At 36.0% G+C, this 461373-nt stretch carries 435 protein-coding genes, 1 tRNA gene, 1 other RNA gene and 1 riboswitch (2 of these 438 running past the window's edge); of the genes, 234 read left to right on the forward strand and 203 right to left on the reverse strand.

Annotation, left to right across the window (positions count from 1 at the left end; all coding sequences use genetic code 11):
* A protein-coding gene (locus KYG33_RS02730; RefSeq protein WP_180563663.1) for a TrmH family RNA methyltransferase crosses the window boundary here: on the forward strand, positions 1-489 show its 3' portion. 237 nt of this gene lie to the left of the window's left edge; only the last 489 of its 726 coding nucleotides appear in the window; its start codon lies off the left edge, out of view; the stop codon is at positions 487-489.
* A 67-nt stretch (positions 490-556) separates the two neighbouring features.
* Here KYG33_RS02730 and KYG33_RS02735 read toward each other — a convergent pair whose 3' ends face one another.
* From KYG33_RS02735 to porQ, 5 genes are all read right to left on the reverse strand, one after another.
* Positions 557-1057: a phosphoribosyl-ATP pyrophosphatase gene (locus KYG33_RS02735; RefSeq protein ID WP_077417775.1), complete on the reverse strand. Its 501-nt coding sequence runs from the start codon at positions 1055-1057 to the stop codon at positions 557-559.
* A gap of 3 nt (positions 1058-1060) precedes the next feature.
* The gene (locus KYG33_RS02740) at positions 1061-1369 is read right to left on the reverse strand and encodes a phage holin family protein (RefSeq protein WP_077417773.1); all 309 of its coding nucleotides are present in this window, start codon (positions 1367-1369) and stop codon (positions 1061-1063) included.
* An 80-nt stretch (positions 1370-1449) separates the two neighbouring features.
* Positions 1450-1800 (reverse strand): YtxH domain-containing protein, encoded by a 351-nt coding sequence (locus KYG33_RS02745; RefSeq protein WP_047384732.1) that lies wholly within the window; start codon positions 1798-1800, stop codon positions 1450-1452.
* Between the two features lie 95 nt (positions 1801-1895).
* Positions 1896-2570, reverse strand: coding sequence for a (d)CMP kinase (gene cmk / locus KYG33_RS02750; RefSeq protein ID WP_180563664.1), 675 nt, complete (start codon positions 2568-2570; stop codon positions 1896-1898).
* 84 nt (positions 2571-2654) lie between these two features.
* Positions 2655-3647 carry a type IX secretion system protein PorQ gene (porQ, locus tag KYG33_RS02755; protein WP_219072631.1) on the reverse strand — a complete coding sequence of 331 codons (993 nt, stop codon included), beginning with the start codon at positions 3645-3647 and terminating at the stop codon, positions 2655-2657.
* A 167-nt stretch (positions 3648-3814) separates the two neighbouring features.
* On the opposite strand from porQ, the gene pyrH reads away from it, so the two are divergent.
* Positions 3815-4522: a UMP kinase gene (pyrH, locus tag KYG33_RS02760; RefSeq protein WP_077417767.1), complete on the forward strand. Its 708-nt coding sequence runs from the start codon at positions 3815-3817 to the stop codon at positions 4520-4522.
* An 81-nt stretch (positions 4523-4603) separates the two neighbouring features.
* Here the strand turns inward: pyrH and KYG33_RS02765 are convergent, their stop codons facing one another.
* Positions 4604-5962: a lipase family protein gene (locus KYG33_RS02765; protein WP_219072632.1), complete on the reverse strand. Its 1359-nt coding sequence runs from the start codon at positions 5960-5962 to the stop codon at positions 4604-4606.
* A gap of 423 nt (positions 5963-6385) precedes the next feature.
* Here KYG33_RS02765 and frr point away from each other — a divergent pair, with 423 nt between their 5' ends.
* Together frr and KYG33_RS02775 are read left to right on the forward strand one after the other, a co-directional pair.
* Positions 6386-6940 carry a ribosome recycling factor gene (gene frr / locus KYG33_RS02770; RefSeq protein ID WP_047384743.1) on the forward strand — a complete coding sequence of 185 codons (555 nt, stop codon included), beginning with the start codon at positions 6386-6388 and terminating at the stop codon, positions 6938-6940.
* Positions 6941-7172: 232 nt separating this feature from the next.
* Positions 7173-8234 carry a 3-oxoacyl-ACP synthase III family protein gene (locus KYG33_RS02775; protein ID WP_077417763.1) on the forward strand — a complete coding sequence of 354 codons (1062 nt, stop codon included), beginning with the start codon at positions 7173-7175 and terminating at the stop codon, positions 8232-8234.
* Positions 8235-8322: 88 nt separating this feature from the next.
* Here the strand turns inward: KYG33_RS02775 and KYG33_RS02780 are convergent, their stop codons facing one another.
* From KYG33_RS02780 to KYG33_RS02800, 5 genes are all read right to left on the reverse strand, one after another.
* Complete coding sequence (locus KYG33_RS02780; protein WP_219072633.1) at positions 8323-8958, reverse strand: hypothetical protein; 636 nt, start codon at positions 8956-8958, stop codon at positions 8323-8325.
* A 77-nt stretch (positions 8959-9035) separates the two neighbouring features.
* Positions 9036-9827: a hypothetical protein gene (locus tag KYG33_RS02785; protein ID WP_219072634.1), complete on the reverse strand. Its 792-nt coding sequence runs from the start codon at positions 9825-9827 to the stop codon at positions 9036-9038.
* 108 nt (positions 9828-9935) lie between these two features.
* Positions 9936-11393 (reverse strand): LptF/LptG family permease, encoded by a 1458-nt coding sequence (locus KYG33_RS02790; protein WP_077417757.1) that lies wholly within the window; start codon positions 11391-11393, stop codon positions 9936-9938.
* Between the two features lie 110 nt (positions 11394-11503).
* Positions 11504-12151 (reverse strand): LolA family protein, encoded by a 648-nt coding sequence (locus KYG33_RS02795; RefSeq protein ID WP_219072635.1) that lies wholly within the window; start codon positions 12149-12151, stop codon positions 11504-11506.
* Between the two features lie 63 nt (positions 12152-12214).
* Complete coding sequence (locus KYG33_RS02800) at positions 12215-14776, reverse strand: FtsK/SpoIIIE family DNA translocase (RefSeq protein WP_077417753.1); 2562 nt, start codon at positions 14774-14776, stop codon at positions 12215-12217.
* A 374-nt stretch (positions 14777-15150) separates the two neighbouring features.
* On the opposite strand from KYG33_RS02800, the gene KYG33_RS02805 reads away from it, so the two are divergent.
* The 15 genes from KYG33_RS02805 to KYG33_RS02875 all read left to right on the forward strand — a co-directional run bounded on the left by KYG33_RS02805 (position 15151) and on the right by KYG33_RS02875 (position 33477).
* Positions 15151-15792: a cysteine hydrolase family protein gene (locus tag KYG33_RS02805; protein ID WP_077417751.1), complete on the forward strand. Its 642-nt coding sequence runs from the start codon at positions 15151-15153 to the stop codon at positions 15790-15792.
* 66 nt (positions 15793-15858) lie between these two features.
* Positions 15859-16434: a Crp/Fnr family transcriptional regulator gene (locus KYG33_RS02810; protein WP_077417749.1), complete on the forward strand. Its 576-nt coding sequence runs from the start codon at positions 15859-15861 to the stop codon at positions 16432-16434.
* A 295-nt stretch (positions 16435-16729) separates the two neighbouring features.
* A complete protein-coding gene (ccsA, locus tag KYG33_RS02815; protein WP_077417747.1) occupies positions 16730-20005 on the forward strand; it encodes a cytochrome c biogenesis protein CcsA in 3276 nt (1091 codons plus the stop codon).
* Between the two features lie 333 nt (positions 20006-20338).
* Positions 20339-21205, forward strand: coding sequence for an SPFH domain-containing protein (locus KYG33_RS02820; RefSeq protein ID WP_077417745.1), 867 nt, complete (start codon positions 20339-20341; stop codon positions 21203-21205).
* An 84-nt stretch (positions 21206-21289) separates the two neighbouring features.
* Positions 21290-21478, forward strand: a complete 189-nt coding sequence (locus tag KYG33_RS02825) for a hypothetical protein (protein ID WP_047384775.1) — start codon at positions 21290-21292, stop codon at positions 21476-21478.
* A 476-nt stretch (positions 21479-21954) separates the two neighbouring features.
* Positions 21955-23505 carry an aldehyde dehydrogenase family protein gene (locus tag KYG33_RS02830; RefSeq protein ID WP_047384777.1) on the forward strand — a complete coding sequence of 517 codons (1551 nt, stop codon included), beginning with the start codon at positions 21955-21957 and terminating at the stop codon, positions 23503-23505.
* Between the two features lie 113 nt (positions 23506-23618).
* Positions 23619-24944, forward strand: coding sequence for an L-lysine 6-transaminase (lat, locus tag KYG33_RS02835; RefSeq protein ID WP_077417743.1), 1326 nt, complete (start codon positions 23619-23621; stop codon positions 24942-24944).
* 61 nt (positions 24945-25005) lie between these two features.
* The gene (locus KYG33_RS02840) at positions 25006-25236 is read left to right on the forward strand and encodes a DUF2007 domain-containing protein (RefSeq protein ID WP_047422808.1); all 231 of its coding nucleotides are present in this window, start codon (positions 25006-25008) and stop codon (positions 25234-25236) included.
* Between the two features lie 165 nt (positions 25237-25401).
* Positions 25402-25914, forward strand: coding sequence for a GNAT family N-acetyltransferase (locus tag KYG33_RS02845; RefSeq protein ID WP_047375086.1), 513 nt, complete (start codon positions 25402-25404; stop codon positions 25912-25914).
* Between the two features lie 115 nt (positions 25915-26029).
* Entirely contained in the window at positions 26030-26485 is a 456-nt protein-coding gene (locus tag KYG33_RS02850) for a hypothetical protein (protein WP_047384788.1), read from the forward strand.
* A 1-nt stretch (position 26486) separates the two neighbouring features.
* Positions 26487-27674: an efflux RND transporter periplasmic adaptor subunit gene (locus KYG33_RS02855; RefSeq protein ID WP_077417742.1), complete on the forward strand. Its 1188-nt coding sequence runs from the start codon at positions 26487-26489 to the stop codon at positions 27672-27674.
* The gene (locus KYG33_RS02860; RefSeq protein WP_077417740.1) at positions 27674-30820 is read left to right on the forward strand and encodes an efflux RND transporter permease subunit; all 3147 of its coding nucleotides are present in this window, start codon (positions 27674-27676) and stop codon (positions 30818-30820) included. Before KYG33_RS02855 ends, KYG33_RS02860 begins: the two co-directional genes overlap by 1 nt.
* A 78-nt stretch (positions 30821-30898) precedes the next feature.
* Complete coding sequence (locus KYG33_RS02865; RefSeq protein ID WP_052198577.1) at positions 30899-32314, forward strand: efflux transporter outer membrane subunit; 1416 nt, start codon at positions 30899-30901, stop codon at positions 32312-32314.
* Positions 32315-32506: 192 nt separating this feature from the next.
* Positions 32507-32995 (forward strand): GNAT family N-acetyltransferase, encoded by a 489-nt coding sequence (locus KYG33_RS02870; protein WP_219072636.1) that lies wholly within the window; start codon positions 32507-32509, stop codon positions 32993-32995.
* 2 nt (positions 32996-32997) lie between these two features.
* Positions 32998-33477, forward strand: a complete 480-nt coding sequence (locus KYG33_RS02875; protein ID WP_077417736.1) for a MarR family winged helix-turn-helix transcriptional regulator — start codon at positions 32998-33000, stop codon at positions 33475-33477.
* 43 nt (positions 33478-33520) lie between these two features.
* On the opposite strand, the gene KYG33_RS02880 is transcribed toward KYG33_RS02875, so the two are convergent.
* Both KYG33_RS02880 and KYG33_RS02885 read right to left on the reverse strand, forming a co-directional pair.
* A complete protein-coding gene (locus tag KYG33_RS02880; protein ID WP_175627255.1) occupies positions 33521-34150 on the reverse strand; it encodes a hypothetical protein in 630 nt (209 codons plus the stop codon).
* 140 nt (positions 34151-34290) lie between these two features.
* A complete protein-coding gene (locus KYG33_RS02885; protein WP_180563670.1) occupies positions 34291-36900 on the reverse strand; it encodes a TonB-dependent receptor in 2610 nt (869 codons plus the stop codon).
* A gap of 380 nt (positions 36901-37280) precedes the next feature.
* Here KYG33_RS02885 and KYG33_RS02890 point away from each other — a divergent pair, with 380 nt between their 5' ends.
* Entirely contained in the window at positions 37281-37892 is a 612-nt protein-coding gene (locus tag KYG33_RS02890) for an alpha-ketoglutarate-dependent dioxygenase AlkB family protein (RefSeq protein WP_219072637.1), read from the forward strand.
* A gap of 7 nt (positions 37893-37899) precedes the next feature.
* Here KYG33_RS02890 and KYG33_RS02895 read toward each other — a convergent pair whose 3' ends face one another.
* Entirely contained in the window at positions 37900-38493 is a 594-nt protein-coding gene (locus KYG33_RS02895; RefSeq protein ID WP_180563672.1) for a hypothetical protein, read from the reverse strand.
* A 100-nt stretch (positions 38494-38593) separates the two neighbouring features.
* Positions 38594-38702, forward strand: a riboswitch (TPP riboswitch).
* Positions 38703-38727: 25 nt separating this feature from the next.
* Here KYG33_RS02895 and pnuC point away from each other — a divergent pair.
* From pnuC to KYG33_RS02935, 8 genes are all read left to right on the forward strand, one after another.
* The gene (pnuC, locus tag KYG33_RS02900; protein ID WP_077417728.1) at positions 38728-39324 is read left to right on the forward strand and encodes a nicotinamide riboside transporter PnuC; all 597 of its coding nucleotides are present in this window, start codon (positions 38728-38730) and stop codon (positions 39322-39324) included.
* Positions 39311-40342: a hypothetical protein gene (locus tag KYG33_RS02905; RefSeq protein ID WP_219072638.1), complete on the forward strand. Its 1032-nt coding sequence runs from the start codon at positions 39311-39313 to the stop codon at positions 40340-40342. Before pnuC ends, KYG33_RS02905 begins: the two co-directional genes overlap by 14 nt.
* 141 nt (positions 40343-40483) lie before the next feature.
* Entirely contained in the window at positions 40484-40978 is a 495-nt protein-coding gene (locus KYG33_RS02910; RefSeq protein ID WP_219072639.1) for an RNA polymerase sigma factor, read from the forward strand.
* A gap of 333 nt (positions 40979-41311) precedes the next feature.
* A complete protein-coding gene (locus KYG33_RS02915; RefSeq protein WP_077417722.1) occupies positions 41312-42124 on the forward strand; it encodes a FecR family protein in 813 nt (270 codons plus the stop codon).
* Positions 42125-42195: 71 nt separating this feature from the next.
* A complete protein-coding gene (locus tag KYG33_RS02920) occupies positions 42196-45420 on the forward strand; it encodes a SusC/RagA family TonB-linked outer membrane protein (protein ID WP_219072640.1) in 3225 nt (1074 codons plus the stop codon).
* 4 nt (positions 45421-45424) lie between these two features.
* Entirely contained in the window at positions 45425-46828 is a 1404-nt protein-coding gene (locus KYG33_RS02925) for a RagB/SusD family nutrient uptake outer membrane protein (protein ID WP_257468901.1), read from the forward strand.
* 16 nt (positions 46829-46844) lie between these two features.
* A complete protein-coding gene (locus KYG33_RS02930) occupies positions 46845-47723 on the forward strand; it encodes a glycerophosphodiester phosphodiesterase family protein (RefSeq protein ID WP_219072642.1) in 879 nt (292 codons plus the stop codon).
* Positions 47724-47944: 221 nt separating this feature from the next.
* Entirely contained in the window at positions 47945-48592 is a 648-nt protein-coding gene (locus KYG33_RS02935; RefSeq protein WP_180563677.1) for a hypothetical protein, read from the forward strand.
* 112 nt (positions 48593-48704) lie between these two features.
* Here KYG33_RS02935 and KYG33_RS02940 read toward each other — a convergent pair whose 3' ends face one another.
* The 3 genes from KYG33_RS02940 to KYG33_RS02950 form a co-directional block, all read right to left on the reverse strand.
* Positions 48705-49526: an alpha/beta fold hydrolase gene (locus tag KYG33_RS02940; RefSeq protein ID WP_047384836.1), complete on the reverse strand. Its 822-nt coding sequence runs from the start codon at positions 49524-49526 to the stop codon at positions 48705-48707.
* A gap of 297 nt (positions 49527-49823) precedes the next feature.
* Complete coding sequence (locus KYG33_RS02945; protein ID WP_077417712.1) at positions 49824-50612, reverse strand: PhzF family phenazine biosynthesis protein; 789 nt, start codon at positions 50610-50612, stop codon at positions 49824-49826.
* Positions 50613-50677: 65 nt separating this feature from the next.
* Entirely contained in the window at positions 50678-52300 is a 1623-nt protein-coding gene (locus KYG33_RS02950) for an AraC family transcriptional regulator (RefSeq protein ID WP_219072643.1), read from the reverse strand.
* Between the two features lie 430 nt (positions 52301-52730).
* On the opposite strand from KYG33_RS02950, the gene KYG33_RS02955 reads away from it, so the two are divergent.
* The 5 genes from KYG33_RS02955 (at position 52731) to KYG33_RS02975 (ending at position 56249) form a co-directional block, all read left to right on the forward strand.
* Positions 52731-53168 (forward strand): helix-turn-helix domain-containing protein, encoded by a 438-nt coding sequence (locus tag KYG33_RS02955; RefSeq protein WP_317043624.1) that lies wholly within the window; start codon positions 52731-52733, stop codon positions 53166-53168.
* 4 nt (positions 53169-53172) lie between these two features.
* Positions 53173-53496, forward strand: a complete 324-nt coding sequence (locus KYG33_RS02960; protein WP_077417708.1) for a transposase — start codon at positions 53173-53175, stop codon at positions 53494-53496.
* A gap of 81 nt (positions 53497-53577) precedes the next feature.
* On the forward strand, positions 53578-54465 hold the full coding sequence (locus KYG33_RS02965; protein WP_257468902.1) for a hypothetical protein: 888 nt from the start codon (positions 53578-53580) through the stop codon (positions 54463-54465).
* 10 nt (positions 54466-54475) lie between these two features.
* Complete coding sequence (locus KYG33_RS02970) at positions 54476-55330, forward strand: hypothetical protein (RefSeq protein ID WP_228408861.1); 855 nt, start codon at positions 54476-54478, stop codon at positions 55328-55330.
* Between the two features lie 7 nt (positions 55331-55337).
* Positions 55338-56249, forward strand: a complete 912-nt coding sequence (locus KYG33_RS02975; protein WP_180563679.1) for a hypothetical protein — start codon at positions 55338-55340, stop codon at positions 56247-56249.
* Between the two features lie 188 nt (positions 56250-56437).
* On the opposite strand, the gene KYG33_RS02980 is transcribed toward KYG33_RS02975, so the two are convergent.
* On the reverse strand, positions 56438-57031 hold the full coding sequence (locus KYG33_RS02980; RefSeq protein WP_180563680.1) for a Crp/Fnr family transcriptional regulator: 594 nt from the start codon (positions 57029-57031) through the stop codon (positions 56438-56440).
* A 932-nt stretch (positions 57032-57963) separates the two neighbouring features.
* Here KYG33_RS02980 and KYG33_RS02985 point away from each other — a divergent pair.
* Together KYG33_RS02985 and KYG33_RS02990 are read left to right on the forward strand one after the other, a co-directional pair.
* A complete protein-coding gene (locus tag KYG33_RS02985) occupies positions 57964-58119 on the forward strand; it encodes a bacteriocin-like protein (protein ID WP_219072645.1) in 156 nt (51 codons plus the stop codon).
* Between the two features lie 245 nt (positions 58120-58364).
* Positions 58365-58520, forward strand: coding sequence for a hypothetical protein (locus tag KYG33_RS02990; protein WP_180563681.1), 156 nt, complete (start codon positions 58365-58367; stop codon positions 58518-58520).
* Between the two features lie 214 nt (positions 58521-58734).
* On the opposite strand, the gene KYG33_RS02995 is transcribed toward KYG33_RS02990, so the two are convergent.
* Positions 58735-59382, reverse strand: a complete 648-nt coding sequence (locus KYG33_RS02995; protein WP_219072646.1) for an FMN-dependent NADH-azoreductase — start codon at positions 59380-59382, stop codon at positions 58735-58737.
* Between the two features lie 442 nt (positions 59383-59824).
* On the opposite strand from KYG33_RS02995, the gene KYG33_RS03000 reads away from it, so the two are divergent.
* The 4 genes from KYG33_RS03000 to KYG33_RS03015 all read left to right on the forward strand — a co-directional run bounded on the left by KYG33_RS03000 (position 59825) and on the right by KYG33_RS03015 (position 62914).
* A tRNA-Ala gene (locus KYG33_RS03000) sits at positions 59825-59898 on the forward strand.
* A 486-nt stretch (positions 59899-60384) separates the two neighbouring features.
* Positions 60385-61155, forward strand: a complete 771-nt coding sequence (locus KYG33_RS03005; RefSeq protein WP_232538939.1) for an HAD family hydrolase — start codon at positions 60385-60387, stop codon at positions 61153-61155.
* A 107-nt stretch (positions 61156-61262) separates the two neighbouring features.
* On the forward strand, positions 61263-61838 hold the full coding sequence (locus KYG33_RS03010; RefSeq protein WP_077417696.1) for a Crp/Fnr family transcriptional regulator: 576 nt from the start codon (positions 61263-61265) through the stop codon (positions 61836-61838).
* Positions 61839-61903: 65 nt separating this feature from the next.
* Positions 61904-62914: an NAD-dependent epimerase/dehydratase family protein gene (locus KYG33_RS03015; RefSeq protein WP_077417694.1), complete on the forward strand. Its 1011-nt coding sequence runs from the start codon at positions 61904-61906 to the stop codon at positions 62912-62914.
* A 4-nt stretch (positions 62915-62918) separates the two neighbouring features.
* Here KYG33_RS03015 and KYG33_RS03020 read toward each other — a convergent pair whose 3' ends face one another.
* Positions 62919-63401: a hypothetical protein gene (locus KYG33_RS03020; protein ID WP_077417692.1), complete on the reverse strand. Its 483-nt coding sequence runs from the start codon at positions 63399-63401 to the stop codon at positions 62919-62921.
* Positions 63402-63612: 211 nt separating this feature from the next.
* A complete protein-coding gene (locus tag KYG33_RS03025; protein WP_219072647.1) occupies positions 63613-64296 on the reverse strand; it encodes a hypothetical protein in 684 nt (227 codons plus the stop codon).
* Positions 64297-64680: 384 nt separating this feature from the next.
* Between KYG33_RS03025 and KYG33_RS03030 the strand changes: the two genes are divergently transcribed.
* Positions 64681-65049 (forward strand): hypothetical protein, encoded by a 369-nt coding sequence (locus KYG33_RS03030; RefSeq protein ID WP_180563685.1) that lies wholly within the window; start codon positions 64681-64683, stop codon positions 65047-65049.
* A gap of 39 nt (positions 65050-65088) precedes the next feature.
* On the opposite strand, the gene KYG33_RS03035 is transcribed toward KYG33_RS03030, so the two are convergent.
* The gene (locus KYG33_RS03035) at positions 65089-65727 is read right to left on the reverse strand and encodes a hypothetical protein (RefSeq protein ID WP_219072648.1); all 639 of its coding nucleotides are present in this window, start codon (positions 65725-65727) and stop codon (positions 65089-65091) included.
* A 154-nt stretch (positions 65728-65881) separates the two neighbouring features.
* Between KYG33_RS03035 and KYG33_RS03040 the strand changes: the two genes are divergently transcribed.
* The 18 genes from KYG33_RS03040 to KYG33_RS03125 all read left to right on the forward strand — a co-directional run bounded on the left by KYG33_RS03040 (position 65882) and on the right by KYG33_RS03125 (position 82034).
* A complete protein-coding gene (locus KYG33_RS03040; RefSeq protein WP_081996791.1) occupies positions 65882-66454 on the forward strand; it encodes a C40 family peptidase in 573 nt (190 codons plus the stop codon).
* A gap of 14 nt (positions 66455-66468) precedes the next feature.
* Entirely contained in the window at positions 66469-66798 is a 330-nt protein-coding gene (locus tag KYG33_RS03045) for a LytR/AlgR family response regulator transcription factor (protein WP_077417682.1), read from the forward strand.
* A gap of 108 nt (positions 66799-66906) precedes the next feature.
* Complete coding sequence (locus KYG33_RS03050) at positions 66907-67278, forward strand: DUF2255 family protein (protein WP_077417680.1); 372 nt, start codon at positions 66907-66909, stop codon at positions 67276-67278.
* Between the two features lie 265 nt (positions 67279-67543).
* Complete coding sequence (locus KYG33_RS03055) at positions 67544-68155, forward strand: methyltransferase family protein (RefSeq protein ID WP_180563687.1); 612 nt, start codon at positions 67544-67546, stop codon at positions 68153-68155.
* 83 nt (positions 68156-68238) lie between these two features.
* Positions 68239-69051: a 2,3,4,5-tetrahydropyridine-2,6-dicarboxylate N-succinyltransferase gene (locus KYG33_RS03060; RefSeq protein ID WP_077417676.1), complete on the forward strand. Its 813-nt coding sequence runs from the start codon at positions 68239-68241 to the stop codon at positions 69049-69051.
* A 29-nt stretch (positions 69052-69080) separates the two neighbouring features.
* Entirely contained in the window at positions 69081-70250 is a 1170-nt protein-coding gene (locus tag KYG33_RS03065; RefSeq protein ID WP_219072649.1) for a glycosyltransferase family 87 protein, read from the forward strand.
* A gap of 5 nt (positions 70251-70255) precedes the next feature.
* Positions 70256-71185 carry a glycosyltransferase family 2 protein gene (locus KYG33_RS03070; RefSeq protein ID WP_219072650.1) on the forward strand — a complete coding sequence of 310 codons (930 nt, stop codon included), beginning with the start codon at positions 70256-70258 and terminating at the stop codon, positions 71183-71185.
* A 1-nt stretch (position 71186) separates the two neighbouring features.
* Positions 71187-71963 carry a polysaccharide deacetylase family protein gene (locus KYG33_RS03075; RefSeq protein WP_077417670.1) on the forward strand — a complete coding sequence of 259 codons (777 nt, stop codon included), beginning with the start codon at positions 71187-71189 and terminating at the stop codon, positions 71961-71963.
* On the forward strand, positions 71960-73057 hold the full coding sequence (locus KYG33_RS03080) for a glycosyltransferase family 4 protein (protein ID WP_219072651.1): 1098 nt from the start codon (positions 71960-71962) through the stop codon (positions 73055-73057). The genes KYG33_RS03075 and KYG33_RS03080 overlap by 4 nt, the downstream gene beginning before the upstream one ends.
* A gap of 250 nt (positions 73058-73307) precedes the next feature.
* Positions 73308-74165 carry an ATP phosphoribosyltransferase gene (hisG, locus tag KYG33_RS03085; protein WP_077417667.1) on the forward strand — a complete coding sequence of 286 codons (858 nt, stop codon included), beginning with the start codon at positions 73308-73310 and terminating at the stop codon, positions 74163-74165.
* Between the two features lie 293 nt (positions 74166-74458).
* On the forward strand, positions 74459-75733 hold the full coding sequence (gene hisD / locus KYG33_RS03090; protein WP_219072652.1) for a histidinol dehydrogenase: 1275 nt from the start codon (positions 74459-74461) through the stop codon (positions 75731-75733).
* A gap of 269 nt (positions 75734-76002) precedes the next feature.
* Positions 76003-77043: a histidinol-phosphate transaminase gene (gene hisC / locus KYG33_RS03095; RefSeq protein ID WP_257468903.1), complete on the forward strand. Its 1041-nt coding sequence runs from the start codon at positions 76003-76005 to the stop codon at positions 77041-77043.
* A gap of 166 nt (positions 77044-77209) precedes the next feature.
* Positions 77210-78304, forward strand: a complete 1095-nt coding sequence (gene hisB / locus KYG33_RS03100; protein WP_180563694.1) for a bifunctional histidinol-phosphatase/imidazoleglycerol-phosphate dehydratase HisB — start codon at positions 77210-77212, stop codon at positions 78302-78304.
* 2 nt (positions 78305-78306) lie between these two features.
* A complete protein-coding gene (gene hisH, locus KYG33_RS03105; protein WP_077417585.1) occupies positions 78307-78885 on the forward strand; it encodes an imidazole glycerol phosphate synthase subunit HisH in 579 nt (192 codons plus the stop codon).
* Between the two features lie 2 nt (positions 78886-78887).
* Positions 78888-79610: a 1-(5-phosphoribosyl)-5-[(5-phosphoribosylamino)methylideneamino]imidazole-4-carboxamide isomerase gene (hisA, locus tag KYG33_RS03110; protein WP_077417583.1), complete on the forward strand. Its 723-nt coding sequence runs from the start codon at positions 78888-78890 to the stop codon at positions 79608-79610.
* Positions 79603-80355 carry an imidazole glycerol phosphate synthase subunit HisF gene (gene hisF / locus KYG33_RS03115; protein ID WP_219072653.1) on the forward strand — a complete coding sequence of 251 codons (753 nt, stop codon included), beginning with the start codon at positions 79603-79605 and terminating at the stop codon, positions 80353-80355. Before hisA ends, hisF begins: the two co-directional genes overlap by 8 nt.
* Entirely contained in the window at positions 80352-80939 is a 588-nt protein-coding gene (gene hisIE, locus KYG33_RS03120) for a bifunctional phosphoribosyl-AMP cyclohydrolase/phosphoribosyl-ATP diphosphatase HisIE (RefSeq protein WP_219072654.1), read from the forward strand. The genes hisF and hisIE overlap by 4 nt, the downstream gene beginning before the upstream one ends.
* Positions 80940-81611: 672 nt before the next feature.
* The gene (locus KYG33_RS03125) at positions 81612-82034 is read left to right on the forward strand and encodes a hypothetical protein (protein WP_219072655.1); all 423 of its coding nucleotides are present in this window, start codon (positions 81612-81614) and stop codon (positions 82032-82034) included.
* 75 nt (positions 82035-82109) lie between these two features.
* On the opposite strand, the gene KYG33_RS03130 is transcribed toward KYG33_RS03125, so the two are convergent.
* The 5 genes from KYG33_RS03130 to rpmI all read right to left on the reverse strand — a co-directional run bounded on the left by KYG33_RS03130 (position 82110) and on the right by rpmI (position 86961).
* Positions 82110-83279, reverse strand: a complete 1170-nt coding sequence (locus KYG33_RS03130) for a M28 family peptidase (protein WP_077417574.1) — start codon at positions 83277-83279, stop codon at positions 82110-82112.
* Positions 83280-83496: 217 nt separating this feature from the next.
* Positions 83497-84672: a M28 family peptidase gene (locus tag KYG33_RS03135; protein ID WP_219072656.1), complete on the reverse strand. Its 1176-nt coding sequence runs from the start codon at positions 84670-84672 to the stop codon at positions 83497-83499.
* A 64-nt stretch (positions 84673-84736) separates the two neighbouring features.
* A complete protein-coding gene (locus KYG33_RS03140) occupies positions 84737-85918 on the reverse strand; it encodes a M28 family peptidase (RefSeq protein WP_180563698.1) in 1182 nt (393 codons plus the stop codon).
* A gap of 381 nt (positions 85919-86299) precedes the next feature.
* The gene (rplT, locus tag KYG33_RS03145) at positions 86300-86644 is read right to left on the reverse strand and encodes a 50S ribosomal protein L20 (RefSeq protein ID WP_034694451.1); all 345 of its coding nucleotides are present in this window, start codon (positions 86642-86644) and stop codon (positions 86300-86302) included.
* A 119-nt stretch (positions 86645-86763) separates the two neighbouring features.
* Positions 86764-86961, reverse strand: coding sequence for a 50S ribosomal protein L35 (gene rpmI / locus KYG33_RS03150; RefSeq protein ID WP_002979658.1), 198 nt, complete (start codon positions 86959-86961; stop codon positions 86764-86766).
* 1034 nt (positions 86962-87995) lie between these two features.
* Between rpmI and KYG33_RS03155 the strand changes: the two genes are divergently transcribed.
* The 5 genes from KYG33_RS03155 (at position 87996) to KYG33_RS03175 (ending at position 94612) form a co-directional block, all read left to right on the forward strand.
* Entirely contained in the window at positions 87996-88367 is a 372-nt protein-coding gene (locus KYG33_RS03155; protein WP_228408857.1) for a hypothetical protein, read from the forward strand.
* A gap of 2 nt (positions 88368-88369) precedes the next feature.
* Positions 88370-89134, forward strand: a complete 765-nt coding sequence (locus KYG33_RS03160; RefSeq protein WP_219072657.1) for a hypothetical protein — start codon at positions 88370-88372, stop codon at positions 89132-89134.
* Between the two features lie 108 nt (positions 89135-89242).
* Positions 89243-91711 (forward strand): tetratricopeptide repeat protein, encoded by a 2469-nt coding sequence (locus KYG33_RS03165; RefSeq protein ID WP_219072658.1) that lies wholly within the window; start codon positions 89243-89245, stop codon positions 91709-91711.
* Between the two features lie 61 nt (positions 91712-91772).
* A complete protein-coding gene (locus KYG33_RS03170) occupies positions 91773-93980 on the forward strand; it encodes a sensor histidine kinase (RefSeq protein WP_077417560.1) in 2208 nt (735 codons plus the stop codon).
* Between the two features lie 2 nt (positions 93981-93982).
* Positions 93983-94612 carry a response regulator transcription factor gene (locus KYG33_RS03175; protein ID WP_180563701.1) on the forward strand — a complete coding sequence of 210 codons (630 nt, stop codon included), beginning with the start codon at positions 93983-93985 and terminating at the stop codon, positions 94610-94612.
* Between the two features lie 82 nt (positions 94613-94694).
* Here the strand turns inward: KYG33_RS03175 and KYG33_RS03180 are convergent, their stop codons facing one another.
* The 4 genes from KYG33_RS03180 to KYG33_RS22450 all read right to left on the reverse strand — a co-directional run bounded on the left by KYG33_RS03180 (position 94695) and on the right by KYG33_RS22450 (position 96449).
* Positions 94695-95261, reverse strand: coding sequence for a NusG domain II-containing protein (locus KYG33_RS03180; RefSeq protein ID WP_219072659.1), 567 nt, complete (start codon positions 95259-95261; stop codon positions 94695-94697).
* Between the two features lie 114 nt (positions 95262-95375).
* Positions 95376-95537: a hypothetical protein gene (locus KYG33_RS22440; protein ID WP_257468906.1), complete on the reverse strand. Its 162-nt coding sequence runs from the start codon at positions 95535-95537 to the stop codon at positions 95376-95378.
* Positions 95538-95630: 93 nt separating this feature from the next.
* Positions 95631-96212 (reverse strand): hypothetical protein, encoded by a 582-nt coding sequence (locus KYG33_RS22445; protein ID WP_257468907.1) that lies wholly within the window; start codon positions 96210-96212, stop codon positions 95631-95633.
* Between the two features lie 60 nt (positions 96213-96272).
* Complete coding sequence (locus tag KYG33_RS22450; RefSeq protein WP_228408852.1) at positions 96273-96449, reverse strand: hypothetical protein; 177 nt, start codon at positions 96447-96449, stop codon at positions 96273-96275.
* Positions 96450-96607: 158 nt separating this feature from the next.
* Between KYG33_RS22450 and KYG33_RS03190 the strand changes: the two genes are divergently transcribed.
* A complete protein-coding gene (locus tag KYG33_RS03190; protein ID WP_077417554.1) occupies positions 96608-97168 on the forward strand; it encodes a hypothetical protein in 561 nt (186 codons plus the stop codon).
* A 131-nt stretch (positions 97169-97299) separates the two neighbouring features.
* Here KYG33_RS03190 and infC read toward each other — a convergent pair whose 3' ends face one another.
* Together infC and thrS are read right to left on the reverse strand one after the other, a co-directional pair.
* On the reverse strand, positions 97300-97800 hold the full coding sequence (infC, locus tag KYG33_RS03195; protein ID WP_172625635.1) for a translation initiation factor IF-3: 501 nt from the start codon (positions 97798-97800) through the stop codon (positions 97300-97302).
* A gap of 173 nt (positions 97801-97973) precedes the next feature.
* Positions 97974-99893: a threonine--tRNA ligase gene (gene thrS / locus KYG33_RS03200; protein ID WP_180563704.1), complete on the reverse strand. Its 1920-nt coding sequence runs from the start codon at positions 99891-99893 to the stop codon at positions 97974-97976.
* A 452-nt stretch (positions 99894-100345) separates the two neighbouring features.
* Between thrS and KYG33_RS03205 the strand changes: the two genes are divergently transcribed.
* Entirely contained in the window at positions 100346-101320 is a 975-nt protein-coding gene (locus KYG33_RS03205) for a dipeptidase (RefSeq protein WP_219072660.1), read from the forward strand.
* A 303-nt stretch (positions 101321-101623) separates the two neighbouring features.
* Here the strand turns inward: KYG33_RS03205 and KYG33_RS03210 are convergent, their stop codons facing one another.
* Positions 101624-103168: a hypothetical protein gene (locus KYG33_RS03210; RefSeq protein ID WP_077417548.1), complete on the reverse strand. Its 1545-nt coding sequence runs from the start codon at positions 103166-103168 to the stop codon at positions 101624-101626.
* 148 nt (positions 103169-103316) lie between these two features.
* Between KYG33_RS03210 and KYG33_RS03215 the strand changes: the two genes are divergently transcribed.
* The 4 genes from KYG33_RS03215 to leuB all read left to right on the forward strand — a co-directional run bounded on the left by KYG33_RS03215 (position 103317) and on the right by leuB (position 107845).
* A complete protein-coding gene (locus KYG33_RS03215; protein ID WP_077417546.1) occupies positions 103317-104480 on the forward strand; it encodes a 2-isopropylmalate synthase in 1164 nt (387 codons plus the stop codon).
* Positions 104481-104511: 31 nt separating this feature from the next.
* Positions 104512-105900, forward strand: coding sequence for a 3-isopropylmalate dehydratase large subunit (leuC, locus tag KYG33_RS03220; protein WP_219072661.1), 1389 nt, complete (start codon positions 104512-104514; stop codon positions 105898-105900).
* A gap of 231 nt (positions 105901-106131) precedes the next feature.
* Positions 106132-106740 (forward strand): 3-isopropylmalate dehydratase small subunit, encoded by a 609-nt coding sequence (gene leuD / locus KYG33_RS03225; protein WP_077417542.1) that lies wholly within the window; start codon positions 106132-106134, stop codon positions 106738-106740.
* Entirely contained in the window at positions 106721-107845 is a 1125-nt protein-coding gene (gene leuB / locus KYG33_RS03230; RefSeq protein ID WP_077417540.1) for a 3-isopropylmalate dehydrogenase, read from the forward strand. The genes leuD and leuB overlap by 20 nt, the downstream gene beginning before the upstream one ends.
* 103 nt (positions 107846-107948) lie before the next feature.
* Here leuB and KYG33_RS03235 read toward each other — a convergent pair whose 3' ends face one another.
* The 10 genes from KYG33_RS03235 to KYG33_RS03280 all read right to left on the reverse strand — a co-directional run bounded on the left by KYG33_RS03235 (position 107949) and on the right by KYG33_RS03280 (position 117350).
* Positions 107949-108131: a hypothetical protein gene (locus KYG33_RS03235; RefSeq protein WP_077417539.1), complete on the reverse strand. Its 183-nt coding sequence runs from the start codon at positions 108129-108131 to the stop codon at positions 107949-107951.
* A 72-nt stretch (positions 108132-108203) separates the two neighbouring features.
* Positions 108204-108809 carry a DUF4230 domain-containing protein gene (locus KYG33_RS03240; RefSeq protein WP_047422912.1) on the reverse strand — a complete coding sequence of 202 codons (606 nt, stop codon included), beginning with the start codon at positions 108807-108809 and terminating at the stop codon, positions 108204-108206.
* Positions 108810-108812: 3 nt separating this feature from the next.
* Positions 108813-109376: a TlpA family protein disulfide reductase gene (locus tag KYG33_RS03245; protein ID WP_219072662.1), complete on the reverse strand. Its 564-nt coding sequence runs from the start codon at positions 109374-109376 to the stop codon at positions 108813-108815.
* A gap of 2 nt (positions 109377-109378) precedes the next feature.
* On the reverse strand, positions 109379-109846 hold the full coding sequence (locus KYG33_RS03250) for a nucleoside triphosphate pyrophosphohydrolase family protein (protein WP_047374946.1): 468 nt from the start codon (positions 109844-109846) through the stop codon (positions 109379-109381).
* Between the two features lie 104 nt (positions 109847-109950).
* Positions 109951-110682, reverse strand: coding sequence for an energy transducer TonB (locus tag KYG33_RS03255; RefSeq protein WP_219072663.1), 732 nt, complete (start codon positions 110680-110682; stop codon positions 109951-109953).
* 105 nt (positions 110683-110787) lie between these two features.
* Entirely contained in the window at positions 110788-111198 is a 411-nt protein-coding gene (locus tag KYG33_RS03260) for a hypothetical protein (RefSeq protein WP_077417531.1), read from the reverse strand.
* A gap of 10 nt (positions 111199-111208) precedes the next feature.
* A complete protein-coding gene (locus tag KYG33_RS03265; protein WP_219072664.1) occupies positions 111209-111922 on the reverse strand; it encodes a glycohydrolase toxin TNT-related protein in 714 nt (237 codons plus the stop codon).
* 469 nt (positions 111923-112391) lie between these two features.
* Positions 112392-115322 (reverse strand): reprolysin-like metallopeptidase, encoded by a 2931-nt coding sequence (locus KYG33_RS03270; RefSeq protein ID WP_219072665.1) that lies wholly within the window; start codon positions 115320-115322, stop codon positions 112392-112394.
* 370 nt (positions 115323-115692) lie between these two features.
* Positions 115693-116190, reverse strand: a complete 498-nt coding sequence (locus tag KYG33_RS03275) for a DinB family protein (RefSeq protein ID WP_077417525.1) — start codon at positions 116188-116190, stop codon at positions 115693-115695.
* Between the two features lie 20 nt (positions 116191-116210).
* Complete coding sequence (locus KYG33_RS03280) at positions 116211-117350, reverse strand: acyl-CoA dehydrogenase family protein (RefSeq protein WP_077417523.1); 1140 nt, start codon at positions 117348-117350, stop codon at positions 116211-116213.
* A 189-nt stretch (positions 117351-117539) separates the two neighbouring features.
* Here KYG33_RS03280 and KYG33_RS03285 point away from each other — a divergent pair, with 189 nt between their 5' ends.
* The 6 genes from KYG33_RS03285 (at position 117540) to KYG33_RS03310 (ending at position 124679) form a co-directional block, all read left to right on the forward strand.
* Positions 117540-119453 (forward strand): endonuclease, encoded by a 1914-nt coding sequence (locus KYG33_RS03285; RefSeq protein WP_180563713.1) that lies wholly within the window; start codon positions 117540-117542, stop codon positions 119451-119453.
* A gap of 450 nt (positions 119454-119903) precedes the next feature.
* Positions 119904-120509, forward strand: coding sequence for a SatD family protein (locus tag KYG33_RS03290; RefSeq protein WP_077417520.1), 606 nt, complete (start codon positions 119904-119906; stop codon positions 120507-120509).
* A 1-nt stretch (position 120510) separates the two neighbouring features.
* On the forward strand, positions 120511-121206 hold the full coding sequence (locus KYG33_RS03295) for a DUF3307 domain-containing protein (protein WP_180563714.1): 696 nt from the start codon (positions 120511-120513) through the stop codon (positions 121204-121206).
* Positions 121207-121242: 36 nt separating this feature from the next.
* On the forward strand, positions 121243-121965 hold the full coding sequence (purC, locus tag KYG33_RS03300; RefSeq protein ID WP_027372243.1) for a phosphoribosylaminoimidazolesuccinocarboxamide synthase: 723 nt from the start codon (positions 121243-121245) through the stop codon (positions 121963-121965).
* Between the two features lie 125 nt (positions 121966-122090).
* Positions 122091-123590, forward strand: a complete 1500-nt coding sequence (purF, locus tag KYG33_RS03305) for an amidophosphoribosyltransferase (protein WP_077417516.1) — start codon at positions 122091-122093, stop codon at positions 123588-123590.
* Positions 123591-123731: 141 nt separating this feature from the next.
* Entirely contained in the window at positions 123732-124679 is a 948-nt protein-coding gene (locus KYG33_RS03310) for a glycerophosphodiester phosphodiesterase family protein (RefSeq protein WP_219072666.1), read from the forward strand.
* A gap of 105 nt (positions 124680-124784) precedes the next feature.
* On the opposite strand, the gene KYG33_RS03315 is transcribed toward KYG33_RS03310, so the two are convergent.
* The 6 genes from KYG33_RS03315 to aroB form a co-directional block, all read right to left on the reverse strand.
* Complete coding sequence (locus tag KYG33_RS03315; protein ID WP_077417512.1) at positions 124785-125498, reverse strand: porin family protein; 714 nt, start codon at positions 125496-125498, stop codon at positions 124785-124787.
* Between the two features lie 364 nt (positions 125499-125862).
* Positions 125863-126561: a porin family protein gene (locus KYG33_RS03320; RefSeq protein WP_219072667.1), complete on the reverse strand. Its 699-nt coding sequence runs from the start codon at positions 126559-126561 to the stop codon at positions 125863-125865.
* A 443-nt stretch (positions 126562-127004) separates the two neighbouring features.
* Entirely contained in the window at positions 127005-127589 is a 585-nt protein-coding gene (locus tag KYG33_RS03325; RefSeq protein WP_077417508.1) for a porin family protein, read from the reverse strand.
* Positions 127590-127795: 206 nt separating this feature from the next.
* Positions 127796-128419 carry a porin family protein gene (locus KYG33_RS03330; RefSeq protein ID WP_077417506.1) on the reverse strand — a complete coding sequence of 208 codons (624 nt, stop codon included), beginning with the start codon at positions 128417-128419 and terminating at the stop codon, positions 127796-127798.
* 233 nt (positions 128420-128652) lie between these two features.
* Positions 128653-129288 carry a porin family protein gene (locus tag KYG33_RS03335; protein ID WP_077417504.1) on the reverse strand — a complete coding sequence of 212 codons (636 nt, stop codon included), beginning with the start codon at positions 129286-129288 and terminating at the stop codon, positions 128653-128655.
* Positions 129289-129567: 279 nt separating this feature from the next.
* Positions 129568-130614 carry a 3-dehydroquinate synthase gene (aroB, locus tag KYG33_RS03340; protein ID WP_180563717.1) on the reverse strand — a complete coding sequence of 349 codons (1047 nt, stop codon included), beginning with the start codon at positions 130612-130614 and terminating at the stop codon, positions 129568-129570.
* Positions 130615-130715: 101 nt separating this feature from the next.
* On the opposite strand from aroB, the gene KYG33_RS03345 reads away from it, so the two are divergent.
* On the forward strand, positions 130716-131894 hold the full coding sequence (locus KYG33_RS03345; protein WP_232538943.1) for a pseudouridine synthase: 1179 nt from the start codon (positions 130716-130718) through the stop codon (positions 131892-131894).
* Positions 131895-132074: 180 nt separating this feature from the next.
* On the opposite strand, the gene pncA is transcribed toward KYG33_RS03345, so the two are convergent.
* Positions 132075-132680: a bifunctional nicotinamidase/pyrazinamidase gene (pncA, locus tag KYG33_RS03350; RefSeq protein WP_077417500.1), complete on the reverse strand. Its 606-nt coding sequence runs from the start codon at positions 132678-132680 to the stop codon at positions 132075-132077.
* A gap of 297 nt (positions 132681-132977) precedes the next feature.
* On the opposite strand from pncA, the gene KYG33_RS03355 reads away from it, so the two are divergent.
* From KYG33_RS03355 to KYG33_RS03375, 5 genes are all read left to right on the forward strand, one after another.
* Entirely contained in the window at positions 132978-134120 is a 1143-nt protein-coding gene (locus KYG33_RS03355; RefSeq protein WP_077417498.1) for a DEAD/DEAH box helicase, read from the forward strand.
* Positions 134121-134337: 217 nt separating this feature from the next.
* Entirely contained in the window at positions 134338-134874 is a 537-nt protein-coding gene (locus tag KYG33_RS03360) for a YfiT family bacillithiol transferase (protein WP_077417494.1), read from the forward strand.
* A gap of 89 nt (positions 134875-134963) precedes the next feature.
* The gene (locus tag KYG33_RS03365; RefSeq protein ID WP_232538944.1) at positions 134964-135329 is read left to right on the forward strand and encodes a DUF1569 domain-containing protein; all 366 of its coding nucleotides are present in this window, start codon (positions 134964-134966) and stop codon (positions 135327-135329) included.
* A complete protein-coding gene (gene ytxJ, locus KYG33_RS03370) occupies positions 135326-135706 on the forward strand; it encodes a bacillithiol system redox-active protein YtxJ (protein ID WP_077417490.1) in 381 nt (126 codons plus the stop codon). The genes KYG33_RS03365 and ytxJ overlap by 4 nt, the downstream gene beginning before the upstream one ends.
* Positions 135703-136299 carry a Crp/Fnr family transcriptional regulator gene (locus tag KYG33_RS03375; protein ID WP_047374905.1) on the forward strand — a complete coding sequence of 199 codons (597 nt, stop codon included), beginning with the start codon at positions 135703-135705 and terminating at the stop codon, positions 136297-136299. Before ytxJ ends, KYG33_RS03375 begins: the two co-directional genes overlap by 4 nt.
* A gap of 132 nt (positions 136300-136431) precedes the next feature.
* On the opposite strand, the gene KYG33_RS03380 is transcribed toward KYG33_RS03375, so the two are convergent.
* The gene (locus tag KYG33_RS03380) at positions 136432-137853 is read right to left on the reverse strand and encodes a PLP-dependent aminotransferase family protein (protein ID WP_219072668.1); all 1422 of its coding nucleotides are present in this window, start codon (positions 137851-137853) and stop codon (positions 136432-136434) included.
* A 96-nt stretch (positions 137854-137949) separates the two neighbouring features.
* On the opposite strand from KYG33_RS03380, the gene KYG33_RS03385 reads away from it, so the two are divergent.
* The 8 genes from KYG33_RS03385 (at position 137950) to KYG33_RS03420 (ending at position 144986) form a co-directional block, all read left to right on the forward strand.
* Positions 137950-138834, forward strand: coding sequence for a DMT family transporter (locus KYG33_RS03385; RefSeq protein WP_077417486.1), 885 nt, complete (start codon positions 137950-137952; stop codon positions 138832-138834).
* A 341-nt stretch (positions 138835-139175) separates the two neighbouring features.
* Entirely contained in the window at positions 139176-139772 is a 597-nt protein-coding gene (locus KYG33_RS03390) for a Crp/Fnr family transcriptional regulator (RefSeq protein ID WP_077417484.1), read from the forward strand.
* A gap of 56 nt (positions 139773-139828) precedes the next feature.
* The gene (locus tag KYG33_RS03395) at positions 139829-140443 is read left to right on the forward strand and encodes a Crp/Fnr family transcriptional regulator (protein WP_232538945.1); all 615 of its coding nucleotides are present in this window, start codon (positions 139829-139831) and stop codon (positions 140441-140443) included.
* A gap of 369 nt (positions 140444-140812) precedes the next feature.
* Positions 140813-141400 carry a ferritin-like domain-containing protein gene (locus tag KYG33_RS03400; protein WP_180563719.1) on the forward strand — a complete coding sequence of 196 codons (588 nt, stop codon included), beginning with the start codon at positions 140813-140815 and terminating at the stop codon, positions 141398-141400.
* A 48-nt stretch (positions 141401-141448) separates the two neighbouring features.
* Complete coding sequence (locus KYG33_RS03405) at positions 141449-141766, forward strand: hypothetical protein (protein ID WP_077417481.1); 318 nt, start codon at positions 141449-141451, stop codon at positions 141764-141766.
* A 14-nt stretch (positions 141767-141780) separates the two neighbouring features.
* On the forward strand, positions 141781-142158 hold the full coding sequence (locus tag KYG33_RS03410) for a hypothetical protein (RefSeq protein ID WP_077417479.1): 378 nt from the start codon (positions 141781-141783) through the stop codon (positions 142156-142158).
* A 54-nt stretch (positions 142159-142212) separates the two neighbouring features.
* Positions 142213-144351, forward strand: a complete 2139-nt coding sequence (locus KYG33_RS03415) for a catalase (RefSeq protein ID WP_219072669.1) — start codon at positions 142213-142215, stop codon at positions 144349-144351.
* Between the two features lie 134 nt (positions 144352-144485).
* A complete protein-coding gene (locus KYG33_RS03420) occupies positions 144486-144986 on the forward strand; it encodes a CinA family protein (RefSeq protein WP_180563721.1) in 501 nt (166 codons plus the stop codon).
* Positions 144987-145065: 79 nt separating this feature from the next.
* On the opposite strand, the gene KYG33_RS03425 is transcribed toward KYG33_RS03420, so the two are convergent.
* Positions 145066-145854 carry an AraC family transcriptional regulator gene (locus KYG33_RS03425; RefSeq protein ID WP_219072670.1) on the reverse strand — a complete coding sequence of 263 codons (789 nt, stop codon included), beginning with the start codon at positions 145852-145854 and terminating at the stop codon, positions 145066-145068.
* Between the two features lie 128 nt (positions 145855-145982).
* On the opposite strand from KYG33_RS03425, the gene KYG33_RS03430 reads away from it, so the two are divergent.
* Positions 145983-147119 carry an Atu1372/SO_1960 family protein gene (locus KYG33_RS03430; RefSeq protein WP_219072671.1) on the forward strand — a complete coding sequence of 379 codons (1137 nt, stop codon included), beginning with the start codon at positions 145983-145985 and terminating at the stop codon, positions 147117-147119.
* Positions 147120-147181: 62 nt separating this feature from the next.
* On the opposite strand, the gene KYG33_RS03435 is transcribed toward KYG33_RS03430, so the two are convergent.
* Positions 147182-148612: a PLP-dependent aminotransferase family protein gene (locus tag KYG33_RS03435; protein WP_219072672.1), complete on the reverse strand. Its 1431-nt coding sequence runs from the start codon at positions 148610-148612 to the stop codon at positions 147182-147184.
* 101 nt (positions 148613-148713) lie between these two features.
* Between KYG33_RS03435 and KYG33_RS03440 the strand changes: the two genes are divergently transcribed.
* The 3 genes from KYG33_RS03440 to KYG33_RS03450 are packed head-to-tail and all read left to right on the forward strand — an operon-like array spanning position 148714 to position 150329.
* Positions 148714-149169: a cupin domain-containing protein gene (locus KYG33_RS03440; protein WP_034698222.1), complete on the forward strand. Its 456-nt coding sequence runs from the start codon at positions 148714-148716 to the stop codon at positions 149167-149169.
* A gap of 32 nt (positions 149170-149201) precedes the next feature.
* Positions 149202-150086, forward strand: a complete 885-nt coding sequence (locus tag KYG33_RS03445) for a dihydrodipicolinate synthase family protein (RefSeq protein WP_219072673.1) — start codon at positions 149202-149204, stop codon at positions 150084-150086.
* A 9-nt stretch (positions 150087-150095) separates the two neighbouring features.
* Entirely contained in the window at positions 150096-150329 is a 234-nt protein-coding gene (locus KYG33_RS03450; protein WP_077417465.1) for a thioredoxin family protein, read from the forward strand.
* A gap of 226 nt (positions 150330-150555) precedes the next feature.
* Here KYG33_RS03450 and KYG33_RS03455 read toward each other — a convergent pair whose 3' ends face one another.
* Positions 150556-151062 (reverse strand): pyridoxamine 5'-phosphate oxidase family protein, encoded by a 507-nt coding sequence (locus KYG33_RS03455; RefSeq protein ID WP_077417464.1) that lies wholly within the window; start codon positions 151060-151062, stop codon positions 150556-150558.
* Between the two features lie 239 nt (positions 151063-151301).
* Here KYG33_RS03455 and KYG33_RS03460 point away from each other — a divergent pair, with 239 nt between their 5' ends.
* Together KYG33_RS03460 and KYG33_RS03465 are read left to right on the forward strand one after the other, a co-directional pair.
* A complete protein-coding gene (locus tag KYG33_RS03460; protein ID WP_219072674.1) occupies positions 151302-152099 on the forward strand; it encodes a helix-turn-helix domain-containing protein in 798 nt (265 codons plus the stop codon).
* A gap of 65 nt (positions 152100-152164) precedes the next feature.
* Entirely contained in the window at positions 152165-153118 is a 954-nt protein-coding gene (locus KYG33_RS03465) for a nitrilase family protein (protein ID WP_180563726.1), read from the forward strand.
* A gap of 49 nt (positions 153119-153167) precedes the next feature.
* On the opposite strand, the gene KYG33_RS03470 is transcribed toward KYG33_RS03465, so the two are convergent.
* From KYG33_RS03470 to KYG33_RS03485, 4 genes are all read right to left on the reverse strand, one after another.
* Complete coding sequence (locus tag KYG33_RS03470) at positions 153168-153524, reverse strand: rhodanese-like domain-containing protein (RefSeq protein WP_077417458.1); 357 nt, start codon at positions 153522-153524, stop codon at positions 153168-153170.
* A complete protein-coding gene (locus KYG33_RS03475) occupies positions 153521-153823 on the reverse strand; it encodes a DUF3817 domain-containing protein (protein ID WP_077417456.1) in 303 nt (100 codons plus the stop codon). Before KYG33_RS03475 ends, KYG33_RS03470 begins: the two co-directional genes overlap by 4 nt.
* Before the next feature lie 2 nt (positions 153824-153825).
* Positions 153826-154284 carry a hypothetical protein gene (locus KYG33_RS03480; protein WP_077417454.1) on the reverse strand — a complete coding sequence of 153 codons (459 nt, stop codon included), beginning with the start codon at positions 154282-154284 and terminating at the stop codon, positions 153826-153828.
* A 70-nt stretch (positions 154285-154354) separates the two neighbouring features.
* Positions 154355-154945 carry a TetR/AcrR family transcriptional regulator gene (locus tag KYG33_RS03485; protein WP_077417452.1) on the reverse strand — a complete coding sequence of 197 codons (591 nt, stop codon included), beginning with the start codon at positions 154943-154945 and terminating at the stop codon, positions 154355-154357.
* Between the two features lie 149 nt (positions 154946-155094).
* Between KYG33_RS03485 and KYG33_RS03490 the strand changes: the two genes are divergently transcribed.
* Positions 155095-156312, forward strand: a complete 1218-nt coding sequence (locus tag KYG33_RS03490) for an MFS transporter (protein WP_180563728.1) — start codon at positions 155095-155097, stop codon at positions 156310-156312.
* Positions 156313-156450: 138 nt separating this feature from the next.
* Here KYG33_RS03490 and pdeM read toward each other — a convergent pair whose 3' ends face one another.
* From pdeM to KYG33_RS03520, 6 genes are all read right to left on the reverse strand, one after another.
* Entirely contained in the window at positions 156451-157095 is a 645-nt protein-coding gene (pdeM, locus tag KYG33_RS03495) for a ligase-associated DNA damage response endonuclease PdeM (RefSeq protein ID WP_219072675.1), read from the reverse strand.
* A gap of 49 nt (positions 157096-157144) precedes the next feature.
* On the reverse strand, positions 157145-157747 hold the full coding sequence (locus KYG33_RS03500) for a 2,3-bisphosphoglycerate-dependent phosphoglycerate mutase (RefSeq protein ID WP_077417446.1): 603 nt from the start codon (positions 157745-157747) through the stop codon (positions 157145-157147).
* A gap of 121 nt (positions 157748-157868) precedes the next feature.
* Positions 157869-160274, reverse strand: coding sequence for a ligase-associated DNA damage response DEXH box helicase (locus KYG33_RS03505; protein WP_411267047.1), 2406 nt, complete (start codon positions 160272-160274; stop codon positions 157869-157871).
* 233 nt (positions 160275-160507) lie between these two features.
* Positions 160508-162088, reverse strand: coding sequence for an ATP-dependent DNA ligase (locus tag KYG33_RS03510; protein WP_219072677.1), 1581 nt, complete (start codon positions 162086-162088; stop codon positions 160508-160510).
* On the reverse strand, positions 162085-163107 hold the full coding sequence (locus KYG33_RS03515) for a ligase-associated DNA damage response exonuclease (RefSeq protein WP_180563730.1): 1023 nt from the start codon (positions 163105-163107) through the stop codon (positions 162085-162087). The genes KYG33_RS03510 and KYG33_RS03515 overlap by 4 nt, the downstream gene beginning before the upstream one ends.
* Positions 163108-163237: 130 nt before the next feature.
* Positions 163238-164686, reverse strand: coding sequence for a S41 family peptidase (locus tag KYG33_RS03520; RefSeq protein ID WP_219072678.1), 1449 nt, complete (start codon positions 164684-164686; stop codon positions 163238-163240).
* Between the two features lie 198 nt (positions 164687-164884).
* Here KYG33_RS03520 and KYG33_RS03525 point away from each other — a divergent pair, with 198 nt between their 5' ends.
* From KYG33_RS03525 to KYG33_RS03535, 3 genes are read left to right on the forward strand one after another with little or no spacing between them, the layout of a single operon-like run.
* Entirely contained in the window at positions 164885-165676 is a 792-nt protein-coding gene (locus KYG33_RS03525; RefSeq protein WP_180563732.1) for an SDR family oxidoreductase, read from the forward strand.
* Between the two features lie 4 nt (positions 165677-165680).
* Positions 165681-166082 carry a GlcG/HbpS family heme-binding protein gene (locus KYG33_RS03530; RefSeq protein WP_077418092.1) on the forward strand — a complete coding sequence of 134 codons (402 nt, stop codon included), beginning with the start codon at positions 165681-165683 and terminating at the stop codon, positions 166080-166082.
* An 18-nt stretch (positions 166083-166100) separates the two neighbouring features.
* Positions 166101-166904, forward strand: coding sequence for a helix-turn-helix domain-containing protein (locus tag KYG33_RS03535; RefSeq protein WP_077417434.1), 804 nt, complete (start codon positions 166101-166103; stop codon positions 166902-166904).
* A gap of 194 nt (positions 166905-167098) precedes the next feature.
* Here KYG33_RS03535 and KYG33_RS03540 read toward each other — a convergent pair whose 3' ends face one another.
* The 4 genes from KYG33_RS03540 to KYG33_RS03555 all read right to left on the reverse strand — a co-directional run bounded on the left by KYG33_RS03540 (position 167099) and on the right by KYG33_RS03555 (position 170189).
* Positions 167099-168166, reverse strand: coding sequence for an SDR family oxidoreductase (locus KYG33_RS03540; protein WP_219072679.1), 1068 nt, complete (start codon positions 168164-168166; stop codon positions 167099-167101).
* Positions 168167-168252: 86 nt separating this feature from the next.
* Positions 168253-168837 carry a Crp/Fnr family transcriptional regulator gene (locus KYG33_RS03545; RefSeq protein ID WP_077417430.1) on the reverse strand — a complete coding sequence of 195 codons (585 nt, stop codon included), beginning with the start codon at positions 168835-168837 and terminating at the stop codon, positions 168253-168255.
* A 48-nt stretch (positions 168838-168885) separates the two neighbouring features.
* Positions 168886-169332 carry a PPC domain-containing DNA-binding protein gene (locus KYG33_RS03550; RefSeq protein WP_077417428.1) on the reverse strand — a complete coding sequence of 149 codons (447 nt, stop codon included), beginning with the start codon at positions 169330-169332 and terminating at the stop codon, positions 168886-168888.
* 11 nt (positions 169333-169343) lie between these two features.
* On the reverse strand, positions 169344-170189 hold the full coding sequence (locus tag KYG33_RS03555; protein ID WP_228408842.1) for an NAD(P)-dependent oxidoreductase: 846 nt from the start codon (positions 170187-170189) through the stop codon (positions 169344-169346).
* Positions 170190-170410: 221 nt separating this feature from the next.
* Between KYG33_RS03555 and KYG33_RS03560 the strand changes: the two genes are divergently transcribed.
* A complete protein-coding gene (locus tag KYG33_RS03560; protein WP_077417424.1) occupies positions 170411-171037 on the forward strand; it encodes a chloramphenicol acetyltransferase in 627 nt (208 codons plus the stop codon).
* 78 nt (positions 171038-171115) lie between these two features.
* Here the strand turns inward: KYG33_RS03560 and KYG33_RS03565 are convergent, their stop codons facing one another.
* Positions 171116-171709: a Crp/Fnr family transcriptional regulator gene (locus KYG33_RS03565; protein WP_077417422.1), complete on the reverse strand. Its 594-nt coding sequence runs from the start codon at positions 171707-171709 to the stop codon at positions 171116-171118.
* Positions 171710-172253: 544 nt separating this feature from the next.
* Here KYG33_RS03565 and KYG33_RS03570 point away from each other — a divergent pair.
* The gene (locus KYG33_RS03570) at positions 172254-172595 is read left to right on the forward strand and encodes a helix-turn-helix transcriptional regulator (RefSeq protein ID WP_077417421.1); all 342 of its coding nucleotides are present in this window, start codon (positions 172254-172256) and stop codon (positions 172593-172595) included.
* 14 nt (positions 172596-172609) lie between these two features.
* Here KYG33_RS03570 and KYG33_RS03575 read toward each other — a convergent pair whose 3' ends face one another.
* Complete coding sequence (locus KYG33_RS03575; protein WP_180563735.1) at positions 172610-173341, reverse strand: MBL fold metallo-hydrolase; 732 nt, start codon at positions 173339-173341, stop codon at positions 172610-172612.
* A 255-nt stretch (positions 173342-173596) separates the two neighbouring features.
* Here KYG33_RS03575 and KYG33_RS03580 point away from each other — a divergent pair, with 255 nt between their 5' ends.
* A complete protein-coding gene (locus KYG33_RS03580) occupies positions 173597-174793 on the forward strand; it encodes an MFS transporter (RefSeq protein ID WP_219072680.1) in 1197 nt (398 codons plus the stop codon).
* 93 nt (positions 174794-174886) lie between these two features.
* Here the strand turns inward: KYG33_RS03580 and KYG33_RS03585 are convergent, their stop codons facing one another.
* Positions 174887-175264 (reverse strand): winged helix-turn-helix transcriptional regulator, encoded by a 378-nt coding sequence (locus tag KYG33_RS03585; protein WP_180563737.1) that lies wholly within the window; start codon positions 175262-175264, stop codon positions 174887-174889.
* Between the two features lie 155 nt (positions 175265-175419).
* Between KYG33_RS03585 and KYG33_RS03590 the strand changes: the two genes are divergently transcribed.
* From KYG33_RS03590 to KYG33_RS03620, 7 genes are all read left to right on the forward strand, one after another.
* On the forward strand, positions 175420-176364 hold the full coding sequence (locus KYG33_RS03590) for an alpha/beta hydrolase (RefSeq protein ID WP_257468908.1): 945 nt from the start codon (positions 175420-175422) through the stop codon (positions 176362-176364).
* Complete coding sequence (locus tag KYG33_RS03595; protein ID WP_219072681.1) at positions 176364-177530, forward strand: MFS transporter; 1167 nt, start codon at positions 176364-176366, stop codon at positions 177528-177530. Before KYG33_RS03590 ends, KYG33_RS03595 begins: the two co-directional genes overlap by 1 nt.
* Before the next feature lie 74 nt (positions 177531-177604).
* Positions 177605-178306, forward strand: coding sequence for a DsbA family oxidoreductase (locus KYG33_RS03600; RefSeq protein ID WP_180563739.1), 702 nt, complete (start codon positions 177605-177607; stop codon positions 178304-178306).
* Positions 178307-178416: 110 nt separating this feature from the next.
* Positions 178417-178998 (forward strand): nucleosidase, encoded by a 582-nt coding sequence (locus tag KYG33_RS03605; RefSeq protein WP_180563740.1) that lies wholly within the window; start codon positions 178417-178419, stop codon positions 178996-178998.
* A gap of 17 nt (positions 178999-179015) precedes the next feature.
* A complete protein-coding gene (locus KYG33_RS03610; protein ID WP_219072682.1) occupies positions 179016-179537 on the forward strand; it encodes a GNAT family N-acetyltransferase in 522 nt (173 codons plus the stop codon).
* A 67-nt stretch (positions 179538-179604) separates the two neighbouring features.
* Positions 179605-180180 carry a Crp/Fnr family transcriptional regulator gene (locus KYG33_RS03615; RefSeq protein WP_077417410.1) on the forward strand — a complete coding sequence of 192 codons (576 nt, stop codon included), beginning with the start codon at positions 179605-179607 and terminating at the stop codon, positions 180178-180180.
* Between the two features lie 128 nt (positions 180181-180308).
* A complete protein-coding gene (locus tag KYG33_RS03620) occupies positions 180309-181121 on the forward strand; it encodes an alpha/beta hydrolase (RefSeq protein ID WP_219072683.1) in 813 nt (270 codons plus the stop codon).
* 328 nt (positions 181122-181449) lie between these two features.
* Here KYG33_RS03620 and KYG33_RS03625 read toward each other — a convergent pair whose 3' ends face one another.
* Positions 181450-182547, reverse strand: coding sequence for a TauD/TfdA family dioxygenase (locus KYG33_RS03625; RefSeq protein ID WP_219072684.1), 1098 nt, complete (start codon positions 182545-182547; stop codon positions 181450-181452).
* A 216-nt stretch (positions 182548-182763) separates the two neighbouring features.
* Between KYG33_RS03625 and KYG33_RS03630 the strand changes: the two genes are divergently transcribed.
* The 9 genes from KYG33_RS03630 to KYG33_RS03670 are packed head-to-tail and all read left to right on the forward strand — an operon-like array spanning position 182764 to position 196453.
* Positions 182764-184290: a pyridoxal phosphate-dependent decarboxylase family protein gene (locus KYG33_RS03630; protein ID WP_219072685.1), complete on the forward strand. Its 1527-nt coding sequence runs from the start codon at positions 182764-182766 to the stop codon at positions 184288-184290.
* Entirely contained in the window at positions 184262-186664 is a 2403-nt protein-coding gene (locus tag KYG33_RS03635; protein WP_219072686.1) for a GNAT family N-acetyltransferase, read from the forward strand. The genes KYG33_RS03630 and KYG33_RS03635 overlap by 29 nt, the downstream gene beginning before the upstream one ends.
* A complete protein-coding gene (locus KYG33_RS03640; RefSeq protein WP_219072687.1) occupies positions 186657-187973 on the forward strand; it encodes a lysine N(6)-hydroxylase/L-ornithine N(5)-oxygenase family protein in 1317 nt (438 codons plus the stop codon). Before KYG33_RS03635 ends, KYG33_RS03640 begins: the two co-directional genes overlap by 8 nt.
* A 7-nt stretch (positions 187974-187980) precedes the next feature.
* A complete protein-coding gene (locus KYG33_RS03645) occupies positions 187981-189792 on the forward strand; it encodes an IucA/IucC family protein (RefSeq protein ID WP_219072688.1) in 1812 nt (603 codons plus the stop codon).
* The gene (locus KYG33_RS03650) at positions 189789-191192 is read left to right on the forward strand and encodes an MATE family efflux transporter (RefSeq protein ID WP_219072689.1); all 1404 of its coding nucleotides are present in this window, start codon (positions 189789-189791) and stop codon (positions 191190-191192) included. Before KYG33_RS03645 ends, KYG33_RS03650 begins: the two co-directional genes overlap by 4 nt.
* Before the next feature lies 1 nt (position 191193).
* Positions 191194-191439, forward strand: a complete 246-nt coding sequence (locus KYG33_RS03655) for an acyl carrier protein (RefSeq protein ID WP_047374822.1) — start codon at positions 191194-191196, stop codon at positions 191437-191439.
* Between the two features lie 4 nt (positions 191440-191443).
* Positions 191444-192832 carry an AMP-binding protein gene (locus KYG33_RS03660; protein WP_219072690.1) on the forward strand — a complete coding sequence of 463 codons (1389 nt, stop codon included), beginning with the start codon at positions 191444-191446 and terminating at the stop codon, positions 192830-192832.
* A complete protein-coding gene (locus tag KYG33_RS03665; RefSeq protein ID WP_077417395.1) occupies positions 192819-195263 on the forward strand; it encodes a TonB-dependent receptor in 2445 nt (814 codons plus the stop codon). The genes KYG33_RS03660 and KYG33_RS03665 overlap by 14 nt, the downstream gene beginning before the upstream one ends.
* Before the next feature lie 2 nt (positions 195264-195265).
* Positions 195266-196453 (forward strand): PepSY-associated TM helix domain-containing protein, encoded by a 1188-nt coding sequence (locus KYG33_RS03670; RefSeq protein WP_180563749.1) that lies wholly within the window; start codon positions 195266-195268, stop codon positions 196451-196453.
* Positions 196454-196813: 360 nt separating this feature from the next.
* Here KYG33_RS03670 and KYG33_RS03675 read toward each other — a convergent pair whose 3' ends face one another.
* Positions 196814-198304, reverse strand: coding sequence for a PLP-dependent aminotransferase family protein (locus KYG33_RS03675; protein WP_219072691.1), 1491 nt, complete (start codon positions 198302-198304; stop codon positions 196814-196816).
* A 66-nt stretch (positions 198305-198370) separates the two neighbouring features.
* Here KYG33_RS03675 and KYG33_RS03680 point away from each other — a divergent pair, with 66 nt between their 5' ends.
* From KYG33_RS03680 to bioA, 5 genes are all read left to right on the forward strand, one after another.
* Positions 198371-198994, forward strand: coding sequence for a hypothetical protein (locus KYG33_RS03680; RefSeq protein WP_219072692.1), 624 nt, complete (start codon positions 198371-198373; stop codon positions 198992-198994).
* Complete coding sequence (locus tag KYG33_RS03685; protein ID WP_219072693.1) at positions 198987-200096, forward strand: aminotransferase class I/II-fold pyridoxal phosphate-dependent enzyme; 1110 nt, start codon at positions 198987-198989, stop codon at positions 200094-200096. Before KYG33_RS03680 ends, KYG33_RS03685 begins: the two co-directional genes overlap by 8 nt.
* A 77-nt stretch (positions 200097-200173) precedes the next feature.
* Entirely contained in the window at positions 200174-200788 is a 615-nt protein-coding gene (gene bioD / locus KYG33_RS03690; protein ID WP_219072694.1) for a dethiobiotin synthase, read from the forward strand.
* Positions 200788-201771, forward strand: a complete 984-nt coding sequence (bioB, locus tag KYG33_RS03695; protein ID WP_077417385.1) for a biotin synthase BioB — start codon at positions 200788-200790, stop codon at positions 201769-201771. The genes bioD and bioB overlap by 1 nt, the downstream gene beginning before the upstream one ends.
* Positions 201772-202060: 289 nt before the next feature.
* A complete protein-coding gene (gene bioA / locus KYG33_RS03700; RefSeq protein WP_219072695.1) occupies positions 202061-203353 on the forward strand; it encodes an adenosylmethionine--8-amino-7-oxononanoate transaminase in 1293 nt (430 codons plus the stop codon).
* Between the two features lie 110 nt (positions 203354-203463).
* Here the strand turns inward: bioA and KYG33_RS03705 are convergent, their stop codons facing one another.
* The 3 genes from KYG33_RS03705 to KYG33_RS03715 form a co-directional block, all read right to left on the reverse strand.
* Positions 203464-204015: a hypothetical protein gene (locus tag KYG33_RS03705; RefSeq protein WP_219072696.1), complete on the reverse strand. Its 552-nt coding sequence runs from the start codon at positions 204013-204015 to the stop codon at positions 203464-203466.
* 39 nt (positions 204016-204054) lie between these two features.
* Positions 204055-205506 carry a T9SS type A sorting domain-containing protein gene (locus KYG33_RS03710; RefSeq protein WP_219072697.1) on the reverse strand — a complete coding sequence of 484 codons (1452 nt, stop codon included), beginning with the start codon at positions 205504-205506 and terminating at the stop codon, positions 204055-204057.
* Between the two features lie 123 nt (positions 205507-205629).
* Positions 205630-205944, reverse strand: coding sequence for a winged helix-turn-helix transcriptional regulator (locus KYG33_RS03715; protein WP_077417377.1), 315 nt, complete (start codon positions 205942-205944; stop codon positions 205630-205632).
* Positions 205945-206036: 92 nt separating this feature from the next.
* On the opposite strand from KYG33_RS03715, the gene KYG33_RS03720 reads away from it, so the two are divergent.
* Positions 206037-206807 (forward strand): MBL fold metallo-hydrolase, encoded by a 771-nt coding sequence (locus tag KYG33_RS03720; protein WP_077417374.1) that lies wholly within the window; start codon positions 206037-206039, stop codon positions 206805-206807.
* A 56-nt stretch (positions 206808-206863) separates the two neighbouring features.
* Positions 206864-207571 carry a DUF421 domain-containing protein gene (locus KYG33_RS03725; RefSeq protein WP_077417372.1) on the forward strand — a complete coding sequence of 236 codons (708 nt, stop codon included), beginning with the start codon at positions 206864-206866 and terminating at the stop codon, positions 207569-207571.
* 12 nt (positions 207572-207583) lie between these two features.
* Here the strand turns inward: KYG33_RS03725 and KYG33_RS03730 are convergent, their stop codons facing one another.
* The gene (locus KYG33_RS03730; RefSeq protein ID WP_232538951.1) at positions 207584-208789 is read right to left on the reverse strand and encodes a CynX/NimT family MFS transporter; all 1206 of its coding nucleotides are present in this window, start codon (positions 208787-208789) and stop codon (positions 207584-207586) included.
* 71 nt (positions 208790-208860) lie between these two features.
* Here KYG33_RS03730 and KYG33_RS03735 point away from each other — a divergent pair, with 71 nt between their 5' ends.
* The 8 genes from KYG33_RS03735 to KYG33_RS03770 all read left to right on the forward strand — a co-directional run bounded on the left by KYG33_RS03735 (position 208861) and on the right by KYG33_RS03770 (position 219723).
* Positions 208861-209643 (forward strand): helix-turn-helix domain-containing protein, encoded by a 783-nt coding sequence (locus tag KYG33_RS03735; RefSeq protein WP_219072698.1) that lies wholly within the window; start codon positions 208861-208863, stop codon positions 209641-209643.
* Between the two features lie 582 nt (positions 209644-210225).
* Positions 210226-210834 (forward strand): hypothetical protein, encoded by a 609-nt coding sequence (locus KYG33_RS03740; protein WP_219072699.1) that lies wholly within the window; start codon positions 210226-210228, stop codon positions 210832-210834.
* 85 nt (positions 210835-210919) lie between these two features.
* Complete coding sequence (locus KYG33_RS03745) at positions 210920-212095, forward strand: MFS transporter (RefSeq protein WP_219072700.1); 1176 nt, start codon at positions 210920-210922, stop codon at positions 212093-212095.
* 2 nt (positions 212096-212097) lie between these two features.
* Positions 212098-212847 (forward strand): siderophore-interacting protein, encoded by a 750-nt coding sequence (locus KYG33_RS03750; protein ID WP_219072701.1) that lies wholly within the window; start codon positions 212098-212100, stop codon positions 212845-212847.
* A 53-nt stretch (positions 212848-212900) separates the two neighbouring features.
* Positions 212901-213470: a Crp/Fnr family transcriptional regulator gene (locus tag KYG33_RS03755; RefSeq protein ID WP_077417360.1), complete on the forward strand. Its 570-nt coding sequence runs from the start codon at positions 212901-212903 to the stop codon at positions 213468-213470.
* A 123-nt stretch (positions 213471-213593) separates the two neighbouring features.
* Complete coding sequence (locus tag KYG33_RS03760) at positions 213594-213956, forward strand: hypothetical protein (RefSeq protein WP_139348540.1); 363 nt, start codon at positions 213594-213596, stop codon at positions 213954-213956.
* Between the two features lie 270 nt (positions 213957-214226).
* Positions 214227-218564 (forward strand): CusA/CzcA family heavy metal efflux RND transporter, encoded by a 4338-nt coding sequence (locus KYG33_RS03765; protein WP_219072702.1) that lies wholly within the window; start codon positions 214227-214229, stop codon positions 218562-218564.
* A 7-nt stretch (positions 218565-218571) separates the two neighbouring features.
* A complete protein-coding gene (locus KYG33_RS03770; protein WP_219072703.1) occupies positions 218572-219723 on the forward strand; it encodes an efflux RND transporter periplasmic adaptor subunit in 1152 nt (383 codons plus the stop codon).
* 174 nt (positions 219724-219897) lie between these two features.
* Here the strand turns inward: KYG33_RS03770 and KYG33_RS03775 are convergent, their stop codons facing one another.
* Genes KYG33_RS03775 through KYG33_RS03785 form a run of 3 tightly spaced genes read right to left on the reverse strand, consistent with a single transcriptional unit; the run spans position 219898 to position 224576 of the window.
* On the reverse strand, positions 219898-221781 hold the full coding sequence (locus KYG33_RS03775) for an ATP-binding protein (RefSeq protein WP_219072704.1): 1884 nt from the start codon (positions 221779-221781) through the stop codon (positions 219898-219900).
* 2 nt (positions 221782-221783) lie between these two features.
* A complete protein-coding gene (locus KYG33_RS03780; RefSeq protein ID WP_219072705.1) occupies positions 221784-223007 on the reverse strand; it encodes an SIR2 family protein in 1224 nt (407 codons plus the stop codon).
* 3 nt (positions 223008-223010) lie between these two features.
* Positions 223011-224576 (reverse strand): HD domain-containing protein, encoded by a 1566-nt coding sequence (locus KYG33_RS03785; RefSeq protein ID WP_219072706.1) that lies wholly within the window; start codon positions 224574-224576, stop codon positions 223011-223013.
* 280 nt (positions 224577-224856) lie between these two features.
* Here KYG33_RS03785 and KYG33_RS03790 point away from each other — a divergent pair, with 280 nt between their 5' ends.
* Together KYG33_RS03790 and KYG33_RS03795 are read left to right on the forward strand one after the other, a co-directional pair.
* On the forward strand, positions 224857-226665 hold the full coding sequence (locus KYG33_RS03790) for a hypothetical protein (protein ID WP_219072707.1): 1809 nt from the start codon (positions 224857-224859) through the stop codon (positions 226663-226665).
* A gap of 539 nt (positions 226666-227204) precedes the next feature.
* Complete coding sequence (locus tag KYG33_RS03795) at positions 227205-228149, forward strand: aldo/keto reductase (protein WP_077417352.1); 945 nt, start codon at positions 227205-227207, stop codon at positions 228147-228149.
* Positions 228150-228310: 161 nt separating this feature from the next.
* Here the strand turns inward: KYG33_RS03795 and KYG33_RS03800 are convergent, their stop codons facing one another.
* Positions 228311-230158, reverse strand: a complete 1848-nt coding sequence (locus KYG33_RS03800) for a chloride channel protein (protein WP_077417350.1) — start codon at positions 230156-230158, stop codon at positions 228311-228313.
* Positions 230159-230330: 172 nt separating this feature from the next.
* Between KYG33_RS03800 and KYG33_RS03805 the strand changes: the two genes are divergently transcribed.
* The 7 genes from KYG33_RS03805 to KYG33_RS22455 all read left to right on the forward strand — a co-directional run bounded on the left by KYG33_RS03805 (position 230331) and on the right by KYG33_RS22455 (position 236888).
* Positions 230331-231005, forward strand: a complete 675-nt coding sequence (locus KYG33_RS03805; protein WP_077417348.1) for a response regulator transcription factor — start codon at positions 230331-230333, stop codon at positions 231003-231005.
* Between the two features lie 63 nt (positions 231006-231068).
* Positions 231069-231407, forward strand: a complete 339-nt coding sequence (locus tag KYG33_RS03810; protein ID WP_257468909.1) for a four helix bundle protein — start codon at positions 231069-231071, stop codon at positions 231405-231407.
* Between the two features lie 46 nt (positions 231408-231453).
* Positions 231454-232740 (forward strand): sensor histidine kinase, encoded by a 1287-nt coding sequence (locus KYG33_RS03815; protein WP_219072708.1) that lies wholly within the window; start codon positions 231454-231456, stop codon positions 232738-232740.
* 77 nt (positions 232741-232817) lie between these two features.
* Complete coding sequence (locus KYG33_RS03820) at positions 232818-233573, forward strand: hypothetical protein (protein ID WP_219072709.1); 756 nt, start codon at positions 232818-232820, stop codon at positions 233571-233573.
* A 51-nt stretch (positions 233574-233624) separates the two neighbouring features.
* Complete coding sequence (locus tag KYG33_RS03825) at positions 233625-236045, forward strand: TonB-dependent receptor domain-containing protein (RefSeq protein WP_219072710.1); 2421 nt, start codon at positions 233625-233627, stop codon at positions 236043-236045.
* 33 nt (positions 236046-236078) lie between these two features.
* Positions 236079-236702 carry a phosphatase PAP2 family protein gene (locus tag KYG33_RS03830; RefSeq protein WP_257468910.1) on the forward strand — a complete coding sequence of 208 codons (624 nt, stop codon included), beginning with the start codon at positions 236079-236081 and terminating at the stop codon, positions 236700-236702.
* A 12-nt stretch (positions 236703-236714) separates the two neighbouring features.
* On the forward strand, positions 236715-236888 hold the full coding sequence (locus KYG33_RS22455) for a hypothetical protein (protein ID WP_257468911.1): 174 nt from the start codon (positions 236715-236717) through the stop codon (positions 236886-236888).
* Positions 236889-236925: 37 nt separating this feature from the next.
* Here KYG33_RS22455 and KYG33_RS03835 read toward each other — a convergent pair whose 3' ends face one another.
* Positions 236926-237729 (reverse strand): SDR family oxidoreductase, encoded by an 804-nt coding sequence (locus KYG33_RS03835; protein ID WP_219072711.1) that lies wholly within the window; start codon positions 237727-237729, stop codon positions 236926-236928.
* A gap of 14 nt (positions 237730-237743) precedes the next feature.
* Positions 237744-239408, reverse strand: a complete 1665-nt coding sequence (locus KYG33_RS03840) for an FAD-binding dehydrogenase (protein WP_219072712.1) — start codon at positions 239406-239408, stop codon at positions 237744-237746.
* 143 nt (positions 239409-239551) lie between these two features.
* Here KYG33_RS03840 and KYG33_RS03845 point away from each other — a divergent pair, with 143 nt between their 5' ends.
* The 5 genes from KYG33_RS03845 to KYG33_RS03865 all read left to right on the forward strand — a co-directional run bounded on the left by KYG33_RS03845 (position 239552) and on the right by KYG33_RS03865 (position 242931).
* Positions 239552-239980, forward strand: coding sequence for a rhodanese-like domain-containing protein (locus tag KYG33_RS03845; RefSeq protein ID WP_219072713.1), 429 nt, complete (start codon positions 239552-239554; stop codon positions 239978-239980).
* Position 239981: 1 nt separating this feature from the next.
* A complete protein-coding gene (locus KYG33_RS03850; protein WP_257468912.1) occupies positions 239982-240485 on the forward strand; it encodes a TlpA family protein disulfide reductase in 504 nt (167 codons plus the stop codon).
* A gap of 129 nt (positions 240486-240614) precedes the next feature.
* Entirely contained in the window at positions 240615-241022 is a 408-nt protein-coding gene (locus KYG33_RS03855; protein ID WP_180563768.1) for a DoxX family protein, read from the forward strand.
* Between the two features lie 141 nt (positions 241023-241163).
* Positions 241164-242249, forward strand: a complete 1086-nt coding sequence (locus tag KYG33_RS03860; protein ID WP_232538957.1) for a sensor histidine kinase — start codon at positions 241164-241166, stop codon at positions 242247-242249.
* Positions 242227-242931 (forward strand): LytR/AlgR family response regulator transcription factor, encoded by a 705-nt coding sequence (locus KYG33_RS03865; protein ID WP_180563769.1) that lies wholly within the window; start codon positions 242227-242229, stop codon positions 242929-242931. The genes KYG33_RS03860 and KYG33_RS03865 overlap by 23 nt, the downstream gene beginning before the upstream one ends.
* A gap of 280 nt (positions 242932-243211) precedes the next feature.
* On the opposite strand, the gene KYG33_RS03870 is transcribed toward KYG33_RS03865, so the two are convergent.
* The gene (locus KYG33_RS03870; protein ID WP_047385066.1) at positions 243212-243529 is read right to left on the reverse strand and encodes a DMT family transporter; all 318 of its coding nucleotides are present in this window, start codon (positions 243527-243529) and stop codon (positions 243212-243214) included.
* A 300-nt stretch (positions 243530-243829) separates the two neighbouring features.
* Between KYG33_RS03870 and mug the strand changes: the two genes are divergently transcribed.
* The 3 genes from mug (at position 243830) to KYG33_RS03885 (ending at position 247338) form a co-directional block, all read left to right on the forward strand.
* On the forward strand, positions 243830-244339 hold the full coding sequence (mug, locus tag KYG33_RS03875; RefSeq protein WP_077417324.1) for a G/U mismatch-specific DNA glycosylase: 510 nt from the start codon (positions 243830-243832) through the stop codon (positions 244337-244339).
* A 205-nt stretch (positions 244340-244544) separates the two neighbouring features.
* Positions 244545-245444, forward strand: coding sequence for a T9SS type A sorting domain-containing protein (locus KYG33_RS03880; RefSeq protein WP_077417322.1), 900 nt, complete (start codon positions 244545-244547; stop codon positions 245442-245444).
* A gap of 13 nt (positions 245445-245457) precedes the next feature.
* A complete protein-coding gene (locus KYG33_RS03885; RefSeq protein WP_219072715.1) occupies positions 245458-247338 on the forward strand; it encodes a hypothetical protein in 1881 nt (626 codons plus the stop codon).
* A 94-nt stretch (positions 247339-247432) separates the two neighbouring features.
* Here KYG33_RS03885 and KYG33_RS03890 read toward each other — a convergent pair whose 3' ends face one another.
* Positions 247433-248038: a DNA-3-methyladenine glycosylase gene (locus KYG33_RS03890; protein ID WP_077417318.1), complete on the reverse strand. Its 606-nt coding sequence runs from the start codon at positions 248036-248038 to the stop codon at positions 247433-247435.
* Positions 248039-248168: 130 nt separating this feature from the next.
* Here KYG33_RS03890 and KYG33_RS03895 point away from each other — a divergent pair, with 130 nt between their 5' ends.
* Positions 248169-248594 carry a hypothetical protein gene (locus KYG33_RS03895; protein ID WP_139348537.1) on the forward strand — a complete coding sequence of 142 codons (426 nt, stop codon included), beginning with the start codon at positions 248169-248171 and terminating at the stop codon, positions 248592-248594.
* Between the two features lie 141 nt (positions 248595-248735).
* Entirely contained in the window at positions 248736-249299 is a 564-nt protein-coding gene (locus tag KYG33_RS03900) for an outer membrane beta-barrel protein (RefSeq protein WP_219072716.1), read from the forward strand.
* A gap of 72 nt (positions 249300-249371) precedes the next feature.
* On the opposite strand, the gene KYG33_RS03905 is transcribed toward KYG33_RS03900, so the two are convergent.
* Positions 249372-251543: a S9 family peptidase gene (locus KYG33_RS03905; protein ID WP_219072717.1), complete on the reverse strand. Its 2172-nt coding sequence runs from the start codon at positions 251541-251543 to the stop codon at positions 249372-249374.
* 19 nt (positions 251544-251562) lie between these two features.
* Positions 251563-252951, reverse strand: coding sequence for an aminopeptidase P family protein (locus tag KYG33_RS03910; protein ID WP_219072718.1), 1389 nt, complete (start codon positions 252949-252951; stop codon positions 251563-251565).
* A 175-nt stretch (positions 252952-253126) separates the two neighbouring features.
* Here KYG33_RS03910 and KYG33_RS03915 point away from each other — a divergent pair, with 175 nt between their 5' ends.
* The 18 genes from KYG33_RS03915 (at position 253127) to KYG33_RS04000 (ending at position 276246) form a co-directional block, all read left to right on the forward strand.
* Entirely contained in the window at positions 253127-254008 is an 882-nt protein-coding gene (locus tag KYG33_RS03915) for an AraC family transcriptional regulator (protein ID WP_219072719.1), read from the forward strand.
* 91 nt (positions 254009-254099) lie between these two features.
* Positions 254100-255005: a dihydrodipicolinate synthase family protein gene (locus KYG33_RS03920; RefSeq protein WP_077417305.1), complete on the forward strand. Its 906-nt coding sequence runs from the start codon at positions 254100-254102 to the stop codon at positions 255003-255005.
* Between the two features lie 16 nt (positions 255006-255021).
* On the forward strand, positions 255022-256512 hold the full coding sequence (locus KYG33_RS03925) for an aldehyde dehydrogenase (NADP(+)) (protein ID WP_219072720.1): 1491 nt from the start codon (positions 255022-255024) through the stop codon (positions 256510-256512).
* Positions 256509-257507, forward strand: coding sequence for a 4-hydroxyproline epimerase (locus tag KYG33_RS03930; protein ID WP_077417301.1), 999 nt, complete (start codon positions 256509-256511; stop codon positions 257505-257507). Before KYG33_RS03925 ends, KYG33_RS03930 begins: the two co-directional genes overlap by 4 nt.
* An 8-nt stretch (positions 257508-257515) precedes the next feature.
* On the forward strand, positions 257516-258781 hold the full coding sequence (locus KYG33_RS03935; protein ID WP_077417299.1) for an NAD(P)/FAD-dependent oxidoreductase: 1266 nt from the start codon (positions 257516-257518) through the stop codon (positions 258779-258781).
* 82 nt (positions 258782-258863) lie between these two features.
* Positions 258864-261011, forward strand: a complete 2148-nt coding sequence (locus KYG33_RS03940) for a zinc-dependent metalloprotease (RefSeq protein ID WP_219072721.1) — start codon at positions 258864-258866, stop codon at positions 261009-261011.
* Between the two features lie 189 nt (positions 261012-261200).
* Positions 261201-261725: a GNAT family N-acetyltransferase gene (locus tag KYG33_RS03945; RefSeq protein WP_077418072.1), complete on the forward strand. Its 525-nt coding sequence runs from the start codon at positions 261201-261203 to the stop codon at positions 261723-261725.
* A 232-nt stretch (positions 261726-261957) separates the two neighbouring features.
* Complete coding sequence (locus KYG33_RS03950) at positions 261958-262374, forward strand: RrF2 family transcriptional regulator (RefSeq protein ID WP_219072722.1); 417 nt, start codon at positions 261958-261960, stop codon at positions 262372-262374.
* Positions 262375-262457: 83 nt separating this feature from the next.
* Entirely contained in the window at positions 262458-263171 is a 714-nt protein-coding gene (locus KYG33_RS03955) for a phosphoadenylyl-sulfate reductase (RefSeq protein WP_077417293.1), read from the forward strand.
* A 12-nt stretch (positions 263172-263183) separates the two neighbouring features.
* Positions 263184-264092, forward strand: coding sequence for a sulfate adenylyltransferase subunit CysD (gene cysD / locus KYG33_RS03960; RefSeq protein ID WP_077417291.1), 909 nt, complete (start codon positions 263184-263186; stop codon positions 264090-264092).
* 87 nt (positions 264093-264179) lie between these two features.
* Entirely contained in the window at positions 264180-265418 is a 1239-nt protein-coding gene (locus KYG33_RS03965; protein WP_077417289.1) for a sulfate adenylyltransferase subunit 1, read from the forward strand.
* A gap of 5 nt (positions 265419-265423) precedes the next feature.
* The gene (gene epsC, locus KYG33_RS03970) at positions 265424-266254 is read left to right on the forward strand and encodes a serine O-acetyltransferase EpsC (protein ID WP_219072723.1); all 831 of its coding nucleotides are present in this window, start codon (positions 265424-265426) and stop codon (positions 266252-266254) included.
* A 22-nt stretch (positions 266255-266276) separates the two neighbouring features.
* The gene (gene cysK / locus KYG33_RS03975) at positions 266277-267188 is read left to right on the forward strand and encodes a cysteine synthase A (protein WP_219072724.1); all 912 of its coding nucleotides are present in this window, start codon (positions 266277-266279) and stop codon (positions 267186-267188) included.
* A gap of 23 nt (positions 267189-267211) precedes the next feature.
* Positions 267212-268057 (forward strand): uroporphyrinogen-III C-methyltransferase, encoded by an 846-nt coding sequence (gene cobA / locus KYG33_RS03980; RefSeq protein ID WP_219072725.1) that lies wholly within the window; start codon positions 267212-267214, stop codon positions 268055-268057.
* Positions 268047-269759 (forward strand): sulfite reductase flavoprotein subunit alpha, encoded by a 1713-nt coding sequence (locus KYG33_RS03985; RefSeq protein WP_219072726.1) that lies wholly within the window; start codon positions 268047-268049, stop codon positions 269757-269759. The genes cobA and KYG33_RS03985 overlap by 11 nt, the downstream gene beginning before the upstream one ends.
* A 42-nt stretch (positions 269760-269801) precedes the next feature.
* Positions 269802-271478 (forward strand): NADPH-dependent assimilatory sulfite reductase hemoprotein subunit, encoded by a 1677-nt coding sequence (locus KYG33_RS03990; RefSeq protein WP_219072727.1) that lies wholly within the window; start codon positions 269802-269804, stop codon positions 271476-271478.
* A gap of 368 nt (positions 271479-271846) precedes the next feature.
* On the forward strand, positions 271847-274723 hold the full coding sequence (locus KYG33_RS03995) for a TonB-dependent receptor (RefSeq protein WP_219072728.1): 2877 nt from the start codon (positions 271847-271849) through the stop codon (positions 274721-274723).
* Positions 274724-274728: 5 nt separating this feature from the next.
* A complete protein-coding gene (locus KYG33_RS04000; RefSeq protein WP_219072729.1) occupies positions 274729-276246 on the forward strand; it encodes a TSUP family transporter in 1518 nt (505 codons plus the stop codon).
* A gap of 384 nt (positions 276247-276630) precedes the next feature.
* Here KYG33_RS04000 and KYG33_RS04005 read toward each other — a convergent pair whose 3' ends face one another.
* From KYG33_RS04005 to KYG33_RS04030, 6 genes are all read right to left on the reverse strand, one after another.
* The gene (locus tag KYG33_RS04005; protein ID WP_180563784.1) at positions 276631-277125 is read right to left on the reverse strand and encodes a DoxX family protein; all 495 of its coding nucleotides are present in this window, start codon (positions 277123-277125) and stop codon (positions 276631-276633) included.
* Positions 277126-277701: 576 nt separating this feature from the next.
* Entirely contained in the window at positions 277702-278391 is a 690-nt protein-coding gene (locus KYG33_RS04010; protein ID WP_219072730.1) for a type 1 glutamine amidotransferase domain-containing protein, read from the reverse strand.
* Positions 278392-278398: 7 nt separating this feature from the next.
* Positions 278399-279307, reverse strand: a complete 909-nt coding sequence (locus tag KYG33_RS04015) for a helix-turn-helix domain-containing protein (protein WP_219072731.1) — start codon at positions 279305-279307, stop codon at positions 278399-278401.
* Between the two features lie 119 nt (positions 279308-279426).
* Entirely contained in the window at positions 279427-280356 is a 930-nt protein-coding gene (locus KYG33_RS04020) for an NAD-dependent epimerase/dehydratase family protein (protein ID WP_077417266.1), read from the reverse strand.
* Between the two features lie 248 nt (positions 280357-280604).
* Entirely contained in the window at positions 280605-280997 is a 393-nt protein-coding gene (locus KYG33_RS04025) for a DoxX family protein (RefSeq protein ID WP_077417264.1), read from the reverse strand.
* Between the two features lie 130 nt (positions 280998-281127).
* Complete coding sequence (locus KYG33_RS04030; RefSeq protein ID WP_219072732.1) at positions 281128-282108, reverse strand: polysaccharide deacetylase family protein; 981 nt, start codon at positions 282106-282108, stop codon at positions 281128-281130.
* A gap of 91 nt (positions 282109-282199) precedes the next feature.
* On the opposite strand from KYG33_RS04030, the gene KYG33_RS04035 reads away from it, so the two are divergent.
* The 3 genes from KYG33_RS04035 (at position 282200) to KYG33_RS04045 (ending at position 283851) form a co-directional block, all read left to right on the forward strand.
* Positions 282200-283054, forward strand: coding sequence for an AraC family transcriptional regulator (locus KYG33_RS04035; RefSeq protein WP_139348536.1), 855 nt, complete (start codon positions 282200-282202; stop codon positions 283052-283054).
* A gap of 93 nt (positions 283055-283147) precedes the next feature.
* Entirely contained in the window at positions 283148-283606 is a 459-nt protein-coding gene (locus KYG33_RS04040) for an NUDIX hydrolase (RefSeq protein WP_219072733.1), read from the forward strand.
* 17 nt (positions 283607-283623) lie between these two features.
* Positions 283624-283851, forward strand: coding sequence for a hypothetical protein (locus KYG33_RS04045; RefSeq protein WP_077417256.1), 228 nt, complete (start codon positions 283624-283626; stop codon positions 283849-283851).
* Positions 283852-283909: 58 nt separating this feature from the next.
* On the opposite strand, the gene KYG33_RS04050 is transcribed toward KYG33_RS04045, so the two are convergent.
* On the reverse strand, positions 283910-284401 hold the full coding sequence (locus KYG33_RS04050; RefSeq protein WP_077417253.1) for a hypothetical protein: 492 nt from the start codon (positions 284399-284401) through the stop codon (positions 283910-283912).
* A 215-nt stretch (positions 284402-284616) separates the two neighbouring features.
* Here KYG33_RS04050 and KYG33_RS04055 point away from each other — a divergent pair, with 215 nt between their 5' ends.
* From KYG33_RS04055 to KYG33_RS04065, 3 genes are all read left to right on the forward strand, one after another.
* Positions 284617-285825, forward strand: a complete 1209-nt coding sequence (locus tag KYG33_RS04055; RefSeq protein WP_180563789.1) for a hypothetical protein — start codon at positions 284617-284619, stop codon at positions 285823-285825.
* Between the two features lie 55 nt (positions 285826-285880).
* Positions 285881-286225, forward strand: coding sequence for a hypothetical protein (locus KYG33_RS04060; protein ID WP_077417247.1), 345 nt, complete (start codon positions 285881-285883; stop codon positions 286223-286225).
* Between the two features lie 85 nt (positions 286226-286310).
* Positions 286311-286796 carry a hypothetical protein gene (locus tag KYG33_RS04065; protein WP_077417245.1) on the forward strand — a complete coding sequence of 162 codons (486 nt, stop codon included), beginning with the start codon at positions 286311-286313 and terminating at the stop codon, positions 286794-286796.
* Between the two features lie 72 nt (positions 286797-286868).
* Here KYG33_RS04065 and KYG33_RS04070 read toward each other — a convergent pair whose 3' ends face one another.
* Entirely contained in the window at positions 286869-287258 is a 390-nt protein-coding gene (locus KYG33_RS04070) for a Fur family transcriptional regulator (RefSeq protein WP_077417243.1), read from the reverse strand.
* A gap of 86 nt (positions 287259-287344) precedes the next feature.
* On the opposite strand from KYG33_RS04070, the gene KYG33_RS04075 reads away from it, so the two are divergent.
* The 3 genes from KYG33_RS04075 (at position 287345) to KYG33_RS04085 (ending at position 290365) form a co-directional block, all read left to right on the forward strand.
* On the forward strand, positions 287345-287683 hold the full coding sequence (locus tag KYG33_RS04075) for a MerC domain-containing protein (RefSeq protein ID WP_077417241.1): 339 nt from the start codon (positions 287345-287347) through the stop codon (positions 287681-287683).
* Between the two features lie 4 nt (positions 287684-287687).
* Positions 287688-288890 (forward strand): GTP-binding protein, encoded by a 1203-nt coding sequence (locus KYG33_RS04080; RefSeq protein WP_077417239.1) that lies wholly within the window; start codon positions 287688-287690, stop codon positions 288888-288890.
* Positions 288891-288967: 77 nt separating this feature from the next.
* Positions 288968-290365, forward strand: coding sequence for an alkaline phosphatase (locus KYG33_RS04085; protein WP_077417237.1), 1398 nt, complete (start codon positions 288968-288970; stop codon positions 290363-290365).
* A gap of 105 nt (positions 290366-290470) precedes the next feature.
* On the opposite strand, the gene KYG33_RS04090 is transcribed toward KYG33_RS04085, so the two are convergent.
* Complete coding sequence (locus KYG33_RS04090; RefSeq protein WP_077417235.1) at positions 290471-291889, reverse strand: PLP-dependent aminotransferase family protein; 1419 nt, start codon at positions 291887-291889, stop codon at positions 290471-290473.
* Positions 291890-291974: 85 nt separating this feature from the next.
* Here KYG33_RS04090 and KYG33_RS04095 point away from each other — a divergent pair, with 85 nt between their 5' ends.
* From KYG33_RS04095 to KYG33_RS04115, 5 genes are all read left to right on the forward strand, one after another.
* The gene (locus KYG33_RS04095) at positions 291975-292691 is read left to right on the forward strand and encodes an aspartate/glutamate racemase family protein (protein ID WP_077417233.1); all 717 of its coding nucleotides are present in this window, start codon (positions 291975-291977) and stop codon (positions 292689-292691) included.
* Between the two features lie 360 nt (positions 292692-293051).
* Complete coding sequence (locus tag KYG33_RS04100; protein ID WP_219072734.1) at positions 293052-296957, forward strand: response regulator; 3906 nt, start codon at positions 293052-293054, stop codon at positions 296955-296957.
* A gap of 12 nt (positions 296958-296969) precedes the next feature.
* A complete protein-coding gene (locus tag KYG33_RS04105; RefSeq protein WP_047423117.1) occupies positions 296970-297323 on the forward strand; it encodes a response regulator transcription factor in 354 nt (117 codons plus the stop codon).
* A 150-nt stretch (positions 297324-297473) separates the two neighbouring features.
* The gene (locus KYG33_RS04110; protein WP_180563796.1) at positions 297474-298397 is read left to right on the forward strand and encodes a HEAT repeat domain-containing protein; all 924 of its coding nucleotides are present in this window, start codon (positions 297474-297476) and stop codon (positions 298395-298397) included.
* The gene (locus KYG33_RS04115; protein ID WP_219072735.1) at positions 298391-301828 is read left to right on the forward strand and encodes a sulfatase-like hydrolase/transferase; all 3438 of its coding nucleotides are present in this window, start codon (positions 298391-298393) and stop codon (positions 301826-301828) included. The genes KYG33_RS04110 and KYG33_RS04115 overlap by 7 nt, the downstream gene beginning before the upstream one ends.
* Here the strand turns inward: KYG33_RS04115 and KYG33_RS04120 are convergent.
* The gene (locus KYG33_RS04120) at positions 301825-303057 is read right to left on the reverse strand and encodes a YaiO family outer membrane beta-barrel protein (RefSeq protein ID WP_180563798.1); all 1233 of its coding nucleotides are present in this window, start codon (positions 303055-303057) and stop codon (positions 301825-301827) included. The two genes, KYG33_RS04115 and KYG33_RS04120, sit on opposite strands and share 4 nt — an antisense overlap.
* A gap of 191 nt (positions 303058-303248) precedes the next feature.
* Here KYG33_RS04120 and xth point away from each other — a divergent pair, with 191 nt between their 5' ends.
* Positions 303249-304022, forward strand: coding sequence for an exodeoxyribonuclease III (xth, locus tag KYG33_RS04125; protein ID WP_180563799.1), 774 nt, complete (start codon positions 303249-303251; stop codon positions 304020-304022).
* A 94-nt stretch (positions 304023-304116) separates the two neighbouring features.
* Here the strand turns inward: xth and KYG33_RS04130 are convergent, their stop codons facing one another.
* A complete protein-coding gene (locus KYG33_RS04130) occupies positions 304117-304905 on the reverse strand; it encodes a LexA family transcriptional regulator (RefSeq protein WP_180563800.1) in 789 nt (262 codons plus the stop codon).
* Positions 304906-305353: 448 nt separating this feature from the next.
* Here KYG33_RS04130 and KYG33_RS04135 point away from each other — a divergent pair, with 448 nt between their 5' ends.
* The 3 genes from KYG33_RS04135 to KYG33_RS04145 all read left to right on the forward strand — a co-directional run bounded on the left by KYG33_RS04135 (position 305354) and on the right by KYG33_RS04145 (position 308749).
* Positions 305354-305638 carry a bacteriocin-like protein gene (locus KYG33_RS04135; protein WP_047374658.1) on the forward strand — a complete coding sequence of 95 codons (285 nt, stop codon included), beginning with the start codon at positions 305354-305356 and terminating at the stop codon, positions 305636-305638.
* Between the two features lie 482 nt (positions 305639-306120).
* Positions 306121-307614, forward strand: a complete 1494-nt coding sequence (locus tag KYG33_RS04140) for a BspA family leucine-rich repeat surface protein (RefSeq protein ID WP_077417216.1) — start codon at positions 306121-306123, stop codon at positions 307612-307614.
* A gap of 124 nt (positions 307615-307738) precedes the next feature.
* Positions 307739-308749 (forward strand): phosphotransferase, encoded by a 1011-nt coding sequence (locus KYG33_RS04145; RefSeq protein ID WP_180565741.1) that lies wholly within the window; start codon positions 307739-307741, stop codon positions 308747-308749.
* Positions 308750-308774: 25 nt separating this feature from the next.
* Here the strand turns inward: KYG33_RS04145 and KYG33_RS04150 are convergent, their stop codons facing one another.
* Positions 308775-309125, reverse strand: coding sequence for a winged helix-turn-helix transcriptional regulator (locus KYG33_RS04150; protein WP_077417212.1), 351 nt, complete (start codon positions 309123-309125; stop codon positions 308775-308777).
* An 88-nt stretch (positions 309126-309213) separates the two neighbouring features.
* On the opposite strand from KYG33_RS04150, the gene KYG33_RS04155 reads away from it, so the two are divergent.
* The 3 genes from KYG33_RS04155 to KYG33_RS04165 all read left to right on the forward strand — a co-directional run bounded on the left by KYG33_RS04155 (position 309214) and on the right by KYG33_RS04165 (position 311152).
* A complete protein-coding gene (locus tag KYG33_RS04155) occupies positions 309214-310038 on the forward strand; it encodes an SDR family NAD(P)-dependent oxidoreductase (protein ID WP_077417210.1) in 825 nt (274 codons plus the stop codon).
* A gap of 10 nt (positions 310039-310048) precedes the next feature.
* On the forward strand, positions 310049-310441 hold the full coding sequence (locus KYG33_RS04160; RefSeq protein WP_219072736.1) for a DoxX family protein: 393 nt from the start codon (positions 310049-310051) through the stop codon (positions 310439-310441).
* A gap of 381 nt (positions 310442-310822) precedes the next feature.
* Complete coding sequence (locus tag KYG33_RS04165; RefSeq protein ID WP_077417206.1) at positions 310823-311152, forward strand: DUF2845 domain-containing protein; 330 nt, start codon at positions 310823-310825, stop codon at positions 311150-311152.
* A gap of 81 nt (positions 311153-311233) precedes the next feature.
* Here the strand turns inward: KYG33_RS04165 and KYG33_RS04170 are convergent, their stop codons facing one another.
* The 6 genes from KYG33_RS04170 to KYG33_RS04195 form a co-directional block, all read right to left on the reverse strand.
* Positions 311234-313462, reverse strand: a complete 2229-nt coding sequence (locus KYG33_RS04170) for a TonB-dependent receptor domain-containing protein (protein WP_219072737.1) — start codon at positions 313460-313462, stop codon at positions 311234-311236.
* Between the two features lie 283 nt (positions 313463-313745).
* Positions 313746-313907, reverse strand: coding sequence for a hypothetical protein (locus KYG33_RS04175; protein ID WP_175627252.1), 162 nt, complete (start codon positions 313905-313907; stop codon positions 313746-313748).
* Positions 313908-313938: 31 nt separating this feature from the next.
* Complete coding sequence (locus KYG33_RS04180) at positions 313939-314109, reverse strand: hypothetical protein (RefSeq protein WP_175627251.1); 171 nt, start codon at positions 314107-314109, stop codon at positions 313939-313941.
* A 219-nt stretch (positions 314110-314328) separates the two neighbouring features.
* Entirely contained in the window at positions 314329-315468 is a 1140-nt protein-coding gene (locus KYG33_RS04185; RefSeq protein ID WP_219072738.1) for a serine hydrolase domain-containing protein, read from the reverse strand.
* A 56-nt stretch (positions 315469-315524) separates the two neighbouring features.
* Positions 315525-316652 (reverse strand): P1 family peptidase, encoded by a 1128-nt coding sequence (locus KYG33_RS04190; protein WP_228408830.1) that lies wholly within the window; start codon positions 316650-316652, stop codon positions 315525-315527.
* A 138-nt stretch (positions 316653-316790) separates the two neighbouring features.
* A complete protein-coding gene (locus KYG33_RS04195; RefSeq protein ID WP_219072739.1) occupies positions 316791-317675 on the reverse strand; it encodes an alpha/beta fold hydrolase in 885 nt (294 codons plus the stop codon).
* 139 nt (positions 317676-317814) lie between these two features.
* Here KYG33_RS04195 and KYG33_RS04200 point away from each other — a divergent pair, with 139 nt between their 5' ends.
* The gene (locus KYG33_RS04200) at positions 317815-318258 is read left to right on the forward strand and encodes an Lrp/AsnC family transcriptional regulator (protein WP_180563806.1); all 444 of its coding nucleotides are present in this window, start codon (positions 317815-317817) and stop codon (positions 318256-318258) included.
* Positions 318259-318632: 374 nt separating this feature from the next.
* On the opposite strand, the gene KYG33_RS04205 is transcribed toward KYG33_RS04200, so the two are convergent.
* Positions 318633-319529 carry a helix-turn-helix domain-containing protein gene (locus KYG33_RS04205; protein WP_077417196.1) on the reverse strand — a complete coding sequence of 299 codons (897 nt, stop codon included), beginning with the start codon at positions 319527-319529 and terminating at the stop codon, positions 318633-318635.
* A gap of 195 nt (positions 319530-319724) precedes the next feature.
* Here KYG33_RS04205 and KYG33_RS04210 point away from each other — a divergent pair, with 195 nt between their 5' ends.
* The 6 genes from KYG33_RS04210 (at position 319725) to KYG33_RS04235 (ending at position 324708) form a co-directional block, all read left to right on the forward strand.
* On the forward strand, positions 319725-320576 hold the full coding sequence (locus KYG33_RS04210; RefSeq protein ID WP_077417194.1) for an aldo/keto reductase: 852 nt from the start codon (positions 319725-319727) through the stop codon (positions 320574-320576).
* A 125-nt stretch (positions 320577-320701) separates the two neighbouring features.
* Positions 320702-321691 carry an alpha/beta hydrolase gene (locus tag KYG33_RS04215; RefSeq protein ID WP_257468917.1) on the forward strand — a complete coding sequence of 330 codons (990 nt, stop codon included), beginning with the start codon at positions 320702-320704 and terminating at the stop codon, positions 321689-321691.
* Positions 321692-321715: 24 nt separating this feature from the next.
* Entirely contained in the window at positions 321716-322345 is a 630-nt protein-coding gene (locus tag KYG33_RS04220; RefSeq protein WP_077417190.1) for a flavodoxin, read from the forward strand.
* Between the two features lie 32 nt (positions 322346-322377).
* A complete protein-coding gene (locus KYG33_RS04225; protein ID WP_077417188.1) occupies positions 322378-323118 on the forward strand; it encodes a carboxymuconolactone decarboxylase family protein in 741 nt (246 codons plus the stop codon).
* A gap of 17 nt (positions 323119-323135) precedes the next feature.
* Positions 323136-324227, forward strand: a complete 1092-nt coding sequence (locus KYG33_RS04230; protein WP_077417186.1) for an alpha/beta hydrolase — start codon at positions 323136-323138, stop codon at positions 324225-324227.
* A 22-nt stretch (positions 324228-324249) separates the two neighbouring features.
* Positions 324250-324708, forward strand: a complete 459-nt coding sequence (locus tag KYG33_RS04235; protein ID WP_219072740.1) for a cupin domain-containing protein — start codon at positions 324250-324252, stop codon at positions 324706-324708.
* 91 nt (positions 324709-324799) lie between these two features.
* Here the strand turns inward: KYG33_RS04235 and KYG33_RS04240 are convergent, their stop codons facing one another.
* Positions 324800-325024, reverse strand: coding sequence for a hypothetical protein (locus KYG33_RS04240; protein WP_219072741.1), 225 nt, complete (start codon positions 325022-325024; stop codon positions 324800-324802).
* A 101-nt stretch (positions 325025-325125) separates the two neighbouring features.
* On the opposite strand from KYG33_RS04240, the gene KYG33_RS04245 reads away from it, so the two are divergent.
* Positions 325126-325521, forward strand: a complete 396-nt coding sequence (locus KYG33_RS04245) for a VOC family protein (protein ID WP_219072742.1) — start codon at positions 325126-325128, stop codon at positions 325519-325521.
* Between the two features lie 273 nt (positions 325522-325794).
* Here the strand turns inward: KYG33_RS04245 and KYG33_RS04250 are convergent, their stop codons facing one another.
* Positions 325795-326577 carry a YdcF family protein gene (locus KYG33_RS04250; RefSeq protein WP_180563811.1) on the reverse strand — a complete coding sequence of 261 codons (783 nt, stop codon included), beginning with the start codon at positions 326575-326577 and terminating at the stop codon, positions 325795-325797.
* Positions 326578-327517: 940 nt separating this feature from the next.
* Here KYG33_RS04250 and KYG33_RS04255 point away from each other — a divergent pair.
* The 6 genes from KYG33_RS04255 to KYG33_RS04280 all read left to right on the forward strand — a co-directional run bounded on the left by KYG33_RS04255 (position 327518) and on the right by KYG33_RS04280 (position 331198).
* Entirely contained in the window at positions 327518-328282 is a 765-nt protein-coding gene (locus tag KYG33_RS04255; protein ID WP_077417178.1) for an O-methyltransferase, read from the forward strand.
* A gap of 250 nt (positions 328283-328532) precedes the next feature.
* Positions 328533-328865, forward strand: coding sequence for an ArsR/SmtB family transcription factor (locus tag KYG33_RS04260; protein ID WP_077417168.1), 333 nt, complete (start codon positions 328533-328535; stop codon positions 328863-328865).
* Positions 328866-328943: 78 nt separating this feature from the next.
* Complete coding sequence (locus KYG33_RS04265) at positions 328944-329408, forward strand: SRPBCC domain-containing protein (RefSeq protein ID WP_219072743.1); 465 nt, start codon at positions 328944-328946, stop codon at positions 329406-329408.
* A gap of 104 nt (positions 329409-329512) precedes the next feature.
* Complete coding sequence (locus KYG33_RS04270; RefSeq protein WP_077417166.1) at positions 329513-330097, forward strand: YdeI/OmpD-associated family protein; 585 nt, start codon at positions 329513-329515, stop codon at positions 330095-330097.
* A gap of 11 nt (positions 330098-330108) precedes the next feature.
* Positions 330109-330504: a DoxX family protein gene (locus KYG33_RS04275; RefSeq protein ID WP_219072744.1), complete on the forward strand. Its 396-nt coding sequence runs from the start codon at positions 330109-330111 to the stop codon at positions 330502-330504.
* A 139-nt stretch (positions 330505-330643) separates the two neighbouring features.
* Complete coding sequence (locus KYG33_RS04280) at positions 330644-331198, forward strand: DUF4256 domain-containing protein (protein ID WP_219072745.1); 555 nt, start codon at positions 330644-330646, stop codon at positions 331196-331198.
* Between the two features lie 36 nt (positions 331199-331234).
* On the opposite strand, the gene KYG33_RS04285 is transcribed toward KYG33_RS04280, so the two are convergent.
* Positions 331235-332194: a hypothetical protein gene (locus KYG33_RS04285; protein ID WP_180563817.1), complete on the reverse strand. Its 960-nt coding sequence runs from the start codon at positions 332192-332194 to the stop codon at positions 331235-331237.
* Positions 332195-332471: 277 nt separating this feature from the next.
* Between KYG33_RS04285 and KYG33_RS04290 the strand changes: the two genes are divergently transcribed.
* Complete coding sequence (locus tag KYG33_RS04290) at positions 332472-332975, forward strand: hypothetical protein (protein ID WP_219072746.1); 504 nt, start codon at positions 332472-332474, stop codon at positions 332973-332975.
* Between the two features lie 46 nt (positions 332976-333021).
* Here KYG33_RS04290 and KYG33_RS04295 read toward each other — a convergent pair whose 3' ends face one another.
* Positions 333022-334056, reverse strand: coding sequence for a threonine aldolase family protein (locus KYG33_RS04295; protein ID WP_219072747.1), 1035 nt, complete (start codon positions 334054-334056; stop codon positions 333022-333024).
* A gap of 85 nt (positions 334057-334141) precedes the next feature.
* On the opposite strand from KYG33_RS04295, the gene KYG33_RS04300 reads away from it, so the two are divergent.
* The gene (locus KYG33_RS04300) at positions 334142-334795 is read left to right on the forward strand and encodes a metal-dependent transcriptional regulator (protein WP_180563819.1); all 654 of its coding nucleotides are present in this window, start codon (positions 334142-334144) and stop codon (positions 334793-334795) included.
* A gap of 244 nt (positions 334796-335039) precedes the next feature.
* The gene (blaIND, locus tag KYG33_RS04305; RefSeq protein WP_219072748.1) at positions 335040-335780 is read left to right on the forward strand and encodes an IND family subclass B1 metallo-beta-lactamase; all 741 of its coding nucleotides are present in this window, start codon (positions 335040-335042) and stop codon (positions 335778-335780) included.
* Positions 335781-335861: 81 nt separating this feature from the next.
* Here blaIND and KYG33_RS04310 read toward each other — a convergent pair whose 3' ends face one another.
* The 3 genes from KYG33_RS04310 to KYG33_RS04320 are packed head-to-tail and all read right to left on the reverse strand — an operon-like array spanning position 335862 to position 338926.
* A complete protein-coding gene (locus KYG33_RS04310; protein WP_047374599.1) occupies positions 335862-337001 on the reverse strand; it encodes a hypothetical protein in 1140 nt (379 codons plus the stop codon).
* Between the two features lie 26 nt (positions 337002-337027).
* Positions 337028-337930, reverse strand: coding sequence for a TssN family type VI secretion system protein (locus tag KYG33_RS04315; RefSeq protein WP_077417149.1), 903 nt, complete (start codon positions 337928-337930; stop codon positions 337028-337030).
* 54 nt (positions 337931-337984) lie between these two features.
* Positions 337985-338926, reverse strand: coding sequence for a type VI secretion system baseplate subunit TssG (locus tag KYG33_RS04320; RefSeq protein ID WP_047385188.1), 942 nt, complete (start codon positions 338924-338926; stop codon positions 337985-337987).
* 463 nt (positions 338927-339389) lie between these two features.
* Here KYG33_RS04320 and KYG33_RS04325 point away from each other — a divergent pair, with 463 nt between their 5' ends.
* Together KYG33_RS04325 and KYG33_RS04330 are read left to right on the forward strand one after the other, a co-directional pair.
* A complete protein-coding gene (locus tag KYG33_RS04325) occupies positions 339390-340181 on the forward strand; it encodes a S1/P1 nuclease (protein WP_077417147.1) in 792 nt (263 codons plus the stop codon).
* 478 nt (positions 340182-340659) lie between these two features.
* A complete protein-coding gene (locus KYG33_RS04330; RefSeq protein WP_002979276.1) occupies positions 340660-341526 on the forward strand; it encodes an RNA polymerase sigma factor RpoD/SigA in 867 nt (288 codons plus the stop codon).
* Positions 341527-341790: 264 nt separating this feature from the next.
* On the opposite strand, the gene KYG33_RS04335 is transcribed toward KYG33_RS04330, so the two are convergent.
* Positions 341791-342531 carry a hypothetical protein gene (locus tag KYG33_RS04335; RefSeq protein ID WP_219072749.1) on the reverse strand — a complete coding sequence of 247 codons (741 nt, stop codon included), beginning with the start codon at positions 342529-342531 and terminating at the stop codon, positions 341791-341793.
* Positions 342532-342770: 239 nt separating this feature from the next.
* Between KYG33_RS04335 and KYG33_RS04340 the strand changes: the two genes are divergently transcribed.
* The 4 genes from KYG33_RS04340 to KYG33_RS04355 all read left to right on the forward strand — a co-directional run bounded on the left by KYG33_RS04340 (position 342771) and on the right by KYG33_RS04355 (position 347206).
* Complete coding sequence (locus tag KYG33_RS04340; protein WP_180563822.1) at positions 342771-343376, forward strand: hypothetical protein; 606 nt, start codon at positions 342771-342773, stop codon at positions 343374-343376.
* Positions 343377-343391: 15 nt separating this feature from the next.
* Positions 343392-343892 carry a GNAT family N-acetyltransferase gene (locus KYG33_RS04345; RefSeq protein ID WP_052198604.1) on the forward strand — a complete coding sequence of 167 codons (501 nt, stop codon included), beginning with the start codon at positions 343392-343394 and terminating at the stop codon, positions 343890-343892.
* 91 nt (positions 343893-343983) lie between these two features.
* Positions 343984-345102, forward strand: a complete 1119-nt coding sequence (locus tag KYG33_RS04350) for an FAD-dependent monooxygenase (protein WP_077417141.1) — start codon at positions 343984-343986, stop codon at positions 345100-345102.
* A 73-nt stretch (positions 345103-345175) separates the two neighbouring features.
* Positions 345176-347206, forward strand: coding sequence for a S9 family peptidase (locus tag KYG33_RS04355; protein ID WP_219072750.1), 2031 nt, complete (start codon positions 345176-345178; stop codon positions 347204-347206).
* A gap of 64 nt (positions 347207-347270) precedes the next feature.
* Here KYG33_RS04355 and KYG33_RS04360 read toward each other — a convergent pair whose 3' ends face one another.
* The 10 genes from KYG33_RS04360 to KYG33_RS04405 form a co-directional block, all read right to left on the reverse strand.
* Positions 347271-347723, reverse strand: coding sequence for a heme-binding domain-containing protein (locus KYG33_RS04360; RefSeq protein ID WP_228408826.1), 453 nt, complete (start codon positions 347721-347723; stop codon positions 347271-347273).
* Between the two features lie 26 nt (positions 347724-347749).
* Entirely contained in the window at positions 347750-348355 is a 606-nt protein-coding gene (locus KYG33_RS04365; RefSeq protein ID WP_219072751.1) for a DUF3347 domain-containing protein, read from the reverse strand.
* A 36-nt stretch (positions 348356-348391) separates the two neighbouring features.
* Positions 348392-351166: a multicopper oxidase domain-containing protein gene (locus tag KYG33_RS04370; RefSeq protein ID WP_219073236.1), complete on the reverse strand. Its 2775-nt coding sequence runs from the start codon at positions 351164-351166 to the stop codon at positions 348392-348394.
* Between the two features lie 103 nt (positions 351167-351269).
* A complete protein-coding gene (locus KYG33_RS04375) occupies positions 351270-351743 on the reverse strand; it encodes a DUF3347 domain-containing protein (protein ID WP_077417135.1) in 474 nt (157 codons plus the stop codon).
* A 119-nt stretch (positions 351744-351862) separates the two neighbouring features.
* Positions 351863-352243: an HYC_CC_PP family protein gene (locus KYG33_RS04380; RefSeq protein WP_257468919.1), complete on the reverse strand. Its 381-nt coding sequence runs from the start codon at positions 352241-352243 to the stop codon at positions 351863-351865.
* A gap of 152 nt (positions 352244-352395) precedes the next feature.
* Positions 352396-354633 (reverse strand): TonB-dependent receptor plug domain-containing protein, encoded by a 2238-nt coding sequence (locus tag KYG33_RS04385; RefSeq protein WP_077417133.1) that lies wholly within the window; start codon positions 354631-354633, stop codon positions 352396-352398.
* A 43-nt stretch (positions 354634-354676) separates the two neighbouring features.
* Positions 354677-355486: a 3-deoxy-8-phosphooctulonate synthase gene (gene kdsA / locus KYG33_RS04390; RefSeq protein ID WP_047385197.1), complete on the reverse strand. Its 810-nt coding sequence runs from the start codon at positions 355484-355486 to the stop codon at positions 354677-354679.
* Positions 355487-355797: 311 nt separating this feature from the next.
* A complete protein-coding gene (locus tag KYG33_RS04395; protein WP_219072752.1) occupies positions 355798-356322 on the reverse strand; it encodes a DUF1697 domain-containing protein in 525 nt (174 codons plus the stop codon).
* A gap of 90 nt (positions 356323-356412) precedes the next feature.
* On the reverse strand, positions 356413-357906 hold the full coding sequence (locus tag KYG33_RS04400; protein WP_180563828.1) for a hypothetical protein: 1494 nt from the start codon (positions 357904-357906) through the stop codon (positions 356413-356415).
* Between the two features lie 87 nt (positions 357907-357993).
* Positions 357994-361479: a DUF2723 domain-containing protein gene (locus KYG33_RS04405; RefSeq protein ID WP_077417125.1), complete on the reverse strand. Its 3486-nt coding sequence runs from the start codon at positions 361477-361479 to the stop codon at positions 357994-357996.
* 223 nt (positions 361480-361702) lie between these two features.
* Between KYG33_RS04405 and KYG33_RS04410 the strand changes: the two genes are divergently transcribed.
* The 3 genes from KYG33_RS04410 (at position 361703) to KYG33_RS04420 (ending at position 365038) form a co-directional block, all read left to right on the forward strand.
* Positions 361703-362740, forward strand: a complete 1038-nt coding sequence (locus tag KYG33_RS04410) for a PLP-dependent cysteine synthase family protein (RefSeq protein WP_077417123.1) — start codon at positions 361703-361705, stop codon at positions 362738-362740.
* 84 nt (positions 362741-362824) lie between these two features.
* Positions 362825-364096, forward strand: coding sequence for an aminotransferase class I/II-fold pyridoxal phosphate-dependent enzyme (locus KYG33_RS04415; protein ID WP_175627264.1), 1272 nt, complete (start codon positions 362825-362827; stop codon positions 364094-364096).
* 63 nt (positions 364097-364159) lie between these two features.
* The gene (locus tag KYG33_RS04420) at positions 364160-365038 is read left to right on the forward strand and encodes a DMT family transporter (RefSeq protein WP_077417121.1); all 879 of its coding nucleotides are present in this window, start codon (positions 364160-364162) and stop codon (positions 365036-365038) included.
* A 74-nt stretch (positions 365039-365112) separates the two neighbouring features.
* Here KYG33_RS04420 and KYG33_RS04425 read toward each other — a convergent pair whose 3' ends face one another.
* The 6 genes from KYG33_RS04425 to KYG33_RS04450 all read right to left on the reverse strand — a co-directional run bounded on the left by KYG33_RS04425 (position 365113) and on the right by KYG33_RS04450 (position 372577).
* Positions 365113-365763 carry an NADPH-dependent F420 reductase gene (locus KYG33_RS04425; protein ID WP_077417119.1) on the reverse strand — a complete coding sequence of 217 codons (651 nt, stop codon included), beginning with the start codon at positions 365761-365763 and terminating at the stop codon, positions 365113-365115.
* A 296-nt stretch (positions 365764-366059) separates the two neighbouring features.
* The gene (locus tag KYG33_RS04430) at positions 366060-366767 is read right to left on the reverse strand and encodes a hypothetical protein (protein WP_077417117.1); all 708 of its coding nucleotides are present in this window, start codon (positions 366765-366767) and stop codon (positions 366060-366062) included.
* A gap of 217 nt (positions 366768-366984) precedes the next feature.
* Complete coding sequence (locus KYG33_RS04435) at positions 366985-367518, reverse strand: hypothetical protein (protein WP_077417115.1); 534 nt, start codon at positions 367516-367518, stop codon at positions 366985-366987.
* Positions 367519-367726: 208 nt separating this feature from the next.
* Positions 367727-368245, reverse strand: a complete 519-nt coding sequence (locus KYG33_RS04440) for a DUF2911 domain-containing protein (protein WP_077417113.1) — start codon at positions 368243-368245, stop codon at positions 367727-367729.
* Between the two features lie 35 nt (positions 368246-368280).
* On the reverse strand, positions 368281-369972 hold the full coding sequence (locus KYG33_RS04445) for a sodium:solute symporter (protein WP_077417111.1): 1692 nt from the start codon (positions 369970-369972) through the stop codon (positions 368281-368283).
* A gap of 100 nt (positions 369973-370072) precedes the next feature.
* On the reverse strand, positions 370073-372577 hold the full coding sequence (locus tag KYG33_RS04450; protein WP_077417109.1) for a PIG-L family deacetylase: 2505 nt from the start codon (positions 372575-372577) through the stop codon (positions 370073-370075).
* 520 nt (positions 372578-373097) lie between these two features.
* Between KYG33_RS04450 and KYG33_RS04455 the strand changes: the two genes are divergently transcribed.
* Complete coding sequence (locus tag KYG33_RS04455) at positions 373098-374315, forward strand: hypothetical protein (protein ID WP_077417107.1); 1218 nt, start codon at positions 373098-373100, stop codon at positions 374313-374315.
* A 327-nt stretch (positions 374316-374642) separates the two neighbouring features.
* On the opposite strand, the gene KYG33_RS04460 is transcribed toward KYG33_RS04455, so the two are convergent.
* From KYG33_RS04460 to KYG33_RS04470, 3 genes are all read right to left on the reverse strand, one after another.
* Positions 374643-375341, reverse strand: coding sequence for a hypothetical protein (locus KYG33_RS04460; protein WP_077417105.1), 699 nt, complete (start codon positions 375339-375341; stop codon positions 374643-374645).
* Positions 375342-375384: 43 nt separating this feature from the next.
* Entirely contained in the window at positions 375385-376845 is a 1461-nt protein-coding gene (locus KYG33_RS04465) for a serine hydrolase domain-containing protein (protein ID WP_077417103.1), read from the reverse strand.
* A gap of 138 nt (positions 376846-376983) precedes the next feature.
* Positions 376984-377739, reverse strand: coding sequence for a helix-turn-helix domain-containing protein (locus KYG33_RS04470; protein ID WP_228408817.1), 756 nt, complete (start codon positions 377737-377739; stop codon positions 376984-376986).
* A gap of 768 nt (positions 377740-378507) precedes the next feature.
* On the opposite strand from KYG33_RS04470, the gene KYG33_RS04475 reads away from it, so the two are divergent.
* The 4 genes from KYG33_RS04475 to KYG33_RS04490 all read left to right on the forward strand — a co-directional run bounded on the left by KYG33_RS04475 (position 378508) and on the right by KYG33_RS04490 (position 383160).
* A complete protein-coding gene (locus KYG33_RS04475; RefSeq protein WP_219072753.1) occupies positions 378508-379644 on the forward strand; it encodes a helix-turn-helix domain-containing protein in 1137 nt (378 codons plus the stop codon).
* A gap of 88 nt (positions 379645-379732) precedes the next feature.
* On the forward strand, positions 379733-380272 hold the full coding sequence (locus KYG33_RS04480) for a DUF3575 domain-containing protein (RefSeq protein ID WP_077417097.1): 540 nt from the start codon (positions 379733-379735) through the stop codon (positions 380270-380272).
* A gap of 260 nt (positions 380273-380532) precedes the next feature.
* On the forward strand, positions 380533-381597 hold the full coding sequence (locus KYG33_RS04485; RefSeq protein ID WP_257468920.1) for a helix-turn-helix domain-containing protein: 1065 nt from the start codon (positions 380533-380535) through the stop codon (positions 381595-381597).
* Positions 381598-381867: 270 nt separating this feature from the next.
* Positions 381868-383160, forward strand: coding sequence for a serine hydrolase (locus tag KYG33_RS04490; protein WP_257468921.1), 1293 nt, complete (start codon positions 381868-381870; stop codon positions 383158-383160).
* Positions 383161-383339: 179 nt separating this feature from the next.
* Here the strand turns inward: KYG33_RS04490 and KYG33_RS04495 are convergent, their stop codons facing one another.
* Positions 383340-383885, reverse strand: coding sequence for a hypothetical protein (locus KYG33_RS04495; protein ID WP_219072756.1), 546 nt, complete (start codon positions 383883-383885; stop codon positions 383340-383342).
* A gap of 90 nt (positions 383886-383975) precedes the next feature.
* On the opposite strand from KYG33_RS04495, the gene KYG33_RS04500 reads away from it, so the two are divergent.
* On the forward strand, positions 383976-384209 hold the full coding sequence (locus KYG33_RS04500) for a helix-turn-helix domain-containing protein (RefSeq protein ID WP_047486272.1): 234 nt from the start codon (positions 383976-383978) through the stop codon (positions 384207-384209).
* A 116-nt stretch (positions 384210-384325) separates the two neighbouring features.
* Positions 384326-386077: a hypothetical protein gene (locus KYG33_RS04505; protein ID WP_219072757.1), complete on the forward strand. Its 1752-nt coding sequence runs from the start codon at positions 384326-384328 to the stop codon at positions 386075-386077.
* Between the two features lie 48 nt (positions 386078-386125).
* Here KYG33_RS04505 and KYG33_RS04510 read toward each other — a convergent pair whose 3' ends face one another.
* Genes KYG33_RS04510 through KYG33_RS04525 form a run of 4 tightly spaced genes read right to left on the reverse strand, consistent with a single transcriptional unit; the run spans position 386126 to position 389686 of the window.
* Positions 386126-387205, reverse strand: a complete 1080-nt coding sequence (locus KYG33_RS04510) for a hypothetical protein (protein ID WP_219072758.1) — start codon at positions 387203-387205, stop codon at positions 386126-386128.
* The gene (locus KYG33_RS04515) at positions 387183-388367 is read right to left on the reverse strand and encodes a DNA cytosine methyltransferase (RefSeq protein ID WP_219072759.1); all 1185 of its coding nucleotides are present in this window, start codon (positions 388365-388367) and stop codon (positions 387183-387185) included. The genes KYG33_RS04510 and KYG33_RS04515 overlap by 23 nt, the downstream gene beginning before the upstream one ends.
* 15 nt (positions 388368-388382) lie before the next feature.
* Entirely contained in the window at positions 388383-388805 is a 423-nt protein-coding gene (locus KYG33_RS04520; protein ID WP_219072760.1) for a hypothetical protein, read from the reverse strand.
* On the reverse strand, positions 388769-389686 hold the full coding sequence (locus tag KYG33_RS04525) for a hypothetical protein (RefSeq protein WP_219072761.1): 918 nt from the start codon (positions 389684-389686) through the stop codon (positions 388769-388771). The genes KYG33_RS04520 and KYG33_RS04525 overlap by 37 nt, the downstream gene beginning before the upstream one ends.
* A 250-nt stretch (positions 389687-389936) precedes the next feature.
* On the opposite strand from KYG33_RS04525, the gene KYG33_RS04530 reads away from it, so the two are divergent.
* Positions 389937-390899, forward strand: a complete 963-nt coding sequence (locus KYG33_RS04530; RefSeq protein WP_219072762.1) for an alpha/beta fold hydrolase — start codon at positions 389937-389939, stop codon at positions 390897-390899.
* Between the two features lie 118 nt (positions 390900-391017).
* Here the strand turns inward: KYG33_RS04530 and KYG33_RS04535 are convergent, their stop codons facing one another.
* Positions 391018-391689 carry a hypothetical protein gene (locus tag KYG33_RS04535; protein WP_219072763.1) on the reverse strand — a complete coding sequence of 224 codons (672 nt, stop codon included), beginning with the start codon at positions 391687-391689 and terminating at the stop codon, positions 391018-391020.
* A gap of 173 nt (positions 391690-391862) precedes the next feature.
* On the reverse strand, positions 391863-392450 hold the full coding sequence (locus tag KYG33_RS04540; protein WP_219072764.1) for a Crp/Fnr family transcriptional regulator: 588 nt from the start codon (positions 392448-392450) through the stop codon (positions 391863-391865).
* Positions 392451-392802: 352 nt separating this feature from the next.
* Between KYG33_RS04540 and KYG33_RS04545 the strand changes: the two genes are divergently transcribed.
* Both KYG33_RS04545 and KYG33_RS04550 read left to right on the forward strand, forming a co-directional pair.
* Positions 392803-393564 (forward strand): hypothetical protein, encoded by a 762-nt coding sequence (locus KYG33_RS04545; protein ID WP_180563843.1) that lies wholly within the window; start codon positions 392803-392805, stop codon positions 393562-393564.
* A 122-nt stretch (positions 393565-393686) separates the two neighbouring features.
* A complete protein-coding gene (locus KYG33_RS04550) occupies positions 393687-395876 on the forward strand; it encodes a B12-binding domain-containing radical SAM protein (RefSeq protein WP_219072765.1) in 2190 nt (729 codons plus the stop codon).
* Between the two features lie 223 nt (positions 395877-396099).
* Here the strand turns inward: KYG33_RS04550 and KYG33_RS04555 are convergent, their stop codons facing one another.
* The 3 genes from KYG33_RS04555 to atpD form a co-directional block, all read right to left on the reverse strand.
* The gene (locus KYG33_RS04555) at positions 396100-396918 is read right to left on the reverse strand and encodes a hypothetical protein (protein ID WP_219072766.1); all 819 of its coding nucleotides are present in this window, start codon (positions 396916-396918) and stop codon (positions 396100-396102) included.
* A 78-nt stretch (positions 396919-396996) separates the two neighbouring features.
* Positions 396997-397278: a FoF1 ATP synthase subunit delta/epsilon gene (locus KYG33_RS04560; RefSeq protein ID WP_077417074.1), complete on the reverse strand. Its 282-nt coding sequence runs from the start codon at positions 397276-397278 to the stop codon at positions 396997-396999.
* A gap of 88 nt (positions 397279-397366) precedes the next feature.
* The gene (gene atpD / locus KYG33_RS04565; RefSeq protein ID WP_077417072.1) at positions 397367-398875 is read right to left on the reverse strand and encodes a F0F1 ATP synthase subunit beta; all 1509 of its coding nucleotides are present in this window, start codon (positions 398873-398875) and stop codon (positions 397367-397369) included.
* Between the two features lie 216 nt (positions 398876-399091).
* Between atpD and KYG33_RS04570 the strand changes: the two genes are divergently transcribed.
* Complete coding sequence (locus tag KYG33_RS04570) at positions 399092-400012, forward strand: bifunctional riboflavin kinase/FAD synthetase (RefSeq protein ID WP_077417070.1); 921 nt, start codon at positions 399092-399094, stop codon at positions 400010-400012.
* A 40-nt stretch (positions 400013-400052) separates the two neighbouring features.
* On the opposite strand, the gene KYG33_RS04575 is transcribed toward KYG33_RS04570, so the two are convergent.
* On the reverse strand, positions 400053-400532 hold the full coding sequence (locus KYG33_RS04575; protein ID WP_257468922.1) for a YbaY family lipoprotein: 480 nt from the start codon (positions 400530-400532) through the stop codon (positions 400053-400055).
* An 83-nt stretch (positions 400533-400615) separates the two neighbouring features.
* Positions 400616-400969: an MmcQ/YjbR family DNA-binding protein gene (locus KYG33_RS04580; RefSeq protein ID WP_077417067.1), complete on the reverse strand. Its 354-nt coding sequence runs from the start codon at positions 400967-400969 to the stop codon at positions 400616-400618.
* A gap of 118 nt (positions 400970-401087) precedes the next feature.
* On the opposite strand from KYG33_RS04580, the gene KYG33_RS04585 reads away from it, so the two are divergent.
* Positions 401088-401744, forward strand: a complete 657-nt coding sequence (locus tag KYG33_RS04585) for an NAD(P)H-binding protein (protein ID WP_077417065.1) — start codon at positions 401088-401090, stop codon at positions 401742-401744.
* A gap of 108 nt (positions 401745-401852) precedes the next feature.
* Here the strand turns inward: KYG33_RS04585 and KYG33_RS04590 are convergent, their stop codons facing one another.
* From KYG33_RS04590 to KYG33_RS04650, 13 genes are all read right to left on the reverse strand, one after another.
* Entirely contained in the window at positions 401853-402368 is a 516-nt protein-coding gene (locus tag KYG33_RS04590) for a VOC family protein (RefSeq protein ID WP_317619677.1), read from the reverse strand.
* A 75-nt stretch (positions 402369-402443) separates the two neighbouring features.
* Positions 402444-403019 carry a glutathione peroxidase gene (locus KYG33_RS04595; protein WP_219072767.1) on the reverse strand — a complete coding sequence of 192 codons (576 nt, stop codon included), beginning with the start codon at positions 403017-403019 and terminating at the stop codon, positions 402444-402446.
* Positions 403020-403054: 35 nt separating this feature from the next.
* On the reverse strand, positions 403055-403717 hold the full coding sequence (locus KYG33_RS04600) for a histidine kinase (protein WP_077417061.1): 663 nt from the start codon (positions 403715-403717) through the stop codon (positions 403055-403057).
* A 99-nt stretch (positions 403718-403816) separates the two neighbouring features.
* The gene (gene kdsB, locus KYG33_RS04605; RefSeq protein ID WP_077417059.1) at positions 403817-404539 is read right to left on the reverse strand and encodes a 3-deoxy-manno-octulosonate cytidylyltransferase; all 723 of its coding nucleotides are present in this window, start codon (positions 404537-404539) and stop codon (positions 403817-403819) included.
* Positions 404540-404680: 141 nt separating this feature from the next.
* Positions 404681-405667, reverse strand: coding sequence for a phosphatase PAP2 family protein (locus tag KYG33_RS04610; RefSeq protein WP_077417057.1), 987 nt, complete (start codon positions 405665-405667; stop codon positions 404681-404683).
* Between the two features lie 129 nt (positions 405668-405796).
* The gene (locus KYG33_RS04615) at positions 405797-406387 is read right to left on the reverse strand and encodes a hypothetical protein (RefSeq protein WP_180563845.1); all 591 of its coding nucleotides are present in this window, start codon (positions 406385-406387) and stop codon (positions 405797-405799) included.
* A 113-nt stretch (positions 406388-406500) separates the two neighbouring features.
* Positions 406501-407754 carry a pyridoxal phosphate-dependent aminotransferase gene (locus tag KYG33_RS04620; RefSeq protein ID WP_180563846.1) on the reverse strand — a complete coding sequence of 418 codons (1254 nt, stop codon included), beginning with the start codon at positions 407752-407754 and terminating at the stop codon, positions 406501-406503.
* A 22-nt stretch (positions 407755-407776) separates the two neighbouring features.
* A complete protein-coding gene (locus tag KYG33_RS04625; protein WP_077417053.1) occupies positions 407777-408688 on the reverse strand; it encodes a hypothetical protein in 912 nt (303 codons plus the stop codon).
* 18 nt (positions 408689-408706) lie between these two features.
* Positions 408707-410422 (reverse strand): phospho-sugar mutase, encoded by a 1716-nt coding sequence (locus tag KYG33_RS04630; RefSeq protein ID WP_219072768.1) that lies wholly within the window; start codon positions 410420-410422, stop codon positions 408707-408709.
* A gap of 202 nt (positions 410423-410624) precedes the next feature.
* On the reverse strand, positions 410625-411326 hold the full coding sequence (locus KYG33_RS04635) for a GIN domain-containing protein (RefSeq protein WP_077417047.1): 702 nt from the start codon (positions 411324-411326) through the stop codon (positions 410625-410627).
* 196 nt (positions 411327-411522) lie between these two features.
* Positions 411523-411906 carry a lipocalin family protein gene (locus tag KYG33_RS04640; RefSeq protein ID WP_219072769.1) on the reverse strand — a complete coding sequence of 128 codons (384 nt, stop codon included), beginning with the start codon at positions 411904-411906 and terminating at the stop codon, positions 411523-411525.
* 197 nt (positions 411907-412103) lie between these two features.
* Positions 412104-413054: a glycosyltransferase family 2 protein gene (locus KYG33_RS04645; RefSeq protein ID WP_077417043.1), complete on the reverse strand. Its 951-nt coding sequence runs from the start codon at positions 413052-413054 to the stop codon at positions 412104-412106.
* A gap of 16 nt (positions 413055-413070) precedes the next feature.
* Entirely contained in the window at positions 413071-413673 is a 603-nt protein-coding gene (locus tag KYG33_RS04650; RefSeq protein ID WP_219072770.1) for a DUF4199 domain-containing protein, read from the reverse strand.
* Between the two features lie 131 nt (positions 413674-413804).
* Between KYG33_RS04650 and ffs the strand changes: the two genes are divergently transcribed.
* An RNA gene (ffs, locus tag KYG33_RS04655) (signal recognition particle sRNA small type) lies at positions 413805-413902 on the forward strand.
* A 116-nt stretch (positions 413903-414018) separates the two neighbouring features.
* Here the strand turns inward: ffs and KYG33_RS04660 are convergent.
* The 7 genes from KYG33_RS04660 to gyrA form a co-directional block, all read right to left on the reverse strand.
* Positions 414019-414705, reverse strand: a complete 687-nt coding sequence (locus tag KYG33_RS04660) for a metal-dependent hydrolase (protein WP_077417039.1) — start codon at positions 414703-414705, stop codon at positions 414019-414021.
* A 68-nt stretch (positions 414706-414773) separates the two neighbouring features.
* Positions 414774-415061: a hypothetical protein gene (locus KYG33_RS04665; protein WP_077417037.1), complete on the reverse strand. Its 288-nt coding sequence runs from the start codon at positions 415059-415061 to the stop codon at positions 414774-414776.
* Positions 415062-415066: 5 nt separating this feature from the next.
* The gene (locus KYG33_RS04670) at positions 415067-415513 is read right to left on the reverse strand and encodes an SRPBCC family protein (RefSeq protein WP_219072771.1); all 447 of its coding nucleotides are present in this window, start codon (positions 415511-415513) and stop codon (positions 415067-415069) included.
* 17 nt (positions 415514-415530) lie between these two features.
* A complete protein-coding gene (gene menA, locus KYG33_RS04675; RefSeq protein ID WP_077417033.1) occupies positions 415531-416460 on the reverse strand; it encodes a 1,4-dihydroxy-2-naphthoate octaprenyltransferase in 930 nt (309 codons plus the stop codon).
* Between the two features lie 72 nt (positions 416461-416532).
* On the reverse strand, positions 416533-417369 hold the full coding sequence (locus KYG33_RS04680; RefSeq protein ID WP_077417031.1) for a 1,4-dihydroxy-2-naphthoyl-CoA synthase: 837 nt from the start codon (positions 417367-417369) through the stop codon (positions 416533-416535).
* Positions 417370-417590: 221 nt separating this feature from the next.
* The gene (locus KYG33_RS04685) at positions 417591-418625 is read right to left on the reverse strand and encodes a tetratricopeptide repeat protein (RefSeq protein ID WP_180563850.1); all 1035 of its coding nucleotides are present in this window, start codon (positions 418623-418625) and stop codon (positions 417591-417593) included.
* Between the two features lie 30 nt (positions 418626-418655).
* The gene (gene gyrA, locus KYG33_RS04690; protein ID WP_077417027.1) at positions 418656-421241 is read right to left on the reverse strand and encodes a DNA gyrase subunit A; all 2586 of its coding nucleotides are present in this window, start codon (positions 421239-421241) and stop codon (positions 418656-418658) included.
* A 150-nt stretch (positions 421242-421391) separates the two neighbouring features.
* On the opposite strand from gyrA, the gene KYG33_RS04695 reads away from it, so the two are divergent.
* Positions 421392-421706 (forward strand): DUF4286 family protein, encoded by a 315-nt coding sequence (locus KYG33_RS04695; RefSeq protein ID WP_047385794.1) that lies wholly within the window; start codon positions 421392-421394, stop codon positions 421704-421706.
* Positions 421707-421748: 42 nt separating this feature from the next.
* Here the strand turns inward: KYG33_RS04695 and KYG33_RS04700 are convergent, their stop codons facing one another.
* The 4 genes from KYG33_RS04700 to KYG33_RS04715 all read right to left on the reverse strand — a co-directional run bounded on the left by KYG33_RS04700 (position 421749) and on the right by KYG33_RS04715 (position 423420).
* Positions 421749-421970 carry a hypothetical protein gene (locus tag KYG33_RS04700; protein ID WP_175627249.1) on the reverse strand — a complete coding sequence of 74 codons (222 nt, stop codon included), beginning with the start codon at positions 421968-421970 and terminating at the stop codon, positions 421749-421751.
* A gap of 112 nt (positions 421971-422082) precedes the next feature.
* On the reverse strand, positions 422083-422262 hold the full coding sequence (locus KYG33_RS04705; RefSeq protein ID WP_077417025.1) for a quinol oxidase subunit 4: 180 nt from the start codon (positions 422260-422262) through the stop codon (positions 422083-422085).
* 148 nt (positions 422263-422410) lie between these two features.
* Positions 422411-422902, reverse strand: coding sequence for a GNAT family N-acetyltransferase (locus tag KYG33_RS04710; RefSeq protein ID WP_077417023.1), 492 nt, complete (start codon positions 422900-422902; stop codon positions 422411-422413).
* A gap of 5 nt (positions 422903-422907) precedes the next feature.
* Positions 422908-423420, reverse strand: a complete 513-nt coding sequence (locus KYG33_RS04715; protein ID WP_077417022.1) for a DUF421 domain-containing protein — start codon at positions 423418-423420, stop codon at positions 422908-422910.
* A 120-nt stretch (positions 423421-423540) separates the two neighbouring features.
* Between KYG33_RS04715 and KYG33_RS04720 the strand changes: the two genes are divergently transcribed.
* Positions 423541-424083: a DUF3828 domain-containing protein gene (locus KYG33_RS04720; RefSeq protein WP_077417020.1), complete on the forward strand. Its 543-nt coding sequence runs from the start codon at positions 423541-423543 to the stop codon at positions 424081-424083.
* A gap of 34 nt (positions 424084-424117) precedes the next feature.
* Here the strand turns inward: KYG33_RS04720 and KYG33_RS22610 are convergent, their stop codons facing one another.
* The 6 genes from KYG33_RS22610 to KYG33_RS04745 form a co-directional block, all read right to left on the reverse strand.
* Positions 424118-424252 (reverse strand): bacteriocin-like protein, encoded by a 135-nt coding sequence (locus KYG33_RS22610; protein ID WP_077417018.1) that lies wholly within the window; start codon positions 424250-424252, stop codon positions 424118-424120.
* A 114-nt stretch (positions 424253-424366) separates the two neighbouring features.
* Positions 424367-424771, reverse strand: coding sequence for a hypothetical protein (locus KYG33_RS04725; RefSeq protein WP_077417016.1), 405 nt, complete (start codon positions 424769-424771; stop codon positions 424367-424369).
* Positions 424772-425085: 314 nt separating this feature from the next.
* Positions 425086-427917: an excinuclease ABC subunit UvrA gene (gene uvrA, locus KYG33_RS04730; RefSeq protein ID WP_219072772.1), complete on the reverse strand. Its 2832-nt coding sequence runs from the start codon at positions 427915-427917 to the stop codon at positions 425086-425088.
* 317 nt (positions 427918-428234) lie between these two features.
* Positions 428235-430118, reverse strand: a complete 1884-nt coding sequence (locus tag KYG33_RS04735; protein ID WP_077417012.1) for a type VI secretion system baseplate subunit TssF — start codon at positions 430116-430118, stop codon at positions 428235-428237.
* A gap of 24 nt (positions 430119-430142) precedes the next feature.
* A complete protein-coding gene (locus tag KYG33_RS04740) occupies positions 430143-430583 on the reverse strand; it encodes a GPW/gp25 family protein (RefSeq protein ID WP_047374475.1) in 441 nt (146 codons plus the stop codon).
* 158 nt (positions 430584-430741) lie between these two features.
* A complete protein-coding gene (locus KYG33_RS04745; RefSeq protein ID WP_219072773.1) occupies positions 430742-432154 on the reverse strand; it encodes an APC family permease in 1413 nt (470 codons plus the stop codon).
* A gap of 142 nt (positions 432155-432296) precedes the next feature.
* Here KYG33_RS04745 and KYG33_RS04750 point away from each other — a divergent pair, with 142 nt between their 5' ends.
* Positions 432297-432797 carry a DUF4920 domain-containing protein gene (locus KYG33_RS04750; RefSeq protein WP_077417008.1) on the forward strand — a complete coding sequence of 167 codons (501 nt, stop codon included), beginning with the start codon at positions 432297-432299 and terminating at the stop codon, positions 432795-432797.
* Between the two features lie 156 nt (positions 432798-432953).
* Here the strand turns inward: KYG33_RS04750 and KYG33_RS04755 are convergent, their stop codons facing one another.
* On the reverse strand, positions 432954-434063 hold the full coding sequence (locus KYG33_RS04755; protein WP_219072774.1) for a M14 family zinc carboxypeptidase: 1110 nt from the start codon (positions 434061-434063) through the stop codon (positions 432954-432956).
* 959 nt (positions 434064-435022) lie between these two features.
* On the opposite strand from KYG33_RS04755, the gene KYG33_RS04760 reads away from it, so the two are divergent.
* The gene (locus tag KYG33_RS04760; RefSeq protein WP_180563854.1) at positions 435023-435559 is read left to right on the forward strand and encodes a helix-turn-helix transcriptional regulator; all 537 of its coding nucleotides are present in this window, start codon (positions 435023-435025) and stop codon (positions 435557-435559) included.
* A 491-nt stretch (positions 435560-436050) separates the two neighbouring features.
* Here KYG33_RS04760 and KYG33_RS04765 read toward each other — a convergent pair whose 3' ends face one another.
* The 26 genes from KYG33_RS04765 to KYG33_RS04890 all read right to left on the reverse strand — a co-directional run.
* Positions 436051-437217, reverse strand: coding sequence for a proline dehydrogenase family protein (locus tag KYG33_RS04765; RefSeq protein ID WP_077417002.1), 1167 nt, complete (start codon positions 437215-437217; stop codon positions 436051-436053).
* A gap of 63 nt (positions 437218-437280) precedes the next feature.
* Positions 437281-438210: a UbiA family prenyltransferase gene (locus tag KYG33_RS04770; protein WP_219072775.1), complete on the reverse strand. Its 930-nt coding sequence runs from the start codon at positions 438208-438210 to the stop codon at positions 437281-437283.
* Positions 438211-438220: 10 nt separating this feature from the next.
* Positions 438221-439147 carry a mevalonate kinase gene (locus tag KYG33_RS04775; protein ID WP_047385257.1) on the reverse strand — a complete coding sequence of 309 codons (927 nt, stop codon included), beginning with the start codon at positions 439145-439147 and terminating at the stop codon, positions 438221-438223.
* A gap of 135 nt (positions 439148-439282) precedes the next feature.
* Complete coding sequence (locus tag KYG33_RS04780) at positions 439283-441445, reverse strand: M12 family metallo-peptidase (protein WP_257468927.1); 2163 nt, start codon at positions 441443-441445, stop codon at positions 439283-439285.
* A gap of 176 nt (positions 441446-441621) precedes the next feature.
* Complete coding sequence (locus KYG33_RS04785) at positions 441622-443112, reverse strand: MFS transporter (protein WP_077416995.1); 1491 nt, start codon at positions 443110-443112, stop codon at positions 441622-441624.
* Positions 443113-443218: 106 nt separating this feature from the next.
* Positions 443219-444397 (reverse strand): acetyl-CoA C-acyltransferase, encoded by a 1179-nt coding sequence (locus KYG33_RS04790; RefSeq protein ID WP_077416993.1) that lies wholly within the window; start codon positions 444395-444397, stop codon positions 443219-443221.
* Between the two features lie 57 nt (positions 444398-444454).
* On the reverse strand, positions 444455-444865 hold the full coding sequence (locus tag KYG33_RS04795) for a hypothetical protein (protein ID WP_077416991.1): 411 nt from the start codon (positions 444863-444865) through the stop codon (positions 444455-444457).
* 2 nt (positions 444866-444867) lie between these two features.
* Entirely contained in the window at positions 444868-445272 is a 405-nt protein-coding gene (locus tag KYG33_RS04800; protein ID WP_180563856.1) for a hypothetical protein, read from the reverse strand.
* Positions 445273-445421: 149 nt separating this feature from the next.
* Positions 445422-446516: a hypothetical protein gene (locus KYG33_RS04805; RefSeq protein WP_219072776.1), complete on the reverse strand. Its 1095-nt coding sequence runs from the start codon at positions 446514-446516 to the stop codon at positions 445422-445424.
* Positions 446517-446592: 76 nt separating this feature from the next.
* Complete coding sequence (locus KYG33_RS04810; RefSeq protein WP_077416986.1) at positions 446593-447300, reverse strand: hypothetical protein; 708 nt, start codon at positions 447298-447300, stop codon at positions 446593-446595.
* Positions 447266-447820, reverse strand: coding sequence for an RNA polymerase sigma factor (locus tag KYG33_RS04815; protein ID WP_219072777.1), 555 nt, complete (start codon positions 447818-447820; stop codon positions 447266-447268). The genes KYG33_RS04810 and KYG33_RS04815 overlap by 35 nt, the downstream gene beginning before the upstream one ends.
* Positions 447821-447933: 113 nt before the next feature.
* Positions 447934-449316: a nucleoside permease gene (locus tag KYG33_RS04820; protein WP_219072778.1), complete on the reverse strand. Its 1383-nt coding sequence runs from the start codon at positions 449314-449316 to the stop codon at positions 447934-447936.
* Positions 449317-449338: 22 nt separating this feature from the next.
* The gene (locus KYG33_RS04825; RefSeq protein WP_047385267.1) at positions 449339-449938 is read right to left on the reverse strand and encodes a bifunctional nuclease family protein; all 600 of its coding nucleotides are present in this window, start codon (positions 449936-449938) and stop codon (positions 449339-449341) included.
* Positions 449939-450120: 182 nt separating this feature from the next.
* On the reverse strand, positions 450121-451068 hold the full coding sequence (locus tag KYG33_RS04830; protein WP_219072779.1) for an electron transfer flavoprotein subunit alpha/FixB family protein: 948 nt from the start codon (positions 451066-451068) through the stop codon (positions 450121-450123).
* Positions 451069-451167: 99 nt separating this feature from the next.
* Positions 451168-451914, reverse strand: coding sequence for an electron transfer flavoprotein subunit beta/FixA family protein (locus KYG33_RS04835; RefSeq protein ID WP_077416979.1), 747 nt, complete (start codon positions 451912-451914; stop codon positions 451168-451170).
* 149 nt (positions 451915-452063) lie between these two features.
* Positions 452064-452771, reverse strand: coding sequence for an SDR family oxidoreductase (locus KYG33_RS04840; RefSeq protein WP_077416977.1), 708 nt, complete (start codon positions 452769-452771; stop codon positions 452064-452066).
* 80 nt (positions 452772-452851) lie between these two features.
* The gene (locus KYG33_RS04845) at positions 452852-453775 is read right to left on the reverse strand and encodes a T9SS type A sorting domain-containing protein (RefSeq protein WP_180563860.1); all 924 of its coding nucleotides are present in this window, start codon (positions 453773-453775) and stop codon (positions 452852-452854) included.
* Between the two features lie 210 nt (positions 453776-453985).
* Positions 453986-454906: a T9SS type A sorting domain-containing protein gene (locus tag KYG33_RS04850; RefSeq protein ID WP_219072780.1), complete on the reverse strand. Its 921-nt coding sequence runs from the start codon at positions 454904-454906 to the stop codon at positions 453986-453988.
* A 210-nt stretch (positions 454907-455116) separates the two neighbouring features.
* The gene (locus KYG33_RS04855) at positions 455117-456496 is read right to left on the reverse strand and encodes a dipeptidase (RefSeq protein ID WP_219072781.1); all 1380 of its coding nucleotides are present in this window, start codon (positions 456494-456496) and stop codon (positions 455117-455119) included.
* 157 nt (positions 456497-456653) lie between these two features.
* A complete protein-coding gene (locus KYG33_RS04860; protein WP_219072782.1) occupies positions 456654-456923 on the reverse strand; it encodes a hypothetical protein in 270 nt (89 codons plus the stop codon).
* A gap of 138 nt (positions 456924-457061) precedes the next feature.
* A complete protein-coding gene (locus KYG33_RS04865) occupies positions 457062-458210 on the reverse strand; it encodes a class I SAM-dependent methyltransferase (RefSeq protein ID WP_139348533.1) in 1149 nt (382 codons plus the stop codon).
* Between the two features lie 108 nt (positions 458211-458318).
* Positions 458319-458759 carry a DinB family protein gene (locus KYG33_RS04870; RefSeq protein ID WP_077416964.1) on the reverse strand — a complete coding sequence of 147 codons (441 nt, stop codon included), beginning with the start codon at positions 458757-458759 and terminating at the stop codon, positions 458319-458321.
* On the reverse strand, positions 458759-459922 hold the full coding sequence (locus tag KYG33_RS04875; RefSeq protein ID WP_219072783.1) for a methylmalonyl-CoA mutase family protein: 1164 nt from the start codon (positions 459920-459922) through the stop codon (positions 458759-458761). The genes KYG33_RS04870 and KYG33_RS04875 overlap by 1 nt, the downstream gene beginning before the upstream one ends.
* An 86-nt stretch (positions 459923-460008) precedes the next feature.
* Positions 460009-460365: an FtsB family cell division protein gene (locus KYG33_RS04880; protein WP_047374422.1), complete on the reverse strand. Its 357-nt coding sequence runs from the start codon at positions 460363-460365 to the stop codon at positions 460009-460011.
* 4 nt (positions 460366-460369) lie between these two features.
* On the reverse strand, positions 460370-460984 hold the full coding sequence (gene udk, locus KYG33_RS04885; protein ID WP_045497309.1) for a uridine kinase: 615 nt from the start codon (positions 460982-460984) through the stop codon (positions 460370-460372).
* Positions 460985-461192: 208 nt separating this feature from the next.
* Positions 461193-461373, reverse strand: the 3' portion of a protein-coding gene (locus KYG33_RS04890; protein WP_077416960.1) for an ATP-dependent Clp protease adaptor ClpS. It continues 125 nt past the right edge of the window; only the last 181 of its 306 coding nucleotides appear in the window; its start codon lies beyond the right edge, outside the window — the gene reads right to left on this strand; its stop codon occupies positions 461193-461195.

The following is a 461373-nucleotide window of genomic DNA, read 5'->3' on the forward strand; positions in this document are numbered from 1 at the left end:
GATTCCGTAGCGGTATGTTATCTTGCTGAGGAAGAAAAATGGGCGGATAAGAATATACAGCTGGTTTTGGATGGAATACAGGATCCAGGAAATTTAGGAACCATTATACGGCTGGCAGACTGGTTCGGAATAGAACAGATTATCTGCAGTGAAGATACCGTAGATGTCTACAATCCGAAAGTGATTCAGGCTACTATGGGTTCTTTTACCAGAGTTAATGTTGTGTATACTGATCTTGTGGAATATCTTTCTGCAACAGAAAATGTAAATATCGGAACGGATATGGAAGGGGAGAACATTTATACATTTGAAAAACCTGAAAAGATCAATCTGATCTTAGGAAATGAAGGGAATGGAATGAGACCGGAAACTGAAAAACTTTTACAAAAAAGTATCAGCATCCCGAGATTTGGAAAATCCCAGTCTACAGAAAGCCTGAATGTATCCATGGCTGCCGGGATTATTTTAGGACAGTTATTTTCAAAATAAAACTTAGAAATTAGGGCTTAGGGAGTGAAAATATAACATTATTTTCTAAATCCTAAGCCCTAATTCCTTATATCAATTGTTCCATGCTGGAAACACTTTTATTTTTCTGATATACTTCCATCTTTTTTCTGACATACTTCAACGCTATAGGAGCGAGGTAGATTAATGCCGCACCAATCAGTTTTTTCTTCCAGTTGGAGCTTTTCATATTCTTTTTGGCGTAGTTTCCTACGATAGCGGTAACCCCTAGTTTAACAAGGCTGTCCGTAATATTCCCTCCTTTGAAAGCGGAGCTTGCAATTCCTACAGCTGTATTTTTGTTAATCAGTAGATCTTTTACTTCTGAGGTAAGCTGTTTGGCAATGACGTCCTTTCTCAGAACCACTTTTTCATCACCGTCTTCATCTATTTTTTCCTGAAGATATTGGTCGCTTAATCCATTGGTAAATGCACTTAGGCTTTCCTTTGTGTTTTTGAAGGTAAGAAGATTCTCCAGATCATTTATTTCACCTTGAAGCAGTTTTTTCTTTCTTCTTAATTCTTCTATGCTCTCGTATTTTCTGCCCATAGTTTAATGATTTAAAAATTTAATAACCTGATCTGCAACAGCATTTACGATCTTCGTTTTGAAGGCAACAACAAATGCCATTACCAGTGCATAGAATGCAGCAACAATTAAGAATCCGTAAGAGTAATTATCCAGTGCTTTTCCAATAAGGAAAGCGATTCCAAAATTGAAAAGGATAATAAAAAAAGCAAAAGCAACAAGCAGTACTACAAAGTAAGTAATGAGCCCGGCAGAAAGGGACGACTTTTCAGTCGCTTCAATTTTCAGAAGATCTATTCTCTTGGAGGCGTATTCTTTAATAGTTTCTATCATTGTTTTTTTTTAAAGTTACAAAAAAAGGAACTTTTGCACAAAAGTTCCTTTCTGTAATTTACTTAAAAAAGATAAATTACTTATTTTTTCAGATCATTCAGTTCTGCTTCTACATCTTTTGCCAAATCTGCAGTTTTAGAAACAATTTGATCTTTATATTTGTCATATCCGTCTTTCACAGTATGTGCTACGCTGTTTGCAGTTTCTTTGAAAGTAGAAGAAATATTGCCATATTGGTCTTTTACTTTTTCAGAAACCTCTCCGTATTTATTTTTAGCCTGATCTTTAAGATCATTTGCCTTATCCTTTATTTTTTTTCTGGTTTCTTTACCTTCTTCCGGTGCATAAAGCATTCCTAAGATTACACCTGCCGCAGCACCTGCAAGAAGTCCTGCCAATATACCTGCTGTATTATTTCCTTTTCTAGACATTTTAAGTTTTTTAATAATTAATAATAGATTAGTTTTTACAGTAATAAAACTTACAATTTGTATACCAAAGGGGGCTTGAGGCCTATTAAAAATTGTTAAATCTTTTCGATGTGAGATAAAATAAGTTCAATAGTTTCTTCTTTGGTCAATTCTGAGTTATCAATAACGATAGCGTCTTCAGCCTGCTTCAAAGGGGCTATTTCGCGCTCGCTGTCAATCTTATCACGCTCTATAAGGTTCTGCTTTACCTGCTCTTTATCTGCTTCAATTCCCATACCTTGCAGTTCCAGGAACCTTCTGCTGGTTCTTTCATCAATACTGGCAGTAAGAAAGAATTTATAGTCCGCATTTGGCAGAACTACTGTCCCAATGTCACGTCCGTCCATAATGACACCTCCTTTTTCTGCCAAAGTGCGCTGTGACTGAAGCAAAAAGTCTCTTACTTCTTTTTGTTTGGCAACAAGGCTTACATTGTCAGATACTATATTGGTACGGATTTCTTTGGAGATATCCGTGTCATTAAGAAAAAGGATAAGTGTTCCGTCGTTGTTTTTAAACTCAAGGCGGATCTGGTCTAAGGAAGAGAATAATGTATTCAGATCAATTCCTCCATTTTCGTCCAGACAATGCTGCAATGCATACCAGGTAACTCCTCGGTAAAGAGCTCCTGTGTCCATATGAATAAGTCCCAGTTTATCTGCAATGATTTTAGAGATAGAACTTTTTCCGGTAGACGAGTACCCATCGATAGCAATTACAGGTTTTTTCATACTGCAAATTTCAAGATTTTTTCTTAAAAATCAAGAGGAAGTAAGAAAATTTCAGAATAATTAAGAAAATTTCAGCCGAAAAGATTACTCTCCTCTGTGGCTGGAAAGGTCCATGGAAATTCCTATCTGATTGACATTGGAAGAGTTGTGATATCTTACATGAGCATAATCTATGCGGAATCTGGAAACTTTTACTCCAAATCCTGCAGAAAGTCCTGAGAAGTTTCTTTGATCTGCAACTGCCAGCTCATTTCCTCTTTTTACATTATATCCCAATCGGATGTTGAAGTTTTTTTCCGGAAACAATTCAGCTCCCAATGAAAAGTGATCTGCTATTTTTCTGCCGGCATTCACTTTCTGTCCGTCCAGGTTATATTCTGAAGAAATATCAAATTTCTGAAGATCATGCGCTGTAATAGTAATTGCAAGAGGGAAGTTCTTGATTATTTTGGTATACCCAAGATCAATTCTGAAAGGAAGATTCTCTCTTGTTCCATTGAATGACTTCAGCTGAAAACCAAAATTTCTCATCACAAGAGAAGCTACTTCTTTGTTCTTTTTATTATGATAGGTAACTCCCGCTGTTCCTGAAATTGCGGAAGAAGTATAGTTGTCAATTTTTGAGGTAACGAAATTAAGCCCTCCACCAATCGTCCAGTCTTCTTCAAACTGGTAGGCATAACCTGCACCAATGGCTACATCCGAAGCCTTGAATTCTCCGTTTTCGAAACCGCTTTCGTCCGTTCTCGGTGTACTTCCATAGCTCATATACCTGGCGTTGATGGTAGCCATATGGCCATTCTCAAAGTCTTTGGCATAAGCAATAGTTCCGTATTTTGAATCGGCAAGATAAGCTGTTGCGTTTACAGAAAGCTGTTTGTCAGAATCTCTATTTAACAGGGCAGGGTTTGCAATAGCAAAGGAAACATCATAATCTCTTATCGAAATTGCATCACCACCCAAAGCAGCCTGTCTTGCAGATACAGGTACATTTAAGAACGGATAAACATTTGTTCCTGTTTGCGCATAAGAAACAATTCCTGATAGAAATAATGAAAAAATGATAATTTTCTTCAACTCAATTTATAATTAATGCAAAAATAATCCTTTTTCGTACTTTTCAAAATATTTCTTACATTATTTCTATTTAAATATTTTTCTTTCATCAATATCTTTAATGATTATATTTGCAAAATCAAATTCAGGGGAAACCCATACTAATAAAAAGTTACTAAAAATAAAAGATGAAATATAAAAGAATCCTTCTGAAACTAAGCGGTGAGGCCTTAATGGGAAACAGACAATATGGTATTGATACCGAAAGACTGCAGGAATATGCCGTTGAGATCAAGAGAGTAGTCGAAAAAGGCTGTGAAGTTGCGATCGTCATTGGAGGAGGAAATATTTTCCGTGGTGTTGCAGGAGCTGCAAAAGGTATGGATAGAGTGCAGGGAGACTATATGGGAATGCTGGCAACTGTAATCAATGGTATGGCATTGCAGGGAGCATTGGAAGATGCAGGAATCAAAACAAGACTTCAGTCTGCTATCGAAATGGATAAAGTAGCTGAACCTTTCATCAAAAGAAGAGCTGTAAGACACCTTGAAAAAGGAAGAGTCGTAATCTTCGGAGCAGGTACAGGAAACCCTTATTTTACTACAGATACAGCGGCTACTCTAAGAGCAATCGAAATTGGAGCTGATGTGATCTTAAAAGGAACAAGAGTAGACGGAATCTATGACAGCGATCCTGAAAAAAATGCTGATGCTGTAAAATACAATTCATTATCTTTTGATGAAGTATTTGAAAAAAACCTTAAGGTAATGGATATGACTGCCTTTACCTTGAGCCACGAAAACAAGTTGCCAATTATTGTATTCGATATGAATAAAGATGGTAACCTGTCAAAAATTGTAGACGGAGAGAATGTAGGTACTTTGGTTAATTTATAATCAATCCTAGAACTAAAAAATATAAGAACACCTGCCATGATTATTGTGGCAGGTGTTTTTGTTTTATATTGGTTTTAATATTTATTGATCTGCCTCAACATTTTGCGTGGCATTTTCCTTTTCAACCAACGTGTAATGGGAGAAAACCCATTCAATGATCTGATTTATTATTTTCATGATCATCTCAAGTTCGGTCACCGCAGTTACTCCCGGTACCAGTTTCACAACATCAGGTTTGGGTAATGGCTGTTGTAAAATAAGACCGTTTACCTGAGGATCAGACTTTGTCGCGGGAATACCATTATACATGCCCACATGTTGTACTGATAACTGAAGCATATAGTCTTGCAAAGTTTCAGGAGGTGTTTTGATGCTAATTGAGGAACTGCTTGAGTGTTGCAGCTGACCTGGAAGCGATTGGTTTTGTATTCTTGTATAGCTGGCTCCTGATTTTGAAGAATCATCAATAGCCATCTTCTGTAAAGCATTTAATATGCCGGCCGTCATATGTGTAGGAGCCTGACCATATATTGTTGCAATTTTTTCCAGTTCTGATACCGGCCAAGCATGAGGCACTACGTCCAAATCATTCCAGTGCATGGTATTCCAGCTTTGGTAAGTACCTGCTTGTTGCTGCCATCCTGGTGGTAACGGTGGAAATTTACTGTTGAACAGGCTTGCAAATGCTGCCTCGCCCGGAGTTGGTCCGGCGGTAGGATATACAAGCGTTACACCGAAAGCATTCAGATCTTTATTTTCTTTCAGATAAAGGGCAAGAGTAGGTGATAATGCTCCTGCAAGACTGTGTCCGCAAAATATAATAGCTGTACCGGGTTCCGGATGTAAGCCTGCAAGAAACTGCTGCAGTGTCGTATTCGGGGAAGCTGCAGAATGAGGGCTTTCAAGTCCGAGAAGGATACTTACACCGGTAGCTGTACCTTTTGAAATATAAGGGTCTGTACCATTATAAGCTGTTGGAACGAAATTGGAAGGATTATAAGTCGTCCAGTTCACCACTTCTGAAACTGAGAAATCTTCTGTTTCCCAATCGTAAAGTGATGAAGGATTAGTTGCTGCAATAGCCACAACGTAAGCAGGCAGTGTAGGACCTCCCGGAAATGCGAGAGCATCACATTTAGCTACATATAATGCATTATCAGCAACTCCTGTAGGAAAACCCTTTTCATCTTTTTCTTCAATCAGGGCAGGTCCCCAGACAAGATCCCAGCTTCCTAATACCGGCAAAACTGAAGGGTCAGCTGTTGAAGGCGTTTCCTGGCCCATTATTTTAACAGGAGGAACATTGTTAAAATAAAAAGATAAGTCATACTGAAGCTGTAATTGCAATTGGATACCTAGGCCGTTGTAGCCTCCCGCACGGTTTGCAAGACCTGCCATACCAAATACTTGTTGATAGGCATCTAAAGATGGATTTGTCATAATGTGATTGGTTTAAAATTAGTTGATAAAATGATTATGAATTATTTTACATAAAATTCTCTTTTGTGTGATATTATAATCTTTATTGAGAACTTCATTAAAATGATAAAGTAAAATAAGCCATTAAAAATGGTATACCGGTAAGTAGAAATAACCAAAATATTCTATAGGTATTTGTACCTGAAATTCATCAATTAAGATCATTAAAAACCATCTTCTTTTTTTCAAAGCAAGGACAAGTACGCAAAATACATCTGTGAAATACCTATTATTCAAAAACAATTATTATTTTTGCAGCACTGAATAGCAAAAAATAGTTTTAAACAGTGAAATAACACTGATGTTTACAGGATTTGTAAATTTTAACTGATTGATATTCAGATTAATTAATAGATGTGTAATTTATCAAACTTTAATATAATAATGGAAGAATTAGATCTTATATTAGAATCTGTAAAACAAGACATGGATGCAGCTGTAAAGCACCTGGATCACGCATTTCAAAGAATTAGAGCAGGACGTGCTTCTACATCAATGGTTCAGGATGTAATGGTAGAATATTATGGAGCAATGACTCCTATCAACCAGGTGGCAAATGTTTCTGTTCCGGATGCAATGACAATCTCTATTCAACCTTGGGACAGAACGGCAATCAATGCGATTGAAAAAGCGATCATCAATTCAAACTTAGGCTTTGCACCTTCTAACAATGGGGAAAACATCATCCTTAATGTTCCGCCTTTGACAGAAGAAAGAAGAAGAGAGCTTGCAAAACAGGCTAAAGTAGAAGCTGAGAATACTAAAGTAACTGTAAGAAACGCAAGACAGGATGGTTTGAAAGAACTTAAAAAACTGGACGGAGTTTCTGAAGATGTTGTAAAAGGAGTGGAAGAAGAAATTCAGACCTATACAGACAAATATGTAAAGCTTTGCGATGAGCATCTTAAGACAAAAGAAGCTGAAATTATGAAAGTATAATTTAGGTTTTTTGAAAAATAATAAAGAGGTTTTCGATGGAAAGCCTCTTTTTTTTCTTTTAGATAAGCTTGTTCTGTTGCTTTTAAACTATGTATTTGGTTTTTTTGTTTAGAACTTTATCGTAAAGAGGTCTCATTCCATAATATATTGATGAGTATTTGCGTTAATTCATTATATTTATAGAATTATTCCTGCAGACTTAACTTAAAACAGGAAATTAAACATTTTAAAAGTGATGACGAAGATTATTGGTGTAGGCAACTACATACCATCTGAAATGATAACCAATCTATTTTTTGATAAGCATATTTTTCTTAATGAAAAGGGGATATTATTAAAAGAAAATAATACATCTATTACAGATAAATTAAAAAAAATTACGGGCATTGAAGAAAGAAGATATGCTCATAGTACAGAGGTTACTTCAGATCTTGGATTTATTGCAGCTAAGGCTGCCATTGAAAATGCAGGAATAGATCCTGAAACATTAGACTATATTATTTTTGCCCATAATTTTGGAGATGTTCGTTTTGGAACAATTCAATCCGATGCGGTTCCCAGTCTTGCGGCAAGGGTAAAGCATTTGTTAGGAATCAGAAATAACTTCTGTGTGGCGTACGATGTTCTTTTTGGATGCCCCGGCTGGATTGAAGGAGTGATACAGGCTAATGCATTTATTAAAGCTGGTATTGCCAAACGATGCTTGGTGATTGGCGGGGAAACTCTTTCCCGTGTAGTGGATATTCATGACAGGGACAGTATGATCTATGCTGATGGAGCAGGAGCGGCTGTGCTGGAAGTGAACAACGATGATGACTCCGGAATAAAGGCCCATTTGTCAGCTTCCTATACCTTTGAGGAGAAAGATTATCTGTATTTTGGGAAATCGTACAACAATGAGAAATGCCCGGATACAAAATATATCAAAATGGATGGGCGAAAAATTTATGAATTTGCCTTAATAAATGTTCCTGATGCCATGAAAAAATGTCTGGACAGCAGTGGGTATTCTATCAGTCAATTGAATAAAATTATTATTCATCAGGCTAATGAAAAGATGGATGAGGCTATTGTTAACAGGTTTTACCAATTGTATAATACACCGGTTCCTGAAAATATAATGCCGATGGTTATTCATAAACTGGGAAACAGCAGTGTGGCTACCATTCCGTCTTTGCTGACTATGATTTTAAACGACGAACTGGAACATCATAAAATCCAGAAGGATGATGTGATATTATTTGCTTCTGTAGGGGCAGGAATGAACATTAATGCCTTTGTTTACAAGTTTTAAACTGAGCATGAAAAAAGCTGAAATTATAAAGCATAATTTTTAGTTTTAAAATATAAAAAGAGGTTTCTATTGGAAACCTCTTTTGCTTTTACAGACATTTGATTTGTCCTTTCTGATCTTTATGCTGTAACAGAGATTGATAGTTGGTAAGCAATTTATCGGCATTACACTGCACTTCTTTACTTGGAATATTATCTGCTGTTTTTTCTTTTTGATCAGATTTTATACTGTATTTCTTTTCAAGGCATTTCAGGGGTTTGCCATGCTGAACATAAATACGGGTTTCTGTAATATCATCTTTAGTAATAGGTTTTTCCGGAGTACCACCATCAAAATTCCATACGGTTTCCTGTCTGAATATAAAGAAAGGCTTTCCATCTTTTATAAAATATTTTTCAGATCCGGAGAAATGACTGTGTTCTGCATAAAAATGCTCTATCACTTTGATCTCATTTTTGTCTGAATGAAAAGTGACTTCACCTGAAGGTTCATCATTACAATCATAAATAAACTTTGATTGACTTAGTTTTCTAGTCTCCAATTGAATCTGAAGAGCAGCATATTCTTTTTTTATCTGATCAATGGGATCCGCTGCCATGTTAGTCTGTGCTGAATCCTTTTTTTCGAAAGAACTGTCTATTGAAGCAGGTTTTTTATGAACTGCCTTATCATTTTTACATGAAAAAACAAGAAATAAACCTGCTGTGAGAAATAGGATTTTCATAAGATAAATAGTTTGGTGGCTGGATAAAAATACAAAATAATGGTACAAAAAAGGCCTTCAATTGAAAGCCTTACTTTTTATTTGCAATTTTCATTGTAATCATAAATCACTTCATTGATAATTGAAAGTTTGTCTACTGTTGAATTGCTGATTTCATCTCTAATGAACTTCCCAAGACCGGTTCTTTTCTTCTCTTCATTTTTAAGAGAACCATATTCTCCTTTAGTAATTTTTGCTTTTACATACGGGCAGTCTGCAAGGATTATTTTTGCTTTTGCCGGAGTCAGTTCTTCCACTTTTCCGCCTTTTTTAGAAAAGATATAATTGGGATTTTCTTTTAATCTTTCTGTTTCTGCGTAAGTGATGGCTTGGGTACTGTTTGCTGAAAAAGCTGTCGGATAGCCATACAGTTTATAAACCGTAATTTTTCCCTCCGTTACCACTTCTGCAAACTGATCTGTTCTTGAAAGATTATTGATCGCTTTAAACCCGGCTGCCAAACCTGTTGTGCTTTCTGAACTGTTGAGGGCTTCTCTCATATTCGAATATTTAACTGATTTAAAAATTCTTGGAGTATCACCTTCATACAGCATATATTCTTTGATATCGTCTGTGTCATACGTTTTAAACTTGATCTTGTTTTTTACTTTATCAATATCTGCAATGGCTGCAAATTTTACTTTTAACTGATTTTGCCATGGGCTGGAGTATCCTCCATGCAAATGAACGACACCTTCAGTTTTTTTTCCGCTTTTATCAATAATGTATCCGTATTTTTCACCGTTGTAGGTTCCATTTTCATCCTGTTCCTGGGCATAGGTGTTCAGCGAAACAAGACCGAATAGGCCAATAAGTAGTAATTTATTCATGGTATTGTTTTTTAACTTCGGTAAATATAATTTTTTATATCCAAAATAACTCAACAAAAAAGCTCCGAAAAAAATCGGAGCTTTTTACTTTTATTACTGATACCAGAATTATTGATATCTCTGATGTTCTTTACTTTTTGTAAACCTTTTGGTGATAGGCTTGAATAATGCTTTGTATTTTTCAGCATCAAATAATTGCGAATCTGTAAGGGCTTTATACGTCATCCAAACTCCAAAAGGAAGAAGGATCAGGTTAGGAAGCCACGCTGCAAGATAAGGATTCATTTTCCCGCTCCAGGACATGTTTTCTACCCCAACATTCATTACATAAAAGATAATGAAAATCACAATGGCGATGATTACAGGAAGTCCCATTCCTCCTTTTCTGATGATAGAACCTAAACTTGCTCCAATCAGGAAGAAGATAATACAGGTCACCGAATACGCTACAATCCTTTGCTGATAAATGACAACCTTGCTGAAATATTTTACATTGGAACTGTATTCATTCTTTTTAGACTCCAGTGTAGACTTCAGGTTATCCAGTCTGTTGTAAGAGTTGTAAATGATTTCCAGCTTTTTGTCTCCTTTTACCGTATCCAGTTTGATCTGTGTTTTTGGAGCTACTTTATGCTTGTTGCCCTTATCCATATAAGTTACAACGGAATTGGTCTGGTTAAGAACCTCGGAACCGATATTGTCAAAGAACTGCTTATTGTCTTTTTTGTTTTTGTTAATCGTTCCGTCAAGTTGATTATAGGTCTGAAAACGGTAGTCATCCGTGATCTGCTCTTTTTCGATTGCTTTATTAATGATTTCACTGATGTCAAAGTGGGAAACCAATGTATCAAATTTAATAGCCTGATCGGGCTGTTTCTGTCTTACATTATCGCCTTTTCCGGCAAAGGCATCTTCAAAGACATATCCATTATAGAGTACAAGTTTCAGGAAATTTTTATTAGCTGCCGGAACAAACTTTCCTTTTTCTGCTACAACAGATTGTTGATTTTCATAAGCATTGGCTTTTTTATGTACAAAAACCCCTTCAATATTTTCTCCGTTTTCCCCATATATTTTATCAAACTTTACCATATACCCGGGAATCTGATCAATAAACTGTCCTGGAGTAAAGTTGATTGCCGGTTTTGTCTGGGCAATATTGAAAAGCATGTTCTTGGCCTTTTTCTGAAAATCAGGGATAATATTATTGGAGAAGAAAAACAACATAATCGCAAGGGCTGTTGAAATTCCAAGCAGAGGAGTCATTACCCTGGTCAAAGGAATTCCTGCTGCTTTCATTGCAGCAAGTTCATAGCGTTCTCCAAATTCCCCGAATGACATAATACTCGCGAGGAGGATTGTCAGTGGGAGAACCATGCTTATAACGTTTACTCCAAGATAAAAAAGAAGTTTAAGGATTTGCCAGTAGCTTAATCCTTTTCCCATAAATTGCCCTAGCTGAACCCAGATAATGTTTACAATAAAAATGAAAAACAATACGCTGAATATAAAGAAAAACGGTCCAAAGAAGGTTTTTATGATATATCGGTCTAGTATTTTTACCATGCGCCAAAATTAATCAAAAAGCCACAAAGTTTACTTGTGGCTTTTTATATTTTGTTAATTTTTTAACTTAAAAAGCAAATTTGCGTATTTGCCAATTCACTTTCAGCTTTTTAAAGTTCTGTAATTACGTAATTTTTAAACTTATTTTTGTCAAAAACAAACATATTAGGATCCAGCTGCTGATTTTCTTTGTATTCTTTTATCGCAATTACTGCCACATCTTTGTTGTTTCCGTGTTGTTCCAGTTTTACCATTTGCTTTTTCGCAGAATCTACAAAAATATATACGAACTGTATTCCATTTGCTTTTACCGGAGTAAGTTTAATAAAATCAGCATTCACACCATTGACCATCTTTTTACCATTATAAGTTACATTATAATCGTTTCTGTAAGTCGTAAGGTAGTTGATAGGGGAGAACATGGTACCGCTTCCGTTGGGCTTAGCGACTGTTACTTCCATATCATCTGCATTGATATTGTAAATCTTGCTTCCGTCGAAGATCTGTTCTGTATCCATAATCTTCAGTTTGTATTTTTCTCCCGCAACGTAATAAATACCCGGTTCTGTTTTCGTAACCTGCCCGTTAAGGCCGCTTCCAAAAGAAAATTTGAAGTAAGAATTCTTTTTAGAATTGTAGTTGGCTGTAATATCATCCAATATCTTCTTAGCCTTAGCATCAATCTTCTGAGCATTGGCCATACCTACTGCACCTACAACAAAACTTCCTAATATAACTTTTGAAATAATATTTTTCATTTTTTTATTTAATAATCTTTAGACATTTTTAATTTGGAAAGGTTAAATCATTCGATTTTTCCCTTAACTACGCAGATCTTCCAAAAACTGTTCCAAAGAATGAAGATCGCTGATCAGAACCTCTCTTGCTTTAGCTCCGTTAAAGCCTCCAACAATACCGCTGGCTTCAAGCTGATCCATAATTCTTCCTGCTCTGTTATAGCCCAGTTTCAATTGTCTCTGAAGCATTGAGGTAGATCCCTGCTGAGTGGAAACAATAATTCTGGCTGCATCTTCAAAAAGAGCATCTTTTTCGTTCGGGTCAAAAGCACCTACTGTACTTGTAGAGTCTTCAGAAACATATTCAGGAAGTAAGAATGCAGAAGCATATCCTTTCTGTTCTCCGATAAATTCAGCAAGTCTTTCCACTTCTGGTGTATCTACGAAAGCACACTGAAGTCTCAGGATCTCATTTCCGTTGAAATAAAGCATATCTCCTTTACCAATCAGCTGGTCTGCTCCCGGAGAATCAAGAATGGTTCTGGAGTCTACACTGGAGATTACTCTGAAGGCTGCTCTCGCAGGGAAGTTGGCCTTGATCATCCCTGTAATTACGTTTACAGACGGTCTCTGTGTTGCTACAATAAGGTGGATACCTACAGCTCTGGCAAGCTGTGCCAATCTGGCAATTGGTAATTCAACCTCTTTTCCAGCTGTCATGATCAAATCTGCAAACTCGTCTACTACCAATACGATGTAAGGTAAGAAGCGGTGACCGTTTTCAGGGTTTAACTTTCTTTCTGCAAATTTCTTATTGTATTCTTTTAAGTTTTTACAGAAAGCATTTTTAAGAAGGTCATATCGGGTATCCATCTCAATACACAGAGAGTTCAGGGTATTGATTACTTTATTGGTATCTGTAATGATTGCTTCTTCTGCATCCGGCAGTTTCGCTAAATAATGTCTTTCAATTTTTGAATATAATGAAAGTTCAACTTTTTTAGGGTCTACCATCACAAACTTCAGCTCGCTTGGATGTTTTTTGTAAAGAAGGGAAGTAAGAATGGCATTAATCCCTACAGATTTACCCTGACCTGTTGCTCCGGCCATCAATAAGTGAGGCATCTTTGAAAGATCGGCCATGAAAATTTCATTAGAGATCGTTTTTCCGAAAACCACGGGAAGATCCATATCTGTATTCTGGAATTTCTGAGAAGCAATTACAGAGCGCATAGAAACCATTGTAGGATTTTTTCTTGGTACTTCAATACCAATTGTTCCTTTTCCAGGCATTGGAGCAATAATCCTTATTCCTAAAGCGGAAAGGTTCAATGCGATATCATCCTGCAGTTTTTTAATAGCAGCTACCCGGATTCCTGCTTCCGGTACAATTTCATATAATGTAACAGTAGGACCAATTGTTGCCTTGATCTCTGCAATTCCGACGTTGAAGTTTTTCAGAAGTCCAACGATCTTATTTTTATTTTCTTCTAATTCTTCTTTATTGATGGAAATTTCTTCACTGCCATAGTCCTTCAGCAATTCTACAGGCGGCATTTGGAATTTAGCCAGATCCAGCTTATGATCATACAAACCGTGTTTTTCTACAAGTTCCTGTGATTGCTTCTCAGAATCGTCCAGAATGTCAATTACAGGAGCTACTTCTATATTGAATTTAATATTTTCCTGTGCCGGTGCAGTGTTTACAGCGGAAGATGGAGCAGATGGTCTGATATCAAATGCTTCTTCCGGAGTAGAAACCGGAACAATGGGTTTTGCAGAAAGATTTAAACTTACCGGCTCCGCTTCAAAAGAAGTGTGGTTAGGAGTCGTAATAGTTTCTATATCGGTTGAAACCGGAACTTCTGGAAATCCTTTTGGAATGCTTACAGGTTCTGGTTCTCTCACAGTATTGATTGAATTATTGGAAGTGCTATTGGTAACATCACTTACCGTAACCCGGGATGCAGCTGTTTCTTCAACTTCTTCAGCTTCTTCTTTCAACTCCTCATCTGCCTCGAAATCATCATCAGAATCAGGAATCATAGATTTTACTTTTCCAATAGTATTTTCATTGATCTTATCCAGCTTTGCTTTGATAGAACTTGGACGAAGATTAAATTCAAGAATAAAATATAAAAGAATGCTTGACACTAATACAGTCCATAGGCCTACCGTTCCAATAATAGAATTAAGGTAATCCATAACCTGATATCCGTACACTCCTCCTAAAACACCTTGCCCTTTCGTAAGTGCTCCCATAAAAATCGGAAGCCAGCAGATAAAGAATAAAGAGTGCCCGAAGGTTTTCCATGGTTTGAAGATTTTCTTCTTAAGAATCAGTGTGCCGACTACAAGAAATAAAAATGCAATGATGAATGAAGCAATACCAATACTTTCGAAAATGAAAATATTCCCCAGCCAATCACCAGCCTTGCCAAAGATATTGGAAGATTTTATACTCTTGTCCAGCATTGTTCCTGCCTGGCTTTGGTCTGCTTTCCAGTTCATTAAATAAGAAATGAATGAGAATGCAAGAACAACCGATAAAAGTATAAAAGTAAGCCCGGAAAAAATACGCGGCTTAGATAAAATTTTGCCTGCTTCAGGCGATTCAGTCTGTTTTTTTTGTGTCTTTTTATCCATAATATCAATGTCGCAAATTTAATGTTTTTTCAACACTAAAAGAATCTTTTTTCTCCAAAAAATATTTTGGAAATCCCGCTTTTTACAACGATTATTTAAAATTTGATTAAAAAATATTGTTCGCAATTATAAAATAAAAATAGGGCTATTTTTTTTGTTTATGCAAATCTGATGCTGTTAAATAATATTAACTAATCCATATTTACATTTCTTTAAAAAAGATAATAAAATTTCTGATCTAAATATAGAGAAATGAAAAAAATAATAATATTAAAAATTATGATTGATATTATTTAAGATCAGGGGTGTTTTTTGAACTAGTTCAAAGGTCAGGATTTAAAACAACTATAATTTTGTCTCAGAAAATTTCACACATGGAAAACACATTCAAAACTATTCTGACTTTAGGTCTGATATTTATTTCACTGATTACAATGAACGCACAAAAACAAAAAATGGAAAACACCGCATTATTAATTATCGACGTACAAAATGATTATTTCCCCGGAGGAAAAATGACATTGGAAAAGGCTGAGCAGGCTGGAGAAAATACCAAGAGGATTTTAGAATATTTCAGAAAAAATAATCTGACTATCGTTCATATCAAGCATATCTCAACGAATGAAGGAGCCACTTTTTTTCTTCCGGATACGGATGGAGCCAAGATTAATCAGTTGGTTTTACCTAAAGAGGATGAAAAAATAATCACCAAGCATTTTCCCAACAGCTTTAGGGAAACGGATCTCATGGACTATCTTCAGTTAAAGAAAATCAAAAATCTGGTAATTACAGGAATGATGACGGATGTATGTGTAGAAGCAACTACCAGAGCCGCTTTCGACTACGGTTTTCATAATACAATTATCGGAGATGCTACAGCCACCAGAAACAGGGAGCTTAATGGGGAAGTGGTGAAAGCTGCGGAGGTTCAAAGGTCTTTTTTGGCGGGAATATCTGCTCTTGGAAATCTTTATGCCCAAATAGCGAGTGCCAATGCTTTTTTAAACGGAAAATAACTTAACATAACATAGTTTTGTAAAGGTATCAATAATTTGATACCTTTATTTTGCTTAAATAAAACAATGTCCGATTTACTTCTTAAAAATATTAGTCAATATATACTCCTTTCGCAGGAGGATTTTAAACAGTTTGTAAAGCCATTTGAATACAAAAAGTTTAAAAAGAAAGAGGTTGTTCTCAAAAAAGGAGATTATTGTCTTTTTGAAGGATTTGTTCTGAATGGCTGTTTCAAAATCTATTATCTGAATGAAAACGGATTTGAACAGACTTTATATTTTGCGATAGAAGGATGGTGGATCACAGATATCGACAGTCTGATCAATAATGTTCCGAGTATTCTGAATATTGAAGCCCTTGAAGACAGCGATGTATTGATGATTTCCAAAAAAGACAAAGAGCTTTTGTATGAGACCATGCCTCAGATAGAAAAACTTTTCAGGATCATGAACCAAAAGTCTTCAGTAGCATTGCAGAGAAGAATACTTTCATTAACGGGTAAAACGGCAGATAAACGCTATCTTGAATTTCTTGGAAAATATCCGGGACTGGAACAGAAACTTACCCAGCAGCAGGTTGCTTCATATTTGGGGATTACCCATGAATTTTTAAGTAAAATCAGAAAGAAAATATCATTGTAGAAAATGGTTTATTGTTCTTTTTCTTTTCTCGGGTAATATAATTGAAGTTTATTTATTGAAAATCAGCTGTTTATTTGCTAATGTTGTGTTTTTAAATAGAAGAATTCAATCACTGATATAGGTATTATGAATCTGGATTGAAGCGATTTTTAAAATTGAATTTTCCCTAATCTTTCCAGGCTTATTAAGAATCTTTCAAAATAAGCAAAACAGAGGCCAAAGTGACAAAAAACAGCTTTTTTTAAGCTCTTTATGGTTTATCATGCTTATTTTTGCATGTCAAGTACAATAAATCATGAAGAAGCTCCAAGATATTCTTATCTCAACCAGGACAATGGCTGTATTGTTGCTGGTGTACGCATTTGCGATGGCATATGCAACGTTCTTAGAAAACGACTACGGAACTCCTACAGCAAAAGCATTAATTTATGAGGCCAAGTGGTTCGAACTGATCATGGTCCTGCTCATTCTTAATTTCATAGGAAATATCGGAAGATATAGATTATGGAGAAGGGAGAAATGGCCGGTTCTTGTTTTTCACCTTGCCTTTATTTTTATTTTTATCGGTGGTGCCATCACAAGATACATCAGTTTTGAAGGAACTATGCACATCAGAGAAGGTGAAACATCCAACGAAATTGTAACGGATAAAAATTTCTTTAAAATTCAGATTGAAGAAAAAGGTGATGTTCTTAATTATCAGGACGTTCCTTATCTGATGTCACCTTTGAACAAAGATTTCAAAGCAACTTATGACTTCCACGGAAAAGAAGTGAAAGTGTTTGCCAAGGAATACATTCAGAGAAAAAAAGACAGCCTTGTAGCTGAGCCAAACGGTGCAGAATATCTTCATTTGGTATCTACCGGAAATACTGGAAGACAGAATATTTACATCAAACCGGGCGAAACAAAATCGATCAACGGAACTTTGGTGACGTTCAACAGAGCTATTGAAGGAGCGGTTGAATTCAAAAATGAAGGAGGAAAGTTATTCATTAAAACTCCTGTAGATGCAAGCTATATGACCATGGCTACTCAGGCAACGGGAAGTACAGTGAAAAATGAATTCCAGCCTTTGGCATTAAGAAGTTTATATACCATCAACGAACTGAAACTTGTAGTACCTGAAGGTCTTAAAAAAGGAAGACTGATGGCAATTGAAGGAGACAGAAAGAAAGATGCTAATGTTCCGGATATGCTTCAGGTTGAGCTTCAGGGTCCAAAAACAAAGCAATTGGTAGACCTTTCTGTGGAAAAAGGGAATCCTAATGCATACAAACAGGTTACTATGGACGGATTAAACATCATGGTTGGATTCGGGCCTAAAGTATATAATACTCCTTTTGCCTTGAAATTAGATGACTTCGTGATGGAAACCTATCCTGGAAGTTCATCTCCAAGTGCTTATGAAAGTCATGTGAAAATCATTGACGAAGGCAAAGAAACTCCTTATAAAATCTATATGAACCATGTTCTTAACCATAAAGGATACCGTTTCTTCCAGTCAAGTTTTGATCCGGACAGAATGGGAACAGTTCTTTCTGTAAACCACGATTACTGGGGAACTTTGATTTCTTATATCGGATATGGACTTTTATTCTTTGGAATGTTTGTGATCTTCTTCTGGAAAGGAACTCACTTCTGGAAATTAAATAAAATGCTGATTGATGCAAACAAAAAGAAGACAAAAGCAGCAGCAATACTTTTAGTGTTCCTGAGCTTAGGTTTAAACGCACAGAAAATTGAAACTCACGGAACTACGGACGGAAGCAGAGAACACATTCATGTGGAAGGTGACAATCATACCCACGCTCCGGCTCCATCTGTCCAGCCGCTTGATGGCGCTGCTCCAAAGCAGAACTCTCTGGCTACACCAATGGGGAAAATGAGATCTATTTCGCCGGATGAGATCATTGCAAGAAACAAAATCAGTGAAGAGCATGCCGAAAAATTCGGATACCTTTTGGTGCAAAGTTTTGAAGGAAGAATTGTTCCTATCAATACTGAAGCATTGGATGTTTTAAGAAAACTATACAAGAAAGATAAATTCAAAGGAACAGACGGAAAGTATCTGACTGCCAACCAATGGTTCCTTTCAATCAATACAGATACTCCAAGCTGGACTATGGTTCCTATGATCAAGGTAGGAACGAAAGGAGGTGATGAACTGAAAAATAAAACAAAGGCAGATGAAGAAGGGTATACTTCATTGATGAACCTTTTCCCGGCAGATGCCAATGGTAATCTAACCTATATTTTAGAGCATGATTACAATACTGCATTCCGTAAAAAACCAGCTGAACAAACGAACTATGATAAAGAAGTAATTGCTGTAAACGAAAGAGTACAGATCTTCAATGAGTTCTTCAGCGGTCAGTTTATGAGAATTGTTCCTGTGAAAAATGATGCCAACCACACATGGCATTCATGGTTAGATCAAAAATTCGAACCGGATATGGAATCTCAGCAGGTGATGGGTCCTTATTTTGCTGAAGCGCTTACCGCACAGAAAACCGGAGACTGGAGCAAAGCAGATACAGAGCTGGCAAAGCTTTCAGAATACCAGCAGAAATGGGGTAAGGCAGTAGTTCCTGCAAAATCTAAAGTTGATCTTGAGGTTTTCATGAATAAAGCAGATATTAACTTTAAATTATTGATTTTTTATACTCTTATCGGAGGACTTCTTTTAATCTTAGGATTTGTTGAGCTGTTTAAATCCAATAAAGTTTTAAATAAAATCATTAAAGTAATCATCGCGGTTGGTTTAGTAGGATACCTTTGCCATTTCTTAGGGCTTGTTGCAAGATGGTATATCTCAGGACACGCACCATGGAGTAACGGATATGAAGCCATTATCTTCATCTCTTGGGTAGGTATTACAGCAGGTTTATTTTTATATAGAAATTCCAATGCATTAATTCCTGCAGCCGGATTCATGGTGGCAGTTATTATGATGGGATTTGCACACGGAGGTTCTGCTCTTGATCCTCAGATCACACCGCTGGTTCCGGTACTGAAGTCTTATTGGTTAATTGTTCATGTAGCCATTATTACATCCAGTTACGGGTTCTTTGCCTTGTCGATGATTATTGCTGTAATCTCATTGGTATTCTATATTATATCTAATAAAGAAACTTATAAAATTCACCACGATACTACATTAAAGGAATTGGTAATCGTTTCTGAAATGTCATTAACTATCGGATTGTTTGCTCTGACGGTAGGAAACTTCTTAGGAGGAATCTGGGCAAACGAATCATGGGGAAGATACTGGAGCTGGGACCCGAAAGAAACTTGGGCCTTCATTTCCATCATGGTATATGCCTTTGTATTACACATGAGATTGGTACCAGGATTGAGAAGCAGATGGGCATTCCACATCGCAACAATGTTTGCATTCTGCTCAATGGTAATGACTTATTTTGGGGTAAACTATTACTTAAGCGGACTTCACTCCTATGCAGCAGGAGATCCTGTGCCAGTACCGGCTTGGGTATACATCGGAATAGGAACAATGATTCTTTTATCAGCTGTTTCTTATTTCAAGTTTAAAGCCTTAACGAAGAAATAAAAGATTGAACATATCAATTAAAATCCCGGAATTTATTTTCCGGGATTTTTTTTGCTAATGATTTATACTATTGGAAGTTTTTAATCACAAAAGGTTTGCAATGATCTTTATGGTGTTAATTGATTGTTTGCAAAGGCATTTCACTCAGCAAAATGAAATAGTGTCCTTTGCTAACAAAAGTAAAGCACTAATAATAAATTAACTTCGTGAACTTTGCGTTTAGTTAAACACCTCGAATCACGAGCCCGTAAAAAATTCATAATTTATAATTCATAATTCAAAATTTATTACCATCTTTATGATATCAAAATAATATCAAATTAAAATTCAATTATGGAAAAAACATTAAAACCCATGTCAGGTTATATTACATTGGTCATCTGCCTTGCCTTGTTTGTGGCAGCAGTTTACTTTTTTGTTAGTGGTGTGGATCAAAGTATAGCCTATGTGGTTATTGCCATGCTTTGCTTTCTTCTTTCGTGCTTTTTCTTAAAAGGCTTAATGATCATTCAGCCCAACCATTCAAGAGTGCTGAACTTTTTTGGAAAATATGTAGGAAGTGTAAAAGAGAACGGATTATTCTTCATCAATCCTTTGTATTCATCGCAGAAGATATCTTTACGTTCTGAGAATTTACAGGGACAGACTTTGAAGGTAAACGATAAAATGGGAAATCCTATTGAAATTGCGGTGGTCATCGTATGGAAAGTAGGAGATACTTATAAAGCAGCTTTTGATGTAGAACGCTATTCTGATTTTGTAAAAATGCAGAGTGAAGCAGCGGTACGTCATTTGGCCATGAGCTTTCCTTATGATAATTTAGAAGATGATCATGCTCCTATTACTCTGAGAGAAGGTGGGGATAAAATCAATTCTATCTTGGAGCAGGAACTTACAGACCGTCTTTCAAAAGCAGGAATTGTGATTCAGGAGGCAAGGATTTCGCATTTGGCTTATGCTTCGGAAATTGCAGGCGCTATGCTTCAGAGACAGCAGGCAACAGCTATTGTAGCGGCAAGAACCAAGATTGTGGAAGGAGCTGTAGGAATGGTGGACCTTGCGTTGAAAAAGCTTTCAGAAGACAATATCGTTGAGCTTGATGATGAAAGAAAAGCGGCAATGGTGAGCAATTTAATGGTAGTTCTTTGCGGAGAAAAAGCAGCCACACCGATATTAAATGCGGGAACACTTTACAATTAAGAAGTGAAAAATTAACAAGTAGATTGTACTGCAGATATTTTTTGCACTACAATAGTCAGAAATAATGTTAGAGAATTTTAGAAAATGAAATCAGAAAAAGCTCAGAACTCTTCAGAAAACAAAAGCAAAAAATCTTTTGTAATAAGGATAGATGAGTCTACTTATAAACTCCTTGAAAAGTGGGCCAATGATGACTTCAGAAGTGTGAACGGACAGATAGAATACCTTTTGCATCAGGGTCTGGTCAACGCAGGGAGGAAGAAGAAAGAGTAGTTTAAAAAAGATGAAGTGAGGGGTTATAAACGCTCTTTTCAGGGAATATAGCAGTCAGGAGATCGTACTTCTTCTCTTTTTTAAATTACAGAAAATATAAAAAAGGATTCTTTTTTTAGCTTTTCAATAAATAAATAACAATTCAATTAACCTTATACCAAAAAGAAAGCAGAGAAAATTTCTCTGCTTTTTTATTTTATACAACTTTGAAGACTATCTGCTCCAACGTAGAATATGACGAGCCAAATCAAGCCTTTAATGGTAAAGAAAGCAAGTCCTGCCCATCCCACACGCTTGAACCACTTCTTAAGCTTTGAGTTATTTTCTTGTGAATTTTCCATTGGTGATTATCAAAATGATTACCCTGCAAAGATAAGCATGTTTATAATTAGTCCAAATAAAAAACACATTAAAAATTAAAGTTTTGAGGTTCACATAATATTTTTATCTTTAGAGAGAACGAAAAGTAAGATTTTATGTCAAAAAAAGTAAAGGATTTCGGAATCGAAAAAACGCTGAAAAATTTAGGTATTAAAGAAGAGAACAAAGGTACCTCAACAGGCGGGAAATATTTCGCTTCAGGAAAGGTGATAGAAAGCATTTCTCCTGTGGACGGAAAGTTGATCGCTAAAGTAAAAACTTCCGGAGAAAGTGATTATGACAAAGTAATTGAAACTGCTCAAAAGGCATTTCAGGAATTCAGACTGATCCCGGCTCCCAAAAGAGGAGAGATCGTAAGACAGCTGGGCTTAAAATTAAGAGAATATAAAGATGATCTTGGTAAACTTGTTTCTTACGAAATGGGTAAATCATTACAGGAAGGGCTTGGAGAAGTTCAGGAGATGATTGACATCTGCGACTTCGCTGTAGGACTTTCAAGACAGCTTCAGGGGTACACTATGCACTCTGAAAGACCTGGTCACAGAATGTATGAGCAATACCATCCGCTGGGAGTTGTAGGAATCATTACTGCATTCAACTTCCCGGTAGCTGTTTGGTCTTGGAATACAGCATTGGCTTGGATCTGTGGTAACGTTACCATCTGGAAGCCATCTGAAAAAACACCACTTTGTGCTATCGCATGCCAGAATATCATGATGGAGGTTATAAAGGAAAATAATCTTCCTGAAGGACTTTCAAGTGTATTGGTATCAGACCACGAAATCGGACAGAAATTAGTAGATGATAAAAGAGTTGCCCTTGTTTCTTTCACAGGATCTACAAGAGTAGGAAGAATGGTTTCTTCTAAAGTGGCAGAAAGATTCGGGAAATCTATCCTTGAATTAGGCGGAAATAACGCAATTATCATTACAAAAGAAGCTGATATTGATATGTCTATCATTGGAGCTGTTTTCGGAGCGGTAGGAACTGCAGGTCAGAGATGTACTTCAACAAGAAGACTGATTATCCATGAAAGTGTTTACAATGAAGTGAAAACAAGATTAACAAAAGCTTACGGGCAGCTGAAAATCGGAAATCCATTGGATGAGAACAACCATGTAGGTCCTCTGATTGATACTGATGCTGTAAACCAATACGAAGAAGCCATCAAGAAATGTAAAAAAGAAGGTGGGAAATTCGTTGTTGAAGGCGGAGTTTTAACCGGAAAAGAGTACGAATCCGGATGCTACGTGAAGCCATGTGTTGCAGAAGTGAAAAACTCTTATGAGATCGTTCAGCATGAAACATTTGCACCGATCCTATATCTGATTAAATATAAAACACTGGAAGAAGCTATCGCTATTCAGAATGATGTTCCACAAGGACTATCTTCAGCGATTATGACCCAGAACTTAAGAGAAGCAGAATTATTCCTTTCCCATGCAGGTTCAGACTGTGGTATTGCCAACGTAAATATCGGAACTTCGGGTGCTGAAATTGGTGGAGCTTTCGGTGGTGAAAAAGAAACCGGAGGAGGAAGAGAGTCTGGATCTGATGCTTGGAAGTACTATATGAGAAGACAAACCAATACTATCAATTATACTGCTCAACTTCCTTTGGCACAAGGCATTAAATTCGATTTATAAAAGCTTTACTTAAAGCATTAAAAAAACAAAAAAAATAATAACCTGAATGATCAAATGCTTCATTCTTTGAGTCATTTGATCATTCACTTATTAAATCACACTACAAATTTATTATGGAACAGACATTAGATATAAAAGCAAATAAAGTAAAAGAAACTGTAGGAAAACATGTGTTGGCAGACGGTTTCGATTTTGTGATGGATATTGAAAGATCACACGGATCATGGCTTTATGATAAACTTACAGACAGAGAATATCTGGATATGTTTTCTATGTTCGCATCAGCATCCATCGGATACAATCACCCTTATCTTTTAGAAAGATCAGAATGGTTGGGAAGAATGGCTGTGAACAAACCTACTTTGGCTGACGTGTACTCGGAAGAATATGCTCATTTCCTTGAAGTATTTGAAAGAGTAGTTATTCCTGAAGAATTACAATATGCTTTCTTTATCGAAGGCGGAACTATGGGGGTTGAAAATGCAATGAAAGCATGTTTCGACTGGAAAACCCGTAAAAACTTTGCAAAAGGAATAGAAACAGAAGCTGGAATCTGTATCCACTTCAAACAGGCTTTCCATGGAAGAAGCGGTTATACCTTGAGCTTAACCAATACTTCTGACCCAAGAAAGTACCAATATTTCCCAATGTTCAACTGGCCGAGAATTTTAAATCCAAAATTAAAGTTCCCGATTACAGAAGAAAACCTTGAAGAAACAATCAAAAATGAAAATCTTGCTTTACTTCAGATTGAAGAGGCTATTCTGATGCACCCTGATAAAGTGGCATGTATCATCATAGAACCTATTCAGGCAGAAGGAGGTGACAACCATTTCAGAGACGAATTCCTGTTGGGATTAAGAAGAATCTGTGATGACAACGAAATCTTACTTATTTTTGATGAAGTTCAGACAGGTATTGCCATTACAGGGAAAATGTGGGCATTCCAGCACTTTACAGCAAAACCAGACATCATTTCTTTCGGTAAAAAAGCACAGGTTTGTGGTGTTTTGGCCAATAAAGAAAAGTTTGATGAAGTTCCGAATAACGTTTTCAGAGAAAGTTCAAGAATCAATTCTACATTTGGAGGAAACTTTATTGATATGCTTCGTTTCCAGCTGGTAATGGAAGTGATCGAAAAAGAAAACCTTGTGGAGAATGCAAGAGTAGTTGGCGATTTCTTATTGGAAAGCCTGAAAGCCCTTGCTGAAAAATATCCTGAAAAAATTTCAAATGCAAGAGGAAGAGGCCTGATGTGTGCTGTTGATCTGCCATCCGCAGAACAGAGAAATCACCTGATGAATGAGCTTTTCAATGATGGATTAATCATTCTTCCATGTGGAGATCAGTCTCTTCGTTTCAGACCTCATTTGAATGTGACAAAGGAAGAAATTCAACTTGCACTAGATAAAATTGAAAGCAATATTAATAAAATTTAAAACCCGGGATTTGTAATTTTAAAAAAAACATCGTATATTTAGATACTCAAACAATTAGAATATGGAAAGAAGTACGAGAGTATCAGTTTATGAAAGTGATAACCCTTCAGAAATTCAGTTGGTTAAGTCTAAATTGGATGATGCGCAAATTACAAATACTGTTGAAAATAACTATCTTACGTTTACCACAACCCCAACAGCAACTTCGCTGAAAGTAATGGTAGATCTGGAAGAAGAAAAAAAAGCATTTGAAATTATTGATGCTTACCTTCAACAAAGTGAAAATCAATAAACAATTTCATAATTTTAAATTTTACTACTTCGAACCGAAAATTAATCTTAATTAATTTTCGGTTTTTTAATTAACTACAAACCATTAAAAAATTATTCTTGCAATTATTAGTTATTCTAATTTTTTAATCATTCAATCTTTTAATTTTTAAATCAAATGTTACACATGAACCCGGAGATCAAACTAAGACAATCGCAAATTGAAGACAGAAACAGGATTTGGGAAATTATCCAACAATCTATTGAAAGAAGAAGACAAGACGGAAGTACCCAATGGCAGAACGGATATCCTAATTTGGGGACTGTAGAAAGTGATATTGCTAAAGGTTTCGGACATGTTTTGACCGTAGACGGAGAAATTGCAGTATATGGAGCTTTGATTCTGAATGATGAGCCAGCGTACAGCACCATTGAAGGAGCTTGGCTGAGTGATGGGGAATTCGTAGTCGTTCATAGAGTGGCTGTAGATGAAAAATTTGCAGGACAGGGAATGGTGAAGAAATTTTTTGATCATATCGAAGAATTCACCAAATCCCATGACATTCAAAGTATTAAAGTAGATACCAACCATGATAATATTGCCATGTTGAAAATCCTTGAAGGCAGAGGGTATTCCTATTGTGGAGAGGTTCTTTTAAGAGACGGCATGAGAAAAGCTTTTGAGAAGATTATAATTTAAGTAAAAAGTTAAATCATCTTTCATTGAATTTTTAAACCGGCCTGTATTTATAAACTCTATCGGGTTTGTTCGTTTGGTTCTGAACTAATTTTTACTTTTGTTCAAATTTTTATATATGCACCAGAGTATAGAAATTGATGAGAAAATTTTTCAGGATGCCGTAAGATTTTATGGCACCGTGTTCAGCTTACCCCCTTTAGCATCGAAAATCTATTCCTACCTTCTTTTTGACTATGAGAAAGTAGGAATTACTTTTGACGAATTTGTTGAAGTGCTCTCCGCGAGCAAAAGCTCCGTTTCTACCAGTATTTCATTATTGTTAAATGCTCAGCTTATTGTTGATCATAACAAAATGGATGAGCGGAAGCGGTATTTTTTCATCAATGATGAATACAAAAAAATACGATTCGAGAAAATTGTCCAGAAAATGCAGGACGAAATGAAACTATTAGATGATTTAAACAATTTTAAAAAAAGTAAAGACGATGGATACAATGAAAGAATAGAAGTTTACAAAGCACTCTTAAACAAAAACATAGAAAATATTCAGGAATCTCTTAATAAACTATAAAATGAATAATAAGCTAGTTATACTTTCCATTGCAGCGCTTTCACTGACTGCCTGCAAAAAAGAAGCTCCGAAACAGGATGGTGCCAAACCGTATCCTGTTATTTCCGTGGAGTCAAAAAATATAGTGGGTTATCAGATGTTTCCGGCTACCATCCAGGGTAGGGTAAACAATGATGTACGTGCAAAAATACAGGGATATATTACCCAGGTATTGGTAGATGAAGGACAATATGTTACAAAAGGACAGCCTTTGTTCCGTTTGGAAACCAATATTCTGAACGAAAATGCGGCCGCTTCCAAAGCAGGAATCGGTGCTGCTGAATCCAGTATTGCAGCTGCTCAGGCTTCTGTAAATGCTGCTCAGGTTGAAGTAAACAAACTAAAACCTCTGGTTCAGAAAAACATCATCAGTAATGTACAGCTACAGACTGCTCAGGCTCAGCTGGCTCAGGCCCAGGCTCAGTTACAGCAGGCCAATGCTTCCAAAAGACAGGCACAAGCCAATTATAAAGGAGTAGAAGCCAATATCGAATATTCTATCATTCGTGCTCCTATTTCAGGGGTGATCGGAAGACTGCCGTTAAAAGTAGGAAGTTTGGTAGGACCGTCTGATCAGACAGCTCTGACAACGATTTCTGATACTTCTGAGATCTTTGCTTACTTTGCAATGAATGAAAAAGAATATTTTGATTTTCTTGAAAAATCTCCGGGAGCTTCTATGCCTGAGAAAATCAAAAACTTACCAATGGTTGAGCTTCAGCTGGCTAATGGAAGTCTTTATCCTGAAAAAGGAAAAATTGAAGCCATTACCGGTCAGATTGATCCTACAACAGGGACTATTCAGTTCAGAGTTGCTTTCTCGAATGCTCAGAAATTATTAAGTAATGGTAATAGCGGAACCATCAGATTCCCTCAACAATATGATAATGTTCTTGTAGTTCCTGAAAGTGCGACCTATGAACAGCAAGGTATTGTTTACGTATATAAAGTAGAAAAAGGAGATACTGCCAGAAACGTTGTTGTAAATGTGATTGACAGAATTGACAATTTAGCGCTTATCAAATCTGGAGTTAATAAAGGTGAAAAAGTTATTGCAGCTGGTATCGGAGGTTTGAAACCGGGAACAGCAGTAAAACCGAAACCAATCAAAATGGATAGTCTTGTTCAATCAATAAAACCGAAATTCTAATGATAAAAAACTTTATTAACAGACCGGTTTTATCTACCGTAATCTCAATCTTGATTGTGATTCTCGGTGTGTTGGGACTGATCTCGTTACCGGTTACGCAGTATCCGGATATTGCACCGCCTACGGTAAGTGTTTCCGCAAACTATACGGGAGCCAATGCTGAGACGGTGATGAAAAGTGTAGTAGTGCCTTTGGAAGAACAGATCAACGGGGTGGAAGGTATGGATTATATCACTTCCAGTGCCGGAAACGACGGTTCTGCTCAGATCCAGGTTTTCTTCAAACAAGGAATAGATCCGGATATTGCAGCGGTAAACGTACAGAACCGTGTGGCCAGAGCGACACCTCTTTTGCCGTCTGAAGTAACCCGTTCAGGGGTTGTAACCCAGAAGCAGCAAACCAGTGCCCTGATGTATATGTCTTTCTATTCTGAAAATAAAGATCTTGATGACGTATACCTTCAGAACTTTTTGAATATTAATATTATTCCAAACCTGAAAAGGGTAAATGGTGTAGGGGATGCCAACGTTTTCGGTGGTAAAAATTACTCGATGAGAATCTGGCTGGATCCTGCAAAAATGGCTGCCTACAGCGTAACTCCTACCGATGTTACCAATGCCATCAATGAGCAGAGTAGAGAAGCAGCAGCAGGTTCTATTGGTCAGAACAGCGGTAGTTCTTTTGAATATATCATCAAATACGTAGGTAAATTCAACGATAAAGAACAATACGATAATATTATCATCAAATCTCTTGCAAACGGACAAAACCTGATGCTGAAAGACGTTGCTAAGGTAGAACTGGCAGGTCAGTCTTACACAGGAATCGGGGAAAACGGAAACAATCCTTCCATCAGTATGGGGATCTTCCAGACTCCGGGATCCAACGCACAGGAGATTATTAAAAATATCAAAGCCTATCTGAAATCAGCCGAGGGAACTTTTCCAAAAGGTGTAAAATATACTTTCAACTTTGATACCAACGAATTCCTGGAAGCTTCTATTGAAAAGGTAGTACACACCCTGATTGAAGCCTTCATTCTGGTATTTATTGTAGTATATATTTTCCTACAGGATTTCAGATCTACCCTGATTCCGGCCATCGCGGTTCCGGTATCTATTGTAGGGGCGTTCTTCTTCCTGAATCTTTTCGGATATTCATTAAACCTCTTAACCTTATTTGCATTGGTGCTGGCGATTGGTATTGTAGTGGATGACGCCATCGTCGTCGTCGAGGCCGTTCACGCGAAGATGGAACATGGTATTTCAGATGCTAAAAAAGCAACGGTAGAAGCAATGGATGAGATTACAGGGGCTATTATCTCTATTACTTTGGTAATGGCAGCAGTATTTATCCCGGTAACGTTCATTACAGGACCTACAGGGGTATTCTACCAGCAGTTTGGTATTACGCTGATTATAGCAATTATCATTTCTGCTATTAATGCATTAACGCTGAGTCCGGTTTTATGTTCATTATTCCTAAAACCCCACGCAGAGCATCATAAAGAGTATAAAAATTTAAATCTGTTACAGAAGTTTTTCTATAAGTTTAATATCGCTTTTAAAACAACTACTGAACGTTACGGAAGAGGATTTGTATTCCTGTTAAGACATAAATGGGTAACCCTGATTATTTTTGCTGTTACCGGAGGTATCTTATTCTGGGCAAGCAGCAGTATGAAAAAAGGATTTGTACCTACAGAAGACAGAGGGATTATCTTTACCGATGTTCAGCTTCCTCCGGGAGCTTCTATGGAAAGAACTTACAACGCATTGAAAACACTTCAGGCTAAAGCATTGAAAGTTCCGGGAGTGCAGAATGTAACGATTTCTACGGGAAGAGGGTTCTTATCCGGAAACGGAAGTAACAACGGTCTTGCCTTTGTTAAGCTAAAACCATTTGAAGAAAGAAAAAAAGACGGACAGACTTCTGAAGATATCACCAAAAAATTATTTGGAATTGTAGGAGCTGTTCCTGATGCTAAAGTTGTATTCTTCCAACCGCCAAGTGTACCTGGATTTGGTAACAGTGCAGGTTTTGAAATGGTATTACTGGATAAGTCAGGGGGAGAATATGCTGATCTGGATAATAAAACCAATGAATTTATCGGTAAGCTGATGGAGAGACCGGAAATTCAGTTTGCGCAGACTTCATTCAATACTAAATATCCTCAGTATCAGATGGAGATTAATGTTCCTTTGAGCAAACAGCTTGGAGTTTCTGTAAATGACATTCTGTCTACCATGCAGGGATATATTGGTGGTATTTATACTGCCGACTTTACCAAGTATGGAAAACAGTTCAGAGTGATGGTTCAGGCTCTTCCTGAAAACAGAAAAAATATCGAAAACCTGAACCAGCTTTATGTCAGAACAGGATCAGGCATCATGTCTCCGATTTCACAGTTTGTAACATTGACAAAAGCATACGGACCACAATCTGTTAGCCGTTATAACCTGTTTACTTCAGTGAAGGTGACAGGAGCAAACTCAGACGGATACAGTTCCGGGGATGCAATTGCAGCGGTACAGCAGGTAGCTAATGAAACTCTGAATCAAAACTATGCAGTAGAATTTACAGGGTTGACCAGAGAAGAATTAAATTCAGGATCTCAGACGCTTTTGATTTTCGGGCTAAGTTTGATCTTCGTTTACTTCATTCTTTCTGCACAGTATGAGAGTTATATTCTTCCGCTGATCGTTATTATTTCTCTTCCTCTTGGGGTAATGGGAGCCTATTTCGGACAGAAGATTATGGGATTGGAAAATAATATTTACTTCCAGATTGCCCTGATCATGCTCGTGGGATTATTGGCGAAAAATGCGATCCTTATTGTTGAATTTGCTGTTCAGAGAAGACATCATGGTGAAACCATTGTAATGTCGGCCATCAATGCAGCGAAAGCCAGAGTAAGACCTATTCTAATGACATCATTCGCCTTTATCTTCGGTTTATTACCGTTAGTGCTGGCAAGTGGAATTGGTGCAGTAGGTAACAGATCTATTGCTACGGGTGCGGCAATCGGGCTATTGATAGGAACTATTTTGGGATTATTTGTAATTCCGGTTCTGTATGTGATCTTTGAAACACTGCAGGAAAAAATTAAACCTATCAAAAAAGAAGAGATCAATTTAGCAGAATAAAATTAAAAATTTGAGGTAGTGGAAGCTAGTCATTCATCAAGCTTCCAACCTCTTATTTCTAACTTCTAATTTTACATAATGAAGAGTTTATTAAACATCATAAAAGGAATCACTTTTTCAGTTTTCATACTCGGGGCCATTTCATCTTGTATGGCAAGAAAAGAATATGAAAGACCGAAGAACGTTGTGGACGAAAAGCTTTTCCGTACGGATATGCTTCCTTCTGACAGTACCAGTATCGCAGATATTTCATGGAAAGAGATATTTACAGATCCAATATTGCAGGGGCATATTTCTAAAGCACTGGCAAACAACCTTGATATCAGAATCGCTTTAGAGAGCATTAATTCTGCAGAAGCATATCTTAAACAAAGCAAAGCTGCTTATCAGCCGACACTTTCTATTGGGCCCAACTATACCTTTCAGACCCAGTCTATCAACACCCAGTTTGGGCAGATCATTGGAGAAAGACGTTATGTAAACCAGTTTGACATTACGGCGAGTATTGGATGGGAAGCAGATATCTGGGGGAAATTAAGAGCACAGGAAAAAGCACAGCTGGCTACCTATTTAGGAACTGTTGCTGCTCATAAGGCGGTAAAAAGCAGTCTGGTATCTTCCATCGCTTCTGCTTACTATCAATTGTTAACTTTTGATGCGCAGAAGAGGATTATTACAGAAACCATTGCGGTAAGAGAGAAAAACCTGGAAGCTACAAAGGCTTTAAAAATTTCAGGAACAGTTACAGAAGTTGCGGTACAGCAGAGTGAGGCTCTTGTGTTCAATGCGAAATCATTACTGATTGATATTGATACACAGATCCAGCTTCTTGAAAATACCATGAGTCTTTTAATGGGAGAACCTTCTCATTCTATTGAAAGATCTACATTAGAAGGACAGAACCTTCCGATTGATTTAAAATTGGGATACCCAACTCAGCTGTTGGCTAACCGTCCGGATGTAATGAGAGCAGAATACAGCTTAATGAATGCTTTTGAACTGACGAATTCTGCCAAAGCTCAGTTTTACCCAACTTTAAAATTGACAGGAAGCGGAGGACTTCAGTCTGTGGATATTGATCACTTATTCAGTGTAAATTCATTATTTGCGAATGTAGTAGCAGGCCTGGCTCAGCCGATTCTAAATAAAAGACAGATCAAGACCAACTATGATGTAAGTCTTGCCAATCAGGAAACGGCTTATTTAAACTTCAGAAAAACAGTTCTTACTGCTGGAAAAGAAGTTTCGGATGCCATCAGAGTCTTCTCTGTACAGGATTCATTTATTGAATTAAAACAAAAAGAACTGGATGCCTATAAAAAATCGGTTGACTATTCTCAGGAATTGGTGAACTACGGTATGGCCAACTATCTTGAAGTATTGAATGCAAGCGTAAATTCATTGAATGCAGAGTTGAACATCTCAAATGCAAGATACAGTAAAATGAAAGCTGCTGTAGAGCTTTATCAGGCTTTAGGCGGAGGCTGGAAGTAAGCGTATTTTGTAATCTAATATCATAAAAACGTATGTCAATAATGGCATACGTTTTTTCATATAGATAGATGTTTAAAGGTTATTGCATGTAATTCATGTAATTATTGATCATGCTAAAATTATTTAATAGGTAAAATCAATTTGTATATATGTACTCAACTACGTAGTTTTGTACTTTAAAATGCAAACACTATGAAACTAGAAATACAATCCATAGGAAATTCTTACTCGGAGCAGGCCATTGATTTGATTTTGACCATTCAACAGAAAGAGTTTAATATTCCGATTACAATAAAAGATCAGCCTGATCTTTTGCAGATTGAAAGTTTTTATACGGAAGCAGGAGGTAACTTTTGGGGAGCTTTCGTGGATGGTGAACTGGTAGGTTCCATTGCACTGGTTAAGTTTGATGAAAGGGCAGGAGCAATCAGAAAAATGTTTGTTAAAAAAGAATTCAGAGGCAAAGAACTGAATATTGCCCAGGAACTATTGGAAGTTTTAATTTCTTTCTGCCGCGAAAACGAAATTGATGATTTATATTTGGGAACCATAACGGTACTGAAAGCAGCACAGCGTTTCTACGAAAGGAATCAGTTCGTAAAGATTGAAAAAGGAAATCTTCCTGTAAAATTCCCTTTGATGAGCGCTGATGATATTTTTTACCATTTAAATATTGACTGAATATGAATGTGATCAACGAAGCAGGGATTCTTGCTATATCAACGAGACTTCATCGTCTCAGTGAACAATTGAGAAAAGATGGAGCGCTTATCTATAAAGCATTCGGAATCGATTTTGAGCTTAAATGGTTTCCGGTGATCTTTACCATTTATAAAAAAGAGATCGCAAGCGTTGTCGAAATTGCCAATGAGATCGGGTACACCCATCCATCTACCATAACCCTGCTCAAAGAACTCGAAAAACTGGAGTTGATACAATGGGAAAAAGATAAACAGGACGAACGGAAAAGATTATTTATCCTGACTTCAAAAGGAAAAGAACTCATTGAGAAAATGAAACCGGTTTGGCAACTGATGTCCCAGATTCTGGGAGATATTACCGATAACAATAATAATCTGCTGGCAGCTATTGATGAAGCCGAGGAGAAAATTGCAAGCCAGTCTTTTTATCAGAGGGCATTTCAGGCGAAGAATTCGAAATAAAATAATACCTATGAAAGAGTTGTACCCAATCAGTAAAACTCTTTTATTCTATCATGATAGCAACCGGATTTCTGGCAGACATTATATTTTTTAAATATTCTTTGTCTTCTTCAGTTAATTCATTGGTGGCAAGAGCAATATCTTCCCAGGCTTTTCCATCTTTGCGTTTCAGGGCAAATTCAATGGAGTTAATTACTGGTTTTTTATTCAGCCCTAAAGGCCTTAAATCTATTCGTTGCCCTTCATTAATTTCGCCCTCTGTAATTTGTCCTAGTAAGAAAAACGGTCTTCCTGTAATCTGGATAGTATCATTGAGCTTAAACTGAGCAACAATTAAATGATGCCAGCTATATCCACAATATCTGCATTGTTTTGCATATGGAGTACGGGCAAGTTTGTTGCATTTCGGACAATTATTGAAAAAAACTTTTTCAGGAGTTTCAGTCATTATCCGAGTTATAATGTTTTGTTTAAAAACTTCATATCCATTTTCTAATAGATTGGTGATTTTAGGATCAGAACTTATCCAGTTCTTTTCTATCATTATCTTTCTGAATTTTGGATTTTCATTACTCTTGAAAGAAGAAATTTGATGTTTTAGGGCTAACTTTTCATGTTTCGTCATCAATTCACTGAAATAGTTGATAATATAATTCGTCGTTTCCTGATCCATACCCAATTGAAAAGAGTTAAATGATTTTGATTATTTTTCTTGTCTAATGTATTATTTATTTCTTTAAAATAGCTATATAATATAAAAGAACCCGCCAGAATTGGCGGGTTCTTTTAATTCATTATTGAAATGATGCTGTATTAGAATCTTAAAGTCGCTGCAACAGACCACGTTCTTCCAAAACCAAGGAATCCTGTGTTACCATCAGCAATACCCTGATAAACTCTTCCGGTTTCCTGGTAAGTTTTTCCGGCATTTGGGCCGCTGGCAATTTTGTCCCCTGCGAAAATATTGGAGCTTAATTCAGAAATATAATATTTGTTGAATAAGTTGTACACATTCGCTCTCAATGTTAAAGACTTTTTCGCATCAAGTGTGAATTTGTAAGAAGCACCTACGTCAAATAAATTATAACTTGGCAGTTTTACAATTCCTTTTTCTCTTGCTGCTTCAGTAAGGAAGTTGATTGGGTTAAACTGCGCATATAGCTTGTCATAATATTCCCAGTTGGCATCAATACTGAAAGCTTTGGTAATGTTATAATCAACTCCAAGGCTTGCTGTAGTTTGTGCAGCATCTCCCACCTTTAGATCTTTGATATTGATAACTCCTGTAGCTCCTGCCACCTCCTGATTGTTTTGAACATCAAGAATATTGAAATTTGCATTTCCTTTGTACTTCCAGTTCCCCAATGATAACATCCCTCTCAGTCTAAGGTTAGCAAATGGTCTTGCCTTCGCTTCCAGTTCAACACCCTGGTGTATCTGTCCAACGTTCAGTGCGTTGTAGAAATAAGCATTTCCAAGCTGTAATTGTGAGAAGTTGGCTACGTCTGCAGCTCCTGCATTAAAGGTTCTTGAAATAAATCTGTCATCCCACTGCGTTCTGTAGGCATTGATATTTACATCTACATAACGGGATTTGAAACCATATCCTAACTCCACAGAGAAGATTCTTTCATTCTTTGCATCGTTATAGATATTTTGGTTTGAAGGGAACAGAGCATTGAATAATGGCTGCCTTGAAATAACTCCTGTATTGAAAAATACATTATGATGCTCATCTATATTATAGTTGGCACCTCCTTTTACAATATAACCCGTTTTGTGGTACCATTTTGTTTCCTGGTTTCCTGGAGTATACAGCATATAGTCTCTTCTTTTGTAGTACTGTTCAGAAACTGATCCCTGAACGGATGCACTTAGTTTTTCAGAGCTGTATTCAACCATTCCATATAAACCTGCCCATTTTACCAGACCTTCGTTGTGTATAGATACCTTTTGAGCATCCTTAAGTTTAGTAAGAGGTTCCGGTTTTACGGTACTGTTGATATAATAACCTTTTGGAGCGTTTGCCGTACTGGAAACAAATAATGCATCAGATCCCAACATGTCAGTCACAATATCGTAAAGTGCTCCTTTGTAAGTTTTAAGATCAATACCTCCGTTAAAGGTCCAGTTATTTTTTTTGTAATTAAGATCTGCGATTACTCCATACCAGTCATGAGCATTGATACTCTGTTTTCTTACGATACCATTGGTACCGTTCAGTGTAGCCACATATTGTCCGTTATAATCAGTAGGAGAGCCTGCAGGTGCAGTAAAGGTTGATTTCTGGAAAGTGTTTCCGTTATAATCTGTTACAATACCCCCTCTGTTATAGCGGTAAATCATATCCCAGTTGATAGTACCGTCACCGCCTGCACCGTAATTCATAAAATTCATGGTTTGTCCGCTGCCGTTTTTGATAGAACCGTTCAATCCGGTACCACCGCCGCCACGTCCCCATGAACCATAAAGAACGGTAGATAGTTTCAGGTTATCATTCATCGTCCAGTCCCAGTTCAATGATGCAATAGGCTTATGATAGAAGTTAGGAGCCAGATTGAACTGAGAACCATTCAACATCCCTGTCTGAGGGTTGTATCTTCTTCCATACGTATCAAATTGCTGTAGAGTAGCCACATTCGCTCCGGTTGCTGAAGACCTTCTCGTATCATGTACCTGTGGTGCTCCGGTTGCAATTAAATTGAAAGCATGCTTTTCATTGGGCTTAAATCCTGTTGAGAAAAACCATGAATAACCTTCTCCTTTCGTTCCGTTGATGTAACCGTCACCTTGCCAACGGGAAAGCAATACAGTTGTTCCCCATTTGTTTTTTAAGCCGGAAGAGTACATCGCAGATATTCTGGAGTAGTTATCGTTACCCACTTCTCCTTTGATCATTGCTTTCTGCTCAGAATCTGTAGCTTTGGTCACGATATTGATCGTTCCTCCTACAGAAGGAACTACAAATTTTGAAGCTCCCAAACCTCTCTGAATCTGGATGTTGCTCGCAATGTCTGCCAACCCGGTCCAGTTAGACCAGTATACAGTTCCTCCTTGCATGTCATTCACCGGCTGTCCGTTGATGATCACTGCAATGTTAGCCCCATCGAAACCTCTCATATTGATTCTGCTGTCTCCAAAACCTCCGCCCACTTTGGTAACGTACACGGATGGGGTAGACTTCATAATCTCAGGAAATTCTCTGTTTCCTAACTTCTCCTGAATTTCCGCTGCCTTGATGGTGGAAACTGCAACAGGAGTTTTTCTTTCTTTGGCTGTTTGGGAAAGGTTTCTACCTACCAACATCACCTCATCAATAGATTTTGATTTCTCTAAAGAATCCTTCGTACTTTGCCCGTAATAAAGGGCGGCCGTAGGTAATACAAGCGCTATAATTAGTCGCTTTTTAAAAATAATGCTCATGAAATAAACTAGCGTTTTTGAATTTAAGGCTGCAAAGATGGATAATTATTTTTGAATTAAGTATTAAATCTTCACGAAGTGACTTCCTACTGTGTGCTTATAATGCATTATTATTCATTTTTTTGAGTGTATTAATTATTTCAGATATTTAATTTACAATTTGTTATAAAAGTGAATTATTATAAACTGGAAATGTATTTAAATGAATAAAATAATTATGCGATTCCTATAAACTTCATCATTGCCTGTCTTTTACTGAATGATTTCAATTATTTTTGATTTGATTTGTATCATTTTTAATATTTTTGTAGATATTATTTGTATCAGTTTTATTTCGTCAGATAACATAAGATTTTCTACTATTTTAAAAATGTGAAAAAATGACCCAACTCAGTTTATTCGACTCAGAAGATTTATATGAATTTCCAAAAGACCTTCTGGAATACAGAGAACATTTCCTGAATCAGGAAGAAGCTGATAACCTTAAAGATCATCTGCTTGAAACAGCTCCCTGGAAACAACGGACCCAGAAAATGTATGATAAAACGGTTTTGACACCACGCCTAACAGCTTGGTATGGTGATCAGAAAACGGCTTACCCATTGGGAGATGTTGAAGTGGAGAATAATCTCTGGACTCCTGAGCTGTTTTCTTTAAAACAAAGGATAGAAAAAGAGTTTAAATATAAATTCAATTCCGTATTGCTTAATCTCTACAGAAATCAGAATGATTCTGTTGCCTGGCATCGTGATAAGGAAAGCAGATATGGAAAACGCCCGGTAATTGCTTCTTTAAGTTTAGGACAAACCAGAAATTTTGATTTCCGGAAAAAAGATCATCATCAGAGTAAATACAGCCTGCCTCTTCCTCATGGCTCATTACTGATTATGAAAGGAGATCTGCAGGAAAACTGGGAACACCGGATCGCTAAATCTGTAACTTCTATGAAAGAACGTATAAATCTTACATTCCGGCTAGTTCATGAAGAATGAGGTTAATTTATTCCTGAGACAGGTTCTGCTTAAAATTAGTTAGTAAATCCTCCGCGCTTGGGAGATTTCCTAGATTACTTTTAATTCTTTCCAGAAGATCGCTGAATAAAGCTTCTCCGTTTAAGACTTTCAATGAATATTCGAAAGGATATAAAGAAATAACACCTCCGTTATTGTCATATTTTAAGGTCATGAATCGTAAAGGAAATTCCGGAGTTTTATCTCTGTACAGTTTAAATCCAAATTCATGGATCATATAGTATGAAAATGCTATCGTTAGCATCAGTCCAATCTGTTTGTCTTCCTGATCAAATGATTTACAATACTGATAAAATCCTGGTTCTGTAGTAACGGCCTTGTCTATATTGTTAGGGTGGTAGACAGGGTTCTCTATAGCCAGTGTTACTTTATTATCGATAAAAAAGCTGCTTAACATTCTGAATGAACCGTCAACCAGAACATCCTCTGACAAAAGCTCATCTTCAGTATATCTGTTCCTGAAATATTCATCTGTATATATTCCGTCTATTCCTGGACTTTCAGACTGCTGCTGACCAGTTGTATCTGGATTTTTTGAAAAAAATTTTTTGAAGAAGTTCATGGTTATCGTTTCTATAGTGTATCTGACAAATATAAAAAATATTCGTAATCCCAATAAAAAGCAGGATGCATTTTATTTTTCCGTAAAAAAGCTGCACCTTTGCCCAACAATGGGGTGCTACAGATAACGCTGGCTGAGATGATACCCAGGAATATATTTCCACACCTGATCCGGATAATGCCGGCGTAGGGATTGCTTACTTATCATCTCATCATTTGATTTCTAACAATTAATATGATGCAGGACATTTTAAAACAAATTACCTTACCGGAATGGTTTGGAGTCTTATTTTCAGTCATTCAGGTCTTACTGGCCCGTAAAAACAATGTCAATAATTATCTTTTCGGAATTGCAGGTATTCTGCTTACGCTGTATGTGATGCTTACTTCCAAGCTTTATGCTGAGTTTACCTTAAATCTTTATTATCTGGTCATGAGCATCTACGGATGGATGTATTGGAAATTCGGGAAACAAAAATCTGAAATGGAAATTTCTGTTACCTCAACTACCGAAAAATGGATTACCGGAGGAATTGTTTTGGGAACCTTTATCTTATTCTGGTCTTTTCTGACGCATTTTACCGATTCGGATGTCCCGGTTTGGGATTCTCTGGTAAGTGCTTTTGCCTGGGCAGGGATGTGGCTGATGGCAAGACGGAAAATTGAAAATTGGGTGATCCTCAATGTCAGCAATATCATTTCAATCCCTTTAATGATTCATAAAGAATTATATCTGTATGCTGTTTTAACGTCATTCTTATTTTTAGTGGCGATCTCAGGATATATCGAATGGCAAAAAATTATTAAAACCAAAGCGAATGCTGAGTACTAAAGACATCAGACAAGACCTTCAGGGTGCTTCTATAGTTTCTGATAAGGTGATCCAACATATACATGAAGAAGGATGGCTTAAGATCTGGGTACCGAAAAAATATGGTGGCTTGGGTTATCGTTTTGAAGAAGGACTTAAAGCATTATTTGGCTGGGCCGAAACCGATGGAAGCTTTGGCTGGATGCTGACATTGTGTGCCGGAGCCAATTACTTTTCCAGAAATATAAAACCTGAAATTGCTGAATTACTGTTTACCAATTCTAACATTTGTTTTGGAGGAAGCGGAATGGTTGGCGGAACTGCGGAAAAGCAAAATGATAATACCTATATCATCAATGGATTATGGAATTTCGCAACCGGAGCTCCCCATCTGACCCATTTTACGCTGAATGCCAGGATTACAGAAAACGGTAAACCAATAATTGATAACAATGGAAATGAAATCATCCGCTCATTCATAGTTCTTAAAGAGCAGGCTGAAATTATCCCCAACTGGAGATCTATGGGAATGAAAGCCAGCGGGACCTATTCCTTTACCCTTAAAAATCTTATAGTAAGCGAAGATTACAGTTTTGTTTACGATCATTTTTTCACGGATGATATTCTGGACAGCATTCCGTTTCGGGTTTTTGCAGATTTGACACTTTTGGTGAATTATCTGGGAATGGCTTCTCATTTTATTGAAGAAGCAGAACTTATTCGTTCTGAGATCAGTTTCAAAAGTTTTGCAGAGTCTGTTGAAAAGCATTTAAGAAAAGTATTAAGTATTGCCAGAGACATAGAAAATATACTCAGCGATCACAAAGAGATTTCTGATGATCAACAGAATGAGATTCATACTTATGGAACAGAATTAACCAAGCAATTATCCCATCAGATCCTTACTGTTTATATACAGCTGGGAATCAGGGCAACAGATACCAATTCTGCAGTTTATCAGGTATTCTGTGATTATTTTACGGCAGCAATGCATTCCAATTTCAGGCCTTCAGCGGATGATTTAAACTTTTCTTTCTGAAAAATAGGCGGAAAATATTTCTGTGAAAATCCGGAGAATAGTTATTGCTGAGAATTTAAACTTAATATAAATTTAATGTGATTACCATAGCTTTTAGATACTTTTGTACCATCAGTTTTGAGTTCAAAGACGTATTAAAGGATGGATCATTTTAAAGAAATATATTCCGGTTACAAGCACAGGGTGTATTTTTTTGTGGCCAAATACCTTTCGGAAGAAGAAGATATTGAAGAAATTGTTCAGGATATTTTTATGCATGTCTGGAAGTACTTATCCAAAACCAACTCACCTTCAGAAATTGAAGCACTTATTTTTAAATCTGCCAAACAGGAAATCTCCAATTTCTACCGTAAAAGAAAAATGATCTTCGTTCCTCTTGAAAACTCTCCGGAAAATCAGGATGAAGAAAGTGCTGAAATCGAAAAGCAGCTACAGCAGGAAGATCAACTTAAAAAAATAGAAAATCTTCTGGAGCAGGTTCCCGAAAAGAGCCGTGAATTTTTCATCCAAAATAAAATCCAGAATCTCAGTCTTTTTACCATCGCTCAGGAAAATGATATTTCCAAAACAGCTGTTGAGAAGCATGTTAATAAGGTACTGAAGTTTCTGAGAGCCAACTTGAGTTTTTTCTTTTAACTTTCGTTTATATTGATAACAAACTTCACTTCAAATCTCTTTCTAAACGGGTGTAAAATTGTCATTGATTACGTCGAATCTTCGATTTCTGACGAAGGAAGAATCTCATATACAGCCTGGATTCTTCATTTCACTGCGTTACATTCAGAATGACAGAGTCATCATAATAAGATAGCAGGATTAATGTAAAATTGTATATAATTATCTTAAATAAAATCAATTTTAACTTTAACCCAATAGCAACCAATATGAACAAATCGTTAAATCAAAAAAATAGAGGTTGACGATTCTACACTTCCTGCGTATTCTCTAATAAAGATCAAAAAGGAGCGTATGGATTTCGACAATCAATGGAAATCAGTTAAAGAAGAAAACCGGAAAATGAAAGATTCGGCAGATCAGCGAATCTGGAATGGGCTTGAGAATAAAATCAGATTCAGAAACCATACAAAAAGGTTTTTGTGGGCTGCGGCTGTTCTTTTGCCCTTATTTACCGTGATGACTCTGTTCTTTACTGAAAATGCTCTAAGCTCTTCATCTCATCAGCAAATGGTTTTCAGAACGGAAACGATGCAAAAGGAATTCACCTTGCCGGACGGAAGTATTATTATCCTGCAACCAGAAAGTGAATTGATGCTGACAGATGATTTCGGAAAGAAAACCAGAAATGTCTCCTTTAAAGGGAAAGCTTTTTTCAGTGTTGCTAAAAATAAAGCGCTGCCGTTTATCATTGATGCCAATGGATTTAAAGTAAAAGTGTTGGGAACTCAGTTTTTGCTTGATCAGAGATCCACAGATAAGAAAGTCTATCTGAAGGAAGGAAAAGTAAAAATTGATTTCAAAGGGAATACAACATTTCTTCTGCCCAAAGAAACCTGGCTTGCTGACAAAGACGGAACCGAGAAACATTTCTACGATCAGGATGTTGTAAGAACATTTGATTTTAATGAAATGAAATTTGGGCAGGCCATTTCTCAACTGGAGAAGACTTACAATGTTTCCATAACATATCCTCAGCATTACAAAGAGAATGTGATAAATGGAGACATCACCGGAGATCTGGATAAAGTTATTAAAACAATAGGGTTTCCATTTAATCTTACTGCAGGAAAACAATCAGCAAATCATATCATTTTAGAAAAATAATGCACCAGTAATTGGGGTTACCGATGCATTGAAAATAAATCAGTCAAATAACAACTAATTTCAGCAAAGCTATGAAAAAAACAACAATTAGCATGATGTTGTTGGGTCTTTTGTGTGCGCCACAGTTTACCTACGCAGAGGCTAACAAATGTTTTCAACAGTCCGTTATTCAGCGGAAAACGCCTTTGATTAAAATCTTTGAAAAACTTTCAAAAGAGCATGGCGTAAAATTCTTTTATTCGGTTTCAGATCTGAAAGAGATCCAGGTGGATGAATCTCAGATGAACTATCAGTCATTATCAGCATCTTTGGACTATCTGAAGAAAAATGTCGGTCTGGATTTTAATGTAGATCAGAAAACGGTAACCGTTCGTCTCAATGCAAGAGCGATGGCAAAAATTCAGAGAACCAATGCTCAACAGTCTGCAGAGTATGTAAATCCAATTAAAGACACGGTAAAATCAAGAGAAAAAAATATTGATGAGGTTGTTTTGGTCGGGTATGGGAAGCAGAGTAAGAAAAACAATTCAGGTTCTATTTCTTCCATTGACGAGAAGCAGATGAAAGGAGTGGCTTCCAGTAATTTTGGAGATATTATTGCAGGAAAAGCAACCGGAGTTCAGATTACTCAGGCTAATGCAACGCCGGGAGGTTCACCATCAATAAGAGTAAGAGGTATCGGGACGTTGACAGCAGGGTCCAATCCTTTGATCGTCGTAGACGGGCTTCCATTAACTGAAGGTTCTAACCTGAATGCTATTGATCCTAATTCCATTGCCAAAATTGATATCTTAAAGGATGCTGCCTCTGCCGCAATCTACGGTTCCAGAGGAGCAAACGGAGTAATCATTATTGAAACAAAGCAGGGGAAAAAGGGGAGAATGGCAGTTTCTTTCGATTCCTATTACGGAATGCAGATGAGAAGTGATAATGTGAAACTGGTCAACGCTTATGATATGGCCACTTTTCTGAAGGAAGCCAGAGACAATAATTATCTTTCTAAAGGGAGTAACAGAAGTATTTCCGATAATAATGCCACAAGAATTAGCAAAGGTGCTTCTTTAAGAGAATTAATTCCCGATTATTTGGCTCCTTATCTTGCAAAGCAGCCGGGATTAACAGATACCGACTGGTTGAATACTGTTATGAAACCAGCACCTATCAGTCAGACTTCACTGAATGTTACCGGAGGAAGCGATAAGAGCAAATACGCTTTTACCATAAGCTATTTTAACCAAAAAGGACTGGTCATCGGGACAGATTACGAAAAATTTTCAACCAGTATCAACCTTTCAACTGAACTTACAGATAAATGGAAAGTGGGTGTAACCATGACACCGTCTTATGCAACGGGGACAATCAATGCTGCAGAAAATTCAAGAAGTTACAATCCTTTGCAGATGGCTACGGCAATGTATCCTTTTTTTAAACCTTATAATGATGACGGAAGCCTTGCCATTTCTCAGCAGATTTTGGGAAATACAGCAACGGACGGAGCTTTGGTAGAAAATCCGGTTGCTGTTCAGGAAATGACCAACAGAAAGTATACATTATTTAAAACATTCGGGAATATTTTCACCGAGCTTGAATTGCTGAAAGGTCTGAAATACAGATTGTCTGTAGGCGGAGATTATTCAAATTACGAATATAATTTCTTCGATCCTTCTACCGTGGGAGCGTACAGAGCGGCAGCTCCGGATGTGACTTTTGCCAACAGAACAGAATATATCCGCAAAAATTATTTAATTGAAAACTTACTTTCATTTGATCAGAAATGGGGTTCTCACCGGGTGGATGCCATTGCCGGACAGTCTTTCCAGCAGGAAGATAATACACAGCTTTTAACCGAAGCCACTGCATTTCCAGATAACAGCATCCGAAATATTGCAGGCGGAACTTCATTTAAAAATACATTGACACAGTACAAATGGCGGCTGATGTCTTATTTTACCAGAGTTAATTACACGTTTGACAATAAATATAACCTGATGGCTTCCTATCGTAGAGATGGTTCTTCGCGTTTCGGGAAAAACTCTAAGTGGGGAAATTTCTATGCTTTTTCTGCAGGCTGGACCGTCAGTAATGAAAATTTCTTTCCTGAAAACAATTTCGTAACGGATTTAAAACTCAGATACAGTCTGGGAAGCAACGGAAATAATCAGATTCCTAATTTTGGGGCACTTTCATTGATGAATCCGGATAATTATAATTTTGGTGGAACTTTAATACCTGGTTACACAACGGCAACCGCTCCCAACCCGAATATTTCCTGGGAAAAGTCCAGATCAAACAATTTCGGAATTGATTTTTCTTTGTTTAAGAATATACTGAACATTTCTGCAGATTATTATATCCTGAACAGAGACGGTTTGTTATTGGATGTTCCTGTTCCGCAGCAATCCGGATTCAGTACTTCACTTCAAAATATTGGTAAGATCAAAAATTCAGGATTTGAATTACAGATTGCGTCAAAAACGTTTACCATCGCTAAAGATTTTACGTATTCGGGAAGCTTTAATTTTTCAACTAATAAAAATGAAGTGTTAGCATTGGCCAACGGGCAGAACCAGATTATCACAGGAGAAAATAACTTCTCTGTAACCAAAGTAGGAGGTTCAATTGGTGAAATGTATGGCTATAATATCCTTGGAATCTATAAAACTCAGGAACAGATCAACAATTCGCCACACATTACCGGAACAATGGTAGGAGATTATATTATGGAAGATCTGAATGGTGACGGAAAAATTGATACCAACGATAAAAGAAGTTTTGGAAGCGGTGTTCCGAAATACATTCTCGGTTTCAATAATAACTTCAGGTATGGACTTTTTGAATTAAGCTTCTCATTGTACAGTGAAATTGGTAAGAAAATCTATAATGCTGATGCGGTCACCACGTTAGAATCAGGAGAAGGATTCGGAATGGCTTCCCAATATTATTTTGATAACCGTTATAACGCAGTAACCAATCCTGATGGTTTTTTTGGGATGCCGAATATGAACTTTTCCAACAACAGAAAAGAGGCCAGAACTTCAAATTTATACTTTAAAAATGCAGATTATGTAAGATTAAGATCGCTTCGTGTGGCTTTTAATTTCCCTAAATCTATGCTTGAAAATATAGGGATAGAAAACGCACAGATCTATCTGGTAGGAAACAATCTTTTCACCCTGTCAAAATACAAGGGAATGAATATCGATGCCACTTCAGATAATGTTCTTACACAGGGATTTGATCAGGCTTACTATCCGGTCGCTAAAATTTATTCTATGGGCTTTAACCTTAAATTTTAAAATCATGAAAAAAATATTCATTACAATATTCAGTATTTCGGTGATGTGCTCATGCTCGTCTGATCTTTTGGATGTGAACCCTGAAGCGCAGAAAGTATCATCACAATTTTATACCAATTCCTCTGAAATTGAGCAGGGTATCATCTCAGTGTACAGCGCTCTTCAATACACGGGACAATATCAGCTGGCAATGCCGGCTTTCGGAGAATTGCCTTCAGATAATACCTATGATGAGGTTCCTGCCAATGATTCTTTTACATATGGTGAAATGGATTTTTTCACGATTCAGCCTAATAACAGTCTTATTGCAAGTGCATGGAAAGACAATTATATCGGTATTCAGCAGGCGAATATTATTCTTACAAGAATTGGAAAAATTCCTGATATGACTGATGCTCTGAAGAATACAAGAATTGGCGAAATGAAATTTCTTCGGGCATTGATGTATTTTAACCTCGTAAGAATTTATGGTGATGTTCCATTGGTTTTAAAAGAAACTACAAATGTTAACGATTATTTCGGACAGGCAAGAACTCCTGTTGCAGAGGTGTATTCTGCCATAGAAAAGGATTTGAAAGAAGCTATTGATCTTTTACCGGCAACGACCTCGCAAAAGGGAAGAGTGACTAAAGGAGCGGCATTGGGAATTATGGGAAAAGTGCTTCTGACACAAAAGAAATTTGGTGAATCATTGACTTATTTAAATCAGGTTGAATCTTTAGGCTACCAGCTTTTGCCTGACGTCAATAAAATTTTTGATGTCACCAATAAAAATAATGCTGAAATTGTTTTTGATGTACAGTTTACTTCCGGGTTGAATGGAAATTCGGAAGGAAGTACGGCATTTCAAATGTTCAGCCCTTCCGGATCGGTTTCGGGAGCGAAAGGACACAATCTTCCCACCAAAGAAGTCTACAATCTTTATTCAGCCGGAGATACCAGACGTTCTGCCTATATTGGTCTTACTTCAAACGGAATTCCTTTCAGTAAGAAATTGGTGAAAACATCCAATACCATTGCTGATGGAGGAAGCAATTTTGTGGTGCTGAGATTAGCTGATGTTTTCCTGATGATGGCAGAGTGTTTTGCAGAGCAGAATGACATTGCTAATGCCAATTTATATCTGAATAAAATTAAAACCAGAGCAGGAATTGCTCCCGTAAACCTTTCAACAAAAGATCTTCTGCTTAATGAAATTGATCGTGAAAGGAGACTTGAATTTGTAGGAGAGGGCCACCGTTGGTTTGACCTTTTAAGAACCGGAAAGGCTATTTCTGTGATGACTGCTCATTTTACTAATAACGCGGGGTACAGTACTGCACAGATCAAACCTCATCATCTTCTGATGCCGGTTCCACAGGGACAGATCAATACAGACCCTGCCATTAAACAAAATCCCGGATATTAATTAAACATTTGAAATTATGCTAAACAATAAATTATTACAAGTATTCCTTTTTTCTTTTTCTTCACTGTTCATTGCGCAACAAAAGAAAATTTCACTTTCTGATTTTCCTGATGATAAAGTAATGGTGGTTGCCCACCGTGGGGATTGGAGAGAAGCTCCGGAAAACTCAGTATGGGCAGTAAAAAAAGCAATTGAAAAAGGAGTGGATATGGCTGAAATAGATCTTGCCATGACCAAAGACAGTGTCTTGATCCTGATGCACGACAATACCATTGACAGGACGACAACAGGAAAAGGAAAGCCGTCTGATTTTACACTGGACGAAATCAAAAAACTCCATCTGAGAGACGGTCTGGGAGTGGAAACGCAAATGAAAGTTCCCACATTACAGGAAATTCTGGAAATCTCAGACGGAAAAATTCTTCTGAATCTGGATAAAGGTTTTGATTACATCAAACAGGTATATCCTTTGGTAAAAAAACGAAATATGCTTGATCAGATTTTGTTTAAAGGCCACGAATCTTACCCTGAATTCAATCAGAAATACGGCGATATTAAAAATGAGATTCACTATATGCCGATTATTCAGTTAGGCAAAAGTGAAGATCTTAAAAAAATCTCAGATTATATCAGAAACTATAAAATCTACGGCTTTGAATTTACAGTAGGAACAACGGAAAAGGATCTGATTGATTTTAAATCTTTAAGAGAAAAAAAGATCAAAATCTGGGTCAATTCATTGTGGCCACATCATAACGCCGGAAATAATGATGATCTGGTCCTGGAAAATGCGGATGTTTATGATTGGTATATAATTAAAGGGGTCAACGTTATTCAGACGGACCGACCGAAAGAGCTTATCAATTATCTGAAACGTAAAAAGCTTTATTTTTAATAATTATAAGCGCTGAAATCAAAGATTTCAGCGCTTATAATTATTAAATAATGATTTTATGGAGAATAAAGGATTTGAGTTTGATTATCGTAAGTAATAATGGGAAAAAGCTCGATAGAAGAGAAAATATTTCCTGTTTGGTTAATGAAGTGTTAATGTAAGATGAGTGCTGATTTGTTATTAACTTATTTCTCTACATTTGGTGAATAAACTAAATAACTATGAAAAAACTATTACTTATCGCAAGTAGTGTATTATTGTTTTCTTGTACAACCGGCGAAGAATTAGAAACGTCGGCAAATACAGAATCAAACTCAAAACAAATTACTTTACAGAAGGCTAAATCTGGAGCCAGTCTTTTGGTAGGTGAAAACATCACATTAAAATGTAATGGATCATCAAATTTCCAAAATCCTATTAATGTAAATCCTAACTATCCTTACATAAGTTCTTATGAAGTGCTTTATCGTGATTTAGCACCATTGTATGGAAGAAATCAACTCAGGCTTTCAGAGTTTGTTGCAAAACATATTTGGGGATATGGCGGGCCTTTTACCAGTCTCACTGAGATTTATATTGGATACAATGCCATGAATGATTTTAATAACTCAAGTGTGAATTATAGTTATATTCAAGATTATACAATAGGTCAGGACGGAGATAATGCGCAAATATATGGAGATATGTTTGGAAGCAACAGCGTTCCTATGACAAATGATGCAGCCAATACAGTTTATCATGGTTTTAAAGCTAAGATAGACCAATTAACTTCCCAAGGAAAGCAAATAACAGCTGTTCACCTTTACACTGACGGCCTGCTATGCATTCCCAGTGTGAGATTTATTAAAATGACTGTAAAAGTATTATAAATAGTTCTGTTAAAAATCAAGCCCCTTAATTGGGGCTTTTTTATTTACTGTTCTATCAAAAACAAAAGGTGGACTGCAATAATCCACCTTTCTTTATAATAGCTGTGTTCTGTTAAGACTGGATAAATTCCAAAAGATCTTTGTTGATCGTTTCATGTTCTGTAGTTGGCATTCCGTGAGGGAAACCTGGGTAAGTAATCAGTTTACCGTTCTTTAATAACTTCGCTGATTTTATAGCAGAATTTTCGATTGGAACAATCTGATCATCCTCTCCATGTAATACCAAAACAGGAATATCAACTGCTTTCAAATCTTCTGTAAAATCAGTTTCAGAAAATGCTTTAATACCGTCATAGTGAGCAACAATTCCACCCATCATTCCTTGTCTCCACCAGTTTCTCTGAATTCCGTCTTTGATATTGGCACCTTCTCTGTTGTAACCGTAGAAAGGAAACGTCAGATCAAAATAAAACTGGTTTCTGTTGTTCAAAGTCTGCTCTCTGATACCATCAAAAACTTCCATTGGAACTCCGTCAGGATTGTTTTCACTTTTTACCATAACCGGAGGAACAGCGCTGATTAATACAGCTTTTTTTGCTCTGCCGTTAGCATATTTATGTACATATCGGATCACTTCACCACCACCTGTAGAGTGTCCTATATGAACAACATCTTTCAAATCAAGAAATTCTACAAGTTCCGCAGCATCAGAAGCATATTGTTCAATGGTATGGTTATAGATATTCTGGCTTGAACGGCCGTGGCCTCTTCTGTCATGAGAAATTACTCTGTAGCCTCTCTGTAAGAAAAAGATAACCTGTGCATCCCAATCGTCAGATGATAATGGCCATCCGTGGTGAAACATTAATACTGGTCCTTGTCCTTGGTCTTTGTAAAAAATTTCAGTTCCGTCTTTTAATGTAAGTGTGCTCATAGTTTTAAATCTTTAATGTTAATGATTAATTTGTATAATAATTTTTTGTTGTCTTAATTCTTTAGCAAATGTAGGACAGTTTGAGTTCTCTGAAATTAATCTAGTTTAATTTCGTTCATATTTAATAAAAAATTTTTATTGGGATGTCAGATCTGTTTTTTGCCTGCATTCTTTTGGATAACCAAATTTTTACAGGAAAGGCACTAACCAAAGATGATTAATGCCTTTTTTGCTGTCATTTCAATATATCCTTCTCTAGAACGAGTTGTTTGACTATTCAGTTGGATAGGGATAATATTATTCTATCCATAAATGTCCCATAGAATAGGTTTTACCTTTACCCGCAACGATAACTCTTTCATTTTTATTTTCGCAATACAGCTGTCCGCCTCTTTCAGACAGCTGGCGGGCAAAAAGTGTATCTTTTCCTAATCTTGAAGACCAGAACGGAATGAGCGAGCAGTGGGCAGAACCGGTTACAGGATCTTCGAGAATAGAGGACTGCGGAGTAAAATATCTTGAGACAAAATCACTGTCTGTACCGGCTGCCGTTACAACAAGACCGCCAGGATCCAGATTGATAAGGTCAAAAACAGATCTTTCAATTTTGATATTTTTGATGTCGTCCTCAGAATCATAGAGCAGAATATAATCTCTTGATTTGAAAACTTCTTTGGGCTGTATATTGAGTGCTTCGGATATGCTGTCCGGAAGAGCAGCTGCTTCAGGCATTCTTGAAGGAAAATTCATATAGTAAACACCATCTTTAACCTCAACCGTTAACTCACCGCTTTTAGTTTCAAAAATGATTGTATTACTCTGATAGTTTAAGATGGAGATGAGGCAGTGCGCTGTAGCAAGAGTAGCATGTCCACATAAGTCCATCTCTATTTCGGGCGTAAACCATCTCAGGTGAACAGTACTGCCATTGTTGATAAAGAAAGCTGTTTCGGCTACGGCATTTTCGCGGGCAATTTTTAAAAGTAACTCATCGGGTAACCAGTTTTTTAAAGGAACAACACAGGCAGGATTTCCATGGAAAATTTTTTCAGTAAATGCATCTATTTGATATAATTCTAACTTCATGATTGATAAAAATTTCTGTCTCTAACGAAGATACTCTATTTTTCAGACAATTGTTGACAGATTCATCACTCTGCTGTTTTTTCTTTTTTCAGCTGACTGATAAAATAGGAAGGACTTACCCCGGTTTCTTTTTTAAATATAACCGCAAAAACTTCTCTTGAAGAGAAACCGCAAGCTTCTGCCAGATAGCTTATTTTATATTCTCTGAAGATAGGAGTATCATATAACTTATTTGTAATGAATTGAATCCGAAGCCCATTAATATAATTATTGAAGCTTTTATTTTTATACTGTTTGATAATCTCTGACAGATATCTTGGGTTGGTAGCCAGTGAATTGGATAAAGAGGTTAGTGTCAGATCTTTTTTCAGGAACTTTTCAGATTTTTCAAATTTTGAAAGTTTACTCAGTAACAGAGTCGTAGTTTCTTCAGAGATGATTAGATTATTTTCTGGTCCTTTATTTTCTGGTTTGATTTCAGTGTCTTGCTTTTCAGTAACCTGTACTTCTTTTTTCAGATTCTCAATAATTGTTTCATATCGCTGATGAAGCTTATTTTGATTTCGTTTCCAATACCACCATCCTCCTGTAACAAGAACCAGGGCTATGATAAAAAAAACGGCGGCGAACTGTAAGATATTATTCTGATGAACTTTATCTTTTTGCAGATTTATTTTTTTAATAGTTTTATCAGCAGACATCTTGTTTGAATGGGCTAAACTATCGCTAAGGTTTGAATAAAGAGCCATATATTTGATGGTAGAATCTTTATTTTTAAGACTTTCAAAAGAATTGGTCAAAGTAGCATATGCAGCTACTCTGCTGGCAGGGGAATGTGTTCTCTTTTCTAATTGTAAAACTTCCTGTGCATACTCAATGGCTTCTGTATTTTTACCCTGTTCCGAATAGAAGTGTCCCAGATAATTTAATATAGGAATTTTATCAACTTTCATCTGAGTAAATTTCCTTTGATTCAGGATGTTTAAAGATTTTTGCAGGTATTCTTCAGCAATATCCAGTCGTTTGGGATTTGAAATCATCGCATAATACATTCCTATATTCATATAAAGATATGAGATCATGTCATACTTTTCATCTGTCTGCCGGGTATTTTCAAGATCACTTATTTTTTCTGCTTCCTGCAGGCTTTTTTTGAAATACAATAGAATAGTGTCCTGATGAGCTTTTTTAGGAATATAATAGCCGGCCGTTAAACCCTGGTAAATATGTGCCCTGTTAAAGTGTTTTTTGTTTTCATCGGTAAGTTTATTAACGAAATATTCTGCCTTATGAAGTTCTTTATAGTTTTCATCAAAAAGACCAAGTGCTGAAAGAGCAGTTCCTCTCTCAATATATGCCATAGCAATAGATTCGTTATCGCCAGCTGCCTTGGCTGCCTTTTCTACTTCATAAGAGTATTCAATAGACTTTTCATTTTCATCAATATTATGATAGAGCATCATTATGTTCTTTACGCTTGTAAGGATAGATTCTCTGTCATTAATGTCTTTAGCATCTTGTAATATCTGTAAATAAAGCTGAATCTTTTTCTTAGGATCAAGAGATATATTTTTAGCGGATGCTAATTTCTTGTTGATACTTTGTTTGGTAATGGTTCGGTTATTTATTTGGGCGTGGTAAAAACCGAAAATGATACAGGCGAACAAAAGAATAATGTTGTTTTTCATCCTAGTTAAATTGTTTTTTCTGTTTGCAATTTTAGCGTTATTTTAAGTAATTATCTTTCATTTAAATGTAATTATTTCGGAATTTATATGGCTGTTTTCATAGATAAATATCTGATTATTAATTTTATTCGTGTTAATCGGTGTTTTCATACATTGTCATTTCTTTTTATTCTATTATGTGATTTTAACCCTGGATTTTGCCTGTTTCGGGAATGTAATATAAACCGAATTTCTTACTACACACACTCATTTGGTGTATGCCAATCATCTACATTTGCGATTGAAGAATACTTTATGCTGTGATAAAGATTTAAAAAAATATATCAGTTAAATCTAAATAAATGTGCAATAAAACAGCCTTTGATATAAACACAAAATTCTAAAACAAAAACCTGAATGATGAAAAAAATAACTGTAAAAATCTTCCGCAATGATTCTGGATCTTAAAAATATTCATATAGGATCTTTGATAAAGCTGCGTATTGAAGAATGGAATATCAATGTACTCCGGATATGTAAATTTCTGAAATGTACAGAAGACGAATTGAATTCTATGTTATCAGAAAAGTCTCTGGATTCTGAAATCATATTGAAACTAAGTACACTGCTGGAATATGATTTTTTCAGGCTTTATTCTCAGTATCTGATCCTTTATGCTCCTCAAGCAATTTCAAATGATTCTGAAAAGAAAACCGCCCTTCCCCAATACCGGAAAAACATATATACAAAAGAGATGGTAGACTTTATTTTGGATCAAATTGATAGTGGAGGTAAAACACAAATGCAAATTGTAAAAGAGTATAGAATTCCAAGATCTACTCTGTACAAATGGGTGAGCAAATATGCACAATCAAAAAAGAAAGATTAAATAAATGAAGAACACGCCTGATTATAAAAAAATTTTTAATGATATAATCAATATAAAATTCCCTGAAAAAAAAGAGATATGCAGCCATTTATTAGATAAATCAGATTTATCGGTACTTGATATTATAGATCTTAATGAGCTTCTTTTCAGAAACAGTTCCAAAGAAAACAGTGTTTTTAACCAGAAACACCGCTCTTATAATGAATCCGTGATTTATCAAATATTAGAATATCAGAAAAAGAACCGGCTGAACAATTCCCAACTTGCCGGACATTTTAAATTAAGCAGGAATACTGTTACTAAATGGAAAAGTCTTTTTCCGATCTAATATTTTTTAACCTTTTAAAAGATCTGTCATGGATCAAACTTCAATAGTTCAATTAAAAATATAAAACAGATGAATAAAAAAATGATCATAGTAATACTGGGGGGTATGCATGGTTTTTTTTCTCCGGTAGATGCCCAAACAGGGATAGGTACCTCTAATCCTCAGGGTATTTTACATGTAGATGGTGCCAGAGATAATGCTGCTGTCGTAATGCCAACAGTTACCCAGGCTGCAAACGATTTTATTATCAATAAGACTACAGGTTTTTTAGGGCTGGGAGTTCTTGCACCTAAAGTAAAGCTTGATATGAGGTCTGCAGGCCCGGAAAATGCTCTGGGCCTAAATACCACCACAATGAGTGCGGCTTCGGCAGGAGCAGGAGCTGTACGGTACGATGTCATCAATGCACCTGTAGGAGCAAAGATTGAAGTATCAGATGGTTCGGTGTGGAGTAAGGCCTATGTTGCTCCCCAGAAGGCGGTTGTAGTGGCACGTAAAATTACAAGCCAGTCAATAACACAGGGCTCGGCAACTAATATTGGTAACTGGAATGTGGTACGTGATATGAGCAATAGTTTTGATGCCAATTTTGGAGTTTTTACAGCTCCCCGCGATGGTACCTATACTTTTTTGTTAACCTTTAATTTTAATGGAGTAGTTATTAATGACGGCTCCAGAGTTGAATCACAATTTTACAATACAACAACAAACACTGTTCTGGCGAGTGTGTATAAAACCTTCGGGCAATCAATGACAGGTACTTCTGATGATGCTAATGCAACCCGGTCTACACAAGCCGGTGGATCAAGTACAGTTACACTTACATTGAATGCAGGTACAAAAGTAGTGACGAGGCTCTGGCATAATCTTATTTCGAGCGGTGCTGTTACACTCAGGGTCACAAGCAACTCTACAGATCCCACCAATCCGGATGATGGGTTTAATAATTTAACAATTATCGAACATTAAAAAAATCAATATGATGAAAAAGAATAGGAATATACTCTATACACTGCTTGCCTATATTTTATGTTTTTCCTCAGGTAATCTCGTTGCGCAGGTAGGTATTTTTACTCATAATCCTGCACAGACTTTACATATAGATGCCGCAAAAGACAACGGTAATACCCCGGATGCATTGAAATTATCTAATGATATCGTTGTAAGCACAACAGGCAACATGGGAATTGGTCTGCTGAATCCTGTTACTAAGCTGGATCTTCGTTCTGCAGATAATAAAGGAATTATAGGGCTGGGAACAAGTGTACAAACACCGGTTGAGGCCGGTGCCGGTGCTATACGTTATAATACAAGTGGATTTTTAGAATACTCAGATGGAGAGCAATGGATTGCCCTGCCTCTTACAGCGCCAACCAAAGCACTTGTGAATGCCAATAAGACCTCTGTGCAAAGTATTGGAAATAATACATCCACTCCAATATCAGGCTGGAATGAGACTGTTGATTTAGGTACTGCTGTTCCCAATGGGGACTTTGATCCTTCCAATGGTACTTTTACAGCTCCCCGCGACGGATTTTATCTGGTGTCTTTTAATATTACACTAGCTAATGGAAACATTCCTAAAAATACTTTTATAGAAACCGCAATAGAAAGTAATCAGAGCACTGAGAATATTCCCATATTCAAAACATTAAACTCTTATCCTGCGTTTCAGGCAGGAGCAGTAAGCAATTTTATAAGCGGAAACTGTAACGCCATTTTCAACCTGAAGACAGGTAATACGATTAAATTCAGCGTTAAACATAATCTAGGTTCTGCAAGGAATACCTTAAATGATGGAAAATTAAATAATCTAAGTATTAGTGAGCTATAAAAATAAAATGATGATACAGCCATATAAAATCAAAGAAATATCCTTAGTCTTCACTCTTCTGCTTCTGGGAGTGCTTCATGTGAGTGCACAAATAGGATTTGGAGTAGGAAATCCTACAAATCCCGTTGAAATCAATACCGATGCCGGGAAGGTTGTTATAGACAATACGGGAAGGTTGGGAGTAATGGTTCCCAGTCCCAGGGTTGCTGTAGATTTACGCAGTGGAAATAATGGTTCAGTGGCAATAGGCAATACAGATAAAATGGCCAGCCAGGCTGGGGCAGGAGCTTTACGGTATGTTGCAAGTCCGGCCATTGGGGTAAAAGGATATTTAGAATTTTCTGATGGTATAAACTGGGTAAGTTTTTTTCCTAAAGGTAAACCCCGTATTGTAGTAATGGCCAATAAGGTAACCCAGGATACCTATCTGTTTGAAAGTGCAACACCCTCAGAAATAGGAACTAAACCTGGTATTGTACAGCGCAGGTCGTCCTACTTAACCAATTGGGTAGAAAAACTTGACTCAGATTCAGGGGTGCCTACAAACAATTTTGATCCGGCTACAGGAGAGTTTGTTGCTCCCCGAACCGGAGTATATTTTGCGACCTTTACTTTTGCACTGCAGTCCAGCCAGGTTAATACTGGAGGAAATAACCAGACAGAAGCCATTTGGGAGGTCAGAAATCAGGGAGGTACAATCACTCAAAGGGTAAAAACAAATAATGGATATGCTTCTGATACAGGAGCCAGTCCCAATGCTGTGGCAGTAGGTTCTGCATGTACCGTAAGTGTTTATTTGAACAAAGGAGACCGGTTAAGACCTTTTACCTGGATCACAGTAGCGTTTGACGGTACAATAAGCCAATTTGATATATCAGGAAGCGGAGCATACAATTCTCTGACGATCGTAGAACAATAGCGATATTGATTCATAAACAGGTTCTGAAAATATAAATTTTAATTATGGGAATCTTGCTGCTTTATCATTGTTTGACTAACAGCAATTGACTGAAAACAATACACAAATGTCTTAATATATGTTTAGAGGCATCCTTTTCAGGGTGCCTCTAAAATTATTTTTATCTGTTATTACTGAATTCCTGATTTTTAATAAAATATCTTCCTGTTCTGAACTTTTATTAAATGTGCATTATGCATTTTTTTTATTGTTCTGATAACTGTTTCCACGCGTAGTCCCGTTAAATTAGCTAACTGCTGTCTGGTGAGGGGAATCTGGAATGAATATTTGTTATTATCATTATTACCCTTCAGATAATCCATTACCGTTTTGAGCTTATTTAAGGGATTCGGTGAGGAAACATTAAATAACATCACATATTTGTAATATAGCCGCTCAGCCAGGCATTTAAACATTTTGGAGGAAACTTCCGGATTTTGTTCCAGTAAACTGAAGAAATCCGTTTTGGATAATTTAAGAACAGTACAGGTAGTTTTAGCTGTAGCATTGGTAGGATATACCTTTTCATCAAAGAGAAAAGATTCTCCAAAACTTTCTCCGTCATACAAAATGTTTTGAATAAATTCTTTGCCGTCTTCGTGATAATTGTTTAGTTCAACAATACCATTAATAATCTGATAATAAAACTTTGGCAAATTTCCTTCATGAAAAATCGTTTGATTCGCTTCAAAACTTTCATAATTTGCACCGTAGGCTAATAATAAATCTTTACTTATTATCATGTCTTTAAATTTTATAAGTTAATAATGAATTATTTTTAAAAAATTTATAAAACGCACAACAAAAAGCAAACCATATTCAGCAATTTTTGGAAAAAAAATACCACATTTTTTGCTTGCTTTTTTTAATTCCTTCACGACCATCTAGAATAAAAAAATCCCTGCCAGAAGGGATTTAATATATTTTAACATAAGTTTTATGATCTAAGTCATAATGTCAGAACTCATATTTCACTATATTTGGAATAATAAAACTAACCATGAAATAAGGATAACATAAAAGCTTGTTAAACTAAAATTATTAAAGATTATCAAAGATTATGAAAGACTTATTTTCATTAAAAGGAAAGAGGAAGGAACATATTATGAGGTATTTCAAGAAAAAGATGTACCAATTGATCGAAAAGGGTGACTGGATTACCTTTACAATTAAAAAATGGTACAGGACCATGACTATATCCTGTTTGATATGTAATGATTTAGTTACTTTAATTATTGTGAGAATAAAGATAACTCCATTTTATGAAAAATACACAGTGTTGTAGTTTTATATATACAGCGGTATTCTACGCGTATTAAGTAAAAATGAAATCCCAAAATATTTTGTTCTTCGATGGGCAGGTTGTATGTGATCAAAGGCTCCAGTTTTTTATTCCTCGCTGTTTTCTGTGGAGTAGATGCTACTAAAAAAAGAGATAATAAACTAAAACAATCCATCCTATTGGGGAACATAGCCAAGTGATGATTCCGAATAGTTTTTCAAGCCAATCCGAACTTTGAAATAATAAGCAGTCTATAATAAATTCTTTCATATTTCTAAGTTACTTTTATAGAATGTATTCTGGTTACGGAAACCCATAACGATTATTTTTTTTATGTTAAATCTCTTATTTAGGAATAATTTTTATATTTGATCCTAAACTAAAATCAAAACCATGAAAAATTTAAAGAAAATTTCTAAGGAGAAATTAAGAAGTATTAATGGAGGGCAAAAGGTATGTTTACCGGGACAAAGAGAAATGCATTGCCCTAACAGTCCGATACCACAATGCTACTGGAGAGAAAATACAATGGAATGTCCAGATTTTTAAAATACAGTCCCTCATCAAGAGGGATTTTTTATTATGGGTATTTACTTATGCTTTATGAAATGATCTTTATTCCATGCTGAAATATTGATAGTTCATCTTTTACAAGATTCAAATAATAATTCCAACGTTTTTATGATTTTGGTTATTTGATTACACTTATTGTCTATCCATTCACACTTACTAATTGTTTCTTGCCTTGGATTTTGTCCATCTTTAATTTTACAGCCTAATCAAAAATTTTTATTATGAAAAAATTATCAAGAAATGCCTTAAAAACAATTGGAGGAGGCTTTGCATGTAACTGTGGTACCAGATATATTGGAGAATTTGGCTCAATGGAATCTTGTATTTTTGCTTGTAGCGTTATTATTAAAGCGCCATGGGATCCGGAAGTTCATTAAATCATAAAGGTCGGTTATCCGGCCTTTTTTATACTCCTACAGCTGGTGTTTATTGGATTCATTTGCTGTTTTATAACGCGTTTTACTGGCAGTCAAAAGGTCACGGGTTCGAATCCCGTATTCTCTATAGAATACATTTTTTTTCTAAAAAAGCAAAACCCCAGTTTTAAGTGGGGAAAGACTAATAAGGTACTCAGTGATGACAATTTTTTTATTAATGATTAAAATACGTCTGTAAACAGCTATGTAGTTCTGCTTTTCCTTTGTCAATAAGTGCTGGTCTATGATTAGATCTTAAATCCAATCCTTCAACACGGATCAACTGAAGTTGGTTTATTCCCATAAAACTTAATATGGTTCTGACATATTGGGTGGAATGATCTGCATTCACATATCTGAAATCACGGCTGTATTCACTTCCGCTGCACTGCACATACATAATCTTTTTATCGTCGGACAATAAACCTACTGAACCATTTGAAGTGTATTTAAACGTACGCCCTGCAATAAGAATGTTATCAACAAGATCTTTGAACTTTGAAGTGATGTTGAAGTTGTGCAGGGGAGAGTATATGAGAATATAATCAGCCTCAATCCACTGCTGCAATAGTTTTTCCTGTGCTTTTTGCAAAACCGTTTCCTCTTCATTGGGCGTCTCACTATTTTTTTTCCATAAAGAAAGCAATGTTTCATCTATTCTGGGAATAATGGCCGCAGTACTGTCGTACAAATTAAGAGTATTGATTTCAATGTTTTCAATCTGGGATAAAAATTCCAAGCCACAATCCGATAACTGAACCGTTGCATGGGTGTTATCATTAAAAAGTGGATGGCAGTTTATATGTAAAACCTTTTTTTTCATGTGGTATAAAATAGATTGTTAAAAAATGAATCTCCAGTACTTAATTTCTGTGCGACAAAGTTATAAAGAGAACACTGGAATATACTTAAGCTGGTTTAAGAAAGGAATTTTCTTAAAAAGAAAAACCTCCCGGACATCAGGAGGCAAAAAAATGTATGTTTTCAGAAAATAAATTTCTGGAATTCAAATTTAATTAATGGAGATGCATTAAGCTATGACTGTGATCATAATACTGTTTGGTTTATAGGGAGGATTTACATAAAAAAAATTGGGGTAAACCAGATATATAGGGGATATTGAGACGTTATTCGATGATTAATAGTGGCTTTTATTGTCTTTGCGCATCATTTTATTTAATTTTAGTTCAATAAAAATTACAAAATAGTTGGAAATATCATTTAAATACTTACTTTTGTACCCGCTTCGCAATTAGAGAAGACATGGGGGATTGGCGCAGTTGGCTAGCGCGTTTGACTGGCAGTCAAAAGGTCACGGGTTCGAATCCCGTATTCTCCACTTGGTGTATTTGAAAAAATCTTCAAAATGCGCTAAAAGCTTATTAATCCTGCAAAATTTAATTTTTTGCAGGATTTTTTTATCTCCCAATGAACAAAATTTTCAAAGAACTCATAAAAATTGCAGCTATTCCATTTGTTTTATAAACAGTTGAACAAAGCAGTTGACCTGGATGATTTGTAAAGTTTATCACAACTATCAGACAATTATTTTCTGTGATTGATATAGATATCGTAATATAGAATTAACTGTTTTAATAGTATTTTTTAATTTTAATAATCTATCTTTAACACTAGAAATATAAGATGATGTTTTCTTTATGGAATCACGCTAATTGATCTTTTTATTCCTTAAAAGAATTTAAATAAGTTATATGTATTGTTTTATATTCGATTACATTATTTTCTATTAATGAACATCTAAGTTTTATCCTTTATTTGTTCACTGACCTATATTATGGAGCATATTAAATTAATTGTTACTGACATGGACGGAACTTTTCTGAATTCCAGTCATGAAATGAGCCCTGAATTTTCGGATGTTTACAAAGAACTGAAAAAAAGAAATATTTTATTTGTACCGGCAAGCGGAAGGCAGATGCCTGGAATTACCCATTATTTCGGGGATATAGAGAGTGAGATAGGTTTTATTGCTGAAAATGGTGGCTATGTGGTTTATAAAGATCAGGAACTTTTTGCTGATACTCTGGAGTATGAACATATTGTGGAGATCATAAAGACTGTTCGTGAAATACCGGGAGCCAAAGCTGTATTGTCAGCTAAGAAATATGCTTATTATGAAACCGATGATCAGCAGTTCGTGGATTTTTTCTCAAAGTACTATACCCAAAATATGAAAAAAGATGATCTGACGGAAAAGATTGATGATACAGCCTTTAAAATTGCTGTTTATCATCCTGATGGTTCTGAAAAGTATCTTTATCCTGCCCTTAAAAAATTTGAAGACCTGGGCCTCGAAGTTGTTATTTCCGGAGCGCATTGGCTTGATGTCATGAATAAAGATATCAATAAAGGAAATGCCCTGAAAATACTCCAGAAGTCTCTGGGAATTTCTTCTGAAAACACGATGGCTTTCGGAGATTATATGAACGATATAGAAATGCTGAAGAATGCCAAATATTCCTATGCAATGAAAAATGCCCATCCTCATGTGAAACAGATCGCTAATTTTGAAGCTTCTACTAACGATAGTTTTGGGGTATTGAAAACAATTAAGGATTTCCTGCAATTGAATTAGTTCATCTATAAAAAAATAATAATACCAGAACTATATCTTGATGAGAAGTCTTATCCATTACAGAAGTTAAGAGATTTTAAGGTAGAAGTTGTTATTTTTGTCATATTATGCATGATCAGCTGTACCAACTTATTTCGAAAAACGTAAAGCTCTCAGATTCAGACAGAGAGCTGTGTACTCAATATTTCGAACCTGTCTCGTATCTAAAAAATAGAGTAATTGAGGAAGAAGAAAAAATACCACAGTACTTGTATTTTGTGGTTTCTGGATTTGTCCGGCTTTTCCATTATAATGATAGAGGAGATGAGATAACCACCCATATCAACTGTCCTCCCGGCTTCATTACCTCTTATTCTAACTTTGCCAATCAGAGTAAATCTGATGAGAATCTGGAGTGCATTACTGAATGTGAGCTTTTACGAATTACAAAGACTGATCTTGATCTGCTTATGCAGCAAAGTCCTGCATTTAAAGACTTTAGTTTTTTGATATTTCAGCAATCATTATCCTACAATGAAAAACGTGCAAAGGAGCTGGCAACGCTTACTGCCGAAAAACGTTATTTAAAGCTGATGGCTCAAAACCCTGAAATTTTACACAATGTCCCTATGCAGTATATTGCATCTTTTTTAGGGATGAATCCTAAAAGTTTGAGCCGTATCCGAAAACAGATTGTTAAGTAACATTTGTGAAGTGATTTTGAATGGGCAACACTGAACTTTGCAGTATCATTTAAAATCAAAAAGATATGACAAGCAGAAACTTAGTATTGGTGTCAGGAGCCAATGGACATTTGGGCAACAACCTTGTAAGGTTACTCATCAATAAAGGATTTCAGGTCCGGGCATCTGTCCGCAACATCAAAAATAGAGAATGTTTCAAGGATTTAGACTGCGAAGTAGTACAGGCTGATATTACGGACAAAGTTTCATTTATTAAGGCTCTTCAGGATGTTCATACGTTTTATGCTGTAGGAGCTTCATTCAAATTGTGGGCAAAAGATCCTAAAAAGGAAATCTACGACGTAAATATAAATGGAACCCGGAATACTATTCAAGCCGCTGCTGAAGCGGGTGTAAAAAGAATTGTCTATGTAAGTTCTATTGCGGCTTTAGATTACACCAATCTCCCTACTAAAGAAAGCAATGGGTATAATCCAGACCGCCGAGATATGTATTATAATTCCAAAAACGATGGTGAAAAACTGGCCTTTCAACTTGCCAAAGAATTAGGAATAGAACTGGTATCCGTAATGCCTGGTGCGATGATAGGTGGTGAGGCATTTCTTCCTTTGAATGTCTCTTATGGTGTACTGAAGCTAATTTTAAATAAGCAAATTCCAATGGATACCAAAATAACACTTAATTGGATAGATGTAAAAGATGTCGCCGAAGGATGCTATCTTGCTGCACAAAAAGGGCGCTCAGGGGAACGATATATTTTAGCTCATGAAAAATGCATGACTATTACTGACACGACCAAATTGGCTCAGAAACTTTATCCGGAATTGAAAATCAAAATACCAGGCTCTGTTCCTAAGTTTATACTATATGCAATTGCAGGGTTAATGGAATTTTCAGCTAAAATAACTGGAAAACCTCCGTTATTAACTACAAAAGAGATTGCAATGTTTTCGGGATTACAACAGAACTTTGATATATCTAAATCCAGAAATGAACTAGGCTTTTATCCAAAAAATTCTGAGCAAACAGTGAAGGAAGCTTTCTCTTTTCTCATGGAAAATAAGAATTTGTTGTAAATGATTAGTTTGCATGACAGTTAGTAAGATATTGACGACGGATCGCTTGATATTGTTCTGTAAATAGTTCCGGTGCGGTCTTCATTTCCAGCAATGATAAGATTCTATTGAAATTTCCTTTTAAATAAAAACCTCTATGGAGTTCCAGTGATTTTTTGCCATAATATACAGTACAGACTGGAGTTTGATATTTCCCAACTATTTTCATATCTATTCCTGTAATGTCAGTCCAGAGAAATTGATGCCGTTTCAGACCTCCAGTAAATCGGATATTTGTATTTGAAATAATTAATTTTAGTCGGGTATACATTAACATACTCACAGCAATCAGCAAAAGTATAGGTACCAGAAAAATAATCTCCTTTGGAAGGTCTTTCTGCATGAGAAGACCAAATCCGGTCACAATTAAGAGAGGTCCGAAAAAATAACAGATTATTTTTAACCATTGCGGTGAGGAAAAAATTTCTTCAGTCAGTATCTGTTTCATAGTATAATAGTACAATTTTTAAGTGATGTATTCTGTTTTCGTTCAAACAAAAATAGGATGATTATCTACAGCTTAAAACAAGAATTATTAAAGTCTTTGATTAAAACATGAAAGTTAAAGTTATTAAACTAAATGGAAATGTTTGATTCTTAGATAAAAAAACAGCTACAATTGAATTGCAGCTGCCTCTTTTGAAATCAAATATCGACTATTATAAAGATCTGGAACGAGCGATGTTGATAAGATACACAAGATGTGCAAACATATTTCGTTTCACAGACTCTACTTTTATATCTCCGGTGGTCTGGTTAATCGTTGTTACAAGATCTGTATTACATTGACCATTGAAGTTACCGCTTCCTAAATAGTTTACATTATTAGCTGTTGGGTAGGAGATTCTTGGATAATCCGGTGCAACCTGGTTGGCAACAGCAGTTGTTCCACTGAATCCTTTATTATCAACATATCGGGCTGTCCAGGTTCCTAAAAACTGTCCGTTACCCGTATTGATGCTCTGTCCCACAATAATTTGGGTGTCTACAGGATTGGTAAATCCGGAACAGGAGGTATAGTGATTTAAAGAAACGGTGCAGGAAGAAGCGTTATCAGTAGGTTGAAAGCATTTTCCTTCATAGATGGTCAGCCTTTGTTCAGTGGAAGAAGTAGACGTGTTCAATAAAGCTTTCGGAGCAAAAATTTCTTCAGGAGATATAAGGGTTAAAACTCCTTGTGCATCCGCCGCAACAATTTTTTTTTCAGCATTTGAAAGTCCTCTTACTCTTACCAGACCATTGACATCTAGCGTATGAGAAGGAGTAGATGTGTTAATCCCAACCTGTGCTGTTAAACTCCCGCCAATAGCAAGTGCTGCCAAAAAGAATGTTTTTGTTTTCATGTTATTATTTGAAAAGGTTAAATTTTTCACGAATATAGGAAATAACTTTAAAACTGGTGTAGAAATCGTCTGAAATCTAATATAAAGTAATTGTAAACAGATATTGAATAAAATAATATCAAATTTCAGATAGCGTTTTTTAAATAACTCAAAGCTGATACACCTTGTATTTGTTTGAAAAATATTTGTATTTTAGCCAAAATATGTTGTTTTTTAATAAACATATTGGGTGCTAATTAAAATTCAGATAATTTGAATGAAAAAATTAGTAGATTTGCACGGAACAAAAAAATAATAAATATTAAGCACTATTCTCTGTGACGGAATTTTTAGGAGGGAAGTACATTGAGAATAACAGGATTTTAGGTTAAAACTACTGAAACTATGAAGAAACTTTTTTTACTTTTATTAATGGCGTTTTTATTTATCGGTTGCAGCTCTGATGATGATACTATCTATGATTATGTAGGAACATGGTCAGGTTCTTATGAAGGAAATGATAAAGGAGTTTGGAACTTCGTGGTAGATGAGAGTGGTAAAGTGGTAGGAACAATGCATTCCGATGTTAATAATGAAAACTACAGTATTTCCGGGAATTTAAGTGAGACAGGAGATCTTAACGCAAGAGTAGGACTTCCTTCACAAGGAGATTTCAAAGGAACGTTAACGACGGAAAAAAAAGGAAACGGAAACTGGTCCAACTCACTTCCTACACCTGCACAGTCAGGAACCTGGAAAGGAGAGAAAAAATAAAACAAGAAAGTCTGCAGAATCTACTGCAGACTTTTTTATTTAAACAAATCCCATGTGGGTAATCTCATCGTGATCATTCTTCAGGATCATAAAATAAAGGAGAACATCATTTTCTGAAAAATATTTTTTAAAAGGCCTTTGCTGTTGCTGATTCCAGCTGATTATTTCTTCAGCATATTCTGTGCTGTAATTTTCAGAATCTAATTTTATAGTCATAATGACGGCTTTATCAGCACTACAATCTTCACTTTGATAGAGGATCTGATCCTCAATTCTGATACAATCCGAAATATTAGGGAAAGTACCCAGCTGAAATTCTCTCAGAAGCTTTTTCCCTTCTTCAGTCTTTAATCCATTTTCAACCGTTCGTTTTCCCCTTCCGGAAATCATATCCAGGTCTTTGATCATTGTCATAACCTTTGCGAACTTCTGGTAGAGGAGGGGATCACCTGCTTCCTTGATATAGACTTCCAGGGTATTCCTTATAATCTTTCCAATTTTGGAGCAGTGCCCGAATTCCGAACTGTTCTGCCGGACTTTCTCATACGACGGATCCTTTTTAAAAGCCGCTTTATTGAACCCGCTTTTCTTCCGAACCACATTTTTGCCGTTCAGAGTATAAAATACAAGGTCGCCTACAGCCCCTGTGATCTTGATGAGACTTTCATATGTTGCCATATATTCAAAATAGAGATCAAATATACCAATAAATACTTGAAATCAAAATTTTAACATATATTTATAATATAGTTGTAGTATAGTTATATTATAATTAAAATATAAAATGTATATTTGTTGAAGAATTACTTAACCGAGTATAAATCAGACGAATATGGGATTGGGGTTATTTGAACAAAAAATAAGAATAAAGCAGTGGTCTGTTTTACTGATTGCTTCTGCTTTTGTAGTGTCATGCGGATCATCGAAAAGTGTTTCCGGCAGTAAAAAATCAAATACGAAAACAGTTGCAAAATCTGAAAATCTCAGAAAACTGGATTCAAAATTTGACGGAAATGTATCCAGATCAATTAATGATATTCTGAAAGATGCTGAAAAATATATCGGAACACCCTATAAATTCGGAGGAAATACATCATCAGGATTCGACTGTTCCGGGTTTACCGTAAAAGTATTTGAAGAAAATGATTTTAACCTTCCAAGAAGATCTTCTGACCAGGCTGAAGCTGGAAAAAATATTGATATCAGAGACGTAAAACCTGGGGATCTTTTGTTTTTTGCAACAGCAGGAGGAAGCAGAGTGTCTCATGTAGGCATCGTCCATGATATTGGCCCAGATGGAGAAGTAAAGTTCATTCATGCGTCTACCTCAAAAGGAGTAATGATTTCATCTCTGAACGAAAAATACTGGAATAAAGCATACCTTCATGCCCAAAGAGTTCTGTAAAAATATCTTTTAAAATGATAGAGAACCGGACATTTGCCTTCATTAAAACAGATAAAAAGCTGGTTAAGCTTTTCTTTAAAGATATTAATGTCATCAAGGGACTCGGAAATTATGTAGAAGTTCATACCGTAGACCATAAAAGATATATTTACTACAAAACACTTAAAGACCTTATTGCAACCCTTCCGGAAGAATTTATGCGGGTTCACAATTCATACATTGTCAACCTTACCAATATAGAATCTTTTGAAGACAATCACCTCATATGCGGCGAATTGAAAATTACCGTGGCCAAAAGTTATAAAGAATGTCTCCATTCTGCGCTCGGTAAAATGATGCTTTAAAATTCATCAACATCAGAAAAAGAGTCATCTGCATTCTATTTCTTACCCCATACATAAAAAAGTTTTTATTCCTGTTTTCTTATTCTAGTTTTACCAAAAACTTATATAATGAATAAAGACAGTGCATTAGATTACATTCAAAACAATTCAATTATCGGAGTAAAAGCAGGACTTCAAAGACCGGACTTTCTGGAAATTTGGATGGTTGTTGTCCAGAACAGAGTATTTGCAAGATCATGGGGTCTCGCCGAAAGAAGCTGGTACAATACATTTTTAGAAAACCCGATAGGAGAGATCCAATGTGGTAAAACTATTTATTCCATAAAAGCGCTTATCCCACAAGATATCAATGATCTTACTGAGGAAATTAATGAAGCGTATTTAACAAAATACAATACCGGTCACAATATCCCATATTCACAGGGAATTATTCAGGAAAAACATGTTGCCAGAACAATGGAGTTCGTTATTCTGGATTAAATAGATTTAAAAATGGTGTAATTATCCTCAAAAATAGTAGATAAAGCATTCAATAGAAACGGGCTTTAGCCCGTTCAATAAAAGATCAAACAATCAACTGGCTTTAGCCTAAAATTGTTTTACGATATTCTTTAACTATCCCGTCAAAAATTTATTCCCCTCCAAAAGAACAGAATTTTTATGTTTGTAATTGTAATCTTTCTGCAGTTAATTGCAATAGCATTGCACCACGAAACTCAGGAAATTTGTCCAAAACTATTATCATATGGCAGATTTTATCAGATTCTTTATTCCTTTATACTTCATACTTTTCTTTGCTGTTTCCTTTGTAGGTATCAGCTACAAAGTGGCAAAACAGATTGGTAAAAGCCCAAATGTTCTGCCCAGGGACGATTCTGCATATGGGCTTGTAGGGCTGTGTTTTAAGATCGTTTTATTCGCACTGTTTATGTATGTAATACTTCTTTCATTTTTTTATAACGATATTTCTTCTGCTTTTAAAATCAATTTTCTGGAGAATATTACCATTCAATTTACAGGATTTATTTTAATGATTCTGGCTTTAATTTGGGTGATCACAGCTCAGATTCAAATGAAAAACTCCTGGCGGATCGGAATTGATAATACAACAAAAACAGACTTGGTAACTCGTGGACTGTTCAGGTTTTCCAGGAATCCTATATTTCTGGGAATGACGGTAAGCCTTGTTGGTTTTTTCCTTGTTATCCCAACTGTCATTGCTCTGACTTTCCTTTTGATCGGAAGTATTTTGATGCAGATCCAGATACGCCTTGAAGAGGAGTATTTGATGAAAGTACACGGACAAAATTACCTGACCTATAAGAATAGGGTTAAACGTATGTTGAGCCTTTATTAAAAGCATAACGTTAAAAACCGTTTTGCTGAACTTTTTTGTATCTTTGGCCGGTATAATTTTTCAAACTAATTTAAATAAGAAACATGTCGTTACAACAAACTATTGAAAATATTTGGGATAATAGAGAACTATTACAAAATGAAGACAGCCAGAAGGCGATCAGAGAGGTTATTTCTTTAGTTGATAAAGGTGAACTTCGTACTGCTGAACCTACAGAAAACGGATGGCAGGTAAATGAATGGGTGAAAAAAGCTGTAGTAATGTATTTTCCGATCCAAAAAATGGAAACTATTGAAGTAGGTCCGTTTGAATTTCATGATAAAATGCCTTTGAAAAGAAACTATGCTGAAAAAGGGGTGAGAGTTGTACCACATGCAGTGGCAAGAGAAGGAGCTTACATTGCTCCGGGAGTTATTTTAATGCCATCTTACGTAAATATTGGAGCTTATGTAGACTCTGGAACGATGGTAGATACTTGGGCTACAGTAGGAAGCTGTGCACAGATCGGTAAAAATGTTCACCTGAGTGGTGGTGTAGGTATCGGTGGAGTATTGGAGCCGTTACAGGCAGCTCCGGTAATCATTGAAGATGACTGCTTTATCGGTTCAAGATGTATCGTTGTAGAAGGAGTTCATGTAGAAAAAGAAGCAGTATTGGGTGCAAACGTAGTATTGACAGCTTCTACAAAAATTATTGATGTTACAGGAGATACCCCTATCGAAATCAAAGGAAGAGTTCCTGCACGTTCAGTAGTAATTCCTGGAAGCTATACGAAACAATATCCGGCTGGAGAATATCAGGTTCCATGTGCATTGATCATTGGTCAGAGAAAAGAATCTACAGACAAGAAAACATCTCTGAATGATGCATTGAGAGAGAATAATGTAGCAGTTTAAGATTAATATTGTAAGCTAATACCACAATCTTGAAAGAAAAATTCCTTAAAATACTATTAAACCCTAAATATATATTTGGGGTTTATCTTATTATATCGGTTGTTACAGCAATTTCCAAATACCTGAGAGGAGATTATGCGATCAATAACTATCTGATTTTTAAAAATGTATTCTTTAATACCATCCATCAGAAAAATTTATTTATCCATTATCCCGATCTTTATTTTGATTTAAACCATTATGGCGTATTTTTCAGTGCATTGATTGCACCGTTTGCCATGATGCCGGATTGGCTGGGAATTTCACTATGGAATATTGGCAATACTTTTATCTTCATCTATGGTATTTATAAACTGCCTTTTTCAGATAGCAAGAAAGCTATTTTTGGATTGCTTTGTCTTCAGGAATACATTACAGCGGCTTTAAGTTTACAGTTCAATGTAGCACTTACAGGGCTTTTGCTGCTATCTGCAGTATACATTTACGAAAGAAAAGAAGTAAAATCAGTAACAGCCATTTTAATAGGAATATTCGTCAAAATCTACGGAATAGTAGGATTAACGCAGTTTTTCTTTATTAAAAATAAAGTCAAATTTATTCTTTCAGGAATAGCCATTGCAGTATTGTTTTTAGTACTTCCGATGGCGTATTCAAGCCCACAATTTGTGATTCAGTGCTATTCAGACTGGTTTCAGTCTATTGTAGAAAAAAACAGTGAAAATCAGGTATTGGGAAATATGCAGGATATCTCTCTGATGGGCTTTGTAAGGAGAGTTTTAGGAGATGCTTCCATTTCCAACCTTATATTTTTAGCAGGTGGATTACCTCTTTTTGCTTTACCTTATATCAGAATTAAGCAATACAAACACTATGCTTTCCAACTGATGATTCTGGCTTCAACCTTACTATTTTTAGTATTGTTCAGCTCCAGTTCAGAATCTCCAACCTATATTATTGCGGTTGTAGGAGTTCTGATATGGTTTTTCCTTCAGAAAGAAAGAACACCACTTATTATAGGATTGCTTGTTTTTGTTATTATTTTCACTTGTTTTTCCACTTCCGATCTATTCCCGAAATTTGTAAAAGAAAACTATATCATCAAATATTCATTAAAAGCTGTACCTTGTATTGTGATCTGGTTGAGAGTAACTTATGAACTCCTGACTAAAGATTTTGAGAAAAATTACAGCCTGAATTAATAAATATGAAGAAAATTTCAATTGTAATTCCCGCCTATAACGAAGAAGGAAATGTCGCTATGATCCATCAGAAAATTAAAGAAGTTTTTGATGGCTTACATAATTACGACTTTGAAATCATATTTGTAAATGATGGCAGCAGAGACAATACACAACAAAAATTAGAAGAACTTTCCAACCAATATGATGAAGTGAAATTCATTGAGTTTTCGAGAAATTTTGGACATCAGCCCGCTGTAAAAGCAGGAATGGATAACGCTCAGGGAAATGCAGTTATTTCGATGGACGGAGACCTGCAGCATCCGCCAGAGCTTATTCCGGAAATGATTCAGAAATGGGAAGAAGGTTATGATGTAGTTTTTACTTTCAGAACTTATCCTAAAGAGATATCCTTTTTTAAAAGAAAAACATCAGACATATTTTACAAGCTTTTATCAAGTCTGTCAGACGTTAATTTGACGAAAGGAGGCGGATCAGATTTCAGATTACTGGATGCGAGGGCAGTGGAAGTGATGAGAAACTTTAATGAAGATGATTTATTCCTCAGAGGACTGACAAGCTGGATGGGTTTCAAACAAACAGGAATTGATTTTACCGCAGCAGAAAGGCTTTCAGGAAAAAGCAGCTACAATCTTAAGAAAATGTTCACTTTTGCCTTTACGGGAATCACAGCTTTCAGTGTAAAACCATTGTATTTGGCAGCTTATCTGGGGTTTTTATTTTCAGCACTTTCAGTAATCGGATATGGCACCTATGTGGTTCATTCTTTCATTGCAAAGACGGAGATCTCTGGTTGGGCATCCTTGATTATGACCATTGTTTTCTTCGGAGGACTTCAGTTGATTATCCTCGGAATTATGGGGATTTATTTAGGTAAAATATTTAAACAGGTGAAAGACAGACCTAATTATATTATTAAAAACAAAAAATTTTAGAATGGTTTTATTGAGTTTTGATATTGAAGAATTTGATATGCCATTAGAATATAAGGGTGAAATTCCCTTTGAAAAGCAGATTTCAATTTCACAGACAGGATTAGAGAGAATACTTGACATCCTTAAAAAACATAATGCCAAAGCTACTTTCTTTTCCACAGTAGTTTTTGCAGAAAACAGCAGACACCTTATTGAAAGGTTATTAAATGAAGGCCATGAACTGGCTTCTCACACATGGTTTCATTCAGAATTTGAAAACAAACACCTGAAGGAATCAAGAGAAAAACTGGAAGAACTATTTTCCACAAAGGTGACAGGATTAAGAATGCCGAGAATGATGCCTGTAGATGAAAAAGAAGTAGAAAGAGCAGGGTATTCATACAATTCATCCATCAACCCTACGTTTTTGCCGGGAAGATATAATAATTTAAAAGTATCCAGAACCTATTTTAAGAAAGGAAATGTTACCCAGGTTCCGGCCTCTGTATCACCAAACTTCAGAATTCCTTTGTTTTGGCTGAGTTTTCACAACTTTCCGTTATCTTTCTATAAAAAGCTGGCTTCAGATACCTTGAAAAAGGACCATTATCTTAATATTTATTTCCATCCATGGGAATTTGCGGAAATCAAAGATGAAGCTTTTAAACTTCCTGGATTTACTGTAAAAAACTCAGGAAAAGATATGGTAGAAAGATTTGATTCGTTTGTAGGCTGGCTAAAACAAAAAGGACATACATTCGGTACATTCCAGGAATTCCAAAAACAGATACAACGATGAAGATTGCCTTTGATGCAAAACGGTTTTTCCACAATACCTCAGGTCTGGGAAATTACTCAAGAGATCTTGTAAGAATTCTCTCCGAATACAAACCGGATAACGAATATCTGTTACTCAACAAAAATAAATCGGAGAGAGGGAAAGGTATTCTGGAACGCCCTAATGTTCAATTTATTGAAACCTCAAAAGGGAACTTTTCACGTCAGTTGAAAATGGGTAAAGATGCCCAAAAACAAGAAGCTGATATTTTCCATGGATTATCTGGCGAACTTCCTTTAAAATGGGATTCAAGACCTATTAAAAAGGTCGTTACCATTCATGATCTGATCTTTGTAAGATATCCGCAGTATTATTCTTTTTTTGACAGGAAAATCCATTTCTGGAAATTTAAAAAAGCGGCTGATATGGCTGATAAAATCATCGCTATTTCAGAACAGACCAAAAGAGATATTATTCAGTATTTAAAAGTTCCTGAGACAAAGATTGAAGTTATTTATCAGGGATGTCATCATGCTTTTAAAGAAAAGCAGTCTCCGGAACTGATGCAGGTTGTAAAAGAAAAATTTAAGCTTCCGGAAAGGTTTATACTTAATGTTGGAACCATCGAAGAGCGCAAAAATCTTTTGAATGTTGTAAAAGCAGTCAACGGTACGGAAATTCCTCTTGTAGTTGTGGGACGAAAGACCAAATATTATCAGAAAATAGAACGTTTCCTGAAAAAAAACAAAATGGAAAAGCAAGTGCTCTTCCTTGAAGGAGTTTCTATGGACGAGCTGGCTTGTCTTTATAAACTGGCAGATATTTTTGTCTATCCGAGTTTCTTTGAAGGCTTTGGAATCCCTGTGATTGAGGCGCTTTTTTCTAAAACTGTTGTCGTTACCAGCAATACCAGTTGTCTGCCGGAAGCCGGAGGAAAAGACTCTGTGTATGTGAATCCGGATAATGATCTTGATATCATGGCTAAACTAAAATTTCTCTGGGAAAATGAATCCGAGAGAAAACGCCGTGAGGAAAAGGGTTTCGAGTTTGTTCAGAAGTTTAATGACGAACCCATTGCAAAAGAGCTGATGAATTTTTATCAAAAAATTATCTGAAAAAACTTTGCATTTTAAAAATAAATCCTACATTTGCATCATAATTCAATACAATGAAACCAGTATTTTTAGCATTACATCATTACTATCATCATCTCTGTTAGGCGGAATTGATTGATATAAGTTTGTGCTAAAATCAAAAAATAATTAAAACCGTCTGAGTAAATAGACGGTTTTTTTTGTTTCCTGAATTCTCCTCAGAAATTTCAATAGATCAGTTTTTATTTACTCGGACCCCAAAAAAGGCAAAATGAGTAAATTAAAAATTGCAATCCAAAAAAGCGGCCGGCTTTACGAAGAATCTCTACAGCTTCTCAAAGACTGCGGAATCTTTGTCAACAATGGTAAAGACCAACTCAAAGTTTCAGTAGATAACTTTCCGATGGAAATCATGTATCTTCGGAATTCAGACATCCCGCAATATCTGGAAGATGGAGTGGTAGATGTTGCTATTCTTGGCGAAAATCTTCTGATTGAAAAAGGTAAAAATATCACCACAATCCAGAAACTTGGATTTTCAAAATGCCGTGTTTCACTGGCTGTTCCCAAAGAAGTAGAGACCGACGAAATCTCTTATTTTCAGGGTAAAAAAATTGCTACCTCTTATCCTAATACTCTCAAAAGCTTTTTAGAAAAAAAAGGAATTGTATCAGACATTCACGTTATTTCAGGTTCTGTGGAAATTGCCCCTAATATTGGTCTGGCAGATGGAATATGTGATATTGTAAGCTCCGGAAGTACCTTATTTAAAAACGGATTAAGAGAAACCGTTACTTTGCTGAAATCGGAGGCTGTTTTGGCTCAAACGCCTCAGTTGTCAACTGAAAAAGAAGCCATTCTTGAAAAATTCGTATTCAGAATTGAAGCCGTTTTAAAAGCAAAAAATTCAAAATACATTCTGATGAATGTTCCCAACGAAAAAATCCAGAAAGTCGCTGAAGTTCTTCCCGTATTAAAGAGTCCTACAGTCATTCCATTGGCAGAAGAAGGCTGGAGCAGTATTCATTCTGTTATTGATGAAGTGCGTTTCTGGGAAGTGATTGATGAACTGAAAGACAATGGAGCCCAGGATATTTTAATCATCCCGATTGATAAAATGGTTATTTAGAAAAATGATAATGGTGAACGTTGGTTAACGCAAGAGAGCAATGAAAATGAATTTGATACTGCTTTAAGGCACAAAGATTTTATCTGCGATAAAATTGAATGCTGCTTTAAGTAAAAAATATAATTCAAACACTTGCTGAAAATCTAAGATTTTCTTGCGCTTTAAAAAAGTAAAAGATAAAAAAAAACTTTGCGTCTTTGCGTTTATCAAAAAAATAACTTCAGTTAATATATTTATGAAAATCAATAACTTATAAGTGACTTAATGGTTTGAAAAACTTTCAAAATAATACAATGAAAATATACAGATATCCCACAAAAGAAACCTGGAAAGATTTAGTAAAACGTCCTGTTCTTGAACAGAAAGAAATTTCGGGTTTGATCACAGAGATTTTTGCAGAAGTTGAAGCGAACGGAGATAAAGCTTTAATAGAATTCAACAGAAAGTTTGATAAAGCAGAAACGGTAACTATTAAAGTATCTGATGCAGAAATTCAGGATGCTGAAAAACAGATAAGTGATGAACTGAAACAGGCAATTCAGCAGGCAAAAGAAAATATTTCCAGATTTCACGCTTCTCAAAAACAGGATATTCAAAAAATAGAGACGACAAAAGGGGTGATTTGCTGGCGCGAAAACCGCGCTGTAGAGAAAGTAGGGATTTATATTCCCGGAGGAACTGCTCCTTTATTTTCTACAGTACTGATGCTGGCGGTGCCTGCAAACCTGGCGGGTTGTAAAGAAATCATTCTGTGTACACCACCGGATAAAAACGGAAATATTAATCCTGCGATTCTGTATGCAGCAAAGCTTTGCGGAATTTCAAAAATCTTTAAAACAGGCGGCGCTCAGGCTGTAGCAGCTATGACTTTAGGTACAGAGAGTATTCCTGCGGTGTATAAAATTTTCGGTCCGGGAAATCAGTTTGTTGTAGCTGCCAAAGAATATGCTCAGCGTTACGGAGTCGCCATCGATATGCCTGCAGGTCCGAGTGAAGTTCTTATCATAGCTGATGAGCAGGCTGTTCCTGAGTTTTGTGCAGCCGATCTTCTTTCACAGGCAGAACACGGAAGTGATAGCCAGGTTGTTTTTATTACTACAGACCTTAAAGTGTTTAAAGAGACGATAGAGGCTGTTGAACAGCAAATCAAAGACTTACCCAGAAATGAATTTGCAGGTCAGGCTTTAGAAAACAGCTCTTTTATTGTAGTGAATTCGTTGGAAGAAGCCCTTGAATTCAGTAATCTTTATGCTCCGGAACACCTTATTCTTGCCATTGATGATTTTGAAAAATATATTCCGGAGGTTCAGAATGCAGGTTCCGTTTTCCTTGGTAACTATTCTTGTGAAAGTGCAGGAGATTATGCCAGCGGAACCAATCACACGCTTCCTACCAATGCTTATGCAAAAAATTACAGTGGCGTATCGCTGGATAGCTTTGTAAAGAAAATAACATTTCAGCAGCTTTCAAAAGAAGGTCTTCAGAATCTAGGAAAAACAATAGAACTCATGGCAGAAGCAGAAGGCCTGTTTGCCCACAAAAATGCAGTATCCATAAGATTAAAATAATAAACGTTGGAAAACGCAAAATAATACTCATGCCTTTGCTGAAAATCTTAGATTTTCTTACGTCTAAAAAAAATGTATGAATAAAAAACTTTGCGCCTTTGTGTTTACCCAAAAAAGAATTGAACCATTAAGAAAATAAAGACTTTAAGTAAAGTTAAGATTCAAATACATTTGAATTCAGCTTACTGCTTAATAAAGATCTGAAGATATTTTCTTCACTATTCTTAATAACTCAATTCATCTTAATGGTTTAAAATTAATTTCAAAAAATGAAAAGCAATACAATGAAAAATAATAGTATCAAAACTTTAGTAAGAGAAAATATATTACAATTACAGCCCTACATTAGTTTCAGGGATCACAATGAATTTAATGCTCCTGTTATGCTGGATGCCAATGAAAGTCCTTTCGGAGAATGCAACCGTTACCCGGATTCTACCCAGAAAAAGCTTAAAAGCAGGCTTGCGGTACTTAAAAATGTTTCTCCCTCACAGATTGCCATAGGAAACGGAAGCGATGAGCTGATAGACCTTATCATTAAAATTTTCTGTGAGCCTAAAAAAGATGCCATTCTGATGATGAATCCTTCTTTTGCAATGTATGGTTTCTATGCAGCAATTAATGAAAATAAGGTCTTGAAACTAGATTTGGATGAAAATTTTGAAATCGTAAAAGACAATTTCTTAAAGACGGCCGCAGATCCTTCATTGAAGATTTTCTTTTTATGCTCACCCAATAACCCTACCGGAAACAGTATTGATGATATTGAATTTTATCTTCAGAATTTCAACGGAATTGTTGTGGTAGATGAAGCTTATATAGAATTTTCCGAGAAAAAGTCAAGTTTGGAGCTTTTGAATAAATACCCCAATCTGATTGTTTTGCAAACTTTTTCTAAAGCGTGGGGAATTGCCGGAGCGAGAGTAGGAATGGCTTATTCATCCGAAGAAATTACCAGTCTGATCAATACGGTTAAAGCACCTTATAACGTAAATATATTGAGCCAGGAACTCATTTTAAATACACTGGATCAGGAAAACAGACTTCAGGAAAATGTAAACCGTATTTTGGAAGAAAGAGCATGGCTGAAGCAACAGTTTGAAGGAATTACGTGTATTTCTAAAGTATTTTCAACGGATGCCAATTTCTTCCTGATTAAAATGGAAAATGTAGACAATGTGTATGGAAAAATGCTTGAAGAAGAGATTTTAACCAGCAGAAGAGATCCTGCCATTCCGGGATGTATCAGAATCAATGTAGGAAATCGTGCAGAAAATGAAAAATTAATTAATCTTTTAAAAGGAATATAGAATAGCTTGTTAAAATATAAACCATTAAGGAAAAATAAGATGATAAGAAAACTTAAGTTTTATCAAAGATAAATACATATAGCTGAATGAATAGCTTCAGCTATATACTTAATAATCCTTAATCACTTAAAAAAGCTTAATGGTTAAAAATAATTTATAAAAACATATGAAAAAAGTACTCTTTATAGACCGCGACGGAACGCTGATTGTTGAACCACCCACAGATTTTCAGGTAGATTCTCTGGAAAAGCTTGAGTTTTATCCGGGAGTTTTTCAAAATCTTTCAAAAATTGTTAATGAGCTGGATTATGAATTGGTGATGGTAACTAATCAGGATGGGCTGGGAACGGGCAGTTTTCCCGAAGAAGATTTCATAAAACCTCATGAAAAAATGATACAGGCATTTGAAAACGAAGGGATTATTTTTAGTGATATTTTAATAGATAAAAGCTTTGAATATGAAAATCTTCCTACCAGAAAACCAGGAATCGGAATGCTGGGAAAATACATGTATGGCAACTATGATCTGGAAAATTCGTATGTAATTGGTGATAGAGCTACGGATATACAACTTGCTAAAAATATGAAGTCTAAAGCTATTTATCTTAATCAAAACTTTAATAATGAAGCTGAACTGTCTACAACAAAATGGTCTGAGATTTATAAGTTCTTAAAATCAGGAATGAGGAAGGCTGAAGTCTCCCGTAAAACCAATGAAACAGATATTAAAATTGAAGTTAATCTTGATGGAAATGGACGTTCAGATATTTCAACAGGGCTTCACTTTTTTGATCATATGTTGGACCAGATTGCGAGACACGGGAATATGGATCTTACGGTTAAAGTAAACGGAGATCTTGCCGTAGATGAGCACCACACGATAGAAGATACAGGAATTGTGCTGGGAGAAGCTGTTTTAAAAGCTTTAGGAAAGAAAAAAGGGATCGAACGATATGGTTTCCTGCTTCCAATGGATGACTGTCTTTCTCAGGTGGCTATTGATTTCGGCGGCAGACCCTGGTTAGTATGGGATGCTCCGTTTAAAAGAGAAAAGATTGGGGATATGCCTACCGAAATGTTTTTTCACTTTTTTAAATCCTTTACAGATGCTTCAAAATGCAACCTGAATATCAAAGCGGAAGGAGACAATGAGCACCACAAAATTGAATCTATCTTTAAAGCCTTTGCAAAAGCCGTTAAAATGGCAGTGAATCAATCAGATACTAATTACAGTCTGCCTTCTACAAAAGGAAGTTTATAAATATGATAGCCATAATAAAATACAACGGCGGAAATGTAAACTCTGTTCAGAATGCCCTCAACAGACTCAATATTGACTCTGTGATTACTGATGACCCTGAAAGGATTTTAAAAGCTGATAAAGTAATCTTTCCCGGAGTTGGAGAAGCTTCCTCAACAATGAAGCTGTTGAAAGAAAGAGAACTTGATCTCCTGATTCCGAGCCTTACACAGCCTGTTTTAGGAATATGTTTAGGAATGCAGCTGATGTGCAAAGAGAATGAAGAAGGAAATACGGAAGGGATGGGGATCTTTGATATCAATGTCAGAAAATTTCCAGCAAAAGATATTGTTCCGCATATGGGCTGGAATACAGTTTCAGGGCAGACCTCACCACTGTTTTCTGGAATTGAAAAGAGCAGTGATGTTTATTTTGTTCACAGCTATTATTGTGAGCTTTCAGACTTTACAACATCTGTTTGTGATTATATCCTGCCATTCAGTGCATCATTACAGAAAGATAATTTCTATGCGGTGCAGTTTCACCCTGAAAAATCGGGAATTATAGGAAATCAGATAGTTAAGAACTTTATAAATTTATAATGATGAAAATAATTCCGGCTATTGATATTATTGACGGGAAATGTGTCCGTTTATCAAAAGGAGATTACAACACAAAGAAAATATACAATGAAGATCCTGTAGAAGTGGCAAAAGAATTTGAGAGTTTTGGTATTCAGTTTCTTCATTTGGTGGATCTTGACGGGGCGAAATCAAAGCATATTGTCAATCAAAAGGTTCTGGAAAATATTGCTAATTCTACTTCGCTGCATATCGACTTTGGAGGTGGCTTAAAAACCCAGGAGGATATTGAAACAGCCTTTAATTCCGGAGCAAAACAGATCACTTTAGGAAGTATTGCAGTTCAGAACCCGGAATTCTGTTTTGAAATGTTACAAAAGTATGGTACTGAGAAAGTTATTCTTGGAGCTGACTGTGAAAACAGAAAGATTAAAACTTCAGGCTGGCTGGAAGAAAGTGACAATGACATCATTGATTTTATTCTTCAGTATCAGGAAAAAGGAATACAGACCACTATATGTACTGATATCGCAAAAGATGGTATGCTGGAAGGTCCTTCAACCGGACTTTATATTGAGATTTTATATAAAACTTCAGTTCAGTTGGTGGCAAGCGGAGGGATTTCAGGGATTGCTGATGTCTATAAAATGAAAGATATCGGCTGTGTAGGGACAATCATCGGAAAAGCAATTTACGAGGGAAAAATAAGCTTACAACAACTTCAAAACTTTATTGAAAATGCTTAAGAAAAGAATTATTCCATGTCTGGATATAAAAGATGGATCTACAGTGAAAGGTGTGAATTTTGAAGATCTTAAAAATGCAGGAGATCCGGTAGTTCTCGCTAAAAAATATGAACAGGAGGGCGCTGATGAACTTGTTTTCCTTGATATTACCGCTACTATTGAGGATAGAAAAACATTTATAGAGTTAGTAAAAGACATCGCAATAGAACTTAGTATTCCTTTTACGGTAGGAGGTGGAATTTCATCTATAGAAGATGTTAGGAGGCTTTTGGAAGCCGGTGCAGACAAGATCAGCATCAATTCTTCGGCTGTAAAAAACCCCATGCTTATTTCCGATCTGGCCAAAGAATTCGGAAGCCAGTGCGTTGTGGTAGCGATTGATACAAGACAGGTTGGTGATAAAGACCTGGTTCATATCAAAGGAGGAAGGGAAGCAACCGAACTTCTTACGGTAGAATGGGCAAAAGAAGCAGAACGTTTGGGAGCAGGAGAAATTCTGCTGACTTCTATGGATGGAGATGGTACCAAAAACGGTTTTGATCTCCGTATCACAAAGTTGGTTTCAGAAAATATCAGTATCCCTGTGATAGCTTCCGGAGGTGCCGGTACTGCAAATGACTTTGTTAAAGTATTTAATGAAACAAAAGCTACAGGAGCTCTGGCAGCCAGTGTTTTCCATTTTAATGAAATAGGGATTCAGGATTTAAAAGAACAGTTAAAAACTCAAAAAATTGAAGTACGATGAACATAGATTTTAATAAAGATAATGGGCTTGTTCCTGTGGTTATTCAGGATAGCAGAACATTGCAGGTGCTGATGCTGGGTTATATGAACGAAGAAGCATTTGAAAAAACAAAAGCAGAAGGGGTTGTTACTTTTTTCAGCCGTTCCAAAAACAGACTCTGGACAAAAGGTGAGGAGTCCGGAAATTTTTTATCCGTAAAGAGTATTGATATAGATTGTGATCAGGATACCATTTTAATCAAAGTTGTTCCTAAAAATGTGGTCTGTCACACCGGAAGTTTCAGCTGTTTCGGAGAAAAGGATATAAAAGGATTTTTGTATGAACTGGAAGATAAAATATCTCAGAGAATAGATACTAAAGCTGAAGGTTCTTACACTTACTCATTATACCAGAGAGGAATCAATAAAATGGCACAAAAAGTAGGAGAGGAAGCTGTGGAACTGGTGATAGAAGCAAAAGACAATAATGATGACTTTTTTAAAAATGAAGCCGCAGATTTGCTCTATCACTTCTTGATTTTATTAAAAGCGAAAGGTTTTTCAATGGAAGAGATAGAAGAAATTCTTCAAAACAGAAGTAAATGAAATCTTGAATATTTCAAAGATTGCTTTAGTGGTGAAAGAATACTAAAAAGTTTAATATATATTTGTCTTTTAATGATTACAAAAAATTCATCAAATAACTTGAGTATAGAAAATGAAATATTTTTTAGGAATTTGGACCTTGATCTGCCTTCTTCCATTATTGTTTTTTTTGTTTCAGGATAAATCACTAAAGGTATTAGTATCATTGATTTAAAAAATGCTCTTCTGATCTTTATTGGTGGAGTATTACTTATTATTTCAATAGGAAAAGGAATCAAGTATTTTAAATAATATTTTGAAGATTACAATACAATGAGAAAAATATTTATACTAATTTCTTTTCTTTCATTGATCAATTATAAATCGCAATTGAAGCAAGGAAGATATGCTAATACTTGCTATAGTTTTGATGCTCCAGCTAGTATACTTTTACTTAAGAAGAACAGTAAATTTCTTTTGATGTATCCAAGTTCTGTCGAACAGTTTTCAGGAATATGGATTGTGAAAAGGGATACTTTGTTTCTGGCATCACAATACCATAGCACGCTGGGACAAAGTGACAGTGTTTCTGTAAACGAAGAAGAGTATTTCATAATAAAAAGAAAGAAATTAATACCTTCCCAAAATGCAAAATGTTTTTTAGTTTTAAAAAATAGATCAATCTCCTAAATCATGATTCCTTTACAAAAAGCTAAAGATTTAATGGATAGTGGACAGTACATGCCCTCACTTACTATTTTAAATACATTAAATGGTTTATCCTCAAAGTCTGAAAGCTACAGGTTGTTGTTCATGGCAAATTGCTGGTATCATTTGAAAGAATTTGATTGGGCAATTGATATCGCTGATAAATTGTTGAAAAATGATGAACATAATGAACTGGCTTCTCAAATAAAATATCTGTCTTTTTGTAAATTGAAAGATTATGATAGGGCTTTTGATGAGATAATAGAGTTCTTATCAAATAATGATGCAGAGCTTTATAAAGTAACTCTGGAAGAATTATTAACAGATATCAAAGAGGGGTTTATTAATGATAAAGAGATAATTTCTAAAATTAAAGAATTAGCATTACAAAATAACTGTTTAAAGTAAGGTAAGACCTGAATAATGGTTTTCATAAAAACAGCAGGATTATTCCTGCTGTTTTTATTGTAAATTGATTGATCTTTATCTTTCAATCATAATATTCTTTACAAGAGTTTCTTCGCCTACTTTCAAAACCCCAATATACACTCCATTTTGAAGACCGGAAACATCTATCTTATTTTCATTATTTACTTTAAGCATTGTTCTTCCTATAGAATTGCTCAGTTCAAAGCTGAAATTATTTTCTTTAGCATCCGGTAATTCAATATTAAGTATATTACTGGCTGGGTTAGGATAGATTTTTACGGCTTCCAATGAGTTTTTAGAAGCGGGTCTGCTCATGGTAGTAGTAGCCGTTGCAAAATGCTGTAATGCCCCTACAGTTGCTTTTCCAATCTTATATACATAGACAGGATCCATGTTGGTGAAGGTATCTTTAGAGCTGTGAGGATAGCTGCTTCTTATCCTTTCAAAAAATCCGGTAATCACTTCACCTTTCTGTTCGAAAGGAATATAATCTGTATCAGCAGCCGGATCTACCGCTGTAAGAAGAGGAGAGTAGAGTGCTGTACAGTTTCTCAACTGTTGAGTGACTGCTGCTGAAGCTGCATTGTTGCTGGAAACTCCTCCCTGGTCTTCGTCACAATATACGGTTGTGTTATTATTTCCTTTCACACCTCCTACCTGATCAAGATTGAAGACAAGTTTGATATCCAATTTACGTACACCTCCCTGATATACCACATTATTCACATAATGGCTGCTTCCTTTTAATCCCTGCTCTTCACCAGAAAAATGGATGAACTTTATAGAATATTCAGTAGGCACATTTCTCAGAATTCTTGCGGCTTCAAGAATAATAGATGTTCCGCTGCCGTTATCATTCACTCCCGGGCCGTAGATGGTATCGAAATGCCCGCAGATAATGACATATTTGTTAGGATAAAGCGTTCCTGTTTTGGTAATGATTAAGTTTTTTGAGCTGGTACTTCCAAAAGTAAAAGGACTTTCTTCTATCTGACTGGCAGTATAGCCGTACGAAATATACTTGTTTTTGATCCAATTCAGTGTATTGGTGTTTGCTGCTGAGCCTGTAGTTTTTACACCTAAATTACTAAACTCCTGAAGATTTGTAGTGATATTGGCTTGGGTGACCATATCCGCTCTGTCTTTATAAGCCTGGATAAAACTTTGAGCCCCGATACTCTGCATCATCAATGCAGTGCATAATACTGTGGTAAATTTTTTCATATATAATATTATTTTGGTAACACTAATGTAGTAAATAAATCACAATGAAGTGTTTAATGTTTTAAGATAAAATGAAATTTTTATTATGCTGTCAATATATTTCGCATTGAAAGATGTGTGAATGTTGTAAATTCTTTAATATTGGTGATTGACAGAAAAAGAAAAAACCTCTGAACAGTTTCAAAGGTTTTATAATTTAATGATATTGAATAGCGAACTATTTTTCGATCATCACTTTTCTTACTACAGTCTGATCTCCGGCTTTTAAAATTCCAAGATAAGCACCATTCTCCAATCCGGAAGCATTGATTTTTGTTTCATTGGTTCTCTTGAAAATAGATCTTCCCTGGAAATCAGTAATCTCAAAAGTGAAATTCTTGATTCCGAAATCGGGAAGCTCAATATTGATGACATCCTTTACTGGATTTGGATAGATTTTTACAGTTTCCAATGTGTTTTTTGCGATAGCTTCATGCGTTCCCAATGTTCCTGTAGCAACTGCGAAATGCTGAAGTGCTCCCACAGATGCTTTTCCTATATTATAAATGTATACGGGATCTGTATTGGCAAAAGTATCATTTACCGTATGCGGATATGTACTTCTGATCCTTTCAAAGAACCCTGTGATCACTTCGCCTTTCTGTTCAAAAGGGATATAATCCGTGTCTTCTGCCGGATCTACAGCGGTCAGAAGAGGAGAATAGAGTGCCGTACAGTTTCTCAGTTCCTGGGTCACCACTGCAGAAGCCGCATTATTGGATGGAAGTCCTCCCTGATCTTCATCACAGTAAACGGTATTGTTATTATTTCCCATTACACCGCCCACCTGATCAAGGTTAAAGACCAGTTTTATATCTAAAACACGGTTACCGCCTTGATACGCTACTGTATTGGCATAGTGGCTGCTTCCCAGAAGCCCTTGTTCTTCTCCGGAAAAATGAATGAATTTTATAGAATATTCCGTTGGTACATCTTTCAGAATTCTGGCTGCTTCAAGGATAATAGAAGTTCCGCTTCCGTTATCATTAACTCCCAAACCGGTAATGCTGTCGAAATGCCCGCAAATGATAACATATTTATTAGGATATACTGTTCCTGTCTTTGTAATCACCAGATTTTTAGAATTATAACTTCCTGCAGTAAAAGGATCTTCTGCGATTTCACTGGCTGTATATCCATAGGAAAGATATTTTGTTTTAAGCCACTCAAGAGCGTTATTGTTTGCTGTTGTGCCCGTTTTTTTGACCCCTAAATTAGCGAACTCCTGAAGGTAAGTCGTAATATTGGTCTGCGTTACCATATTCGCTCTGTCCTGATAAGCCTGAATGAAACTTTGAGCTCCAAGACTTTGCAAGGCGATGGAAGCCAGTAAAAAAGTAGCGATTTTCTTCATTTTTATGATTGTAATACATGAAATACTGATAAAATTAACCTTCATCTGTATTTTAAACTTGACATTATTTATTAATGATTATTTTCTTTGTTGTATTTCCCTTATCAGTCTTGATGGTAAATGTATAAACTCCGTTTTTAAGACCTGAAGTATTTATTTTTTCCTGATTTTCAAGGGTTAAAATAGTGTTTCCGGCCATGTCGTTTACTTCAATTTTGAATTGTTTTACTTTTTGCTGAAACTCTACGGTTACAAGATCTTTCGCAGGATTAGGATAAATTCTGATTTCTTCTGCTGATTTCTGTACCGCAGCTTCATGGGTGTTTAAAAGATTATTCGATGTTGTGGCAACGGCAAAATGCTGTAGTGCTCCCACAGCTGCTTTTCCGACATTGAAGACATACACAGGGTCAATATTGGCATAGGTGTCACTTACCGTATGCTCATTATTACTTAGGATCGTTTCATAAAATCCGGTAATCGTATATCCTTTAGCTTCAAAAGGCATATAATCTGAGCTGTAAGCATAAGAAAGATTCGTCTGAAGAGGAGAGTAAAGGGTAGTACATGTCATCAATTCCTGTGTTATGGTATTAGATGCAGCGTTATTGGAAGATATTCCTCCGGTATCTCTTTCACAAGTGATGGTATTGTTATTATTTCCTATAAGGCCTCCTACCTGGTCAATATTTAAAACAAGTTTTATATCCAGAACCTTTGTACCTCCTTGGTAAGCTACATTGTTTACATAATGATTACTTCCCACCAAGCCTTGCTCTTCCCCGGAAAAATGAATAAACTTAATAGAATACTCTGTAGGGATATCTTTCAGAATTCTTGCTGCTTCAAGAATAATAGAAGTTCCGCTGCCATTATCACTTACGCCAGGTCCTACGATGGTGTCGTAATGCCCGCAGATAATGACATATTTGTTGGGATATAAAGTTCCGGTTTTAGTGATAATCAGGTTTTTTGACGGATTGCCTCCGTGGGTGAAAGCATCTTCAGAAAAGTCATTGGCTGTATATCCATAAGACAGATATTTGTTTTTAAGCCAGTCTAGCGCATTATTATTAGCTGTTGTTCCCGTCTTTTTTATTCCAAACCCGGCAAATTCCTGAAGGTTGGTATTGATATTGGCTTGCGTGACCATATCAGCCCGGTTTTTATAAGCCTGAATAAAACTCTGTGCACCAATGTTTTGCACTGCAATGGAAGTCAGCAAAAAAACTACAGCTTTTTTCATTTTGATACTTTATTTTAAGAATTGTAAATATAGCAATAAATCATTATTTATTATTAATAATTAAGTCTTATTCTCTGTAATTGTTTGTTTTTTTAATAATAATATATCTTTTTATATTGTTTATTGTTATGCTAGATTGGTATTCATTAAATGAATTGTATTTATTTATATTTTTCTGTTATTTCAAATATTTATGTTAAAAATTTTATTAATTCATCATCCAACTAGGTAAATGTTACTAATGATATATCAAATAGCCCTGAAATCTGAAAGATCTGAAACTGGATTTCACCCTGAAAACACACGAAAAGAAAAGATATAAAACAAAAAAAATCCCGGGAAACCCCGGGACTTTATATTGATAACAAAATCTATTCTACATTATTTTACTTGATCTACAACAGCTTTGAAAGCTTCAGGGTGATTCATTGCTAAATCTGCTAAAACTTTTCTGTTAAGTTCGATGTTGTTCTTTTTAAGAGCTCCCATAAATTGAGAGTAAGACATTCCGTGCTCTCTAGTTCCCGCGTTGATACGAGTGATCCAAAGTGCTCTGAAGTTTCTCTTTTTCTCTTTTCTACCACGGTAAGCATATTGCATTGCTTTTTCTACCGCGTTTTTAGCTACAGTCCAAACGTTCTTTCTTCTACCGAAAAAACCTTTAGCTTGCTTAAAAATTTTCTTTCTGCGAGCTCTTGAAGCTACGGCATTTACTGATCTTGGCATAATTTAAATTGTTTTTTTGAAAAGGGCGGCAACTGATGTTACTCTTATTTGCACCGTTTCAGGGTTAAAATGTTGAATTTGTTTTGAATTCTTATAAACCGAATATAGATTTATAAAAACTACTTAATTGCTAATTGACGTTGTACGCTTTTCTCGTCCACTTTAGCTACGTAAGAAGTAGTAGTAAGATTTCTCTTCTGCTTAGTTTCTTTCTTAGTTAAGATGTGGCTTTTGTAAGCGTTTTTTCTTTTGATCTTACCAGAACCGGTAAGAGCAAAACGTTTCTTAGCACCTGATTTCGTTTTTAATTTTGGCATTGTTCTGCTTTTTTATTGTTTTTGTTATCAATATCTGTTTTGGTTACTCCTAAAGACATTAGGAATAATAGTGTGCAAAATTACGAAAAAAAAGTGACACATGAAAGTAATTTTTAATGCATACGAACAGGGTTATCTTTTCTATAGCCTCTTACGGTCAGTTATTCTTATATACTATGATTTGAAAAGGGCCAAAAGATCTCTGTTAATGGTTTAGCTTCCTTAAAATATAGCTGATAATCGGGATTGCAGTGTTTTTCGATTCTCCCTAATTTTAATCTCTTAATTACAAAATATGTTATCATCTGCAGACTTACACCTGGAAAGAGCATTGTTTCTTGCTGTTTTGATCGTGTTTTTCGGAACAGGATTTTTATGTACGCTCACCACTTTTATATTTAATTCTATAAGAAAGGAAAATAAAAGCGGACGGTATTATATGCTCTTATTTCTCATCTCCGGAACTATTGGAGTTGCTTTAGCTGCATTTTATTTTTGTATGATATTGTTATAAAAGCTGTAATTCAGGTGTTTTAAGGAGTTTTCTAAAAAGGCGCAAATGATTAAAAAACCACTGGTATCAGGGATGTTTTTTTATAATCCCTATTTTTATCTTTGATTCAAAAGTTTACTAAAGATAAAACGGTTAAAAATTCATGGTTTTGATGATAGCTGTTGACAGTCTTTCCCTTAGATAAACATTAATTTATAACTTTTATAGCTTTCTTTTTCACACCCAATTAAAAGATAAATTCTTATTTCGAACAAACACTAAAAAAGTATGGGTAAAAACACTAGCCAAATAAAATTGAGTGAAGGAGAAGCTGTAAAAGTAATAGCTGATCCCGTCCGGATTGTTGTTTTATTCGACAAAATAAAATTATTTTGCAGAAGAAACCGATGTTCAGAAGCAAAATGCTTAGTGAATATGTATAAAACTATGGAATAGCCTCATGAATAAGACTCTTACTTTTATATTGTTGAGTATCATATTGGCACTGTTCACCAGCTGCAAGAATCCCGAGAGAAAAAAAATGAATTTTCCGAATGAGTTGAAAAATACCCATTGGATTGTTGATAGTGGAGGACTTATTGCTCCGGGTGGTGATAAAATTTATAAACTGTCAAAGAGAATAGATTCTACATTAATTCTTAATTTTTATGCTGTAAACTTTTTAGATGAAGAAAAATTTGAAAGTTATGACAGTTGGGAATGTGGAAATGATTGCTTTACAGAAGTATATGGCAGATATTATTTTACGCAGGCCGATCAAATAGAAATGGAAGTTGACAGTATCCGCAAGACAGGAACCTGTGAAGCTCCTACAAAGACTTTCAAACCGGCAAAAGACATGGCCTTTGATATTGTGAAAAAAGGAAAGCAGTTACAACTCATAAGAAAATAGAAATGAACGACTTAATAAAAATTTTTCCGGAATATGAAGACGTATTTTATGATGATATTGAAAATCATAAGAAATATTTTCTGCCGATTTGTTCAATTAATCTAAAACTTATAGATCCTCAGGATGATACGTGGCTGCACATGGTATCGGTAAAAGAACTTTTTGACGGACAAATTGGTTCTTCTACATCCCAATACCACACCCGGTTTACAAAAGCAGATATGGTTGGTTTTGATGTCATTGATGGCAAATATAAATTTGACGCAGACTGGAATTATTTTACTTTTTCCAAAGAAATTGATCTGGCAAATTATAGCGATCAGTATTCAGAGGATGAAATTGAATATAATATGAATAGTGCCATGTATTCATTATTAAAAGAATACTTCAATAAAAATGGAAAGCTCTATGACCGGGATTTTAATCGGCCGGGATTGGAGGTAGAAGATATAAGAAGGCTAGAGCGGCTTCGTAAATTGACAGTGCAGGATCTGGAAACAGATGAGCCTAATGAATATTTACATGAAAGAATTCAGGCAAAAACAGGAGGGATCTTTGATGAAATCAATACAAGTCAACTTCCTTTTGAATTATGTAACTATTCTGGATGTAACCTCTTGGAGAAACCTTATAATACCGATAATATATTGATGGACTATATTGCGTGCCTGGAGGGATACGATTTTCAAAAAACAGCTGCAGACCAATTGTATTTATTTCATGACAAAGAGCTGCAAAAAGCAGTGATTTGTTTCGAATATACTTAATAACAAGCTCTTTGGAAGACAGTTTTACAAATTACTGTTATTTAATTTCAATAAAATTATTGTAATCAGGAATGTTTTAATGCTTTCCGACGGGATAAAATTTAACAAATGGCACACCGGATTTATTTATACAATTACGATCAAAAATCAAATCAGACATTCGATACCTATCTGGGCGAGTGGAACTATGAAATTCCATTATTGCTGTATCCTCTGCTGGCAGAAGATATCAGAGTGGAAGGTGTTGAATTTTTCTCTGATAAATACCAGGGAATTGTTCAGTTACGCTACTTTTTCAATCTGCTGGCCGATACTTATCAGCTGCATTACAAAAAAGCTTACTACGAACCTGTCAACAAAATGTTTGAGTTCCTGGAGGCCTTGCCTTACGACTCTTTCGTATTGAATGCAACGGATGTTTTCAATATGAACGAAGAAAAACATAGGGTACAGGCAAAGGAATGGCTGGTGGAAATTCAGCAGAAAAGTAAGCTGTATAAAAAGGCTGTGGAAGCTCAGAATCTTTCGTTGTTGGATTCCTTATTCTCGCAGACAGGGTATTTTTCATTTCTCGAAATTTTACAAACCGACTGGATTAATTACGGGTTGGGATATTTTGAGGAACTTGCTTATAAAAAAGCCGCATCTTCTATATATGAAGAAGGCGGAAAATTTGGACTGAAGGATGCAAAAGGAGGTATTTTAGCTCCTGCTGTTTATGATGAGATTTTTGAAGCAGACTATAATTACAGTATATCTGTGATTCAAAAAGATACTTTATTCGGTTACCTGCAAAGTGATGGAAAAGAATGGATTCCTCCCATATATGAAGATGCTTTTGATGTATTCGATTTTATGCAGGAACCTTTAGGTGAAGTAAAAGTGAATGGAAAATCAGGTATTTTAAAAATCTATTCAAACACATGGATGATTCCTCCCGATTATGATGCTGTTGAAAGAGTAGCCTATGGATTCTTAGGCGTAGAAAAAGGTGGGGAATTTGGGATTTACAACGATGAAAATGGACTGATTATTCCTGTTGAAAGCGAAAGTCCTTATGAATATGATTATTTCCCTGAGCTATTTTTCACCAAACAAAAAGGAACCGGCAAACGTAGATATTATACAAGGGAAGGGAACTATCTGGGTGATTTTCTGGAAGGAAGTATCTTAAAAACAAGTACCTGTTTCTGGATTAAACCGAATAAATTTGACAAGAAAGGAAAATTAATAGATGAAAAAGGCAGTCTTATCATAGACGAAGCGGATCAACTGATTTTAATAGATAATTTTGAAACTCTCGCTGTTCGTAAAGATAAAAACTGGAAGATTTATCACGCCTTAAAACATCAGTTTCTGTTAGAAAATGAATCTATTATTAAAGTAAAAGCAGAATCAAATGTCGGGTATAAAACGAATGTCTTTATCCTTGAAACCCAAGTCGGATCAGGACTTTTTGATGCAGACAATGAACGGTGGTTAATCGCTCCCCAGTCAGAAATTAAACAGATCCATTATGTGGAAAATGGATTTTTATCGGTCCAAAAAAATGAAGGTTGTCAGTTATTTGATTTTGAGAATGGTCTGTCAACCGAATTGTACGACTATATTTCCAATCCTTTGAATTACAGAACAGAAGAAGGTCTTTTGTTTCTATATCAGGGTGAAAATATGTTTAGAATGAATGAAGATAAAAGCATCCATCGGGTAGAGGCTTCCGGATATGGTGCTATTTATTTGGATCGGTATTCATTCCGGGGGAAAGATTTAGAATACTTTATTTCCTTTTATAAACGTTGGAAGAGCCAGGCAGGTAAAAACTCCGAACAATTCATGGAGGTTGGAATCATTAAAAAAATGGCTTTTGACGCAAAAGAAAATCAAAATTACCACGAAGCGCTTCGTTTGTTTGAGTTATCTGCTCAGAAAGACGACTTGGATAGCTTGGTGGAAATAGGGATATTACTCACTGATCCTGAGATTGAATCATTGTTTGATCTACAAAAAGGAATTATATATTACGAAAAAGCAGCACAAAAAAATCATCCTGTAGCCTGGAACAATATTGGGGCTTTGTATCACAACGGAACAGGATATTCTTTTAATATCAAAAAGGCGATTCAGGCTTATGGGAAAAGCGCTGATCTGGGTGACGGAATGGCGCTTGCCAATTTAGGTGACCTGTATTATTTTGGAGAACATGTACTACAGGATTATGATAAAGCTTTGGATTTTTATCAGAAAGCAGAGAAAAAATACTATTATAATTACGATAAAATCTCAGAAATCTATTATCAGTTAAGAGATTATAAAAACCTTTTGGTGTATTTAAAGAAAGACTATGATCAGTCTTATTCAGGTATTTATTATGGTATTATCTACGAACTCGGAATGGGAGTAAAAGCAGATTTGAAGAAAGCCATCAAGTATTTTGAACAAGCCAATGCTTATAGTGCCTACGAATATGCAGCTCAACGTTTGGTGTATTACTATGGTGAAGATCCGGCTTTTAAAAATGAAAAGAAATTTCAGAAATGGAGATCTTTTGCTGAAAAGCATGGTTTCAAGGTAGATTAGCAGGGATTTACCTATATTTACGTTCCTTAATGGAATGAATTTTAATAAAGATAAGGGTTTGATGTACAGGTTGTTATTTATATTTATTGTATGTGTTTGTCCGTTTTTTGCTCAGGCGCAGGATGTTTTAAGTAAATTAGAAAAGGAATACAGCCATGCATCAAACAATACAGCAGAACAGCTCAATCTGGCTCCCAAATACGCGACTGCCTTATTTTTTCATAACCTTAAACCGAAGTCTTATCAGGTTTTAGAAACCAATATTTCCATTGCATCAAAACAGGCAGATGGAAAGTATGCCACGATTTTATACGCTGTACAAGCCATGAACTATCGGTTGGATAATAAAACAGCAGAGTCTTCAAAAAGTCTTGACATGGCAAAGGTCTATAGCTTAAAAACCAATAGTAACGAGGCTAAAGGCTATTTTAATTACGCAAAAGGTTGGATTCTGACCCGTAATAACAAAACAACTGATGCCGTTGCGGCTTATCTGAAAGCGATCGACTATTACGAAAACTCACCAACAACCTCCACGCTGTACGGGAGATTTGGCAACGTAGCGAAAGAATTGTCCACTATTTATTCCAACCTCAATGAATATCAGCTGGAAGAGAAATATAGCAAGCAGTTTCTGTTGCTCGCATCCAAACAAAATGATCCCAATCTTATCTTCGATGCCTATATGCGAATGGGGTATGTGTATGAACAAAAATACATTCAAAATCAATCAAATACGGAGCTGAGAAATAAAACAGAGCAGTATTATCTGCAGGCTATTGCGACTTTCAACAAAAATAAAGACAGAATGCTCAACAGAAGCAGTCTTTCTTATGCAGCCATCAATTTAGCCAATTTATATACCGAGTTTGACAGTGATAAGGCGATGCAATACGCTCAGCTGGCCAATAAAGTGAGCCTGGAAACCGGTGATGCCATTCATATCGCTTCTTCATTTGGGATTCTGGCAGAACTGGCGCTGCAGAATAAGAATTATAATTTAGCCAAATCTTATTTTCTAAAAGCCTCCATGGAAATTGGGAAAAGTCCGGTCCGAGATCATAATATTGAATTGTCTATTCTTGAATCTTTATCCAGAATTAGTGAAGAGCAGGGGAATTACAAAGAAGCGCTGACTTATTATAAAAGTTATGTAGATAAATACAAAAGCGTTTACGATCAGGAAAAACTGGATATTACCAAAAGATTAGAATCACAGTTTGATAAAGAACGACAGGAACAGAAATATATCAAGTTGCAGCTGGAAAGTGACAAGAAAGCACAGGAAATTAAGTTGATTAACATTTTGCGTGCACAGCGCGAACAGGTCTACAACAACTTAAAGCTGGTGGAAGAAAACCAGCGTGAGCGATTGAAATTTTCAGAACTTGAATCGGAAAAAAAAGAACAGCAGCTTCGTTTAGCAAAACTGGAAACCCGGCAGAAGAATAATGATATTAACAACTTTAAAAAGCTCTTGGCATTCAAAGAGAAGATCAATACGTACTACATTTTCTTTATTATCTTTTTCATTGTTCTGATTCTCTTATTGCTTTATGCCTATAAACAGCGTGCTAAGTCTATGAAACAAAGAGACGAATTGCATGCCCTGGCCATGGAAAAAGAGAAACAAAATTCCAAAATTTCCACACTTACTGCATTGCTTGAAGGGCAGGAGCAGGAGCGTGGCCGTCTTGCCCGTGATCTTCATGACGGATTGGGAGGATTGCTCTCAGGAACTAAGCATCAGTTGTCTTATTTAAACCCTCATCAATCCGAAAATATAGAAGAAGGAATTTCAAAATCAATTGATCAGATTGATGGAGCTGTAGAAGAGTTAAGAAGGGTAGCACATAATTTAATGCCCGATTTATTAACGAAATACGGTTTGGAGGTAGCCATTCAGGAGTTTGCTTCCCGTATCTCCAATAGTGCATTGGAGATCCATACTGAATTTATTAACTACAGTAATTCCATATCACAGGAAAAGCAGCTGATTATCTACAGAATCATTCAGGAATTGGTGAATAACGCGATAAAACATGCCGATACTTCAGAAATTATTGTTCAGGTGAGCGAAGAAGAAAATCTGTTAAACCTTACGGTAGAAGATAATGGTAAAGGTTTCGATCATACCAACCTGGACGTTAGAAAAACAGCAGGGTTTCACAATATAGAATTAAGAGTCCAATTTTTAAAAGGAACAATGAATATCACCTCCGAATTGAATATTGGTACCAGTATAGAACTTCAAATTCCTATTTATTAAACATGATAAAAGTAGCCATAACAGATGATCATCCACTTCTCTTAGAAGGTTTGAAGAATATTTTAGGAAACAGCGATACCATAGATGTTGTAGATTGTTTCAGAAACGTTTCAGAAATGAATGCAGGCCTGGCAAAACAAGCCGTTGATATTTTACTGCTGGACATCAATCTGGTAGATGTCAACAGCATCGAACTGATAAATCCTTTAAAGAAAAAGTATAGTAACCTTCAGATTATCATCCTCAGCGTTCACAATGAACTGCCTGTTATTAACAGTTCTTTGGCGGAAGGCGCTTTAGGATATATTCAGAAAAATGCTTCAGTTTCCGAAATCCTTGAAGGAATCACTGCCGTATATACCGGTAACCGGTTTTTATGCTCACAAACCAGGTCCGTTCTGGAGAAAAAATCAACAGATGGATTAAATCATGTTCCAAAACTGACACGAAGAGAAAAAGAAATTTTAGCTGAAGCAGCAAAAGGACTTACAACCAATCAAATGGCAGAAAAGCTCTTTATCAGCCCGCACACGGTGGAAAGCCACAGAAAAAATCTTATTGAGAAATTTCAAACCTCTAATCTTAGTTCCGCCATTAAACTGGCTATAGAATACGGTTTGGTGATCGAATAAAATATTCATCCAACAAAAAGGCCTGCTTACATCGTAAAAGCAGACCTTTTTTTATATAATCAAATAATCGGGTGTGTACTCATTAATCTTTGAATCTCAAAGCTGCCTGGAACAGATTTTTTTTTCCTACTAAATCATATTCGTCATTATATACAGGCTCATACATTAATATGAAAACCCTGTCGTTAAAATCCTTTAAATCAATAGGCTGATCTGCCATGATATCATAAAACCTTGTAATAGTGCGGGTAGCTGTCCATTGTTTTGCATTACCTTTAGGATTTTTATCGAATCTATGATCTTTAGCATCGGTATAATACCAGTATGATGGCGCAGAATCCATCAGAAACATTTCTTTGTCCTTATTATACAATTCCTCCGCCATGCCCGTATTCTGAAACCATGCAACCTCAGTGTTCAAAATGCCTAAAGCTCCTGCATAAACATCTTTATTCGTAGTGGCCCCCACTAGAAACCCTTCCAGATTGGAAGATGTAATTTCAAATTGGAACGTTGTTTTTTTCAGGTCATAAACATCGTTGACAGGTTGAATTACCTTTCCGTCCTGTTTAATAACTACTTTCAGTGATTGTGCGAAGGTTATAAAACTTAATAAACAAAAAAGGATGGTCAAACTTAATTTTTTCATTGTATCTCTTTAAATATTACCGCAAAGATATTGGACTTTATAGCTATAAACACTGGCTGATTTCAGGGGTTTTTATTCTAAACTTAAATTAATTTTACCCTTAAAAAATTTTTCCTAAAACAGATTTGCTTTCAACTGGATTTTTATATAAGCTGCTTTCTGCTTTTTACCATTGGCTGAAGCTGAATTGAGTGGATAGACTTCTGCATAAAAAGTATCATTATCAGTCCAGAATGCCTTTTTATTATCTGCTATTTTGAAGTTGGTGAAATTCACGTACAAAAGATTATCTTGCTTCTTTGTTTGTGGAAAATATTTAGAAATAACAAAATTACTCCCCACATCATTATTGGATGAAACAGAAGTAACTCAGCCTTTAGTAGGAAGAATTTGTGGATAGCCTTCTGTACCCAGCTCAAACATCACTGCGTTTTTTATACTGTAAAAAGAATAGAAGGAATCTACAACTTCGTCAGAATTTTCTTTGAAAACCTCCAGGTTTAAGAAAGGTGACTGTCCCACATATTCATTAGCAAGCGGCCCGGTTTCTGTAGAAATATTTTCATGTTGTGTAATGACTTCTTTTCTTCCATTTTCTATGTATACCCAGTTGCCATCCTGCAGTTGTATATTCGGATTTTTTACCAATGCTTCACCAATTTGATTTTTTGAGCTGGCTTTAAATTCCTGTTCTGAAATCTCAGCAATGGTACCAAATTTCTTAAAAGATTTGTTCTTAAAATCACTCGATTCCTTAAATGTGCTGCTTCTGATCTCGTAAAGATCTACGCCTTTTAAAGTAAGTTCATATGCCGGAGTGAATTCTGACTTCAGGACAAACGCTTCAATACTGTTCGAAATATTGTTATTAATGCTATAATGAATAGAGTAGAAGTCCTCAAATTCTTCAAATCCGTAATAATTATCAAACTTATTATAAGCCATTTTCATATGAGCAGCATCTTTATTCGGAGCCGCAAAAAATTGTATAGAATCCAGCTTGGTAAATAATTAAAATGGAACATCCTGTACATTATCTACCCCTTTTATTTTTTTGAAATTGGCCAGTGTTATCGTTTTTTGCTTAACTTCAGTTTCTACTTTGTTTGTTTCTGTTGTTTTATTCTGCTGATTGCATCCCACAAAAACAATCATAGATGAGATGAAGAATTGATTTAAAGCTTTCATTTTATATTTTTTGGTAAATGTATCAGTATTCAGTACAGATACCAACAAAACTACCTGGTATAGGGAATAAATGGCTGAAAACAGGGATATATTGAATGAGAGAATTTGGACAATTTTACCAAACGATAAACTAAGTATTGTAAAATTATTTATAAAAAATGAAAAACGTAATAATCAGCCTTTCAATTGTGACCGCTTTACTAGCTTCCTGTTCACCCGCTACAGACAAAAAAGTGGAAAAAGTGGCTTCTACAGATGCTAAAACAGCTCCGGTTTCTACACCTGCTCCGGAAAAAAATAATACATCAACATCAGAGCTACCGGGTGAGCTTTCAGAACTTGTTCCCATTGATCTCCTGAATAGTAAAAGTGTAAATGTGTATGAGAAATATGGCATAGAATTCTCCGGAAACTGTTATTCATGCGATTTGACAAGTGTATCCATAACCAAAGAGAAAATAATATGGACGAATGTCTGTGATGAAAAAGATACCTTTGAAATTAGTGATTTTTCATTCTCTAATGAAGGAAACAAAACCATTTTTAAAACACCGGAAAGAACTTATATCGTAACGCAAATAGATAAAGCACCCGTTTACGAACTCGTTATAGAAGGGAAAAAGCTGGAATTAAAAAACAAAAGAATATCAAAATACTTTACCACCGAAAAAGCTTTGCCACTTTTTACAGAGCATGACTGTGGTAATTTTGAGGGATAACAGGCATCTTGCCGTTGATTCAATGGGTAGAATAGTATGGATCAGCGATATTTACAGTCTTTTCTAAAATTTTTAGTATAAAAAAACCTCAAATTGCTTTGAGGTTTCTTTATATTAAAATAATGACTTAATTATTTTGCTGGTTTTTTAGGACTCATCATCATAATCATCCTTTTTCCTTCAAGTTTAGGAAGCTGGTCTACTTTACCCACGTGCTCTAGTTCCTGAGCAAGTTTTAAAAGCAAAATTTCTCCCTGATCCTTAAAGATAATCGAACGTCCTTTAAAAAATACGTAGGTTTTTAGCTTAGAACCTTCTTCAAGGAATTTTTCAGCATGCTTCTTTTTGAATTCATAATCATGGTCATCTGTCTGAGGCCCGAAACGGATCTCTTTTACAACCACTTTTACTTGCTTAGCTTTAAGTTCCTTCTGTTTTTTCTTTTGCTCATATAAGAATTTTTTGTATTCTAATATTCTTGCAATAAAAGGTTCGGCCTTATCAGAAATTACTACTAAATCCAATTCCTGTTCAGCAGCAATCTGTCTTGCTTTGTCAATTGGATAAATTCCTGGCTCTACGTTATCGCCCACCAAACGAAGCTCTCTCACACGAATTTTATCGTTGATCAAGTGTAAGTCCTCCTGTACAGGACGTCTTTGTGGGCCCCTGTTGTTAAATCTTTGTGCTATTGTATTATAATTTTATTGGTTAATTACTTAATTTAATTGATTTAAATATTTAAAAATTGAAAGATTCTGTTCTGGTATTAATCCTTTGAATCCTTCAATCTTTTAATTTTAAATTATATGGCTGCTTCTTTTTTAAAGTAAGCAACGAAATCCTCCAGTTTCATCACTCCAAGATCTCCTTCTCCACGTCTTCTTACAGAAATCGTGCCTTCATTTTCTTCATTTTCCCCTACTACAAGCATAAAAGGAATCTTATTCAATTCCGCATCACGGATTTTTTTACCTGTCTTCTCGTTTCTGTCGTCAATCTGACCGCTAATATCGTGATTTTCCAAAAATTGTGAAACTTTTTTTGAATAATCTACATATTTTTCACTGATCGGTAGAATAATAAACTGCTCCGGGCTTAACCATAATGGGAAATCACCTGCTGTGTTTTCCAACAAAATAGCAATAAAACGCTCCATAGAACCAAATGGTGCTCTGTGGATCATTACTGGTCTGTGTTTTTCATTATCATTTCCGATATAATGAAGATCAAATCTTTCAGGAAGGTTATAATCTACCTGGATTGTTCCCAGCTGCCATTTTCTTCCCAAAGCATCTTTCACCATGAAGTCAAGCTTAGGTCCATAGAATGCCGCTTCGCCGTATTCCACAACTGTTTTTAATCCTTTCTTCTGAGCTGCATTGATGATGGCACTTTCTGCTTTCTCCCAATTTTCATCAGAACCGATATATTTTTGTTTGTTTTCAGGATCTCTTAATGATACCTGAGTTACAAAATCTTCAAACCCTAAAGATTTGAAAACATAAAGAGTTAAATCGATTACTTTTTCAAATTCTTCAGAAAGCTGATCCGGAGTACAGAAAAGGTGAGCATCATCCTGAGTAAATCCACGAACTCTTGTCAATCCGTGAAGCTCTCCACTTTGCTCATATCTGTAAACAGTTCCGAATTCTGCATATCTCTTAGGCAAATCTCTGTAGCTCCATTGTGAAGTCTTGTAAATTTCACAGTGGTGAGGACAGTTCATTGGCTTCAATAAGAATTCTTCTCCTTCATTCGGAGTTTTGATCGGCTGGAAGCTGTCTTCCCCATATTTATCCCAGTGTCCTGAAGTTACATAGAGTTCTTTTGCCCCAATGTGTGGAGACATTACAAACTCATAACCTCCTTTTTTCTGAGCATCTGAAAGGAAATTTTCAAGCTTTCTTCTTAAAGCAGTTCCTTTTGGTAACCAAAGCGGTAACCCGGCACCTACTTTTTCAGAGAATGCAAAAATTCCAAGTTCTTTACCTAATTTTCTGTGGTCTCTTCTTTTAGCTTCCTCTAATCTTTCAAGATATTCAGTAAGGTCTTTCTGTTTAGGGAAAGAAATACCATATACTCTTGTCAATTGAGGGTTCTTTTCATTTCCTCTCCAATACGCTCCTGCTGCATTTAAAATTTTAACCGCTTTTACGATTCCAGTATTCGGAATGTGACCACCACGACATAAGTCTGTGAAGTTATCATGCGTTACAAAAGTGATTTCTCCATCATTGAGATTAGAGATCAATTCCACTTTGTAAGGATTGTCTGCATATGTTTTTAAAGCCTCTTCTTTAGAAACCGGGTAAAGAGAGAAGGTAGAACCTTTCTTCGCGTTTTCTAAGATCTTTTTTTCAATCTTTTCAAAATCTTTTTCAGATAAGCTTTCATCCCCGAAATCTACGTCATAATAGAATCCGCTTTCAATGGCAGGGCCAATCGTCAACTTAGCATTAGGATAAAAGTCAAGGATAGCCTGCGCCAAAAGGTGGGCAGAAGAGTGCCAGAAAGCCTTCTTTCCAAGATCATCATTCCAGGTCAAAAGCTGTACCGTAGAATCCGTGGTTATAGGTGTGGTTGTTTCTACTTGTTTGTCATTAACAATTGCGGAAATGGTGTTTCTAGCCAATCCCTCGCTTATAGATTTTGCCACATCTAGAGGAGTCACTGCTCCCTCGAATTCTTTGACACTATTGTCTGGAAGTGTAATTTTTATCATTGTTTACTAAGAAATTTTAAGAGGCAAAAATACGGAATTTTTAGATAAAATACTATATTCATCTGTATTTAGAATGAGAATTAATATCGAAAATAGAAAGATTTTTAACGTTTGGGAGTCATATGCTTTAGATTGCAGTGTTCTCAGAAAATAATTCTGTCACTTTTATTGCCTTAGTATAACTGGAATTTGTCGTTTTCTCGGGTTTGTTTTTTAATAGATTACAGAAAAAGCAATAGAAATTTTAAATCTTACAAAAAGAATAAAAATATAAGTTTAGAAGATTAAAAGTAATATCTTAATCCGATGAATACAGGATATTGATACAATAATAAAAGGTTAGAATAAATGAGGACAAGAAATTGTACTTGTCTTTTATAAATTCCTGAAATACAATAGACCCTATTCAATCAGAATCCAATTACATATTAATTTCAAAAATTACAATCCCTATGAACAGGATAAACATCGATTTACATTGTGATCTTTTATATTACCTTTTAAGATCAGATTCAGCGCTTGATGATAAAGAAATAGGTTGTTCGCTGCCTTATTTACAGGATGGAAATGTAAAGCTTCAGGTGATGGCAATGTATGCAGGAACAGGTGCAAACAGTACGGTTCACGGACTGGAACAAAGCAAATTATTTTCAAAGCTTATCAAAAACGAGAATTTTTTCCTTTTTAACAATGATAATTTTAACAATCCGGAAAATAAAAATCGGGTAGGAGTCATCGCTTCTATCGAAAATGCATCTGCTTTCTGTGATGAAAACCAAAGCCTGGAATCCGGATTTAAAAACCTGGAGACAATTATTGAAAATACTGAAAAAGTCTTTTATATCGGGATTACGCATCATCTGGAAAACCGTTTTGGAGGCGGGAATAATGCTACAGCAGGCTTGAAAGACGATGGTAAAGTACTGATCGACTATATTTCTAACCGGAAAATTGCCATTGATTTAGCTCACACAAGTGATCAGCTGGCTTATGATATTTTCACTTATATTGATCAGAGAAATTATTCAATTCCTATTCTTGCAAGCCATTCCAATTACAGAACTGTTTATAAAAACAATAGAAATCTCCCTGATGAACTGGCGAAGGAAGTGATCAACAGAAAAGGATTGATTGGCCTGAATTTTATCAAAGATTATGTTGATATTGAACATCCTGAAAGACTTTATGAGCATATTCAATACGGACTTGATCTTGGCGGAGAGGATAGTATAGCCTATGGTGCAGATTATTTTTACTGGAAGGATCATCCGGACACATCCCGTCATCCTTTTTTCTTTCCTGAACATTCCAACGCTTCGGTATATCCGGCAGTCAATAAAAAAATTGAAGAGCGGTTTTCAACTGAGTTGGTAGAAAAGATCAGCCATAAAAATACACTGAATTTTATAGAGAATATGCATAAATAAAATCATTCTTGTTTGGTTGAATCAAAGCATAATTATCAGGTCGCTTCTCTGGAGCTATAATTTTAAAACAAATACGTCCTATTAACAGTTAACTCCCATTGGAGTTGGATTTGATCCCATCGGGATCTGCTTTTAATAGAAAAAAAGATGAAGTTCTCATAAAAATAAAGCTCCAGAGAAGCGACCTGTTAATACTAACTCTGTGAGAGAGTATATTAAAAAGAAAACAGCTGATCTGGTGTTTGATTTTACATGAAATAAACATGACAATACTTTGTAAATTAATGGTTTGTGTGATTTTATTTAATGCTTTCTTTTATACTTTGCTTTCTGCTTGATAATCTCGATGACATCTACATTCTGGACTTTAGATTTAATCCATCCATGGATGTCAATATAAAATAACGACCGTCTGTAATATTCATTTTTAGAATATGTTTCCAGCTTTTTATCAAAACTTTCAAACGCTTTCTGCCTTTGATCCAATACCTGATTATTAAGATTCTTAAAAAACTGAATACTTTCAAAATGAAACTCTTCAGGCTTTTTCATTTTTTTGGCAAACTTTAAAGTAGAAGCGATAAATTCATCATAATCTTCATCATTGCCTGACTCATATTTTGCCATTAAAATCAGAATCCTGGTATGAAACAGCAGATCTTCCTGTACATTTCCCTTAGATTCTATGACCCTCATAGAATACTCAATAGACTTGTCAAACATTTTACTGCCGAAGAACATGGCCGCCATTTTCAGATAGAGAATCATAAAATGGTGTTCATCTATTCTTTCTCTGAGTTTTTCCATTTTTAATTCCACTTCAGGAATAAGCTTGGTTCCTGTGAAAAACTCCCCCTTTACAAAGTGAATATTCATCAGCGTATTGTAATGGGTAAGAAAAATAAGGGACTGAAGATTTTCATTCTGGATAAAATTTTCAGCATGTACCATTTTATTAAAATTCGCGAAATGCTCCTCCAGAATATCAATATTTCCATATAAAAACAGGATTTTCAACAGATAAGTATTCCCTTTGATATACCAAACCGGGTGGCTGTAGATCATTTCAGGCTTTTTATGAAAAAGATCAACCCACTGATAAGCATATTTCAAGGTGTATTTATAATCCTGCAAAAGCTGGTTTTTCCAGACATGAGCTTTATAGTACCAAAGTTTTTCTGTGAAGTTTAGCTTCTCAGGGATTATATTTTTAATCTGGGCATTAAAAACATCCATTACTTCCTGCCGGTCTGCATCATTTTTTACATAGCCGTGGGTAAGCATTTCACTGTATAATTTCAGAGAAAGATTAGACAGTTTTGTGGTGTAGCGGTTCTGTTTGCTGATCTCCTGAGATTGCTTGATAAGCTCTTCAGCACGGCCTTCAATACTTCGGGTAATGAATTGTGATTCAATTACTTTTTCAAGGTCTATGATTTCAGAAGCAATACTTTTTTCATCCAGTTCCAATGCAGACTGCTTGGTTTTGTCCAATATCTTCAGAGCCTGCTTGTAAAGTCCTTTCTGATACAGAATATTGGCGAAATCGAGCTGCTCACGAAGCTGAATTCTATAGTTTTGATGACTCGGGTTCATACGGAGACTTACGAGGATCTGTTTATAAAGATGGGCTTTAAGATTGGAAAGCTGCTGTTTGGTAGAGATTTTTTTCTCAATAATTATACTTTCATCATATTCCTTCATCTTATCCATTTCGGAAAAGAGCAGCAGAAATTTGGCATCTACATTAATTCCGAGACGGTTCACATATAACTTGAACTGTCGTTTTTCAGAGGTGGTCAATGACTTTACCAATACAAACAAAAAATCTTTCTGCAATTCTGCCATTGTAAATTTTTATAAATTAAAATACTGATTAATAAATGAATACGATTGTTTTTTCAACTGTTGAATATTGTAATTTTCAAAAAAAGTGAAAATGAAAAAATATAGCAACCCGTAGTTTTGAACCAAAATTAAGTAAAAAACTTCACTTATGGATTCCGAAAAAATTGAAATTTTTGATACAACACTGAGAGATGGGGAGCAGGTTCCGGGATGTAAACTGAACACGGAACAAAAACTGATTATTGCTGAAAGGCTTGATGAGTTAGGGATTGATGTCATTGAAGCGGGATTCCCAATTTCCAGTCCGGGAGATTTTGAATCTGTTTCAGAAATTTCGAAACTGGTGAGAAAAGCTAAAGTATGCGGGCTGACAAGAGCAAATAAAAAAGATATTGATACCGCAGCGGAAGCACTGAAGTTTGCAAAAAGACCAAGAATACACACCGGAATCGGAACTTCCGATTCTCACATTAAATATAAATTCAACTCGACAAGAGAAGATATTATTGAAAGAGCAGCGGAAGCCGTAAAATATGCCAAAACTTATGTGGAGGATGTAGAATTTTATGCTGAAGATGCAGGCAGAACAGACAATGAATACCTGGCAAAGGTTTGTGAGGCAGTAATCAAAGCAGGAGCCACTGTTTTGAATATTCCTGATACCACAGGATATTGCCTGCCGGAAGAATATGGTCAGAAAATAAAGTATCTGAGAGAAAATGTAAAAGGAATTGAAAAAGCGGTGCTTTCATGCCATTGTCACAATGATCTTGGACTGGCTACTGCCAATTCTATTGCCGGCGCTATCAACGGAGCGCGTCAGATTGAATGTACCATCAACGGATTAGGAGAAAGAGCTGGCAATACAGCATTGGAAGAAGTCGTCATGATTTTAAAACAGCATAAAGATCTGAATCTGCATACCAATGTGAATTCCAGAATGCTGAATGAAATGAGTACAATGGTTTCCGAACTGATGGGAATGTCTGTACAGCCCAATAAAGCTATTGTAGGAGCCAATGCTTTTGCTCACAGCTCAGGAATTCATCAGGATGGCGTCATCAAAAACAGGGAAACTTATGAAATCATAGACCCTGCAGAAGTAGGAGTGAATGCTTCTTCAATTATTCTTACTGCCAGAAGCGGGCGCTCAGCATTGGCTTACCGTTTCAAGCATATCGGCTATGAGGTTACCAAGAATGAGCTTGATTTTCTGTATCAGGAATTTTTGAAAATCGCTGACCTTAAAAAAGAAATAGACAACGATGACCTAAGCATGATGATGGATTCCTTCAGCAGAAAAATAGGATAGGTTTGATTTTAAAATCAAGATAAAAGTAAAAATGAACAACAGTAAAAAAACACTTTTTGATAAAGTATGGGACGCTCACGTGGTAGAAACCATTCCTGACGGACCTCAGATTATTTATATAGACAAGCACCTTATCCATGAAGTAACCAGTCCTCAGGCCTTTGCAGAACTGGAATCCAGAAATCTGGAAGTATTCAGGCCGGAGCAGATTGTAGCTACTGCGGATCACAATGTACCTACTTTACATCAGGAACAACCCATTAAAGATGATCTTTCAAGAAATCAGGTAGAGCAGCTTACAGAAAACTGTAAGAAAAACAATATTGAGCTTTTCGGATTGGGACATCAATATCAGGGAATCGTTCATATTATCGCTCCGGAATTAGGGATTACCCAGCCGGGAATGAGTATTGTATGTGGTGACAGCCACACGTCTACCCATGGAGCATTTGGTTCTATTGCCTTTGGGATTGGTACCAGTCAGGTGGCTCAGGTATTTGCCAGCCAATGTTTATTGCTGAACAAGCCAAAATCAATGAGGATTACAGTCAATGGCGAATTGAATGAAAATGTTCAGTCCAAAGATGTGATTCTTTATATCATTTCAAAAATAGGAACTGATGGAGGAACGGGATATTTCTGTGAATACGCGGGTAATGTATTTGAAGATATGTCAATGGAAGGAAGGATGACCGTTTGTAATATGAGTATTGAAATGGGTGCCAGAGGCGGTATGATTGCTCCGGATGAAACCACTTTTGAATACGTGCAGGGAAGAAAATTCGCTCCGGAAGGAGAAGAATGGGAGGAAAAAGTAGAGTACTGGAAAACCTTAAAAACAGATGAAGGAGCTTCATTTGATAAAGAACTCAGTTTCGACGCAGCAGATATCTATCCGATGATTACTTATGGTACAAATCCGGGAATGGGTATTTCAATCCGGGAAGTTATTCCGGCTCCTCAAAACGAATCGGAAGAGAAAGCGTTACAATATATGGGACTTGAAGCCGGACAGACAGTGAACAGCATCAAGGTTAATTATGTTTTCATAGGAAGCTGTACCAATGCTAGAATAGAGGATTTCCGTTCTGCAGCCCAGTATATTAAGGGGAAAAGTAAATCAGAAGCGGTAAAAGCTCTGATTGTTCCCGGATCTCAACAGGTAGTTAAACAGATTTATGAGGAAGGATTGGATAAAATATTCAACGATGCAGGATTTCAGATCCGTCAGCCTGGATGTTCGGCGTGTCTGGCCATGAATGATGATAAAATTCCGGAAGGTGAATATTGTGTTTCCACTTCCAACAGAAACTTTGAAGGCAGACAGGGACAGGGTTCAAGAACTATTCTTGCCAGTCCTCTTACTGCAGCGAAAGCCGCAATAGAAGGCAAAATTTCAGCTTTTGAAAGTTTAAACTAAAAGTAATTTTAAATTATGTTTGAACCACAAAGACACAAAAGGTTGTAACACTTAAGTAAGAAGAAGTTATCATTGGCTTGCATAAAAAAAGCACTTAAGCTTTTTGAAAATATTTGATTTTCATTCTTATGCGAATTTCTTATATAGGTTCTTTTTATCCTTTCTTAAGTAAACTGAAGTGAAAAAAACTTTTGTGTCTTTTGTGGTTCAAAGTCTAACAATGTAGAATACATGCAAAAATTAGTTATTTTAAAATCCCGCGCAGTTCCATTGCCGGCAGAAAATATAGATACAGACCAGATTATTCCGGCAAGATTCCTGAAAAGTATAGACAGAAAAGGTTTTGGAGAAAATCTTTTCAGAGACTGGAGATTCAATATCCATACAGGAGAACCTAATCCGGATTTTGTTTTAAACAATCCTAAATTCAGTGGCCAGATTTTGGTTGCAGGAAATAATTTCGGGTGTGGAAGCAGCCGTGAACACGCAGCCTGGTCTTTGACAGATTATGGGTTTAAAGTAATTATTTCCAGTTATTTCGCTGATATTTTCAAAGGAAATGCTTTAAATAACGGACTTCTTCCGGTAAAAGTTTCTGAAGAGTTTTTAAAAGAAATTTTAGAAGGAATCAATGAAAATCCTGACAATGAGATTGCAATTGATGTGGAATTGCAATCAGTAAGCTTTAAAGATACAACGGAGACTTTTGAGATAGACTCTTATAAAAAAATATGTCTGTTGAACGGCTATGACGATATTGATTTTTTAATCAGCAGAAAACAGACCATCACAAATTTTGAATTAAAGACACAAAAAACAAATGAGCAACAATTATTTTAAAATCGCGGTTCTTCCCGGAGATGGGATTGGTCCGGAAATTATCAGTGAAAGCATTAAAATATTAGATGTCATTGCTGAAGCTTTTCAATGTAAATTCCATTTTGATTATGGATTAATCGGTGCAGAAGCAATTTTCAAGACAGGAAATCCTTTGCCTGAAGAGACATTGAAAATCTGTAAGGAATCTGATGCTGTGCTTTTCGGAGCTATTGGCGATCCGGTTTTTGATAATAATCCTGAAGCAAAAGTAAGACCGGAACAAGGGTTGTTGAAACTCCGTAAAGAGTTGGGATTGTTTGCTAATATCCGTCCTTTGAAAACATATGCTTCTTTAATTGATAAAAGTCCGCTCAAAAGGGAAATTATTGAAGGGGCTGACATTCAGATTTTCAGAGAATTGGTAAGCGGAATCTATTTTGGTGAAAAATTTACAGATCCGGAAGGCGCTTATGCCTATGATGTTTGTAAATACAGCCGTGAAGATATTATTCCGATTGCACACATGGCATTTCAGGAAGCTCAGAAAAGAAAGAAAAAGCTTACCCTTATTGATAAAGCTAATGTGCTGGATACTTCAAGGTTGTGGAGAAAAACGTGCCAGGAAATAGCTCTGGAATATCCTGATGTACAGCTTGATTATATGTTTGTAGATAACGCAGCTATGCAGCTGATTCTTAATCCTAAGCATTTTGATGTGATTTTGACTGAAAATATGTTTGGTGATATTATTTCTGATGAAGCAAGTGTAATTGGAGGGTCTATCGGATTGCTGCCGTCTGCTTCGGTAGGGGAAGAAAATGCTTTATTTGAGCCTATCCATGGATCTTATCCTCAGGCCAAAGGGAAAGGAATTGCCAATCCTATTGCTTCTATTTTAAGTGTGGCCATGATGCTGGATCATCTTAATTTAAAGGCTGCAGCAGATAAATTAAGACAATCTGTAGAACATGCTATTGAAAACAAATATGTCACGATTGATCTTAATACGAAACAATATTACTCAACAAGTGAAGTGGGAAGCTTTATTGCCGACCATATCAGATATTCTGAAAAATCATATTACAATTTTGAAAATATCAAGATCGGAAAATCGACGATTGTATAGAAAACAAAAAAGTTCAATTAGATAGTTAGAAAGAAAAGTTTCGCCTCATATGAGACGGAACTTTTCGTTTTTTAGTACCAATAAGCCTTAACAGCTCTTTTCGTTATTTCGTATTATCCGTTTTTCCTGACTTGTTTTTTGAAGACTTCTGAATGTCTTCTTTATCAATATCAGGTGGATTGGTCTTTTTTGCTGCTGCAGGAATATTCTGGAAATCCTGATTTTGCTTTTGGGTTTCTGCGGTGTTGGCAGATTCTTTCTTGTTGGTTTTTCCTTTTTTTTCCATGACTTTGAATTTTAAATTTCAACAATATGGATAATATCATTCAAAGGGTCTGCCAAACAGAAATATTTTATCCTAAAGTCCCAGAATACCAATTTTTCCCGTTTTATCCTCAATGGTATAATTCAGTGCTTTCGCTAAAACGAAAACATTATTAAGGTTTTCCATCAGCTGTTTACGGCCCTCATTTCTCAACTGATTCTGATCAATTGATTTTTCTGCCGTTTCTTTAGCCTTTGCAGTGACATTCTTAATATCTTTCTCCGAAATACGGTTTATGAATGAATCATCTAAAGATTGAATTTCAACACTTGGTGTAATTCTGATCTCAGCATCAGGTAATTCTGTAATAACCAGTTTTTTGTTGATGGAATCCACTTCGATCTTCATTTTATTAAGATCATAAGAAACCTGTGCATTGGTCTTTGTATACGTAATAATGCTGTTGCTGGAAACTTCTTTCCCGAAAACTTCATAACCCATTTTGGTTTTCTGCATACTGGAAGTGTTCTGTTCCATCACCACCATCTTATTCATCTTGGAAATCTGATTGGTCAGGATATAATAATCCGACTGTTCTGTTTTAGTTCCAAGGTTCAGACAGGACTTCAGACCAAAAAACAGAAGCACCATAGCGCCGGCACCAGCTGCAAAAGACAGGATTGTTCTATAATTTCTCAAAATCTATTTAAAAATTTCTTTAATAACAGAGGAATCGTTCTTTTTAAGGATTTGAACCAAATCTCTTTCAATATAGCCTGTAGTAGGCATTTCTACAATTCTTCCAATCTCTTTTCCGTATCTTTTCAGGATAATGGTAGGGACTTTTTGAAGATTATAAAGACTTTCATCCCCGGTAGGAGATTCTTTCTTACGGTTTACGGCAATAATGTTTAATTTATTTTCCGGATAGTTTACGGCCTCCAATATTTTCATCAGTCTTGGAAAATCTCTGTGGCTGTCTTCACACCATGTTCCCATAAAAACAATAATGTCATAGGTGCCGATTTTCTCTTTTTTCAATTCACTGACTGCTTTTTGGTCAAGAGCATATTCATCATGTTCCTTTACATACCAATCTGCATAAGGAGCTTTTAAAAACTGCTCTTTCAGTTGGTTTCCTAAAAGCATTTTGCCGTCTTTCTGAGTTTCAACCTCGCGGTTTACGACTACTTTTTGAGCGCTAAGCTGTTGTGCAGCTAAAAGTAAGCTTGAAATGGCAACAATATTGGTAATAAATTTTTTCATAATTATTTCTCGATAATTGATTTTAAATCAGCAGGAGAGTAGTATTTGTTTTTTAATACTTTATGATCCGCCTGTCTGTAAACGTTAAATTTTTCTCCGGACTTTTCATAAAAAGATTCTACTTCCTTCTCTTTGTAGAATTCAACGGTTTCCTTTGCCTGCTCTTCATTATCACACGCTTTCGACATATTGGAACGCTGAACTTCGTTGAATAGCTCTACAAATTTGCTGCCAAGTCCGAATTCCAGCACAGCACCACTCAAAACATACTGAAGATCACACAATGCATCTGCAATTTCTACAATATTATTATCAGCAATTGCCTGTTTCAGTTCGTTCAATTCTTCCTGTAAAAGTTCTACTCTCAGATTGCATCTTTCCGGAGAAGGAATTTGCGGAGTATCTAAAATAGGGGCTTTGAAAGTAGTATGGAATTCTGCTACTTGGTTCAGACTATCAATTTTATCCATGAATTTTTTTATTTCCCACAAAGATAGAAAAGGATTTGTAAAATGTGAAATGTACAAGAGTAAAATATGGAACCCAAAAATGCAGACTATCCAGTGTTTTTATTTTATTCCCGTGAATTAAAGTTTATAGGCATTCTAAACCATGAACTTACTGGCAACCCTTTAGTTTTTGCAGGGCTCCACTTTCCTTTTATTTTTTTTAGTGCAAATTTTACATCTTCAAGAAGAATTTTATTGTTTTCTACTTTGGGTTCAAGATCTACATTGACGATGTCTCCATTTTCATCTATTGCAAAAGATATAATAAATGTTCCTTTAGGGTTGTAAGATTCCCAATCTAAATAATTATATAAGCTTTCAAGGGCATCTTTTCGAAAAGCTTTCATTCCACCGGGAATAGCAGCAGACTGATATGCTTTAATGATATCATAATCGGGTTTGTAATTTTCAAAAAAATCTTTCGGCTGAAACAGAAAATCAAAATAAGCCGGAATTGTTTTCCCGTCTTGTTCTGCAGGCTGCCAGTTTTTCAGGCTTCCTAAAGATTTTACCACAAGAGTAAAAGCGCATTTGTTTTTCTCTATGATGCTTTCATCACTTTTCTTCTTTATTAAAGCAGGTTTGCCATTCTCATCAATCTTTAGACTTACAAAATACATTTCATTTTTATCACATGGCTTAGATCCGCTTTTCAGAAAATAGTCCTGCATTTCTGAGGATAACTGGATGGTACCTCCTTTATAAGGAAACTGACCTTCCGGATATTTAGCGAGTGTTTTTTGTGAAAATGAAGATCCAAAGTATAGAGTAAAAAGAAATAAGATTATTTTTTTCATTTATAGAAGTTTTTCACGGTTCAAATTAGTTTGTTTGCTAAATTAAGAAAAAGTCTACAACTTGAAGGTTGTAGACTTTTATTATATTAAGTAAAATGATTCTAGTTATTCATATTTCCAAACGCCGGAGATGCTCAATATCATTAGTCCCGGCTGTTTTTCTCCATAGCTGAATACGCAGATGTATTTTGAATGACAGGAAGAACAATCTGTCCCAAAATATAAGGTAGGCAGATCATTAACAGTCAATTCTCCAAAATGAATCATTCTTTGAGAAGTTCCGTTGACGATTCCGTGTTTTAATAATTCATCTTTGGATATTATTTTGTCTTCATTGTACACCTGGAAGATTGGAAATCCTGATTCGTAGGGCTTTATCTCAACCGTATTTTCATGACCGCAATTACAGCAGGTAAAAGTGGTAATGGCTGCTGGAAGCGCTTCATCATTAATGAAAGTGCTTTTTGTAACTGAAGCTTTTTTAGTAATGTTTATTTTGTTTGATATTGAATACATCTGAATGAATTTATGGCTGAATAACTGTGCCCACTAAGTTAGGATATTTTCCGCTTGGACTTTTCTTGATGGTAACTTTTATATAGCCTTCTTCTGCTAGCTTATTCCACGTTTTCTGATAACCAGTGTTGATGTCAATCGGAATTTTCCACATGGTTTGCTTTCCTTTACCCGCCTGGCTAAACCAAGGAATAATGTCTGCTGTCTGTGTTTTAAACTGCATTGCATTGTTCAAGACATCAATCTCATAATAGAAGTCGTACTTGTCTTCAGGCTGGTTTAATGCTCTTTGGGTAAACGTATAGGTATATCCGTTGATGACAGGACTTGTGAAGCTTCCTCCCAAAGTAGGAACACCTGTTCCGTTATAACTGCCCACAGCTCCGCTGTATCTGTCAAACTTCTGTCCAACCTGTAATGCAACATCATCAACGATATTGTAGCCTCCGTTTGCAGGCGGCCATCCGCCGTTTAAATTATTAGCCTTAAAAAGTGATTCCAGCTCGCTCCATTTTCCTCTTTTATAAAGATCATAGGCTTGGTTTCTAAGAGGCTGGCTTGCCGTATTGTTGGGGTCATAAGTTGTTGCCAGTTCATCAGCATTTTTGTAGAATACGGTTGTGACATCCGGATTGGTGTCTATTTCATCATCTCTATCTGAATTACAGGCAATAGAGAACGAAGCAATAGTAAAAAAAAAGAGGTACTTAAATAAATGTTTCATATAAAAATTTTAAATTATTTTAAAAATCAGAGGTATTAGAAGGGGCTGCCTTTTTGAAACATCATTCTTTACAAAAATCTTAAGTGGAAATGTTGATATGAATATTATTAATGTTTTTCCGTTCAAAAAATGATCGGAATCTGCCTTAATAATAGTTTTTTCTGGCAGTAAATTGTTGAAAGATCAATTCAGCCAAAATAGGATCGAGAGAAGCAACTGTATCAGACGTTCAAAAAACGACTTCGGAGCTCCCTTAAATACAAACTGGGTAAACGGTACAACAAAAGAATATTATTGTTCGTTAAATTTAAATTAAAAAACTCAAATACTAGTTATTTTATTTTAAATAAAATATTTTTATGAAATTAGTTACATTCATAAATGCATTTAATATAATATTTTACATTTTGCAAAAATAAAACTGCCCCGTAAAGGGCAGTTTTTTCACATCGTTTAATTTTAAAAGTTATTAATTTTTAATAAATCTTTTAGTTGATTCTCCAATTTGAAGCATATAAGCACCTTTAATTAGATTGCTTACATTCACAGAGCCTCTCTGAAGTTTTCCTGAATCAATTAGTTTTCCACCCATATCGAAGATTTTATAGTCTTCTGAAGTTGTATTGGAAACATAAAGTACATCTCTTACAGGGTTTGGATAAAGCTTAATATCTGTGATCAGATCTTTTGTATTCTGAAGATCTCCTTTTCCTGAAGAAACGATATTAAGAGTGTAATCTTCAACCTGGCCATACGTGAAAGCTTCACATGATGAAGTAGGTATTGAACTGTATTTCATCATTACTCTCATTCTTGTAGATCCAACAGTTGCTGTAGCTGGAATTGTGATAGATCCTGTTACTGGGCTTGTTGTAGATCCTGCTTTTGTCCATGCTAATTCTCCACTGTCTGTAAAGTCTCCATCACCGTTGTAATCAATATAAACAGCATATGCTTCGCTATATTTTGTAGAGGTCCAAACCGGAGTAACGGAGATCGTATAAGCACTTCCTCTTGTTACATTGGTAGAAACTGAAGTGAAGTTTTCGTAACCAGCTGTTCCTGTAGAAGTATTATTAATAGATCCAAATGTTACATTTCCGATTCTTTCATCTGCTGTGTTAGATGCTGATGAAGAGCAATATGAAACGCTTCCTCCTGCAAGAGTGGTAACACTTACTGTATTGCTGGAAACAGATGCGTTTCCTGCTGCATCTTTTGCTTTAACAGAGAAAGAATAGGTTGTTGATGGAGTAAGTCCTGTTACGGTATATGTAGTAGAAGCTGTAGAACCTACTAATGAAGCCCCTTGATATACATCATATCCGGTAACCCCCACATTATCAGTAGCACCTGACCATGAAAGGTTAGTTGTTGTAGCAGTAGTTCCTGAAGCAGCAAGGGTAGGAGCTGTAGGAGCAACGGTATCAGGAGTTCCGGAACCTGCATTTACAGAGATGTTGGCATTGTTTACATCAAAGAAAATGTGATTTGATCCTTTTACCATAATTCTTCCTGTAGTGGTAGTAGAATTAGGAATAGTAACTGCCTGTGAACCGTCATTTGGTGTTCCTGCCAATAGAGTAGTCCATGTACTTCCACTGTCTGTTGACCAAAGGATATCTACATTGGCTGCATTCACACCATTAGCTGTAGTTCCTGCCACGTTCCATGTAATGGTTTGAGAGCTTCCTCCAGCGTAAGTTGTTGCTGAATTTTGTGAAGTGATATTGAATGGTCCTGCAGTTCCATTAACTGTGATTACCGCATCGTCAGAATTGTTTCCTGAACCTCCTGGCTTGTTATCACGAACGGTAAATCTGAAGTTTAATGTTCTGGCCACTGAAGAAAGTGCTTCTACTGTGATTTCAGACCCGGCTGTAGTGGTTGCACCTGTTAATACAGAAGCCATTCTTGGGAAATATCTTACAGGTGCAGTGGTAGGAGTCCATGATCTGAAGTTCGGTCCTGTAGCTTTTGTTGCACTGGCAGCTGAACTTGCTCCTGTTTGTGAAGAAGAAGCATTGTCCATTTGTTCCCAGATGTAAGTTAGAGAATCTCCGTCAGCATCCGTTCCTGTACCCGTCAGTACGAATGGAGTTCCTTTTGGAATTGTATAATCTAAGCCTGCGCTTGCTGTAGGAATTGAATTCCCTGTATTGGTATTGACAGAGCAGGTTTTAGCTTTAATATTATTAGTGATCTGCTGGATACTTATCGCGTGGAAGAATGCATCAGAATGCGGTTGAATATCCTGGCTGGTAATTCCCGCATAGCCCATGATTGTGGATCCTGATCCTGGTTCCATATTGACACCTGTTCCTTCATTGTTCATGGAGAATGTATGATTTCCTCCGAACTGGTGTCCCATTTCGTGAGCCACATAGTCGATATCAAAATTATCTCCTGAAGGAATAGCATCTGCAGGGGAAGTATATCCGCTTCCTTTTGATCCGTTTGTACAGATACAGCCGATACAGCCTGCATTTCCACCGCCTCCTGAAGCTCCGAACAAGTGTCCGATATCATAGTTGGCTTCACCAATTACAGAAGTTAAAGTGCTTTGTAATTGAGAATTCCAGCTGCTCATTCCGGAAGCTGCAGAATAAGGGTCTGTAGATGCGTTGGTGTAGATTACAGCATCGTTATTAGCGATCAGAACCATTCTTGCTGCGAAGTCTTTTTCAAAAACACCGTTTACACGGGTCATTGTGGTGTTCATTGCAGCTAAAGCCTGAGCTTTTGTACCCCCGAAATAAGTAGTGTATTCTCCGGTACATGACAGTGCCAGTCTGAACGTTCTCAGTTTGGCATCATCAGCGTTAGGTCTTGCAGCAAGAGCAGAGTTGGAAACTCCTTTCTGTGCAGCGTCTACTACTGTACATTCAAACTTGTTAAGATCATCTTTTTTGTCAGATTTTCTGTACACTACATAAGAAGAAAGATCTTTAGTGTAAGGTTCAATGAAAACCGCAGATTTATCACCGTAAATTTCCATTGATGACAGTCCTAGTGGGGAAACACTGAAATAGACTGTGGAATTAGGATCATCCAGACCTTGTCCTACATAGGATTTGATATCCGGATATTTTGCTGCCAACTCAGGAGCAAAATTGGAATTCTCCCTCACTTTAAAATTTTCCATTCTGCCTTCAGAATTTGGAAAAGAGATGATGAGTTCTGATTTTTCGCCTACAGCCAGTCTTTTGGGAGCTTTTGCAAGAGCATTTTTCAATCCGTTGATGTCCAGGTTGTAAACCTTAGGATTGCTGATGCCTGTTTTGTTTTCAAAAATCTCTGATGAAGTTTTTCTGGAACCTTCAGACCAAAGACGGTCAGTCTGTGCGAAAGAAATACCCGAAATAAGGAGCATTCCAATCAGCGTTAATTGTTTTTTCATATTAAATATTAAATTTGATTGTGGAATATCAAAGCTAACGAAAAATATATTATCAAAAACAAAATTTTTTAAGAGAAATTTAGAATATTGACTTAGAATACTATGCAGTACATTGAATATAATTGAAAAAGCTTATTAATAAAAGAAAAATGAAATGATGAAATGTGCTTTAATTTTTTAAAAAAAATAAAATAGATATATTTCTTTATTAATTTATTAAAATGAGACAATAAAATTTGATAATTATTTAATTATATGCAAGAATGTTAGTGAATTAAATTTTGATAACTGCTGTCATCTATTCTACATTCTGTCTACAAAAAAAGCTGCTTCAAAATGAAACAGCTTACTATATTTATATAATCCTTACTTAGAATTTATCATCAGCAGTAGGGCCGTAAAGTCCAGGGACTTTGTTTCCGGTTGATCTTAAATAAACAACTAATTCCCCTCTGTGATGGTACAAATGATTATAAAGAAAGCCTCTTACCACCTGGATTCTTGGAGATGGCGGAAAAAGTACGTTTCCGTTCATTTCCATTTTCCACTCATTGAAATAAGTATTCTCATCCGAGTTTTCCAGAACTTTCTGTGCGTTGGCAACATTTTCTTCAAATTTTGCTAGGATATTTTCCGCTTTGGAAATATCTCCTTTGTCATACTTATACGCACCCATATCAAAAGTGTCCTGATTGAAAGTGGATTCGTACCAATTGTATACTTCAGCAATGTGAGAGGCTAACTGTCCGGTTGTCCAGTTTTTTTCAGACGGTTTCCAGTCTAATGCGCTGTCAGGGATTGCCTGTAAAATTTTTCTGGTGTTTTCAGCTTCGTGCAGAAATTCACCTAAAAGTGCCTGTTTAATCATTTGTATTGGGATTTAAAGATTTATTTTGTAATATCTCTTCCAATTACCAGTCTCTGGATCTCAGAAGTACCTTCACCAATTGTGCAAAGTTTAGAATCTCTATAGAACTTTTCAGCCGGGAAGTCTTTTGTATAACCGTATCCTCCGAAAATCTGAACTGCATTGTTGGAAATTCTTACACAAGCTTCAGAAGCATATAGTTTAGCCATAGCTCCTTCTTTTGTCATTTTCTGTTTTGCGTTTTTCAGGGTAGAAGCTCTCTGAATAAGAAGCTCAGCAGCATCAATTTCTGTAGCCATATCTGCAAGCATAAAGTTGATTGCCTGGAAATCTGAAATAGGCTTTCCGAACTGATGTCTTTCTTTTGCATATTTCAAAGCAGCTTTATAAGCTCCTCTTGCAGTACCTAAGCTTAGTGCAGCGATAGAAATTCTACCACCATCCAATACTTTCATAGCCTGCTTGAAACCTTCACCTACTTCTCCTAAACGGTGGGAATCCGGTACACGTACACTATCAAAGATTAATTCAGCTGTTTCTGAAGCACGCATTCCTAACTTGTTTTCTTTTTTCCCGGAAGTAAACCCAGGCATTCCTTTTTCTAAAACAAAAGCTGTAGAGTTGTTTTTAGCACCTATTTCTCCTGTTCTTGTCATTACTACTGCAATATCTCCTGAAATAGCGTGAGTGATAAAGTTTTTAGCTCCGCTGATAACCCATTCGTCACCATCTTTTACAGCAGTAGTAGACATCCCTCCTGAATCTGAACCTGTATTGTGCTCTGTAAGACCCCAAGCTCCGATTACTTTTCCGGAAGCCAGCTGAGGAAGCCATTTGTGTCTTTGTTCTTCATTTCCAAATTCATAGATATGGTTGGTACAAAGTGAATTGTGTGCTGCTACAGAAAGACCAATAGATGGGTCAACCTGAGAAATTTCATCCAGAATAGTAACATACTCATGATAACCTAAACCGGAACCTCCATATTGTTCAGGAACAACAATTCCCATAAAACCCATCTCACCTAACTGGTGGAATAAGTCTTTTGGAAAAGTCTGGCTTTCATCCCACTCCATAATGTTCGGTCTGATGTTCTTTTCTGCAAATTCTCTAGCCGTCTCCGCTATCATTTTGATGTTGTCAATAGTCTCTGTATTCATATAATAATAGTTAGTGCCCAAAGATAACCAAATTGATGGAATGCTAAAATAATTATTTCATTCATACTATTTAAGCCATAATATGTTTAATTTTCAATTTTTTATAATTTCAGAATTAATGTTTTCTTAATAAAATATTCAGTCTTTTACGATTTTTATTTCACTATTTTGGTTCCCAATTTTTAAAGCATGAAAAAAATTTTACTTCCTATCATTTTAATTTCCTCTTCTATTTCTGCGCAGGCACCTGCCGGATATTATGATGGAACAGCAGGATTGACAGGATATGCTCTGAAGTCGAAACTTCACGATATTATTTCGGATAAAATGATCAACTGGCATTATGACGATCTGAAGGTGCTCTATAATCAAACTGATCTTGACAAATATTATGATCATGATGCTTCCAATACTCAGTACATGCTGGATATCTACTCGGAAATACCTTCGGGACCGGATGCTTATGAATACAAAGCAGATCAATTAATAGCTGGTGCAGGAGGAGAAGGTTTGGGCTATAACAGGGAACATATGATGCCGCAAAGCACATTCAGTACAAGTTCATCTATCAGTGATTATCCTATGTATTCGGATCTGAACTTTATTATTCCTGCTGATGCTTATATTAACCAGCGAAGGAATAATTATCCTTATGGAATAGGAAATAATACGAATCATTATATTTTTACCAATACTTCGAGGATATCCAATGCCGCAATTCCAAACTATCCATATACCGGAAGGGTTTACGAACCTATAAATGAGTTTAAAGGGGATATCGCAAGGACTTTATTGTACTTTGCCGTAAGATATGAGGGGAAACTGGGGTCATTTAACACCGCTTATACTACATCAGCAAACATAACACCGGCTACAGATCAGTGTCCGCTTGACGGAACCGAAGAAAGAGCCGTTGATCTTCCGTATGTTGTCATGCTGAAGCAATGGAGTGCTGCAGATCCTGTTTCGCAAAGAGAAATTGACCGGAATAACGCCATCTATACCATACAGAAAAACAGAAATCCATTTATTGACCACCCTGAATGGATTGATATGATCTGGTCTGAAACGCCCGATAACGTTGCACCGGCAGCTCCGGGATCCTTGGCTTCAACGCAGCAGAATGCCTATTTTGTCAATTTGAACTGGACGGCTTCTCCTGATACCGATGTTTTAGGATACAGGGTTTATGTGAATGGTTCAGCAACACCGGTAGCTGTTACAAAAGGAACTTCTATAAGCATAGACCACCTGAGCCCTTCAACAACTTATACTTTTACAGTGAAGGCTTTTGATAAAGCATATCTGGAGTCTCCGTTCAGTAATACGGTGACAGCTTCAACAATTGCTTTGGATTCATTTGCTTCGGATCTTATGATTACAAAATATATATCAGGAACCAATACAGATTTCGTTAAGAATAATGCTCTGGAAATCGTTAATAAAACCGGACATGAGGTTAATTTAAATAATTACAGAATTAATATTCAGTTTAAAAACAATTCTTCAGGAGCTATTTATAGTGGTGATACCTATGAGCTGGAAGGTAAGGTTGGAAATAATGAAACTTTTGTTATTTTGAATCCAAAAGCTGCTTTATCATGCTATACCAATGATCAGGCAAGATTTGTTACAGCTTCTGATCCTATGCTGTTTGCAGGACAGAACTACGTGGAACTTGCTTATAATAAAACGGTTACTATAGATGCCATTGGTGTAAAATATACTACCAATAATAATGGAAATGTGTCTTTATATAGAAAAAGTACCATCAATAAACCTGCAGATACATTTAATATGAGTGAATGGGATTCTTATCCGGCTAATTACTGTCAGAATCTGGGTGGCACATTGTCTACTGCAGAGCTGATTACTGCCAATAATGAATTTACAATATATCCAAATCCGGTTTACAATGATCTTTATGTAAGCGGAACAACGGAAAAAATAAAAACAGCCCGAATTATAGATCTTTCCGGAAAAGTGATCTACACAGAGAAAGATCCTTTCAGAAATAAGAAAAGTATTTCGGTACAGGGAATTCCTACAGGATTGTATTTCTTGCAACTTGATGAGAAAGCACATCAGTTTATTAAAAGATAACAGGTGTAGGATCACCATGCTTTTTTAGTAACAAGTCTAAACCTCACATATTTTTAAAATCTGTGAGGTTTTATTTTTTAATAGGGGTGATGAGATTGCTTCGCTTTGCTCGCAATGACTGTTTTAGCCCTGATAGGAGCGGTTACCCCACAGCAGGAAGAGGCCTTTCGGCTGAGCTTAGGATGGCCGCCAAGGCGCGAGGAGTATGAGCGGATAGCAGGAAATAGCTTCTTACTTAAAAATAAAGTGAAAAATGTAGAGTTAAAGTAAACGTAATGAAAAAAGTTTTATCAGGTTTTTACATTTTCATATTTTTGTATTTTTTGGTAAAGGCTTAAAAACCTTATGGTTACTATATAATCGATATAAGCAGATTCACTAATAATCAATATCTATAAGTGTTTCTGCTTATATTTTTTATTTATAAGTAATTATGCTTATATTTGCAGTATGATAGCGGTCATTACCGGTGATATTATAAATTCACAGCATGCAGATACTGAAGTTTGGATTACCAGACTTAAAAATCTTCTCGAAAGATGGGGAAGTGCTCCTGGCACATGGGAAATCTACAGAGGAGATGAATTCCAGTTCAAATGCAATATTGATGACGTTTTCTGGCGGTTTCTAGCCATAAAATCTCTTATTAAAAGTCTGGAAAATTTAGATGTAAGAATAGCCATCGGTATTGGTGAAGAAAGTTTCTCTTCTGAGAAAATCACAGAATCCAATGGTACAGCTTATGTACATTCCGGAAGACTGCTTAATGACCTTAAAAATGACGGCCATACCGTTGCCATCAAAACATCCAGTGACCCGGTGGACAGGGATCTTAATATTCTGTTGAAATGGTCATCAAAAGATTTTGACAACTGGACTATGGCTACGGCTGAAATCATTCATGAAATGATCATGAATCAGGATATTACCCAGGAAGATCTTGCTAAAAGATTTGCTATTTCACAGTCTTCTATAAGCCAGAGACTGAAGAGAGCCAACTATGAGCTTATCGTGGAAACCAACCAGTATTTCAGAAAGAAAATCTCAGAACTATAGCATGATCTTTATTAAACTCATATTGGCACATCTACTCGGAGATTTTATACTTCAGCCAAATTCATGGGTTGCAGATAAGGAAAACTATAAACTAAAAAGTAAGTTTTTATACTTTCATATTCTGATTCACACTGCATTAAGTCTTATTTTACTTTGGGATCTGAAACTTTGGTGGGTAGCAGTTTTGGTGGGGATTACTCACTTTATTATTGATGCGGCCAAACTTACATTTCAAAATGTAAAGACTAAAAAAAGATGGTTTTTCATTGATCAGCTTCTGCATGTACTGGTAATTGGCGGAGTTTCCCTGTATTTTCAGGAATTCTGTTTCAGCTTTTTGCAGAATCAGGAATTTTTAAAGCTCATTATGGCTGCATTGTTTTTGACAACACCGGCTTCTATTTTTATCAAAATCTTATTGTCATCATGGACACCCGCTCCGGATGGCCCCAACACTATTCAAACCGAATCTTTATCAAGTGCCGGAAAATATATCGGAATTTTAGAACGTCTGCTGGTCTTCACTTTTATCATGGTGAATCACTGGGAAGGTGTAGGTTTCATGGTAGCTGCAAAATCTGTTTTCAGGTTCAGCGACCTTGCACAGGCAAAACAGAGAAAACTTACAGAATATGTATTAATTGGTACACTGCTGAGTTTTGGGCTGGCTGTCTTAACAGGAATAATAATAAAATAAATCAATAAATCTAACTACAATTTAGAAAGTAAAATTATGAGTCAAAAGAAAGAAATGTTGTACGAGGGGAAAGCAAAACAGGTATTTGCAACTGATAATCCTGATGAAGTAGTAGTACGTTTCAAAGACGATGCTACAGCATTTAACGCTCAAAAGAAAGGTCAGGTTGATCTTAAAGGGGAAATGAACAATGCAATCACAACCCTTATTTTTGAATACTTAAATGAAAAAGGAATCAAAACTCATTTCATCAAACAATTGGACGAAAGAGAGCAGCTGGTAAGAAAAGTATCTATCATTCCTTTGGAAATGGTGGTAAGAAATTACTCTGCAGGAAGTATGGCACAAAGATTAGGAGTTGAAGAGGGAATCAAATCTCCGGTAACAATCTTCGATATCTGCTACAAAAAAGACGAATTGGGAGATCCGCTTATCAACGATCACCATGCTGTTTTCTTGGGAGCTGCTACTTACGAAGAGCTTGACGAAATGTACGAATTGACTTCGGATATCAATGAAATCCTGATCGACCTGTTTGACAAAATCAACATCATCCTGGTAGATTTCAAAATCGAATTAGGTAAAACTTCAGACGGTGAAATTATCCTGGCTGACGAGATTTCTCCTGATACATGCAGACTTTGGGATAAAGATACTATGAAAAAATTAGATAAAGACAGATTCAGAAGAGACTTAGGAGAAGTTACTGAAGCTTATGTAGAAATCTATAACCGTCTTAAAAATCTTTTACAGAAATAAGATTTCAGAGAAAGTATGTTTCTGTAAAACAATTTGTTATTTAAAACAAAAATTAAAAACTGAAGTTAACTTAGACTAATTTCTAACATCTAATATCTAACTTCTAATCATTAGAAAAAATAGAAATGAAAAGTTTAGACATTCATAAAAGTGAATATTTAAAACAGTTTGAAACCCAGACTTACGGAAGAAATCTTTTCAGAACTCAGGAAGAGGAAAGACTGGATGCTCCCAATGAAGAGTGTGGGATCTTCGGATTGTATTCGGATAATGATCTGGATACTTTCTCTCTTTCGCAGTTCGGGCTTTTTGCGTTACAGCACAGAGGCCAGGAAGCTTGTGGTATCTCCGTTTTAAAAGACGGAAGAATCACCAATATGAAAGATGAAGGACTGGTTTTAGATGTTTATAAAGAAATTCAGGAACCTGAAACTTTTATGGGAAATTCTGCAATTGGGCATACCCGTTATACCACTGCAGGAGATAAAAAGAAATATAATTTCCAGCCATTTTTCGCGAAAAACGAATATGACCAGATTATACTTTCTATAGCACACAACGGTAACCTTACCAATGCGAAAGAATTAAAACAAGAATTAGAGGCTGAAGGCGTAGTCTTCAGAGCTACATCTGATTCTGAGGTGATCCTGAGACTGATCCAGAAAAACCTTGATTTAGGTCTTCGTGGAGCTATTAAAGCAACAATGGAAAAGATTGAAGGAGCTTATTCCGTAGTGGGGATGACCAGAAATAAATTCTTTGCATTCAGAGATTTCAACGGAATCCGTCCATTGGTTTTGGGAGCTATTGATGAAAGATCTTATGTAGTAGCTTCAGAATCTGTGGCATTGGATGCTGTAGGAGCTCAATATGTACGTGATATCCTTCCTGGTGAGATCATTTATACCAATGAAAACGAACCTGGAAAACTTCATTCTTATATGATGGATGAGGCGAAAGGAAAGCAGAGAATCTGTTCTTTTGAATATATCTACTTTGCAAGACCTGACTCTACCTTAGAAAACATCAATGTATATGAGATCAGAGAAAAATCTGGGGAGAAAATCTGGGAACAGGCTCCTATAGAGGCTGATCTGGTTATTGGAGTTCCGGATTCCGGAGTTCCTGCTGCCATTGGTTTCTCTAAAGCTTCAGGAATCCCTTTCCGTCCTGTTTTGATTAAAAACAGATATATCGGAAGAAGTTTCATTGTTCCTACACAGGAAATGAGAGAAAGGGTAGTGAACCTTAAACTGAATCCAATCATCTCTGAGATGAAGGATAAGAAAGTAGTGATCATTGATGACTCTATCGTTCGAGGAACAACATCGAAGAGACTTGTTAAAATTCTAAAAGATGCAGGAGTAAAGGAAATTCACTTTAGAAGTGTTTCTCCGCCTATCATTGCCCCATGTTATCTTGGAATTGATACTCCGTCTAAAGATGATCTGATCTCAGCTAATATGACCACAGAAGAACTTAAAAATTATTTGGGCGTAGATTCCTTAGAATTTTTAAGCATTGATAATCTGAAAGAAATTTTAGGATCTGCAAACCACTGCTTCGGATGCTTTACAGAAGAATATCCTGTAGAAAAAGGAGAAGAGGTAGATTTATTCAATTAACTTCTTTATTGAAAGCATAAAATAAAAGAGCCGGGCTATAACCCGGCTCTTTTTGTTATATAAATGTAGCAGAAGCTTAATATTCCTGTATTATACAATATATAATAGAGTTTTAATTTTGTCTGATTAAAAGTTCAGGATATGAAAAACGCATTTTTCACGGGTATTTTTCTGGTATTTGCCCAACTTTACACTTCACAATCTTTCGATAAGCAGGCACACCGCGGAGGAAAATCTCTTTACCCGGAAAACACCATTCTGGCAATGAAAAATGCCTTAAAAATGAATATAACGACCCTGGAAATGGATCTGGCCATCACAAAGGACAAAAAGGTGATTCTTTCCCATGATGCTTTCCTTTCCCCGGAGTTGGTTACAAAACCGGATGGAACCTATATTCCAAAAGATTCTGGTTTTTATTATAAGATTTATGAAATGCCTTATGCAAAAATTAAAACATTTGATGTAGGCCTGAAAAAGCTTAATAACTATCCTGATCAAAAGAAAATGAAGGCTAAGAAACCTCTCTTTTCAGAAGTCATAGATGCATGTGAAGCTTATGCCCGTGAACTAAAGAGACCATTGCCTTTTTATAATATAGAAACAAAGACACGCCCTTTCTCTGATAATATATTTCATCCGGAACCGAAAGAATTTGTAGATCTGATGATGAAAATTATTGTAGAGAAAAAGATTCAGGACAGAGTGATTATCCAGTCTTTTGATCCAAGAACCTTGGAAATCCTTCATAAAGAATATCCAAAAATAATGACAGCTCTGTTGGTAGAAAAAGTGGATGATAAAAAACTGGCTCAGCAGCAGGCTTATTTTAAAAACATTCCTGTAGAAAAATTCAAAATGTATCCCGATCATCTCAGTGGAGTGGCAGGAGATATGAAGTTCCTGAGTTTCACTCCCACTATTTACAGTCCTGAACATAATCTTGTAACTCCCCAATTGATAAAGGAATGCCACTTATTAGGAATGAAAGTAATCCCATGGACTGTGAATACAAAAGAAAGACTGAAGGAACTAAAGGATATGGGAACAGATGGAGTGATCAGCGATGATCCGAGAATATTCGAATAATTTTTAAAACATTTATCTATTAATATAAATAGCCGGAAGAATTTCTTCCGGCTATTTTATACGTGCAGATAACTGCACTTAGGGTTAAAAAATTGGTTCTTTTAATTAAAATTTATAGTTCAGGCCTAACTGAAATACTCTGTTGTTGTTTTCAGCGGCAGGTCTGCTCTTATCAATTTTGGTTAAGCTGTTTACGTATCTTGCACTTACACCGATGTTGGAAGTGATATCATACCCTAAACCAAGGCCCAATCCGAAATTGAATTTGTTGATCATATCTTTGTCGATATCCTGAGAGTTTGAACTTGCAGTAGTTGTAGTAATTCCTCCTGTAGTACTTGCTACAGTAGATTCTGATTTGTTTTTACCATTAAGGAAATAACTGAATTCAGGTCCTGCTTCAATATAAAACTTGTCAATAGGTCTCATTTGAACCATTAATGGAACTGAAATGTAGTTCATTTGTACTCTGCTCTGTACTTTAGTCTTTACATTCGTAACACCATTATCAGTTTCCGTAGAATACATTACATCTTTAGCACCCATTTGGTTGAATAATACCTCTGGCTGGAAGCTGAATTGTTTTGAAATTGGAATATTAACGAATGCGCCTGCATGAAAACCTAGTTGCTGGGTATTGATCCCGAACTTCTGCTGACTGAAATAAGAAGAGTTTCCTCCTGCTTTAACTCCGAATCTAATGGGTTGAACATCTTTTTTTAGTGGTGATGCATTTACTGTTTTTGTTGCTGTCTCTGTCTCTTGAGCAAAAGCTAATGTACCAGCAGTTAATGCTAATCCTAAAAATAACTTCTTCATAATTTTATTTTTTAATTTTACTATTTGTGTGTCGATGATTTCTCAATCAGACTCCATTTATTTTGCAAATTGCTTGCCAAAGTTGAAAAATGCTTATTTATAGGGCTTTTGAAGGGCTTTTTGGAAAGTTTTTTTTTAATCATTTATCCCTTTTTGATGAATAAATGTATTGCCAAACTGAATATTTTATGAAAAGAGTTGAAGACTCAGAACGCTTTAATGTAGATAATTGAAATGATAAATAATTAAAAAGCAGAAGTTGTTTTTATAAAAATAACGGGGTATCCAGGCTGTTTTCAAGACCTGAAATAAAATACCGGACCATTTACGGTCCGATATCGATTTTTGAAAATAATAAATATCCCTATTTAAACTTATAAGCAACTCCAATCTGAAGTGCATTATTTCTTACTTTATCATCCTCGTTGTACTTGTAAACTTCAGTAATACCAGCACTAAACCTTGCGGTCACGCCAAAATTTTTAGTAAAGTAATATCCGGCACCAATACCTAACCCCAGATTAAAACGGTTAAAAAGGCTTGTTGAAATATTCTTTGAGATATGGTCTGTATGATCAATCGTAATTGAATTTCCAGTGGTCTCAATAGTGGTTAAATCTCCTTTTGTTTTTCCTCCCAACAGATATCCAAATTCAGGACCTGCTTCTACATACAGCTGAGGCAGAATATTATATTGAACCATTACAGGAAGAGAAAGGTAATTTAATGTTGTACTATAATCATAATGCTGTGTTCTTCTGTAATTCCCTGAGCTTGTTCTGTAGTTATAGTTTGATTTTGATCCCAGCTGGCTGAAAAGAAGTTCCGGCTGGAGGCTGAATTTTTCAGAAACCGGAATATTTGCGAACACTCCTGCATGAAAACCTACTTTCATTTTTTCATTGTTATCATATTCATAACCGTCTCCTCTGGTAAGCGTAGATCCATTCAAGCCTGCTTTAACACCAAAAGTAACAGGAGAAGAAATTTTTGACTGATTTTTTTCCTGTGCATTTGCGAAAAGGCAGCCTGCAACTGCCAGTACTACAAAGAGTTTTTTCATGATTTTAAAGTTTTAATTTTTCATCATCGCGACAAAATATCTGCCACAAAAGGGAGAAGTGATAAAAATCATGCAATAAGCGAAAAAGTCAGGCTTAAACTAATAAACCTGACTTTTTCTATTGAAATCAAAATGTATCTAATTATTGAGCAAAATACATTTCTGTATCATGCTTTGCATTCTATGTGTTAATCCACCCAATGCCGTTCACGTTAAAAGTTTATAATGGTAATAGTTAGATTTGAGCATTGAAATTCAATTGAACCAATACCTATTTCATTGTAAAAACGGAATCATAAGTTGGGATTTCCGGAATAGAGTACAATCACTACTCAATACGCAAATTTCTTGCCAAAAAACATCAGTGTAATAAAAAAGCCGGATTAAATTTAATCCAGCTTTGTATTGATTAGAAAGTCTGCTTTTAAAAGCGGCCTAATTTTTTAGAATTTATAAGCTAAACCTACCTGGAATACACCATTTCTGGAAGCATCACCTGGGTTGTTTTTAGGGACATCAGATAATCCTGCAGTATATCTTAGATTCACTCCAATATTTTGTGTGAAATAATATCCCGCTCCAAGACCAATTCCGAAATCAAAACTTTTCAAATTGTCTTTAATATCTACAGAGCCACCGTTGCCTTTTCCTTTAGCACTGATAAGGAAACCGAATTGAGGACCAGCTTCTACATATAAATTAGGAATAAGGTTGTACTGTAACATTACCGGTACTGCGATATAATCTGCGTTAAGTTTTAGATCACCGTTACCTTTATATTTACCGCCCAAACCACTGTATAATACTTCTGGCTGTACAGAGAAGTCTTGTGCTACAGGAATGTTTGCAAAAACACCTCCATAAAATCCAGCCTTTGAATTTAAGTCACTGTTAGAAATAGTAGAAACGTTAAGACCTGCTTTTACACCAAATCTAACTGGAGAAGATGAAGCAGTAGAAGTTGAAGTCTTCTGAGCGAAAGTGAAAGTACCTGCTACTAGTGCAAGGCCTAAAAAAATCTTTTTCATAAGTTTTATATTTTAATAGTTTTTAAGTTTTATTTAACATTTCATTAAGAATCAAATGGCGTGCCAAAGTTAAAACTGATTGTAAATCCAGTGTTTATAGTGTATACTGGAAAAAGTAAATCTTTTTTTACATAAAAAAGCCGGATTAAAAATTAATCCGGCCCCACTTTAATTATTAAAACTTAACGAGAAAAGCTAAACAAGCTTTAGAATTTGTAATTTACTCCTACCTGGAATACTCCGTTTCTTACAGATCCTGATCTGCCATACCCATAAAGATATCTCTGTTGTTTTGCATTCACAATATCAGATAACCCTGCAGTATATCTCACATTTACACCAATATTTTTGGTAATATTATAACCAGCTCCTAATCCGATTCCGAAATCGAAACCCTTGGTTGCATTTTTAAGTTGTAAACTTCCGACATCATCCTTTTGTTCTGCCCTCATAAGGAAACTAAATTGAGGTCCAGCTTCTACATAAAAATTAGGAAGTGCTTTATACTGAAACATTACAGGAACGGAAATGTATTCTAAATTAAGTTTTGAATTTCTGCCTCCTTTTTCTTTTGCCCCAACAGCGCTATACAATACTTCCGGCTGGATAGCAAAATCTTTTGCGACAGGAATATTCACAAAAAAGCCACCATAAAATCCTGCTTTTGATTTCATATCCATATTAGAAAGACTGGAAACATTAAGTCCCGCTTTCAAACCGAATTTGATTTTAGAAGAAGATGTGGATGGAGTGGCAGCATCAGTTGAAGTGTTCTGCGCAAAAACGAAAGTACCTGCGATAAGTGCCAGGCCTAGAAAAATCTTTTTCATAGATTAGTTTTATTTTAAGTTGTTTAACGCTCGGAAAGCAACAAACAATATGCCGTGAACCCCCTTCAGTAAAGACTTTATCATATTTTTAACTAATTGAAAAATCAATAGTTTGGGATATATATTTAATGTTTTATCAAAGGATCAATGCTTTACCATAAAAAAAAGACCAGATTAAAAAATTAATCTGATCTTTTCTATTGAATATAAAATTTGTTTGTGAATGTGTAAGCTTATTTGAATTTATAAGCTAATCCTACCTGGAATAGGTTGTTTCTTGTAGCATCAGATCCACTAGGTCTGTTTTTCGCTACATCAGTTAAACCAGCAACGTATCTTGCTGTAAGCCCTAAGTTCGGAGTGAAATAATATCCGGCACCAAGACCAATACCAAAGTTGAATGTATTTAAATTGTCTTTGTAATTATCTGTGGTATTTGACTGTCCGTTTGATTCATTTTTGAACTTGTTTTTAGCACTTACCATGAAACCGAATTCTGGTCCTGCTTCCACATAAAGGTCGGGAATCAGATTGTACTGGAACATTACCGGTACTGTAATATAATCTAATTTAGTTGAAGCTGAAAACTTGGTTCCTCCTATAGTATAATCTGATTTATTACCATATTGTGAGTATTGAACCTCTGGTTGAACGCTGAATGAAGCTGCCAATGGAATATTGGCAAATACACCTGCATTGAATCCTATTTTAGATTTCTGATCATCAAGTCCACTGTCTTTTGAAAGTGAAGATACGTTCATTCCTCCTTTCACCCCAAATGTTACTGGATTAGAAGATGTGTTTCCTGTCTGTTGAGCGAATGCGAATGTTCCTGCAGTTAACGCTAATCCTAAAATTAACTTTTTCATAACTTTAATTTTTTAATTTTACTCTTTCTTAATTTTAAATTTTACTACTTGTTCAACATTTTTCAGTTGAACGCAGAGTATCTTTCAAATTGCTTGCCAAAAATCTTTTTTATGAGTAAAATCAATAAAAAAATCACTTAGTGTTTAAGTGATTTTTAAAATATAAAATTGATTTTCAGCTAGTTGTAAATTTAAATAAACATTTGTTTAGAAGAGCTCTAAATTGACAATTTTGTTAAAAACAACCTTTTAAACCAGGTTTATTTTTCCAAAAAACAGTTAAGCATTATTCAATTTTCTATAAAAAGACAGAGATTTAAGGATGTTTTCCTGTCTGCACTGATGGTCATAAGTACAAGAACCGATTCCGGAAAGCAGGGAAAAATTGATTTTACTGTCTGTATTCTTTTTATCATTCAGTAATAATGCAGTGATATCTTCATCTTTAAAATCATTGATATCCAGGTAAGGATAGTATCTCTGTACATTTTCAATAACCATATTTGCATCTGTTTCAGAAATAAGATTCTCCAGATAAGCCAGATGAGTTTCTGCAATCATTCCCATGGCAACCGCTTCTCCGTGAAGGATAGGATTTCCTTGCTGTAAACATAAACTTTCCACAGCATGGCCTATTGTATGCCCAAAATTCAAAGTTTTTCTGATATTCTGTTCGTGGAAATCTTTATCTACAACGTCCTGTTTGATTTTCATAGAAGTCTGAATATGCGGAATTACCGTTTCCACCTCCAGTTTACGAACTTTGATCAGCTGATCCCAATGATTTTTATCAGCAATTAATCCATGTTTCAGCATTTCAGCGAACCCACTTCTTAATTCTTTAAACGGTAATGTTTCTAAGAATTTCGGAAAAATAAAGATTTGTTCCGGGAATGCGAAAGTTCCCACCATATTTTTATAATGCATCAGATCAATACCTGTTTTTCCTCCTATGGAAGCATCACACATAGATAAAAGGGTAGTAGGGATATTGATGAACTGGATACCTCTTTTATAAGTAGATGCCACAAATCCGCCCATATCAGTAATCACGCCGCCACCAAGATTGATAACCAGCGCTTTTCTGTCTGCCTGCATTTCCGTAAGAATTTCCCAAAGCTGATTGGCAGTCTGGATATTTTTCATTTCTTCTCCGGCTTCAATCTCTAAAATTTCAAAGCCAAGGTCTGTTTCCATATTTCCTAAAAGAATAGGAAGGCAGTATTCATGAGTGTTTTCATCTACAAGAATGAAAATTTTACTGAAAGATTTTTCATGAAGAAACCCGTTAAGCTGAGAAAAATTATCGTTTAATATTGTTATCATCTTCTAATATTTGTAAAGTTAAAATGTAAACTATAGTGCAAAGTTATGATTCTTAATTTTTAACTCGTAACTAAATTACTATCTTTGCAGAAATTTTTAGAATGAGCAGAGATAATAATAATTCAGACAGACCAAAGAGACCAAGAATTTCAACCAAGAAAAGTTCTGATGATTCTCGTGCTTCCAGATCTGGAAATTCTTCAGGATCAAAACCTTTTAAAAAACCTTTTTCTAAAGACGGAGGCAGAACAGCTCCTGAACATAGAGGGGCTAACTCAAAATTCGACAAAAAACCTTTCAAGAGAAATACAGACAGCTCTGAAGGTTCCAGCGAAGATATGGGTTCAAAATCTGAAAAAAAACCTTACATCACCAATAAAAGTGAGAGCTTTGAGAGAAAATCTTTCGGAAAATCAAAAAGAGGAGGAAACAGTTTTAATACAAGAGATAAATATGAAAGAGGTAGTCTGAAATATGGCAGAAGACCCTCTAATGGAGATGAAAGAGATGACAGAGCAAAATCTTTTGTACAAAAAAGAAGGTTAAATAAAATTGACAAAGATGTTCATAAAGATACTATCCGTCTAAATAAGTATATTGCCAATTCAGGGATCTGCAGCAGGAGAGAAGCTGATGATCTTATTACTCAGGGACTGGTAGAGGTAAACGGAAAAGTAGTCAACGAAATGGGCTATCAGGTGCAGAAAACCGACAGAGTAGTTTTTGACGGACAAAATATTACTCCGGAAAAACCGGTTTATGTACTTTTGAATAAACCAAAAGGTTATATTTCTACGACGAAAGATGACAAAGCAAGAAAAACAGTAATGGATCTTGTAGCTAATGCTTCTCCTTACAGAGTTTTCCCTGTTGGAAGATTAGACCGTTCCACAACGGGGGTTATTTTATTGACCAATGACGGACACATGACTAAAAAATTAACGCATCCATCTTTTGATGCTAAAAAGATTTACCATGTAACGTTAGATAAAAAGCTTACAGGGGAAGATCTACGTCTTATTGCAGAAGGAATCCGTCTTGATGAAGGTATAGCAGTTGTTGATCAGATTTCGTACATTGAAGGAAAACCAAAAAATGAAATCGGAATTGAGATTCATATTGGATGGAACCGTGTTATCAGAAGAATATTCCAAAGATTAGGGTACGAAGTGGAAGCTTTAGACAGAGTAATGTTTGCAGGATTGACGAAGAAGAATATCAAGAGAGGACACTGGAGAATCCTTACAGAACTGGAAGTAAATAACCTTAAAATGCTTTAATATAATGATGAATTATGAGTTATAAAATGAATAGCAGATTCGGATTTGTAACTTATTTCATTCTTTTAAACAATACATTTAAGTGTAAAAAACAAAAAAGCGCAGAATTACTTTCTGCGCTTTTTTTATTGTATTAATTATGAATTCCAGAATTCATAATTAATCATTTATAATTGATCATTACCCTAAAACTGTCACTCCTTTTTCAATCATCTCGTAGATGGCATCTCTGGCGTTGTCCGGTTTTACGTTTACAGCACGTGTACCATTGAAGTGAAGGCATGTTACATATCCGTTGGCCACAGCATCCTGAGCCGTGAACTTCACACAATAGTCTAATGCCAGCCCTACGATTTCAACCAGTTGGATATCGTGATATTTTAAGAAATCGTCCAGTCCGGTTTTCATAAAGTGATTATTATCCTGGAAACCGCTGTAGCTGTCAATTTCTATATTTTTGCCTTTTTGTACAATATGGGTTACTTTGTCTCTGTTCAGATCTTTGTGGAATTCTGCCCCGAAAGTTCCCTGAATACAGTGATCCGGCCACATAAACTGTGGAACACCATTTAAAATAATACTTTCTCCAACCTGTCTGCCATTACTACTTGCAAAACTTTTGTGTCCTGCAGGATGCCAGTCCTGTGTCAGAACCACCTGATCATATGCATTTTCCTCCATGAGAAGATTGATATACGGGATAATTTCTTTGGATCCAGGGACTGCAAGGGCTCCGCCTTCACAAAAATCATTCTGTACATCGACTATTATTAACGCTTTTTTCATATTTTGATTTCTCGAATTTTTGATAAATTTACAAAACTAATCTTCAAAAATTTGTCCAAACCCGAATTTTCGGACAAATCGGCAATAAAAAAATAATAAGCTGGAAGTGCTTTCAGTGGTACAACTGCTAACTGTCTTTGCATAAGAACTTTTTAAAAATGATGAAGCAGAGAGTATTATGTATTCCTTTATGTCCTTCGTACTTCTTTCTTCCATCTCCCGACTTCAAGCCTTTTACGGTTCAAAAAAATGGAACTAAATCTCAATAGCTTATCTTTGCAGTAAATAAGTATTTTTATGTCATTTGAATCGTTAGGATTATCACACAATATTATTCGTTCTGTTAACAAATTAGGGTATTTAAAACCATTTCCAATACAGGAGCAGGCAGTTCCTGTTATTTTGCAGGGGAAAGATTTAATGGGAATTGCACAGACTGGTTCCGGGAAAACGGCTTGTTTTGTAATGCCCATTTTAGAAAAACTACAGAATGCTGAAGTTAAAAAAGACCGTAATGTTCAGGTTTTAATATTGGTTCCTACCCGTGAACTGGCTATTCAGATTGATGAAGTTTTCAGAGCTTTTACAGAAAATCTGAAGCGGGAGATTCGTACAATGGCTGTTTATGGAGGTGTTTCCATCAATCCGCAGATGAAAGGAATGTTTGGGGTAGAAGTTCTTATTGCCACTCCTGGACGTCTCTTAGACTTAATTGACCATAATGCATTGAGTATTTCAGGAATTCAGCATCTGGTGATTGATGAAGCGGATAAAATGTTTCAGCTGGGCTTTGGAGAAGAAATGAATAAGCTTTTCGGAATGATGCCTGTGGTGAAGCAAACGACTTTATTTTCAGCGACTTTAAATGATAAGGTTTCTGAAATGAAAGAACGCCTGTCTATCAATCCCACTATTATTGAAATTAAAAAAGAAGAAGTTGAAATTGATAATATCGAACAACTTGCATATCATGTTTCTCCTGAAAATAAAGGTCCTTTCCTTCGTTATTTAATTAAGGAAAAAAAGGTGGAAAAGGCTTTGATCTTTGTTTCGTCTACAAGATCTGCAGATAACCTGGTGGAAAAGCTTAAAAAGAATAAAATTAAAGCGGTGGCTATTCACAGTCAGAAATCGCAGGGAGCCCGCAAGAATAACCTGGAAGAGTTTAAAGTAAACGGAGCCCAGATTTTGGTGGCAACAGACCTGCTTGGGCGTGGAATTCACATCGAGTCATTACCATGCGTGATCAATTACGAATTGCCGCGTTCTCCTTTAGATTATATTCACCGTATCGGTAGAACAGGGCGTGCTAATGAGAAAGGGACAGCAATCAGTATTCTGACAGATGATGAATTGCAGCATTTCAGAGTAATCCAGAAGAAAATGGGCCGAAAAGTAACCTTACAAAGAACAGAAGGTATTGATTTACATGGTTATTAGTCCTTTATCAATATAACTTAAAAAAGGCTTCAGTTTATCATTGAAGCCTTTTTTGATGAAAATTGGTACCACAAAAATTGTTATCGGTATAATTAATGCTTTATTCACCTTAGATTCTTGAATTTTTGATAAATTTACAGAAGCTGATATTAATAAATTGTTCCAAAAGATAACCATCGGACAAATCGGCAATAATTAAAAATTAAACCCTTGAGCAATGAGTGATTTAGAGAAAAAAAAGTTTCCGATAGGCCCGTTTGAAGCTCCAGAAAATATCTGCGATACTACACTGGATACTTACATCAAAGTGATCAAAGACTTTCCCGGCAGGCTAAAAAATCTCATTGAACATTTTACGGACGATCAATTGGATACTCCCTACAGAGAAGGAGGCTGGACTATAAGACAGCTTGTGAACCACCTTTCGGACAGTCATATGAATAGTTTTATCCGTTTTAAGCTGGCTCTTACAGAAGATAATCCTACCATAAAGCCTTATGATGAAGCCAAGTGGGCAGAACTTCAGGATAGTTACCATATGCCTGTAAAACCGGCTATGAGAATGCTGAAAGGAACGCACCAAAGATGGGTTGTACTCCTTAAAAGCCTTACGAATAAACAATTTGAAAGAACTTTTCATCATCCGGAGCATAACAGAGATTATAATCTAAGAGACAGCCTTGCTTTGTACGTCTGGCATTGTAATCATCATTTTGCCCATATTGAAAACCTGAAGATAGAAAAAGGTTGGTAAGGAAGCGTGTTAATAATCCCATATATTATAAGGAAATTATAGACCGAATTTCCATGTTATCTGAAAATTCCCCTGGAAAATGGGGGAAAATGGACGTATGTCAAATGCTAAAGCACTGTGACCTAGTTCTTCAGGTAGCTTTAAAAAAAGTAGAACTTCCCCGTATCAACTTTGTGTATAAGACCATAGGCATATTCACTAAAACAGAAATGTATGTCTTCAATAATGGAATTCCCAGAAACATGCCTACTTTTCAAAAACTAATCGTTAATTTTGAGTGTGATTTTGATGTGTCAAAAACCAATCTGCTGAAAACGCTTGAAGAATTCCGGGAAGCTTGTGAAAAAAGCAACCTGCCGGATCATCACAGGTTATTCGGAAACATGACTGAAAAAGACTGGACATTTTTAGAATACAAACATCTTGATCATCATCTAAAACAATTTAATGTATGAGTTTTTTTGATAAAATATTCGGTGGAAAAAACGAAACCCCTGACCAAAAAACATTCTGGAAAAAGATAGAGTCTGAAGAAGACCTTACAAAAGCTATAGAAGACTCTTTTCAGAATAGAATTGCTATATTTAAACATTCAACAAGCTGTTTTATCAGCAGAACTGTACTGAAGAATTTTGAAAAAGAAGTTGAAAATTCAGATCAGCCGGTCAATGTATACTACCTTGATCTGTTGGCTCACAGATCTGTTTCCAATAAAATAGCGGCAGATTTTGAGATCAGACACGAAAGTCCGCAGCTGATTGTAATAGAGAACGGAAAACCTGTAAACAATGCTTCACACCAGGATATTTCTTTAAGCCAGATTGTATCATGAAGAATATAAATGATTATTTAGCCAAAGTTTTAAATGTTCCCCTTCAAAATGTGAACACTTGCAGCCTGCACTATGAAGTAAAGAAAATTCCTAAAAATCAGTTTCTTCTTCAGTACGGCGAAATATGCCGGCATATATTCTTTGTAGAAAAAGGTCTGTTGAAGATGTATTCCATTGATAAAAACGGGAAAGAGCATATTATACAGTTTGCTCCTGAAAGCTGGCTGATTTCTGACCGAAGCAGTCTTTATTTCAATGAAAAATCCATTTATTATATAGAAGCGGTTGAAGATTCAGAAATTCTGTTTCTGCATCCTGATTTCTTTAATAAGCTGGTTGAACAGTTTCCAAACAGTATTGAAAGAAGTGATTTTCTGCTTCAGAAACATATCAGAAGTCTTCAAAACAGAATCAACTCTTTGCTTGGTGAGACGGCAGAAGAAAGATATATGAAATTTATTAAAATGTATCCTGATTTACTTTTGAGAGTTCCACAATGGATGATTGCGTCTTACCTTGGAATTACTCCTGAGAGTCTGAGCCGTGTAAGAAAAGAGCTGGCGAGAAAAAACTTCGTCCCGGATAATAAATAAAAAAGGATGGAAGATGGGAGAGGGAAGCTTGAAGTTCTGGTAAACACAAAAGAACTTGATAGTTATTATTTAAACATCCTTAATAAGAATTGACATAATCTATTCTTAAAATTATAATAACTTCCATCTTCCTTATTTCAAATAAATTTTTTTCGCAAGATTTCCAACCTGTCTGAGTTTTGCTTGTGTATCTTCCGACCACGGAAGTCCTATGCAGAGTCTCATACAGTTTTCAAACTGCTCCTGAAAGGTAAACATTCTTCCGGGAGCAATACTTATATTTTGCTTGATGGCCATATCGTATAGTTCTGTTGTCCGTATCTTTTTGTCAAATTCTACCCATAAAGACAATCCTCCCTGTGGACGGCTGGTTTTGGTACCTTCCGGGAAAGATTCTGCAATGGTCTGAACATAGTTCTGATAATTGTTTTGCAGGGTTCTGCGGAGCTGCTGTAGGTGTTTTTCATATTTTCCTGATTTCAGAAAGTTGGCTACAGCTTCATTAACAATTGAAATAGAGGACGTGGAATGCAGGAGCTTAAGCTTCATGATTTTGTCTTTATACTTTCCAGGAGCAATCCAGCCTACACGATATCCCGGAGCCAAAGTTTTTGAAATGGAACTGCAATACAGTACATTTCCGTTTTTATCAAAAGATTTACAACATTTTGGGCGCGTAGAGCCGAAATAAAGATCTCCATAGACATCATCTTCAATCAGTGGAATGTTGTTTTCCGAAAGTATTTTTACAATTTCTTTTTTATTTTCATCAGGCATACAGCTTCCCAAGGGTGAATTGAAGTTCGGAATGAGCAGGCAGATGTCTATTTGGGGAATTACTTTTTTTAAAGCCTCAATTTCTATTCCGGTAGTAGGGTGTGTAGGAAGTTCCAATACTTTTAAACCCATTCCGTTTGCCAGCTGTAGAATTCCCGGATAGCAAGGGCTTTCAATAGCAATTGTATCGCCGGGTTTTCCTAATGCCATTAAGCAGAAAGACAAAGCATTCATTCCGCCATTGGTAGTAATCAGGTCGTTTTCACTCAGATTTCCTCCCCATTGTAAAGAACGTATGGCAATCATTCTTCTTAATTTCAGGTTTCCCTGAAGTTCTTCATATTCAGTACCTCCTTCTTTTAATTCCCTGATAGCGTTTACGATTTCTTTTTTCAGTTTTGCCTGAGGTAAAAGATCTCCTGACGGAATTCCAATAGAGAAAAAAGTAAGGTCTTTTTTACCCATATTTTCATATACTTTACTGATCAGTTCATCCGGTTCATCATTATTGGCGATCAATGAAGGACGGCTCACTTCCGGCAAAGGAAGTTTTGCGGATAATAACTGACTCACAAAATAACCGGATTGCGGTTTGGATTCTACCAAAGACTGGGATTCCAGTTCCAGGAAAACACGCTTGGCGGTATTCATACTTACCTGATGTTCATGGCATAGCATTCTTACCGAAGGAAGCTTATCTCCGGCCTTTAAAATACCATTCCTGATCTGTCCTGCAATTCCGTCTGCAATTTCTGTGTATAAAAATTCTTTGTTCATATTTCAAACTGTGCTCATGCAAATATACAAAACTGATACTGTGTTTATCAAATTATCCTTTTTAATTTTGAACCATCAATTAAAAGTTTCGATACAATGATAACAAAACAAATATCAAAAGATGAAAATATAAGCGGATGGATCAACGGCTTTATAGGGGTAGTATTATTTAGCGGTGGTTTGCCTGCTACCAAATTAGCTGTCATGGAAATGAGTCCGACCTTTGTGACGATAGTTCGTGCAGCTGTGGCAGGGATATTAGCTCTTATCGTATTATGGCTGGGTAAAGAAAAACGTCCCGTTAAAGAGCAGTTAATTCCTTTGCTCTTGGTTTCTCTTGGCTGCGTGGTAGGTTTTCCGCTTTTGTCAGCACTGGCTCTTCAATACCTTACTTCGGCTCATTCTATTGTATTTTTGGGAATGCTTCCTTTGGCAACCGCTATATTCGGAGTTTTCCGTGGGGGTGAGAGGCCTCATCCTATATTTTGGTTTTTCTCCATTGTTGGAAGTCTTTTAGTGATTGGATATGCAGTTTCACAAGGAATATCTGCTTCACCCATTGGCGATATTCTGATGTTGCTGGCAGTTATTTTATGCGGTATGGGCTATGCTGAAGGGGCAAAATTATCCAAAACATTAGGGGGTTGGCAGGTGATTTCCTGGGCTTTGGTACTGGCATTGCCTGTTATGATTCCTTTATTCTTTATTTATTTCCCTGAGGATATTGGGAGTGTTAGTTTCCAGGGATGGTTTGGAATGGCTTATATTTCTCTTTTCAGTATGTTCATTGGTTTTATATTCTGGTATAAAGGATTGGCGCAGGGTGGTATTGCTACTGTGGGACAGCTCCAGCTGCTTCAGCCTTTCTTTGGCCTTGCATTGGCTGCCTGGCTTCTTCATGAGCAGGTGAGTATGGGAATGCTGGGTGTGACAGTAGGAGTGATATTATGTGTTGTAGGAACTAAGAAATTTGCGAAATAATTAAAAATATATTGAGAATGACAACCCAATAATTCTTTGGGAACTCCATATAGAAAGCCCCGTTTCATACAGAAACCGGGCTTTTGCTTTAATAATCAAAGCGTTGTGTTGAATTGTAGTGTTTTTTGATTGCAAAATATTGTGTATAAAGCTGATTTTTTGATGAGTTTAGATCAATAAGCTTAAAATTGATTGAAATTAATGATTTATTTAACTTTATTTAACATTATGACCAATAATTAAGGTGCGGTTTTTGCATGCAGTTAGAAATCGATTGCCAATACTATTTTTACTGAGACTAAGAGGATAGGAAGAAGAAAACAATTCCAAAAAAGGCTATTATGGTTATCGACGAAAATATTTTGATTTCAGCGGGAGCAGAAACGAGACATTATACCCCTTCAGAAACTATTTTCCGTGAAGGGGACATTAGTAATTACTATTACCAGATTATTAAAGGAGAGGTAAAACTCAATAATTATAATGAGGAAGGGAGAGAATTTATTCAAAATATTTTATCTGACGGAGAAAGTTGTGGAGAATCTATACTTTTTATAGAAAAACCTTATCCTATGAATGCTGAAGCCATTACAGAATGTACTGTTTTAAGGCTTCATAAAACTCTTTTTTTTAATTTACTGAACCAATCTCCGGAATTATACATGGAAGTAAGTAACTTCCTTTCCGAACGACTTTATTATAAATTTGTCATGATGCAGAATCTCTCGTCTCAAAATCCTTCTATACGGCTGAGGGGATTAATGGATTATCTTAAAAGTTCTCAAAAGGATCTGACTCCTTATTCTTTTTTGGTTCCGTTAACGAGACAGCAGATGGCAAGCCTTACAGGTCTGTGTGTGGAAACGGCTATAAGAACCATCAAACATATGGAAAGAGATAAAATTGTGAGAATTGAAAATCGTAAAATTTTATACTAATCTAATTTAAAGCATACTATTTGTAAATTTTTTTTTATTTAAAAACTAGTGAAGTTATGAAGACAATAAGCTGCATGAATATTGATGAAAATCTTCTGTACTCTTTTGGTGCAGAAGACAAAGACTATAAAAAACAGGAATCAGTTTTTAGAGAAGAGGATCATGCATTATATTATTTTCAGATTGGTGAAGGAAAAGTAAAATTGAATAATTATAATGAAAACGGAAAAGAATTCATTCATAATATTCTGGGCAAAAAACAGAGCTTTGGAGAAGCAATGCTTTTTCTCAACCAGGATTATCCCATCAATGCCATATGTCTTGATGATTCCCGAATAATAAGACTTCCCAAAAATAATTTCTTTGAAATGATCAGGCAGCATCCGGATCTTTCTCTGGAAATGAATGCCTGCCTTTCACAGGAAATTTTTTATAAATTAAAAATGATGCAGAGCCTTGCATCGCAAAACCCTATGCAGAGGCTGAAAGGGTTACTGGATTATCTTAAAAGCTATCATGATGAAGACTGTCACCAGTGTTTCCATATTGCATTTACACGTCAGCAGATTGCCAATCTTACAGGCCTGCGTGTGGAAACAGTGATCAGAACTTTAAAAAAAATGGAAAAAGAAGGGAGCATCACTTTAAAAGACCGCAAAATTTTATATTAATATTCGATTAACATGACTCAGGTCATAAAAAAGTGAATTATTCTGACGTATATTTGGTAAAGAATTATTCGATACCATTCCTAAGACCTCAATAAAGGCACGCAAAAAGCATTTGCTTTTATCATCATTTTAAAATTACCGAGACTCAATTGTTTCCGTCTAATATTAGTCACGGGCTGCAATACACATCACTAAATAGTAATAGTAAAAATTCAGTTATGAACACTAGAAATTCAAGAAAATCGTAGTTCAAAAGGCCAGACATCCTACAGATTCGGAGGCAGACATAATTCATAATTCTTTTTCCGGGATTGCCTTTTTAGACCTATATAAAGAGGTAATCCCATTAATACAAACACCATTTACACCATGCCCAATAAAATATTAGAAACCAATAATTCAGTTTCTGCCACCCAGAAAAGAACTGCAGATAAGACGACTGTCAACAAGGATGAAATGAAAAATGCCCCGCTTCACAAATTCTTTGTAAGTGCCCTGAAAGATATTTATTATGCTGAAAATGCCATTCTTGAAGCATTGGAAAAAATGCAGGAAGCCGCTACCACCGCAGAACTGAAGGATGCCTTTGAAGATCACCATCTTCAGACCCAAAAGCATGTAAAACGTCTGGAAAAAGTTTTTAAACTTATTGATGAAAAGCCCGAAAAAAAGGAATGCAAGGCTATAAAAGGAATCATTGAAGAAGGTGAAGAAGTCATCAAATCTACAGAAGATGGCTCTGCAACAAGAGATGCTGCATTAATTATTGCTGCACAAAAAGTAGAACATTACGAAATTGCAACGTATGGCGGACTTGCACAGCTTGCGATTACCATGGGACATGATAAAGCCGCCAATCTCCTTGAAAGAACACTTCAGGAAGAAGAAAACACCGACTCGCATCTTACAGATATTGCAGAAGCATCCATCAATTTTGATGCAGAACAGGAAGATTAAAAGTATACAATAAGCCATGTAGCTTGTTCTACATGGCTTGTTTCAATCATGAAATCAAAATATATGGATGGCCAGAAAATAATAAAAACGCTGAGACACAAAGATTTTATAAAAATCACTCACTCAGGAACATGTTTTGGGGACGGAGCAGCAATCTATGCCAAAGAAATAAAAGAAAATATATTTCTTTTATTCATTATCCTGAAAGATATTGATATTGAAAGTATACAGGCATTAATTGCTCATTTTGACTGCTTCAACAGTATCGGATTAAAAGAGCCGGAACAGATCATGTTTTATCTGTCTATCAAAGATAAAAATGACCTCCATTATTTTGAGCAATATTTAAAAGCTTCTCATAACTAATACCTTTTTTGAATATGATATTTGAAAACGACACTTTACAACATTCAGGGTTGAATGATAAAAATAATGCGCTAGAGAATGAGTCTTTATTTCCGCTTATTATCAATTCTTACGGAGTGACAGCTTTTCTGATCAAATCATTGGAAAAGATTAAAAACAATGCTCAGTGTGAGGTTCTGAAAAGAGTAATAGATGCTTATATGGAAGAATATATCCTTCATATCCGTGAGTTTCATACCAAAAACAGCATGGAAAGCACTGATATGGATGATGAAATAAGATTTGAATCCCCGGATTTCACTTTGTATGCTAAAACAGCCTACTATAAAGTACTGAAGGAGGAAGAATATATCAACAGGCTTCTTGAAATTCTGGAAAAAAAGGCAGATTAATTCTGCAGAATATTTCCTTATCTCACTGCTTTGAACACCAACCACAAAAAGATTATGAATATGGAAACCAACAAATACAACAAAAAAGCAGAACAGCTGGATGTACATAGTACTTCCAATGAAAATGAAAAACTGACCACCAATCAGGGTTTAAAGGTTAATAATAATCAGGATTCTTTAAAAGCCGGAGAACGCGGCCCTTCATTACTGGAAGATTTTATTCTGAGAGAAAAGATTACCCACTTTGATCACGAAAGGATTCCCGAAAGAGTAGTGCATGCAAGAGGTTCCGGTGCCCATGGCGTTTTTAAACTTAACAAAAGCCTTGCAGCCTATACCAAAGCAAAATTTTTAACAGAACTGGGAAAAGAAACACCTATTTTTGTAAGATTTTCAACTGTAGCAGGAAGTAAAGGGAGTACAGATCTCGCAAGAGATGCAAGAGGTTTTGCGGTGAAATTCTATACTGATGAAGGAAATTATGATTTGGTGGCCAATAATATACCTGTGTTTTTTATTCAGGATGCTATGAAATTTCCGGACCTTGTACACGCTGTAAAACCGGAACCAGATAATGAAATTCCGCAGGCCGCTTCGGCACATGATACATTTTGGGATTTTATTTCACTCATGCCTGAAAGTATGCACATGATTATGTGGGTGATGAGCGACAGAGCTATTCCGAGAAGTCTGAGAATGATGGAAGGCTTCGGGGTACATTCTTTCAAATTCATTAATGAGGAAGGAAAAGTACATTTTGTGAAATTTCATTTTAAACCAAAATTGGGAGTACACTCTGTAGCCTGGAACGAAGCTCAGATTATTTCAGGAGTAGATTCTGATTTTCACAAAAGAGACCTTTGGGAAGCCATTGAAAACGGTGATTATCCTGAATGGGATTTTGGTGTACAGCTGATTCCTGAAGAAGACGAGCACAAATTTGATTTTGATCTTCTTGATCCTACCAAACTGGTTCCTGAAGAAGAAGTGCCCGTAGAAATGGTAGGAACATTAACCCTGAACAAAAATCCGGATAATTTCTTTGCAGAAACGGAACAGGTAGCTTTTCATCCCGGACATATCATTCCCGGAATAGATTTCACGAATGACCCGCTGCTGCAGGGAAGATTATTTTCATATACTGATACTCAGCTGTCAAGACTGGGATCACCCAATTTCCATGAAATCCCGATTAACAGGTCTATCAATACCGTTTATAATAATCAAAGGGACGGACACATGAGACAGCAGATTGTCAAAGGAAAAACGAGCTATGAACCCAATTCCATAGGAGGTGGATGTCCTTTTCAGGCGATGATGTCTGAAGGAGGTTTTGCTTCCCAGCAGGAAAGAGTTTCTGGGGTAAAGATCAGGGAAAGAAGCAAAAGCTTTGTAGATCATTATTCACAGGCTAAACTATTCTACAACAGCCAGTCGACACCGGAAAAAACTCACCTTCAGAATGCATTGATCTTTGAATTGTCTAAAGTGAATCGTCCTGAAATTAGAGAAAGAATGGTAGGGCAGCTGGCTTTTATTGATATGTCTTTGGCCTGGAGGGTTGCAGAAAAATTAGGGGTAGAAGTCAAAAAATTAGAATGGCCCAACCAAAGTTTGCCGGCAGACAGTAATATTGTAGAGCTTCAGAGCGAAGAAAGGGACCCTAATACAAAAACTTCTGATGCTTTAAGCATGAGACATACCGTTAAGAATACGATTAAAAGCAGAAAAATAGGATTTATTCTGGCCAATGGTGCTGATGGAGGAGCTGTCAGCGATCTTAAGGCAAAACTTGAAGCAGAAGGTGCCAAAGTTGAATTGATTGCGCCAAGTCTTGCTCATATAAAAACCAATGACGGCACAGACCTGACCCCGAAACATTCTCTGACCAATACAGCCAGTGTCTGTTTTGATGCACTTTATATCTGTTCAGGTGCGGATTCGGTAAAAGAACTGATGATTTCAGAAAATAAACATCATGTGCTGCATTTTATCAATGAAGCTTACAGACATTGTAAGGCAATTTATTTCGGTACAGATACACAGGCTCTTTATCATCATTCTAATGTATCAGCCAAACAACATGATGATCCTGGAATCATTACATGGGAAGATGGAAATCCTGCAGATAAATTTATTAATGCTATTGCCCAACACAGAGTATGGGATCTTGAAATGGAGAGAAATTCATAAGTATTAAAATACCTTTCACACCATATTAAATATTTGGGTTTTGAAAGCTGCTGTTTTATTCATTCAGCAGCTTTTTGAACCTCTCTTTTTCATTTCCTCAAGCTAATTTTAAACCTCATTCAAAATATAATATTATGGAATTTCAACAAAATCTTCTTGAATATATAAGCCAGTCATTCATGACCATTGACGAGACCATTTCCGTTGCAGAAAGTGTTACTTCAGGATGTTTACAGCTGGCTTTCTCACAGATGCCTAATGCTTCTATGTTCTATAAAGGAGGCATGACAACCTATTCTTTACCGGAAAAAGTAAGACTATTAAAAGTCAACAGACAGGAAGCTGAAGAATGTGACTGTGTTTCAGAAAATGTTGCAGAGACCATGGCATTAAACGTTGCAAGGCTCTACGAATCGGATTGGTCTATTGCCACAACCGGCTACTGTACACCGAACCGGAGTTCCGGCTATAAAATTTTTGCATATTTCTCATTTTCCTATAAAGGGGAGATCATTCTGACTAAAAAGCTTGAACTTCACCCAAAAACACAAGCCCTGAATGCCCAGCTGTATTATACGGAATTTATTCTGGGATGTTTTAAAAGTGAGCTCAACAGGCTTTTAATCTTAAAATAAAATACTATCAGGTCTGAAGAATACACTTTTTGCAGCGATGACCAACCTTTAAAGTGACAATACCTCATACTGAAACTCATTAGTTTTTATTGATTTTTGGCTTTACCTGCATGATGACAAAATAGGATGATGTGAAGGCGGAGAGACTTTGATAGCCTACTTTATAAGCAACTTCACTTAAAGTATATTGTCTGGTATCGATCAGCTCTATGCTTTTTAAAATCCTTGTCAGCTGCAGGTATTTTTGCAGGGTAATTCCGGTTTCATTTTTAAAAATCCGCTGAAGACTCCTTACAGACATTTGTGCTTTTTCAGCTAATGAATCAATATCCAGGTTATATTTAAAATGAACATTGATATCATTACATACAGGAATCAATCTGGTATCCGTAGGAACAGGGATCTCTAGTCCGCTGCTTTCTTTGCAGAAGTTGGGAAGGCTTTTTAAAATAGCTTTGAAAAATAGGTCCTGTTCTTCATTTTCATCCAATGACTGGTTCCATTTTGAAGCATACAAAAGCATTTCTTTTAGAACAGGAGGAACGGCAAATACCTGTACATTCTGATAAAATTCATCTTCAAAAACAGACTTGAACAGAAAAACCATCAGATTCACCGTTTGTGCTTCAGAAGTTATTTTGTGGGCTTTTTCAGACGGAATCCAGATGACATGATGCTGCGGAACAAGATAAATCTTCCTGTCGATATGGAAATATTGGTAACCTTCTTCCACAAATGTAAGCTGGGCACGGTTATGCTGATGTTCATAGTCATCATGTTTCCAGTTTTTTTCACACCATACATAAGCTTCTTTTTCGATGGAATCTACAAATTGGCTTTCTGTTTTTTCAATCAGTCCACATTTCATATTGTCGTTTTGTATGTATATTTTGGCAAATTTAATAAAAACGACAATAGTAATTTTGTATAATCAAGATAACAGACAGTAAAAAAGAATTATCGCAACAAAAAATATTAACTTATATCTTATTCTGAATGAAAAAATTATGTCTTTTTTTTATTTTAATTTTATTATCTAATATCACCAACATCATGGCACAAAATAAAGCTAAAATACTTGTTCTTATCCATTCTGATAATGGCGGAACCTATGAACTGGCCAAAGAGATTGCCAAAGGCATTGAAAGCGAAAATAATGCAGTTCCTTATATCAAATTAGTCAAAGCTTCCCAACATCCCAATCTGAAAAATCTGCCTGTAGCAACGGCAGATGAACTGACAAACTACGATGGAATTGCTTTTGGTTCACCGGTTTATTTCGGGAATATCAGTACAGGAATGAGTGAATTTTTATCTAAAACCGTTCAGCTTTGGACCAATCACGCTTTGGAAGGAGTTCCGGCTACTGTTTTTATGTCAGCGGGGAGCGGAGCAGGAAAGGAGCTTGCACTTCAGGCATTCTGGAACAGTCTTGCTGTCCACGGAATGGTATTGGTGTCTAACGGAATTCGTGGAACAGAAGAGCTAAACAAAGCTATTCCACAGGGAAATACAGTTTTAGGAGTGACAAGTATGGCTTCTTTAAAAGATGTGGAGAGACCTACCAAAGGAGAACGGAATATTGCTGAGCTTCAAGGGAAAAACTTTGCAAAAATAGCATTGGCTCTGAAAGATACCCGCCCGAAAAAAAGCGCGCCTATCGCTGAAACTCATCAGGACTTTAATGAAATACTGAGACAAAAAAATATTATACTTCCACAGGTTCCTAAACCCGCAGGAAACTATCAGCCGTTTGTCCGTTCCGGAAATCTGGTATTTATTAATCAGGTTGCTTTGAAAGATGGAAAAATTCTCAATCCGGGAAAATTGGGCGTTGAAGTAAATGAACAACAGGTAAAAGACGCTACAAAGGTGACTATGCTGAACGTTATTTCCGTATTGAAAGAAGCTGTGGGAGGAGATTTGAGCAGAGTAAAGCAATGTGTGCAGCTTACAGGAATTTTTAATACAAAAGACGATTATACAAAACATGCAGATTTGATGAATATTGCTTCTGATCTGGCCGTTGAAGTTTTCGGAGATAAAGGAAAACATGCCAGAGCGACTTTTGGAGCATCTTCAATTCCGGTGAATTCTTCGGTTGAAATTCAGGCGGTCTTTGAAGTAGAATAGATTTCAAATAAAATCTGTGGTTATACTCTAATCACAGATTTTGTCATTATGCTCTGTAAAGATTAAAAAAACTTAGCAAAAACCTCTGAAATAACTGGAATACTTTGCTCCAGCTGCTCTTCAGAAAGCGCCCCGTAGCTTAACCTGAATCCGTTCACATGATTCTGGCTGTATTGTTTCGGGTGAATGATCTTAATATTCTTTTCCAATAACTGAGCGGTTACAGCATCCCAATCCAGTTTAACTTTTGGAGTGATCCAGAAAGCAAGACCGCCTTCAGGCAATGTAAAGTCTGCAATGCCTTTCATATGTTTGATCAGCAGTTCAAATACAAAATCTCTTTTATTTTTATAATGGATGGTTGCTTTTTTGATGTGTTTTTTTACAGCCCCTTCTTTGATCAGCTGCAGAACAGCTTGCTCCATGATTACATCTCCATGTACATCGATAATCTTTCTCAAATCACCAATTCTTTGCAATAGTTCCTGATTTTTTGTTGCCAGATAACCGATCCTTAAAGCGGGCGCAACAACCTTGCTTAAAGTTCCGATGTATACATAATGCTGAAGTTCCGGAAAACTTGAAATCGGCAGGATAGGGCGGTAACCGAAATGAAATTCATTGTCATAATCATCTTCAATGATTGTGATATTATATTGGTTTGATAATTCAATAAGTCTCAATCTTCTTGACAAACTTAGGGTAACTGTTGTAGGATATTGTCTGTGGGGAGTAATATATATCGCTTTTATGTTCTGATGTTCTGTCAAAAGCTTTTCAATAGCTTCAATATTGATTCCTTCTTTATCCACAGGTACAGGCAAAAGCTGTGCTCCTGCATATTTAAAAGTCTGCCATGCGGGCTGATAACCCGGATCTTCCACAATAACGTTATCACCGGAGTTTAAAAGAGTCTGAGCGGTCAGAAACATACCCATCTGGCTTCCTCTTGTAATGGAAATTTCATTTTCATGAATGTGCATTCCACGCTGATGATTCAGCATCTGAGAGATCATTTTACGGAATTCCGTGTCACCATGCTCGTTTCCATATCCCATCATCTGCCACTTGGCTTTAATGCTGAAAATTTGTCTGTAAGCCCTTGCCAGCTCCGTTACCGGCGCAATTTTACTGTCCGGATGGCCATCATCAAAGTTGATTAACATTCCTCCGGAAATAATCTGTTGATCTAAAGAACCATGTGTGTTAGCTGCATTTTTCTCATGCAAAGCAGGAAGGCTTTCAGAAACAAAAATTCCTTTCCGCTCTTTGGAAACTACCCATTCTTCATTAATCAGAACCTGATAAGCTTCTACCACAGTATTTCTGTTGACTTTTAGAGTCTGAGCAAGATTTCGGCTTCCGGGAAGTGCATCTCCGGCTTTTAATCTTCCTGAACGGATATCGCTAATGATTGTATCTGCAATCTGTAGATAAACGGCTTTAGCAAGCTTTTTATCAATTTCCAATTCTAATTTCCAAGGTCGAAGCATCTGGACTATCTATTTATGTAAAAACTGAATCATTTGAATGGTCCAAATATAAAATAATTTTGTCATGCAATAAAGCACAAAACCATAATAATTTAAAAATCATGGATAAGAAACAATTCAGTTCTAAAGATTTTCACGAAACTTTTGCAAGACCAAAGTATGTAAAACCAAGTCATTTGATTCATAAAAATGTAGAAAATGCAGGAGAGCACAATCAGTTTTCAACAGAAAGGAAACACCCGGTTTTCTTTGTAGATCTTCCAAGTAAGAATGTAAGTATGACGATTGGCGGACTCACTCCCGGACAGCAAACCAACAGACACCGTCATACTTATGAAACCGTATTATTTGTGATCGAAGGGAAAGGCTGGACAGAAGTAGAAGATGAAAGGGTGCATTGGGAAGCTGGAGATGCCGTATATATTCCTTCATGGGCATGGCACAAGCATCAGAATCTTAGTGACACAGAACCAGCCAAATATATTGCCTGCGAAAATGCTCCTCAGCTGCAGAATCTGGGTGTTGCGTTGAGAGAAGAGGAAGGCAGAGACCTTTAATATCAGGATTTTAAATTTTAAATCAGCAAAACATGAAAAATGTTCCATTTAAAGGGATTATTGCCTATCCCATAACACCTTTTGATGAAAATGAAAAAGTAAATATTCCTCTTTTCAAACATCTGGTAGAAAGACTGGTTACTTCCGGAAGTCACGGAATTGCTCCATTGGGGAGTACAGGGGTAATGCCTTACTTATCTGATGAAGAAAAAGAAGAAGTAACGGAAGCTACTTTACAGCAGGTAAAAGGAAGAATTCCGACGCTGGTGGGAGTTTCCAATCTTACAACGGAAAAAACAATTCACCATGCTCAGTTTGCAGAAAAAGCAGGCACTGATGCGGTGATGATTATCCCAATGAGTTACTGGAAACTTACAGATGATGAGATTGTAACTCATTATGACGCGGTAGCCCGTAAAATTTCTATTCCGATTATGGCCTATAACAATCCTGCAACGAGTGGAGTAGACATGTCACCAGCCTTATTGAAAAGACTCCTTGAAATTCCTAATGTAACAATGATTAAGGAAAGTACAGGAGATATTCAAAGGATGCACTTTTTAAGAAGAGAATTGGGAGAGGAAGTGGCATTCTATAACGGTTCTAATCCTTTAGCACTGGCCGCCTTTTGTGCCGGAGCAAGAGGTTGGTGTACCGCTGCACCGAATCTTATCCCAGAGCTTACTATCAGTCTTTACAACGCCATTGAGGAAGGGAATCTTGAAAAAGCAAAAACTATTTTCTACCAGCAGTTTGACCTTTTAAAATTTATTGTCAATAAAGGATTGCCAAGAGCTGTAAAATCAGGGCTTACGATTCTGGGTGAAAACGGCGGAAATTTGAGAAGTCCTTTAAAACCTCTTCAGGAAAAAGAGACTGAAGAATTAAAAAATATTATTAAAACCCTTGTTAATTAATACAATCTTATGAAAAAATCCATTTTTTATCATGCAGGATGTCCTGTATGTATCAGTGCAGAACATGATATTATCAACCTTATAGGTTTGGAAAATATTGAAATTATCCATTTAGGAAATGACAGAAACAAAATTGAAGAGGCTGAGAAGGCAGGCGTAAAATCTGTACCAGCTTTAGTAACACCTAATGGTAACGTTCTTCATATTAATTTTGGAGCATCTATGGAAGATGTGAAAAAATAGAATATTAATCTTGTTGTATAAACGAGACTGTTTCAAAACTGTCATTCTGAACGAAATGAAATGTAGTGAAGAATCTCGTGTATTTAGTTATCAATGAGATTCTTCCTTTGTCAGAATGACAAAAGCCAATTATTTGACTTTCTGAAACAGCCTCGTTTTTTGTTTTCTTCCTAATTACATTTATGTGTAAAATCTTTGAGAGAATTTATTGCCCATTCAGAACTTTCTAAATGGTTGCATTTCCCTCTACACCGTCAGAATTGCTCGTTTTATGCCCTGTGATTGCAGAAGCAACAAAGCTGAAGAGACTGACCAGTTTTCCTGCTTTAGTGTCCCAATAGTAAGTTTCCTTAGGTTCTACACGGATAATGGTAACATTGGGATCGTCTTTTCCATCGAACCAGGCTTTCGCTAAAGGAGACCATTTTTCTTCTATGGTCGCCTTATCCTTGTAAACAGAAGCTTCTCCGTACACCGAAAGATATTGGGAATCACTGTTATTCATAAAAAACAACTGTACTCTTCGGTCTTCTTTGATTTCAAAATTCTTGTTACTGGTTCCACTGCTGATAAACCAGAGATTTCCATTGTCATCCGTTTCCTGAAGAGTCATAGGTCTTGAATTTACAGGAACGGTTTCCAATTCTGTACAGAACATACATATTTTTGCACTTTCTGAAAGTTCCTTGATTTTTTTGATCGCCTCAAGATGGCTGAGATTCTTTGTTGACATAATATAATATTTTAAGTGATTGATGTAGACTAAATCATTCAAATACCTGACCAAAAGACAATAAAATGTGGTACATGGAATGGATTTCTTTTCAAAAACTTATGAGTATTTGTTGGAAATCGCAAAGACGCAAGGATAATTTTTTTATGATATAAGGCGCCAGGATTTTATCTTTGGAGAGAATTTGAATATTAAAACAGTTTCTTTTTCTGCCCATAAGTTTTATGTACATTTGATGAATGCAGATTTCGCCTCCTAAACATTTGACTCCTTTTATCAGGCATTATATCTTTTTGGAAAATTCTGAAAAGGATATAAGGAATTTAAGGCTGTTTACGGATGGCAGTTCCGGGCTTATTCTCTCCGGAGATATGAATCTGTATTCCGGTGTTTCAGAAGATCGGATGCCGCTTTCTTTTTTTTATGGAACTTTAAATGGGTATAAAGATTTCTCTTCAAAAGGAAAATTTTCGCTGATTGCCATTGTATTTCAGCCCTATTTTTTAAATATCCTTTTAAAAACTTCTGCCAAAGAGATTAGAGATCAGATTGTCTCTGCTGAAGATGTCTTAAAGGATAAACTGGAAATATTTCAGGAAAAACTTTTTAAGAAAACAAATCCCTTGACCGTTATCAATGATCTTAATGTTTTTTTTACTGAATTTTTATCCGAAACAATAAACACGGATCATCATATTATAGCGGCCACACAGCAATATATTCTTCAAAATAAAGGCGTTGTATCATCCAAAGAATTAGAAAAATTCACAGGATATTCTGAACGTCATCTGGAAAGGAAATTTGAATTTCATATGGGAATATCCCCTAAAAAATATGGAAATATTATCCGTCTTCATTACTTTTTAAGCCTTGTTAATAAAAGTGTTGATGATAAAAATATGACGATGCTTTCCTATGAAGCAGGTTATTCCGATCAGTCCCATCTTATCAGGGAATTTAAAAACAATATCGGGCTTACTCCCAAACAGTATTTGAAAACAGAAAATAAAATGGCTGTCAATTTCATTGAACTATAAATAAGCTTGTCGGTTTTATACAATTTTTTAGAGGCTGAGCTATCTAGCTTTGCTTAAAAAAATCAATGAATATTAAAATTTCAACCGCACAATTTGAAAATAGAAGTGGTGATAAGGCTTATAATCTGTCTGTCATAGAAAAACTGGCCAGCCAGGCCGCTTCCCAGGGATCTCATGTCATTGCTTTTCATGAATGTTCCATTACAGGGTATACTTTTGCACGGAAACTTTCCAGAGAGCAGCTCCTTGATATTGCAGAACGTATTCCGGAAGGGGAGAGTATTCAAAGACTGCAGGATATTGCCGCTCAGAATGACATCACCATATTAGCCGGACTGTTTGAAAAAGATGAGCATGATCATCTTTTTAAAGCGTATGTATGTGTTGATAAAACAGGGCTGAAGGCTAAGTACAGAAAATTACATCCTTTTATCAATCCCCATCTTACACCCGGCAATGAGTATTGTATATTTGATATCATGGGCTGGAAGTGTGGTATTCTCATCTGCTATGATAACAATATCATTGAAAATGTAAGAGCGACGAGGCTTCTTGGTGCCGAAATTATTTTTATGCCCCATGTTACCATGTGTACTCCTTCCACGAGGCCGGGAGCTGGTTTTGTTGATCCTCAGCTTTGGGAGAACAGGGAAGCAGATCCTACCTCTTTGCGTTTAGAATTTGATGGTATGAAGGGGAGAGATTGGCTGATGAAATGGCTTCCGGCAAGAGCCTATGATAACGGCGCTTATATTGTTTTTTCAAATCCTGTCGGTATGGATGATGACCAGCTGAAAAACGGATGTTCTATGATTATAGATCCTTTTGGAGATTGTATTGCAGAATGCCGGTCATGGGAAAACAGTTTTGAATCTGCAGTTATTACTACTGAAAAACTTACTCAGGCAGGAGGATACAGGTATATTAAGGCCCGAAGACCTGAATTATATAGAGATATCATAGGGCAGAAGCACTCATCTGAGCAAAAAGTTATATGGCTGGATGATAAAACGGTTTAAAAATATAAACCCTCCCGCGACAAAGTTCAAGGAGGGTTTATTTATTCATTTATGGATTGATTGTTTTTTGGAGATCACTCCAGGCACCGCCGTTATAAATATGTTTGAAGCCTCTTTCTTTCAGGATATTTTCTGCTTTTACACTTCGAAGTCCATGGGAACATACTGTAATGTATGTTTTTTCAGGATTCAATTCTATATACCGCTCTCTGATTGTTCCTAATGAAATATTAACAGAACCTTCTATGTGTCCCGTTTCGTATTCTTTTTCAGTTCTCACATCAAGAATGACTGCTCCTTTTTTGATCAGTTCAGGCAATCCGTTATCTAAGGTCTGAAACTGATAAATCCTATACACAATATACAGTATAAAAGCTATTCCACAGAATATAAGCACACTTTTCATAGTTTGCTCAGGATTTTTTTGTCAATATAGAATGTTCCAAAAGGAATAAAACAGGCAAGAATTACTTTCCATGTTATTTCTTTAAATTTCCAGCTTTGTTCTACGCCGACACTCAGCGTATTGAACAGAAAAAGTAGGAATAATGTTCCATGAACGGGGCCTATTAATCGTACAAATAATGGGTTCCCCATCCAGTATTTCATAGGAACGGCAATGCATACTAAACTTAGCAGTGAAATGCCTTCCAGAATCGCCAGAATTCTTAGCCGGCCGATTTTTGTTTTGAATAAATCCATCATAATTATCTGAAATAAGGTCTGTTTGCTAAAGGAGAAAAAGGCCACGGAACAGCAATGAAAATAATGATCAGTGCTATAGAAAACCAGATGCCCATGGTTTTAAATTTGTCTTTGTCTGAAGGTTTTCTTTTGGCTAAAGCGGAACCGATAGTGATCATCACAACAGCTGTAATCATCAATGAAATATGAATCAACCCGAAAAACAGGTGTTCAAAAGATTCTTTGGCTTCATTAAAATTTTTCCAAAAATATTGGACCACAGGACTTTTGAAATAGAATATCATTCCGATAATTAATTGTACATGAGCTATCGTAGCTGTCCAGTGTCTCACAGCGTTATCAGTTCCGGTAAATTTCCTGTCGGAGGAATATCCTTTATAAGAGCGGAAGATTGCATACATCAGGCTTATTAAAACCAGCCAGCGGGTCTGAGAATGTAAAAAAGTTAAGGTTTGATACATTGTTTATTTTTTTGAACAGAGCAAAGGTATAATAAAAACATACTAATTAGTATGTTTTTAGTCAAAAAAATTATTGAAGGGTTTTAAAATACGATTTAAGTCCTTTTAAATAAACAAGATATACCTCTTTAGAATTTTCAACTTTTCCAAGGTTTCGGACACCCCAATAGCCGGAAATGACAAAAATGCTTACTTCTCTTGCACTTATATCTTTCTTAATGATTCCTGCTTCCTTACCTTTTTCTATACTTTCTGCGAAAGCATTTTCCCATTCTTTTGAAAGTTCGTGCAAAGCTTGAGTAAAGGCGTTGTGCCATGGCGCCATTTGCTGTACAAAATTAGAAGTAGGACAGCCATATTCAACTTTTAAAAAGTCAGTTTCCATCAGAAGGTTGTAGATGATCTCATAAATATTATCCAATGGATTTTTATTATTCTGAAGAGATTCAATGAAGTTGCGTCTGAAATTGGGTTTCATCAATTCATTGATAATAGCCAGTCCCATTTCATCTTTGGTTTTAAAATGATAATAAAAGGCCCCCTTCGTCACCTGAGTCGTTGCAATAATCTCATCAATGCTTGTAGTCTGGAAACCTTTCACATAGATCAATTCGAACGCTTTCTGGAGAATAGTAAGACGGGTGGCTTCTGATTTCTTCATTAAAATAGCTGATTATTCTACAAAGGAACAAATTTTAAATTTAAAATAAAACTATCATTATTCTGATATATTGATACAATTTAAATAATTTTTATAATACAATTATTCGTCGGAAATTTGCCTTGTCAATATCAACAAAATACAAGACAATGAATTATCAAAAAGAAATACAGATTAATACTGCAACACAGGCTGCTAAAAAAGGTCTCCCTGCAGCTTTATGGGCATTAACGATAAGTGCCTTTGGAATAGGAACTACGGAATTTGTAATTGTAGGCCTGCTTCCAACAGTAGCTTCTGATTTAGGGATCACGATTCCTTCAGCAGGACTGTTGGTAAGTCTTTATGCGATAGGAGTGGCTATTGGGGCTCCGGTATTAACAGCATTAACGGGGAAAATTCCACGCAAGACACTTTTGGTTTCCATCATGCTGTTGTTTGTTATCGGAAACGGTCTGGCATCTATTGCCCCCGGCTTTATTACTTTAGTGCTGGCAAGAATCCTCACGGGATTTGCTCATGGGGTTTATTTTTCCATTGGTTCTACCATTGCAGCCTCATTAGTTCCTGAGGAGAAACGAGCAACTGCCATTTCCATTATGTTTGCCGGGCTTACACTCGCCATTGTAACAGGAGTTCCGCTAGGAACTTTCATAGGACAGCATTTTGGTTGGAGAGCAACTTTCATTGGGGTTTCAATCCTTGGGATTATTGGATTAATTGCCAGTTTATTATTGGTTCCCAACAACCTGAAAAATGGAAAAACAGCTTCTTTAAAAAGTCAGTTTAAGGTATTGGGAAACAGACGTCTGATTTTTGCCTTTTTAATGACAGCTATGGGATACGGAGGAACATTTGTAGTTTTTACTTATCTGTCACCTATTTTACAGAAAATTACAGGGTTTCAGGAGTCAACCGTCACTTTTATCCTTTTGATTTATGGAATTGCCATTGCCCTGGGAAATCTTGTTGGAGGAAAAATTGCAAATAAAAATCCTCTAAAAGCCCTTCTATGGATGTTTGCTGCCCAGGGATTGATATTGCTTGCATTTTATTTTACTGTAAGCAGTCCGGTATTAAGTATTATTACACTTTTCTTTTTAGGAGCATTATCATTTGCTTCCGTTCCCGGGCTTCAGCTATTAGTGGTACAGATTGCAGAGAAAGAACTTCCGGGAACTGAGGATGTAGCTTCAGGGATTAATATTGCTGCCTTTAATATGGGTATTGCAATCGGATCTTATGTGGGAGGAATGATTGTGACCTCCTCATTAGGATTGGCGAGTACACCTTGGATTGGAGCTTTATTTTTGGTGGTCACCGTATTGATTACTCTATACAGTATCCGTTTAAGCAAGAAAAATTAAAATTTTACTAATCATTTTATTTTAGTGAGCAATCCTTGTCAAGGTTTAAAACCTTGACAAGGATTGATAAATGAAGAAGGTGGTGTTATAAAGGCAGATAAAAACCTGCCTTTATTCTGTTTATATTAAAAAGCTTTATCAAATTTCATAAATCTCAGCATCTGTAAACACAAAAAATGTACTTTTCTTAGGTAAATTTTTAGTATCCAATCCTGTAAATTCACTGAAAGCCGGAAGTAATAACTGATTGCTGCTGAGCGCAAAGCAGGGAAGCCTGATATTTTTTACAGCAGAATTCAGCACAATTCCGGGATGAATATGTCCGGTAACCTGAAATCCGGATCTGGCTGTATCAAAATCGTGAATAAAGGTAATACCATCTACTTCCAGCCATTCAGATTTGTGATGGAAACATAATTTTTTCTCCAATGCTTTCGGGATTCGGTCATGATTTCCTTCAATAAGATAAAATTGTAGATTGGGATATTGGTTTTTCCATGTACAGAATTCATCCACATCAGAATTGTCCCCTGCATGAAGCAGATCTCCAACTACAATAAATTTTTCAGGCTGAAAGAATTCAATCAGTGCTGATAATCTTTTCAGATCGCTTTTCATAATATGGTTGGCCAGTGCAATACCATTTTTTCGGAAATGCGCTGTTTTTCCGATGTGAAGATCAGAAAGGATAAGGGCTTTTTCCCTTTCCCGGAATACCGCACGCTGATTGGTCAGAATGAAAGTTTCATTTTGGACAGAAATGCTTTTGGTTGCTATAAACACGCTTTATAATTGAAAATTTAATGTTTAAAATTACGTTATATTAATTGAATCAGCTGACCTTCCGGCTTACACGAAACTTTTCATCAAAAACATAAGTCAGTGGAAAGCCTGTAGCTATTTCTCTTTCTAAAATTTCTTCAGGAGACAGATGTTCAAGGTACATGATCAGTGCGCGGAGACTATTTCCATGAGCGACAATCAATACATTTTCACCCTTTTTTAATAATGGTCTTATCTGGCTTTCAAAATAGGGAATTACTCTGTTGTACGTATCTTTAAGACTTTCTCCGCCCGGCGGAACTACATCAAATGATCTGCGCCAGGTATGAACCTGTTCATCACCATATTTCAGAGCGGTTTCTGCTTTATTTAATCCTTCCAGATTTCCGTAAGAACGCTCATTGAGCGCTTTATCTTTAACGATTGGTATATTGGGGTTTCCTATTTCATTCAGGATGATGGATAAGGTATGCTGTGCTCTGATCAATGCAGAAGTGAAAGCAATATCTATTTTTTCTCCTTTTAAAGCAAGACCTGCTTTTTTTGCTTCTTCAATACCGGCTTCAGTTATATCGATATCTTTCCACCCTGTAAATCTGTTTTCCAGATTCCAGAGTGACTGTCCGTGGCGGACTAAGAACAATTTTTCCATTTTAAATTTTATTTAAACTTCTGAGAAGCTATACTCTAAGTTACGATGATTATTTAAACTTATCAAGAAAATTAACTTAGAATATTAGGCTAAGAATAAGATTAAATTTCACTGAATTTATTTACGAAATATCACTTATATTGGAGAGTTTCAGCATTCTTTTAATTCTTGCATCAAGTCCTTCACTGGAAAGTGTTTGTCTCAGACTGTCTACTTTGATCGGGAAACTGAGTGGAGTAAAGGAACGGGAATGTTTTAGAATAATTTCAGACTTTTCAATCCTTTTAAAAGCTTCTACAAGCCGCTGTTCCTGAAGTTGCATGTTAAAGACTTCCGTATAGGCCTGTTTTATTAAAAAATGATTGGAATCATGTTCTTCCAGTACTTTAAAAATAAGCCCGGCTGAACTCTGCAATGATTTGTTGGAGCGCTGCTGCCCGGCATAGTTTTGAATTACCATTCCTGAAATTACGGCAATATCTCTGAATTTTCTTCTCGCCATTTCAGCAGAATTGATACTTGCAATCACATCGTTCATCAGATTATCTCTGGTTAAAATCTGCTGCAGATTATCTTCATTAAGCGGTATTTCTTTATCACTGAACAGCTCGAATCCATAATCATTCATTGCCATCGAAAAGGAAATAGGGGCCAGTTTTGAGATACGATAGGCAATCAGTGCGGCCATTACTTCATGCACCAGACGGCCTTCAAAAGGATACATAAACAAATGATATCCTTCACGGTTTTTAATCATTTCCACCAGGAATTCGCCTTCTTTGGGGATATGAGAGTTCTTTTCCTGATTGATGAGCAATGGATGTAAAAATTTCAGTTCTTTTTCGGAAGCTTTCGGGTTTAAGGCATGGGAGAGCTTTTCTCTTAAAAAATGTCCCAGATTGGTACTTAAAGGCAATCTTCCGCCAAGATAACTCGGAACCAGTGCTCTTCCTTTGGCTGCTCTTACATAAACGGTCATATCTTTGATCATTGCAACCTCCAGCGTGCGCCCGGCCAGAATAAATTTTTCCTCTTTTTTCAATTTTGAAATAAAATATTCTTCAATCATTCCGATATACCCTCCGGAAATAAATTTCACCTTCAGCATAGCATCACTTACAATCACACCCATATTCATCCGGTGAAGCATAGCGATCTTTCTTGAAGTGACTTTATAAAGACCATCTTCCATAATGACAACCTTATGAAACTCTTCATAGCTTTTCAACACACTGCCGCCAATGGTAAGAAATTCAAGAATACTTTTCCATTCTTCATCGAGTATTTCCTGGAAGGCATAAACTTTTTTGATTCTTTCATAGAGTTCATCAGGATAAAAACCATCGCCAACGGCAAGTGTCATCAGAAACTGAACCAAAACATCAAAACATAAGACCTGTGGTTCTCTGGGCTCAACGACTTTCTGTTTTACAGCTTCTTTTAAAGCAGAAACTTCAATCAGTTCCAAAGAATGGGTGGGAACACAATAGATTCTGGAGGTTTCAAAAGGGGAGTGCCCACTGCGTCCTGCTCTTTGAAGGAACCGCGCAACACCTTTGGCGGATCCTACCTGAATAACAGTATCCACAGGTTTAAAATCAATACCAAGATCCAGCGATGATGTGGAGACCACTGCTTTTAATTTGCCGGAACTTAGATTTTCTTCAATCCAGATTCTCAAATGGGCATCAATGGAACTGTGATGAATCGCGATCTGTCCTGCAAAATCAGGGTGAGCATCCAGCAAAAGCTGATACCACATTTCACTCTGGCTTCTTGTATTCGTAAATACAATGGTGGATTTTGATTCAAGAATAATCGGAACAACTTTATCTGCGAGTTTGTTTCCGAGGTGCCCTGCCCAGGGTAATATTTCGATTTCATCCGGAAAAACCGGGAGAATATCTATCTTTTTGTGCTCTTTGGCTGTGATTTTTGTCTTTTTGCTCTCATAAGGAATAAGAACTTCCATGGCTTCATCCAGATTTCCGATGGTCGCTGTAATCCCCCAGATTTTAATCTTGGGAACATATTTCCTAATCTGGGAAATGGCGAGTTCCACCATAACCCCACGTTTTGAACCCAGTAATTCATGCCACTCATCCACAGCGACACATTTCATATCTCTGAAAAAAGGTTCATTATTTTTCTGAGCGAGAAGCAAATGGAGGCTTTCCGGAGTTACAACCAGAATTTCGGGCATTTTCTTTATCTGCTGCTGTCGTACTTTCGGATCGGTATCTCCGTTTCTTACGCCTACAGTCCAATCGAGTCCTATTTCATCAATAGCCTCCTGCATGGCTTTCGCAATATCTTTGGATAAAGATCGGAGTGGAGTAATCCAGATCATTTTCAAGCCTTTTTTATAGCTTTCAGGATGATTCAGGAAGTCTGAAACTAAGGCTAAAAAGACCGAAAAAGTTTTTCCGAAACCGGTAGGAGCTACGACCATTCCGCTGTAGCCGTTTCCAAATTTCTTCCAGGTTTCCAACTGGAATTTAAAAGGGGCAATACCTTTATCGGTCATCCATTGTTGGATGATCTTAAATCCGTCGGTATGTTCAAAAGCTGCCAATTTATATTTTGATTTAAATGTTAACGCAATAGACGCTAAGAGTTTATATTCGTTTTTAATGTTTTTCGATCGCAAAGGCGTTTTACTTAGCGAAGACTATACTTTATTATGGCTGAACGCAGTGCCTTTGCGATCAAAAAATACTCACAAACAACATGAAAACTTAGCGTCTTTGCGTTAAAATATTATTGTATTAATTTTTTAATTTCTTCAAGAGAGTCAATTTCATCCACAGTTTTATCCTTCCGCCATCGTACAATTCTCGGAAATCTTAAAGCAACACCGCTTTTGTGGCGGTTGCTGAAACCTATTCCTTCAAAGGCAATTTCAAAGACCAGTTCTGCTTTTACAGTTCTGACAGGGCCAAATTTCTCAATGGCATTTTTGGTCACAAATCTGCTTACTTCCATAATTTCTTTATCAGTAAGTCCGGAATAAGCTTTGGCTATAGTAACCAGAGTATCTCCGTTTTTTACAGCAAAAGTATAATCTGTATAGTAGGCACTTCGTCTGCCGCTTCCTTTCTGGGCATAAATAAGCACTGCATCAATAGTAAACGGATTGATTTTCCATTTCCACCAGTCGCCTTTTTTCCGGCCGGAATGGTAGGGTGAGTTTTTTTGTTTTAACATCAATCCTTCACTGTTTACTTCTCTTGAATTTTCACGAAGAGAATCCAGTTCTTCCCATTTTTCAAAGTCAAGACTTTTGGAGATGCTGATGTTCTGAGGCACTTCATTTAATAATAATTCTTCGAGCAAAGCTCTTCTTGCAGAGATGGGTTTTTCTCTCAGATCGTTATTTTCAAGCTCTAATAAATCGTAAGCAAAGACTTCTATAGGAATTTCCGACAGCATTTTTTTAGTTAAAGTTTTTCTGTTTAATCTTTTTTGTAATTCATTAAAATTTAATACTTTATCATCTTTTACCGCAAGTATTTCTCCATCAATTACAAAGTTGCCTTTCATGGCTTTTACTACTTCTGTGATCTCCGGAAATTGTTCTGTGATGAGCTCTTCTCCTCTGGACCAGATGAAGACTTCATCATTTCTACGGATAATCTGTCCGCGTATTCCGTCCCATTTGTATTCCACCAGCCATTCATCAGGATTTCCAAGTTCTTCAGTTTCCTTTTCCAAAGGGTAAGCAAGGCAGAAGGGATAAGGTTTTGAGTTGTCAGGGTTTACATTTTCAGCATCAATAAGCTCTTTAAAAGAGACTTCATCTGGCAGCCATTTTCCCATTAAGCTATGCATCAGTGCACTTGATTCCTGGCCGGAAAATTTTGTCAGAGCATTGATCAAGGTTTTATCTGATACCCCGATTCTGAAACTTCCACCAATTAATTTATTGAAAATCAGACGTTCAGTATAGTCCAAGCCATTCCATGAATTCAACACAAATTCTTTTTTTTCTGTATCTGTTTTCCCTTTTAAACCGACAATATCATTCATCCATTCTGATAAGGTACGCTCTATATTTTCCTGCGGGGGTGGAAGAATCAATGATAAGGTTTCCCCAAGATCACCCACGGAAGAATAAGATTCCTGAAACAGCCAGTAAGGAAGTTTTGTAATTTCCAGAGCCCATTCTTTCATGTAATTGGTATTCACATTTCTCTTGGGTCTTTTCCCTGTAAACAAGGCGATAAACCATACTTTATCTTCATCAGGAGCACGTTCCAGATAATCAATGATGGCATCAATTTTAGCATTGGTCTTATTGGTCGTTTCCAAAGCGTTGATAAGGTCTGCAAAATGTCTCATGATTCGGGATTTTCTATGATTTCTTTTTCAGATTCTTCTTCGTCTTCTCCAAATAAAGTTTCCACAACATCTGCCCGGACTCCGATTTCATTCAGGTATTTTGAAAAAACTTCAGTCTGTCCGTGGGTAACATGTACGAGTTCGGCTTCCGTAGCCTTTACAGTTTGTAATAATCCCTTCCAGTCTGCATGGTCACTCATGGCAAAGCCTGCATCTGCACTCCGCCATCTTCTGGCACCGCGAACCTGCATCCAGCCGGAACATATTGCCGTAGCAGGATCAGGAATTTTTTTGATGATATTACTGTCAAGTAAAGCAGGAGGAACAATTACAATTTCATGTTCCATCTCTTTTGGACGTTCCCTGAAATCTGCTATGGTATAGTCCGGAAGGTCGATTCCTACTGTTTCAAAAGCTTCATTCAGTTTTCCGATAGAATAGTGGACGTATATTTTTCCAAGGTCTTCTACCGCCTTCATAATGCGCTGGGCCTTCCCTAAAGAATAGCCAATAAAGACGGATGTTTTATTATTTTCTTTATTCTTCAGTACCCAATTTTGTAGTTTTTTATTTAAATCCGGAACTTCCAGCCAATTGTAAATGGGCAGCCCAAAAGTGCTTTCTGTAACAAATTCATTACATTTCACCAGCTCGAAAGGAGTGCTCAATCCATCATTCTGAACTTTGTAATCCCCCGAAATAACAGTCACATATCCTTTATATTCAAGTCTGATTTGTGCAGAACCTATAATGTGCCCAGCAGGATGTAAAGAAAGCTTTACGCCATTAATAGTCACAATTTCTCCATATTCCAGACTCTGGCATTCAATATCAGTTCCGATTCTTTGATGCAGAATAGGTTTCGTAAAATGATGGCAAAGGTATTTTTTCATTCCCCAACGGGCATGATCAGCGTGGCCATGGGTAATAACCGCCATATCTACGGGTCTCCACGGATCTATATAAAATTTTCCATGAGGACAGTAGATTCCTTTTTTTGTAAATGTGATTAATTTCAATGGTGTGACTGGTTTTATAGAACAAGCTTCAAAAACTTAACCAATTTACAATAAACAGTTAATTTTTTGATGATTGAATGTCTGAAAACAGATAAAAAAAGCTGTTTCAATCTGAAACAGCTTTCCTATATTATTTTTCGTTAAGTATATTGCTTACATGATCAATCCATTGATAATCAGGGATTGTTTTGTCTATGTAATAATCCGGTTGAATCCCTTTTCCGTCAATGGCCATATCCGGAATACGGAAGCTTTTAGAGAGTGAATATCCGAGTTTAAATTCATTACAGGGAGAGGGAAGAAAATACATATTGGAGATATCCAAAACCCCGGCAGTTGTAGTTCCAAAAAGTTTTACTTTTTTACTTTGTTTAGCTGCCAGTAAAAACTCTTCTGCGGTACTGCCATTCCTTTCATTGATGATAATTCCTACATTTTTTGGATACGGTGAAATTTTATCCATTTTATTGATTCCTACTATATTTCCATCATCCTGCAGGCTTACAAACTTGCCTAAATTCTGACTTAACTTGTCGTAGGCTTTCTTTAGATATTCTCTTTCTTCAGCCGGGATTCCATATTTCTGATAATTCTCATAAAATTCCAGCATTCTCTGGTTATTCAGCTTTGTAGAATAAAATTGTGTTCTTACGCTTCTGATAGGATTAGTGTAGAGATACGGAATGATTTTAGCAAAACTGTTGTCGCTTCCGCCGCCATTATTTCTGATATCAATGATCAGATTTTCTGTGCTTTCAATTTTAGATTGGTTAGCTGTGATCACGCTGTCTATATCTTTTTTCAAAGCTCCATTAAAGGAAGGAATTCTTAAAAGCAGGGTAGTTTTATTAATTTCTTTTAAAAAAGGCTTTTCTGCGCTGGCCGCTTCAAGATAAGTCTCAATATTTTCTTCTCTTTCAAATTTTGGAGAAACTCTTTTTAAGGTAAAATCATTGATTTCAAGATAATTCTTTCCAATAAATCGGACATTGGTTATTTCCTGTCCGGATTTGTCTCTTAAATAGTAAGTTCCTTTTGTTTTATCAGTAGTAAGGATCAGTTTCAATTCATAAGGTTTCCAGTTTTCTGCTCCGGATTGGATAATAAAACCTTTATAAACATCTCCGATTTTTTTAATTCCTATAGTGTAAGGCTGAACTTCCCAGATACCTTCAATATCAGAATCCTTTTTAGATAAAATTTCTTTTTTAAATTTTTCAATATCTATTTTTACCGTTTCAGTTTTATTATTTTCGTGTGTTACTGGCTGAGGCTGCTGATTATCTTTTTCGATCATTTTAATAGAAAAATGACCGGCTCTGAAAAATTTAAGCCATTCATAAATAGTCTGAGTGCATTCAGTATCTGATTTTGTACTTTTAATCTTATTCAGAAAATCATTATTATGAGCCTGATAGGCAGGAAGTCCTTTTTTATCGATTACATATTGGTATCCGGCATCATTTTCCTCAAATGTTTTTTTTACCCACTGAAAATTGCTTTCACAAGTACAGTTTTGAGCAAAGCTAAAAGAAGAAGTGGATAAAAAAATCAAAAAGAGTGTCTTAATTTTAAGCATACATGGTTTTTTAGTTTAATAGTTACAAATCTAACGATAAATATATTTTTTTATGATTTTTAAAGAGTATTTATTTAGCAAAACATTTTCCTTTTAGCTGTATTATCTGAACTTTTCAGCAATATAAATTTGAACGCTACAACAATATTGAGCTTCCTGAAATCTTAGAAATTTGTACCAACATAAAAAAAGAATACAATGAGTAAAACAATTTTAATTACAGGTGCAGCAAGCGGATTCGGAAAGATTGCTGCATTTGATTTAGCAAAAAAAGGACACAAGGTAATTGCTACTGCACAGGTTTACCCGCAGATGAGCGACCTTATAAGAGAGGCAAAAGAACAGGGAGTAGAAATTACAGTAGACAAACTGGATGTTACCAATCCTCGTGATATTGCTTATATTCATGGGAAATATGATATAGATATTTTAATCAGCAATGCAGGAATAATGGAGGGCGGGCCTATTGCCGAGCAGCCAATCGATTTAATCCGTTCAATGTTTGATGTAAACGTCTTTGGTGGGTTGGAACTGGCGCAGGGATTCATCAAAAAATGGATAGATCAAAAGAAACCGGGGAAAATCGTATTTACAACTTCTATGGGTGAACTATGGACTGTTCCTTATGTAGCTGCTTATTGTGCATCAAAGCATGCTATGGGATCCATAGCTGAAGGTTTAAGAACAGAATTGGCTCAGTTTAATATTAAAATTGCTACCTGTAATCCGGGTGTTTTTGGAACAGGATTTAATGACCGTGGGGTAGATACTATTTCCCGTTGGTACAACCCTGAAACTAATTTTACACCACCTTCAGTTTTCGATGGTACTGCAGAATCATTAGCTCATCAGCTGGATCCACAGTCTATGGCAGAGGTGATTGTGAATGTAGCATTAGATGATGAAAGTCATTTCAGAAATGTACATCCAAAAGATACTGAAGATTTCGTAAAACAGCTTCAGGCAGATGCATGGACTGCAAAAAGCTAATATCATGGAACTGAATTATAAAACCGCTGAAAAAGCGCTGCATGGAGCAAAGGAAAAAGCGTTATCTATGAATATTCCTGTAAGCATTGTCGTGGTGGATGCCGGAGGACACCTGGTAGCATTGGCAAGACTGGACAGTGTTTATGGAGTGATTGATTTTGCAGTTAAAAAAGCAAAGACAGCAGTGATGTTCGGAGTAAACAGTGATGTGATGGGAGAAATCATTTCGGAAGCCGGGATTCACAGCTACGGTATGCTGAATTCAAATGATGGGCTTCTGACTATTGCAGGCGGTGTTGTCCTTAAAAACACAGAAGGAAAGATCATTGGTGCGATAGGCTCATCAGGCGGAACTCCCGAACAGGATAAAGAAATTGCAGAGGCGGGCGCTTTGGCTATTGCTTAAATTTCAGATATTTGTATCATGGAAAACACTTCTGAGATCATATTCGATAAACTGGTTTATTCATGTGCTTTTGAGTCCTACAGAGGTCACGAAGAATTCATTCCGGACCATTTTCTGGGATTTCAGATCTCCGGAGAAACACATGCTTTTCATGAGCAAGGTAAGACTGTGATTAAAGAAAATACAGTAGTTCTGGTCAGAAAAAATCAACTGATCAGGACTATTAAATATCCTTCAGCGCATGAAAAGTATCAGTTTATCTCCATCACGCTTGATGATGAAACGCTGAGACAGTATGCGGCTGAAAACAAAATAACTGTACATAATAATTCTCCAGGGAATCAGCGGTTGTTTTTTGAGCCTAACGATTTTTTTTCCAGCTATTTTACATCTCTTATTCCTTACATTAATAGAACACTGGAGATTCCTCCAAAATTATCAGCTTTAAAGGTGAAAGAAGCCATAGAACTCCTTTTGCTGAGTAATCCTGATCTTAAAAACCTGCTTTTTGATTTTTCAGAACCTCATAAAATTGATCTTGCGGAGTTTATGAACAAAAATTTTATGTTCAATGTATCGGTAGATGCTTTTGCCAAGCTTACAGGTCGCAGTTTATCAGGATTTAAAAGGGATTTTAATAAAACATTTCAGATGACACCCAAACAATGGCTGAAGGAAAAAAGATTAAAGGAAGCCTATTATTTAATTAAAAACAAGGATAAAAAGCCTTCAGATATTTATCTTGATCTGGGTTTTGAGAATTTATCCCATTTTTATTCTTCTTTTAAAAAGAAATTTGGCGTAACGACTACAGAAGTTTAGTATAAATCATTAAAAAAACACAATTTTTAATATTAGAGTTAATTAATTGTTGGAAAACGCAAAGACACAAAGAGAATTTGGCAGTGTAAATATTCTTAAGATGCAAAGATTTTATCTCCGATAAAATTTCAACCTACATAATCTCTCTGAGTTACACTTTTCTGCGTTTTTATGTTTTCCAACAATAATTTCTATTAAGGAATCATATTTTCAGCTTTTAATCTTTTAAAGACATCTGTAAAAGAATCTTCTGTACTGGTATAAGCTGTGAAACCAAGTTTTCTGCTTTTTGACATATCACACATCACTTCCAGAGGTCTCCCCAGATCCAGATCGGTATGCCATGCCGAAGAGAGACGGTTGAGATTTTTTTCTTTCAGATTGTATTTTTCTGCAATTGCAGTCCAGATTTCGTGGTCGTTTTCCAGTTCTTTTTCCAGAGGTTTTATCGTACCGTCAAAACCTTCAGCTTCTACACCAAACCAATCTGCCATCCTTTTCCATAACCATTTCCACCGGAAGACATCTCCATTGGTGATATTGAATGCCTGGTTCTTGGCCGATTCTGTGGTGGAAGCCCAAACCAATTGCTTAGCCAGAACTCTTGCGTCTGTTACATCCGAAACGCCATTCCATTGTGCCTCAGATCCCGGCCAGATAAATTTTCGTCCTGTTTCCTTACAGATGCTGGCATACACAGCCAATGTGGTCCCGATATTCATCAGATTTCCCACGGCGTATCCAACAACCGTGTGTGGTCTGTGAATGCTCCATGTGAAGCCATCTCTTTCGGAAGCTTTGTACACTTCATCCTCCTGTGCATAATAAAAATTGGGAAGAGGAAGCCTTGGATGTTCTTCTCTGACAGGAGTTTCCGGTAAAACTCCTTTTTTAGCATAAGCCTCAAATGGGCCCAGATAATGTTTAAGTCCTGTAACCAGAGCCACATGTTTCACTGATTTTTTAGCAGATAAAACATTTAACAGATTTCTTACAAGCATACTGTTGACACGGATATTTTCCTCTTCAGTATCATTACGCATCCATGTGGTAAAGTAAATATGAGTAGGAGAGATTCCTTCCAGGGCTTCAGCAAGATTCTGTTCATTCATCAGGTCTGCCTTAACAGGATGAAGGCTCTGGATATTGGAGGTTGGATTTCTGGACAATCCATATGTTGTCCAGCTTTGAGCGATCAGTTCCTCAGCGAGGTTACTTCCTGTAATTCCGGTAGCGCCTACTACCAATGCAATATTTTCCATAAGTATTATAAAATTTCTTGTACAAAATTATGGATGATAAGAGGCTTTTATCCTTGATTTGGATCATGCATTCGGGTTGATCTGGATCAAGTGTTGTTTAAAGAATTCTTTTTACGGATTCTGCTTACGGTTTCAGGAGCAAGACCAAGATAAGAGGCGATAAGATTGTGAGGTACTCTTTTGATCATTTCAGGGTTCTTTTGTGCCAGTTGAAGATATTTTTCTTCAGCAGTATAACCGTTGGAAACAATGAGTCTGTAATCTTTTGTAACGAGGCTGTTCTGATATAAAATTCTGAAATAACGATCCATCACAGGAATTTGCAACAGCATTTTTTCATAATTTTCCAAGGTGATCATCAATACTTCTGTTTCCTCAACAGCATCAATATTCAGTACCGATTTTTCCTGATTGATAAAACTGTTGAAGTCTGAGATCCACCAGCCTTCAAAGGCAAACATATTGATGTGTTCATTTCCTTTTTCATCCGGAAAATAAGATTTTAACAGACCTTTGCTTACAAAAGACAACGATTTGCAGATATCTCCTTCCTGAAGAAGATATTGTTTTCTACGAAGTTTTTTAAGGGTAAAGAAAGTCTGAACCTGATTTTTCTGTTCGTCAGTAATATCAACTTTATTCTCGATATGGGAAAGCAGAACCTCAAACATCAAATAAATATTTTATCAAAAATACCACTTTCAACTGCAACTGGAGCTTTATTTTTCAAAATCATAGAGATTGATTCCTATTTCTTCATTTTTAATTTTCACGACTCTTGTATCCAGCGGATATATAATGAATTCCGCTGCTCCCTGGATTTTTGCCTCTAAAAGATGTCCGGCCAAAGCGGTATAATCTTCTCTTCCCAACGTAATGTGAAGGTGTAGAGTCGGTTTTCCTTCTATCTCAGAGATATTTCCGGAGATATTGGTGACTTCCATCTGTTCTTTAAAAGTCTTATCCACATATTTTTTGGTTGAAGGATTAAAAAAACGAAGTGTTGCTTCACTTACAGCTCCTATTCCTGTAACTTCTCCTGCCAGAATATTTTGGCTTTGAATAAAGTCCGTTAAAGCTTCTGCAATATTAGAACGGTTGTCAAGACTAACGATGTAGATATGATCCACTTTTCTTGCAGACCAATGGTTTCCTTTGTAATTCATGATCTCCTTATTTATCCTATTGTTTTTAAATAATTGATGATCCCGATAACATCATCCTGACCAAAGCCTTTGTCGTGTGCATTTTGATAGGTTTGAATCAAAGCTTCGGATAAAGGATAATCAGCGCCTGCATTTTTAGCAAGAAGAATATCTTTCAGCATCAGATCAAGAGCAAATGCCGGAGCATATTGGTCTGCTATTAATAAAGATGTTTTTACTTTGGTAGCACTGCTTCCACTGGCACTTTCATTGATTATTTCCAGCATATCAGACCTTTCAATGCCTAATTTTCCGGCCAGTAAAACAGTTTCTGCCAGTCCCTGATAAATGGTGGAAAGAAAATAATTGATAGATAGTTTTCCTGCGATTCCTTTTCCGTTTTCACCCAAATGTTTCACAGATTTCCCCATTTTCAACAGATAGGGCATAGCGCGCTGGATGTCTTTTTCTTCACCTCCAGCCATAATGATTAGCGTCCCTTCTTGTGCAGGTTGAGTACTTCCTGCTACAGGAGCATCAATAAAGGAAGCTTCTTTTATTTTCAAGGCAGCTGCAGTTTCTTTTGAGGCTTCCGGGGAAATAGTACTCATATCTATAAAGAGTTTTCCTTGAATATCTAAAGAAAGAATTTCCTCATATACGGCTTTTACAGCACTGTCGTTGGTCAGCATTGTGAATATAATATCGTTGTTTTGTACCAGATCTTTAATTTGGGTATAGACTGAAGACTTCTCTTCAAAATCCCTGGCTTTTTCAGAAGTTCTGTTGTAAACCGAAAGTGGAAATCCTGCTTTTTCAATATTCTTTGCCATAGGGTGGCCCATATTTCCTAGTCCGATGAACCCGATTTTTTCCATTGTTATATTTTTATGTAGTTATTAATTAAGTTTTATGTTGTGAAGCTCCTGAATGAAAAGGAGTTATCTGAAGATATACAAGTTAGATTGTAAAATACGTGTATTTTGCAGCAAAATATCTACCAAATAGCTGATTTACCAAATTAAGTTTTAATTATATTTTTATGTATAAGCTTTTAAAACCGGATAAACTTTCAGAAATTTGCAGCAAATAAGAATCAATGAAGATTGTAGATATAGAGAACTGGAACAGAAAAGAGCATTTTGAATTTTTTTCTAAAATGGCAAGCCCTTATTTTGGATTTACAACAGAGGTAGACTGTACAAAAGCGTATGACACAGCGAAAGAAAAAGGATATTCTTTTTTTGCCTACTATTTTCACAAGTCTATGGTCGCAATTAATACTGTGAATGAATTAAAACTGAGAATTATCGATGGTCAGGTAATACAGTTTGATACGGTTCATGCCGGCAGTACGATTGGAAGACCGGATGGGACTTTCGGATTTTCATTTACTCCTTTCTCAGAAGATTTTGAAACCTTCAATGAAACGCTACAGGAGGAAATAAAAGGAGTGCATCAGACTTCAGGATTAAGATTAAGCAATGGAAGACTGGGAAAAGACCACGTAAGACACACGACTATTCCATGGAATTCCTTCAGTGCTATATTACACCCTACAGATTTTAATACTACAGAATCAGTCCCTAAAATTGCTTTTGGAAGATTCAATATCCGTGACGGCAGAAAGTATCTTCCAGTTTCTATTGAAGCCCATCACGGATTGGCTGATGGTCTTCATCTTGCCAAATATCTGGAGGAATTTCAAAGACAGCTTGATCAGTAGAGGATTATAGAGTTTGAAGAAAATAATACATATATTGTTCAACAAATAATTAAAGCCGGATCTCTCCGGCTTTTACTTTTAATAATAAATCTTTCGTTTTTCTATTTTCACAATCTGGTCTTTCTCCATCTGCTTTATGGTCCGTATAACTGTTTCTACACGTAATCCGGTGAGTGATGCCAGCTGCTGGCGGGTAAGAGGAATCTGGAAAGAATAAAGCGTTTTATCTTCATGATAACTTTTCAGGTAATCCATCAGCAGTTTTAGTTTACCAACGGGATTTTGGAAAGAAAGATTATACAGCATGATATATTTGTAATACATTCTTTCAGCAAGACATTCGTAAATATTGAGTGAAATTTCAGGGTTACTTTTGATCAGGTCCAAAAAATTCTGCTTCGACATTTTGTAAATAACGGAATCTTCTATCGCTACAGCATTCATAGGATAAGGCCGGTCTACAAACAGTAGAGATTCACCAAAGCTGTGGCCGTCTGAGAATATATTCTGAATAAACTCTTTGCCGTCTTCCGTATAATTATTGAGTTTAATTTTCCCTTTTTTAATCTGATAATAATGGGATGGGAGCTCTTCTTCATGAAAGATTATCTCGCCTGTATGATAAGTTCTGGTTTCCACTCCAAAAGAAATTAATAAACTATCAATAATCATAGTTGTGATTTTATTTATAAAATAAAGGAACATCAATTTTATTGATTTCTCTTATCATGTGGTACCATTCACATACCACATATATTCATTTTTTACACATGCATAGCCCGGAAAACATTGACTGAGATCATAAAAAGTAAAGGCAATAACCCACTACATTTACATCCCACCAAAAATTAATGCGTAAATAAAGGGAAACAGGCTGATAAAAGCAGTTAAGATATTTTTGTTTAAAATATAACGTGGTATCTATGTGGTACGCGGTTTTTATAAAATTTTAATCATTTTTTCTTTCTTTGCCAGTATAAAAATGTAATAAAATTCATAGGTGTGATTTTTTTAACACAATCATTCAATAAATACAAACCATACGTTATGAATTGTTGTATTATAGTAATGAAAACCAATAAAATTTTGAATACATAAAAATTATTTTGTTCCCGATATTAAATTAGCAAAAACCATATTGAGCAGAGAAAAAAATGACTTTGTACAGATTCACAAAAGATGTGGTATCTGAAATGCGTAGAGATGAGAAAGTATTATGAAAAATAGAAAAACTGAACCCAATTTAGAGGATTTGAAACAGAAAATTCTTGTACAAGACGAAATTATGGCCCTGGCCAAAGCAAATTCCCCTCGTCTGCTGAATAAATTCAGACTGGTTCATCCTGATTTTTTTAAAAAGTTATCTGCTATACAGCCAGCCCTTAAAAATTCTGAACTGATCTTTTGTATTTATCTTAAGCTCAATATGACCACTAAGGAAATTGCAACCTGTATTTTTGTAACACCCAAAGCGATACAAAACAGAAAAAACAGGATCAGAAAAAAACTCAACATTCCTTCTGAATTTGATATTTATAAATGGTTTAATGAAATTTAAACCATTTTTTTTATTTAAATTTCTATTACCGCTTTATCCAGATCATGATAGAGAAGAATTTTCCAACGGCTTTCTCTTGCTTCCTTTTCCCATTTAAGGCGTAATTCCATGGCTTTTCTGCCATCGAAATCACTTTTATAGGCTACATGGTATTTTAAATAAGAGGCCTGCGGAAGATCATCAGCCCCATAGAAAACAGTTTCTCCATTTTGCCTGATCCAGAAAACCTGCATAAAAGGAGTGTGTCCTCCTGCCACTTCATAGGAAATCTCATCTGTGATTTGTCCCTTGTCTTCATTCATCCAGATAATATTGGGAAGCTGAATCAGCTGTTCCAAAATAGTAAAATCAAAAGAAGGATTACCTTTCTTTTCCATGGCAAAATCCAGTTCACGTTTCTGTATATAAATCTGGGCATTCGGAAAAGTGGCTTCAAAACCATTATCAGTAGCGGTTACTGCACCTTCAATATGATCTTTGTGAAGATGGGACAGCAATAGCTTTGTGATTTGATCAGGATGAATATTTTCTCTTTCCAGAATTTCTGAAATAACAGTTGCTCCGGACTCATTTTTCCAGCCAATTCCGGCATCCAAAAGAATATAATCATTTTCAGTGATGATAAGAAAAGGCTGTACAGACATTTTGATTCCACCAACTTTATCAAAATTTTCTTCTGTTAAAAGAGTGAAGTCTTTGGTTTTGCTTGCTGAGAAATTGCCTTCTTTGAGCGGAATGATTTTCATGCTGCAAATTTCCTTAATATTTCTAACATTCAAAAGGTTTTCCATCGATATATATCATCAATAAAAACAATCATACAGACAGGGTGTTGAAATCATTCTACTTACCGCAGAATCCTGTATTATTCTTAGAAATGTAAAGACACAGGAAGAATAATTTCTTTTTTTAATGATTATCTTTGATCTCTTAAAAATCTGACGGATGCATTATGATCTGCCGTCAGACCCCTTTCAATTCAAATAAAAACTTTATACGTAATGCAGGAGAGTTCTTCCCAAGGTATTTCCCGGACTGTTATCTGGCTTATGGCCGTTATTTCCGGACTGGTAGTTGCCAACAATTATTATAATCAGCCTTTACTGGCACTTATTTCAGAAGAGCTGCATGTTTCTGAGAGCGCAGCAAGTAAAATTTCTGTACTTACTCAGATCGGTTATGCATTGGGACTGTTGCTGATTGTCCCGTTGGGTGATAAGTTTTTCCGTAAGAAATTGATTTTAATAGACTTGTTTCTTGTTTTTGGATCCCTTTTGTGGATGACCTTTGCCACTCAATTGTGGATGCTGTATGCTGCCAGTCTGCTGATTGGAGCTACATCGGTTATTCCACAACTGTTTGTTCCTATTGCAGCAGAACTTTCATCAGATAAAGAAAAATCGGCCAATATCGGATTGGTAATGTCCGGACTGTTACTGGGAATTCTTCTTTCCCGTTTTGTAGGAGGTATAGTAGGTGAAGTCTGGGGCTGGCGAGCGATGTTTGGTATTGCGGCAGGACTTATGATCCTGGTATGGCTGGCTGTATATAAAATGCTTCCTGAGCTTTCACCTAATTTTAAAGGAACTTACAAAGAGTTGATGCGTTCTGTTGCTCAACTTGCCAGAACACAACCCGTTCTTCAGCTGGCATCTTTCCGCGGGGCAATGGCATTTGGGTCTATGTGTGCATTGTTTACAACTTTGGTTTTTCACATGGAGAAACCACCTTTTAATGCCGGATCATCTGTTGTAGGAAGTTTTGGATTAGCAGGAGCTGTAGGTGCTTTAGCTGCCGCAAAAGTGGGAAAGCTTCAAAAATATCTGGATATTAACCGCATTATATTATATTCTTTATTGATCGTTATCGGAAGCTGGGGCTTTACTTATTTTGCCGGAGAAACCTATTGGGGACTCATTGTAGGAGTAATTCTTGTAGACCTTGGGGTGCAGTCCAGCCATATTATGAACCAGACCAATTATTTTCTGATCAAATCAAATGCTGTAAACAGACTGAATACAGTGTATATGGTGTCTTATTTCATCGGAGGCTCACTCGGAACCTGGCTGGCATCCGTTGCATGGCAAAAGGCTCAATGGAGCGGCGTATGTCTTGTAGGAACGGTATTTGGGGTATTGGCTTTGATCGCTCATATTTTGTTTTCAAAAAGGGTAAATAGAGCAAACGCAGAGATGTAATTGTTATATTTCTAAGACGTTTAAGGATCGGGATTTTATCTTTGATAAAATCCCGATCCTTTTATTTTCAAACCTATTTAATTTCGAAATCTCTTATTCTTCAATTGTTTCCAGTGCAAGCATCATTTCCCTATGCTTTCCTCCCCATTCATCAAGCTGTTTCCATATAGGGATCAGCTCCCGGGCAATATCTGTAAGCTCATAATCTACTCTTGGAGGAACTTCTGCATAAACAGTCCTTTTTACTAAGTTTTCTTTTTCCAATTCTCTCAGCTGTAGGGTAAGCATTCTTTCCGTTATTCCTGAAATAGAGTTCCTAAGTTCGCTGAAACGTAATTTTCCGTCTTTTAGTTTGTTTAAAATAATCAGTTTCCATCGGCCTCCGATTTTACATACAGCATAGCTCAGGTCACATCCTTGTATATACTGTCTGTTGATATTATTCGTCGAATTTTCTTTTAGCTTTCCCATTACTTACAAATTTGTTAGTACCATACATTTAGCTGTATACAGTGCAAATGTAAGGTTTGAGATTTAATTTTGCACGTAGAAAGCAGAAAATATGCGGCAGTAAGGAACAATAGCGCTCACGTTCCCTGCAAAAACAATAGTAACTTAAATAAAAAATGAAAATGCAGTTAACCTCTAATATAACACAGATTTTAAATCATTTAGAAAAAATACAACCTTTCAATTCACAGGATTCTTTAGACGGAGCCCGTAAATACCTTGAAACAATGTCTCTTCAGCTTAGTGGTAAGAAAGAATCCGTTTCAATGATCGAAGAATTGGATATCCAACAGGAAAACCATCAGATTCCCATTCGGATTTACCGTCCTAACGGAAAGGATGTTCAGAATTCATCGGCTATTATTTATATTCACGGAGGCTGGTTTATAGCTGGAGGATACGAAACCCATGATGCGGTAGTCCGTAAACTGGCTAATAAAACCGGATCTGTGGTTATTTTTATAGATTACCGTCTTGCTCCGGAACATCCTTTTCCAGCGGGCTTAAACGATTCTCTTGACGGTATAAAGTGGGTAATAGCCAATGCAGAATCTTTAGGAATAGATCCTGACAAAATAGGAATTATAGGAGACAGTGCCGGCGGAGCATTGGCTACTGCTGTTTCTACCCAAATGGGCAAACATTTGAAATTTCAGGTGTTAATTTATCCTGCAGCCGATAATCAGCTTAGTTCAAAATCATGGGAAACGTATGAAAACGGACCGGTTCTTAATAAACAGGGGGGTATAGAAGCATGGGACTGGTATCTTCCCAACGAAGAAAAAGATAATCCTTTGGCGATTCCTGTCTTAATACAAGATTTTAAAGAAACTCCACCTACTTTAGTCATTCTTGCAGAACATGATCCTTTGCTTGATGACGGAAAACAGCTTTCTGAAAATATGAAAAATGCAGGCGTTGCACTTACAACAAGTTTCTACAAAGACATGGTTCACGGATTTATGCATATGGGAGAAATTCTGGAAGAAGTAGAGTCTGCCGTAAGTGAAATGGCTGCTTTTGCTCATCAAAATTTAAATTCTGTTGGAGAAAAAGTATAATGAAAAAATACGCATACATTGGATGTCTGGGGTTTATAGCCGTTATTACAACAGAATTTGGGGTCATCGGAATTCTTCCACAAGTTGCAGAACATTATAAAATCAGTATAGACAAAGCGGGGTATCTGTTGAGTGCTTTTGCATTAATTATCGCTCTTACAGGACCTTTCATGACCTTACTTACCTCAGGTTTTGATCGTAAAAAAATAATGCTTACAGCCATTTTCATGTTTCTGATAACAGGATTTGTGTCTTCTTTTTCACCTCCTTTCTGGCTACTGATGCTGGTTAGGATTTTACCGGCATTTCTCCAGCCTGTATATATTGCAACAGCGTTATCTGTGGCCGTCTCCCAGGCTGATGACCGGAAAAAAAATGAACTGATGGGAATTGTATTTAATGGAGTTGCCATTGCTATGGTTACAACGGTTCCTTTTGCCACATGGATTGCGGGGCTTTGGTCCTGGGAGTACTCATTTATGATACAGACTGCAGTAAGTCTGATTGCTTTAGCAGTCATTTACTTTCTTCTTCCTGCGATGCCTGTAAAAGAGAAAAAATCTTATGGAAATCAGGTCAGAATCCTGAAGCAGCTTCCATTTATTCTGAGTACACTGGCTAACTTTTTCATGATTACCGCATGGTTTTCTACCTACAGCTATTTTGCAGATTATCTGAATAAAGCCAAAGGGATGGATACTTCAATGGTAAGCTATATGCTTTTGTTATTTGGAATTATTGGAGTGATAGCTAATGGAATTGCCGGGAAAATGCTTAATAGAAATGTGGCAGGAACTACCGCTATCTTTCTTTCCGGAACCATTCTGGTACCCATTCTTCTCTATTTTTCTGATGGAAATTTATGGGCAACGATTGCCGTTATCGGAATCTGGGGATTTCTGTATTCACCTAGCTTTCTGAATGCATCTACCTATATGATCTCTTCAGCACCGGAATCACTGGAATTTGCTAATAGTCTTGCCACATCGTTCGGAAATCTGGGTGTGACAGTGGGAACTACAATCGGAGGATGGATAATCGTTACAAAAGGAGTAGAGTATATTCCATGGATAGGTGTTGTTTTCGGGCTTCTTGCATTTCTGATGATGATCTTAAGAGGGATATTCGAAAAGCGCAGCCAGGTATTGTCCAGCTGTCAGAATTAAACTGTAATAATTTTTGTTACATTAAATAAAATACATTACCTTTGTTCTATTAATTTGAATTAAAATTAAATACAATGAAAATAGAAATCTGGTCGGACGTAATGTGTCCGTTTTGTTATATCGGAAAAAATAATTTTGAACAGGCTTTAAACAAGCTGCCTTTCAAAGATGAAGTAGAAGTGGAGTGGAAAAGTTTTCAGCTGGATCCAACTTTAGATCAAAAAAAAACTCAGGATACTATTCAATATTTTAGAGAAAAGAAAGGAGTTCCTGAAGCTCAGGCTACACAAATGCTTAGTCAGGTTACCCAGATGGGAAAAGAAGCCGGAATTGATTTTGATTTTGGAAAAACTCTGATTACCAATACTTTCAGTGCCCACAAATTGCTTCATTTGGCTAAAAAGCACAATAAGTCCAATGAAATGGAAGAGGCATTATTTATCGCTCATTTTATTGACGGAAAAAATGTAGGAGATACTGAAGTTTTGGTTGCTCTTGCAGAAAATTTAGGAATTGATAAAGAGGAGGCAAAACAGGCGGTTACAACAGATAATTTGGATTATGAAGTCAATCAGGATATTCAGGAAGCAAGAAACAATGGGGTTTCCGGAGTTCCTTTCTTTGTTCTGAATGGTAAATATGCAGTTTCCGGAGCTCAGCCTGTAGAAGCGTTTGAAAATGCACTTCAGCAGACTTACAAAGAAACCGTAAGTCCATTTAAGGATCTTTCCGGTGGCAGCGGAGCTTCCTGTGATGCTGACGGATGCAGTATTTAAGATAACAGAACCCCAAAACAAATAAATTGTTTTGGGGTTTTTAATCTAATATATTAGAAGAAACGTATCTTTGTAATGCAGTGCCACAGCTGTATAAATCTGATTTCTCAATGATAAAAATTAACAACGAAACTCACTATTCAATTGATGACACCCTTTTTGTTTTTGCATTGGATTCTGAAGCAGGAACCGTATTTAATGACAAAAATAAATTAATTACAGGCATCGGAAAGGTAAACGCCGCCATCGAATTAACCAAAGAAATTCACGCAAGAAAACCTAAACTGATTGTAAATTTAGGTTCTGCAGGAAGTAAAGGATTTCACAAGGGAGAAGTAGTATGCTGTACAAAGTTCATCCAAAGGGATATGGATGTAAGAGGACTTGGATTTAAATTGTATGAAACCCCTCTATCCGGAGTTCCGCCTGTATTGGAATATGGTCTTAAAATGGATACTTTGAAAGAAGGAATTTGCGGCAGTGGTGACAGTTTTGAAATGAACCACTCCGAAACCGATTATAATATTGTAGACATGGAAGCCTATCCACTGGCATTGATTGCTCAAAAGGAAAAGATCCCGTTTCTATGCCTGAAATATATTTCTGATGATGCCGGAAGTGACGCTGCAGACGATTGGAGCGTACAGGTACATCTGGCTTCTGAAGCTTTTAAGAAAATTCTTTTCTCATAACATTTATTCTTACGATCATGAGTTCAATTATCATAAACAAAGCGGTGGCTGAAGACTTAGAAACTTTACAAAGCTTAGGAATTCAGACCTTCTCAGAAACATTCGCTGAAGATAACACAGAAGAGGCTATGAAAAAGTATCTGGAAGAAAGCTTTAATACTGAAAAGATAAAATCTGAGTTGAATAATCCTGACTCCTCTTTCTATATTGCCTGGGAAGAAGACAATCCGGTAGGTTACCTGAAAGTCAATTCCGGCAAAGCGCAGACAGAACTTCAGGACGAAACCAGCCTGGAAATTGAAAGAATCTATGTGAAGAAAAGCCATCACGGGAAAAAAGTAGGACAGCTTCTTTATAATCAGGCTTTAGATACTGCTCAGCAACTTAAAAAAACTTATCTGTGGCTGGGTGTATGGGAAGAAAATCTGAGAGCTTTACATTTCTACAGAAAAAACGGATTCGTTGAATTTGATAAACACATTTTCAGACTTGGAGAAGAAGAACAGACTGATCTGATGATGAAAAAAACATTGGATTAAACCTTTTTTGCCCACAGATAGCACAAATTTTCAAAGATAATTGCGTGTTAGGATAAAATATTACCAAATGAACATTTCAGAATTTGTAAAGCATATCAATCAGTATTATCCTTTATCCAAAGAAACGATTCAGGATTTACTGGATATCTGTACGGAAGAATACTATCACAAAAATGATCTTCTGCTGGAATCCGGTTCTATGGCAAGGTATTATTATTTTATCAAATCAGGATTGATAGGGTATTATACAGTAGATGAACAGGGAAATAATATTTATAAAATTTTCTTTGAAGAAAACAGTTTTGCAGCTTCTACAGCCGCCATTATAAAAAATGAACCGAGCGATTTCAATATTATTGCACTGGAAGACTGTTCAGTGATACAATATCCTGCAAAAGCCTATCGTGAACTACTTGAAAAGCATCATGATCTGGCTCTTTTTCATATGTATTATCTGGAAAAAAACTGGGTAGTGAAAAAAGAACCTTTGGAAGTTTCCCTGAAATACGAAACTGCAAAAAAAAGATATTTACAGTTATTTGAAAATAAATCATTGTATAACAGATTAAAACAGCATCATATTGCTTCTTATCTTGGAATAACGCCTACACAGCTTAGCCGGATCAAGAAGGATTTAAATTAAAAAGCTTCAACATATGTTGAGGCTTTTTTTCTTTTTCTGTTGCAATTTTGTTTTATCATAAGATCATTGGTACATTATATGTTTTATAATAAAAACCTTTGATTATCATTAATTAAACCTTTTTTAACATGAAGAAGCTCATCAAAATTGTATTTGTGCTGGCTGCATTTATCCCATTATCAGCACAAAAAATTATTCATCAGGAAATTTTCAGTCCGAAAATGAATAAAAAAATCAAAACAGTTATCATTACACCCAATCTTCAGCCTAATATGAAGTATCCGTCTGTCTATATTCTTCATGGTTTCAGCGGTAATCCGGACAGAATTATGAAACAGGATATTCCTGATCTGGTTAAAAAAGCTCAGGAATTGAAAACAATCTATGTACTTCCGGATGGAAATTACAGTTCGTGGTATGTAGACAGCCCGGTTGTTAAGGATTCTCAATATCAGACTTTTATCGGAAAAGAACTGGTAGAATTTATTGATAAAAATTATCCTGTGAAATCTGAGAAAAAATTCCGGGGAATTATGGGATGGAGTATGGGCGGCTATGGGGCAGCCAATATTGGAGTTACTTATAATAAGACATTTGGTATTGTAGGAAGTTCTTGTGGAGCTCTGGATTTCAATTCGTTTGGGGAAGGATATCAGAAATATATGGTGAATAAAGTTCTGGGGCCACTGGAATCGATCAATCCCATTTTTCTTACTGACAGCAAAATAAAATTAATGACCGAGGCTGGACAGCAATATATTTTCGATTGCGGTACAGAAGACACTCAAATGATCAACATGAACAGAAATTTTCATAAAAAACTGACAGAAATGAAGATCCAGCATCTCTATACCGAATCTTTGGGAGGCCATGTTCCAGAATATTGGAGCAGATCATTGTCTGAGCAATTGTCTTTATTTGATAGATTTTTTAAACAGTAATTGTCACAAAAAAGCAGTTTAAACTTTTACATTAATTATTTTTAACCACAAAAGACACAAAAGTTTTTAATACTTAAATTTTTAGAGCCAATTTTTATGCATAATAAGTACACCTAAGTTTTGCGAAAATCTTTGATTTTCATCTTAATGTGAGCCTTTCTACAGCATTATTTTACTTACTTAATTAAACTAAATTGTTTTAATATAGAAGCTTTTGTGACTTTTGTGGTTTTGTAAAGTTTTTAAAATTTATAAAAAATCCTTTTTGAGCCAGGCCCAAAAAGGATTTACGATTGATTGATGTTCAAAATGCTAACTAACCAGCATATTAAAATTGTTGAAAGTTTTTACCCAAATGCTCTTCTATAACGAAGAACGGATCTTCCGTAAGGGTATGAGCTCTCATATCAATAAGGCTCACTTTACTCATCATACGAAGCATAATTCTTCTCTCACACGGATATTCTATTCCGTCAATATTTCTTACTCCTGCCCGGAAAGCAGATCTTCCGTGAGCACATAAGTGATTATTAACCAGAATAACATCACCTGCCTGAGGTGTAAATCCCGAATAAATCAAGTGTCTGGCTTCTTCCCAGAACTCATGCAGTGTACTTTGCGCTTCATCCGATTGTCTTATGCTGGAATTGAAAAGCTGTTCCGCAGCATCAAATCGCATAAACGGAAGACTATAATTTCCATACAAAACAGAATCTAATGTCTCTTCTTCACTATTTCCCGTTTCCAGGTTGGCATCTTTCGGGATTTTATAAATACGATCAAAAAGAGGTCTGTAATTTTCACCGATAGACTCATGAGAGCGGATTGAGTAAAGAGTAGAAGGAACCTGTTCTTCATTTCTCACATACATAAAGCTTAAATAATCAGCCTGATGTTTCAGAAAAGCATCTTCGGTATGTACGTACAAATCTGTTGAAGATCCCGATCCTGTCTGTGTTTCTTTCATCTTTTCATCAGGAATGATGGCATGGATCAATCCACCTCCTTTACGCTGTGAATAATATTGTACAGGCTTTGATGGCAGCGCTCCATGAATAAGAGCACACGCAAAACCATATAAATTAAATTTTGAATAATCTGCCGACTGCCAATTGGAAGGCGTAGAACCTATATTCTCCTGATCTATATCCATTAATCCGGTAAAGATCAATGCACCATATTGATTTTTTGAAAAGTCACTTGCAAAATCAGCCGCTAAATTTAAAATTCTCTCTGGTAAAAAATATGACGCCAGCTGATGTACATGCTTAATAAAATCACGGTTTTCATATGTTTCATACTTTTTCTGAAGATGGAGTGCCGCATCTTTTATCATTCTTCTCTCCTGTGAGGTGACCTCTATGACCGTAGGAAGCAGTTTTACCACTGTTGAACAGTCTTTATCTAAAATTTCTGTAGAATTCATTAAAAAAAAATTTGGTGTTAACTAATAATTTTTATATTTGTTTTTAATTATTCTAAATAACAATAACCGAGTCAAATTTATGAATAATTACTCAACCACCAAACAAAATTTAAAAAAAATGTAAAAAATAAAAACCTGACTATCAGATATATATAATCGTATATCAAAAAAACCACAACAACTCACAGATTTAAAAAATCACATTACAAAACTTTTATGAACAACAATTTAATTTCCCTAGAAGAGCTCGCAAGCACAACTTCACCTCACATTTCGGGGAATTTTGGGAATATTTTTCATCCAGACAATTATGATCATTATCGTAATGCTGTCAACAGTACTTTAGACCTGGTTCAGGAATTCCTTTACAGAAACAACAAGCCTTTCAGTGGTATAGAAGCCAAAACAATGAAAGGAATGGTACAGCAGATCGACCTTAATCAAAAACTTTCCAATTATAATGAGCTTCTGACGGAAGTAGATGAAATCTATGTAAAACATGCCACAGCTTTTCACCTTCCTCAGTATGTAGCTCACCTTAACTGCCCGGTAGTTATTCCCGCATTGGCAGGAGAAATCCTTGTAAGTGCTATCAATTCTTCACAGGATACTTATGATCAGAGTGCCGGTGGAACATTCATGGAAAGAAAACTGATTGACTGGACTGCGGGTCAAATTGGATATAATACGAGTGAAAGCGATGGCGTTTTCACAGCAGGGGGCTCACAGAGCAATTTAATGGGATTGGTCATGATGCGTGACTGTTTCTCCCAGAAAAGATATAATCACAATATTAAAATGGATGGTCTGCCAGCAGAGGCGAGCCGTTTCAGGATATTTGTTTCAGATAAATCTCACTTCAGCAATTTGAAAAATGCTTCTATTATGGGACTGGGTGAGAAAAGTATTGTTAAAGTTCCTACCGATGAAAGATTCCGTATGGACATTTCTCTTTTGAAAAAATACATTAAAAGAGAAGAACAATTAGGAAATATTCCAATTGGAATCGTGGCTACCGCAGGAACAACAGACTTTGGAAATATCGATCCATTAGAAGATATCGCAAATATTGCAGAGCATTATAACATTTGGATGCACGTAGATGCAGCTTATGGTTGTGCTTTATTATTAAGTGATAAATACCGTAACCTGATTAATGGTATTGAGAGAGCAGATTCCGTAACGATTGATTACCACAAATCATTCTTCCAACCCATCAGTAGCAGTGCCTTTATTGTTAAAAATAAAAAAGAACTGTTGATTCTTAAACATCACGCCGATTATCTGAATCCGAAAGAAATGGATGAAGAAGAAATTCCGGCACAGATCAATAAATCTATTACGCAGAGTACCCGAAGATTTGATGCTTTAAAACTTTGGTTTACCATAAGAATGATGGGAAGAGAGCAGCTGGCAGAATATACAGATACCGTTATTGATCTTACCAAGGATGCGGCCGCAATGATTACTGAAGATGCAGATTTTGAACTTCTTTCAGATTCGGATTTAAGTGTTCTTGTTTTCAGATATGTAAATCCGGAAATCAGTGATCTGAACGCCCTGAATCAATACATCAAGATGAAACTTTTCTACAGCGGAGAAATCCTTGTAGCAAGTACAAAAGTGGATGGTAACTTCTATCTGAAGTTTACGTTCCTGAACCCGATTACGACGACTGAAGACATTCATCAAATTCTCACCACAATCAAAAAACATGGAAAAGACTTTAATCCAGAAAAATAAAACGGGAGCCCGGGAAATTACCCTCAGAATTCTGCTGAACGGAATTCTGAGAGAACTGGGAAACGGAAAATTCTATCAGGGAGTTCCGAAATATGATCTTCTTACAGCAAAAGCTCTTCAGAACAGCAATTATTCGCTGTATATGAGGTTTGAAATGAAGAAAAGCGGGCTATTTTTATTTGCTCCGGTTTCTTATCGTTCTGAGACCCTTTTTCATGAATACGAACCTGTTTTATGGGCTGTAGACCACAAAAATCAAGAGGTTTTTGAAGTTAATGATGAAAAACTGACTGAACTGGTTTACAAAGAGTTTTCTGAGACGACTAACGAAAGTGGATTCAGGCAATTTGTGGAAAGAATTCAGAGCAGCTTAAGAAATCTTGAATTAACGACAGAAGCATGTCTTCAGGACGATCAGCTTTTAACATATTCTTTTCTTGAATCTGAACAAATGCTTCCTGCAGGACATAATCTCCATCCTTTCACCAAATCAAGAATGGGATTTTCTGAGGAAGAACAGCTTTTATACGGTCCGGAATTCGGAAAAGGATTTCAGCTGGATTACTTCCTGATTCATAAAGATTGTATTACAGAAAAATCTCTTCCAGGGATTTCAGCAAAAGAAATCTTTGAAAAATGGACTTCCTTACCGGAAAGCTACGATTTTGAAAACACAAATGATTTTTATATCGTTCCATGCCATCCATGGGAAGCAAAGTATCTTCTATCAACCGAAGAATACCCTGAAATGCTTGGATCCGGGAAAATTATTCATATCGGACCACTGGGTGAAGATTTTTATGCAACATCTTCTATCAGAACGGTATACAATCCAGACTTTAGCTGGATGCTGAAATTTTCTCTGCATGTTTTAATGACAGGCTCTGTAAGAACAAACAGCTTAAAAGATCTCAACAGAGGATATGCTTCCGCAATCTGGTGGCAGCATCAAAAAGCGTCATTTGAACAAAACTTCCCGAATTTTAAATTATTATTGGAACCTTCAACCTTAAGCGTTCATTATGAAGGGAAGAATATGGACAGTCTGAATATACTGCTTCGCGAAAATCCTTTTTCAAATGAAGATAAAGTGATTTTATTGGCAAGGCTTTGTCAGGATGAATCTACAGATGGATTCAATTTTACGACTCATTTCTTTAATAATGTGGCGAATCAGCTGGGTATAGATGCTGAAAAAGCGGCTATTATCTGGTTTGAAAAGTATGTGACTCTCTTGCTTTCCCCTTTAAACAGATTGTTCAATCAATTAGGGATGGCTCCGGAAGTTCATCAGCAAAACCTTCTTGTTCAGCTTGACAATCAGCTTTTACCACAATCTATCTATGTAAGAGACGGGCAGGGCTATCTGATTAAAGAAAGTTTCAAAGGAAAATATGAGTCCTTGATTAAAGAATATCCTGAAGTTGAGGATCTTTTCATTAGAGATGAGCGTCTTTTAGACATTATTTCCCACCATCTTTTGGTAAGCAATCTGAGTGCCCTGATCTCATCAATAGGCAAAACAGGATTGGTTAAAGAAAGAAGACTGATCCATATTCTGTATAGAGAATTTGAAAATCTTCATGAAACTGAACCTTCATCATTAACGGATTATGCATTAAATCAAAGATATTGGGCAGTAAAATCAAACCTTCTGTCGGCAGTTTCCGATGTAGATGGCGGAGTGAATGCGGCCTCTATTTCTTATGCTAAAGTTCCAAACCTTCTTCATAAACATTTCTTCTCAGATCAATTGATCCATCCTCAAGGAAAAGAAGTTTTCTTTAAAAGATATTTTCAGAAAGAAGATGTAACCATGAGTATGCGTCCTATAGATCTTGAAAATGACCTTGAAATGCTTCATGAATGGTTCAATCGCGAACATGCCGTAAAAATCTGGCAGATGAACTGGCCTATTGATGAACTGGAAACGTATTACAGACTGATGCTTCCAAGTGATGAAGCCCACAGTTATATCATTGCAGGTAATGATGAACCTTCTTGTAATATAGAGGTATATTGGGCGTGCAGAGATATTGTAGGCGATTATTACGAAGTGCTGCCTACAGATTACGGAACGCACCAGTTCATAGCACCTACTGATCCAAAAAAGAAATTTGTATCTCCATCTACACAATCTATGGTTGACTATGTTTTTGCACAGCCGCAGGTAGGTAAAATGGTAGGAGAAGGGTCTGTAGACTCACTTGCTTCTATGATGAACAAAGCCCATGTAGGCTTCAAAGTAGAAAAAGTAATTGAAATGCCTCATAAAAAAGCCAATCTGAACTTCTGTTACAGAGAATGGTACTGGGAAAAATTCCCACAGAATAAAGAGGTAAAAATCACCACAAACATCACAAAAAATGACTAACGAAGCCGTATACAATGTAATAGGCATAGGTATAGGACCTTTCAATCTGGGACTTGCCGCATTATCCAATCCAATTCCGGAACTCAAGACGCTTTTCCTGGACCAGAGAGATGGTTTCGACTGGCACCCGGGATTGATGATTGACCATGTAACCCTGCAGACTCCATTTTTGTGCGACTGTGTATCCATGGCTGATCCTACCAATCCTTTGAGTCTTTTGAACTATCTGAAGGAAACCGGAAGATTGTACAAATTCTTTATCCGTGAAAGCTTCTTTATCCCAAGAAAAGAATACAACCGTTATTGCCAGTGGGTTATCGAACAGCTTCCACAATGTCGTTTTTCAACCCAGGTAGTGGATATCACGTATGAAGAAGGTTTGTATCATGTGACAACAGTTCACACAAAAACAAAAGAAACAACTGTTTTTAGAACAGAAAGATTGATTTTAGGAACAGGAACACAGCCACATATTCCTTCTTTCATTCCGAAAGATGATTCCAGAATCATTCATACAAGTTCTTATCTGTATAGAAAAGAGGAACTTTTATCTCAAGGAAAGAAAATTGCCATTATCGGTTCTGGTCAGAGTGCTGCTGAGGTATTTTATGACCTTCTTCAGAGCAGAAATGAAAACACACAGTTGGGTTGGTATTCCCGCCCGGACAGATTTTTCCCTATGGAATATTCTAAACTGACACTGGAACTTACATCGCCTGATTATGTAGAATATTTCTACAACAGAAATGAATCTGCCAGGAAAACCATTTTAAGCAAACAGCAGGCTCAGTTTAAAGGAATCAATTACGATCTGATCAATGATATCTATGATTTTATTTACGATCTGAATATAGACAATGCTGATCCTAATCTTAAAATCATTCCTAACAGCCAGCTGAATACAGTAGACAACAGCAATCCTGATTTTATCAATCTTGAGTTTACACAGCTGGAGCAGGAAGTTCCTTATGATCAGGAAGCCGATTATGTGATTCTTGGAACCGGATACCGTTATCATGAGCCTGCATTCTTAAAGAATATTCAATCCAGAATCAAGAGAGATTCCAGCGGATTGTTTGATGTCAACAGAAATTATTCAATAGATCATAACGGAGGCGAAATCTATGTGCTTCACGCTGAAGTTCATACTCATAGCTATATTTCTACCGACCTTGGAATGGCTGCTTACCGTAATTCCTATATCATCAATGATATTCTGGGAAGAGAGCATTATAAAATTGAAAAGAAAATTGCTTTCCAGGACTTTGATGTAGAAAAATATGCTGATTTACCAACTGCCAAAATTTAATCATAAAATGAACACCAACTTAAAAAATACAGTAAGCCAGGAAAATTGGAATCAGGCTAACAGAAATCTAATGGCCAAAACCATCGCAGAACTGATGCACGAAGAGCTTCTAAAGCCCGTAGTAACCTTTGAAGATAAAGACGGATATACTGTTTTTAAACTTGAAACCGGACTTGAAAATATTACGTACAGCTTCCGCGGACAGGAGAGAATGATGGATTACTGGCATATTGATAAAGACAGCATTACAAAAACTGAAAACGGTGAAGACCTGTCATCAGTAGATGTAGCGGCTTTCTTTCTGGAAATGCAGTCTGTATTTGATTTAGATCCTTACACGATTGCAAGATATACGGAAGAGTTGCTGCATACATTATATTGTGATGCTTTAATTTTATCAAGAGGAGTAATGTCTTCAAAAGACCTTGCTGATGCAGATTATCAGACTGTGGAGCACAATATGACCGGACATCCGTGGGTTATTGTGAACAAAAGCAGACTTGGTTTTTCTCCAAGAGATCTTAAAACATTTGCCCCTGAGGCTGATGAAAATTTAAAAGTAATCTGGTTAGCTTCCCATAAAAGCAGATCATCATTTCAATCTTTGGAACATATTGACAGAGAGCAGTTTTATCGTTTTGAAATAGGAGATTTGCTGTATAATGAGTTTCAGCAGCAATTGATAAGCGAAGGAAAAATTGTTGAAGACTATCATTTTATCCCGGTACATCCATGGCAGTGGGAGCATAAGCTTCAGATTCATTTTGCGGGAGATATTGCTTCCGGACTTTTAATCCAATTGGGAGAGGGTAGTGATACGTACAGTCCACAGCAGAGTATCCGTACTTTGTTTAATGTAGATCATCCAAAGAAAAGATATTTGAAAACAGCTGTCTCTATTTTGAGTACAGGAAATATCAGAGGACTGTCTCCTAAGCAGATGAAAATTGCTCCTGCCATTACCGATTGGGTAAAAGGCTTAATTAAAGACGATGCTTACCTTGAGAATAAAGAGACTATTTTCTTAGGAGAAGAAGCCGCTATCACTTATTTACATCCACAGTATGGAGCTATCGCCAGCGTTCCTTACCAATATAATGAATTCCTTGGAGCATTATGGAGAGAAAGTGCTGAAAACTATCTGAAAGAAGATGAGCAAATGGTAACCATGGCTTCTTTACTGTATGTAGACGAAAATGGAGTTCCATTGGTTCAGGCATTTGCAGAAAAAGCAGGCCTGAGTATTGAAAAATGGATTGAAAGCTATCTTGACGCTTATCTTACGCCATTACTACACATCTATTACACGCATTCATTATGTGTAACGCCACACGGAGAAAATATTATGGTTGTTTTGAAAAACGGAGTTCCACAGAGAATTGTGATCAAAGATTTTGTGGATGATATCGTTTTAACAACTGAAGCCAGAGAAAAGCTTCCTGCTCACCTTGCAGATGGCCTGATTCAGTCTTCAAACAAAGAAAATATCCCGTTGTTTATTCTGCTGGGAGTTTTTGATGCCTTCTTCAGATATCTTTCAAATGCACTGCATACGTATTCAGACTTTAAAGAAGAAAAATTCTGGGAACTGGTTCACAACTGTGTAGAAAACTATAAAGCTGAGAATACGCATCTCCAGGAAAGATACGAAAAGTATGACCTGTATGTTCCTGCATTCAAAAGATTCTATATCAACAGTCTGCGTCTGAAAAACAATGGTTACAGCGAAAATAAGGCATTTGCGATTCCAAGAAAAGATGGAGCATTGCCTAATCCGTTGTATCAGATTGCCAATAAAAATTCAGTAGCAGCAGTATGAGGAAATTCCTGCATATACTAAAAGAAGGAGCGGTTTTTGCCTATGGAGCTATAGCCGGGAAAAAGGTCGAATTGACTTCCGGAAGCATCAACCGTTCCATCTTTAGCCTTGCCATTCCCATGGTAATGGAACTTGTCATGGAATCTGTTTTTGTGAGCGTCAATCTATTGATTATTGCAAAATTAGGAGACAAAGTTCTGGGCCTTGTGGGAATTACAGATAACTACATCAACTTTGCTTATGCCATAGCAGTAGGGTTAGGCATTGCTGCAGCTACTCTCACAGCCAGAAGAGCAGGTGAAAAAGATCAGGAAGGAATGGGCAGAACCGCTCAGTATATTATCCTTCTCGCCTTGTTTTTTGCTGTGCTTATTGGTGGTATTTCCTGTTATTTCTCCGCTGAAATTGTTGATTTCCTTGGTGTCAACGCCAATGCCGTAGTTGATGGAGTATCTTTTTCAAGACTGGTCTTTCTGAGTATTGGGCTTGTGATTCTCCGCCTGTCGGTGAACGGACTTTTCAGAGGTGCGGGTGATGCAGATATTGCAATGAAATCACTTTGGATCTGCCATATTTCCAATATCATCTTTGCCGTGATTCTTGTTTTCGGATTAGGGTTTATCCCTGCTTTCGGGTTGATGGGATTGGCTTATGCTACGGTTTTATCAAGAACGTTAGGAGTCTTATACCAGGCTTTTATATTTCTGTCCGGTAAAACCAGTATCAGCATCAGAGTTCCTTTTCGGCTTGATATACCATTGTTGCAGAAGATTCTGAAAATAGCCTTTGGAGGATTGGTTCAGTATATCATTCCAACATCCAGCTGGCTGATTATGGTGAAGATCATCTCTACCTTCGGAACAACAGCTCTTGCAGGATACATTATTGCCCAGCGTATTGCTTCAGTAGCAACGATGCCTGCCTGGGGAATAGGAAATGCAGCAGGAGTTCTTACAGGACAGAATCTGGGTGCAGGAGAGCCTGAGCGTGCAGAAAAAACAGTCTGGAGAGCAGGAACAATCAACATGACTTATCTGGTAATAGTAGCCTTATTCTGGCAGATTGCAGCGGAATATGTGGTGAAATTTTTCACTACAGAACCTGAAGTCGCAAGATATGCAGTTCAATACATCCATGTGGTTTCTATGGCTTATTTGCTATTAGGATTCACCATGGTGATCAGCCGTGCTCTGAATGCGGCCGGAAACATTCTGCAGGTTACACTGCTGTACCTCGTCATGTTTTATGTGATTCAGCTTCCTTTGGCCTATCTCTTAGGAGTAAGGTTTCAGTGGGAACTGAGAGGAATATTTACCGCTATCGTTTCTTCGGAAATTGTCTTAGCCGTGTTATTCCTAATGATTTTTAGAAATGGAAAATGGAAAACTATAAAAATTTAAAATGAACACTACAGAAGAATTTTATGAAATTATCGCCTCTGCCATCGCCATAAAAAAAGAATTGGTAGATGAAAAACTAACGTATCAGGAAATCCCGGAATGGGATTCTATGTCTCATCTTCTTATCGTAGAAGCGCTTGAACAGTTTTATCAGATCAAATTTGATTTTAATGATATTCTTGAGATGGGAACCGTCGGGAAGATTCGCGAAAAAATGAAAAAATACGAAGTATTCGTAGAAAACTAAGCATATGAAAATTTTAGAAAATGTAATTGCCAATAAGAACTTGGGGTTTACAGATGCTTCCACCGGTACAACAATACCGGTGGGAACACTGTACCGGTCTTTAGGCTTAAATCCGGTAGAAAAAGGGCTGCTCTTTTTGTACAATGACAATCAGCTGTCCAGTATTGAGGTACTCCTCAATTTTTACGGAACAGCGCACACCATTGCGGTACTGGGACAAAAGCTGCATGAAGAATTCAAAGAACGTATCGAGGCAGAATACCGTCCGAAATATATCTTTGATTCACAAAGAGAAGCTATTGAAGGATACAGCCTGAAAGAATTCTCAGACCACATCAGAATCTTTGCAAAAGATGATTATAAGAGTGAAGTTACAATTCATCCTGACATTAAAATCCTTTTAAGTACTTCAGGGACAACAGGTCTTCCGAAACTGGTTAAATTATCAGATGAAAGCCTTTATCAGAATGCTTTGAGCATCCTTCAGTATATGCCCGTTAAGGAATCCGATGTGGTTCCTTTAAACGTTCCTATCAACTTTGTATATGGATTCTCTATTTTCACCACCAACTGTATGCGTGCCGGAAGAATTGTCTGTACAGATAAAGACATTATGCAGAAAGCATTCTGGGATGAAATGGAAGAGTATGGCTACAGTACTTTGGGCGGAGTTCCTTTCCTTTATGAGAACCTGAACAGAATAGGATTTTTCAGAAAAGATTCTCCAAGCCTAAGGTATTTTACTCATACCGGAGGCGTAATCAATGCTGAGCTTAGAAAAACCATTTTCTCTTATTGTCATGAATTTAAAAAAGAATTCTTTGCGCAATATGGTCAGACCGAAGCAGGAGGAAGAATGGCTTATCTTACCACAGAAGGATTGCTGGAAGCTGAAACTTCTATCGGAACTCCGGTACACAACGGAAGTTTCAGAATTGATACTGAAACCGATGAACTTCTCTTCTCACACATGAGTATTTTCGGAGGTTATGCCAATAAACTGGAGGATCTTGCCACTTATGAGCAACCTTCCGTACTCCATACCGGAGATACCGCCAGAAAAGGGGAGAACGGAATTTATTATATCACAGGAAGAATAAAGCGTATCATGAAGCTTTTCGGAATACGCCTTAATCTGGATGAGGTAGAATTCATTCTTAAAAATGAAATGCAGGGCAATACCTTCGTATGTCTGAATGCCAATGATAAAAAAATCGTTGTGTTGTATGACAATCCGGACATTGATCCTCAGATCATCACCGAAACCATTAAAAATAAACTGCGTATCAACCCGCAATATGTACGCGTCGAACTTATAGAATCATTTCCATTATCACAAAACGGTAAAATAAACTATCCCCTGTTACAAAACTTACAGCATGAAAACATCTAAAACCCTTATATTACTTCTTGGTCTTGCTTTATCTTCAAACTCGCTTTCTGCACAACAGGGCGACAGAATTCATGGCAAGATCATGCTGACAGAACAGGCACCAGTAAAAAATGCAATTTTAAGACTTGTCAATACGTCTTATCAGGCAAAAACCAATAATTTAGGAGAATATTACTTTGAAAATGTACCACCTGGAGAATATACGCTTCAGGTTGTTTTAAATGACATCGAACTGATGAGGGAATCTATCCATATTCAGAAAGATGTCCACGAAATTCCTGCGATTTATGCCCCATTACACAATAATGTGATTGAGGGAATCACTGTATATGCAGTGAGCAGAAATAAATTTCTGGATAGAGACAGCACTTCAGTAGCTAAAATGCCTCTGAAAGTTCTTGAAAATCCACAGGCTTATACAAGCATCAACCAGCAGATCATGAAGGAACAGCTTACTTACGATATCTCGGAAGTACTGAAAAATGTTCCGGGTATGGTCAAAATGCAGGGAAGCCCGGGAAGAGGTTCAGGAGACGGAAGTTTCTATTACAGCCTTAGAGGTTTCCCAACCAAAGTATCCATGGTAGATGGTGTTCCGGCAAATACCAATGGTGAGATAGATCCTGCCGACATTGAGCGTCTGGAGGTGATCAAAGGGCCTTCAGGAACTCTATATGGAGGTGCTGTAACTTCTTTTGGAGGTCTTATCAATGCAGTAACCAAAAAACCAAAAGACTATTTCGGTGGCGAGGCTTCTTATCTGATGGGAAGCTACAATCTGAACCGTGTAACCGCTGATGTTTATGGTCCCATTACAGAATCCCGAAATATGCTGTTCCGCTTAAATGCAGCGTATCAATATCAGAATGGTTTCAGAGATTCTGAATTCAGAAAATCATTTTTTGTAGCACCTACGATAAGTTATCAGGTTAATGACAGACTTAAATTTAACCTTGGAGCTCAGATTTACAATTATGAAGGAACCAATACACCGATTATTTTCCTTCCGAGAACAAGAGCTTATTTTGCTCATAATCCCGATGAACTTGGCTTCGACTGGAAAAGATCTTACTCCAATAATGATATGACCTTAAAAGCTCCGTCAATCAATGTAAAAGCAGAAGCTGTCTACAAAATTGCAGATAAATGGACTTCACAGACCTTGCTTTCAAGAAACTTCAGAAAAACAGAAGGTTTGTACCAATATCAGTTTATCAGAGGAAATACCAGTGATGCAATGTTAGAACGTAATGTACAGTGGCAGAATTCAGAAGCTTCTTCTACAAGTGTTCAACAAAACTTTAATGGAGAATTTAACATCGGAAAAATAAAAAATAAAGTCTTGATAGGATTAGATTATCTTAACCAGACAATTAATAATAACCATTCTCCAATTGTGGTATTCGACAATGTGGATGGACAAAACCTGACAGGCAGCTATGGAAGTATTTCCAAAGATCTTGCTCTTCAGAAAATTCAGGCCGCTACCCAAGCCGCTATTCTTGCTGGTAAAACACCTTTGGTAAGAAATACCACTGCATCCAACCTGTATGGGGCTTATATTTCAAATGTAACTCACATTACTGACCGTTTGACTACATTGATCAGTTTGCGTATGGACCATTATGAAAGCAAAGGCCAGCTGAATCTGAACGATAACAAACGTGCAGGAGAATTCAACCAAACAGCGTGGTCTCCAAAAGTAGGTGTTGTTTACCAGATTCTTAAAGATCAACTCTCTGCTTATGGTAACTATATGAATGGTTTCAGTTATACAGCACCTGTTACGCAGCAATTGGCTGATTATAGCGGAGATATGAAACCACAGATGGCGAACCAGTGGGAAGTAGGAATCAAAGGAAACCTTTGGAGAAACAAGATTAACTTTACCGTTTCATATTACGACATTCTTGTTGACAATATCCAGAGAGGAACCGGAGTCATCCGTGACGGAAAAGAATACAGTATTGTTATTCAGGATGGACAGCAAAGAAGTAAAGGGATTGAAATCGAAACCATCATGAATCCTGTTCAGGGATTGAATATTATGGCGGGATATGCCTACAACCACAGCAGATATGAAAAAGCAGATCCAGCTGTAGATGGCCGCCGTCCGGAATCTGCAGGTCCAGCGAATGTATTCAATTCATGGATCAGTTATATTCTTCCTATCAGAGGATTTCAGGGACTTGGAGTTGGCTTTGGGGTAAACCGTGTAGGAAAACAGATTACCGGAAACAAGGTAGTTACCGGACAGTTTGCATTTCCTGCCTATACTTTAGTCAATGCTTCCATTTCTCTTGAAAAAGAAAGATACAGATTAGGATTTAAAATGAATAATCTGGGTAATGTACAATATTTTGCAGGGCAGGGAGTGGTAGTCGCACAGATGCCTCGTAATTTTGTTGCTGAGGTTAGCTTTAAATTTTAAGAATGAAGTTAAAGTTTAGAAAAATAGCATATCAGTTACATCTATGGCTCGGACTAACGTCCGGGCTTATAGTTGTTATTATGGCTGCTACAGGATGTATCCTGGCTTTTGAAGAAGAATTAAAACACATTGTTCACCCCAACAGATATTTCGTTGAAAACATCGGTAGAAAAAAACTTGAATTATCTCAACTTACGGAAAAAGCAGAAAAAGCACTTCCTGAAGGGTTGAAAGTCAAAAGAGTGGTAATGTCTTCCGATCCCTCGCGAACCTATGTCTTCCGAACGCTGAAAATGGATGAGGAAGCATGGACGTATTGGGGGACTTATCTTTATTATTACCGGATTTATGTAGATCCCTACAATGGAAAAGTGCAGGAAGTAGAAGATGCCAAAAAAGATTTCTTTGAAATTGTGCTGGATCTCCACAGAAGACTTCTGCTGGGAGAAAAAATAGGAAAAACAATTACCGGTTATTCCACATTGATTTTTGCAATTATCCTTTTATCGGGGCTTGTGATATGGTATCCCCGTAAAATGAGTAAAACCATGCTGAAAGGAATGTTTTTCATTAAAACATCAGCCAATTGGAAAAGGATCAACTATGACGCTCATAATGTGCTGGGTTTCTATGCTGTGATTCCTTTACTCTTAATCTCTTATTCCGCATTGATATGGAGCTTTGAAGATGTAGACAAATGGGTAAAGAATACACTGAACGGAAACACTACAGAAAAGAAAGCCAAAAGTACCATCCCTTCCGAAGAACTTTCAGACCGGAATAACATCCTCAATCTGATTGGAAATACCATGGAAAAAGGACTGAAAGATAAGAAGTCAGCACTTATCAATTTTCCAAGATCGGAAGAGGGAACGTATTATGCTGAACTTACTTATGATGGAAGACAATACAGAAATGAACATTTTAATTTTGATCAGTATTCAGGAGATATTTTAAAATCTCAATCTTATAAAAACAAAAATATCGGATATGGAACCGCATTAAGAGAAAGAAATTATGATCTTCACACCGGAAGTATCCTGGGACTGACTACCAGAATTATTTATTTTCTGGCGGCTGTTATCGCACTATCACTTCCCATTACCGGATTTATCATTTATTTGAATAAGAAAAAGAAGAAACCAAAACATAAGAAAAACAAAGTAATTTTTCCTTCTCATTATCAGTAAAGGCCTCTGGAAAGAGGCTTTTACTTTTTTTTAAAACCACAAAAGTCACAAAAGTTTTATTTTAAAAACACATTAGTTCACTTAAGTAAGTTTAAAAAGATACCGCAGAAAAGTTCACATAAGAAGAAAATCAAAGATTTTTTCAAAACTTAGGTGTACTTTATTATGTATGAAATTTAGCTTTAAAAAACTTAATCGGTTAAGAACTTTTGTGACTTTTGTGATCAAAAATAATCAATTTAAAAGGTTAGAACTTCATATTATCCAGTATCAATTTTATCGAAGATAAAATCCTCGCGCCTTAAAACACATTGTTTTGGCCCTTATTTGCGCCTTCGCGTTTTCCAACTAATAAAATAATCAGTTTATCAATCCCTTCACATTTTTTGAAAAAACCTCAATCCCTTTGTTCATCTCTTCAAAATTAAGATCACCAAACCCCAGTCGCATGGCGGTAAGACCTTTATTCTGATACAACAGTGTTTTAGGAATGAAAAGATTATCTTTTGCACAGTTTCGGCTCAATTGCATCAGATTCAGTGGAATATTCCATTCCAGCCAAATGGCAAGACCGCCCGAAGGTTTCTGAAAGGAGATAAAATCACCCAGGTTTTCTTCCAGAAGCGCAGAAAAATAATCACGCCTTTCCTGATAAACTTTTAAAGATTTTTTCAGATAGCGGTTGATTTCCCCTTCTGCAATCATTTCTCCAAGGGCTCTTTCCATTAGAATATCACCCTGACGATCGATAATTCCAAGGTATTTACGCATTTCTGTCATCAGATTTTCAGGAGCCACGATAAATCCTGTCCTGAATCCCGGAGCCAAAGATTTCCCGAAAGAACCGATATAGATCACCATTCCGTTCGTATCAGCACTGGCTAAAGGAAGAATGGGGCTTTTATCGTAATGAAATTCATAATCATAATCATCCTCCAGAATAATAAATCCATATTCATTCGCAAGTTCCAATAATTCAAATCTTCTCTGAGCGCTCAAAGCAACAGTAGTAGGATAGTGGTGATGAGGTGTCAGATAAAGCATTCTTATTTTCTGCTTTTTACAGGCTTCTCTTACACTTTCTACGATAATTCCTTCCTCATCAATAGGGATAGAAACAATATCAACCCCCGCTTTCATAAAAATCATATTGACGGAAAAATAACTTAAAGCTCCTACTAATACAATATCGCCAGCCGAAAGAAGAATTTCGGAAACAATATAAATACTCATTTCAGTACTTCTGGTAATGAGCAGATTGTTCTTGGAAATAGGGAGTCCACGGGAGAGATTCAGATATTGTGATAAATGTTCTTTAAAAAACTCACTTCCATCATGATTATAATGTCCTAAAGCCTTCTGATTGGATTTACGCTTCAGAATAGAACTGTAAAACCGGGAATGCTGCCCGATCTGCGTCAAACGGATATCAGGCACTCCATCATTAAAGACATATTCACAGTCCGAATGTTCAAAAGGGTTATCAAGAATATTGGATGTTTTGAATGAAAAACCGGTCGATATTGGATAGTTTTGAAGGTTATTTTCCTCAAAATCGTTCACTTTTACAGGTTTTTCCTGATCCTTTCCAATGACAAATGTTCCTTTATTCGGAAAACTCTCTGTCCAACCCTGAGCTGACAATTCATCATACACAGCAACAGCTGTATTTCTATGGATTTCCAGCATTTCACTGAACGTTCTTGTTCCGGGAAGCTTTGTTCCAAAAGGAAGGAATCCTCTCTGAATGGCATTGATCAATTGATTCGCAATCTGCAAATAGATAGAAGTCTCTGATTTTCTATCAATCTTTATAAAACTTTCGTAAGGAATCTTAACCGGACTATCCATAATATCAAAACTGGCACCATACAACCATCCGGCAATATACTACTTTTGACATCAAAATAAAAATCTATGGAATTTCATCATCTGTTAAAAAAAATTGTACAGGAAAGAAGTACCCACGCCAAATGGCTGAATACACTTTCTTTCATGGAAAATGCCGGTGCAAGAAAAATATCAAAATGTGAACATCCAACTCTGGTTTCTCAGATCCAGCTGAAACATGCTGCTGAAGAGCACCGCCATGCTTATTATCTAAAAAAACAGATTGGGAAAATAGATCCTGAATTATGTAAAACCTACGAAAGTACAGAACTTCTGGCTCCCATAGCAACAAGCCAATATCTTCACTCATTGGACATTAAAGCCTGCCGTTATCTTCAGAAAGCTTTTAATCTTAATAAAACAGATATTAAATATGCTGCATACCTTTTTGTAACCTATGCTATTGAGGTACGTGCTGATGAACTTTATCCTGTCTACCAGCAGGTTCTTACCGAAGCTTCTTCCAGAATTATGGTAAAATCTATTATTCTTGAGGAAGAAGGCCATCTTGAAGAAATGATCAACCAGCTTAATGAATTTTCACCAGACTGGAAAAAGCATGCAGACCATGTTTTAACAATAGAAAAAGACCTGCACGAAGAATGGATTAATGCTGTTACAGAAGAAGTAGCTCAGTTGAATTATGCTTAGTAATAGCAATCGCTTTCAGGAATCTCTTAACAAAAGAAAAGAGGAAGGAACATTAAGACGTTTGCGACTTCAATCTGATGGAATTGATTTCTACTCCAATGACTATCTGGGATTTGCAAAAAATAAAGAACTTCAGCATTTACTACTGCAAAAGATTACAGATAATCCTCAATTGCTTTCAGGAAGTACGGGATCAAGGCTCATTAGTGGAAACAATGATATTGCGGTTTCTGTAGAAAATTATATTGCTCAGATGCATCAGTTTGAATCTGCATTACTTTTTCCGTCTGGATATAATGCCAATCTGGCCTTGTTTTCTACGCTTCCCAACCGTCATGATATAATTATTGTAGACGAACAGATTCATCGGTCGGTACATGATGCCTGCAAACTGTCGAATGCTAAAAAATTAAAGTTCAGGCATAATGATCTTGAGGATCTTGAAAACATTTTAAAAAGACAGGAAAACCAATGCTATATTGCCATAGAAAGTCTTTACTCTATGGAGGGAGATTTTGCTCCTATTCAGGAAATTGCTGAGCTTGCTGATCAGTATAATGCCTATTTGATTGTTGATGAAGCCCATGCATTTGGAGTTTTCGGATATGGATTGATTGAAAAATATCAGTTACAACATCAGGTTTCAGCAGTTGTGGTGACCTATGGAAAAGCACTCGGAGCCCATGGAGCAGCAATCCTCTGCAATGAAACAGTAAAATCTTATCTGATTAATTTTGCGAGTCCGTTCATTTATAGCACATCCGCACAGGATTTTCAGTGGATGAGTATAAAAACAGGATATGAATTTTTAGATCAAAATCATGACCTGGCGATAAAACTTCAGGACAATATTAAAACTTTCCGAAGCCAAAATCTAGAGTCTCCATCAATGGAAACAAGCCCGGTTCAGGCTATTGTAATTCCTGATAATCAAAAACTGAAACAATTACAGGATACTTTATCTGAGGAAGGATTCTTAGCCTATGCGATATATAGCCCCACAGTAAAAGAAGGAAGTGAACGATTGCGGATATGTCTTCACAGCTTTAATGCAGAAAAGGAAATTATAAAACTGACAGGAATCATTAAAGAATTTATTTAAAAGAAAAGAGGAGAAATAAAGCAATTTTCTCGAAAAACTTCCAAACCCCGGAACACGAATCCCGAATCTCGAAACACATGAAATTATTTATAACAGGAATAGGAACCGAAATCGGAAAAACAGTCTGCTCGGCTGTTTTGGTTCAGTATTTTAAAACAGAATACTGGAAACCCATACAGTCCGGAGATCTGCAGTATACGGACAGTGATAAAATTGAAGCATGGACAGACACGAACTTCTGCCATCCGGAAACTTTCCGATTACAGCTGGCCGCATCACCACATCAGTCCGCAAGAGAAGAAAATATTACCATAAATCTGAATGATTTTCAACTCCCAAAAACCGGAAACCCATTGATTGTAGAAGGAGCAGGAGGCCTTATGGTGCCCTTATCTGACTCTACATTCATGATCGATCTGATAGAAGAATTAAACCTTCCGGCTGCATTGGTAGTCAGAAATTATCTCGGATGTATCAATCACAGCTTATTATCAATCATAACATTACAACAGAGAGAGATCCCATTGGAATATTTAATTCTTAACGGAGATTTCCCGGAAGATACAGAAAGAGTAATCTGCAGTTTTATTGAAAAAGAAACAAAAATTATAAAGATTCCCGAAATCAACACTACTGATAAGGAATCTATAAAACATGCTGCAAAGCAATTAACAATAACAAAAATAGGATAATGGATACAAAAACAACATTGAGAAATACCTGGACTAAAGAAGAGATTGAGGAAATTTATCATCTTCCTCTGATGGAACTGATCTATAAGGCAGCCACCGTACACCGCGAATGGCATGATCCTTCTGAAGTACAGATCTCCACTTTATTATCCATCAAAACCGGCGGATGTCCTGAAGACTGTTCATACTGCGGACAGGCAGCCCGTTATCACACGAATATCAAAGTACAGGCTTTGTTGCCAACTGAAACTGTAATTGCCCATGCTCAGAAAGCAAAAGATTCCGGATCTTCAAGATTCTGTATGGCTGCAGCATGGCGTGAAGTTCGTAATAACCGTGACTTTGACAGGGTGATTGACATGGTAAAAGGCGTAAATGATCTAGGCCTTGAAGTTTGCTGTACACTGGGAATGCTTACTGAAGAACAGGCTATCAGACTACAGGAAGCAGGATTATATGCGTACAATCACAATCTTGACACCTCTGAGCAATATTATGAAGAGATCATTTCTACCAGAACATTTGACAACAGGATCAATACCATCAACAATGTAAGAAATGCAGGAATCACCGTGTGCTCCGGAGGAATTATCGGACTGGGTGAAACCCACAGAGACAGAATTTCAATGCTTCTGACATTAGCAACAATGCCAAAACATCCGGAATCTGTTCCTATCAATGCATTAGCAAGAGTAGCAGGAACACCTTTAGAGGATAATGAAAAAGTAGATACCTGGGAAATGGTAAGAATGATTGCTACCGCAAGAATCGTAATGCCGTCTTCTATGGTAAGATTAAGTGCCGGCCGTATAGAAATGTCTGAGACAGAACAGGCTTGGTGCTTTATGGCAGGAGCCAATTCCATTTTCACAGGAGAAAGAGAAACATTATTGGTAACGCCTAATCCGGGAGTTTCTGAAGATATGCAGATGCTTCAGACATTAGGATTGAAACCTATGATGAAAAAGGAAACCTGCTGTTAGATAATTATGAATTATGAATGATGGGCTGGATCATTAGTATTATCGCTTTTATTATAACATTGATAAATACCTTAATCAATATTTAACGCTAAGATTCGCAAAGAAATATTGATTAAATGTAAAAATATTTCGTTCGCAAAGGCATTCTATTCAGCAAGGCAGAATGTTTATTATTGCTTAGTGAAGCGCCTTTGCGAATTTAAAAACAGCATACAAATTAAAAAACTTAGCGATCATAGTGTTAAAATTAAAGTACTACGTCACTCATTTTTACTCTTTACATCAATATATGAATACAATAACAAAAGAAATCAGCCTGCAGCAAAGAGATAAAGCGGTCAACTGGCATCCGTATACGCAGATGAAAACAGCTGACGATATTATTCCTATTGTAAAAGGAAAAGGAATTTACCTGTATGATAACGAAGGAAAAAAATATCTGGATGTCGTTTCATCTTGGTGGGTGACTTTGCACGGCCATTCTCACCCTTATATTGCACAACGCGTTTTTGAACAGTTAAATACACTGGAACAGGTTATTTTTGCAGGATTTACCCATGAATCCGCTGTAAAGCTTTCTGAAAATTTACTCAAACTTCTTCCGGCTGGCCAGAAAAAGGTCTTTTATTCGGATAATGGCTCTACAGCAGTAGAAGTTGCTTTAAAAATGTGTATTCAATATGCATACAATAAAGAGAAAAAGAAGACGAAGATTTTAGCTTTTAAAAATGCTTATCACGGAGATACTTTCGGAGCCATGTCTGTAAGTGAAAAAAGCTTCTGGACAAGACCTTTTGAAAGCATGCTGTTTGAAGTTGTTTTTATTGATACACCCAATGCAGAAAACCTGGAAAGCCTGCAAAAACAGATTAAAGATCTGGCTGATGAAGTGGCTTGCTTTATCTATGAGCCATTAGTTCAGGGTGCTGCAGGAATGTTGATGCATAAAGCTGAAGACCTTGGCCAGCTAATGAAATTCTGCAGGGAAGAGGGGATTCTTATGATCCAGGATGAAGTTTTTACAGGATTTGGAAGAACGGGTAAGCTTTTCGCAGCAGATTATCTTACAGAAAAACCGGATATTATGTGTTTTTCAAAAGGACTTACCGGAGGAACTATGCCAATGGGAATCACGACTTGTTCTGATGAAATTTACAATGCCTTTCTTTCAGATGATCGTCATAAAACCTTATTTCACGGGCATTCGTTTACAGCCAATCCTTTAGCCTGTACAGCGGCTCTTGCCAGCATGGAACTATTACTTACAAACGAAACTCAAATGAATATCAACCGCATCACTCATCAACATTCAGAGTTTGCAAAAGCACTTGCTTTTCATCCTCATGTAGAAAAGGTTCGTCAGATCGGGACTATTTTAGCTTTCGATTTTAAAACCGGGAATGGTACTTCTTATTTCAATGAAATAGGGAAGAAGCTTTACAATGAATTCTTAAAAAGAGGGATTATTATGAGGCCGCTGGGGAATGTAATCTATCTGGTTCCGCCATATTGTATTACTTCCGAAGAATTGGATTTTGTATATCAGAATATTATGGAAGTTCTGGATCAGTTTAGAGATTAAACGATCTCTTCAGGTAATAATTTTTTTAAACCTTATAGATTTCCAAAATCTATAAGGTTTTTAGGGTTTTATATTCAGCGTTTTATTTTCGCAATAATTGCCTGATTGTCTTAGAGCTCTTGCTCAGCTTTCTTTAAAATACCAATCAACTCTTTCAATTCTTCTTTACTGAATTCAAGCAAATTCTGATTATAATGGCTTGACGGAATTTTTATATAGTTGACCCAGGATGAAAGTTTCTCACGATAAACACTCCCAAATTCAATATTGCTCATAGTGACAAATTTATATTTGGTTTCCTGATTCGATTTTTCATTTTCTTTCTGTTCCACAGTATGAAGAGCCTGGATAAGCTTCCCCAATTCATTTTTATCAATCGTAAGGGTCTTTTTCGATATTTGGTCAAAAGTTTCATATTCATACATTATCCCCAGAAAAGTTTCTGATAAGTTATCCGAAGCGTCTTTTGTTTCAATTTTTTGAATATTCAGGTTTTTAAAATTACCTACATTAATGATTTTCTTCTCAATTAATGTCCCTTTTCTAGAATTGATGGGAAGTCCGCGAGATGTTGTTGTAGATCTTTGAACAGGAGGTGGTGCAATTTGAGCAGCTGCCCATACACCTGATACACAGGAAATCATAATGATGATTCTTTTCATTGATAGAATTGTTATTAGTTTTTTAAATATATATTTTTTCTACTTCTTAATTAGCTTTTTTGTGGAAAATCTTCCATTTTCAAAAATAGTTTTTACAAAATACACTCCTTCAGAAAGGTCAGAAACATCAGCATTATTTTCTATTACAGTTTTTAATAATTTTCCACCAACAGAATAGATCTCTATTTTATCAATTTTTTCTTTTGATTGATAAGTTAAATGATTTTGTACTGGGCTTCCAAAAGTAATTTCAGGATTATTTTTTACCGTTCCTTTTGTTGCTAATGTAGCAGTACCGTTTATAAGATATTTTACAATATTTAATGTTTCTCCATCGGTGCTCACAATGATATTATTATCAAAAACCTTTATTGCGTTAATATTATGATAGACTAAATTAGGATCATTTTCTATATATTCTCCAAATACAGGATCAACAGTTCCATTTTGATTTAGCTTAGAGATATAATAATAAGTGTAGCCACTATTATTAAGGTCAGCAAAGCCCGCAATATAATAAGAACCATTTTTTTCATAGATATCACGGAATTCAAGTCCAACAATACCATTATAATTAAATGTGGTATCTGGTGTACCATCGGCATTAAGCCTTCCTAATGCAGGTGGTGTCTGCCACATTAAATCATTCTTTGCATATACAATTTTATTGGCAGAATCTACTTTTACAATACTGGGGTCACCACTAAACAAAACTTCTCCATTGTTACCAAAACCAGTCATAGGCTGCCCGTCAACAGTGTATTTTTTTATTGTACCATTTCCAAAAAAAAGAAGATTAAGCTGGTTATCTAAAATGATCCGAGGAAGATAAGGACTCTGAAAAGGATTCTGTTGATAAGTCAGTATTTCTCCGTTATTCCCAAAGCTATTGTCTGATGTACCATCCGAATTTAATCTTAATGTATGAGTTTTCCCGTCAGTTTGTCCAAAAGAATCCATACTTATTCCTGAAACAAGAATTTTATTTCCCTGCTGTATAAGATTAGTTAATTCAAAAGAAACTGATAAATTAGCTAATACCTTTATTCCTCCATTTCCAAATGAAGGGTCTAACTGCCCATTCGGAAGTAATCGAATTACATCCAAATAACACATATTGTTTGTAGAACCATATCGTTTGAGCAGTAAAGTAAATTTATCATCTGCATGTCTTATAAATCCAGCAAGAGAACCATCATTGTAATTCAATGCAATGTTGCCATTCGTGCCAAAAGTCATATCTAAAGAGCCACTGTAATTTGTCGCTTTAGAAATAATTAATTGGTTGGTGCCGGTATTATAGGATTTATAGAATACTGAATTTGTCGCTGCAGTCAATTCTCCTGCATAAGAGCTTCCCGTTCCTAAATATGAGCTTCCTGCTGGAAGGGTATAAATCCCGTTCGAAGCAAACGCAGGATCTTTGGAAATAATTTGTGCAAAAGAAGCTTGTGCCACGAGAGTAAGCACAAATAATAATTGTTTTTTCATTGTTTGGTTTTTTTAATAAAATTTTGAGGTTATAATGTAACCTGTGTAAGTATAATTTTTAGGTTGTGTTTTCAAATGTATGATAAAATTTTAGAAAAGTAAAAAAGTGCTCAGATTTTTGCTTTACTCCAGTCCATTTCCCCATGAATGAAGTTCAGAAAGAATAGGGCCAAGCTTTTGACCTTTTTCGGTTAACTTGTAATATACTTCAGGCGGAAAATTATAGACTTCAATCCGTTCAATAATAAGGTCGTCTTCAAGCTGCTTCAATTGCTCTGCAAGTACTTTCTTGGAAACCCGGGGCATACTTCGCCAAAGTTCTACAAAACGTACTTTATCTTCTTCAAAAAGGTTATGCAGAATCAGTGGTTTCCATTTCCCTGAAAGAATATTCAGGCTTCGTCTCAATCCACAGTTTTTAAATTCTTCAAAATTCATATGTCAGTTGAATATTTATGGTTAACCTTTTGGTAACCTTCGATTGTTTTACCCCGATCGGGCAATAGCTTTGCTGTACAAACTTAGTCAAAATGAAATTACAATTATGGCGCAATGCAACATTGCTATTGAATATTGATGGAATTTCCATCCTCGTAGATCCAATGCTTGGGGAAAAAGGTTCTCTTGGTAAATTCCCAATGGTAGACAACGAATTACTGAATCCTCTGGTAGATCTGCCTTTTGGCAAGGAAGAATTAAATCAAAAACTTGAAAAAGTAGATGCTATAGCTGTTACCCATCTTCATCCTGATCATTGGGACACTAGAGCTATTGAACTTCTTGACAAAAATATTCCGATCATCTGTTCATATCTCATTTCAGAACAAATTGCAGAACAGGGTTTTACAAATATTACCTCTGTTAGTAACAGCGTACAATGGAGAAATATTGAGATAACTAGTACCAAAGGACAACATGGAACGGGAGAAATCGGAGAGAAAATGGGAATTGTAAATGGTTTTGTTTTTAAAACAGAAAATAAATCCGTTTATATCGCAGGAGACACCATCTGGTATAATGAAATTGCTCAGGAAATTGATAAACATGAACCACAACATATCATTGTTGCAGGTGGAGCCGCCACTTTTTCAGTAGGAGATCCTATTATTATGACCAGTGAAGATATTATAAAAGTCTGTGAACACGCTCCCGAATCTACAGTTTGGGTAACTCATCTGGAAGCGGTAAGCCATTGCAAAGAAGACAGAAAATTTATTCAGGGAAAAATAACGGAAAAAGGACTCGAAAACCAATGTTTTATATTGAAAGACGGAGAAGAGGTAAGCCTGAAACAGATATGAAATAAATAACAGGAGTTATGGCTTATTTTTTGAATATTTCCTGATAAATAATTGGTATGCTGTCAGCTTTTCTCTTACATCTTGATTGGAAAGAATTATTATTGGGACACGAAGAGTGGTCTTTTCTTTTAGAGATCATTCTTCGTACCATGATTATGTTCCTTGCTATTATCATAGGACTTAGAATTTTAGGAAAAAGAGGGGTAAAACAGCTCTCAATCTTTGAATTGGTAGTCATTATTGGCCTGGGATCGGCAGCAGGAGATCCTATGTTTAATAAGGATGTCGGAATTATTTCATCCCTTATTGTTTTTATTGTTATTATTCTTCTATATTCTATTGTGACCCATTTTATCGGAAAAAGTAAACGTTTTGAAAATCTGGTAGAAGGAAAATCCATCTGCCTGGTAGAAAATGGCGAATTTTCAATTAAAAACTTTCAAAAAGAAAACCTTGGGAGTGACGAATTCTTTGCAGAGTTGAGACTAAAAGGAATTTCGCAACTTGGACAGATTGAAATGGCTATAGAAGAAATATCAGGAGAGATCAGTGTATTCTTTTTAGAAGATGAATCTGTAAGATATGGGCTTCCTATTATGCCAGGCTCATTACTTAATCCGTTACAATATATTCATGAGGACAAACATTACTCTTGTATATTTTGTGGGTATACAGAACATAAAAAAGCGGGCAATGCCGGACGCTGCCCAAAATGCCAAAAAGAAGAATGGGTAACATCCAGCAATAAAAGACGTGTCACCTGACCTTTGTCCATCCTAATCCTCAACATATTTATTTCTCGCAGCCTTCATTCCAAAATACAACATCAATATTACCGCAAAACTTAATAAATAAAATGAGCTGTTCCAGGAAACATCCCAATCATGCAGTTTTCCAAATAATGGAGGCCCAAATGCAGCAATCAGATATCCGACAGACTGAGCCATTCCGGAAATTTTAACAGCATTGATACTGCTTTTCGTTCTCGTTGAAAAAAATAGGATAGATAAACTGAAAGACAAGCCATTAGAAATCCCTATGATCACAGCATTCACATAAATCCACTGAGATTTAAGGAACACAAACATCATCGTACTTCCAAACATCAGGGTGCATATAAAAAGAATCATCAGTCTCTGATCTTTCATCTTACTGGCAATAATCGGGCAGCAGAACGTCACAGGAATCATCGTAATCTGAATCACAAAGAAAACCCAGCCGGAGCTTTCTCCCTGCATATGAAAATCTGCAAGAAATGAAGGCAGCCAGGCTACCAGACAATAATAAAATAAAGACTGCAGACCCATAAAAATACTGATGTTCCATGCCTGAGCAGATTTGAACATATTAAAATCAGAAGTACTGAGTGCCGTTTTAGGAAGATTTGGATTTCTTTTATTAAAGATAAATTCCAATACTAAAACAAGAAAACCCAATGCCGCAATAACCAGCCAGATTCCTAAAGAACCTTTCCATCCAAACCCCGTCAGTTCCCCGATCTTCACACTAAAACCAGAAGCCAGGGCCGCCGTAAGATTCATGGATACAGCAAAAATTCCAGTCATAAGACCAATCTGCTTCGGGAAATTATTTTTAACGTATCCCGGAGTGACCACATTTCCAATGCATATCCCTAAGCCAATAAATATAGATCCTAAAAATAACAGCCAAAGAGATCCGCTGATTCTTAAAAATAAACCAAAACTTAAAATAATCAGAGAATACATCAGAAGTTTACTGATTCCGAACTTATTAGAAAATCTACTGACCAATACAGAGCAGGCTGCAAACATAAACAGTGGAATAGAGGTAAGCAGACTTACCTGAAAATTATCAAGTTTCAATGCATCTCTTACTTCTCCCAATACAGGAGCAACTGCCACAATTGGTGAACGGAGGTTACTGGAAATTAATATAACTACCAGAACGTTAATGATTAACAAAACATACGAAGCATTCCTTTTTACTTCATTCTTCATCATAATAAAAACTTTTCTGCAAAATTAATATAGTAATTTTGTTTAATTTTGCCAAAGTTTTAACCTAAAACGACATGAATGCCAACAACAGCATAAAAATAGATGATCTGAAGAAACCTTATTTTGTATGGTTTGAAGAAAACTGGGTTCATGATGATGTCCTTCACCATCATCAGAAAGGTCAGCTGGTATATGTGGAAAGTGGGTTCCAATACATCACTATTGAAGAAAAAATCTATCTTCTCCCACAAAATCATGCCGTATGGATTCCTCCAAATGCAATTCATAAAACTAATTCACATTCCGAAAAGATAAAACTGATGATCATGTTTGCTGATATCAGTACAAAAAATCCCTTTTATCATGAGGTTAATGTATTTTCTGTTCCACCGGTTTTAAAAGAAATGATAAAATATGCGGAAAAATGGTCTAAGCAAATGATTTCTGATGATGATGAAAATCTATTTCTCAAAGCATTGTTCAACGAACTTCCGCGATTTGTTGAACATTCCTTAACGCTCCATATCAGTCTTCCAAAAGATCAACGCCTTACAAAAGTTATTGAGCATCTTCATCATCACTATCGGGATGAAATTAAGATGGAAGATCTCAGCGATACAGCACTTTTGTCTTTCCGTACATTGGAACGTATTTTCAAAAAAGAAACCGGACTCACTTTAAGTAAATACCAGCAGATGCTTCGTATCATTAAAAGTCTGGAATTTCTGAGTGCTGGGCATCTTACTATTTCAGAAACAGCTTATGAAGTAGGGTACAAGAGTGTACAGGCCTATACCAGAAGTTTTCTGTCTGTAATGCAGTTCAGACCTACAGATTTTATTAAAACAATTCAATAGACGTTTAGAGCACCTGCAGAAGCCGGTCGAAATATAGCAAAAAAGAGACTTATTGAGATCTTAAAACTTTGAACATTACTTTGTATAAAAGCAATTGACTTGTTTGAAAAAGAGTATAATTCACATTTTACATCATTTTCCACTTCAACAGCCAATATTCAATTATGATACTATTGAAAATAAAAAGGTCTCCACGAATGAAGACCTTAAAAAAACACAAATGATGAAAAAAAATTATTTCGATCCACAAATATAAGTAAAAATCATGTTATGCAAAACATCATAAGCTTATTTTTTTTAATAATTATTTATTTTAAGTAAAAATAATTATTCTCTAAATGATTTTGGTTTTCTTTAGGATTCCGAAATTCTTTACACAAAAACATATCCTGTTAAATATAATTCGCGCCCTGATGAATTGTATGCCGTTTTTTAGCATGAACAGAATAGTTGTGAGAAGTGAATTATTATAAAAATAAAGCTACTTTAAAACAATACTCAAACAATTGTTTAACTTTTTTGTGACTCTACTCATAAAAACCTATAGAATTTTTGCTGTATTTTCTCCAAAAAACATATTGCATGAAGCCAAAAAAATTTAAAGGAGTCCCAAAACAAAAATTCGGAGGTTTCCATGATACAGAAACCAGAAAAATATTTGATCAGGATTCCATGTCGTTAAAATTTGAAACATTAAAAGAGAGATTTTTCTCAGTCAATAAGTGGCAAAGTTATTGCGGGGAGGCATTTGCAGCATTTAAGCTTTACGATTTCAATGGTCATCCTGTGGATCGTGAACCACAGAAAGGAGATTTTATAAGGATTGATATTCCGGGACCGGGAGAACCTGAAGCCAAAAGATATGATTGGGTGGAAATTACAGATATCTGTTTTTATCAGAACAGTTTTGCCGAAAGTATAACAATGACCTGCAGACCGTCCAGAAACCCTGAAGATAAAAAAAACCGCCATATTGCTCATTTTTACAGCTCCGGAGCAACCTCTACCTTTATGATATCAAAAAGTCCTGCTCATGTAAAAGCCGCAGTATACGGACGTAATGAAAGACCTAATCTGAATGCTAAATTACTTGATGTCATCAGGAATCTTGTCACCGCCGCAGGAGGAATGATGGGAACTGCTAAAATACAATGGAAACAGCTTACCGACAGTTTATTGGATTTTGAATAACCTTTTTCAACCTTTTTTGATCTAGATCAAAGTTTGGTATTTGTTGTACAGGGACATTTGCACCTGAATATTTTAAACAAAATTTATGAGTACAACATTAGAAAAAGGGCAGACTATTAATTTCTATCAGGCGACCGCTCCTATTATCATTTCGGTATTTGGAATTTATCTTACCATAGGAATTGCCTTGGGAGTACTTCCCGGGTTTGTCCAGAACACATTAGGTTTTGACAGCATTATTGTGGGGCTTGTTATTGGTTTGCAGTCGTTGTCAACACTTTTGACGCGTGCCTATTCCGGGAAAATTACAGATACCAGAGGAGCCAAGAAAAGTAAAATGTCAGGTGTGGTATTAGCTGTTATTGCCGGGATTGTTTATATACTTGCAATACTATTTCAGGGGCATCCGCTGATGGCACTTCTCTTTCTGTTAGCAGCAAGAATCATTCATGGTATTGGCGAAAGCTTTCTGGTTACCGGAGCATTGACGTGGGGAATAGGGCTGGCAGGCCCCTCTAACTCTGGAAAAGTAATGACCTGGAACGGTATTGCTATGTATGCAGGAATTGCAATCGGAGCTCCTGTCAGTATCTGGTTGAGTAAAGAATACAATATGCTGCCTGCTTTCATCCTTATAGCCTTACTTCCGCTTGTAAGCTGGCTTTCTACCGCAAAACTTCCTTCTATTCCTGTAGATAAAGATCATGTACGAACGCCTTTTTACAAGGTAATCGGGGCAATATCGGGGCAGGGACTGAGTCTTGCTTTTTCATCAATGGCTTTTGGATGTATTGCTTCTTTTATTGCTTTATTTTTCTCACAAAAGAATTGGGGAGATGCTTCACTTGCTTTTATGGTTTTCGGAATATGTTATGTTCTTACCAGAATTTTCTTTGCTTCATTTCCGGATAAATACAGAGGTTTTAAGATTGCTTTGATCTCTCTGATCATCGAAGTGGCAGGACAGCTGCTGATATGGACATCTGTTTCCAAAACATTAGCCATTATCGGATGTGGATTAACTGGGATTGGATTTTCATTGGTCTTTCCGGCATTGGGAGTTCTTGCCATTCAAAAAGTAAAACCACAAATGAGAGGAACAGCATTGGGAGCGTATGTTGCTTTTGTTGATCTTTCCTTAGGATTGGCTGGACCTATTGCCGGGCTGATTGCAGGCTGGTTTGATTATCAGGCAGTATACCTTTTCGGGGGAATCAGCTGTATGGTATCAATGATTATTTTATTATTTAATAAAAAATAAAAATGGAAAATTCTATCATTACTCAAGCAGAGAAAACAAAAAAAATACGTTCTGCATTTATCATTAAAAATAAACAGTATCTCACCCCACATCTTGTCCGTGTGGTATTTGAAATGGATGACAGTCAGACTGAACTGCTTGCCAATGTGCGTTCCGGTTCAAATAATAAAATCTTTTTTCCAACTGAAGAAGGAAGAACTCCTTTAATCAGAACATATACTAACAGAAAAATTGACTTGGAAAACCGGGAATTGAGTATAGATTTCGTTGCCCATGGTGATAACGGGCCCGCTTCTGCATGGGCATTACAAGCGAGTCCTGGTGATTCATTGGAAATAGGGATGAAAGAAAGTACAAGGCCTTTAGTTCCCGATGCTGATTTTTATCTGCTGGCGGGAGATGCAACAGCATTACCTGTCATTTGTGCTATTGCTGAGCAGTTTCCACCTTATATATCCGCAAAGATCCTATTAGAGGTGGCAGGCAAAGAAGATGAACTTATTCTGTGTTCCGCAGCAGATGTATCAGTAGAATGGCTTCACAATCCTCATCCGGAAGAGGGAAGCCGGCTTGCAGAAGCTGTAAAATCTGTTCAGTTTCCGCCCGGAGTTTTGAAAGAATATGTGTATATCGCTGCAGAATACACAACAGTTCATGAACTTCGTAATTATTTTAAAACAACCCCGCAATGGGATCCCCATGGTCTATATATCTGCTCGTACTGGAAAGCCGGACAGACAGAAAATATATAGACCGTTTTGATAAAAATAGTAAGCAAATCCTTTTTATCATTACTTTTGCTTACATGCAGGAACTTTTAGCTTCATATATTAAAAATAGAATATCAGTAACGGATGAAGAATTGAATACCATTCTTTCTTATTTCAAACATGTTCAATTAAAAAAGAATGAAACACTCCTTACCAACGGACAACACAGCCAACGGACATTTTTTGTTGTAAACGGTTGTCTCCGTATATTTTTTATTAATGAAGAAGGGCAGGATTCCACGCGATATTTTGCATTTGAAAATCAGTTTGCAACAGCATTAACCAGTTTTATTACTTCTGAGCCCTCCGACGAATTTATTCAGGCCGTGGAGGATTCAGAAGTATATTACATTAGTCATGAAAGCTTTTACCATCTCCTGGATATTATTCCGCAATGGGAAAAATTTTACAGGATATATCTGGAAACAGCGTATGTGAGTAATACGAAGAGACTGATGTCTTTCCTTGTTCAGGATGCTCTTGAAAAGTACCGCCAGCTGCTGAATGAAAATCCTGTTGTAGTAAGGAGACTTTCTAATAAAATGGTAGCTTCCTATCTTAATATCTCTCAGGAAACTTTAAGCAGATTGAAATCAAGACTTTGATTTTTGTTTGACAAATCTAATAATATTACAAAGAGCTTTAAATCATTTTTAAACGGAATAAAATTCTCAAAAAATTAATACCAGAGCCTTCTCAGGAAAAATTTAAGCCTTATATTTGCACTCATGTTAAAATGGTTCTCCATATTATGCTCAATGATGTATGTGCTGGCTACCACCAATGCGGGGGAAGTACTGAAGGTGCCTATGTTTGTGGAACATTTTATGGAATATCATGGAAGCTTATCAGAGTTTGTCATGGAGCATTATGATAATCACAAAGAGGATTCTGACTGGGATACTGATCAGAAACTGCCATTTATCAATCCTCCTATTGTATTGACTGTACATGCCCAGCTTCCGGAACTTACATTTGAAATAAAAAAACCTAAAGAAATTACTGTTTCCAAGAAAAACAGTATCTACAAGGAAAAAGATTTCTCCAATCATTATCTTTCCCAGATTTTCCAGCCTCCGCGGCTTTCATAACTGATTTTACACTGACATTGCTTTAGACTTAAAGCAGTCCATTTATTATTACATCAATTTAACCTATCGTGCATTATAACTCTGTTTATGATGTCTTTACTAAACTTTGTTTAAATTTTTCAGAATGATAAGTTTACAACAAAGCACATGATTATCAGGGAGATATTCTTACTGAGTGATATGATATCTTCTGTGCTTTTGTAATTGTACAAATAAAGACTTCAGCAGCTTTTATAAGATATTCCGGGTTATCAATTAATAGTTTTTTCCATGTTAAATAAAATTATTGAGTTTTCTGTAAAGAATAAACTCATCATTGCTCTGTTTACAGTGGGGCTTGTTCTTTTTGGGGTCTATGAAACCACCAAACTACCCATAGATGCTCAGCCGGACATCACCAATAATCAGGTACAGATTATTACGACTGCTCCTTCTTATGGTGCAGCAGATATTGAACGCCTTGTTACATTTCCTATCGAACAGGCTACCAGCAATATCAGCGGAATTACAGAACTTAGAAGTTTCTCACGTTTCGGACTGTCATTAGTAACGGTAGTTTTTGATGACAATACGGATGTCTACTGGGCACGCCAGCAGGTTCAGGAACGTTTGCAGCTTGTTCAGGACAATATCCCGGCCGGAATCGGAAAACCGGAACTGGGACCTATTTCCACAGGATTGGGAGAAATTTTCCAATATGTGGTAAGGGCCAAAAAAGGATATGAAAATGTCTATGATGAAACGGGACTCAGAACCATTCAGGATTGGGTGGTCAGAAGACAGCTTCTGGGAACTAAAGGAGTCGCCGATGTCAGCAGTTTCGGAGGAAAACTGAAACAATATGAAATCGCCATTAATCCCAACAGACTTCAGGCATTCAATATCAATATCAACGATGTTTTTGGAGCGTTGGAGAAAAATAACCAAAATACCGGAGGTGCTTATATTGAGAAGAAAGAAACCGTTCTTTTTATTCGCAGCGAAGGGCTTCTGGGAAGTACGGAAGATATCGGAAGTATTCAGGTGGCAGAAACCAAAGAAGGTATTCCGGTACACATTAAAGATGTTGCTTCCGTAAAGATAGGGTATGCAACAAGATATGGTGCTATGACCTATAATGATACAGGAGAAGTATCCGGAGCTATTGTCCTGATGCTGAAAGGGGAGAATGCCAATGTAGTGATTGGAAATATTAAAGAAAGACTGGAAAAAATACAGGAATCATTACCTGAAGGGGTTGTCATTGAACCTTTCCTTGACCGTGCTAAAATGGTAAACAACACCATCAGTACAGTAAAAACAAACCTGATGGAAGGCGCTTTGATTGTTGTTTTTATTCTGGTTTTATTCTTAGGAAACTTCAGAGCAGGATTATTGGTAGCTTCTGTAATTCCTTTAGCGATGCTTTTCGCTATCATTATGATGAATATTTTTGGGGTAGGAGGAAACCTGATGAGTCTTGGAGCGCTTGATTTCGGACTTATCGTAGATGGAGCCGTTATCATCGTGGAAGCGGTACTGCATCAGCTGGCCCACAAAAAGCATTTCGGAAAAGATAATATGCTCAGCAAAAAAGAAATGGATGACCAGGTTTCTGGTTCTGCGACCAAAATGGTTAACAGTGCCGTTTTTGGGCAGATCATTATCTTAATTGTATATCTTCCGATTTTTACACTTCAGGGCATTGAAGGTAAAATGTTTAAGCCAATGGCCCAGACCGTTGCATTTGCCCTGATTGGCGCATTTATTCTTTCCCTTACTTATATTCCTATGATGAGTTCTCTGGTATTGAGCAGAAAGAAGAAAGAAAAAGAAAATATTTCAGACCGTGTAATGGGAAAAGTAGAAACTGGCCACCAGAAATTCCTGATAAAAGCCCTTAAATATAGAAAAACCATTATTCTGGGAGTGTTAGTACTGTTTGTTGGTGCTGTTTTTACCCTTTCCAGAATGGGTGGGGAATTTATCCCATCTCTTGAAGAAGGTGACTTTGCCGTTGAAATGAGGATTCTTCAGGGAAGCAATATCAATGAAACCAAAAAAGCAACCAGTCAGGCAGCTAATATACTTTTAACCCAGTTTCCTGAAATACAGAAGGTGGTCATGAAGATTGGTAGTGCAGAAATTCCTACGGAACCAATGCCAATGGATTCCGGAGATATGATCATTGTCTTAAAACCTAAAAAAGAATGGACTTCTGCAAAAACATTTCCAGGACTTTCTGATAAAATGAGTAAAGCACTGAGCGTTATTCCGGGATTGACAACCAGTTTTCAGTTCCCGGTACAAATGCGTTTCAATGAACTGATGACCGGAGCAAGGCAGGATGTGGTATGCAAAATTTATGGGGAAGATCTGGACAGCCTTGCTGCCTACGCAAAAAAGATGGGAAGCATTATCAACACGGTAAAAGGAGCTCAGGATCTTTATATAGAACCCGTTGTGGGAGCTCCACAGGTTGTTATTGATTATAACCGTTCGGAACTGTCCCGATATAATATTTCCGTGGCAGATATCAACAGGGTTATCAATATGGCTTTTGCCGGTCAGACAGCAGGTGCTTTATACGAAGGAGAGAAGAAGTTTGATATTGTAGTCCGGATGGATAATGAACATAAAAAAGATATCACAAGTATCCGGAATCTTTTGATACCTACCGCTTCAGGAGAGCAGGTTCCTTTATCACAGCTGGCCAAAGTAGAGCTTAAAAACAGTCCGAACCAGATCCAGAGGGAAGATACCAAAAGAAGAATCATCGTAGGGTTTAATGTAAGAGGAAGGGATGTTCAGAGCATCGTGGAAGAACTTCAGCAAAAGGCAGGTAAAAGCCTGAAACTATCACCCGGATATACCGTTTCTTATGGAGGAGCTTTTGAAAATTTAAATGAAGCCAAAGCCAGACTCGGAGTAGCAGTTCCTATTTCATTAGTAATGATTTTCCTGTTGTTGTTCTTTGCTTTCGGTTCTGTAAAACACAGCTTACTGATCTATACCGCCATTCCATTGTCTGCGATAGGAGGTATTTATTTTCTGGCATTGAGAGGAATGCCTTTCAGTATCAGCGCAGGGGTAGGATTCATCGCTTTATTCGGAGTAGCAGTACTTAATGGAATTGTTTTGATATCAGAGTTTAACCGATTGAAAAAGAATGGAATAACAAACACCAACAGAATTGTACTGATGGGTACAAAAATCAGACTTCGTCCGGTGTTAATGACAGCTTTTGTGGCTTCGTTAGGATTTCTTCCTATGGCGATCAGTAATGGTGCTGGAGCAGAAGTACAGAGGCCTTTGGCTACCGTTGTAATCGGCGGTTTGATGCTTGCTACACTTTTAACCCTTTTTGTACTTCCTATTCTCTATGTTTTATTCGAAAATATTAATAAAGATAAAATGAAATTCTCTAAAAAATTCAACTATAAAAAACTGTCCGTTTTCCTACTGCTGATCTCTTTCGGAAGTTTTCAGGCTCAGGAAAGCATTACTTATGACCAGGCTTTGGAAAAGGCCTATCAACAAAACGGAACCCTTAAAAACTCAAAATTAGTATCAGATTATCAGGAAAAACTCAAAGCCAGCTATCTGGATATTCCACAAATGGAAGTTACAGGCGGATTTGGACAGATTCAGGGAGAGGAAACCGACAATTCTTTCGGAATCTCTCAAAGATTCAGTTTTCCTACGGTTTATTCAAAAAGAAAACAAATGCTGGATGCGGAATGGTCTGCGGGTATCATCAATCAGAATCTGACCAAAACACAGCTTACGAAAGAGGTTACAGACGTTTTCTACAGAATATTAGTGCTTCAGGAGAAGAAAAAAGTATTGGAATATATCAGCCAGATGTACAATAATTTTGCTGACAAGGCGGGATTAAGATTAAAAAAAGGAGAAGCCAATATTTTAGAGGAATCAACCGCTGAAATCCAGAAAGAACAGGTACAAGTACAGCTGAACACTCTTGAGAATGATCTAGATATCGCAAAACTTCAGCTTCAGGTATTACTTCAGTCTGAGAATCCTTACCAGCCGATTGCTGATCAACCGACAATGAATATGGGTATTCAGATTTCTGAGGAAATGGTAAAACAACATCCTGAACTTCAGTATCTGCAGCAACAGATTAAAGTAGGAGAGGCGGAAGTACAGCTGGAGAAAAGCAAACTGCTTCCGGATCTTCTTGTTGGATATACCAATCAGAGTATGAAAAACATCAATAATAACCGTTTTAATTCGGTTCAGGTGGGCGTAGGAATTCCATTGTTTACAAAAGGGCAAAGAGCTTTGGCAAAGGCTGCACAGGCAAAAATTGCAATATCCGAAAATCAATACCAGCGAAAAGAAATTGAGCTGAAAAACAGATTGAGACAGCAACTGAATAATTATATGAATCAACAGAGAATCATTGAAAATTATCAACAAAAACAACTTCCGAAATCTGAAATCATTTTAAAAACAGCACAGAAACAAATGGAAGTAGGAGAAATTGATTACCTGGATTGGGTAATATTGGTGAACCAGGCCGTAAAAACCAAAGCAGACTATATTGATCAGCTGGAAAAACTGAATCAGATCAGTGCCGAACTTAATTTCTTAATTTCAAAATAACAACGTCATGCAGTTCAAGAATATATCTATATACAGCCTTACTTTAATCCTTACTTTATCTTCATGTTCAGGAAAAAAAGAAGAAGAAAAAACGGTTTACGAAAACACAAAATTTACCAAAAACAATGAAAATTCGGTTCATCTCACGGAAAAACAAATTCAGTCTGTAGGAATTACCACCACATCTATTCAGAACAGAAATATGGAAAAGCTGGTACGACTGAACGGAAAAGCAGAAATTGCACCTTCACACATCAGTTTGGTTTCCAGTATTATGGGCGGGCACATCAAATCTATTAACATAATTAATGGAAGCCATTTCAATAAAGGACAGGTTCTTGCTGTTGTGGAAGATCCACAATTTATACAGCTTCAGCAGGATTATCTGGTGACAAAAGCACAGCTTGAAGCCGCAAGACTGAACTTTAACCGCCAGAAAGACCTTAATACAAGCAAAGCCAGCAGTGATAAGACGATGCAGACCGCTCAGGCAGATTATGCTACCCTGAATGCTACTTTAAAGGGGCTTGAAGAAAAGTTGAGAATCATTGGAATCAATGCCAGAGGTCTACATACTGGAAATATCAAAAGTAAGATTAATATCTATGCACCATTTACCGGTTTTGTAAGTAAGATTCTTGTGAACAACGGACAATACATCAATCCGGCAGATACTTTGTTTGAGCTGATTAACCCCGCGGGATTACTTTTGGAATTAAAAATTTTTGAAAATGATGTAAATGATGTGAAAGCAGGTCAGGAAATTTTAGTCTACAACAATCAGAATCCGGATGTGAAATCTAACGCAAGGATTGTCAGTGTAGTTCCAAGCATTGAAAACGGGGGATCTGCAACAGCAGTTGCTAAGCTGTCTTCGGTAAATTCTGAATTTGTAAAAGGAATGTATATCAATGCTGAAGTCAATATCAACAGCCGGTACACGCAGGGGCTTCCCAACGAAGCGGTAATATCTTTTGAAAATAAAAATTATGTTTTTGAAGATTTCGGAAAATCGAATTACAAAATGATTCCTGTTGTAACCGGGATTTCTGATGACCAGTTTACAGAGATTATAAAAGCAGATGTTTTAAAGGATAAGAAAATTGTACAGAAAGGAGCTTACAGCCTTCTGATGATGCTTAAAAACAAGGCAGAATAAGCTTATCATACAATTAAAAGATCAGCCGGAGGACTGGTCTTTTAATTTTTTAGAAGCTTCACACTGTACATTTTGCTTTCTGAAAAATTCTTTAAGATTGAATCAGTTTTAGTAACTATGCAAAATTCTTTTCAGAAATTATCTAATACTTTTTTGAAATATAATTGTAGCACATCATCTCCATTTACTTGTTAAAACTATCGTTTCATTGTGTGGCTTATGCTCATCAGGAATTTTATCTATTTTTATAACTACAGGAAGATCCGCAGATAAGCCAGCAAGAATACATCCACCTTGTGGCAAAATAGAAAGACTGTCAAATGATATTTTGTCTAGATAAGATACTGTTCTTCCAATTGCTTCAATGTCTTTATTATTGATTAAACGATGAAGTAAATAATTATGCAATTGTGATATTATTGTATCCGAAATATCATAGGGTCTTTGACTTGCAATAGTTAGAAATACTCCAAACTTTCTTCCTTCTTTTATTATTTCCTCAAAAGTTTCGAGCCTATAATCCTTCCATGTTTCACTTTCACGAATTGAGTTTCTAGAAAGGATATTATGAGCCTCATCAACAATGATATTTAAATATTTGTCTCTTTTTAAATTACTAGTTTTATAGTTTTCATAATAATACTTACATACAACCAATGGTATTATTTTTTTCATTTCTACATTAACATCGTTAAGGTTTAATAGTAGCAATGGTATCTTATTTTCGATGAGATCATCTTTGACAACAACTTTAAAAACTTTCGTAATCTCACTAAATTTTGTTTCTAATCTATTATAAAGTGGACCGATATGTTCCTTTGAATAATAACCTTTGGCGATCACGTCAAAATAGTTAATTAAAATTTGAAGTCTAATTTTTGTAAATAAATCAATTCTCTTTACATCTATATTAATTAACTTTATAATTTCCCATAGTTTATTTAAAAATAATTTAGGCTTTTTACTATGATCAATATTTTCCAAAACTAATTGTGAGTAATTAATTGTTAGCCCCATTTTTATTTTTTTTTTGACTTCATTCAAGTTTTTAAATATCTCACCTTTATCAAGCTTTATTAATTCGTTAATAAAATATATATGAAAGTCTTTATCAAGGCTTTTAGAGCCTTGAGTCAAAATAAATTGAATTGTTGTAAAAATTAAAATTTTAATTCCTTCTTCATCCTTTGTTCCCTCAACTAAACTTTTTTTAGAAAGAGAGCTATCAAGAAAAGGTTTCTGTGTTTGATCCGTAGCTTTTAATAATATTGACCAAAACGTAAGATCATTAACAACTTTTATAGGAATAGGGAATCTATCCCCATTATTTGTAGAAGTGGAAAGAAAAAATCTCTGTTTATATTTCTCATCAACAATTATATTATCTCCATTTTTTTTAATTGCATATTCCCCATTAAAATCAATTAATATAAATTTTGTATTATCTACAAATTTTTGATTTCCTTTATATTTATTAAATAATTCAAAATATATCTTAGATAAAGTATAAGACTTACCACTTCCTGTATTGCCAAAAATACCAATATGGCTTGCAAATAGCTTGTCAACACCTATTTCAATATTAGTATTGGTTTCATTTAACAAATAACCTAATCTAATTTTATCATCTTCTTCTTTCGCAAAGCTATGTATACAGTTAAATTCTTTATCGTCAAGCAAAAAACAATCATTGTCAATTAAAGGCAATTCTTTTAAACCTTGACGGAAAATATTATTATCAATAAAGCCAACTAAAGTTACATTCAAAAAACGTTTAATTTTGTTTCTTTGATCAATATAATTATTATTTTCAAGATCTTTATCTTCTGAAATAAACTCCCCTTCAATCTTACCAATGATTTCATTGAAGCCTTTTGCAATTTTCACATATGATCCTACGGATACATTTTTTATGATTCTACCATTAAAAAGTAAATGAGGTGCATTTTTATTTTTATCGACTCTTATAAGAATATTTTTCCCTTTTATTTCGCTGACAGAACCTATTTTTAAAACAGATTCCGCAGTAAAATTTTTGTTAGTAACTTCATTCTCCATTCTTATTTGGTTTTGTCAGTATTGATTATATTTTGAATTATTATGGGCTTTTCATTTTTATTACTTTCACCAATATGTTCAGCAATAGATAAAAAAATCTCATTAACAATCTTTTTAAAATCAAATCCAATAAAATCAGTATATAAGTTTTTATATTTCAGATTTGAAAAAAAACCATCTATTTGCTTTTTACCTCCTTCACTGTAATTAAATACTATAATAAGTAAAGTAGGGTTTGAATTTAATGCCCTGTAAGTTATTTGCCTGATATGTTCATCAGCAAATGAAAATCCCGTCACAAATAAAACTGAATTTTCTCTTTCTAGAATATTAGAAAACATTCTGATTTGCTCATAGTACTCCAATCGTAATGTGGTATTTTCAAATTTTTCTTTTGTAGGATTTATCATCACCAATTTATCATAAATTGCGTAAAATTTATCCAAATTTTCATGAGCATCCTCAATGTCAGTTTTTTCCTCTGCTTCTTTCTTTAGTTCATTATAATCTTTTAACTTAGTTTCAGTTTTACCATTAAGTTCCACTTCTTTTGTTAAAGTAATTAAAAGTTGTTCGGGAAAACGAATCTCATTTAAATCATTTAAGGCAATTAAATTTGAATCAAACTTAATCTCTGCATCATTACTTTTATCCCAAGTTAAAGATCCGTGAAGTTTAAATAAATTAAATACTGGAAGTTCCGACCTAATACTATATTGGGAGCTATTTTTGTAAAATGACTTTTGGTAGTTGGCTGTATTGAAACTCTTATTAAACTTTCCATTAAATCCATCATTAAACTCTAATCCTAATTTATCTAGATTTATATCAAGAAAAATATCCATATTAGTTGTAAATATATTTACTTCTTTTGGCAATAGTTTATTTCTTCTTTTTAAAAGTAAAATATTAAGAGTCTGCAATAATGTTATATAAATTTCATTTGTTGCAATAAAATCATTCTGTTTGTCTTCACTTAAAGTAAATTTATCATCTATCAATTTTAAATTTCCTCTAATACATTTATCAAAATACCAATATTTAATTGAGGTATCTAAAACCTTAAACCAATATTTATTCCTGTTATTTTGGAAATCTCGATCCAATGAAGTAAGTAAATCTTCTATATTTCCAAGTGTTTCAAGATAATTTCTAGAAGCTCCTGAACCTATCAAAAAATTGAAATGGCTACTCTCTATAATCTTTAAAATTTTCTCATTTTCCATAAATTAATTTTCAATATCAATTAATCCGTGTTCGATAAATTTCCCCCTTACGACTTCTTCAATTTCAGATAACTCATTTTCCATTTTACCTTTTCTATTTACGTAAATCCTTTTAATAAAAGTATTCGTTTGATTTAAAAATTTCATCTCATCAGTAATACTATCCCAGTTTTGTGTAATTAATTTTCCTTTTTTATCAATTACCACTGATTTAGTTTTAATTTCCCCTTTACTATTGTAAAACCCTTTTAAACCAATATTGCTACAGTAGTTTTCTTGTATAAATATACCCTCACTATTTAGTTCAGATTTAATAACTTTTAATTTAGATTCATCGAATTTCTTTGTATCAAATTTTAGAAAATCAGCAACGTTTTCTCTCTTTTCATAACATCGTTTCCATAACTTCCTATTCAATAAATCGTTTAAAACATTTTCACAATTAGTGCAATGGTTTTCTTGTAAAATATTTCTTAGAGTAACGTTAAAAAAGTATTCATCACTATTTTCACAATAGAAATTTTCATAATCAACAAATTCTTGTATGTCCTCCAACACGTTTATGTTTAAATCACCAAATATAAAATCAAGCATTGAATTCGTAGCAGAATTAGTTTTGTGAAAGTAAACCTGATTGTATAGATGATTTCTGGATTGTATAAACCTTATAACAGAATCTAAGCCGCTCATCTTTATACCTAATGTATATCGATCTTTTGCGTTGATTGGTAACAGAGATGTCAATATTCTGCTTTGATCAAAAAAGCCATATTTTACTCCTGAATAAAAACTATCTCTATATAAATAGTCCATCCTATCAGCATCAAAGGGAAAACTTGCGATAATAGAATTAAAATAATCTGAAAAATTACCATCACCAATCATGATCTCATAATCTGGTAGAAAATCAGGTTCAATCATTTTTAAGATATTGTCGATGCTTATTTCTTCTACAATTAATATTGACTCTTTTGTTAAGCTTTTATATAGTTTTAATGTTTTGATCAGACTAATAATAAAAACGCATGATACTAATTCATGATTAATATTTTTATCTAGTCCTTTCTTTTCAATATAGACTTTAAACAAGTCAATATATTTTCCAAAAAAATCAGGGTTAGATTTTAAAATTTTCATTAATCCTTCTCCCGTTGTTGTAAAATCATCAAACTTATGAGAAGTTGGACCATGCCCGACATCGTGTAATAGAGCTGCCAATCTTAATTCCTGTAGACGAACAAGTAAAATTTTATTATTTCTTTCAAAATCATATACAGATTTTGCTTCAATGTAATCATTATTCTCAGGATCTCTTTCGTTTTTTACCCTTGCTATTTTAACATTCTCATTAGAATTATGAAAAATAACTTCAGCAAGATGCATTACCCCAAGTGAATGTTCAAACCTACTATGATTTGCTCCAGGAAACACATAGTTTAGTAGTGTATTTTGTTTTACTTTTCTTAATCTGCCAAAAATTCTTTGATTAATAATATACTCCTCAATTTCAGTAATTTGTATTAATCCGTGGATGGGATCTAGTATTTTTCCTGTCTTAATTAAATTCATTATTTTTTATGAAATTTAGTGAATAAGTTTTTTTTTGCCTTACGGTTATCCGTAAGAAAAGCATGCAATCTTTACTTATAAATGCTATAAGGCAACATAGTATTATTGAATTATCAGTAACAAATCCGCAAAACTGATTCAAAATATGATATTTGACATGTTTTCCGTTTTATAAAATATTATTTAATGCATAATTCATTTTAAAATAATACATTTAGGAAGTGAATAGTTTTGAAAGGATTTTTTAGATGAATAAGAAAAGAACTTTTATCGAAAATTTATGACAAAAAAACCTTTGCACAATTTCCATATTCCGGTAATGGGACTGGCTTACACAATAGACAGCCCAATACGTGTTGCACAATATGGAATTTCTTCTGTGATCTCTATCATTGATGATGAAATCCTTGAAAAGATGAAAAACTTTTATAACAAGAAGTTTAATCTTAACTATTTTGGAATCTCAACAAAAACAGATGATTACAGGGCAAGAAGAGTTACTGCCTATCTGGATATGGTGGATGATATTGTGAATGAAAAATTTGAATCTTTCAAACAGGAAATCAGCAAAAACAAAGAGGCTTTAAAGGACTTCATGGCCATACTTCCGAATACTTCGGATCTTAAAGAAAGTCTTCAGAATCTTATTAATCAAAAAGATAACTGGAGTTCCAATATTAAAAACTTCATAGAATCCAACCTAAAACCCGGAAGTATTGATGTCAATATCATGACGAAAGTGGATAAAGACAATTATCAGAACAACGAACAGCTTCCGGTAATGTATAATGATGCTCATGCTTCACTGCGCGGATTTGCCAAAAGCAAACTGTCATCATCAATGGTTCTTTCTGCAGGAATGAATCCTCGTCTGTACAGCTATATGGAAGAGTTTGAAGACTTTTTTCCAGATGAAAACGGAAAGATCAAAAAGAAAATTATTCTTAAAGTAAGCGACTTCCGTTCTGCAATGATCCAGGGAAATTTTCTGGCTAAAAAAGGATTGTGGGTTTCTGAATACAGAATAGAATCCGGACTGAACTGCGGAGGCCATGCCTTTGCAACCGAAGGACTGCTTCTTGGACCTATCATGGAAGAATTTAAGCAGAGAAAAAATGATCTGATACAGTCAGCGCATACTTTAATGACAGCTGCTTTGGAACAAAAAGGAAAACCTATAGTTTCAGAACCTTTAGAAATGAAAATTACCGTTCAGGGGGGAGTAGGAACTTCTGAAGAACATGAGTTTCTGCTGGCTCATTACAATGTAGACAGTGTAGGATGGGGGTCTCCATTTTTACTGGTACCTGAAGCCACTTCTGTAGATACAGAAACCAGAAATCTGCTTGTAAAATCAAAAGAAAAGGATTTGTATCTGAGTCATATTTCGCCTCTGGGAGTACCTTTCAATACGGTAAAAGGAACATCTAATGAACTATTGAAGTATGAAAAGGAAGCTAAAGGCAAATACGGCAGTTCATGTCCGAAAAAGCTTCTGGCATTAAGCAAAGAATTCTCACCGGAAGGAACCTGTACCGCTTCTAAAAAATATCAGGATATCAAACTGAAAGAATTGTATACTGACCGGGAAACTTTAACAGAAAAAGAGTTTGATAAAAGAAAGTCTCAAATAACCGATAAAGCCTGTCTGTGTGTAGGACTTGTGAATGCAGCATATATGGAGCAGAATCTTGAAATCAAAGGAGAAAAACAGGGGGTTGTGATATGTCCCGGACCCAATATTGCTTTTTTTGATAAAGAAGTTTCACTTTCGGAAATGGTAAAACATATTTATGGAAATACCAATATTCTTTCCCATACTCAACGTCCAAATATGTTTATCAATGAACTGAAAATGTATGTTGACTATCTGAGAAAGGAAATTACAGAATCTTCAGTACAGATTACCCATGCCCAAACAAAAAAATGGAATGCTTTCAAGAAAAATATACTTGAAGGAATAGAATATTATCATGATCTTTTTATAGGGTCATCATTCTTCAGCAACGGATTATCAACCATCAATCTGCAATTACAGGAATATAAACTTCAGCTTACTGCTATTGATGTTCCGCAGGTTGAAAAATAACCGTATTTTTTAATTGATAGATAATAAAAACAGCTTTCAACGCGGAGGCTGTTTTTGTTTTTTTGAGTTGTTCTGTTGGGGAAATATAAAATATAAATGCAGGCAATCAAATATTTCCAACAAAGGATGTATCTTATTTTTACAATACACAATTTTATCGGAGATAAAATCCTTGCGTCTTTGTGATCTTTCAACAATCATATTTTATGAAATGATTAGGAGTTGGAAAAACGCAAAGGCGCAAAGATTTATAATATTACTGTAGAATGTAAGGCGCTAGAAAATCAAAGATTTTCAGCAAGCGTGTGTCTAATTTTTACAGTATATAATTTTATCGGAGAAAAAATCCTTGCGTCTTAAAAACGATGTTGCAGGTAAGAATTATTTGCGTCTTTGCGTTTTATAAAAAAATAATAGTCAAAAAAACTGAGGAAACATCCGTGTTTTCATTTATAATAACTATAGACGGAATGGCTATTTTGAATATCCTTTGGGCATAATATTCCTTACCTTAGATCCTACTTAGTAAAATTATTTTTATGGAAAAAAGAAAGATCAAAAACACCGATTTAACGATTGCGCCAATCAATTTCGGAGGAAATGTTTTTGGATGGACCCTGGATGAAAAACAGTCTTTTGATATACTGGATCGCTTTACAGAAGCAGGATTCAATTTTGTAGATACTGCAGATACCTATTCATGGTGGGTGAACGGGAAAGGAGGACAATCTGAAGAGATCATTGGAAAGTGGATGAAAAGCCGTTCTAACCGTAATGATATCGTTTTGGCAACAAAAGTAGGTTCTGAAACCAAAGAACATGGCTATGATATCAGCAGAAAGCATATCTTACAATCAGTGGATGAGTCACTGAAAAGGCTTCAGACCGATCATATTGATCTCTATTATACTCACTTTGATGATAATATCACTCCGGTAGAAGAAACGCTTTCGGCTTATGATGAGATCATTAAGGCTGGAAAAGTGCGCTATATTGCGGCTTCCAATTTATCACCGGAACGTTTAAAAGCTTCATTTGAAGCTGCTGAAAAGAATAATCTTCCTAAATATGTTGCATTACAGCCTCATTATAACCTGATGGAAAGGGAAGGTTTTGAGGGAAATTATGCACCTCTGGCAGAGCAGTTCGATTTAAGTGTATTTCCTTACTGGTCTCTGGCAGCTGGTTTCTTAACGGGTAAATACCGTGATGAAGCAGATCTTGCAAAAAGCGCGAGAGGTGAAGGGGTAAGAAAGTATTTAAATCCTAAAGGACTTGAAGTTTTAAAAGCTCTGGATCAGGTAAGTTCAAAACATAATACCACTCAGGGAACGGTTTCTCTGGCATGGCTGTTATCCAATCCTTTGATCACAGCTCCTATTGTAAGTGCTACAAGTGCATCACAGCTTGAAACGGTATTCAATGCTCCAAAACTTATTCTTGATCAGGAAGATATTGATCTGTTGAATAGTGCAGGCAACTAATTTTCAACTTTCATTATAGACTAAAATTTAATCCGTTCATTGCTGAACGGATTTTTTATTTCGACAATGCTTAACCACCCCGTCAAAAATTCTTTGAATTTTCGCCCTCCCTCCAATGGAGAGGAATTTTAGTTCTTCAATTGTGATTATTCAGTTATTAATTAATCAGAATATTCCTTCAAAAGCTGTCTGTAGCTCATCAGTATTGAGGATTTTGAAATAAAGCCTATAAAATCATTATTCTCACTCACTACAGGAAGATTCCATACCCCTGTATCATCAAAAGTCTGAAGAATCTCCAGAGGTTTATTATCACGGTGAAGTATAGCTGGTGGAGCTTTCATAATCTGAATGACCAGCTGAGAAGCATCCATTTCTTTGTTAAAAAGATAAGGTCTTATATCATCCAGGGTAAGAATTCCCTTTAGCTTTCTATTTTCATCCACAACAGCAAAAATATTTTTATCTCCATTCTTTACCATTTCAAATAATTCAGTAACAGAAGCATTTTCATTAATGGTCTGAGAATACTGATCTATAAAATCTTCTGTTCTCAAGGCAAAAAGGAGGTTTTTATCATGTTTATTGGTCAAAATCTTTCCTTCATCTGCTAAAGATTTCAGTTCCGGAGAGATTGGGGAGAACCATTTGGCAATAAGGTAAGATATCACAGAAGCGATCATCAGGGGAATAAACAGATCATATCCGAAACTGGATTCTGCAATCAGAAATATTGCAGTAAGCGGAGCATACAGTACACCGCTCATTGCCCCAGCCATTCCTACCAGAACAAGGTTGGTCACCGGAACATCTGTAAAGCCTAAATGCTGACAAACCAAAGCAAATAAGTACCCTAAAGTTCCTCCTGCAAAAAGAGACGGGGCAAAATTACCTCCGTTACCACCACTGAAGATGGTAAAAGAAGTGGCAAATGCTTTTAAAAGCAATACCAGAATTAAAAATACAATAATCGTCCAGTCTCCGATCTCAAAATACCTGAAAAAACTGTTTTCAATAATAGAGTGGGTATTTCCGTTGGTAAATGCTTTCACTGTTTCATAACCTTCTCCAAATAATGGTGGAAAAAGAACACACAACAATGAAAGTACAGCGCCACCAAACATTGCTTTACGCATTCTGGAAAGCTGAAGTCCTTTTATAAAATGTTCTACTTTTTGGGAAATAATCACAAAATAACGGGCATACAAACCTGTTACAAGTCCTAAAATAAGGTAATAAGGGACATTTTTATAGTTGAACGGATCTCTTGTATAAAACCTGAAAAGAACATCTTCCTGAAGCAAAATCCTCGACAAAAGACTTCCGCAGACTGCAGCCACAACCAAAGGAATAAAATCTGTAAAAACCACTCCGGTCAACAGAATTTCAAAGGCAAACATAATCCCGGCAATTGGAGCATTGAATGCAGATGCAATTCCTGCTGTAGCACCAGCAGCCAGCAATAAAGTACGTTCTTTGTAACTTAATCTGTAGGTCTGCGCATAGTTTGAACCAATAGCAGCTCCGGTAACGGCTATAGGACTTTCCAATCCTGCCGAACCTCCCAATCCTACGGTAACCGCACTCTGTATCACCTGGGAATACATTTTAACGGAAGCTACGATACTGGAATTCTGTGCAATTTCATAGAGTATAGCCCCGATACCTTTACGATCCTGTCCTTTGAACAACGTCAGAACGATCATCGTGGTCAATACAATTCCTAAAAAAGGAAAAACAATATAGAATAGTATCTGATATTCAAAGTGGACTTTGGTAGTAATGAAATTGTGTATATTGTGTACCAGCGTTTTCAGAATAACTCCTGCAAGACCCGCCGTACAGCCTACCAGAATTCCGGAAAGAACCAGAAACTGATTCCGGCTCAGCCTGTTGTTCAGCCAATGCAGAATAAGCTCATAACTGCGCGCTTTTTCTAATCCATATTTTTGGAAATCTCTTTTAAATTTAAGGAAGCTCAGGTACTTTTTTTTGTTGTGAATTTTCACCTTAGAAACATTTTATGCTATCATCAGATTGATACAGCTCCGTAAATTTATGAAATATATCACAAAAAATACCCTTTTGAAGATTTACACTTGTTTGTGATTTATATTTTTGTAATTTATGTTTTAATTTTAAATTCAAAATTTCTTCAAAATTTAATGATAGTTTTATGGCATGAAAATCCTAATCGTTGAAGACGAAGCAGCGCTTACCCAAAGTATTGCCGAATATCTGTCCGGAGAAAACTATCTCTGTGAAGCTGCCAGCACATTCAGTGAAGCGATGAGTAAAATAGAGACATTTGACTATGACTGTATTTTACTGGACATTATGCTTCCAGACGGAAATGGTCTGAAAATACTTGAAGAATTAAAAAAGCAGCAGAAGCAGGACGGAGTCATTATCATTTCTGCCAAGAATGCTCTGGACGATAAAATTGAAGGTTTAAAACTGGGTGCAGACGATTATCTTACCAAACCATTTCACCTCTCAGAGCTTATGGCAAGAGTATATTCTATCATTCGGAGGAAGCAGTTCAGTAGTTCCAATGTAGTAAAACAAAATGAACTTCAAATTGACCTGCTTGCTAAAACAGTTGCTGTAAACGGCGAAACGATTTCATTAACAAAAAAAGAATTTGATCTCTTAATTTATTTTATCGGTAACAAAAATAAAGTCATCTCCAAAAGTACATTGGCGGAACATCTTTCCGGAGACCTTGCAGATATGCTTGACAATCATGACTTTGTATATGCTCATGTGAAAAACCTCAAGAAAAAACTGTATGATGCCGGATGTGAACATTATCTGAAAACAGTATATGGAACGGGGTATAAGTGGGAAAGCTAGGTTAATTATAAATTATGAATTAAAAATTATAAATGATGAGTTATTATAAGCGAAAAGAAAAATGTGTTGAAAGATAAAAGTTTTAATTTTGCAATAAGAATTATTAATCTTTATAAATATCTCTCAAGTGGCAGGAGTGAATATGTTCTGAGTAAACAGTTATTAAGAAGTGGAACAACAGTAGGAGCCTTAATAAGAGAGTCACAAAATGCGGAAAATAAAGCAGACTTTGTTCATAAACTCGCTATTGCTCAAAAAGAATGTGATGAATCTATTTATTGGATTGAGCTTTTATATCATACTGAATATTTATCATCCAATGAGTGTCAAAGTATTCATAATAAAGCTATTGAAATATTAAAGATAATCAGGAGCATCATCATTACATCAAAAAATAAATAATCTTTCATAGAGCCCAACAACTCATAATTTTTAATTCATAATTATCTTGAAGCCTTTACTTACCAAAACGACAAAACCTTTTCTCATCTATGTACTTATTGTGCTGATGATAAGTATTCCTGTGTATTATTTTGTGGTGGATACCATCTGGAAAAGTGAACTGGATGAGCATAATCAGATTATTGTTGAGAAGACGGCTTATGAGTTCAACCAGTTGAAACTGTCTGAGGAAGAATTAGGCAAAAGTCTTGCACTGTGGAATCATATCCAGCCTGAAACGAATATTGAGAAAATTTCAGCTCAACAAATAAAACGGGACACAGTTTATACTTACAAAAAACACTTACCTTTTATTTCGGAACAAAAAAAAGAGCGTTACAGATGCCTGAGAAAAGTCGTTTATCTACAGAACAAACCTTATCTTTTTACAATACAGACCAATATTGAGGAATCTCATGAAACAATAGCTGTAATTGCAATGATTACCATATTTTTCTTTGTAATCATAGTGCTAGGGCTTTTATATCTGAACAGAAAACTTTCTTCATCTATCTGGAAACCGTTCAGGAATACATTGGATCAACTGAAAACCTTCAACCTTAACAGCCAGAATACCATACAGTTTCCGGTTTCTGACACCACAGAATTTGAAGAACTTAATCAGTCTCTCTATAAACTGATAGAGCGTAATATTTCTACCTATAAAACCCAGAAAGAATTTACAGAAAATGCTTCCCATGAGCTGCAGACACCGCTGGCCATTATTAAAAATAAGCTGGATCTTTTACTTCAGGATCAGGATCTTACTGAAAAACAGTACAAAATCGCTGAAGACATAAACAAGGCTCTTACAAGAAGTTCTCGCATCAATAAAAACCTCTTGCTGCTTGCTAAAATTGATAATAATCAGTTTGACAGTTCAGAGATTATTTTGTTTGATCATTTGCTTCAACAAAGTATTGATACTCTCCAGGAACATATTGAGCAAAAAAATATTTCCGTTCAGGAAAAGATAGTAGATAATGTACAAGTGAATGGAAACAGTATTCTGACTGAGATACTGATCAACAATCTCATCATCAATGCAATCCGCCATACAACTCCCGGAGGTTCTATTTCTATACAATTGGCAGATTCTTCTTTTGAAGTTTCCAATTCGGGTACTGAAAAGCTGAATATGGATTTGCTTTTCAAAAGATTCTCTAAGCTTTCAACGGATAACAGCGGAAGCGGGCTCGGACTCTCTATCATCCAGGAAATCTGCAGGTTTCATCATTGGACTATCAGCTATAGGTTTGAAAACAAACATCACATCTTCACTGTTAAATTATAGTTAAAAAATTTCACGGCTCAGGCAATTCTAAATTTCTTCTAAATCGGTTTGCACCTTTGTATTGAAAACAAAGCAAAATGAGAACAGCAAACAAAGTAGCAGCCGTTACACTCCTTTTCTGGCTTATGAAAATTGTAGCCACTACATTGGGAGAGACCTTGGGAGATTTTATTTCTATGACCCTTAATCTGGGATATGTTGTAGGAATTCTGGTTACGCTGATGTTTTTCATCCTGATACTTTCGGTGCAGCTTAGTGTAAAAAAATATATTCCGGCAGTGTATTGGGTCGTGATTATCGGAACAACCACTTTGGGAACCGAAATCTCAGATTTTATCGACCGTACTTTAAAAACAGGATATCTGGCAGGAAGTCTGATTTTATTTCTAGGCCTTTTAACTTCCTTATTCTTATGGTACAGAAAATATAAGAACCTGGAGGTTTATCCGATTTTTGAAAGAAATAAAGAATTCTATTACTGGACGGCTATTTTATTTTCCAATAGTCTGGGAACAGCTTTTGGGGATTTTCTGAGTGATAATTTAGGACTTGGATATATGTCGGGAGCTTTGTTTACAGGGCTGATCGTAGTAGTGGTAGTGGCACTTCATTATTTTACGAAAATCAATCATGTTGTTCTGTTCTGGATTGCTTTTGTTTTTACCAGACCCTTTGGTGCTACATTCGGAGATCTTTTGACAAAGCCTTTAGCTAAAGGAGGTCTGGACCTTGGAACTCTCAATGCTTCCCTGATCTCTCTTACACTGATGGTTTTCATGATCATTATTTCACAAAGAAAACACAGCCGGGAATTACCTCTTCAAAAGGAATAACTAATGTTTCCCTTATAACAAACTTTTTAAAGAAAAATAAAGATTAGCAGAATGAATAAAACAGCCTTGTTATTTTTTCCAGCCAGTATGGTAATTTCCTCCCTTGTTTCTGCACAGACAACCTCTGTAACGGCATCTGGAAGAATCATCAATAAAGATAAAACAGCAATACCTTACGCCCATATTATTTTAAAAAAAGAAAAAGACAGCACTTTTACAGCCGGAACCATTACCAATGAGGAAGGACGATTTTCCATTACAGGCATAAAGCCGGACCATTATCTTCTGGAAACTTCCATCACCGGATATAATACGTACACACAACCCGTTTTCATAGGAACCCTTTCAGAGTTTCTGGAAATACCAACTATTGAACTGGCTCAGAAACAGGAAAATGAAACAAAAATTGATGCCATCACCATTACCGCTTCTAAAAAAAATGAAATAGACAGCCGCCTTGATAAAAAAACGTATTCCGTAGCAGACAATATCAGCCAAAGTGGCGGATCGGTATTACAAAGCATGCAGAACCTTCCCGGAATCACCGTACAAGATGGTAAAGTACAGCTAAGAGGGAATGATAAAGTTACGGTGCTCATTGACGGTAAGCAGACTGCTCTCACGGGATTTGGAAGCCAGACAGGATTGGATAATATTCCGGCTTCTGCTATTGATAAAATTGAAATCATCAACAATCCTTCATCAAAATATGATGCGAATGGAAACGCTGGAATCATCAATATTATCATGAAAAAGAATAAACAGAACGGATGGAACGGAAAAGCAGGATTTACAACAGGTTTAGGCTCACTTTGGGTAAGAAAAGAAAACCTTCCTACAATAAGACCGCAGTATACACTAACGCCTAAAATAAATCCCTCTCTATCATTAAATTACAGAAAAAATAAGGTAAATGTATTTTTGCAGGCCGATAATTTATACACCGAAACACTTAATAAAAATGAATTTGTAACCCGTACTTATGATAATGGAACAGTCATTAATTCTCAGCTGAAAAGAAACAGAAATACAAATTTCTTTACCACCAAAGCCGGAATAGACTGGACTATTGATCCGCAAAATACAGTAACTATTTCAGGAATGTATGGAAGCGAAAAGATTATCGATAGGGGAGATCAGCCGTTTTTCAATGGAGATAGATCCCAACGTCTGCGCCTGTGGCAGTTGTTGGAAGATGAGCTGAAAACCACTGTGATGGGAACCGCTTCTTATCAGCATAAATTCAAAGATGCCGGGCATGTTTTAAATGTAGGATTCAATTATACTTTCCACAGAGAGGATGAAAAATATTTCTATGATAATTATCTTCCTTCCTCCGCAGGAACTGATGCTTTCAAATTATTATCTGATGAGCAGGTCTATGATTTCAATGTAGATTATATAAAACCTTTAAAGTACGGACGAATAGAGGCCGGAATTAAACTGAGAAACAGAAGCATTCCTACCAATATGAATTTTATTCCCGGTACCAACTCTGTTCTCGATGTTTCTGCGGGTGGGAAAGCCGATTATAAAGAATTTATTCCTGCGGTGTACGGAAATTATGTTTTTGAAAATGAAAAATGGGAAGCAGAACTGGGATTGAGGCTGGAATATGTAAAAATTCAATATGATGTAAATTCTAATCACCCAACTTATAAAAGTGACGGATATAATTATACCCAGCCATTCCCGAATTTCAGACTTGCTTATAAAATTGATGACCGTAATAAGTTCTCGGTATTTTATAATAGAAGGGTAGACCGTCCTAATGAAGTTGATATCCGTATTTTTCCAAAATATGACGATGCAGAAATCATTAAAGTAGGAAATCCGGCACTGCGTCCTCAGTTTACAAATTCTATTGAATTGGGATACAAACACAATTGGGATAACGGATATTTATATGCTGCATTATACCACCGCTTTGCTGCCGGAACCATCACAAGAATTTCAAGTATTGTCCCGGACAGCACTCTTATTTATGCCATATTCCAAAATGCCGGAAAAAGCTATAATACAGGACTGGAAACAATATGGAACCAAAAGATCTCAGATGCATATTCCTTCAATGTCAATGGAAATTTATACCGTAATCAGATCAATGCATTTACTGTAGAAAATCTGTACCCAGAACCTAATACTTTCTCCGCCGACCAGCAGACTGCTCTATCAGGAAATATCAAGATGAATAACGTTTTTCATTTTTCTAAGGGATTGAATATGCAGTTTACACTTGTTTATTTAGCTCCGGATATTATTCCGCAGGGAAAAATAAAATCAAGGTTTTCAATGGATGCAGGAGTGAAAAAAGCCATTCAGAAAGGGAAGGGTGAATTGTTTTTAAATGCCTCAGATTTACTCAATACAATGGTGATCAGAAAGTCTGTTCAAGGCAGCGGATTCGCTTATACCAGCAATGATTATTACGAAACTCAGGTGATCCGGATGGGGTACAGCTATAAATTTTAATACAGAACTGAATAATTATAAATGTGATTTAAGATGAAAAAATACTTTCAAACAACGATGATGTATATCTTGGTTTTGAGTTCAGGTTTAAGCAGAATCAACGCTCAGAATACAAATGATACGATTGAAGTTCAAAAACCTGTACAAGACAGTATGATCACAACAAAAATTCAAAAAAGCAAACTGAATTATAAAAGCCTGATTATTCCTACAGCATTCATTGCCTATGGAGTAGCAGGTTTGTCGATGAATAATCTTAAACAGCTTAATATCTCTACAAAAGTTGAAATCAACGAACACCAGCCCACGCAAATAAAACTGGATAATTATACCCAGTATGCCCCTGCAGTTATTGTATATGGACTGAATGCAGCAGGGATAAAAGGAAAGCATAACCTGAGAGACCGCACTATCATTTATGCTTCTTCACAACTGATTGCAGCAGCCTTTACAATGCCTTTAAAATATCTTGTAAAAGAGGAAAGACCAGACAGATCAAATACCTTATCTTTTCCGTCAGGACATGCGGCAACAGCATTTTCTTCAGCACAGTTTATGTTCAGAGAATATAAAGACAGTAATTTCTGGCTGAGTATTTCAGGATATCCATTTGCTATTTTCACCGGGGTATACAGAATGCTGAATGATAAACACTAGCTGGGGGACGTTGTGGCAGGAGCCGGATTTGGGATTCTTTCTACCGAACTTGCCTATTGGCTGTTTCCAAAAATTGATAACTTATTACGTGGAAAAAATAAGAGTAAAAATACCTTGTCCTCCACAATGGTGATGCCATTTTATCAGAATAAAACTGTAGGAATAGGGTTGGTAAAAACCTTCTAATATAAAAGCGCAATGCAATACTGAATTGTGCTTTTCTTTATACCACTTTCGCCTTACGGACTATTTTTGATAATAAATCTGGAAAGAATCTCTTCAGAAACACTGCCATTACTTCTTTACCTCCTATGGCTTTCTGTTTTTTCTGTTTTTCAATAGCATAGAGCATTTTTTTTGCAAAAATTTCTACAGGCATGCCATTTTTTGTGGCATTATCCATTGTTCCCTGTGATGAACCATCTCCGGTAACAGCATTAATAGAAATATCTGTCTGTATAAAACCCGGACAAATGATCGTAATCCTAATATTCTGGCTGAATAGTTCTGCCCGTAAAGCATCAAAAAAACCATGTAAAGCATGTTTTGCTCCTGCATATCCACTTCGCATAGGAGCACCAAATATTCCCATAAGACTGGACACAACCGCAATCTGCCCACCTTTATTCCTGATCATATAAGGTACAGTTGCTTTAGTAAGCGCCACCGTTCCAATATAATCAATATCAATCAGCTGTTTATCTACTTCAATATCCGTTTCCATGGCTAAAGAACGTTGAGAAAGCCCGGCATTGTTGATCAGAATATCAATCTTCCCAAACTGTTCTGATGCTTTTGCCGCAATGGCAGGCATTTCTTTATAATTTTTAAGATCTAAAGGAATCACCACATACCGATCTGTATTCAATCCGGCTTTTTGAGCCACCAGATGCAGCTGTTCTTCTTTTCTGGAGGACAAGATGATTTTTGCATGGCTGTTCTTTGCCAAATTAGTTACTAAAGCTTCCCCAATCCCTGATGATGCTCCGGTAATCCAAATAACCTTATGATCAAAGTAACTGCTCATACTTGTACTATTATTTAATTTTTAAGTCCTGCAATATATTTCCCGGCTTTCATTCCTGAAAAAATGCAGCCTCCCAAAAATGTCCCTTCCAGCGCTCTGTAACCGTGCATTCCGCCACCACCAAAACCAGCCACTTCTCCGGCAGCATACAGTCCTTCAATGATACTGTCATCATCTTTTAATACCTGTCCATTCAAATTGGTTTTTATTCCCCCTAACGTTTTGCGGGTTAAAATATTGAGCCGCACAGCAATTAAAGGTCCGTTTTCAGGCGCTAAAATCTTATGGGGAGCCGCTACACGCCCAAGTTTATCCCCCAAATAATTCCGGGTATTCCGGAGATAATTGACCTGAGTATCTTTTGAAAATTTATTATCTAATTCTCTGTCCCTCGCTTCGATCTGAGATTTTATTTTCTCATATTTTAAGAGATTATTTCCAGCCAGTTCATTCATTCTCTTCACCAGATCTTCCAGATTATCTGATACAATAAAGTCTTTTCCATGTTCTTTAAAAGCTTCTACCGGCCCGGGAGCTTTTTTACCAAAAATTCTTTTCAGAAAAAGAACATAGTCCTTATTGGTAATATCCGGATTCTGTTCCGAACCTGAAAGAGCAAATTCTTTTTTTATAATTTTCTGAGTGAGGATAAACCACGAGTAAGAATATCCTGTTTCCTGTATATATTGTAAGGTTCCCAATGTATCAAATCCGGGAAGAAAGGGAGCGGGAAGCCGTTTGCCTTCAGCATCAAACCATAAAGATGATGGTCCTGGCAATATCCGGATTCCGTGGTTGGGCCAGATGGGATTCCAGTTTTGTAAACCTTCTGTGTAGTGCCACATTCTGTCACGATTGATAATATGAGCTCCTGTATGTTCTGCGATACCAATCATTTTACCATCTACATAGGCAGGAACACCACAAACCATATTTTCCGGGGCTTTACCAAGTCTTTCCGGCCAGTTTTTCCTTACCAGCTCATGATTGGCACCAATTCCTCCGGAAGCTATAATGATATTCGGAGCAGTATATTCAAAGGTTGAGATAACATTTCTGTTAGTCTCAGCACCTCTTTCCTGAGTGTCATTTTCCAGAATATCTCCTTTAAGACCTCTTATTTTTCCATTTTCAACCAGCAATTCTGTCACTCTGTGCCTGAATTTCATTTGCAGCAATCCTTTTTCCTGAGCTTTGTAAGCTTTTTCTACAAATGGTTTTACGACACCTGTCCCGGTTCCCCAACTTACGTGAAAACGAGGTACTGAATTTCCATGCCCTGTTGCTGAACCATCACCACGTTCTGCCCAGCCCACCATAAACATCAGCTTGATACCCAATTTCGAGATGTATTCATACTTTTCACCGGAAGCAAATTTTAGATAAGCTTCTGCCCATTGACGGGGCCAGTAATCCTCAGGGCGGTCAAAACCAGCAGTCCCTTTCCAGTCCTGAAGTGCCAGTTCATAAGAATCTTTGATTCCCATTCTCCTTTGCTGAGGCGAATTAATCAGAAACAAACCTCCGAAAGACCAGAATGCCTGCCCTCCTATATTCTGTTCGGTTTCCTGATCCAAAAGCAGTACTTTTTTCCCGACATTGGTAATTTCCATCGCAGCAGTAAGCCCTGCCAGTCCGCTTCCTATGATGATGGCATCAGGCTGGAATGTTTCTTCCATTTTATGAGGTATTTTTTTTGAATGATACTTAATATAAATGTATAAAATTATTTGTAATCGGGTTGAAAATTAAAATAATTTTGCTTTTATCTTTCAGCTTCGAACTCTAAACTTTTCATCTTATCTTTGTGAAAAATAGAAGTATGAAGTATTTGTTTATCATTACCTGCTTTGTCTGTTCCATTTTCAGTCAGGCACAGCAAAAACAGGATCCATGGAAAGACAGCCAGCTGATGGATCCGGCGTTACTGGCTTCCAGAATTGTAAAGCATACAACAAAAGATCTGGTGATCATTTCAGTAGGTCCGGAAGCAATCATCAAGGGTTCTGTAGATATAGGACCAACGCATGAGCCTGAAAACCTGGAAAAACTGAGAAATTATCTTAAAGATATTCCTAAGAACAGAGAAATTGTGATCTACTGCGGATGCTGTCCTTTTGTAAAATGTCCCAATATACGTCCTGCTTTTGCATTACTGATGGAAATGGGCTTTAAAAATGCAAAGCTTTTAAATCTTCCGAAAAACATCAAAACAGACTGGCTAGATAAAGATTATCCTACAAATGATTAATATGAAGACTGGTTTTACCTTATTATTTTTAATAATTTTCTCAGGATCTGTTGCTGCTCAAAGTACAATAGAAGTAGGAAAGAAAGCTCCTGAAATCACAATGACCAAGGCAGACGGAACCTCATTCGCCCTTTCAACATTAAAAGGGAAGCTTGTTCTGATCGATTTCTGGGCAACCTGGTGCGCTCCGTGTGTAGAGGAGCAGCCTGAGCTGAAAACATTGTATGACACCTATTCTGAACAGGTAAAAAACAATAAGTTTGAAATTCTTGGAGTCTCCTTAGATAAAAATAAAGAAAGCTGGCAGAAAGCAATTGACCGGTTTACGATCAAATGGATACAGATCAGTGATTTAAAATTCTGGAAAAGTCCTGTAGCCAAACTTTACGAAGTTGATGAACTTCCCTTTAATGTCATCATCGACGGACAGGGAACAATTTTAGCTAAAAACCTTCACGGAAAGGAACTGGAGAAGTTTTTAAAGAAAACTTTAAGTCAGAATTAAGAATATAAAATCTTACAAATATTCAAAGAGCAGTACATCCATTACTGCTCTTTATTTTTTCATATACACTACAAAGCAATTGATATACAACATACATCAATCCTTTCTTTTGTCTTATAGCTTTGAGGTATGAAAAAAAGTGTCTTCCTTCGCTTGGGGCTGTCAGTGATATTGCTGATGCATAGTGTAATTTCTATTTTCAGTGGAGATGTTAATAATTTCGGGCATTTTTATCTGGATAGTATAGGATTCAGTCCCATTGGGATTTATATTGCATGGGCTGTAAAACTAACCCATCTTTTCTCTGTACCATTACTTTGGTTTGACCGATATATAAAGCCCGTGGCTATTGGTAATATTCTTATTTTCGTTTTTGGAATCTATTTCGTTCATTGGCAAAACGGCTGGTTTGTAGTGGGAGGTGGAACGAATGGAATTGAATTCAATGTTTTGCTGATCTTCAGTTTTCTGAGCCTTATGTATCCTGAAATTTATTTTAAAAAGCAGAACCGTTTTCCCCATGAAAAGGATATTTAAATTTGCTTAAAATCCGCAGTTTTTTATTTTAGTTTCCAAGACGACCATTCAAAATCGTAGTTTGTAGATCATTACCTCAATTTGGTCCACTTATATTTCTATATTTGATTGAACAAATCGTACTTTGTATTCTTAAAAATCATGATCAACCTGAAACCATACAAAAGATCTAAATGGCAGATTCATTTGCTTTTTTGGATATTGTATTATATCCTGGAAGTTTACCTTGACTTTTACTGGTCCAGGTATCAGTTTCCGGATTTCCAATGGTCAGTAAGGCTTCAGAATACTCTGATCCTGGAACTGGGATATCTTTTGATCAAAATGCCGCTTGCTTATGCCTTGCTGTATGTATTTGAAAAGATTCATATTAAGGAAATTTTCAAATATCTTCTCTATATTTTTATCGTGATCACCGCTGTTTTTGGGCATCGCTTTTTAACGCATTATATCATTTACCCTTATATTTATGGAGTTACAGAAACTCTGGATGGAAAATATCCGTCGGGATTTATCAATGGTTATGTGGCATTCAATTCTTTTATGGACCTTATTTTTATGGTAGGTCTTATTTTCGGGGTTGAAATTACCCGTCAGAAAAATCTTCTGAAAGAACAGATCTCCCAGCTAAAGTCTGAAAAACTGGATCAGGAACTTACTATGCTGAAGGCACAGATCAATCCGCATTTTCTGTTCAACACCCTCAATAATATTTACGGAATGGCCCTGAAAAAAGCTGATGAAACTCCGGATGTTATTCTTCAGCTTTCCAAGATAATGCGGTATAATATCTATGAAGCAGCAGAAAAAAGCATTTCTATAGCCAAGGATATTGAAAACATTAAAGATTTCATACAGATTCAGAAAATCCGACATCGGCATCTCATCATCAACTTTACGGAAGATATTGATCATCCTTCTCAGGAAATCTCACCGCTGATCTTGATACAATTTGTTGAAAATGCCTTCAAACATGGGGTTTCCGAAAGTTTAGGAGAGGCATTTATTACCATCGATATCCGGTTGAAAAACGGAATTCTTACTTATTTCATAGAGAATTCCAAAGAAGAAATACTTCATACGCATTCCACAAAAATAGGCCAGAAAAATATCCGCAGACAGCTTGAACTGCTTTATCCACAACACACACTTTCTGTGGCAGATCAAAGCGGCCGCTATATTGTAACATTAACCATAGATTTCCATGACACAACACCCAGCCTCTAAAAAATACAACTGCATTATCGTAGAAGACGAGCCCATTGCTGCAGAAATTCTGGAAAGTTTTATCTCCAGGGATCAGGAACTGAATCTGGTAGGAAAATGTGCCGATGCCGTATATGCCAGCAGTCTTTTAAGCATTCATGAGGTGGATCTGATGTTTTTGGACCTCCATCTTCCCGTGGTAAAAGGCTTTGACTTTCTGAGGAAAATAAAAAATCCTCCATTCGTTATTGTTACCACTGCTTATCATCAATATGCTGTTGAAGGCTATGAACTTGATATTGCGGATTATCTGATGAAACCTATTCCATATGAACGTTTTCTGACAGCGATTGGAAAGTTCAAACATTTAATGGAGGCGGAGGACGCTTTACTGGAAGTGTCGGAACGTGATTTTATCTTTATCAATAGCGGGAAAAAACAGGTTAAAATTATTTTACATGATATTTTCTACATTGAGAGTTTGAGAGAGTATATTAATATTCACACCAAAACAGAAAGCTTCACTTTTAAAATGCCCATCAGCAAAATAGAAGAGGCTTTAAATCCTAAAATGTTTACCCGTATTCATAAATCGTACATTATATCCAAATCAAAAATTGAAATCAAATCTGCCAATATTATCCAGATTAATGGCAAAAAACTTCCTGTGGGAAGAACGTATAAACCATTGTTGGAGCTTTAATATTGAGAATAAAATTGTTTAAACCCACCAGATTTTCAGCCTTTTCATTAAAAAAAACTGCGAAATTAAAAGTTTTGTAGATTCTGCATCTCTGTTGATAGATATTTTTTCCGAAATTCTGTTTGTTTATTCAAATTTACTTTATGAAAAACAGAATGCATAAAAAATATTAAGCCTGGAAAATGAGTGGGATTAGTTTATTATTCGAATGTTGAATAATGATTTGGCTTAATGATTAGTGATAATCTTAAGCCAATTTCTTTTTGCGGCTATATTTATTTTAAAATATTTTGAGTCCAACTATTCCTACAACAATCAGTAATGCAGAAAGCAATCGTAAAATACTAGCTGAATCCTGAAAAAACAGAATTCCTACCAATAAAGTTCCTACAGCCCCAATTCCGGTCCATACGGCATAGGCAGTTCCAATAGGGATGCTTTTCTGAGCGTACCAAAGAAAGCCTCCGCTAACAGCCATACACATGATCGAAAATATGATCCAGCTCCATTTATTATTTTCCGGCTGTTGAGATAATTTAAGTCCCAAAGGCCATCCAATTTCAAAAATTCCTGCGATAATTAATGCAATCCAGTTCATACTTCTTATTTTTAATGATGGTGCTGTTATTGAAAAAAATGTTATTAAAAATGAGTTCTTTACCATAAAATACTCCATCTCAATTACGACTACAAAATTATCATTATCCATTCATATTCAATAAAATAAACTGTGTGACACCGCAAAAAACAGCGATGGAACGTATGATACACACCATGAACCGTTCAATATTCCGGAATAAAATGTAAGTTTGAAAATATCCCTAATATTGATATCTTTATATTATGAAAACAGAGAAAGCAGAAGTCGCTTATTTTCTATAGACCATTCATATCAATTATGTTAACAGACATCATTACAGCTCATCTAAACGTTATTTTTTGCGGAATCAATCCCGGTTTAAAATCATCAGATGACGGACATCATTTTTCAGGAAAGAGTAATCGTTTTTGGAAGGTTCTTCATCAATCAGGTTTTACTCCTTATGAAGTGGAAGCAGTGAATGATACTTCTATTCTGGATTTCGGACTGGGACTCACCACTGCCGTTGCAAGAGCAACTTCCCGTGCTGATGAACTTTCAAAAGAAGAGTTTGACGATGCCCTGGATACTTTTAAAGCAAAAATAACAGAATACCAACCTCAATATGTGGCTTTTCTCGGCAAAGCGGCTTATAAGGCTTTCTCTAAAAAGAAAGAAATTCTATGGGGACTGCAGCCAGAAGATTTCTGTGGGGCAAAAGTATGGGTCTTGCCCAATACCAGCGGTCTGAACCGGGGATTTTCTCTTGCTGATCTTATTTTCTATTACAGCAGTTTTTATCAGGCTGTAAAAAATAGCCAGAACTAGTCGTACACAATATCAGCAGTATAAAAGGAGTGGCAAAATTGCTCCTCAATTTTTGTACCCGATTATTTTCCGTCTACCTTTTTCAAAATCACACTTAAGGGAAAAAACAACACATTTGCTAATCTAATTCTCCCAGTTAATTATTCATTCTCCCCTGATATTTGATTGTTTGATACATTTAAAACTCAAACCATTAAATAGTACTATGAAAACAAAAGAGTACGAATTCATTAAAAGGCATTTTGTCTTATTGGATTCAACAAAAGGGAATGTATGCTCAGGCATACCACAGCTATGTTTCAAAAAAATGAACCGGCTTTTACTCTGTTCGGTCCTTATTACCGCATTTTCATCTCAACTAAGAGCACAGTCCAGAGTCAGTGAGCCTGTGAATGAAAAGCCTTATCCGGCCGATCAGGTCATTTCTTTGTATGGTAAAGAAAGGAACAGCTTTTCCAGTGACATCCAGCGAAGATCTTCAAACACTGTTCCGATTGAACTCCGGTCAAAAGAAATCAAAGAAGTATTGGTAGGGCAGGACTATTTCCCTGCAGATCTTTTTTTTAATGAGGATGCAAAAGTTCCTTCCGGCCACAATCCCCAGGTTCGTCATTATGACAATCAGAATGTTACTTTTGACGGTCAAAAGCATGAGAATATCCGGGTTGATGAAATCATTGATCAATACACCTTAAAGAATGCAGATATTGATTACTCTTATGACAATGCCTACTATCTCTTCCGTGATGCTTCAGGAAACACAATTGCTACTGTATATTATATTGACCGCACTGTAGGATTCTTAAAGTCCGAGTATAAAGTTGTAAGCAAAGGAAAATCTCTTGTTACATTTCCTCTGCTTGTTGCTCCCAATCCTGCCAAAAATGTGATCAATATTACTTATCAGGTGGAAAAAGAGAGCCAGGCCAGCCTTCAGATCATTGATATGAATGGCCGTACTGCAGATACTGTATTCAGTGATAAGCAGATCAGGAGCGGAAGACATACAGTACAGCACAACATCAATCTTCCAGCCGGCAACTATCTGGTACAGTTTAATGCTCAGGGGCAGGCGCCTGTTACTCAAAAAATCATTGTTCAATAAAATGCAGTCAATTATGAAAAAACTAATTATACTTTTAACCTGCATGTTATGGAGTATGACATGCATTAATGCCCAATGTCCAAACGGTGATGCGGAAATGGGTAATTTCAGCAACTGGCAGACTTATATGGGAAGCAACACAACAGGAACCCTGAATTTATCAACCTTTACTCCAAGTCTATCACCAACCCAGCATACCGTGACGGGAATAGGTAATGACCCGATACTAGGCGCTTCTTTACCGATGGTGGGAGAAGGCAACAGTGCTTTCAGATTAGGAAATTCTACAGCTATGAACGGTGCAGAAATCATGTCTTATACCTTCACAGCAGGAAGCTCTATATCATTTATGTATGCTTTGGTTTTACAGGGAGCCCACAGCGATTCTATGATCAATGGATTTTTCAGTTACTGGGTCAGCAGAACCAATGACCTTGCCAACAGTACCGCACCTGGTAATCTGGTCATTTCCCCTGTTAAAATTAACGGCAGCAACGTGGCTGATCCATTCCTCCAGACCACAAGCTATAATGGTGAACCTCTCTCATGGAAGGAGTGGCAGACGTTATGTCTTCCTATTCCTTCTCAGGATGTCGGCCAGCAGCTGACCATTTATTTTGCAACAGCAGACTGCAGAGATAGCGGACATTTTGGCTATGCTTACATAGATGCCCTTTGCAAGCCGGTACCTCCTGAACCTGTACTTGTAGGACCTTCTACAGTATGTAATATTGATGATCCCATTCTTTTTAGCGGAAGCCGCACAACTAATGAGTCTCAATATGTATGGTTTGCCCAGGAATGTGATGCTTTGGGGAACCTCATCGGAAGCCCGCCTTTTGCTGTCATCCGTAATGGGCCTGTAGGAACTTACAGCTTGCGGTCCAGTGGGATTAATTTACAAAGCGGGCATTATTATAAAGTTACTCTTCAGGTCCGGAACTGTACCAGTGGCTGGGTAGTGATTTCAAAAATTGTTAAAATAGAATTCCCTATCATTCAGACAAGCAATAAAGTGATCTGCTGTGGCTCAAGCGTTAAATTAAGAGCCAGTGTGAATGCTCCGGGTAATGGTTCAGCCACAAGCTACAAATGGTATGATGAAGCGGGTAATTTTATAGGTAACGGCAGCGTATCCTATAGCGGACCCATTGGCGGCCCCTTTACACCGGCTAACGATATCACTGTAACACCTACCAAGTGTACCAAATACAGGGTTGTATTTGAATATAACGGCTGTAAAAATTCACAATGGGTATATGTTACTCTTATTCAGAATGTGCGAGGTGCTTTCGGATGTGTAAGCTATAATAACTGTACAGGAACAGGCACTGTAAAATTTGACCCGTGGATCAAACTCTGCGGTAATGAAGCTGAAGTAGGTCCGGATTACGGTTTTCATATGCAGCAGGCTACAAACAGCATTAAGTATTCCTGGAACACAGGCAGTACCAGTGATACCTCTGCTGTAACAGGAAACACAGCTTCAACGGTAACTGTCACAAGTGCTTGCGGAACGAATACGGCAACAATCACTCCTCCGGTTTTTACAGGCGCTTTTCCAGGCTTATTTAAACCTACCGGCATGTCTGTAACCAATCCGTTTGTTATTTATAACACGATGATGAACCAATATGCCATACCTGCATATAATGCCTATTCGTATGAACTTAGTGTGTATGACCGCTGGGGAACCCGTGTTTACTACAAATATGAAACGACCTGTCTCGGTTTTTATAACGGTCAGATCAGATGGGATGGAAGATACACTCCTGATGCGAATGGTAATCCGGGACCATATGTTAATATTCCGGGAGTATACTCATGGAGCCTTAAGCTGACCAATTGTTCCGGCAGCGAAAACTTTAAAGGTGATGTAACTTTTATACAGTAATTTGATTTTCAGATTCAATTTTATAAAAAATCCCGACATTTTTTGTGTCGGGATTTCTTTTGCTGGTATAACTAAAGTTTTAATAGATCAACTCTTATGCTTTATTCGGTTTGCTTACATATTTATTGCCTTTTATAAAAAACCGCCAGGGTAAAAATGCATCTTCCTGTGCATATGCAACACCTATACGGGGAGCTTTTATAATATTATCAGAGGAATATTGAATTCCGTGATTTTCAATCCATATTTCATTTCCATCCAGGTCTTTTTTATTAAAAGATTTATCAATACCTAAAGCTTTGGCTGCAGATCCGGGGCCGGAAGAAATAGCCGCTTTATCGGCAGGCATATTCCGTCTGAGTTCCATGATGTCTTTTCCTACCAGCGGCTCAACAGCTCTGATTAGTACAGCATGAGGCTCGTCTTTTACAGAGGTCACAATATTGAACAGATGATGAATTCCGTAGCATAAATAAACATAGGAAACACCACCGTGACTGTACAACGTTTCAGTGCGGTCTGTCCGTCGGCCTCCATAAGCATGGGAAGCTTTATCCAGTACTCCGAAATAGGCTTCTGTTTCTACAATAATTCCGGCTGTTACTTCACCATTTATATCTGTAAAAAGAACTTTTCCCAGAAGATCCTGAGCGAGAAAAAGGACATCCTGGTTGGAATAATAGGAGAGTGGCAGTTTCAAATGAATGGTTTTTATGAATTTAACAGGTTAAAAGTAAGGATATAAAAACAATTTTCATAGAGATAAACAGATTGTCACTACATTTGAATATGAGTTATTGATATTCATTCAATCCAAAAGCAAAATTATAATGAAATCTTTTAATTTGACGCTGTTTATGATTACTTTTTGTCTGACAGCATTGGCATTCAATATTCCTTATCAGCAATCGTATCAAAAAATGATTGTCGGAAAATGGCATCCTGTACTTTCCTATGCTGAAGGGATTGAAACTAACGGAAAACGTACTGTAATAAATAATTCTAAATTTAGCAGCAAAGATATCATGCAGTTTAATGCTGACGGTTCTATTATGGATAGTGGACAGCTTTACTTTTCATATTCATTCGGTCCTGATTATAAGACGTTATCTTTATTTGATGGAAGCAACTCTGAAAGAAAATTTGAAATCATTCAATTAGACAAAACAACCATGAAAATTGTAATGAAAGAGACAGACAAGTACAAAGGAGAGCCCTTTTATATAACCTGGACTATTGTATTTAAAAGAAAATAAAACTTATATAAAAATGGAAATCCAACATTATCTATAACCTTTCAAAAGAGGTGATATCTTTAACCATATTTTAAGTGAGTTCTAATTGTATTCTAATGCATTAAAGCTTTACTGCTGCATTATTAGCTTTAATTTTGCAAAATGGAAAAGAAAAAATTATCTGCAGCTTTATGTAAAACTACTTGCTTGTTATTATTAATTGTTGGCAGTAACGTGATTAAAGCCCAAAGTAAGGGAAGCTCAGAGATAAAAATTGCCTATGGACTTGGAACCACTACAGATTTTATTAATGCTTTCAGCAGTGTGTTTACATTTGGTTATGGCCCCTATGAGACAGAAAATTCCGGAGCTTTTGTCGTTGAATATAACTATGCAATAAAGGATAAATGGATTATTGGGACAGACCTCTCATATCAACAGGTAACGAGAGAATATTCCGATAAATCATCAGAAAAATCACACAATTATACTTTTGCCGTAAAAAGTAACTACAACTATATATCCAAGCCAAAGTTTCGCATGTATTCCGGAATAGGATTAGGATTAACATTGGAAAAGAGTAGGAATCCTTTACAAAATGTCTCACATTTTAATTATCAACTTACAGGACTCGGAATCAGATTAGGAGGCAGACTGGGAGTAAATGCTGAAGTAGGTTTTGGATATAAAGGAATAGGAAATATAGGGCTGGCTTACAGTTTATAATAAGCAGGATCAATATTCATTACCCCTATTTAAAAGAAAAACCAGATAATCTGATATCTGGTTTTTTCTTTTCTATTTTCCTCCCGGAGGACAATGTTCTTTTAAAAATTTAGTAAACATTGTAGCAAGGTGCAGTGATGTCCCTTCTCCTTCATCAATAGAGTGTGTTCGGTTAGGGTAAGACATCAGCTGAAACTGTTTGTTGTATTTTACCAGTTCGTTGATGTATACTTCTGTATTCTGATAGTGTACATTATCATCACCTGTTCCGTGAACCAGTAAAAGATTTCCTTTTAGATTTTTAGCATAAGCCAGTGGAGATCCATTGACAAAATCTTCTCTGTTCTCCTTTGGAAGCCCCATATACCTTTCCTGGTATATATTATCATAGAACAGCTGATTAGCCACCGGAGCAATAGCAATCCCTGTCTGGTAAATATCAGGATATTGTCCCAAAAGGTTCAGGGTAGAAGAACCTCCGCCGCTCCATCCCCATACGGCAACCCTTGAGGTATCTGCATAAGGCCATTTTGCAAATAAAGCTTGGGCTCCCATTGCCTGATCACGGATATTAAGCTGTCCTATTTTACGGTACACCGATTTTCTCCATTCACGGCCTCTTGGAGCAGGTGTTCCGCGGTTTTCAAGAGAAACATACAGATAACCATCTTCAGCCATATCACCAACATATAAATCATTCCATCCTGTATAGAAACTGTCTGTTACCGTTTGTGTTGCCGGTTCTCCATAAACCATAAAAACAATCGGATATTTTTTATTAGGATCAAAATTTTTAGGTTTTACTACCCATCCGTCCAATGTAACTCCATCCTGTGTTGCAATCTGGAAAAATTCTGCTTTAGACCTTGCAGGATCTGCTTTTGCTGTTCTTTTGGCAGCAACCAGTTCTTTATGTTCCGGAAGTGAAATTACTGAACCCATTGAAATTGCATTGACACTGTTATTCGTAAAGAGAGCAATCTTCCCATTGGGTGATATTGTATATTTATTAGAACCTTTATAAGCTTCAGGAGTTACTTTTTGTGCTTTTCCTCCTTTCATACTTACTTTATACAGGTATTTCTGCGTCGCATTATTGGGTGAAGCTGAAAAGTAGATTTGTTTGTTCTGAACATCGAAAAACTCAGGTTTTATTACATCGAAAGCATCTTTTGTAATCAATGTTTCCTTACCGCTCATATCTATTTTATAAATATGTCTCCATCCGTCTTTTTCAGAAAGCCAAAGGAATTCTTTTCCATTCTCAATCCAGTCCCAGCCACTTGGGTCATTATCATTCCAGCGGGATTTGATATCAATCCATGCAGCATCTGTTTCCGTATAAATAGCCTTACTGCTGCCGGAACTGGCATCTGCTACAATAATTTTACTTTGATTCTGCTTTCTGTTCAATTGCTGGAGAATAATGGATTTAGAATCCAGTACCCATTCCATTCTCGGAATATAGTTTTGTATTTCATCCCCTGCAATATCTGTTTTCTTTGAAGATTTAGAGGCAAGATCATAGAACCAGATGCTGCATCCTGAAGGATTTTCGCCCACTTTCGGATACTCTACAGGAACTGTAAATGAATACAGACTGTCTGTATTGTTGATCATCAGGAAGTTTTTTGTACCTCTTGCATCCAGTTTCCAGTAGGCAATTTTGTTACCGTCCGGTGACCATCGGAAACCATCCTGAGTTCCAAACTCCTCTTCATAGACCCAGTCGAAAGTCCCGTTGATCATTCCGTCTGTTCCATCGGTAGTGATCTTGGTCATCTGATTGTTTGAAAGATCTTCAACATAAATATTATGCTTAGACACATACGCTACTTTTTTTCCATCCGGAGAATATTTTGCAAACATCAGTGATGAAGATGGCAGGCCTTTCCCAAGCTGGGTAAGTTTTTTAGTGTTTTTATCGAAAATCCAGTAATCTCCACGGGTATTGTCTCTCCATACTTTCCGGGTATTGGCAAAGAGTAATAAACTTTTGTCGTCCGGAGATACCTGAAAACTTTGTACCTGCAACGCTTCAGAACTTCCCGCAGGAATCAGTGCATTGCTGTCTAAAAGAGTTTGGTCTTTTCCGGGATGCAGTACATCAACAATTTCAACCCCTTTTTTAGTAAATGAATAGTAAGCATTGCCATCCGGAGTCCACTGTGTCTTTTGTGCAGCCAATGGTGACAGACACAGAAAGTACAATGCGATAGCCGTTAGTTTTTTTATGTTCTTCATAGATAGTATTTGATTAAGCTCAATGTTCAGCTCTGTAATTTTCAATTTCTTCAACTGTTTTGATCAGCCCGTTCCCAAGAAGTCTGTATCCGTCATCAGTAATCAGGAAATCATCTTCCACACGGATTCCTCCGAAGTTTCGGTATTCATTCACTGTATCATAATTAATAAAATCTGCATTTTTATTTTCAGACTGCCAGATATCAATCAGTTCCGGGATCATATAAATACCGGGTTCAACTGTTACTACAAATCCGGATTCAAGGGCTTTTCCTAAGCGTAAAGATTTAAGACCGAATGTTTTGGTATCTTTGGGTTCTTCTTCAGTATAACCAATGTACTGCTCTCCAAGATCTTCCATATCATGCACATCAAGTCCCATCATATGCCCCAATCCGCATTGAAAAAACAGAGTATGGGCATGGTTTTTTACCGCTTCTTCAGGGTTTCCTTTCATCAGTCCGAGATCTATAAGACCTTCTACCAGGTATTGTGAGGCTTTCAGATGAATATCTTTGAATCTTACTCCCGGTTTAAGAAGCTGTTGGGCATTGTTAAAAGCATTCAGAACCACTTCATACATTTCCTTTTGCTTAGTGGTAAAGGTTTTGCCCGCAGGAAATGTTCTGGTAAGGTCTCCCGCATATCCCATTGCAGTTTCCGCTCCGGAATCATTAAGGAAAAGATCTCCCTCTTTCAAGGTATTGAGACGGTAGTGGTTATGCAGAATTCCTCCGTTGATGGTTACGATCGGAGGATAAGACATCTGACATTCTTTATTGGCAGCAAGATATTGAATGGCATTCGCAATTTCATATTCTTTAATACCTGGTTTTGCAATCTGCATTGCCAGCAAATGCATTTCATTGGATACATTCACTGCCTGTTCTATCTGCACTATTTCCTGAGGCTCTTTTATAGAACGCTGCTTCACAATGGCTTTAATCATCTCTGCAGAAGGCTGTAATGCTGCTATTTTAATTCCAAGCAGATCGCCAAGCAAAATTTTATTGAAAGACTGATATGGAGGAAGATAATGTACCTTTCTGCCGGAAGTCTGTGCTTTCAGAATATATTGAGCAAGCTCTGTATATGGCATGGTTTCCTGTACTCCGGATTTCAGACTTTTCTCTTTCAGTGTTTCCTGTCTGCCCATCCATACGATGTCATCTATACTTAATTCATCTCCGAAAACAATGGTCTTATTCTCATCAATATCAATAATGGCCGCAATACGGGGTTCCTGGATTCCGAAATAATATAAATAGGTACTGTCCTGGCGGAAATAATAAGGATTGTGTTCAAAATTCACAGGGTTCTCTATATTTCCCAAAAACAATAAAATTCCGTTGGCTACATTACTTTGTAATACTTTTCTTCTATCTTGATAGGTTTGTGTTGAAAACATATTATGAATACTTTTTAATTTAAAGTTTTAAAGTTACGATTTTGTACTATTGACCGCTCTTTATTCATGAAAATAAAGAATAATGTAAAGTTTGGATTTTAATTTGACATTCAGTGTTCATATTTTGCTTAAATTCGGTCATATTTTAACCGATAGCCCATAAAATATTGATTCTATGAAGAGTCTTCAGTTTTCAGTCCCTGCCGACACCAACAAAAGTATCCGCATTCAGGAAGATATAATGCCCAATTTTTATCCTTATTTCCATCGCCATACGGAAACCCAGATCATGTGGATTCTTAAAGGACACGGAACATTGGCCATAGAACAGAACCTCTTCAATTTTGAGGCTGGTGACATTTTCTATCTGGGCGCCAATCAGTCGCATGTCTTCAGGGGTAATTTTGATAAAGATGAAAAGCAAAAAGTTCATTCCATCTCTATATTTTTTGATCCTTATAAAAAAATCGCCGTATTTTTCGACTTGCCGGAATTTGGGGAACTTAAAAATTTTATTGCCTATTCAGAAGTCGGTTTTCAGGTTGCTCCTAAACTAAAAATAAATATTGGGGAAAACATTGCAGCATTACAAAAAACAGAAGGAGTAGAACAGATCATAGATTTCATCCGCATTTTGAACCATCTTATGCAAAACAGACATCTGCATATTCCTTTATCTTCGGAAAAAAATCTTCCTAATCACATTTCAGACTATGATCAAAGAATTATAGATGCCCAGACCTTTATTAAGAAGAACTTTGCACAAACGAAACTTACCCTTGACAGTATTGCCCGGGAAGCCTGTATGACCCCGCAGGCATTCTGCAGATCCTTTAAAAAACGAACCCGAATCACTTATATTGAATACCTTAATGAGCTCCGTGTACAGCGAGCATGCAGACTATTGACATCCAGCAATATGTACAGTATTTCTTCGGTTGCTTTTAATAGCGGATTCAACAGTCTTACCAATTTTAACCGCGTTTTTAAGTCCATTATGAAATATTCACCTAAAGAATACCTAAAGCATTACAAAGAGGCTACCATAGAGCAATAAAAACAACCTGTTAAAATACGGTGAGTATCTATTAAAATATTAACATTTACCGTTTTGAAATTCCGCTAGTTTTGGATAAATATTATTTGATATGAGTACAAAACTAAACTGGGAAGGTATTTATCCTGCTGTATTAACTCCTTTTACCAAAGAAGGTGAGATCGACTTTGAAATGTTTGCTCTCAATACAGAAGCCCAGATTAAAGCAGGCGTTCATGGAATTATCCTTGCAGGAACATTAGGTGAAGCCAGTGCTTTGGAAACTGAAGAAAAATTCGAACTGCTGAAATACGCAAAAAAGATCACTCAGGGAAGAATCCCCGTTATTCTTAACCTTTCTGAAAATACGACCAAAAATGCCATACACTTTGCTCAAAAAGCTAAAGAATCAGGTGCTGACGGGCTTATGCTGCTTCCTCCTATGCGGTATAAAGCAGACAGCCGTGAAGTGGTAGAATATTTTAAAGCAGTAGCTACTGCTACAGATCTTCCTATCCTCATTTATAACAATCCTGTAGATTACGGAATATACGTCACCCTTGAAATGTTTGAGGAGCTTATTGAATGTCCAACTATTCAAGCTGTTAAAGAATCTACAAGAGATCTTGCCAATGTAACCAGAATGATTAACCGTTTTGGAAAAAGAATAAAAATTCTTGGTGGGGTAGATACCATTTGTCTGGAAACCCTGATGCTTGGTGCAAACGGCCTTGTGGCAGGTCTTGTAGATGCTTTTCCTAATGAAACTATGGCAATGTATAACTCCGTTAAAACAGGTAAATATGACAAAGCCATAGCAATCTACAGATGGTTTATGCCATTATTGGAACTGGATATTCATCCTAAACTTATTCAGTACATCAAACTGGCTGCTACAGCGGAAGGGATCAGCAGTCCTTATGTAAGAGCACCACGCCTGGAACTTCATGGCGAAGAAGCTGAAACAGTAAAAAAGATCATTGAAGAGGGCATAGCCAACCGCCCGGTATTAGATTAACTTCAGAAATAAAGCTATGATTGAAGAAGCATCAAAAGAAAATATTGATAGAAGAATTCAGATGGCTGCCGATGCCTATCAGTTTCTGAAGAATACCACTGTAAAAGAACGGGCGGCCTTCATGAACACAGTTGCCGATAAGATTGAAACATTGGGAGAAGAACTTTTGACAATGGCCCATTCTGAAACCTCACTTCCTTTGGCAAGACTTACCGGAGAAAAGGCAAGAACCGCAGGACAATGGAGAAGCTATGCAAAAGCTGTAGCCACAGGAATATATACAGAACCACGGATTGATCTTGCCCAGCCAGACAAGCAAAAAGGAGACCTCAGAAAATACAATGTAGGCATAGGACCTGTGGTTGTTTTCGGGGCAAGTAATTTTCCGTTTGCTTTTTCTACAGCGGGCGGTGATACGGCGAGTGCCATTGGAGCAGGCTGTTCTGTTATTGTAAAAGCGCATCCGGCACACCCTAATACCTCTCAACTAATGGCTGATGCCATAACAGCTGCTGTAAAAGAATTTGGATGGCCTGAGGGAATCTTTAGCCACATTACCGGAACATCCTATGATATCGGGGCTTATTTGGTCCAGCATCAGGAGATCAGAGCCGTTGCGTTTACCGGCTCATTTACCGGAGGAAAAGCTTTGTTTGACATAGCGAACCGCCGTGAAGATCCCATTCCCGTTTTTGCAGAAATGGGAAGCATTAATCCTGTATTTGCCCTGCCGGATTTGCTTGAAAACAGAGCAGAAGCTTTCGCTAAAGAATATCTTTCCTCCTTAACATTAGGAACAGGACAATTCTGCACCAACCCGGGAGTATGTATTGCTCTTAAAGGAGAAGCTCTGGACCGTTTTATCAATACCCTGAAAAACGGAATTCAGGAAACGATTCCCGCAAATATGCTTCACAAAGGGATCTATGAAAGTTTTGAAAAACATAAAACCATTGCAGCAGAACAGCCGGAAGTACATATTATTGCAACAGCAGATACAGAAATTGATGAATGGCAGGGACGTGCTATGATGATAGAAACCAGTGCCCAAAACTTTATAAAAAATCCTGTGCTGGGTGAAGAGGTTTTCGGACCCTTTGGGATCATTGTAACTTGTGAAACACGGGAAGAAATGATGGAAATTGCTCAACAACTGAAAGGACAGTTAACAATTACCCTAGCAGCTACCTATGAAGATGCCCGGAATAACCTTACGCTGATCAATCTTCTGAAGGATAAATGCGGAAGGTTGCTATTCAACGGAATGCCTACAGGAGTAGAAGTTGTTTATGCCATGCAGCATGGAGGTCCTTTTCCTTCCACTACTGATTCCCGTTTTACCTCTGTAGGCCCGGATGCTGTCAAGAGGTTTATCCGTCCTATTTCTTTCCAAAACTGGCCGGATGAATTTTTGCCGGAAGAGCTGAAGAATGAAAATCCATTGCAGATCAACAGAATAGTAAACGGAGAAGTCAATTCAGGATCATTAAAATTACAGACAACATGAACAGAACATTTTTTTGTATAGATTCGCACACCTGCGGCTGCCCTGTACGTCTTGTTGCAGGAGGTGGCCCCATTTTAAAAGGAAATTCCATGATGGAGCGCAGGCTTCACTTTATGAAAGAGTACGACTGGATCCGAAAAGGGCTCATGTTTGAACCTCGAGGTCATGATATGATGAGTGGGAGTATTTTGTATCCGCCTATTGACGAAGAAAATGATATCGGAGTTTTATATATTGAAACCAGCGGATGTCTTCCCATGTGCGGGCACGGAACAATCGGGACCGTAACCATTGCCATAGAAGAAGGTCTGATTTTTCCTAAAATTCCCGGAAAACTGCGCCTTGAAACACCTGCAGGACTTATTCTCATTGATTATGTACAGGAAGGCAAAAAAGTAACGTCTGTAAAACTGACCAACGTAAAATCTTTTCTGTATGCTGAAAATCTGGAAGTTGAATGTCCGGATCTTGGAGTAATAAAAGCAGATGTAGCTTATGGCGGAAACTTCTATGCGATTATAGATCCACAGGAAAATTTCAGAGATATTTCTGATTTTACAGCCAGCCAGCTTATTCATTATGGAAAGATCATCAGAAAATTACTCAATGAAAAATACCCATTTATTCATCCTGAGAATGAACACATTACAGGATTAAGCCATATTCAATGGACAGGCAATCCCAAAGATCCTGAAGCAAGCGGACGAAATGCTGTTTTAGTGGGAGAGAATGCCCTGGACCGTTCTCCATGCGGAACAGGTACTTCTGCAAGAATGGCTCAATGGTATGCTAAAGGTAAATTAAAAGAGGGGGAAGAGTTTATCCATGAAAGCTATATCGGATCCCAATTCATCGGCAGAATTGAAGGAACGGATACTGTTGATGGAAAATCAGCAATTATTCCGTCAGTAGAAGGCTGGGCAAGAATTACCGGCTATAACCATATTATTATTGATGATGAAGATCCTTATTGGCAGGGATTTCAGGTTATGTAAACAAACATATGACACAAAATAAAGGAAAAGCACTCATTATTGGTGCAGGAATAGCAGGTTTAAGCTCCGCCTATTATCTTTTACAGAAAGGCTGGAGTGTAGAAATTCTGGAGCAGAATGATCTTTCCAACAATTGTTCTTATGGCAATGCAGGAATGATTGTACCCAGTCACTTTACTCCGTTAGCAGCACCGGGTGTTGTTGCCCAAGGAATCCGATGGATGTTTGATAGCAAAAGCCCGTTTTATGTAAAGCCTTCATTCAATGCTGATCTGTTTTCCTGGGGGATAAAGTTCTTAAAACACTCCAATCAGAAGCATGTAGACCGTTCGGCATCAGCGATCAGAGACCTTAATCTGGCGAGCAGCACTCTCTATAACGAGATTGCAGCAAAGGATGAATTTGATTTTGAACTTAATCAGAATGGGATTCTGATGCTCTACAAAACCGAAAAAGTAAGAGAAGAAGAAACAGAACTTGCCCATAAAGCAATCAATCTGGGATTAACTGTTGACATTCTGGATCAAAAAGGAATTCAGGAACTTGAGCCTAATATCCGGATGGACGTTATAGGAGGGATTAATTACAAATGTGATGGTCATATGAATCCAATGAAACTGATGAAACAAATGATCTCTTATCTTAAAAATAATGGTGTCGTTTTTTATACCCATCACAAAGTAACCGGATTTGAAACTTCAGAAAGGATGATTAAAACCGTAATTGCCAATGATAAAAAGTTTACAGCAGACTGTTTCGTCATGACAGGAGGTTCATTTCTCCCTGAACTGGCTCAGAAGGCAGGAATCAAAATTCAATTAATGCCCGGCAAAGGATATTCATTCATGCATACCCCAGAAAATCCGGTCAACACCCTGAACCATGCTGCCTTACTACTGGAAGCAAGAGTGGCTGTCACCCCTATGAATGGGCAGATCCGTTTCGGTGGAACGATGGAGCTGGCTTCCCATCATGATAAAATTAATATGAAAAGAGTAGAAGGTATCGTCCGGTCTATTCCTCAATATTTGCCTGACTTTCAAATGCATTATAAAAAGGAATCTGAAATATGGTTTGGCTACAGACCCTGTGCACCGGATGGGCTGCCTTATCTGGGACAGTCTTCCCAGTTGAAAAACCTGATTATTGCAGGCGGCGGCGGTATGATGGGATTAAGTTTAGGACCCATTTTTGGAAAAACAGTTTCAGAACTTGCCAATGGCCAAAAGCCAACTGTTGACATCAATATATTCAACCCTGAAAGATTTAGTTAAAAAAACATCACATAACACACAAAATTAAGCCCAAAACAATTTGATTATTCAAATAATTTATTAACAAACAAATCCAAAATTTATGAAAAAATTTAAATTACTACTACTTGTTTCCCTATTTCCAATAATAGGTTTTGCTCAGGAAAATAGACCTCATGAGTGTAAAGCAGATGAAATGATGAAAAAACATTTTGAACTGCACCCTGAATCTAAGGCTGAATATGAAAATTTTGAGAAATTCACCAAAGATTTTGTAAAAAAAATGGAATCAAACAAAACTCCATTGAATAATACGATCAACAATCCAACCTACATCATCCCTGTGGTTTTTCATGTGTATGGAGAATCTCAGAGTAATGTAAAAGTAAATTACCAAAAAGTAGTTGACTTACTGGAACAAATCAACTTAAACTTCAATGGAATCAACACTGATTCAAACACCGTAGATCCTGATTTCCAATCTATTAAAAGAGCATTAAGTATTGAATTTCGATTAGCTAAAATTGATCCAACCGGAAAAGCAACAAGCGGAGTGGTATTTCACCCTTTCAAAGGTGGATATGGCAACGGAGGTGGATATGATGCACAAATTGGCGCAGATGCATGGGATAATACAAAGTATATGAATGTGTATATACAAAATGACCTATATGCTAATAAAGATTTATATCAATCAGGAGTTGCCTGGTATCCGGATTCATACATGACTTCAGTAAATACATCCAGAGTTGTTTATAATGGGCGTTATATATTCAATGCCGCAGGAACAGTAGCTTCAAACGAGTTTTCTGATACATTCACTCACGAATTTGGGCATTGGTTAAATCTTCAACATACGTTTAATGTTCTTTGTTCAACTGCGAACCCTGGTAATGATGGTGATGGAGTTGCTGACACCCCTGTAGAAAATAATTCTAATGGATTAGGATGTGCAGCTGGCAACAATTGTCTTGGACAAAAAGTGAACGTTGAAAACTATATGGGATACAATGGTTCTTCCGGTTGTTATAAAATGTTTACCAATGGACAAGTCAACAGAATGCTAGCCGCATTAAATCATCCTTCGAGAATAAATTTATGGCAGCCCGCAAACTTAGCCGCAACCGGTGTTGCCAATACTCCACCTAAATTAACCCTCAGCAACAGTACATTTACAGAGAACTTAAACAATAATGGAGCCGTGTCATTAGATGGAACAGTAGCATCTGCCCCTACATCAACGATTACGCTAAACGGAGCAACATTTGCCGTACCCAATGGAACAACTCTTACTGCAGGAACACATTTCACTTCTTCATTACCAGCAGGACTAACAGCAACTATAGCAGTTACAAGCCCTACTACTGCTATACTTACCATAAATGGTGCGGCAACCAGTCATCCTAAAAGTCAGGTCCTGAATTCATCAATTACGTTCCTAAACGGGGCTATAACAGGAGGCGTAACTTCATTAGGATCAACTACAGCTTTGGCATTAACTTTTTCTTACAAAGATCCTTATAAAATAGTTACAGGAACTCCTCTGGAAAGTTATGCCAACCCAACAGCAACAACAGTAACAACCAATTCCGGGGCAACTTGGAAATATTTTATCATTAATCCAGAGCTTAGTGATGATGCAGGCTATGGCGCTTGGTACTATGGAGCAAATCAATTAAAATTTGAAACCTATTGGAAAGGATTAGTATGTGAAACAGGAACACGAAATATTAGTTTAATTCCGGCTTGCACCACTATAACTAATGCAAATAATATAGGTTATCCAACTGGTACTCCCGGACAACTTGACGTATACACTCCTACATATACTAACTGGTCTGGCCAAACCGCTTATGTTGGTTTTAGAAACCAATTCGAAGGCTACAACATTAACGGCTATTTCAAACTGATTGTGGGGGCAAATGGTTCAAATTATTCTGTAACAGAGTTTGGATATAATACACAACCATATGGCAGCATTACAACCCCTTGTGCATTATCATTATCCACTGCAGGCGTTGATACAACAAACTCAGAAACATCCATCTATCCAAATCCAGTTTCTGATGTATTGAATATTAAAACAAAAGGGAAAATTAAATCAATTTCTGTTTACGACATGTTTGGAAGAAAAATGAATGCTAAAGTTATTGGTGATAAAGTTGATGTTAAACACTTCCTAAGCGGAACTTATTTAATTGATATTGAAACTTCTTTAGGGAAATCTTCCCAAAAATTCATTAAAAAATAGAATCAAACTCAAAGCAGTTACAGACTGGTTTAAAACTTTTTAAATAACAAAACACTTTTCTCAGAAATATGAATAATAGTTTAGTATTCATATGCAGTTGATTGGGCTTAAAAGTTAAGCCCAATTTTTTATTATATAGGTTCAGTTCATAATTTATTTATGTACTTTTATTCTGTAATTACAATTCCAATGCATTATAAAAACGAAAGGATTATCATCCGTGAATTTACACCCAAAGAATTTTTATTGTTTTCCACTCTTTTTGAAAATGAGAATGTTACCCGCTATCTGCCTTACAAAACTCCTGAAGAATATAAGGAAATGTTTGATAAAGCACTGGCAGATTATGAAGCAGGGCCATTCAGCAGATGGGGAATATTCAGCACTCAGAATAATGATTTTGTGGGAATGTGTCTGGCCAGAATCTTCCTTGATAATCCTGATCAGCTGGAAATAGGGTATACTTTAGGCGAAAATTACTGGGGAAAGGGACTCGGAACTGAAGTTTGTAAAGCCCTTATTGATTATTGTTTCTCATTAAATCTTAAGAAAGATATTGTTGCTGTAACTGATCTTGATAATATCGGATCTCAGAAAGTCCTTCTGAACAACAACTTTAAGAGAATTGAAAATCTGATGCGGGAAGATCGGGATAGAGAACTTGCTTACTTTATATTACAGAAAGAGTATAAATCCGAAAAAAAAACGATCTGATACATAGGTTTCTAATTAATATGCCTATCTCGCAGATGTTTGCACGTATTCTTTTTCCTAAGACTAAATCAAAGATTTTTAAGCTTAAGTGAACTTCTCAACAGCTTACCTGTCACTTAAAATCAACTTAAGTGTTTTTTAATCTTTTGTGACTTTTGTGGTTAAGATATAATCAAAGCCTTACACAGAAAACATTTCATTTATCAGATATTTATCATAACTTGCAGAAATTATGATGTCAAAACGTTGCAAATATGCGCTTAAAGCAATGGTCAGATTAGCAAGGAATTATAACCAGGGCTTTCTGTCAACCTCCATTATTGCACAAGATGAGAACATCCCCAAAAAGTTTCTGGAACAAATTCTCCTCGAACTCAAAAGAGCCAAACTTGTCAATAGTAAGCAAGGCAAAGTAGGAGGGTATTATTTGTTAAAATCACCTAATGACGTCTCATTAGCAGATATTTACCGGATTTTCGATGGCCCTATTGCCCTTACACCTTGTGTCTCTTTAAACTTTTATGAAGCATGTGACGATTGTGTAGATGAAGCAGTCTGCTATCTGAGAAAAGAACTCATCATCGTTCGTGAAAAGACCAGAACAAGTATGATGGAGGCCACTCTGACTAAGTTTATCAACAAGGATTAAAATTTTTTTTATTTAAATTCTACTATTTTGATGGGAGTTATAGAATTTTATATATATTTGCAAGAATTAAATCTCAATTCAAAATGGAATACAGTCTGAAAAATGAATTCGAAAATATTGTAAAAGAGGCTTCTGAAGCTTCTTTTCAAACTAATGGGCTGCAATTACTGACTGAAAGATTCCCTGGTAAAGTGATCTTTTCAACCAGTTTCAGCTATGAAGATCAGGTTATCACTCATCTGATAAAAGATTTAAATATTGAAATATTCACGTTAGACACGGGAAGGCTTTTTGAACAGACTTACGAAACCTGGACATCTACCAAGGCTTTCTTTAAAAAAAACATCAAAGCATATTATCCGGATACGGAAGAGCTCAGAGAATTTGTTACAGAAAACGGTCCGGACTCATTTTACCAATCTGTAGAGAAGAGGAAGGCATGCTGTACGATCCGTAAGGTACATCCTTTAAAAAAAGCACTGGAAGGATATAAAGTATGGATCACAGGACTTAGATCTGAACATTCTGCCAACAGACAGAATATGCCGCAGCTGGAATGGGATCCGGATAATAAGATCATTAAATATCATCCTATTCTTCACTGGACTTCAGAACAAGTGACAGACTATGTAAAAGACCATCATTTACCATATAATCATCTTCATAAAAAGGGATTTGTAAGCATAGGATGTGAACCCTGTACCAGAGCGATCAAGGAAGGGGAAGATTTCAGAGCCGGCCGATGGTGGTGGGAAGATGCCAACAAAAAAGAGTGTGGTCTGCATATTCATCAATAAAAAAAGAAAAAAATGTCAATACATCAGTTAAATTATTTAGATCAGTTAGAGGCCGAATCTATTTATATATTAAGAGAAGTGGCGGGCCAGTTTGAACGCCCGGCCTTATTATTCAGTGGAGGAAAAGACAGTATTGTACTGGCTCATCTGGCAAGAAAAGCATTCTTTCACGGGAAAATCCCGTTTACATTTGTGCATGTAGATACGGGACACAACTTTCCGGAAGTTTTGGATTTTCGTGATCACCTGGTAAAGCAGTTAGATGTTAACCTTGTAGTCCGAAAAGTTGAAGACACCATAAAAAGTAAAAAATTAACTGAGGCTAAAGGTAAATTCCCAAGCAGAAACTGGCTGCAGACCTATACACTTCTTGATACGATTGAAGAATTTGAATTTGATGCCTGCATCGGAGGAGCCCGCAGAGATGAGGAAAAAGCCCGCGCCAAAGAAAGAATATTTTCTGTACGTGATGAATTCGGGCAGTGGGACCCCAAACTTCAGCGCCCGGAGCTGTGGAATATTTTTAATGGAAAAATTCACAAAGGAGAAAATGTAAGAATTTTTCCCATCAGCAACTGGACTGAACTTGACATCTGGAACTATATCCGTAAAGAGAAAATTGCCCTTCCTTCCATTTATTTCTCGCATGAAAGGGAAGTGGTAGATTTTAACGGCCAGTGGCTTGCCAATTCATCCCACGTTTTCTTAGAACCTGAAGATATTATCACCACAAAAAAAATACGCTACCGTACTGTAGGAGATATGACCTGTACTGCAGCTGTGGAATCTAATGCTGTTACAATAGATGCCGTAATCGAAGAAATTGTAGCAACCAGAATTTCAGAACGTGGAGAAACCAGAATTGATGACAGAGTGACAGAAGCCGCTATGGAAGATAGAAAAAAAGGAGGCTATTTTTAATCAATGATAAAAGATAATTGATCAACAATCACACAGAATATTTTTATCAATTATTATTTATCACTTATCATTTATAACAAAAATCGGATGGATATATTAAGATTTATAACAGCAGGAAGCGTAGATGACGGAAAAAGTACCCTTATCGGCAGACTGCTTTACGATAGCAAAAGTATTTTACAGGATCAGTTGGAAGTCCTTGAAAAACATTCTAAAAACAAAAATGAAGATGGGGTAGACCTTGCTCTTCTAACAGATGGTTTGCGTGCAGAAAGAGAACAGGGAATCACAATTGATGTTGCCTACCGTTATTTTTCGACCGCAAAAAGGAAATTTATCATTGCTGATGCTCCCGGGCATGTGCAGTATACTCGTAATATGATCACCGGAGCATCCAACTCTGATTTGATGGTCATTCTGATTGATGCACGAAAAGGAGTGATTGAACAAACCAGAAGACATTCTATCATCGCTTCTTTACTACAATTAAAGAAAGTTGCGGTAGCCATTAATAAAATGGATATGGTGGATTATTCTGAAGAAGTTTTTGAATCTATAAAATCTGAATATTCAAAAATTGCAGAAAATCTTGGATTAAACGATGTCAGTTATTTTCCTATTTCTGCACTGAAAGGAGATAATATTGTTTCAACATCCACCAGAACAGAATGGTATGAAGGAAATTCCCTTCTGGAATATCTTGAAGAAGTAACTTTAAATGAAGAAAAGAATAATGGAAACCGTTTTCAGGTTCAGTATGTGATTCGTCCTCAGACTGAAGAACTGCATGACTACAGAGGGTATGCCGGACAAATATTAAGTGGAAAATTCACAAAAGGAGACAAAATTCATATTCTTCCGGCAGATCTGACCACTGAAATCACTAAGATTGAGATCAATGGCATTGAAAAAGAAGAAGCCTTTGAAGGTCAGCCAGCCGTTATTCATCTTGCTCATGATGTGGATGTCAGCAGAGGAGATATTTTTGTGACAGAAGAACATATTCCTGCAGTTGAAAAAGATCTTGAAGTTCTGTTATGCTGGCTTGATCAGAAACCGTTGCAGCCAGGAAATAAATACCTTCTGCAACAAAACAGCAGACTTATAAAAGCAGTTGTAAAAGAGGTAGATTACAAAATCAATGTCAATACCCTGATTCAAGAACAGGTAGACAGCGAAATTAAACTGAATGAAATTGTAAAAGTTACGCTGCGAACAGCACAGCCTCTGGTTTACGACAGCTTTACCCATAATAAAACTACGGGCTCTGCCATTTTGGTGGATGAAACGTCCAATTCAACGGCAGCAGCCTGTATAATTCAATAGAAAAAATGGCAATTTCCGATCATTTAACACAACGAATTCATCAGACTAAACAAAATAGTATTCATGGATTCTTTGATAAGATAAAGACAAAAAGATGGGTGAAGGATTTGTATGAAACACTTTTCCTTCCTCAGAATGACAATAGTGAAGACCAGCTTAAAAGAAATTTTGAAACACTGAGGGAAACTCTTTCTGAACAGATCAATACCGTAACAGGAGATCAGAACAGTACTGAAAAACAGGTTAATCACTTTTTTGAATCTCTGCCTGGCCTTTATGATCAGTTGGTTTTGGATGCAAAATCTATCGTGGAATTTGATCCTGCAGCCGATTCTCTTGAAGAAGTATATCTGGCATATCCCGGCTTTTTCGCCACATATGTCTATCGTATTTCCCACCAGCTTTGGACTCAGGAAGTGAAAATTTTACCACGTGTCATTTCAGAGTATGCTCACAGCAAAACAGGAATTGATATTCACCCGGGAGCAGCCATTGGAAAGTCCTTTTTTATTGATCATGGGACAGGAATTGTGATCGGAGAAACAACTGTTATCGGAAATAATGTCAAAATCTATCAGGGAGTAACCCTTGGAGCCTTAAATGTTTCCAAAGAAAAAGCCCATCAGAAAAGACACCCCAATATTGAAGATGATGTGATTATCTATTCGGGAGCCACTATTCTGGGAGGTGAAACTACGATAGGAAGAGAGAGTATTATAGGAGGAAATGTCTGGATTACACAGGATGTTCCTGCCAATTCTCTGGTCTATCACAAAAGCGAAATAAAAATAAAGGATAATACTTCATTACCGGAATCATTAACCTTTGTGATTTAAAAAAACAAAAAAGTAAATTGATATGAGATTTCAGAACGCATTAGAAACGATTGGAAATACTCCCGTCGTAAAAATCAATACACTATTCAATTCAGACCATGAAATCTGGATTAAACTTGAAAAAAGCAACCCTGGCGGAAGCATTAAAGACAGAATTGCATTAGCAATGATTGAAGATGCAGAAGCAAAAGGATTATTAAATAAAGACAGCACCATTATAGAACCTACCAGCGGAAATACAGGAATAGGACTCGCTTTGGTTGCTGCCGTAAAAGGATACAAACTAGTCCTTGTAATGCCGGAAAGCATGAGTATAGAACGCCGTAAAATCATGGAAGCTTACGGAGCTGAATTCGTACTTACCCCAAGAGAAAAGGGAATGAAAGGCGCCATTGAAAAGGCTAATGAACTTGCTGAAGAAACTCCAAATTCTTGGATTCCAAGACAGTTTGATAATCCTGCCAATGTAAAAGTACATGTAGAAACTACTGCTCAGGAAATTTTAAAAGACTTCCCGGACGGGCTTGATTATATCATTACAGGAGTAGGAACGGGAGGACACATCACCGGAATTGCAAAAACAGTAAAGGAAAAATATCCTGACGTAAAAGTGATTGCAGTAGAACCGGAATTATCTCCCGTATTGAGCGGAGGAAGTCCTGCCCCACACCCATTACAGGGACTTGGAGCCGGTTTTGTTCCTTCTATCCTGGATATTACCCTTTTAGACGGAGTGATCAAAGTAGGCAAGGAGGAAGCCTATGAGTATGCCCTTAATGCCGCTAAAAAAGAAGGCCTTTTTGTAGGAGTTTCTACAGGAGCCGCTTTAGCAGCAATTGCAAAACATTTACCGGAAATACAACCTAACGCTAAAATCCTTACCATCAATTACGATACTGGAGAGAGATATCTATCCGTAGAAGGACTTTTCTAAATCCTTAATTAACACCTACTTCAATGAAAACAAATATAAAATCACCAAAGGTCTTCCTTATCGGTGCAGGGCCCGGCAACCCTGAACTGATCACTGTAAAAGCAGTAAAAGCTATCGCAGAAGCGGACGTCATTTTATGTGACCGCCTTGTAAGCCCCGAGATTCTGGAAACCTATGTCAGTAAAAACACAGAAATCATCTATGTAGGGAAAGAATGCAGTAAAAATGCTTCCACACCGCAGTCACATATCAATACTTTGATGGTAGAATATGCTCTTCAGAATAAGACCATTGTAAGACTGAAAGGAGGGGATGTTTCTATATTCTCCAATATCCTGGATGAATTGCAGGCTTTAAAACAAAATCATATTCCTTACGAAATCATTCCCGGAATTACGGCAGCCTTAGGAGCAGCAGCGTTTGCAGGTATGCCTTTAACGGCAAGAGGATATTCCACATCCGTGCGTTTTCTGACCTATTATAAATCAGAGATCGTGAGTGAAGACTACTGGAAGGAGCTTGCTTTGACTAATGATACTCTTGTTTTCTACATGTCAAAAGGAAACCTTACCTCTCTTGTGGAAAAATTGAAACAGCTGGGGATTTCAAGTGATAAAAAAATTGCAGTCATTGAGCAGGCGACAACGCCATATCAAAAGGTGTACACCTCATCGTTTGATGATTTTAATGAAAAATTCGGAGACAAAACCTTTGCATCCCCTTCATTGGTGGTGGTGGGTAAGATTGTCAATCTTCATGAAGAGTTTTCATGGCTTGAAAATGCTGAGCAGGAAGGTCTTTATTTTAAATCAGTGGAAAACGGAAGTCTAATCCCTACAACTCAAAATTTCTTTGAATATGCTGTCTGAAACTAAATTAAATGTATTAAAACAAATCTCCGGAGACCTCTCCAGGGATGAAGCCATCTGGGCAAGCGGATATCTTGCAGGTATTGCCGGAGGATCTTCATTGGCCGCTGTACTGCCACCACAGCAAATCAATAATAACACTCAAAATGCTGTAAAGAAAATAACTCTGGCTTACGGTACAGAAACCGGAAACAGCAAAAAACTGGCTACAGCTCTGGCAGGTATAGTCAAGAAAAAAGGACTTCAGGTAAAACTGGCTGACCTTTCCCAATACAAACCTAAAGATCTTGCGAAAGAAGAATTCTTTTTTGTAATCATCAGCACTCAGGGAGAAGGTGAGCCGCCCGCTCTCGCCAAAAAATTCTACGATTATATTTATGAAAATGAAATTAATCTCAGTGGACTTAAATTCGGAGTACTGGCTTTGGGAGACAGCAGTTATCCTCTGTTCTGCCAAACCGGAGAAGATGTAGATTCACGTTTTGAAATATTAGGGGCACAGCGTATTATTCCATTAAAGAAATGTGATATTGATTACGAACAGGAAGCCTCTCATTGGATAGAGCATGTATTTGAAACAGTCAATAAAAATACTGATCAAAGTGCTGAAAATATATCAGCTCCAAAAGTTTCTGCAGGCAGAAAGAAATACCAGGGGAAAGTTTCAGCCATCATCAATCTGAATGATATTACGTCTGAAAAAGAAACCTATCATATTGAAATTGAAACAGATGAAGCTCTTTCATATCGGCCCGGTGCCGCATTGGGAGTGATTCCTTTCAATTCAAAAGAAGTAGTACACGAAATCATTACTCTCACAGGAATAGATCCTCAAAAACAGGTAGAAACGTCGAAAGTTACAGCTGCTGTTGAAGAACTACTTCACAAACGTCTTAACATCAGTTATTTACTTAAATCTGTAGTAGCTCAGTATGCGAAAATAACAGGACATTCGATCCCGGAAGTCAGATTAAGTCTTCTTGATCTCCTTAGAATTTATCCGGTAAAAACTGCGGATGAATTTGAAGAAATCATACAGATATTAACCCCTCAGGCACCGCGCCTGTATTCTATTTCGTCTTCTCTGGAAGCTCATGGTGATACGGAAATTCACATTACCGTTGCCAGATCAGAATTCTTTATTGACCATCAGAAACATAACGGATTATGCAGTGGTTTTCTGAGTGAATTCAAAGAAGAAGAAGATATTGAGTTTTATATCCAGGAAGCAGGACATTTTAAACTTCCGGAAGCCGATAAAGACATCATCATGATTGGTCCGGGAACTGGTATTGCTCCTTTCAGATCTTTCCTTTGGGAACGTGATGCAACTGGTGCAGAAGGAAGAAACTGGCTGTTTTTCGGGGACAGAAATTTCGTGTCAGATTTCCTTTATCAGGCTGAGCTTCAGGATTTCCTTAAAACAGGCAGTCTGACCCATTTAGATTTGGCTTTTTCCAGAGATACAGCTGAGAAAGTATATGTTCAGCACAGGTTGGAGCAAAAAGCTCAGGAAGTATTCTACTGGCTGGAAGGCGGAGCTTCTGTATATATATGCGGAGCTAAAGAGCCGATGGGAAGAGATGTAGAACAAACACTCCTGAACATTATTCAGAAGGAAGGAAAACGAAGCAAAGAAGATGCTGTAATCTATCTGGAAGAAATGGAACTTAGCGGCAGATATGCCAAAGATGTTTATTAAATGTAATTAAGCGATACTCGTAAAAAATTAAAGGAAATAATAATGAATAACGATAAAGAAAATCTTTCACCGGTAGAAAGGATTAAAACCAGCAGTAACGGGCTCAGAGGATCTTTAAAAGAGAGCCTTACTGATAATTTTACCGGAGCCATCAGGGAAGATGACCAGACTCTGATCAAATTTCATGGAATGTACCAGCAGGACGACAGAGACCGAAGGGAAGAGCGTGTCTCTAAAAAACTGGAATGGCTGTATTCTTATATGATCAGATTAAGACTTCCCGGTGGCTTTTTAACTCCGGAACAATGGGTAGGATTGAATGAAACGGCTGAAGATCATTCTACGGGAACCATTAAAGTAACCACAAGACAAACGATTCAGCTGCATGGGATTTTAAAATCTCATTTAAGACCTACTATTCAGAGCTTCAATCTGCAGCATCTGGATTCTATTGCAGCCTGTGGAGATGTCAACAGAAATGTAACCTGTACAGCCAACCCTTCAGAATCACCCTTACAGCAGGAAGCTTACGAACTGGCTGGTAAAATAAGCGAAATGTGTCTTCCGAAGACCAAATCTTATTACGATATCTGGATTGATAATGAACTTCTGGTAGACCGAAAAGCTGAAGAAGATCCATTATATCAGGACAGATATCTTCCAAGAAAACTGAAAATAGGAATTGCCGTTCCCCCCAATAATGATGTGGATGTATTCATCAATGATATTGCCTTGATCGCTATTATTGAAAATAATAAAATTGTTGGCTATAATATTGCTGCCGGAGGAGGATTGGGAGCCACTCATGGAAATGAAGCGACTTATGCCCGTCTTGCATCCATTCTTGGGTTTGTGGATACGGAAGAAAAAGTATTAAAAGCTGTCTACGAAATCATCACGGTTCAAAGAGATTTCGGAAACAGAAGCGACCGAAAATTATCAAGATTAAAATATACGATTGATAAACTGGGTATTGATCAGTACAGAACTGAAGTGGAAAAAAGAACGGGATTCAGTTTTGAACCTGCCAGAGAATTTAAGTTTGAACAAAGAAAAGACCGCTATGGCTGGATTCAGAATCATGAAGGAAAATGGTTTTATACCGTATTTGTAGAGCATGGAAGAATTCTTAATACGGCAGAATATCCTTTAAAATCAGGATTATTAAAAATCGCACAGACAGGAAAAGCCAATTTCCGTTTTACCTGTAACCAGAACCTTATTCTGGCTGATATTGATGAAAAAGATAAACCTGAAATTGAAAATATTTTAAAAGAACACGGAATTTCAGAGTATACGAATGGAGCAAGTGCTCTGCGTAAAAACTCTGTTGCATGTGTTGCTTTGAATACCTGTTCATTGGCTTTGGCTGAAGCACAGCGTTATCTGCCATCCTTGGTCACTAAAATAGAACCTATTCTAGAAAAATATGGTCTTTTGGAAGAAGATATCACGATCCGTATGACCGGCTGTCCTAATGGCTGTGGAAGATCTCCTAATGCTGAAATCGGATTTGTGGGTACAGCCTATGGAAAATATAACCTTCACATCGGAGGAGACCGTTTAGGAATGCGACTGAATACAAAATTTAAAGAAAATATTGGTGAAGAAGAGATTCTTACCACCCTGGATGAACTTTTCGGAATTTATGTACAGAAAAGACTTGCAGAAGAAACATTTGGTGATTTTTCATACCGTTACTTACATACCTTAAATTAATTATATGGCTAGTTTTCATTATGATCTGAAAAAAAATAAAAAAACTCAACCTCTTCATTTAGGGAGACGAATGTGTACGTGTTGTTGATTCTCAAATAACAATACATACAAAGCTGTTTCAACTTTTTTGAACCACTATGAAAAGTTAATACTACATCCTGTTATTGCGAACCAAAGGTGAAGCAATCTCAGCATTATATTAACGGCTTAAACCACCCCGTCAAAAATTCAAAGAATTTTTGACACCCCTCCAAAAGAGGGGGATCCTAAGCCCTTCAATTGTAATACAAAACAATATTGAAAATTTTCATCATTAAAAGTAAAAAAGTTCAGACAGCTTCATTCTCAACCTAAAAAATGAAGAAAAAATGAAAAACAAAAAGCAGGGAAACTTTCTACCTAAAGCAGGCATTATTGCATTTACATTTCTATTTTTTAACCTGGCAGAAGCACAACAGCAGCTTATAGAGCTTAGTGGAAGCATCAGAAATACAGGTACACGCAAAGCGTTGGATTCTGTAAAAGTACAGATCGAAAATACACAGGATACCGCATTAACGGACCAACTGGGTAACTTTAAAATCAGAACAAGGGTTACCATTCCATTCCGGGTGGTGATTCAGAAAGATGGTTTCACAGGTCAAACCGTTGAAATACTTTCCCCCTCCAACAAAATAACGATAGGACTTAATCCACAAAATACGATTATTGATGATGTCGTCATTTCAGCCTCCAGAGTTCCGGAAAAAATATTAAGATCACCGATAGCTATTGAGAAAATTGATATCAAAACCATCAGGGAAAGTCCAGCAGCTTCATTCTATGAAACATTGGAAAATGTAAAAGGGTTACAGCTCTTAACATCCAGTCTTACCTTAAAGATTCCTAATTCAAGAGGTTTCAACTCACCTAATAATTTCCGTTTCATGCAATTGGTAGACGGCGTAGATGTACAGTCGGCAACGTTGGGAGTACCACTGGGAAATGCAATAGGCCCTACAGAACTGGATATTCAATCTATGGAAGTTACTCCCGGAGCGGCTTCAGCCCTGTACGGAATGAATGCAATCAACGGACTGGCTAGTTTACAGACTAAAGATCCATTTACTTCTGAAGGAATAAGTCTTTACTTCCGTGGCGGAGTTAATCATGTAGACAATGTAAATCACAAAATAAGCTCACTTGGAGAGAGTGCCATCCGCTTTGCAAAAGTATTCAATAAAAACTTTGCCGTGAAGGTGAATGCATCCTATTTCAGCGGAACCGACTGGATTTCCAATAATCTGACAGATCAGAATCCAGGATCTTTGGTTACAGCCAATCCTAATTTTGCTTTGGCAAATAATCCGGCTGAAGACCTTTGGAATAAATACGGTGACGAAAGAAATAACCGTGTAGCTGTAAAAGTAGATTACAATGGAAAACCTACTACATTCAATGTTTCCAGAACAGGATATCTGGAGAAAGATCTGGTGAGCCCTGATGTGAAAAACATCAAGTTTGATGCAGGATTGTATTATCGTTTCGGAGATCAGTGGAGAACATCTTATGTATATCGTTATGGCTTACTGGACGGAACTTTCCAAAGAGGAAATAAAATCCGCTTACAAAATGCTACTGTTCAGAACCATAAAGTAGAATTGACAGGAAAAGAACTGAGCTTCAGAGCTTATGTATCTATAGAAAATACAGGAGATTCTTATAACCTGAAGCCTTTGGCAGACAATCTGGATCTTACCAATCTCTCCAATACCAACTGGAAAAATATATTTCAGACTTCTCTTCAGAACAACTTAAATGCTGGAGCCAATCTTAATGATGCTTTTATTCTCGCCCGTCAGGAAGCCGATAAAAACAGGGCAGTGCCCGGAACCGCAGCTTTTGAGCAGTTAAAAAACACCATTATCGGTATCAATAACTGGGATTCTGCGAATGCAGGTATTACCGGGGCTCCAGCAACGGGAGGGGCAAAACTTGAACAGAAATCACGCTTTTATCAGGGTGAACTTACTTATGATTTCAGCAGGTTTGTGAAGATATTCAACCTTCTTGCAGGTATAGATTACCGTTTGTACAGTATTACTCCGGATGGAAATAACTTCGTTGATTTTGATCGCCCTGTGAATGAAAGAAATATTCCTTTGGCCAATGGTACCTTTGGGAAAGATGTTATTTATCAGAAATACGGGGCTTTTGCACAGATTACCAAGCTTTTCTTTGATGATAAATTAAAAATCAATGCAGCCTTACGGATCGACAGAAACCCAGAATTTGAAGCTAAATTGAATCCAAGGATCAGTATTGTCTATTCTCCGGTTAAAGAACATAATTTCAGAGCTTCGTTTCAGAACGGATATCGTTTTCCATCGTTATTTGAAGCCCTTTCTTTCGTGAACAACGGAAATGTAAGAAGAGTGGGAGGTCTCTCAAAAGTGAATGACGGATTGGGTTATCTGGAAAATTCTTACACCTTGACTTCCATTGATAAATTTACCTCAGCAGTGAATGCAGACGTTGATGGAGGAAAAACTCAGGCTCAGGCAGCTCAGGATAACAAACAGCTTTTAACGGTAGCCAATCTGCAAAAATTACAACCGGAAAAGATCAATTCGTTTGAAATAGGGTACAAGTCTACTTTTTTCAATAAGAAGCTGGTGCTGGACTGGGATTTCTATTACAACATTTACGAAGGCTTCCTGGGGCAGGTAGAGGTAGCAGTTCCTAAAAACAGCCAGGTAGGAAGTAATGCCGCCGTACTTGCGATGCTGGACCGAAGCAAACAGGACCGATACAGAGTATATACCAACAGCAACAGTACCTACAAAAGCTATGGAACATCTTTGGGGATTCGCTATAATATTACCGGAAATTATAATATCAACACCAATGTTTCTTATAATGATCTTGCTTCCAACAATACCTCGGATCTGTTCATCACCGCATTCAACACCCCAAAATGGATGGTAAATGTAAGTGTAGGAAACAGAGAAATTGTTAAAAATATAGGATTCACTCTTGTCGCAAGATGGCAGAGCGGTTTTGTGTGGGAAAGTCCTTTAGCATCAGGAGCAATTCCGGCTTATTACACCATTGATGCTCAGGCGACATGGAAGCTTCCGGAAATTCGTGCGAATATTAAAATCGGGGCTACCAATTTGCTGAACCGCCGTTATTTCCAGTATGCAGCAGGTCCTGAAATCGGAGGACTGTATTATCTTGCTTTTACTTATGACTTAAAACTGTAATCAGAATGAGCAATTCACTATATCCCATATTTTTAAAACTTGAAAACCTTTCACTGCTGATCATTGGTGGTGGCAAGGTTGCCCTTGAAAAACTGGAGTCTGTACTTGGAAACTCTCCGGATACTTCCATTACACTTGTAGCGAAAGAAATTATTCCTGAAATCAACACCTTACAACATCAGTTTTCCAATATAATACTGCATGAAAGAGCCTATGATGATCATGATTTTAATGATATGGATCTTGCCATTATAGCAGTGAATGATGTTGTATTGGCCGGGGAAATCAGAGAAAAAGCCCAGGAAAAAAATGTACTGGTCAATATAGCAGATAAACCGGATTTGTGCGATTTTTATTTAGGTTCTATTGTTAAAAAGGGAAGCCTCAAAATTGCTATTTCAACCAACGGAAAATCTCCTACAATCGCTAAAAGATTAAGAGAAACCTTCACTGAAGTCATTCCTGATGAAATGGATCATGTATTGGATAATATGCAGGACATCCGCAATAAGCTGACGGGAGATTTCAATTATAAAGTTAAAGAACTCAATAAGATCACTACAGAATATCTATCTGACGGAAATCTTTCTTCAAAGGCCAATCTGGAAATTGAAAAGCTGATCAATATTACCAAAACAGCTCAGAGAAAAGCCAATATTTATCTGGCTGTCATAGGGGTTTTACTTCTTTTCGGTCTATTTGGACTCGTAGTGTACCAGTTCAATCTTTCTAATGATATTCAGTACTTTCTGAATAAGGACGGTCATATTTTTTACTGGATGTTATTTGCAGGTTTTATGGCAGAAATTGTGGCCGGATCCATGGGAATGGGCTACGGAGTAATATGTACCACAATACTTTTATTGCTTAATGTTCCACCACCTGTTGTAAGTGCAAGCATTCACTCTGCAGAATCTTTTACGACGGCAGCTGGAAGTTTCAGTCACTATAAACTGGGAAATGTCAATAAAAAAATGGTGTGGGTATTGTTCCCGCTGGCTATTGTAGGTTCAGTTATTGGAGCATTAACCCTTTCTCATTATGGCGAGCAGTATGCTCATATTGTAAAACCCATTATTGCCTTCTATACCCTTTATCTTGGAATCAACATTTTAAAAAATGCTTTCAAAGATAAAAAAACACAGCAAGGCAAAACCAAACGAAGAACAAATCTCAGAATACTAGGTTTGGTAGGAGGCTTTATTGATTCCTTTGCTGGAGGAGGCTGGGGACCGCTTGTTACCGGAACCCTGATCAAAGAGGGAAGAATTCCCCGTTATGTAGTAGGAAGCTCTACTGTAGCCAAGTTTTTGCTGACTGTAACGAGCGCAATTACCTTCATCTTTACAATCGGTATTCATCATTGGAATATTGTTTTGGGGCTTTTGCTGGGTGGTGTTTTTACGGCACCGTTTTCTGCAATGCTTACCGCAAAACTTCCAACGAAGAAAATGTTTGTCGTGGTAGGAATCGTAGTCATCCTGATGAGCCTTGTTACAATAACAAAATCAATCTTTTCATGATAAAATCAATAATCAAAAGAATCAGACATACAATTTAGAGAAGAAGTCTATTTATTTTAGCGCAAAGATTTTAATGTTTTACTTTATTGAGGTAACAAAAGGGGAAAATCAATGATACAGTCTATTGACAACTATCATTACTCATTTTTAGTAAAAATCTGAAACCATTAAATCTTTGCGTTTTTTATTTTAAATGCTTTTTTAAGAAACAAAAACTTAATAGTATCATTTTCACATTATAAGAGGGCAAGATATAGTTCTTTTATCTCACGCTGATTTTGCAGATATATAAAATCTGCACAATCGTCTTAATCTGCGAGAAAAATTAGAACACCTCTGATTTCCAACAAAAAACAGCTCCCAAAAGAGAGCTGTCTATAATAGTTAGTTATTTCCAGATTTTGTTTTTCTGAAAGTATCAATTCCAAATCCTGTACAGCCCTGAAACAAAAACAGAAGCAAAAACAGGAGGTATAACATCTGAGGCAGGTATAGAAAATAGCCAAGCCATGTAAAAGGATCCATTTTATAAACTCCGGTTTCGGGTTTGACAGGAATAAGTTCCTTAGGAATTGTACTCAGATCATGGGTAAATAACGCGACAAGGATAATTATGATTAAAAATACAGAGCTTATTCTCGTCCAAAGACCCAACATTAAAAATAATCCAAAGATACATTCACAAAATGCAGTGAAGTTGGCAGTAAACTGAGGAAAAGGAAACCCTATAGTAGTGATAGTATTCAACATATATCCCTGGAAAATAGGATGGAAAAGTTTATTAAACCCTGCTACAAAAAAGAACAATCCAATTAATATTCTGCATATTATATAGATGTTATTCGTATTTTTTTCGAGGTTTGATAGTATTATCTTCATTATTTTTTTAATTCGTTTTTGATTACATCACCATGATAAAGCCATGAACAGCAGTTGGTCATGTAATTCTGGTTTAGATAATAGGATAGTGTATGGAAAAGATTATTCCATAGCTGAAAATATTATTTTATCAATAACTGAAAATTACATTTTTATTTTGGGCGGAATCCAGATAGAATTAAAAAAAGATGAATAGGGAGGATCATCATATAAAAAAAAGCCATTGCTTATTTCCGGGATCATAAATTTCTCAAATCCAAACGAAGGAAAAGATGCCGTAAAAAAGAGAGAAGAATTAGAACAATAATTATTATTACACTTTATCGGGGTCTTGTTATTTTCTTCAAGAAAGATCTTATTACATTTTTTCTGTGGTTTCTCTTCCGGATTAGAATTACTTATGATTTCTATGGTAGAAAAGGTCGTGTTTTCGGTTTTTGGGATCAGAAAATGGACTAGCATTAAAAATATACTAACTATCTGTATACAATGTAATATTCCATTTTTTCCTGTCATAAATCCCGTACAATTCAGACAAATATAATAAAATATTTATAGCTGCCTTTTAAACGATTATTATTTTTCAAGTTCCCGAACAACTGTTTTAGCCATTTCTTTGGAGCTGAAAGGATTTTGTCCTGTGATCAGATTGTCGTCAATCACCACATTGGAAGTCATAGGGATAAAGGCTTTTCTGTAATGTACATCCCGTTCTTTGAGTGCTGCTTCAAGATTAAAAGGAACTGCGTTTTTTCTTCTGGCTAATGTTTCTTCAAACCAGTCGAATCCGGTTATAGATTTTCCTTTAATCATATATTCTCCATCAGATAATCTTACATTTAGCAATCCTCCGACTCCATGACAAATTGCGGCAACCATTTTATGGCTTTCATACTGCTTCCTGAGAACAGCCTGTAATGTGGAGTTATCCGGAAAATCATACATGGTAGCATGTCCGCCTGTCAGATAAACACAATCGAAACAGTTGTTTTCTACTTCATTCAGACTTTTTGTATGAGCCAGTATATCCATAAATACAGGATTTTCATAATAGCTTTTTGAAATTCCGTCAAGCATAAGCGGTTTCAGACTTTCCGGATCAATAGGAGTATTCCCTCCATTCGGAGAAGCAATGGTAATATGCCATCCTTTTTCTTTTGCAGCATGATAAATATGGGTAAGTTCACTCAGCCACAATCCTGTCTTAAGCTGACTGTTGGCGTATTGGTCTACATTGGTTACCATTAACAAAATATTTTTTATCATAGTAGTATTAATTAAAAGATTTTCTGAATTCTAATGGGGAAACAGCGGTCTGATTTTTAAACAAACGATGAAAAGACTGTGGATGCTCAAATCCCAGGCTATAAGCAATCTCAGACACGGACATGGTAGTGGTAGACAACAGCTCTTTTGCCTTTTCAATCACTCTGTTTTGAATATGCTGCTGTGTTGTCTGTCCTGTATGAACCCTCAGCATGTCACTTAGATAATTGGGACTTATATTCATCTGTCCTGCCACAAATTGTACGGTAGGAATCCCATTGATCAGCAGTTTTTCATTTTTGAAATAATCATCCAGTAAATTTTCAAGCTGAGTCAAAAGATCATGATTTACTTTTTTCCGGGTTAAAAACTGGCGGTTGTAGAATCTGTCACAGTACTTTAACAGCAGATCAATATTAGATACCAATAAATCCTGGGTAAAACCATCCATATTGGCTTCTATTTCTCTGCTGATATTATCCATGATGTCTGTTACAGATTTTTCTTCTTTATCGGAAAGATACAGTGCTTCATTGGCCATATAAGAGAAGTAGCCATAATCTTTTATTACAGAGGCTAATGGATATCCCTGCAGAAAATCAGGATGTATAACCAGTACATTTCCTCTAACTTCAGAAAGCAGAATATCTTCAAACTGCAATACCTGATGGGGAGCAATAAAATACATGATTCCATCCTCAAAGTCATAATAATGCTGTCCATATTTACATCTTCCCGCGCAATCCTTTTTAATGGAAATCACATAAAAATCTGTAGTCACGGCACTCAGAATAGTTTCCGGATCAATATTCACTTCATTAAAATCAAACACACTGATCAGAGGGTTGGAAGGCCTTTTCAGCTTCAGATAGTTGTGTAATGCTGTGATAGAGGTTACTTTTTCAGGAGCTTTCATTTTTTCGCTTATTTTTAACCACCCCGTCAAAAATTCTTTGAATTTTCGCCACCCCTCCGAAGAAGGGGAATATGCAGCCCTTCGGTTGTGGTATTGGTTTTTCTAAGTCACTTATTTTATTAAAGTTGCTGTTCTTTTTTTATCTGTTCAATTCCCTGTCTGTAGGGAGTTATCTGAAATTCCGGGAACCTTTTCCTGAATTTTGAATCATCAAAAAGGTTGTCATATTTATATCTTGGAAGCAGTTCCAGTAACTCTTTTGCATTTTTATTGAATAAAGATCCTATTTTAAAAGCCAGGTTAGGAATTACAGAATACCCGAATTCTTTTCCATAGATCTGAGACGTCAATGCAATGAACTTATTATAGCTTAACTTATTATCGTCTACCGGCAAATGCCAGGTTTGCCCATAAGCATCAGGAGTATTTCCAATTAAAGCTGTAGCGCGGCTTGCATCAGGTGTCCAGATCAGACTTCGAAGTTTATCATCTCTTAACGGAACTTTCAGTTTTTTATCTTCTTTAATGGCATTAAAAATAAGACTATTGGTAATACTTTGAGTTTTCCCAGGGCCATAAAATTCAGGAGCTCTGCAGATCACAGCTTCTATTGTTCCGGCTTTCATTTCTTTTAAAAGCATGTCTGCCATCTGTTTTCTTACTCTTCCTTTTCTGCCTACAGGAGCAAATTGGGTATGTTCCGTCAAAACTTCATTATTTTGAGGGTACATATAAGTATTATCAAAAAATACAAGCTTCGTCCCGTTGATTTTACAGGCTTCAATTACATTTTTCAATATTGTCAAAAATTGTTTTTCCCACAAATCTGTATCCATAGGAAGTCCAAGTGTGAAATAGGCAATTTCGGTTCCTTTCACGGCTTCTATTGCTTTTCCCCTGTCTGATAAATCTGCAGAGAAAACAGTATCAGTATCGTTTACTTTTTTAGCATTTCTGCTGACAATACGAATGTCTGAAGTATAATTTCTTTTTAATTCTCTTGCCAGTTCCTCACCAATCTGCCCATTGGCTCCTAATATCGTTTGCATCATTTCTAATTTTGAGGGTTATATATTGCATTGAAAATAAATAAATAAATAAATACTTTCAGTTGCTTTTATTTCTAATGCAAAATTCGGGCATAATCATAAAAACAGAGTAGCTGAATCCATGAAAGTTGTAACATAATCTCTGAGATCATAAAAAAGCTGAGAAAGTAAAGATTACAACACTTGAATAATTTATTTTTTATTCCTCATTGTTTCCTTTTCTTTCCCAGCTTTAACTGCTGGCTTTTTTAATTTTTTCTATCCAGAGCCAGATAATTGTCATCAATTCTGCTGATCAGAATGTAGAACAAACCTGCATAGATCATCTGAATACCCATGGCTTCCCAGTTTTCCACCGTACTGCTTCCAAAAAGAAGCAAGATGATCAGGGAAGCTCCAGCAATAGTAGAGATACGGGTTTTGAAACCAATCATCAGCAGTAATCCGATAATAAATTCTAAAAAGGGGAGTGTGATGCCAAAGAGATGTACCAACGGCTCTGGAAGCCAGCTTGTTTCAAAACCCTTCACCATTCCTGATGCAAAATCCTGTAGTTTTATCAATCGGACCAATCCGTGTCCTAAAAGATTTATTCCCATCGAAACACGAAGGAAAAAATAGGCTGTTTTTGTATTATTCATAAAGATATTTTTTGGATAGAAGATCGAAGCCTGAAGATGGAAGTTATATATCCGGTATGATTCACTTTACTGTCTTTTTTATCTGTTTCAATTAACCGGTAATTTGTTTTTGCAGACTTTAATAACTTCCTTACTTATTAAACTTTTCTTCGCTATTATCAACAGGAGTTTCAGGATCATTCATTACCATTTTGGCTATATCATCTTTTCTCATAAAGACGACCCCTTGTTTTTCTTTGGTATATTTTATAAACTCTTCCATTGCATGTACCATTGCGGGAGTACCACCAATTCTGTCGTGAAAGCTGATGCTCATCATTCTTCTCTTTGATGCGCCTTCTTCATAAAGACGGTCAAATTCAAATTTTAATTGGTTTAAAAACTGATCAGGACTCCAGTGCTTGCCTTCAATATTCACGATATCATTATTACGCAATGTGTAAGGGATTACAGCAAAATTTTTCCCTTTTACTTTGGTAATAAAGGGTTCATCATGGCTTACATCATCTATGTGATACAAAAAGCCGAGTTCCTGTAAAACTTTAAGCGTATTCGGACCTCTTCGAAGCCAATTAGCGTTATAACCTACAGCTTTCTGGCCTGTAATTTTTTCAACAACATCTACGCCCTGTTTCACAAAATTCAACTCATCAGCATAATTCTTATTCCACTGATTATCCCAGGTAAAACCATGAGCTGCAATTTCATGGCCTCCGTTGGCAATAGCTTTTGCCACTTCCGGATACTTTTCTGCTGCTGTTCCCACTACATGAGAGGTTACTTTAATGTCATATTTTTTCCATAGATCCAGCATTCTGTAAATTCCTTCATTTCCTCCATAACGATACCAGCTTTCTGCCGGAAGATCCGGTTGGCCTTTAGGAAGTGGAGTGCCACTGAAAGGACTTTCAGCACCCTCAGGCTGTCCGCCTGTTTCAAATTGCATAGAAACTGAAATTACCAGCTGAGCCCCATTAGGCCAATGTTTTTTTGTTAAAGTCTTTGTTTCAGATAGATCTTTTTTTACTCTTTTATCCTTGTCGTGATCAGAAAAGGACATCAGAACGATTGTTGAAGCAGTCAACAGTATTGATTGTTTTATATATTTCATTTTGAATGTATTTAATAGGACAAAATTGATCAATAATGAATCAGGATATATTGTAAAAATTAATGGTAAATTTGTAAAAATCCATTCTTTCATGAAACGAATCGTTAATTTCAATTCTTTTAATGTTTTCAGCATTGAAAAAGAAATCTGGGATGTTGAATATCACAATCATAACTTTTATGAACTGATTATCATAGAAAGTGGAAAAGGGCTTCATCATCTCAACAATATTACTTTTCCTTACAAAAAGGGAGATGTTTTTCTCCTGCGGCCCAGCGATGGCCATGAGTTTTCTATTACCAATAAAACACGATTTATTTATATAAAATTTACAGAACAGTACATATGGGAAAATTTGCTCTCCAATAAAAAGAATGAGCTGAAAAAAGTTGTTCAGCTCATGATGGAAGATCATTCTTTTGTATACGAATCAGTGATCAAATGTAAAACGGATAGGGAACATCTGCTGCAGCTGGCCCGAATTCTTCTGTACGAGTTCAGCCATAAAAACACTTATAATAAAGAGATAAGTTCAGATCTTTTCTCTGCTATTATTACTATTCTGATCCGGAACACGATGAGCAATATCACAGCTAAAAACTGGATTACTCAAAACCTGAGCAGAATTGAAAGGATATTATATTATATCAATATTAATGCTTTAGATGGGGATAAAATGAAAATTGAAAATCTGGCCAGAGAGTTTATGCTTTCTCCTAATTATATCAGTATTTACATCAAAAAACAGACAGGATTTTCAATACAGCAACATGTGATGCAGCATAAAATGAAAACTGCAGAAAAACTTTTGCTTCAGAGTCATTACAACATCAGTGAGATTTCAGATAAACTGGGCTTCAATGATGCCAGCCACTTCAATAAAATATTCAAAGGGTATAAGGAAGTGTCTCCTTCTGAGTTTAAAAAGAGATCAATGGTGAAATAATAAAGATAAGTTTCATTTCAACTTTCTTAATGATTTTCTTTCCAGCTCAATTAATCTATTTTTTATATCTTTAATAATCAAACCTTTAAGCTTATGAAAGCGAGTGCCGGGATTTTACTCTTTAAAAAAGAAAAAGACAGACTGTATTACTTTCTGGTTCATCCTGGCGGACCTTTCTGGAAAAATAAAGACCTGGGAGCATGGTCTATTCCAAAAGGAGAGCTTCTTCCAGATGAAAATCCATTGGATCGTGCATTAACGGAATTTAAAGAAGAAACAGGGAAAACAGTGGAAGGGAACTTTGTTGAATTGTCACCCATTAAGCAAAAAGGAGGGAAAATAGTTTATGCCTGGGCATTGAAGGGTCATATAAATACTTCAGATCTTTACAGCAATACCTTCTCTATGGAATGGCCACCCAAATCCGGTAAAATAATAGAAATTCCCGAAGTAGATCAATGGGAATGGTTTACTTCAGAAGAAGCACAGCAACGCATTAATATTGCACAGAAAGATTTCATTACAGAACTCGAAAATATAGTAAAAAAATAACACCTTAAAACAAAGCCATGAAAAAATTAAACAGAAAAACATTAAAAAACATTGTTGGAGAAATCGGTATAGAGCTGAACCTTCCTCTTCCTGTTGGCATCTGTCTTGGAAATCTACTTTCCTTGTGTCCTCCTCATTCTCATTGCCGCGCAGATGAAAGATGCTATCCTGATGCAGTGGGTCCCTGTATCAACGGGCTGTGTCCTTCAGGCTATCACTGCCATTCAGGAGAATGTGTAAGATAAAAAATCAAAACAAAAAGACGTTTATCAATCTGATAAACGTCTTTTATATATTAAAGTTTTATCTCTTTATTCCGATTGCCCTTAATGCACTGGATGTCAAAAAGATATCATCAAACACCGTAAGTGATTCTACATCATTAAATCCTGAAGGAATCAGGTCATTTTTATTAAAAGATAATTCGATAGAAGCATCATATGAAGCGATGATTCTCACTTTTGAATATCCGTTATAATCTACTTTAAAACCTTCAAACATACAGTTTTGTTCTGCCTTCTGATATTCGCCGTATTCTTCAAAACCTGCAATATCAGTTCTTTTTCCGTCATTATGGTCAAGGGATTTCCATGAGTCATAATTTTTAGGTTCTTTCAGAATATTTCCTTCACGATCTAAAGGAACAAACATTCCAAGAGTTAAACGCTTCTTTAAAAAATTGGCATAATTATTCATCAGATTTAAAATCTGAAGATCAGCATATCCTTCGTGTGAATAATATTCCAGCACGAAAGTGGTCATCGGAATCAGCTTATGAGAAGCATCAGTCGGCATAATTAGTCTTTACTTTTTTTTGGCCGATAAAAATAGTATTTTTATTTACTCTACCCAATGGAAGTAAGTGAATAGGATGGAATTTATACCGATTCTGAATAACAATAAGTATAGAACAACCCTCCATTTTTAGTATTTTTGAAGGAAATAACCTTATAGCAATAACCCATCCACTTGAAAAAACTGGAGATTTTTTACCCTTTACAAATTATTATATGTTGAAAAAAATACTTTTAGGAGCCAGCATCATTCATTGTTGCTTTTACAATACTATGGCTCAGAGCCCTGATCAACACCCGGTTTATACATCCGAATGGGGACATCTCTACCGAGATCAAGGAAATAATAAGGATCTTCTGGGGATATTTTCTACCGAAGCTCCGGTTTATCTTCTCGATTCTACCCGCACACAATACAAAGTACAGGTAAGCAACGGTGATATTGGCTTTATAAATCGTCAGCCTTTACAAAAAAACATGCGTGGAAAGAAATCTGCGGGTGAACCCGCTCAGTATTTTTATAGAGGAACACAAGGATATCAGTGCCCACATTATTATGTACAGGTATCAGAATTGCGTGTAAGGAAAGCTCCTACAACAGAAAGTGCAGCAATCCGAAGAGCTGCTTTAAATGAAATGGTTTGTATTGATTATGTTCCTCTATATGAGGATGGCTGGATCTATATTGGTGATCATTTCCACGAAAATCCCGCATATATCCAAATGAAATATCTGGGTACTGAACTTACCTATGAAAAAGTATTGAAAGACTATCTGGCAGCGAAGGGTAAAGACAAGGAAAAAGAGCTGGCTCAGGTTGGAAGATTACGTGAAATGGCATGGATTGGGGATAAAAACCTTAAACAAGCCTTACAATACTGGAAAGAATCCAATACCGGTATAGAAAACCCAAAGATAGATATCGATTTTGAACTTCTTCTGGCAGATCAATTTGCAAAAAAGCCAGGTACACAGGCTTATGAAAAGAAATTGAAAGCATTAAATATGCATTTCCTATGGAAGGAAACCTCTCTTTTTGACGGAAAAATCACAGATGCACAGATTAGACAACTGGAGATGCAGAAGGTTAAAGAGATCCCCAATATGCCGGAATGCGGCTGGGAACCTCAATATTTTTATAGAACACCTAATATTATTATTGCTTTTGAAGAATATAAAGGAAAAGTTTCTGGAAGTATCTATAAAATGTCTTTCAGTAATGGTGAAGCTTTAGTCTTAGGAAATGAGCGTATGGATTCCAATTATGATGAAAGAAATTTTGTAACCCGTTTTGGGGATATGCTGTCTGCACGCTGGATTTCTTCTCCCCACGAATATTACATACAGAATGGAGATGCAGGACTCTTTATTTTTACTTTTAAAGATGGAAAACTTTTCAGCTATGAATGTATGTACTATTGCTAGAATATATTTGATTATTATTTACATTAAAATTATATAATTCTAAGATTTACATCTCATGATTAATGATCCAATTTACTTAGCTGCAGACACCTCTATATTTGGTTTCAAGATGGCTGAACTCGTTGCAGACAAACTTCAGAAAGGTTATTTTCTTGGATATCGGCACCGTGATTTTTGCGGAATGGCCATGAAAATGGACGAAAAAAATCAATTTCTATATGGAGAGCTTTATGATGGGATTGATTTTTCATTTCCAATGGTTTTTAAAAACAGAGAACTATTTGTTTTATGGCTTTCTAAACAATTCACCGCATCACTGGCCCGACTGGATGATGATGATTTTTATAGAGCAAACCAGGTAATTACAAGACAACGCTTACTGGAATTTATAAAAGACTAATAATGTGCTAAAAATCTAGTCCTATTCTCCAACAACAGTGATTAAATTTAAAGCTGTATCTTTACGCTACCAAACAAAATATTATATGTCATTTATTACACCGGAAGGAGCCAGGAAGGCTCAGCTATCCCTATCAGAAAGAGCACCCGTTGCTCATGCTATTCTCTCAGGAGCAGAGAATATTTCGAAATACAACAGTGGAGTATGTCATGATGTGGTAGCCTATGCTTTATATATGCGTGGTGCCTCTATAAGTCCTGCTCAGCTGGCAGAATCGGCCGGACAAAAATGGTTAACTGTATTTAACTATCCTTCAGGAGAAAAGTGGGACGGATATTCACCAATTCCTGCAGGAAAAGCTATTGGTTTCTACAGACTTATTGATAAAACCTTCTTTCATTCAGCGGTTACAACAGGAAAAGGAAATGAAATAAGATCTGTTAACGGATTTTCATTAGGTTCTGCATGGTCTGTACCTGTAGATATGAAATGGGTATTAGGTAAAAGAAATTCTGACGGCACATTCAATTATGATGGTACCAAAATAGAAGTCTATATCTCTTCTTTATAGTCGAAATTTCATTGTGATAAAAACAGGCAGATTTGCAAATTAGCAGATTTGCCTGTTTTTTTATATATCATCCTAAGCATCAGCACATTTCGGACATATCCCGCTGATGATAAAATTGTACTCCTGTGCAATAAAATGTTCCGGTAAACTGAATTCCGGAATCGCGTTTTCAATACACGTCACAGAATGACATTCTTTGCAGTTGAAATGAACATGATTATGAAAATGTTTTTCGTGAGTACATTTCCCGCTGCACTTTGCAAAATTCACCACACCGTCAATATTAACGATCTTGTGAATAGCCCCTTCATTTTCAAGCCTTTCCAATACCCTGTAAATCGTTACTCTATTGCATAGATCACCCAGTTTTTTCTGTATATCAGAATGGGTAAGGGCTATATCTGAGGCATTGATAAGACTTAAAATTTCAGTTTTAGCATGCGTGTTTCTAACTTGTTTCATGTTTTAATGCAACAAAGTTGCTTTATTTGGATTTTTATTTATACTTTTGCAACAAAGTTACAATAAGAAAATCAATCCATACTATTATGAAGTCAAAAATTCTTGATGCTGTAGGACTCTCCGCTGCTGTTTTATGCCTGATTCATTGTATTGTCTTCCCATTATTAATGATTGTCCCTTTGGGAATATCGCATAATCCCTATATTGATTTGGGGTTCCTTTGTATTGGTACCATTATCGTGTTCAGAGTAACCAAAAAGATAACCAACCGCTGGTTGAAACTTTTATTCTGGATATCCGTTTCTCTCATCTTTATTTCTGTACTCACAGATCTGATCTTTGAAATTCATATTCCTCTGATCTATCTTGGAACTGCGGGTTTAATTACTGGACATATCATCAATTTTAAAAATCATAAACATTAAATATATGACGAAGAAACTTCCTGTAACGGTACTCAGTGGTTTTTTGGGAGCTGGAAAAACCACATTACTCAATCATATTCTGCATAATAGACAAGGCTTGAAAGTAGCAGTCATTGTGAATGATATGAGCGAAGTGAATATTGATGCCCGTCTTATTGAAAATCAAAATACTCTTTCAAGAACGGAAGAAAAGCTGGTAGAAATGAGCAACGGATGTATCTGCTGTACACTCCGCGAAGATCTGATGGTAGAAGTAGAACGTCTTGCTCACGAAAATCGTTTTGATTACCTATTGATAGAGAGCACGGGAATCAGTGAGCCCATTCCGGTTGCCCAAACCTTTACCTATATAGATGATGAGAGTGGAATAGACCTTTCCCGCTTCAGCTATGTAGATACGATGGTAACTGTAGTGGATTGTTTCAATTTTATGAAAGATTTCGGTTCCAATGAACTGTTGATGGATCGTGACCTTACCGATATGGAAGGAGATTATAGAACCATTGTCAATCTTCTTACGGACCAGATTGAGTTTGCCAATGTGATTATTTTAAACAAAACAGATCTTATCAACTCCGAAACACTTGGATTTTTAAAAGCTGCCATTAAAAAATTAAATCCTGATGCTGTCATTCTACATTCCGAATTTGGTAAGATTGAACCTCAGCAGATTTTAAATACTCAACTTTTTGATTTTGATGAAGCACAATCTTCAGCTGGCTGGCAAAAAGAATTACAATCTGAGCATCATACTCCTGAAACTGAGGAATATGGAATCAGCTCTCTGGTTTTCAGAGATAGAAAACCGTTTCACCCTGTAAGGCTCTGGAACTATTTGAATCATCATTACCCTGAAGGAACAATAAGGGCAAAAGGATTGTTCTGGCTGGCCTCAAGGCCAGATGATGCTTTGAATTTTTCCCAGGCCGGAGGATCTTTCCGTCTGGAAAAAGCTGGAGTATGGTGGGGCAGCATGCCTATGAACCAACGCGCACTGTATTCTTCATTTGCAGAAAATCAGGAATTTATAGAAAGCAGATGGGATAAAAACTGGGGCGACAGAATCAATGAGCTTGTATTTATCGGGCAGAACCTGGATAAAGATCAAATGGTGTCAGACCTGCAGCATTGTCTTATTAATGAGCAGGAAAAAGAATTGTTTGATCAGAAACAACCTTTTGAAGATCCTTTTCCAATAGATATTTAAAATTAACCTTTAATTAATGCAACTTTGTTTCGATAAAAAACTAAATACAATAACTTACCACCTTATTTCAAAACAATATGGACAGAAGAAAATTTCTAAAAGGTTCAGCATTACTTTCAGGGTTATTTACTTTATCACCGACTGACCTCTGGAGCTTCGGGAGGGCTATAGAAAATCCGCGGACAGGAAAAGCAAAGAACATCATCTTTATGGTAAGTGACGGGATGAGTCTTGGAACACTTTCAATGGCAGATCTGTATTCCCGGAATATTTTGGGAAAAGGGAGTAACTGGCTCAATCTGTATCATGAGAAAAAAGTGACACGAGCCTTGATGGACACTGCCTCTGCAAGTTCTATTGTAACGGATTCCGCTGCAGCAAGTTCCGCTTTCGGAGGAGGAATAAGAGTCAAGAATGGAGTCCTGAATATGGGACCCAACGGTGAAAAACATCTTCCCATATGGCAGCAATATAAAAAAGCAGGAAAAAAAGCAGGCTGTGTGACAACCGTTACCATTACACATGCCACTCCTGCAGGATTTTGTGTAAATTCTTCAAAAAGAAATGCAGAACCCCAAATCGCTGAAATGTATGCCGAGCTGGAACTGGATGTGCTGTTAGGAGGTGGAGACGAATTTTTTAATCCTGCCAAAAGAGAAGACAAGAAAGATATCTATTCTGTGTACAGCAAAAAAGGATACAGAATTTTAAAAAAACAAACCGACCTTAAAGAAATCAAAAAAGGAGAAAAATTATTAGGAATATTCAGTACAGGAGCCCTGCCTTACAGCATTGACAGAACCCATGTTCAGGAATTCAAAAATACACCGACTCTTGCAGAAATGGCAAAGACCGCCATTGATCAGCTGAAAGATCATCCCAGCGGTTTTGTTCTTCAGATAGAAGCCGGAAAAGTAGACTGGGCTGCCCATGCTAACGATGTTGCAGCACTCATTCATGATCAGCTTGCATTTGATGAAGCTGTAAAAACAGTAATAGATTTTGCCGAAAAAGATGGAAATACCTTAGTCATCATCACTACAGACCATGGAAATGCCAATCCCGGAACGATTTACGGAACTGATGCTACCAAGAATTTTAACAGCATTTCAGACTATCAATACACCAATGAATATATTCTGAACAAAATTCAGAAAGACTATTCGGTAAAAGATATTAAAAACTGGGTTTATGAGAGCAACAAAATTGTGCTGAATGATGATGAAGCCAAACATCTGCTAAGCTTTTACAACGGACTTGAAAAAGAGGAAGAAGGACTTTATAATTATAAAAAACTGCCCTTTAAACTCTACTCAGAAATTCAGAAAAGCAGAAATTCTGTAGGCTGGATCAGCATGGACCATTCCGGAGATTATGTGGAAGTAGCGGCTTTTGGTCCCGGAAATGAACTTTTACAGCCTTTTATTAAAAATACAGACCTCCATGATCTGATGCTGAAAGCCTGTTTGATATAGACATTCATATTTTTTCATATTTAATTATTTGGGAGATACGAGGCGGATTGATTGTGTCCGCCTTGTTTTTTTATTTATCATCAGATCTTATGAGTTCTGATTTATTTACATACTCTTTATAATATCGCCTAATCTTTTCAGAGCTTTTTCTACTTTATCATTCCAAACGTTATTGCAGCTGATCCGGATATAGTTTCGGTAATTTCCATTATTGGAAAACAGCGGTCCCGGAGCAAAATTTACAAACTGGTCAATAGCTTTTTTCTGAAGCTCAAATGCATCAATATGGGCAGGCAGCTCTATCCATACTACCAAACCTCCTTCAGGCCGGCTCATCCGGATATCAGATGGGAAATATTTTTCTATCGCCTGAATAGTCAATAGCATCAGTCTGTGCAGTTCAGGTCTAAGTTTGCGCAGGTGACGGTCATAGGCTCCTGTTTTCAGTAGCTGTAACAAAGAAGATTGTATGATGCTTGCTGTTGCAACATTAGTCACAGCTTTTAATCTGGCCACCTGTTCTGAAAACCGTCCTGCAGTACACCAGCCGATTCTGTAACCAGGGGCAGCCGATTTAGAAAAAGAGGAGCAAAGCATAACCCAGCCATTATTGTCATAGCTTTTTATAGTGGTTGGGCGCTGTGTCTGGAAATGTAAATCTCCATAAATATCATCTTCTATAACCGGAACCTGCATTCTTTCAGCAAAAGCGGCTATTGCTGATTTCTTTTCATTATTTAAAGTAATACCATTCGGATTGTTAAAATTTGAAATTAACAGGCAGGCAGAAATCTTTTGTCTGCTGCAGATTTCTGCCAATTCCTGAATATTGATTCCGGTTAAAGGGCAGCCGGAGAATTCAATGACTTTGAGATCAAGGCTTTCTATTGTCTGCAATATACCATGGTAGATTGGAGACTGCACAAGTACCGTATCACCCGTTTTTGCTGCAGCACGCAGGCAAAGACTTACTGCTTCCAATGTACCATTCGTGATAATCACATCATCAGCTGTAATATTACCCTGCCAAAGGAAAGACCTGCGGGCAATTTCGGTTCTCAACTGACTATTTCCTGCAGCAGGCTCATACTGTAAATGCTGACCTGTTAAATCTCTGGAAGCCTGCTGTAAGCTTCTCCGTAAAGCATTAAAAGGCAGAAGATCCGGATGTAAAACAGCGTTGAAAAATGAAACATAAGATTTGTTTTCAGAATCCGGAAATGAGACTTCCTGTAACACTTTTCCGATTGCTATTTTTTGAGCAAGAGTATTGTTTTCGGCCTGTTTTGGCAGACTTACAGAAGAAACTGAGGTACGGAGCACAACAAATCCTGACCTTTCTTTTCCTGCTACCAACCCCTTATCTTCCAATAGAGTGAAAGCTTTCAGAATAGTACCAACACTTATTTTAAACTGCTGCCGGATACTGCGTAATGATGGAAGTTTAGCTCCCACAGGATATGTTCCGTTATTGATGGAAAGCTCAAACTTATCCGCAAGTGCAATATATTGAAAATCTTTCATCTGTTATACTAATATATTCATTTTTTGTATCTGTTACAACACAACAAAGATATCTACTTTTACTGAACAAAAAAATAAGAAGAATATGAAAAAATTAGGATTGGTAGGAGGCATCAGCTGGGCTTCTACTTTAGACTATTACCGTCTTTTAAATGAAGGAATAAATCAGCAACTGGGTGGATTGAATTTTGCGGAATGTATTATTTATTCTGTCAACTTCAACCATTTTCAGCAATTTAATGCAGAGTATGACTGGGATGCAACTTTTGAGCTTCTCTACAATGCTGCCGAAAATTTAAAAAAATCAGGTGCGGAAGCTATTGTACTTTGTGCCAACACTGCTCATATTGTTGCCGACAGGATTGAAGAACAAATAGAATTACCGCTCATTCATATTACAACTGCTACAGCCAATGCCGTTAAACGAAAAGGATTAAAAAGAATCGGTTTGATAGGAACAAGCTATACGATGGAGCTGGATTTTTATAGGGATAAACTGATAGAAGGCGGTCTGGAGCCCCTGATTCCTGAAAAAAGTGAAGACAGAGATTATATCGAGGATATTTTAAGAAATGAATTAAGCAGAGGAATTATTAATCCTGAAACCAAAAAAAAATATCTGAAGATTATCCAGGAGCTTATAGACCGTGGAGCAGAGGGAATTATTCTAGGCTGCACAGAAATTCCGCTTCTGATCAAGCAGGAAGATGTTGCTGTTCCGGTATTTGATACCATTCAAATTCATGTAGATGCTGCTGTAGCATTTGCCGTTTCAAAGGACAATATAACAGTTGTTCCATAAAACATTAAAATACAATTAAATACAGTTCAATTTAAAAGAAACCAATAATAATTAATTAGTTTAATTTACTAACGGTTTCAACTATAAGTACCATATCATCAGATGTGGTACTTTTTATTTCCATAATGCCTATTATTTCTTTAAAAATCCAGAATTCACTTCAATTAATTTGAAATAAACAGGTATATACCTTTATTATAAAATTTACTATAATGGAATATAAAATTATTTCGTACTTTGGTTTACTTATTAAAATAATAATTTAAAGCACTTAAAAATGTTTAAAATATAAACTTTAAGGATCTGATTATCATTTTTTAATAATCAAAAAAGAAAAATCTCTAATTGTTGAAATAATATATGAAGAAGTATCCAATTCCTGCGAATGAAGAAGCCCGAATGAAGAAACTGGAGTTTTATGATCTTTTAAACCTGGAAAAAGATCCCCAGTTAGACATTTTTGCAGAAACGGCATGCCTTGTGACCGACTGTCCTGCAGCGCTTATTGCAATGATGGAAAGTGAAACTCAAACCATCCAAAGCTGTGTGGGGCTTGCCCTGGATTTTGTAGACCGGAAAAATACGGTATGCCAGTATTCTATTGCAAGCGGGGATGTTGTAATTATTAATGACACTTTATTAGATGAAAGGTCTTCTGACAACGCAATAATTCTAGCGGGAGGAATTCGGTTTTATGCAGGAGTTCCTTTGGTTGATGATGAAGGATTCGTATTAGGAACCATCTGTGTCATCGATTATAAACCAAAAACCATTACAGACAATCAGATTTCAACCCTGAAAAAAATAGGTGAGGCGATTACAAAAGTTCTGATGGGGAAAAGAAAAAACATTCAGGCTGAATATTTTCAACAAACCTTCAGTATTTCCAATAACCTGATCTGTGTTTTGGATAAAGATTTCTCTCTAAAAGATGTCAATCCGACTTTTGAAAGTGTATTTCAATTGGAGAAGTCTCAGGTCATTGACCGGGATTTTCTTAGTGTTCTGGGCAGTCATAACTCCCAGCTGCAATTACTTACCAAAAATCTGCCCACTACAGAGGAAGAAGTAACATTTACCACTTCTACAAACATTGGTGATACACAGACTATTATAGAGTGGTACCTGAAACTGAATCAGGATCATTCTGAAATTTTCTGTTTTGGAATCAATATTACTCAGCGCATCGAAGAGAAACTGAAACTTGAAAGTTCTGAACGCCGTTTCAGAAGCTTCTTCGAAAATGCAATAGGACTGATGAGTATGCATGATATGGAAGGGAATATTACTGCTGTAAACGAAAAAGGCAGAGAAACCCTGCAGTATTCTGCAGAAGAAGTGGAAGGACTGAATCTGAGAGATCTTGTTCCTGAAAAAAACTGGCCTCTGTTGGAGCAGTACCTGGAAAGAATCAACAAAAACCAGGAAGATTTCGGAACCATGATTTTGAAAACAAAAGGAGGTGAAGAAGTGATCTGGATGTACCATAATCTGGTAGAAATCAACAAAGAAGGAAAACCTTATGTAGTAAGTACCGCGCTGAATGTTACCGAAAGAATGACGTTGGAAAAAGATCTTGTTCATACCAAAAAAATGCTGGAACAGACAAGTGCTGTAGCCCAGGTGGGAGGATGGGAAGTGAATCTTAAAAAGAATACCGTATTTTGGTCACAGTCAACCAGAGAAATACATAAAATAGACAAAACATTCCAGCCTGATCTGGAAAATGCGCTGGGCTTCTATAGTGAAAACAGCCGCGAAAAACTGAAATTATTATTCGAAAGAGCTGTAAAAGAAGGAGTTCCTTACGATGAAGAATTACAGCTTGTCCGGAATGACGGTGTGACGATCTGGGTAAGGGTAAAAGGAATACCGGAATTTGAAGAAGGGGTCTGTATCAGAGTCTACGGAATCATTCAGGATATTGATAATTTCAAAAAAATCTACCTTGAGCTGGCCAAAAAAGAGGCGATGCTGCAGTCATTCGTTACATATGTTCCTGCAACTGTGGCTATGTTTGACAAAGATCTTAATTACCTTTCTGTAAGCAGCAGCTGGAAAAATGAATTCCAAATGAATGACATCAGGCTTCTCGGAGAAAATATGTTCAAGATTTCTCCTAATGTACCGGATGAAAGGATAAAGATCTACCAGGATGCCCTGGCAGGAATTGCCTATAAAAATGAAGATATGGCAATAGAAGTTCCCGATAAAGAAATAATTCAGCATTATAATATTGAAGTTACTCCATGGTATCTTTCTACTCGTACAATAGGCGGAATTATTGTTTCTGCACAAAATATTACAGCATCGGTAAGAATCAATAAAGAGCTTAAAAATGCCAAGAAAATGGCCGATATTGCCAATAAAGCAAAATCTGAATTTTTAGCCAATATGAGCCATGAGATCAGGACTCCGCTGAATGGTGTTATTGGTTTCTCTGATCTTTTGTTAAAAACGCCGTTGAATGAGATACAGACTCAATACCTCAATTATATTAATGAATCCGGAGAAAATCTGTTAAACATCATCAATGACATTCTTGATTTTTCTAAAATAGAATCCGGAAAAATGGATCTTTCCATTGAAAAATCCAATGTATATGATATTGTAAGCCAGGTGATCAATGTGATCCTTTACCAGTCGCAGAAAAAGAATATAGAATTACTGTTAAATATAGAGCAGGGACTTCCTGAAACCATCTGGGTGGATGAATCCAGATTGAAACAGATTCTGATCAACCTCCTCGGAAATGCTGTCAAATTTACCGCACAGGGAGAAATAGAACTTAAAGTGGAAAAGCTGAAAACTGACAATAAAGATATCACATTAAGATTTTCAGTCCGGGATACGGGAATTGGTATTCCCAAGGAGAAACAACACTTTATTTTTGATGCCTTCACACAAGAAAACGGCTCTATCAGCAAACGTTATGGCGGAACAGGACTTGGCCTTACTATCTCGAACAATATTCTGAAATATATGGGAAGCAGTCTGTCTCTGGTGAGTGAGGTTGATAAAGGTTCTGTTTTCTATTTTGACATTCAGATCCCTTGTGAAATGACAGAACGCCCTGAAGATGAAGATCTGAAAATAAACAGAGTTCTTATTGTTGATGATAATGAAGCCAACAGAGTGATTCTTCAGCATATGCTTGCCTATAAAAATATAGATTCAAAGCTGGCAGCCAATGGTATGGAAGCCCTTCAGATACTTCTTGCAGGGGAACGTTTCGATGTCATTCTTATGGATTATCACATGCCAATTATTTCGGGGCTGGAAACGATAGAAAAAATCAAGGAACTGTTTAACAAACAAAACGAACTTTCACCTCTGATTATTCTTCACACTTCTTCTGAAGAGCATGATGTCATCAATTCTTTCCGTCAGGAAAACAATTCTTACTTCCTGCTGAAGCCTATCAAATCTGAAGAGCTGTATAAAACATTGAAACAGGCTGTAAAGTACACAGAAAAGGAAATCAGCCAAATTCCACCGCCAGAAACAGAAGCTTCACCACTGATGCAGGCACCTCAGGTTTTGCTGGTAGATGACAACCCCGTAAATATGGTCCTGAACCACAAAATGATGCGTTCATTGATTCCAGATGCAGAACTCACAGAAGCAACAGATGGTCTTCAGGCTTGGGAACACTGCAAAGAAAAAACATTCAATATCATTTTAATGGATGTTCAGATGCCGGTAATGGACGGTATTGAGGCAACAAAACAAATCCGTTTACTGCCTGGCTATGCCAGTGTTCCTATTATTGGAGTAACAGCCGGAAATGTGTTGGGTGAAAAGGAAAAATGTATAAATTCCGGAATGAATGATTTTCTGCCTAAACCTTTAAGACAGGCCGATCTCCTGGAAATGCTGAAGAAATACTTGATGAATAAAGATCACATGGTTTCTGAGGATGCTCTGGATCATTCAAAACATCTGGATATCAATCTTTTGAATGAACAAATAGGTGATGATGATGAAGATTTCAGAAAAGTATTTTTGGACCTCGTAATACAGCAGCTTACTCAGGCTGAAGAAGATATTAAAAAAAGCACAGCTGAAAAAGACAGTACCAATCTGAAATTGATCCTTCACAAACTCAAAGGAACTGCCGGAACTGCCGGACTGCTAAAGCTTACAGAATATACTGCAAATTGGGAAAGAAAAACAGATCCAGATATGGATTTTGCTTCCATGGAACAGGAAATTATCCAGGAAATAACTACAGGACTACAATTAATTAAACATTTAATACAATAAAAAAATAAAACTATGTTGATTCTAATCGCGGAAGACGATGAACTGATTCTAAAAACGATAGAGCACAAATTATTAAAAGAAGGGCATGAAGTGATCCTCACCCGCAATGGTAAAGATGCTATCGAAACCCTTAAAACCAAAGAGGTAGATCTGGCTATTACAGATATTATGATGCCGTTTGCCTCCGGAATTGAAATACTTTCAGCCATCAAAACGATGGACAAGCAGATCCCCGTGATCATGCTTTCCAGTATGGGGCAGGAGGAAGTGGTACTCAATGCTTTTGACCTCGGAGCTGCCGATTTTATAGTAAAACCATTCAGTCCCAATGAATTGATATTAAGAATTAAAAGATTTTCAAAATAAATTACATTCATGTTTCTCACCACTTCCGTGCATTTTCTTTTTCTCGTATTTCTGGGAATGTTGTCCTTAGTACTCTTACTGATCATAGCCGTACTCATTTACAGCTTTTATCAGTATAGAGAATCTGTCCATATTTTCAAATGGTCGGAAATGATCAATAAAAGAATCTCAGAAGTGATTGTATATGGTGAAGAAACCTATGCAGACAGCAACTTTTCATCAGCATCCGCAAATCCTTTATTCAGAAATTTATTCCTTCAGAAACTGGCAGAATCCGAGAAGAAATTTTCCGGTGCAGCACAGCATAAACTTAAAGAGCTTTTCCAGGAATATGGCCTTCAGAAGGAAGCTTTAAAAAAATTGAATCAGAAAAAGATACATTTAATTGCAGGAGGTATACAGGAGCTTACAGCGATGAATGTGGAAGAAGCACTGCCAAAGATTTCTACATTTTTAACACATCCTTCAGCACAGGTTTATCAGGAAGCACAATATGCCATGGTTCATTTTAAAGGATTTGAAGGACTTCATTTCCTTACCAGCTTTTCAACAAAAATATCAGAATGGCAGCAGCTTCGTCTGCTTATTTCAGTCACCAGTATTCCTGAGAACTCCAACGATAGTATTAAAAGCTGGGTTGAAAGTTCAAACGATTCAGTGGTCATTTTCACCCTTAAACTATTAAGAAAATTCCAGGTATTATCTCTTTATCCTACAGTCGCTGACTTACTGGATCATCCCTCTGTTGAAGTGCGGATACAGGCAGTACAGACATTATTATCCCTTGAAAATCCTTCAACTGTTGCTTATCTAATGGAAATGTATCCTCATCAACCTTTTGAAGTACAGAAAGAGATCCTGAAAGTAATGAGGAAGTCAAAAGACCAATGCTCTGTAGATTTTCTGAAAGATCAATTGTTAAAAGACACTGATTCAGGAATAAAGGTTTATGCAGCAGAAGCCTTATGCTCAATGGAAAAGCAGGACTACCTGATAGAAATATCTGAAAAAGAGACCTCATCAGAAGAATTAATTCAAATCATTAAATACGCAGTACAGGAAAAAGTATGTTAGAATTCTCACACATCATCTATGAAGTTGTTATCTGGTTGTTTCTGATTTACGGAACAGCAATAACCCTTATCTATGGCTGGATAGGAATTTATGCACTTGGAGCTGTACTCCGTTATAAAAAAGAAAATACATTTACAGATTACAGCCTTATTGCGGCAAACCCCAATGCTCCGGTATTCAGCGTTATCGCTCCGGCTTATAATGAGGGAATGACCATTGTAGAAAATGTTCGCTCTCTGCTATCCCTTTATTACCATAACCTGGAAATTATTATTGTAAATGACGGAAGTAAGGACGACTCCATCCAAAAGCTTATCGAGGCTTATGAATTGGAATCCATAGCTTACTTCATTCAGGGAAAAATAGAAACCAATACCGTAAGAGGAGTTTATAAAAGTAAAAACCCTGCCTTTAAAAAGCTGATCGTTGTTGATAAAGAAAACGGAGGAAAAGCAGATGCTCTGAATGTGGGAGTGAATATTTCTTCCGGTGAATACCTGGTTTGCATTGACGTAGATTGCATTCTGGAGCAGGATGCGATTCTGAAACTCGCAAAACCAATGCTGGAGCAGACCGATAAAAAGTTTATCGCCTGCGGTGGAGTTATTCGTCTGGCCAATAACTGCGTGATAGAAAATGGTAAAATAGTAAGTGTCAATATGCCGAAAACTCTTTTGGGCAGAACCCAGGCATTAGAATACATCAGAGCTTTTGTACTCGGACGTATGGCGTGGTCCAGGGCATCAGGACTGATCCTAATCTCCGGTGCTTTCGGAGTTTTTGACAGAAATATTGTACTCGCCTGCGGCGGTTATGATAAAAATACGGTGGGAGAGGACATGGAGCTGGTGGTAAGAATGAGAAAGTACATGGAAGAAAAGAATGAACCTTATGAAGTACTTACCATTCCGGATCCTTTATGCTGGACAGAAGTCCCTGAATCTAAAGATATTTTGAGAAAACAGCGCAACAGATGGATGCGCGGAACGATGGAAACCCTGTGGAAGCACAGAAAAATGATGTTCAATCCGAAATATGGAAAATTAGGAATGGTCAGTCTTCCTTATTGGTTCTTTTTTGAATTTCTGGGTCCGCTAATCGAATTTTCAGGATATATCATCTTTATTATTTTTTTACTGTTGGGAATTATTAACTGGCCATTCTTTACGGTTCTGTTTGCCCTGGTGATCTCAATGGGATTTCTTTATTCTATCTATTCAATATTAGTGGATCTAGTAAGCCACCAGGTTTATACCAAAAGAAAAGACTTCCTCACCCTTATTGTAACGGCTTTTTCCGAACCTTTTTATTTCCATCCTATCGTGGTAAAAGCAGGAGTAAGCGGATTTATAGATTATTTCAAAAAATCCCACGGATGGGGCGAAATGACAAGACAGGGCTTCAATCAAAGCACACAGCATTTACCTTTCAAAGAAAGAATGTATACTATTCTTCAGTCTGGTCTTAAAAAATGGGGAATACTCACATTAGTGTTCTTTGCCTTGTTTTTAGTGGGAGTAACCGCAGAGTGGTTGTGGTACCGGTATAGTTTTTCCAAATTTAACACCTCTGCAATTGTTGGAAACCTTTTTACAGAGAATATTTTATTTGCCCTCAGACTCACATTTTGTGTTGGAATTACTTATCTCATCATCAATTTCATCAGAGAAGGCTGGGCAAAGACTCTGGCTATTGCAGCTTTACTTATTGTGACCGTTACCCAATATATTTTATTCCTGTATTTCTCAGAAACCCGCAACGTATTGGGTGCAGACCTTTTATACTACAGCAAAGAAGAGATGAAGCAGATTTTACAGGCAAGCGGAATGCTTAATTTTAAGAACTTTGCCCTGATGGGTATTTTAATAACAGCCTCTTTCATTCCTATATGGATAGCCGGTAAATCAGCTTTGAAATCCATCTACCCGGGACTTGTATTGCTTGCTTTCGGGTTTGCAGCCTTTTTTATTCCCTCCAATATATTAGGATCCAAAACCTTGAACTCTGAGAATGAATTTAACCAAAATGCGGCAAAAAGTAAATGGGCTTATTTCCTTAAATCCAATGAGGACAATTTCATCAGCGATCATCCTGAACTGAATGAATTACTGAGCGAAAATGAAGATTTCACCACCAATGCCGAAATGCTCAATAAAAATTTCCCTTTCTGGAGGAAAGAAAATACCCCGGATTTTTTAGGGTCTTATTTTAACAGATCTGAGAAAGTTCCCAATCTTGTTTTCCTTGTCATGGAGGGGTTCGGACATGCCTATACTTCCCCAAAAGGATATATCGGTAACTTTACTCCCTATCTGGATTCTTTATCCAACAAAGGATTATATTGGGAAAACTCGTTAAGCTCAGCAGGAAGGACTTTTGCCGCATTGCCATCAATCACAGGATCACTTCCTTTTGGAAAGAATGGCTTCCTTGAAATTGAAAAGACACCGGAAAACTTCAATCTTTATAACATTCTGAAAGCAAACGGCTTTGAGACAGGTTTTTATTATGGAGGTCATACATCCTTTGACCGTTACCGTGAATTCCTGGAATATAGCGGGGTAGACCATATCACAGATGAAACCTCATTCGGCAGTCCTTACCGTAAGCTTCCTGCCAATAACGGAGAAAGCTGGGGATATGAAGATCAGGCCGTTTTTGGTAAGATGCAGCAAGAACAAAAGCCACAGGATAGACCGTATTTCAATATGATTCTCACCCTTTCAACGCACAATCCTTTTTTAATCAACAATAAAGATTATTATGAAAAACTGTACAATCAAAGACTGAATTCAGGTATTTTAAATTCTGAACAGAAGAAATGGGCCGCAGCTCACAAAGACCAGTTAATTTCAGTTCTTAATGCTGATGATGCCATTAAAGATTTCTTCAAAAAATACAGCAAACGTCCGGATTTCAAGAATACCATTTTTGTGATCACAGGAGATCACAGCATGCCTGAAATCACACTACAGGCCAAGATTGATAGATTCCATGTGCCATTATTGATCTACTCACCCTTATTGAAAGAATCAAAACGTTTCTATAAAACCGTAAGTCATTTTGATATTGCTCCTTCTATTTTAGCTTATTACAGAAATAATTATAAAATCAGCACACCTGCTACAATAACATGGGTAGGAAGAGGATTTTCTCCGGATTCTGAAATCAGCAAAACCGGAATTCCAATGATGCAGAGTAAAAACCAACTTATTGATTTTGTCTCTGAAAAGTATTATATCCATGACGGACAGCTTTTTACCCTGAAAAATATGGAAGAAGATGCTTCCAATGATAATGCAGCCCTGAATAAGATGAATGGCAGATTTAATCAGTATAAAAGCATGAATTCCCAGTTTTATTCTACTAAAAAACTGATGCCTGATTCGGTAATGGTGAACTTTAAGAAAAAAGTAAAATCAAAGTTTTAAAACTTTCTGGTGTAGCCTAATGTAATATCAAACTGATTCCCTTTTTCTCCCGGGCGGTATTCCTGGTTATAATACATTGTTCCCACTGAAAACAGATTGGAATGGTAGGAGAAATTGTATTCACCTCCAATTTTAAAAGTTTTAAGCTTAAAGGTTTCGTTTTCCAGAAGATTATTACGGTTTTCTTCCGGGCTGATCCCGGTTCCGATCTGAAAAGCAAAATAATCCTGAGCACCTTTTGTATAATACCTTACAGTTCCCGTATAAGAATGTGAAATATTCTTGCTGTCAGGAGTGATATAAGTACGCAGGTTAAACCAGAAATTTTTATAATATTTCCCTATAGCAGCGGTATACATCCAGATACTGCTGCTGAAATAAAGCTGACGGTAACCTAATTCTGCTTCAAAACTATGGGGAAGGTTTGCATTCAGAGAAACTCCGGTACGGTACTTCGGAAACAATCCCACATCATCAGAATATCCTCCGCCAACATACAGGTAGAACATTTTAGAAAGCCTTGGGTATGCCTCCAGTTCAATCTGTGTGCCGCCCTCGGCAAATTTATTGGCATAATTTCCGCGAACAATCACGGAACCAATAGGAGTAACTCTCTTATAACTTACTCCCACAATATGCCAGTCGTTATCAAACTGTTTGTCAAAATGAGAATAATTATAAACAATTCCTATTGCATTTTTAGACGTAAGCTCATTTATTCTTACTGCAAGAGCTCTTGCTTCAGTGTTTTTAGGATTGATGAATAAAAGAGTACTTACAGCTTTATCTGCTTCCTCGTAATTATCCTTTCCAAAATATACTTTCGCTTTCAACAGTAATAATGTTTCAGATTTAGCATGATAGGAAAGTCCTTTATCTATGATTTCAATAGCTTTTGTATTCTGATCATTCCAATATTCCAATGAAGCATAAGCCAGAAAATAATCTTCATCCTGAATCTCTCTTTTTCCAAGCTCTTCAAATATAGCCCTTGCGGAAACCAGATCTTTATTCCAGGTATATAGCCTTCCCAGGAAAACTGAAATATCAGTATAATTGGGAGCTTTTTCCAATGCCTCTTTGGCCAGAGCAATAGATGCAGGATAATCTTTCTGTTCAAAAGCAGCGGTTCGGGCTTTAAGGAATAGTTCATCAGCTGATAAATTCTGCTGACTGTACATTGTGATTGGAAAAAGTAAAGCAAATAAAAAGGTTGAATATCTTTTCATTGAAAGTTTAATTATTAATGAACTACATCTGGTATCACAAATATATTGAACTTTTACATCACAACCCAGAGATTATTCGTCAAACCTTATTTTTTTTAGATTATTTTTCAATTAAACAATGCTTAAAAAGCAATTATGATGGAATAATTATTGCCGTAATTAAAAAAAATTAATTTCTTCAAAATTTCATTATGAAAATAGCCACATATAATGTTAATGGAGTCAACGGCCGCCTGCCTGTTTTATTGAAATGGCTGAAAGAAGCCTCTCCAGATATTGTCTGTCTTCAGGAACTAAAAGCACCTCAGGAACGTTTTCCTGTAGAAGAAATTAACAAAGCAGGTTATGAAGCTGTCTGGAATGGACAAAAAAGCTGGAATGGAGTTGCTATATTGGCAAAAAACAAGGAAATTACAGAAGTACAAAGATCTTTACCGGGAGATCCTGAAGACATTCAAAGCCGTTATATTGAAGTGATTATTGATAAAATGGTCATCTGCTGTCTTTATCTCCCGAATGGCAATCCTTATCCAGGACCTAAATTCGACTATAAATTATCCTGGATCAAACGTTTTAAAAGAAGAGCCAGCCAACTCATCACCATGGAACTTCCCGCCATCCTTATCGGCGATTTTAATATTATTCCGGAGCCTATTGATGTGTACAAACCTGAACGCTGGGAAAATGATGCCCTGTTCAGAACAGAAGTAAGAAAAGCGTATAAAGATCTTCAGAAGAAAGGATGGCTTGATTCGATACGAAGTCTTTATCCCGAAGAAAAAGTATACACATTCTGGGATTATCTATATAAAGCTTATGACAGGAATGCAGGCATAAGGCTGGACCATATTTTATTAAGTCCTTATCTACAGAGCCGGCTGAAATCAGGTGGAGTAGACAGCCATGTGCGCGGCTGGGAGAAAAGCAGCGATCACGCTCCGGTATGGATTGAACTTGCGGACTAATTGTAATTCAAGAATTGCAGGATCATATACATTATAATATGCTCCTGGTTTATAAAATCAGGAGTATACAATATATAATACGTTGGTATGAATACTAAGACTGTTTTCGGCGGCGACCAGAAACCTTTTTATCAAGATCCCTGATGTCCTGTCTCAGTTCGCGGAACATTTCTTTAAAATTATAACTTTCATAGTCACCAGGCTCAAAATCTTCCGGGAAAATTCCTGAAGCATACTGCCAGATTTCTACAACTTCCTCAAACGGAATCTCATAAGACTCATAAAAAGAATTGTCAGCACTTACACAGATTGCATTTTCTTTTCTTTCCTTAAAACGTTTATAGGTAATCCCGTCATTCAATGTTACAAAAACATAGGTTTTTCCCTGTTTCAAATCATTGATTCCTTCCACATATTTTCCTACAATATAAGACCCGTTTCTGAATGGAGGCATAGAATCTCCATCTGCAGGGAATGCCCTGTATTTTCCATTAGTAAGAAAGGGAAGAGCGATACGCTGAAGGCTCTCAATATAATCTACATCACTGTAACCTTCCAGATATCCCATAGAAGCTTTTTGAGGGATAATTTCTATTGTATCATTTCCATGGGTATCTACTGCCACAGGAAGAACAATTCTGTTGTCAGGCAATTTCAGCATATCATCCATAGGGTACTTCTGGATATCTACGGACAGCATAAGATCAATGCTTACATGAAAATATTTAGAGATTTTTATAAGAAGTTCGATAGGAGGTTCAGATATTCCGTTTTCATATTTTGAATAGCGAACTCTGGAAATCATCAGTTCATCAGCTACATTTTGTTGGGAAAGCTTTCTCCTGGCTCTTAAGAAGCGTATATTATTTGAAAAAATTGACATTGATAAAAATATGTAAGCAAAAATACAAAATTTGAATGCGTTACCAACCACCGAAGCAGGTTTTACTATAAGATATAAGGAAATTTCACCACTAAGGTCTCCATTTTTACTAAAACGGGTAAATTTTCATGCCTGGATATTTAATTTCCGCATGCTGAAAATTGATTTCTGAACAAATATAGAAGGCCTTACATAGTTTAAACAATAATCATCAATAAATAGAATTTAGTGCATAAATAATAACTCTAAATTTCATAAATTGAGTTATTATTTTTAACATTTAGTAAATCAATCACATATAAGTGAAAATCATATTTATACTAAAAAACACATATATTAATGAAATATTAAATAATAAAAACATATAATTAATTTATTGAAAATAATTTGCAATTGTACTATTATTATTCATATATTCGTGATGTAATAATCATATAAAATTATAGTTATGAAAAACTTAAAAAAATTAGACAGAAACGAATTAAAAGCTATTTCAGGTAATGGATTACTAGATCCAATCGGTACTTTACTAGGTGGACTAGGAGGTGTAGTTGGTGGAGTAGTAGGCGGAGTAGGTACTATCGTAGGTGGTGTAGTTACTGGCGTAGGATCTACTGTTGGTGGTGTAGTTGGCGGTGTAAGCACTGTCGTAACTAACGCTTTATGCCAAACACAATGTGTTGTAAATGGTGTAATTCACATCAAATTACTTGAGTGTGGTTCTACTTGCTAATCTGCAAGAATAGACATTAAAAATCATTCCGCTCTTTTCAGAGCGGATTTTTTTTATATCCCAAACAGAAAATAAAAGCAACGTATCACACTTACAATCAATCATTTATTTTTATTTTGAGATCTTTTGATTGAAAGAATATCAATCCTGAGCTTCCTATGCCGGCATTTCATTACTGAATGTACGTTTAGCCTATAAAGACAACCGTTTATCCCTGGAATTAATATTTCAGCAGGTATGAAAATAACAATATAAATAATCTCATTTCTGCAGTTGTCATTCAATGATAGCTGCATATTTTTTGTGGTTTTTTATAAGGCTAATTAATCAAAAAAATATTAAAAAAAAGTAATAAAATTTTAATACGACATGTTTTGACGCTGCGCGTCTATATCTTTATGTTAGAGATAAGATAAAGAATCCCGGGAAATTATTGTCCTACTAATCCAAAATTAACTTTTTTAACAACTATTTTTTAAATTATGCACAAAAAACAACTAGTAATCATTTTTCTATTTCTATTTTTCTGTTCTTATGCACAGACTGAATTTATTACTTTATGGAAACCTAATGTAAATGGTACCATTGACCATGCAATATCTTTTGGCGGTACAGGAACCAATTATACCATTAGCTGGGAAGAAGTGGGATACCCACAACATAATGGAGTCCTTAATTCTGTTACATCCAATAGCACCAATCCGATTACCATTCTTTTTGGACCTTCATTACATACAAACCCTATCCAGGCAACCTACAAATTGAAAGTATACAATGGCAACGGGCTATTTTACGGGTTCAGGGCCAGTACAAACTTTATTGATCCTAATGCTAATCTGGAACTCACCGAAATCAGTCAGTGGGGAGACATCATTTGGCTTCAGCAATTTAATCAGGGATTTGCGGGCTGTCCAAATCTTAATGTAACTGCTGCAGACATTCCCAATCTAACACAAATAAACAATTTATCGGAAATGTTCTATAATTGTTCATCTTTGATCGGAAATAATTCATTTTCAAGTTGGAATACAAGTACAATTACTAATATGAGTAATATGTTTAGCAGAGCAAAGCTATTTAACCAGAATATTGGAAGCTGGAATACAGCGAATGTAAAAGATTTTAATGGAATGTTTTCTTTTGCCTCTGCTTTTAATCAGAATATTTCCGCCTGGAATACTGCATCCGGAACTAATTTCTCTGCAATGTTCAAAGATGCAGTAGCTTTTAACCAGCCATTAAATTCATGGAATACATCAAATGGTGTCAATTTTCGCTATGTATTCTCTAATGCAGCAGCATTTAATCAACCTCTTAATAACTGGAACACCGCTAAAGTAACAGATTTTGAACATATGTTTGAAAATGCAGTCTCATTCAACCAGCCGATTGGAAACTGGAATGTAGCCAAGGTTAGTTATTATTCAGGTTTTAACATGTTTAATGGTGCTGTACTTTTTGATCAGGATCTTTCCGGCTGGAATATCCGACTTCAGAATTTCTTCGGAGGATCAATCGCTTTCGGATTAAAAAATTCCGGTTTATCATGTACAAACTATAATAATTTTCTAATTGCTCTCAATAATAATCCTACATGGGCGAACACAACATTAACATCTGGAAGTATAGATGCAACAGGGCTGATCTATTCTACACCGCAGGCCATTATGGCAAGAGCTCAATTGGTTAACAGAGGCTTTACTATTGTTGGAGACACTTATAACCCGGGATGCTACTTATCAACAGCAGAAGTTTCAAAAAAACTAAAAACTCCAGCTTATCCCAATCCAACAACAGGAGTGATAACAGTGGAGGCAGCTGTAAATGAAAATGTTTCTTTATATGATATCAACGGCAAACTCATTAAAAATGTGACGTTTATAAAAGGAAAAAACACGATCGATCTTACCGGATATCCCTCAGGGAATTATCTATTAAAAGGCGAAACTATTTTCAGTAAAATAATTAAGAAATAATAGATCAGCCGAAAGGTTACCTCTATCAATTAAGCTCCAAGGTCTTTGTACTTTGGAGCTTTAATTTTAAGTGTGTTATATTTGTGTCAACTAAGAAGAATAACCAACGACTCACTAAGAATTGATGACAGAGAAATTCCCCACAATAAACAGTACACTTTCACCAAATGTGCTCGGCAAATTTATTCAACGAAATTATGGACTAATTGACAAAACGGAATGCAGCATATTTCGGCTTGCTATGAATCATTTATACATTGTTCATGATGATGAAAACAAATACGTTTTTAGAGTGTACACCCATAACTGGCGGACAAAATTAGAAATTGAGGAAGAATTAAGACTTTTAATCCTGCTAAAAGAAGCAGACCGACAAGTTGCTTTTCCAATAGCTGATCAATCGAACAAATTTATTCAAGAAATTGATGCTCCGGAAGGAAAGAGATTGGGCGTTTTATTTTCGTATGCTAAAGGCATAAAGACAGCAAAATTTTCATCCCAAACAAGTTTTCTAATTGGACAGGCATTAGCAAAAGTTCATCAGTCCACAGAAAATATTGAACTGATGAGAATGTCTTACAATGTTCAAAACCTGCTTAAGAACCCTGTCTTAAAAACAAAAGAATTCTATAGTAAAAATGTTGCTGAAATTGAATTTTTAGAAACCCTTTCTGCTTTTTTAATGCTAAAAATGGAAAATACAGACAAACAGAAAATGAGATATGGAGCCGTTCATCTTGACGTTTGGTTTGACAATTTGCACATTGACGATGAAAAGGAAATAACATTTTTTGACTTTGATTTTTGTGGAAACGGTTATTTATGCTTTGACATTTCTTATTTCCTGTTTCAGCTATTTACTACCAATTTGAACGAAGAGGAATATCAGGTAAAAGCAGATAGTTTCATAAAAGGTTACGAGACTGTAACTAAAATTAGTAGCGAAGAGAAAAAGTTTTTACCCTACGCATGTTTAGCAATTATGACCTATTACATAAGCGTTCAGTGTGACAGATTTGAATATTGGACAAATATTTTCCTGAATGAAGATCATTTAAAAAGAATGGTTGGAAATTTAAAACGATGGATTGTTTACAACCACATTGAGATTAATAACAAACTTGTAACAAACTAAAAGGGATAGGTTTAACAGTTATTATCTACTCATTTCTGTATTTTTTCCCCCAGTATCTTAGGGTTATCAGCACATCCTGAAGGCTTCTGCCTTTATCACTGATGCTGTAATGAACCCGGGGAGGCACTTCTTTATAATCTTTCCGGATGATAAGTCCTTCATCCTGCAGTTCTTTAAGCTGTTTGATCAGCATTCTTTCGGTAATGTTATGCAGCCTCCCTTTTATTTCAGAATAACGGAGTTCATCATTATCCAGCAACGAAGCCAGTATGCCCACTTTCCATCTACCTCCGATAACTGATAAGGTATAGAACATCCCGCAGTTTTTAATAAGGTCTGTTTCGTTTAAAAAATTTGTTGAATTTTCTTTTCTCATATACATGGGTGGGTACATACAATTTTGTAGGTACTTGTTTATGGTAAAGGTATAAAATATTTTTGTCTAGATATAAAACAAAATTAAAATGGGACAAAAAGTATGGCTAATTACAGGTGTTTCCAAAGGATTGGGAAAAGAACTTTCAAAACAAATCCTTGATGCCGGGGATATTGTTATAGGAACTGTGCGGAATGAGGAGGATCAGCAGACCTTCGACAAGAATGTAAATGCAAAATCTTTTATTATTGATCTTGCCAAAACAGATCATATTGATTCACTTATTAAGGAGGTCATTGAACAATACGGTCAGATTGATGTTTTGGTAAACAATGCGGGTTTCGGTGTATTTGGAATGATTGAAGAGTTTGAGGAACAGGAGATTATCAGGCAATTCAATGTCAATTTTATGTCTGTATGGAAACTTTGCCAGGCCGTCATTCCATATATGAGAAATAAGGGACAGGGAGTGATTGTACAGCTTTCTTCAAGGGTTGGCATTACTGCTGGTATTGGGAACGGTATTTATGCAGCCAGTAAATTTGCTCTTGAGGGAATGAGTGAATCACTTGAACAGGAAGTGAAACAATTTGGTATAAAAGTGTTGCTGGTAGAGCCTGGTGCTCTGCGTACCGATTTTTTTGGGGAATCTGTGCATTATGTCCGGAACAAATTTCCTCTATATGCAGAAAAATTAGGGGATATAAGGATAAATACAAAAAAGATCAACGGTAATCAACCCGGTAATCCTGTTGCCGCTGCACAGGCTATCATCAGGGCTGTAAATAATGATGTTCCAACCTTCAGGTTACCTCTTACAGCGGGTACTATCGAAACTATGAAAGCTAAAATTGCTGATTTACAGAATTGTATAGCATTAACCGAAGAGATTGCAGTAAGTGTGGATTATTAATAGCTGAACAATGAAAATAACTTTTAAAAACATTCTGTACTGGGTTTTGTACATAGGATACCTGTACATCATAGTACCATCCTCATTGTTTAAAATTTTTCAACGTCCGGCGATGATGCAAAGCATGGAATCATTAGGTTTTAACAAAACATGGACTCTTGCCATCGGAATTGCCGAAGTGATCGGAGTTGTTCTGGTGATTCTGGGACTCTACAGGTCTCAATTCAGAACTATAGGCATATTATTCCTGTTTCCCTTTGCGATTGGTGCCTTTACTACTCACATGGCACATCAGGAGTATCATCATTATGAGCATTCACTCATCATGTGTTGTCTTTCTGCAATCCTTTTATTTTTAGACAACAGGATCAAAATAAATCTTTCCAGTACTAAAAAATTATAAAGAAATAAAGCAGCCTCGAAAATGATCATTTTTTTATCATAATAAAAGTATTCAGCATAAATGAAAGCAAAATACTTTTAATAGATATTTATTTTAATTAATTTAATATAAAATAACATTTTTCAATACTGTATAATACTGATAATGAGCGACTACTATTAATTATTTTTTCTTGTCAAAGTGAAATAATTTATTAATTTAGCTATACAAAGTTTTGTGAAAAAATCAGTAAACAGAAAAGTTCTTTCCAGAGAAGGATTGAAACAAATTTCAGGAAATAGATTTATCTTCCCATGCACTTACAAATGCTCTGATGATAGCTCATTACCACGATGTTCCGATTTTCAATGTCCCGCAGTAGTACAGCCTAAATAATTCAATATGAATGTTTTAAAGTTTAAATTATTAGCATTAATTATAACAGGTATAATGTTAATTTCCTGCTCTTCAAGAAGTAAATTCACCTCTGAATCATTGAGCATTGGAATGACAAAAGAACAGGTTATATCAAAATTTGGAAAACCCTATAAATCTTCATTTACAGAAAATAAAGAAGCCGGAGAAATTAAAGAATCTTTATACTATAGAGAAAGTTTAAATATGGGAAATAGATCAATAACAAATATTTTAACTTTTAAAGGTGGAAAATTGGTTTCTCTTGAACAAGGGCAGGAATCTGAAAACAATTCTCCGGTTATAATTCATCCCTAATCAAATGCTTACTGTAAAAAGAAAATTGAGTAGCAACTCTCATCAAATCTGAATTACATTTAGATTAACATAACAATTTTATTATTTTGTTCTGTTTTTGATTTCATCAGAAGCATTATTGAAATCACGTATTTTTTCAATTTTTTTGTTTCCGAAGTTATAAGAGATAGAAATATTTAATTGACGTGGATAGTTATAAATATTGATATAATTGTAGTTTCCGTTTTGTTGCGGATCATTAATTATAACCCTATTGGTATTTAAAACATCATAAACAGTGGCTGCAAAGGTCCAGTCATTCCATATTTTTTTGAGCCCTATTTCCAAACTGCCGAGAGGCCTTAACTGGCCCAGTTCTATCTGGTAATTGCCAACGTACCAATAGTTAATACTGGCAAACCATGTTTTAGCCTGATCAAGTCTTATATTATTATTAGTTGAAATTGTTATTCCATTTGATTTTCTGGAATTAATATATGCCGGAAACTTTTCACCTGTTAACGGATCCGTATCAATACTTCCATCATTAATATTATGCTGTAAACCAATACTTACATTGGTATTCCAATACTGTTTAAAAAATGATTTCTGGAAACCGATTGTAAAATTGAATTCTTGACGGTTGCCAAAATTGGTTCTTATATACCTTAATACATTTACATGGCTGCCGTTACTTTCAATTATTCCCTGCAAAGGTATTTGCAGGATAACATCTTTATAATATTTATGACCGACAATGAAAAAATATGAATTTTTGAACATATAATTAAGTTCCTGGGAATAAACTGCGGAAGCTTTCATAAACGGATTATTCTGAACATAATTGGTTTCCGTTAAATAAGTTCTTACAGGGTTTACTTCCCAAAATGAAGGTCTTTTCATACGGCCTGAAAAAGAATATGAAAGATTATGATCTTTATTGATAGAGTAGTTCAGGTTTAGGTAAGGTAAAATATTATGATAGTTTCTCGTAAGATTTTTTAAGTTGTCATCCTGAGCATTATAAGAGTTTCCTTTATTTTGTGTTAATTCATAACGGATTCCGGCTTTTGCAGAGATTTTATCGTTTACTTTTTTTTCAACAGTCAAATATCCTCCGTAAATATTCTCCAGATAAAAAAAATGATTTGGATTTCTAACTGCTACACCGGTAGCCAATTGATATAGACTTGTTTCTGTATCATTATCTGTTTTCGTATAGCTGTAATTTCCTCCAAAAGACAGTGTGAAATCATTTTTAAATTTCTTATAATAATCTACCGTTACAGAAAAACTGTTAATAATCTGTGGTGTTTCCTGAATAATCTGGCTTATATCTTCTCCCATATTTCCATTGGAATCTGATGCTGATGTCGTATTGAGGCCATTCTGTTTTTTTCTGAAGTTTAGATAGGCTGCATTTAGATTTAATTTACTGTCGATAGAATCCGTTTTTAATTCATAGTTTAAATTGACAGAATTATTATAAGATTGAGCGTTTTCATGATTTATGCTTCGGTTGTAAGAAGTTTTCCAGACGGTATCATTTAATACATTTACAGTGTTAAATAAATTGGTAACCGAAGTAAAATTTTTGTTATACCAGTTGTTATAGCTCAATGCAATGCTGCTTTTGTCATTTAAAGCATAATCTATATTCAGATATCCTCCATAGTCCTTGTTCGGAATAGATACGGTTCCTTCCGAACGATTTGAAGCTATATTGCTGCCATTTTCCAATATATAATACTGCCGTTTGGTGTTTTCACTACTATTAAAACTTGAATTAATTCCGAGATTATTTTTTCTGTAATTGATAGAAAATCCCATTCCCGGATTGTTATAATATCCCTGATTATTGCTCATTCTTAAGCTTCCGTTCAAGCCATTTTCTGTTATCTTTTTTAGAATAATATTAATAACCCCATCTGAAGATTCAACTTGAAATTCGCTGCCGGGCATCGTAATAATCTCTATTTTCTGTATGCTTTCAGATGGCATACTTTTTAAAAAGGCTGCCAGAGCATCAGCATCCATTTGATTTTTTTTACCATTGATATATATTACAGCATTTGATTTTCCGGCAATCCGTAAAGTTTTATCATCCATTGATGAAATCAGGGGAGTTTCTTTTAAAAGACTAAAGACCGTAGTCCCTTTTGCTGCCGGGGAAGCTCCTACATCATATATAAACCGGTCATTTTTTCTCTGGAATTTATTTTTTTTCAGTACAATTTCATTTATTTTCTTTGTTGCTACTGTATCTTTTTTTTCTTGTGCAGTTACAATTGTTCCGCTCAGTACAATGATTAAATGGATCAGACGTTTCATATATTTATGTTTTTTATTTTATGCATTACAATGTAGCTTGTTATGCAATATACATGTATACAATTCATGAATTAATCATGAATCTATTTAAATAAGACATTCGAGATATCACAAGTATTACATCGCGAGCCAAATAGTACTGCAGATGTCCTGAATTATAATGAGAAAAGCTATAAACAGAAACCCACTCAATAGAGCTATATGCAGAATGTGTATATATAATCAGCCCGGATAGATTATTTGTTTATCCGGGCTGACTGAAGTTTAAATAAAAATTAAATCCTTAAGCAGGACAGATAGGATATCCTCCGTTTGGACATTTTAATGTACAGTCTCTTATCACATAGCTACCATTGGAAAGTCTGCAGACTCCTTGTACATTACCTCCGGCAATGCTTTTCAATTGTTCTCTGGAAAGGCTTTTTTGGTTTTTTAAATTTTTCATTGTAATATTTTTTGGTTAAGAAATATGTTAATTATTGTGGACATACCACTGCTGGGCATGCACTAAGGCTTGGGCACCGGGGGATCCCGGCAGGAGGGCAGCATTCATATGAACATTCTTTGATAGTGATATTCATTCCATTGCCCATTACATTTTTTAAATACTCTCTTGAGAGCACCTTTCTGTTTTCTGATTTTTTCATTTTTAAAATTTTAGATTAGTTATAATTTATATGATTTATGAATAATTACTTATTTTTTCTATCATGTATTTTGATCTTTTTTGGAGATTTGATTCGAACGGATAATCATTACCGTTGGAGTAAAGATCATATTATAATTGATTAATAATGCTTTATTTTTTAAAGAATAAAGGCCGAAAAACCTTTGAATCAAATTTTTTACTTCCAGATTGATAAAGATCAGAACAATAAGTTGAAAGTCTCTTTTGCATTAAGTAATGCAACTACTTTTGGAGACCATGTGTTGAGAAGTATGCATACCGTTACTTTTTGCTTTGGGAAATAATAGGATTTACCGCCAAAGCCGAATACGTGTCCGTCATGGCCCAGGGCCACTCCCTGGTTGGTATCCAGTTTCATTAATCCCAATCCATATTGTTTATTGTATTTTAAGTCTGGTTCCAGGCGATCAGGATCATTATCTACAAAAGTCTGAAGCCGCTGCATTGAAGCAGGAGAAAGTATTTTATTCGTTAACAGGGTCTCCAAAAATTGAGCTACATCAGAAGATGTTGAAATCATTCCACCGTCAATTGCTCCTTCACCACCGATTCCGTTATTATCTATATGCGTTACTTCAGTCAATGCCTCATTAGCGGTTTCAGCATAATAGGATCGGGTGAGCTGATCGGGGAGCAGAGTGCTTGCTATTGTGTTTTTCAGCCCCAGGGGGTTGATTATTTTCTCGGTAATTACCTGATAGGAAGGTTTTCCCGTTACTTTTTTTATAACCAGGGAAAGCAGAAGATAATTGGAATTACTATAATATCCCTTTCCAACCGGATCGTCGGCAGGTTTATCATAGATCAGCTGAAGAGTCTGCTCTGCGGAATAATTGACAATACTCCCGTCAAAAACACCGGGGGCGATATCCTGTAAATAATTCCGGATTCCCGCTCTGTGATTAAGGCACTGCTCAATCGTTACCTCATTGGCATTGGCAATACGATCTGTAATAGTGTAAGGAAGATATTTATTGATTTTATCCTTGATATTCAGGAGACCTTCTTCCTGCAATTTCAGAATAGTTGTGGAGGCAAACATTTTCGTCATACTTCCGATGCGGAGCCTGTTATTAGCAGACATCCTGATACCTTTTTCCCTGTCGGCTAGTCCGCCTGAACCGCTCCATATTCCTTCAGGAGAAATGACTGTAATGTTAACGCCCACAGCACCGGCCGCTATAAACTGATCAACGATACGCTGATATTTTTTTGCATTCGGGTGCTCGGCAGGTACATTAATAGATTGATCATCCCTGCAGGAATTCATTGCAGCAAAAGCAGCAGTCAGAAATGTTAGAAACCATAGTTTTTTCATAGAAAAATTTTAATGAGTTAGTATTAAATTAAACTGAAGCAGATAAATTTTTCTTCTTATGGTATTCTTTTATATTTCCTTAAGATATCGATCACAGGCTGATGGGGAAGGGCATACGATTTATTTCCATTGACACCTTCCATTGTTTCGGCGGCGATCATGGCATTAATGATAGATTCTTCGACGGCTTGTACAGTTGCATCAAATAGAGGATCTATCAGATCATTGGGAAGCACCTTCACTGTGGAAAAATCTTTCCTCTGGAAAGCTGTGGGATTGGCTGTTGAAAAAGCAATGAAAATGTCCCCTGAACTGTTCATTCCATAGCCGCCTACATTCCCGATTCCCAAAGGAACTCTTGATGCAATACGTTTTAATTGATGGGGTAATAACGGCGCATCGGTTGCAATGACCACAATAATGGAACCGTCACCTTCCTGCCGGTAAGACTGTGAAGGCAGTTTTAATTCGCTGCCCACTGTATGCTCCAGTTCTTTTCCTACCGGTACACCTGCGATCTTCAGGGATTCTTTTCTCCCAAAATTAGCCTGTACCAGAGCACCAACGGTATAAATAGAATCTCCGGTTTTCACAATCCTTGATGCCGTTCCGGTTCCGCCTTTAAAACCAAGGCACATCATTCCGGTTCCTCCGCCAACATTTCCTTCCTGGATTTTACCAGATTTCGCACTATTTAACGCCTCGTAAACATTACTTTCTTTTACCTGAAAACCATAGATGTCGTTTAAAAAACCATCATACGTTTCAGCCACTACAGGATAAGTGTACCACCAATCTTCTTTATACCAATGTTCCTTCACAAACCATTTGAGAACTGCATCTCTCACTACTCCCACACTATTGGTATTGGTAATCATGATAGGGGTTTCTAAAAAACCGGATTCCGTTACCCAGGTAGTACCTGTCATTTCGCCATTCCCGTTCAGTGAGTACCAGTTGGCAAAAACAGGATTATTATTCCGGCCCCTTGGTAAAATAGCTGTAACTCCTGTCCGGACAGGTCCTTTCCCGATTGTATTTTTACCTTTTCCCGAAATAATTGTACTATAGCCTACCTCAACTCCCTTTACGTCTGTTATAGAATTAAATGTGCCAGCGGTTCCGCTAAATGGAATTCCTATATCCCTGGCCCGTAATTTCTGTCCAAATGTTAAACTTTGCATATATATTAGTAAAAAAGAGAATATTATATTTTTCATAATTATCAGTTATAGAAGGCGATCAGGCAGCATGAAATACCTTTGAAAACTTCTATATTAAAATTAAATTATTGATTTTTAGTTTATTCGTGTGATGATTATTTAACCGAGAAACGTTAAGAGTTCTTTTATAAATGCCTCCGGATTTTCTTCAGCTACCCAATGTGCTGTTTTAGGAATGCGTACTGATGTAACCCTTTCGGCTACTTCTTCCATCATTTCTTTCATAAAAGGTCCACTTGTACTTATTTCTCCTCCAACTGCCAGAACGGGAATAGTTAGTTTCCCATTTTTGGCCAAGCTTTCTTTATTGTCCAGTATATCTTGGTCAAATGCCCGGTAAACTTCCAATCCGGCTTTCATAGCACCGGCTGAAGAATATGCCTGACTAAAAACATCCATATCAGTTTCATTAATGGCAGCTGTATTATAAATACGATAGTTGAAAAAATAATGTAAATATTCCCGTTCACGACCAGTAATAAGCATTTCAGGCAGGTTGTGTACGTTATGGAATGCAAAATGCCAGACCCTGTGATCTGTTCTTATTTTATCAAATATTTTTGTGCCGGGTAAAGGAGCATCTATTACCACCAGCTGAGATACAGATGTACGGTATTCTTGTGCATAAGCATACGCAATCATTAAACCTATATCATGTCCTATAAGGACTACAGGGGTTTGTATCTTAAGGTGTTCCTTTAACAGGTGGTGAATATCACTGGCCATAGTGCGTTTATCATATCCACCCGCAGGTTTCCAGGAATCTCCAGCTCCTCGGTAATCCAAGGCAATAACTCGAAATCCCTTATTAACCAATACAGGTATTACAAATCGCCATTCCCACCATGTCTGCGGAAAACCATGTATCAGAATAATTATAATCTCTCCATTTCCTGCTTCTGCGTAATGTATACGTAATGTACTGCTGATAACAGCCATCCCATGATTCAAGCTAACATCACCAGGTAATTCTTTATCTTTCATATTCTTATAGGTATGTTTCAGTATTAAATTTTTATCTTTACAAAGATCTGACAGGGGCATTTAAATCGGGCTATCATTTTGATAGAAGTAGCTGCTTCAAACTTTCGAATCAATGTTTTTTAATTATTTTTATTTCGATATGCAATTAGATAAACTGCACTACGCAATTTTAAACGAACTACAATTAAACGCCAGAGCGAGCAATGCTGAAATAGGCAGAAAAATAGGACTCACAGCTCCGGCTGTTGCAGAACGTATAAAAAAGCTGGAGGAAGCAGGGATAATAAAAGGCTACACTGCTGTTGTGGAATATACAAAACTGCAATACACACAAAATGTTTTAATTGCAATAAAATTACACCCCAATATTATGATTATGTCCTTTTTGAAAGAAACTGAAGAAATAGAAGGGATTGTAAAAATGGTACATACTACAGGAGAATATTGTTTCTTTTTACATATGTTTCTGAAATCTACACAAGAAATTACTTTAGTTCTGGACCGCTTGAATAAATTTGGCACAACAACAACTTATTCTATTCTGTCGGTGCCTATTGATCACAAACCAATTACTTTTAAGTAGTGTTAGCCTCCATGAAAGAAATAAGACAAAATGAGGCAGTAGGAGTTTTTTTCTTATCAATGATTATTTAATTATAACAAAACTTCCTTCAACAAGGGTTTTGCAATAGTGGTGCGAAACTGCAAAGTTCAACGGTATTTTTTCAATTCAACTTTTGTATAAAATTGAAGATTTGAATTTTATTGCTGCACCATCACAAAGCCACAAATAACGTTTAAAATGAATATAAAAATCTCATAAAACGATTATATAAAAAATATTAGGAATAATTTTATTTCATATGTGATGGAAATTCTGACTCAAAGAATAATTAATTATTATAAAAGAGTAAATAAAGAAGTCAATACAAAATCTCAAAAACAATTAATTAAATTTTAATTTAAATTCCGAAATTCATTAGGGGTAACACCAGTTCTCTGCTTGAATAATCGAATAAAATGCTGCGGATATTTAAAACCCAATTCATAAGCAATCTGACTAATAGATTTATCAACATTGAATACTCTTTGCTTGGCTATATCAATAATTTTATTCTGTATGTATTCCTGCGCAGTTTTCCCTGTTTCTTTCTTAATCAGATCTCCAAAATAGTTAGGCGAAAAATGTAATTCATCTGCACAATATGCTACAGATGGAAGCCCAATAGTATTAGGTTTCTCAGATGAAAAATAGCTGTTTAGTAATTCTTCAAATTTTTCTAAAATACCTTTATTCACATTTTCTCTGGTGATAAACTGACGGTCATAGAAGCGGTCACAGTGATTAAGAAAAAGTTCAATATTCGATGTGATGACTTTTTTACTGTGTTTATCTACTGGGCGGCTCAATTCAAATTGAATATCAGCAAACATTTCCAAAACCATTTGTTGTTCTTTTGCTGATAGATGCAGCGCTTCATTGGTCTGGTAACCAAAAAATCCATATTCAGAGATGCCCTTACCTAAAGAAGTTCCTTTAATTAAATCCGGATGAAATACTAATCCATGCCCCAAAGGCTGATACTTATCAATTTTGTTTTCTACATCAACAACTTGTCCCGGAGAAACAAAAACCAATGTTCCTTCCTGATAGTCATAAGTTGCCCGACCATATTTCAGATCACCACATTTTACATCTTTTAAAAAAATGCAATACAGATTAAAATACATTTTAGATCCTGTTCTTTTATGTGCTTTCGAAAAATCTATTACACTTACCAAAGGGTGAAGGGTCTCGTGATTATTAAATTGATTATAATCGTTTACTGTTTCAAAATAGATTGATTGGCTCATAACGGTATCATTTTGTAATACAAATCTAAAGATAAAAATACCCGCTTTTTTACATTATGCCCCAGAACAGTAATATTGGTTACAAGTTCCGTAATATATCTACCAACAGGCTTGTCAATAAGTTGGAAATTTGCAGTAACAAATTGATTAACCAATTTTATTCTTTGCGAAACAAAAAAATAAATAAGATAAAAAATGAAAAAAGTAATATTGAACAATAGTATAGAAATGCCGGTTTTAGGATTTGGAGTATTTCAGGTCCCGGATCCCGCAGAATGTGAAAAAGCTGTTATTGATGCAATTGATACAGGCTATCGATTAATTGATACTGCTGCATCTTACGGTAATGAACAAGCGGTTGGTAATGCCATTAAAAACAGTGGAATTGCGAGAGAAGATTTATTTATCACGACAAAACTTTGGGTACAAGACACAGGATATGAAAAAACTTTAAAAGCTTTTGAAACATCATTGAATAAACTTCAGTTGGAATATCTGGATTTATACCTTATTCATCAGCCGTACGGAGATATTTTCGGATCTTGGAAAGCAATGCAGGAATTGTATGAACAAGGAAAAGTAAGAGCTATAGGAGTTTCTAATTTCCATCCTGACAGGATCGCAGATTTGATTGCCAACAGTGGATTTACACCAGCAATCAATCAAATCGAGACTCATCCTTTCCATCAACAGGTTGAAACACAAAATTTCCTAATTGAAAATAATGTACAGATTGAATCCTGGGGGCCTTTTGCAGAAGGAAAGAATGATATTTTTAATAATGAAGTTTTAAAAACGATCGCAGAAAAATATAACAAATCTGTAGCTCAGGTCATTTTGAACTGGTTGACGAGTAGAAATGTTATCGTTATTCCAAAATCTGTAAGAAAAGAAAGAATGGCTGAAAATTTTGACATTTTTGACTTTGAGCTTTCTTCTGAAGATATGGATGCTATCGCAACTTTAGACACTGAATCCAGCTTGTTTTTTGATCATAGAGACCCCAACATGGTTAAATGGCTAAGTGAAAGAAAATTGGACTTGTAATCCAATTTCATCAGTAAAAATATGATCAAATGAATAGGTTAGCAATGAAAAATAAGACAATAAAATATATAAGTTTAATCACCTTAATTTTAGTCTCCAATTTTTTTGTTAAAGCACAAAATAAGGTGGCACAAAAACCAATTACTATTGCGTCACAAGGCAATTTCTCAGCCGGAGGTTCGGTTATCAAAAGTGAAGGCGTTTTCGATCCGTTAAAACCATGGAATGTGTCTCAAGGAGGGCAAACAAGACACGGAGATCACGCTGATGTTTTTTACCAAATTCCTGTCAAATCTAAAAAACTTTCGATGATTTTCCTGCACGGTTACGGACAGTCTAGACGAAGCTGGCAGACCACAGCGGATGGAAGAGAAGGTTTTGCCAATATTTTTTTAAGAAAAGGTTATAGTGTCTATCTGGTTGATCAACCAGGTCGTGGAGAGGCCGGGCAAACTACAAAACCAGGACAAATTAGCGGTACGCCAGATGACCAGACTTGGTTTACCCAATTTCGAATTGGTCTATATCCCAAATTCAATGAAGGCGTTCAGTTTCCAAAAGACAGCATTTCTATGGATCAATTTTTCCGTATGATGACACCGGATACAGGAAATGTAGATGAAGCAACGATTATGAATGCAATGTCTTCTGTTATGGATAAATCCGGAAACGGGATTCTTTTCACACATTCGGCAGGAGGCTCACCTGGATGGAAAACAGCCATTAAAAATGAAAAAATTAAAGCTGTCGTTGCCTATGAACCCGGAGGATTCACCTTTCCGGAAGGAGAAGAACCTGAAGGAAACCGAGGAGGAAAAGGTGTTCCGATGAACGAATTTATGAAACTGACTAAAATTCCCATTGTAGTTTACTATGGGGATTATATTCCAACTGAAGAAACTAATGCAGCATCATTAAATTTTTGGAAAAACGTTCTTACGACAGCAAGACAATGGGCAAAAGTCGTCAATAGTCACGGTGGAGATGTTACTATTGTTCATCTCCCTGAACTGGGCATTAAGGGGAATACCCATTTTCTAATGTCTGATTTGAATAATGTAGAAGTTGCAGAGCTATTATCAAAATGGCTGAAGGAGAAAGGTTTGGATAAGTAATATTGATTAAACAATAATTGATATATGGAAAAGTTGAAAAATTTTGGCGTATGGCTTTGTGCAGTACTTCTACTATTATCATCTTGCTCAAAAGCTCAGAAATCAATATCTGAAAAAAAAGAAATGTTGAAAGACAAAAATGTATTGATTGTTTATTTATCACGAACAAAAAATACAAAAACAATTGCCGACATCATTCATCAAAATATTGGTGGAACCTTAATTGAGTTGGCATTACAGAATCCTTATCCCAAAGATTACAAAGCAATTGTAGATCAGATAGCGAAAGAAAATGAAACCAATTTTTTACCTCCGCTTAAAACAAAGATTGAAAATATTGAAAAATATGACGTGATCTTCTTAGGGTTTCCAACCTGGGGAATGCAGTTACCACCTCCGATGAAAAGTTTTTTAAGCCAGAATAATTTTAAAGGAAAAACAATTATTCCTTTTAATACCAATGCTGGCTACGGGATTGGAAGCAGCTTTGAAACTGTGAAAAAGCTAAGTCCTGAAAGCAGAATATTAGAAGGTTTTACGATTAAAGGAGGAGTTGAACGGGATGGAATTTTATTCGTAATGGAAGGAAAGAAGAAAGTTGAAACGGAAAAGAAAGTGAAAGAATGGCTGGCTAAAATCGGGATGTCAAAATAGCATAATTATAATAATTTTTAAAAGTAAAAAGAATGAGACAACTGAAATATTTGGGTTTTATAGCAGTATTAATGTGTGTTTCACTATTTACAAATACCATAAACGCACAAAAAATGACAAGCTCCAATTCGCAGCTAAGCGAAAAAGATAAAAACATCATCATCATTTCTTCATTTACGGCACAAGGTAAATTAGAGGAATTAAAAGCAAGTTTAAATAAAGGTCTGGATTCAGGATTAACAATCAATGAAATAAAAGAAATTTTGGTACACACTTATGCTTATTGTGGTTTTCCGAGAAGCATAAGAGGTTTACAGACTTTTATGGAAGTTCTTGATGAAAGGAAGGCAAAAGGAATTAATGATACTGTGGGTAAAGAAGCTTCAACTATTGCAAATGACAACAGCAAGTACGAAAGAGGAAAGGAAATTCTGGCTCAACTTACCCAAACACCACAGCCAGACAAACTTTCGGGCTATTCAGCATTTGCACCGACAATAGATACATTTCTAAAAGAACATCTATTTGCTGATATTTTCGAGAGAGATCTTTTGACTTATGCGCAAAGAGAACTGGTGACGATTTCTGTAATCAGTGCTATTGGTAATGCAGAACCAATGTTGCAATCTCATCTAGGCATTTCACTAAACGTTGGTTGGTCACCACCGCAGTTGAACGAGTTTGTTCCTGTTATCAGCTCTACCATTAGTATTGAAAAATCAAATGCAGCAAAAATGGTTTTAAATCAGGTTTTAAAAAATAAATCTAAATAAGCCATAAAAATAAAAAAATGAAAAAGATAACAATATCAATAATAGCATTCATCTTGGTTGCTACAAGCGTTAGCGTTCATGCCCAAACGAAAAAAAATAGTCAATCAAAAATGGGAAAAATTGAAGTAATCAAACGTAATAATCCTTTCGGATTGGTTTATGATGGTGCAATCACAGAAAATGTAACAGGAAAAGTAAATATTCATCCTGTAAAGTATAAATTGAATGGAATTGAAATTGCAGCCAATGTTTATACTCCTGCAAATTATGACTCTTCAAAAAAATATGCAGCAATCACTGTCGCACACCCAAATGGAGGTGTTAAGGAACAGACTGCGGGACTTTATGCACAACGCTTAGCGGAAGCAGGCTATATTACAATTGCTGCAGATGCATCTTATCAGGGAGCAAGTGGGGGAGAACCTCGTCACACAGATAAACCTGTTTATAGAACAGAAGACATTCACGGAATGGCAGATTTTATTTCACAATATCCCGGAGTTGATACCAATCGAATAGGCGCATTCGGTATCTGTGGTGGCGGTGGCTATACTTTGAAGGCGACTCAGTCTGACAAAAGATTTAAAGCGATTGCTACTTTAAGTATGTTTAACTCCGGTGAAGTACGAAGAAACGGATTTCAAAATTCGGGATTAAAAACCATCCAGGAACGATTGAAACAAGCTTCTGACGCAAGAGCACAGGAAGCTGCAGGTGGTGAAATTCTTTATTCCGGTGTTGCAAGCATTACCGATGAAGAAATTAAAAAGATCAGTAAAGATCTTTATCGTGAAGGATATATTTATTACTACAGAACCAATGCACATCCCAATTCAACATTTTTATATCCGACCAGTAATTTAATGGATTTAATGACCTGGGATGCTGTAGAAAATATGGATTTGATCAATCAACCTTTATTGATGATGACTGGCAGTAAAGCAGATACAAAATATATGACAGATGAAGCATTTCTAAAAGCGGTAAATGCAAAAGAAAAAGAATTGTTCATTATTGACGGTGCAACGCATATCCAAACTTATTGGAGACTAGAATATGTAGAAAAAGCAATGCATAAACTAACTGAATTCTTTGAAAAAAATTTATAACCAATAAAAGCTCTAATATAAAATGAAACAAGCAGTTGTATTATTTCTATCAGTGTTATTGTTATCAAGCTGTTGTACTAAGTCTATATTAGAAGTTGGAAGGACTTACATTTTTCCAAAAGGTGAAAAAGTTACCAATAAAAATTTTACAGGTAACGTCTGGCTGCAAATGCTTGCCCAGGATGAGCAAATGAGTATAGGTAATGTAACTTTTGAACCAGGAACAAGAACCAAGTGGCATTTGCATCCTGGAGGGCAGATTATACTTGTAACTGAAGGTATTGGTTATTATCAAGAAAAAGGTCAATTGAAAAAAGTATTGCATAAAGGCGATGTTATAAAATGTCCACCAAATGTTGAACATTGGCATGGAGCAAGTCCAAACAGTCATCTTGTTCATTTGGCAATTTCAAATAATGGCAAAGGCGCAGTAGTGTGGTTAAAACCTGTAACTGATACTGAATATCATAAAGGTAATTGAAAAGCAAATACTACATTCTATTTAACATAATATAAATTATAGGACATTTATTACACCATTTGAAAGAGAATACTAACCACTCCAGAATCCTTTATTTTTTAATTTTTCCTTCCAGATATTCTTTAACGGTTTCTAAGAACTCTTCTTTAGTCATAAATCTGTCCAGAAAATTTTCCAGCTTTCCTTCATTCTCGATTTCCTGAAAATAAACTTCGTGGTCTGTGCTGTATACTGTTGGATTGGTCTGATCCGGATCTGTTGTGCAAACAAAATATTGTCCGTACGCCAATTCATGGTCAGAAAAATAATGCTTCAATAATTCTTTACTCTCTTTGATCTAAAAATACAAAATCTTGCCACATGGCAGTTTTTATGATCATGAAACTGAGTACCTTTATCCTACCAAAAATAAGTAATATGAAACCAAAAATGATCTGGGCCAATCTGGCAGTAGCCGACCTTGAACGCACACAGAAATTTTATACAGAGCTGGGATTCAAGCCCAATAATCCGCACAGCTCTAATGAGTTGGTAAGTTTTTTTATGGCTGGAAATGAATTTATTATTCACTTTTTCTTAAAAAATATCATAGAGAGAAATTTAAAACCCATGAAATTCGGGGATCCTCAAAGTTCCAACGAAATCATCTTCACCCTCTCTGCAGAAAATAAAGAACAGGTAGATGAATGGGCTCAGGAAGTAAAAAAAGCCGGTGGAACTATTGTTTCGGAACCTGAGAGTTTTGGAGAAAATTATTATGGATTTGTGTTTGCAGACCCTAATGGGCACAAGTTTAATGTATTTTTTATGTAGAATTAAAAAATATCTTCCAGTGTTCGGGTTTCAATTTATAATAAAAAGTAATCAAATATTATCAGATAACTACGATATTTTATGCTGAACGCGTTTTGCCCATATACCCCCTCTATTTTTAGTAAGATAGCATAGTGTCTAACTTGAAAAACAGGGCTTATTTGGGCTTTTAATCGCTTTTTTGTACAGTTAGCTTAAAGGTGATGTTTTCGGAGGTTTTGAAGAAAACATCTGTATTTACAGTTAAAGAAAGTAAAATAAAAGCTATTTTATTTATTTATTTATTCCCAAACTGTTATATAATTGCACCTGCCATATTCCCACTATCTCCTTAAGCATGACGAATGTAAACGCAGCATTATAAGTGTTAGGAAATACCGTTATTTCAGTATCTATAAAATCTGATGCCTGCGGAATGGGCTTTAATCCAAATATCTGAAACAGAGCAACAGATCTCTTTATATGAAAACCCGAAGTAACCAAATAAACACTTCCAGGAGCCATCTTTTTTACTATCGGACTTGAGAATTTTGCATTCTGATAGGTATTCATGCTTTTATCTTCCTTAATAATATCAGAATCTGACACCCCCATTTTTTTGAAATTTTCACTGAATAATTCCGCTTCACTGGTATGTCCTCTGCCCTTTCCGGAAATCACTATTTTGCAGGGTATATTCTTTTTCTTGAATTCCTGATACAATTGATAGGCTGTGACGATTCTTGAATAAGACATCGTATGCAGTTTTTCAGTATTGTCAATATCTACAACTCCACCACCCAATACAACAATAACGGGGTTCTGAGAAGCGGTATTCTTTATTGCAGAAGTATGGATATAGCTTTTCTGCAGATATTCTGAAGTTAATTTACCCAAAAAGCCATTTCCTATAAAGATGATCATTAAAACGACCGATACACCAATTCCTATTCTCAGATTTTTGCGTTTATTTTTTCTTTTCAGCAGAGCGATTATAACTACCGCAAGAAATAATAAGAAATAAGGTTCTGCAAAAAGCTGTAAAACACGAAATAAAAGATCCAATAAAAATTTCATTTAAGATAATATTGATTAATGTATAGAAAACATCAGAACCTCAAAGGTAGGCATTTCTAAACTTTACCAACGACAAAAGTCACAAAAGCACTATTTGAAAACACTTAAGTAAGTTTTAAATAATGCCGAAGAAAAGATAATATTAAGATGAAAATCAAATATTTTCACAAAACTTAGGTGTACTTATTATACATAAAGCCTGGTTCTAAAATAATTTAAACGTTACAAACTTTTGTGTCTTTTGTGGTAATGAAGTTCAGATAACTTAAATTTTATAATCAGAACAAATTTCGTATCATTTATCTTTCTGTTTATACAATTATTTTATACATTTGCACTCACTGAACAGCACACTTTTTGGTGTGCTAATGAAAAAGATAAATACCTACCCAATGAAAAAGCAGAAAAGCATCACCGTTTTGATGACCGTATTCCATATATTTTTGGACAGGCATTTTTGTAAAGAAAAAAACAAAAACTCTTCCTTAAATCTCAAGAAACGATCTCTACCTTAAATAGATGGATATTTCTGCGATAACCATCAAAGAAATATCATCTCCCGCTGATCAAGCAGACAGCACAGATTATCACATTCCCCAAAATCAGTATAATCTGCGGGAGACAATCAAAGATCAAATTTTATTCCTCACAATTTATTTCCCTTTTCAAAATAAGCTGGTTTCTACTTGCCGAAACTACTATTGATCTGCCCAAAAACCACATTGCCGTACCCACTGCAATCTTCATCTCCGTAAATTAAAGAAAATCACCACGTTAAAATTTTATTTTAAATTAAAAATAAGATATCTCACTGATTAATTACAGGACCATATTATTAATACGATTTTAAAAAAACTTAATATCAAAATTAATATTATCTAAATGCGATATGGTTTTTAAAAAAATACATTTGTCTTGTAACCTTAATATAATCAATGAAATGTCAACAGTTCTCAAAACATTTGTAGCTTATCTCAAAAGACCTGCTCTCTATCCTGAACTGGGCAGAAAAATCATTAAAAATACGGTAAGCAGAAGAAGTCCGTTCAAAGGAAAAGCAAAAGCAAATTTCTGGGCTGCATCCATAGCAGTTTCCCAAAAAGAAGTAATCTCCAGACTTTTCTCTATGGATACCGATCGTTTCAGATCTATCTATGCTGAGACCCTTGAAAAAGCCAGTTTAAAAGAAAAAGAATGCCCCATTACAATGGGTGGCCCTGGTGCTCTGGAGCTTATTTATTATGCATGTGAATTCACCAAAGCACAAAACGTTCTTGAAACAGGAGTGGCTTATGGATGGTCTTCCTTAGCCATATTGCTTTCGCTTCAAAAAAGAAATGGTACGCTCTATAGCTCAGATATGCCTTATCTTGCTCAGGATGGTGATCAGTATGTAGGATATATTGTTCCTGAAAACCTTAAAAAATATTGGCAGCTGTTCCGTTTTGCAGATAGAGAATCTTTGCCTAAAATTTTGAAAAAAGTTTCCTCTTTCGATGTTTTCCACTATGATTCTGACAAAAGCTATCACGGAAGAATGTGGGCTTATCATAAGATCTATAAAAGACTGAGACCTGGCGCAGTGTTTATCAGTGATGATATTGGGGACAATTCCGCGTATCAGGATTTTTGCAATAGAATGAATATCAGCACTCTTGTTGTAGAATACAATGGGAAATACATTGGCGTTTTTGTAAAACAATAGCCTATTACTGATCAAGCATATATAAATAATCAAAAAAAATCTGCGGAAAACTATTCGTTCGCTTCATCTGGCAAGCCAGTAGTCAATAAAAAATATATAGAAGCATTATTTAAATAATAAAATGGAGAGCATTAAGCTCTCCATTTTTCTTTTAAAAAGCATACTTACAATTAATTAATAAAAATTTTTTCAAAAAAAAGCTTGCGTAGCTAAATAACTACACATATATTTGTAGTCAAATAACTACACGATGAATTTAAGAAGAGATGTATTTCAGGCGATAGCAGATCCTACAAGACGATCTATATTGATGTTGGTGGCGGCACAGTCGATGACAGCAGGAGCTATTGCCTCCAATTTTGATACGGCGAGACCTACCGTTTCAAAGCATCTCCAGATCCTTACAGAATGTGAACTGCTAAGATCTGAACAAAACGGCAGAGAAATAATCTATCACCTAAATCCCAATAAAATGAAAGAAATAGCCGATTTTATAGAACCTTTCCGCAAAATGTGGGACGAAAAATTCAACAAGCTGGAAAGTGTGATGAAAGCGTATCAGAACAATAATGATAAGAGATAAAAGATGAGAGACGCTTATATTCTCAAACCCTCAAACTCTCCCACTCTCAAATCCAAGAAACCCTCAAACACCAACATCATGGAACTTAAAACAAAAATCCACGCCGAAGACGGAAAACAGGAAATTTTCATCACCAGAGAATTTGATCTTCCGGTAGAACTCCTTTTCAAAGCGTATACAGAAGCTGAGCTTTTCGAACAATGGATGGGTACCAAAGTGACAAAATTTGAAAACAAACAACACGGAAGTTACCGCTTTGAAACCTCCAATCCACAAGGTGACATAGTTTTCAGTGCCAACGGAACTATTCATGAAGTGATTCAGAATGAGAAAATCATAAGAACTTTTCAGATGGAAAACACTCCTTTTCCGGTTCAGATAGAGTTTTTAGAATTTGAAAAATTAACAGATACCACCAGCAAAATCACAATCCAGACAATCTATAAATCCGTAGATTTCAGAGACCAACATATGAAAATGCCATTCGCCCAGGGTATTAATATGGCACATAATCGTTTGCAGGAGATGTTAGGTAGCAGATAATAGTAGAATACGTTCGATCCGGAATCCGGGATACGAGCTTCGAGGTTTAAATTCCATCTAAATAACCCGAACCCCGTAACTCGCAACATAAAAAACTCAACCACATGAATCCAAAAGTTAATTTCTTCTTTGATAAAAGCCATCAATGGCACAAAGAATTTGAAAAATTAAGAACAATTGCCCTAAGCACCGATCTTGTAGAAGATTTAAAATGGGGATGCCCGTGTTATACCTATGAAGGGAAAAATATTTTCCTGATCCATGGTTTTAAAGAATATTGTGCGATCCTTTTCTTTAAGGGTGCTTTGATGAAAGATCCCGATCATATTCTGATCCAGCAGTCTAAAAATGTACAGGCTGCAAGGCAGGTTCGTTTTACAGAGGTAGAGCAAATCAATGATTTGGAAGATATTCTTCGCAGCTATATGTTTGAAGCCGTTGAAATAGAAGAATCAGGTGCTAAAGTTGAAATGAAGAAAACTAAAGAGTTTGAAATGGCTGAAGAGTTTCAGAATAAGCTGAATCAAGATCCGGCATTGCAAGAAGCTTTTAAGGCATTAACTCCCGGAAGACAAAGAGCCTACCTACTCCACTTTTCCTCTGCCAAACAGCCCAAAACCCGGGAAGCCCGGATTGAAAAATGCATTCCACAAATCATGGACGGTATAGGATTAAACGATTCACTATAAAAAATTAAATCATGAACACACCACAATCACAAAAAAGAACAAAGATCATCTATTGGATATTCACACTTTGGATGGCCCTTGGAATGGTTTCCACTGCAATTGTCCAGCTGATGAAAAGTAAAGATGAACTGCTGAATTTTACCAATTTGGGTTATCCTTCTTACCTGATGACCATTATTGGAATATGGAAAATATTGGGCGTAATTGCCATACTGATTCCCAAACGCCTGCTTTTAAAAGAATGGGCGTATGCAGGATTTTTCTTTGTGATGTCAGGAGCTGTTATTTCCCATCTGATCGTAGGTGATACGGCAGGAAGAACTTTTCCGGCAGTATTATTACTGGTACTGGTTATGATCTCCTGGTATTTCAGACCTGCAGACAGAAAAATTACTATTACTGATTAATCATTTTTAAGATAAAAAGCCATAAATTTTATCGCAGATAAAATCCTTGCGCCTTAAAAACTTTTATTTGTAAAACCTGCGCCTTTGCGATTATCCAACAAAATAAACCAATTCAATCAATAGTAAAACAAAATTTGATATGAAAAAGAAACTGACACAGGAGCAAATCAACGAACTTTTAAAAACACTAAAAGCCCGTTTTGAAAAAAATATGGACCGTCATAAAGACCTGAAATGGGAAAAAATACAGCAAAAACTGGAAGCCAATCCTGAAAAAATAGGGTCTCTATACGAAATGGAAACTACAGAAGGTGAACCCGATATCGTAGATTACAATAAAAAAACAGATGAATATTCTTTCGTTGACTGTTCCCCGGAAAGCCCGAAACGAAGAAGTCTATGCTATGATTATCAGGCTTGGGATGCCCGAAAAGCCAATAAACCGGAAAGCAACGTCATTGACAAAGCTAAAGAAATGGGTATTGAACTTTTAGCAGAAGAACAATACCGCAATCTTCAGGAACTTGGAAAGTTCGATCAAAAGACATCAAGCTGGATAAAAACGCCATCACAGGTAAGAGAGCTTGGAGGCGCCCTTTTCTGTGACAGACGATACAACACCGTGTTCACCTACCACAATGGTGCAGATTCTTATTATGCAGCAAGAGGATTCAGAGGAGTACTAAAAGTATAAAAAGGAGAACTGACTGAGATTTTTTTTCAGAATATATCAGGAATCTCTCAACCAGGGAGATTCCACACTCCAGAAAATAATTCTTACTCCCAGATAATTTTCACCATATTCTACAAATTCTTCCTTGGTAAAAGGTTTTTTAGTTTTAGGATTTTTGTACGTAAGAGTTGGCTCCTGAACCGCCATAGCAACTAAAGGCAGCTTCCCTTTGTATTGATTAAAGAAAGGATAAGAGTTCTTCATCTGCCCTTTTTTATTTGGAACAATATCAGGCCCTCCCAGCCCTATATTATTTTTATACGCAAAATCAAACAGTCTGGACATGTATTGATGGTCATTGTCCCATTCACACGGAAAAAAGTTGACATACTGCAATACATTGGATTGATGGAAAGCATCTCTCGCAAACTTCAGATTTTCCAGTTCGGCCTGGAAATAACGGTCACAGCTAAAACCTGTTTTATCTGCTTTCATTTCTATATCTATTGATGTTTCGGGAAGATTAATCCCTTGAATTTTACCGTCAAACTTCTGTGCCAGCGCTCCTATAAGCTTCTGGAACCTTTCGCGGACAGCAGGATTCCATTGCTGGGTAACCCATCCGCTTCCAACAGGTTTATTTTCCCCGGGATTATCATATTGGGGAACCAACCCTCCTGTATATTCTTTATCATTCAATACATAATCAGGAATATATCTGGCTTGCGGTTCAAAAAATCTATCCTGAAGCTGAATAAATAGTTTTCTGTTGATGGAAGTTAAATATTCCAGATCTTTTTCAATAACAGAAAAATCATACACATCTTTTGAAGTTTCCAAAGCTCTCCAGTTGTAAACAATCTGTACCCCTCCGATATCCTGGCGAGTGATCATTTTTTCTATTTTCTTAAGGTCTCCTGAAGAAGTATAAATATAATTCTGAGGGGTCTGACCCGAGATAAAATACAACCCAAGCATAAGCAATCCCAATCCCAGCGCTTTAGTAATCTTTTTCATTAAAATCAATTTTGCTAGGTAAATCATTTTCCGTGCCTAAATCCGTTTAATAATTAAAGATTAGGATTACAAGGTTATAGGAACTGAGTCCTGAGATAGAAAAATAAGAATCAATTGAACATATAAAACCATATTTTAATTAATATTTTTTGTTAAAATCTTTTCTAAAAAACACTAATTTTCATCATAAAATGATTATCTCTTTATATCCTATTTTTAATATACAAATACTATTGTTATTTTAGCAGAATAGAAATTTGATTTAACAATTAAGGATATGAAAAAATTAATCTTATTGGGCGCTGTATCAGCTTTTTTAATCAACTGTAATAAGAAAACTGAAGCACCGGCTCCCAAAGCAGCTGCAGACACCATCGCTGTTGAAGAACCTGTGATAGATACTCTTGGACCAAAATCGTTCTGCTATATCGGGGTAACAGGAAAAGATAGTGTTTTTGCTTCTATTGATGACAATTTAGGAACAATCACCGGAAAATTATCTTATAAAAACAGTGAAAAAGACGGTTCAAAAGGAGATGTAACCGGTTTCAAATCCGGAGATACACTGAAACTGACTTACGAATTTGCTTCAGAAGGTAAAAAAAGCAAAAGAGATATTTACTTCATCCAGAAAGACAATGCTCTGACAGAAGGAATTGGAGATCATAAAGAGGAAGACGGACAGTCTAAATATGCTGATGAGAAAAAAATCAGCTATAAAGATGGACAGAAGCTAAGCTCTGCAGACTGTAAAGTCGTGAATGAAGCCTTAAAAAAATAATGCATTATCAATAAAAAACAGCCTTAAAGATAAGGCTGTTTTTATTTTATGGTAATTCCGTTTCTATAATTTCAATAAAGCGGTTTACTGCTTCATCACCTGTATTCCAGGAAGTAATAAGACGAATGGCCGAAAAATTCTCATCTACTTTTTTCCAGACATAGAATTCAAATTTTTCAGACAGAATCTCAATAAGTTCGTTACTCAGAATAGGAAAAATCTGATTGGTATAGGTATCTGAAAGAAATGCCGCTCCTTTTTTCTGCAAAGCATTCTTAATTTTCATAGCCTGATGATTGGCATGCTTTGCCAGATCAAAATACAGATTGTCCTTCATCAGTTCCATAAACTGTATTCCCAACAGCCTTCCTTTCGCTAATAATGCACCTTTCTGTTTGATATTAAATGCAAAATCCTCCTGAAGAACCGGATTATTAATAACAATAGCTTCTCCTATCAGCGCACCGTTTTTAGTTCCTCCAAGGTAAAAGACATCCGTCAGAAGAGCTACTTTTTCCAGGGTAAGATCACTGATTTCTGATGTCAGCCCATGTCCCAATCTTGCTCCGTCCATAAACAGGTATAGCTTATTTTGCCTACAAAATACTGAAAGCTCTTCCAGTTCTTTTGCCTGATAAATAGTTCCCAGCTCTGTAGAATTGGATATATACACCAGCTTAGGCATCACCTGGTGTGGTACATTGCTATGTCCTTCTAAAACCAGGATGATGTCTGACGGTCTTAGTTTTCCATCTGCAGTTTCAATACTCAATACTTTATGACCTGTGGCTTCAATAGCTCCTGTTTCATTATTTAGAATATGGCCGGGAGCGGCAGAAATCACACATTGATAAGGTTTTAAGATTGCTGAAATAACAATTAAGTTAGCTTGCGTTCCTCCTGAAACCAGAAAAACTTCAGAATTGTGATTGTTGATTTTTTCTTTAATTAATGTTTTTGCTTTTAATGAATACTCATCTTCTCCATATCCGGCCTGCTGATCTAGATTATGCTGTAAAAGAGCCTGTAAAATATTGGGGTGGCATCCTTCAGAATAATCATTTTTGAATGAAAATTTCATAGAGTAAAAGTAAAAAAAGTTAAAATAACAAGAGTAAACTTTTCATTTTATTTTGTTAGATTTGTATTGAAAATCATCTAACATTTTGAAAACAACCCTAACAGAAGAGAATTACCTGAAAGCTTTGTTTCATTTAGTTGACAATGAAGGAAAGGTTACGATTAATGAACTCAGTAAATTTTTAAATGTAAAAATGCCGAGTGTCAATAATATGATGAAAAAGTTTGCAGAGAAAAAGTGGGTCATTTATGAAACCTACAAACCTTTAATCGTTACAGAAAACGGAAGACGGGAAGCTGCTCTGGTAGTTCGAAAACATAGACTTACCGAAATGTTTCTGGTCAAAAAAATGAATTTTGGCTGGGAAAACGTTCATGAGATTGCAGAACAACTTGAGCATGTACATTCTCAGATCTTCTTTGATAAAATGGATGAAATCCTGGATTATCCTAAATTTGATCCTCATGGAGAACCTATTCCTGACAAAGACGGAAATATTATTTCTCAGGATCTGCAGAAACTAAGCAACTGTGAAGCTGGTGAAAACGTTACTTTTGCCTCAGTCACCTTATCTGATGATGCTTTTTTAACTTATCTCAACGATAGGAAACTTCTCCTCAACACTAAAGTAAAAGTCGTTAAAGTAGAAAGTTTTGATAAATCTATGACCATAGAAATTGATGGCAAAACGGAAATTTTAAGCAAAAAAGCGACTGAAAAAATATTGATTAAGAAATAATCTTAAACAATCAAAATAAACCTCACAGACTTTACAATCTGTGAGGTTTTTCATTCCGGCAATATCATACTAAATATTTTTGAACTCTTAAAATAACATATTTCTATTCTATAACTGTTAAAAAACGGTTAAACTCTCTTTCATAAAATACCTGAAAATTAATTTTTAATTAGGTTTGCAAAATATTCTACAAACTTTGTCTTTCTGACAAATACCAACATTTTAATTATTACCAAAAAAAATTATGAAAAAAAGCATTCCGTTTTTTATTATTTCGATGTTATTAAGTCCATTTACAAACGCTCAGACAACTCAGGTAAGAGATTTTGTGATTGAACCACAGATTAAACCCAACTTTTATATTTACAAAACTTTTGGCGTATTTGGAGGTAAAGAATATTCTACCAATGCTGCTTATCTGGTTACAAAAAAAGGAGTTGTCTTATTTGATGTGCCATGGCAGAAAACCCAATATCAAAGCTTACTGGATACGATTCAAAAACGTCATAACCTTCCTGTTATTGCAGTATTTGCAACACATTCACATGAAGACAGAGCCGGAGATTTAAGCTTTTATAACAACAAAGGAATTAAAACTTATGCAACAGCAAAAACCAATGAACTGTTGAAGAAAGACGGAAAAGCTACTTCTACAGAAATCATTAAAACAGGGAAACCTTACCGTATTGGCGGGGAAGAATTTGTGGTAGACTTTCTTGGAGAAGGACATACCGCCGATAATGTAGTGGTATGGTTCCCAAAATATAAAATTCTGGACGGAGGATGTCTTGTGAAGAGCAAAGCAGCAGTTGATCTCGGTTATACCGGAGAAGCCAACGTCGCACAGTGGCCACAAACCATGACAAAGCTGAAAAACAAATATTCACAGGCAACCCTGATTATTCCAGGTCATGATGAATGGAAAGGAGGCGGACATGTAGAGCATACTCTTGATCTTCTTGACAAAAACAAAAAGCCGGAATAATAATTTATTTCCATAATCTGTATATACCATAAAAAATCCCGAATTTTCATTCGGGATTTATATTTTTAATGATGGGCTGTATTAGTCTAATACACTCCAACCTCTCTTAGGGTTTGTATTTGTAGAAACCTCTTGTTCGTTAACAATGATGTTTTCTTTTCTCTGACCGATGTAATCAAGCTCGCTCAGTTTAGAGAAAATTGTTTCAAGGCTTCTCAGCATCTGCTGAATATAAAGCAATGGCTCACCACAGTTATGATGATCATAATTGGTCTCTGCTACAATAGAAAGCTGGTTCAATAAAGTATGAGGGGCGATCTCACTCCACTCTAAGCTATAATTCAGCATTTCTTCCAATTCAGCAGGAACAAGAAGCTGGGTAGAATTATATAAATGAAGGGCTAATCTCGCAAAAGACTCGATCAGAAATACAGGTGGCTGCCATGGAGTAATATTTCTGAACTGGAAATACATATCTCCAAATGTATTCACCATGGTACTGCACAGAAACTTAACATTTTGTGCCAAAGCTGTATTTTGATTTTTGTGAGAGGTCTTCTGAATAATTTTAAAAGCATACTGCTGAAGATTCCCGATAGACTTTGCATAGCTGCTGTAATACTCTACCAAAGCCGGATGACTCTGTACAGAAGTACATGGCGGAATAAAGTTGGAATCTACCTGAGCAATATTTCCTTTTAAATCTACTTTTCCAATTATTAGGTAATTACCTCCCGAATAGCTGCTGTTTAAAGAAGTTACAGGAAGCAGTTCAATATGGTGATTCGGCTGTGCACTTGGGTGGCGCGGCGGAATTTCTTCAGGGTCAATATCTCCAAAAGGAACTTTATCAAAAGGATTTACTGAGATTAAGATATAATATTCTCCGTCTGCCTGCTCTTCATTCATGGATTTTGCCAAAGACTTCACGCTGATTCTTCTGTCTGTCAGCTCAATACGGTATCCAGCCATTGTCACAGCGCTGCAACGCTTGATAACAAGCTGTACATCATTGGTTGCCGTATTGTGAACATCAAAAATGGTACGGTCTGTAAATTCGTTGGAAATAGGCAGAAGTCCGTAATTATATGTAGTAATTCCAAGGGAATTGGAATCTCTGATGGTATCAATTAAGAAATTATCCTGATCATTCAGATGTCTCTGGGAAACCTTCATCCCATCCACCCAATTGATTGCAAAATGTTTAATAGGCTGTATCATGTTTAATACTTTTTAATTTTTTGTGATTATGATTTTTTTGCGACTCCCTCCTCTTCATGCTGAATAACTCTCTTACAAATCACCACTTCATTTTCAGAAATGCTGTTTGTTGTAATGTCGTGGTCGAAATCTATATATTTTCTAAAGCTGAAAAACGATTTTTTAGTGTAAAAGATCCAGTAATAAGGTTCATTTCCTTCGTCTGAAAGATGAATAACAGAACCCGGATTCTTATGGTTATAATCATCCACTACCCTGTAGAACCAATCTCCGAAAGTAACTCCCGTTGGAAGTGTTTTCGCTTTGATTCTGAAACGGTTGGTATCTTCTAATTTTTTGCTCAATTCAACATTCAATACCATTAATCGGTCAAAATCGGCACCCTCGAAATCAGGCAGCTTCTGCTCCGGTGAATATCTCCATGTTTTATAAATATCAAAAGGAATTGTGATAAACTGGATATAACAGTAATAAAATACCATTGGAACTACAAAGATCAGCATACTTGTTGCCGCCATTACAGAATATCCCAATCCTTTACTCATCCAGTTAAAGATCAGTGTAAAAAGATACCCTCCCAAAGCAATACACGTTAATGAAAGTATAGACTCAAACAGAATACTCATTGCCAGAGATTCGATATGTTTTTTGAAATATTTATGCAATAAATTCACATGAATAATCCCAAAAATAAGGTAAATAACCTGTGCGATGAGATACCAGTACGGATTAAAGAGATTTCCGGCAAATCCAAAAAATCCCGGAATAGCCAGGCATAGACTGCACAGAAGCACGTATATAATAATTACTTTAATTTTTATTGCAGGTTTATTTCTCCGGATTACACCCAGTATAACCATCATAATAATTGCGATTAAAGGCATTAAGATATACCTTAGAAAAATACCTTTTACTGAAGAAATTTCCATTTGTTTCTTTTCGAATTTATACTTTGTTGGTAGCTGTAAATATAATAAAATAATTTAGAGAAATGTAGAGTATCCAAGGCGGCTGGCATTTCTTCCATCGTCTTCAAGACTGAATGAATATTCCTCTTTTTCTGTAACAAAATTCTCTTCCACGTCAACTGTTACCGGAAGAAAATAATCATAGAGTGACTGAAGTACATTTCTGAACGGACTTCCCGGGATATATTTTTTCATATCTTCATATCGAATAGGACCAATATTCACCACCCAGTTTCGCTGCCCGTCCATATGCGGACCACTTGGAATATAGGTTACTCCTAATCTTGAATTTCCCAATAGCATGGAATTATCATTTTTCTCAATCTCATCAATGATGTTGGGTGAAAAAGTTACGTTTACCGGTACCTGCAGAAAAGCAGTCATACACCTTTCAAACCATTTTTTGTCTCCCCGGATCTGGTGGAAAAATGGCAGAATATGCATAAAAATATAAGCACTCTGTTTATCCAGCATCTTTATCAGAGGCCAAAGCTCACTTACCGTTTCCAATAAAGAATCCGTATTGCTCGTAATATCAAATTCTGATTCTTTAAGTAAAGCACTGATTTCCGTAAAAAAAACTTCCAGTTCAAAAGGGCGGAAAAACTTACGGGCATCATCTTCTACTCTTTTCTGTTTGCGGATTTCCCTTACCACAGTATCTACATTCTTTCTGGAAGCTCCAAGAGATGGCGGATGAAATAAGCCTTCCGGAAGATAGTCATAAATACCCTCCCTGTAACTCTCTATGGTAAATACTTCCTCATCAAATCCCAAATAACTGCTTGAAATGCTCTTTATATCCTTCAGGTAAGCACGGTCGTTCACGCCAACACGCTCAATGAATATATTACTTACCGCACGATGGTATTTCAATAGATTAACAGCCACAGCTTCAGCTTTAAAGTCTGTCTGCAGCTTATTGTAATGCATATCTACAATATTAGTCTCATACATAGTGTTTCCTCTGATTATGACTTGTAAAGATAATATATCTCATAAGTTTGAAAAAATATTTTACTAATAATTTTATCCTAAAAATAATAATTTATTGACATTAAAAGGAATAAATTCAAGCAAATTCCGTAAAAATACGGTAAATAGAAGGTTCGTTTGTTTTTTAAAATATAAAATTAACTATTCATAATCAAATGGTTAAGGTTCAAAATTCAAGGTTGAGAGTTTAAGGTTGAGATACCGTTTTTTAGGTCTTCCTTATATAAAGAACCTTATGCTCTCCTACTTCTCATCAGTTATTAATCCTCTTTTTCTGAAAAATATCAGTTTTCAAACGTAATATAAATAGGTCTTTTATTTAGATTAAATTTTATTAACATCATCTTATGGAATAAATTCAGGATAATGCATGCTCATTCCGAAAGCGGGCCGTATCTTTGCAGCCTGAAAATTGTTATTTAAAATGAAAAGTATTTATTCTAAAATTCTGATTTTAGCATTCATGGCCTCTTCACTTTATTCTTATGCATGGGGATTAACGGGACACAGGGTTATTGCAGACATTGCAGAAAACCATCTTTCCCGAAAAGCAAGAAGAGAAATTAAAAAGATGATGGGAAAAGAACGCCTGGCGTACTGGGCCAACTGGCCGGACTTCATCAAATCTGATACCACTGGGGCATGGAAACAGGCTTCATCATGGCATTATGTAAATATTGATCCGATGACCGACTTTAAAGCTTTTGAACAAAACTTAAAAGCACAGGCAGGACCAAGCCTTTACACTCAGGTAAACACATTATCCAGCCAGATCAAAGACAAAAAGACTTCTGAAAAAGACAGAAAAATTGCTTTAATCTTCCTTATCCATATTATGGGAGATCTTGCACAACCCCTTCACGTGGGAAGAGCAGAAGATTTAGGTGGAAACAAAATCAATGTGACCTATTTCGGGGAAAAAACTAATTTACACTCCGTTTGGGACGGGAAATTGGTGGATTCTCAAAAATACAGCTACACGGAGTATTCTAAGCTTCTGGATATCAAATCTAAAGAAGAAGTAGCACAGATACAGTCTGGGACACTGGAAGACTGGTTGTACGATTCTCATAAAATTGCCAACAAGATCTATGCACAGACTCCTAACGATTCTAAATTATCTTACGACTATCAGTATAAGTTCAATGATACTGTAGAAAGACAACTATTGTACGGAGGATTGAGACTGGCAAAAGTATTAAATGAGCTTTTCTAAATACGGATTGTAAGTTGTGGATTAAGTAAAGACAGCTTAAAAAGTATTCTTAGATATAAAAACGAGACTTCGGTTTCGTTTTTTTTGTTTAAAGTTTAAAGTTTAGGGTTTAGGGTTTAGGGTTTAGGGTTTAGGGTTTAGGGTTTAGGGTTTAGGGAATTTACGAGGTTTTTTAAAGAATTTCAGATCCTCTTATTGAATGTATACTTTGGTTTTTAAATGAAATAAATCATAACATACTAGTTATCAATTTATTAAAATATATCTGAAAAAATATTCATTTATTTTACTTTTTACATTATGCAAAAACGCTCTACTTAGACCACATTAATTCGCTTTATATCAATAAATTACACAAAAACAATAAAACATTCATACATTTTACTTTGTACATTTTACAAAAAAAATAAAACTTGTGTAACCTTTTTACCTTTTCATACGTATATATTATAGTAACTCTTTTTTGAGGATAAAATAAATGAGACAATTAAAAATCACTAAGCAGGTTACCAACAGGGAAACTGCTTCATTAGACAAGTATTTGCAGGAAATTGGTAAAGTGGAACTGATCACTGCGGACGAAGAAGTAGAATTGGCACAAAGAATACGTGCAGGCGACAGAGCCGCACTGGAGAAATTAATCAAAGCCAACCTTCGTTTCGTAGTTTCTGTATCCAAGCAATACCAAAATCAAGGTCTTTCTTTACCCGATTTGATCAATGAAGGTAACCTAGGATTGATGAAAGCGGCAAAAAGGTACGATGAAACTAGAGGTTTCAAATTTATCTCTTATGCAGTATGGTGGATCCGTCAATCAATTTTACAGGCATTGGCTGAGCAGTCAAGAATTGTAAGACTACCATTGAACAAGATTGGTTCTATCAACAAAATCAATAAAGCATACGCTCACCTTGAGCAGGAAAATGAAAGACCACCTTCTCCGGAAGAATTGGCTGAAGTTCTTGACATGAGCGAGGAAGATATCAAAGAATCAATGAAAAACTCCGGAAGACACCTGTCTATGGATGCACCTTTAGTAGAAGGTGAAGATTCTAATCTTTATGATGTATTGCGTTCAGGAGAATCTCCAAGTCCTGATAAAGATCTGATGCTTGAATCTCTGCAAATTGAGATTGAAAGAGCATTGAATACTTTGACGCCAAGAGAGGCTGATTTGGTAAGATTATACTTCGGACTGAACGGAAAACACCCAATGACTTTAGAAGAAATTGGTGAAACTTTCGATCTTACAAGAGAGAGAGTTCGTCAGATCAAAGAAAAAGCAATTAAGAGACTAAAACACAATACCAGAAGCAAGATTCTTAAATCTTACCTGGGTAAATAATTTTAGCGTAAAAAATTTTATAGGCGGAGTCTGTTTTTCAGGCTCCGTTTTTTATTGTAATTCATCGATAAAGCAACCTATTTAATATGCATTGTATAATTGATGTAACATTTTTAGTTTGTTCAAACACATCAATTTCACTTTCTTTGAGATCAGATACACAAAAAACCCGGAGAAACACTTTTCTCCGGATAACTAAGTACCGTAATATTATCGCCAATTTATTCGGAGACGATATCCCGATTTCAAAAAAACAAGCTACTTTTAATCATTTCTAGTAAGAGTTAATTTGTAATTTCTTGCTACGTTTCCGTTATTTATTATATTGATCTGTCCTGCAGCTGGCATAGTTACAGTATAATTAAATGCTGTTGCATTACCACCATCACCACATCCCCCAAGACCTGGCCATGTCACAGCAACAGTATTCCTTGCTGTCTGAGCATATGTTGGGGAACCAAAAGTACTGGTTAAAAACCCATTTATTCCTTTAAGACCATAATAACTATTAGACCCATAACTATGAACCAAGTAATTAACGGTAGTAGCATCATCACAACCGTTAACGGTTGTGATAGTAAGCCTATATAAACCATTAGGGATACCTGTTAAATATGCAGCATTAACTCCAGCTCCAATAGAACCACTATTAGATCTTACCTCACCAGTAGTTGAACCTGCTTGCTTCATTACAACCCCTGTAGCATCTACATAAACAGAAGACAAAACAGTTCCTGATGAAGCAGAATTGATAGTTCTTATTCTTGCAGTCCCATTAACATCAAGAGTGTTAGTTGGAACCGTTACCCCAATTCCCACAGTTCCGGCAGGAGTTACAGTAAAATCATTAGCCTGTTGAGCTGTGGAGGGAGCTCCTGTAGAAGGATTGTCTTTAGCTCCATCAACATGGAAAGTGCCTTGAGGGTTCGTCGTATTAATTCCTACTTGTGAATATGCTAATGATGAGATGATCAAAGAGCATAAGAGAATAGTTTTTTTCCCCATTACTATTTTTTTTAATATTTAAGCCGCAATAATACAAAAAGAGTAAAATCACTTCTAAAAAACGCCTATTACATAGATATGACATGAAGTATAACACAAGTGTGCGGACTTCTGTAACATTTTTCATCGTTTGTTCAACTAATTAAAATCATATCCTTTACTCATTTGTGGTAAAATCTAAATGAGTAATTTTAGTTGTTGGGATATGACGTTGATAATACACCAAAATAAAACAGACTATGAAAAAAATACTTTTCGCCTCTATCCTGGCTTTCTCCGTAATTTCCTGCAAAGAAAACAAATCACGGCAAGCCCCTATAGTAGAAAATGCAGTTGACAATGCTGAATCTTCAGTTTCAGGATCTATTAAGAAAAATGCCACATACTCACGTGGTGGAAACCTTGTTCATGAAATCTATGAGGAACTTATAAAAAATGATAAATCCTTACAGGAACTGGACAACAGAATAGAAAACATCCAAAAAGAAACCGAAACCGCTATTTCGGAATATGATGATATTATCGGAAAATCAGAAATATACTATAATGATGCTACTACATTATCTAGCTCTGTAACCGATTCCATTATCAAAAAGCATATTGAAGAAGAAATAAAGGCAAGCTCTAAAAAATATGATGTAAAAACACAAGCTATCAGAGATCTCATCGGCAAAATAAAGGTGAATAAAGCAGTGCTTTATGATCAATATATTGTATTCAAAATCAGAAATACTCTTCCTGAAATTGAAAAATATCAAAATGCTCATCCTTTGAAAACGGACAGCCTTAACCAATTTATCAATAAGCAGAATCAACTGCTGGGAGAATTGAAAAAATTAAAATAAACACCATTACACCTCATGAAATATACTACAAAATGGCTCACTGATAAAGCCCGCGTTAAAGAACTGGTAGACTTTTTTATTACCCATAAAACAGATTCTTATATTTCCCATGGCGAAATGATGTCCGGCAGAGCTATTGATTCCCATCACTGGAATCCGGATCTTGAACTGATTCTTACCGAGCAGCTGATTACTGATTTTAATTCTGATGGCAGCTCCAAGCTGAATATTTTAATTGCAGAAAATGAAAATGGGGAAATTGTTGGAATGATGGTTTTCAATGTGATCAACAGCCCTTTTAAAAAGTATGCAATTCTGGAGGATATGCTGCTGGATCAGTCTGTAAGAGGTCAGTCACTTGGAAGTAAGCTTTTGGAGAAAGCTATTCATGAATCTAAAGACTGGAATATCAGCTTTATCCTATTGGAAAGTGGGGTCAACAATCATGGAGCTCACAACTTTTTTAGTAAGTATGGTTTTAAAAAGGTATCGGAAAGCTATATTTTAACAATATAAATTTAAATATGCAGAATCAAATTTTAAAGGTAAAATCCTCGCCTTAAAAACTGCATAACATCAAGAGTCTCAATCATCCAACAAAAAACTTATGAACACCATTTCAATCATCGGGGCCGGAATCGGAGGGTTAACTCTCGGAAATGTACTGAAACAGCATCAGTATGATTTCACGATCTATGAATCCGCTTCCGAAATAAAACCTGTAGGAGCCGGGATTATGATGGCGGTAAATGCGATGCAGGTCTTTGATCAACTGGGTTTAAAGGAAAAAATTGAAAAAGCAGGTAATAAAATTCACAGAATTGTTATTGCCAATGAATCGTTACAAACTATCTCCAAGACAGAAATTCTGGAACTTGAAACTCAATACAATTCATGCAATGTTGCAATTCACCGGGCTGAGCTCCAGAAGATTTTAGCTGAAAACCTTCCTTCCGATTCCATTAAACTGAATCATTCTCTACAAAAAATTGAAAAAAAGGGAAACTATATTTTAGATTTTGAAAACGGAAATCAATTTGAAAGTCAGATTGTTTTTGGAGCTGACGGCATAAAATCCCCTATCCGAAACCAGATTCTAAAAACCGGAATGATCCGTAATTCAGGGCAAAAATGCTGGCGTGGTCTTTTAGATTTCGATCTGCCTGAGAAACATCATCAGGAGGCCTTTGAAATGTGGGGAAAAGGAAAACGTTTTGGATTTGTAAAAATTTCTGATAAAAAAGTATACTGGTATGCCTGCGTGAATGAAAAAAGCTTTGGGAAATATACTGAAATCGCAGAGATTTTTAATGATTTTGATTCTTTGGTATTACAACTTATCGAAGCTACCGCAGACGAAAATATTATTTGTAACACAATTTCTGACCTCTCACCTATTCCCAAATGGTATTCTGAAAATTTATGTCTGATTGGAGATGCTGCTCATGCCACAACTCCCAATATGGGACAAGGTGCCTGCCAGGCAATTGAAGATGCTTATATCATTGGAAAACTGCTGGAAAAAAATCAGGATTTCAATGCGGTTTTTGAAGCATTTCAAAGCATCAGAAGAAAAAAAGTAGATTATATTGTCAACACAAGCCGAACCATAGGAAAAGTTTCTCAATGGGAAAGAGGAAATTCAATACGTAATTTTCTGATGGGTATGATTCCGGAGAGCATCAATCAAAAAATGGCTAAAAAGATTATACAACTGGAAATGTAGAAGTCCGGTTTAAGAAAAATATAAAATTTAAAAAATTATATTCGATTTATTAATAACAACTAAAATTAAAAACATGAAAAAAATCTTTTACGTATTGCTCTTATTCATAGGAGTACATACAGCACAAGCACAGGAGGTCCCGGTACTGGACAGAGGATTATTTTTTGGAAATCCGGAAATTTCCGGAGGACAGTTGAGCCCGGATGGAAAATGGATTTCCTTTACAAAAGAATATGGCGGTATCATGAATATATGGGTAAAAAAAATTGATGAACCTTTTGAAAAAGCCCGTCCACTCACGGATAGCAAACGCCCGATGAACGGATATTTCTGGTCAGAAGACGGAAAGTATATTCTTTATGTAAAAGATGGTAACGGAGATGAAAACATGAATATTTTCGCCGTAGATCCTATGGCAAAAGTTACCACCGGAGTTCCGGAATCCAGGAATATAACACCTCTTAAAGATGTTACAGCACAGATCTATATGGTGAGCAGAAAAAATCCTGATTTATTGATGATTGGATTAAATAACCGTGATAAAGCATGGCATGATTTATATTCATTGAAAATTTCTACAGGTGAGCTGAAAAAGATTTATGAAAATACAGACCGTATCACAAGCTATGAATTTGACTGGGATGAAAAATTGAGAGTCCTTTCCAAAACGGATGATAAAGGAACTACCCAGTTTTTTTATAAAGAAGGCGATAAACTGACTCCTATTTATGAGACTTTGGTAACAGAAAGTGCCTATATCTCAAACTGGAATGAAGATAATTCTAAATTCTATCTGGTAACCAACAAAGGGAATCTTGATAAATCTACCTTATTCCTGATGGATCCGAAAACCAAACAGATTACAAAAATAGAAAGTGACCCTAAAGATAAAGTAGATTTTGGAGGGCTGTTTCTGGACAGAAATACCAGAAAGATGATCTACACCTCTTACACCGGAGACAAAACAGAATACTACTGGAAAGACAAAACATGGGAGGACAATTATAAATTTCTGCAAAGTAAATTTCCTGGAAGAGAAGTTAATTTTTCAAGCTCTACCAATGATTATTCTAAATTCTTAGTTGCTGTTGGAGGGGATAAATATGCTTCTGAAGCGTATTTTTTTGATGCAAAAACAAAACAGCTGATTTTCCAGTATACCCCAAGAACAGAATTAAAAAAGGTTGAAAAGTATCTGGCTGCAATGACTCCTATTTCTTATAAAAGCAGTGACGGACTTGAAATTCCGGCATATCTGACTCTACCTGTAGGTTCATCAGGCAAAAATGTTCCTATCGTTGTTCTTGTTCATGGAGGTCCGAAGGGTCCAAGGGATTATTGGGGGTACAATTCAACGGTACAGTTTTTAGCCAACAGAGGATATGCAGTATTACAGCCTAACTTCAGAGCGAGTGGTGGTTATGGTAAAAAGTTCCAGAATGGCGGAGATCTTCAGTGGGGAAAACTGATGCAGGACGATATCACATGGGGTGTAAAATACCTGATTGATAAGGGAATTGCAGACAAAAACAAAGTAGTGATCATGGGAGGAAGCTATGGTGGATATGCAACACTGGCAGGTTTAGCCTTCACTCCGGATGTATATGCTGCGGGAGTAGATATTGTAGGACCAAGCAACCTCTTTACTTTATTGGATTCTGTACCTGCTTACTGGGAAGCGGCACGTGCTTTCCTGTACGGAATGGTAGGTGATCCTAAAACCGAAGAAGGTAAAAAACGTATGCATGATGCCAGCCCTTTATTCAGTGTGGATAAAATCAACAAGCCATTATTGATTGTTCAGGGAGCTAATGATCCAAGAGTGAAGCAGGCTGAAGCAGATCAGATTGTCATTGCGCTTCGTGATAAGGGTAAAAAGGTAAATTACATTCTTGCTGATGATGAAGGCCATGGATTCCGTAAGCCGGTTAACAGCATGGCAATGTATGCTGAAACGGAGAAATTCCTTGCTGAAGTAATCGGAGGTAGATATCAGAAAGAAATGCCTGAAAATGTGGCAAAACGTCTGAAGGAAATGACCGTTGATATTTCAAAGGTGACTTACACACCCAAAAGCGAAAAAACTGCAGGAGCTTCTAAATAAAGCTGCTGTATAAATAAAACAAAGCCATCTCATAAAAATGAGATGGCTTTTATTTTTTAAGTCCTTATCTTTCATTTTCAACCTGCATTTGCTCTACCCAACGGACCATTTCTTCTATCTGTTTTTCGGAAAGTTTAGCTTCCGGATGAAGATAAGTATAAGAGGTAAGCGGCATTTTCTTCTGTTGTATCTGATGAGCAATAGATTCTAATTTATTGGCCTGTTTACGGCGGCTGTAACTACCCCATTCATTAAAATTCAATTCTTCTTTTCCTTTTTTAATATGTTTTTCAAGATAATAACTTAAAGGCTGTATATAGGAATAAAACGGATAATGAGTAGAATTGCTATGACAATCATAACAGGAATTTGTAAGAACAGATTGCACATTCTCAGGAAGTTTGTACACCTTTGAAATATCTGTTGAAGGAACCTGCCCGTAATCAATATTACGGGCAGGCTGAATGATCTGAATAAGTAAAAAAATTAGAACAAACCCTAACAATATGTTTTTCATGTGCCGGTTCATCACTTTTTACAATTTTAAAATACTTTTTTTATAGATCCACAGTTGATCATTTTTTGCCCTTCATACGGATTGATGATCTCTTCCGACTCACTGATCCAGGTTCCTCCTTTTCCATTATTGTACATTGGACAAAAGTCCTGGTATAATTTTAATCCGTCGGTTCCTTTTTCTTTGATTAAATCGGCAATATCATTACTCAGGGACAGCAGATGTTCTCTCTGATGGGCTATATCGTCAGATTTTTCACCTATATGTTCTGCATTCTCTGCTGCACTTTCCAAAATATCTTTTACTTCAGAATTTAGCTTACTTCCATCCTGTTTTTTTAAGATAGAATACAGTTTTTTAGCTTCTAATGAGGCTGTTTTAGAATCATCCTTTGTTAAAGCATTTTTTAAAGGCAGATACCCCTCCACAATTTGCTTTATTGAAAATACTGAAGAAACTGTTGATTTTTTTATATCTTTTTCAGAATCATTCTCTGCTTTTAGTGGTACAGCTTCTACAGACTGCTCTTCCTGCGTTTTAAGATCAGTTTCTGCTGTCTTTTTTGAGGAACTGTTTTTATTACACGAGTATAAAAGAACTCCTACTAAAAGAACGGTTAATATGTTTTTCATTTTTTTTTAATTAATTTTATAAAATTCTATTGTGTATCAGTAGGTTAAAGTAACACCTGCACCCCAGCCCATTTCATTATCATAGTTTCCGGAAACGGATAACCATTTTTGAAGAATATATCTCATTCCTGTTGAGAATTCCCCATCAGAATTGACACTGAAATTTCCTCTCAGTCTTCTGGAAAGTGGAATATCCTCACGGCTCAGCTCCAATAATACTTTTCCGTTTTGGTCCACACTTGCATCAGCGGTAATCAACATGGGAAGTACATACTGCATACCTATCATGAATGCAAATTTGTTTTTGGAAGCTTTCTGCTGTCCGAACCAGGTTTTTTTACCATGAAAATCCATACCCATATCCTCTGTCATCTGTCTTTCCATGATCTCATGATTTTTTTGAACTCTGACTCCTGCATAAGGAAGCGCCCATTGGAATTTTCCTAAGAAGCGTCCTACTTTTGCACTTCCTTCAAAATGATCAAAATTCCAGTTGGAATGAAACTCGTTAAGGTTTGCCCATCTCGGTCCGAACATTGTCATTGTTTCTGCATGAATTTTATTGCTTGCTATATCCAGCATCGCCATAGAACTGGTCATTGTATTATCCTGTATAAAATTTTTCCAGGCTAATTTTCTGTTCGGAAGCTGTGGATTCGGTTTTGAATTTTCATAACTGAAAACTCTTCCCATTCCTGCCATCATATGATATAAAATATGACAGTGGAAAAACCAGTCTCCATCCTGATTGGCAGCAAACTCTATTGTTACGGTTTCCATCGGCATGATATCTACCACATTTTTCAATGGAGAATACTCTCCTTTTGAATTGATTAATCTGAAATCATGCCCGTGAAGGTGCATCGGGTGGCGCATCATAGAATTATTATACATTTTAATTCTAAGAATTTCTCCCTTTTTTATCAGTATTTTATCTGTTTCTGTAACAGTTTTGTTGTCCAGCGTCCACAGATAATGGTTCATATTTCCTTCCAGTGTAAATTTCATTTCACGAATGGTATCCGTAGGAAGAATAGTTTTTTCAGGAGATTTTAAAATATTGTAAGACAATCTCTTGATTGTTTTTTCTTCCTTCATCTCCATTTCTGAGTGTTGAGAGTGATCTTCTTTTTTATCTTCCCTTGTCTTCATTCCCATCATTTCATTGATATGTTTCGCTGTAGTTTTTCTTTGATTTTCAGATAATTCCGGGTACATCACTTCATTCATATCCATCATCTGATTTCCCATCGTCATATTCATCGGTTTCATATTTCCGCTCATCTCCATCATTCCGTTCATCATTTTCATTCCTTCAAAAAGCATCAGCCTTGGAAGATTGGGTGCTTCAATTTTTTCACCTGAACCCAGCCAAAGGGAAGCATGTCCTATTCTATCTTCAGAAGTCGCTCTGAATTCAAAGCTTTTATTCTCAGGAATGGTAACTTCAATGTCATACGTTTCGGAAACCCCAACAATCAGACGGTCAACTTCTACCGGGACAACATCATTTCCGTCATTTCCAACTACTTTTATCTTTCCTCCACCATAATTCAGCCAGAAATAGGTGGATGAACCTCCATTGGCGACTCTCAATCTTACTTTATCACCAGCTTTTAGATTAGAATAATCAGAACTGGGAGTACCATTAATCAGAAATTTATCATAATAGACATCACTTACATCCATGGCTTCCATTCTTTTCCATTCATTCAATGCTTTTGTCCCGAAGTTTCCGGACTTGATGGCTTCCCAATAACTCTGTACTGCATTTTTCTTTACCGCATACCAGTCTGTATTGGCCATATGAAGTCGTCTTGCAATCTGCATGGGATCATCATCACTCCAATCGCCCAGCAAAACAGGAATTTCCGCATTGTATTCTGTTTTAGGCTCACCTTCTCTTTTATTGAAAACCAGTATTCCATTCATTCCTATCTGCTCCTGAAGGGCTTCATGGGAATGATACCAATACGTTCCGTTTTGGGAAACTCTGAATTTGTATAAGTGGGTTTCTCCCGGTGTCACAGGTTTTGTAGTAAGATAGGGAACTCCATCATGCTCATTGGGCAGAATTACTCCATGCCAGTGCAATCCTGTATTTTCTTTAAGCATATTGTGCAGGTAAATCTCGGCAGTATCTCCTTCTGTGAAATATAAAGTAGGAGCCTGAAGTTTCCCGTTGATCGCAATAGCTCTCCTGCTTTTTCCAGTGAAATTGACAATGGTATCTTTTACATACAGATCATAACGAACTGTTTTCCCACCAAAAGTAATTCTTCCGTTTTCAGAATTACGTTTTAAAATAGATTTCTCCTCTTTCGGATTTTCTGCCTGTACATGAGAATGATCTTCCTTTTCAACCAGATCCATCCCACATTTAGGACATTTTCCCGGCTTATCGGAAACTACTTCAGGATGCATCGGACAGGTATAAGTAGTTTGAGCTTGAGTTAAAACCTGGGCTTTAGCTGGTGATAGAGCTTTTTTCTCTGGCTGAACAGAAGGCTTTATTACTTTTGCTTTCTCAACCTTATTGGTTTCCTTTGTTTTACTTGCCTTTTTAAGGTCTCCATTTCTCTCAACTTTTACCTTATTTATTTTTGTTTCTGCAGGCTTTGTCTTCGTTTCTGTTTTAAGTATAGGTTTCGCATAAGGCTTTACAACGACCGTCTTTTTAACCAGAGTCATTCCGCATTTCGGGCAGTCTCCAGGTTTTGAGGACACCACTTCAGGGTGCATCGGACAGGTATAATATGTTTTTGTAGTTTGTGCGAAAGTAAAAACAGAGAATAAAAGCACCAGAAACATTATCAGTTTTTTCATAATATTTCAAAGTTTTAGAAGCTGCACAACTTAAAGTTAATTATAACTTAAGATATACAACTTATTATTTTAAAGAATAATAGACTAATTATTTAATCTCTGACTTTACACTTCCGCATGAAAGCATAGACTTCCCGTAGTATGGATTAAGGATCTGTTTTTCGTCGCTCAGCCAGCTTCCGTCAGCCATTGGGCAATATTGTACATAGACTGGTTTTTCAGAAAGTTTGAACTGCTTGGTCAAAGCGATCATATTATCTGAAAGATTGAAAAAAGTTTCTCTTTGGGCAGCAACGTTTCTTGCTTCAGAAATAGCAGACGCATCTTTTCTCAGAACATTCAGGTTACCTTCTGAAACCATTTTATAATCAATGGTTGAAGCTGTTTTAATGAATTCTGTTGCGGCTTTTGATGTTTTGTCAGCATCATCTGAAGCTAACGCTGATTTGATTGCGATATAGTTCTGATACAGCTTAGAAACCTGAGCATCCTTTTTAGATTGTGCTGATAATGAAATGATTGAGAATAAAGATAAGGCTGCTGTGATGATATATTTTTTCATTGTTTTAAATTTTAGAATTAATTTTTAATAAAGAATAATGGTGACGCATCAGAAATATGCGTCAGAACATGTCGCCAGTAGCTGTATACGGTAATGATACAGAAAACGACAGACGGATTCTAAATTCTAAAATTACAATGATTGATGTAGATAGGAACCGGCCGGTATTCTGGTGGTCCATTAATCTGAATTTGAGTATACTTGGTTACTGAAAAAGACTTGTCAACAACAGCAAACTGATGTTTCACCGGGACTTCTGAAATTGAACTTAAAAAATCGATGTTCAGAAGATCAGACTTCTGGGAATCATCTACTTTTACTACTTTGATCTCTGTTTTGCAGCATCCTTTTTTGTCTTTAGCACCGCATTTAGCACAGATACCATCAGTTTTCTGGCTTACAGAAACAAATTCCTTCATGCAATAATGAATGCTAAAAGCTGCTCCGGAAGAAAATCCGAAGTAGAAAATAGAAAACAATATGGCAAGAATCTTTTTCATTGATAAGACAAAATTAAAAATATCTTTGAGACCATTGTTATAAAATTTGGTAATGTTGTTATAAAATTCGGGCAAAATAAAAAGCTTCCGAATTTTTCCGAAAGCTTTTATTTATTTTTTGAGAGATTAAAGTCAACCTCAACCTCTAATTTTTACAGTTTGAACTCCAGTTTCACATTGAAGAAACGTCCTGTAAGACGTACCGGAACCGGATACATATAATTGCTGTTATAATCGGTGATCCATTGGTTCGCTACCGTGTTGTTGATGTTGAATGCGTTGAAAACCTGAACTCCTAATGTCAGTTCTTCAAAATTACCCCAGAAACCAGATCTCTTATTCTTTTCTTTCGGATCGATAAATACTTTTGTCAATCCTAAGTCTACTCTTTTATAGGCAGGAAGAGTCTGCTGATAATTATAAGCAGAACCAAAATCCGGCTGCCCGTTACTGTTGAATAGTACAGGAGCTCCTGTAGGCAATCCCATAGCATAGACCAAAGTAAGATTCACGCGCATAGACGGAAAGCTTGGCATATAATCCTGATAGAACATGGCAAATCTCAATCTCTGATCTGTAGGTCTCGGAATATCTCCCCTTCCATCAATATTTTCATATACTCTGGCATAACTTGCAGACAGCCAAGAATCTACACCAGGCACAAATTCTCCGAATAATCTGGTATCAATACCATACGCATATCCTTTGGAATTATTCTGCCCGGAATAACGGATCCTCACATTATCCATATAATACGGAATCAGATTATCCATTTTCTTATAGTAAAGCTCTGTTGTAAGCTTAAATGGTCTGTCATACATCTGGAACTCATAATCGTTGGCAAGAATTACCTGGATAGAGCGCTGTGACTTTATATTAGAATTAAAATTACCGTCTAAATCTTTAATTTCTTTATAGAAAGGAGACTGATAATAGATACCTCCTGAAATTTTGAACAACATATCACTGTCCCAATCAGGCTTTATCGCAAACTGGACTCTTGGAGAGAATATTGTTTCTTTATTGAAACTCCAGTTGGCAACACGTACTCCGGCATTTACAAACACTTTGCTCGCTCCCCAGTAGAATTTCTGCGAATACTGTGCATAGGCTGAAAGTCTTGTAGGTTCAATATTGTTTTGTCCGGCAATATAATAAGCAAGCTTAAGATCTCCTGTAGTTCCGGTTCTGGGATCAATAATTTCCGGTCTTGGAATACTATATCCTGCGGAATCTACCAATTTCCATTCGTTGGTAAAATCTTTCAGGTTTTCTTTCTCATATTTAAATCCAACTTCAAAGTCGGTATTTACATTAGGAGAAAATTTGGCTCTGAACTGTGTTCCGTATGTTCTTACAAATAAATCATTCCTTGCATGTTCTATCTGTCCGCCAACATCGAAAGATGTCACAGGCTGTTGTGTTACCGGATCAAATGTCTGAAGCTCATATGCTGACTGTATTGTATAATATTCTCTTTCTCTGTTCTGATAGGCAAAGGCATCCAAAGTAAGCTTCCATTTGTCGGTCGGCTTATAATTCATGGAGAATGTACCCATCATATTTTTATACTGGTCATTTTCTTTACCAGCATATCCTATATTTACTGTAATAGGCTGTTGAAGGCTTCCGAAAGTAACACTTTTTGCTTTAGGAATCATTTCGTAATCATTCTTGGAATAATATCCGATGAATGACACAGAGAATTTATCACTGACATGATAATTCAGATAAGACTGGAAATCCCAATACGTAGGGTTAAAGTCTGTATCTTCCTTCAAGGTATTAAGAACAAGATTGGTATTTCTGTATCGTCCGGAAAATAAAGCTGTAAATTTTTTATTTTTTGAAGCCAGCCCTGTTGTCAGCCTGCCTCCTATTAAACTAGCCTCTCCTGAAACTTCAAATTTTTCAGGTTCACGATAATAGATATTCAAAGCGGAAGACATTTTATCACCATACTTGGCTTCAAATCCTCCTGCAGAGAAATTCACTGCAGAAACCATATCCGGATTGATGATACTCATCCCTTCCTGTTGTGAGTTTCTGATCAGGAAAGGTCTGTAGATCTCAATATCATTGATGTAGATAAGATTTTCATCATAGTTTCCACCACGAACCATATATTGGGAAGACAGCTCGGTATTGGAGTTTACGGAAGGAAGTGTCTTAAGCAATCCTTCAATTCCACCGTTGATAGAAGCTATAGATTTTGCTTCTTTTGCTGAAATTCTCACATTGGTAAGGTCGTTGGTTCTTCCTGTTGTTTTTTTCTGGAAGACAACTTCCTCTATATCGGTCACTTTAGTGGTCGCTGTATCCTTTTTTCTGTGTTGTGAGAAAATCAGAAACGGGACCATAAGGCTTAGCGGTAAAACTAGTTTTTTCAAAAGAAATGTTTTAGAATTTCTAAAATTAATGTTTTTTTAACAATTACAAAATTGATTCTCTAATTCTTGTTAGTTTTTGTAACAAATCTTCTAATAAATCTAATCTTAACATGTTGGCACCATCAGACAATGCTGTTTCCGGTGTAGGGTGTGTTTCTATGAAAATTCCGTCTGCTCCTACTGCAATTCCTGCTTTGGCAACGGTTTCAATAAGGTCCGGTCTTCCACCTGTAACCCCTGAGTTCTGGTTAGGCTGCTGCAGAGAGTGTGTAACATCTAAAATAACAGGAGCATATTCTCTCATCGTTGGAATTCCTCTGTAATCCACGATAAGGTCTGTATATCCGAAAGAATTTCCTCTTTCAATGATCGCTACTTTCTGGTTATCAGAATCTGTTACTTTCTGAACAGCAAACTTCATGGCTTCCGGTGAAAGGAACTGTCCTTTTTTCAGGGTAACACATTTTCCTGTTTTCGCTGCTGCGATTAATAAATCAGTCTGACGAACAAGGAATGCGGGAATCTGCAGAACATCTACATACTGTGCTGCCAGAGCTGCGTGTTCATTTTCATGAATATCTGTTGTCGTAGGAATGTTAAATGTCTCTCCTACTTTTTTTAGAATTTCCAGTGATTTTTCCTCTCCAATAGTTGTGAAAGAATCTACACGGCTTCTGTTGGCCTTTTTGAAGCTTCCTTTAAAAATATAAGGAATATTATATTTATCCGTGATATTGATTACTTTTTCAGCAATTCTTAGTGCCATATCTTCCCCCTCAATAATACAAGGTCCGGCAATAAGGAAAAAGTTCTTTGAATCTTTGTGCGAAATATTATCTAAATACTGAATCATTTTATTGTAATTAAAAAGTTCAGTAAAAATACTGAGAAAGTTTCACAAATGGAAATTATTTGATTGCTTTAACAAGCTATGGTTGCAATAGTTTTTGAGTCTTTTGGATTTTTGAATTTCCTATTATTAAATTGATAGATGCTTCGACAGGCTCAGCATGACATCCCTAATACTATCTGTTATATTAATGTGAAAACTATGATAACCAGTATAAACAACCAGTGTAGAGAACATATCGGAATTTACGTTACAATAAGGTTATTTTATAGCGATGTCATGCTGAGCCTGTAGAAGCATCCGCAATATTTTATTTAGAATTTCTTCAGAATCTTCTCAAACGTATTCACATTTCTGCTGGTAAACTGATCTTTAAGGCTTTTTTTGCCCAGCACCTTTCCAAAAGTAGAATCCAAAGTATTGCCTTTCGGAACCTGCCAGTAAAATATATCATTGACAATTTCTGCCTTTTCATTTTCAACCTGAGCAGCTTTTTGAAATTCTTCCATCAGAACTTTTTCAATCCCTGGAATACCAACAAAGCCATAAATATGAAGTTCTTCATTCTTTTCAAAAGGGATACTTTTCCAGAAAACCTCAGTCTCTTCCTGAGATTTTACAAACAAAAATGCTTCATAAGAAAAGTAATCTGACATTGCCTTTTCCAGAATCACCTTTAAATCTTGAGTATTTTTATCCGAAGAAAAAACAATATTTCCTGAAGCCAATATTGAAACCACATCAGTCATTTCGGCATCTTTAAAGACCTTGCAGACATCAGCCATTTTCATATTGGTTCCTTTTACGTTGACACCACGGAGAAAAGCACAGTATTTCATTTTTTCAGGGATTAGGGATTAGATCATAGGTTGCAGGGTTTGGAGCTAAGGGAGTTCCTTATTTTTTAAATCTTTAAATGCTTAAATATTTTAATCAACTCTAATGTACAAATTATAGTCTGTACCGGAAGGTTTCAGGTTGTAAATTTTCTCTAAAATTTTATTGTCACTTCTCAGATGATCTTTCACTCTGAATTCTTTCAGAAGCTTATAATGAGTTTTATAGTACTCTGAATTTGTATTGTTCCCGTCATATAGATTTTGGTAAGAAAGAAGGTATTTCGGTTTTCTTGTCTTTACCGTATTGATCCAGTAATTTACTTTGTCTTTTTTAATTTCTGACTGAATCTGCTTATCTACCAATCCAACCTCATCAATCGTTTTTAATCCTGAAAAATAAGGTACATAACCAGCAGGTTCCAATAGTATCCACTGGTTTTTATCCTTTTCATATTGATTTAAAAAGATACCAATCGTTCTGCGGTAGTTCCACTCTCCGTTTCCGGTTGCAATACAGTGAACAGTCTGGAAAACAAGCATCGGAAAAATATAAAATACAACAAGTAATGACAGCCATAAATTTCTCTTTTCTTTCTGTTCCAGTACAAAAATAAGAATAGGAACGAAAAGCAAAAGCTGAGGTACCCAGTAATACCAGTCGAACAAGCTTTTCTGAGAAATAAAAATAATCTGTTTTACCCATCCGAAAATGAAGATCATCCATAAGAAGTAGTTTCTCTTTTCTCTTTGTCTGATCAGATAAATGAAGCAAAGAAGTTCAAAAATCAATATTACAACTGTCATAGGATTGAAATCTCCGGGAACTTTCAGCATTCCCCAGAAGTTTCCGAAGCTCTTAAAAAAGTAGCCGATATGCTGCTGGATCGTAAAGTTCTCGCTATAAAGAAGTTTTTTTGCTGTAATGGTATTGTTAACCAATTCGCCAAAGTAAAACCAGTTGAAAGCAACCGTGGATAAAACACCCAGAATTCCGCCAAAAATATAGTTCCATCTGATTTTTCTGTTCCAGAACAGATCTACGAGAAATACAATTCCCAGGAATATCACAGTATCAATTCTTGTAAACATAATTAACACCGGAAGAAGTGTCAGCATCCATTTTTTCCCTTTATGGAAACCATAATACAACAATGCCATCTCGAGGAAAAACAGGATTCCATATTCCATTCCGAGAATTGAAATTTTAATGGCCGGAGGTAAAATGCCGATCAAAAATATAAAAATTGCCTTATGCCATGGGTTTTTAAGAACCAAATGGGAAAGAAGCAACGTTCCTATCGTAAACAATATAGAATTGAATATTAAAAGAGGTTCAATAAAGTTTTCTTTTCCAAAAACAAGATTGAAAAGGTAAGATACAAAAACATAAAAATGGGTAGTAGATGCAGAAATTTTGGCATCACCATTGAAACCGATTACTCCGTAATCCAGTAGATTCTGGGCCACTCTCCAGGTAATAAACGCATCTTCCTGGATATAATGTGTCAGTAAAAAAAGAAGTTTAAAAGCAACTGTAGCAATTACGGCATAGATAGGGAACCTGCTATTTTTTGTTTCAGCCATTATGTATTTTTAATTTCACAAATATAATCTTAATATTCAGGAATCCCAATAATAAAAAACGGGACCGAAGTCCCGTTTTAAAGTATGTTATTTAGTTGCTTTGATAATTGCTGTCGTTATCTGATTTTCTTTTTCTTTTGAATACGTAGAATCATATGGTTCCATCACATCAAATAAGTACTGATAGAATGGCGTGATCTGCTGAACATTTTCAGACTCTTTCATCGCCTTTTCTTTGCCCATTTCCTGAAGATCTTTGACAAATACATTGAACTTCTTGTCAATAGGCTCTATAGATTTTACCAGATAAGCATATGCTTTTTCTTTCTGCCCGATCTTCGTGTAAGCATCCGTTACAGCAGCTACTACAAGAGAATATTCCATAGGTTTTGTTCTCATCTGTCTTCTCAGGTAGCTTTGATCTGCTTTGGAAAGGCTTAAATAATAATCGTATTCTTCAAAGATTCCTTTTTTAAGAACCTCAGCAAGTTGAAGACCTTTCTGCTCCTGTCCTGCAATAATATATCCTGATACAATTGAGCTTAATGAACGAGGGTCGTTATATTTCTCAGCAGGAATTTCTTTTGCTGCAAGATCCAGAATTTCTAATGCTTTAGCTTTCTGTCCGTTTAATGCAAGTGCAGCAGCAGCTCTGCTCGCCGACATTCTATAGCTGATAATATTGGAAGTCGCTGTTTCATCAAAGTGAGCATTTAAGTTTTTGAAGTTCCCCCATCTGAAGCTTTTCACTACGTTATAAAGAGAATTAGCATCTACTCTTCCCATGTCTCCATCAGCTGTAGGAGGTGTTTGGATGGGAATTAATCTGTAGCTGAATCCGTCAAACTGAAGATAATCGTTCAGATAGAAAATATTCTCACTGTCATAGATACCTCCTGATGAGAAGTTGATTGGACGTTTCCAATCAAAGTTTGCCAAAAGATCCATCAAAATAAGGTTGTTCTTATATAATGTATTTCCTTTGTAAGTAATCATGATCTGATTCGCAACATTTGGAAGATCTTCTTTGTTGATGATTCCTGCTTTTAAAGCATTTTCTTTATTTACCGGAAGAATAAATTTATTTACCGGAAGAATATTATACTTTTCAAATTTCTCTTCCCCAAAATACATTTTCAACAATTCGTCTTTCTCAGGAGATTTGAATTTAATGAAATTGATTGCTTCTTTCAATGTTAAAGAATCCTGAGTAAGATACTTTCTGAAAGACTGGAATTCTGTCTCAGGAGCTCCCTGCTCTTTCAACATAGAGAAAACACCTTCCCAATCTTCTTTCTTCATCATATAGATCTGGTCATTTACACCGTCTCTGTAATCTTCGTGGGTCAGCTGGCTAGGGATTCCCATAGCGTTATAAGTTCTTCTTTTTATCTGATCAAGGTTCCATGGAGTTGAAGCAAGGGTAAAGTTCACTACCTTCACATCATCTCTGAATCTTTCTGTTTCCTGGATCGCCCAAACCGGATAAGTATCGTTATCTCCGTAAACGAAAAGAATATCGTTTTTCGGTAATGATTTTAAAACTGAATACGCGTAATCATACGCTGTATATCTGTTGCTTCTGTCATGAACATTGTAGTTCTGGAAGCCCATCATGAAAGGTACACCTAATAAAACCACTCCTAAAGCAATATTAGCTCCGTTTGATTTTATTTTAGACTGCAGGAACCATAGAATTGCTCCTGCTCCCATACCAATCCATATTGCAAATGCGTAGAATGAACCTACCATTGCATAATCTCTTTCTCTCGGTTCAAAAGGTTTTACTCCTGTATAGAAAACAATCCCGACACTTGTTAAAATAAATAAAGATAACAGTGCATAGAATCTTCCGAAGTCTCTGTTTAATTGGAAAAAGAATCCAATAAGACCTAAAATTAACGGAAGGAAGAAGAATTTTACCGTACTTTCATTTTTGAATTTAGCAGGCATTTTATCCTGGTTTCCTACAGTTACATTATCTATAAAAGGAATTCCTGAAATCCAGTTTCCTTTTGTGCTTTCCATGTTTCCTTCAAGATCATTCTGTCTTCCTACATAGTTCCACATCAGGTATCTTACAAAGTAATATCCATTTTGAAAAGAAATAAAATACTCCATATTCTGAAGGAATGAAGGCTTCTGAACATTGATAAGGTTATAAGGTTTTACTTTCAGATAATCTGCAGCAGTAATTGACTTGTCTTCATATTTTGCTCTCAGCTCGTCAAAGATCTGCTTGGCCTGTGGATTATCTGCCACATCTTCATTAGCATAATTAAATGTAAAATCAGGCGCACCATACATTGAAATATAGTTAGCCATTACATCCTTATCCTCATTAAACATTCTCGGCATTAAGCTTACCTGAGATTTATTGAAGACATAATTGAAACGGTCTCCGGTCTTTCTGTACGTTCCGGTTTTTTCATCTTTTTCGTAGATCTCTCCGGTTTTTTGTGTCTTAAAGCTTCCGTCTTCGTTTTTCTCAATTCCGTTAGCATCAAGGAATGCTGTATAGTTTTGTCCGTAGATTGTAGGCCAGTCACCATACTGCTCTCTGTTATAATAATCCAGCATACCAATTGCAGTATCCGGATCATTAAGGTTCATCGGTGGATTAGCATTGGCTCTGATAGGAATAACCATCCAGCAAGAGAATCCGATCATCATGAAAACCACAGATAAAGCTGCAGTCTGGTAGATGTTTTTCTTTGCTTTCTTTGCATATTTGATTAAGAAATAGCAAATCGCTACCATTAAAACAAAAGCGGCAATCGTTCCTGAGTGGAAAGGTAGTCCAAGACCATTCACAAAGAAAATCTCAAGTCTTCCGAACATTGTCATAATCAAAGGGAAGATAATTTTGAAAACAATAATCAAAATCCCCAATGTAATAAGGTTTGCCCAGATAAAATTTTTCCAGGTAAACTTGTAGTTTCTTGCATAATATACCAGACATACTGCAGGAATTGCCAGCATACCCATCATATGCACCCCTACAGAAAGTCCTAAAACGAAGAAAATAAGAATAATCCATCTTTCACTGTCTCCCGCTTTGTACTCATTTTCCCATTTAGTGATCAACCAGACCAAAAGCGCGATAAACATAGAAGCCATAGAGTAAACCTCTCCCTCTACTGCTGAGAACCAGAATGTATCTGAAAAGGTAAAGCAAAGTGCTCCTACCGCTCCGGCAAATAAAATAGAGATTTCCTGATGTTTTGTAATTTCTTCAAAATCTTTGTTCAGAAGTCTTCTCACAAAATGTGTGATCGTCCAGAACAAAAATAAAATAGTCAGCGCACTGAACAATGCAGACATCGCGTTGATCACGATAGAATAATTTTCGCCCTTCCCTAATGCAAAAATGGCTGCCACGGCACCCACTATCTGGAATAAAGCTGCTCCGGGAGCGTGCGTTACTTCAAGTTTTACTGCAGAAGAAATGTACTCGCCACAATCCCAAAAACTGAAATTGGGTTCTATGGTGGACAAGTACGTGAAAAACGCAATGACGAAAATCACCCATCCTGAAACGGTGTTCCATTGCCTAAAAGTCCAATTTTTCATAGTATTAAATCAATTATGCGAAAATAAGGCTTTTATCTTATTTTATGCGGGTTTTAACAAAATTTAAAAATTTTGGCGTAGTATTTGCGATTATAGACGTGTCAAAACTGTAAATAAGAAAATGACTTTTTACAAAACTATGCCCTAGAAACCAAACAAAAGTTTAGTAATTATTTATTTTTTTGTATTTTTGCAGTCAGATTTTTATTGAAAATAACAAATAATGAGTAATGTTTACGATAATATTCTTGGCCTAATAGGACATACTCCGATGGTGAAGCTAAATACTGTTACAAAAGATATTCCAGCAACCGTTTACGCCAAGTTAGAATCATATAATCCTGGACATTCCACCAAAGACCGAATCGCACTTCACATTATAGAGAACGCAGAGAAAAAAGGCCTTTTAAAAGAAGATTCTGTAGTTGTAGAAACTACATCAGGCAATACTGGGTTTTCTATTGCGATGGTATGTATCATTAAGGGATATAAGTGTATTCTTGCAGTAAGTGATAAAACAAAACCTGAGAAAATTGCTTATCTGAAAGCATTGGGTGCTACGGTGTATATATGCCCAGCCAATGTACCTGCAGATGATCCGAGATCATACTATGAAGTTGCTAAAAGAATTGCCCAGGAGACTCCTAATTCTATTTACATCAATCAATATTTTAACGAGCTTAATATTGATGCGCACTATCAGACGACGGGTCCAGAGATCTGGGAACAGACAGAAGGTAAGATCACTCACCTTTTTGCCTGTACAGGAACTGGTGGTACACTATCCGGTTCTGCCAAGTTTTTGAAGGAAAAAAATCCGGATATCAAGATCATTGGTGTGGATGCAGATGGTTCTATATTGAAGAGCTATCACGAGACAGGAGAAATCCATAAAGAAGATGTACATCCTTATCAGATTGAGGGAATGGGTAAAAACCTGATCCCTGCTGCCCTGCTTTTCGACAAGGTAGATGAGTTTGTAAGGGTAAATGATGAAATGTCCGCGTACAGAACCCGCGAAATTGCTTTGAAAGAAGCCATTATGGGAGGTTATACTACCGGAGCAGTAACGCAGGGTCTGATACAGTATGCCCAGTCTCATGAGCTTACAGAGAATGACCTGATTGTTTTAATATATCCTGACCACGGTTCCAGATACATCACTAAAGTATACAGTGATCAATGGATGGCCGAACAGGGATTTGTCAACAACTGTGTTCACAATTATGACGAAGTTTTCAAAACGGAGTTTATCAAATAAAAACGAATAAAATCAAAATACAAATAAAGCCTTTTGCGTGTTCGGACAAAAAAGGCTTTATTACTTAAAAATTACGATACAATGTTGGATATTTTTGAAAGAATAAAAGAAAATCCAGGACCACTTGGACAATTTGCAGATTATGGTGAAGGCTATTTTATTTTCCCAAGATTAGAGGGACCTATTGGCCCTAGAATGCAATTTCAGGGTAGAGAAGTAATTTTCTGGAGTGCCAATGACTATTTAGGATTGTGTAATCATCCTGAAGTAATAGAAGCGGATGCAAAAGCGGCTGCAGAATACGGAATGTTCTATCCAATGGGAGCAAGAGCAATGTCTGGTGAAACAGATCAGCATCTTCAGCTGGAAAGAGAATTGGCAGACTTCGTACAAAAAGAATCAGCATACTTATTGAATTTCGGCTACCAGGGAATGGTTTCTACCATTGATGCTTTGGTGAGCAGAAATGATGTAATTGTTTATGATATGGATTCTCATGCCTGCATCGTGGATGGAGTAAGACTTCATGCCGGGAAAAGATTTACCTACAAGCACAACGATATGGAGAGCCTTGAGAAAAACCTTCAGAGAGCAACTAAGGTGGCTGAAGAAACAGGAGGAGGTATTCTTGTGATTACAGAAGGAGTTTTCGGGATGAGAGGCCAGCAGGGAAAAATCAAAGAGATTTGCGATCTTAAATCAAAATATCAGTTCAGACTATTGGTAGATGATGCACACGGTTTCGGAACACTTGGTAAAACGGGTGCCGGTGTGGGTGAAGAGCAAGACTGTAATGATCAGATTGATGTGTACTTCTCTACGTTTGCTAAATCAATGGCAGGTTTCGGAGCATTCCTTGCAGGTGATAAAGAAATCATCAGATATCTGAAATTCAACCTGAGATCACAAATCTTTGCAAAATCTCTTACAATGCCAATGGTAATAGGAGGATTGAAAAGATTGGAACTGTTGAGATCAAAGCCTGAGATCAAAGCTAAACTTTGGGAGAATGTTTACAAACTGCAAAACGGACTTAAAGAAAGAGGATTCAACATTGGAGATACCAACACTTGTGTAACTCCGGTAATGATGCAGGGAACTCCGGTAGAAGCAACTCTATTAGTAAAAGACTTAAGAGAGAATTACGGTATCTTCACATCAGTGGTGGTATATCCGGTGATTCCGAAGGGAATGATTCTTTTAAGATTAATTCCTACCGCTTCTCATACAGATGCAGAGATTAACGAAACTCTGGCCGCATTTGAAGCGATTCATGATAAATTAGTAAGTGGTTACTATAAAGAGCAGGAACAAAAATTACTGCAGGAACAAGGATTAAGTTTTAAACCGATTTAATTTTAAAATAATAAAAACCACTGATTGATTCAGTGGTTTTTTATTTAATACCGATAACAATACATGAAACTTAGAGGTTACGCATTGGGGATTCTGTCAGCTGTTTCATATGGGCTGATTCCGATTTTCATCCTGCCTATCAAGCAGGTACATTTTTCAATGGATATTACATTGTTTTATAGATTTTTCTTTTCAGCTTTGATGGTGGGAGGATATCTGCTGTATTCCAGAGAGAGTTTTAAAATCAATAAAAAAGAAGCATTAATTCTGGCAGTGCTTGGGACCTGTTATGCTCTTTCTTCGGATTTTTTGTTTTTGGGTTATGATTTTCTTACTCCGGGAATTGCTTCCACCGTGTTGTTTATCTATCCGGTTATTGTAGCTTTGATCATGTTTTTCTTTTATAAGGAAAAACTTTCCAGATTATCTGTAGTTTCATTATTGTTTGCTTTTGCAGGGGTGATTGTTTTATGCTTAAAAGGAAACGGATTGGAAATTAATTTCACAGGTTTAGGAATCGTGATGCTGAGTTCTCTTTTTTATGCCCTTTATATGGTCATTGTGAACAAGGCAAACCTAAAGGTATCAGGATTTAAGCTTACTTTTTTTTCCATGTTTTTTACTTCGCTGTTTTTTATGACAAAGGCAGTTATGGGTCATGAATCATTTGCTATTCCTTCCATATCCATCTTTCTGAACTTTCTTGTTTTTGCATTTCTTACTACAGTGATCTCAAGTTTATGCCTGGTATATGCCATTAAACATATTGGTTCTACACCAGTGGCCATTTTAGGAGCATTAGAACCGGTAGTTGCGGTAATGGTAAGTGTATTGCTATTTCATGAAAAATTTACTACAAACCTGCTGATAGGAATCACTTTGATCCTTTTGGGAGTTACCCTGAATGTAATTAGTAGTCAAAAGAAGATAGAACATATCTAGAAATTAATATAAAAAATAATACAAAAAGCCGGGTTCTTAATGAATCCGGCTTTTTGTATACTTAAAAGTGTTTTCTATAATTTTGACTTCGCTTCTGAAAGGCTTACCGTTTTTCCCAATGCACCAAATTCATGCAAATCTCCAAAAACTTCAATACGAATAGACTGATCAATCCCTCCTACTTTTAAAGGATCAAATCCTGCATTTTCTATCACTTTTTCAATATCCTTGTCAATAGATGAATCATCTGAAGCATAAAACAATACTGCTTTTTCAGGATTTCCGTTGGATGCTCCGGCAAGATTTCCAGCCCCTAATGTTCCGAATGCTTTTACAAGCTTGGCTCCCTGGGGAAGTACAGATCTATTAAGCTCTCCAGCAGATTCTTTCTCTCCGATAATCTTTTTAAACCCTCCATTTCCATCTGGAGCAATAGGATTGGATACATCAACAATGATTTTATTTTTCAGCATATCCCCATAATCATTGAAAAATTCCTTAAAAGCCCCAAACCATATTGCAGGTATCACAATATCTGCCTCGTTGATTGCCTGATCAATATCCATACTTTGAGCAAAACCGTTGGATTGCTGAGCGAAGTCCGCAGAATCTTCATTATTTCTTGATGCTACAATCACCTCATGGCTGTTATTGATCAGATCACCTGCGATTGCTTTTCCAATATTCCCCAGACCGATAACGGCCACTTTTTTTAATGTTTCCATTTCTTTTGATTTTTAATTATTTATCTAGATCAAAATTAGGAGGAAAGTCATTCAAAAAAGGGCAAACTAGTTTAAGAAATAATCTTGATAAATGGTAAGGCGAAACATTAAACTAGTTTCATATAAACATCATTCTTGAGATTGAAACGTAATAAAATAAACGTTTTGGGCATGTGATGGTAGGCAAAACGAATACGAAACTTTCAACTATATCACAAAATTGTAACAACACACAATCGTGGATTGAAAAATTTCAGCCCCGCTGTTGCTAATCCTTATCAGCACAAGTATTATTCTTAGTTATTATTGTTAATAATTGGAGCGAGTTCTTTTTTTAATTCTTCAAACTGTTCTTTGCTCATCATCTCAATTTCCACTAGTTCTTTCGCTTCTTTTAATTTTGCAATCGCTTCATCTCTGGTCATTTTTTTATTTTTTAAAAGAATTTCACCAGACTCAATCCCTAATTCGGTATCCATTACACTTAAATATTTATTTATTCCAAAAGCTCTGCCATTTATTTCTCCCAGAACCATAACTACATACAGAGGTTTATTTTTACTGCCTCTATGATATGTTTTTATTTCATTGACAATAACTCTAGTATTTTTTAAACTGTTATCTGCCATATTCTGTGCATCACCACCCATAGCAGACATAATACTTCCAAATCCAGCTGGTCTTCCCATTTGTATAAATTCATACGTTTTTTTTGAAGTACTTCTTGATTGTGAAATACCCCCTCTTGCCTTATTTCCATAACTCCCTGAATAAGTTCTTGTATTCAGTTCTTCAGAGGTAGGAGATCCTAATATTAAAGTGTCCCCCACCTTCACACTATTTTTACTCGTTGTTATATATTCCTTAACCTGAGTGCCACTTTTAATAGTGTTAAAAAATTTAATATCCTGAGTGTTTTCGTATGTCAATAAATCAATATTTTCCTGAGCTTGAATATTAATTACTGATAAAAGAATAGTAAAAAAAGCAATTGTTTTTTTCATAATTGTTATTTAATATAGTTGTTTTACTTAATATTTCTACTAACCTGTAAATTTATGTATTACAGAATCAAAAGTCCCATCATCAGTCATCGATCTATTAATTCCAAGGGTTCTTACCTTTCACTTCTTTTTGATATTTAGAAAATATGATGAGATTCTTTAATTAAAATCATCAGTAATAATTAAAGAATAATTTCAGTAAATATCCTTCAAAAAACTATGAAATTGAAGTCCTATTAATTAGTAAATCAACTATGCTGTCGGCTATTTGCTCAAGTTGTCGTTGTATCAATTCTTCATTATCAGAATAAGGATTTGTTATTAAAAATCTTTCATTCCAGTCAAGCAAAGAGATTTGAGAGTTTGCAGTTCTATTGCTATCTATAGAATTTGTCCAAAAAAGCCCATTCACGTTATAAAACATATTTCTGCCATTTGTTATCATTTGTTGAATATCTGAAAGAACTAAATGCGAAGAAATAAAAGCAATATCTGCTGGATGAAAATGATTTTGAAAATAATTATCAACCGTTTCATAGTCGCCAATTTTTTCTTGATAACTTCTATTACCAAAAGAAATACTTTGATACTTTCTTTTTATTTCGGGATGGTTAATATCAAACAGTTTGTTTACTGGTAAACGTTCATAGCCTAAACCACAAAGTCGATCAATTAAAAGTTTCTGAAGTGTTGTCTTACCTGTTCTGTCATCTCCGATGATAATGAAAAGTTGTTTAGATTTTATGGTCATTATATTTAATTTTGTTAATTAATAGCTAAAAAAATAATGTTTTATTCCTAAATATCGGGTTCACCTATTTAATCGGACAATATTAATTATTTGTTTTAGACATTAATTATGGAAAACCGTAAATAATTCAAATCAATCCCTCTCATTAAGAGTTTGACCTCAACAAAAAATCCCGGATTAACGGGATTTTAATTTCTTATATTTAAATTTATTTTACCTCTACAGGAACTGAGATTTTATCCCAATCCATTGTGAATCCATTATTGTTTATTTTATAAACTAAAGTTTCCTGTGTTGCCGGTAAAGCCTTTGTTTTTACATCAACACGCAAAGCATCTTTTGCTTCTTCGTATTTATAAGCACCCCATTGTTTTGGCTCTTTGTTGAAAATGGCAGTCCAGGTTCCGGATGCCTTAGGAATTAAGAAAAAGCTGTATTTACCTGCAGGCAGTTTTTTACCCTGAACGGTAATATCTTTATCCGTTTCGAAAGTAGTTGCTTCATTGGCACCTGCACGCCAAACTTTATCATAAGCTTCTAAACCGCCCCAGATTGTACGTCCTTTAACAGAAGGACTGCTATAGGCAATGGTAATGGTTGCATCTTTAATTTTCCCTGTAGCAGTAGCCGGAGGGCTGGCAGGTTTTTTAGTTTCCTGTGCAAAGGCATTCACTGAAATCGTCATTGCAGCAAAAATCATGGTAGCAGACTTAATCATTGTATTCATAATATTTTGTTATTTGGTTATTTTCATTTATCCGTTTACGAATTTACTGCTTTTGGCTTATAAAACAATAACCCAATTGTCGAAAATATAATTACCGCAGCAGCCCCAATTACATTAAGCCAAAGGAAAGAAACGATATCAAACTGATAAACGGCAATGACGGCAATTTCTGATAAAATGGCAGCAATAAATACATTCGCACCATTGATTTTTTTATAGTAAAATGCGACAAGAAAAATCCCTAATATCGGGCCATAGAAAAGAGAGCCTAATACATTCACCGCTTCAATAAGGGAACCCATCTGCGTGGCAAACATGGCTACACCAATTGAGAAAATACCCCAGGCTAAAGTGTGCAGCCGGCTATACTTCAATTCGGTTTCCTGATCAGGAAGTTCTTTGCTAAATATCAAATGAACATCTTTTAATGAGCAGGCGGCAAGAGAATTCAGCGCTGCAGAAATTGAACCCCAGCTGGCCAGAAAAATGACGGCAAACAGTAAGCCGATCATCCCTACAGGCAAGGTATTTTTTACGAAATACAGGAAAATATAATTGGTATCCGTTTTCTCCGCATTATAGTTTGAATTATTGATCGCTTCCTCTACCCTGCCGTGAAGCGCTTTTACCTGGGTTTGTGTGTTTTTAAAATCCTGAATTGTCTTTTTAAGTTGGGGAGAATGAGTTTCTTTCAACTTTAGAATTTCTTTAGATTCTGCATTAAATTTTATTTGTAAATCCTGATGCTCTTTTTCAAAAATCGCAGCCTGTTCAGGTTGTGATTCCTTTAAATATTGATAAGATCTTTCATTAAAATAAATCGGAGCCGGTTTCAGAGAAAAGAAAGCGAAAAGCAAAGCACCGATCAGGAGAATAGCAAACTGCATCGGAATTTTAACCAATCCGTTCAACAGCAAGCCCATTTTTGCATTGGTATTGTCTTTCGCGGTAATATATCTCCCAACCTGACTCTGGTCCGTACCGAAGTAAGAAAGTGCCAGAAAAAAACCGCCAATAATCCCGCTCCAAATATTGTACTTATCTTTCCAATCGAATTCTGTGGTGATTACATTGAGCTTTCCGGATTTCCCCGCCAGATAAAGCGCATCTTTAAAACCAACTCCATCCGGCATATTTTGAACAAGCAGAAAACCAGCAAAAGCCATGGTTCCCAGAATAATGAGAAACTGTAATTTTTGGGTGTGAGCAATCGCTTTTGCTCCGCCAATATAAGTGTAAATCAACAGAATACCGCCTGTTAAAACATTGGTTAAATATATATTCCAGTTTAAAACGCTTGATAAGATGATACTCGGAGCATAAATGCTGATTCCTGTTGATAAGCCTCTGGAAAAAAGAAATAGCAGTGAAGTAAGTACCCTTGTTTTTTTATCAAAACGGTTTTCTAAATATTCATAGGCCGTATAAACATTTAAGCGCTGAAAAATCGGGATGAAAGTGATACAGATAACAATCATCGCCAAAGGCAGGCCAAAGTAATACTGAACGAAACGCATCCCGTCTGTATAAGCCTGGCCCGGTGCTGAAAGAAATGTAATGGCACTTGCCTGCGTAGCCATAATACCGATAAGCACAATGTACCAGGGCATTTTATTATCTGCTTTCAGGTAGGATTCGTTGCTTTTTTGGCCACGACCGATAAATACGCCGTAAACAACCACTACAACAAGTGTAAAAATGAGAACTGTCCAATCTATATTGCTCATGCCCAGAATTTAGTAAACAAATAGTAAAATGCGATCTGGAATACTAATGCAGCTGCTAATAGTATGTACCAGGTATTCCAATTTTTAAGTTTCTTGTTCATCAGTTTTTCTGTGCAGATAAAAAGTTTAAAAATAAACGTGCCGCCCCAACATTTCCCGCAGGAAGCTGTCTGAAAAATGCCAACGGTGTATAAATAAAATTACCCTTTCCATATTTGGCATATAAAGTTGATCCCTGCAGAGGTTCCTCATCTGTATCGTGCATTTCAAAAAGCGGTTCATACGCTGCATCCCATTGAGCAGGGAAATAGGCACCACGCTCCTGTACCCAGCCTTTAAAATCATCCGCAGTAATTTTATTCGGAAAGTTCAGTACTTTATGATTGGGATTTAAAAACGTAACTGCAGCATTTTCTTCGGTAACCCGCTTATTGGCAATACTGAAATTGTAAATCCCCAATTTGTCAACAGTGGTATCCTGATTGGTGTTGTACTGCATCACCAGATTACCGCCAGCTTTTGCATAAGACCATAAAAAAGGCATCCAGCGACCCAGCTTTTTCTCTGTGTTATTGGCACGAACACCCATTACGATGGCATCATATTGTGACAGCTTGTTTTGACTGCCGCTTCCGCCGGATTCATTTACGCTGCCATAAAAATCTTCGTCCTTCAGGACATCTACCTGAATACCTGCTATACGCAGAAAATCAGGAATGAAATCACCAGCACCTTCTATATAACCCACTTTTTTAACCGCTGCCTGAATATCACCTTTCATTACGGTTACCGTTGCAGGCGCAAAATATTGCAAGGTGGGTAAATGCGGGTACTGAATTAATACTTGTTTTTTATTATAAGTTACTCCGTCTGCCACAAAATTTGCATCCAGTTGCAAACGATCCGAATGTATGGAGGCAAGCTTATTTTTAGGAATAATATATTCGATGGTAGTGTCCTTCCCTTTGAGCGAATTTACATCAGCACTTCCTAATCTCTCTCCGTTATACATCAGGTTGAGAATACAGTTGCTGTACTGTTTGTTAGAATTAACCTTAACATTTAAACTCAAATGTAAATCTTCATTTTCTTTGACTAAATAAACCGGTTGTGTAAATTTCAGTTCCAGTGCAGGAACAATGCGCAAAGCTTCGACAACATCACCACGCACCGGATCTAATTTCTTGAAAGATAAAGGAAGCTTAACCTGAAGCTTTTCCGAACCGATTTTTAAATCGAGCAAAACATTAAGTGGTGATTCTGCCTCAGGCAAACCAACTAAAGTATCATTGGGAACAGAGAAAATTGCCGGGTTCACAGCTGGTTTTGCCAGCCAGTAAGGCTCAGTGAGTGCTGCATCAGCAGGAATCTGAATGTCATGCTGAATGGTAATTAAAGAATCTTTTGATAGTTTTTTGTTGATGCTCTCTGACTGACCTAGCCATTTTACATTTTCTAAAACAACAGGATTTACAGTTCTTGAAATCAGATTGAGCCTGAAATTGTAATGATCTCCGGCAACAGCTTCAGCCTGACTGGTAACCACCTCGCCCATAAAACCGGCGCAGCTTAGAATGATATTATCAAGTGCCGTAATCTTATCCTTTTTTAGGTCTGCATCAGGCAGCGCCAGAATCTTTTTTCGCAATGCAAGCAATGCAGGCAGGCTATGTTCCGGATTATTGAAATTAAAAGCAGAAATAATTTCATCTAACGAATGGTCAATATCAGCATTTCCTTTTGAAGTCCAGGTTTTAACAACTTCGTCAAAAAGTGTTTCTTTTGCAGGCTCGCCGGTAACATGGGCAAAATATTCAGTTCTGATGCCAGCTACAGACTGTGTTCCCGCACCCTGGCTTTTATGTAAACTTCTGCTTAATCCTGCAAGCTCACCGTAGCCCATTCCCAGTTGCGCATCATATTGCCCAACGGTAACTTTCAGTTGATTTTCAGCAGTCGTATTGACTCCGCCAAATCGGAAAGTATTCCACAATACACGTTTTGGCTGCCATATAGTAACATATTTTAATTGATCCGGGAAAGCCGTTTTATCACCTGCCAGCTTAAAAGCTTTTTCCGCTACCACAGCCGAAGCCGCATGTTGTCCGTGGCCTGCCGCAGCAGTAGGAGGAAAACGACAAATGATAACATCTGGACGGAATTTACGGATGACCCAAACTGCATCAGCGATAATGCTGTTTTCGTCCCATTGTTTAAAGGTATCGGTTGTATTTTTAGAGAACCCGAAATCAATCGCCCGGGTAAAAAACTGTTGGGCGCCGTCTAACTTTCTTGCTTCTAAAAGCTCATGTGTTCTGATTAAACCCAATGCAGCACCTTGCTCTGTACCTAATAAATTCTGACCACCATCACCTCTGGTTAAAGATAAATAACCCGTTTCTACATTTTGGTCGTTGATTAACCAGGAAAGTAATCCTGTATTTTCATCATCGGGATGAGCGGCAAGGTATAAAACTTTAGGTAGATGTTTAAGTGTTTTGAGTTCGCGGTAAATTTCAGATGATTTTGAGGGCCGAACCTGTTGGGCCGAACAAAAAACCGTATTAAATCCAAGGGTAGATACAATGATTACTTTTTTGAACATTTGAATTTGCTTTGCGAGGCAAATATAAGTAAATCCTCTTTCTTTCAACCGTAAAAGAATCAGACTCTGAATTTCACAAAATTAAATAAGCATTGTTGTTCATTCCTATAAAGCTGTTTAATTTTTTTATTAAACCACAAAAGAGACACAAAAGCTTTTTAAACACTTAAGTTATTTACTTTTTTGTATAAGAAGTACACTAAAGTTGCTGAAAATCAAAGTTTTTCATCTTATGTGAACTTAATTGTAAGGTATTTTCTAAAGTTTTCTAAAGTATTAAAAGAATGAAAAATTTTCATCAAAGAACTTATAATCAATGAATTGTATTTTTAATCAAAGAACAATTAAAGAATTTGATTGAGAGAAAAATAGAATTTGATATAAATAATTTTACCACAGATAAAATATTAAAATCAAATAGAATATTACTAATTAGTTAATTCTTCTCAATTATAAAGGTGTTTTTTTATTTTCCATAAAAAAAAAGTTATATTTGACTTACCCAAAATAACACCTTAATATGAAAACAAAATTTACACAAATCAGTGCTATTCTTATTTCAGGATTCTCATTTGCCCAAGTAGGGTTCAATACAGCATCACCAAAAACAACGGTGGATGTATCTGCTAAAAGAGATATTTCAGGAGTGATTACAGATAACGCACAAACATTCGGATTACAGGCTCCGAGACTTACAAGAGCTGAACTTACTGTAAATACGGCTACCTATGGCAGCGATCAGAGAGGAGCATTAATCTATATTACGGATGTTACCGGTGGAGATGCCACAGGACAACGTATCAATGTTACTGCTATGGGCTATTACTATTTTGATGGATCAGTATGGCAAAGATTGACACAGGCAACAAATACCCTCTCTCCTTCTATTTCCGCATTACAATGTACTACAGCTTACTTAAATCCTTCTACTTATACTCCCGGTACTCCTTTCAACGGAAACCTGAGAGTTATCTATAGCCAGGGAAACGGAGGTTCGTATAATTCAGGAGCTCCTTTTACAGTAAATGGATTAACCTTCCAACTAAGACCTGGAACGCTAGAGTTTGGTGATGGCGAATTGGTATTCTCAGTGAGTGGAACTCCTACCACTGGTAATGATATGACTCTTCCTATGACCAGCGCTGCAGTTCCTTTCTTAACGGCCGGACAAAACTGTACCGCTACAGTGGGAAATACCAGTCGTGCAGACATTTCATCTGTCGCTGTGATGGGATATCCCACCCTAACAACCGATCCCAATGGGAAACAAGCCTATACTTTTCCTCTTGCTACCCCGGATGGTAAATATTCAATCAGGGTAATATTTGATACCACAAGTGGTACAACCGCTGCAGTTCCTAATGTACAATTATATAATAATACAGGTTCTACCGTTAATCTGTATTGGAATTATAATACCGAATATGGTGGTTATATTGGTTCAGCGGTAACAACAAACAATATTACTTCAGGAGTATGGGGCGGTATGGCAGATTCATCAGCTACCTGGTTTCCTCAAGGTACAGGGGCAGTGGGTAATGCTTACTGGGGGAACGTAGGGATTATAGATGGAGCCGGTGGCGGACCTGAACATAGAAGATATACCTGGATAGACAGTAATTCTTCTTCAAAAACCGCTTATACCGCAACCATTATGGCAGGAGCCCCCACTTCAGGCAGTGCCCAACCCAACCTCTCTAAAATATTCATAAAACTAGAGCAAGTAAAAGCACAATAATATAATGAGGCTGTCTCAAAAAGTCATATAATTGAGTTTTTGTCTTGGCTATGTTGAATCTTCGATTTCTGACGAAGGAAGAATCTTATTAGGAATCAATTATTTGAGATTCTTCATTGCATTTCATTCAGAATGTCATTTTTGAGACAGCCTCATTTTTTATTTATCTACGAAGTAAGATAGATATAATTAAATATGCAAAATATTGCTGCCACCCCGAAAGTATACCATAAAAAATGTGTTCCGAAACTCAACCATTCCTTTCTTATCATTTAATCGTATGCTTTTAAATGAGTTTAAAAATTTTGATACAATTCCCATACTATATTAAGACATTTTGAGGTTAGGGAATCTATCCTGAGAAATTTTTACAAATTTTTCACCAACTACCTGATATTTTGTTCTTGTTTCCAATTGCTTTTTTAGATGGAGCATATCTTCCGGATCAACTCCGTAATTAAGTCTATCATGAATTGCAAGAGATAATGAACTTCCGTCAATATCAAAGGTGATAATATATGTTTTTGGTAAATATTCTTCTGATGATTTTGAATAAACACCCAGTTGTGATTTCAAGAGACCTCCATATTGAAGGCTTGCTTTTTCAACTCTAAAATTATCAAATACAATGTGTTCATTTAGTTCTCCAACAGTATCGGTACTGAAAAAATGCAGATCATTTCCACTTAACACCCAGAAACAATCTGTTTCAATTCGTGTAAGCTTTACCCCAATCGTGGATAATGCTACATTTTTTATCCCGTCGGTTACGAGGTCCTGCACTTTATTGGCTGTTGACTGGGGAACAGAGGCCGAAGTAAAAGCATCAATGGACTTACCTTCCATCCACTGTTTCAATTTTGAAAAATCCTGAGCCAGAAGCTCTTGTTTGTACCGGTCATATTTAGTTCTTTCAGAATCTAAATCAATTTCTGATTTTGCAGCTTTGTGCTTATTATTCATGATAATCATGAAAGCTACACCTGCAATTATTACTACTATTGGAATTAAAAATAATAGGTTCATACTTTTGGGGGTTAAGTTTTTGTTTTTTAAATATTTATTGGATCTATTTTTTAATAATCTTGACTTCTGTTTTCAGCGAATCTCTTGTTAAGATGACAGAGTTTACCTTTCCATTGCTAAAATCAAATTTTAACAGGTTCGGATAATCTACAATTCTGAAGGTTCCATTTTTCAGATAGAGTAATTCATACTCATTTTTCCCTTTAAAATGTTCTAAAATTGGAGACTCTACATACAGACGGTTATTCTTTTCAAGAATTTTCGTTTCCATTCCCTGTCCATACAGAAAATCATCATAGGTTCCGATGAGTTGTTTTTTAAGATTTAATGGGAGTTCCTGAATATCTTCATGAATTGTTTTATTCCAATCCATCAATGTGAGAACCTTTGTTCTGGTATAATTCATTACAGGAAAACGATTCGGTTTCTCACCATTGGCAAGATATACCATCCCATTACCATCTGTCATAGAAGCCAAAATATTGCCACCAACTCCAGTATTGGAACCATTACACGAGAACCAATCATAATTACTATATCCAAAAGATTTTTGCCAGCCATAGCTCCATCCTCCAACTGCATTTTTCAAAGCAGTCACTTTTGTTACTTCTTTTGCTACCTGATGAGAAATCACCTTATTGTTTTTATTGCGTAGCGCATTTTGGATCTCAATGGAAAGCTTAGCTAAATCTGTAGGAGTAGACCATAACCCTGATGGTGCAACCTGAGGCGTGATGGGTAGACCTGTTTTTATCACTTTTCCTTCTTTATCATGTACAAAAGCCACATTCTTTAGAAATCCTTTTTCATTAGGCTGAATCATTGTGGTATTTTTCATTCCAAGAGGAGAAAAGATATATTCTTGTGCCAATTCTGCAATAGATTTATTCAAAGTATCTTCTAATGCCATTTGGATGATTACATAGCCACCACCGCTATATTCAAAGCTGGTTCCCGGTGTGAACAAAAATTCAATTTCCTTATCATATCTGGGAATCTGCCCTAAAAGGCTTTGTGTTATCGTTGGAATTTTTTCTCCTTCATAATGATCTTCAAATCCCCCCTGACTTGTACCGGCTGTATGATTTAAAAACTGTTTCCAGGTTGGGCTATTATTTTCAGTAAACTTACTTTTTGGCAAATGCCATCGCTTTAAGTATTTATCTATTGGATCATTCAGGTTGATTAAGCCTTTTTCTTCAAGAATATGGCAAAGAAGTGCGGTGATTGGTTTTGTAATAGATGCTGTAGAAAAAGCAGTGTTTTCATCTAACTTTTCTTTAGAATTCATTGATTTTACTCCCACCTGGCTTGAGTATACAATCTTATAATTTTCAAAAACAACAAGGCTGAATCCAGGAAGTTTGTACTTTTCTAATTGGGGTTCAATATTTAAACTATCAGTAAGAAAGCTGTAATCTCTTTTTTCCGAAAAAACTTTTTTACTTGTTTGGCAGCTTGAAAGAAACGCTATAAGAATTAGTAAATAAAAGGAGCTTTTCATGGTATCGTTTTTTTATGTTAAAAATTATTTCGATACAAAGATGTGGAAGACATTAAAGCTATGCGACCGAGTACATGTAATCGGTCAGATTTATCTAAAAAAATGAGTACGAATCTTTATAAAAAAGAGTACGAATAATTACAAAACACTGTCTTGTAGATTTTTGCGGTAGGAAGTCGGCGTATTACCAGTGTGCTTTTTAAAAGCGGTATTAAAGGAAGATTTTGAATTAAAACCAACTTCGTATAGAATTTCTAAAATCGTTACCTTACTTTTTGAAGTATCTTTTAAAATATCCTTAGCACTTTCTATCCGATAAGCATTTACGAAATCATAAAAATGCTGCCCTAATTGATGATTGATTAAAAGAGATAAATCCCGGACAGGAATTTCAATATCATTGGAAACATCCTGAATGGTTAGTGAGGAGTTCAGAAAAGGTCTTTTCTCAACCATATATTTTTTCAATTTCAAAAGTTCTTCATTATATTCTTTTTCATCTCCCATTGATTGATTACTGCTTTTTTCTTCGGAAACAATCTCAGAAACAAGTTTTAGTTTTGAATCAATGTTTCTAAAAAGATCAGGGTTATTTAACGCTTTGAACAGATACCAACAAAAAATAAAAAGAGATGATACGAAAAGTCCGATCTTGATCCATTCCGAAACATTTTGATAATCAGAGAATTTCAAAATATTTTTTAAAAGAGCTACCGCATATAAAATGCTCAGTACAACGGTAAACTGGAATAACCAGTTATAGGAACTGATGTTTTTTCCTGCATAGTTTTCAAGATATAGTTTCTTCGATTTTCTTAGTACTCTAAAAACAGCAATGATATATAGAACCATCTGCAGATGTATTAAAATATGAATGAACTGAAACTCTATCATATTTTGACGATTCTGAATAAAACTCATTTTTGATGCCGCGTCCACAGTATAAAAACGAGGCAGTAAAACAAGATTAACAATCAAAAACGGAAGCAGATGCAGCAGATATTTTGGCTTTAGCTTAAAATCAGAGTAACAGACTGATATGATATAAAGATAAAAAACAGGAATCTGCAGAAAAGCAAAGGTGGTCCTAAACATTCCCAGGTTGGACGGACCATCAGTTACCATGCTAAACAAAGGCTCACTAATATCTATTGCATTTAATATTAGAAAAAAAGCAAATAAAGAATTACTTATTTTGTACTTTGTTTTAAGGGTAATCAGGAAAAATGCCAGAAACAACGAGATGAATAAAGAGATTATATTTACAATAATTAATAAACTAATATTATCCATTCTTTATTCTTATTTGTTTATTACTATTTTATTTTTAAATTTTTATTGGAATTCCGAAAGTCTATCAAGGTTAAAAATCCAACAGGTGCAAATATAAAAATTAGATTAACTTTTGTTTGAATTTTTTTCATCAAAAGTATATTAAATAGCTATCCAGCAGACGAGCAAATTACAAATTGATGATTTTCAACAATATAAATGCAAAATATTTCCAAGATTAAGATTATCCATTTCATACTTTATATTTAAAATGATCTCACTCATCCGGCCTTCCCCACTGAAGTAAAAAAAATATGATAACTATTACTGATTAGTTGTATCAGTTTATATGAAAGAACTATATTTAAAAACATCTTTTATATTCAAAAATTGATTTATACAACACTTTTAAATATTGCGATTTTCCAGGGAATAATCTTAGGCTTTATTATTTTAAAGTCTTCCCTATTCAATAGCAATTCAAATAAATATTTGGCATACTTGCTATTTGCACTTTCCATTGTCTTACTAAATTATGTTTTTGAAATTGAGGGAGCTTTCATATCCTATCCTTTATTGCGTTTTATAGACAATATCGACTGGGTATTTTTGTTACCCGTTTTTACATTTTTGTTTATTATAAATCGTATTGATAATGCAGTTAAAAACAGGCAAAAAACGTATTTGTATTACATTCCATTTGTCTATAATAGTATTCTTAATACTGCCATCTGTCTTGATACTGTAGCAGGAATTTATAAAATCCCTGAATCTTACATGTATCTAGTCAATATACTTCAAATGATTCAGCTTTTATTGGCGGTAATTATTATCTTGTTTCTTCCTTTCTATTCTTATTTTATGATAAGGCATTTAAAAGACTCACAAGAGAAAAAATGGGTCATTACCTTATTAACCATTATCTATCTGGTGTTACTTGTCTGGCTTACGACCTATATGACTGGTTTGTTTTTTGGATTAGATATTTCCTCTACCATGAGCGTCCTTGCTTTATGTGCAACATTCATCATGCATTGGACAGCTTATATAGGTATTTACAAATATAAACTGGCCAAAAACAAAGATGCTATCTATAATTTACTAAATAATAGTTCTGTTATTTCATATCCCGATTTGCAAATTGTACAAAATAGTACACCGCAAGAATATAAGGAATCTATCACCGCTGATAATCTTTATTTTCAAAAACTGGAACTTCTTTGCAAAGATCAGCACATTTATACTGACAGTACATTAAACAGAGAAAAAGTGGCTGAAAAACTAGGCATAAGCGCGGGATATCTTTCACAAATTGTAAACACAATAACAGGAGATAATTTTGCCCATTATATCAATCAATATCGAGTGAAAGCCGTCAAGGAAATGATATCAGATCCTGAATTTGAAAACTATACTTTGCTGACGATGGGATTAGAATCCGGGTTTACTTCAAAAACAACTTTTTATAATTCCTTTAAAAAAGTGACTGGTCAGACGCAAAATGAATATAAAAACACCCTCAAATAAGTACCATTTTCTCCATTTTTAAGCTTTTGAAACCCGTTCTAATTTGAATTATTTGAGTTTTGCATTCAAATAATTCAAATTAATTTTTATGAAAAAACCCTTTTTACTAGCCATCATTTTGTTTGCTTTTAATTCTGTCAATGCTCAAAATGGACCTGATGCAAATCCTTATCAGAAAAACAATGAAATTAAACTGAATCTAATTTCGCCATTATCCGGTGCTGTAGAAGCAGGTTTTGAGCGGTACCTCAGCAAAAATTCGTCACTGGGAATTTCTGTATTTAAGGTTTATGATAATACAAGAGAAAAAGATATGAATTACTACATCTCTCCCAATTACAGATATTATTTGGGGAAAAAATATGCTTCCGGTTTTTTTGTCGAAGGATTTGGAATGTTCACTTCCATTGATGGAAAAAAAATATATGCCGCAGACAATCTGACATTCACTGAAGGTAAAGATGTATATGATCTTGCACTGGGTGCAGGTTTGGGATGGAAACTGGTTACAAAGAAAGGATTGGTTTTTGAAGCCAACACTGCCTACGGAAGACTAGTCTTCAATGCAGATAAAACAGATCACAATCAGGTTCTAAAGCTAGGCTTAAGTATTGGTTATCGATTTTAAAATCAACTCTATCTAAAAGAATAAATTAAAGTATTTTGATGATGTCCTTGTTTTGGTCACTGAAGGAGACAATTATTTCATAGTTGTCTCTTTTTTCACAGGTATAAAAAACTGTTGAACAAAAATTACAGTAAAACATCAAATATTTTAATTTGGGAAGAATTAAATTTGTATTTCTATTAGAAACAATGGACAAATACAACTTTTTAGAACTCGTTTCCTCTATTGGGATTTTCATGGTACTTTTGCTTGCCTTGTTTTTGATTACCGTAAAAGCCAAGCACAGACTTTCAAATTGGCTTTTTGCTTTTTTTGTTTTTACCAATGCCGTAGATGCATTAAAATTTTTACAGCGAGAATTTCCTGTTAATTATATCAACCTGGAGGCGTTTCGTTGGAGTATTGTTTATTTGGTCCCGGCATCGTTTTATCTCTATGTATTGTCTGTTTGTTACTCCAATTTTCGCTTAAAACCGAAATATTTACTGCATGCAATTCCCTTTGTTGCTTACAATTTGTATTTAATGTGGGGAATCTATTTTGTAGACAGAGCCTCGAAAATAGATTTTATAAATGGCATGAATGATATGCCTTTAATGCAATTTTTTCAATTTCTTTTTGAATTTTTGTTTCAAGTGTATTTTATTGCTTCATTTCTAGTTATTAGAAAATCCAGAACGGTCTATCTCGAGAATTATACGAATCCGAATATTTCCGTACTTAACGCGCTATACAAAATAACAATTTTATATTATTTCATACATTTTTTAGTACTTCTAAGATGGCTGGTTACTTTTACATTTGGTTTAGGAGAGGTCAGACAATGGATTGTAATCCTTGATGGGTGTGCGTTTTTATTTTGTACCTGCTGGTATCTATTTACTGCATTAAACAATCCGGAATTTTTTCGAGGAGTAGATTCTGAGCTGAAACCTATCACAGAAGTTGTTCCAAAACAAAAAACCAGCCTTCTCCCAGTTGAAGAAAAAAATAAGGAAATTAAATTTTTAAAAGATTTTATGGTTGAAAAAGAGCCTTATCTGGATTCCTCATTAACCATTCAGGATTTAGCAGAGCAAGTAGAAATGCCTGTTAAAGATTTATCTACTTTGATTAATTTGTATATGGATAAACACTTTTTTGATTTCGTGAATGAATACAGAATTGAAAAAGCAATGCAAATCCTAAAAGATCCTTCTCAAAAAGAACTGACTGTTTTGGAAATTTTGTATCAGGTTGGTTTTAATTCCAAATCTTCCTTTAATACCTCTTTCAAAAAATATACAGGAAAAACACCAACAGATTACAGAAAACAAACTTTGTAAAATCAAATTATTTTCAAAAAATGAGTTCGATTTTTTTTAATCGGTCGCGTCCTGAGACTTTCTGAAGCATATTTGCATCAAAAAAACAAATTCAAAAAAACAAATTCAAAAAAACTCATGAAAAATATAATTGTACCCTTTCTTTTTCTATTTTCAATACCTGTATTTTCTCAAAAAAGTGAGAAAAATATTCAATTCGTTACGCAACAAAAAAAAGATATCACATTTGATAAAACGAAAAATAGACACGTTAATCAAATTGATTCCTTAATGGCAAAATCCTATGAAAGAGGTTTATTCAATGGAAATGTCCTGATCGCTAAAAATAATAAAATCATCTATCAGAAATCATTTGGTTTTACAGATGAAACGCATACAACTTATTTAAATGATAAGTCGATATTTAATATTGGCTCCATTGCAAAGGAATTCAATGCTGTTGCCATCATGATTTTAGTGGAACGTGGTCTTCTTAGTCTTGATGACAAGGTATCCAAATTTAATTTGGGCCTGCCGAAATGGTCTGAAAAAGTGACCATAAGACATCTTATTAATTATGCCAGTGGTATTCCTCCCATCGAACAATTAAAACCCGAAAATGATGCGGAGGCGTGGAATATTTTGAGAAGTAATGACAGCCTGCTCTTTGAACCGGGAACCAGTTACAGGTATGATAATGGAAATGTATTTCTACAAAGAAGAATAATTGAAAAGGTAACCGGAATATCATTTGAGGAATTTGTCATTAAAAATATAGTTAAGCCATTGAAAATGACCAATTCGGTATTTGAGCCCAAATTGGGTTATAAAAACCGAACATCGTGTTATGATATGGACAATGCCCGATGCCCGGAATTGAAATTTATCAGCGGATGGCTCTGGGTAGATAGTAATGATCTCTATAAATGGATTGAAGCACTGAATTCTAATCGATTAATATCCAAAGAATCTCTTCAGACTTTGCTGAATAACCCATACGCAAAAGATGAAGGCGGGTCACTTGGCAGATACTTTGAAAATGACGAATTGCAAAGACATAATGGCGTTTCTTATAAATTTGAATCTATCTATTTAAACGATTTTAAAAATAATATTACCATAATTCTGGTGTCTAATAATCTAAATAGAGTGTGGGACCTGGGGCATATTATTCACAACCTAATGTTGGGAAAAGAGTACGAAATTCCTAAAAAATCTATTTATCAACAGATCAGAAAAGAATCTCTGGGTGACGTAAATAAGGCTATAGAAACCTATCATGTACTCAAAGAAAAATCTAAAAATGAATATAGCTTTGAGAACCCAGGCGAGCTTAATAAACTAGGATATGAACTATTAAGGGGTGGAAATGTAGATTCAGCCCTTAAAATTTTCAGCCTTAATGTTTCTGAATTTCCCGGATCAGCCAACGTTTATGACAGTCGCGGTGAAGCCTATTTCAATAAAAAAGAATATCAATTATCAAAAGACGATTATCAGAAATCATTAGAGCTGGACCCCACCAATCAAAATGCGAAGGAAATGATTTTGAAAATTAACCCACTTTTGTCTTCTAAAAAATAACAATTAAAAAGCACTACTTTAAAAAGTGGTGCTTTTTTCATTCCAGATCGATTTGTCTGTATTGGACTTATTGAAATTTATAAAATCATTTTTTCTATTCAGATGAATTAAAACTTTTATTTCTTCCCAAGTTTTGAGACTGATCTACAACTCCTACTTTTTGTTTGCGCACAACCTTCTTATCCTGAAATGGTTTCAGCCATTTTCTTTTCTCTCCTTCTTTGAAGAATAAGGTGGGCAGCATCCAGCATTTTAACCGTATGGATGTAGGGCATCACGATATTCCTTTCCGGTAGATTTTCATAGACACCCATTGAGAAATAGACGATTCCGGACATAAAATAATCATATTCTTTGAGGGTGTATTCCCTGAATGCTTTTTTGAAAACCAGCAGAGGATTCCGGTATTCCTTCTCTGAAAGCAGGCCAAGAACCCACGGGGAAATCTTTTCCGGCCGGGTGTCAACAGCCCATTTCTTTTCCTTCAGCATGATGAGATAGCCTGCCCGGATTAACGACCTCATCGAATGGTAAAACTCAAAGATCACCGCCGGATCTTCATTGATCCAGCTATTCCTCTTTACCGCATAATTCATAATGTTACTGAGAATTTCTTTGGAAACATCCAGCTCATTGAACTGAAAGAACGTTTCCATCAGCTGCAACCCGGAGCACTTCTTATCTGCCCAAAACCGGGCATCGAAATCTGTTTTTATCTTTTTCATTGTTTGTATTTTTTTATAAATGTAAGAAAAGAAATCTAATTACGGTCGATCGACCGTAATTTTTTATTATTTAATTATTTCATTTGCTCCATGACAGATATAAACGAAAAAATTTGTTTATACATTACAAAAAAATGGTTGATACCTTGGCTTCAAGAAGGCAAGTCACAAAATTCTTTTGCCAAAAATCATGGTGTAGAAGAAAGTACCATTAGAAAAATTAAAAGTGAAGAGACCTACAGAATACCAGTTGAAACACTTTTTAAAATATGTGAAGCAAGAAAAATTAGTCTATCTGATTTCTTTAAACTTATAAATGAATAATCCTGACGAGAGTTGGGATTTTGTTCTTTATGGTAAACCACAATAAAGTATAAAAGGTGTTTTGTATATTTGGAAATTCAGTGATAGTATATCACATTTTCTAAAATAACATAACCATGAAAATAAAATCAATAGAAATTAATAATGTTAAAGGAATATCTTTACTAAAAAGAGATTTTGAGCTAATTCCTAATAAAGTAAATATATTTGTTGCTCCTAATGGTTTTGGAAAAACGTCTCTAGGAATCGCATTTTCTTATCTCTCAGATCCTAAAATTGAATTATCAGAAACCGATAGACATAATAAGAATGAGACGCTAATTCCTAGTATTAAAATTAGATATGAAGATACAAGTGGTATTCATGACCTAGAAGCTAACCACCAAATAAATAACATAAGAGATGAGTTTGATATTTTTGTTATAAATAGCCAGCTTAAAGCTTCTGGTACAGTTCAAAGATATATGGGTAGAAGTATTTCCAAGTTTTCTATTAATATTGAGCCGACTATCCTTATCAATAAGATTCCTGAAAAGAAAACATATAATTATAAAATTTCTGATTTGAAAAAAAATTTTGGAGCAAACTCCAAAATTCTAAGTGATATACCAAGATATATTCATAAACCTTCTTTATTAAAAAAAATTATTGATGAGATTAATATACATGAATTAACCTTAGTAAGAGCTAAAAGCCCTATTAATGAATTTATTGAAAAAATTAATACAATAAATGGTAAAACTGAAGCCATTTTAACCTGGGTAGACAGAAATATTGATAATTTCCTAAATAGTAATAATGAAATAAAAAAATTAACATTAATCATACATAATTATCAATTTCCTACCCTAGAAACATTAAGCAAATCTTTTCTTTGTGCATGGCAATTTTATCAGCTATTTAATAGTCATACAAAGTTTCAAATTGAGAAAATATATAGTTATGCTGAATATGTAAAGTATGTTAATTATGTAACAAGATTTATATCTGATTTCAATACAACCAGATTTGAAATTAAACCAAAAATTGATGGCAAAAGACTGGTTATTAATTGGCCTAAAGCACATGAAATTTCTAATGGACAGAGAGATATTCTAAATTTTGTAGCTTTATTATTGAAAGCTCGAATTAATTTCCAAAAACAAAACCAAATCTTATTAATTGATGAAATTTTCGATTATTTAGATGATGCAAATCTTATTTCGTTCCAATACTTTTTAACTGATTTTATTGAATTTGCCAACAATAATGGCATCAATATATTTCCAATATTATTAACTCATTTAGATCCAAACTTTTTCAATCATTTCTGTTTTAGTGATGGAAAATTGAAAGTGTTTTATTTAAAAGATTTTAGAATAAATAATACTGAACATTTACATAGATTAATCTATACTAGAGAAAATCCTTTAATTAAGGATAATGTTGATACTTATTTCTTTCATTTTCATCCAGATGAAATAGACATTCAAAATGACTTTCAAACCTTAGGTCTTGTAAAAGAATGGGGAGATATAAAAAAATTTCACCGTAAAATTTACAGGGAAGTCAATAATTATTTATCAGAACAAGAGTATGATCCATTAGCAATTTGTTTTGCATTAAGAAAAATTGTTGAAAAAAAAGCATACGATTTAATTGCTAGTGAACAGAATAAACAAATTTTTTTGGGAGTACATGGTACAAAAAACAAATTGTTGTATGCAAACTCTGTTGGAGTAGAACTACCTGAAAGTTACTTTCTTTTAGGTATCATTTATAATACATCGCTGCATTTATTCAATGGACAAAATATCACAAATTCATTAGCATCAAAATTAGAAAATATGACAATAAAAAATATGATAAAAGAAGTCTGTTTAAAATAGTTCTAAATTATTCTCTAAAGTCAGTAGACTTTGGAGAATATAATATTATTAACTAACTAAAACAGGCTCCATAAAACAATCTAAAAACTCTTCAGTTACACCCTTAAGTTTCCTTTTCTGACACAATGCATAAAGTTCTTCCACAGCTGAATAAGTAAAATATCTCGTATCAAGATCATGGAATTGAGGTTTGTTTGCTTCTTTTATAACCTTATCTCTATCCTCATCAGGAGCAACAATAACATATCTTGTTGGAAAAGGTGGAAATTTATCTTTAAAATTTTTCATTCTTGTTAGACCACTTGTTACACCTGTTGAATGTTCAACCTCCATTACAGCTGGCATAAGTCTCCCGTTTTTAAACCAAATACAATCAATAAGTAGAGCTGCTTGAATAGCATCATCATAAGCCGTCATTAATTTCTCATCTTTAAGCGATGCAATCACTCCTTCATATTCCCCGATTCTCTTATTTTGGTATAAAATTCCTTTATCATTTTGAGCGATCCATGTTCTGAAATCCAACTGTTTACCTATAAAGTAAAGTGCAATCTGTATTTGTGCATGTCTTCTTTTTACATCAATATCCATTTCTTGCTGCTCAAAATTGTCGGGCAGAACTAAAGAGTCATAAAATACATCAAGTGTTGGAACTTCTGAAATTACTATATCAGTTTCAATCTTACTTAAAACACCGCTTTTATGAGGAGCATCTGGTCTCCATACTAAATGTTTATGTCCATGTTTGATTGAAGAAATTCCTCCCTTATTTTCAACACGTCCTGGATAACAAAAATAGAATTCTGGTGTATGTGCGAGCAATGCTTCAAATACACTTCTAGTATTATAGCTTGCACCTAAAACTCTATCAAAATTAATTGGTTGGTTTGGATTGAAAGCATTAGCTACTCTCCAAATCATCTCACTAGAAATACTTTCAATTTTCTGGTCTACTTCAGTTTCTCCTGAAGAAGGATTCCATCTTTTAATTCTAATTGGCCCCTCAGGCATATCAACACCTTCTATTTTAATAACACCTTTTGTCTTAGGGTTAATATAGTTATATGTGAGCCTTTTATCCAATTGGTTGATAAATGCAACAATATTACTGGCTGATAATTTCTGCATGCTTTAACTCTTTATTTTTTATTTTTTCAATAAAAATACTTATTGTTTCTGCCAATCCTTTAGCTGCAAGATACGGCACACCATTTCCTATGGTTTTAAACATATTGGACAAAGAAATATGTTCAGGAATAACAAAGTTTATTGGTAAAGATTGAATTGCCAACGCCTCTGCAGCTGAAAGCCTCCTTGGTTTATAAGGATGAAGATGAACCTCATTATTTCCATACGCCGCTGTTGGTGAATAACGCCAACGATGAAGTCTTTTATACGACTTTTTAAGGTCATCTCCTTCCTGAATTGACTGAAATTTGATTAAACCAGCTCTGGGCTGAAAATAGTGTTTTGAATTAGGATGATTCATTACATCATTTTTATCAAACCAATATTGAACTGTTAGTTTTTTTTCAATTCCTTTAGGCAATGTTTTCAAACCGTCTTCAACATATGTTTCTTGTGTAGGCCACTCTTTAGACAGAACATCTTTAGAATTATATATTGTTTTAACATTCCAATCAAATGATTTTAAAAATGGTGAACCATTCAATTCCATTCCCATTTCTAATAAGACATTCCTTTTAAAACCTAACAAAATAATTCTTTCTCTATCTTGAGGTGCACCAAAATCAAGAGCATTAATAAGCTTTTCTGTTAAATAATAACCATTTGAAATCAATTTAAGCTTCATTTCATCAAAAAAAGCCTTATGTTTTTTTGTTCTATACAATCCCTTAACATTTTCAAAAAGAAAGAAATCGGGATTATTTCTGACAATTAACTCAATATATGTTCCAGACAGCTTTCCATTTTCTCCTTCTATTCCCTTATTTTTTCCTCCCACTGAAAAGTCAGGACAAGGTGGTCCTCCAATAAATCCAATTAAATCAAATTTATTTCTTGCAATATTTATATTTTCCTGTAATTCATTAGTCTTCTCTTCACTAAGAAAATTACAAATATCATCAGTATTATGCCCAAAAATTGGTTCTTTAATCTTCAATCCTTTTCTAGAAGATTTATAAATCTCCATGAATGGTTTATGATATTCATTAACAAAAAGAGTTTCATAACCTTTAGTTGTTTCAAAGCCTAAATCAAGAAAACCAGCCCCTGCAAAAAAGGAAAAAATCCCTATCTTAGTATTCATTTTTTTATTTTCTGACATAGCGCAAATTTACAATTAAATAATTCTCCGAAGAGCTTTTTCCATATTATTTACAACTGTATAAATTTGGCCTGATATCTCACCCCATTTTTGGGAGTTCCTAACTTTAAATAACATATTCCCTACTCTCCTAAGTCTCCCAACTTCGAAGCAAGTTTTAAAGAAAATAATCTTATTTACTAGCTCAAAATCGGGAGAATTTGCACAGCAGAAATCAAAACAAAAAAATCCCAGTGTTCGTTGGGATTTTTTAAGCAAAAGAATATCTAATCCTGTATTCTTGTAGGGTTTACATTTTTTTACCAGCTCTACTCTACGGTTTTGCGCCTTCCCTTCTTCAGAACTATTATCTGTATATCCGTTAGTAAAACCTGTAAAACATACAATCAGCTGTGGCAACTTTATGCCCTCATATGTTTTAATATCCAGTTTAAACATTCTTTAGAATCCATGATACTCCAGGAATGAGGATGTCTTGTACCGTCCGGACGAATTCCACGATCGTTGGTGATGACAAGATCAGCGTTTTTGTGGCCTTTTAGTCGTAATAGATTAATCATAGCTGTAATATCTGCCACATTAAGATCGTAAATATCCCTTCCTCTGTTTTCCATCTGCCATATAATCCCGGGTTCTGTATAAATCAGAATAGGGATATTCAGAAGATATTTCGCATTGCCGCCATCTTTTTCACGATAAGAAAACATGGATTCTCTTACATAATTGGCTCTGTTTTTATCCGGTGTACCCATAGCATCAACCATTTCAGCAGTTAAATATTTAGCTTCATTAGTGCCAATATCAGAATAGTTTCTTTCCATCTCTCTCTGCAATCTGTAATACATATTCTCGTAATCTAACGGTGCATCAAGAGCGAATACAGAATTGGGTATAAAATAGGTGTTTTTGTCCCTGATTGCCCTTTCAGCATAGGTAAAAGCCAGCATTCCTCCGCCGGAAAGTCCTCCCATTGATATTTTATCTTTGGAAATTTTATGCTTTTCCACTGTATCTTTTACCATTCTGTCTAAAAACTTCTGCTCTATATGAAATCCAAAATCCCCGTCTTCCCAGGTTGGGAGTAATACGATAAGATTCTTCTCCAATGCCAGATCATCCAGCTTAATCTGATTCATTACTTTTTCGCCATTTTCACCTCCACCCGGTAAAATAACAAGTATTCCTTCAGGTTTATCCTTCGGAAGTAATTTCAAATAATGGTTCTGAGTATCTTTAAAAGTGATTTTTTCAGGAGTCTGTCCAAAAAGGTTAGTGCAAAATAGGCCCAGGAGAAGGGTAAAGTATCTGATGTTCATCATTCAATAGGTTATTAGGGATTATAACGCTGATTCCCAAAAAATATTTGATTCATAAAAAGAAAACACCTGCTCTCCTAAATCTCCTGACTTTGGAGCACGTGTAAAGGAAACAATCTTATTGACCAGCTCAAAGTGAGGAGACTTTACGCAGCAGAAGGTAATAGATATCATTTATTTTTGACTGCTGACACACTGCTGTCACCTTACTGATGTAAGTTTGCATCATTAATTAATCTTTAAAAGAATAAAAATGACAAACGAAATGAGCTCAGTATTGAAGCCAACCCATTTTCCCAACCCTACTCTTATTTCAGTGAATGGTATAGAACTGGAAGTTTTTGAAGCAGGTAAACAGAATGCTGGAAAACCTATTGTACTTTGCCACGGCTTTCCGGAACATGCTTTTTCCTGGCGTCATCAGGTTTCAGCATTGGTTGCAGCTGGTTATCATGTGATCATTCCCAATCAGAGAGGGTATGGGAATTCATCCCGGCCGGCCGAAGTAACCGAATATGATATTGTACACCTTACAGGTGACCTGGTCGCACTACTCGATTACTTTGGATATGAAGATGCCACTTTTGTTGGTCACGATTGGGGAGCCAATGTTGTTTGGAACCTGGCACTATTGCATCCTAAGCGGGTAAATAAAATAATAAATCTGGCCTTGCCTTACCAGGAGCGCGGAGAACAACCATGGATTGAGTTGATGGAAGCTATATTTGGAGGAGACTTCTATTTTGTCCACTTCAATCGACAGCCAGGAGCAGCAGATACTATAATGAATGAAAACACCTCTCAGTTCCTCCGTAACATATTCCGCAAAAATGTACCTGCAACACCACCAGAACCCGGAATGCTAATGATCAATCTTGCAAGAGCAGAAAATCCACTGGGAGAACCCTTAATGAAAGACAACGAACTGTCTGTATTTGTTTCTGCTTTCGAAGCATCAGGATTTACAGGAAGTATCAATTGGTACAGAAACCTTGATAGAAACTGGCACTTAATGGCGGACGTAATCCCAATCATTCATCAACCGACTCTTATGATATATGGTGAACAGGACACAATTCCCAAATCTGAAAACCTGAAAAATATTGTTCCTAATCTGGATATTGTGAGTCTGGATTGCGGCCATTGGATTCAACAAGAAAAGCCAGAAGAAACTACCCAAGTAATTTTAAAATGGTTAGAAAAACAGAATGCTTAACAAAGAAGTAAAAACGTATTTTCCTTAAAGCCAAACAAGTCTAGCCTTCCTTCAATAAGTTGGAATGAAGCCGCTCTCAAAGTCAGGAGACATTGTGTTGCAGAGAAATAAAAAACACTTATATTTTTCTAATTGTATTCCGCGTAAGACTGATATAATTAAACATACAAAATGTTGCTGCCGCCCCGAAAGTATGCCATAAAAAATGGGTTCCGAAACTGAACCATTCCCATTTATCAGCGATACGGAAGGTCAATGCAAAAACAAATGACAATACAGCAAAGCCTACCCATTTGCCAGCTTTCCATTGGGTATACATCAAATAACGCAATACCGAGAAAACTACAAATGAGGCCATGATTGCATAATTTAGGTTGATAAAAAGAGATGGATTATCTATCAAAATCCAGTTTCTCAAAGCAAACATAAGCAGTACATATACGAGAACCATTACAACAGCATAATACCATCTGGTGCTCTGCGCTATAAAATAAAATCCGGCAGACAGGCAGAGCAGCATGATGGGCAGCCAATCCATCATAATAAATACCGGCCATTGTCTGAATGAATGATAAACAGTTCCCCCTATGGCACCAATATATAATAAAACCAAACAGTAGGTTAAAAAAGGATATTGTTTAAAATTACCTTTCATTTTAAGGGTCCAAAAAATGGCTATGGCTAAAAAAAATACAGCTGTCACCGCATTTAACGGCTCAGGAAAAAACTGAGCCATATCTGTTTCTTTATATAACATGCCTCCGTCCGGAGGTAACTGATGTATTGGCATTGTCCTTTTTATATTTGTTCATAGGCATGCTGTAGAACACAAAATGCAAACAGAGCCAATTTTATTTAACATGAGTAAATTATTCTAAAATACTCATTTATTTCTCAAAATATAGAAAATTGATTTAATTTTTTAGTTAATTCTTTATAAACAATTTTTCCAGGGTATTATCATCAGTTTTTGATTCGCCGCTGGCGGATTTTGCTTAAGAATTGCGGAGTAATTCCAAGATAGGAAGCAATCTGTGTATTGGGAAGCCTGTTGGCCAGCTGAGCATAATGTTTGAGGAAAAATTCATATTTTTCTTCTCCTGTGGCACTTATATTCTGGAGTACCCTATTTTGGAGCTCGATGAATTTCTGTTCGATAATTATTCTGAAGTTTCTGTCAAATTTGGGATAATAAGTATAAAGATACCAAAGATCATTTTTTTCAATCTGCAAAACAGTAGAAGTTTCAAGAGCCGCAATGTACAATTGACTTGGTTTTTTATTATGAAAACTGTCTATATCCACAATCCAGTCATTCTCTGCCGCAAACTGGAGATTATGTTCTTCGCCGTTACCATCTATATTGTACATTTTTAAACATCCTGAGACAACAAATGTATAATATTGACACACTTCATTTTCTTTCAGAATAAACTGTTTTCGTTTGATTCTCCTTTCAACAAAACGTTCATTCAACACTTCAATTTCTTTCTTTGAAAGCGGAATATAGCTTTTAAAATATTCTACAAGCGGAATGGTTTCTTTTGACATTGTAAATAAAACTTGTTATATAGATTCTGAATAAATCACCATAACAATATATCAAAAAAAACTGAACAGATACACATATGAAAAGCTTCAAAAAAAATAATATCAAAATATAAGCTCAACAATGTTCTTTTTTATATCAACAATCATAAAACAATATGCAGAAGCTCAAAAAACAGATTATTTGTGAAAAAAATATAATATTTGAACGTAAGAAATCACCCATAAGAAAAATATTTGAAAAAATAAATACCTTACTTTCTGGCATAACAAAATTTATCTGATTATATTGCATCTGTCTATTAATAAGTGTTTCCCCCACTGAACAGACCAATGTATATACTTTTAAAAGCCGATGAAAGAATTACAAAAACTCACCAAAGATCAATTATACAAAAAACTCAAAGAAAAATCTGAAAATCTATATACCATTGCCCATGAAGCGCTGGAAAATAATTTCTTTAATGAAAGCTCTTTAGATGAAGAAAGTCTTGCCGAGTTTCTTGAAATGCTGGATGAGGAAACAGCAGAAAAAATAAAAGATGCTTCCCTTCACATTAATAATGAAAATGACGCTCCAGAGATTGTCCTTATAGAGAACGAAAACAGCACTTCCCTTGAATTGATTACCGATGAAAATGAGGGCTATAAAATCATTTTCATAGAAGGTGACATTCATTTATCCGAAACCCTTTTTGTTGAAGACTATATCGTTCTTATTGCAACAGGTAATATACAGGCAGAAAATATTATCATCAACGGTTCACTGTACTGTTCCGGAAATGTTACCAGCAAAGTATTATTCGGAGCATCTGGTAATGATAATGAAACGTATATCGGTGGAAGTATTATGACTTCTCTGATTGCAGAAAACGGACATTATACGGTTGCAGAAGGCAATATATATTCCAGGTATTTAATTAGTTTTCATAACGAAATAACAGGAAAAACCGGAAAGTTCATCGAAAATATCAGCATGGAAAAACCAAGTGAAATTGGACTGTTGAATCCCGAAATTCTTGACGAAGACGGATATTTTGATGAAGATTCTTTTTTAAACTTTATTGATACCAATCCTCCGGATGCCTTATTTGTAAAACCTACTAACTTATTTTGATACATCCCACAGCAACAGATTGTTATAAACCAGAACTCTAAAGACTTTTCATCACTGTTTATAATCAGGAGAAAAAATTTTTTTCTAAAAAAACTTTAGAATAACTTTGCAAAAAATTTCTGTTGAAAGACCTGCTTCTTATTACTCCGCCTTTTACACAACTTAACACTCCTTATCCTGCAACTGCTTATATTAAAGGATTTTTAAATACCAAAAATATTTCCGGTTATCAGGTAGATTTGGGGATTGATGTTATTTTGGAATTATTTTCAAAAGACGGAATTCAGAAGGTTTTCAGCAAAAAAACTGATCTTCATGATACCTCTGAAAATTCTCAGAGAATCTATGCCTTAAGAGAAGAATATATCAAGACCATAGATCAGGTTATTCTGTTTTTACAGGACAAAACGCCCACTTTGGCAAGACAGATCTGCAGTATGAACTTCCTTCCTGAAGCTTCCCGTTTCAACCAGCTGGATGATATGGAATTTGCTTTTGGAAATATGGGTCTGCAGGACAAAGCCAAACATCTGGCAACCTTATACTTAGAAGACATATCTGATTATATTGTTGAAAATATTGATCCTGATTTTGGTTTCAGCAGATATGCTGAACGTCTCGGAAAAAGTGCCAATTCTTTTGATGAATTGTATTCAAAATTATCTGGAGGCTCAACATTTATTGATGAATTTACTTTAAAAATTCTTCGTGAAAAAATAGAAACGGTTCAGCCGAAACTGGTTTGCTTTTCAATCCCTTTTCCCGGCAATCTGTACTCTGCTTTCAAATGTGCGCAATGGATCAAAATGAATCATCCTCACATCAAAATTGCGATGGGTGGAGGTTTCCCCAACACCGAATTAAGAGAAATTAAAGATCAGAGAGTTTTTGAATTCTTTGATTTTATTACCCTAGATGATGGCGAACTTCCTATTGAACTTCTTCATCAAAATTTAGAAATTTCCAATGGAGAAGGTGAATTTAAAAGAACTTTTCTTCTCGAAAATAATGAAGTTGTTTATAAGAATAATTCAAAAAGACACGACTACAAACAGGCTGATATCGGTACTCCGGATTATACAGATCTAAGACTGGATCAATATATTTCCGTTATCGAAATCGCCAATCCCATGCACAGTTTATGGAGTGACGGAAGATGGAACAAACTCACGATGGCCCATGGATGCTATTGGGGAAAATGTACATTCTGTGATATTTCTTTAGACTATATCAAAATCTACGAGCCTATTTCTGCTAAGATCCTGGTAAACCGAATTGAAGAATTGATCAGAACAACAGGTGAAACAGGATTCCATTTTGTGGATGAAGCTGCACCGCCTGCTTTGATGAGAGAGGTTGCTTTGGAAATTCTCCGAAGAAATCTTGTCGTTACCTGGTGGACGAATATCCGTTTTGAAAAAAGCTTCACCAGAGACTTATGCTACCTCCTGAAACTTTCGGGATGTGTTGCTGTTTCCGGAGGACTTGAAGTGGCCAGTGACCGATTGCTGAAATTAATTGACAAAGGAGTTTCTGTAGAACAGGTTGCCAACGTAACAAGAAATTTTACAGAAGCCGGAGTTATGGTGCATGCATATCTGATGTATGGCTACCCTACCCAAACCGTTCAGGAAACAGTTGATTCTTTGGAAATGATCCGGCAGATGTTTGAAATGGGAATTCTTCAAAGTGGTTTCTGGCATCAGTTTGCAATGACTGCCCATTCTCCTGTTGGAATGAAGCCTGAGGATTTTGGAGTAATTCCTATAAAACAAGAAATTCTGTTTGCCAATAATGATATAGACTTTCAGGATAAAACCGGAATTGATCATAACAAGTTCAGTTTCGGATTGAAAAAATCTTTATTCAATTTTATGCATGGAGTGAATTTTGAACTGCCACTTCAGGAATGGTTTGATTTTAAAATTCCAAGAACAACTATTCATCCGGATTATATCCACGACTGTCTTTTAGAAGATGGGCAGTTTCAACTGAAGACCAATTCGAAAGTTGTCTTTCTGACCAAAAATGTAATCGCTGAGAATCGCGTAAAAAATAAAAAGAAATACTCTGGTACATATACGATCCTTACATTCCACCTAAAAACCAATATTGTAAAGGTTGAACTGGAACAGGAAAAGGCAGAATGGCTGATGAATGTATTGGAAGAAAATTCTATTGAAAACTCAAAAAAACCTACTATTCAACAACTTAAGAATCACTTTGAAGAGAATTTTGAAGATTTTGAGCTATTCTGGTTCTCAAAACCAATGCAGCAGTTGAAGGAAAATGGAGTGATTTTAAGTTTATAAAAATTTTCAATTTTTTCTCAGGGATTTTTAAAAATAGGAAGTTTTGTGCTTTTTTATATCCTATGGGATGATTAAGCTCCATTTTACTTTATGAAAATTATTTTGGCTGAAGCCAATTGTCACTTTATTAAACGAACAAACGGGCTAAAGCCCGTTTCTATTAAATATTATTTCTCTCGAATACAGATTACAAATTTTACAAATCTGTTTTCTCTTTAAAGCATTAATTAGGGGTTTCTTTTGAAACAGTACCCACAGATACTTTTTCCTGAATTTTAATAAAATTAGGATCCATAATAGCCATGCGTTCTGCAAGGGCTTTATAAGTCGGGAACTTTAGAATAGAAGCTCTCCCAGACATTTCTTTGTAAATCGTGAAAGATTTTCCGCCTGCTGTCTTTAATTGCTTTGTGGTCGTAATATACCTGCCGATTAGTTTGCTTTTGGCATCATAAATCTCAATATCTATAGGTGTTTTATCCATAATTATATCCTGTGAGCCGAAACTTACAGGCAGATTGGTAAAATATCCCACCGGAACACCATTACTTAAGATCTCTCCCACTTTATTGACCTCAATATTCATCTTATCAATTTTCTTTCTGATCGTGTATGCATCTTTCGTTTTGCTGTCCAGCTTTCTTTTCGGAACATTTGAAAAGATCTCATCAAGGTTTTTCACATTGATCCCTTTATTATCAATGATTTTAAGATCCTTAACCGAAGTAAAAACTGCTGACTTTTCTTCACCGGAGAACGCTGAAGGTGATGAATAATCAATTTCAATCGTTTTGTCCCTGTTATATACTCTATTGATACTGATATAGCTGTCGCGAACAGAATCAACGATACTTTTATCAATGAATTTTATAATATACATTGGGGTTTCCTTCAGATCCATAAACGTATATTCGCTGGATTTGTTAGACAGTTTCGCTACCGGAATACCATCCAGATTGATTATTCCTCTTTTGGTTTTGATATTCTGAGCTTGAAGGAAAACACCCAGAACTGTAAAGAATATGATTATGCCTCTCTTCATACAATCAAACTTTTACAAATAAAAAAAGTGTAACACAAAGTTACACTTTCTTGAAAATATATTTAGCTTTTCATTTAATTATTCACAAAGGATAATACCTTTATCATGATTAAATTCTACAACACCGCTTTTGATAGCATAAGCAAAAACAGAGTCTTTTCCAGCTTCTTTGGTAAAGTTTTTAGCAAAAGCCTCATCAATAGAATTAGCAAAAAGCTTTACATTACCTCCGATCAAAGAAGAAACAATTCCCGCGTGGTTTTTCATGATGTGAAATTCACCATTTTTTCCAGGCAATAATACTGAGTCTACTTCTCCTTCAAAAACTACGTATTCTGGTGTTAAAATTTTTATATTCATTTTAATTTAGATTTGAAGATTTCAGATTTCAGATTTCAGACAACCTTAAAGTCTCATGTCTGGTATCTTTTATCTTTATGTCTAATTATTAAGCGTTTTCAGCTAACATTTTTTGTCCTGCTTCGATAGCTTCTTCGATAGTTCCTTTCAAGTTGAAAGCAGCTTCTGGCAAGTGATCTAATTCACCATCCATAATCATAGTAAATCCTTTGATTGTATCTTTAATATCTACCAATGATCCTGGAATACCTGTAAACTGTTCTGCTACGTGGAAAGGCTGAGATAAGAATCTCTGAACTTTTCTTGCACGGTATACAACAGATTTATCTTCTTCAGAAAGTTCTTCCATACCAAGGATTGCGATGATATCCTGAAGAGCTTTGTATCTTTGAAGAATTTCTTTTACTCTTTGAGCACAGTCATAGTGTTCCTGACCGATAACTTCCGGAGCAAGGATTCTTGAAGTAGAAGCCAATGGATCTACCGCTGGGTAAATACCTAATGAAGCAATCTTTCTATCAAGTACCGTAGTTGCATCCAAGTGAGCAAAAGTAGTTGCAGGAGCCGGGTCAGTTAAGTCATCCGCAGGTACGTATACCGCTTGTACTGAAGTAATTGAACCATTTTTAGTTGAAGTAATTCTTTCCTGCATCGCACCCATTTCAGAAGCAAGAGTTGGTTGGTAACCTACCGCTGATGGCATACGACCAAGAAGTGCAGATACCTCAGAACCAGCCTGTGTAAAACGGAAGATGTTATCTACGAAGAAAAGTACGTCTCTACCTTGTCCGCTTTCTCCACCGTCTCTGTAGTACTCAGCTAATGTAAGACCAGAAAGTGCTACTCTAGCTCTTGCACCTGGCGGCTCGTTCATCTGTCCGAAAACGAATGCAGCTTTAGAATCTTTCATAGCTTCTAAATCTACTTTAGAAAGATCCCAACCTCCGTTTTCCATAGAGTGCATGAAATCATCACCATACTTGATAATTCCTGATTCCAGCATCTCTCTCAAAAGGTCATTTCCTTCTCTCGTTCTTTCACCTACTCCGGCAAAAACAGAAAGACCTCCGTGTCCTTTTGCAATATTGTTAATCAACTCCTGAATCAATACTGTTTTACCTACACCGGCACCACCGAACAAACCAATTTTACCTCCTTTTGCGTAAGGCTCAACTAAGTCGATTACTTTAATACCTGTAAATAAAACTTCTGCAGAAGTTGAAAGTTGATCAAATTTTGGAGCTGGTCTGTGAATTGGTAGACCACCCTCCTTAGAAATATCTTGAAGTCCGTCGATAGCATCACCAACAACGTTGAATAGTCTTCCGTTTACAGCCTCTCCGATTGGCATCATAATAGGATTTCCGTATCCAATTACGTCCTGCCCTCTTTTAAGACCGTCAGTAGCGTCCATTGCGATACATCTTACTGTATCTTCGCCAATATGTTGTTCTACCTCTAAAACTACTTTTTCACCGTTTTCTTTTGTAATTTCTAACGCGTCATAGATTGCTGGAACAGCTTCCACATCTGTGAAGACAACGTCGATTACCGGACCAATAATTTGAGAAATTTTACCTTTAATTTGGTTTGCCATTGCTAAATTTTTTCTTGGTGCAAATATAGTGATTCTTCATAAACCCGCAATTGGTAAAAAAAAGATTTTTATCATGCTTTTGAGAATAGATTATTTTAGTATTATAACGATATAACAATGAATAGGTGCTGCAATAGTAAGGTTATAGGTATTACTCCATTGTTATATTGATACATTGGTACATTATTTCTATATTTGCAGTCAAATTTTTCCGTTTTGAAAGTTTTCAAGAATTTTACAGATTATTCCTCACAGAAGCCTTTAGCATTGTCTTTAGGAATGTTTGACGGGGTACATCTCGGGCACAAGAGTATTATTGATGAACTGACGAAAGTAGGTACAGAGAACAATCTGGAAACTGCTATCCTTACTTTCTGGCCGCATCCAAGGTTTGTTTTTAATCCTAATGAAGATTTAAAACTTCTGAATACCTTAGAAGAAAAGAAACAGCTGGTTGAGAAGTATGGTGTTGATAATCTGTTCCTGAAGGAGTTTGATGAAGAGTTCAGAAACTTAACCGGAGAAGAATTTGTACGTCAAATTTTAATTGATAAACTCAACGTTAAATACCTTATTATAGGATATGACCATTCTTTCGGAAAAAACAAGAGTGGAAATTTTGAACTTCTTCAAACATTATCCAAGGAGCTTGATTTTGATGTTGAACAAATGGAAGCAATCAATATTCACGAAAACAATATCAGTTCCACGAAAGTACGTAATGCCCTTTTAACAGGAAATATTAAGGAGGCCAACGAAATGCTGGGATACTCCTACTCTGTTTCAGGAACGGTAGTTCACGGGAAGAAAATCGGAAGAACAATTGGCTATCCAACGGCCAATATTGATACGGAATCAATTAAACTTTTACCTAAAAAAGGAGCTTATATTGTAGAAGTATTCATAAAAGGCAACCAATATAAAGGAATGCTGAGTGTGGGAACCAACCCTACGGTAAATGGAGAGAAATTAACTGTGGAAGTTTATATCCTTGATTTTGATGGAGATATCTATGATGAAGAAATTACGGTAAGTTTCAGAGATTTTCTTCATGATGAAATCAAATTTGAAGGTCTTGAAAAATTGATTGAAAGACTGGACGAAGATAAGAGGTTAACAGAGAAATTTGATTTTTAAGATATCAAAAAGGCTATTCAGTGATGAATAGCCTTTTTATTTATTTCAATATTTTTAAGTATATTTTCTGAGGTTCACTACTTAGTTTCACGTTAGGAAACTGTTTGTCATAATCAACAAAAATATCCCCTTTTTCATCTGCTTTTCCGTTTCCGTCAGAATCCCAGCTTATTGTTACATAATATTTTGCCGGTCCTGCAGGTTTTGGATTGATTTTGCTTTCAGCATCTTTGGGTACTGGCAGGTCAATAGTGAACGGTACAGATTTCTGCTCATACTCTTTTTCTGTAATTAAAGTGGCAGGAGCATCTGCCAGTTTTTCATCCATTCCGTGTAAGCTTACTTTAAGTTTTGGATTTTTAATCGTAAAATTCTCTGTTCCTGAAAATTCTATTTTAAGATTTTCTGAAGCTGAGACAGCAGAAGCCGGATTTTCAGCAGTGCTTTTCTTTACTGATTGGGTGCAGCTTGACAACATCAATGTACCTGCTGCTACGAATAATAAAAGGTGATTTCTCATTTGTTATTTATTTTGTTAACATTAATCATGTATTTCACTGACCATATGTAACAAATTCCATACCTTAAATTATTTTTATTATTTTATAAAGAATTTACTGCATTCTGAGCCTTCTTTGTCAGGGATTTAAAAACCAAATCATAGGAATGGTCAATGAGTTTAAAGATCATATCTCTTTTCAAACCATCTGCTGTTACAGAATTCCAATGGGTTTTGTTCATATGATAAGCCCCTGTAATCTGAGGATACTGTTCACGAAGCTCTGCACTCCATTCAGGATCTGTTTTTACATTAATCGCTAAGGGTTGTCTTTCAAGCCCCATCAGTAAAAACATTTTGGTGTCTACTTTCAACACAAGGGTCTCGTTATCAAACGGAAAGCTTTCCGTAACTCCTTTTTTCGCAAGACAGTAATCTAAAATTTCGTTGGCATCCATATCAGAGATAAGTAATGAGTGATCAATAATTAGTAATGATTAAATGATATAATTCTTTAATCTTTAATTCAAATTTAGTAAATTTAAGAAAGAAATAATCTCACAAATCACAATTATTATGAAAGCTTTGGTAATAGGTGCTACAGGCGCCACGGGAAAAGATCTTGTCAATCAGCTATTGAATGACAAAGAGTTTGACGAAGTGGATATTTTTGTTAGAAAACCTGTTGATATTCAGGATGAAAAGCTTAAGGTTCATATTGTGAATTTTGAAAAGCCTGAAGAATGGAAAGATATGGTGAATGGAGATGTGGCATTTTCGTGCCTGGGAACTACTTTAAAAGATGCAGGAAGTAAAGAGGCCCAAAAGAAAGTAGATTTCGATTATCAGTATGAATTTGCAAAAGCTGCGAGAGAAAATAATGTGGAAGATTATATTCTGGTATCCGCTTATGGTGCCAATCCGCAATCCAAAATTTTCTATTCTAAAATGAAAGGTGAGCTGGAAGAAGCCGTAAAGCTGCTGCATTTCAATAAGATCACTATTTTCAAACCGGGAATGCTTGAACGGACAAATTCTGAGAGAACCGGAGAAGTTCTTGGCAGCCGGATTATAAAATTTGCCAATAAACTGGGGTTATTAGAAAGCCAAAAGCCACTCCCCACCAATATTCTGGCAAAAGCAATGATAAAATCTTCAAAAATAAAAAGTAACGGATACTCCAGTATAAAGCTTGGAAATATTTTCTGTTTTGCGGAAAAGACTAATGAATAAAAGATTAGAGGTACTGGCTTCGGGTTAATGCGGTTTGGCTTTGTTATTAATTTCCCTAAAACCTAAGCCCTAACCCCTATTACATATTACCTATTACCTATTACAAAATTACTTTGTGGTTTTACTTCCCATTTTTTGTCCCAGCTTTTCATATTCAATATCATTAGGTTCCCAAAGTTCTATTTTGTTGCCTTCAATATCCATAATATGGACAAATTTCCCATATTCATAAGTCTCCATTTTATCAACAATGGTTACATTTTCTTTTTTAAGCTGCTCGATCAGTTTTTCAAGATTTTCTACCCGATAATTGATCATGAAATCTTTCTCAGAAGGCTGAAAATATTTTGTTTTTTCACTGAAAGGACTCCATTGGCTAAATCCTTTTTTAGATTGATCTGCTCCCTGATACCACTCGAATACAGCTCCGTATTCATTGGTCACAAGTCCCAGATGGCTTTCATACCATTCTCTCATCTTTTTAGGATCTTTACATTTAAAAAAGATTCCGCCGATACCGGTTACTCTTTTTGTTTCATCAGATTTATTTTCTGTAACGGCTTTAAAAGCAAATCCTGACATAAAAGCTGCCAGAATAGAAAGGGTAAAAATTATTTTCTTCATAAGAAATCATTGATGGTTATAAAAATAAAAAAAGTGGATGTAAACACCCACTTGTAAAAATATACTTTTTTCTCTTTATTTCAGATACTTTGTAATCGCCTCATCAGTAGGCTTTGTAGTACTTACAAAAGAATCAATCAATTTTCCGTTTTCATCAACCAGGAATTTGGTAAAGTTCCAAAGAATGGTTGTATTTTTTACTCCGTTTAATTCCTGTTCTGTTAAATACTTGAAGATCGGGGCGGTATCATCTCCTTTTACGGAGACTTTAGCTGCCAAAGGGAATGTCACTCCGTAATTTTTCTGACAGAAAGCGCCAATTTCGGTATTGGTTCCAGGTTCCTGTTCGCCAAAATTATTGGCAGGGAATCCTACTACAACCAGCTTATCTTTATATTCCTCATATACTTTCTCAAGATCAGCATACTGAGGAGTAAATCCACATTCTGAAGCGGTATTGACAATCAGGATTTTCTTTCCTTTGAAATCTGCAAAATTGATTTCTTTCCCGTCAAGACTTTCTACTTTGAAGTCATATATTGTTTTTCCCATAAGTTCAGTGGTTTTGGCTTTAGAAATTTCACTTTTTTGATTGGTGCAGCTTTGCAGGAATGCTATACAAGAAAGCAGCAGTAAAAAAATATTTTTCATTTTTTATCATTTTATGCAGCCGGGCTGCAGTTGAATTAAAACTTAAAAATGTTAGCCGGAAAAACTTTGTTGATTTCTACTTTGTTCAGTAACATCACATAATCTCCGTCTTTTTTGGTACTGGAAGATTCAATTCTGAAAGGCATAATAATATTTCCTACTTTTTTATAGTCAGAATATATCAGCGTTTCATCTTTTTTCACTTCTTTTAAAAGCATATAAGTCTTTGTATCAAAATAATACATATTCTTATTCACATTTTTGGTAAGTTCTACTTTATGACAGTAGATGTCTCCTACTTTTTCTTTTCCAAGATATTTGGCATCAAAACCTTTGTTTTCCCAATCAATGAAGTCATTATCAAAACTTTCCGGTACATATTCAGGGTATTCCTGAAGTTTATTGGCGGCATAATTCATTGCATATCCTTTGGTACCGTCAAAACCTTCAATTGCAGTTTCTTTTCCGCCGGTAGTAATTAATGTTTTAGTAAGATTTGGACGCTGCTGATAAATTTTTATCGGATATTCATCTTTGATTCCCAATACTACTTTTCCCTGAAGCAATACTGAATTCAAAAGTTTCCAATTGGTTAACCCTCCGGATAATTCAATGTTTTTGTCTATAATTTCCTTTGCAGTCTGCGCAAATGTTAAATACGAAAATATCAGTCCAAATACTAATAGTAACTTCTTCATTAATTTTATTTATAAATTCAAATATAGGGGGATTTATGTACAATTGCAAAAAAAGGCGAAAGAGCGAATCTGTGAATCTGCTTTTTGCCTCTACATTATTTAAATCAGCTTTCTGGCTTTTTCAAGATCTTCCGGTGTATCAATACCCACTCCTACGAAATTGGTTTCTATCATTTTGATCTTCATTCCGTATTCAAGATAGCGGATGCATTCGATTTTTTCAGATATTTCCAATGGTTTCATTTCCAGTTTTGAAAACTGCAATAGCGCTTCCTTCCTGAAAGCATATACCCCAATATGTTTAAAATAGCTTATACCATAGGAAACTTCCCTGTGAAAAGGGATTACAGAACGGCTGAAATACAAAGCAAAACCATTGTTATCTGTAATAACTTTTACATTATTAGGATTTTCAACTTCCTCTTTCTCATGCAGCTGTATTTTTAAAGAAGCTAAAGAAATTTCCTGCTGATCATCATGTTTAAAGACTTCAATCAGCTGATGTAAAGGTTCCAGTTTAAGGAAAGGCTCATCACCCTGAACATTGATCACGATATCGCAGTCTATATTCTGTACAGCTTCGGCAATACGGTCGCTTCCAGTCTCGTGCTGTCCTGTCATAACAGCTTTTCCACCGTTTTTTTCGATTTCATCAAAAATAATTTCAGAGTCTGTTGCCACAAAAACTTCGTCAAATAGCCCGGTTTCCACTACGTTCTGATAAGTGGTAGTGATAACGGTTTTTTCTCCTAAAATCTGCATTAGTTTCCCTGGAAAACGGCTCGCTTCGTAACGTGCAGGGATGACAGCTATTATTTTCATTCAATAAAAATATTAAGTAAATCTCTTTAATTCAACAGGTTTCATTGCAATATTTGTAAAAGCTGCAATAATCCTTTTATCTTGAGATCAAATGTAGTGAAAAGTATCTTATTTACTCTACAAAACAGAGTTTTTGGCAGCTTAAAAAGAGAGTTTTACACCTACCATATTATATTCCCATTGGCGGGATGCCGTAAAATTCAGATTATATTTTGTTTTTCCGATGGTGCCTTCTGATGAAGTATATCGGCTTTTTGATATTGTTTTTCCAATAAAATATCCCATTAATAAAGCGAGCGGATAATCTGAAGCCCAGTGAACTTTACTTTGCATCATCTGAAAACATAAAGCTCCTGCTAAAGTGTACCCTATCGGTTTGATCCATACTGCATCCGGATAATTATCTGCAATCACTGTAATTCCAGCCATAAAGGTTGTTAAATGTCCTGACGGCATCGCATCATAGTTCGAGGTATTCCTGCCAAATTCTGAAAAGCTTGGAAAAGGATTCCAGGCACCTCCTTTATTTCCGTTGATCTCTGCAATAAAAGGGCTTTCTCTTCCGGTAATTCTTTTGATAGTTTGGGTGAAAACTCCGGAAAGAATTAAACTTTCCATCAAACCACTGGCTGTAGCCTGTGCCCTGTAATCATTTTTAATCAAACCATACGTTCCAAAACCAATGCCCAGTAAGACCAGTGTGGAACCATTTCCTATCAGATATAAGGTAGATCCAATATCTTTAGGGATTTTAAAAACACCACCTATTTTGTTGTAGTTATTGTCTTTATCCATTCCCCATCTTTCTCCCAACTCTCTTGAATTGTCAATCAGTTTCTGATCAAATGGCAAGAGAATCAGAGTAGCAGCAACGGCACCTCCAAGATAATAAGCATGATCTTTGGCAACGAAATCTTTATTTGTATTGATAAAGTTTCTGGGTAATTTCGTTACAAAGTCCAATAATTTGGGTTTTGGGTAAGTTCTGACAGAACCGTCTTTCAAGGTATAAGTCTGTACTTTTTGCAGCTCAGATTCCTTGGGCAATTCTTTTACTTTCAGTGTGTCAACTTCTTGTGAGCATACCAATATTGAAACTGGTAAGAGTAGAAATCTCAGTTTTTTCATCGTGTAATTTTCAACTTTATTATATTCAGGTGTGTGTAAAAGCCTCAAAGGTAATTCCTAGTTGAGCTTAGTACAAAGAAGTTGTTTAATTTTTAATATTTATTTAATCTTTTACGGATAAACGCACATCTAATTCAAATATTTGATGAGAAAAATAACTCCGTACATCCAGGAAATGTACAGAAAAGAGTAAAAAAAACCGAATCCAATGCTTTTTAAGAAATCGCCTTTACATTTTCCTGAATTTTTAAAAACCAATCTGAGTGCCCTGAAAAACACCCAATACAAGCTGGCAGTCAATAATAATATAGCCGACCAAAAGAAAAGTCCCAAAAAATAAGAAAGAAAGATCAACAAAATTGAAAATACAATCCACAAAAGAATGGAAATGATAATGCCTCCTATTCCATCGCCTACAGCTGGGGGATCAAATTCAAAACCATTAAGTTTTGGGGTTTTATCAGTATATCTTTGTATTCTTTCTTTGTTTAAAACATTCCCGACATTGTCTTTCAATTTCAAGCCATAATACAGTCCTGCACTGATAAACAGAAAAAATGTTCCAGCCAAAAAAGAGGTTGATACAATAGAATTCTGAAATAGAGAGCGATGTGCTGCTTTTCCGGAAAGCCAAACGCTTAGAATTACTACTGCAATAATCACCAGCGTTGAAAAAAACAGATATTTTGTTTCCAGAAAAGATTTCCGTGGAAGTTTCATGGTTTATATTGTATTTGAAACGCTTCGACTCCGCTCAGCCTGACACTATTAATATAAATTTAATTTTAATGATGTCATGCCGGACAGAGTCGAAGCATATTTTTATGTAAAGCCTATTTTAAATTGTTCAAAGCACTTTCCAGTTTTGGAAGCATTACTTTGATCTCATCTGTAGCCAATCCTCCTACAGAAGCACGGAACCAAGGTTCAGATTTGTCTTCTCCGAAGGCTGAGAATGGTACTAAAGCCACCCCTGCTTCATTGATCAGGTAAAATACCAGGTCTGAAGAGTTTTCAATGATTCCTCCATCGGGTTTTGTTTTTCCGATATAGTTTAACTTAATCGTAAGATAAAGAGCTCCCATGGGTTCGATACTGTCTACTGAAAGTCCTTTTCCTTTTAAATCCTGAACTCCGTTGTGAAGAACTTTTAAACTTTCTTCAAGTTTACCTTTAAAATCCTCAACAAAAGTATCTACATTCTCTGGGTTTGCATAGAATTTAGCCGTAGCTTCCTGCTCTGGTTTTGGTGCCCATGCTCCAACGTGAGTAAGAAGTGCTTTCATTTTATCAAGAATATGAGCAGGCCCGAATCCCCATCCTACACGTACTCCTGTTGCTGCAAGGCATTTGGAAATACCATCGATGTAGATTGTATAGTCTTTCATTTCAGGGAAAAGAGAAACAGGATCTACATGCTCAGCGCCAAAAGTAAGACAAGAATAGATCTGGTCATACATTAAGTATAACGGTTTTTCGTCTGCCCCTCTTTTTTTGTTTTCAGCGATGACCAATTCACAGATTTCTGAAAGCTGCTCTTTTGTAAACATTGTTCCTGTAGGGTTCAATGGTGAGCAAAGTGCTAATAATACAGCTCCATCCAGATGAGGTCTTAGATCATCTGCTGTCGGAAGAAAGTTAGTTTCAGGTTTTGTTTTTACTTCTACAGCATTGGCAGAAGTAAGATAAGCATAGTGATTGTTGTTCCATGATGGTGTAGGATAAACTACTTTATCTCCTTCGTCTACAATTGTTTTGTATACCGCATAAATCAAAGGTCTTGATCCTGCCGTAATCAAAATATCTTCTGGAGAATAGTCCAGGTTCCATCTTTTTTTAAGGTCTTTGGAAACTTCTTTTCTTAAAGATAAAAGTCCATTTGCAGGCGGATAATTCGTCAGATTATTCTGATATGCTTTCTGAATCTCTTCCTTCAGCAATGCCGGAATAGGATAGATATTAGAATTCAGATCACCAATAGTAAGATTGGCAATTTCTGCTCCCTTTGCTTTTAGATCATTTACTTCGTTACCAATTTTTACAATTTCAGAACCGATCAGGTTCGCTGCTAATTTTGAAACTTTCACTTTTTCTTATTTTAAATTTATATTATCGTTCTCCATTGATCTTTTCATCTATTTGATCTACCGGCGTTTGCGCATCAAAAAGAGTAATTATTTCTTTTGCTTTTTTTGCCGTATTGGAATTCGGATATTTTTTAATAATCCTGTTGAATTCCGCTCTGTTTTCATCGTTTAGTTTTCCTGTTCCTTTGTCCTGATCTCTTTCGTAAGTGGGTGTATTATCCATTCCCAAAAGATAATCAGACAAATATATTTTATAATCCTGTTCTACAGCTTTTAAAAGGTTACTCTTAGGATATTTCTTCATGAAATTTTCCCAAAACATGAGCCTGTCTCCAAGCTGTTCCCAGGTAATTATCAGTCCTGCATCTGCAGCATAATTGGATTCACTTTCTTTATCAGTCTGTGAAATGTAGACTTCATAATCAGGAGTTACCTTATTTTTAAACAGAGAAGAATAATATCCGGGCACAGTCCATATTTCAGTCATCCCTTCTCCTACTTCCCTGAACTCAAGGCCTTCTTTTTTCAGTTCTGAAGCTATTTTTTTAACATTGTCCGGCAAATTGTACTGATCCTTATCATAGTTATAATAATTCACATATTTATCTAAAATATCAGTATGTAAGCTCATCAGACATTCTGTATACTTTCCTCTTATTTTTAAATAATCTTCGTATACATTGTCATTCTGCTCCGGACTGTTTCCAGCCATTTCTTTTTCGATTTTTGTACGGTACCATTGAAGTGATGTGATATAATCCTCCGTTTTATGAGCTGGAGAACATGCTGTATCTATCGGTTTGTACTGATCTTCTTTGGTTTCTGTAGTAGCAATCGAATCATTTTCAAGTTTTGTCTCTGAAACTGCAGTTTCCTTTTTACAGGAAACTACAGCTGCAGAAAGCAGGCAAACCGCTATTATTTTTTTAATCATCTACTATTTTTGGGGAAATTAATCCAGTTTCAAATCTGTTTTAACGGCCCCTATTTTAGTTTCCAATGATTTTAATTTATCTCTGAAATCCGCTTCTGAAGTAATAGAATCCTTCACTGAAACATAGAACTTGATTTTTGGTTCTGTTCCTGAAGGTCTTACGCATACTTTTGTTCCATCCTGTGTGTAATAAATCAATACGTTGGACTTTGGAATATCATTCATTACTTTTTTCTCGTTGGTAGAAATGGTAAGGCTTGTCTGTTCTTTGAAATCCTTTACTTCTTCCACTAATGATCCTGCCAATTCTTTTGGAGGGTTTTCACGGAAGTTTTTCATCATATTCTCGATCTCTTCAGCGCCTTCTTTTCCTTTTCTTACAATGTTGATTAATCCTTCGTAATACATTCCAAGATCTTCATAGATCTCGATCATGTACTGATACATTGTTTTTCCGTTGGCTTTGCACCACGCTGCAATTTCGCAAGCTAAAAGGATACTTCCACAAGAATCTTTGTCACGAACGAAATCTCCGGTCATAAATCCGAAACTTTCTTCACCTCCACACACAAATTTTTGTGTTCCTTCTGCTTCACGGATCATTTTTCCGATCCATTTGAATCCGGTAAGACCTACTTTGCACTCTACTCCGAATTTCTGAGCGATATCAAAGAAGATATCTGAAGTTACAATCGTAGAACCTATAAATTCTTTTCCTGTAATTCTTCCCTGTTTTCTCCATTCATTCAGGATATAGTAGGTAAGAATGGTATTGGTCTGGTTTCCGTTCAACAGCTGCATTTCACCATCAAGATTTCTTACCGCAATTCCCAATCTGTCACCATCCGGGTCTGTGCCAATCACGATATCTGCATTCGTAATTCTTGCAAGATCCATTGCCATTTCCAATGCTGCAGGCTCTTCCGGGTTTGGAGAATCTACAGTAGGGAAATTTCCGCTTGGGATCATCTGTTCTCTCACAAGATCTATTTTTTTGAATCCTGCTTTTTCAAGTGCTTTAGGAACAGTGGTATATGTTGTTCCGTGGATTGATGTGAAAACTATATTTAAATTTTCTTTTCCAACATTCTGATAGGTAGAGTTTTCAATACATGCATCGATATATACATCGTCCTGCTCCTCTCCGATCCACTCGATAAGATCATCATTTCCGTTGAATTTAATTTCTTCAAACTTTACAGAATATACTTCATTGATAATGGCTTCATCATTAGGCGGAACAATCTGAGCTCCGTCATTCCAGTATACTTTATAACCGTTGTATTCCGGCGGGTTATGAGAAGCTGTCAATACAATTCCCCCGTTACATTTTTTATCACGTACTGTGAAAGACAATTCCGGAGTGGGTCTGTGATCTTTGAAAAGCAGTACTTTGATTCCATTGGCTGTCAAAACATCAGCTACCAGCTTTCCGAATTCTTTTGAGTTATGACGAACATCATAAGCAATAGCTACTTTGATCTCTTCTCCTTTGAATTGCTGCAGCATATAGTTCGCCAATCCTTGTGTAGCCTGTCCTAATGTATATTTATTCAAGCGGTTGGTTCCTACTCCCATTATTCCACGCATTCCTCCTGTCCCGAATTCCAGTTCTCTGTAGAAAGAATCTTCCAGATCTAGAGAATTGCTGTCAATCAGTGATTGTACAGCCTCTCTTGTTTCTTTATCGAAGGTATCACTTAACCAAAGTTTCGCTTTTTCTAGTGTATTCATATTTATGTCTAAGTTTTTTAAGCTGGAAGAGAGAAGCTGGAGGCTAGAAGTTATATTGTGCCTGCTTCAAAATTCTGGCTTTGTTTTTATTTTTTCTATTTTTATTTTTAAATATGTTTGGAAGCAAATTTCTAATCTGGAAAATAAGAAGTATGAAAAACTAATAGTACTCCCATCTTCCAGCTTCTGACTTCCAGCCAAACTACTCTAATTTCTTATTTTCAACTTTCGTTGTTTTCTCTATTTTAAAAGCTCTGATAGGGTCGTTGTAATAGATAAATTTTGCAGTATTCTGAATATGTCCTTTTAAAGAATCTTTTACATTTACTTCTGCATAATTCCCGTTTTTAGAGTCGATATTCAAATTGGTAATTTTCCAGTATGGAGCAATTAAACTTGCTGTATCTGAAATCTTTATAACGGCATCTTTGGACAATCCAAGGAAATTGGCGCGGCTTCTGTTGTGCATTTCCACCTCTGCTCTTCTGGTATTTACAGACCCCATGAAGCTTGCATTATTTTTCATGCTAAGTCTGAAATTGTCTGTCTTTATTTCACTTGAAATATTCACTTCCACAGAATCAGAAACAGCTACTTTTTCCAGGTTATATTTTGAATAAATTGTTACATTATAAAAATCCACTCCTTTAGTACCTCTTTTTTCTTTGATGAAAAGGGTCTTATCTTTTACATCCACATCAAGGTTATTAGCAACATTCGGATAGGTTTCTATTTCCACAAAATTCTTAGGCCCTTTGGCATAAAATACACGGAATTTCCCTTCCAGATCAAGGTTTACAAACTCCGAAACATCCACATCCTTCTTTTCAATATTTCCTTTCGGAGAAACTTTTCCACAGGAAACTACTGCCATCAGCATTAATGTGTATACAACTTTTTTCATATTTAATTTTAAATATTCTATATTATAACCGTAACGATCTTTACTGAAAATCTATAAAAGGTTTTTCATGTCTCTCACAGGACTTTCAATATTATTTTAAACAAAAATAGGATTAAAATTTCTAAAAATCTTTGTCTTTTGACAATAAAATACCTGATAATTTTCAATTTTTTGCTTTTCAGAAAAAGACTATTTCTTATTTCTCCTTTCCTCTTACTTTTTTATAAAACCATGTTTTAGGACTTCCGGCCATTGAAAATAAAAGCAGGTAATCTTTACTGATATTAGAAATTCTCATGGATGTTACTTTTTCATCACCATGATACTTCATTTTCAACAAATTATTTTCTATCTGATAAGTCCCGTTATTCCCCATCGAACTGAAAGTTTTATCCCGATAAAAAGTGAGAATTCCTGTTCCGTATCTGGAATTGTTTGTCTTGGTCTTCAACGTATCCGTCTGACGGATTTCCCCGTCATAAATATCAATAAACTCCCAGGAACCAGAAAGTTTGTTGGATGAGCAGGAAGCTGTAAAAAGTAAAAGAAAATAAAAAAGAATAGGTTTGAGGTTAAACATGAAGGTTAAAAGTTTTTATAAATTACAAAAAGCACCCTGCTGACAGAGTGCTTTCATTTATTAAGATGAATTTTTATAATTAATTGTGGTGTACTATTATTTAGCTTAAAAACCACTAAGTACACTAATTTTTATACACTAATATCACAAACACCAATAGTGTCATTTGTGAAACATTTGCGTCATTAGTGTTTAAATTATATCACTTCATCAATATTATAATTCTTGTGTTCGCGGTTCGTTCTGATAATCATTTCTCCTAAGAATCCTGCTACAAACAGAAGACTTCCCAAAATCATCATTGTTAAAGCAATAAAGAACCAAGGATTATTGGTAATTAAATGTCCGTAAATTCCTCTTGCAACATCAATCAATTTTGAAATTCCCAGCCAAAGTGCAGAAAGAAAACCAACAATAAACATTAAAGTCCCTACTGCTCCGAAGAAATGCATTGGTCTTCCTCCAAAACGACTTACAAACCAAAGAGTTATCAAATCCAGAAAACCTCTTACAAATCTTTCAGTTCCGAATTTTGAAGTTCCGTAAGGCCTTGCCTGATGCTGTACTTCTTTTTCAGTAATTCTTCTGAAGCCTGCATTGGCAGCTAATACCGGAATATAACGGTGCATATCTCCGTAAACATCTACAGATTTTACCACCTGCTTTTTGTAAGCCTTCAAACCACAGTTGAAGTCATGAAGATAAACTCCTGAAACTTTTCTTGCTGCTGCATTGAATAATTTTGACGGAATATTCTTCGTCATTACATTATCAAAACGCTTCTTTTTCCAACCGGAAACGATATCGTAGTTGTCATGGATTACCATATTGTACAGTTCCGGAATTTCTTCAGGGAAATCCTGCAAGTCTGCATCCATGGTAATAACTACATCTCCGTTTGTTCTTTCAAAGGCTGCATGAAGAGCCTGAGATTTTCCATAATTTCTGGAAAATTTAATAGCGTGGATCTGAGGATACTGAACTTTCATATTCTCAATAATGCTCCACGACAAATCCGTACTTCCATCGTCTACAAACCAGATTTCATAAGATAAATCGTTGGTTGTGCATACTTTATCAATTCTTGAAAAAAGCTCTTCCAAAGAGTCTTCTTCGTTCAGTAACGGAATAACTATAGATAAATTCATTTAATTTTAATAAAAATTAGGCTTGATTTGTTTCTTCGGGCTGATGTATTGTTCTTGTTCTGAAAAATGCTCCGAAAAACACCGACAAAACTACGTAAAATATAAGAATTGCTGCAAAGTATCCTGAAAAATGACTTGCGGTAAGCATATCTTTTCCTTTAACCGCCTCTGGAGTGAAGCTTTGTAATCTTTCTATGTACTTCTGATCCAGCTCATCAATATCTTTCTGATGCTTCAGAATTTTTCTTGCAGAGGTGTATTCTGTATCCAATTCTGATTTTTGTCTCTGAACATATTGGTAGTTCAACAGCTTTTTGGCCGCCGGATCTACAAAGTTTAAAAAGGCATAAATACTGAAAATGGAAAGAATTCCTCCGACAAACATCGGAACGAATGCTCTTTTGAAAGCTTCTTTGAATTTTACTACTCTATGGTTGTTCCAATAGGATTTTACAGACCAGAAAGCAGCCCCTGCATAGAGAAGAGGCAAAACAAAAGCATTGGATTTCAGAGAGATATCAAAATAATTGATTCCTGAGAAAAAAGTGTATACTACAAAGAAAACGATCATTGTAGCGATAAAAAGTATAATTCCTAGTGTTGATGGACTTTTCGTCATATTTAAATTTTTAGAAAAAAGTTGAAAAATTTTCCCTCTAAATGTCAAGTGTTTAGCTTTACCACGGCATTTTTTCGACTAATTTTCTTTGATAAAGTTTTGAAGTTTATAAAATATTCCTACCTTTGCAACGGCAAGTCCTAAACAACCAGCTCCTGAGAATCCTCCAGGGTGGGAACGCAGCAAAGGTAATTGGTCGTAGCGGTGTGATTTAGGTAGCTTGCCATTTTTTTTTGGTTTAAATTGAGAAGAGAGGTAATTTGATAATTATCTTTTTTTGTTTTTAATACCTTACGCATCATTTTCATTTTTCTAATTTTTCAGATTACCTATTCCCGTTATTGATTAAAACTCGAATGTCTCGCCTAATTTTGGTAAAACAAGTTCTACATTTTTATCTGCAAAATGTTTTAATGCACTTTCATGATTGATCTCAATTGCCGGGAAAGTATCAAAGTGACATCCGATTACTTTTGGAGTTTTCAACAGTTCTGCAGCGGCAAAAGAAGCTTTTCTAGGGCACATTGTGTAGTGGCTCCCGATTGGAAGGATAGAAAGATCAATGTTTCCGTATAATCTCGGGAACAGCTCCATATCTGCCATTACTCCTGTATCTCCTGCCAAATAGATATTCTTACCTTCAGGCAATCTGAAGATATACCCTACAGGAACGCCACCATAGCTTCCATCAGGGAAAGAACTTGTATGGTGAGCCGGAACCATGGAAATTTTAAGATCGTCAATTTTTGCAGATCCTCCTAAGTTCACATCGTCTCTATTTTTAGCCTGTTGAAAATAACCGCATACTTCTGGTACTCCAATGATGGTAGCTTCCGGATAATGCTGCAATACTTCTGCTACATCGGCAATATGATCACCATGTGCATGAGTCAACAGGATGTAATCAATTTTCTGAGCAGAAATATCAAAACCTGATTCTGCTTTTTTGTAATTGTAAAAAGGGTCGCTCAAAATTGTTTTGTCCTTGTACGTAAACAGGAAGCAATTTTGCCCTAAGAATTGTATTTTCATTTTAAATTTAGTTTAAAATTTTGAATAATGATGTCTCATCCCTTTAAGGAAAAGAATCATCTTTTTATTTAAGAACATCCCATGGGTGGCTTTATAAAAAACTCATATATCAACAGACATGTGGGTATTATTATTAAAATCTGGAGACCCAATAACGGTTTCATTATTTGTACTTTCCCGATTAATACATAAAAAGCTAACACAGCATTAGAAATGATAATCAAAGTAACCAAGGCAGGAATGAAATCAATTTCAAAAACTGACATACCCCCCATTAACTCTTCTATCAAATAATAAATAAGTAATAAAGCTAAAACAATAGACAGACAAGAAGTTATCTTTAAAGCAGTCTTCATGTGTTCTATTTTTGCGGGAATTTATCTTCAATCAGTCTGAGATTAATTCCATGTTCCAGATATGCTTTACAGCCGTCTAAAACTGTCGTAAAACCTCCTGTATTGTCATTAATTACTTTTAACAGATCTTCACCTGTCTGGCTGAATCCGTAGCTTTTAATCACAACAAGAGTGCCTTTTTCCATGGTTTTGAATTCATAATCTACGTTCGTTGAAGGCTCTCCCCACTCTGTTTTGATCAGTTGGTATGGGATGACCTGATGTACATTTACTACGTTTTTTACTCCGTACATTTCCCATTCCCAGGTAACTGTTTTACCTTCTTCTAATTTTCCGGTAGATTTTGTGAACCAGAAATGAGTTGTTATTTCAGGATTGATAAATGCTTCAAAAACATCTTCAACCGGTTTCCTGATAAGCATTTGAGCTTCAACATAGACATTAGAACTCATGGTATAATATTTTAGATTTAGTTAAATAAATTAAGTCCGGCTGCTGTAAGAATTGCCATTACAAACGTCATGATGCCTACCTGCTTTAAATACTGGTCTAATTCTTTTGGCTCTTTTACCGATAAAATCTTTCTTCTCAGTTTTGATAGTGGGATCAACAGAATCATTACGATGAAAACGTAATAGTTTTGCTGCTGCATAAATCCGTTTATTCCTAAAAACGCAAGAATCAGCAATAAAGGAAGCTGTAACAGGACCATTTCATAGATCATTGCATTTCTGAATCCCATTCTTAAAGCAAGGCTGTTTTTTCCTGAAAGTTTATCACTTTCAATATCTCTCATATTGTTCAGGTTAAGAACTGCCATACTCATCATCCCAACAGCTGTTCCAGGTAATAGCATATCCCAGCTGAAAGTTTTCGTGAATAAAAAGTAACTTCCACATACAGAAACAAGTCCGAAAAAGATAAACACGAAGATATCTCCCAACCCCATGTATCCATATGGTTTTTTACCTACTGTATATCCAATTGCTGCCAGAATACTTGCTACTCCCAATCCTATGAAAATATAGAATTCATTCATGTAGTTTGGAATGAAAGCCACATACAATAAAGCAATGGTAGCAATAAGAGATAATGCTGCGAAAAGGATCACTGCATTTTTCATCTGTTTAGCCGTAATTTTTCCTGATGCTACAGCTCTCGCTTCAGCTTCATTGATTCTTTTGGCATCGGTTCCTTTTACTCCGTCACCATAATCATTGGCATAATTTGATAAAATCTGGTATAAAAGTGTTACCAAAAGGGCCAGAGCAAAAATTTTCCAGTCCCAGATTCCACCTTCTCCGTAAAGTCTCCATTTTGCAATGAAAGCTCCCATAATAATTCCGCTTAAGGAAAGCGGTAAAGTTCTTAGCCTTGCGGCTTTTATCCAATCAGTCATATAATTATAATTGATAAACGATAATTGATAAATGATGATTGAGCGATCATTTATCAATTATCAATTATATTTTTAAGATATCCATTGATCTTCTCCGAAGTTCGGTTTTCTTTTTTCAAGGAATGCATTTCTTCCTTCTTTAGCTTCTTCAGTCATGTATGCTAAACGGGTTGCCTCTCCTGCAAATACCTGCTGTCCTACCATGCCATCGTCTGTAAGATTCATGGCGAATTTCAGCATTCTGATAGACATCGGAGATTTTCCTAAAATTTCTTGTGCCCATTCGTAAGCTGTATCTTCTAATTCTGCATGCGGAACTACTTTATTTACCATTCCCATTTCAAAAGCTTCCTGAGCGGAATAGTTTCTTCCTAAAAAGAAGATTTCACGGGCTTTTTTCTGACCTACCATTTTAGCAAGGTAAGCAGAACCATAACCACCATCAAAGCTTGTCACATCAGCATCTGTCTGCTTGAAGATTGCATGTTCTTCACTTGCTAAAGTTAAATCACATACTACATGAAGTGAGTGTCCTCCACCAACTGCCCATCCCGGAACCACTGCGATAACCACTTTCGGCATGAAACGGATCAAACGCTGAACTTCAAGAATATTTAAACGGTGTCTTCCATCTTCTCCAACATATCCCTGATCTCCTCTTGCTTTTTGATCTCCTCCACTACAGAAAGCCCAACCTCCGTCTTTTGGACTTGGTCCTTCTCCTGAAAGTAAAACAACACCTATTGAGGGGTCTTCAGAAGCGTCATAAAAAGCATCATATAATTCTGAAGTTGTCTTTGGCCTGAACGCATTACGTACTTCCGGTCTGTTGAAAGCAATTCTTGCTACTCCGTTAGATTTTTTATAGGTAATATCTTCGTATTCCTTGGCGGTTTTCCACTCGATCATCTTATAAAAATTTTTCTCAAAGATACGGAATTACAGAGAAATTCTCTGTGTGAAATTCACCCATCATTTCAATAAAGAAGAGAAATTTTGAATGAAAAATTTCTGCTTGTAGATATTGAGTAAGAATGTGTTTTTCAGAATGGGCAACGGACTCTGTTTTCTTAAAAAATAAAAGCCGGAACATTGCTGTTCCGGCTTTTTATAGTTAAGTTATCAAATGATTACTTAGCAGCTGCACTAAGCTCAGCTTCTTTAGCTTTCATTTCTTTAACTTTTTCAATGTTTTTAGTTACTACATAAATTTCCTTCAATGCAGAAACAGCGTCAATACTCTTTGGATTTGCTTTATACCATCCTTCTGCGTATGGTAATGCTTTTCCAAATCTTTCTCTTCTTGCGTCGATCAATTTAGAAGCTTCATCCGGTTTGTCTTTTCTCAATGCATTGATCTCTCCTACTACTTTAGCATCATCACCAATAGTTGTATACACTAAGTTCTGATAAGCATCAGAGAAATCAGGTTTAAGTTCAATTGCTTTTTTAAATGCTTCTAAAGCATCATTAACAGTAGCAGGATTTTTAGCCTGCATTACCCCAAGATTATACCAATTTGTTGGGTCGTTAGGGTTCTTAGCTAGTTGTTCTTTCAATCCGGAAACGAATTTATCTGTATTTCCAGACTGAAGATATGCTGTAGTCTGAGCTTCTTTAAGTTTAGCACTGTTTGGAAATTTAACTAATCCTTTTTCGATAACAGCAAGAGCTTCAGGTCCTTTTTTCGCATTAAGAAGTAATGAAGCCAGAGTTTCATATAAATCTCCCTCTATACTTTTAGTCTGCTCTGTTTTGAAATCAGTATAGTCAGCATTCTTCTTCATAAGCTCCCAAGTCGCTTTATCAAGATTCACTACCTGTCCTGTTTTCTTTTCTTTTGCAGTATAAGTTGTTTCTACTCCTGTAAATCCGGAATTAACAAGGTCTGTATATATTTTGATAGACTGGTCACTGTTATTTGCTAACGCATGGCTAAGTCCTGCATAATACATATATATTTTGTTGTCCTGACCACTAGATTTCAACAAGTCATAAACTTCTATAAACTTAGGTGCTGCAGCTGCATAGTTTTTTGCATTATATGCATCCATAGCAACCTTATTAGCTTCCTGAAGCTGGGCATTCAAAGCAGCTGCATCTTTTTTCTGCCCAAAAGCAAAAGCAGACGCTACGATAGCCATTCCTAAAATTAGTTTCTTCATAATAACTATTTTATATTTATATTGTACAATTTATTCTTCAGAATCAGAATTCTCATTTTCCTCTGCTGGAGTTTCATTTTCAGCCTGAGGTATTGTATTGTCTTCCTGGTTATCAGCTACAATGTCTGTTCCTTCTTCAATTTCTTCAGAATCTTCTTCTACATCTTTGTCCATTGCTACTTTTGCGATGGCTGCAATTTCGTCATTTTTCTTAAGATTGATCAGTTTTACTCCCTGAGTATTTCTACCCATTACTCTCATTTCATCCATTCCCATTCTGATCGCAACACCGGATTTATTGATAATCATCAATCCATCTTCGTCTGTTACATTTTGAATAGCAATCAGGTTTCCTGTTTTTTCGGTAATGTTCAGGGTGATAACTCCTTTTCCTCCTCTGTTGGTAATTCTGTAGTCTTCTACTGCAGTTCTCTTTCCATATCCTTTTTCAGATACTACAAGTACTGTTTCGTTTTCTACATCGTTCACAACAATCATACCAATAGCTTCATCATTGTCTTCCATCGCAATACCTCTTACCCCGATAGATCCTCTACCTACCTCTCTTACCTTTTCTTCAGGGAAGCGGATACATTTACCATTTTTGGTAGCAATCATGATCTGAGATGTTCCATTGGTAAGGTAAGCACCTAATAACTGGTCATTATCCCTAATCTCGATAGCATTTACCCCGTTTACTCTTGGTCTTGAATAAGCTTCTAATGATGTTTTCTTGATAGTACCGTTTTTGGTAACCATCACAACACTCATCTGATTTACATATTCTGAATCCTTCAGGTTGTTGGTTCTGATATAAGCTTTGATCTTATCATCCGGTTCAATATTGATAAGGTTTTGTACCGCTCTTCCTTTTGCTGTTCTGGAGCCTTCCGGAATTTCAAATACTCTTAACCAGTAGCATCTTCCTTTTTCTGTAAAGAATAACATATACTGGTGGTTGGTGGCAGAAACGATATATTCAAGGAAATCGGAGTCTCTTGTTGTTGCTGCTTTATTTCCTACACCTCCTCTACTTTGAATTTTATATTCTGAAAGGGAAGTTCTCTTGACATATCCTGCGTGAGAAATGGTAAGAACTACAGCTTCGTTCGGGATAATATCTTCGATAGACATTTCTCCTCCTGAGTAATCAATTTCTGTTCTTCTTTCGTCTCCGTATTTTTCTTTGACTTCGATCAATTCATCTTTAATGATCTGGAATCTTCTTGGCTCATTGGCTAAGATATCTTCCAGATTTTCAATCTCTTTCATGATTGCGTCATATTCATCACGGATTTTATCAAGCTCCATTCCTGTTAAACGAGCCAATCTAAGATCAAGGATCGCCTGAGCCTGAATGTCTGAAAGTTCAAATGCCTCAATAAGGCCTTCTTTTGCAGCCTGAGGGTTTGCACTGTGACGGATAATAGAAATCGCTCTGTCTAAAGAATCCTGAGTTCCGATTACTTTCATGAACCCTTCAAGGATATGTGCTCTTTCTTTTGCTTTCTTAAGTTCAAACTGAGTTCTCCTTACGATTACCTCGTGTCTGTGCTCTACAAAGTGATGAATGATATCTTTAAGATTCAGCTGCTCCGGTCTTCCGTGTACCAATGCAATATTGTTTACACTGAAAGAAGTCTGAAGTGATGTATATTTATATAATAGGTTAAGAACAACATTCGGGATAGCATCGTTTTTCAATTCATAAACAACACGAAGTCCTTTTCTGTCCGATTCGTCTCTGATCTCGTGGATACCAGGGATTTTCTCATCTTTGACAAGCTCTGCTGTTCTGGCGATCATTTCCGCTTTGTTAACCTGATAAGGAATCTCGCTAACAATAATAGCATTTCTGTTTCCAATTTCATCAAAGCTAACCTTAGCTCTTAAAACAACTCTACCTCTTCCTGTGTGGAATGCATCTCTTACTCCATCATAACCGTAGATAATACCTCCTGTAGGGAAATCCGGTGCAATGATGTGCTGCATCAGCTCGTCTATTGTAATTTCCTTATTATCAATATAAGCGCAGATAGCATCTACAGACTCAGATAAGTTGTGTGGCGCCATATTAGTTGCCATTCCCACTGCAATACCAGAAGTACCGTTTACCAAAAGGTTCGGAATTTTAGTTGGCATTACTGTCGGTTCCTGTAAACTGTCATCGAAGTTATTCTGGAAATCAACTGTTTCTTTGTCTAAGTCTGAAAGCACCTCATCAGAGATTTTTTTCAATCTTGCCTCAGTGTAACGCATTGCTGCAGGCGGGTCACCGTCCATTGAACCAAAGTTACCCTGGCCGTCAACCTGAGGATAACGTAAGCTCCAGTCCTGGGCCATTCTTACCATAGCATCATATACAGAGGAATCTCCGTGGGGGTGATATTTACCCAAAACATCCCCAACAATTCTCGCAGATTTTAAATATTTTCTATTAGAAAACACCCCTAATCCATACATACCATAAAGTACTCTTCTATGAACAGGTTTTAAGCCGTCTCTTACATCCGGCAACGCTCTTGAAACGATAACGGACATCGAATAATCGATATAAGACGACTTCATTTCATCAACAATGTTGATAGGAATCAGTCTTTCTCCTTCTTTTTGCATAAACAAATTTTATTGTAATGATATTCAAACTCTTAGCTGTAAGTCTGAAAATTATTTATTTCCAATTTTTATTAACGGGCTAATTTACGAAAAAAATGCCGATTTTTGCTGTAGAATTTATCCAAAAAAATCTTAAAAATTCATAAAAATATGAGCGTATTAAGTATAACTTTCCACTGTACGAAAGACAACCTAGAAGAATGGGAAAATTATATTGATGAAACACTGGTTTTAATGACTGAAAACCTGATGGATGTAGACAAATATATTCTTTCTGAAGTACACAGTGACTTTATTGAGGAAGGTAAAAACTACAATCTTCTGTTAATCTTTGATAATGATCAGCTGAGGGAAGACTTCATTCAAAGTGAACTTCTGAATATTTCTGAAAGAATTGAGAAAAAATTTGGACAGGAAGTTATGATTTTTAATACTTTTCTGAATCCAAAAAAGTCGAGATTATAATTTATAATAAAAAAGCACTGAAAAAATCAGTGCTTTTCTTTTTTATCTGTGATGTCCATGACCACGGCCTCTGTGATGATGGCCACGATCGTCATAAATATACACTTTCTTAACCTGGCCAGGTGCATAGTATCTTGCACTTCCACCATAATATCTTTTTGCATGACCCGGCGGCATTCTTCTTCCATGAGGCTCATGCACTATGCAAGAGGACAGCATTAATAGGACCACTCCTACCCCAACAATTTTAAACATACTTTTCATTATTTTCACTTTTTCAATCTCGATAGCGAAATATATCAATGTTAATGCCAAAAGAAATTGAAATTAGGCTAATGTATGTTAAAACTGAATGTTGGTGTTCTTATTTTATAAGTTAGTAACCACTTCTCTTTTTCACCTGCCCAGGGGCATAATCTTTTGCGCTTCCACCATACACTTTTTTAGCCTGTCCCGGCGGAAGTGTCTTACCACGATGTCCATTGTCATGAACTACGCAGGATGAAAGCATAAATGCCACAATAAGTACTCCGGTAATTTTAATTATATTTTTCATTATTTCTATTTTTTCAACTTTATTATTACAAGGGTAATGCCAAATTGAAAAGTTCAAAACGTAAGGTTTAAGGTTTAAGGTTTAAAGATATCGAGTTATAGTAAAGCTATCCCTAATTCATAACTCATCATTTATAATTTATAATTCTCTAAATGATTTCGCTTCTTTTTTCCATCAAAACAAGATCTTTCCACTCGCCGTTGAGCTTTCCGATTTTTTTTCGGACTCCTACCACCCTGAACCCGTTTTTCTGATGAGACTTGACGGCCATCTCATTTTCGGAGAAGATATTGGTTTGTAATGTCCAGAATCCGTGGTCTTCGCTATCCAAAATTATCTTTTTAAGCAACACGGAACCCAATCCCTTGCCCTGGTATTCGTTATCAAAATAAATGCTTACTTCTGCAACTCCTTTAAAAGACTCTCTTTTGCTCACTGGCTTCAAAGCGCACCATCCTACCACATCATTATTTTCATTTTCCAGCACCCAGCGGCAGTCATTGAAATATTCCATACTCCAGGCTTCAGCTGTAGGAACTTCTGTTTCTAAAGTAGCGATTCCACCATCTACTCCTTGCCGGAAAATTTCAAGCACACGGGGTTCGTCACTGGGAAGCATTTCTCGTAATTCGTAATTCATCGTATTTAATGGTATTTTCTTTTCATTTTTCTTTTAATCCTTGAATAATGGGTCTGCTTGCTCTTTTCATCTTCAGAAACAACACTGATGTTGCCATCAACTTCCAAAACGGAAAGTTTTACATTCTGTATGTTTTCAATCCCATGTTCCCTTATAGCTTCTTCCAGTTCACTTTCTGTAATTTTCACACGATTCAGGGCTGCCAGATTAGCAATTCCATCTCTGATAAGAATTACCGGCTCATCTTCCATAAAGGTCTGAAAGGAACGGCTGGAAAACATGATCCTCTTTAAAATAAAATTAGCAACAAACAAAACCAATGCCGCAATAATTCCTCCCTGAAGAGAGGTATCAGGACCTACCATCGCATTCTGGACAGCATTTGAAATCAACAGCAATAACACAACATCTCCCGCATTGAGCTGGGAAAGCTGATTTTTACCAAATAAACGGATAGCAATTACCATGAACAGGTAAACGCAGAGGGAACGGACAGCAACGTTAAGAATAGGATCCACAATTTTTTTATCTACTCAAATGTATTGATTTTTGTGATTCTTAAAAAATATTTTATTGACAGATTTTGGTATACATTTTGAGCCTGGGATTCTGATAAATACCGCAAAAAATTATATCAAATGAAAAAATTATTTCTCTTTTTAGGAATTTTCCTATTCCTTGTATCCTGTAAAAAGAATGAAGTTCAGTCTGCTTTATCCCAAGATACAGTTATTCATGAGAAAGTAAATGAGTTTTATACTCAGTATGGCAAATCCAATGAAGCTATTTATAATCAACCGATTCCGGATAGTTTGTTTTCCCCGGGTTTAAAAAAAGTTTTAGACGAGGCAATACATGCATCAAAAGCGGATATTGAAAAGGTAAAAAAGAGTGATCATCCTGATGAAAAGCCATTAATCTTTGAAGGGGCTATTTTTTCCAGTCTTTATGAAGGGTTTACAGGTTATAAAATCAAATCTGTCAAGATACAGGATAAAACTGCTGAAGTACTGATAGCGTTTGAATACAATTCCTCTATTCCTAAAGAAACCTGGATGGATACCGTACATCTGATCAATACAGAGAAAGGATGGAGAATAGATAATGTTACTTTTGATAAGATAGGGAATTCTAAAGATCTTAAAGCAAGATTAACAGAATTTGTTCAAAGTACAAAATAATAGAAAAGCCGCTTATAAAAGCGGCTTTATTTTTTTATGGACACTGCACGATTGGAACATCACTGCAAATTACTTTATTTGCCCATTCGCAAAACGTACAGTATTTTTTAGGTTCTCCTCCGTACACTGACTTCAAATCTGACTTCGTCAGTTTCTTTAAATTTTTCATATAGTTCTAATTTTATGGTAGCCCAAAATTAAAACCTTGCTGTGTATTGTTTATTACAACTTAATCTGATAAGTTTTCATTATTCACACTTTTTTGAATAATATGCTGTAAATACTATCTGCTGTGAATCTCTACTGTCACGGGCATTACATAAGTGTAAGCAACCATATTTTCAGTCAGTTTATTGCGATCTACTTTATAATCAAGATCACTTAATACTGTTTCAATTTCTTTGCTTACGGTTTTGCAGTCTCCTGTGGAGTGAACATTTACAATTTTACCATTTTTTGCAATATCAAATTTCACTACTGAGTTTACTGTTCCCTGCTTGTAATCAGGATTGGTAAGGTCAAAATTAGCTTCCAGTTTATTTCTTATATCTGTAAAAGTCTCACTTCTATTCAGCTGAATAGGTTCAATGGTATTATGATTGGTAGTTTGGGCTTTGGCAGTGTTCAAAACGGCAGCAAATCCACAAACGAAAAGTGAAGCAAACAATATTTGAATTCTATTTTTCATAACTAATTGGTTTTAAATATTATACTAACCTTTTTTTGTATCTCTTACCCAAAGTTATTAAAAATAATTCATATTAATTTTACATTCAGTTAACATTGAGTTAACATTGTGATTTAATTAATTGATTTTCAGTGCAATAAATTTTAAAAATAATTGAAAATTTAATATTGGGAGACGATTTTAAGCATGAAAAAGGCTAAACCCGATGAGTTTAGCCAATATTATAGGAATTTTATTTTAAAAGTATTTCAACATTGCAACGGAAACTATTTAGATTCCTTCGGAATGACATACTGTATAATTTTTATAAATATTTACTCCAGTTCCCTCTTCAAAAACTTCCCTGTCAAGCTCTTCTTAGACTTCACAATTTCCTCTGGAGTTCCCTGTGCAACAATCTGTCCACCGTACTTACCTCCTTCTGGTCCCACATCAATAATATGGTCTGCTAATTTGATTACATCCATATTATGTTCAATAATAATGAACGAGTTTCCAAGTTCTACCAATTGGTTGATAGCATCCATCAGGATTTTTACGTCTTCAAAATGTAGTCCTGTCGTTGGTTCATCAAGAATATAAAGGGTATTTCCGGTTTGTCTTTTTGACAGTTCGGTTGCTAACTTGATACGCTGGGCTTCACCTCCTGAAAGAGTTGTTGATTGCTGTCCCAGGGTAATATACCCTAATCCTACATCCTGTAACGTTTTTACTTTTGCAAAAATCTTAGGAATCGGTTGGAAGAAATCTACCGCTTCATCAATAGTCATATCCAAAACATCAGAGATTGATTTTCCCTTGTAACGAACTTCAAGGGTTTCTCTGTTGAAACGTTTTCCGTTACAGGTTTCACAATGAACGTATACATCCGGAAGGAAATTCATTTCGATCACTTTCAATCCTCCACCCTGACAGGTTTCGCATCTTCCGCCTTTTACATTGAAAGAAAATCTTCCCGGCTTATACCCACGGATTTTACTTTCCGGAAGCTCAGCAAAAAGGTTTCTGATATCGGTAAACATTCCGGTATAGGTAGCAGGATTAGAACGTGGTGTTCTTCCGATTGGAGTTTGGTCTACATCTACAATTTTATCAATATTCTCCAGCCCTTCAATCTTTTTGTAAGGTAAAGGTTCCTGAACTGCTCTGTAGAAATGTTTGTTAAGGATTGGATATAAAGTACCATTAATCAAAGAAGATTTTCCACTTCCTGAGATTCCGGTTACTACTACCAGTTTTCCAAGAGGAACATCCAGGGTTACATTTTTAAGGTTGTTTCCTGTAGCTCCTTTTAAAACAATATTCTTACCGCTTCCCGCTCTTCTTTCTTCAGGAATTGCAATTTTTCTTTTACCATTGATATATTGAGCAGTGATGGTATCTGCTTTCAACAAATCTTTTGGTTTTCCCTGCCAAAGAATTTCTCCACCGAATTTTCCGGCTCTTGGGCCAATATCCAATACCTCATCGGCTTCAAGAATCATGTCTTTATCGTGTTCTACCACCAATACAGAGTTCCCGATGTCTCTAAGGTTTTTCAGGGAATGAATCAATCTTTCATTATCTCTCTGGTGAAGCCCGATACTTGGTTCATCAAGAATATATAAGACATTCACCAATTGAGATCCGATCTGTGTTGCCAGACGGATTCTCTGTGATTCTCCTCCCGAAAGGGTTTTTGAACTTCTGCTCAAGCTTAAATAATCCAACCCTACATCCAGCAAAAACTGAAGTCTGGTTTCGATCTCTTTTAAAATCTCGTGAGCAATGATTTTATTTTTTTCTGAGAATTTATCTTTAACATCAGCTAACCAATCTTTTAAATCTGCTAAACTTAAACCATTAACCTCAGCAATATTCTTTCCGTCAATTTTAAAACTTAAACTTGAAGGCTGAAGACGTGTCCCATGACATTCCGGACATGTTTCTTCTGTAGTGAAGTGTCTTTCCAGCAAAATAGCTTCATAAGATTCTCTTTCATCAATCATTTCCTCCATGAAAGCAATCAGCCCGTCAAAACCAATCTTAATCTTCTTGGTAATTCCCGCGTATTTAAGATCTTTATTAAATTCTTTATGACATCCGTTATAGATGTAATCCAGTGCTTCTTCAGGTATATCCTGCAAAGGTGTTGTTAATCCTAGTCCGAAAATCTCAAGAATATTTTTGATCTGTGAAAGAATCCATTTGTTTGATTTGATATCTTCCAATGGTAATAATCCTCCCTGATTGATTGATAGTTTTGGATTATCAATAAAATAATCGGTATTGATCTTTTTAATTGTTCCCAATCCTTTACAGTTCGGGCAGCTTCCTTTCGGAGAGTTGAATGAGAAAGTATTCGGTTCCGGCAAAGCCAAAGAATGTCCCGTTTCCGCATCCATCAGGTTTTTGGAAAAGTATTCAATGTCTTTACTTCCCAATTTCTGAATTCCGATAATTCCTTCTCCCATTTCCATCGCGGTACGCAATGATTTTTCCATTCTGCCTTCTGAGGCACTCTCCCCTATAATCCAACGGTCGATAACAATATCAATATCGTGGGTTTTATAACGGTCAAGCTTTAAATCGTATTCAATATCCTGCAATTCACCATCAATTCTTGCCTGTCCGTAGCCTTTTTTAGCCATCTGTACAAAAAGTTCATGATAGTGCCCTTTTCTGGAACGCACTACCGGCGCCAAAAGCATAATTTTCTCTTTTTTATAGTTTTCTTTGATGGTTTCCAGAATCTGATCTTCCGTATAGCTTACCAGCTTTTGCCCGGTAGACAAAGAGTACGCATCCGAAACTCTTGCATACAAAAGACGAAGAAAATCGTACAGCTCGGTTACAGTTCCTACGGTAGAACGAGGGTTTTTATTGGTTGTTTTCTGCTCGATGGCGATAACGGGTGAAAGTCCTTCAATTTTATCTACATCAGGACGTTCCAATCCACCCAGAAACTGACGTGCGTAGGCAGAGAATGTTTCGATATAACGGCGCTGGCCTTCTGCAAAAATGGTGTCAAAAGCCAATGAGGATTTTCCACTCCCGGAAAGGCCTGTAATAACGACCAATTCGTTGCGTGGAATTTTAACATTAATATTTTTAAGGTTGTGTTCACGTGCTCCGTAAACTTCTATATATTCTGTTGATTTGCTCATAATTCGGGATGATTTTGCCTGAAAATCACAACGTGCAAAAATACGAAATTTTATAGACTTTTTTTGAATATAAAAAGTATAAAAATTTCATAAATTCATAGAGGTTTGTAAAGTAATGTTACAGGGTGGTCATACAGGTTTTGGCTAAAGCCGGATGAATATATTTTTTTGTTAAACGGGCTAAAGCCCGCTTTTATTGAATATTGTGCCTCACGCTGATTTGGCTGATCCCGCAGATCTTTCAATTTAATGAAATAAGAAATGCCGTATCAACTACGGCATTTATATTTTAAACTGATTTTAATTTTATTTAAAGGTTACATATCCTGAAAATCGACATCTTCATTGTTTATTCTTACTACATATTCAATCCCGTCAATGGCTTTGGCGATGATCTGATTTCTGATAATATTGGCCATATTCTCCCAATAAGCTCTTCCATAGAAAGAATAGTTCTGCGGAATAATTTCTACCTCAACAGTTCTTACAAAACCTTCTTTGGGTTTATTGCTGATCATGGTTCCTCTTCTTACTCTCACTTCTCTTACCTCGTCTTTCAGAATCATGCGGCAATAGTTTTTGACATCTTCCAAAGAAATAATTTTATCTCTTGTTGTAAGTGCATATTTATAGGCCTGAATACTGTCTGTTCCTTTCTGTTCTTCGGCACCACCTAACGTTTCGCTAAGCAATACAACAGTTTGTGATTTCAACTGATTGGAAAGTTCTGTTCCCGGGCGCATATGATTGGCCAAAGTACAATGGGTAACCCAGAAAGAAGCATAGGTATGGTCGGTTTTTTCTACCGGTTCCATGATAACATAATTCAGTTCCTGTCTGATATTCCTTTTGGCATTGTTTACTTTCTGCACCATGGTTTTCATTTTATCAGACATTTCACTGAGAACTCCTTTTACGTTGTCTCTGTTCAAAAGGGAAAATGCTGCAATTTCGTCTCTTGTCAATTCAAGAACATTAGCAATCATGTCAACTGCATTTCTGCTTGTGAAGCGTTCCATTCCTCCTTTTCTTACGGTATATAAACCTTTTTTAAGATCATCTGCCGGTGTAAAAGGGATTTCGGTGTACTTTCTTCCGTCACCGTCCTGTACCTCATCTACATAAAGGAAATGTTCTCCTTCATCGGTTACCAGAGGAATATTATTTCCCATGATATCAAGACTGTATTCTGTTTTTTTCCATCCTCTGTTGTAGATTGGGAAAGCATTCAGTACAAACGAGAAGTTATCAAGGATTTCTGCTGAAAACTGCGGTGGAAATTCAAAGGTAAGCCACAAGAAACTTTTATTATCCAGAAACTTTGTAATTTCTTCCTTTCCTTCTAAGAAATCAAGATTCTGAGGAAGTTGTCCGGGTTCTGAGAACAAGCTTCGGGAAATTCCTGTTACTTCAATAAATTTATGGCGGTAAATGCTTTTAATATCGTCAATCACCTTATTTCTAATGGACTGCTCTTTGAACATCTGTTCGTAACCGTCAGTCTGGCTTTCTGCAAGATAGCTTAATCCTTCTCTTACGAATAAAGGGTTTCCATTGCTGGACACTGAAATGTACGGCAATAATTTATAGACAAAATCAAGGTGTTCAAAAGCCGGATTGGAACAGAATATACTTAGATATTTAGGAAAACTTTCACTGATATACTTGCTGACATCTACTCCTATTGTGATTTTTCTATAATCTTCGGGTCTTCCCTGGAACCTTGCAATAGGAATTTTATTAAATCTGTCATCTATGCTATAGCAGGTATTTCCTACAAACATGATAGAGGTATGAACTTTATTGATTCTTACATTTCCTACCGGAGTAAAAGGGATATTCAGCTGTTTATCGGATTCTGACTTTACTGTGGAAGTCATCTGTTTACGGAAGAAAAACTCCGTATGTTCCAATAAAACTTCCGATGAATCATAAGGCTGTGTAAAAGCCACGGAATGCGCCGGGATAGGATGTGTATAGATGGACGGTGTCAGCAGTTTTGCAAGCTTTTCCAATATACGGGCATTCACCGTCTGTATTTCATTATTCGCTTTAAAAACTTCTGTACTGAATGCATCTATCAACAGTTTTACAAAAGGATCTAAAGACTGCGGGCTTCTGAGTCCCCAAACTTTAGTTGCATTCTGAAGCATTCTTGCTTTTACAGATTCTTTGGAATAAATATTCTGATCTAAATTCATAATTTTCTTTCGCTGTTAAAAATATTAATCAATAGACATCGGGCTTAGAAACAATTCGGTTGAAAAACTGAAACGTTCTCCTGTTTCCTCCATTTTTGCATTGATGGCAATTCTTACTTTCTTTTTAATTTCGGTGTGTTCTTTAGTATCGTAGCTGTGCTCTACAAATTGTATATGGGCATCGATCTGCGGGCTTACAATTCTTGGTTCATATTCCTGGATTTGTCTTCTTAAGCTTTTCACAAAAACGTTTTCCCAGATGGCGCTTGTTACTCCGTTATCGAATTCAAGATTCCAAACATCGTTTCCATAGTTTTCATCATATCTGTTCTCCCCTTTTTTGGTGGTGATCAGCAGCATAATATTGTGAGCAATACTTTCTCCCATATCGCAGGTATCGATACTTCCGCCTTCGGTCATTAAAGTAGACGGTACGAAAGGCATTCTGTAATTTGGTGTATCCATAACTTATAGTTTTTACTTCATGGTTCCGCTTATTTAAAAACGGAATACCAAAGTACGCATTTTCACCAAATAATTGTTACAATACATTAAAATATTATTCAAAAGAAGGGCCTTCAAACTGAATTGAAAGCCCTTAATCTATAATATATTTATTTTATTTAAGCATCCGCCTTTTTTCGATTGATAAAATAATATACCGGAAGTCCCAGCAATACCAATACAAAGCCCGGCCACGTATATTGCTGTTTGTAAATTAACAGTAAAATACAGAAACATGTTCCTATGATAAGATAAATAACAGGGGTCACCGGATAAAGCCATGTTTTATAAGGTCTTTCCAAGTCTGGCTGTTTCATTCTTAAGTAAATAACTCCAAAAACCGTAATCATATAGAACAGAACAATCACGAAAGAGATCATATCCAATAAATTCCCGTACTGTCCGCTCAGACACAAAATAGAAGCCCAGACTCCCTGCATCCATAAAGCATTTTCCGGAACTTCATTTTTATTATTTCTTACCGCTGACTTAAAAAACATTCCGTCTTTTGCCATGGTCTGAAAAACTCTCGCTCCTGCCAGAATCAATCCGTTATTACATCCAAATGTAGAGATCATTACCAATAAAGCAATGATGATAGTTCCTGCACTTCCAAAAATATTCTGTGAAGCCGCTACCGCCACCCTGTCGTTGGCCGCAAATGCAATTCCGTCTCTGTCTAATGCATTTAAGTATACATAGTTTACTGCAATATAAAGAATCATTACAGCAGAAGTCCCATAAATCATCGACTTTACAACGTTCTTTTTAGGGTTTTCAATCTCACCGGAAACAAAAGTTACACTTTCCCAGGCAACAGAGCTGAAAACAGAACCTACCATTGCGGCGGCAATTCCTCCCAGCAAAGTCATTCCTCCAATTGGTTCCCAGCCTTCTTTAATGAAATTACCACTCAAATCTTTTTTAAGATTACTAAAAGAATTTGTTCCCCAGCTGAAATTTTCTGATAGGTGAGAAATATCTACCAATATAAAACCGGCAGCTATCAAGCCCAATAATGCAATGATTTTGGAACCTGTAAAGATGTTCTGAAGGATTTTACCACTCTCTACCCCTCTGGTATTGATATAAGTAAGCAAAACAATAACTGCAATCGCCAGAATCTGTATCCAGGTGATTTTGAATTCACCACTTTGAAAAATTGGGGCAGCATCATTAAGTGAAGGGATCAGATAGGCTGTAAATTTACCAAAAGCCATTGCTACGGCAGCAATCGTTCCGGTTTGTATTACGGTAAACAATCCCCAGCCATAAAGGAATCCCATCCTTTTACCGAAAATCTCTTTCAGGTAGGTATATTGTCCGCCGGCTTTCGGAAACAGTGCAGAAAGCTCTCCATAGCTTATTGCCGCTGCCACGGTCATCACTCCTGTGATAACCCATACCACAATCAGCCAAAAACCTGATCCCAGGTTTCGCGTCATATCAGCACTTACAATAAAGATCCCGCTTCCAATCATAGAACCCATCACCAGCATAATGGCGTCCCATAGTTTCAGTTTTTTTTGCATAGTCAAGTATAGGGGTCAAATATAATCAAATCTGTCTTTCATTTTGAATTTTATTGAAAAATCCTTGAAACAGTTGTTTTTTATCATTTTTAAATCGGTTATGATTCAATATTAATTAGTATTTTTGGGAAAAATATTAAAAATGAAATTTAAAGCTATATTATTTGCAGCCGCTGTAAGTGTTTCTACTTTAGCATTTGCACAGGAATCCGGTCCACCGGCAGGAAAAGCTTTGGTAGGTGATACTTATGGAGGCCAGGTAACTTCATCTGCCGAATCTAAAGCAATCACAGTAGATAATCTGAATAAACAGCTTAAAAAAGACAACAAAAAAGTTGAAAATGTAGCTGTTAAGGGAAAAGTAACTGATGTTTGTGATAAAAAAGGATGCTGGCTTACGATTCAGACGGAGGACAATTCTAAGTTTTTTGTAAAAATGAAAGACTATGCTTTCTTTGTACCTACCGCTTTAAAAGGTAAAAATGTAGTATTGGAAGGTAATGCAGAAAGAAAAGTAACTTCTGTGAACGAGCAGAAACATTATGCAGAAGATGCTAAGAAGCCACAAGCTGAAATTGATGCAATTACACAGCCAAAAGAAGAGATCAGGTTTGTAGCCAATGGAATTAAAGTTGTGAACTAAGCTTTAATCATTGAATAAAAATCTTAATTCTAAAAATTTCTAAGGTTTAGTTTGGCTAAAGCCGGATGAATATTTATGAAACTAAAATGGGTTAAAGCCCATTCCTATTGAATATCAAAAAAGCAAAATCGGCTGTCCTGCGGGACAGCCGATTTTTTAATCTTCAATTTTAAAATCCACCACGGAATCCAGTTTCGGATATTTAGCCGCAGAAATAAATTTCTTTCCGGTACAGTCTATTTCCAGCCAGCCTTTTCTTTTCTTTACATCTCCGGCCTCCATCACAAAAGGAATAAAAGAGATATCATCCTTCCCTTCTTCTTTGATCTCCCTGTATTGAACCGCTATATCCAGAATACAGACGTGTTCTGTGTTTAGTTTTACATTTCTATAAATAATATCATAATGGGTTTCCTGATTTTCAGGAATTTCAAGGTAAGTTTCCCAACCTGTAATATCAGAATTCAGTTCGCTTATTGCCTTCAATGCATAATAAAGAGCAATAGTATAATATTTTCTCGTTCCTTTTCTGGTGTAATCATCTATAAAGTGTCCACCTTCAAATAAGATAGTAGGCATTCCGGCTTTGATAAAATTATCTCCTGTGGAAGTAGGATAAAATTCGTCAGAATATCTTCCGATCTGGTTCGGGATCATTTCCTTCAAATGGTTATATATATTTCCGATCACTGCCATACATTTTTTTCTGTTTTCAGTAACCGTACGTTCTACATTTTCGGAAGGAGCCAAAAAGGAAAGCGTAGCAGGATGAATACCGTCAGTAGTAAAGATCGTTCTCTGCTCATGAAGGTTTAATGCATAATTATATTTCTTTGAAGCTGCTGCATTTTTCAGAAACTTAATCTCTTTACTGGCTTCATTATGAAAATCTCTGTTCAGATCAATATCGGCAGCATTCAGTCTCGTCCATCTTTCAGATCCGTCCGGATTCAGCATGAATATAAAATCAAGTTGTATTTTACTGAACAAATCCTCTTTCATTTCGGGAGCTTTATCAAGACTTACTAAAAGGTCAAGCATAGCATGAGTCGCATTGGATTCGTTTCCGTGCATTTGTGACCAGGCCAATACCTGAATCTTTCCGGTTCCTATAGTTAGCTGGTAAATAGGCTTATCTAAATAGGATGTTCCGATCTCCTGAATATAATCGCTGAGATTGGTCTGTAGGTAAGAAAATAATTTTTCAGGGGAAATATAGCGATTTGAGAAATCGGAGGTTTGAGAATAGATCTGTTCAAAATTCATTTCGGGAATAGTTTACAAAAAACAAATTTAGCCATTTTTAGGCAAAAACTTAAATTAACATTTGTGAATATTGTCAAAATACAATGATTTACATTTGTTTCAGGGTTTAAAAAGAATTTACAAAGTTTAAACCTTGGTAGCATTCTGGCTTAAAAATAATTTAACAATTGTAACATTATTAAACAGTAGCAGATGACATATTGTCTGTTGATAAAATTGTGGATTGCGAATAATTTAATACAATGTATTTAAAATACTAAAAGTCAATACTTTATGTAATCCATCTAAACTGTATTTATAAGAATACTTGAAGTGTAGAAAAGGCTGTTTTTGGCCATTTGAGGGTTATTTTATCAAACATGAAAATTGTGGAAAACTTTGTTGCTTATCATATTATACAAATGTAAAAGGCCTTAAAATCAAAATTCTCTTCTTAATTTTAATCAATCTATGGTTTTTTGAAACAATTTAGCTGGCGATAAAAATAGTTGTTTAATAGAAATACTACTTCTCCTTAATCAAGAGCTATATTGATTGAAAACAGGGTGTTTACATTAGTAATTTACACTTGTAGTATCTATAAAATATCTATTATATCGCTTAATACAGGCATTTATCCGTAATCATATCCCTGGAAAAAGATTTAGGTTGATTAATAATGTAAATAGTAAATATCAAGAGATTTAAGGGACAAAATACCCTCTAAAAACGTATGAATTTACATTTATAAACTATAAATAGCAGCCCTTTATTGTAACCTGAATGAATCTTGATAAGTTCTATAATAGATTAATATAATCATTAAATACAATTGTAACTTATTTGTAATAGACTGGATTAAAATACATTACTATTATGTTACAAATGTATATTGGAAGTTATTTCAATTATTTACATTTGTGTTTTGCATTTGTAAATTATATGAGTTACATTTGTAAAATAATTAAAGGCTTATTTTTATGAGTTTAAATGAAAGAATTTCCAAAATTATAGAGTATTCCAATCTTACTCCTTCTGAGTTTGCTGATGAGATTGATGTACAGCGTTCATCCATTTCGCATATCACATCAGGAAGAAACAAACCGTCTCTTGAATTTATCATAAAAATAAAATCCCGTTTCCCGGAGCTTCTGTGGGATTGGCTGGTTACCGGTGAAGGAGAGATGCTGAAATCCCAGCTGCCTGAAACGGAAATTCCTGAGGAATATACTGAAGAGGAAAAAATAAAAACAACGCCTCTCCCCGACTTGTTTACCATGATGAACGATGATGATGAATTCGGGAGTGCTGAAACTGAAATGGAATCTCCAAAATCAAGCCCAGGAGAATCGTTTATACCGGCCCAAGATAAAGCTCCTGAAAAAATATCAGATTCTCAGCGATTAGAAAATCCAGGAGATCAACTGTTAGGGCAAATAATTGGTAATCAGACTCATAAGATAAAGCGTATTGTTTTGTTCTATGAAAACGGAAAATTTGAAAGTTTTGAGCCTTAAAAAATAAAAAACCTGATCAAAGAAAATGATCAGGTTAAAAAATATTTGAAGAAGAAAACTAAAGCTATTGCTTTATTTTGTTTTTTAAAATTGAATAGGATATCCAGCTGATGAAATTTTTATCTCATGATGACCATCTATCCCATAATATGCTTTTTATAATTTCGGCTATTTATAAGAGTGTTAAGGTGTCTATGTATTTGGAAAAATTCTGTCACAGGCAGTATCCTAAAGGGTAAATGAAAATATTTTCATACATTGGTTTTTTATGGCTCTATCAAATATAAATATTTAAAGTTAAATCAACAATAAAAATCGTATTATTTTAACATATAATTAGTGTAAATAATAATTGCGTTGATTATTGTTAATTTCATTTTACAATCTAAAGTCTGCTTCTTCAGAAATAATGGAGCTTCTGTATTGAAGTTGATTGCAATAAAAAGGCCCGCAAATCTGCAGGCCTGTTAGGTATAGTAAGAACAATATTGTTATTTCTTTCTTCTTTCCAGTTCTTTTTTGATAAGTCCCAGCTCTCTTCCGGTTTGTCCGGCTACAGAAGTGTTTTCTCTGGCTCTTCTTGTAAGATATGGCACAACATCCTTTACAGGTCCATATGGAAGATATTTAGCCACATTATAGCCTTTATCAGACAAATAGAACGTAATATTATCACTCATTCCGTAAAGCTGCCCAAAATAAACGTGTGGATTGTCAGTATCCAAAGATTTTGCTTTCATTTTATCCATAATCAGCTCTGAAGAGATTTCGTTATGGGTTCCAAAGAAGGCAGAAACTTTATCCAGATGATTCATCACAAAGTCGATTCCTGCATTGTAGTTTTTATCTGAAGCATCTTTACTTGGCTGGATAGGATCTGCATATCCTTTCTCTGCTGCTCTGGCTCTTTCTTTTTCCATATAAGCACCACGAACAATTTTGTAACCGATGAAGTAGTTTTTCTCTCTTGCTCTTTGAAGATTGGCTTCCATATATTCCAGTCTTCCTGTTCTGTACATCTGGATGGTATTCCAAACGATAGGTTTTTGCTGGTTATATTTCTCCATCATTTCTTCACAAAGATGGTCTGCCGCATCCTGCATCCAGGTTTCTTCAGCATCTACCATTACTTTTTTATCATTCTCGTGACAAAGACTGCATACTTCATCAAATCTTTTTACCACTCTTGCCCATTCTTCTTTCTGGCTGGTAGTAAGCTCCGCTCCTTTTCCAACGGCTTCATAAAGATCAATTCTTCCGAAAGCAGTAGGTTTGAATACAATAAAAGGAATGGCAGGATTTCCCACAGAGAATCTAACAATATCTTTAATTTCTTTGCAAACCGCATCAAAAGTTTCTTCATCTTCTTTACCTTCAATAGAATAATCGAAAATACTTCCAACGCCTCTTTTAAACAGCTGTTTCACAGCCTTCATACTTTCTTCACGGGTTTCACCGCCACAGAATTGCTCAAATAAGGTATTTTTTACAATTCCGTTAACGAAAGGAAAATTGTTGTGTACTGTAAAATTCAGAACAGAAGTTCCAAGGCTTGTAAGAGCGGGCTGTTCAATCATTTTAAACATCCAGTAAGCCTTTCTCAATTGTGCATCAGACTTGTCTGCAAATGCAACTTTAGTATCATTAAAAATGGGCATTCCTATTTATTAAATTTAGTTATGCAAAGGTAATAATAACCTCAGTTTATTTAAAGATTTTTTTTATAATTTATGCTCTATTCCGTTTAAAAGCATTGCAATAATTCCTACGAAAACCCAGAATCGTAATATATTCAATGTAAAGAAGTTACTTCTCCGGGAATCATTGATAAGAAGATAAATACATACTATCATGATAAAAAGCCCTCCGGCAAAATAATAGGCCATGAATCCTGTAACACCGGTTTTGGTAATGAGTTTCATAGAAACTGCCATGGTAACCATGAGTAAAGAAGTCAGGATCAATTTTGTATTTCTGCTTTTAAAATAATTAGGAATTGTGGTATATCCGAACGTTTTGTCTACACTTCTGGTAAGGGTATCTTTCACTATATCAATGCACAGCAAAATAAGAAAAAGAAAAACAGCCATCAGAAATACCTTTTTTGAAAAGGTTTCATAGTACACCATCATTCCAAAGAACGGATACAAAGTAAGACTGACGAAAGTAAGGTTGTTTACAATGAGTATTCTGCTCAATTTGTGGCTGTAAAACCACATAAAGAACTGATAAATCACAAAAAAAACAAAGACATTATGGGAAATCATCCAGGCTACTCCCAAAGAGATAGCACTGAGTGCGAGATAAGCGTATAGAAAATATTTCTGCTTGATAAAACTCTGAACTCTGGTTCTGAAAGGTTTTACGACGTGGTCTTTCTCCAGATCATAGAACTGATTGATGATGCCACCGGCGAGAATAGTAAGAACGGTACAGAAAATAATACCATGTACTTTGAAATCAAAGACGAATTTTCTGAAAGATTCATCCTGATTAAACAGGAAAAAAGTGGAAACATAGAGGGCAAATGTCAGCAGAGCTGCTACAAAAAACCGTGCTCCGAGCAGAAAGCCCACAAATTGTGAAAATCTGTACAGTAAAGATTTTGATATATAATTTTTAGATTGGAAAGTTTCTTTTTCAGAATTCATTCCAACCTGTTTAAAATCTGTAAATCACTTCTTTTTGGAAGCCTTCAAGCATTTTTTCTGCTTTTGCATAGTCTTTGGTAAATCCTAAGATGTAGCCGCCTCCACCGCTTCCGCAGAGTTTAAGATAATAAGCGTTAGAATCCAGACCTTTTTTCCAGATATTAAAAATACTTTCAGGAATCATAGGCCGGAAATGTTCATAGGCCCAGTGAGAAAGTTTTTTCAGGTTTCTAAAGAAAGGATTCATATCTTTTTTAAGGAAAGATTCAATACATGCGTTGTTATAACGGATAAATTCTTCTTTCAGGGTTTTACGGAAACCTTCTGTTTTCATTTTTTCAAAGAAAATCTGAATCATAGGACCTGTTTCCCCTGTTATCCCGGAATCGATCAGGAAAATAGCCCCTTTTCCTTCTTCTCCTTCGGGAATATTTACCCTGTCTAAATTTTCTTTATTTTCGATAAGGATTGGAAGATTCATGTAACAGATCAAAGGATCCATTCCCGAACTTTTCCCATGGAAATAACTTTCCATTTCACCGAAAACAGCTTTTAATTTTTTAAGATTATTTTTTGAAATGTTCTCTGGATTCAGCTTACTGATTGAATATTTTTCAAAAATAGCTGCTACCAAAGCTCCCGAACTTCCAACTCCGTATCCCTGAGGAATATTGGAATCAAAGAAAAGTCCGTTAGAAATATCATTTTTGAAACTCCCGATATCCAACTTAAAATCGTCAGAAAGATCAAGTGCTGTAAGATATTCAGAATATTTCTGCAGATGTCTGTTGGAATTAAGTTCAAATTCAGAACTCAGATCTGAAAATTTCAAAGTTCCTTTGTAGAAGCTGTAAGGTACTACAAGCCCCTGGGAATCTTCAATCATTCCATATTCTCCAAACAGGATTATTTTTGCATAAAATAGAGGGTTGGTCATATTGACAATAAATCTTTTTGCAAAGTTAAAAATTATTCCGCTGAATATAAGCAAAACTCAGGCCGAATTTTTTCTATATTAAAGATAATAAAAAAGCCTGATATTATCAGGCTTTTGCAAAGATATATTTAAAAATTACTGTTTGATGAGCTTCTTATTAACTGTCTGCTTCTCTGTTTCTACGGTAAGTACATAGTTTCCTGTCTGAATTGAGGAAAGATTTATTTCCTGTTTATTACCTTTCAAGGAAGAATCAGAAGCGACCAATCTTCCTGCTTCATCATAAATTTTATACCCTTTTAATCTTTCTTTTGAAGAGAGGGTTATCATATTTTTGGCAGGATTCGGATAAATATCTATTGAATTATTTTTGGTGGTGATATCTTCTACTGCTAAGACACCGCAAGAGAAATTCACCTTCCAGCCATTTCCTGTAACTCCTCCATCTGAAACAAATCTTACGGTTATAGCACCTGAAGGATCTGTTGATGTAAAAGGACCGGGAACTGTGCTTCCACTCAGATTATTTCCATTGGCGAATAATGGTGAAGCTGTAGAAGAGCCATTATACACATACATAAAATCATAGCCCTGTTCAAGATCGAATGTTGTAAATGTCATTGTCATAGATGAGCCGGGAGTAGGATAAAATGTTTTTACAAGGTCTTCATTATCTCCATACTGACCTGTGGAACCGCCTGTATCTAAAAACTGAGTTCCATCACACCATGCTCCATCAGTCAGAAAAAGCTTTGATAGCTGGAAGGCATTAGGCCCGCTGCAATCTGTTCCTACACTTAGTCTATAATAAGATGCCGGTTGAAGGTTTGTAAAATTAAAAGATTGTGTACTGGCATTTCCGGAAGATACTGCCGTTCCGCTACCTGTCGCCAGTTTATATTTCCATGATGTTGAAGCAGCATCTGTAAAAGTGGCATTTGCAGAAGTCTGCGTGATATTGTTAATGTTAAAATTTGTGATGGATGTAGGACAAGACGCTGTGCAGTTCGTACCTAGACATCCTTTTGAATCTACCGTATTTTTGATCAGTGTTCCTGGCTGTATCCCAAAGCCATTTGCAAAATTAATTCCTACACTGCTTACCAAATGACAGTAACTCATAATAGTACCACCGCCTGCAGGAGGAAGAGCTGCAGTACATCCTTCGTTATTTCCTGAAGCAGGTCCGCACCCGTCAATAGCTGTATTATTACCGTTCCAGAAACAAGCGTGAGTATGTGGTGAACCTAAATTATGCCCAAGCTCATGCGTCATAGCTTCTATATTCCATGAATAAGTGGGTACATTTTGATAATTAAAATTCATACCACAATAAGAATATCTGTAATCGGTACACAATGAATTTACGTATGCGATACTTGTTGTAGCAGGATTTCTTAATAATTGTGCCAAATCGCCATTAAAAGTGGTTCTGGTGGTTCTAAACTGGTTCAGAATTGCACTTGGTGAGCCTGCATAAGGATCGGTGGTTGTCCAAACAAAAACTTCACTTAAAGCTACATTAACATTCTCATTGGCGTACAATGTTGTAACATTATTGTGCATAGCAGTCACCCAATTGGTGGTGGTAGTCGTATTGCTTCCATTTTGGGTATAAGGACCAAAGCCTGCTTCGTAGTAAATTCTTACGCAATTATCCGTTTTTTTATTATGGGTATTGTTAGGGTTAAAAGCAGGTCTTTGGGTCTGATTTTCTTTTAGTCCGTCTATCTCACAGGCAAATGGATTGGGGCCTGTTAACTTAGAATCTGAATAGTTTACAAAATCTTCAGAATTTTTAGCTTTTCCAAGTACTATATTTCCTAATTCGGGAGTAGAAGCAACTCCTACGATATCGTTATTAAAAAAGCTAAAAGCTACAATAGAGGCATTATCTCCTTTTACAATTCCCTGATAATAAACGCCTGGAGTATACTCTACTGCTTTTCCTTTTTCTGTTACAACTTTAAAATCGTTGGTTAAGATCTGATGTCTGTACATTTCAACAGTGATCTGTTTCCCACCGTCAAAAGGAAAAGATATTTCAAGAAAATCAGGTTTTTCTCTGATTAATCTTTTCAATTCTGCTGGCTTCAAAGACATAACAGTAATATCTGTTGCTGCCCTTTTGTATTCAGCCAGTTTATCAGGATTTTTATTGATCTCAAACAGATCATAACTTTTAAGGTCTATTTTTCCATTACGATATTCCGATACTTTTTGAGAAATTGGTTTTAATTTCTGAGAAAAAACAAAAATAAAACATCCCAAAAAATAAATTAATAGAATTTTTTTCATGATTTAATAATTTATATTTTCACAAATAAACAAAAAAAATCAACATACAGTGAAAAATAGCTACTACATTCTAATATTTGTAGCAACCCTATAAATAAATTAAACCAAATAACTAAATGAATGTTTTTTATTCGTTAAAATAAAAAAAAGACGTTAAAAATAACGTCTTTTAATTTTTATAAAGTTTCTCTGTCGGTTCTCATTTTGACCTTCAGGAATCTGATTAAAACTAATCCTGCCGCAAAGAATATGGTCATTGATAATGCTGCGATACGCATATTATTGAAATGCTCAATTAATGTTGCAAAGATGAATGTCCCAATGATAATCGCAATTTTCTCCAATACGTCATAGAAACTGAAGTAGGTTGTGTTTTCCATCGAGTTTTCAGGAAGCAGCTTTGAATAGGTAGATCTGGACATCGCCTGAAGGCCACCCATCACCAATCCTACCACTGCAGCTACCCCATAAAACTGGTATTCTACTGTTGGATTTTCTTTGTTCAGGAAATAAGCCCAAAGACAAGCAACGATCCATAGGATGATCGCAATTGAAATAACGTTTTTGTTCCCGATTTTCTTAGATAACCTTGAGAAAATAACAGCTCCAATGATCGCTTCAATCTGGATTACCAAAAGGGTTCCGATCAGTTTATCCTGAGCAAGGTTGATCTCACTTTTCCCAAACAGGGTTGCCATAAGGAAAATCGTCTGCATTCCTACACTGTAAAAGAAGAAACTCGACAGAAAGAATTTAAGATTTTTGTCTTTGAAAAGTTCCCCTCCTACTTTAAACAGTTCATGGAAACTTTCCTTTGCAATATCTTTATAGAAGCTAAGGTTATCTTTAAATACTTCAAAGAAACCTCCCTGTTCTTCATGTTTCTTGAAGATATTCTTATAATTCAGTAATACAAGATCTTTAGGAAGCTTATCTTTCACATCCCCAAACTGAGGAAGGTGTTTGAATGTATATTGAGAGAACCCAAACCACCATGCTCCCGTTAACAGGAAACTGATTCTTGTAAATAATAACTGCTGAGCCGCTCCTTTTGCAAAAACCTGAATAAGAATTAAGCATAGTACAACTAAAACTACAGAGCCAATATATCCGTAGACATATCCTCTTGCAGAAAGCGCATCCTGCCTGTCCGGTGTGGCAATATCCGGAAGAAAGGAGTTGTAAAACACCAAACTTCCCCAGAAGCCGACACTGGCCGTAATACTGAAGAGAAGTCCCAGAAATACGTTGTGCATCCCTGTAAACATGGCTAATCCCATACATGATGTTGCTCCCAGATAGCAGAAAAACTGCAGGAAAGACTTTTTGTTTCCGATAGTATCTGCTAATGAAGATAAAAATGGAGACAACAATACTACAATAAAGAATGATATGGTAAGTGAATATCCATACACAGCATCTGGCTGATATCCTTCTCCAAAAATTTTGATCGTATGCCTTACGGGAACATCAATCCATGTTTTGGTTTCTGCTATATATTCCTTTTTCTCGTACGCTGTGGTAAGGATAGAGTAATAAATAGGGAAAATAGTAGAGGTAATAACCAGGGAATACACGGAGTTTGCCCAGTCATATACAGCCCAGGCTTTCATAATCTTCGGATTATTCTTTATGTTTTTAGGCTGTCGATTCTCAGTTTCAGACATTTCAAATATATATTAGTAGCACAAAAATAGAAAAACCATTAAGAAATGGATAAGTTTTTAAAAAAATTATCAATTCCTTAATGGTAATGTATTCGTAAACAGAATATTAGATATTTTCAATCACGATAGCGGAAGCACCTCCACCACCGTTGCAGATTGCTGCGGCACCGTATTTTGCATTATTTTGCTTCAATACGTTAATCAAAGTAACGATGATTCTTGAACCAGAACTTCCCAGTGGATGTCCCAGTGCTACAGCACCACCGTTTACGTTTACTTTAGCAGCATCTAACCCTAAGATTTTGTTGTTGGCCAATCCCACTACTGAAAAAGCTTCATTGAATTCGAAGAAATCGATATCAGAAACTTCTAATCCTGCTTTTTTAAGAGCGATAGGTAACGCTTTTGCCGGAGCCGTTGTAAAGTTTTCAGGCTCATGCGCTGCATCAGCATAAGAAACGATTTTTGCAAGAGGCTTCAATCCCAGTTCTTCCATTTTTTCTTTTGAAACAAGGATCAATGCAGAAGCACCATCATTCAAAGTAGATGCATTAGCTGCAGTTACTGTACCTTCTTCTTTTTTGAATACGGTAGGAAGGGTTGAAATTCTGTCGAAGTTTACTGCTTTGTATTCTTCATCTTCAGCAAAGATTACAGGCTCTCCTTTTCTCTGAGGAATAGAAACCGGTACAATTTCTTCACTGAACTTCCCTTCGCTCCAAGCTTTAGCAGATCTTTTATAAGATTCTACAGCGAAGTTATCCTGATCTTCTCTTGTGATATTATAATCTACTGCACATTTTTCTGCACATACTCCCATATGTACTTTGTTGTATACGTCTGTAAGACCGTCAAGCACCATTCCATCAAGCATTTTGATATCGCCTAATTTTGTAGCCACTCTTGCATTGTAATAATGAGGAACTAAAGACATATTCTCCATACCTCCTGCAACAATTACTTCTGCATCACCAGCTTTGATCGCCTGAGCAGCCATTGTCACAGCCTTCATTCCTGAAGCACATACTTTATTAACTGTAGTAGAAGGTGTATTGATTGAAAGACCTGCTCCTAAAGCTACCTGACGAGCCGGCGCCTGGCCTTCTCCTGCCTGAAGAACATTCCCCATATAAATTTCCTGAACAGCATTAGGATCTAAACCGATTTTATCTAATGCTCCTTTTACAGCAGCTGCTCCCAGTTTTGTAGCCGGAACTGTTGACAAGCTTCCCATAAAACTCCCCATAGGTGTTCTTACTGCGGAAACGATGAATACTTCTTTCATGTATATAATTTTTATTTTTAACGAAACGGAACAAAAGTTCCGTTGTATAGGTTGAATTTATTTTACTTTTACATAGACCACATCAAACTGAGATCCTTCAATTTTAGTATTAACTTTCAGAAGGTTATCCTGAGTTGCTAAAATTTTATTATTGAAGACATCTCCTATCTGTATGGGATTGTTTTTATCGGATTTCTCCATAATGATTGCTTTGTAATTGCAGTCATCCACAAAAACCAATGTTGATTTGATATAGTCTTTTCCATTATTGAAATATTCAGTCTGAACATTATCTTTAATGGTCATATGCCATATTCCTTCCGGGTAATTGGGTCTTACAAATTTACCTTCTTTTATATTGGCACATTTAGCCGGATTATCCGGTTTTTTCTGATTTGCTGTCTGCGCGTTAGCCTGTGCGGCTGCCACCAACAAAATTCCAGCGGAAAATATTTTTAAGAAGTTCATTTTTATAGTTGTGTGCGATTATTTATTTTTTTGTTTCCTCCTGCAAAAACCAAAAGGAAAGCTCCTAAAAATTCTACAGCCCAGCCCCATTTCAGTTTAACAATTCCGGCAAAAGTTTCCTGCCAGGATTTGAATGGTAAAAAACTAAAGTATTGCAAAGACTGCATCTTCACAGCGAATAAGGTAAATGCAAATAAAAGGATAAGCAGAATACCAAAAAACCTTACGATTTTCACGCTGTTATTGACAATTCCAAAAACGGCACATGCAGCCAATATCCAGCATGCGATCGCCAGATAATGATCAAGCTTCCAATAGTTCCAGTTCCCAATGACAGGCACATGTACCAAGGGTAAAAAACTGCCTATTACGACTAACAGTAACCCTAATAACTGAATATTTTTCATATTTACTAAAGTGCCAAAATACAAAAAAAAACACACTTTTAAATAGTGTGTTTTAAAAATAGGATTTCATGACCCGAACGCTTGTTAGTTACAAAAAAGCTTTAATATTTTTGTTTATTACACAAAGAAGGAAGCTATTTGTTATCAAATTAAAAATTAACATTTGCGATCTCTATCCCAATCTGAAGTCCATATTTTTTCTTCAGCAAAGCATTGTCATTGAAAGCGGGTGTAAAGTCTTTCTGCACAAACAGATTGAACCCGGCATAACTGATTCCCAATTTTCCTCCGAAAACAATATCGTTGACTCCATGCATTACTTTTTCTCTTTCAACAATTCTATCGGAAAATTCATTGGAATACTTGGAATAATTCACACTCCCTATTTTAATGCCCCCATAAACACCCAGAATAATGCACAGCTGATTCTTATTATTATCCAGGTATTTAACACCTTCATAGTCTTTATATTTTGGATTTAAAACAAATTTCAGATCTGCAGGAACAGTTATATATGTATTATAAAGCATACTTTTTTTAAGGGTTCCACGGTCAAAATCACCAACGAATAAGTTATATTTATCCTGTTTGAATGCCTGCCCATATTTGGGTGTAAGCTGGTCTGATCGTACTCCCAATCCGAAACGATAGAAAAAAGGGCTGGTGTAACTTCCGATCTGGTTACCGTACCATAATGTCAGCTGCCAGGAGTTGATAACACTGTTTTTTATATCAGAATTCTTACTGTAAAAATCAAAAGGCTTGTTCTTTGAAGTTAATCCTGCTCCGCCCATACTCACGGAAAGTTCTAAGGTTTCGAGATAATTTTTCGGGTTGTTCTTCTTTTTCTTCTCGTTGAGTTTCATATTAAATCCATTGAGTCCCAGCCAAAGTTGATTTTTTCCATTTTTTACAGAATCTTCAGATTTAAAAACAGCGTCTTTAACGAGTTCTTTGGTTGCCATTTCAAGATCCTGCTTTTGGGAATCTATTTTTTCATTAATAATCTGCTCGTATTTTGAAGCAATTACTGTACGTTGTTTTTGCTTTTCATCGGTGGTAATTTTCTTTTCTTTAAAGCTCTTATCAATCTGATCCAGTTCTACATTCATTTTGCCTTTTTCAGACATCACTATGCTGTCAATCTTTTTTGAATAGACAGTCAGGTTATTCTCCGGAGTTTCCTGGCCAAATCCATAGCTAAAAGCTATTACAGCAGCCATCAATAGTAACTTTGGTTTCATATTTTATTAATTTTTAGACAATATTTGATTGCTGTCCCTGTTCCGGGGCAGTTTCTGTAATACAAAAGATGATTGTTTATTTGCTTTCCAGTGAGTCTGTGTAGACAGTTACTCCAAATATCTTAAGAGAATTGGGACTTTTCACCTTAATTTTGGTCATATCAAGCGCTCCGAATTTTCTGATATCCGTTCTGTTCTCTTCCCGTTTTTTCTGGAACTCTCTTCCCTGCAGGAGCTCATCAGCATTGATATATTCAGTTTTTTTATTCTCTACAAGAGCAGGTTTATCTGCTATAGGAATTATATTTTTATCCAATACCGGGGCTTTGATCTCATAATCAGCAACTATAATCTGCTCTTCTTTACCCATACTTAATCCTTCTTTCTGCAGAGTTTCTTTCTGTTGATACACTCTAGGAATATCTGGAATTACTTTTAATTTCTCTTGGCTGGTATTGTTTTCTGTTATGATGTTCTGAGCAGCATCTATTTTCTGACCCGTTAAAGGCGTCTTTATATCCTTTTTTGGCAGTTCTGTATGAACGATTGGATTGTCTGTATTAGCAGGATGATTTCTATTAAAATAAAGCAATACTCCTACAGAAACCAACAGAACTAATACAGCAGCGTATTTCCACCTCTGAAAAGCCTTTTTAAAGCTTATATCAGCACTTTTCTCTTCTCTCTGGTCTATTTGCTCTATCCTGCCCCAAAGATCTGCAGAAGGCTTTATTTCAAGCTTTTCGTAATCAGATTTTAACTGTTTCAGTATTTCTTTTTTCATTTTCTTTTGCTTTTAAAAATTCAGCAAGCCATTTTTTTGCTTTGCTCAACTGGCTTTTGCTTGTTCCTTCAGAGATATTAAGAATTTCAGCAATTTCACTGTGTTTTTTGTCCTCAAAGACGTAGAGATTAAAAATCAATCTATATCCTATTGGCATCTGAGAAAATATTTCTTCAATATTTATTTCTTCCGGATATTCTTCATCAAAGGTTTCACTATAATCATCGGCAATTTCCACATCTGCGTAGAGAATATTTTTATTCTTCCGGATGAAGGTAATAGAATCATTAACAATAATTTTTCTAAGCCAGAACGGAAAACTTTTCCAGTCTCTGCATTCATCTATTCTGGTAAAGCATTTCATCAAAGCATTCAGGAGGATGTCTTCCGCATCATGAAGGTTATTGACATAAGAATTTGCAATGGCCAGCATTTTGGGAGCAAACATCTCGTAAAGAGCTTTCTGCCCTCTCCGGTCTTGTTTTTTAGCCAATAAAAAATTCTCTTCGAGATTCTTCATGTTTCAGTTTCTATCTATAAGACGGTCTATTAAAAAAAAGGTTGCCTGAAAATAAAAAAAATTGCATTTTTTTTCAAAAATGCAATTTAATATCTAAAGAATGTTAGTTTTAATTAATGTTTTACTGATGAAACATCTTCCGGATTGTGCTTGTGTTTAAACAATACAGCAAAGAATATAGCCAGTACCAGCGAATAAATAGCAAATGAAAGCCATATCTGCTGCCAGTCTTTTACCATCACTACAGACGAAAGGGTTCCGTCTGAATTAACCACTGCATTGAAACTATTTTTCAGAATTTCAAGGAAAGTAGGATTATCCGGTGTAGTTTCCAGATAAGTAGATAATTCTGAAACGGTTGCGAATTTATGGGTAAAGAATTTATCAATAGCCCAACCTGCAATATAACTTCCAAAAACAGCTCCGAAACCGTTGGTCATCATCATAAATAACCCCTGAGCTGAAGAACGTATTTTTTTATCTGTAGTTGTTTCTACGAAAAGTGACCCTGAAATATTAAAGAAATCAAATGCCATTCCATATACAATACATGAAAGGACGATCAGAGAAAGTCCAAATCCGTCCGGAACGCCATATGCAAAGAATCCGAATCTTAATACCCAAGCCAGCATAGACATCAGCATTACTTTTTTAATTCCGAATTTCTTCAGGAAGAAAGGAATTGCCAAAATAAACAAGGTTTCAGATACCTGAGAAATTGACATGATAATGGTAGATCTCTGTACTACAAATGAGTCAGCATATTTAGGAAAATGGGCAAATTCACTTAAGAAAACATCTCCATATGCATTGGTAAGCTGAAGTGCAGCTCCCAAAAGCATTGAAAATAAAAAGAACAAGGCCATCTTATAGTTTCCAAAAAGTTTGAATGCATTCAATCCTAATTGTTCAGATAGCGGCGAATTTTTATCAATCAGCTTTTGTGGCGGACATTTTGGTAAGGTAAGTGCATAAATTCCTAAAAATATTGCGATAGCTCCTCCAATATAAAACTGTCCTTCTGTAGCTTTGTTTCCGCTAAGATTTGTAATCCACATGGCAACAATAAAACCAATAGTTCCCCATACACGAATCGGCGGGAAGTCTTTTACAACATCCAGATTGTTATTTTTCAGGATCGTATAAGAAATTGAGTTGGCAAGTGCTATCGTAGGCATGTAAAAACACATCGCAAGAAGCATTACTGAAAAGAAAGAATTTGGATCTGTGGAATGAGGTAATATGAAAAGAGTAACCCCATAAAGAATGTGTAGTACTGAAAATATGCGTTCCGCATTGATCCAGCGGTCAGCGATAATTCCAGTAATGGTTGGCATAAAGATGGAAGCAATTCCCATGGTTCCGAACACAGCTCCAAACTGAGTTCCTTCCCAATGTTTTGTGCCAAACCAGAAGTTTGCCATCGTAATCAGCCATGCTCCCCAAACAAAAAATTGGAGAAAACTGAGGATGGTCAGTCGTAATTTTAAATTCATAGTTTATATAAAAAGTATCTCTTTAGTCAATTGTCTTTTTCCTTCTCTTGATTTCTTCCTGAATTTCAAGAGCAGTATCATAATCTTCCTCTTTAACGGCATCTTCCAGTAATTTCTGAAGTTCTTCCATAGAAAGAGATTTTAAATTGTCTTCCGTCTGTACAGTTTCTGAGAAAGATTGGTCTTCTTTGGCTACATCTTCCAGTTCTAATAAAATCCCTGCTTCATTCAAAACCTGCTGTGTTGTAAATATAGGTGCATCAAATCTTACCGCCATTGCAACAGCATCAGAGGTTCTGGCATCAAGAATCAATTCTTCGTCGTTCGCTTTATTTTTAAAGTTGATATTTGAAAAGAATACTCCGTCTACAATCTGATAAATAATAACAGAGATCAGCTCATAGTTGGCAGAGACTATAAATTTTGTGAATAAATCATGAGTAAGAGGACGCGGTGGATGGATATCTTTTTCCAATCCGAGAGAGATAGACTGGGCTTCGAAATTTCCTATAACAACAGGTAATTTTATGTGTGTTTCTTCATGCTCCAGTAACAATGCGTAAGCCCCCGACTGGGTCTGGCTGTACGATATTCCGCGAATAATTAGCTGTTTATAATCCATAGCTACAAATATAGATTAATTTTTTATTGTGATTTTACTTTTTTACGCAAAAATAAAAGCCCGGAAAGCCGAGCTTTTATCTGTATTGTTGATGATTGTCAAACGTCAATAGTGAATTTTGCTTTGCAAGTGAATTATTTAATTAAAAATTGACGAGCAAAGCGAATTGACTATTCACTTTCTTATCCTTTTATTGCTTTAATTTTCTCTGTTAATGCAGGAATAATCTGGAAAGCATCTCCTACTACTCCATAATCAGCAGACTTGAAGAATGGTGCTTCAGGATCGCTGTTGATTACTACGATAGTTTTTGAAGAGTTTACTCCGGCAAGGTGCTGAATAGCTCCTGAAATCCCTACAGCAATGTAAAGATTTGGAGAAATTGCCTTACCTGTTTGTCCTACGTGCTCTGTGTGAGGTCTCCATCCGATGTCAGAAACCGGTTTAGAACATGCTGTAGCTGCTCCTAACACGTTTGCTAAATCTTCAATCATTCCCCAGTTTTCAGGACCTTTCATCCCTCTACCAGCAGAAACAACAACTTCAGCTTCTTTAAGGTCTAGTTTACCTGAACTCTGCTCGTGAGAAATCACTTTAGTATCTTCATTAGCTACTGATAAGTTTTTCACTTCTTCTGAACCTGATACTGCATTTTCTTTAACACCGAAAGCGTTTTGAGAAACCGTAACGATTACTCCGTTTCCTTCAGCTTTTGCATGCATAAAACCTTTTCCGGAGAATGCTCTTCTCTTAACCTGGAAAGGAGAAAGGCTTTCAGGAGCTTCTAAAGCGTTAGTAATTAAAGAATAGTTCTTCATTACAGAAAGCATAGGAGCAATTGAAGAAGCATCAGTTGTATGAGGGAAAACGATGATGTTTCCGTCTGCTACTTCACTTACAGCCTGTGCGAATGCTTTTGCTGAGAAGTTTTTAAGACCTTCGTCTTTGATATTGATTACATTTGATGCTCCATATTTGTATAATAAATCTGAAGAATCTGTTGGGTTTACAGAGATTGCTGTAACGGTCTCTCCAGCATTATCAGCAACAGCTTTAGCGTAAGAAACTGCTTCAAAAGCTGCCTTTTTGTAAACTCCGTTTATATTTTCTGCGTATACGAATACTGCCATTGTTTATATTTTTTAGGTTGTAGGGTTTAGGCTATAGGGATTAGGTCTGAGAAGTATGTGTAAAAACTGCTACCTATCACCTCTTACCTGTTATCTTTATTAGATTACTTTAGCTTCTTCGTGAAGCAATCTTACCAATTCATCCAGGTTGTCAGGAGAAACCATTTTCACAGCTGCTCTTGGCGGAACACTGTCATAAGATACACCCTGAACTTTTACTTCTGAAGAAGAAGGCTCTACTACCTGCAGAGGTTTTGTTCTTGCAGACATAATTCCTCTCATATTCGGGATGATAAGGTCTTTTTCATCTACCAATCCTTTCTGACCTGCAATAATTGCCGGTAATTTTACAGAAATAGTTTCTTTTCCTCCTTCAATTTCTCTTACTGCAGTAGCTTCGTTTCCGTTTACGTCTAATCCTACTGAAGCGTTTACGAAAGGCTGGTTCAATAGCTGAGCCACCATTCCTGGCACGGAACCTCCGTTATAGTCGATAGATTCTTTTCCGCAAAGGATAAGATCATATCCTCCGTTTTGAGCTACAGCTGCAATTTCTTTTGCTGTAGAATAGCTGTCTTTAGGATCAAGATTTACTCTTACAGCATCATTAGCACCAATTGCCAAAGCCTTTCTGATCACAGGTTCTGTACCAGCATCTCCTACGTTGATTACTGTTACTGTTGCTCCCTGAGATTCCTGAAGTTTAACCGCTTTTGTCAACGCAAATTCGTCTAGCGGATTGATTACCCACTGAATTCCGTTCTTGTCGAAAGCAGATTTATCTGCTGTAAAGTTAATTTTGGAAGTAGTATCCGGAACACTACTAATACAAACTAATATTTTCATGTGTACTATTTTATTTTTTCCCTTTGACGCATAAAATCATGACAGTTTATGCAGAGATTTTGTTTGAATTAATTTTTGCTAATATAAATAAAAAATATATTATGCATGCATAATACTTATTAAATTATTATTCAATACATTAGATGTAGTTACTTCGCTGGTTTTGTTGCCCTAAACTCTATTTTACTTGGCAAAACTCTTGGATTCATCTTTAAAATATCCAATATGAGATTCCCCATATCTTCGGGCTGAATCTTCCAACTGTCTTTTTCTGATGGAATATTTCCGTTAAAATGAGTGGCCACCGAACCCGGCATAATAACCGTAGACTTAATATTATATTTCCTTAAATCAATCATCGCTGCCTGGGTAAAACCTACCACTCCGAATTTTGAAGCATTGTATCCTGTTCCGTTTTCAAAGAAGTTGGCCCCTGCAAGACTTGAGATGGTAATATAGTAACCTTCTGTCTTCTTCAGTTCTTCTACAGAAGCTTTTAAGGTATAGAAAACACCTGTGAGATTGGTTTCTATCATATCATTCCATTCTTCTGCTGTGAGTTCGTCTACGGGTTTAAATATCCCCAATCCTGCATTAGCAATGATATAATCCAGTCTTCCGAACTTTTCAACGGTATATTTTACTGCTTCCTGCTCGCTTTCCAGGCTTCTTACATCAGAAACAATTCCCAAAACATTTTCTGAGTATTGTTTAAGTTCCTCTTCCGCCTTCATGACATCTTCTTTTTTTCTTCCTGAAAATGCTACTGAGATTCCATTTTCAAGTAAAATTTTAGCAATTCCGAAACCAATACCTTTGGTTCCTCCTGTTATATAAGCTGTTTTATTCTCTGCCATTGATTCCCTAATTTTAATTCTCTAAAATAACAAAAACGCTCCAATTGGAGCGTTTTACTGATACTAAGATTTATCAGGAATTATTTTTTTATAAATTTCTCTGTAAAGTTTCTTCCTTCCGTTTCTACATTCAGTAAATAGGCTCCGGAAGATAGGTTGCTTACATTCACCTGATCCCCATTCAATGTTACATCTATTCTTTTTCCTGACATATCATACACTTCAACATGTTTTATCTTGCCAGGAGTTGTAATTTTTATCACTTCAGTAGCAGGGTTTGGATAAATGGATAGTTTCACATCGTTTTTAACGGCATCTTTTGTAGATAGTGATGCTTCATTATTGATTTTAATATTATCAATATAGGCAGAACCTCCATAATTATCATGCACAAAATCCATTCTGTTAATATTATTGTTACTGAATGGTTGTCCTGTGTAGATCAGCGCATCATTCAGGAAATATTGGATTCCTGTAGCAGTAGACACTATTTTCACTCTGTACCAAGTATTGGCATTCCAGGTCTGATTGGTATTTACTAAGTTAGCTGAACCAGCTGTAGCTAGTAAAATTGCACCGTCGTAAGAAAAATCAATATAAGTAACAATCCCTCCTGCTCCAGTTGTACTTACTGTTCTGAATACAAAATCCGAACTTGATGTGCTTTTTTGGGTAAGTCTTACATCAAATGATTGTGTAAAGCTATTATAGGTTAATGGTGTAGTAAAGGTATAGAAACCACCCATTACAGGGCTTTGCTGTGGTCCATAAGGTAAATCTGGTGTTATTTTAAGACTATTTGAACCTTGAGTTGCCATTTCAGCTGAAACCAATTGAGTGGTCAAATATACTGGCGGTACACCTCCATCATTTGTAGTAATCCAACCCTGCTGGCCATTAATATTTCCTGTTGTAAATCCTTCACTGGCTTCAAAAGAAATAGTCTGCTGGGCAAAAGATGTTATGGAAATCAACGAAATTGCGAAAATGTAAAGTTTCTTCATGATATTTTTTAGTTTTGAGCAAATATAGGTCTTTTAATCAAAAAAGCAAAATCAACGAATATTTTAAACATAAAAATAAATTAACATAATATATTTCAACCTAAACAAATAAAGATATTAAACCTAAATAAAAGTATCATTTCCAAAAAATCATCCATAAATCCTACAGCACGCTAAAAAGAACACAGGTTCTCAGAATCAATAAATAATTTATCTGATGATCACTTTTTCTGTAAAATTCCTTCCTTCAGTTTTGATATTAACCATATATACGCCTGCAGGAAAACCTTTTACATCCATTCTGCTACTCTTTGTTTCAGTTTTGATCAGCTTTCCTGATTCATCATAGACCTCAATACTTTTAACTGTACCTGGAGAATTAACCTGTATAAAATCAGTTGCAGGATTAGGATAAACAGATACTTCTTTAGCAGTAATCTTTGAATCCTTAATCCCCAATACCAATAGTTCACTATTTATTTTAATATTATCAATATAAGCAGCCCCCGACGCATTATTATGGACAAAACGCAGCTGATCTATATTCATTGAACTTGCGGCTATACCTGTATAAATAAGAACATTATTAACGTAATATCTGACATCTGTGGCAGTTCCTACGACTTTCACTCTGTACCAGATATTAGGCAGCCAGGCTGAAGATATGGAAATCAAATCCTGTGTACCTGATACGGTATTCAGAATTTTGAGCAATCCGGTTTTATCAAAATCCAATCTCACAACCAACTGATCATCAACGTTATTTACTCCCTGAAAACCAAAATCAGAGCCGTTGAGCTGCGACATATTGATATCAAATGATACGGAAAAATTGTTGTAAGCAAGCGGAGCCGGTAGGTTATAAAAACCTCCGATAATAGGATCAGATTGGGTTCCGTAGGTTGCTTCTTTGACAATTTTGAGGGAACTGCTTCCATCACTGGCTTTATCTACGCTGATAGTCTGATGGGTTACGTTTGCAGGAACTCCTCCTGTAGGAGTACTGATCCATCCCGCCTGGCCATGGATATTTCCAGAGTTGAACCCTTCATTGAATTCAAAGGATACAGCCTGCTGTGCAAAAACGCATGCTGACAATAGTAAAATTGCAATTGAGTAGTATTTTTTCATAGGAAATCAAGTTTTGTATTAAAAATATAAACTTTCCATGAATGGTGAAATAACTTATTGCAAATAAAAAATAACGCTTTTATACTCAGTGAATTTAATTTTCAAATCTATTAAAAACGTCTTCCCATATAGGTAAAACAGTTCAATTCAGAGCAAAAAAATAAGGTATCTCTTTCCAGAAATACCTTATTATATCTTATTTTCGTTGAATTACTTTGAATAATTTTCAAAGAACAACGGAATACTTTCAATTCCTTTATAGAAATTAAATAATCCATAGTGCTCGTTTGGAGAGTGGATTGCATCAGAATCCAATCCGAAGCCCATCAATACAGATTTAGCTCCTAAAACCTGCTCAAACATTGCTGTAATTGGAATACTTCCTCCTCCTCTGTAGGGAAGAACTTCTTTTCCGAATGCAGACTCCATCGCTTGTTTTGCAGCCGCAAATTCTTTGGTATCGGTTGGTAAAACATAAGGCATTCCTCCATGGTGAGGAGTTACTTTAATTTTTACTGTATCCGGAGCGATTTTTTCAAAATATTTCGTGAATTTTTCCGTGATTTCCTGAGGAGTCTGGTAAGGAACCAAACGCATGGAAATTTTAGCAAAAGCTTTAGAAGGAATTACAGTTTTTGCACCTTCTCCGGTATAACCACCCCAGATTCCGTTGCAGTCTAAAGTAGGACGGATAGATGTTCTTTCTAAAGTTGTATATCCTTTTTCTCCTTCTATATTACTTAATCCGATTGATTTTTTGAATTCTTCAGGATTGTCTTTCAATTTGTTCATATCAGCTCTGTCTGCATCTGAAACCGTTTCTACGTTATCATAGAACCCGTCAATGGTAATATGACCGTTTTCATCAATCAGATTAGCGATCATTCTTGAAAGAACGTGAATAGGGTTTGGAACCGCTCCACCGTAAAGACCTGAGTGCAAATCTCTGTTTGGACCCTCCACTTCTACTTCTACATAGCTTAAACCTCTCAATCCTGTTGTAACAGTTGGCTGTTCGTTGCTGTAAATATGAGTATCAGAAATTAAGATACAGTCGCAAGTTAATTTCTCTTTATTTTCATTCACCCAGTCTCCTAAGCTTACAGAACCTACTTCTTCTTCTCCTTCTAAGATAAATTTAACGTTGCAAGGAAGAGCATTGGTTTTCATCATTGCTTCGAATGCCTTCAGGTGCATGAAAAACTGTCCTTTGTCATCCGCAGAACCTCTTGCAAAAATAGCTCCTTCAGGGTGCAGTTCAGTTTTTTCAATATAAGGCTCAAAAGGTGGCTTTGTCCATAATTCCAATGGGTCTGCCGGCTGAACATCATAATGTCCATATACCAATACTGTAGGTAAACTTTTATCTAAAATCTTTTCTCCGAAAACAATTGGATAGCCTTTGGTCTGGCAAACTTCAACATTATCAGCTCCTGCATTTTTAAGGTGCGTTGCCACTACATCTGCACATTTCAAAACGTCATCTTTATACGCCGGATCTGCAGAAATAGAAGGAATTCTCAATAACTCAAATAATTCATCCACGAAACGCTGTTTGTTTTCGTTAATGTAATTTAATGTCTCTTGCATTGTAAAAATTTATTTTGTTAAAATTAAAAAAAATGCCCGGCAGGGACAAACAAAAAGACAGGATTTTACCAATCTTATGCTAATGAGCCTTATAACCATCTTTTTTAATAAAAAATGCCCTGCAAAAACAGGGCATTTGTATATTTTGTACTTCCAATTAGTGTTCAGCTTTTGGAGCCTTTTCAGCTTCAGCAGGTTTTGCAGCAGCAGTACTGTCTGTTTTAGGAGCTGCAGCTTCTGGCTTTACAGCAACTTCTTCCTTATGCTCTGCAGCAGCTGCATATCCGTGACCTTCTCCCTGAGCAGCATCAGAATATCTGTCTACTCCTTCTTCCAGTTTCAAAGTCCCTTTATTTCCACCAGCTGGTACTTTTTTACAACTTACCGCTACTGTTGCAATTGCTAAACATATAACTAATTTTTTCATATGTAAAATTTATTTTTTTAAGATCATATGAAACCGCTCTATTTTAGCCTATTCTGATTTATCCAAACAGCGGGCGATTTCATGTTTAAATTTTTGATTGCCCAAAAGTAAGAAATCCTGCTTTTTTCGGCAACATTTTTATACTGATTTTAATATTATTTTCCCTTTTTTGGATTGTGTAAAAATAAGGTAATGATCTCCCCCATCTTTCAAACCATACTTTTTCTTGATTTCTTCAGGTTTTAAAGGATAGTTTTTTGAAATGATATTATACTGTTCTTTTTTCTTAATACTTTTAGAGTCAATCAGTTCCACTTCCATAATTCTCCCGGGAAAGTCTCCTTTCTTTTCACTGGAGGTATAGAAATGACTGTTAGGATGAAGCTTTTTTAATCCGAATTTCTGTGAAATCAAATTAAAAACTCCTGCTTTCAAAATAGAGTTATTGGGAATGTAAATGTATTTTTCAGGCTCGGAATATTCAGACTCGGCATTTTCTTCTTCCCCAAATCTGAAAGTAAAGGCAGATTCGCCACTCTCAAGGTTCACACAGCTGCAGATAATCTCGTCCGTATTTTCCTTGGATAAAAAAATGACAACTTCTTTTACATCATTTTTCAGGGCAATAATTTCTATCCTTGAAATACCCGGCAACATTGACACAAGATACTTAAGATCAATAAGTGGAGAGAGTTTAATGACGACCTGATTGGAAATAGACAACAATTTCTCCTGGATTTCGAGAATATCAGGAGACAGGTCTTCTAAAAGAAAAACCTTGTTTTTTTGCTGATCTCTTCTGGCCGGATCAAGATAAATGACATCAAAATGTTCCTGATTCCCGTTCAGGAAATCTTCAAGCTTTTTGTTGATAAAATTTGCCTGACGTCCTAAAGTATTCCAGTTATGCTCAACAATTTCTAAAAGCTCTGTATTCTGCTCTACCAAAGTGATATGATCGAAGTTTTGAGACAGATAATAGGCATCAATACCAAAACCGCTCGTGAGATCAATAAATGTACTCCCTTTCAAGATGTTGGATTTATAAAGAGCTGTTTTTTCTGATGATGACTGCTCGAGATTAAGCTGTGGCGGAAAAATAATCCCTTCTTTCAAGAGAAAAGGAAACTTTCTTTCAGCAACCTGTTTTCCTTTGATCTGCTGTACAATTTCCTGTATAGAAACTTCCGGAAATGGTGATTTTTTCAGCAGTAATGTATGTAAATCTGCATTCAGATTTGCATTGATATAGTTTTGAATCTCTTTGTTTATTAATTTATTTCCCACAGATTTTTCCAGAGTGTAAATGATAATATGTTATCAATGCTTCGACTACAAAAAAACAAGTATTAGAAATATCATGCTAAGCAGAGTCAAAACATTATTATATTAAAATTATCTTTTGTAAAAAATATAATCCGTCAATACCGGAGTTATTCCATTCTGCTTAAGCAAAGAATTGATTTGTCCTCTGTGATAGGTAGAGTGATTGACTGCATGAAAAAGCATTTCAAAAATACTGTTTTCAAATTTTGTTCCTCTTGAATTCTGATATTCTACTCTTTTGTCCAGATCAAAATTTCTTATAATATCAATGCTTTTAAGAAAATTTCTATGGTTAATTTCCTCAAGAGATTCAAAAGGATTGATCTGCCAGACTTCAAAAGTAGTTTCTCCCAAAATCCGGGCATTCCAGATCTGTTGTGCATTAAGAGTATGATTAATCAGACTGATGGTTTTATCATCAACAAGTTCTCTGTTTTCAGAAATAACTTTAATCATCTCAACATTGAAATGATAGGTGTATTCAAATAAGTCTACCAGTTTTTCTTTCATTATTCAAACATTTCAGCCCAGCGAACCGCTTTTATCTCCTTTTCGTTATACAGATCTCCGATAGACTTTTTAACGTCTAATTTAGGGTATAAATTTACCCCTATCAGCTTTATTTTTCCTTCTTCAATCCATTGCTGCTCTTCAACAGCATGATCATAGATCTTTTTCTGAACAACTCCCTGTTTCAACAGTTCAAGATACCCTCCGGCTTCCTCGATTTCAACAAATAAAGCCCATGATTTCTCTGCAAACTGCTTCGTAATATCTTCAATATAATAACTTCCGTTCACAGCATCTTCAAATACATTGATGATACTTTCGTAAGCGAGCACAATCTGCTGTTTGAAAGAAATTTCTTCCGAATTATCTGTACTTCTGTTTACAAGATAATTATTGGTAAAAACAGCGTCAGCTCCTCCGATCATTGCGGAAGCAAGTTCTAATGTAGAGCGGATCAGGTTGTTTTCATTGTCAGAAACGGCTTTATTTCGCAGTGAAGTCTCCGCAAAGATGTAAGGAATTTCATCCATACCATATTCCTTAGAAAGCTGGTTGAAAACAATTTTAAAGGCTCTCAGTTTTGCCATTTCAAAGAAATAATTTCCTCCTACTGCTATTCTGAAGATTAGCTTATTCAAAATTTCAGCACCATAAGCTTCTACCAGTTCCTTAGTTTTTGCCAGCGCAATACCAAGCTGCTGATAAATGGCTGCTCCGGCATTCTGATGCAGTGAAATATCAACACAGATATTTCTCTTAAAGTCTTTGGCCAGTAATTCTTTAGCCAGCTGATCGTCTATATTTCCTTCTTTTTCATTAAAAATGTCAATCAATGAAAAATACAGATCTTCTTCTTTAGGGCTGATGTGTCCTGCAAGTTCTTTGTTGTTGACAAAAAGAGTTTTCTGATCAAGATTTTCTACATTATGATCAAGGATAAATGCAAATACTTCTTCTTCTAAACTTTCATGATATTTTGCTACCAAATGGGTACTTTCTTCAACTCTAGGCAGATTTACCAAAGGCTTCTGAACTTCTGTGTAAAAAGGCTTCACCTCTATTCCTTCCAAATTCTGTTTTTCTAAAATAGGGTAAATATCCTCTGTTTTAAGTTGTTTTTTGACTAAACTTTCCCAGTTTGAAAATATATCTGTATTTGACATTAGTTTTTTTATTTGTGAATTGTCAATAGTGAATTTTTAAAAACTAAAAATACATTTCATTATTGACTTAATTCTATTCAACTTTATTATTTTTTGGCAACTTTTGTGCTGTCTACCACCAAAATGAAGATTTCTTCATTCGGCTTTTTCATAAAATAATTTTCTCTTGCGTATTTTTCCTTCTCAGACTTGTTGTTCATCAGCTTTTTATAAAAAGCATCATTTTTTTCGTATTCTTTTTTGTAGAAGTCCAGCTGCTCTTCATATTTCCTGATCTCACCATTCAGTTCATTGATTACAAGAAATGAGGTTTTATCGAAAAAAATCATCCATACCAAAAACAGACAGATCGTAATGGTATACTTGTTCAAAACATATTTCTGTATAAGTTTGAATGTTTCAGATTTCGGCTGAATGTCTTTGATAAGGTTGTTTTCTTCCATTTTTTTAATGTTTTTTCAACGAGTTTTTAATAACAGTAGTTAAAAAATCAATCGCTACGGAATTCTGCTTCATATTTGGGATAATAAGATCGGCATCATTTTTAGAAGGCTCTATGAATTCCTGGTGCATTGGTTTCAATGTAGTCTGATAACGGTGTAATACTTCGCTCAGATCTCTTCCTCTTTCCTGGGTATCTCTCCTAATCCTCCTGATCAGCCTTTCGTCAGAATCTGCATGAACAAATACTTTCAAATCAAATTCTTTCAGTAATTCTTTGTTGGTAAGAACCAAAATTCCTTCTACTACCAATACGTTTTTAGGTTCTACAGTGACATGATCTCCTGTTCTGGAATGAGTGACAAAGCTGTAAATGGGCTGTTCAATAGGCTCATTATTCTTTAAAGCTTTCACATGTTTTATCAATAATTCAAAATCTATCGACTTGGGATGGTCATAATTCAGAGCTTCTCTTTCTGTCAATGTAAGACCTTGGTTGTCGTGATAATAATTATCCTGAGAAAGGATATTCATTCCCTCAATATCAAGCTGCTGAAGTATCTTGTCAACAACTGTAGTTTTGCCGGATCCAGTACCACCGGCAATTCCTATTACAAGCATTATTTTTTTGTTTCTTTATAGTTGGTACAAATATACTATTTTAGATAAAATATGACAATGTAAGAGTATTGAGAAATTAAAAGATTAAAGCATTTAAAGATTAAAAGATTTTCCTGAAGCCTTCTACTCTTTGTCATTTATTGCCATTACTCAACTTTCCCCTTCGGATTCAATAAAAAAACCGGCAAATTTATTGCCGGTTTTTATTTTATACGATTTCGCTTGTTAATTCGCGCGAAATTAATTTTTCATGCATAGGCTTCAAAACATCCATTGAGCCTGTTTTTACGGTACATTTGCCTTTGTAGTGAACAAGCATCGTACATTGTTCTGCTTGCTCCAGGGTATGTTTGCATATTTCGATAAGACAGTCTATTACATAATCAAAT

The sequence above is a fragment of the Chryseobacterium sp. D764 genome (assembly GCF_019317325.1).
Lineage (GTDB): Bacteria > Bacteroidota > Bacteroidia > Flavobacteriales > Weeksellaceae > Chryseobacterium.

Coding starts and splice junctions, on each gene's coding strand:
- KYG33_RS02735 (WP_077417775.1), bottom strand. CDS start 1,057: ATGGGCAGAAAATACGAGAGCATAGAAGAATTAAGAAGAAAGAAAAAA.
- KYG33_RS02740 (WP_077417773.1), bottom strand. CDS start 1,369: ATGATAGAAACTATTAAAGAATACGCCTCCAAGAGAATAGATCTTCTG.
- KYG33_RS02745 (WP_047384732.1), bottom strand. CDS start 1,800: ATGTCTAGAAAAGGAAATAATACAGCAGGTATATTGGCAGGACTTCTT.
- cmk (WP_180563664.1), bottom strand. CDS start 2,570: ATGAAAAAACCTGTAATTGCTATCGATGGGTACTCGTCTACCGGAAAA.
- pyrH (WP_077417767.1), top strand. CDS start 3,815: ATGAAATATAAAAGAATCCTTCTGAAACTAAGCGGTGAGGCCTTAATG.
- KYG33_RS02765 (WP_219072632.1), bottom strand. CDS start 5,962: ATGACAAATCCATCTTTAGATGCCTATCAACAAGTATTTGGTATGGCA.
- frr (WP_047384743.1), top strand. CDS start 6,386: ATGGAAGAATTAGATCTTATATTAGAATCTGTAAAACAAGACATGGAT.
- KYG33_RS02780 (WP_219072633.1), bottom strand. CDS start 8,958: ATGAAAATCCTATTTCTCACAGCAGGTTTATTTCTTGTTTTTTCATGT.
- KYG33_RS02785 (WP_219072634.1), bottom strand. CDS start 9,827: ATGAATAAATTACTACTTATTGGCCTATTCGGTCTTGTTTCGCTGAAC.
- KYG33_RS02790 (WP_077417757.1), bottom strand. CDS start 11,393: ATGGTAAAAATACTAGACCGATATATCATAAAAACCTTCTTTGGACCG.
- KYG33_RS02795 (WP_219072635.1), bottom strand. CDS start 12,151: ATGAAAAATATTATTTCAAAAGTTATATTAGGAAGTTTTGTTGTAGGT.
- KYG33_RS02800 (WP_077417753.1), bottom strand. CDS start 14,776: ATGGATAAAAAGACACAAAAAAAACAGACTGAATCGCCTGAAGCAGGC.
- KYG33_RS02805 (WP_077417751.1), top strand. CDS start 15,151: ATGGAAAACACATTCAAAACTATTCTGACTTTAGGTCTGATATTTATT.
- KYG33_RS02810 (WP_077417749.1), top strand. CDS start 15,859: ATGTCCGATTTACTTCTTAAAAATATTAGTCAATATATACTCCTTTCG.
- ccsA (WP_077417747.1), top strand. CDS start 16,730: ATGAAGAAGCTCCAAGATATTCTTATCTCAACCAGGACAATGGCTGTA.
- KYG33_RS02820 (WP_077417745.1), top strand. CDS start 20,339: ATGGAAAAAACATTAAAACCCATGTCAGGTTATATTACATTGGTCATC.
- KYG33_RS02825 (WP_047384775.1), top strand. CDS start 21,290: ATGAAATCAGAAAAAGCTCAGAACTCTTCAGAAAACAAAAGCAAAAAA.
- KYG33_RS02830 (WP_047384777.1), top strand. CDS start 21,955: ATGTCAAAAAAAGTAAAGGATTTCGGAATCGAAAAAACGCTGAAAAAT.
- lat (WP_077417743.1), top strand. CDS start 23,619: ATGGAACAGACATTAGATATAAAAGCAAATAAAGTAAAAGAAACTGTA.
- KYG33_RS02840 (WP_047422808.1), top strand. CDS start 25,006: ATGGAAAGAAGTACGAGAGTATCAGTTTATGAAAGTGATAACCCTTCA.
- KYG33_RS02845 (WP_047375086.1), top strand. CDS start 25,402: ATGAACCCGGAGATCAAACTAAGACAATCGCAAATTGAAGACAGAAAC.
- KYG33_RS02850 (WP_047384788.1), top strand. CDS start 26,030: ATGCACCAGAGTATAGAAATTGATGAGAAAATTTTTCAGGATGCCGTA.
- KYG33_RS02855 (WP_077417742.1), top strand. CDS start 26,487: ATGAATAATAAGCTAGTTATACTTTCCATTGCAGCGCTTTCACTGACT.
- KYG33_RS02860 (WP_077417740.1), top strand. CDS start 27,674: ATGATAAAAAACTTTATTAACAGACCGGTTTTATCTACCGTAATCTCA.
- KYG33_RS02865 (WP_052198577.1), top strand. CDS start 30,899: ATGAAGAGTTTATTAAACATCATAAAAGGAATCACTTTTTCAGTTTTC.
- KYG33_RS02870 (WP_219072636.1), top strand. CDS start 32,507: ATGAAACTAGAAATACAATCCATAGGAAATTCTTACTCGGAGCAGGCC.
- KYG33_RS02875 (WP_077417736.1), top strand. CDS start 32,998: ATGAATGTGATCAACGAAGCAGGGATTCTTGCTATATCAACGAGACTT.
- KYG33_RS02880 (WP_175627255.1), bottom strand. CDS start 34,150: ATGGATCAGGAAACGACGAATTATATTATCAACTATTTCAGTGAATTG.
- KYG33_RS02885 (WP_180563670.1), bottom strand. CDS start 36,900: ATGAGCATTATTTTTAAAAAGCGACTAATTATAGCGCTTGTATTACCT.
- KYG33_RS02890 (WP_219072637.1), top strand. CDS start 37,281: ATGACCCAACTCAGTTTATTCGACTCAGAAGATTTATATGAATTTCCA.
- KYG33_RS02895 (WP_180563672.1), bottom strand. CDS start 38,493: ATGAACTTCTTCAAAAAATTTTTTTCAAAAAATCCAGATACAACTGGT.
- pnuC (WP_077417728.1), top strand. CDS start 38,728: ATGATGCAGGACATTTTAAAACAAATTACCTTACCGGAATGGTTTGGA.
- KYG33_RS02905 (WP_219072638.1), top strand. CDS start 39,311: ATGCTGAGTACTAAAGACATCAGACAAGACCTTCAGGGTGCTTCTATA.
- KYG33_RS02910 (WP_219072639.1), top strand. CDS start 40,484: ATGGATCATTTTAAAGAAATATATTCCGGTTACAAGCACAGGGTGTAT.
- KYG33_RS02915 (WP_077417722.1), top strand. CDS start 41,312: ATGGATTTCGACAATCAATGGAAATCAGTTAAAGAAGAAAACCGGAAA.
- KYG33_RS02920 (WP_219072640.1), top strand. CDS start 42,196: ATGAAAAAAACAACAATTAGCATGATGTTGTTGGGTCTTTTGTGTGCG.
- KYG33_RS02925 (WP_257468901.1), top strand. CDS start 45,425: ATGAAAAAAATATTCATTACAATATTCAGTATTTCGGTGATGTGCTCA.
- KYG33_RS02930 (WP_219072642.1), top strand. CDS start 46,845: ATGCTAAACAATAAATTATTACAAGTATTCCTTTTTTCTTTTTCTTCA.
- KYG33_RS02935 (WP_180563677.1), top strand. CDS start 47,945: ATGAAAAAACTATTACTTATCGCAAGTAGTGTATTATTGTTTTCTTGT.
- KYG33_RS02940 (WP_047384836.1), bottom strand. CDS start 49,526: ATGAGCACACTTACATTAAAAGACGGAACTGAAATTTTTTACAAAGAC.
- KYG33_RS02945 (WP_077417712.1), bottom strand. CDS start 50,612: ATGAAGTTAGAATTATATCAAATAGATGCATTTACTGAAAAAATTTTC.
- KYG33_RS02950 (WP_219072643.1), bottom strand. CDS start 52,300: ATGAAAAACAACATTATTCTTTTGTTCGCCTGTATCATTTTCGGTTTT.
- KYG33_RS02955 (WP_317043624.1), top strand. CDS start 52,731: ATGATTCTGGATCTTAAAAATATTCATATAGGATCTTTGATAAAGCTG.
- KYG33_RS02960 (WP_077417708.1), top strand. CDS start 53,173: ATGAAGAACACGCCTGATTATAAAAAAATTTTTAATGATATAATCAAT.
- KYG33_RS02965 (WP_257468902.1), top strand. CDS start 53,578: ATGATCATAGTAATACTGGGGGGTATGCATGGTTTTTTTTCTCCGGTA.
- KYG33_RS02970 (WP_228408861.1), top strand. CDS start 54,476: ATGATGAAAAAGAATAGGAATATACTCTATACACTGCTTGCCTATATT.
- KYG33_RS02975 (WP_180563679.1), top strand. CDS start 55,338: ATGATGATACAGCCATATAAAATCAAAGAAATATCCTTAGTCTTCACT.
- KYG33_RS02980 (WP_180563680.1), bottom strand. CDS start 57,031: ATGATAATAAGTAAAGATTTATTATTAGCCTACGGTGCAAATTATGAA.
- KYG33_RS02985 (WP_219072645.1), top strand. CDS start 57,964: ATGAAAAATTTAAAGAAAATTTCTAAGGAGAAATTAAGAAGTATTAAT.
- KYG33_RS02990 (WP_180563681.1), top strand. CDS start 58,365: ATGAAAAAATTATCAAGAAATGCCTTAAAAACAATTGGAGGAGGCTTT.
- KYG33_RS02995 (WP_219072646.1), bottom strand. CDS start 59,382: ATGAAAAAAAAGGTTTTACATATAAACTGCCATCCACTTTTTAATGAT.
- KYG33_RS03005 (WP_232538939.1), top strand. CDS start 60,385: ATGGACGGAACTTTTCTGAATTCCAGTCATGAAATGAGCCCTGAATTT.
- KYG33_RS03010 (WP_077417696.1), top strand. CDS start 61,263: ATGCATGATCAGCTGTACCAACTTATTTCGAAAAACGTAAAGCTCTCA.
- KYG33_RS03015 (WP_077417694.1), top strand. CDS start 61,904: ATGACAAGCAGAAACTTAGTATTGGTGTCAGGAGCCAATGGACATTTG.
- KYG33_RS03020 (WP_077417692.1), bottom strand. CDS start 63,401: ATGAAACAGATACTGACTGAAGAAATTTTTTCCTCACCGCAATGGTTA.
- KYG33_RS03025 (WP_219072647.1), bottom strand. CDS start 64,296: ATGAAAACAAAAACATTCTTTTTGGCAGCACTTGCTATTGGCGGGAGT.
- KYG33_RS03030 (WP_180563685.1), top strand. CDS start 64,681: ATGAAGAAACTTTTTTTACTTTTATTAATGGCGTTTTTATTTATCGGT.
- KYG33_RS03035 (WP_219072648.1), bottom strand. CDS start 65,727: ATGGCAACATATGAAAGTCTCATCAAGATCACAGGGGCTGTAGGCGAC.
- KYG33_RS03040 (WP_081996791.1), top strand. CDS start 65,882: ATGGGATTGGGGTTATTTGAACAAAAAATAAGAATAAAGCAGTGGTCT.
- KYG33_RS03045 (WP_077417682.1), top strand. CDS start 66,469: ATGATAGAGAACCGGACATTTGCCTTCATTAAAACAGATAAAAAGCTG.
- KYG33_RS03050 (WP_077417680.1), top strand. CDS start 66,907: ATGAATAAAGACAGTGCATTAGATTACATTCAAAACAATTCAATTATC.
- KYG33_RS03055 (WP_180563687.1), top strand. CDS start 67,544: ATGGCAGATTTTATCAGATTCTTTATTCCTTTATACTTCATACTTTTC.
- KYG33_RS03060 (WP_077417676.1), top strand. CDS start 68,239: ATGTCGTTACAACAAACTATTGAAAATATTTGGGATAATAGAGAACTA.
- KYG33_RS03070 (WP_219072650.1), top strand. CDS start 70,256: ATGAAGAAAATTTCAATTGTAATTCCCGCCTATAACGAAGAAGGAAAT.
- KYG33_RS03075 (WP_077417670.1), top strand. CDS start 71,187: ATGGTTTTATTGAGTTTTGATATTGAAGAATTTGATATGCCATTAGAA.
- KYG33_RS03080 (WP_219072651.1), top strand. CDS start 71,960: ATGAAGATTGCCTTTGATGCAAAACGGTTTTTCCACAATACCTCAGGT.
- hisG (WP_077417667.1), top strand. CDS start 73,308: ATGAGTAAATTAAAAATTGCAATCCAAAAAAGCGGCCGGCTTTACGAA.
- hisD (WP_219072652.1), top strand. CDS start 74,459: ATGAAAATATACAGATATCCCACAAAAGAAACCTGGAAAGATTTAGTA.
- hisC (WP_257468903.1), top strand. CDS start 76,003: ATGAAAAGCAATACAATGAAAAATAATAGTATCAAAACTTTAGTAAGA.
- hisB (WP_180563694.1), top strand. CDS start 77,210: ATGAAAAAAGTACTCTTTATAGACCGCGACGGAACGCTGATTGTTGAA.
- hisH (WP_077417585.1), top strand. CDS start 78,307: ATGATAGCCATAATAAAATACAACGGCGGAAATGTAAACTCTGTTCAG.
- hisA (WP_077417583.1), top strand. CDS start 78,888: ATGAAAATAATTCCGGCTATTGATATTATTGACGGGAAATGTGTCCGT.
- hisF (WP_219072653.1), top strand. CDS start 79,603: ATGCTTAAGAAAAGAATTATTCCATGTCTGGATATAAAAGATGGATCT.
- hisIE (WP_219072654.1), top strand. CDS start 80,352: ATGAACATAGATTTTAATAAAGATAATGGGCTTGTTCCTGTGGTTATT.
- KYG33_RS03125 (WP_219072655.1), top strand. CDS start 81,612: ATGATTCCTTTACAAAAAGCTAAAGATTTAATGGATAGTGGACAGTAC.
- KYG33_RS03130 (WP_077417574.1), bottom strand. CDS start 83,279: ATGAAAAAATTTACCACAGTATTATGCACTGCATTGATGATGCAGAGT.
- KYG33_RS03135 (WP_219072656.1), bottom strand. CDS start 84,672: ATGAAGAAAATCGCTACTTTTTTACTGGCTTCCATCGCCTTGCAAAGT.
- KYG33_RS03140 (WP_180563698.1), bottom strand. CDS start 85,918: ATGAAAAAAGCTGTAGTTTTTTTGCTGACTTCCATTGCAGTGCAAAAC.
- rplT (WP_034694451.1), bottom strand. CDS start 86,644: ATGCCAAGATCAGTAAATGCCGTAGCTTCAAGAGCTCGCAGAAAGAAA.
- rpmI (WP_002979658.1), bottom strand. CDS start 86,961: ATGCCAAAATTAAAAACGAAATCAGGTGCTAAGAAACGTTTTGCTCTT.
- KYG33_RS03155 (WP_228408857.1), top strand. CDS start 87,996: ATGAATTTTCCGAATGAGTTGAAAAATACCCATTGGATTGTTGATAGT.
- KYG33_RS03160 (WP_219072657.1), top strand. CDS start 88,370: ATGAACGACTTAATAAAAATTTTTCCGGAATATGAAGACGTATTTTAT.
- KYG33_RS03165 (WP_219072658.1), top strand. CDS start 89,243: ATGGCACACCGGATTTATTTATACAATTACGATCAAAAATCAAATCAG.
- KYG33_RS03170 (WP_077417560.1), top strand. CDS start 91,773: ATGTACAGGTTGTTATTTATATTTATTGTATGTGTTTGTCCGTTTTTT.
- KYG33_RS03175 (WP_180563701.1), top strand. CDS start 93,983: ATGATAAAAGTAGCCATAACAGATGATCATCCACTTCTCTTAGAAGGT.
- KYG33_RS03180 (WP_219072659.1), bottom strand. CDS start 95,261: ATGAAAAAATTAAGTTTGACCATCCTTTTTTGTTTATTAAGTTTTATA.
- KYG33_RS22445 (WP_257468907.1), bottom strand. CDS start 96,212: ATGAAAATGGCTTATAATAAGTTTGATAATTATTACGGATTTGAAGAA.
- KYG33_RS22450 (WP_228408852.1), bottom strand. CDS start 96,449: ATGAAAGCTTTAAATCAATTCTTCATCTCATCTATGATTGTTTTTGTG.
- KYG33_RS03190 (WP_077417554.1), top strand. CDS start 96,608: ATGAAAAACGTAATAATCAGCCTTTCAATTGTGACCGCTTTACTAGCT.
- thrS (WP_180563704.1), bottom strand. CDS start 99,893: ATGATAAAAATTACACTTCCAGACAATAGTGTCAAAGAATTCGAGGGA.
- KYG33_RS03205 (WP_219072660.1), top strand. CDS start 100,346: ATGAACAGGATAAACATCGATTTACATTGTGATCTTTTATATTACCTT.
- KYG33_RS03210 (WP_077417548.1), bottom strand. CDS start 103,168: ATGGCAGAATTGCAGAAAGATTTTTTGTTTGTATTGGTAAAGTCATTG.
- KYG33_RS03215 (WP_077417546.1), top strand. CDS start 103,317: ATGGATTCCGAAAAAATTGAAATTTTTGATACAACACTGAGAGATGGG.
- leuC (WP_219072661.1), top strand. CDS start 104,512: ATGAACAACAGTAAAAAAACACTTTTTGATAAAGTATGGGACGCTCAC.
- leuD (WP_077417542.1), top strand. CDS start 106,132: ATGCAAAAATTAGTTATTTTAAAATCCCGCGCAGTTCCATTGCCGGCA.
- leuB (WP_077417540.1), top strand. CDS start 106,721: ATGAGCAACAATTATTTTAAAATCGCGGTTCTTCCCGGAGATGGGATT.
- KYG33_RS03235 (WP_077417539.1), bottom strand. CDS start 108,131: ATGGAAAAAAAAGGAAAAACCAACAAGAAAGAATCTGCCAACACCGCA.
- KYG33_RS03245 (WP_219072662.1), bottom strand. CDS start 109,376: ATGAAAAAATTTATTACCAATATTGTTGCCATTTCAAGCTTACTTTTA.
- KYG33_RS03250 (WP_047374946.1), bottom strand. CDS start 109,846: ATGGATAAAATTGATAGTCTGAACCAAGTAGCAGAATTCCATACTACT.
- KYG33_RS03255 (WP_219072663.1), bottom strand. CDS start 110,682: ATGAAAAAAATAATCTTATTTCTTTTTACTCTATACTTTGGATCTTCA.
- KYG33_RS03260 (WP_077417531.1), bottom strand. CDS start 111,198: ATGTATTCAATATCAAACAAAATAAACATTACTAAAAAAGCTTCAGTT.
- KYG33_RS03265 (WP_219072664.1), bottom strand. CDS start 111,922: ATGAAACATTTATTTAAGTACCTCTTTTTTTTTACTATTGCTTCGTTC.
- KYG33_RS03270 (WP_219072665.1), bottom strand. CDS start 115,322: ATGAAAAAACAATTAACGCTGATTGGAATGCTCCTTATTTCGGGTATT.
- KYG33_RS03275 (WP_077417525.1), bottom strand. CDS start 116,190: ATGATTAAACAGGCACTTTTAGGTGAATTTCTGCACGAAGCTGAAAAC.
- KYG33_RS03280 (WP_077417523.1), bottom strand. CDS start 117,350: ATGAATACAGAGACTATTGACAACATCAAAATGATAGCGGAGACGGCT.
- KYG33_RS03285 (WP_180563713.1), top strand. CDS start 117,540: ATGAAAAAAATTTTACTTCCTATCATTTTAATTTCCTCTTCTATTTCT.
- KYG33_RS03290 (WP_077417520.1), top strand. CDS start 119,904: ATGATAGCGGTCATTACCGGTGATATTATAAATTCACAGCATGCAGAT.
- KYG33_RS03295 (WP_180563714.1), top strand. CDS start 120,511: ATGATCTTTATTAAACTCATATTGGCACATCTACTCGGAGATTTTATA.
- purC (WP_027372243.1), top strand. CDS start 121,243: ATGAGTCAAAAGAAAGAAATGTTGTACGAGGGGAAAGCAAAACAGGTA.
- purF (WP_077417516.1), top strand. CDS start 122,091: ATGAAAAGTTTAGACATTCATAAAAGTGAATATTTAAAACAGTTTGAA.
- KYG33_RS03310 (WP_219072666.1), top strand. CDS start 123,732: ATGAAAAACGCATTTTTCACGGGTATTTTTCTGGTATTTGCCCAACTT.
- KYG33_RS03315 (WP_077417512.1), bottom strand. CDS start 125,498: ATGAAGAAGTTATTTTTAGGATTAGCATTAACTGCTGGTACATTAGCT.
- KYG33_RS03320 (WP_219072667.1), bottom strand. CDS start 126,561: ATGAAAAAACTCTTTGTAGTACTGGCAGTTGCAGGCTGCCTTTTCGCA.
- KYG33_RS03325 (WP_077417508.1), bottom strand. CDS start 127,589: ATGAAAAAGATTTTTTTAGGCCTTGCACTAGTAGCAGGTACTTTCACT.
- KYG33_RS03330 (WP_077417506.1), bottom strand. CDS start 128,419: ATGAAAAAGATTTTTCTAGGCCTGGCACTTATCGCAGGTACTTTCGTT.
- KYG33_RS03335 (WP_077417504.1), bottom strand. CDS start 129,288: ATGAAAAAGTTAATTTTAGGATTAGCGTTAACTGCAGGAACATTCGCA.
- aroB (WP_180563717.1), bottom strand. CDS start 130,614: ATGATAACAATATTAAACGATAATTTTTCTCAGCTTAACGGGTTTCTT.
- KYG33_RS03345 (WP_232538943.1), top strand. CDS start 130,716: ATGAGCAGAGATAATAATAATTCAGACAGACCAAAGAGACCAAGAATT.
- pncA (WP_077417500.1), bottom strand. CDS start 132,680: ATGAAAAAAGCGTTAATAATAGTCGATGTACAGAATGATTTTTGTGAA.
- KYG33_RS03355 (WP_077417498.1), top strand. CDS start 132,978: ATGTCATTTGAATCGTTAGGATTATCACACAATATTATTCGTTCTGTT.
- KYG33_RS03360 (WP_077417494.1), top strand. CDS start 134,338: ATGAGTGATTTAGAGAAAAAAAAGTTTCCGATAGGCCCGTTTGAAGCT.
- KYG33_RS03365 (WP_232538944.1), top strand. CDS start 134,964: ATGGACGTATGTCAAATGCTAAAGCACTGTGACCTAGTTCTTCAGGTA.
- ytxJ (WP_077417490.1), top strand. CDS start 135,326: ATGAGTTTTTTTGATAAAATATTCGGTGGAAAAAACGAAACCCCTGAC.
- KYG33_RS03375 (WP_047374905.1), top strand. CDS start 135,703: ATGAAGAATATAAATGATTATTTAGCCAAAGTTTTAAATGTTCCCCTT.
- KYG33_RS03380 (WP_219072668.1), bottom strand. CDS start 137,853: ATGAACAAAGAATTTTTATACACAGAAATTGCAGACGGAATTGCAGGA.
- KYG33_RS03385 (WP_077417486.1), top strand. CDS start 137,950: ATGATAACAAAACAAATATCAAAAGATGAAAATATAAGCGGATGGATC.
- KYG33_RS03390 (WP_077417484.1), top strand. CDS start 139,176: ATGGTTATCGACGAAAATATTTTGATTTCAGCGGGAGCAGAAACGAGA.
- KYG33_RS03395 (WP_232538945.1), top strand. CDS start 139,829: ATGAAGACAATAAGCTGCATGAATATTGATGAAAATCTTCTGTACTCT.
- KYG33_RS03400 (WP_180563719.1), top strand. CDS start 140,813: ATGCCCAATAAAATATTAGAAACCAATAATTCAGTTTCTGCCACCCAG.
- KYG33_RS03405 (WP_077417481.1), top strand. CDS start 141,449: ATGAAATCAAAATATATGGATGGCCAGAAAATAATAAAAACGCTGAGA.
- KYG33_RS03410 (WP_077417479.1), top strand. CDS start 141,781: ATGATATTTGAAAACGACACTTTACAACATTCAGGGTTGAATGATAAA.
- KYG33_RS03415 (WP_219072669.1), top strand. CDS start 142,213: ATGAATATGGAAACCAACAAATACAACAAAAAAGCAGAACAGCTGGAT.
- KYG33_RS03420 (WP_180563721.1), top strand. CDS start 144,486: ATGGAATTTCAACAAAATCTTCTTGAATATATAAGCCAGTCATTCATG.
- KYG33_RS03425 (WP_219072670.1), bottom strand. CDS start 145,854: ATGAAATGTGGACTGATTGAAAAAACAGAAAGCCAATTTGTAGATTCC.
- KYG33_RS03430 (WP_219072671.1), top strand. CDS start 145,983: ATGAAAAAATTATGTCTTTTTTTTATTTTAATTTTATTATCTAATATC.
- KYG33_RS03435 (WP_219072672.1), bottom strand. CDS start 148,612: ATGCTTCGACCTTGGAAATTAGAATTGGAAATTGATAAAAAGCTTGCT.
- KYG33_RS03440 (WP_034698222.1), top strand. CDS start 148,714: ATGGATAAGAAACAATTCAGTTCTAAAGATTTTCACGAAACTTTTGCA.
- KYG33_RS03445 (WP_219072673.1), top strand. CDS start 149,202: ATGAAAAATGTTCCATTTAAAGGGATTATTGCCTATCCCATAACACCT.
- KYG33_RS03450 (WP_077417465.1), top strand. CDS start 150,096: ATGAAAAAATCCATTTTTTATCATGCAGGATGTCCTGTATGTATCAGT.
- KYG33_RS03455 (WP_077417464.1), bottom strand. CDS start 151,062: ATGTCAACAAAGAATCTCAGCCATCTTGAGGCGATCAAAAAAATCAAG.
- KYG33_RS03460 (WP_219072674.1), top strand. CDS start 151,302: ATGCAGATTTCGCCTCCTAAACATTTGACTCCTTTTATCAGGCATTAT.
- KYG33_RS03465 (WP_180563726.1), top strand. CDS start 152,165: ATGAATATTAAAATTTCAACCGCACAATTTGAAAATAGAAGTGGTGAT.
- KYG33_RS03470 (WP_077417458.1), bottom strand. CDS start 153,524: ATGAAAAGTGTGCTTATATTCTGTGGAATAGCTTTTATACTGTATATT.
- KYG33_RS03475 (WP_077417456.1), bottom strand. CDS start 153,823: ATGATGGATTTATTCAAAACAAAAATCGGCCGGCTAAGAATTCTGGCG.
- KYG33_RS03480 (WP_077417454.1), bottom strand. CDS start 154,284: ATGTATCAAACCTTAACTTTTTTACATTCTCAGACCCGCTGGCTGGTT.
- KYG33_RS03485 (WP_077417452.1), bottom strand. CDS start 154,945: ATGAAGAAATCAGAAGCCACCCGTCTTACTATTCTCCAGAAAGCGTTC.
- KYG33_RS03490 (WP_180563728.1), top strand. CDS start 155,095: ATGAATTATCAAAAAGAAATACAGATTAATACTGCAACACAGGCTGCT.
- KYG33_RS03500 (WP_077417446.1), bottom strand. CDS start 157,747: ATGGAAAAATTGTTCTTAGTCCGCCACGGACAGTCACTCTGGAATCTG.
- KYG33_RS03505 (WP_411267047.1), bottom strand. CDS start 160,274: ATGACCGATAAAGGTATTGCCCCTTTTAAATTCCAGTTGGAAACCTGG.
- KYG33_RS03510 (WP_219072677.1), bottom strand. CDS start 162,088: ATGAGACATTTTGCAGACCTTATCAACGCTTTGGAAACGACCAATAAG.
- KYG33_RS03520 (WP_219072678.1), bottom strand. CDS start 164,686: ATGCTTAAAATTAAGACACTCTTTTTGATTTTTTTATCCACTTCTTCT.
- KYG33_RS03525 (WP_180563732.1), top strand. CDS start 164,885: ATGAGTAAAACAATTTTAATTACAGGTGCAGCAAGCGGATTCGGAAAG.
- KYG33_RS03530 (WP_077418092.1), top strand. CDS start 165,681: ATGGAACTGAATTATAAAACCGCTGAAAAAGCGCTGCATGGAGCAAAG.
- KYG33_RS03535 (WP_077417434.1), top strand. CDS start 166,101: ATGGAAAACACTTCTGAGATCATATTCGATAAACTGGTTTATTCATGT.
- KYG33_RS03540 (WP_219072679.1), bottom strand. CDS start 168,166: ATGGAAAATATTGCATTGGTAGTAGGCGCTACCGGAATTACAGGAAGT.
- KYG33_RS03545 (WP_077417430.1), bottom strand. CDS start 168,837: ATGTTTGAGGTTCTGCTTTCCCATATCGAGAATAAAGTTGATATTACT.
- KYG33_RS03550 (WP_077417428.1), bottom strand. CDS start 169,332: ATGAATTACAAAGGAAACCATTGGTCTGCAAGAAAAGTGGATCATATC.
- KYG33_RS03555 (WP_228408842.1), bottom strand. CDS start 170,189: ATGGAAAAAATCGGGTTCATCGGACTAGGAAATATGGGCCACCCTATG.
- KYG33_RS03560 (WP_077417424.1), top strand. CDS start 170,411: ATGAAGATTGTAGATATAGAGAACTGGAACAGAAAAGAGCATTTTGAA.
- KYG33_RS03565 (WP_077417422.1), bottom strand. CDS start 171,709: ATGATTATTGATAGTTTATTAATTTCTTTTGGAGTGGAAACCAGAACT.
- KYG33_RS03570 (WP_077417421.1), top strand. CDS start 172,254: ATGAAAAATAGAAAAACTGAACCCAATTTAGAGGATTTGAAACAGAAA.
- KYG33_RS03575 (WP_180563735.1), bottom strand. CDS start 173,341: ATGAAAATCATTCCGCTCAAAGAAGGCAATTTCTCAGCAAGCAAAACC.
- KYG33_RS03580 (WP_219072680.1), top strand. CDS start 173,597: ATGCAGGAGAGTTCTTCCCAAGGTATTTCCCGGACTGTTATCTGGCTT.
- KYG33_RS03585 (WP_180563737.1), bottom strand. CDS start 175,264: ATGGGAAAGCTAAAAGAAAATTCGACGAATAATATCAACAGACAGTAT.
- KYG33_RS03590 (WP_257468908.1), top strand. CDS start 175,420: ATGAAAATGCAGTTAACCTCTAATATAACACAGATTTTAAATCATTTA.
- KYG33_RS03595 (WP_219072681.1), top strand. CDS start 176,364: ATGAAAAAATACGCATACATTGGATGTCTGGGGTTTATAGCCGTTATT.
- KYG33_RS03600 (WP_180563739.1), top strand. CDS start 177,605: ATGAAAATAGAAATCTGGTCGGACGTAATGTGTCCGTTTTGTTATATC.
- KYG33_RS03605 (WP_180563740.1), top strand. CDS start 178,417: ATGATAAAAATTAACAACGAAACTCACTATTCAATTGATGACACCCTT.
- KYG33_RS03610 (WP_219072682.1), top strand. CDS start 179,016: ATGAGTTCAATTATCATAAACAAAGCGGTGGCTGAAGACTTAGAAACT.
- KYG33_RS03615 (WP_077417410.1), top strand. CDS start 179,605: ATGAACATTTCAGAATTTGTAAAGCATATCAATCAGTATTATCCTTTA.
- KYG33_RS03620 (WP_219072683.1), top strand. CDS start 180,309: ATGAAGAAGCTCATCAAAATTGTATTTGTGCTGGCTGCATTTATCCCA.
- KYG33_RS03625 (WP_219072684.1), bottom strand. CDS start 182,547: ATGAATTCTACAGAAATTTTAGATAAAGACTGTTCAACAGTGGTAAAA.
- KYG33_RS03630 (WP_219072685.1), top strand. CDS start 182,764: ATGAACAACAATTTAATTTCCCTAGAAGAGCTCGCAAGCACAACTTCA.
- KYG33_RS03635 (WP_219072686.1), top strand. CDS start 184,262: ATGGAAAAGACTTTAATCCAGAAAAATAAAACGGGAGCCCGGGAAATT.
- KYG33_RS03640 (WP_219072687.1), top strand. CDS start 186,657: ATGACTAACGAAGCCGTATACAATGTAATAGGCATAGGTATAGGACCT.
- KYG33_RS03645 (WP_219072688.1), top strand. CDS start 187,981: ATGAACACCAACTTAAAAAATACAGTAAGCCAGGAAAATTGGAATCAG.
- KYG33_RS03650 (WP_219072689.1), top strand. CDS start 189,789: ATGAGGAAATTCCTGCATATACTAAAAGAAGGAGCGGTTTTTGCCTAT.
- KYG33_RS03655 (WP_047374822.1), top strand. CDS start 191,194: ATGAACACTACAGAAGAATTTTATGAAATTATCGCCTCTGCCATCGCC.
- KYG33_RS03660 (WP_219072690.1), top strand. CDS start 191,444: ATGAAAATTTTAGAAAATGTAATTGCCAATAAGAACTTGGGGTTTACA.
- KYG33_RS03665 (WP_077417395.1), top strand. CDS start 192,819: ATGAAAACATCTAAAACCCTTATATTACTTCTTGGTCTTGCTTTATCT.
- KYG33_RS03670 (WP_180563749.1), top strand. CDS start 195,266: ATGAAGTTAAAGTTTAGAAAAATAGCATATCAGTTACATCTATGGCTC.
- KYG33_RS03675 (WP_219072691.1), bottom strand. CDS start 198,304: ATGGATAGTCCGGTTAAGATTCCTTACGAAAGTTTTATAAAGATTGAT.
- KYG33_RS03680 (WP_219072692.1), top strand. CDS start 198,371: ATGGAATTTCATCATCTGTTAAAAAAAATTGTACAGGAAAGAAGTACC.
- KYG33_RS03685 (WP_219072693.1), top strand. CDS start 198,987: ATGCTTAGTAATAGCAATCGCTTTCAGGAATCTCTTAACAAAAGAAAA.
- bioD (WP_219072694.1), top strand. CDS start 200,174: ATGAAATTATTTATAACAGGAATAGGAACCGAAATCGGAAAAACAGTC.
- bioB (WP_077417385.1), top strand. CDS start 200,788: ATGGATACAAAAACAACATTGAGAAATACCTGGACTAAAGAAGAGATT.
- bioA (WP_219072695.1), top strand. CDS start 202,061: ATGAATACAATAACAAAAGAAATCAGCCTGCAGCAAAGAGATAAAGCG.
- KYG33_RS03705 (WP_219072696.1), bottom strand. CDS start 204,015: ATGAAAAGAATCATCATTATGATTTCCTGTGTATCAGGTGTATGGGCA.
- KYG33_RS03710 (WP_219072697.1), bottom strand. CDS start 205,506: ATGAAAAAACAATTATTATTTGTGCTTACTCTCGTGGCACAAGCTTCT.
- KYG33_RS03715 (WP_077417377.1), bottom strand. CDS start 205,944: ATGAATTTTGAAGAATTTAAAAACTGTGGATTGAGACGAAGCCTGAAT.
- KYG33_RS03720 (WP_077417374.1), top strand. CDS start 206,037: ATGAAATTACAATTATGGCGCAATGCAACATTGCTATTGAATATTGAT.
- KYG33_RS03725 (WP_077417372.1), top strand. CDS start 206,864: ATGCTGTCAGCTTTTCTCTTACATCTTGATTGGAAAGAATTATTATTG.
- KYG33_RS03730 (WP_232538951.1), bottom strand. CDS start 208,789: ATGATGAAGAATGAAGTAAAAAGGAATGCTTCGTATGTTTTGTTAATC.
- KYG33_RS03735 (WP_219072698.1), top strand. CDS start 208,861: ATGAATGCCAACAACAGCATAAAAATAGATGATCTGAAGAAACCTTAT.
- KYG33_RS03740 (WP_219072699.1), top strand. CDS start 210,226: ATGAAGCCAAAAAAATTTAAAGGAGTCCCAAAACAAAAATTCGGAGGT.
- KYG33_RS03745 (WP_219072700.1), top strand. CDS start 210,920: ATGAGTACAACATTAGAAAAAGGGCAGACTATTAATTTCTATCAGGCG.
- KYG33_RS03750 (WP_219072701.1), top strand. CDS start 212,098: ATGGAAAATTCTATCATTACTCAAGCAGAGAAAACAAAAAAAATACGT.
- KYG33_RS03755 (WP_077417360.1), top strand. CDS start 212,901: ATGCAGGAACTTTTAGCTTCATATATTAAAAATAGAATATCAGTAACG.
- KYG33_RS03760 (WP_139348540.1), top strand. CDS start 213,594: ATGTTAAAATGGTTCTCCATATTATGCTCAATGATGTATGTGCTGGCT.
- KYG33_RS03765 (WP_219072702.1), top strand. CDS start 214,227: ATGTTAAATAAAATTATTGAGTTTTCTGTAAAGAATAAACTCATCATT.
- KYG33_RS03770 (WP_219072703.1), top strand. CDS start 218,572: ATGCAGTTCAAGAATATATCTATATACAGCCTTACTTTAATCCTTACT.
- KYG33_RS03775 (WP_219072704.1), bottom strand. CDS start 221,781: ATGGAGAATGAAGTTACTAACAAAAATTTTACTGCGGAATCTGTTTTA.
- KYG33_RS03780 (WP_219072705.1), bottom strand. CDS start 223,007: ATGGAAAATGAGAAAATTTTAAAGATTATAGAGAGTAGCCATTTCAAT.
- KYG33_RS03785 (WP_219072706.1), bottom strand. CDS start 224,576: ATGAATTTAATTAAGACAGGAAAAATACTAGATCCCATCCACGGATTA.
- KYG33_RS03790 (WP_219072707.1), top strand. CDS start 224,857: ATGACAAAAAAACCTTTGCACAATTTCCATATTCCGGTAATGGGACTG.
- KYG33_RS03795 (WP_077417352.1), top strand. CDS start 227,205: ATGGAAAAAAGAAAGATCAAAAACACCGATTTAACGATTGCGCCAATC.
- KYG33_RS03805 (WP_077417348.1), top strand. CDS start 230,331: ATGAAAATCCTAATCGTTGAAGACGAAGCAGCGCTTACCCAAAGTATT.
- KYG33_RS03820 (WP_219072709.1), top strand. CDS start 232,818: ATGAGAACAGCAAACAAAGTAGCAGCCGTTACACTCCTTTTCTGGCTT.
- KYG33_RS03825 (WP_219072710.1), top strand. CDS start 233,625: ATGAATAAAACAGCCTTGTTATTTTTTCCAGCCAGTATGGTAATTTCC.
- KYG33_RS03830 (WP_257468910.1), top strand. CDS start 236,079: ATGAAAAAATACTTTCAAACAACGATGATGTATATCTTGGTTTTGAGT.
- KYG33_RS03835 (WP_219072711.1), bottom strand. CDS start 237,729: ATGAGCAGTTACTTTGATCATAAGGTTATTTGGATTACCGGAGCATCA.
- KYG33_RS03840 (WP_219072712.1), bottom strand. CDS start 239,408: ATGGAAGAAACATTCCAGCCTGATGCCATCATCATAGGAAGCGGACTG.
- KYG33_RS03845 (WP_219072713.1), top strand. CDS start 239,552: ATGAAGTATTTGTTTATCATTACCTGCTTTGTCTGTTCCATTTTCAGT.
- KYG33_RS03850 (WP_257468912.1), top strand. CDS start 239,982: ATGAAGACTGGTTTTACCTTATTATTTTTAATAATTTTCTCAGGATCT.
- KYG33_RS03855 (WP_180563768.1), top strand. CDS start 240,615: ATGAAAAAAAGTGTCTTCCTTCGCTTGGGGCTGTCAGTGATATTGCTG.
- KYG33_RS03860 (WP_232538957.1), top strand. CDS start 241,164: ATGATCAACCTGAAACCATACAAAAGATCTAAATGGCAGATTCATTTG.
- KYG33_RS03865 (WP_180563769.1), top strand. CDS start 242,227: ATGACACAACACCCAGCCTCTAAAAAATACAACTGCATTATCGTAGAA.
- KYG33_RS03870 (WP_047385066.1), bottom strand. CDS start 243,529: ATGAACTGGATTGCATTAATTATCGCAGGAATTTTTGAAATTGGATGG.
- mug (WP_077417324.1), top strand. CDS start 243,830: ATGTTAACAGACATCATTACAGCTCATCTAAACGTTATTTTTTGCGGA.
- KYG33_RS03880 (WP_077417322.1), top strand. CDS start 244,545: ATGAAAACAAAAGAGTACGAATTCATTAAAAGGCATTTTGTCTTATTG.
- KYG33_RS03885 (WP_219072715.1), top strand. CDS start 245,458: ATGAAAAAACTAATTATACTTTTAACCTGCATGTTATGGAGTATGACA.
- KYG33_RS03895 (WP_139348537.1), top strand. CDS start 248,169: ATGAAATCTTTTAATTTGACGCTGTTTATGATTACTTTTTGTCTGACA.
- KYG33_RS03900 (WP_219072716.1), top strand. CDS start 248,736: ATGGAAAAGAAAAAATTATCTGCAGCTTTATGTAAAACTACTTGCTTG.
- KYG33_RS03905 (WP_219072717.1), bottom strand. CDS start 251,543: ATGAAGAACATAAAAAAACTAACGGCTATCGCATTGTACTTTCTGTGT.
- KYG33_RS03910 (WP_219072718.1), bottom strand. CDS start 252,951: ATGTTTTCAACACAAACCTATCAAGATAGAAGAAAAGTATTACAAAGT.
- KYG33_RS03915 (WP_219072719.1), top strand. CDS start 253,127: ATGAAGAGTCTTCAGTTTTCAGTCCCTGCCGACACCAACAAAAGTATC.
- KYG33_RS03920 (WP_077417305.1), top strand. CDS start 254,100: ATGAGTACAAAACTAAACTGGGAAGGTATTTATCCTGCTGTATTAACT.
- KYG33_RS03925 (WP_219072720.1), top strand. CDS start 255,022: ATGATTGAAGAAGCATCAAAAGAAAATATTGATAGAAGAATTCAGATG.
- KYG33_RS03930 (WP_077417301.1), top strand. CDS start 256,509: ATGAACAGAACATTTTTTTGTATAGATTCGCACACCTGCGGCTGCCCT.
- KYG33_RS03935 (WP_077417299.1), top strand. CDS start 257,516: ATGACACAAAATAAAGGAAAAGCACTCATTATTGGTGCAGGAATAGCA.
- KYG33_RS03940 (WP_219072721.1), top strand. CDS start 258,864: ATGAAAAAATTTAAATTACTACTACTTGTTTCCCTATTTCCAATAATA.
- KYG33_RS03945 (WP_077418072.1), top strand. CDS start 261,201: ATGCATTATAAAAACGAAAGGATTATCATCCGTGAATTTACACCCAAA.
- KYG33_RS03950 (WP_219072722.1), top strand. CDS start 261,958: ATGATGTCAAAACGTTGCAAATATGCGCTTAAAGCAATGGTCAGATTA.
- KYG33_RS03955 (WP_077417293.1), top strand. CDS start 262,458: ATGGAATACAGTCTGAAAAATGAATTCGAAAATATTGTAAAAGAGGCT.
- cysD (WP_077417291.1), top strand. CDS start 263,184: ATGTCAATACATCAGTTAAATTATTTAGATCAGTTAGAGGCCGAATCT.
- KYG33_RS03965 (WP_077417289.1), top strand. CDS start 264,180: ATGGATATATTAAGATTTATAACAGCAGGAAGCGTAGATGACGGAAAA.
- epsC (WP_219072723.1), top strand. CDS start 265,424: ATGGCAATTTCCGATCATTTAACACAACGAATTCATCAGACTAAACAA.
- cysK (WP_219072724.1), top strand. CDS start 266,277: ATGAGATTTCAGAACGCATTAGAAACGATTGGAAATACTCCCGTCGTA.
- cobA (WP_219072725.1), top strand. CDS start 267,212: ATGAAAACAAATATAAAATCACCAAAGGTCTTCCTTATCGGTGCAGGG.
- KYG33_RS03985 (WP_219072726.1), top strand. CDS start 268,047: ATGCTGTCTGAAACTAAATTAAATGTATTAAAACAAATCTCCGGAGAC.
- KYG33_RS03990 (WP_219072727.1), top strand. CDS start 269,802: ATGAATAACGATAAAGAAAATCTTTCACCGGTAGAAAGGATTAAAACC.
- KYG33_RS03995 (WP_219072728.1), top strand. CDS start 271,847: ATGAAAAACAAAAAGCAGGGAAACTTTCTACCTAAAGCAGGCATTATT.
- KYG33_RS04000 (WP_219072729.1), top strand. CDS start 274,729: ATGAGCAATTCACTATATCCCATATTTTTAAAACTTGAAAACCTTTCA.
- KYG33_RS04005 (WP_180563784.1), bottom strand. CDS start 277,125: ATGAAGATAATACTATCAAACCTCGAAAAAAATACGAATAACATCTAT.
- KYG33_RS04010 (WP_219072730.1), bottom strand. CDS start 278,391: ATGATAAAAAATATTTTGTTAATGGTAACCAATGTAGACCAATACGCC.
- KYG33_RS04015 (WP_219072731.1), bottom strand. CDS start 279,307: ATGAAAGCTCCTGAAAAAGTAACCTCTATCACAGCATTACACAACTAT.
- KYG33_RS04020 (WP_077417266.1), bottom strand. CDS start 280,356: ATGCAAACGATATTAGGAGCCAATGGGCAGATTGGTGAGGAACTGGCA.
- KYG33_RS04025 (WP_077417264.1), bottom strand. CDS start 280,997: ATGAATAATACAAAAACAGCCTATTTTTTCCTTCGTGTTTCGATGGGA.
- KYG33_RS04030 (WP_219072732.1), bottom strand. CDS start 282,108: ATGAAATATATAAAACAATCAATACTGTTGACTGCTTCAACAATCGTT.
- KYG33_RS04035 (WP_139348536.1), top strand. CDS start 282,200: ATGAAACGAATCGTTAATTTCAATTCTTTTAATGTTTTCAGCATTGAA.
- KYG33_RS04040 (WP_219072733.1), top strand. CDS start 283,148: ATGAAAGCGAGTGCCGGGATTTTACTCTTTAAAAAAGAAAAAGACAGA.
- KYG33_RS04045 (WP_077417256.1), top strand. CDS start 283,624: ATGAAAAAATTAAACAGAAAAACATTAAAAAACATTGTTGGAGAAATC.
- KYG33_RS04050 (WP_077417253.1), bottom strand. CDS start 284,401: ATGCCGACTGATGCTTCTCATAAGCTGATTCCGATGACCACTTTCGTG.
- KYG33_RS04055 (WP_180563789.1), top strand. CDS start 284,617: ATGTTGAAAAAAATACTTTTAGGAGCCAGCATCATTCATTGTTGCTTT.
- KYG33_RS04060 (WP_077417247.1), top strand. CDS start 285,881: ATGATTAATGATCCAATTTACTTAGCTGCAGACACCTCTATATTTGGT.
- KYG33_RS04065 (WP_077417245.1), top strand. CDS start 286,311: ATGTCATTTATTACACCGGAAGGAGCCAGGAAGGCTCAGCTATCCCTA.
- KYG33_RS04070 (WP_077417243.1), bottom strand. CDS start 287,258: ATGAAACAAGTTAGAAACACGCATGCTAAAACTGAAATTTTAAGTCTT.
- KYG33_RS04075 (WP_077417241.1), top strand. CDS start 287,345: ATGAAGTCAAAAATTCTTGATGCTGTAGGACTCTCCGCTGCTGTTTTA.
- KYG33_RS04080 (WP_077417239.1), top strand. CDS start 287,688: ATGACGAAGAAACTTCCTGTAACGGTACTCAGTGGTTTTTTGGGAGCT.
- KYG33_RS04085 (WP_077417237.1), top strand. CDS start 288,968: ATGGACAGAAGAAAATTTCTAAAAGGTTCAGCATTACTTTCAGGGTTA.
- KYG33_RS04090 (WP_077417235.1), bottom strand. CDS start 291,889: ATGAAAGATTTTCAATATATTGCACTTGCGGATAAGTTTGAGCTTTCC.
- KYG33_RS04095 (WP_077417233.1), top strand. CDS start 291,975: ATGAAAAAATTAGGATTGGTAGGAGGCATCAGCTGGGCTTCTACTTTA.
- KYG33_RS04100 (WP_219072734.1), top strand. CDS start 293,052: ATGAAGAAGTATCCAATTCCTGCGAATGAAGAAGCCCGAATGAAGAAA.
- KYG33_RS04105 (WP_047423117.1), top strand. CDS start 296,970: ATGTTGATTCTAATCGCGGAAGACGATGAACTGATTCTAAAAACGATA.
- KYG33_RS04110 (WP_180563796.1), top strand. CDS start 297,474: ATGATCAATAAAAGAATCTCAGAAGTGATTGTATATGGTGAAGAAACC.
- KYG33_RS04115 (WP_219072735.1), top strand. CDS start 298,391: ATGTTAGAATTCTCACACATCATCTATGAAGTTGTTATCTGGTTGTTT.
- KYG33_RS04120 (WP_180563798.1), bottom strand. CDS start 303,057: ATGAAAAGATATTCAACCTTTTTATTTGCTTTACTTTTTCCAATCACA.
- xth (WP_180563799.1), top strand. CDS start 303,249: ATGAAAATAGCCACATATAATGTTAATGGAGTCAACGGCCGCCTGCCT.
- KYG33_RS04130 (WP_180563800.1), bottom strand. CDS start 304,905: ATGTCAATTTTTTCAAATAATATACGCTTCTTAAGAGCCAGGAGAAAG.
- KYG33_RS04135 (WP_047374658.1), top strand. CDS start 305,354: ATGAAAAACTTAAAAAAATTAGACAGAAACGAATTAAAAGCTATTTCA.
- KYG33_RS04140 (WP_077417216.1), top strand. CDS start 306,121: ATGCACAAAAAACAACTAGTAATCATTTTTCTATTTCTATTTTTCTGT.
- KYG33_RS04145 (WP_180565741.1), top strand. CDS start 307,739: ATGACAGAGAAATTCCCCACAATAAACAGTACACTTTCACCAAATGTG.
- KYG33_RS04150 (WP_077417212.1), bottom strand. CDS start 309,125: ATGAGAAAAGAAAATTCAACAAATTTTTTAAACGAAACAGACCTTATT.
- KYG33_RS04155 (WP_077417210.1), top strand. CDS start 309,214: ATGGGACAAAAAGTATGGCTAATTACAGGTGTTTCCAAAGGATTGGGA.
- KYG33_RS04160 (WP_219072736.1), top strand. CDS start 310,049: ATGAAAATAACTTTTAAAAACATTCTGTACTGGGTTTTGTACATAGGA.
- KYG33_RS04165 (WP_077417206.1), top strand. CDS start 310,823: ATGAATGTTTTAAAGTTTAAATTATTAGCATTAATTATAACAGGTATA.
- KYG33_RS04170 (WP_219072737.1), bottom strand. CDS start 313,462: ATGAAACGTCTGATCCATTTAATCATTGTACTGAGCGGAACAATTGTA.
- KYG33_RS04175 (WP_175627252.1), bottom strand. CDS start 313,907: ATGAAAAATTTAAAAAACCAAAAAAGCCTTTCCAGAGAACAATTGAAA.
- KYG33_RS04180 (WP_175627251.1), bottom strand. CDS start 314,109: ATGAAAAAATCAGAAAACAGAAAGGTGCTCTCAAGAGAGTATTTAAAA.
- KYG33_RS04185 (WP_219072738.1), bottom strand. CDS start 315,468: ATGAAAAAACTATGGTTTCTAACATTTCTGACTGCTGCTTTTGCTGCA.
- KYG33_RS04190 (WP_228408830.1), bottom strand. CDS start 316,652: ATGCAAAGTTTAACATTTGGACAGAAATTACGGGCCAGGGATATAGGA.
- KYG33_RS04195 (WP_219072739.1), bottom strand. CDS start 317,675: ATGAAAGATAAAGAATTACCTGGTGATGTTAGCTTGAATCATGGGATG.
- KYG33_RS04200 (WP_180563806.1), top strand. CDS start 317,815: ATGCAATTAGATAAACTGCACTACGCAATTTTAAACGAACTACAATTA.
- KYG33_RS04205 (WP_077417196.1), bottom strand. CDS start 319,529: ATGAGCCAATCAATCTATTTTGAAACAGTAAACGATTATAATCAATTT.
- KYG33_RS04210 (WP_077417194.1), top strand. CDS start 319,725: ATGAAAAAAGTAATATTGAACAATAGTATAGAAATGCCGGTTTTAGGA.
- KYG33_RS04220 (WP_077417190.1), top strand. CDS start 321,716: ATGGAAAAGTTGAAAAATTTTGGCGTATGGCTTTGTGCAGTACTTCTA.
- KYG33_RS04225 (WP_077417188.1), top strand. CDS start 322,378: ATGAGACAACTGAAATATTTGGGTTTTATAGCAGTATTAATGTGTGTT.
- KYG33_RS04230 (WP_077417186.1), top strand. CDS start 323,136: ATGAAAAAGATAACAATATCAATAATAGCATTCATCTTGGTTGCTACA.
- KYG33_RS04235 (WP_219072740.1), top strand. CDS start 324,250: ATGAAACAAGCAGTTGTATTATTTCTATCAGTGTTATTGTTATCAAGC.
- KYG33_RS04245 (WP_219072742.1), top strand. CDS start 325,126: ATGAAACCAAAAATGATCTGGGCCAATCTGGCAGTAGCCGACCTTGAA.
- KYG33_RS04250 (WP_180563811.1), bottom strand. CDS start 326,577: ATGAAATTTTTATTGGATCTTTTATTTCGTGTTTTACAGCTTTTTGCA.
- KYG33_RS04255 (WP_077417178.1), top strand. CDS start 327,518: ATGTCAACAGTTCTCAAAACATTTGTAGCTTATCTCAAAAGACCTGCT.
- KYG33_RS04260 (WP_077417168.1), top strand. CDS start 328,533: ATGAATTTAAGAAGAGATGTATTTCAGGCGATAGCAGATCCTACAAGA.
- KYG33_RS04265 (WP_219072743.1), top strand. CDS start 328,944: ATGGAACTTAAAACAAAAATCCACGCCGAAGACGGAAAACAGGAAATT.
- KYG33_RS04270 (WP_077417166.1), top strand. CDS start 329,513: ATGAATCCAAAAGTTAATTTCTTCTTTGATAAAAGCCATCAATGGCAC.
- KYG33_RS04275 (WP_219072744.1), top strand. CDS start 330,109: ATGAACACACCACAATCACAAAAAAGAACAAAGATCATCTATTGGATA.
- KYG33_RS04280 (WP_219072745.1), top strand. CDS start 330,644: ATGAAAAAGAAACTGACACAGGAGCAAATCAACGAACTTTTAAAAACA.
- KYG33_RS04285 (WP_180563817.1), bottom strand. CDS start 332,194: ATGAAAAAGATTACTAAAGCGCTGGGATTGGGATTGCTTATGCTTGGG.
- KYG33_RS04290 (WP_219072746.1), top strand. CDS start 332,472: ATGAAAAAATTAATCTTATTGGGCGCTGTATCAGCTTTTTTAATCAAC.
- KYG33_RS04295 (WP_219072747.1), bottom strand. CDS start 334,056: ATGAAATTTTCATTCAAAAATGATTATTCTGAAGGATGCCACCCCAAT.
- blaIND (WP_219072748.1), top strand. CDS start 335,040: ATGAAAAAAAGCATTCCGTTTTTTATTATTTCGATGTTATTAAGTCCA.
- KYG33_RS04310 (WP_047374599.1), bottom strand. CDS start 337,001: ATGATACAGCCTATTAAACATTTTGCAATCAATTGGGTGGATGGGATG.
- KYG33_RS04315 (WP_077417149.1), bottom strand. CDS start 337,930: ATGGAAATTTCTTCAGTAAAAGGTATTTTTCTAAGGTATATCTTAATG.
- KYG33_RS04320 (WP_047385188.1), bottom strand. CDS start 338,926: ATGTATGAGACTAATATTGTAGATATGCATTACAATAAGCTGCAGACA.
- KYG33_RS04325 (WP_077417147.1), top strand. CDS start 339,390: ATGAAAAGTATTTATTCTAAAATTCTGATTTTAGCATTCATGGCCTCT.
- KYG33_RS04330 (WP_002979276.1), top strand. CDS start 340,660: ATGAGACAATTAAAAATCACTAAGCAGGTTACCAACAGGGAAACTGCT.
- KYG33_RS04335 (WP_219072749.1), bottom strand. CDS start 342,531: ATGGGGAAAAAAACTATTCTCTTATGCTCTTTGATCATCTCATCATTA.
- KYG33_RS04340 (WP_180563822.1), top strand. CDS start 342,771: ATGAAAAAAATACTTTTCGCCTCTATCCTGGCTTTCTCCGTAATTTCC.
- KYG33_RS04345 (WP_052198604.1), top strand. CDS start 343,392: ATGAAATATACTACAAAATGGCTCACTGATAAAGCCCGCGTTAAAGAA.
- KYG33_RS04350 (WP_077417141.1), top strand. CDS start 343,984: ATGAACACCATTTCAATCATCGGGGCCGGAATCGGAGGGTTAACTCTC.
- KYG33_RS04355 (WP_219072750.1), top strand. CDS start 345,176: ATGAAAAAAATCTTTTACGTATTGCTCTTATTCATAGGAGTACATACA.
- KYG33_RS04360 (WP_228408826.1), bottom strand. CDS start 347,723: ATGAAAAACATATTGTTAGGGTTTGTTCTAATTTTTTTACTTATTCAG.
- KYG33_RS04365 (WP_219072751.1), bottom strand. CDS start 348,355: ATGAAAAACATATTAACCGTTCTTTTAGTAGGAGTTCTTTTATACTCG.
- KYG33_RS04370 (WP_219073236.1), bottom strand. CDS start 351,166: ATGTTTCTGGTGCTTTTATTCTCTGTTTTTACTTTCGCACAAACTACA.
- KYG33_RS04375 (WP_077417135.1), bottom strand. CDS start 351,743: ATGAAAAAATATATCATCACAGCAGCCTTATCTTTATTCTCAATCATT.
- KYG33_RS04380 (WP_257468919.1), bottom strand. CDS start 352,243: ATGAAAAAGATTCTTGCCATATTGTTTTCTATTTTCTACTTCGGATTT.
- kdsA (WP_047385197.1), bottom strand. CDS start 355,486: ATGATTCAGTATTTAGATAATATTTCGCACAAAGATTCAAAGAACTTT.
- KYG33_RS04395 (WP_219072752.1), bottom strand. CDS start 356,322: ATGAAATACTGTGCTTTTCTCCGTGGTGTCAACGTAAAAGGAACCAAT.
- KYG33_RS04400 (WP_180563828.1), bottom strand. CDS start 357,906: ATGGCTGAAACAAAAAATAGCAGGTTCCCTATCTATGCCGTAATTGCT.
- KYG33_RS04405 (WP_077417125.1), bottom strand. CDS start 361,479: ATGAAAAATTGGACTTTTAGGCAATGGAACACCGTTTCAGGATGGGTG.
- KYG33_RS04410 (WP_077417123.1), top strand. CDS start 361,703: ATGAGTAATGTTTACGATAATATTCTTGGCCTAATAGGACATACTCCG.
- KYG33_RS04420 (WP_077417121.1), top strand. CDS start 364,160: ATGAAACTTAGAGGTTACGCATTGGGGATTCTGTCAGCTGTTTCATAT.
- KYG33_RS04425 (WP_077417119.1), bottom strand. CDS start 365,763: ATGGAAACATTAAAAAAAGTGGCCGTTATCGGTCTGGGGAATATTGGA.
- KYG33_RS04430 (WP_077417117.1), bottom strand. CDS start 366,767: ATGAAAAAAACAATTGCTTTTTTTACTATTCTTTTATCAGTAATTAAT.
- KYG33_RS04435 (WP_077417115.1), bottom strand. CDS start 367,518: ATGACCATAAAATCTAAACAACTTTTCATTATCATCGGAGATGACAGA.
- KYG33_RS04440 (WP_077417113.1), bottom strand. CDS start 368,245: ATGAATACAATGATTAAGTCTGCTACCATGATTTTTGCTGCAATGACG.
- KYG33_RS04445 (WP_077417111.1), bottom strand. CDS start 369,972: ATGAGCAATATAGATTGGACAGTTCTCATTTTTACACTTGTTGTAGTG.
- KYG33_RS04450 (WP_077417109.1), bottom strand. CDS start 372,577: ATGTTCAAAAAAGTAATCATTGTATCTACCCTTGGATTTAATACGGTT.
- KYG33_RS04455 (WP_077417107.1), top strand. CDS start 373,098: ATGAAAACAAAATTTACACAAATCAGTGCTATTCTTATTTCAGGATTC.
- KYG33_RS04460 (WP_077417105.1), bottom strand. CDS start 375,341: ATGAACCTATTATTTTTAATTCCAATAGTAGTAATAATTGCAGGTGTA.
- KYG33_RS04465 (WP_077417103.1), bottom strand. CDS start 376,845: ATGAAAAGCTCCTTTTATTTACTAATTCTTATAGCGTTTCTTTCAAGC.
- KYG33_RS04470 (WP_228408817.1), bottom strand. CDS start 377,739: ATGATAGAGTTTCAGTTCATTCATATTTTAATACATCTGCAGATGGTT.
- KYG33_RS04480 (WP_077417097.1), top strand. CDS start 379,733: ATGAAAAAACCCTTTTTACTAGCCATCATTTTGTTTGCTTTTAATTCT.
- KYG33_RS04490 (WP_257468921.1), top strand. CDS start 381,868: ATGGCAAAATCCTATGAAAGAGGTTTATTCAATGGAAATGTCCTGATC.
- KYG33_RS04495 (WP_219072756.1), bottom strand. CDS start 383,885: ATGAAAAAGATAAAAACAGATTTCGATGCCCGGTTTTGGGCAGATAAG.
- KYG33_RS04500 (WP_047486272.1), top strand. CDS start 383,976: ATGACAGATATAAACGAAAAAATTTGTTTATACATTACAAAAAAATGG.
- KYG33_RS04505 (WP_219072757.1), top strand. CDS start 384,326: ATGAAAATAAAATCAATAGAAATTAATAATGTTAAAGGAATATCTTTA.
- KYG33_RS04510 (WP_219072758.1), bottom strand. CDS start 387,205: ATGCAGAAATTATCAGCCAGTAATATTGTTGCATTTATCAACCAATTG.
- KYG33_RS04515 (WP_219072759.1), bottom strand. CDS start 388,367: ATGTCAGAAAATAAAAAAATGAATACTAAGATAGGGATTTTTTCCTTT.
- KYG33_RS04520 (WP_219072760.1), bottom strand. CDS start 388,805: ATGTTTAAACTGGATATTAAAACATATGAGGGCATAAAGTTGCCACAG.
- KYG33_RS04525 (WP_219072761.1), bottom strand. CDS start 389,686: ATGATGAACATCAGATACTTTACCCTTCTCCTGGGCCTATTTTGCACT.
- KYG33_RS04530 (WP_219072762.1), top strand. CDS start 389,937: ATGACAAACGAAATGAGCTCAGTATTGAAGCCAACCCATTTTCCCAAC.
- KYG33_RS04535 (WP_219072763.1), bottom strand. CDS start 391,689: ATGCCAATACATCAGTTACCTCCGGACGGAGGCATGTTATATAAAGAA.
- KYG33_RS04540 (WP_219072764.1), bottom strand. CDS start 392,450: ATGTCAAAAGAAACCATTCCGCTTGTAGAATATTTTAAAAGCTATATT.
- KYG33_RS04545 (WP_180563843.1), top strand. CDS start 392,803: ATGAAAGAATTACAAAAACTCACCAAAGATCAATTATACAAAAAACTC.
- KYG33_RS04555 (WP_219072766.1), bottom strand. CDS start 396,918: ATGAAGAGAGGCATAATCATATTCTTTACAGTTCTGGGTGTTTTCCTT.
- KYG33_RS04560 (WP_077417074.1), bottom strand. CDS start 397,278: ATGAATATAAAAATTTTAACACCAGAATACGTAGTTTTTGAAGGAGAA.
- atpD (WP_077417072.1), bottom strand. CDS start 398,875: ATGGCAAACCAAATTAAAGGTAAAATTTCTCAAATTATTGGTCCGGTA.
- KYG33_RS04575 (WP_257468922.1), bottom strand. CDS start 400,532: ATGAGAAATCACCTTTTATTATTCGTAGCAGCAGGTACATTGATGTTG.
- KYG33_RS04580 (WP_077417067.1), bottom strand. CDS start 400,969: ATGGATGCCAACGAAATTTTAGATTACTGTCTTGCGAAAAAAGGAGTT.
- KYG33_RS04585 (WP_077417065.1), top strand. CDS start 401,088: ATGAAAGCTTTGGTAATAGGTGCTACAGGCGCCACGGGAAAAGATCTT.
- KYG33_RS04590 (WP_317619677.1), bottom strand. CDS start 402,368: ATGAAGAAAATAATTTTTACCCTTTCTATTCTGGCAGCTTTTATGTCA.
- KYG33_RS04595 (WP_219072767.1), bottom strand. CDS start 403,019: ATGAAAAATATTTTTTTACTGCTGCTTTCTTGTATAGCATTCCTGCAA.
- KYG33_RS04600 (WP_077417061.1), bottom strand. CDS start 403,717: ATGAAGAAGTTACTATTAGTATTTGGACTGATATTTTCGTATTTAACA.
- kdsB (WP_077417059.1), bottom strand. CDS start 404,539: ATGAAAATAATAGCTGTCATCCCTGCACGTTACGAAGCGAGCCGTTTT.
- KYG33_RS04610 (WP_077417057.1), bottom strand. CDS start 405,667: ATGAAAAAACTGAGATTTCTACTCTTACCAGTTTCAATATTGGTATGC.
- KYG33_RS04615 (WP_180563845.1), bottom strand. CDS start 406,387: ATGAAACTTCCACGGAAATCTTTTCTGGAAACAAAATATCTGTTTTTT.
- KYG33_RS04625 (WP_077417053.1), bottom strand. CDS start 408,688: ATGATTAAAAAAATAATAGCGGTTTGCCTGCTTTCTGCAGCTGTAGTT.
- KYG33_RS04630 (WP_219072768.1), bottom strand. CDS start 410,422: ATGAATACACTAGAAAAAGCGAAACTTTGGTTAAGTGATACCTTCGAT.
- KYG33_RS04635 (WP_077417047.1), bottom strand. CDS start 411,326: ATGAAAAAAGTTGTATACACATTAATGCTGATGGCAGTAGTTTCCTGT.
- KYG33_RS04640 (WP_219072769.1), bottom strand. CDS start 411,906: ATGTTTAACCTCAAACCTATTCTTTTTTATTTTCTTTTACTTTTTACA.
- KYG33_RS04645 (WP_077417043.1), bottom strand. CDS start 413,054: ATGAATTTATCTATAGTTATTCCGTTACTGAACGAAGAAGACTCTTTG.
- KYG33_RS04650 (WP_219072770.1), bottom strand. CDS start 413,673: ATGACGAAAAGTCCATCAACACTAGGAATTATACTTTTTATCGCTACA.
- KYG33_RS04660 (WP_077417039.1), bottom strand. CDS start 414,705: ATGAAAATACAATTCTTAGGGCAAAATTGCTTCCTGTTTACGTACAAG.
- KYG33_RS04665 (WP_077417037.1), bottom strand. CDS start 415,061: ATGAAGACTGCTTTAAAGATAACTTCTTGTCTGTCTATTGTTTTAGCT.
- KYG33_RS04670 (WP_219072771.1), bottom strand. CDS start 415,513: ATGAGTTCTAATGTCTATGTTGAAGCTCAAATGCTTATCAGGAAACCG.
- menA (WP_077417033.1), bottom strand. CDS start 416,460: ATGACTGATTGGATAAAAGCCGCAAGGCTAAGAACTTTACCGCTTTCC.
- KYG33_RS04680 (WP_077417031.1), bottom strand. CDS start 417,369: ATGATCGAGTGGAAAACCGCCAAGGAATACGAAGATATTACCTATAAA.
- KYG33_RS04685 (WP_180563850.1), bottom strand. CDS start 418,625: ATGAAGAAACTAATTTTAGGAATGGCTATCGTAGCGTCTGCTTTTGCT.
- gyrA (WP_077417027.1), bottom strand. CDS start 421,241: ATGCAAAAAGAAGGAGAAAGACTGATTCCTATCAACATTGTTGATGAA.
- KYG33_RS04695 (WP_047385794.1), top strand. CDS start 421,392: ATGAGCGTATTAAGTATAACTTTCCACTGTACGAAAGACAACCTAGAA.
- KYG33_RS04700 (WP_175627249.1), bottom strand. CDS start 421,970: ATGAAAAGTATGTTTAAAATTGTTGGGGTAGGAGTGGTCCTATTAATG.
- KYG33_RS04705 (WP_077417025.1), bottom strand. CDS start 422,262: ATGAAAAATATAATTAAAATTACCGGAGTACTTATTGTGGCATTTATG.
- KYG33_RS04710 (WP_077417023.1), bottom strand. CDS start 422,902: ATGAATTACGAATTACGAGAAATGCTTCCCAGTGACGAACCCCGTGTG.
- KYG33_RS04720 (WP_077417020.1), top strand. CDS start 423,541: ATGAAAAAATTATTTCTCTTTTTAGGAATTTTCCTATTCCTTGTATCC.
- KYG33_RS22610 (WP_077417018.1), bottom strand. CDS start 424,252: ATGAAAAATTTAAAGAAACTGACGAAGTCAGATTTGAAGTCAGTGTAC.
- KYG33_RS04725 (WP_077417016.1), bottom strand. CDS start 424,771: ATGAAAAATAGAATTCAAATATTGTTTGCTTCACTTTTCGTTTGTGGA.
- uvrA (WP_219072772.1), bottom strand. CDS start 427,917: ATGAGCAAATCAACAGAATATATAGAAGTTTACGGAGCACGTGAACAC.
- KYG33_RS04735 (WP_077417012.1), bottom strand. CDS start 430,118: ATGAATTTAGATCAGAATATTTATTCCAAAGAATCTGTAAAAGCAAGA.
- KYG33_RS04740 (WP_047374475.1), bottom strand. CDS start 430,583: ATGGATACACCAAATTACAGAATGCCTTTCGTACCGTCTACTTTAATG.
- KYG33_RS04745 (WP_219072773.1), bottom strand. CDS start 432,154: ATGCAAAAAAAACTGAAACTATGGGACGCCATTATGCTGGTGATGGGT.
- KYG33_RS04750 (WP_077417008.1), top strand. CDS start 432,297: ATGAAATTTAAAGCTATATTATTTGCAGCCGCTGTAAGTGTTTCTACT.
- KYG33_RS04755 (WP_219072774.1), bottom strand. CDS start 434,063: ATGAATTTTGAACAGATCTATTCTCAAACCTCCGATTTCTCAAATCGC.
- KYG33_RS04760 (WP_180563854.1), top strand. CDS start 435,023: ATGAGTTTAAATGAAAGAATTTCCAAAATTATAGAGTATTCCAATCTT.
- KYG33_RS04765 (WP_077417002.1), bottom strand. CDS start 437,217: ATGCCCATTTTTAATGATACTAAAGTTGCATTTGCAGACAAGTCTGAT.
- KYG33_RS04770 (WP_219072775.1), bottom strand. CDS start 438,210: ATGAATTCTGAAAAAGAAACTTTCCAATCTAAAAATTATATATCAAAA.
- KYG33_RS04775 (WP_047385257.1), bottom strand. CDS start 439,147: ATGACCAACCCTCTATTTTATGCAAAAATAATCCTGTTTGGAGAATAT.
- KYG33_RS04780 (WP_257468927.1), bottom strand. CDS start 441,445: ATGAAAAAAATTCTATTAATTTATTTTTTGGGATGTTTTATTTTTGTT.
- KYG33_RS04785 (WP_077416995.1), bottom strand. CDS start 443,112: ATGTCTGAAACTGAGAATCGACAGCCTAAAAACATAAAGAATAATCCG.
- KYG33_RS04790 (WP_077416993.1), bottom strand. CDS start 444,397: ATGAAAGAAGTATTCATCGTTTCCGCAGTAAGAACACCTATGGGGAGT.
- KYG33_RS04795 (WP_077416991.1), bottom strand. CDS start 444,865: ATGAACTTCTTAAAAATATTTTCCGCTGGAATTTTGTTGGTGGCAGCC.
- KYG33_RS04800 (WP_180563856.1), bottom strand. CDS start 445,272: ATGAAAAATATTCAGTTATTAGGGTTACTGTTAGTCGTAATAGGCAGT.
- KYG33_RS04805 (WP_219072776.1), bottom strand. CDS start 446,516: ATGAAACCAAAGTTACTATTGATGGCTGCTGTAATAGCTTTTAGCTAT.
- KYG33_RS04810 (WP_077416986.1), bottom strand. CDS start 447,300: ATGAAAAAAGAAATACTGAAACAGTTAAAATCTGATTACGAAAAGCTT.
- KYG33_RS04815 (WP_219072777.1), bottom strand. CDS start 447,820: ATGAAGAATCTCGAAGAGAATTTTTTATTGGCTAAAAAACAAGACCGG.
- KYG33_RS04820 (WP_219072778.1), bottom strand. CDS start 449,316: ATGAATTTAAAATTACGACTGACCATCCTCAGTTTTCTCCAATTTTTT.
- KYG33_RS04825 (WP_047385267.1), bottom strand. CDS start 449,938: ATGGATTATAAACAGCTAATTATTCGCGGAATATCGTACAGCCAGACC.
- KYG33_RS04830 (WP_219072779.1), bottom strand. CDS start 451,068: ATGGCAGTATTCGTATACGCAGAAAATATAAACGGAGTTTACAAAAAG.
- KYG33_RS04835 (WP_077416979.1), bottom strand. CDS start 451,914: ATGAAAATATTAGTTTGTATTAGTAGTGTTCCGGATACTACTTCCAAA.
- KYG33_RS04840 (WP_077416977.1), bottom strand. CDS start 452,771: ATGGCAGAGAATAAAACAGCTTATATAACAGGAGGAACCAAAGGTATT.
- KYG33_RS04845 (WP_180563860.1), bottom strand. CDS start 453,775: ATGAAGAAACTTTACATTTTCGCAATTTCGTTGATTTCCATAACATCT.
- KYG33_RS04850 (WP_219072780.1), bottom strand. CDS start 454,906: ATGAAAAAATACTACTCAATTGCAATTTTACTATTGTCAGCATGCGTT.
- KYG33_RS04855 (WP_219072781.1), bottom strand. CDS start 456,496: ATGCAAGAGACATTAAATTACATTAACGAAAACAAACAGCGTTTCGTG.
- KYG33_RS04860 (WP_219072782.1), bottom strand. CDS start 456,923: ATGAAAAAATTAGTTATATGTTTAGCAATTGCAACAGTAGCGGTAAGT.
- KYG33_RS04870 (WP_077416964.1), bottom strand. CDS start 458,759: ATGAAAGAAAAACTGGTAGACTTATTTGAATACACCTATCATTTCAAT.
- KYG33_RS04875 (WP_219072783.1), bottom strand. CDS start 459,922: ATGTCAAATACAGATATATTTTCAAACTGGGAAAGTTTAGTCAAAAAA.
- KYG33_RS04880 (WP_047374422.1), bottom strand. CDS start 460,365: ATGGAAGAAAACAACCTTATCAAAGACATTCAGCCGAAATCTGAAACA.
- udk (WP_045497309.1), bottom strand. CDS start 460,984: ATGCTTGTAATAGGAATTGCCGGTGGTACTGGATCCGGCAAAACTACA.